General features: G+C 33.3%; 415 protein-coding genes, 22 pseudogenes and 3 riboswitches (2 of these 440 only partly in view). Of the genes and pseudogenes, 288 read left to right on the top strand and 149 right to left on the bottom strand.

Annotation, left to right across the window (positions count from 1 at the left end; genetic code table 11):
- From M1D64_RS00495 to M1D64_RS00515, 5 genes and pseudogenes are all read left to right on the top strand, one after another.
- A pseudogene (locus tag M1D64_RS00495) lies at positions 1-250 on the top strand (MFS transporter); it begins 939 nt to the left of the window's first position.
- Positions 251-560: 310 nt separating this feature from the next.
- On the top strand, positions 561-1,610 hold the full coding sequence (locus M1D64_RS00500; protein WP_069821820.1) for an ABC transporter permease: 1,050 nt from the start codon (positions 561-563) through the stop codon (positions 1,608-1,610).
- Positions 1,611-1,628: 18 nt separating this feature from the next.
- Positions 1,629-2,291, top strand: coding sequence for an ABC transporter ATP-binding protein (locus M1D64_RS00505; protein WP_069821821.1), 663 nt, complete (start codon positions 1,629-1,631; stop codon positions 2,289-2,291).
- A gap of 99 nt (positions 2,292-2,390) precedes the next feature.
- Positions 2,391-2,771 carry a YbgA family protein gene (locus M1D64_RS00510; protein WP_239466250.1) on the top strand — a complete coding sequence of 127 codons (381 nt, stop codon included), beginning with the start codon at positions 2,391-2,393 and terminating at the stop codon, positions 2,769-2,771.
- Positions 2,772-3,043: 272 nt separating this feature from the next.
- Complete coding sequence (locus M1D64_RS00515) at positions 3,044-4,348, top strand: LLM class flavin-dependent oxidoreductase (RefSeq protein WP_011302092.1); 1,305 nt, start codon at positions 3,044-3,046, stop codon at positions 4,346-4,348.
- Positions 4,349-4,513: 165 nt separating this feature from the next.
- Here the strand turns inward: M1D64_RS00515 and M1D64_RS00520 are convergent, their stop codons facing one another.
- On the bottom strand, positions 4,514-5,242 hold the full coding sequence (locus M1D64_RS00520; RefSeq protein WP_069821823.1) for an NAD-dependent protein deacylase: 729 nt from the start codon (positions 5,240-5,242) through the stop codon (positions 4,514-4,516).
- A gap of 269 nt (positions 5,243-5,511) precedes the next feature.
- Here M1D64_RS00520 and M1D64_RS00525 point away from each other — a divergent pair, with 269 nt between their 5' ends.
- Complete coding sequence (locus M1D64_RS00525) at positions 5,512-6,315, top strand: alpha/beta hydrolase (protein ID WP_002482045.1); 804 nt, start codon at positions 5,512-5,514, stop codon at positions 6,313-6,315.
- A gap of 459 nt (positions 6,316-6,774) precedes the next feature.
- On the opposite strand, the gene M1D64_RS00530 is transcribed toward M1D64_RS00525, so the two are convergent.
- Positions 6,775-7,176, bottom strand: a complete 402-nt coding sequence (locus M1D64_RS00530) for a TetR family transcriptional regulator (protein WP_069821824.1) — start codon at positions 7,174-7,176, stop codon at positions 6,775-6,777.
- 1,113 nt (positions 7,177-8,289) lie between these two features.
- Between M1D64_RS00530 and M1D64_RS00535 the strand changes: the two are divergent.
- The 12 genes and pseudogenes from M1D64_RS00535 to gtfB form a co-directional block, all read left to right on the top strand.
- Positions 8,290-8,527: pseudogene (locus M1D64_RS00535) on the top strand (CatB-related O-acetyltransferase); the annotation flags it as partial.
- 163 nt (positions 8,528-8,690) lie between these two features.
- Positions 8,691-9,719, top strand: coding sequence for a LeoA/HP0731 family dynamin-like GTPase (locus M1D64_RS00540; RefSeq protein ID WP_069838124.1), 1,029 nt, complete (start codon positions 8,691-8,693; stop codon positions 9,717-9,719).
- A gap of 202 nt (positions 9,720-9,921) precedes the next feature.
- Positions 9,922-11,631 (top strand): ABC-ATPase domain-containing protein, encoded by a 1,710-nt coding sequence (locus M1D64_RS00545; RefSeq protein WP_041080170.1) that lies wholly within the window; start codon positions 9,922-9,924, stop codon positions 11,629-11,631.
- A 699-nt stretch (positions 11,632-12,330) separates the two neighbouring features.
- The gene (locus M1D64_RS00550) at positions 12,331-12,546 is read left to right on the top strand and encodes a zinc ribbon domain-containing protein (protein ID WP_041080169.1); all 216 of its coding nucleotides are present in this window, start codon (positions 12,331-12,333) and stop codon (positions 12,544-12,546) included.
- Positions 12,547-12,795: 249 nt separating this feature from the next.
- Positions 12,796-12,972: a hypothetical protein gene (locus M1D64_RS00555; protein WP_241092751.1), complete on the top strand. Its 177-nt coding sequence runs from the start codon at positions 12,796-12,798 to the stop codon at positions 12,970-12,972.
- 606 nt (positions 12,973-13,578) lie between these two features.
- Positions 13,579-14,781, top strand: coding sequence for a purple acid phosphatase family protein (locus M1D64_RS00560; RefSeq protein ID WP_241092750.1), 1,203 nt, complete (start codon positions 13,579-13,581; stop codon positions 14,779-14,781).
- Between the two features lie 365 nt (positions 14,782-15,146).
- Positions 15,147-16,376: a putative glycoside hydrolase gene (locus M1D64_RS00565; RefSeq protein ID WP_069838122.1), complete on the top strand. Its 1,230-nt coding sequence runs from the start codon at positions 15,147-15,149 to the stop codon at positions 16,374-16,376.
- Between the two features lie 137 nt (positions 16,377-16,513).
- Positions 16,514-17,461 (top strand): glycosyltransferase family 2 protein, encoded by a 948-nt coding sequence (locus M1D64_RS00570; RefSeq protein ID WP_069825968.1) that lies wholly within the window; start codon positions 16,514-16,516, stop codon positions 17,459-17,461.
- Between the two features lies 1 nt (position 17,462).
- Entirely contained in the window at positions 17,463-18,965 is a 1,503-nt protein-coding gene (locus tag M1D64_RS00575; RefSeq protein ID WP_069821831.1) for a DUF6056 family protein, read from the top strand.
- A 327-nt stretch (positions 18,966-19,292) separates the two neighbouring features.
- Positions 19,293-19,481, top strand: a complete 189-nt coding sequence (locus M1D64_RS00580; RefSeq protein ID WP_002482057.1) for a hypothetical protein — start codon at positions 19,293-19,295, stop codon at positions 19,479-19,481.
- Positions 19,482-19,514: 33 nt separating this feature from the next.
- Positions 19,515-21,020: an accessory Sec system glycosyltransferase GtfA gene (gene gtfA, locus M1D64_RS00585; RefSeq protein ID WP_002482058.1), complete on the top strand. Its 1,506-nt coding sequence runs from the start codon at positions 19,515-19,517 to the stop codon at positions 21,018-21,020.
- Positions 21,013-22,338 carry an accessory Sec system glycosylation chaperone GtfB gene (gtfB, locus tag M1D64_RS00590; protein WP_037537438.1) on the top strand — a complete coding sequence of 442 codons (1,326 nt, stop codon included), beginning with the start codon at positions 21,013-21,015 and terminating at the stop codon, positions 22,336-22,338. The genes gtfA and gtfB overlap by 8 nt, the downstream gene beginning before the upstream one ends.
- Before the next feature lie 77 nt (positions 22,339-22,415).
- On the opposite strand, the gene M1D64_RS00595 is transcribed toward gtfB, so the two are convergent.
- Together M1D64_RS00595 and M1D64_RS00600 are read right to left on the bottom strand one after the other, a co-directional pair.
- Positions 22,416-22,589, bottom strand: coding sequence for a hypothetical protein (locus tag M1D64_RS00595; protein ID WP_002482060.1), 174 nt, complete (start codon positions 22,587-22,589; stop codon positions 22,416-22,418).
- A 70-nt stretch (positions 22,590-22,659) separates the two neighbouring features.
- A riboswitch (SAM riboswitch) is annotated at positions 22,660-22,773 on the bottom strand.
- Positions 22,774-22,839: 66 nt separating this feature from the next.
- Entirely contained in the window at positions 22,840-23,307 is a 468-nt protein-coding gene (locus tag M1D64_RS00600) for a helix-turn-helix domain-containing protein (RefSeq protein ID WP_002482061.1), read from the bottom strand.
- Between the two features lie 203 nt (positions 23,308-23,510).
- Here M1D64_RS00600 and M1D64_RS00605 point away from each other — a divergent pair, with 203 nt between their 5' ends.
- The 7 genes and pseudogenes from M1D64_RS00605 to M1D64_RS00635 all read left to right on the top strand — a co-directional run bounded on the left by M1D64_RS00605 (position 23,511) and on the right by M1D64_RS00635 (position 28,849).
- On the top strand, positions 23,511-23,630 hold the full coding sequence (locus M1D64_RS00605) for a DUF3955 domain-containing protein (RefSeq protein ID WP_107607432.1): 120 nt from the start codon (positions 23,511-23,513) through the stop codon (positions 23,628-23,630).
- Between the two features lie 321 nt (positions 23,631-23,951).
- Positions 23,952-24,716, top strand: coding sequence for a 2,4-dienoyl-CoA reductase (fadH, locus tag M1D64_RS00610; RefSeq protein ID WP_002482062.1), 765 nt, complete (start codon positions 23,952-23,954; stop codon positions 24,714-24,716).
- 101 nt (positions 24,717-24,817) lie between these two features.
- A complete protein-coding gene (locus M1D64_RS00615) occupies positions 24,818-25,258 on the top strand; it encodes a sensor histidine kinase (protein ID WP_052034675.1) in 441 nt (146 codons plus the stop codon).
- Between the two features lie 493 nt (positions 25,259-25,751).
- Positions 25,752-26,468 carry a transglycosylase family protein gene (locus M1D64_RS00620; protein ID WP_270915772.1) on the top strand — a complete coding sequence of 239 codons (717 nt, stop codon included), beginning with the start codon at positions 25,752-25,754 and terminating at the stop codon, positions 26,466-26,468.
- A gap of 537 nt (positions 26,469-27,005) precedes the next feature.
- Positions 27,006-27,755 (top strand): transglycosylase family protein, encoded by a 750-nt coding sequence (locus tag M1D64_RS00625; RefSeq protein ID WP_069825943.1) that lies wholly within the window; start codon positions 27,006-27,008, stop codon positions 27,753-27,755.
- 317 nt (positions 27,756-28,072) lie between these two features.
- Positions 28,073-28,627: pseudogene (locus M1D64_RS00630) on the top strand (dihydrofolate reductase family protein).
- Between the two features lie 87 nt (positions 28,628-28,714).
- Positions 28,715-28,849, top strand: a complete 135-nt coding sequence (locus tag M1D64_RS00635) for a hypothetical protein (protein WP_256106355.1) — start codon at positions 28,715-28,717, stop codon at positions 28,847-28,849.
- A gap of 46 nt (positions 28,850-28,895) precedes the next feature.
- Here the strand turns inward: M1D64_RS00635 and trhO are convergent, their stop codons facing one another.
- Together trhO and M1D64_RS00645 are read right to left on the bottom strand one after the other, a co-directional pair.
- A complete protein-coding gene (gene trhO / locus M1D64_RS00640) occupies positions 28,896-29,846 on the bottom strand; it encodes an oxygen-dependent tRNA uridine(34) hydroxylase TrhO (protein WP_002482073.1) in 951 nt (316 codons plus the stop codon).
- A gap of 287 nt (positions 29,847-30,133) precedes the next feature.
- The gene (locus tag M1D64_RS00645; RefSeq protein WP_002482074.1) at positions 30,134-30,355 is read right to left on the bottom strand and encodes a hypothetical protein; all 222 of its coding nucleotides are present in this window, start codon (positions 30,353-30,355) and stop codon (positions 30,134-30,136) included.
- Positions 30,356-30,501: 146 nt separating this feature from the next.
- On the opposite strand from M1D64_RS00645, the gene M1D64_RS00650 reads away from it, so the two are divergent.
- Positions 30,502-30,972: a peptide-methionine (S)-S-oxide reductase gene (locus M1D64_RS00650; RefSeq protein WP_041080157.1), complete on the top strand. Its 471-nt coding sequence runs from the start codon at positions 30,502-30,504 to the stop codon at positions 30,970-30,972.
- Positions 30,973-31,041: 69 nt separating this feature from the next.
- Here M1D64_RS00650 and M1D64_RS00655 read toward each other — a convergent pair whose 3' ends face one another.
- Positions 31,042-31,173: a beta-class phenol-soluble modulin gene (locus M1D64_RS00655; protein WP_002482076.1), complete on the bottom strand. Its 132-nt coding sequence runs from the start codon at positions 31,171-31,173 to the stop codon at positions 31,042-31,044.
- Between the two features lie 273 nt (positions 31,174-31,446).
- Here M1D64_RS00655 and isaB point away from each other — a divergent pair, with 273 nt between their 5' ends.
- Positions 31,447-31,947: an immunodominant staphylococcal antigen IsaB family protein gene (gene isaB, locus M1D64_RS00660; RefSeq protein ID WP_069825942.1), complete on the top strand. Its 501-nt coding sequence runs from the start codon at positions 31,447-31,449 to the stop codon at positions 31,945-31,947.
- Between the two features lie 66 nt (positions 31,948-32,013).
- Here isaB and M1D64_RS00665 read toward each other — a convergent pair whose 3' ends face one another.
- Positions 32,014-32,580: a TetR/AcrR family transcriptional regulator gene (locus M1D64_RS00665; protein WP_037537447.1), complete on the bottom strand. Its 567-nt coding sequence runs from the start codon at positions 32,578-32,580 to the stop codon at positions 32,014-32,016.
- Positions 32,581-32,719: 139 nt separating this feature from the next.
- Between M1D64_RS00665 and M1D64_RS00670 the strand changes: the two genes are divergently transcribed.
- From M1D64_RS00670 to M1D64_RS00680, 3 genes are all read left to right on the top strand, one after another.
- The gene (locus M1D64_RS00670; RefSeq protein WP_041080155.1) at positions 32,720-33,448 is read left to right on the top strand and encodes an ABC transporter ATP-binding protein; all 729 of its coding nucleotides are present in this window, start codon (positions 32,720-32,722) and stop codon (positions 33,446-33,448) included.
- Positions 33,445-34,539: an ABC transporter permease gene (locus M1D64_RS00675; RefSeq protein WP_041080153.1), complete on the top strand. Its 1,095-nt coding sequence runs from the start codon at positions 33,445-33,447 to the stop codon at positions 34,537-34,539. The genes M1D64_RS00670 and M1D64_RS00675 overlap by 4 nt, the downstream gene beginning before the upstream one ends.
- Positions 34,540-34,921: 382 nt before the next feature.
- Entirely contained in the window at positions 34,922-41,191 is a 6,270-nt protein-coding gene (locus tag M1D64_RS00680; protein ID WP_480977529.1) for an SdrD B-like domain-containing protein, read from the top strand.
- Between the two features lie 44 nt (positions 41,192-41,235).
- Here the strand turns inward: M1D64_RS00680 and M1D64_RS00685 are convergent, their stop codons facing one another.
- Both M1D64_RS00685 and M1D64_RS00690 read right to left on the bottom strand, forming a co-directional pair.
- The gene (locus M1D64_RS00685) at positions 41,236-42,012 is read right to left on the bottom strand and encodes an amino acid transporter (protein WP_228482843.1); all 777 of its coding nucleotides are present in this window, start codon (positions 42,010-42,012) and stop codon (positions 41,236-41,238) included.
- A complete protein-coding gene (locus M1D64_RS00690; protein ID WP_069822076.1) occupies positions 41,993-42,874 on the bottom strand; it encodes an ABC transporter ATP-binding protein in 882 nt (293 codons plus the stop codon). The genes M1D64_RS00685 and M1D64_RS00690 overlap by 20 nt, the downstream gene beginning before the upstream one ends.
- Positions 42,875-43,274: 400 nt before the next feature.
- Between M1D64_RS00690 and M1D64_RS00695 the strand changes: the two genes are divergently transcribed.
- The 4 genes from M1D64_RS00695 (at position 43,275) to M1D64_RS00710 (ending at position 47,730) form a co-directional block, all read left to right on the top strand.
- Positions 43,275-44,708 (top strand): YhgE/Pip family protein, encoded by a 1,434-nt coding sequence (locus M1D64_RS00695; RefSeq protein ID WP_002482085.1) that lies wholly within the window; start codon positions 43,275-43,277, stop codon positions 44,706-44,708.
- A 22-nt stretch (positions 44,709-44,730) separates the two neighbouring features.
- The gene (locus tag M1D64_RS00700; protein ID WP_041079885.1) at positions 44,731-45,183 is read left to right on the top strand and encodes a MarR family winged helix-turn-helix transcriptional regulator; all 453 of its coding nucleotides are present in this window, start codon (positions 44,731-44,733) and stop codon (positions 45,181-45,183) included.
- Between the two features lie 271 nt (positions 45,184-45,454).
- Positions 45,455-46,081, top strand: coding sequence for a DUF4064 domain-containing protein (locus M1D64_RS00705; protein ID WP_048787496.1), 627 nt, complete (start codon positions 45,455-45,457; stop codon positions 46,079-46,081).
- A 725-nt stretch (positions 46,082-46,806) separates the two neighbouring features.
- Positions 46,807-47,730, top strand: coding sequence for an AEC family transporter (locus M1D64_RS00710; protein ID WP_011302140.1), 924 nt, complete (start codon positions 46,807-46,809; stop codon positions 47,728-47,730).
- 121 nt (positions 47,731-47,851) lie between these two features.
- Here M1D64_RS00710 and M1D64_RS00715 read toward each other — a convergent pair whose 3' ends face one another.
- Positions 47,852-48,169, bottom strand: a complete 318-nt coding sequence (locus M1D64_RS00715; RefSeq protein ID WP_002482089.1) for an antibiotic biosynthesis monooxygenase family protein — start codon at positions 48,167-48,169, stop codon at positions 47,852-47,854.
- A gap of 200 nt (positions 48,170-48,369) precedes the next feature.
- Here M1D64_RS00715 and nrdD point away from each other — a divergent pair, with 200 nt between their 5' ends.
- From nrdD to M1D64_RS00730, 3 genes are all read left to right on the top strand, one after another.
- Complete coding sequence (nrdD, locus tag M1D64_RS00720; protein WP_041079887.1) at positions 48,370-50,220, top strand: anaerobic ribonucleoside-triphosphate reductase; 1,851 nt, start codon at positions 48,370-48,372, stop codon at positions 50,218-50,220.
- The gene (gene nrdG, locus M1D64_RS00725) at positions 50,217-50,753 is read left to right on the top strand and encodes an anaerobic ribonucleoside-triphosphate reductase activating protein (RefSeq protein WP_002482091.1); all 537 of its coding nucleotides are present in this window, start codon (positions 50,217-50,219) and stop codon (positions 50,751-50,753) included. Before nrdD ends, nrdG begins: the two co-directional genes overlap by 4 nt.
- Positions 50,754-50,895: 142 nt before the next feature.
- A complete protein-coding gene (locus M1D64_RS00730) occupies positions 50,896-51,891 on the top strand; it encodes a choloylglycine hydrolase family protein (RefSeq protein WP_037537469.1) in 996 nt (331 codons plus the stop codon).
- Positions 51,892-52,178: 287 nt separating this feature from the next.
- Here M1D64_RS00730 and M1D64_RS00735 read toward each other — a convergent pair whose 3' ends face one another.
- Positions 52,179-53,105: a VOC family protein gene (locus M1D64_RS00735; protein ID WP_069826112.1), complete on the bottom strand. Its 927-nt coding sequence runs from the start codon at positions 53,103-53,105 to the stop codon at positions 52,179-52,181.
- A gap of 168 nt (positions 53,106-53,273) precedes the next feature.
- Here M1D64_RS00735 and M1D64_RS00740 point away from each other — a divergent pair, with 168 nt between their 5' ends.
- Together M1D64_RS00740 and M1D64_RS00745 are read left to right on the top strand one after the other, a co-directional pair.
- A complete protein-coding gene (locus tag M1D64_RS00740; protein ID WP_241686159.1) occupies positions 53,274-54,569 on the top strand; it encodes a four-carbon acid sugar kinase family protein in 1,296 nt (431 codons plus the stop codon).
- A 15-nt stretch (positions 54,570-54,584) separates the two neighbouring features.
- Positions 54,585-54,713 (top strand): annotated as a pseudogene (locus tag M1D64_RS00745) (GntT/GntP/DsdX family permease); the annotation flags it as partial.
- A gap of 359 nt (positions 54,714-55,072) precedes the next feature.
- Here the strand turns inward: M1D64_RS00745 and M1D64_RS00750 are convergent.
- Together M1D64_RS00750 and M1D64_RS00755 are read right to left on the bottom strand one after the other, a co-directional pair.
- Positions 55,073-55,495 (bottom strand): DUF2871 domain-containing protein, encoded by a 423-nt coding sequence (locus tag M1D64_RS00750; RefSeq protein WP_069838077.1) that lies wholly within the window; start codon positions 55,493-55,495, stop codon positions 55,073-55,075.
- Between the two features lie 258 nt (positions 55,496-55,753).
- Positions 55,754-56,611, bottom strand: a complete 858-nt coding sequence (locus M1D64_RS00755) for an oxidoreductase (protein WP_002482100.1) — start codon at positions 56,609-56,611, stop codon at positions 55,754-55,756.
- Between the two features lie 82 nt (positions 56,612-56,693).
- Here M1D64_RS00755 and panB point away from each other — a divergent pair, with 82 nt between their 5' ends.
- The 3 genes from panB (at position 56,694) to mqo (ending at position 60,088) form a co-directional block, all read left to right on the top strand.
- Positions 56,694-57,506 carry a 3-methyl-2-oxobutanoate hydroxymethyltransferase gene (gene panB / locus M1D64_RS00760; protein WP_041079891.1) on the top strand — a complete coding sequence of 271 codons (813 nt, stop codon included), beginning with the start codon at positions 56,694-56,696 and terminating at the stop codon, positions 57,504-57,506.
- Entirely contained in the window at positions 57,503-58,351 is an 849-nt protein-coding gene (gene panC / locus M1D64_RS00765) for a pantoate--beta-alanine ligase (RefSeq protein WP_002482102.1), read from the top strand. The genes panB and panC overlap by 4 nt, the downstream gene beginning before the upstream one ends.
- A gap of 249 nt (positions 58,352-58,600) precedes the next feature.
- Complete coding sequence (gene mqo, locus M1D64_RS00770) at positions 58,601-60,088, top strand: malate dehydrogenase (quinone) (RefSeq protein WP_002482103.1); 1,488 nt, start codon at positions 58,601-58,603, stop codon at positions 60,086-60,088.
- Between the two features lie 151 nt (positions 60,089-60,239).
- Here mqo and M1D64_RS00775 read toward each other — a convergent pair whose 3' ends face one another.
- Positions 60,240-60,482: a Rossmann-fold NAD(P)-binding domain-containing protein gene (locus M1D64_RS00775; RefSeq protein ID WP_052463673.1), complete on the bottom strand. Its 243-nt coding sequence runs from the start codon at positions 60,480-60,482 to the stop codon at positions 60,240-60,242.
- Positions 60,483-60,595: 113 nt separating this feature from the next.
- Here M1D64_RS00775 and M1D64_RS00780 point away from each other — a divergent pair, with 113 nt between their 5' ends.
- The 3 genes from M1D64_RS00780 (at position 60,596) to M1D64_RS00790 (ending at position 63,424) form a co-directional block, all read left to right on the top strand.
- Positions 60,596-62,395 (top strand): DUF4012 domain-containing protein, encoded by a 1,800-nt coding sequence (locus M1D64_RS00780; protein WP_235304915.1) that lies wholly within the window; start codon positions 60,596-60,598, stop codon positions 62,393-62,395.
- 89 nt (positions 62,396-62,484) lie between these two features.
- Complete coding sequence (locus M1D64_RS00785; RefSeq protein WP_129334970.1) at positions 62,485-63,192, top strand: Ig-like domain-containing protein; 708 nt, start codon at positions 62,485-62,487, stop codon at positions 63,190-63,192.
- Positions 63,152-63,424 carry an Ig-like domain-containing protein gene (locus tag M1D64_RS00790; RefSeq protein ID WP_180373870.1) on the top strand — a complete coding sequence of 91 codons (273 nt, stop codon included), beginning with the start codon at positions 63,152-63,154 and terminating at the stop codon, positions 63,422-63,424. The genes M1D64_RS00785 and M1D64_RS00790 overlap by 41 nt, the downstream gene beginning before the upstream one ends.
- 144 nt (positions 63,425-63,568) lie before the next feature.
- On the opposite strand, the gene M1D64_RS00795 is transcribed toward M1D64_RS00790, so the two are convergent.
- Together M1D64_RS00795 and M1D64_RS00800 are read right to left on the bottom strand one after the other, a co-directional pair.
- Positions 63,569-64,279, bottom strand: a complete 711-nt coding sequence (locus M1D64_RS00795) for a DsbA family oxidoreductase (protein ID WP_052463674.1) — start codon at positions 64,277-64,279, stop codon at positions 63,569-63,571.
- Positions 64,280-64,283: 4 nt separating this feature from the next.
- Complete coding sequence (locus M1D64_RS00800; RefSeq protein WP_052463675.1) at positions 64,284-64,514, bottom strand: DsbA family protein; 231 nt, start codon at positions 64,512-64,514, stop codon at positions 64,284-64,286.
- Positions 64,515-64,655: 141 nt separating this feature from the next.
- Here M1D64_RS00800 and M1D64_RS00805 point away from each other — a divergent pair, with 141 nt between their 5' ends.
- Positions 64,656-65,216: a TetR/AcrR family transcriptional regulator gene (locus M1D64_RS00805; RefSeq protein WP_041079894.1), complete on the top strand. Its 561-nt coding sequence runs from the start codon at positions 64,656-64,658 to the stop codon at positions 65,214-65,216.
- 20 nt (positions 65,217-65,236) lie between these two features.
- Complete coding sequence (locus M1D64_RS00810) at positions 65,237-65,584, top strand: DoxX family protein (protein WP_037537479.1); 348 nt, start codon at positions 65,237-65,239, stop codon at positions 65,582-65,584.
- A gap of 220 nt (positions 65,585-65,804) precedes the next feature.
- On the opposite strand, the gene M1D64_RS00815 is transcribed toward M1D64_RS00810, so the two are convergent.
- Positions 65,805-66,257, bottom strand: coding sequence for a hypothetical protein (locus M1D64_RS00815; RefSeq protein ID WP_037537480.1), 453 nt, complete (start codon positions 66,255-66,257; stop codon positions 65,805-65,807).
- 5 nt (positions 66,258-66,262) lie between these two features.
- Positions 66,263-67,066 (bottom strand): DUF3100 domain-containing protein, encoded by an 804-nt coding sequence (locus tag M1D64_RS00820; RefSeq protein ID WP_037537482.1) that lies wholly within the window; start codon positions 67,064-67,066, stop codon positions 66,263-66,265.
- 219 nt (positions 67,067-67,285) lie between these two features.
- Between M1D64_RS00820 and M1D64_RS00825 the strand changes: the two genes are divergently transcribed.
- Both M1D64_RS00825 and M1D64_RS00830 read left to right on the top strand, forming a co-directional pair.
- Positions 67,286-68,422 carry a YbfB/YjiJ family MFS transporter gene (locus M1D64_RS00825; RefSeq protein WP_048787506.1) on the top strand — a complete coding sequence of 379 codons (1,137 nt, stop codon included), beginning with the start codon at positions 67,286-67,288 and terminating at the stop codon, positions 68,420-68,422.
- Between the two features lie 197 nt (positions 68,423-68,619).
- Positions 68,620-69,594, top strand: coding sequence for a tRNA dihydrouridine synthase (locus M1D64_RS00830; protein ID WP_002482113.1), 975 nt, complete (start codon positions 68,620-68,622; stop codon positions 69,592-69,594).
- Positions 69,595-69,891: 297 nt separating this feature from the next.
- Here M1D64_RS00830 and M1D64_RS00835 read toward each other — a convergent pair whose 3' ends face one another.
- A complete protein-coding gene (locus M1D64_RS00835; protein WP_074381770.1) occupies positions 69,892-71,100 on the bottom strand; it encodes an MFS transporter in 1,209 nt (402 codons plus the stop codon).
- Positions 71,101-71,194: 94 nt separating this feature from the next.
- Here M1D64_RS00835 and M1D64_RS00840 point away from each other — a divergent pair, with 94 nt between their 5' ends.
- The 10 genes and pseudogenes from M1D64_RS00840 to M1D64_RS00885 all read left to right on the top strand — a co-directional run bounded on the left by M1D64_RS00840 (position 71,195) and on the right by M1D64_RS00885 (position 80,611).
- Positions 71,195-72,082, top strand: a complete 888-nt coding sequence (locus M1D64_RS00840) for a LysR family transcriptional regulator (RefSeq protein WP_002482115.1) — start codon at positions 71,195-71,197, stop codon at positions 72,080-72,082.
- Between the two features lie 455 nt (positions 72,083-72,537).
- The gene (locus M1D64_RS00845) at positions 72,538-73,524 is read left to right on the top strand and encodes a DUF4352 domain-containing protein (RefSeq protein WP_480977530.1); all 987 of its coding nucleotides are present in this window, start codon (positions 72,538-72,540) and stop codon (positions 73,522-73,524) included.
- 26 nt (positions 73,525-73,550) lie between these two features.
- Positions 73,551-73,901 (top strand): DUF4064 domain-containing protein, encoded by a 351-nt coding sequence (locus M1D64_RS00850; protein WP_011302165.1) that lies wholly within the window; start codon positions 73,551-73,553, stop codon positions 73,899-73,901.
- A 258-nt stretch (positions 73,902-74,159) separates the two neighbouring features.
- Complete coding sequence (locus M1D64_RS00855; protein ID WP_011302166.1) at positions 74,160-74,906, top strand: glycerophosphodiester phosphodiesterase family protein; 747 nt, start codon at positions 74,160-74,162, stop codon at positions 74,904-74,906.
- A 267-nt stretch (positions 74,907-75,173) separates the two neighbouring features.
- Complete coding sequence (locus tag M1D64_RS00860; RefSeq protein ID WP_002482118.1) at positions 75,174-75,635, top strand: MarR family winged helix-turn-helix transcriptional regulator; 462 nt, start codon at positions 75,174-75,176, stop codon at positions 75,633-75,635.
- A 159-nt stretch (positions 75,636-75,794) separates the two neighbouring features.
- The gene (locus M1D64_RS00865; protein WP_119649787.1) at positions 75,795-77,438 is read left to right on the top strand and encodes an alpha-keto acid decarboxylase family protein; all 1,644 of its coding nucleotides are present in this window, start codon (positions 75,795-75,797) and stop codon (positions 77,436-77,438) included.
- Positions 77,439-77,640: 202 nt separating this feature from the next.
- Positions 77,641-78,189 (top strand): annotated as a pseudogene (locus M1D64_RS00870) (PadR family transcriptional regulator).
- Positions 78,190-78,205: 16 nt separating this feature from the next.
- Positions 78,206-78,481, top strand: a pseudogene (locus tag M1D64_RS00875) (FAD-dependent monooxygenase); the annotation flags it as partial.
- Positions 78,477-79,391, top strand: a pseudogene (gene lplA / locus M1D64_RS00880) (lipoate--protein ligase); the annotation flags it as partial. The pseudogenes M1D64_RS00875 and lplA, both read left to right, overlap by 5 nt.
- A 230-nt stretch (positions 79,392-79,621) precedes the next feature.
- Positions 79,622-80,611: a Gfo/Idh/MocA family protein gene (locus tag M1D64_RS00885; protein WP_194379097.1), complete on the top strand. Its 990-nt coding sequence runs from the start codon at positions 79,622-79,624 to the stop codon at positions 80,609-80,611.
- A 119-nt stretch (positions 80,612-80,730) separates the two neighbouring features.
- Here the strand turns inward: M1D64_RS00885 and larC are convergent, their stop codons facing one another.
- The 5 genes from larC to M1D64_RS00910 form a co-directional block, all read right to left on the bottom strand.
- Positions 80,731-81,906 (bottom strand): nickel pincer cofactor biosynthesis protein LarC, encoded by a 1,176-nt coding sequence (gene larC / locus M1D64_RS00890; protein WP_002482125.1) that lies wholly within the window; start codon positions 81,904-81,906, stop codon positions 80,731-80,733.
- 17 nt (positions 81,907-81,923) lie between these two features.
- Positions 81,924-82,682 carry a nickel pincer cofactor biosynthesis protein LarB gene (gene larB, locus M1D64_RS00895; protein ID WP_002482126.1) on the bottom strand — a complete coding sequence of 253 codons (759 nt, stop codon included), beginning with the start codon at positions 82,680-82,682 and terminating at the stop codon, positions 81,924-81,926.
- Positions 82,683-82,703: 21 nt separating this feature from the next.
- Entirely contained in the window at positions 82,704-83,528 is an 825-nt protein-coding gene (gene larE / locus M1D64_RS00900; RefSeq protein ID WP_002482127.1) for an ATP-dependent sacrificial sulfur transferase LarE, read from the bottom strand.
- Between the two features lie 15 nt (positions 83,529-83,543).
- Positions 83,544-84,806: a nickel-dependent lactate racemase gene (larA, locus tag M1D64_RS00905; RefSeq protein WP_002482128.1), complete on the bottom strand. Its 1,263-nt coding sequence runs from the start codon at positions 84,804-84,806 to the stop codon at positions 83,544-83,546.
- A gap of 63 nt (positions 84,807-84,869) precedes the next feature.
- Complete coding sequence (locus tag M1D64_RS00910; RefSeq protein WP_115352806.1) at positions 84,870-86,027, bottom strand: glycerate kinase; 1,158 nt, start codon at positions 86,025-86,027, stop codon at positions 84,870-84,872.
- A gap of 107 nt (positions 86,028-86,134) precedes the next feature.
- Here M1D64_RS00910 and M1D64_RS00915 point away from each other — a divergent pair, with 107 nt between their 5' ends.
- The 3 genes from M1D64_RS00915 (at position 86,135) to M1D64_RS00925 (ending at position 91,717) form a co-directional block, all read left to right on the top strand.
- Positions 86,135-87,238, top strand: a complete 1,104-nt coding sequence (locus tag M1D64_RS00915; RefSeq protein WP_228481606.1) for a CdaR family transcriptional regulator — start codon at positions 86,135-86,137, stop codon at positions 87,236-87,238.
- 1,037 nt (positions 87,239-88,275) lie between these two features.
- Positions 88,276-90,909 (top strand): pyruvate, phosphate dikinase, encoded by a 2,634-nt coding sequence (gene ppdK, locus M1D64_RS00920; RefSeq protein WP_115352807.1) that lies wholly within the window; start codon positions 88,276-88,278, stop codon positions 90,907-90,909.
- The gene (locus M1D64_RS00925; protein WP_126424424.1) at positions 90,902-91,717 is read left to right on the top strand and encodes a pyruvate, water dikinase regulatory protein; all 816 of its coding nucleotides are present in this window, start codon (positions 90,902-90,904) and stop codon (positions 91,715-91,717) included. Before ppdK ends, M1D64_RS00925 begins: the two co-directional genes overlap by 8 nt.
- A 185-nt stretch (positions 91,718-91,902) precedes the next feature.
- Here the strand turns inward: M1D64_RS00925 and M1D64_RS00930 are convergent, their stop codons facing one another.
- Together M1D64_RS00930 and M1D64_RS00935 are read right to left on the bottom strand one after the other, a co-directional pair.
- Entirely contained in the window at positions 91,903-92,763 is an 861-nt protein-coding gene (locus M1D64_RS00930) for an ABC transporter substrate-binding protein (protein ID WP_037537515.1), read from the bottom strand.
- A gap of 111 nt (positions 92,764-92,874) precedes the next feature.
- On the bottom strand, positions 92,875-93,420 hold the full coding sequence (locus M1D64_RS00935; protein WP_115352809.1) for a helix-turn-helix domain-containing protein: 546 nt from the start codon (positions 93,418-93,420) through the stop codon (positions 92,875-92,877).
- Positions 93,421-93,513: 93 nt separating this feature from the next.
- Here M1D64_RS00935 and M1D64_RS00940 point away from each other — a divergent pair, with 93 nt between their 5' ends.
- The 6 genes from M1D64_RS00940 to M1D64_RS00965 all read left to right on the top strand — a co-directional run bounded on the left by M1D64_RS00940 (position 93,514) and on the right by M1D64_RS00965 (position 102,427).
- Complete coding sequence (locus tag M1D64_RS00940) at positions 93,514-94,698, top strand: CynX/NimT family MFS transporter (RefSeq protein ID WP_041079903.1); 1,185 nt, start codon at positions 93,514-93,516, stop codon at positions 94,696-94,698.
- 220 nt (positions 94,699-94,918) lie between these two features.
- Positions 94,919-96,403 carry a cardiolipin synthase gene (gene cls / locus M1D64_RS00945; RefSeq protein ID WP_126424425.1) on the top strand — a complete coding sequence of 495 codons (1,485 nt, stop codon included), beginning with the start codon at positions 94,919-94,921 and terminating at the stop codon, positions 96,401-96,403.
- Positions 96,404-96,562: 159 nt separating this feature from the next.
- A complete protein-coding gene (gene gabR / locus M1D64_RS00950; protein ID WP_480977531.1) occupies positions 96,563-97,948 on the top strand; it encodes a MocR-like transcriptional regulator GabR in 1,386 nt (461 codons plus the stop codon).
- A 103-nt stretch (positions 97,949-98,051) separates the two neighbouring features.
- Positions 98,052-99,365 carry a 4-aminobutyrate--2-oxoglutarate transaminase gene (gene gabT, locus M1D64_RS00955; RefSeq protein WP_115352812.1) on the top strand — a complete coding sequence of 438 codons (1,314 nt, stop codon included), beginning with the start codon at positions 98,052-98,054 and terminating at the stop codon, positions 99,363-99,365.
- 93 nt (positions 99,366-99,458) lie between these two features.
- On the top strand, positions 99,459-100,838 hold the full coding sequence (locus M1D64_RS00960; protein ID WP_115347197.1) for an NAD-dependent succinate-semialdehyde dehydrogenase: 1,380 nt from the start codon (positions 99,459-99,461) through the stop codon (positions 100,836-100,838).
- Between the two features lie 182 nt (positions 100,839-101,020).
- Complete coding sequence (locus M1D64_RS00965; RefSeq protein WP_002482141.1) at positions 101,021-102,427, top strand: APC family permease; 1,407 nt, start codon at positions 101,021-101,023, stop codon at positions 102,425-102,427.
- 77 nt (positions 102,428-102,504) lie between these two features.
- Here M1D64_RS00965 and M1D64_RS00970 read toward each other — a convergent pair whose 3' ends face one another.
- The 3 genes from M1D64_RS00970 to M1D64_RS00980 form a co-directional block, all read right to left on the bottom strand.
- Positions 102,505-103,512 carry a PTS sugar transporter subunit IIC gene (locus M1D64_RS00970; RefSeq protein ID WP_041079906.1) on the bottom strand — a complete coding sequence of 336 codons (1,008 nt, stop codon included), beginning with the start codon at positions 103,510-103,512 and terminating at the stop codon, positions 102,505-102,507.
- Positions 103,513-103,691: 179 nt separating this feature from the next.
- The gene (locus M1D64_RS00975) at positions 103,692-104,582 is read right to left on the bottom strand and encodes a fructose bisphosphate aldolase (protein WP_069822088.1); all 891 of its coding nucleotides are present in this window, start codon (positions 104,580-104,582) and stop codon (positions 103,692-103,694) included.
- Positions 104,583-104,708: 126 nt separating this feature from the next.
- Positions 104,709-105,431: a class I SAM-dependent methyltransferase gene (locus M1D64_RS00980; RefSeq protein WP_002482144.1), complete on the bottom strand. Its 723-nt coding sequence runs from the start codon at positions 105,429-105,431 to the stop codon at positions 104,709-104,711.
- A 484-nt stretch (positions 105,432-105,915) separates the two neighbouring features.
- Here M1D64_RS00980 and M1D64_RS00985 point away from each other — a divergent pair, with 484 nt between their 5' ends.
- Positions 105,916-107,538 (top strand): BCCT family transporter, encoded by a 1,623-nt coding sequence (locus M1D64_RS00985; protein ID WP_069822089.1) that lies wholly within the window; start codon positions 105,916-105,918, stop codon positions 107,536-107,538.
- Between the two features lie 169 nt (positions 107,539-107,707).
- On the opposite strand, the gene cudC is transcribed toward M1D64_RS00985, so the two are convergent.
- Positions 107,708-108,268 (bottom strand): choline uptake/conversion transcriptional regulator CudC, encoded by a 561-nt coding sequence (gene cudC, locus M1D64_RS00990; protein WP_002482146.1) that lies wholly within the window; start codon positions 108,266-108,268, stop codon positions 107,708-107,710.
- 202 nt (positions 108,269-108,470) lie between these two features.
- Between cudC and betB the strand changes: the two genes are divergently transcribed.
- From betB to M1D64_RS01010, 4 genes are all read left to right on the top strand, one after another.
- Positions 108,471-109,964, top strand: coding sequence for a betaine-aldehyde dehydrogenase (gene betB / locus M1D64_RS00995; protein ID WP_069822090.1), 1,494 nt, complete (start codon positions 108,471-108,473; stop codon positions 109,962-109,964).
- Positions 109,965-110,020: 56 nt separating this feature from the next.
- On the top strand, positions 110,021-111,703 hold the full coding sequence (gene betA / locus M1D64_RS01000; RefSeq protein ID WP_041079912.1) for a choline dehydrogenase: 1,683 nt from the start codon (positions 110,021-110,023) through the stop codon (positions 111,701-111,703).
- A 348-nt stretch (positions 111,704-112,051) separates the two neighbouring features.
- Positions 112,052-112,633 (top strand): LysR family transcriptional regulator, encoded by a 582-nt coding sequence (locus M1D64_RS01005; RefSeq protein ID WP_228161021.1) that lies wholly within the window; start codon positions 112,052-112,054, stop codon positions 112,631-112,633.
- Positions 112,633-112,905, top strand: a complete 273-nt coding sequence (locus M1D64_RS01010; protein ID WP_002482151.1) for a type 2 periplasmic-binding domain-containing protein — start codon at positions 112,633-112,635, stop codon at positions 112,903-112,905. Before M1D64_RS01005 ends, M1D64_RS01010 begins: the two co-directional genes overlap by 1 nt.
- A gap of 122 nt (positions 112,906-113,027) precedes the next feature.
- Here the strand turns inward: M1D64_RS01010 and M1D64_RS01015 are convergent, their stop codons facing one another.
- Entirely contained in the window at positions 113,028-115,187 is a 2,160-nt protein-coding gene (locus M1D64_RS01015) for a bifunctional glycosyltransferase/CDP-glycerol:glycerophosphate glycerophosphotransferase (protein ID WP_069838072.1), read from the bottom strand.
- Positions 115,188-115,506: 319 nt separating this feature from the next.
- Between M1D64_RS01015 and M1D64_RS01020 the strand changes: the two genes are divergently transcribed.
- From M1D64_RS01020 to M1D64_RS01035, 4 genes and pseudogenes are all read left to right on the top strand, one after another.
- Entirely contained in the window at positions 115,507-115,950 is a 444-nt protein-coding gene (locus M1D64_RS01020) for a GNAT family N-acetyltransferase (protein ID WP_129531099.1), read from the top strand.
- Positions 115,951-116,128: 178 nt separating this feature from the next.
- The gene (locus M1D64_RS01025; protein WP_480977532.1) at positions 116,129-117,433 is read left to right on the top strand and encodes an MFS transporter; all 1,305 of its coding nucleotides are present in this window, start codon (positions 116,129-116,131) and stop codon (positions 117,431-117,433) included.
- 263 nt (positions 117,434-117,696) lie between these two features.
- Complete coding sequence (locus M1D64_RS01030; protein WP_002482155.1) at positions 117,697-118,323, top strand: nitroreductase family protein; 627 nt, start codon at positions 117,697-117,699, stop codon at positions 118,321-118,323.
- A 146-nt stretch (positions 118,324-118,469) separates the two neighbouring features.
- A pseudogene (locus tag M1D64_RS01035) lies at positions 118,470-119,612 on the top strand (CapA family protein).
- Positions 119,613-119,706: 94 nt separating this feature from the next.
- Here M1D64_RS01035 and M1D64_RS01040 read toward each other — a convergent pair.
- A complete protein-coding gene (locus M1D64_RS01040; RefSeq protein WP_069822094.1) occupies positions 119,707-120,648 on the bottom strand; it encodes a nucleoside hydrolase in 942 nt (313 codons plus the stop codon).
- Between the two features lie 333 nt (positions 120,649-120,981).
- Between M1D64_RS01040 and M1D64_RS01045 the strand changes: the two genes are divergently transcribed.
- From M1D64_RS01045 to argB, 11 genes are all read left to right on the top strand, one after another.
- Complete coding sequence (locus M1D64_RS01045; protein WP_002482159.1) at positions 120,982-122,379, top strand: MFS transporter; 1,398 nt, start codon at positions 120,982-120,984, stop codon at positions 122,377-122,379.
- Positions 122,380-122,621: 242 nt separating this feature from the next.
- Complete coding sequence (locus tag M1D64_RS01050; protein ID WP_011302204.1) at positions 122,622-124,127, top strand: DUF6583 family protein; 1,506 nt, start codon at positions 122,622-122,624, stop codon at positions 124,125-124,127.
- 50 nt (positions 124,128-124,177) lie between these two features.
- Positions 124,178-125,344 (top strand): ABC transporter permease, encoded by a 1,167-nt coding sequence (locus tag M1D64_RS01055; RefSeq protein ID WP_041079491.1) that lies wholly within the window; start codon positions 124,178-124,180, stop codon positions 125,342-125,344.
- A complete protein-coding gene (locus M1D64_RS01060) occupies positions 125,341-126,264 on the top strand; it encodes an ABC transporter permease (RefSeq protein WP_011302206.1) in 924 nt (307 codons plus the stop codon). Before M1D64_RS01055 ends, M1D64_RS01060 begins: the two co-directional genes overlap by 4 nt.
- Before the next feature lie 10 nt (positions 126,265-126,274).
- A complete protein-coding gene (locus M1D64_RS01065; RefSeq protein WP_037537536.1) occupies positions 126,275-126,943 on the top strand; it encodes an ABC transporter ATP-binding protein in 669 nt (222 codons plus the stop codon).
- 198 nt (positions 126,944-127,141) lie between these two features.
- A complete protein-coding gene (locus M1D64_RS01070; protein WP_115352817.1) occupies positions 127,142-128,479 on the top strand; it encodes a gluconate:H+ symporter in 1,338 nt (445 codons plus the stop codon).
- A gap of 495 nt (positions 128,480-128,974) precedes the next feature.
- Positions 128,975-130,618: an APC family permease gene (locus M1D64_RS01075; RefSeq protein ID WP_048787089.1), complete on the top strand. Its 1,644-nt coding sequence runs from the start codon at positions 128,975-128,977 to the stop codon at positions 130,616-130,618.
- A gap of 457 nt (positions 130,619-131,075) precedes the next feature.
- Positions 131,076-132,260, top strand: coding sequence for an ornithine--oxo-acid transaminase (gene rocD / locus M1D64_RS01080; RefSeq protein ID WP_069794865.1), 1,185 nt, complete (start codon positions 131,076-131,078; stop codon positions 132,258-132,260).
- A gap of 44 nt (positions 132,261-132,304) precedes the next feature.
- Entirely contained in the window at positions 132,305-133,336 is a 1,032-nt protein-coding gene (gene argC / locus M1D64_RS01085; protein WP_002482167.1) for an N-acetyl-gamma-glutamyl-phosphate reductase, read from the top strand.
- A 23-nt stretch (positions 133,337-133,359) separates the two neighbouring features.
- Entirely contained in the window at positions 133,360-134,598 is a 1,239-nt protein-coding gene (gene argJ, locus M1D64_RS01090; RefSeq protein ID WP_002482168.1) for a bifunctional glutamate N-acetyltransferase/amino-acid acetyltransferase ArgJ, read from the top strand.
- Positions 134,599-134,610: 12 nt separating this feature from the next.
- Positions 134,611-135,372 carry an acetylglutamate kinase gene (gene argB, locus M1D64_RS01095; RefSeq protein ID WP_037537543.1) on the top strand — a complete coding sequence of 254 codons (762 nt, stop codon included), beginning with the start codon at positions 134,611-134,613 and terminating at the stop codon, positions 135,370-135,372.
- A gap of 318 nt (positions 135,373-135,690) precedes the next feature.
- Here the strand turns inward: argB and M1D64_RS01100 are convergent, their stop codons facing one another.
- Complete coding sequence (locus M1D64_RS01100; protein ID WP_115338336.1) at positions 135,691-136,923, bottom strand: ArgE/DapE family deacylase; 1,233 nt, start codon at positions 136,921-136,923, stop codon at positions 135,691-135,693.
- A 210-nt stretch (positions 136,924-137,133) separates the two neighbouring features.
- Between M1D64_RS01100 and M1D64_RS01105 the strand changes: the two genes are divergently transcribed.
- The 4 genes from M1D64_RS01105 to M1D64_RS01120 all read left to right on the top strand — a co-directional run bounded on the left by M1D64_RS01105 (position 137,134) and on the right by M1D64_RS01120 (position 139,591).
- Entirely contained in the window at positions 137,134-137,526 is a 393-nt protein-coding gene (locus tag M1D64_RS01105) for a DUF1398 family protein (protein WP_069821642.1), read from the top strand.
- A gap of 230 nt (positions 137,527-137,756) precedes the next feature.
- Positions 137,757-138,296, top strand: a complete 540-nt coding sequence (gene ssuE, locus M1D64_RS01110; RefSeq protein WP_041079476.1) for an NADPH-dependent FMN reductase — start codon at positions 137,757-137,759, stop codon at positions 138,294-138,296.
- A 166-nt stretch (positions 138,297-138,462) separates the two neighbouring features.
- Positions 138,463-139,047 carry a TetR/AcrR family transcriptional regulator gene (locus tag M1D64_RS01115; protein WP_041079474.1) on the top strand — a complete coding sequence of 195 codons (585 nt, stop codon included), beginning with the start codon at positions 138,463-138,465 and terminating at the stop codon, positions 139,045-139,047.
- Positions 139,048-139,051: 4 nt separating this feature from the next.
- Positions 139,052-139,591, top strand: coding sequence for a hypothetical protein (locus M1D64_RS01120; RefSeq protein ID WP_115343682.1), 540 nt, complete (start codon positions 139,052-139,054; stop codon positions 139,589-139,591).
- A 97-nt stretch (positions 139,592-139,688) separates the two neighbouring features.
- On the opposite strand, the gene M1D64_RS01125 is transcribed toward M1D64_RS01120, so the two are convergent.
- Complete coding sequence (locus M1D64_RS01125; protein WP_037537545.1) at positions 139,689-140,348, bottom strand: glyoxalase/bleomycin resistance/dioxygenase family protein; 660 nt, start codon at positions 140,346-140,348, stop codon at positions 139,689-139,691.
- A 241-nt stretch (positions 140,349-140,589) separates the two neighbouring features.
- Positions 140,590-142,179: an L-lactate permease gene (locus tag M1D64_RS01130; protein WP_194379098.1), complete on the bottom strand. Its 1,590-nt coding sequence runs from the start codon at positions 142,177-142,179 to the stop codon at positions 140,590-140,592.
- A gap of 392 nt (positions 142,180-142,571) precedes the next feature.
- On the opposite strand from M1D64_RS01130, the gene M1D64_RS01135 reads away from it, so the two are divergent.
- The 17 genes and pseudogenes from M1D64_RS01135 (at position 142,572) to M1D64_RS01215 (ending at position 160,366) form a co-directional block, all read left to right on the top strand.
- Positions 142,572-143,825 carry an MFS transporter gene (locus M1D64_RS01135; protein ID WP_115338340.1) on the top strand — a complete coding sequence of 418 codons (1,254 nt, stop codon included), beginning with the start codon at positions 142,572-142,574 and terminating at the stop codon, positions 143,823-143,825.
- Positions 143,826-144,420: 595 nt separating this feature from the next.
- A complete protein-coding gene (gene argF, locus M1D64_RS01140) occupies positions 144,421-145,488 on the top strand; it encodes an ornithine carbamoyltransferase (RefSeq protein ID WP_175268005.1) in 1,068 nt (355 codons plus the stop codon).
- A 455-nt stretch (positions 145,489-145,943) separates the two neighbouring features.
- A pseudogene (locus M1D64_RS01145) lies at positions 145,944-147,479 on the top strand (PTS transporter subunit EIIC).
- A 51-nt stretch (positions 147,480-147,530) separates the two neighbouring features.
- Positions 147,531-148,277 (top strand): glucosamine-6-phosphate deaminase, encoded by a 747-nt coding sequence (gene nagB / locus M1D64_RS01150; RefSeq protein ID WP_181875524.1) that lies wholly within the window; start codon positions 147,531-147,533, stop codon positions 148,275-148,277.
- 245 nt (positions 148,278-148,522) lie between these two features.
- Positions 148,523-149,371, top strand: coding sequence for an AhlS family quorum-quenching N-acyl homoserine lactonase (ahlS, locus tag M1D64_RS01155; protein WP_115338342.1), 849 nt, complete (start codon positions 148,523-148,525; stop codon positions 149,369-149,371).
- A gap of 55 nt (positions 149,372-149,426) precedes the next feature.
- On the top strand, positions 149,427-150,557 hold the full coding sequence (locus M1D64_RS01160) for a zinc-dependent alcohol dehydrogenase family protein (RefSeq protein WP_002482183.1): 1,131 nt from the start codon (positions 149,427-149,429) through the stop codon (positions 150,555-150,557).
- Between the two features lie 10 nt (positions 150,558-150,567).
- Entirely contained in the window at positions 150,568-151,884 is a 1,317-nt protein-coding gene (locus tag M1D64_RS01165) for a PTS sugar transporter subunit IIC (RefSeq protein WP_002482184.1), read from the top strand.
- Between the two features lie 18 nt (positions 151,885-151,902).
- Positions 151,903-152,799: a DUF7916 family protein gene (locus M1D64_RS01170; RefSeq protein ID WP_041079457.1), complete on the top strand. Its 897-nt coding sequence runs from the start codon at positions 151,903-151,905 to the stop codon at positions 152,797-152,799.
- A 37-nt stretch (positions 152,800-152,836) separates the two neighbouring features.
- Positions 152,837-153,157: a PTS sugar transporter subunit IIB gene (locus M1D64_RS01175; RefSeq protein ID WP_002482186.1), complete on the top strand. Its 321-nt coding sequence runs from the start codon at positions 152,837-152,839 to the stop codon at positions 153,155-153,157.
- Between the two features lie 10 nt (positions 153,158-153,167).
- Positions 153,168-153,494, top strand: a complete 327-nt coding sequence (locus M1D64_RS01180; protein ID WP_002482187.1) for a PTS lactose/cellobiose transporter subunit IIA — start codon at positions 153,168-153,170, stop codon at positions 153,492-153,494.
- 233 nt (positions 153,495-153,727) lie between these two features.
- On the top strand, positions 153,728-154,522 hold the full coding sequence (locus M1D64_RS01185) for an amino acid ABC transporter substrate-binding protein (protein WP_011302232.1): 795 nt from the start codon (positions 153,728-153,730) through the stop codon (positions 154,520-154,522).
- Positions 154,506-155,225 carry an amino acid ABC transporter permease gene (locus M1D64_RS01190; RefSeq protein ID WP_041079455.1) on the top strand — a complete coding sequence of 240 codons (720 nt, stop codon included), beginning with the start codon at positions 154,506-154,508 and terminating at the stop codon, positions 155,223-155,225. The genes M1D64_RS01185 and M1D64_RS01190 overlap by 17 nt, the downstream gene beginning before the upstream one ends.
- Complete coding sequence (locus M1D64_RS01195) at positions 155,222-155,953, top strand: amino acid ABC transporter ATP-binding protein (RefSeq protein ID WP_002482190.1); 732 nt, start codon at positions 155,222-155,224, stop codon at positions 155,951-155,953. The genes M1D64_RS01190 and M1D64_RS01195 overlap by 4 nt, the downstream gene beginning before the upstream one ends.
- Before the next feature lie 342 nt (positions 155,954-156,295).
- A complete protein-coding gene (locus M1D64_RS01200; RefSeq protein ID WP_069821637.1) occupies positions 156,296-158,239 on the top strand; it encodes a BglG family transcription antiterminator in 1,944 nt (647 codons plus the stop codon).
- 14 nt (positions 158,240-158,253) lie between these two features.
- Positions 158,254-158,694 (top strand): PTS sugar transporter subunit IIA, encoded by a 441-nt coding sequence (locus M1D64_RS01205; protein WP_002482192.1) that lies wholly within the window; start codon positions 158,254-158,256, stop codon positions 158,692-158,694.
- A 5-nt stretch (positions 158,695-158,699) separates the two neighbouring features.
- Entirely contained in the window at positions 158,700-158,984 is a 285-nt protein-coding gene (locus tag M1D64_RS01210) for a PTS sugar transporter subunit IIB (protein ID WP_037537550.1), read from the top strand.
- Between the two features lie 23 nt (positions 158,985-159,007).
- On the top strand, positions 159,008-160,366 hold the full coding sequence (locus tag M1D64_RS01215; protein ID WP_002482194.1) for a PTS ascorbate transporter subunit IIC: 1,359 nt from the start codon (positions 159,008-159,010) through the stop codon (positions 160,364-160,366).
- An 83-nt stretch (positions 160,367-160,449) separates the two neighbouring features.
- Here M1D64_RS01215 and M1D64_RS01220 read toward each other — a convergent pair whose 3' ends face one another.
- The 4 genes from M1D64_RS01220 to M1D64_RS01235 form a co-directional block, all read right to left on the bottom strand.
- Positions 160,450-160,956, bottom strand: a complete 507-nt coding sequence (locus tag M1D64_RS01220) for a cupin domain-containing protein (RefSeq protein ID WP_041079451.1) — start codon at positions 160,954-160,956, stop codon at positions 160,450-160,452.
- Positions 160,957-160,978: 22 nt separating this feature from the next.
- Positions 160,979-161,788 (bottom strand): acyl-CoA thioesterase, encoded by an 810-nt coding sequence (locus tag M1D64_RS01225; RefSeq protein WP_480977533.1) that lies wholly within the window; start codon positions 161,786-161,788, stop codon positions 160,979-160,981.
- A 69-nt stretch (positions 161,789-161,857) separates the two neighbouring features.
- Entirely contained in the window at positions 161,858-162,073 is a 216-nt protein-coding gene (locus tag M1D64_RS01230; RefSeq protein WP_002482197.1) for a hypothetical protein, read from the bottom strand.
- 75 nt (positions 162,074-162,148) lie between these two features.
- Positions 162,149-162,373, bottom strand: coding sequence for a LysR family transcriptional regulator substrate-binding protein (locus M1D64_RS01235; protein WP_115340448.1), 225 nt, complete (start codon positions 162,371-162,373; stop codon positions 162,149-162,151).
- Between the two features lie 147 nt (positions 162,374-162,520).
- On the opposite strand from M1D64_RS01235, the gene M1D64_RS01240 reads away from it, so the two are divergent.
- Both M1D64_RS01240 and M1D64_RS01245 read left to right on the top strand, forming a co-directional pair.
- Positions 162,521-163,096, top strand: coding sequence for a LysE family translocator (locus M1D64_RS01240; protein WP_115352825.1), 576 nt, complete (start codon positions 162,521-162,523; stop codon positions 163,094-163,096).
- Between the two features lie 18 nt (positions 163,097-163,114).
- On the top strand, positions 163,115-163,891 hold the full coding sequence (locus tag M1D64_RS01245) for an AraC family transcriptional regulator (protein ID WP_069826126.1): 777 nt from the start codon (positions 163,115-163,117) through the stop codon (positions 163,889-163,891).
- A gap of 94 nt (positions 163,892-163,985) precedes the next feature.
- Here M1D64_RS01245 and panE read toward each other — a convergent pair whose 3' ends face one another.
- Positions 163,986-164,903 (bottom strand): 2-dehydropantoate 2-reductase, encoded by a 918-nt coding sequence (gene panE, locus M1D64_RS01250; RefSeq protein WP_069821375.1) that lies wholly within the window; start codon positions 164,901-164,903, stop codon positions 163,986-163,988.
- A gap of 213 nt (positions 164,904-165,116) precedes the next feature.
- Here panE and M1D64_RS01255 point away from each other — a divergent pair, with 213 nt between their 5' ends.
- The 3 genes from M1D64_RS01255 to M1D64_RS01265 all read left to right on the top strand — a co-directional run bounded on the left by M1D64_RS01255 (position 165,117) and on the right by M1D64_RS01265 (position 168,008).
- The gene (locus tag M1D64_RS01255; protein ID WP_041079441.1) at positions 165,117-165,872 is read left to right on the top strand and encodes a CPBP family intramembrane glutamic endopeptidase; all 756 of its coding nucleotides are present in this window, start codon (positions 165,117-165,119) and stop codon (positions 165,870-165,872) included.
- Between the two features lie 145 nt (positions 165,873-166,017).
- Positions 166,018-166,124: riboswitch (SAM riboswitch) on the top strand.
- An 89-nt stretch (positions 166,125-166,213) separates the two neighbouring features.
- Positions 166,214-167,032: a MetQ/NlpA family ABC transporter substrate-binding protein gene (locus M1D64_RS01260; RefSeq protein WP_011302237.1), complete on the top strand. Its 819-nt coding sequence runs from the start codon at positions 166,214-166,216 to the stop codon at positions 167,030-167,032.
- 43 nt (positions 167,033-167,075) lie between these two features.
- Positions 167,076-168,008, top strand: coding sequence for an L-lactate dehydrogenase (locus M1D64_RS01265; protein WP_041079439.1), 933 nt, complete (start codon positions 167,076-167,078; stop codon positions 168,006-168,008).
- Positions 168,009-168,474: 466 nt separating this feature from the next.
- Here the strand turns inward: M1D64_RS01265 and M1D64_RS01270 are convergent, their stop codons facing one another.
- The gene (locus M1D64_RS01270) at positions 168,475-169,764 is read right to left on the bottom strand and encodes a homocysteine synthase (RefSeq protein ID WP_002482207.1); all 1,290 of its coding nucleotides are present in this window, start codon (positions 169,762-169,764) and stop codon (positions 168,475-168,477) included.
- Between the two features lie 217 nt (positions 169,765-169,981).
- Here M1D64_RS01270 and M1D64_RS01275 point away from each other — a divergent pair, with 217 nt between their 5' ends.
- Together M1D64_RS01275 and M1D64_RS01280 are read left to right on the top strand one after the other, a co-directional pair.
- Positions 169,982-170,887, top strand: coding sequence for a PLP-dependent cysteine synthase family protein (locus M1D64_RS01275; protein ID WP_002482208.1), 906 nt, complete (start codon positions 169,982-169,984; stop codon positions 170,885-170,887).
- On the top strand, positions 170,884-172,032 hold the full coding sequence (locus M1D64_RS01280; RefSeq protein ID WP_041079437.1) for a bifunctional cystathionine gamma-lyase/homocysteine desulfhydrase: 1,149 nt from the start codon (positions 170,884-170,886) through the stop codon (positions 172,030-172,032). Before M1D64_RS01275 ends, M1D64_RS01280 begins: the two co-directional genes overlap by 4 nt.
- A gap of 94 nt (positions 172,033-172,126) precedes the next feature.
- On the opposite strand, the gene M1D64_RS01285 is transcribed toward M1D64_RS01280, so the two are convergent.
- The 3 genes from M1D64_RS01285 to M1D64_RS01295 form a co-directional block, all read right to left on the bottom strand.
- Positions 172,127-173,377: an MFS transporter gene (locus M1D64_RS01285; protein WP_002482210.1), complete on the bottom strand. Its 1,251-nt coding sequence runs from the start codon at positions 173,375-173,377 to the stop codon at positions 172,127-172,129.
- A gap of 137 nt (positions 173,378-173,514) precedes the next feature.
- Positions 173,515-174,069, bottom strand: a complete 555-nt coding sequence (locus M1D64_RS01290) for a TetR/AcrR family transcriptional regulator (RefSeq protein ID WP_002482211.1) — start codon at positions 174,067-174,069, stop codon at positions 173,515-173,517.
- Between the two features lie 173 nt (positions 174,070-174,242).
- Positions 174,243-174,713: a thioesterase family protein gene (locus M1D64_RS01295; RefSeq protein ID WP_037537560.1), complete on the bottom strand. Its 471-nt coding sequence runs from the start codon at positions 174,711-174,713 to the stop codon at positions 174,243-174,245.
- Positions 174,714-174,890: 177 nt separating this feature from the next.
- On the opposite strand from M1D64_RS01295, the gene M1D64_RS01300 reads away from it, so the two are divergent.
- Positions 174,891-175,097, top strand: coding sequence for a hypothetical protein (locus M1D64_RS01300; RefSeq protein WP_011302246.1), 207 nt, complete (start codon positions 174,891-174,893; stop codon positions 175,095-175,097).
- 87 nt (positions 175,098-175,184) lie between these two features.
- Here the strand turns inward: M1D64_RS01300 and M1D64_RS01305 are convergent, their stop codons facing one another.
- The 7 genes from M1D64_RS01305 to M1D64_RS01335 are packed head-to-tail and all read right to left on the bottom strand — an operon-like array spanning position 175,185 to position 180,244.
- Positions 175,185-176,027: an urease accessory protein UreD gene (locus M1D64_RS01305; RefSeq protein WP_002482214.1), complete on the bottom strand. Its 843-nt coding sequence runs from the start codon at positions 176,025-176,027 to the stop codon at positions 175,185-175,187.
- Positions 176,028-176,642: an urease accessory protein UreG gene (gene ureG / locus M1D64_RS01310; RefSeq protein ID WP_002482215.1), complete on the bottom strand. Its 615-nt coding sequence runs from the start codon at positions 176,640-176,642 to the stop codon at positions 176,028-176,030.
- Positions 176,643-176,655: 13 nt separating this feature from the next.
- The gene (locus M1D64_RS01315) at positions 176,656-177,345 is read right to left on the bottom strand and encodes an urease accessory protein UreF (RefSeq protein ID WP_037537563.1); all 690 of its coding nucleotides are present in this window, start codon (positions 177,343-177,345) and stop codon (positions 176,656-176,658) included.
- The gene (gene ureE, locus M1D64_RS01320; RefSeq protein WP_002482217.1) at positions 177,338-177,790 is read right to left on the bottom strand and encodes an urease accessory protein UreE; all 453 of its coding nucleotides are present in this window, start codon (positions 177,788-177,790) and stop codon (positions 177,338-177,340) included. Before ureE ends, M1D64_RS01315 begins: the two co-directional genes overlap by 8 nt.
- A 10-nt stretch (positions 177,791-177,800) precedes the next feature.
- Positions 177,801-179,516 carry an urease subunit alpha gene (ureC, locus tag M1D64_RS01325; protein WP_002482218.1) on the bottom strand — a complete coding sequence of 572 codons (1,716 nt, stop codon included), beginning with the start codon at positions 179,514-179,516 and terminating at the stop codon, positions 177,801-177,803.
- A 5-nt stretch (positions 179,517-179,521) separates the two neighbouring features.
- Positions 179,522-179,926, bottom strand: coding sequence for an urease subunit beta (locus M1D64_RS01330; protein ID WP_002482219.1), 405 nt, complete (start codon positions 179,924-179,926; stop codon positions 179,522-179,524).
- A 15-nt stretch (positions 179,927-179,941) separates the two neighbouring features.
- On the bottom strand, positions 179,942-180,244 hold the full coding sequence (locus M1D64_RS01335) for an urease subunit gamma (protein WP_002482220.1): 303 nt from the start codon (positions 180,242-180,244) through the stop codon (positions 179,942-179,944).
- A gap of 215 nt (positions 180,245-180,459) precedes the next feature.
- On the opposite strand from M1D64_RS01335, the gene yut reads away from it, so the two are divergent.
- The 8 genes from yut to M1D64_RS01375 all read left to right on the top strand — a co-directional run bounded on the left by yut (position 180,460) and on the right by M1D64_RS01375 (position 187,960).
- Complete coding sequence (yut, locus tag M1D64_RS01340) at positions 180,460-181,362, top strand: urea transporter (RefSeq protein WP_480977534.1); 903 nt, start codon at positions 180,460-180,462, stop codon at positions 181,360-181,362.
- A gap of 91 nt (positions 181,363-181,453) precedes the next feature.
- Positions 181,454-182,932 (top strand): nickel ABC transporter substrate-binding protein, encoded by a 1,479-nt coding sequence (gene nikA / locus M1D64_RS01345; RefSeq protein ID WP_011302253.1) that lies wholly within the window; start codon positions 181,454-181,456, stop codon positions 182,930-182,932.
- Entirely contained in the window at positions 182,932-183,909 is a 978-nt protein-coding gene (gene nikB / locus M1D64_RS01350) for a nickel ABC transporter permease (protein WP_374057446.1), read from the top strand. Before nikA ends, nikB begins: the two co-directional genes overlap by 1 nt.
- Positions 183,906-184,727 (top strand): nickel transporter permease, encoded by an 822-nt coding sequence (gene nikC, locus M1D64_RS01355; protein ID WP_069821628.1) that lies wholly within the window; start codon positions 183,906-183,908, stop codon positions 184,725-184,727. Before nikB ends, nikC begins: the two co-directional genes overlap by 4 nt.
- The gene (locus M1D64_RS01360; RefSeq protein WP_115352826.1) at positions 184,720-185,499 is read left to right on the top strand and encodes an ATP-binding cassette domain-containing protein; all 780 of its coding nucleotides are present in this window, start codon (positions 184,720-184,722) and stop codon (positions 185,497-185,499) included. The genes nikC and M1D64_RS01360 overlap by 8 nt, the downstream gene beginning before the upstream one ends.
- Complete coding sequence (locus M1D64_RS01365) at positions 185,492-186,181, top strand: ABC transporter ATP-binding protein (RefSeq protein ID WP_002482226.1); 690 nt, start codon at positions 185,492-185,494, stop codon at positions 186,179-186,181. The genes M1D64_RS01360 and M1D64_RS01365 overlap by 8 nt, the downstream gene beginning before the upstream one ends.
- A 152-nt stretch (positions 186,182-186,333) precedes the next feature.
- Complete coding sequence (locus M1D64_RS01370; protein WP_037537566.1) at positions 186,334-187,245, top strand: ABC transporter substrate-binding protein; 912 nt, start codon at positions 186,334-186,336, stop codon at positions 187,243-187,245.
- Positions 187,246-187,546: 301 nt separating this feature from the next.
- Complete coding sequence (locus tag M1D64_RS01375) at positions 187,547-187,960, top strand: MarR family winged helix-turn-helix transcriptional regulator (RefSeq protein ID WP_002482229.1); 414 nt, start codon at positions 187,547-187,549, stop codon at positions 187,958-187,960.
- 139 nt (positions 187,961-188,099) lie between these two features.
- On the opposite strand, the gene M1D64_RS01380 is transcribed toward M1D64_RS01375, so the two are convergent.
- The gene (locus M1D64_RS01380) at positions 188,100-189,527 is read right to left on the bottom strand and encodes an APC family permease (RefSeq protein ID WP_069821627.1); all 1,428 of its coding nucleotides are present in this window, start codon (positions 189,525-189,527) and stop codon (positions 188,100-188,102) included.
- A gap of 454 nt (positions 189,528-189,981) precedes the next feature.
- On the opposite strand from M1D64_RS01380, the gene M1D64_RS01385 reads away from it, so the two are divergent.
- Together M1D64_RS01385 and M1D64_RS01390 are read left to right on the top strand one after the other, a co-directional pair.
- Positions 189,982-190,362 carry a VOC family protein gene (locus tag M1D64_RS01385; RefSeq protein WP_069821626.1) on the top strand — a complete coding sequence of 127 codons (381 nt, stop codon included), beginning with the start codon at positions 189,982-189,984 and terminating at the stop codon, positions 190,360-190,362.
- A 50-nt stretch (positions 190,363-190,412) separates the two neighbouring features.
- The gene (locus tag M1D64_RS01390) at positions 190,413-191,216 is read left to right on the top strand and encodes a Cof-type HAD-IIB family hydrolase (RefSeq protein WP_002482232.1); all 804 of its coding nucleotides are present in this window, start codon (positions 190,413-190,415) and stop codon (positions 191,214-191,216) included.
- An 82-nt stretch (positions 191,217-191,298) separates the two neighbouring features.
- Here the strand turns inward: M1D64_RS01390 and M1D64_RS01395 are convergent, their stop codons facing one another.
- Together M1D64_RS01395 and M1D64_RS01400 are read right to left on the bottom strand one after the other, a co-directional pair.
- Complete coding sequence (locus tag M1D64_RS01395) at positions 191,299-191,721, bottom strand: universal stress protein (RefSeq protein WP_002482233.1); 423 nt, start codon at positions 191,719-191,721, stop codon at positions 191,299-191,301.
- A gap of 109 nt (positions 191,722-191,830) precedes the next feature.
- Positions 191,831-192,898 (bottom strand): quinone-dependent dihydroorotate dehydrogenase, encoded by a 1,068-nt coding sequence (locus M1D64_RS01400; protein ID WP_069821624.1) that lies wholly within the window; start codon positions 192,896-192,898, stop codon positions 191,831-191,833.
- Positions 192,899-193,149: 251 nt separating this feature from the next.
- Here M1D64_RS01400 and M1D64_RS01405 point away from each other — a divergent pair, with 251 nt between their 5' ends.
- Positions 193,150-194,007 carry a fructosamine kinase family protein gene (locus M1D64_RS01405; protein WP_069826131.1) on the top strand — a complete coding sequence of 286 codons (858 nt, stop codon included), beginning with the start codon at positions 193,150-193,152 and terminating at the stop codon, positions 194,005-194,007.
- Between the two features lie 333 nt (positions 194,008-194,340).
- On the opposite strand, the gene M1D64_RS01410 is transcribed toward M1D64_RS01405, so the two are convergent.
- Positions 194,341-194,574 carry a DUF896 domain-containing protein gene (locus tag M1D64_RS01410; RefSeq protein WP_002482236.1) on the bottom strand — a complete coding sequence of 78 codons (234 nt, stop codon included), beginning with the start codon at positions 194,572-194,574 and terminating at the stop codon, positions 194,341-194,343.
- A complete protein-coding gene (locus tag M1D64_RS01415) occupies positions 194,552-195,529 on the bottom strand; it encodes an LLM class oxidoreductase (protein ID WP_002482237.1) in 978 nt (325 codons plus the stop codon). Before M1D64_RS01415 ends, M1D64_RS01410 begins: the two co-directional genes overlap by 23 nt.
- A gap of 287 nt (positions 195,530-195,816) precedes the next feature.
- On the opposite strand from M1D64_RS01415, the gene M1D64_RS01420 reads away from it, so the two are divergent.
- Positions 195,817-196,599 carry a trypsin-like serine peptidase gene (locus M1D64_RS01420; protein WP_037537573.1) on the top strand — a complete coding sequence of 261 codons (783 nt, stop codon included), beginning with the start codon at positions 195,817-195,819 and terminating at the stop codon, positions 196,597-196,599.
- A 57-nt stretch (positions 196,600-196,656) separates the two neighbouring features.
- Here the strand turns inward: M1D64_RS01420 and M1D64_RS01425 are convergent, their stop codons facing one another.
- Together M1D64_RS01425 and M1D64_RS01430 are read right to left on the bottom strand one after the other, a co-directional pair.
- Positions 196,657-197,220: a TetR/AcrR family transcriptional regulator gene (locus tag M1D64_RS01425; RefSeq protein WP_011302267.1), complete on the bottom strand. Its 564-nt coding sequence runs from the start codon at positions 197,218-197,220 to the stop codon at positions 196,657-196,659.
- Positions 197,221-197,390: 170 nt separating this feature from the next.
- Complete coding sequence (locus M1D64_RS01430; RefSeq protein WP_069821623.1) at positions 197,391-198,353, bottom strand: DMT family transporter; 963 nt, start codon at positions 198,351-198,353, stop codon at positions 197,391-197,393.
- A gap of 217 nt (positions 198,354-198,570) precedes the next feature.
- Between M1D64_RS01430 and M1D64_RS01435 the strand changes: the two genes are divergently transcribed.
- From M1D64_RS01435 to M1D64_RS01445, 3 genes are all read left to right on the top strand, one after another.
- On the top strand, positions 198,571-199,926 hold the full coding sequence (locus M1D64_RS01435; RefSeq protein WP_002482241.1) for an amino acid permease: 1,356 nt from the start codon (positions 198,571-198,573) through the stop codon (positions 199,924-199,926).
- A gap of 58 nt (positions 199,927-199,984) precedes the next feature.
- Positions 199,985-200,932 carry a nucleoside hydrolase gene (locus M1D64_RS01440; RefSeq protein ID WP_041079403.1) on the top strand — a complete coding sequence of 316 codons (948 nt, stop codon included), beginning with the start codon at positions 199,985-199,987 and terminating at the stop codon, positions 200,930-200,932.
- 197 nt (positions 200,933-201,129) lie between these two features.
- Positions 201,130-201,702, top strand: a complete 573-nt coding sequence (locus M1D64_RS01445; RefSeq protein ID WP_232010394.1) for a M23 family metallopeptidase — start codon at positions 201,130-201,132, stop codon at positions 201,700-201,702.
- 175 nt (positions 201,703-201,877) lie between these two features.
- Here M1D64_RS01445 and M1D64_RS01450 read toward each other — a convergent pair whose 3' ends face one another.
- A complete protein-coding gene (locus tag M1D64_RS01450; protein WP_002482244.1) occupies positions 201,878-202,543 on the bottom strand; it encodes a DNA-3-methyladenine glycosylase family protein in 666 nt (221 codons plus the stop codon).
- Between the two features lie 10 nt (positions 202,544-202,553).
- Positions 202,554-202,907 carry a DUF488 domain-containing protein gene (locus tag M1D64_RS01455; RefSeq protein WP_041079401.1) on the bottom strand — a complete coding sequence of 118 codons (354 nt, stop codon included), beginning with the start codon at positions 202,905-202,907 and terminating at the stop codon, positions 202,554-202,556.
- Positions 202,908-203,038: 131 nt separating this feature from the next.
- Here M1D64_RS01455 and M1D64_RS01460 point away from each other — a divergent pair, with 131 nt between their 5' ends.
- The 5 genes from M1D64_RS01460 (at position 203,039) to M1D64_RS01480 (ending at position 208,873) form a co-directional block, all read left to right on the top strand.
- Positions 203,039-203,467, top strand: a complete 429-nt coding sequence (locus M1D64_RS01460) for a 6-pyruvoyl trahydropterin synthase family protein (RefSeq protein ID WP_011302275.1) — start codon at positions 203,039-203,041, stop codon at positions 203,465-203,467.
- A 481-nt stretch (positions 203,468-203,948) separates the two neighbouring features.
- Positions 203,949-204,992 carry a PTS sugar transporter subunit IIC gene (locus M1D64_RS01465; protein ID WP_041079398.1) on the top strand — a complete coding sequence of 348 codons (1,044 nt, stop codon included), beginning with the start codon at positions 203,949-203,951 and terminating at the stop codon, positions 204,990-204,992.
- A gap of 526 nt (positions 204,993-205,518) precedes the next feature.
- Positions 205,519-206,265 carry an aggregation-promoting factor C-terminal-like domain-containing protein gene (locus tag M1D64_RS01470; protein ID WP_041079396.1) on the top strand — a complete coding sequence of 249 codons (747 nt, stop codon included), beginning with the start codon at positions 205,519-205,521 and terminating at the stop codon, positions 206,263-206,265.
- A gap of 261 nt (positions 206,266-206,526) precedes the next feature.
- Positions 206,527-206,635, top strand: a riboswitch (SAM riboswitch).
- 56 nt (positions 206,636-206,691) lie between these two features.
- Entirely contained in the window at positions 206,692-207,849 is a 1,158-nt protein-coding gene (locus M1D64_RS01475) for an aminotransferase class I/II-fold pyridoxal phosphate-dependent enzyme (RefSeq protein ID WP_480977535.1), read from the top strand.
- Between the two features lie 25 nt (positions 207,850-207,874).
- Entirely contained in the window at positions 207,875-208,873 is a 999-nt protein-coding gene (locus M1D64_RS01480; protein ID WP_011302279.1) for a D-lactate dehydrogenase, read from the top strand.
- A gap of 50 nt (positions 208,874-208,923) precedes the next feature.
- On the opposite strand, the gene copZ is transcribed toward M1D64_RS01480, so the two are convergent.
- From copZ to M1D64_RS01495, 3 genes are all read right to left on the bottom strand, one after another.
- Positions 208,924-209,130, bottom strand: coding sequence for a copper chaperone CopZ (gene copZ / locus M1D64_RS01485; protein WP_002482251.1), 207 nt, complete (start codon positions 209,128-209,130; stop codon positions 208,924-208,926).
- A gap of 45 nt (positions 209,131-209,175) precedes the next feature.
- A complete protein-coding gene (locus tag M1D64_RS01490; RefSeq protein ID WP_002482252.1) occupies positions 209,176-211,560 on the bottom strand; it encodes a heavy metal translocating P-type ATPase in 2,385 nt (794 codons plus the stop codon).
- A 174-nt stretch (positions 211,561-211,734) separates the two neighbouring features.
- Positions 211,735-213,186, bottom strand: coding sequence for a SulP family inorganic anion transporter (locus M1D64_RS01495; protein WP_041079391.1), 1,452 nt, complete (start codon positions 213,184-213,186; stop codon positions 211,735-211,737).
- Between the two features lie 199 nt (positions 213,187-213,385).
- Between M1D64_RS01495 and M1D64_RS01500 the strand changes: the two genes are divergently transcribed.
- From M1D64_RS01500 to M1D64_RS01510, 3 genes are all read left to right on the top strand, one after another.
- Complete coding sequence (locus M1D64_RS01500; protein ID WP_075339897.1) at positions 213,386-214,147, top strand: ABC transporter ATP-binding protein; 762 nt, start codon at positions 213,386-213,388, stop codon at positions 214,145-214,147.
- Positions 214,137-216,032, top strand: a complete 1,896-nt coding sequence (locus M1D64_RS01505) for an FtsX-like permease family protein (RefSeq protein WP_041079387.1) — start codon at positions 214,137-214,139, stop codon at positions 216,030-216,032. The genes M1D64_RS01500 and M1D64_RS01505 overlap by 11 nt, the downstream gene beginning before the upstream one ends.
- A 168-nt stretch (positions 216,033-216,200) precedes the next feature.
- Positions 216,201-217,070: an SDR family oxidoreductase gene (locus M1D64_RS01510; RefSeq protein ID WP_041079385.1), complete on the top strand. Its 870-nt coding sequence runs from the start codon at positions 216,201-216,203 to the stop codon at positions 217,068-217,070.
- Between the two features lie 235 nt (positions 217,071-217,305).
- Here the strand turns inward: M1D64_RS01510 and M1D64_RS01515 are convergent, their stop codons facing one another.
- The 3 genes from M1D64_RS01515 to M1D64_RS01525 all read right to left on the bottom strand — a co-directional run bounded on the left by M1D64_RS01515 (position 217,306) and on the right by M1D64_RS01525 (position 219,827).
- Entirely contained in the window at positions 217,306-217,611 is a 306-nt protein-coding gene (locus tag M1D64_RS01515; RefSeq protein ID WP_194379107.1) for a YxeA family protein, read from the bottom strand.
- Positions 217,612-218,062: 451 nt separating this feature from the next.
- Complete coding sequence (locus tag M1D64_RS01520) at positions 218,063-218,269, bottom strand: hypothetical protein (protein ID WP_041079384.1); 207 nt, start codon at positions 218,267-218,269, stop codon at positions 218,063-218,065.
- A 136-nt stretch (positions 218,270-218,405) separates the two neighbouring features.
- Positions 218,406-219,827 carry an SLC13 family permease gene (locus tag M1D64_RS01525; RefSeq protein ID WP_041079383.1) on the bottom strand — a complete coding sequence of 474 codons (1,422 nt, stop codon included), beginning with the start codon at positions 219,825-219,827 and terminating at the stop codon, positions 218,406-218,408.
- A gap of 155 nt (positions 219,828-219,982) precedes the next feature.
- Here M1D64_RS01525 and M1D64_RS01530 point away from each other — a divergent pair, with 155 nt between their 5' ends.
- From M1D64_RS01530 to M1D64_RS01540, 3 genes are all read left to right on the top strand, one after another.
- Positions 219,983-221,179: a DUF819 family protein gene (locus M1D64_RS01530; protein WP_002482260.1), complete on the top strand. Its 1,197-nt coding sequence runs from the start codon at positions 219,983-219,985 to the stop codon at positions 221,177-221,179.
- A 28-nt stretch (positions 221,180-221,207) separates the two neighbouring features.
- Positions 221,208-221,771: a sugar O-acetyltransferase gene (locus tag M1D64_RS01535; protein ID WP_002482261.1), complete on the top strand. Its 564-nt coding sequence runs from the start codon at positions 221,208-221,210 to the stop codon at positions 221,769-221,771.
- 459 nt (positions 221,772-222,230) lie between these two features.
- Positions 222,231-223,247 (top strand): PTS sugar transporter subunit IIC, encoded by a 1,017-nt coding sequence (locus tag M1D64_RS01540; RefSeq protein ID WP_041079381.1) that lies wholly within the window; start codon positions 222,231-222,233, stop codon positions 223,245-223,247.
- A gap of 46 nt (positions 223,248-223,293) precedes the next feature.
- Here the strand turns inward: M1D64_RS01540 and M1D64_RS01545 are convergent, their stop codons facing one another.
- Positions 223,294-224,079 carry a putative hydro-lyase gene (locus M1D64_RS01545; protein ID WP_041079380.1) on the bottom strand — a complete coding sequence of 262 codons (786 nt, stop codon included), beginning with the start codon at positions 224,077-224,079 and terminating at the stop codon, positions 223,294-223,296.
- Positions 224,080-224,258: 179 nt separating this feature from the next.
- Here M1D64_RS01545 and M1D64_RS01550 point away from each other — a divergent pair, with 179 nt between their 5' ends.
- Positions 224,259-224,840, top strand: coding sequence for a DUF4064 domain-containing protein (locus M1D64_RS01550; protein ID WP_069821618.1), 582 nt, complete (start codon positions 224,259-224,261; stop codon positions 224,838-224,840).
- 111 nt (positions 224,841-224,951) lie between these two features.
- Here the strand turns inward: M1D64_RS01550 and M1D64_RS01555 are convergent, their stop codons facing one another.
- Entirely contained in the window at positions 224,952-226,022 is a 1,071-nt protein-coding gene (locus M1D64_RS01555; RefSeq protein ID WP_002482266.1) for an acyltransferase family protein, read from the bottom strand.
- 340 nt (positions 226,023-226,362) lie between these two features.
- Between M1D64_RS01555 and pruA the strand changes: the two genes are divergently transcribed.
- Positions 226,363-227,907, top strand: a complete 1,545-nt coding sequence (gene pruA, locus M1D64_RS01560) for an L-glutamate gamma-semialdehyde dehydrogenase (protein WP_041079377.1) — start codon at positions 226,363-226,365, stop codon at positions 227,905-227,907.
- Between the two features lie 179 nt (positions 227,908-228,086).
- Here the strand turns inward: pruA and M1D64_RS01565 are convergent, their stop codons facing one another.
- Complete coding sequence (locus M1D64_RS01565; protein ID WP_069821617.1) at positions 228,087-228,641, bottom strand: TetR/AcrR family transcriptional regulator; 555 nt, start codon at positions 228,639-228,641, stop codon at positions 228,087-228,089.
- A gap of 147 nt (positions 228,642-228,788) precedes the next feature.
- Here M1D64_RS01565 and M1D64_RS01570 point away from each other — a divergent pair, with 147 nt between their 5' ends.
- The 7 genes and pseudogenes from M1D64_RS01570 to M1D64_RS01600 all read left to right on the top strand — a co-directional run bounded on the left by M1D64_RS01570 (position 228,789) and on the right by M1D64_RS01600 (position 239,848).
- The gene (locus M1D64_RS01570) at positions 228,789-231,299 is read left to right on the top strand and encodes an MMPL family transporter (RefSeq protein ID WP_069821616.1); all 2,511 of its coding nucleotides are present in this window, start codon (positions 228,789-228,791) and stop codon (positions 231,297-231,299) included.
- Positions 231,300-231,481: 182 nt separating this feature from the next.
- On the top strand, positions 231,482-233,764 hold the full coding sequence (gene aryK, locus M1D64_RS01575; RefSeq protein ID WP_069821615.1) for a transcriptional regulator AryK: 2,283 nt from the start codon (positions 231,482-231,484) through the stop codon (positions 233,762-233,764).
- A gap of 318 nt (positions 233,765-234,082) precedes the next feature.
- The gene (locus M1D64_RS01580) at positions 234,083-235,480 is read left to right on the top strand and encodes an MFS transporter (RefSeq protein WP_041079369.1); all 1,398 of its coding nucleotides are present in this window, start codon (positions 234,083-234,085) and stop codon (positions 235,478-235,480) included.
- An 89-nt stretch (positions 235,481-235,569) separates the two neighbouring features.
- A complete protein-coding gene (locus M1D64_RS01585; RefSeq protein ID WP_002482272.1) occupies positions 235,570-236,745 on the top strand; it encodes a M20 family metallopeptidase in 1,176 nt (391 codons plus the stop codon).
- A 261-nt stretch (positions 236,746-237,006) separates the two neighbouring features.
- Positions 237,007-237,471, top strand: a complete 465-nt coding sequence (locus M1D64_RS01590) for a hypothetical protein (RefSeq protein WP_069821613.1) — start codon at positions 237,007-237,009, stop codon at positions 237,469-237,471.
- 42 nt (positions 237,472-237,513) lie between these two features.
- Complete coding sequence (locus tag M1D64_RS01595; protein ID WP_069821612.1) at positions 237,514-238,206, top strand: alpha/beta hydrolase; 693 nt, start codon at positions 237,514-237,516, stop codon at positions 238,204-238,206.
- A 230-nt stretch (positions 238,207-238,436) separates the two neighbouring features.
- Positions 238,437-239,848 (top strand): annotated as a pseudogene (locus tag M1D64_RS01600) (MFS transporter).
- Positions 239,849-239,944: 96 nt separating this feature from the next.
- Here the strand turns inward: M1D64_RS01600 and M1D64_RS01605 are convergent.
- A complete protein-coding gene (locus tag M1D64_RS01605) occupies positions 239,945-240,217 on the bottom strand; it encodes a YrhK family protein (RefSeq protein ID WP_002482277.1) in 273 nt (90 codons plus the stop codon).
- Between the two features lie 120 nt (positions 240,218-240,337).
- Here M1D64_RS01605 and M1D64_RS01610 point away from each other — a divergent pair, with 120 nt between their 5' ends.
- On the top strand, positions 240,338-240,871 hold the full coding sequence (locus M1D64_RS01610; RefSeq protein ID WP_041079365.1) for a methylated-DNA--[protein]-cysteine S-methyltransferase: 534 nt from the start codon (positions 240,338-240,340) through the stop codon (positions 240,869-240,871).
- 133 nt (positions 240,872-241,004) lie between these two features.
- A complete protein-coding gene (locus tag M1D64_RS01615; RefSeq protein ID WP_174543799.1) occupies positions 241,005-242,594 on the top strand; it encodes a BCCT family transporter in 1,590 nt (529 codons plus the stop codon).
- A 255-nt stretch (positions 242,595-242,849) separates the two neighbouring features.
- Here the strand turns inward: M1D64_RS01615 and M1D64_RS01620 are convergent, their stop codons facing one another.
- Positions 242,850-244,019, bottom strand: coding sequence for a hydroxymethylglutaryl-CoA synthase (locus tag M1D64_RS01620; RefSeq protein ID WP_041079364.1), 1,170 nt, complete (start codon positions 244,017-244,019; stop codon positions 242,850-242,852).
- A gap of 104 nt (positions 244,020-244,123) precedes the next feature.
- Between M1D64_RS01620 and M1D64_RS01625 the strand changes: the two genes are divergently transcribed.
- From M1D64_RS01625 to M1D64_RS01635, 3 genes are all read left to right on the top strand, one after another.
- On the top strand, positions 244,124-245,275 hold the full coding sequence (locus M1D64_RS01625; protein WP_002482281.1) for a thiolase family protein: 1,152 nt from the start codon (positions 244,124-244,126) through the stop codon (positions 245,273-245,275).
- A 2-nt stretch (positions 245,276-245,277) separates the two neighbouring features.
- On the top strand, positions 245,278-246,561 hold the full coding sequence (locus M1D64_RS01630) for a hydroxymethylglutaryl-CoA reductase, degradative (protein ID WP_041079363.1): 1,284 nt from the start codon (positions 245,278-245,280) through the stop codon (positions 246,559-246,561).
- Positions 246,562-246,749: 188 nt separating this feature from the next.
- On the top strand, positions 246,750-247,724 hold the full coding sequence (locus M1D64_RS01635; RefSeq protein WP_041079362.1) for an SMP-30/gluconolactonase/LRE family protein: 975 nt from the start codon (positions 246,750-246,752) through the stop codon (positions 247,722-247,724).
- A gap of 230 nt (positions 247,725-247,954) precedes the next feature.
- On the opposite strand, the gene M1D64_RS01640 is transcribed toward M1D64_RS01635, so the two are convergent.
- Positions 247,955-248,386, bottom strand: coding sequence for a CHAP domain-containing protein (locus tag M1D64_RS01640; protein WP_011302307.1), 432 nt, complete (start codon positions 248,384-248,386; stop codon positions 247,955-247,957).
- Between the two features lie 386 nt (positions 248,387-248,772).
- Between M1D64_RS01640 and nhaC the strand changes: the two genes are divergently transcribed.
- The 13 genes from nhaC to M1D64_RS01705 all read left to right on the top strand — a co-directional run bounded on the left by nhaC (position 248,773) and on the right by M1D64_RS01705 (position 263,446).
- The gene (nhaC, locus tag M1D64_RS01645; protein ID WP_069826187.1) at positions 248,773-250,161 is read left to right on the top strand and encodes a Na+/H+ antiporter NhaC; all 1,389 of its coding nucleotides are present in this window, start codon (positions 248,773-248,775) and stop codon (positions 250,159-250,161) included.
- Between the two features lie 231 nt (positions 250,162-250,392).
- On the top strand, positions 250,393-251,268 hold the full coding sequence (cidR, locus tag M1D64_RS01650) for a cidABC operon transcriptional activator CidR (protein WP_002482286.1): 876 nt from the start codon (positions 250,393-250,395) through the stop codon (positions 251,266-251,268).
- A gap of 244 nt (positions 251,269-251,512) precedes the next feature.
- On the top strand, positions 251,513-251,908 hold the full coding sequence (locus M1D64_RS01655) for a CidA/LrgA family protein (protein ID WP_269461536.1): 396 nt from the start codon (positions 251,513-251,515) through the stop codon (positions 251,906-251,908).
- Entirely contained in the window at positions 251,909-252,595 is a 687-nt protein-coding gene (locus tag M1D64_RS01660; protein WP_041079355.1) for an LrgB family protein, read from the top strand.
- Positions 252,596-252,806: 211 nt separating this feature from the next.
- Positions 252,807-254,549: a pyruvate oxidase gene (locus tag M1D64_RS01665; RefSeq protein WP_002482289.1), complete on the top strand. Its 1,743-nt coding sequence runs from the start codon at positions 252,807-252,809 to the stop codon at positions 254,547-254,549.
- A 333-nt stretch (positions 254,550-254,882) separates the two neighbouring features.
- Positions 254,883-256,277, top strand: a complete 1,395-nt coding sequence (locus M1D64_RS01670) for a YfcC family protein (protein WP_037537637.1) — start codon at positions 254,883-254,885, stop codon at positions 256,275-256,277.
- Between the two features lie 236 nt (positions 256,278-256,513).
- On the top strand, positions 256,514-258,550 hold the full coding sequence (gene ptsG, locus M1D64_RS01675) for a glucose-specific PTS transporter subunit IIBC (protein WP_002482295.1): 2,037 nt from the start codon (positions 256,514-256,516) through the stop codon (positions 258,548-258,550).
- A gap of 174 nt (positions 258,551-258,724) precedes the next feature.
- Positions 258,725-259,270, top strand: a complete 546-nt coding sequence (locus tag M1D64_RS01680; RefSeq protein WP_069821651.1) for a GNAT family N-acetyltransferase — start codon at positions 258,725-258,727, stop codon at positions 259,268-259,270.
- Between the two features lie 155 nt (positions 259,271-259,425).
- A complete protein-coding gene (locus M1D64_RS01685; RefSeq protein WP_069821607.1) occupies positions 259,426-260,415 on the top strand; it encodes a D-cysteine desulfhydrase family protein in 990 nt (329 codons plus the stop codon).
- A gap of 122 nt (positions 260,416-260,537) precedes the next feature.
- Complete coding sequence (locus M1D64_RS01690; protein WP_390934286.1) at positions 260,538-260,942, top strand: acyl-CoA thioesterase; 405 nt, start codon at positions 260,538-260,540, stop codon at positions 260,940-260,942.
- 114 nt (positions 260,943-261,056) lie between these two features.
- Positions 261,057-261,383 carry a thioredoxin family protein gene (locus M1D64_RS01695; protein ID WP_011302318.1) on the top strand — a complete coding sequence of 109 codons (327 nt, stop codon included), beginning with the start codon at positions 261,057-261,059 and terminating at the stop codon, positions 261,381-261,383.
- Positions 261,384-261,903: 520 nt separating this feature from the next.
- Positions 261,904-262,305, top strand: a complete 402-nt coding sequence (locus M1D64_RS01700; RefSeq protein WP_241092734.1) for a GNAT family N-acetyltransferase — start codon at positions 261,904-261,906, stop codon at positions 262,303-262,305.
- 166 nt (positions 262,306-262,471) lie between these two features.
- Complete coding sequence (locus M1D64_RS01705) at positions 262,472-263,446, top strand: alpha/beta hydrolase fold domain-containing protein (RefSeq protein ID WP_069838064.1); 975 nt, start codon at positions 262,472-262,474, stop codon at positions 263,444-263,446.
- 249 nt (positions 263,447-263,695) lie between these two features.
- On the opposite strand, the gene M1D64_RS01710 is transcribed toward M1D64_RS01705, so the two are convergent.
- Entirely contained in the window at positions 263,696-264,604 is a 909-nt protein-coding gene (locus tag M1D64_RS01710; protein WP_069838063.1) for a DMT family transporter, read from the bottom strand.
- Between the two features lie 208 nt (positions 264,605-264,812).
- On the opposite strand from M1D64_RS01710, the gene M1D64_RS01715 reads away from it, so the two are divergent.
- On the top strand, positions 264,813-265,589 hold the full coding sequence (locus tag M1D64_RS01715; protein ID WP_241686153.1) for an AraC family transcriptional regulator: 777 nt from the start codon (positions 264,813-264,815) through the stop codon (positions 265,587-265,589).
- Positions 265,590-265,761: 172 nt separating this feature from the next.
- Here the strand turns inward: M1D64_RS01715 and M1D64_RS01720 are convergent.
- Positions 265,762-266,918: pseudogene (locus M1D64_RS01720) on the bottom strand (ArgE/DapE family deacylase).
- 195 nt (positions 266,919-267,113) lie between these two features.
- Positions 267,114-267,443, bottom strand: a complete 330-nt coding sequence (locus M1D64_RS01725; protein ID WP_041079344.1) for a hypothetical protein — start codon at positions 267,441-267,443, stop codon at positions 267,114-267,116.
- Positions 267,444-267,879: 436 nt separating this feature from the next.
- Here M1D64_RS01725 and pgsB point away from each other — a divergent pair, with 436 nt between their 5' ends.
- Genes pgsB through M1D64_RS01750 form a run of 5 tightly spaced genes read left to right on the top strand, consistent with a single transcriptional unit; the run spans position 267,880 to position 272,320 of the window.
- On the top strand, positions 267,880-269,037 hold the full coding sequence (pgsB, locus tag M1D64_RS01730; protein ID WP_037537645.1) for a poly-gamma-glutamate synthase PgsB: 1,158 nt from the start codon (positions 267,880-267,882) through the stop codon (positions 269,035-269,037).
- Between the two features lies 1 nt (position 269,038).
- Positions 269,039-269,491, top strand: coding sequence for a poly-gamma-glutamate biosynthesis protein PgsC (gene pgsC / locus M1D64_RS01735; RefSeq protein WP_002482307.1), 453 nt, complete (start codon positions 269,039-269,041; stop codon positions 269,489-269,491).
- 15 nt (positions 269,492-269,506) lie between these two features.
- Positions 269,507-270,577 (top strand): CapA family protein, encoded by a 1,071-nt coding sequence (locus M1D64_RS01740; RefSeq protein ID WP_002482308.1) that lies wholly within the window; start codon positions 269,507-269,509, stop codon positions 270,575-270,577.
- Positions 270,567-270,725: a hypothetical protein gene (locus M1D64_RS01745; protein WP_100217371.1), complete on the top strand. Its 159-nt coding sequence runs from the start codon at positions 270,567-270,569 to the stop codon at positions 270,723-270,725. The genes M1D64_RS01740 and M1D64_RS01745 overlap by 11 nt, the downstream gene beginning before the upstream one ends.
- Before the next feature lie 2 nt (positions 270,726-270,727).
- Positions 270,728-272,320 carry a gamma-glutamyltransferase gene (locus tag M1D64_RS01750; RefSeq protein ID WP_037537647.1) on the top strand — a complete coding sequence of 531 codons (1,593 nt, stop codon included), beginning with the start codon at positions 270,728-270,730 and terminating at the stop codon, positions 272,318-272,320.
- Between the two features lie 258 nt (positions 272,321-272,578).
- Here M1D64_RS01750 and M1D64_RS01755 read toward each other — a convergent pair whose 3' ends face one another.
- Positions 272,579-273,916, bottom strand: a complete 1,338-nt coding sequence (locus tag M1D64_RS01755) for an aspartate aminotransferase family protein (RefSeq protein ID WP_069821605.1) — start codon at positions 273,914-273,916, stop codon at positions 272,579-272,581.
- A 509-nt stretch (positions 273,917-274,425) separates the two neighbouring features.
- Between M1D64_RS01755 and M1D64_RS01760 the strand changes: the two genes are divergently transcribed.
- From M1D64_RS01760 to M1D64_RS01790, 7 genes are all read left to right on the top strand, one after another.
- The gene (locus M1D64_RS01760) at positions 274,426-275,142 is read left to right on the top strand and encodes a D-ribitol-5-phosphate cytidylyltransferase (protein ID WP_011302331.1); all 717 of its coding nucleotides are present in this window, start codon (positions 274,426-274,428) and stop codon (positions 275,140-275,142) included.
- Positions 275,135-276,163 (top strand): alcohol dehydrogenase catalytic domain-containing protein, encoded by a 1,029-nt coding sequence (locus tag M1D64_RS01765; RefSeq protein ID WP_002482313.1) that lies wholly within the window; start codon positions 275,135-275,137, stop codon positions 276,161-276,163. Before M1D64_RS01760 ends, M1D64_RS01765 begins: the two co-directional genes overlap by 8 nt.
- A 75-nt stretch (positions 276,164-276,238) precedes the next feature.
- Positions 276,239-277,927 carry a teichoic acid ribitol-phosphate polymerase TarL gene (gene tarL / locus M1D64_RS01770; RefSeq protein WP_069821604.1) on the top strand — a complete coding sequence of 563 codons (1,689 nt, stop codon included), beginning with the start codon at positions 276,239-276,241 and terminating at the stop codon, positions 277,925-277,927.
- A 150-nt stretch (positions 277,928-278,077) separates the two neighbouring features.
- Positions 278,078-279,802 (top strand): glycosyltransferase family 2 protein, encoded by a 1,725-nt coding sequence (locus M1D64_RS01775; RefSeq protein ID WP_115338376.1) that lies wholly within the window; start codon positions 278,078-278,080, stop codon positions 279,800-279,802.
- Positions 279,803-279,986: 184 nt separating this feature from the next.
- Positions 279,987-280,571: an MptD family putative ECF transporter S component gene (locus tag M1D64_RS01780; protein WP_002482316.1), complete on the top strand. Its 585-nt coding sequence runs from the start codon at positions 279,987-279,989 to the stop codon at positions 280,569-280,571.
- A 1-nt stretch (position 280,572) separates the two neighbouring features.
- The gene (locus tag M1D64_RS01785; RefSeq protein WP_069795096.1) at positions 280,573-281,292 is read left to right on the top strand and encodes an energy-coupling factor transporter transmembrane component T; all 720 of its coding nucleotides are present in this window, start codon (positions 280,573-280,575) and stop codon (positions 281,290-281,292) included.
- Between the two features lie 9 nt (positions 281,293-281,301).
- Positions 281,302-282,756: an ABC transporter ATP-binding protein gene (locus tag M1D64_RS01790; RefSeq protein WP_002482318.1), complete on the top strand. Its 1,455-nt coding sequence runs from the start codon at positions 281,302-281,304 to the stop codon at positions 282,754-282,756.
- 122 nt (positions 282,757-282,878) lie between these two features.
- On the opposite strand, the gene M1D64_RS01795 is transcribed toward M1D64_RS01790, so the two are convergent.
- Positions 282,879-284,951 (bottom strand): helix-turn-helix domain-containing protein, encoded by a 2,073-nt coding sequence (locus tag M1D64_RS01795; RefSeq protein WP_181877471.1) that lies wholly within the window; start codon positions 284,949-284,951, stop codon positions 282,879-282,881.
- Between the two features lie 337 nt (positions 284,952-285,288).
- Here M1D64_RS01795 and M1D64_RS01800 point away from each other — a divergent pair, with 337 nt between their 5' ends.
- The 5 genes from M1D64_RS01800 (at position 285,289) to M1D64_RS01820 (ending at position 291,823) form a co-directional block, all read left to right on the top strand.
- Positions 285,289-286,305: a LacI family DNA-binding transcriptional regulator gene (locus tag M1D64_RS01800; RefSeq protein WP_480977536.1), complete on the top strand. Its 1,017-nt coding sequence runs from the start codon at positions 285,289-285,291 to the stop codon at positions 286,303-286,305.
- Between the two features lie 85 nt (positions 286,306-286,390).
- Positions 286,391-287,683 (top strand): MFS transporter, encoded by a 1,293-nt coding sequence (locus tag M1D64_RS01805; protein WP_480977537.1) that lies wholly within the window; start codon positions 286,391-286,393, stop codon positions 287,681-287,683.
- 7 nt (positions 287,684-287,690) lie between these two features.
- On the top strand, positions 287,691-289,184 hold the full coding sequence (gene xylB / locus M1D64_RS01810; RefSeq protein WP_480977538.1) for a xylulokinase: 1,494 nt from the start codon (positions 287,691-287,693) through the stop codon (positions 289,182-289,184).
- Positions 289,185-289,202: 18 nt separating this feature from the next.
- Positions 289,203-290,273, top strand: coding sequence for an NAD(P)-dependent alcohol dehydrogenase (locus M1D64_RS01815; protein WP_041079326.1), 1,071 nt, complete (start codon positions 289,203-289,205; stop codon positions 290,271-290,273).
- An 875-nt stretch (positions 290,274-291,148) separates the two neighbouring features.
- The gene (locus M1D64_RS01820) at positions 291,149-291,823 is read left to right on the top strand and encodes a haloacid dehalogenase type II (protein ID WP_037537657.1); all 675 of its coding nucleotides are present in this window, start codon (positions 291,149-291,151) and stop codon (positions 291,821-291,823) included.
- A gap of 189 nt (positions 291,824-292,012) precedes the next feature.
- Here M1D64_RS01820 and M1D64_RS01825 read toward each other — a convergent pair whose 3' ends face one another.
- Together M1D64_RS01825 and M1D64_RS01830 are read right to left on the bottom strand one after the other, a co-directional pair.
- The gene (locus M1D64_RS01825; protein ID WP_075339888.1) at positions 292,013-293,182 is read right to left on the bottom strand and encodes an ArgE/DapE family deacylase; all 1,170 of its coding nucleotides are present in this window, start codon (positions 293,180-293,182) and stop codon (positions 292,013-292,015) included.
- A gap of 74 nt (positions 293,183-293,256) precedes the next feature.
- Entirely contained in the window at positions 293,257-293,748 is a 492-nt protein-coding gene (locus tag M1D64_RS01830) for a GNAT family N-acetyltransferase (protein WP_011302346.1), read from the bottom strand.
- A 222-nt stretch (positions 293,749-293,970) separates the two neighbouring features.
- Here M1D64_RS01830 and srtA point away from each other — a divergent pair, with 222 nt between their 5' ends.
- Positions 293,971-294,570 (top strand): class A sortase SrtA, encoded by a 600-nt coding sequence (gene srtA / locus M1D64_RS01835; protein ID WP_002482327.1) that lies wholly within the window; start codon positions 293,971-293,973, stop codon positions 294,568-294,570.
- Positions 294,571-294,646: 76 nt separating this feature from the next.
- Here the strand turns inward: srtA and M1D64_RS01840 are convergent, their stop codons facing one another.
- On the bottom strand, positions 294,647-295,315 hold the full coding sequence (locus tag M1D64_RS01840; RefSeq protein WP_037537658.1) for an N-acetylmannosamine-6-phosphate 2-epimerase: 669 nt from the start codon (positions 295,313-295,315) through the stop codon (positions 294,647-294,649).
- Positions 295,316-295,481: 166 nt separating this feature from the next.
- On the opposite strand from M1D64_RS01840, the gene M1D64_RS01845 reads away from it, so the two are divergent.
- Positions 295,482-296,279, top strand: a complete 798-nt coding sequence (locus M1D64_RS01845) for a MurR/RpiR family transcriptional regulator (RefSeq protein WP_037537659.1) — start codon at positions 295,482-295,484, stop codon at positions 296,277-296,279.
- An 84-nt stretch (positions 296,280-296,363) separates the two neighbouring features.
- Here M1D64_RS01845 and M1D64_RS01850 read toward each other — a convergent pair whose 3' ends face one another.
- Positions 296,364-297,236: an ROK family protein gene (locus tag M1D64_RS01850; protein WP_041079322.1), complete on the bottom strand. Its 873-nt coding sequence runs from the start codon at positions 297,234-297,236 to the stop codon at positions 296,364-296,366.
- A gap of 260 nt (positions 297,237-297,496) precedes the next feature.
- On the opposite strand from M1D64_RS01850, the pseudogene M1D64_RS01855 reads away from it, so the two are divergent.
- The 6 genes and pseudogenes from M1D64_RS01855 to M1D64_RS01880 all read left to right on the top strand — a co-directional run bounded on the left by M1D64_RS01855 (position 297,497) and on the right by M1D64_RS01880 (position 303,082).
- Positions 297,497-298,378, top strand: a pseudogene (locus M1D64_RS01855) (N-acetylneuraminate lyase).
- A 25-nt stretch (positions 298,379-298,403) separates the two neighbouring features.
- Complete coding sequence (locus M1D64_RS01860; RefSeq protein WP_115343716.1) at positions 298,404-299,933, top strand: sodium:solute symporter family protein; 1,530 nt, start codon at positions 298,404-298,406, stop codon at positions 299,931-299,933.
- A gap of 492 nt (positions 299,934-300,425) precedes the next feature.
- Positions 300,426-300,611: a helix-turn-helix transcriptional regulator gene (locus tag M1D64_RS01865; protein ID WP_069826146.1), complete on the top strand. Its 186-nt coding sequence runs from the start codon at positions 300,426-300,428 to the stop codon at positions 300,609-300,611.
- 123 nt (positions 300,612-300,734) lie between these two features.
- A complete protein-coding gene (locus tag M1D64_RS01870; RefSeq protein ID WP_011302353.1) occupies positions 300,735-301,265 on the top strand; it encodes an NAD(P)H-dependent oxidoreductase in 531 nt (176 codons plus the stop codon).
- Positions 301,266-301,522: 257 nt separating this feature from the next.
- A complete protein-coding gene (locus tag M1D64_RS01875; RefSeq protein ID WP_002482337.1) occupies positions 301,523-302,329 on the top strand; it encodes a Cof-type HAD-IIB family hydrolase in 807 nt (268 codons plus the stop codon).
- Positions 302,330-302,422: 93 nt separating this feature from the next.
- Positions 302,423-303,082 (top strand): NAD(P)H-dependent oxidoreductase, encoded by a 660-nt coding sequence (locus M1D64_RS01880; RefSeq protein ID WP_037537761.1) that lies wholly within the window; start codon positions 302,423-302,425, stop codon positions 303,080-303,082.
- 40 nt (positions 303,083-303,122) lie between these two features.
- Here M1D64_RS01880 and M1D64_RS01885 read toward each other — a convergent pair.
- The 3 genes and pseudogenes from M1D64_RS01885 to M1D64_RS01895 all read right to left on the bottom strand — a co-directional run.
- Positions 303,123-303,542 (bottom strand): annotated as a pseudogene (locus M1D64_RS01885) (family 1 glycosylhydrolase); the annotation flags it as partial.
- Positions 303,466-304,269 carry a PRD domain-containing protein gene (locus M1D64_RS01890; RefSeq protein WP_081327054.1) on the bottom strand — a complete coding sequence of 268 codons (804 nt, stop codon included), beginning with the start codon at positions 304,267-304,269 and terminating at the stop codon, positions 303,466-303,468. The gene M1D64_RS01890 and the pseudogene M1D64_RS01885, both read right to left, overlap by 77 nt.
- A 190-nt stretch (positions 304,270-304,459) precedes the next feature.
- Positions 304,460-305,269, bottom strand: coding sequence for a VOC family protein (locus M1D64_RS01895; RefSeq protein WP_002482342.1), 810 nt, complete (start codon positions 305,267-305,269; stop codon positions 304,460-304,462).
- Between the two features lie 187 nt (positions 305,270-305,456).
- Between M1D64_RS01895 and M1D64_RS01900 the strand changes: the two genes are divergently transcribed.
- The 3 genes from M1D64_RS01900 (at position 305,457) to M1D64_RS01910 (ending at position 309,762) form a co-directional block, all read left to right on the top strand.
- A complete protein-coding gene (locus tag M1D64_RS01900; RefSeq protein WP_115343717.1) occupies positions 305,457-305,990 on the top strand; it encodes a tubby C-terminal domain-like protein in 534 nt (177 codons plus the stop codon).
- Between the two features lie 234 nt (positions 305,991-306,224).
- On the top strand, positions 306,225-308,006 hold the full coding sequence (locus M1D64_RS01905; RefSeq protein ID WP_480977539.1) for an ABC transporter ATP-binding protein: 1,782 nt from the start codon (positions 306,225-306,227) through the stop codon (positions 308,004-308,006).
- Complete coding sequence (locus M1D64_RS01910) at positions 307,999-309,762, top strand: ABC transporter ATP-binding protein (RefSeq protein WP_041079312.1); 1,764 nt, start codon at positions 307,999-308,001, stop codon at positions 309,760-309,762. The genes M1D64_RS01905 and M1D64_RS01910 overlap by 8 nt, the downstream gene beginning before the upstream one ends.
- 97 nt (positions 309,763-309,859) lie before the next feature.
- On the opposite strand, the gene M1D64_RS01915 is transcribed toward M1D64_RS01910, so the two are convergent.
- Complete coding sequence (locus M1D64_RS01915; protein WP_172439371.1) at positions 309,860-310,141, bottom strand: GNAT family N-acetyltransferase; 282 nt, start codon at positions 310,139-310,141, stop codon at positions 309,860-309,862.
- A gap of 174 nt (positions 310,142-310,315) precedes the next feature.
- Between M1D64_RS01915 and M1D64_RS01920 the strand changes: the two genes are divergently transcribed.
- Positions 310,316-311,305 carry a metal ABC transporter solute-binding protein, Zn/Mn family gene (locus M1D64_RS01920; protein WP_115343720.1) on the top strand — a complete coding sequence of 330 codons (990 nt, stop codon included), beginning with the start codon at positions 310,316-310,318 and terminating at the stop codon, positions 311,303-311,305.
- A gap of 152 nt (positions 311,306-311,457) precedes the next feature.
- On the opposite strand, the pseudogene M1D64_RS01925 reads toward M1D64_RS01920, so the two are convergent.
- A pseudogene (locus M1D64_RS01925) lies at positions 311,458-312,829 on the bottom strand (aldehyde dehydrogenase family protein).
- A gap of 296 nt (positions 312,830-313,125) precedes the next feature.
- On the opposite strand from M1D64_RS01925, the gene M1D64_RS01930 reads away from it, so the two are divergent.
- From M1D64_RS01930 to M1D64_RS01950, 5 genes are all read left to right on the top strand, one after another.
- Positions 313,126-313,557 carry a MarR family winged helix-turn-helix transcriptional regulator gene (locus tag M1D64_RS01930; protein WP_037537676.1) on the top strand — a complete coding sequence of 144 codons (432 nt, stop codon included), beginning with the start codon at positions 313,126-313,128 and terminating at the stop codon, positions 313,555-313,557.
- A 69-nt stretch (positions 313,558-313,626) separates the two neighbouring features.
- Complete coding sequence (gene mhqE / locus M1D64_RS01935; protein ID WP_115343721.1) at positions 313,627-314,583, top strand: ring-cleaving dioxygenase MhqE; 957 nt, start codon at positions 313,627-313,629, stop codon at positions 314,581-314,583.
- An 81-nt stretch (positions 314,584-314,664) separates the two neighbouring features.
- The gene (locus M1D64_RS01940; RefSeq protein ID WP_075339881.1) at positions 314,665-315,570 is read left to right on the top strand and encodes a VOC family protein; all 906 of its coding nucleotides are present in this window, start codon (positions 314,665-314,667) and stop codon (positions 315,568-315,570) included.
- 30 nt (positions 315,571-315,600) lie between these two features.
- The gene (gene mhqD / locus M1D64_RS01945; protein WP_069826151.1) at positions 315,601-316,203 is read left to right on the top strand and encodes a methylhydroquinone degradation carboxylesterase MhqD; all 603 of its coding nucleotides are present in this window, start codon (positions 315,601-315,603) and stop codon (positions 316,201-316,203) included.
- 128 nt (positions 316,204-316,331) lie between these two features.
- The gene (locus tag M1D64_RS01950; protein WP_480977540.1) at positions 316,332-316,886 is read left to right on the top strand and encodes a cysteine hydrolase family protein; all 555 of its coding nucleotides are present in this window, start codon (positions 316,332-316,334) and stop codon (positions 316,884-316,886) included.
- Between the two features lie 91 nt (positions 316,887-316,977).
- Here the strand turns inward: M1D64_RS01950 and M1D64_RS01955 are convergent, their stop codons facing one another.
- Positions 316,978-318,393, bottom strand: coding sequence for an anion permease (locus M1D64_RS01955; RefSeq protein WP_115343722.1), 1,416 nt, complete (start codon positions 318,391-318,393; stop codon positions 316,978-316,980).
- Positions 318,394-318,712: 319 nt separating this feature from the next.
- The gene (locus tag M1D64_RS01960) at positions 318,713-319,762 is read right to left on the bottom strand and encodes a YkvI family membrane protein (RefSeq protein WP_115343723.1); all 1,050 of its coding nucleotides are present in this window, start codon (positions 319,760-319,762) and stop codon (positions 318,713-318,715) included.
- Between the two features lie 323 nt (positions 319,763-320,085).
- Here M1D64_RS01960 and M1D64_RS01965 point away from each other — a divergent pair, with 323 nt between their 5' ends.
- Positions 320,086-321,885 carry a cation:proton antiporter gene (locus tag M1D64_RS01965; protein ID WP_069821596.1) on the top strand — a complete coding sequence of 600 codons (1,800 nt, stop codon included), beginning with the start codon at positions 320,086-320,088 and terminating at the stop codon, positions 321,883-321,885.
- Positions 321,886-321,945: 60 nt separating this feature from the next.
- Here M1D64_RS01965 and M1D64_RS01970 read toward each other — a convergent pair whose 3' ends face one another.
- Positions 321,946-323,898, bottom strand: a complete 1,953-nt coding sequence (locus M1D64_RS01970) for a fructose-bisphosphatase class III (RefSeq protein WP_002482358.1) — start codon at positions 323,896-323,898, stop codon at positions 321,946-321,948.
- 501 nt (positions 323,899-324,399) lie between these two features.
- On the opposite strand from M1D64_RS01970, the gene putP reads away from it, so the two are divergent.
- Complete coding sequence (gene putP, locus M1D64_RS01975; protein ID WP_041079298.1) at positions 324,400-325,956, top strand: sodium/proline symporter PutP; 1,557 nt, start codon at positions 324,400-324,402, stop codon at positions 325,954-325,956.
- A gap of 188 nt (positions 325,957-326,144) precedes the next feature.
- On the opposite strand, the gene uptA is transcribed toward putP, so the two are convergent.
- Positions 326,145-326,753, bottom strand: coding sequence for an undecaprenyl phosphate transporter UptA (gene uptA, locus M1D64_RS01980; protein WP_002482360.1), 609 nt, complete (start codon positions 326,751-326,753; stop codon positions 326,145-326,147).
- A 266-nt stretch (positions 326,754-327,019) separates the two neighbouring features.
- Here uptA and M1D64_RS01985 point away from each other — a divergent pair, with 266 nt between their 5' ends.
- From M1D64_RS01985 to M1D64_RS01995, 3 genes are all read left to right on the top strand, one after another.
- Complete coding sequence (locus M1D64_RS01985) at positions 327,020-328,297, top strand: pyruvate MFS transporter (protein ID WP_011302373.1); 1,278 nt, start codon at positions 327,020-327,022, stop codon at positions 328,295-328,297.
- Between the two features lie 61 nt (positions 328,298-328,358).
- Positions 328,359-328,643 (top strand): putative quinol monooxygenase, encoded by a 285-nt coding sequence (locus tag M1D64_RS01990; protein WP_002482362.1) that lies wholly within the window; start codon positions 328,359-328,361, stop codon positions 328,641-328,643.
- 511 nt (positions 328,644-329,154) lie between these two features.
- On the top strand, positions 329,155-331,080 hold the full coding sequence (locus tag M1D64_RS01995) for an FUSC family protein (protein ID WP_232010379.1): 1,926 nt from the start codon (positions 329,155-329,157) through the stop codon (positions 331,078-331,080).
- A 127-nt stretch (positions 331,081-331,207) separates the two neighbouring features.
- On the opposite strand, the gene M1D64_RS02000 is transcribed toward M1D64_RS01995, so the two are convergent.
- Both M1D64_RS02000 and M1D64_RS02005 read right to left on the bottom strand, forming a co-directional pair.
- Positions 331,208-332,419, bottom strand: coding sequence for a cell envelope integrity TolA family protein (locus M1D64_RS02000; protein ID WP_069826157.1), 1,212 nt, complete (start codon positions 332,417-332,419; stop codon positions 331,208-331,210).
- Positions 332,419-333,582 carry a hypothetical protein gene (locus M1D64_RS02005; RefSeq protein ID WP_041079292.1) on the bottom strand — a complete coding sequence of 388 codons (1,164 nt, stop codon included), beginning with the start codon at positions 333,580-333,582 and terminating at the stop codon, positions 332,419-332,421. Before M1D64_RS02005 ends, M1D64_RS02000 begins: the two co-directional genes overlap by 1 nt.
- Before the next feature lie 181 nt (positions 333,583-333,763).
- Here M1D64_RS02005 and M1D64_RS02010 point away from each other — a divergent pair, with 181 nt between their 5' ends.
- The 8 genes from M1D64_RS02010 (at position 333,764) to M1D64_RS02045 (ending at position 342,232) form a co-directional block, all read left to right on the top strand.
- Positions 333,764-334,177: a DUF2188 domain-containing protein gene (locus tag M1D64_RS02010; RefSeq protein ID WP_037537688.1), complete on the top strand. Its 414-nt coding sequence runs from the start codon at positions 333,764-333,766 to the stop codon at positions 334,175-334,177.
- A gap of 215 nt (positions 334,178-334,392) precedes the next feature.
- Positions 334,393-335,088 (top strand): GTP pyrophosphokinase, encoded by a 696-nt coding sequence (locus tag M1D64_RS02015; RefSeq protein ID WP_002482367.1) that lies wholly within the window; start codon positions 334,393-334,395, stop codon positions 335,086-335,088.
- A gap of 79 nt (positions 335,089-335,167) precedes the next feature.
- Positions 335,168-335,884, top strand: a complete 717-nt coding sequence (locus M1D64_RS02020) for a MerR family transcriptional regulator (protein ID WP_002482368.1) — start codon at positions 335,168-335,170, stop codon at positions 335,882-335,884.
- Between the two features lie 181 nt (positions 335,885-336,065).
- Positions 336,066-336,746, top strand: a complete 681-nt coding sequence (locus M1D64_RS02025; protein WP_002482369.1) for a GntR family transcriptional regulator — start codon at positions 336,066-336,068, stop codon at positions 336,744-336,746.
- Positions 336,747-336,782: 36 nt separating this feature from the next.
- On the top strand, positions 336,783-338,330 hold the full coding sequence (gene gntK, locus M1D64_RS02030; protein ID WP_037537690.1) for a gluconokinase: 1,548 nt from the start codon (positions 336,783-336,785) through the stop codon (positions 338,328-338,330).
- Positions 338,331-338,519: 189 nt separating this feature from the next.
- Positions 338,520-339,878 (top strand): gluconate:H+ symporter, encoded by a 1,359-nt coding sequence (locus M1D64_RS02035; RefSeq protein ID WP_037537693.1) that lies wholly within the window; start codon positions 338,520-338,522, stop codon positions 339,876-339,878.
- Between the two features lie 229 nt (positions 339,879-340,107).
- Positions 340,108-340,887, top strand: coding sequence for an SDR family NAD(P)-dependent oxidoreductase (locus tag M1D64_RS02040; RefSeq protein ID WP_206237009.1), 780 nt, complete (start codon positions 340,108-340,110; stop codon positions 340,885-340,887).
- Between the two features lie 271 nt (positions 340,888-341,158).
- Positions 341,159-342,232 (top strand): YkvI family membrane protein, encoded by a 1,074-nt coding sequence (locus M1D64_RS02045; protein ID WP_069821591.1) that lies wholly within the window; start codon positions 341,159-341,161, stop codon positions 342,230-342,232.
- Between the two features lie 383 nt (positions 342,233-342,615).
- On the opposite strand, the gene M1D64_RS02050 is transcribed toward M1D64_RS02045, so the two are convergent.
- On the bottom strand, positions 342,616-343,302 hold the full coding sequence (locus M1D64_RS02050; RefSeq protein ID WP_069821590.1) for a glucuronate isomerase: 687 nt from the start codon (positions 343,300-343,302) through the stop codon (positions 342,616-342,618).
- A 555-nt stretch (positions 343,303-343,857) separates the two neighbouring features.
- Here M1D64_RS02050 and M1D64_RS02055 point away from each other — a divergent pair.
- On the top strand, positions 343,858-344,049 hold the full coding sequence (locus M1D64_RS02055; protein ID WP_002482375.1) for a hypothetical protein: 192 nt from the start codon (positions 343,858-343,860) through the stop codon (positions 344,047-344,049).
- A 202-nt stretch (positions 344,050-344,251) separates the two neighbouring features.
- Here the strand turns inward: M1D64_RS02055 and M1D64_RS02060 are convergent, their stop codons facing one another.
- Entirely contained in the window at positions 344,252-344,521 is a 270-nt protein-coding gene (locus tag M1D64_RS02060; RefSeq protein ID WP_002482376.1) for a DUF1413 domain-containing protein, read from the bottom strand.
- Between the two features lie 204 nt (positions 344,522-344,725).
- Between M1D64_RS02060 and M1D64_RS02065 the strand changes: the two genes are divergently transcribed.
- Both M1D64_RS02065 and M1D64_RS02070 read left to right on the top strand, forming a co-directional pair.
- On the top strand, positions 344,726-345,430 hold the full coding sequence (locus M1D64_RS02065) for an SDR family oxidoreductase (protein WP_002482377.1): 705 nt from the start codon (positions 344,726-344,728) through the stop codon (positions 345,428-345,430).
- A gap of 248 nt (positions 345,431-345,678) precedes the next feature.
- Positions 345,679-346,179: a GNAT family N-acetyltransferase gene (locus M1D64_RS02070; RefSeq protein ID WP_041079284.1), complete on the top strand. Its 501-nt coding sequence runs from the start codon at positions 345,679-345,681 to the stop codon at positions 346,177-346,179.
- A gap of 95 nt (positions 346,180-346,274) precedes the next feature.
- Here the strand turns inward: M1D64_RS02070 and M1D64_RS02075 are convergent, their stop codons facing one another.
- Complete coding sequence (locus M1D64_RS02075) at positions 346,275-346,643, bottom strand: VOC family protein (protein ID WP_002482379.1); 369 nt, start codon at positions 346,641-346,643, stop codon at positions 346,275-346,277.
- A gap of 197 nt (positions 346,644-346,840) precedes the next feature.
- Here M1D64_RS02075 and M1D64_RS02080 point away from each other — a divergent pair, with 197 nt between their 5' ends.
- Together M1D64_RS02080 and M1D64_RS02085 are read left to right on the top strand one after the other, a co-directional pair.
- Entirely contained in the window at positions 346,841-347,017 is a 177-nt protein-coding gene (locus M1D64_RS02080; RefSeq protein WP_228481084.1) for a hypothetical protein, read from the top strand.
- 346 nt (positions 347,018-347,363) lie between these two features.
- Positions 347,364-347,729, top strand: coding sequence for a TroA family protein (locus M1D64_RS02085; RefSeq protein WP_002482381.1), 366 nt, complete (start codon positions 347,364-347,366; stop codon positions 347,727-347,729).
- Between the two features lie 71 nt (positions 347,730-347,800).
- Here the strand turns inward: M1D64_RS02085 and hisIE are convergent, their stop codons facing one another.
- From hisIE to M1D64_RS02150, 13 genes are all read right to left on the bottom strand, one after another.
- Positions 347,801-348,433 carry a bifunctional phosphoribosyl-AMP cyclohydrolase/phosphoribosyl-ATP diphosphatase HisIE gene (gene hisIE / locus M1D64_RS02090; protein ID WP_002482382.1) on the bottom strand — a complete coding sequence of 211 codons (633 nt, stop codon included), beginning with the start codon at positions 348,431-348,433 and terminating at the stop codon, positions 347,801-347,803.
- Positions 348,430-349,188, bottom strand: coding sequence for an imidazole glycerol phosphate synthase subunit HisF (gene hisF / locus M1D64_RS02095; protein WP_002482383.1), 759 nt, complete (start codon positions 349,186-349,188; stop codon positions 348,430-348,432). Before hisF ends, hisIE begins: the two co-directional genes overlap by 4 nt.
- Positions 349,185-349,889 (bottom strand): 1-(5-phosphoribosyl)-5-((5-phosphoribosylamino)methylideneamino)imidazole-4-carboxamide isomerase, encoded by a 705-nt coding sequence (gene hisA, locus M1D64_RS02100; protein ID WP_069821589.1) that lies wholly within the window; start codon positions 349,887-349,889, stop codon positions 349,185-349,187. Before hisA ends, hisF begins: the two co-directional genes overlap by 4 nt.
- Positions 349,864-350,460, bottom strand: a complete 597-nt coding sequence (gene hisH / locus M1D64_RS02105) for an imidazole glycerol phosphate synthase subunit HisH (RefSeq protein WP_002482385.1) — start codon at positions 350,458-350,460, stop codon at positions 349,864-349,866. The genes hisA and hisH overlap by 26 nt, the downstream gene beginning before the upstream one ends.
- Positions 350,457-351,035 carry an imidazoleglycerol-phosphate dehydratase HisB gene (gene hisB, locus M1D64_RS02110; protein ID WP_002482386.1) on the bottom strand — a complete coding sequence of 193 codons (579 nt, stop codon included), beginning with the start codon at positions 351,033-351,035 and terminating at the stop codon, positions 350,457-350,459. Before hisB ends, hisH begins: the two co-directional genes overlap by 4 nt.
- The gene (locus M1D64_RS02115) at positions 351,013-352,017 is read right to left on the bottom strand and encodes a pyridoxal phosphate-dependent aminotransferase (RefSeq protein ID WP_011302396.1); all 1,005 of its coding nucleotides are present in this window, start codon (positions 352,015-352,017) and stop codon (positions 351,013-351,015) included. The genes hisB and M1D64_RS02115 overlap by 23 nt, the downstream gene beginning before the upstream one ends.
- On the bottom strand, positions 352,004-353,272 hold the full coding sequence (hisD, locus tag M1D64_RS02120; protein WP_228160984.1) for a histidinol dehydrogenase: 1,269 nt from the start codon (positions 353,270-353,272) through the stop codon (positions 352,004-352,006). Before hisD ends, M1D64_RS02115 begins: the two co-directional genes overlap by 14 nt.
- Positions 353,262-353,879 (bottom strand): ATP phosphoribosyltransferase, encoded by a 618-nt coding sequence (gene hisG, locus M1D64_RS02125; protein ID WP_002482389.1) that lies wholly within the window; start codon positions 353,877-353,879, stop codon positions 353,262-353,264. Before hisG ends, hisD begins: the two co-directional genes overlap by 11 nt.
- An 18-nt stretch (positions 353,880-353,897) precedes the next feature.
- On the bottom strand, positions 353,898-354,713 hold the full coding sequence (locus M1D64_RS02130) for an ATP phosphoribosyltransferase regulatory subunit (protein WP_069821588.1): 816 nt from the start codon (positions 354,711-354,713) through the stop codon (positions 353,898-353,900).
- Between the two features lie 168 nt (positions 354,714-354,881).
- Positions 354,882-356,183 (bottom strand): D-serine ammonia-lyase, encoded by a 1,302-nt coding sequence (locus M1D64_RS02135; RefSeq protein WP_069821587.1) that lies wholly within the window; start codon positions 356,181-356,183, stop codon positions 354,882-354,884.
- Positions 356,184-356,517: 334 nt separating this feature from the next.
- On the bottom strand, positions 356,518-358,677 hold the full coding sequence (locus M1D64_RS02140; protein ID WP_069821586.1) for an RNA degradosome polyphosphate kinase: 2,160 nt from the start codon (positions 358,675-358,677) through the stop codon (positions 356,518-356,520).
- A gap of 67 nt (positions 358,678-358,744) precedes the next feature.
- A complete protein-coding gene (ppx, locus tag M1D64_RS02145; RefSeq protein WP_069821585.1) occupies positions 358,745-360,271 on the bottom strand; it encodes an exopolyphosphatase in 1,527 nt (508 codons plus the stop codon).
- Between the two features lie 212 nt (positions 360,272-360,483).
- Positions 360,484-362,022, bottom strand: coding sequence for an AbgT family transporter (locus M1D64_RS02150; protein WP_069821584.1), 1,539 nt, complete (start codon positions 362,020-362,022; stop codon positions 360,484-360,486).
- Between the two features lie 227 nt (positions 362,023-362,249).
- Here M1D64_RS02150 and M1D64_RS02155 point away from each other — a divergent pair, with 227 nt between their 5' ends.
- The gene (locus M1D64_RS02155) at positions 362,250-363,068 is read left to right on the top strand and encodes an SDR family oxidoreductase (RefSeq protein ID WP_037537770.1); all 819 of its coding nucleotides are present in this window, start codon (positions 362,250-362,252) and stop codon (positions 363,066-363,068) included.
- 108 nt (positions 363,069-363,176) lie between these two features.
- Here M1D64_RS02155 and M1D64_RS02160 read toward each other — a convergent pair whose 3' ends face one another.
- Positions 363,177-364,253 (bottom strand): M42 family metallopeptidase, encoded by a 1,077-nt coding sequence (locus M1D64_RS02160; RefSeq protein WP_069821583.1) that lies wholly within the window; start codon positions 364,251-364,253, stop codon positions 363,177-363,179.
- Between the two features lie 201 nt (positions 364,254-364,454).
- Between M1D64_RS02160 and M1D64_RS02165 the strand changes: the two genes are divergently transcribed.
- Positions 364,455-364,970, top strand: coding sequence for a thioredoxin domain-containing protein (locus M1D64_RS02165; RefSeq protein ID WP_069821582.1), 516 nt, complete (start codon positions 364,455-364,457; stop codon positions 364,968-364,970).
- A gap of 149 nt (positions 364,971-365,119) precedes the next feature.
- Here the strand turns inward: M1D64_RS02165 and M1D64_RS02170 are convergent, their stop codons facing one another.
- Positions 365,120-366,703: an FMN-binding glutamate synthase family protein gene (locus M1D64_RS02170; protein ID WP_041079270.1), complete on the bottom strand. Its 1,584-nt coding sequence runs from the start codon at positions 366,701-366,703 to the stop codon at positions 365,120-365,122.
- Positions 366,704-366,900: 197 nt separating this feature from the next.
- Between M1D64_RS02170 and M1D64_RS02175 the strand changes: the two genes are divergently transcribed.
- The 4 genes from M1D64_RS02175 to M1D64_RS02190 all read left to right on the top strand — a co-directional run bounded on the left by M1D64_RS02175 (position 366,901) and on the right by M1D64_RS02190 (position 370,625).
- Complete coding sequence (locus M1D64_RS02175) at positions 366,901-367,683, top strand: CPBP family intramembrane glutamic endopeptidase (RefSeq protein WP_041079269.1); 783 nt, start codon at positions 366,901-366,903, stop codon at positions 367,681-367,683.
- Between the two features lie 88 nt (positions 367,684-367,771).
- Positions 367,772-368,422 carry an ABC transporter ATP-binding protein gene (locus tag M1D64_RS02180; protein WP_002482400.1) on the top strand — a complete coding sequence of 217 codons (651 nt, stop codon included), beginning with the start codon at positions 367,772-367,774 and terminating at the stop codon, positions 368,420-368,422.
- Entirely contained in the window at positions 368,419-369,192 is a 774-nt protein-coding gene (locus tag M1D64_RS02185; protein ID WP_011302408.1) for an ABC transporter permease, read from the top strand. Before M1D64_RS02180 ends, M1D64_RS02185 begins: the two co-directional genes overlap by 4 nt.
- Positions 369,193-369,452: 260 nt before the next feature.
- The gene (locus M1D64_RS02190; RefSeq protein WP_002482402.1) at positions 369,453-370,625 is read left to right on the top strand and encodes an MFS transporter; all 1,173 of its coding nucleotides are present in this window, start codon (positions 369,453-369,455) and stop codon (positions 370,623-370,625) included.
- Positions 370,626-370,723: 98 nt separating this feature from the next.
- Here the strand turns inward: M1D64_RS02190 and M1D64_RS02195 are convergent, their stop codons facing one another.
- Complete coding sequence (locus M1D64_RS02195) at positions 370,724-372,082, bottom strand: APC family permease (protein WP_069821580.1); 1,359 nt, start codon at positions 372,080-372,082, stop codon at positions 370,724-370,726.
- Positions 372,083-372,269: 187 nt separating this feature from the next.
- On the opposite strand from M1D64_RS02195, the pseudogene M1D64_RS02200 reads away from it, so the two are divergent.
- The 10 genes and pseudogenes from M1D64_RS02200 to M1D64_RS02245 all read left to right on the top strand — a co-directional run bounded on the left by M1D64_RS02200 (position 372,270) and on the right by M1D64_RS02245 (position 380,719).
- Positions 372,270-372,863, top strand: a pseudogene (locus tag M1D64_RS02200) (YdeI/OmpD-associated family protein).
- Between the two features lie 237 nt (positions 372,864-373,100).
- On the top strand, positions 373,101-373,661 hold the full coding sequence (locus tag M1D64_RS02205) for a TetR/AcrR family transcriptional regulator (protein ID WP_002482405.1): 561 nt from the start codon (positions 373,101-373,103) through the stop codon (positions 373,659-373,661).
- Positions 373,662-373,843: 182 nt separating this feature from the next.
- Positions 373,844-374,731, top strand: a complete 888-nt coding sequence (locus tag M1D64_RS02210) for a beta-keto acid cleavage family enzyme (protein WP_069821579.1) — start codon at positions 373,844-373,846, stop codon at positions 374,729-374,731.
- Entirely contained in the window at positions 374,731-375,696 is a 966-nt protein-coding gene (locus tag M1D64_RS02215; protein ID WP_069821578.1) for a 3-hydroxyacyl-CoA dehydrogenase NAD-binding domain-containing protein, read from the top strand. Before M1D64_RS02210 ends, M1D64_RS02215 begins: the two co-directional genes overlap by 1 nt.
- Before the next feature lies 1 nt (position 375,697).
- Positions 375,698-376,171 (top strand): thioesterase family protein, encoded by a 474-nt coding sequence (locus tag M1D64_RS02220; RefSeq protein ID WP_069821577.1) that lies wholly within the window; start codon positions 375,698-375,700, stop codon positions 376,169-376,171.
- A 296-nt stretch (positions 376,172-376,467) separates the two neighbouring features.
- Positions 376,468-377,652, top strand: coding sequence for a betaine/proline/choline family ABC transporter ATP-binding protein (locus tag M1D64_RS02225; protein WP_002482409.1), 1,185 nt, complete (start codon positions 376,468-376,470; stop codon positions 377,650-377,652).
- Positions 377,652-378,287 (top strand): ABC transporter permease, encoded by a 636-nt coding sequence (locus M1D64_RS02230; RefSeq protein WP_002482410.1) that lies wholly within the window; start codon positions 377,652-377,654, stop codon positions 378,285-378,287. Before M1D64_RS02225 ends, M1D64_RS02230 begins: the two co-directional genes overlap by 1 nt.
- Before the next feature lie 15 nt (positions 378,288-378,302).
- A complete protein-coding gene (locus M1D64_RS02235) occupies positions 378,303-379,244 on the top strand; it encodes an osmoprotectant ABC transporter substrate-binding protein (RefSeq protein ID WP_069821576.1) in 942 nt (313 codons plus the stop codon).
- Between the two features lie 2 nt (positions 379,245-379,246).
- The gene (locus M1D64_RS02240) at positions 379,247-379,936 is read left to right on the top strand and encodes an ABC transporter permease (RefSeq protein WP_002482412.1); all 690 of its coding nucleotides are present in this window, start codon (positions 379,247-379,249) and stop codon (positions 379,934-379,936) included.
- Positions 379,937-379,954: 18 nt separating this feature from the next.
- A complete protein-coding gene (locus M1D64_RS02245) occupies positions 379,955-380,719 on the top strand; it encodes an alpha/beta hydrolase (RefSeq protein ID WP_037537721.1) in 765 nt (254 codons plus the stop codon).
- 81 nt (positions 380,720-380,800) lie between these two features.
- Here M1D64_RS02245 and M1D64_RS02250 read toward each other — a convergent pair whose 3' ends face one another.
- The 9 genes from M1D64_RS02250 to M1D64_RS02290 form a co-directional block, all read right to left on the bottom strand.
- Positions 380,801-381,853: an acyl-CoA dehydrogenase family protein gene (locus M1D64_RS02250; RefSeq protein WP_228160985.1), complete on the bottom strand. Its 1,053-nt coding sequence runs from the start codon at positions 381,851-381,853 to the stop codon at positions 380,801-380,803.
- 10 nt (positions 381,854-381,863) lie between these two features.
- Complete coding sequence (locus M1D64_RS02255) at positions 381,864-382,625, bottom strand: ABC transporter permease (protein ID WP_002482415.1); 762 nt, start codon at positions 382,623-382,625, stop codon at positions 381,864-381,866.
- Between the two features lie 6 nt (positions 382,626-382,631).
- Entirely contained in the window at positions 382,632-383,582 is a 951-nt protein-coding gene (locus M1D64_RS02260; RefSeq protein WP_011302420.1) for an ABC transporter substrate-binding protein, read from the bottom strand.
- 12 nt (positions 383,583-383,594) lie between these two features.
- The gene (locus M1D64_RS02265) at positions 383,595-384,335 is read right to left on the bottom strand and encodes an ABC transporter ATP-binding protein (protein ID WP_069838189.1); all 741 of its coding nucleotides are present in this window, start codon (positions 384,333-384,335) and stop codon (positions 383,595-383,597) included.
- 359 nt (positions 384,336-384,694) lie between these two features.
- Positions 384,695-385,207 (bottom strand): DUF4242 domain-containing protein, encoded by a 513-nt coding sequence (locus tag M1D64_RS02270; RefSeq protein ID WP_002482418.1) that lies wholly within the window; start codon positions 385,205-385,207, stop codon positions 384,695-384,697.
- 235 nt (positions 385,208-385,442) lie between these two features.
- Positions 385,443-386,144 (bottom strand): antiholin-like protein LrgB, encoded by a 702-nt coding sequence (gene lrgB, locus M1D64_RS02275; RefSeq protein WP_075339870.1) that lies wholly within the window; start codon positions 386,142-386,144, stop codon positions 385,443-385,445.
- Positions 386,137-386,583 (bottom strand): antiholin-like murein hydrolase modulator LrgA, encoded by a 447-nt coding sequence (lrgA, locus tag M1D64_RS02280; RefSeq protein ID WP_011302421.1) that lies wholly within the window; start codon positions 386,581-386,583, stop codon positions 386,137-386,139. The genes lrgB and lrgA overlap by 8 nt, the downstream gene beginning before the upstream one ends.
- 120 nt (positions 386,584-386,703) lie before the next feature.
- Positions 386,704-387,468, bottom strand: coding sequence for a response regulator transcription factor LytR (locus M1D64_RS02285; RefSeq protein WP_002482420.1), 765 nt, complete (start codon positions 387,466-387,468; stop codon positions 386,704-386,706).
- The gene (locus tag M1D64_RS02290; RefSeq protein ID WP_069838187.1) at positions 387,446-389,221 is read right to left on the bottom strand and encodes a sensor histidine kinase; all 1,776 of its coding nucleotides are present in this window, start codon (positions 389,219-389,221) and stop codon (positions 387,446-387,448) included. Before M1D64_RS02290 ends, M1D64_RS02285 begins: the two co-directional genes overlap by 23 nt.
- 423 nt (positions 389,222-389,644) lie before the next feature.
- Between M1D64_RS02290 and M1D64_RS02295 the strand changes: the two genes are divergently transcribed.
- The 6 genes from M1D64_RS02295 to pcp all read left to right on the top strand — a co-directional run bounded on the left by M1D64_RS02295 (position 389,645) and on the right by pcp (position 395,858).
- On the top strand, positions 389,645-391,036 hold the full coding sequence (locus M1D64_RS02295) for an MFS transporter (RefSeq protein WP_069838186.1): 1,392 nt from the start codon (positions 389,645-389,647) through the stop codon (positions 391,034-391,036).
- Positions 391,037-391,287: 251 nt separating this feature from the next.
- Positions 391,288-392,886, top strand: a complete 1,599-nt coding sequence (locus tag M1D64_RS02300; protein WP_069838185.1) for a M20/M25/M40 family metallo-hydrolase — start codon at positions 391,288-391,290, stop codon at positions 392,884-392,886.
- Positions 392,887-392,988: 102 nt separating this feature from the next.
- Entirely contained in the window at positions 392,989-393,429 is a 441-nt protein-coding gene (locus tag M1D64_RS02305; RefSeq protein ID WP_002482424.1) for a DUF805 domain-containing protein, read from the top strand.
- Between the two features lie 133 nt (positions 393,430-393,562).
- The gene (locus M1D64_RS02310; protein WP_002482425.1) at positions 393,563-394,267 is read left to right on the top strand and encodes a DUF969 domain-containing protein; all 705 of its coding nucleotides are present in this window, start codon (positions 393,563-393,565) and stop codon (positions 394,265-394,267) included.
- Positions 394,260-395,186, top strand: coding sequence for a DUF979 domain-containing protein (locus M1D64_RS02315; protein WP_069826171.1), 927 nt, complete (start codon positions 394,260-394,262; stop codon positions 395,184-395,186). Before M1D64_RS02310 ends, M1D64_RS02315 begins: the two co-directional genes overlap by 8 nt.
- Before the next feature lie 30 nt (positions 395,187-395,216).
- A complete protein-coding gene (gene pcp, locus M1D64_RS02320) occupies positions 395,217-395,858 on the top strand; it encodes a pyroglutamyl-peptidase I (protein WP_002482427.1) in 642 nt (213 codons plus the stop codon).
- 101 nt (positions 395,859-395,959) lie between these two features.
- Here pcp and M1D64_RS02325 read toward each other — a convergent pair whose 3' ends face one another.
- The 3 genes and pseudogenes from M1D64_RS02325 to M1D64_RS02335 all read right to left on the bottom strand — a co-directional run bounded on the left by M1D64_RS02325 (position 395,960) and on the right by M1D64_RS02335 (position 399,741).
- The gene (locus M1D64_RS02325) at positions 395,960-396,460 is read right to left on the bottom strand and encodes a GNAT family N-acetyltransferase (protein ID WP_069838184.1); all 501 of its coding nucleotides are present in this window, start codon (positions 396,458-396,460) and stop codon (positions 395,960-395,962) included.
- A gap of 127 nt (positions 396,461-396,587) precedes the next feature.
- Positions 396,588-397,404: pseudogene (gene yidC / locus M1D64_RS02330) on the bottom strand (membrane protein insertase YidC).
- 313 nt (positions 397,405-397,717) lie between these two features.
- Positions 397,718-399,741: pseudogene (locus M1D64_RS02335) on the bottom strand (cation:proton antiporter).
- A 185-nt stretch (positions 399,742-399,926) separates the two neighbouring features.
- Between M1D64_RS02335 and M1D64_RS02340 the strand changes: the two are divergent.
- Complete coding sequence (locus M1D64_RS02340) at positions 399,927-400,736, top strand: metallophosphoesterase (protein ID WP_069821566.1); 810 nt, start codon at positions 399,927-399,929, stop codon at positions 400,734-400,736.
- Between the two features lie 134 nt (positions 400,737-400,870).
- On the opposite strand, the gene M1D64_RS02345 is transcribed toward M1D64_RS02340, so the two are convergent.
- A complete protein-coding gene (locus M1D64_RS02345) occupies positions 400,871-401,479 on the bottom strand; it encodes a C39 family peptidase (RefSeq protein ID WP_069838182.1) in 609 nt (202 codons plus the stop codon).
- Between the two features lie 179 nt (positions 401,480-401,658).
- On the opposite strand from M1D64_RS02345, the gene M1D64_RS02350 reads away from it, so the two are divergent.
- Positions 401,659-402,123: a GyrI-like domain-containing protein gene (locus tag M1D64_RS02350; RefSeq protein ID WP_069838207.1), complete on the top strand. Its 465-nt coding sequence runs from the start codon at positions 401,659-401,661 to the stop codon at positions 402,121-402,123.
- A 322-nt stretch (positions 402,124-402,445) separates the two neighbouring features.
- On the opposite strand, the gene M1D64_RS02355 is transcribed toward M1D64_RS02350, so the two are convergent.
- The gene (locus M1D64_RS02355) at positions 402,446-403,651 is read right to left on the bottom strand and encodes a putative multidrug effflux MFS transporter TcaB (protein ID WP_069838181.1); all 1,206 of its coding nucleotides are present in this window, start codon (positions 403,649-403,651) and stop codon (positions 402,446-402,448) included.
- Between the two features lie 273 nt (positions 403,652-403,924).
- Between M1D64_RS02355 and M1D64_RS02360 the strand changes: the two genes are divergently transcribed.
- Positions 403,925-404,308 (top strand): GtrA family protein, encoded by a 384-nt coding sequence (locus M1D64_RS02360; RefSeq protein ID WP_037537739.1) that lies wholly within the window; start codon positions 403,925-403,927, stop codon positions 404,306-404,308.
- 259 nt (positions 404,309-404,567) lie between these two features.
- The gene (locus M1D64_RS02365; RefSeq protein WP_037537742.1) at positions 404,568-405,437 is read left to right on the top strand and encodes a cation diffusion facilitator family transporter; all 870 of its coding nucleotides are present in this window, start codon (positions 404,568-404,570) and stop codon (positions 405,435-405,437) included.
- Positions 405,438-405,726: 289 nt separating this feature from the next.
- Here the strand turns inward: M1D64_RS02365 and M1D64_RS02370 are convergent, their stop codons facing one another.
- Positions 405,727-406,095 (bottom strand): aggregation-promoting factor C-terminal-like domain-containing protein, encoded by a 369-nt coding sequence (locus M1D64_RS02370; protein WP_069838180.1) that lies wholly within the window; start codon positions 406,093-406,095, stop codon positions 405,727-405,729.
- A gap of 377 nt (positions 406,096-406,472) precedes the next feature.
- Between M1D64_RS02370 and M1D64_RS02375 the strand changes: the two genes are divergently transcribed.
- Positions 406,473-407,159 (top strand): 2,3-diphosphoglycerate-dependent phosphoglycerate mutase, encoded by a 687-nt coding sequence (locus tag M1D64_RS02375; protein WP_069826173.1) that lies wholly within the window; start codon positions 406,473-406,475, stop codon positions 407,157-407,159.
- A gap of 255 nt (positions 407,160-407,414) precedes the next feature.
- Here the strand turns inward: M1D64_RS02375 and M1D64_RS02380 are convergent, their stop codons facing one another.
- Positions 407,415-407,519, bottom strand: a complete 105-nt coding sequence (locus M1D64_RS02380) for a putative metal homeostasis protein (RefSeq protein ID WP_011302442.1) — start codon at positions 407,517-407,519, stop codon at positions 407,415-407,417.
- A gap of 219 nt (positions 407,520-407,738) precedes the next feature.
- Here M1D64_RS02380 and M1D64_RS02385 point away from each other — a divergent pair, with 219 nt between their 5' ends.
- Together M1D64_RS02385 and M1D64_RS02390 are read left to right on the top strand one after the other, a co-directional pair.
- Positions 407,739-409,202 (top strand): MDR family MFS transporter, encoded by a 1,464-nt coding sequence (locus M1D64_RS02385; RefSeq protein WP_037537746.1) that lies wholly within the window; start codon positions 407,739-407,741, stop codon positions 409,200-409,202.
- Positions 409,203-409,365: 163 nt separating this feature from the next.
- Positions 409,366-409,698 (top strand): ASCH domain-containing protein, encoded by a 333-nt coding sequence (locus tag M1D64_RS02390; protein ID WP_080588838.1) that lies wholly within the window; start codon positions 409,366-409,368, stop codon positions 409,696-409,698.
- 103 nt (positions 409,699-409,801) lie between these two features.
- Here M1D64_RS02390 and M1D64_RS02395 read toward each other — a convergent pair whose 3' ends face one another.
- Entirely contained in the window at positions 409,802-411,034 is a 1,233-nt protein-coding gene (locus M1D64_RS02395) for an aminoacyltransferase (protein WP_041079235.1), read from the bottom strand.
- Between the two features lie 277 nt (positions 411,035-411,311).
- Here M1D64_RS02395 and M1D64_RS02400 point away from each other — a divergent pair, with 277 nt between their 5' ends.
- From M1D64_RS02400 to M1D64_RS02415, 4 genes are all read left to right on the top strand, one after another.
- Positions 411,312-411,680, top strand: a complete 369-nt coding sequence (locus M1D64_RS02400) for a cystatin-like fold lipoprotein (RefSeq protein WP_037537751.1) — start codon at positions 411,312-411,314, stop codon at positions 411,678-411,680.
- A 27-nt stretch (positions 411,681-411,707) separates the two neighbouring features.
- Positions 411,708-412,313 (top strand): DsbA family protein, encoded by a 606-nt coding sequence (locus M1D64_RS02405; RefSeq protein ID WP_002482443.1) that lies wholly within the window; start codon positions 411,708-411,710, stop codon positions 412,311-412,313.
- A gap of 183 nt (positions 412,314-412,496) precedes the next feature.
- The gene (adcA, locus tag M1D64_RS02410; RefSeq protein ID WP_069838179.1) at positions 412,497-414,029 is read left to right on the top strand and encodes a zinc ABC transporter substrate-binding lipoprotein AdcA; all 1,533 of its coding nucleotides are present in this window, start codon (positions 412,497-412,499) and stop codon (positions 414,027-414,029) included.
- Positions 414,030-414,207: 178 nt separating this feature from the next.
- Entirely contained in the window at positions 414,208-414,723 is a 516-nt protein-coding gene (locus M1D64_RS02415; RefSeq protein ID WP_002482445.1) for a YceI family protein, read from the top strand.
- Positions 414,724-415,040: 317 nt separating this feature from the next.
- On the opposite strand, the gene M1D64_RS02420 is transcribed toward M1D64_RS02415, so the two are convergent.
- The 3 genes from M1D64_RS02420 to M1D64_RS02430 are packed head-to-tail and all read right to left on the bottom strand — an operon-like array spanning position 415,041 to position 416,142.
- Positions 415,041-415,502 carry a hypothetical protein gene (locus M1D64_RS02420; protein WP_228482850.1) on the bottom strand — a complete coding sequence of 154 codons (462 nt, stop codon included), beginning with the start codon at positions 415,500-415,502 and terminating at the stop codon, positions 415,041-415,043.
- 15 nt (positions 415,503-415,517) lie between these two features.
- Positions 415,518-415,814 carry a hypothetical protein gene (locus tag M1D64_RS02425; protein ID WP_228160965.1) on the bottom strand — a complete coding sequence of 99 codons (297 nt, stop codon included), beginning with the start codon at positions 415,812-415,814 and terminating at the stop codon, positions 415,518-415,520.
- Positions 415,804-416,142, bottom strand: coding sequence for a PadR family transcriptional regulator (locus tag M1D64_RS02430; protein WP_041079233.1), 339 nt, complete (start codon positions 416,140-416,142; stop codon positions 415,804-415,806). The genes M1D64_RS02425 and M1D64_RS02430 overlap by 11 nt, the downstream gene beginning before the upstream one ends.
- Positions 416,143-416,284: 142 nt before the next feature.
- Here M1D64_RS02430 and M1D64_RS02435 point away from each other — a divergent pair, with 142 nt between their 5' ends.
- The 3 genes from M1D64_RS02435 to M1D64_RS02445 all read left to right on the top strand — a co-directional run bounded on the left by M1D64_RS02435 (position 416,285) and on the right by M1D64_RS02445 (position 417,615).
- Positions 416,285-416,878, top strand: a complete 594-nt coding sequence (locus M1D64_RS02435; protein ID WP_069826176.1) for a helix-hairpin-helix domain-containing protein — start codon at positions 416,285-416,287, stop codon at positions 416,876-416,878.
- A complete protein-coding gene (locus tag M1D64_RS02440) occupies positions 416,879-417,352 on the top strand; it encodes an SRPBCC family protein (RefSeq protein WP_069821560.1) in 474 nt (157 codons plus the stop codon).
- An 86-nt stretch (positions 417,353-417,438) separates the two neighbouring features.
- Complete coding sequence (locus M1D64_RS02445) at positions 417,439-417,615, top strand: hypothetical protein (protein ID WP_037537755.1); 177 nt, start codon at positions 417,439-417,441, stop codon at positions 417,613-417,615.
- A 306-nt stretch (positions 417,616-417,921) separates the two neighbouring features.
- On the opposite strand, the pseudogene M1D64_RS02450 reads toward M1D64_RS02445, so the two are convergent.
- Together M1D64_RS02450 and M1D64_RS02455 are read right to left on the bottom strand one after the other, a co-directional pair.
- Positions 417,922-418,122 (bottom strand): annotated as a pseudogene (locus M1D64_RS02450) (family 1 glycosylhydrolase); the annotation flags it as partial.
- 22 nt (positions 418,123-418,144) lie between these two features.
- Positions 418,145-418,546: an Rrf2 family transcriptional regulator gene (locus tag M1D64_RS02455; RefSeq protein WP_011302455.1), complete on the bottom strand. Its 402-nt coding sequence runs from the start codon at positions 418,544-418,546 to the stop codon at positions 418,145-418,147.
- A gap of 194 nt (positions 418,547-418,740) precedes the next feature.
- Here M1D64_RS02455 and M1D64_RS02460 point away from each other — a divergent pair, with 194 nt between their 5' ends.
- The 4 genes and pseudogenes from M1D64_RS02460 to lip all read left to right on the top strand — a co-directional run.
- Positions 418,741-419,565 (top strand): formate/nitrite transporter family protein, encoded by an 825-nt coding sequence (locus tag M1D64_RS02460; RefSeq protein ID WP_069819737.1) that lies wholly within the window; start codon positions 418,741-418,743, stop codon positions 419,563-419,565.
- 327 nt (positions 419,566-419,892) lie between these two features.
- Positions 419,893-420,432, top strand: coding sequence for a GNAT family N-acetyltransferase (locus tag M1D64_RS02465; RefSeq protein ID WP_069826177.1), 540 nt, complete (start codon positions 419,893-419,895; stop codon positions 420,430-420,432).
- 363 nt (positions 420,433-420,795) lie between these two features.
- Positions 420,796-421,275 (top strand): YSIRK-type signal peptide-containing protein, encoded by a 480-nt coding sequence (locus tag M1D64_RS02470; protein WP_081327055.1) that lies wholly within the window; start codon positions 420,796-420,798, stop codon positions 421,273-421,275.
- Positions 421,276-421,806: 531 nt separating this feature from the next.
- Positions 421,807-423,105 (top strand): annotated as a pseudogene (gene lip / locus M1D64_RS02475) (YSIRK-targeted triacylglycerol lipase); the annotation flags it as partial.
- Positions 423,106-423,318: 213 nt separating this feature from the next.
- Here the strand turns inward: lip and M1D64_RS02480 are convergent.
- From M1D64_RS02480 to M1D64_RS02490, 3 genes are all read right to left on the bottom strand, one after another.
- Positions 423,319-423,753: an Hsp20/alpha crystallin family protein gene (locus M1D64_RS02480; RefSeq protein WP_011302459.1), complete on the bottom strand. Its 435-nt coding sequence runs from the start codon at positions 423,751-423,753 to the stop codon at positions 423,319-423,321.
- Between the two features lie 36 nt (positions 423,754-423,789).
- A complete protein-coding gene (locus tag M1D64_RS02485) occupies positions 423,790-424,158 on the bottom strand; it encodes an Hsp20 family protein (RefSeq protein WP_069826178.1) in 369 nt (122 codons plus the stop codon).
- A gap of 247 nt (positions 424,159-424,405) precedes the next feature.
- Entirely contained in the window at positions 424,406-424,846 is a 441-nt protein-coding gene (locus tag M1D64_RS02490) for a MarR family winged helix-turn-helix transcriptional regulator (protein ID WP_037537787.1), read from the bottom strand.
- A 378-nt stretch (positions 424,847-425,224) separates the two neighbouring features.
- Between M1D64_RS02490 and M1D64_RS02495 the strand changes: the two genes are divergently transcribed.
- Positions 425,225-425,581 (top strand): DUF3139 domain-containing protein, encoded by a 357-nt coding sequence (locus M1D64_RS02495; protein ID WP_081326491.1) that lies wholly within the window; start codon positions 425,225-425,227, stop codon positions 425,579-425,581.
- Positions 425,582-426,068: 487 nt separating this feature from the next.
- Positions 426,069-427,343: a cation:dicarboxylate symporter family transporter gene (locus M1D64_RS02500; protein ID WP_069826180.1), complete on the top strand. Its 1,275-nt coding sequence runs from the start codon at positions 426,069-426,071 to the stop codon at positions 427,341-427,343.
- A gap of 181 nt (positions 427,344-427,524) precedes the next feature.
- Here M1D64_RS02500 and M1D64_RS02505 read toward each other — a convergent pair whose 3' ends face one another.
- Both M1D64_RS02505 and rsp read right to left on the bottom strand, forming a co-directional pair.
- A complete protein-coding gene (locus M1D64_RS02505) occupies positions 427,525-427,872 on the bottom strand; it encodes a DUF4889 domain-containing protein (RefSeq protein WP_069826181.1) in 348 nt (115 codons plus the stop codon).
- Between the two features lie 157 nt (positions 427,873-428,029).
- Positions 428,030-430,135: an AraC family transcriptional regulator Rsp gene (gene rsp / locus M1D64_RS02510; RefSeq protein ID WP_480977541.1), complete on the bottom strand. Its 2,106-nt coding sequence runs from the start codon at positions 430,133-430,135 to the stop codon at positions 428,030-428,032.
- Positions 430,136-430,371: 236 nt separating this feature from the next.
- Between rsp and M1D64_RS02515 the strand changes: the two genes are divergently transcribed.
- On the top strand, positions 430,372-430,947 hold the full coding sequence (locus M1D64_RS02515; RefSeq protein ID WP_002482463.1) for a peptidoglycan recognition protein family protein: 576 nt from the start codon (positions 430,372-430,374) through the stop codon (positions 430,945-430,947).
- 126 nt (positions 430,948-431,073) lie between these two features.
- Complete coding sequence (locus M1D64_RS02520) at positions 431,074-432,516, top strand: sucrose-specific PTS transporter subunit IIBC (RefSeq protein ID WP_041079226.1); 1,443 nt, start codon at positions 431,074-431,076, stop codon at positions 432,514-432,516.
- 214 nt (positions 432,517-432,730) lie between these two features.
- On the opposite strand, the gene chrA is transcribed toward M1D64_RS02520, so the two are convergent.
- The 6 genes and pseudogenes from chrA to M1D64_RS02550 form a co-directional block, all read right to left on the bottom strand.
- On the bottom strand, positions 432,731-433,894 hold the full coding sequence (gene chrA / locus M1D64_RS02525; protein WP_019467791.1) for a chromate efflux transporter: 1,164 nt from the start codon (positions 433,892-433,894) through the stop codon (positions 432,731-432,733).
- Between the two features lie 10 nt (positions 433,895-433,904).
- On the bottom strand, positions 433,905-434,207 hold the full coding sequence (locus M1D64_RS02530; protein WP_041079224.1) for a PadR family transcriptional regulator: 303 nt from the start codon (positions 434,205-434,207) through the stop codon (positions 433,905-433,907).
- A gap of 757 nt (positions 434,208-434,964) precedes the next feature.
- Positions 434,965-435,360 (bottom strand): arsenate reductase (thioredoxin), encoded by a 396-nt coding sequence (arsC, locus tag M1D64_RS02535; protein ID WP_003756625.1) that lies wholly within the window; start codon positions 435,358-435,360, stop codon positions 434,965-434,967.
- Between the two features lie 17 nt (positions 435,361-435,377).
- Positions 435,378-436,670, bottom strand: a complete 1,293-nt coding sequence (arsB, locus tag M1D64_RS02540; protein WP_480977542.1) for an arsenite efflux transporter membrane subunit ArsB — start codon at positions 436,668-436,670, stop codon at positions 435,378-435,380.
- Positions 436,667-436,981 (bottom strand): As(III)-sensing metalloregulatory transcriptional repressor ArsR, encoded by a 315-nt coding sequence (gene arsR, locus M1D64_RS02545; protein WP_000120603.1) that lies wholly within the window; start codon positions 436,979-436,981, stop codon positions 436,667-436,669. The genes arsB and arsR overlap by 4 nt, the downstream gene beginning before the upstream one ends.
- Before the next feature lie 60 nt (positions 436,982-437,041).
- Positions 437,042-437,641 (bottom strand): annotated as a pseudogene (locus M1D64_RS02550) (recombinase family protein).
- Between the two features lie 196 nt (positions 437,642-437,837).
- Here M1D64_RS02550 and M1D64_RS02555 point away from each other — a divergent pair.
- The 8 genes and pseudogenes from M1D64_RS02555 (at position 437,838) to M1D64_RS02590 (ending at position 443,523) form a co-directional block, all read left to right on the top strand.
- Positions 437,838-438,038 (top strand): hypothetical protein, encoded by a 201-nt coding sequence (locus tag M1D64_RS02555; RefSeq protein ID WP_031588347.1) that lies wholly within the window; start codon positions 437,838-437,840, stop codon positions 438,036-438,038.
- A 32-nt stretch (positions 438,039-438,070) separates the two neighbouring features.
- Entirely contained in the window at positions 438,071-438,391 is a 321-nt protein-coding gene (locus M1D64_RS02560; RefSeq protein ID WP_031588348.1) for an ArsR/SmtB family transcription factor, read from the top strand.
- Positions 438,392-438,480: 89 nt separating this feature from the next.
- Positions 438,481-439,365, top strand: coding sequence for a permease (locus tag M1D64_RS02565; RefSeq protein WP_041079216.1), 885 nt, complete (start codon positions 438,481-438,483; stop codon positions 439,363-439,365).
- A gap of 19 nt (positions 439,366-439,384) precedes the next feature.
- Positions 439,385-440,437, top strand: a pseudogene (locus tag M1D64_RS02570) (methyltransferase domain-containing protein).
- A gap of 24 nt (positions 440,438-440,461) precedes the next feature.
- Positions 440,462-440,605, top strand: a complete 144-nt coding sequence (locus tag M1D64_RS02575) for a hypothetical protein (RefSeq protein ID WP_088401729.1) — start codon at positions 440,462-440,464, stop codon at positions 440,603-440,605.
- Between the two features lie 69 nt (positions 440,606-440,674).
- Positions 440,675-442,114: a Mu transposase C-terminal domain-containing protein gene (locus M1D64_RS02580; RefSeq protein ID WP_069826111.1), complete on the top strand. Its 1,440-nt coding sequence runs from the start codon at positions 440,675-440,677 to the stop codon at positions 442,112-442,114.
- Positions 442,107-442,943 carry an AAA family ATPase gene (locus tag M1D64_RS02585; RefSeq protein ID WP_031588352.1) on the top strand — a complete coding sequence of 279 codons (837 nt, stop codon included), beginning with the start codon at positions 442,107-442,109 and terminating at the stop codon, positions 442,941-442,943. The genes M1D64_RS02580 and M1D64_RS02585 overlap by 8 nt, the downstream gene beginning before the upstream one ends.
- Before the next feature lie 19 nt (positions 442,944-442,962).
- The gene (locus M1D64_RS02590; RefSeq protein WP_031588353.1) at positions 442,963-443,523 is read left to right on the top strand and encodes a recombinase family protein; all 561 of its coding nucleotides are present in this window, start codon (positions 442,963-442,965) and stop codon (positions 443,521-443,523) included.
- Between the two features lie 260 nt (positions 443,524-443,783).
- Here M1D64_RS02590 and M1D64_RS02595 read toward each other — a convergent pair whose 3' ends face one another.
- Together M1D64_RS02595 and M1D64_RS02600 are read right to left on the bottom strand one after the other, a co-directional pair.
- On the bottom strand, positions 443,784-444,722 hold the full coding sequence (locus M1D64_RS02595; RefSeq protein WP_037537798.1) for a magnesium transporter CorA family protein: 939 nt from the start codon (positions 444,720-444,722) through the stop codon (positions 443,784-443,786).
- 76 nt (positions 444,723-444,798) lie between these two features.
- Entirely contained in the window at positions 444,799-445,404 is a 606-nt protein-coding gene (locus M1D64_RS02600; RefSeq protein ID WP_480977543.1) for a TetR/AcrR family transcriptional regulator C-terminal domain-containing protein, read from the bottom strand.
- 158 nt (positions 445,405-445,562) lie between these two features.
- Between M1D64_RS02600 and M1D64_RS02605 the strand changes: the two are divergent.
- The 6 genes and pseudogenes from M1D64_RS02605 (at position 445,563) to M1D64_RS02630 (ending at position 454,016) form a co-directional block, all read left to right on the top strand.
- Positions 445,563-446,852: pseudogene (locus M1D64_RS02605) on the top strand (YhgE/Pip domain-containing protein).
- A 398-nt stretch (positions 446,853-447,250) separates the two neighbouring features.
- A complete protein-coding gene (locus tag M1D64_RS02610) occupies positions 447,251-448,915 on the top strand; it encodes a Na/Pi cotransporter family protein (RefSeq protein WP_041079207.1) in 1,665 nt (554 codons plus the stop codon).
- Positions 448,916-449,076: 161 nt separating this feature from the next.
- Positions 449,077-449,856 carry an SDR family NAD(P)-dependent oxidoreductase gene (locus M1D64_RS02615; RefSeq protein ID WP_002482469.1) on the top strand — a complete coding sequence of 260 codons (780 nt, stop codon included), beginning with the start codon at positions 449,077-449,079 and terminating at the stop codon, positions 449,854-449,856.
- A gap of 249 nt (positions 449,857-450,105) precedes the next feature.
- A complete protein-coding gene (locus tag M1D64_RS02620) occupies positions 450,106-451,122 on the top strand; it encodes an LLM class flavin-dependent oxidoreductase (RefSeq protein WP_002482470.1) in 1,017 nt (338 codons plus the stop codon).
- Positions 451,119-452,447, top strand: coding sequence for an LLM class flavin-dependent oxidoreductase (locus M1D64_RS02625; RefSeq protein ID WP_002482471.1), 1,329 nt, complete (start codon positions 451,119-451,121; stop codon positions 452,445-452,447). The genes M1D64_RS02620 and M1D64_RS02625 overlap by 4 nt, the downstream gene beginning before the upstream one ends.
- An 84-nt stretch (positions 452,448-452,531) precedes the next feature.
- Entirely contained in the window at positions 452,532-454,016 is a 1,485-nt protein-coding gene (locus tag M1D64_RS02630; protein WP_480977544.1) for a Na+/H+ antiporter NhaC family protein, read from the top strand.
- A 178-nt stretch (positions 454,017-454,194) separates the two neighbouring features.
- Here M1D64_RS02630 and M1D64_RS02635 read toward each other — a convergent pair whose 3' ends face one another.
- Positions 454,195-454,959, bottom strand: a complete 765-nt coding sequence (locus tag M1D64_RS02635; RefSeq protein ID WP_002482473.1) for a DeoR/GlpR family DNA-binding transcription regulator — start codon at positions 454,957-454,959, stop codon at positions 454,195-454,197.
- A gap of 175 nt (positions 454,960-455,134) precedes the next feature.
- On the opposite strand from M1D64_RS02635, the gene M1D64_RS02640 reads away from it, so the two are divergent.
- From M1D64_RS02640 to M1D64_RS02660, 5 genes are all read left to right on the top strand, one after another.
- Complete coding sequence (locus M1D64_RS02640; protein ID WP_037537804.1) at positions 455,135-456,217, top strand: MDR/zinc-dependent alcohol dehydrogenase-like family protein; 1,083 nt, start codon at positions 455,135-455,137, stop codon at positions 456,215-456,217.
- Positions 456,218-456,260: 43 nt separating this feature from the next.
- The gene (locus tag M1D64_RS02645) at positions 456,261-457,259 is read left to right on the top strand and encodes a dihydroxyacetone kinase subunit DhaK (RefSeq protein ID WP_002482475.1); all 999 of its coding nucleotides are present in this window, start codon (positions 456,261-456,263) and stop codon (positions 457,257-457,259) included.
- A 12-nt stretch (positions 457,260-457,271) separates the two neighbouring features.
- Positions 457,272-457,904 carry a dihydroxyacetone kinase subunit DhaL gene (dhaL, locus tag M1D64_RS02650; protein WP_002482476.1) on the top strand — a complete coding sequence of 211 codons (633 nt, stop codon included), beginning with the start codon at positions 457,272-457,274 and terminating at the stop codon, positions 457,902-457,904.
- Positions 457,905-457,934: 30 nt separating this feature from the next.
- The gene (rpiB, locus tag M1D64_RS02655) at positions 457,935-458,381 is read left to right on the top strand and encodes a ribose 5-phosphate isomerase B (protein WP_002482477.1); all 447 of its coding nucleotides are present in this window, start codon (positions 457,935-457,937) and stop codon (positions 458,379-458,381) included.
- 210 nt (positions 458,382-458,591) lie between these two features.
- The gene (locus M1D64_RS02660; RefSeq protein ID WP_002482478.1) at positions 458,592-459,005 is read left to right on the top strand and encodes a DUF2871 domain-containing protein; all 414 of its coding nucleotides are present in this window, start codon (positions 458,592-458,594) and stop codon (positions 459,003-459,005) included.
- 105 nt (positions 459,006-459,110) lie between these two features.
- On the opposite strand, the gene M1D64_RS02665 is transcribed toward M1D64_RS02660, so the two are convergent.
- A complete protein-coding gene (locus tag M1D64_RS02665) occupies positions 459,111-460,028 on the bottom strand; it encodes an ABC transporter substrate-binding protein (RefSeq protein WP_069821553.1) in 918 nt (305 codons plus the stop codon).
- 117 nt (positions 460,029-460,145) lie between these two features.
- Here M1D64_RS02665 and M1D64_RS02670 point away from each other — a divergent pair, with 117 nt between their 5' ends.
- Together M1D64_RS02670 and M1D64_RS02675 are read left to right on the top strand one after the other, a co-directional pair.
- Positions 460,146-461,177 (top strand): NAD(P)/FAD-dependent oxidoreductase, encoded by a 1,032-nt coding sequence (locus M1D64_RS02670; protein WP_002482481.1) that lies wholly within the window; start codon positions 460,146-460,148, stop codon positions 461,175-461,177.
- A gap of 150 nt (positions 461,178-461,327) precedes the next feature.
- Positions 461,328-461,373, top strand: partial view of a GNAT family N-acetyltransferase gene (locus M1D64_RS02675; protein WP_037537807.1) — the beginning only. Its footprint extends 356 nt past the window's final position; only the first 46 of its 402 coding nucleotides appear in the window; the start codon lies at positions 461,328-461,330; its stop codon lies off the right edge, out of view.

Below are 461,373 nucleotides of genomic sequence, written 5' to 3' on the forward strand. Positions count from 1 at the left end.
TGGTAATATCACGTCTACGTCTCAATCGGTATCTGTCAAAGTCGTACCAAAAGAAAAAATTGCGCGAGCAACCTCAACATTCTTTATCGGTTTAGATTTAGGCTTAGGATTTGGGCCCTATATACTAGGTTTGTTTACTAATCAGATCGGGTTAGGCAATATGTATATAGTAATGGCTGTATTATTAATTGTCACTTTCTTTATCTATCACTTCATACATGGTAGAAAAGTGAGTGTGTCAAAAGCATAATCATGCCCCTCGTGAAATATTGAATCCATTTTCAAGAATTTGAATTATTTAATTAACATATGCCCCTTTCAATGATGGCACATATAAGTGCAAACTTGAGAGGGGATTTTTATATATTTTAAATGGTTACACATAATACAGCTGCTAACAAATTGATTAAAGCCTGAGCATCTATTTATGTTATACAAGCGCAATCAGTTTACGATATGTACAAAGCTGTAATTTTAGTTGTTTAGTTGGTACACTGAATATACCGTAGTTGTTAATACAAATACATAAAAATTATAAGATAAATGAAAGGAGGTTGTTTATGTTTTTAGCATGGAATGAAATAAAGCGTAACAAATTGAAATTTAGTCTGATTATCGGTGTCTTAATTATGATTAGTTATTTGCTGTTCCTATTATCAGGTTTGGCAAGTGGTTTAATGAATATGAATAGAGAAGGTATTGATAAATGGCAAGCAGACGCCATCATTTTAAACAAAGATGCGAATCAAACGGTTGAACAATCAATGTTTGATAAAAAGGATGTTGTAGATACATATAAAAAACAAACAACGCTAAAGCAATCCGGTATCATTGTATCTAATGGAGATAATGAAGAAAATGCATTAATGTTCGGTGTTACAGATGATTCTTTTCTCTTACCGAATATGATTGATGGAAAGAAATTTAATGCAGATAATGAAGTCGTTGCTGATGAAACGTTAAAAGAAAAAGGATTTAAACTAGGTGATACATTATCGCTATCACAATCCGACGAAAAGTTAAAAATAGTTGGGTTTAGTGAAAGTGCTAAATATAATGCTTCTCCGGTACTTTTTTCAAATAACAAAACCATTCAAAATATTAATCCGTCATTAACTGAAGATAAGACGAATGCGGTTGTTGTAAAAGATAAAGATTGGCAGTCTAAAGATTTAAATCATAATTTAGAAGCGATTGGTATCGAAAGTTTCGTTAAAAACTTACCAGGTTATACAGCGCAAAACTTAACGTTAAACTTTATGATTTCATTTTTATTTATCATCTCTGCTACAGTTATTGGCATCTTTTTATATGTTATTACATTACAAAAAACGAATTTATTTGGTGTATTAAAAGCACAAGGCTTTTCAAATGGTTATTTAGCCAAAGTAGTGTTGTCGCAAACGTTTATCATTGCCTTGATTGGTACGGTCATTGGACTGGTATTGACCTTAATTACAGGAGCGTTCTTGCCGAGTGCGGTACCGATTAAATTTAGCGCCACAACATTATTAATTTATGGGGTTGTCCTTATCGCTGTTTCATTAATAGGTAGTCTATTCTCCATATTAACGATAAGAAAAGTTGATCCACTGAAAGCGATAGGGTAAATGAGGAGTGTATAATAAATGCTAGAATTTAAAAATGTCACGAAATATTTCCAAGATGGAAACCAAAAAATAGAAGCTGTGAAGCCTACCTCACTAAAATTTAATCAAACTGAACTCATTGCGATTATAGGACCTTCAGGATCTGGGAAAAGTACTTTCCTAACTATGGCAGGCGCACTTCAAACACCGACGTCTGGAGAGATTCTCATTAATGGTAAGGAAGTCTCCCAGATGTCTCAGAAAGCATTAGCAAACACACGGATGCAGGAGATTGGCTTCATACTTCAAGCAACTAACTTGGTACCTTTTTTAACGGTGAAACAGCAGTTTAAATTATTGGCTAAACAAAAGAAAGATGTATTAACTCAGACTGAATATAAGCAGTTGATGTCACAACTCAATCTCGAAGCAATTGAAAATAAACTGCCGAGTGAAATTTCTGGTGGGCAAAAGCAGCGTGTAGCCATTGCTAAAGCGCTATATACACAACCTTCGATTATTTTAGCGGATGAACCAACGGCTTCGCTTGATACACAAAATGCGATGGAAGTCATGGAAATTTTAAAAGCACAAACATCAGAAAAAAATAAAACGTGTATTGTGGTTACACATGATGAACGACTTACATCCTATTGTGACAAGGTTTATCATATGGAAGATGGCGTGTTAACACATACTTAAATAACGGTTTAATATGGGTACGGTGATATTAAATTATTGTGAAAGTTAAAGTTATAATCTCTAAATAAGGGGATGAGCATAATCAAACATAGGCATGAAATGGAATTGTTATGGAAAGCATATAAATATGAGGTCATGTGGCATAGTCAACAAAGCTATAATGAGATTAGAGAAATGCTTAAAGGGCAATGTGAATATAGAGATGTTGAAGAAGCAATTGATCATGCACTGTCCATACAGCCTAGCAAAGGTTCGGTAATCAATACATTTAGCCATATATGGGGTTATTTTAAAAAGTTTTGTAGCGCCTCAGAGAAAGCATTATTTAAAAAGCTGAAGGCACAATACTTACTAGATCGAATCGATACACCTACGCTCATTTTCTTTATCTATTGTATGACAAGATATTATGATGTTACGTATCTCAAAGAATCCACATTAATCAAAAATTTTTCAATCGCAAATAGATCATTTAAATAGGATGATTTGCTAACGCGATGGTTGATTCAAGTTTATGATATACGCTGTGTGATTTAGTCGATGGTATGGGCGATAATTTTAATGTCATTACAATATAAAGTTTCTTAATCATAACGGTTGGTGCATATGAAGCATCAATCGTTATTTTTGTTTTAAATTTAAAAAAAGTTGTTTCATATGCGGTTTATATAACTAATTGACTCTATAATAATGGAATGGTAATATTATCCCTATTAATCAAATCGGAATAATAAGTGTGTGGAGGGATAAAGATGAAAAGAATGAAATTAGGATATTTTTTAACTGGTTTTGGTCACCATGTTGCGAGTAGTAGACACCCAGATGCATTAGAACGTGGGGGTATGAATTTAACGAAAACCATTGAACAAGCAAAAACGTTAGAGCAAGCTAAATTTGATTTTCTATTTGTGTCTGATAGTTTATATCTTGATAACAAGACGCATCCAGATATGTTTACGATGTTTGAGCCAATTTCTTTAATGTCTATTGTAGCTAGAGAAACTCAAAATCTTGGATTGATTGTGACAGGATCTACTTCATTTTCAGAACCATTTAGCCTTGCGAGAATCTTTTCGTCTTTAGATCATTACAGCAATGGCAGAGCGGGTTGGAATATTGTTACATCAGGTATTAATCATACAGCGAAGAATTTTAATGGCACTACGAATGCAAATCATGATTTACGCTATGATCAAGCCGAAGAATTTGTGAATATTTCTAAGCAATTATGGGATTCTTGGCGTGGCGTTAATACGGAACATCTTCATGCTGCAGGAGGCTTTTTTAGTGAAAAAGAGCCAGAACCAATTAATTATCAGGGGGAATTTTACAGTGTAAAAGGCCCATTAAATATTGAAGCATCACCTCAAGGTTATCCATTACTTGTACAAGCAGGTTCTTCAGAAAAAGGTACAGAATTTGCGTCGAAACATGCAGAAGTTGTATTTACAGCGCAAAATGATATCAACGATGCAATCACGTTTGCACATAATTTGAAAAATAAAGTTGAACAAAAGCACGGAAATGCACATGAAATTGTTATTATGCCAGGTATTTTTCCATTTATTGGAGAAACACGCGAGGCAGCGGAAGCGCAATTCCAAGAATTACAAGATCTCATTGTGCCAGAGATGGGAATAGAGTTATTATCTTCTTATTTAGGTGATACAGATTTAAGTCATTACGATTTAAATACACCGTTTGAAAATATTGAAGTAGAAAAAGGAAACAATATACAAAGTCGTGTAGACTTAATCAAAGATACAGCGAAGAAGAATGAATATACTTTAGAAGATGTAATGAAGCACGTTGCTGGTGCAAGAGGGCATCATATCGTCGTTGGTACTGCTGAAGATGTAGCGGATAGAATGGAAGCATGGTTTACAAGTGGTGCAGCAGATGGATTCAATATTATGCCACCGCTCAATCCGACGCAGTTTGATTTATTTGTCGATAAAGTGATTCCGATTTTAAAAGAAAGAGGTTTGATTCAAGCGGCTTATAGTGAAGGGACTTTACGTGAAAAGTTGGGATTAAATCAAAAAATACATAGTTAATATGTATAGATAAAAAGCTAGAAAAAGTGACGACATCGCATCCATTTCGATATTAATTAGAAGGTATTTGCATATAAAAAATAAACAAAAAGAGAACGCACCGTTTAAAAGCGCGTTCTCTTTTTTATATGTGCAAACGCAACATATAGCCTTTAGTCAACTTCATTAATCACGAATCGCGTTAACTACATCAACCATGTCATCGTGAATAACAACATCTGCATCTCGATCATAGGGCGTTGCATCCTTATTAATGATAATAAGGTGTTGACCTTCAAAATAAGAAATGAGACCTGCTGCAGGTTGAACTACAAGAGAGGAACCTAAGACGACTAAGGTGTCAGCTTCTTGAATTTTTTGAATCGCATTAGAAATAGTCTGTTGATCTAACATTTCACCGTAAAGTACAATATCGGGTCTGATTGGACTACCACATGTTTCGCAATGGCGTAGATGCTTTGCCATCACTGTGGCTTTATCATATTTATGTTCGCATTGGATACAATAGAAGCGGTTTAAGGTTCCATGAAGTTCGTCAACATTCGCGCTTCCAGCATCTGTATGCAGTCCATCGATATTTTGAGTAATAACACCTAATGAACGTTGATGGTGTTCAAGTTGAGCAATCCATTCGTGTACGACATTAGGTTGCTTGTCTGCCAATAGTAGGCGCTTATGATAAAAATCAACAAATCCTTCTGGATCATTTTGTAAGTATTCAGCGCTTAGTAAATATTCTGGAGCGTAGCCTTCCTTTGAAATCTCATCAAACAAGCCGCCCATAGATCGAAAATCAGGCACGCCACTTGCGACAGAGACGCCAGCACCTGTGAAAAATGTAATCTGATTCGCATCTTTAATAATCTTTTTTAAGTGTTCAATATTTTGATTCATTTATCTCACTCCATTGGAAATTTTAAATAATATGATGCAAATACGAGTAATATGCGTTGCGCTTTTAATATAATTTTAAATTTTAGAAAGTATTTTAGCAAATATAAGAGAATTTAAATGATGTTCAAAAGAGGTTCGTCAGATACAAGACAATTTTATGAAGCATGCTTTATAATGGGTTTAAAACGAAAACCGAGGTTATTTTAGTGAAGAAATTGTGGATTTGGGGAGCAAGTATCATAGCGATAGTTATTGTAGTAGGGATTGTGATGGCAGTCTTTGTAAGTCAAAAGCCATCAAAACAGGTAACACACTCAAAATTCGTGAATCATCCGATACCTACATTATTTTTACATGGGTATGGTGGCAGTGCCAATTCAGAGAAGTTCCTGGTGCAACAAGCTGAAAACAAAGGCGTCACTCACGATGTCATCACCGCAGTGGTATCTGAAAATGGTAACGTCACGTTTAAAGGTCAGTTAAACAAAAATGCCATCAATCCTATAGTGAAAGTTGAATTGGAAAATAATAAAGACGGTGACTACGATAAAAATGCAAAATGGTTTAAAAATGTTCTGGTAGCCCTACAAAAGGAATATCAATTCAAACAATTCAATTTTGTAGGTCACTCTATGGGAAATTTATCATTTGCGACGTATATGCTGAATTATGGTAACGATGCCTCTCTACCACGTTTGAATAAACAAGTAAATATTGCGGGGACATTTAATGGTGTCTTAAATATGAATGAACAAGTTAACGAAATCAGTGTGGATAAAGAAGGGAAACCAAGTCGCATGAATCCACCGTATCAGCAATTGCGTGAATTGAAAGCAATTTATCAAGGCAAACAGATTAAAGTGTTGAATATTTATGGTGATCTTGAAGACGGCACGCACTCTGACGGTCGTGTATCGAACAGTTCTTCAAAGTCATTGAAATATTTATTGAGCAGTAGTCCGGAAAGTTATCAAGAATCAAAATATCATGGTAAGCAAGCACAACATAGCCAATTACACGAGAATAGAGATGTCGCTAATGAAATTATTAAGTATTTATGGGGAACGTCATAAAATTAAACATTTAAGGGTTAGAATTGAAAATTTATAAAGCGTGAATTGGTTTATTGTTATGGATAAATTATACAGTATAAAAGACCTGGAAATGCATGGAAAGTGCGTTGCCTAGGTCTTTTATATTTTGTCGTATTATCATTGTTAAGCTTCAAAGTAGAGATAGCGAGGTCGAAGTGTTTAACTTTTCATTATGTCGTGAAAGGTGTTCACGTAATGTATTTTTATGTTTAGGCTGTGTAATGAGTTGGTTGCTATTAGCTTAGCAACATATTTAATATAAGTTGTTAAGGATCAGACAATTTTATTGTTCTGAGCCTATGTTCGGGTCAGTAATGATTTGCATTAACTTAGAAACTTCGGAAATTAATGTTTCTTGGTATGGTGAGTCTGCACTGAGGTATAAATCGATAAGGCGCACCATGCCGTTACTAATAAATGTAAGGTATACATAGTCATCTATTTTTGATTTAAGCCTTCTTCATAAGGAATTTTTTTCTCGAATTCTTTTTCCATAAAAGTACGCAAATTTTTCTTATATTTATCAGAATATTGGATACTGAAAAGTTTTGTGAAAAACGCTTTGTTTTCTTCAAAAAACGCAAACCAAATTTTAACACCCTGTTGCATACCGAGTTCTTTTTTGGCTTCACAAATTTCTTCGAGCGCTTCGAATTTTTTATCGACAATGCGGTCTAATAAGTCATATTTATCAATATAATGTAGATAAAATGTTTTTCTCCCGATTTGCGCGTGTTCTGTAATATCTTTTACTGTAATTTTATCAAAATCTTTCTGTTCAAAAAGCTCATAAAAACTATTATTAATGGTCTTTCTTGTTTTTACAATACGTAATTCCATCGTGATTACACCTTTCTTATAACCCACTTTCAATAAAATAAGTATTATTTCTCATATTGTACTACTTATGAATTGTATAATTGATTCTATTTGTTATGATTCAATTATACACACATGATACATAATTAGTTGTCAAAAATCTTTTTATTGGGAAATATTATTGTGATAATTTATGCATAATACATTTATTATTAAACAAATTTCTTGAACAATAATTACTCTAGCTAATAAATTAAATATTAGTAAAGAATAATTTGATTTAAAAAGGCGTCATAGGGATGTCTGATCACAAGGAGAAGAAAGTGCTTCAAGAATTAAACGATTTTATAAAACATTATATCAGTCGCTAGGAGATGCTCACTTCAATGTAAGCATTATAGTGTTTTACACAGAATCATATTTTAAATAATTGCTTTTAATATATAAAGGGCAAACAAGCTTATATACAAATGACGCACCTCAATTTAAAAGTGGTTATTCTTTTTTATTGGATATATCTTTCGTAAAACACCAATTTAAGGTAGAAAACAACTAAAAAATAATTTAATATTAATCTAAGGAATAATATGACCTGGCTTATATATTATAGAGATGCATACGGACACATATACCTTAAGTAATGAATCATTGTGGAGGTTTGTAATGTCAACAGAGATTAAGGGAATTACATTTTTTACAGATAATTTAGTGGATACATCATCGCATGCTTGTAATACATTCAACGTCAATCCAACATACAAGGAACTCTTTTTTGATAATAATGTTTATACCATGTCGAGTGCGCAAGGAAAATTCAGGTTGTCAAATAACCACCCATTAAAGGTAGCAAATTATGCACAAATTGAACAATATGCAATATTTTTTGTAGGAAATGTGTTTCATACTATGGGTGCTTTTAGTTCAACGAATAGTCAATTACCAGCTAATACAATCGTTGGTCGCTATAGCTCAATCGCTGCTCAAGTTAGAAGAATGGCTGGCAATCACCCGATGGAACGTTTTACAACGTCAATGTTAACTTACAGTAAAAATACTTGTGCATTTAATGACTATCTTGATGCGGCAGGCGTTGAATTCGATCATCGCCCCTCAACAGTCGGTGGCATGGAGCCGATAGTTATTGGGAATGATGTATGGATTGGACAAGATGTATTGTTTTCTTCAAAAGGTATCGCTGTCGGTGATGGTGCGATAGTAGCAGCTGGTTCAGTGGTTACCAAAAATGTGCCACCTTATGCAATTGTGGGTGGTAATCCCGCTAAAGTAATAAGATATCGATTTGAAGCACATATTATTGAAAGATTACTTAAATTAAAATGGTGGCAATATGGATTTGCAGATTTCAAAGGAGTGACTGCAGACGATTCGATTGAGGTATTTTTAGAAAAAGTAGAAAAACTTGTGTCTACAAATCAAATTCAGTCATTTCGTCCTACAACCATATCAGTAAAAGACTTTTTAGATATTGAAAAAAGTTCAGAGGAATAATTTCAAATATAATATATGATTTAGGTTTGAAAATTGAAAAAGATAATATACTAGCTATATCTGCAGACCCATATGGATTAGGCCTTGATTACTGGAAAAAAGAAGAATATTATGAATTATCTAGAATGACTAATTTAGTAAACAAAATTGAAGACTATACAAAAATGTATAAGAAAACACTTATATTAAATGTGGGAAACAGTGTATTAGCAGACTGTAGTAATCAATTAGAAAATGATTTATCCAAGTATATAACAACAAAAAATAATATGATAGAAATAGAAAATAAAGATTTGAATTACTCAAATGAGAAATTCAGTCAATTTAATAGAGATGTTTTGAATTCATATAGCAACGTAAAAAAGAAAATTGATGAAGAGAGAAAAAAATATATTAATGAATTGAGTAATATAACAAGTCCAAAAGAATTTAATACATTTTTTGAATTACATATAGGTGATGATTTTTACTTATTAATTGAAAAAATGATAGAAATAGTAAAAGAAGAAATAGAACATTTGCTAAATGTACAGCAATCAGTAGTATTGGATATAAATAAAACTACTAAAGCATATGAAGATAAAAAAAATAAAATATTAGAATTAAGTGGATCATTAGGTGGTAAATTTTCTAAGTCAATTAAATTTATTCCTGTAGATAAATTGAGAAATGGAATTAAAATATTTAGTGATACAACGAAATTACCAATTAAATTTAAATCTTGGGGAATAGTTAATCTATCTAAGCGTTTGAAATTTGGTGGTGCATTTATAGGGACGGGTATAGAAGCATTTGAAACATATAATGCTACAAACAAGAAAGCTAAATTCGATAGTTTTATAAATGAAAGAATAAAAGAGCTATCTAGCTTTTTTAAAGAAATAAACTCACTTTTAACTTATGAAAAATATGAAAGTGATTACTTTCCTACTATTGCTGAATTTAAGAAAAATAAAGAGCAAAAAGAAGAATTTATAAGTAATCAAGAAGAGGAAATTGAAATTTTACAAAATATTTATAGTGAACTAATAAGTTTTAGGAAAACATTAAATTAAAAACGCCAAATAACATATCATTTGTATAGTAAAGTAATTACTTTACTAAAAATAACTAGAAAAATATATTTAAGCCGCCATTGGTTGGCGGCTTAAATACGTTATAATGCTTTTGTTGTACACATTAAATTTAGTATTCTATACTAAATAAATATTAAATAAGCGGGAAAATAGCAAAAATGCATTTCTAGGAGGCATTACATTGAAACAAGCTACAGAGTTAGCGCAATTATTGAAATCCTTAGATGGACAAAAATATGGTGCATATAAACGATTGAAAGGTGCGTATCAGTTTAAGCAATTTCGTTTAGCTATTGATCATGCACAAGTGGATCCTTATGCACCACCTTCTAAAATGAGAGTCATTATGAATCGCGAAACTGCAAATATTCCAAGAGACTTACTAGATTCAAAAAATAAAGTGATTGCAGTATCAGATTTCTTAACGCGAGCGTTTAGAGAAAGTCTCGAATCATTCAAGCATAGTGAAAAAGATTCGAAAAGTGTCAAAAATATCTTTATAGATCATTGTGGTCAAGAGATTTTAGAGCGAACGGCAGTGGTCATTAATAAACATGACATCGACGTGCGACTTGAAGTTAGTTTACCTGCAGCTGGTAGAAAAATCTTAGGAAAAGTTGCAGCGCATATACTGATAGATACGCTACCAAAAATTGTAGCTGATGCATTACTTTATCAAAATATGAATCAGTCTGAACTAAAGAATCAGGTTACACTAATGTTAGATCAAGTGTTTATTCGTGAAGAACTTGAGCGTAGACAACTTGTATCATTTGTTGCAAATGGCGCGATATTGCCACGTAAAAGTGGGGTTTCGGATAAACCATTATCGGGTGCTGTTGCGTTTCATAGTCCTGAAAGTGTAGAAGTAAACTTATCATTGCCTAGTGGGAAGACGATTTCTGGTATGGGGATTCCAAAAGGCATTACGTTAATTGTAGGCGGAGGTTTCCATGGTAAGTCAACGATACTCGAAGCGTTAGAACGCGGCGTATATAATCATATTGATAATGACGGTAGAGAATATGTTATTACATCTCACGACGCAATGAAAATACGAGCAGAAGATGGACGTCATATTGAAAAAGTGAACATCAGTCCATTTATTAATAATTTACCGGGAAATAAAGACACACATCAATTTTCCACTGAAAATGCGAGTGGAAGTACATCACAAGCGACTAATGTGATGGAAGTGTTAGAAGCAGACACATCGCTATTACTCATTGATGAAGACACCTCTGCAACGAATTTCATGATTAGAGATAGCCGTATGCAACAATTGATTGCACCTGAAAAAGAGCCTATTACACCGTTTGCGAGTAAGGTGAAATCACTGTATGAAGATTATGATGTTTCCACTATTTTAATCGTAGGGGGTTCAGGGGATTATTTTGAAGCGGCAGATCATGTGTTGATGATGGATGAGTATGTACTGAATGATGTTACAGAAAATGCTAAAAAGATAGCTGCATCAGATGAAAGTGATAAACAGATAAATGCGAAACAACCATTTGGTGATATATCGAATAGAATCCCATTAAAATCCAGCTTCTCTAAAAAGGGAAAAGAAGATCGTTTTAAAGTGAAAGGCCGCTATTCCATTTTATATGGTAAGGAACTGATTGATATATCAGGACTAGAACAGCTTGTCGATCATAGTCAAACACAATGTTTAGCAGAAATGGTGGATTATTATAAAACACATCTTCTAAATGAACACGATACAGTATCTCAAGCTGCGGATAAACTTTATGACTTTATAGAAGTACATGGTCTTGATGCTATTTCATCATTTAAAGGCCATCCAGGTAATCTAGCTAAACCAAGAAAACAAGAATTCTGCGCGATGTTAAATCGTTATGGGGGATTAAAAGTGAAAAATAAATAGTAAGATATAAAAGAGAGCAATCATTGGTTATTAAATTCCAATGATTGCTCTCTTTTTATATGTAGATATTGAATTTATTGTGTTATTTATCCAATGTGAATACCATTTTTTGAATGATTATAATACAAAAATTAAAAGTAATGAGTAGTGTACGATAGAGACATAACTTATTATAAAATTGGGATAGGGAATTATTAGTAACTAGATAATTTATAATTCAAATTTGTTTGTAAATGTGAGGGAGTAACATGAATATAAGTATTTTAATAGCTGCTTTATGTATCTTAATATCTACTATATGTTCCATTTATATTCTAAAAACTAAGAATTTATCTATTATTGCATCTATAGAAATAAAGAAGGTACCACGTAATAAAGTGAATACATTAATATCTTTGTTTGTAACTTGTTTAATGATTAGTACGTGTTTTATATCAAGCGCAATAATATTTATGGATTATAATTTTTGCGGATCGCTGATTTTACTTGGATTGGGTTTAATAACAATTTTTGTATTTTATGTCTATTATCTCAAAATAAAATTAAAATGATCATTATAAAAGACATCAATCGTCGGATACTAAAATCTGAGTTGATGTCTTTTTAAATATGGCGATACATAGAAACACCAAATCAAGTTTCGTACACCTGAATTAGTGATAAATAAAAAATAACATTTACGACAAAGGAGTGGGAGTAATGGCAACAGAATCAGATCAAGGGTGTGTCAAATGTGGACATACTGAAATTGAAGAAGGCACGCTTTCAGCTACAGGTTCAGGGTTATCTAAAGTGTTTGATTTGCAACATAATAATTTTACTACAATCACATGTAAAAATTGTGGTTATACAGAATTTTATAAAGCAGATAAAAATCGAACAACAGATATTATCGATTTGTTCTTTGGAGGATAGTAAATATAAAAAGTGCTTAAACGATAGACAAACTGTATAAGATTTAACCCGAGTAGCACTATTTCACCTAATGTAAGAACGCATGATTATGAGCGGAACTACGAAATCTTTTTTCCTAAATTTCTTATCCGCTCTTTTTTCATATAACATTTACTTCTATTTAATTTGAAATTAATACTCTTTTGTTAAGTTCGTGGTAATCAACATGAATACGCAATCTATAAAAATAGTTAGGAGTGGATTTAATTTATGAAAAAAAGGACCTCGAGTATCATATTTACTTTGTCAGCGGTTGGCGTATTTATCGGAACGCATCATGCCAGTGCCTCGGAACTAGAAGGACAGCAGAAAGAAGCGTTAGAACCAACTACAGATGAAACGCGTCAAAGTGATGAGACTATGTCACAATCACAAACTTCAGACTAACAGTTAGAAAGAGATACATATCCTAATAAAGAAGCTAATATAGATCAGAATAATACAATACATAATACAGATGACACAACGACACAGTCTCAAATAAATAATAATAAAAATTTTGATAAAGACAACTTAACTTCTGATAATGGAAAAGCGCCTCAAGCTAAAGCATTCACATCGAATCAACAAGATAAAAGTAATGAAACTTTAGCATCTTCTCAAAAACAACAAGAAGCGCCATCACAACTCAAATTAGAACAATATACAGACTCAAAAGCGCACCCGCAGTTACCTAGCCAATCAACATCTCATCAACATAACCCAGGAAATAATCAGCAAACTGAAACAGATAATACTGATAAAGTTATTGCAAAGGAACAACAGAAAAAGCAACAATCAGAGAACACACAAATAGAAGATAATCATCATGAGGCTCACAAAGAATTAGCAACTTCGGATAAACTAGAAAATACGGATATCAAAGATACAAAACAACTATCTAAGTCATCTCAACCATCTTATCCAAATAATGACGAACGTACGAAACAAGAGCAAAATAATAAGGAAACAGTTTCAAATCAAACACAAAGCAATGAACATCGTTATGACATCATGACGATTGGCAAAGATAATACAGAAAAGAATTTAACTTGGTATCACGAATCCGAAGAACAAGGTTATGTAGAAATTGCAAAAGCAAATGACCGTGGAGATTTTTCAAATGCAAGACGAATTGAGGGACAAACACACCAAGGTAGCAACACGAAACGTTTAGTAAATAAAGATATACCGAATATGAATTATACTCAGGCCACGTTACCTAATTTAGAAGAAAATAAAGCATATATGTATCGTTTTTATAATGGAGAGAATGGAGAGAAATCGGCTATACGTCGTTTTGATACAAATAATAATGGAGAAACAAATTTTATAGCAGTAGCTGATCCTCAACTAGGGGCTTCCGGAGATTTAGCATCAGATAATGAAGGTTGGCAAAATACTGTAAATCAAATGGCACAATTAAATCAGGATCCTGACTTCTTAATGAGCTTGGGGGATCAAGTCAATCTACCTTGGGATGAAAAAGCGTATAGTGGTTTTATAGAAGCAAAAGGTATGGAGAATTTTACAGTGGTACCTACTTTAGGTAATCATGATCGCGCCAACAAAGCATATTCTGAACATTTTAATCTACCTAATTTACAAAATGGCGGTAAAAACTTTGCGAGTTCAGATTTTTATTTCACTCACAATGATACACTTTTTGTTAGTTTGAACTCTGAGAGTTTAGACTTTAAAGGTCATGAAGAAACTTTAAAACGTGCAATTGCGGATACTAAAGATCAAAATCCTAAATGGATTGTGGGACTTACGCATAGAAACCCTTATTCGGCAGGTAAGCATTCTGACAAATTAGCGTCCAAAATCAGACGCGATAAATTTGCACCGTTAATGGAAAAATATAATGTCGATTTAGTACTAGGAGGACATGATCATTCTTATAGCCGTTCGCATGTGATGAAGGGGAAAGATGCACAAGTACAATGCGATGAAAATGGACAAGCACCACAAACGTACACGAATCCGGACGGCACAATTTATGTAACGTTAAATTCAGCTAGTGGCAGTAAATTCTATGAATTAGATGGTGAAAAGGATTATGCAGCCAAATCGATACAGGATAATCAACCAGCGTATACGAAAGTAAACATAACGAAAGATTATATAGAACTATTAACCTACCATGTGCCACAAGGTAACGAAAAACTTGGTGAACCAATTGATCGCGTTCGCATTAATAAAGATAATAAATAAAATACGTATCTGATTGATATCGTGAAAGGCATGTCTTCTATAAAAGACATCTTCAGGTAGGCATCGGGTTGTGTTCCTTCACTGTGACGGATGTTTAAAATGAAATGATTTCTAAATAGTATGATGAAAAGGTCTGAGACTATATATGTCTTAGACCTTTTTTCATAAACTCCGTAAAATCCATTGCTTTAAAAGAGAATGTACCCAGCTAATTGTGCACTTTAAAACGAAAGAAACATAGCTTTAATATAGTGTACTATACAAATTATTTAGAAAAAAGAATTTTACAATATAAGATAACTAACATAAGCTTAATAGAATGAAAAATAGTCTGAATCGATAATCGATAAGGGGATGGATAAGAAATGAAGGGAAAATGGGTTTTAACGACATTACTTGCAAGTACATTAATCATCACTGGATGTTCAAATAGTAATGATAAAGGCAAAAATAAAGAAGATAATGATAAACAAACTGAACAAGCTAGTAAAAACAGTGGGGTGACATATCCTAAAGACGGCGTGAAGGGGATTTACGTCAGTGCAAATTCAACAAAAGGTGAAAAATTTGATGAATTAACTAAATTTATAGAAGATAGCGATTTGAATGCGATGGTTATTGATGTTAAAGATGATTCAGGAAATGTCACGATTAATTTTAATACAGGTAACAAAGAAATCGATAAACACACATTAGATATTGTCGACGCGAAGCCATTACTTAGCAAGATGAAATCAAAACATATTTACCCAATAGCTAGAATTGTTACTTTTAAGGATAAGAATTTAGCAGAAAGTCATCCTGAATGGTCATTCAAAAATGCAGATGGTACTGTTTGGGAAAGTGACGGTGGAGATAAATTTGTTAACCCATTTAAAAAAGAAGTATGGGATTACAATATCAATGTTTCAAAAGAAGCAGCTAAAGCTGGATTTAAAGATATTCAATATGATTATGTGAGATTTCCTGAAGCATTTGAAAATGTAGAGCACAGTTTAACTTACGATAAAGGAAAGTATAAAGATAGTGACTTAAGTGAAGTTGACCAACGTGTGGATACAATAACTCAATTTTTGAAAACTGCACGCAAAGATCTGAAACCGTATGGTGCTGAAATATCTGCTGATGTATTTGGTTATTCAGCAATGGTCGAAGAAGCGCCGGGTATTGGTCAAAGTTTCCCTAAAATTGCTGAAAACACGGATGCCATTTCATCTATGATCTATCCATCACATTGGAGTCCGGGTGACTTTGGCTATGACGCCCCTGACAAAGAGCCCTATGGTGCAGTTGATAAATATTTAGATAAAGAGACTGAAGTATTAAATAAATTAGGTAATAAAAAACCTAAATCTCGTCCATGGTTACAAGACTTTACAGCGCAATATTTAGGTGAAGGCAATTATAAGACCTATGATAGTGAAGCTGTAGAAGATCAAGTAAAAGCATTGAAAGACCATGGTATCAATGAGTTCATACTATGGAATGCTGCCAATGATTATACAGAAGGTGTCGGCTACACACCTAAAGCAGATAAAGAGAAGGTAGAAGCAAATAAAAAAGAATTAAAAGAAGAAACGAAGAAAGAAAAATAATGTGAGCGTTCATATAAGTTGAATGTTAAATATTATAACAATGAAAAAATAAATACTACATTCTACTTTTAATGTTGTATAATATGAAATATATTAATATTTATATAATTAAAATCGAAAGAGGAGCACTGTATTTTATGATTAGAATTTTAATTCCATGTTTTAATGAGGCATCAGTGCTAGAACAAACATATGCCAAATTAACTGAAATTATGCAACGAGATAGTATCAGCAACAATTATAAATATGAATTGCTTTTTATAGATGATGGAAGTAAAGATCGCACACTAGCCATTATTAAAACATTAGCACAGCGAGATCATGCGGTAAAGTTCATATCATTTTCAAGAAATTTCGGAAAAGAATCTGCAATGTATGCTGGATTATGTGCGAGTACTGAAGCGGAAGCATTAGTTATATTAGATGGTGACTTGCAGCACCCGCCAACCCTTATTCCACAGATGATTGCTCATTATAGAGATGGTGAAGACCAGGTTGTGGCAAAAAGAGATAGAACAGGTGAACACGTCATTCGCAAGACTGTATCTCAATTATATTATGCAGTAATTAATAAAATTGTAGATGTGGATTTAGAAGACGGCGTAGGGGATTTTAGATTATTGAGCCAACGTGCGATCAGAGAAGTAGTGAACTTAGGAGAATACAATAGATTTTCTAAAGGTTTATTTGCTTGGATTGGATTTGAACCTAAAGTGATTGAATATGAAAATGTTGTGCGTGCCGATGGTGAGTCTAAGTGGACGTTTAATTCTTTATTGAATTATGGCATAGATGGTCTCATTTCATTTAATAATAAACCGTTACGTGCCATTTTATACTTTGGTTTATTTGTGTGCGCGATGAGTTTCCTTTATATATTATTTAATTTTATTTATACAGTCAGTTATGGTGTTTCGACGCCAGGTTATTTCACAACGATTGTCGCAGTATTATTTTTAGGTGGTGTTCAGTTAACATCATTAGGGGTCATTGGAGAATACATAGGCAGAATTTATTATGAAGTAAAACAACGACCGCTCTATATCATACGCCAAACCAATTTAAGTGATTGCGAGGTGGACTGAAATGAGAGCTTTACATATAAATAAAATCCATCTAATACTTACAGGATTATTTATTTTTTATATACTAATGGCTATTTTTACGCCATTAACCCATGATGACTGGGACTGGTATAGTCAATATGGTATTCAAATGTTGAAAGAACATTTTGCTAATTTAAACGGCCGTTATCTTGGTAATTTGTTTGAAATTGTAGCAGTTCGATTTGACTGGTTTAGGTGGTTGGCGTATGCCGTCTTTAGCATGTTGATCATATGGGTCATCAGTCAATTTGTTAAACATAAACAGACTTCTATCATTTGTTTAGCGGCATTTATTTTAATGGTGACAATGCCAAATGAAATCTATAAACAAACGTATGGCTGGTTTGCAGGATTTTATAATTATGTACCAGCAACGCTGTGTGTATTATTTATTCTATGGTTTATTGTAACGGTACTATTTTACCGGAACAGTCATAAACCAAGTAGGAATATCATTTTTTATTGCGTGTGTTTTGGTGGTCAATTTTTCATTGAAAATGCGACATTATTTAATACATTAATCATAGCAATCGCACTTGTATTACATATATATTTCTATAAAAAAGTGCATCCTAAATTTGTTGTAGGATGGTTCATTTCTGCTTTAGGGACAATCATTATGTTTTTGAATCCGAACTATCGCAAAATATTTTTTGAAGGTAGCGATTATCAACAGGTCTCTAGTGATACGGGTATCGTTGATAAAGTTTATAAAACGGTAACAACCACATTGCCGGATTGGATTTTCTTTAATCAAATTGTGATTATTACGATAATCGTTGGTATCTTACTTGTTATGTTGTATAAAACACGACAAATGACGAAAACATATACAAGTAGATATTGGTTCATTGTATGTGGCTTAACGCTATTACCGATATATTATTTTTTTATTTTTAAACAATTTGAATTACAACATTTTCACATGATTACACTTACTAATATTTTAAATACTATGGTATGTTTTATCTTTTTGTGTGCATTGATCTTGGCTATCCATACGGTCATATCTCAAAAGGAAGTTCGATATACGCTTTACTTATTAATCGCGTCAATCATACTTGTGTGTGGTCCTTTAATCATCGTATCACCCATAGGTCCACGTAATTTTTACACAGTATATGCAATTTATGTTGTCATATTATTAATTTTACTTGCGCAACTGGAAGTGTTTAACAGGAAATCAGAAAAGTGGATTACTGGATTAGCTATCTTTTGTGCAGTGATGTATTTAGGGGTATTCTACAATATTCACGCTGCAAATGAAGTAAGAATTAGTCAGCTAAAAGAAGCCGTTCACGCAGATTCTAAGCAAAGAATTTATAGTATGGAAAAATTACCTTTTGAACATTATTTACATCATGCCACACCAACAAGTGCTAAGTATCAAACGTTATTTAATGAATATGAAGGCTTACCAAAAGATACGAAAGTGAAGTATGTGCCCTATGGCAGTATTAGTAACCAAAAACAATCAAAATAATATTGTTTTTAAGTACAACAAACAAAAGAAAAAGCTTTTATCCGATTTTTCTGAAAATAAGTTTGTAATACGTCGCCAAAGATGGTTAATTAAAGGCATACTTTAAATAAGAGGCATGTAGCAGTAGTACTTGGGATTTATGTGGTTTAACTGAGCAACAAGTGCATGTAGCAGTAGTTTTTACACAATCGCATTTGGACGTGTTACTTCAAATTTGGGGCTAATCATCTACGTTTTAGATGATTAGATAGAGAGACAGTTATTTATGTATTGGACAATGGATTTGTTATAATTTGATTGTAGAAATTATAAAAAGAAGGTATTTATATGAGTGAAAAAGAAATTGAAGATCATGAACTTGAGCAATTGAATAAGGAAATTGAAGCAGAATTAAACGCATATGACGCTGATAAAGAATTCCAAAAAGAAAAGAAACAATTTTTAACGCTTACATTTATTTGTAAATTGATTATTGTGTTGTTAATGCTAATGGGGTTAGTGAAGTTATTTATATAGAGTCATAGACAAATGCATATAGAGGTGAAATAGGTGACAATCTATAATATTAATTTTGGGATTGGCTGGGCGAGTAGTGGTGTGGAATATGCACAACGTTATAGAGCGCAGTTATTGAGAAAATGTAATGAAACGATAAAATTTGTGTTTTTAGATTTTATTAAGAATGAAAACATTCAAACATTGACTGAAAATATAGGATTTAAAAATGAGGAAATCATCTGGCTGTATCAGTATTTTACAGATATTAAAATAGCACCTACAAGTGTGACTGTAGATGAAATTATCAAACCATTGTATTCAGAAATCACTAAAGTTGAAGATCAAGGTAAAACTCGAAAAATCCATTTTAATCACAATAGTAATTATTTAGTATGTTATTTAAAAAATGAAGATAGTGATGTTGTAGATAGAGTGGAATACATTTCTAGAGGCAAGTTGCTTAGGAGAGACTATTACTCTTATGTACGCGTTTTGTCTGAGTACTTTGCACCTGAGGATAATTCGGCCAAATTATATATGAGGTCCTTTTATAATGAGGATGGATCCATTGCATATAACGAATATGTTAATGATGAGGAAAGTATGTTTGTTTTTGAGGATAATATTCTGTACGGTAAGCAAGCATTAATAGCTTATTTTTTAGAAAAATTGCATTTAACAGATAAAGATATGTTGATTGTAGATCGCTCAAAAGATATTGGACAAACGGTTTTGCAAAATAAAGGATCAGCACGCTTAGGAGTTGTGATTCATGCTGAACATTATAATGAATCGATAACAAATGATACATACATATTATGGAATAATCATTACGAATATGTGTTTATGAATGCACATGAGATTGATTTCTTTATTACAGCAACGGATATTCAAAATCAGTTGTTAGCACAACAATTTGAAAAAAATTATCATAGGAAGCCTAAAATTTATACAATTCCTGTAGGTAGTTTAAGTGCGTTAGTGAAGCCAAATCGTAGAAAACCTTACTCAATCATTACAGCCTCAAGGCTAGCGACTGAAAAACATGTCGACTGGTTAGTAAAAGCCGTATTGAAAGCGAAAGCATCTGTTCCTGAAATAACATTTGATATCTATGGCGAAGGTGGCCAAAGACAATTATTAAGTAAACTAATTCAAGAAAATCATGCTGAAGATTATATCACATTAAAAGGACATGTTAATTTAAATCAAGTTTATCAAGATTATGAACTTTTCTTATCGGGTTCAACTAGCGAAGGTTTCGGTCTTACATTAATGGAGGCTATCGGTTCAGGTTTAGGTATGATTGGTTTTGATGTGAACTATGGTAACCCAACGTTTATTAAGCATCAAAAAAATGGTTATTTAATACCGATTGATTTAAATGAGGATAAAGAATCTGAAATTATAGATCACCTTGCTGAAGGTATTGTTAATTATTTCGATAATGACACAAGCCGATTTAATCAAGCTTCATATGAAATCGCTGAAAACTTTACCCAACCGGTTGTCGTACAAAAATGGAACAATTTGATTAGTGAGGTGCTATATGATTAATTTATTTGATGTTTTTGATAAAAAAGCCATTATCTTATATAAATCTTTTAAACATGTTGGTAAGCAACGCAAAACAATCGTTATTGAAGAAAATGGATTTTTACCAGATGATATATTAACACCTTACGCTTTTTTCGCGAATAATCCTGAAACAACTTCACAACCTTTATTTTTTAATGAAGTACCGATTCCAAGATTTTGGACGATAGAAGGTAATAATAATACTGCCTTTATCAAAAATTTGGATGAGGTGAAAGCGAGAATTATTTATAAAGCAAATTATAAACATAGAATTGTTGAACGTGTAGAATGGTTAAATAAACGCGGGCATACGCAATACATAGATTATTACAATAAAGTAGGTAAGCGATACGCACAAGTGGTATTGGACGCAAACTCACAAAAATGCATTTTGAAAAGGTATTTTAACTATAATAATGAAGTAATGATGGTAGAAAATTTTGTGACTAATGACATCATGTTAACTTGGAAAAACAAAGTCTATTTCTTCCATTCAAAGATACAGTTTGTCAATTTTTACTTAGAAGTTGCGCAGCTTGAGTCTGAAAACTTTATGATTAATTCACTATCGATTTCTTCTGCCGTATTAAATGGTTTGTCTGAATCTGGAAACGACTCTATTTTTTGGCAGGGAGATATTACGCCTGAAATTATGAAACATATGGAAAATGCACTGGCAAAAGAAAAACGAAATTTTAAAATTATTTTGCCTAGTCCTTCAGCGTATGAAAAAGTAATAGAGCTCATAGATGAACAATATAAAAATCGTATCTTCCAATCAGGATATGTTTATAGATTTGTGAAAGAGAATCGTCATTCTAATCAGGTATTAACTTTGACAAATTCAGACCAAATCCCGCATTTAGAAGAAATCGTACAAGCCCATCCAAATCTAGAGTTTCATGTTGCAGCTTTAACAGAAATGTCTATGAAGTTATTAAGCCTCAATAAATATGACAATGTAAATTTATATCCAAATGCCAAAAGGCAAAAATTTATTTCGTTATATAAATCATGTGATATTTATTTAGATATAAATAAAGGTAATGAAATATTAGATGCTGTAAGAGCGGCGTTTGATTACAATTTAGTCATCTTAGGATACAACGAGACATCTCACAATAAGGATGTTACGCCAGAGAACAATCTTTTTGAGGAAGCACAATTTGAGATATTAAGTAGTATATTGAGGGATATTGTTGCTGAACCATCTCATTTAGATCAAAGGTTGAGACAACAATGGCAACAAGCAGGTTCAATCAGCAAAGCTGAATTTATCCGTTCATTAGCGCAATAATTCATTTTATTACAGAACATAAAATTTTAAATAGGTTACCAATACCAGGAGATATAAAGGTATTGGTAACCATTTTTTTATTTATTTTTCTCTAGTATCACTTGTTTATAATCATTTATATCAATACGTCTCCAAATTTGCTTTTTAATGTCTTGAATATGTTGCATTTTATTCATATTACTCGCCATGTTTTTAGGTTGATACTGTTCCCATTTTTCTAATTGTTTAAATAGTGTGTGTAGAGATCTCATAAAAATAACCGCCTTTTTAATTTTTATAAATAAAATAGCCCTTCTTAGATAAGAAGAGCTTCCACACAACTTCCCATCTTTCAACTCAATCGTCATACTGAGTTGTTGGATTTAGCACATCGCATATGACTGCTGTTGCTGGAGTTTCATAGGGCCAAGTCCCTCCACTCACTCTTAATAAGAGAACTATTTTATTTAAACATCATTATAGCAAATGAATGTAAAATGACAAACAAAGTCATACAATACACTATTTTCTTCGGCGTGCGTATTTATAGTAATTGATGAATATTAATACTAAATTGACCATACCAATGATTAAACCTGTTAATAATGAGAAAAATGCGAGAATAACTAGAAACCAGGGTTCTTGTAACACACCATCTTGAGAGACATGTGAAGGTGAACTTGTGAAAAGCAATGCGGATACTATAGCAATTAAGATAAATATCATACTTAATATACTTAAGCGAATGCGTTTCACAAACTTCGTATCATTAACTAATTTATCCTTTACCACAGTATTACCTAAGATTAAATCATCTAGAGATAAATTAAAGGTTTTGGCAATTTCTACTATCATTTCAATATCCGGTAAGTAACGATTATTCTCCCTTGCAGATACAGTTTGTCGTGAAATATTTAATTGATTGGCAAATTGTTCTTGGGTCAGTTGATTTTCTTTTCGAATCATTTTAATTTGAGTGCCAAAATTCATATGTTAAATGTGCTCCTTTTAAATCGTATTTTGTTTATAAAAAGTGTGGTTAAGCGAACGCTAGTGATACTTTACATGCTCCGCAAGTTCACCTAGCGCGCATATTTTAAAATGCTAGCAATGCTTTCTTTTAAATAAAATAAGCTTATTCAATAATAGATGACATCAAGTAAATTTAAAAATTTAGGAGGCATAATAAGTTTATGAATAAAAAGTTATTTTTTGCAAGTATTATAAGTATTGTTTTAGGTGCATCGTTAGGGATTAGTTTTCTTTTAATTCCAAGTTATGTAAATGAAAATGGCATATTGAAAGAGCCTTAGTATTTAGTAGAATCTGGATTTTCATTTGTCATTATTAGAGGTTTACTCATGTTTTTTGCAATAGGTGGTTATTTATGTCACTATTTTGAAGATAAGATTCATAAATAGAGTGGTTTGAAATAGGAAATAGGCTGAGGCATGTTTAATGTTACAGCCTATTTTTTGAGCTTATGGTTCAAAACGTAGGGATTTTATATGGTAAATACATTTAAAACAGATGAATTATTATAAATTTGCACGATATTTGTTATACTAATTGTAAGCGCTTACTAAAAATATTTAGACGCTTTAGTATAAATCGTTTTTAAAAGGAGAATGCACATGAATGGTAAAGTGATGATGGTGACTGGTGGAAGTAGTGGCATGGGCAAAGCAATGGCGCAAAAATTTGCTGAAGCGGGTGCAAAAGTGGTTATAACGGGTCGCTCATTGGAACGGTTAGAAGCGGCAAAAGAAGAAATAGAACAATATGAAGGACAAATTCTTTGCATAGATATGGATGTGCGAGATCCTGAAAGAGTGCAATATACAGTGGATAAAACGGTTGAAACGTTTGGCAAAATAGATGGTTTGGTTAATAATGCAGCAGGTAACTTTCTATGTGCAGCTGAAGATTTATCATATAATGGATGGCATTCTGTCATTGATATTGTCCTTAATGGGACATGGCACTGTACACAAGCTGTAGGAAAAGAATGGATTAAAAATGGTCAACGTGGACGTATTATTAATATGGTTGCGACTTATGCATGGAGAGCTGGTATAGGTGTGATACATTCTGCAAGTGCAAAAGCAGGCGTGTTATCAATGACTCGAACACTGGCTGTTGAATGGGGATCTAAATATGGCATTAATGTCAATGCAATTGCCCCAGGGCCAATCGATAATACAGGTGGATCGGGAAAGCTAAGTTTATCAGAAGAAGCAAAACAACAAACGCTGGATAGTGTCCCACTTGGAAGGATGGGTCAACCTGAAGAAATCGCAGGTTTGGCAAAATTCTTAATGTCAGAGGATGCGAGTTATATTAATGGTGCATGTATGACAATGGATGGTGGACAATGGCTGAATCAAAATCCATTTTAAAGTATTATAAAAACTTTAATAAAGATAATCGGTGTGCAATGTATGTAGAGAGAAGACTGACTGATGTCTAAAGGGTGTCTAATCGCTTTAGAATTGGAATCATGACAATCTCATTTTATGAGTTTACTTGGATTGCTTTAAATAGACAACGCCACAAGACTAAATTGAATATAGATCAGTTGTTAATGCCAATATTAGAATCATACCAGCAGTTTATAGCCACAGAAAATAGAGTATTTAAGGTTCATATACCTCAAAATATTCAACCTTTTGTTCAAGATCAAAATGCATTAGAGCGTATTATTACTAATTTTATAGATAATGCACTTAAATTCTCAAACGCGCACACAACCATTACAATTGACGTTTATGAGAAAAATCAAGGTATGTTAGCCATTTCAGTAAAAGATGAGGGCATTGGTATAAAAGAAACGCATTTGAATTATATCTTTAATAGAACATATAGAGTGGAGAATTCAAGAAATCAAGCAACAGGTGGTTCAGGGCTGGGATTATATATTGCAGCAAACTTAGTTGAATAAATAGGTGGGTCTATTAGTGTGGATAGTGTATTTAAAAAAGGTACAACGATGACGCTGAGTTTTCCTTTGAACTAAAATGTACTAATACAATAGTAGTTAATTAATAAAAGATATGTTGAGGTGTAATAACAACATATCTTTTATTTTTATAAGGCGAGATTTCTTTATTAACCATTGAAAAACATGTATAGTTGTCGCAAAAATTACATAAATATTACAAGGTTTTATGGCTTAATTAAGTAACTCATGACTTTCATGACAGTTTTGAGTGGGTGTTTATGGTATATAAAATCCTATGGCGCGTGTCATTAGGATGTAAAAAAGTAAGGGGGTATTTTAATTTCGTTGTAACCTACATGCTATGTATGGATGTTATAGTGTTATTTGTGAGTCAGTTGAAAAAGTAAATTATCTATTTAAGGTAATTGAAATTCAACATTAAATCTTAAAAATAATAAAATCTAAAAATTATCTTCTGGGAGGATTATTAATAATGAAAAAAACAGTAGTAGCATCAACATTAGCAGTAGGACTTGGCGTAACAGGAATCGCAGCAGGAAATTCAGCAGACGCTTCAGAACAAGGCGTTGACAAAGCACAATTAGCACAACAAGCTCAAACTAATTCAGAATCATTAAATGCAGCACCAGTTCAAGACGGTGCTTACGACATTAACTTTAACTATAATAATACTGACTATAGTTTCCAATCAGATGGTCAATATTGGACTTGGAGCTATGGACAAGGTTCAACTAATGCACCAGCACAAGAAACTGCTGAGCAACCACAACAAGTTGAACAACCACAACAAACTGAGCAAGCTTCAACTGAACAACCAGCACAAGAAGCTGCACCACAAACTGAAGAAACACAACAACCACAACAAGAAGCAACTACACAAACTACTTCAAGCTCAAATGAATCAACTTCAAATGAGTCTAGTTCAAGTGAAGCTTCAGAAGGTTCATCAGTAAATGTTAACTCTCATTTACAAGCAATCGCGCAACGTGAATCAGGCGGCGACCTTAAAGCTGTTAACCCATCATCAGGTGCAGCAGGTAAATATCAATTCTTACAAAGCACATGGGATTCAGTAGCACCATCTGAATATCAAGGTGTATCACCAACAGAAGCACCTGAAGCAGTACAAGACGCAGCAGCGCAAAAACTTTATGATACAGAAGGCGCTTCACAATGGGTTACTGCATAAAAAATTAAGTGTAGTAATGAATTTAAGATAAATATTTAAAGCTGAGACATATATGTCTCAGCTTTTTTATTTATAAGTATATCAGGTTGGTCAGTCAATAGAATTCTTTTGAGATAAATTTTGTTGCGCAAAACGCAAATGTGCTGTTTAAAACGCATTTAGTAAAGTAGTTAATTTGAATGTTTTTAAATATATATAGTAAGCAATGTTAATGTTTTCTGGAGTGCAAATAGACATCTTTTTTCACACTAATTACAAAGCGATTACATCCACAAAAGTGTATAAATACACTACAAGGTGTACATGAAAGGATTTTTAGGTAGAAATTCCTGATTTGAGTGTAATATATAACGTAATTAGGATGTAAAAAAGAGCTTGTTTTTTTAACTTCACTGTAACCTACAAGCTTTTTATAGGTGTTATAGTAGGAAATACAAATTAGTTGTAAAAAGTAAACTTATTTATTGACGGTTGAAATTACAAGCTAATTTATTAAATTTTAAAAATACAAACAATCTCTTAGGAGGATTATTAATAATGAAAAAAACAGTAATTGCATCAACATTAGCAGTAGGACTTGGCGTAACAGGAATCGCAGCAGGAAATTCAGCAGAGGCTTCAGAACAAGGCGTTGACAAAGCACAATTAGCACAACAAGCGCAATCAAATCCAGAATCATTAAACGCGGCGCCTATTCAAGATGGTGCTTATAATATCAACTTTAACTATAATAATACAGATTATAGTTTCCAATCAGATGGTGAAAACTTTAGCTGGAGCTATGGTGAAGGTTCAGGCGAAGGATCTAATGCTTCATCAGAACAAGCTACAGACAATAGTTCACAACAAACTGCTGAGCAACCACAACAAGTAGAACAACCACAACAAACTGAGCAAGCTTCAACTGAACAACCAGCACAAGAAGCTGCACCACAAACTGAAGCAACACAACAACCACAACAAGAGGCAACAACACAATCTGCATCAAGCTCAAATGAATCTAGTTCAAACGAATCAAGTTCAAGTGAAGCTTCAGAAAGTTCATCATCAGGTGTTAATGCGCACTTACAACAAATCGCGCAACGTGAATCAGGTGGCGACATCCATGCTACAAATCCATCATCAGGTGCTTCTGGTAAGTTCCAATTCTTACAAAGTACATGGGATTCAGTAGCTCCAGCTGAGTATCAAGGTCAACCAGCTGCTTCAGCACCAGAATCAGTACAAGATGCTGCAGCGCAAAAACTTTATGATACAGAAGGCGCTTCACAATGGGTTACTGCATAAACTGTAAGTCATAATTTTAAAAATAAAGTATAAAAATTAAATTAACATGATAAATTTGGTCCCGGCTTCTTAATAAAGAAGTCGGGTTTTTTGTATAGTTAATTGTTGGTTTTAATTTTTAGGTAGGATATGGATTTTTGAATTTGTTCATTCAATTGAGTAAGAAATAAGATGACAATAGTACTAAGCAGCTTGGATTTTACTTTAATGTTTTTAATGGCATATCTTTGAATGATTAAATATGCAAATGGGTAATGATGTGGTAATACTTGGTTACATTTAGCTATAATAATTCAAATTAGGGAGTGATGATGAATATGAGAAAACTTATAGTATTTTTGCATAGTACGCTAGATGGTTTTGTAGAGGGTCCTAAAGGTGCAATGGACATCGGTTGGGTTGCCTATAATGAAGAATTGGAAAAATTTGCGGATGATGTACTGAGTAATACAGATACGATTGTTTGGGGACGTAAGACATATGAAATGATGTATGATTACTGGCCGACGGTACCATCTGATGAAAATGCAAATGAGCACGAATTGAATCATGCTCAATGGATTGAAAATGTTGAAAAAGTTGTATTTTCAAAAGCATTGAATCATGTAGAATGGAGTAACTCAAAATTGGTGAAAGATCATGTTGAAGAAGAAATTAATAAATTAAAACAGCAAGAAGGCGGAGATATTGTCGTGTTAGGCAGTCCAAGATTTGCACATTATTTAATGCAACTTAATTTAGTGGATGAATATAAAATAACAATATCGCCTACTTTAATAGGTAAAGGATTACCGTTATTTTAAAATATTCATGATAAAGTTGATCTCAAACTAATAAAGAGCGAGACATTTGAATCCGGTGCATTAGGATGAAATTATCAAGTTTTAAATTAAATGAAAAGAGAGTAAATCGTTAACCAATATATTGAATCGTTCCCAGCAGCAGCTGGACAAATGTCCTTGTCGCATTTAAATGACATACTAAAAGGCATTTCAGAAAATAATGATATTGTAGGCTTTACTGTAGCAGAGTACATGCCATGGGATGAAATCAATCTGAAAAATACATTGAAAGATTTGAATATATTCCATTAAATAAAAAGAACCGTTGCTATTCAATATAGCAGCGGTTCTTTTATAGTTATTTAACTAATTCTTTAAAATTTTCTAAGCGTTTCGCTTTTTCTTCATCGCTAATGTTATGTTTTTTTACATAACGGTTATTTTCGTGTTTTGCACACTCATGTGAGCAAGCGCCTAAATAACGCGCTTCGTTTTCTTCTGATACAAGGATTTGTTTGTTACATTCAGGGTTACTACAATTGATATAACGTTCACAAGGCGTACCATCGAACCATTCTTTTCCTACTACAGTTTTATCTACATGATTCACTTCTACACTGATACGTTCATCGAATACGTACATTTTTCCGTCCCAGAATTCACCTTTTGTTTCAGGGTCTTTACCGTAAGTAGCAATGCCGCCTTCAAGTTGACTCACATCTTCAAAGCCTTCTTTTAGTAAGTAACCAGAGAATTTTTCACAACGAATACCACCAGTACAATACGTTACAATTTTTTTATCCATAAATTGCTCTTTATTTTCTTTAATCCAGTCAGGTAAATCTCTGAATCTTGTGATATCAGGACGAACTGCACCACGGAAGTGGCCTAAATCGTATTCATAATCGTTTCTAGCATCAATCACAACAGTATCATCTGATAATAATGCTTCTCTAAATTCTTTTGGTGACAAATAGTTACCAGTAAGTTCTCTAGGGTTTACATCATCTTCAAGGTCTAGAGCAACGATTTCTTGTCTAGGGCGAACATGCATTTTTTTGAAAGCGTGTCCTTCGGCTTCATCCACTTTAAAAGTAATCCCTTGGAATCTAGCATCGTTTTTTAATGCTTCCATATATTTATCGGTAGCTTCGACTGTACCAGAAACTGTCCCATTAATACCTTCAGTAGATACGAGGATACGACCTTTAAGTTCTAAGTCTTTACAAAATGCTAAATGCTCAGTTGCAAATAATTCAGGGTCATCGATTGTTGTATATTTGTAATATAATAATACTCTATAATCCATAATACTAATCTCCTTTTATTTCTTGTTCTTATAAATTTATATAAAATGTTGGTATCATTTTTTCGCTAATATAAAGTATGTGAGTATCTTCAATTTAATAAGGTTTATTTATTTTTTGAGCGAAAGCATAAAATTATCATTATTACATTATAACAAAAAAGGGATATTATTCAATTTATTAATTTAAGTATCTTCATTATTTTTATTATATTAAGTAAAGATTTTTGATTAATGTAATAAAAAATGCTCTCTACAAGTAAATCTTGAAGAGAGCAAGTTAATATCTATTATGATTTCTTTTTATTTGTAAATATTAATGCACCAATTAAGCTGATTGTGCTGATGGCGAAAATAATGTTCATGATAGATAATGTTTCGATAATAACGACATCTTTGCCGAGTCTCTCAAAAGCATTTTGTTGCATTTCTTTTTCTGAACTCAAATTACTTTCAGATCTTGTTTCTTTATTTTCAATATCTTCTAACATTCTTTCTTCTACTTTAGGCATAGAATTCCTCCTTATATAAATTTATTTTCCCTTTTTAAAAACAGTCAATCATATTGTGTGATGCTGAATTAAATAGAAGTGATTGAAAAAGTAACGGTAAATTACTATACTCAAATGATAATGAATATCATGAGGAGCGGATTGCAATGGAAACAGTATATTTAGCAGGTGGATGTTTATGGGGCGTACAAGCATTTGTAAAAACGTTACCCGGCGTTATCAATACTGAAGGTGGAAGAGCTAACGGTATTACGGATACGTTAGACGGTGAATATGATGGTTACGTGGAAGTAATTAAAACAGAATTCGACCCACAAAAAGTATCAGTAACAGATTTGATGGGTTATTTATTTGAAATTATTGACCCATATAGTGTGAATAAACAAGGTCAAGATGTGGGCTTAAGATATAGAACTGGATTATACAGCGAAGATGAGAAACATTTAAAAGAGGCTCAACAATTCATAGATGGTATTGAGGACCATCACCTTATTGCTACTGAAGTATTACCACTAACGAATTATGTAAGAAGTGCAGAAGAAAACCAGGATCGCTTATCAAGATTTCCAGATGATTATTGTCACTTACCTAAAGAACTTGTTTATAAGTATAAATAAAAAACAACCCCCTTTTCAAAATGATTCCTACATAAGTAAGAATTTTAGAAAAGGGGTTTTGTGTGTGATTTATTTAAAGAAACCTAAAACAAAGTCTACACCTTTAGCTAAAACATCTGCGATACTAACGCCTATTGTTGCCCAGTCGTGTGCTAATCCTGCGTTTACTGCATTACCAATCGCTTCTACGATTCCTGTCATGTGAGACACTTCTTTATTTTGAAAAATTTAAATTAAAACTTGCGCTTTAATTTGTTAAACACAATATATATCTTTTTGTTAATTAATTTTGTAAAAATGCCTAACTCACTATTTTTTATACCTAAGTGTAATAATAGTTTTTTTATAGGAATTTTTATAAATAAATAAAAATTTTAAATTTTTGTAAAGATTTAAATGTTGTGTGGAAATGTCTGGAAGAATATGCAATATTGTAATTGATTGGGCTATATAAAATTTAGGAGGTGATTGAGTATGAATCAATTGGTTAAGGTAACATTAGCAACTGGATTAGCACTGAGCGCAATGGTTGGCACAACGAGTAGCGTGACATCAAACTCAACTTTTATTGCACACGGATCAGAAAATATTGATTATCAAGTAAATGGTTATACTACTGACGCAAATGACTTTATATTGGAGCCATCATTTATTGAAGACGTAAAAAATAATAACTTCGTGATTAACGGTTATAATATTACTGGAAACGAACAACAAGAGAGTTCGATGATTGATATATATGATCAAATCATTGCAAAGACAGGGGAGCAAACAGCTTCAATGGTAGATTTTGAAGTGAAGAAGGGTGCAGTATCGAAGGAAGCTTTAATTGAGCAATATGGTCAACCTATTGAAAAGCCATTTGAAAGTGCTCAAGGATTTGATTATAGATATCATATGGGAGATAACATAGTTCAATTTATTGTTGAAGATGGTTATGTGAAAGATGTACAAATTAATTCAGAAAATGAATAAATAATAGACGATTCAAAAAAGCACAATGCTACTTATAATGGCATTGTGCTTTTATTATATGTTTTATTAACCTAATAAAGAATCAGGTATAATTTTATGGATAATGGCAGATAGTTCTTCTGGGGTTTCTTGTTGACCATTATTGACCCATTCTTGAATAATACCAAATATAGCATTACTCAAGAAAACTACAAAATAGTGTCGTTCTTTTTCACTAAAATGGGATTTTTTTGTGTATGGGAAAACATTCTTTTCCGCATTATATTGTAATGTTTTTTTTAGTTGATTTTGAACGTCAGGTGATCCATTATTCGAAATGAGCAACAATAAAAGCTCGGCTTCATTATTCCAAAAGTTAATTATATGATAATACAACAAATGACGTTCACTTTGTAATAAACTTTGAACTCTTTTGCTGCCTTCTTTTGTAATTTCAAATTGATATTGTTCCACTAAATCAAACTTGTCTTTGTAATGTAAATAGAAAGTGCCTCGACTAATGCCAGCTACTTCACATATATCTTTAACTGAAATATCATCATACTTTTTATGCTTCAACAGCGTTATTAATGCCTTTCTGGTATTTCTTTTTGTTTTTAATATACGCGAATCTGTCATCATTTCTTCATTCAATCAAACTCACTCCAAATATTAATAGACATATATTTTATTATGTTCATTAACGGTTATTTTTCCATTGCTTTTGCAAAGTAGAGGTATATAATCGCATTATGAACGATAATTGACACTGTGTCTAATAAGGAGGGCTTATATGTCTGAACTTGTAGCCAAATTGACAAATGCAACGAAATATTATGGTAAGAAGAAAGTTTTAGATCATACCGATATAGAGTTATCATCTGGAAAAATATTAGGACTTATCGGGCCAAGTGGTTCTGGCAAAACAACTACGATTAAATGTCTCATGGGTATGGAGAAATTAGATGAAGGTCATGCTCAAATTTTTGATACTGAAATACCAGATCGTAAAATTTTAAATGAAATCGGTTATATGGGCCAAAGTGATGCATTATATGAATCACTAACTGCACATGAAAATTTAGTCTTTTTTGGTAATTTAATCGGCTTAAAAGGAGAGAAATTAAAGCAAGCTATAGCGACTAATATGAAACTTGTGAATTTAGAAGGAGAATTAAACAAAATTGTTAATACTTTTTCTGGTGGGATGAAACGTAGATTATCATTAGCTATTACATTACTTGCGAATCCAAACCTTATTATTTTAGATGAACCTACAGTAGGCATAGATCCAAGTCTAAGAAGAGATATATGGAAGCAGTTAAAACATTTAACTAAAAAAGGAAAATCAGTTATTGTGACTACGCATGTTATGGGGGAAGCTGAGCGCTGTGATTATATAGGTTTAATTGTAGAAGGACGATTATTTACTATGGGTACGCCACAAGAACTAAAAGATAAATTTGGCGTAGATTCTATAGAAGAAGTATTTATTAAAGCTGAAGCGGAGGTGCAATCATGAGATTCAAAGCAGTGTTCATAAGAGTGATTAAAGAATTATTAAGAGACAAAAGAACTTTGGCGCTCATGTTATTTGCACCAATCCTAGTATTAACATTATTATATTTTGTATTCGATACAAATTCAGAAACTGATTTAAAAATAGGCATCGATGACAATGTGCCCCAAAAAATTGTGAATGCATTACCTTCAGACAAAGTAGAAATAGAAAAAATCAAATCGCCTGATTCTATAAAAGATACAATCGTAAATTCTAAATTAGATAGTTACATTACGAAAAATGGTTCTAATTTAGAGGTCACATATGCAAATGAAGATCCTAGTAAAACAGGTTCAACAAAACAATTACTTGGTAGCGCGATACAACAAAATAAGATGCAAGATATGATGAAAATCGTTGAAAAAATACCGAATAATATGAAACAAAAAAATGCACAACAAGATGAAAATGTTAAATTAGATAATCATTATTTATATGGAGATGAAGATAGCACTTATTTTGATAAAATGTTTCCGATATTAATTGGTTTCTTCGTATTTTTATTTGTGTTTTTAATATCAGGCATTGGATTATTACGAGAACGTACAAATGGAACATTAGAGCGCTTATTAGCTACATCCGTTAAACGTAGTGAAATCGTATTTGGTTATTTAGCTGGCTATGGATTGTTTGCAATTCTCCAAACACTACTGATTGTATTTTATGCGATTCTCATATTAAACATTGAAGTGGCAGGTAGTATTTGGTGGGTACTATTAATCAATATTTTAATTGCATTAGCTGCTTTAGCGATGGGAATCTTCGTATCAACATTTGCAAATTCAGAATTCCAAATGATCCAATTTATTCCAATTGTAGCAATACCACAAGTTTTCTTTTCAGGTATTATTCCTCTTGAAAATATTGCTGATTGGGTCAGTGTGATAGGCTATTTGTTTCCATTACGCTATGCTGGGGATGCATTGACCAATATTATGATCAAAAGCCAAGGGTTCGAATTTATTTGGTTCGATATTGGTATTCTGTTCGTATTTATTTTCGTATTTACAGTGCTTAATATTGTAGGTCTTAAGCGTTATAGAAAAGTTTAGAAGAAACGATAAAAAGGTAAATTTATTAAATTATATTCAATTAAAGCTTCTTTTTAAGTACACACTTTAGGGTGATAACTTAAAAAGAAGCTTTTTCTATAGCAAAAATTTTTGAAAACGGGACAAAATTAAATTTATTGACGGTAAGAAATAAAATTCACAGAAATGATACATATACAATTAAATTCAGTGTGAAAGCGATTGTGGGTTATTGGTTTTCCATTGATTTTAATAAACTAAAGCATAATATTCTTGTGTAATTATAAAATATTATGGAATTATTTTGTACTATTAGGTAAAATAAGAAATGTATTGTGCTAAAAGAACATAAAGTACAATAAAAATCAACTAGAAATTTAGGTTAGTAAATTAGGAGGAACATATGAACAAAAACAAGAAAAGACATCGATTTGATTTCTTGCCTAATCGATTAAATAAATATTCTATACGTAAATTTACAAATGGTATCGCTTCAGTATTAATTGGATCAACGATATTGTTAGGTGCAGTAATTGATAAAGAAGCGGATGCAGCGGAACAGCAACCAACATCAGAAGTATATGGACAGACTGATAATAATTACAAAAGCGAATCAAACAAGTCCAATTCAGTACAACATGATGAAGAAAGAACAAACATAATTAATGATAATGACGAGGCTAACTATTCTAATCATAGTGAGATACCAATCCACGATAAATCTAGTGAGTATGACCAAAAGCCTATAAATGAGCAAGATACGTCAAATCATCATGAAACTCATTTGAATCAAAATGCTACTGAAAATCATGTAAAAGAAGAAAGTAAAGAAGTATCAACAGAAGAAGAGTCAATAGAAGACAGAAAAACTGAAGAAAGCACAACCGAAGAAAGCACAACCGAAGAAAGTAAAGCTGTAGAAGAAGCAAACAAAGAAAATACAACTGAAAAAAATGATGAAGGCAGCTTAGATTTAGAAAAAGAGAAAGATACATATAAAGATGAAAAAGATAACGGCAAAAAGAAAAATGAATTAGAAAGCCATAATCACCGTATCGAAAATAAAGTAGAAGATAACGTCTATAAAAATAACAAAGAAACAAATTTAGAGTCTAAAAATGAAAATGTTAATAAAGATGATAAAGTTAACACTTCAAGTAGTACCTCTATTGAAAAAACTGAAGATAATGCAACCCGCTCAAATTTAATAAACTCAGTAAATCACTCTTTAAAGCAATTAGATAATGCTAAAAATAACACAGAAAAGCAATCTCTATTAGAAAATTATTACCAAACACATACGAATGCTACAGCTAGTGATGCAAAAAAAGCTATTGAAAAATTAAACATTGATTTTACTAAACAAAATTCAGATCAATTAATCGCATTATTATTAATTGAACTAGCTAATCAAATGGATAAAGATAAAGTACAAGCCAATGTGCCTGCTTCAAAGCGTGCGGAAACAAATAACGAAAGTTTAAGTATTGAAACGAATACTACGAATATTGAAAAAACTTTAGCTAAACCATCTACAAGTAAATTTAGATCTGCAAATACAAGAGCAACGAATGTAGTTAATTATGCAGCTAATCAGAGTGGTAGAAATGTTAACCATTTAGTCTTTGCAAACACTTCATATGAAATACTAGGTGGCGGTAAGCAAATCAATCAAGTATTTATGACTATGGATGGTAAGTTGAAAATTAAGATTGACTATACGGTAGATGACTCCGTGGTTGAAGGAGATTATTTTACAGTTGATTTCGGTAAATATATACATCCAGGTACATCAAGAAAACCGTATCGAGTAAATAACATACATGATGCTAATGGGAGAACAATCGCTATTGGATCATATGATAGTGCAACGAATACTGCGAAATATACCTTCACAAATTATGTGGATATTTATAATAATGTGAGAGGATCTTTTAGTTTATTAAGTTGGCCATTTAAAGAATTAGTTACTACTGATGAACAGAGTGTCCCAGTAGGCATTACAGTTGCTGGAGAGGATTATACTCAAAATGTCATATTCAATTATGGTAATAGAACGAGACCAGTTATTTCAGATATAAATTATTTGACGAAGGACTTTGCTGAATTTACAACTTATATAAATCAAAATAGAGCATTTAATACAGGATCAAAAGTTAGGTTAAGTGGCCAAGGATTCAAATTTACATCTCCTGATGAGATTGAGGTTTATAAAGTATTAAATAACTCACAATTCAGAGATAGTTTCACACCAGATTATGCAAACTTAACGCAAGTTAGAAATCCTAAAATCATTATAAATAGTGATGGATCAGCAACTGTAGACCTGGGGGATATTGGAACACTTGGTTATATAATAAGAAGTAAACCAAACACGCTACCTGATTTTTCGGGGATTGGTGTATTAAAATCAGAATACACATTTACTAATAATAAAAACCAAAGAGACACACGAGCACACGCAAGTAGCATTCAGTTTGTCAGAGCAGAACTTGCTGGATTCGGTGGATTCGGTGGTTATGTATGGTTTGATAAGAATAATGACGGTGTTCAGAATGATTCGAACGCAACTGCAGCTGGCATTACTGTGAATTTACTTGACCCAACTGGTATACGTTTAGCCACAACGACTACTGATATAACAGGACACTACAATTTTGATAATTTAACAAAGGGTAATTATCTTGTGGAATTCGTAATGCCAGAAGGATATATTCCTACACAAGCGAACAACACTGTAGATGACAAAGATTCAGATGTAGTTTTTGAGAATGGAAGATACATTGCACACGTTACTATTAAAGATGCTGACAATATGACGATAGATGCTGGTTTAGTTTCTGACACAACTTCGGAATCACTAAGCTTATCTGAGTCGCTAAGCACTTCACAATCATTGAGTTTGAGCCATTCACTATCGCTAAGTGAAAGCGAATCAACAAGTCAGTCACTATCCTTAAGCACAAGTGAATCATTAAGCCAATCACTATCATTGAGTGCTAGTGAGTCATTGAGTGAGAGTGAATCGTTAAGTGAGAGTGAATCCTTAAGTACAAGCGAGTCATTAAGCGAAAGTGAGTCATTAAGAGAGTCCGAATCATTAAGTGAGAGCGAATCATTAAGTGAAAGCGAATCATTAAGCGAGTCAGAGTCATTAAGTGAGAGTGAGTCATTAAGCGAATCTGAATCGTTAAGTACGAGTGAGTCATTGAGTGAAAGCGAATCACTGAGTACGAGTGAGTCGTTAAGTGAATCTGAATCATTAAGCGAGAGCGAGTCATTGAGTGCCAGTGAGTCATTAAGTGAGAGCGAATCATTAAGTGAAAGCGAATCATTAAGCGAGTCAGAGTCATTAAGTGAGAGTGAGTCATTAAGCGAATCTGAATCGTTAAGTACGAGTGAGTCATTAAGCACAAGCGAATCATTAAGCACGAGTGAGTCGTTAAGTGAAAGCGAGTCATTAAGTGCCAGTGAGTCATTAAGCACAAGCGAATCATTAAGCACGAGTGAGTCGTTAAGTGAAAGTGAGTCATTGAGTGAGAGTGAGTCGTTAAGCGAGAGCGAATCGTTGAGTGAGAGCGAGTCATTAAGTGAGAGCGAATCTTTAAGCGAGAGCGAATCCTTGAGTGAGAGCGAGTCGTTAAGTGCAAGTGAGTCATTGAGTGCAAGTGAATCAATAAGTGATAGCGAATCATTGAGTGAGAGTGAGTCATTAAGTGAGAGTGAGTCGTTAAGTGAAAGTGAATCACTAAGTGAGAGCGAGTCATTGAGTGAGAGTGAATCATTGAGTGCCAGCGAATCGTTGAGTGCCAGCGAATCGTTGAGTGAGAGCGAGTCGTTAAGTGAAAGTGAGTCGTTAAGCGAAAGTGAATCATTAAGTGAGAGTGAGTCATTAAGTGAAAGTGAGTCATTAAGTGAAAGTGAGTCATTAAGTGAGAGCGAGTCATTGAGTGCCAGTGAATCGTTGAGTGAGAGTGAATCGTTGAGTGAGAGTGAATCGTTGAGTGAAAGAGAGTCATTGAGTGAGAGTGAGTCATTGAGTGAGAGTGAGTCGTTAAGTGAAAGTGAATCACTAAGTGATAGCGAGTCATTAAGTACGAGTGAATCATTGAGTGCCAGAGAATCATTGAGTGAGAGTGAATCGTTAAGTGAGAGTGAATCATTAAGTGCTAGTGAATCAATAAGTGCCAGTGAGTCATTAAGTGCGAGTGAGTCATTAAGTGCAAGCGAATCATTAAGCGCAAGTGAGTCATTAAGTGAAAGCGAATCGTTAAGTGAGAGTGAATCATTAAGTACGAGTGAGTCATTAAGCGAATCTGAGTCGTTAAGTGCCAGTGAATCGTTAAGCACAAGTGAATCGTTGAGTTTAAGCGAATCATTGAGTGCAAGTGAGTCATTAAGTGCGAGTGAATCGTTAAGTGAGAGCGAATCATTAAGTGAAAGCGAATCGTTAAGCGAAAGTGAGTCATTAAGTGAGAGCGAGTCATTAAGTACGAGTGAATCGTTAAGTACGAGTGAATCATTAAGTACGAGTGAGTCATTAAGTGCAAGTGAGTCATTGAGCGAAAGTGAATCACTGAGTGAGAGCGAGTCATTAAGCGAGAGCGAATCGTTGAGTGAGTCCGAGTCATTAAGCGAAAGCGAATCAATAAGTGATAGCGAATCATTAAGTGAGAGTGAGTCGTTAAGCGAAAGTGAATCATTAAGTGCCAGTGAGTCGTTAAGCGAAAGTGAATCATTAAGTGCCAGTGAGTCATTAAGTGAGAGTGAATCACTAAGTGAAAGCGAGTCATTGAGTGCCAGTGAATCAATAAGCGATAGCGAATCATTGAGTGCAAGTGAGTCATTAAGTGAGAGCGAGTCATTAAGTACGAGTGAATCGTTGAGTGCCAGCGAATCGTTGAGTGCCAGCGAGTCATTGAGTGAGAGCGAGTCATTGAGTGAGAGTGAATCGTTAAGTGAAAGTGAGTCATTAAGCGATAGCGAATCATTGAGTGAGAGTGAGTCATTAAGCGAATCTGAGTCATTAAGTGCAAGTGAGTCAATAAGTGCTAGTGAATCGTTAAGCGCAAGTGAGTCGTTGAGTGAAAGTGAATCACTAAGTGAGAGTGAGTCATTGAGCGAGAGTGAATCATTAAGTGCCAGTGAATCAATAAGTGAGTCTGAATCATTGAGCGATAGCGAGTCAATAAGTGAAAGTGAATCACTGAGTGAGAGCGAGTCATTAAGCGATAGCGAATCATTGAGTGAGAGTGAATCATTAAGTACGAGTGAGTCATTGAGCGAATCTGAGTCGTTAAGTGCTAGTGAATCAATAAGTGAAAGCGAATCATTAAGCGCAAGTGAGTCATTAAGTGAGAGTGAATCATTAAGCACAAGTGAGTCTTTAAGTGCCAGCGAATCATTGAGTGAAAGCGAGTCATTGAGTGCCAGTGAGTCATTAAGTACGAGTGAATCATTGAGTACGAGCGAATCACTAAGTGCCAGCGAATCATTGAGTGAAAGCGAGTCATTGAGTGAGAGTGAATCATTGAGTGCCAGCGAATCGTTGAGTGAGTCAGAGTCATTAAGTACAAGCGAGTCCTTGAGTGAGAGCGAATCGTTAAGTGAAAGTGAGTCATTAAGCACAAGCGAATCATTAAGCACGAGTGAGTCGTTAAGTGAAAGTGAATCATTGAGTACGAGTGAATCGTTGAGTGCCAGTGAATCATTGAGCGATAGCGAATCATTAAGCACGAGTGAATCATTAAGCGAGAGTGAATCGTTAAGTGAAAGTGAGTCGTTAAGTGCCAGCGAATCATTGAGTGAAAGCGAGTCGTTGAGTGCCAGTGAATCATTGAGCGAAAGCGGGTCCGAATCGTTGAGCGATAGCGAATCATTAAGCGAGAGTGAGTCATTAAGTGAAAGTGAATCATTAAGTGCCAGCGAGTCTTTAAGTGAATCCGAGTCACTTAGTACAAGTGAATCAATAAGTGAATCTGAATCATTGAGCGATAGCGAGTCAATAAGTGAAAGCGAATCGTTAAGCGAGAGTGAATCATTGAGTGCCAGCGAGTCATTGAGTGAGAGTGAGTCGTTAAGTAAAAGTGGATTATTGAGTACCAGTGAATCGTTGAGCGATAGCGAATCATTAAGCGAGTCTGAGTCATTAAGTGAGAGTGAATCGTTAAGTACGAGTGAGTCATTAAGCGAGTCCGAATCGTTGAGCGATAGCGAATCATTAAGTGAGTCAGAGTCATTAAGTGAGAGTGAATCATTGAGTGCCAGTGAGTCATTGAGCGATAGCGAATCATTAAGTGAGAGTGAATCATTGAGCACAAGTGAATCATTAAGTGAGAGCGAATCTTTAAGTGCAAGTGAATCGTTGAGTGAGTTAGAGTCAATAAGCGAAAGCGAATCATTAAGTGCCAGCGAGTCTTTAAGTGAATCCGAGTCACTTAGTACAAGTGAATCAATAAGTGAAAGCGAATCGTTGGGTGCCAGTGAGTCAATAAGTGAATACGAATCATTAAATAGACACCTAAATAATGATGGAAACTATGAAAAAGAGAAAGATAAATTACCAGATACAGGTAATGAAGATAAACATAATGGGTTGATACCATTACTTACTGCGCTTGGAGGAATCATACTCCTTAGAAGACGTAGAAATAATGAAATTCAAGATAAATAAAAAAGAGCCTGCACTTTCAAAAATAGAAAGTGCAGGCTCTTATATTAATATTCTAATTTTTTGAACATTTTCAAACCTACTAAGTAGCAAATGACTGAGTACAATAGAGTTGTTAATATCATTAAACCTAGTTTTGTTAGTAAGTCTGAAGGCGTAATCGCATGATCATAACCATTTGGAAATAAATATTTGAGTCCATGAATCATTGGTGCAATAACCATAAACATAAGTAAAACAATAACGCTTAAAATATTAAATCCAGTAGACAATTTCATAGATAACATGACTGAAAAGCATATTGCAATTAAAGTAATGCAAAAAATACCGACGATACATAATATTGTACTGTAATTAGTTTCTTGAACATTCGATAAGAAAGCACCGGAAGCATAATCATATTGATGTATATACGTAAAATACAAAATTTCAGAAGACACAAATAATATTACATAATATATTATATACATAGAGAATAAGGCGACTAACTTTGAATTATATAGACGTATTCGGCTGATATCTTTATAAAAGATTAATCTACCAGATTCATATTCTTCAAAAAATAAATAACTGACAAAATATGTCATAAGAATCAATGGTACGGCAAATTGAGATTGTGCAAGTAAAATACCATAATAAAATTCTAAACCAGAGAGTGAATTCGTCTCTCCTCCAATTTGCATAAAATTGGTAGGTAGTATAAGTGTGATTAAATATAAAAATGGATAAAGTGCTATTGCATAAAAGATAATTGCAGAGTTACGCGAAGATACTGTAGTGAAAATATTTTTAATTAACATATCATCATTTCCTTTCGAACCCATCGAAATATTGATATAAGTTATCTTGTTCATTAATCGTGTTTTCTAAAGTGTAGTATTTAACTAAATAATTTATGATTTCATTATATTCTTCAGAACCTGACTGCATGATAACTGCTTTTTCCTCAATATCTTTTATTGTAGAAAACAAATTGAGAAGTTCCTGACGATGTTCTGGATATATTTGTTCTTTTACTACAATTTTTATCAATTGTTCTTTATTGAAATCAATATTTTGGAGTTTTCCTTCTTTTAAAAGAACAAAGCGATCACAGACTTCTGCTAATTCATTTAATTGATGACTAGAAATAAGTAATGCGGTTCCTTTTTTACTAGCCCAAGTTCTTAACGAGTGAATGAGTGTATTAACACCGTCTGGATCCAGACCAACAAAAGGTTCATCCATAATAGCTATTTCAGGTTCATCAACTAAACACATAGCTAGTGATAAGCGTTGTTTCATACCAAAAGAAAAATCTTTTACCTTTTTGCCATATGTATGTGATAAACCTACGAGATCTAATATATTATCGATATTTTTTAAGTACTGCGTTTTATGATTAACTTTTAAATAATAAGTTAAATTCTTTTTAGCTGAAAAGTGTTTGAAATGAACCGTATTAATCATGATACCTACATTTTTAAGTATATTATGATGTTGGAAAATATCTATGTCATTTAAAAATATAGCACCTGAAGTAGGTCGTTTTGTTTTAGCAATCATTTTCATAAATGTTGTTTTACCTGCGCCGTTTTTTCCAATTACACCTACGACTTCTCCACGGTTTATGGTTAATGAAACACCGTCAATAACATTAAAATTGGCTTCTTTAAAACGTTTATAAAGGTCATCTATTTTTAACATAATGTCCTCCTTTGAACTAATAGAGTTTTAATGAAATTTATATGAATTGTTGATGTTACGCTTATATAAGTTAATTTTAACAACGAAAATGAATTTGTTCAATATAGTAAATAAGTTGTTTTATTAAAAATTTATGTATTCTACTTACAATTTAATTTATATATTTTTAGTTTATAAAAAAAGGGATTTACTAGATTTTTGAAATCGCAATTGACAATGATTTTTAAGGAGAGTATGATAGATAACTGTATAAGGGGTGTACTATTCAAAAGATATGATCTATCCCTCATCAATTTGAATAGTAAACAATAGCCTAAGGTGGATTTCATGCGTTCTTGGGTTTAATTTTAACCTAATAGTACACAAGGTGTACAATTTAAAAATAGGAAGGTAGAAGAAAATGTTTAATGAATTTAAATTTATTTTCAGAAATAAAATGTTAATCATAGCACTTATTGCAATAGCAGCTATCCCGCTATTATATGTTGCTTTATTCGTAGGTTCTATGTGGAGCCCATATGATAAGACAGATCAATTGAAAATTTCAATTGTAAACCAAGATCAAAGTGCAAAGCTAAATGGTGAAAAGGTTACAATAGGTGATGATGTTGTCGACAAATTAAAAGATAACGATAAATTTGATTTTCAAGAAGTTTCAAAAAAAGAGGCATTTAATCAATTAGAAAAAGGTAAAAGTGTAGGAACTATCATTATACCTAAAGATGCCTCTAGTAACGCTACGACATTATTAGATAAAAATCCTAAAAAAATAAATATTGAAACACAAGTCAATCCAGGGTCTAGTTATACTGGTAGTCAATCAGCACAAAAAGCAATTAATACGGTAACAAATTCAATTAAGGATAATATTCGTACCAATTATTTAGATCAATTATTTGCTAGTGCTAAAAAATCACAATCTGGATTCAAGGATACTTCAAATGCATTAGGTGACATGTCTGATGCAGAATCACAATTGATTGATGGTAATCAGCAAGTAACGGATGGATTGAAACAATTAGCACCAACAGTAGGACAACCTGCACAGCAATTAATTTCAGGCAATCAACAAGTCACAGATGGACTTAATCAATTGCAACAAAATAATGATCAATTAAAAGCGCAAATAGACCAATCTGTAGAGCAACAAGACGGCGTTGCTTTTGAAGGTGACAATGAAAAAGCGTTAAATAATGTAACGAAAGTAAATGAAAATAATGCTACAGAAGCCGATAAATATGGTGAAACAATCGTGCCTTATATGGCGAGTGTTAGTTTATTTGTAGGTGCTGTGTCATTTAGTGCAATATACCCACTGAGAAAAATGTTAACTAAAGATGTTACATCACTAAAACAAGCATTCGGTAAGTTATTATTGTATCTCGTACAAGGTGCGGTATCTGCGTTATTGATGAGTAGTTGGGCGATATTTGCACTTAATATGTCTATAGATAACATTGGTAAATTTATCTTAGTCGGATTGCTATGGGCAATTGCAGCAATTACTATTACGACATTCTTAAGTTTATTATTAGATCGAATTGGTCTATTCATATCTATGGTTTTACTCATATTACAATTAAGTGCGAGTGAAGGTATGTTCCCAATAGAGTTATCAGCACAATTCTTTAGATGGATTCACCCATTCTCTCCAATGTCATATGCGATACAGGGTTATAGAGAAGCCATCTTTACAAATGCAGGACACTTTAACTTTGGATTTGTAGTAGCATTGCTCGTTGGTATTATTGTCATAATGATGATTTTACAATATTTAGTATTACTATGGTTTAACAAAAGACAACGTGTACCATTTTCAATAGAATTTAAATAAGTGCAATACGGAGGTGACTTATTTGGAAAACGTAGATAAAACAATTGAAGAAGCAATTACGAAATTTCAGATAGTTATGTTGCATTTAAATAAAGAGATAGTTGAAATTGTTAAAGAGACAGGTTTAAGTAATTTACTTTCAAGAGAACAAATTGATGCGATGAGAATTATAAAAAATGAAGGCAAAGTAACAATTAATGAATTAGCGGGTTTACAAAATATTTTTAAAACTGCTGCTTCTAAACGCATCGCAAAATTAGAAGAAATGGGCTATGTACAACGCGCTTATTCAGATAATAAACGTATTAAACTGATTATGTTAAGTGACGAAGGTGAAACATTTTTACAGAGAGCGACTGCAGTGATGACCGAAGCAGTAAAAGATCGACTAGGTAATAAATTTACTGCCGAAGAAGTACATCATTTCGTTGAGCAACTTACGCATATCGATATTGCGTTTAAAGCACATAAGTAGTTAATAGATGTACTTGTGGCATTTACAAATGTGCGAATTATAATATAAAAAGTGCCAATTCGATTCTATAGGATATTGGCACTTTTTATTTAACATTTTTTATGAAAATATAAGACATACGTAATTCAGCGAACATTATTATTTGTAAAAAATGTACTTCAATATTAACAATTAGTATAATTACTGTATAATTAAATATTTTTAAAAAGATTGTAGGTAAAGATTATTGTCCTAATAAATTTATTTTAAAAATTACAGGAGGTATATTGTTATGAAAAGAACAATAGAACGTGTACTGACGTGGATTGGTATCGTCTTACAAATACTTGGTGTTGTACTAATGGCTGTTCTAATACCTATGATGGGTAACGGCGAGGTCAAAGAAGCATTCATTAGTCAAATGATGCAAGAAGATAGTAGTTTCACGTATGAAGACGGAAATACGATATTTAGCACTTTTAGTGGTCTTTTGACTACTGGTTTAGTCTTAGGTATTATACTATTAATCATAGCGCTTATAGCAGTATTTTTAATTAGCAAAAAGGCAAAAGTGGCAGGCGTTTTATTAATTATCGCTGGTGTGATTTCATTCTTAGGAAATTGGATAAATGCGGTTTTATGGCTTGTTGCAGGTATCATGTTGTTAGTGAGAAAGCCGAAAGAACCAATTTATGACAAAGAAGAAGATGACGATGTAAATCCATATATTAAAGATGGATCTCAAGTGAATGAGCGTAATAACTCATTTATTTTATCTGAAGAGCAAAAAGAAAATGAGCAAGAGACAATAAAGGATGCTTACTCACAATCTAAAGATGATAATAAAACGGATTTAGATAACTTAGATGATTTAGATGAAAGATCAAAAAAAGTGAAAGAAGATCCTTATAAGTATTAAATGATACTTTGTTAATTTGTATATCTAAATAGACTGGCTACTAAATGTAGCCTAGTCTATTTTATAATACATCGATTGCAAACTAATGTTTAAAGCAATTATGTATATAAACTTAGAAAAATTGTGATATATTTTAATAAAATGAGATTAAAAGTAGTTAAATATTAAAATGGGGTGAGAAAGATGATGATGGCATTAGGCATGCTATTGCCTGTTTTGGTGGTTGGTTTTATTACTATGTCCATATTGGAAGAAAGAAAAAGAAATCGTAATAAAAAGAAAGATAAATAATTGTTATCAGAGTGAAAAGCTTATGCAGCTTTTTGTGTATATAACGTAAGAACACATATAAGTAAAAATCGAATTTCCAAAGAAAGATTTCATAGTGCCTACGCAAAAAGGATGATTAGTCTGTAGGAATGGAAAAGTCGTTTTATAGCGTAGTACGATTTTAGGGTTAATTAGGCCGAGACATATAAAGATGTTTCGGTCTTTTTTCTTGTGAACTGAAAAATTATAGCAGTTTAAAAAATTAAGATATGGCATAAGGATGATGTTATTGAGATGCATAAAATGTTTAACGTGAAACATAATGATTTTAAATTAATGGTTAAAGTCAAACGATTAATATTCTGATATGATTAATAGTAATATAGGTTAAATAGCAAAGTTATAAAATGCAACTTCAATCATAAATAACTAAAGCGCAACAAAGGGGGATGCTTATGAGTGAAATGTTATATATACTACAGACTGTACTTTTACCTATTTTTATCATGATATTTTTAGGATACATACTGCAAAAGAAATTTACATTAGATTTAAATACATTGGCCAAACTTAATATCTATGTCTTTGTGCCGGGATTTATTTTTGTGAAATTTTACAAGACGCATTTTGCGTTAAGTTTATTGTTTTACATTATCATTTTCTTCGTAATCTATATGTTTGTACTATTTCTTATTGGTAAGTTATTGTCTATGTTCCGTAAAACGGATAAAGGGGAGACAACAACGCTTACAAACAGTCTGATGTTCTTTAATTCGGGCAACTACGGTGTCCCAGTAAATGATTTAGTTTTCAAAGGTGATCCATTAGCAATGTCTGTTCAAGTTATTGTGTTATCTTTGCAGAACATATTCACGTTTTCTTATGGTGTATTTGCGATTCAATCTTTACATATAGGAAAGTTAAAGGCACTTTTAGGTTATTTTAAAATGCCTGTGTTATATGCATTATTACTAGCAATTATATTAAATTACAATCATATACCTATTCCTGAATTTATTTGGACACCAGCGAATTATGTTGCCGATGCTATGATTGCGATTGCGTTATTAATGCTAGGTGCTCAAATATCTAATATCAAATTTAGTTTGAAGTGGTCCAAATCCTATGCGTATGTTTTTATAAGATTGATTATAGGGCCCTTGATTGCCCTTGTTATTATCAAAATCATGGGGATAGAGGGCATCATAGCTCAAACATTATTCATCGCATCAGCAATGCCAACGTCTGTAAATAGTTCAGTTATCGCACAAGAATATGATAATCATCCTGAATTAGCAGCAGAACTTGTCTTTTTATCTACTTTATTAAGTGCCATTACAGTTGTCATCGTGATATACATGTCTAAAATATTATTTTAATAGGAGCAGCTATATCATGATGTGCTTGCTCATGAAATTAAAAAAAGGTGAATATAAGTGATTAAATTATGATTTTAAGTCACTTATGTTCACCTTTGATTTTATTATATGATTCAAGTATTTAAAATTCTACTACTGTATATTGACGTAATGTCTTTTGAAAAGGTGGCTTGTCAGCTTCATCATTTTTAGATTTTTTATGCATTGCCTTATGCTCTTCAACATGAGAAGGTCTAGCAACCCAATTTTGAAAATCTTTTTTCTCATCCCATTTACTTACAACAACATATTCAACATCATCTGATTTAGATTTTGTCCACACTTCTGATGATTTTAAACCAGCCACATTATGCAACTCGGATTGTGTTTTCTTTACTTTATTATATAGTTGTTGTTCATTTTCCTTGTTAGTCGAAAAAGCAACTTCTGCTACAAACATTACAATCCCTCCTTATAAATTAAATACATATATTATTTTAGCACTAATAAATTTTTCGCTCTAATGAAAATTTCAAAATAAAATTCACAAAGTGTTAATAAACTTTTGACGAATTTGTTAATGTCTATCTTCAGATTTGAAACACAATATATAGTGTTTTATATTTAATGTATATACTATATATAGAAATGAGGGTTAATATGAACAAACTTGAAAAAAATTTAAAGCATCTCATTACGAAAGATCCAACTGTAGTTAATGAAAATGCTAATAAGGATAGTGCTACATTTTCGACTATGAGAGATTTAACAGCAGGTGTAGTGTCTAAGTCGTATGCTTTGGATTATTTATTACCTAAGCATGTCGCTCAAGCCCATGAAGCAGGAGACATTCATTTTCATGATTTAGACTATCATCCATTCCAACCACTCACGAATTGTTGTTTAATTGATGCAGAAAGTATGTTGTCACATGGCTTTCAAATAGGTAATGCGACCGTAACGTCACCGAAATCTATACAGACTGCATCAGCACAATTAGTACAAATTATTGCTAATGTGTCTAGTAGTCAATACGGCGGCTGTACAATAGATCGCGTTGATGAATTGTTGAGTAAATACGCAAAATTTAATGAAATGAAACATCGACAAATTGCAGAAAAATTTGTACATGAGTCAGTCATTGATACATATGTAGATGAGCGAGTAACGCAAGACATTGGGGATGCCATTGAGAGTCTCGAGTATGAAATCAATACGCTATACACTTCGAATGGGCAGACACCTTTTGTTACACTCGGCTTTGGATTAGGAACTGATCGATATAGCCGCAAGATTCAAGAAGCGATATTATCTACTAGAATTAAAGGGTTAGGTAAAGACCGAATTACTGCAATTTTTCCTAAATTAGTTTTTTCAATTAAAAGAGGTGTTAATTTAAATGAGTCAGATCCTAATTATGACATTAAGCAGCTCGCTTTAGAATGTTCAACTAAACGCATGTATCCAGATATATTAAACTATGATAAAACAGTGGAACTATTAGGAGATTTTAAAGCACCTATGGGTTGCCGATCATTTTTACCTGCATGGAAAGATAAAGACGGTCATTATGAGAATAATGGCCGCTGTAATCTAGGTGTGGTAACACTGAATGTACCAAGGATTGCTCTGGAATCAAAAGGTGACATGGAAGCTTTTTGGAAAATATTTCATCAGCGTATGGCCATAATGCACGATGCACTGGTTTATCGAATTGAACGTATTGCACAAGCTACGCCAGAGAATGCACCGATTTTATATCAAAACGGGGCATTTAAACACAGATTAAAAGAAACAGATGACATTATGACATTATTTAAAGGGCAACGTGCAACTTTGTCTATAGGATATATTGGGCTATATGAAGCGGCAACGGTATTTTATGGGCCTCATTGGGAACGTTTATCTAAAGCCAAAGCATTTACATTAGATATATTAAAATCCATGAAAGCATATCAGTTAAAATGGACAGAGCAATACGATATTTGGTTTAGTATCTATAGCACACCAAGTGAATCCTTAACGGATCGTTTTTGTCGACTAGATCGTGAACAATTTGGAGAAATAGCTGATATCACAGATAAAGGTTATTATCAAAATTCATTCCATTATGATGTTAGAAAAGATGTGACGCCTTTTGAGAAAATTGATTTTGAAAAAGATTATCCAGAATATGCGAGTGGTGGTTATATCCATTATTGCGAGTACCCGAAATTAAATCATAATTTAAAGGCATTAGAAGCGGTTTGGGATTATGCTTACGATAAAGTAAGTTATTTAGGCACAAATATCCCAATTGACCATTGCAGAAAATGTGGATTTGACGGAGATTTTAAAACAACTGCAAAAGGCTATCAGTGTCCGCAATGTGGCAATGATGATCCTAAGTCGGTAGATGTGGTTAAACGTACGTGTGGCTATTTAGGCAATCCTGTTCAACGCCCTACGATAGAAGGTCGCCATAAAGAAATGTGCGCGCGCGTTAAACATTTGAAAGATGCATCAGTATGAATATTTTAAAAATAAGACATGGGCAAGGCCATATCGCTAAAATAGAAGCACAAAGCTTTGTAGATGGTGAAGGTGTGCGTTGCAGTCTATATGTTTCAGGTTGCCCATTTGCCTGTGAAAATTGTTATAATAAAGTGGCTCAAAATTTTAAATACGGTGAGCCATTTCATGAAGACACATTAGAAGAAATTATGGCATACTGTGCGCCAAATTATATTTCAGGACTCAGTATCCTTGGTGGCGAACCTTTTTGTAATGTAGATATCACTTTGAAGTGTGCTCAAACTTTTAGAAAACGTTTTGGAAATACCAAATCATTATGGGTATGGACTGGTTTTTTATTTGAATATTTAGAGCGAGATTCAGCAGAAAGAAAGACATTGCTTGAGCTCATTGACGTCTTAGTAGATGGTCCATTTATTAATCATTTATATAGACCTAATTTACCGTATAAAGGCTCAATGAATCAACGCGTGATCGATGTTCAAGCATCATTGCAAAGGCGCAGGGTGTGTGAGTATATCAAAAGTTAATTATAATATACATGATTTGCTCAAAGGCATTAATGTAAGTTAGATGAAATAAGCGTGAATTGGTTGTAAAATAGATATCCAAACAAAACAATTATGAATCATCAAAATATAAGTCATCATAATGTAAAGGAGTAGATAATGTATGTGTACAGGATTTTCATTTTTATCAAAAAGTAAGCAGGCGATACTTGGTCGAACAATGGACTTTGTTTATCACTTAGAGGGTCAACCTGCAGTACAACCACGTCATTTCTATTGGGAATCGCGTGTCGAATATAAAGGTAAAACACAATATGGCTTCATTGGTGCAGGAAGTGACATGGAAGGATTCTTATTTGGTGATGGGTTAAATGAGCATGGTGTAGGTGTATCGATACAGTATTTTAGAGGCTATGCTTCATATGCGACAGAAGTGCGTAAAGGATATATGAATATCGCTCAAAATGAAGTGATTACATGGGTGCTTGGCTATAATAAAAATATTGATGACTTGATTGAAAATGGTAAGCAAGTAAATGTTGTCGCACACGTGCTTAATGATATTGCTGAAGTCCCACCATTACATTATCATATTACAGATGATACAGGTCGTTCAGTTGAACTTACTTTCCAGGATGGGAAAATTGTAATTAACGAGAATCCAATCGGTGTTTTGACAAATAATCCAGATTTAAATTGGCATTATGAGAATTTAAGAAATTATACAGCTGTCACACCGCATAAACCCGAAGCTAAAAATGTCATGGGCCAATCATTAGGCTCTTTAGGCAATGAAGGTGGTACTTATGGATTGCCTGGTGGTTATACGTCACCGGAACGATTCATTAAAACAGCTTATTTGAAAAATTATTTAATTGGAAGTGAAGATCCAGAATACGATGTGATGGATGCTTTTAAATTATTAGATAGTGTGAGTATACCTAAAGGCGCTGTCTTAGATGAAAACGGCGATATGCATTATACGTTATATCAAACGGTATTTAATTTAACAACTCGCACAATGTACCTCAAGTGGTATGACACAAATCAAATTACCGAATTACAATTAACAGAAGATTTGATTTTAAAAGAAGACATGACAATATTTGAACCAGTCCAAGGATTTGTAACAAATAAATTGAATCATACATCTTCATAAATATGAATAAAATGGTCTCGTGAATTAAATTTCATGATAGACAGAAGCGGTGCCGAGAACCTATTTCTAATTTAGGATTCTTGGCACCGTTTTATTTTTGAAAGTAATAGGTAGATGTGGGATTAAATAGTCAGATTTTGGAATGCAATCATTCAAGTTTTAGATGAAAAAATTGAACAACAATTTAAATAGGGTGTAACGTAAGTGCATTAAATATATTTGAAATATGTTATCTAAATCAAAACACCTAATGCATTTATTTTTAAGATTGTTATTTTCATCCTTCTTTATAAATCATGTAATTTCTCTTCAATTTCTGTTCTTTGATTTTCCATAAAATCGGGGAGGTTCAGTTTTTTACCTAAATCTTTAATCGCTGTATCTACTGTAAAACCAGGTGCTGCCGTTGCAAATTCAAACATAATGTTATTATGGCGATAGTAAAGGGATTTGAAAAAGTAGCGATCAATGATGCCACTATGATTTCCCGGGTTATGATTGATTGTATCTAACACAGCGTACAAATCTGAATCATTTGGCGTATTGACTGCAATATGATGCACATAACCTTGTCCAGGTCGAGCACGTGAACCTTGTTCTTCAACTAAGACAAAATCCGTATAGAGCCCATCAGAATCTAATGTCAATACAGTTTCATCTACATTTTCTCTTAACGAATAACGTAAGTCATTTTTTAAAAAATGAAGTGTTGGTTGAATGTCGCGTAAGCGCAGTTCCACTGGCCCCATACCTAAAATTTGATATGCTTCTGGAATATCTGTATAAGGATTTTTTCTCCAAGCGTTAGGTGTGTTGCGATGGTTATTTGCAAGTAATAATATTTCTAAACCATCCATATCTTTGAATAACAGCGCATGATGATTTAAATAAGTCATTTGTCTTGTTGTGATATGCTGTTCATTTAAACGACGTTCAAAGTAAGTCAATGCAGATTCATCGGGAACGAGTAGTGATACGCGATGTATACTGTTCGTACCTGGACGGTTTTTACCTAAATTTGGAATTTCGAAAAAGCTAAGCAATGTCCCTGGTGTACCGATTTCATCTCCATAAAATAAATGGTACATCGTTGGATTATCTTGATTTACAGATTTTTCAACTAGGCGTAGGCCTAATGTCTGTGTGTAAAAATTTTTATTGATTTGTGCACCTTTTGTATACATTGAAATATGATGATGTCCGATAATATTCATAAAAGAGACCTCCAAAAGCAATTTATATCATAATTGCTATAATCATTTCCTTTTAGAACAAAAATAAACTTAATAAGTATAAAAAATATACTAACTGAAAGTTTAATTAATGAAACCGTAAACGATCATATTTCAAAAAATCTTAATGACTTTAATTATAAAATTATTGTGTTAGATGATGATCCTACTGGTACACAGCCTGTTAAAGACCTACCTGTTTATACGGAATGGTCAGAGGCATTAATCGAAGATGGATTTAAGCAAGAAAATAATATGTTTTATATATTAACGAATTCAAGAGCGTTAAATGAAGTAGAAACAACCGAATTACATCAAGAGATTAGTCATCATATCGCAAGTGTTTCAAGAAAATTAGACCATCCCTATATCATTATAAGTAGAGGTGATTCGACATTAAGAGGACACTTTTATCTTGAACCTAAAGTGTTGAGTGAGGCTTCTAATGAAACATTTGATGCAGTGTTTTATTTACCAGCCTTTTTTGAAGGAAACCGTTATACCTATCAAGGCATACATTATCTTAAAGAAGAGGGACGCTACATACCAGTTTCAGAAAGTGAATTTGCAAATGACACGACTTTTGGGTTTGATTCTGAAACAATGGCAAGCTTTATCGAAGAAAAAAGCGACGGCGAAATTAATGCAAAAGATGTAAAACGCATTAGTTTAACTCAAATTCGTGAGCGTGACACACTAGGAATTGAAAACGTACTAAATGAAGTTTCTCATTTTGATGCAGTGGTCGTAGACGCATTAAATGATGAAGACATGAATTATTTTGCAACTTGTCTGACAGCATTTCTAAATAAAAATGAAAAAAGATTTATGTTTAGAACAGCAGCATCTTTTGTAAAAGCGATGTGTCAAACACCTGGAGAAATCATTAATTTAAAAAACTATAGCGATCAAAATCATGGCGGCTTAATTATTGTAGGTTCACATGTGAAAAAGACATCTGCACAATTGAATGATCTCATAGTAAATTCTAATATCAACGCTGTAGAATTTGATGTTAAAGCAGTCACGTCAAATCATTTGCAAAGTTATATAGATGATCAAATAGTTAAAGTATCTGAATTAATCCATTCTGGAAAAGATGTCGTTGTCTACACTTCTAGAGATGTTATTAAAACGGAAGACCTATCGAACAATTTAAGTATTTCAACAAATATTTCCAATGCATTGGTAGAAATTGTAAAAGGGTTGACCATAAAGCCTCAATTCATTATTGCAAAAGGTGGCATTACTTCAAGTGATGTAGCGACGAAAGGATTAGGTATCAAAAAAGCCCAAGTCATTGGACAAATAACACAAGGGGTTCCGGTTTGGTTAACTGGAGAAGAAGCAAAATATAACAAAATGCCATATGTTATTTTCCCAGGAAATATTGGTGAGGTCGATACGCTAACAGAAGTTTATAAAATGAATTCAAATGAGTTATAGAAAGTAGGGGAATTTATGTTGGGAGAAATTTGGCCATTAATTGCTGTGGTGATAGGTGTACTTATTTTGTTAATGCTGATCATGTGGTTTAAATTAAATACATTTATTGCACTCATTATTACATCTATGCTTACTGGTGTGCTAGGCAGTCTTTATAATTCACATGGTGTGCCAGTAGTGATATATAGTACTTTAACTGGCTTATCTGTAAAAACATTAAGCAGCACCATACAAGCTCATTTTTTAATAACAGCCATTTTAGTTGTTATAGGACGGGATACAGGTGATATTTGGACAAGTGCTACATTACCTTTATTTTTCTTAGCATGTCCGTTTTTACTTATTTCAGTGTTAATTGGTAAATACTGCAAACGCCACACATTAGATTATCATTTTGATAAATGGCTATATTTATTTATCGCATTTTTAGGATTGTTACTTATTTTTGCTCATTAAAAAATCTGCTTTCACATCATAGCGAAAGTAGGTTTTATTATATATTATTATACGTTTTTACCAGTATACGCATTGATTCTTTTATTTAATAAAACAAAGAATAATATAAAAGCAAGCGTAATCATAATATGACCCAACCCAGCAATGCCAGCGATAGCAGGACTTACATTAAAGTCTTTCATAGCCGCGATGCCATTTATAAATTGCATCGTAACCGTAATTAATACACCTAAATGGAAAATATAAAAGAAATAGTTAAATAATTGTCTGTTTGCGGTTAACTTTAATTGAAATTCGATAATCATAAATATTAAGAACATGATGGTACCTAATACTAATAAATGCGTATGTGTGGTGTTCAATTGTGAGTATCCGCTAAAGTTTTCTGCTTTTGACATTTCGCGGTAAAATAGCCCACTGAGTAGACCTAATAAAGTATAAAAAGCAGAACTGTACATTAATTTTTTCATAAATGTGTACCTCCAATTTGTTAATAATTACAATATAAAGTTAATTTATGAATACAATATGAACAATTTAGAAAAAAGACATAACAAAGGTCATATTTATCTAATATCATTTCATTTTGCTTATATACATTACAGAGTTCTTTGTATTAAGGATTGAGTACCTATTAAAGAAACAAAAGCGAGATGGGACAATCATTTCAAATGGTTTGTTCCGTCTCGCTTATGTTAATTAAAGTTGAATATTAAAAGTGCTATTATTTATTTTTGTTGCGCAAGGAGTAGGTGGTATATCGTGTCTAAAATAGGTGTATTTAAATGATGTTTTCTTGCTTTATAGAATAGATAGCCTTGAATACCATCAATTTCTAATGATCTGCCATCAACTATATCATAGTACATGCTTGTGCCCATTTCAGCAGGGTAGCCATCATAAATATTAAGTATTGTATTTACAATGTTTGGTTCAAAGTGTACGTGTTCAGCTTTGGCGATGTTAATGCCTTCTAAGAGTAATTGTTCACAGAGTTTTTTTATCCCTGGTACTTCTAATACTGATGCAGTAGAACGAGTTAAGGCTGTAACACTATTAATTGCTAAGTTTACGAGTAACTTGTACCAAATAGCTTTATCGATATCAGTGGTAAGTTCAATATTAAGAGAAGAATTGGATATACATTGATGCAATGCTTGCGTATGTGCATTTTGGTCTAATATTAATTTGTGATCACGATAATGTGTGATGGTATTCCCTGTTTTTTGGCCACTAATATATACGACAGCTTGATATACATAAGGATGATCAAATTTGTGTAATTGGCCGTGTCCATTTTGTGCGAGGATAATTATCGTATTTTTATGTAATAAATGTTGATACGATGTTAAAACGGGATCCAGTTGGGGGATTTTGACAGCGATAAATAAGATGTCTACAGTTTCATGATATTCATTAAGTGCGCGTACATCTAGTTGATACGTAGGGTGAAGATCATTGTTTGAATGATACCGAAGCGTTTCATTGCGGCGACCAAGTAATTGTACATTTAATGAGGCGTCTCTTAAATCAAATGCAATGGTACTTCCTACTGCACCAGGACCTATAATTGCGACATTGTTCATATTATTTTATTTCCTTTTCTAAAAAGATTGGTTAATATATGGATAACAATGTAAATATATCAAAATGTGGAGTTGATTTTAAATGAAAACTTTAAATCAGTTACAAGATTTAAAAGTGAATAAAGAAAAAATTTCAATGGTGACAGCATATGATTATCCAAGTGCGAAGCAAGTCGAAGCGGCTGATATAGACATCATTTTAGTTGGTGATTCATTAGGAATGACGGTACTAGGTTATGATAGTACAGTTCAGGTTACAGTAGCAGATATGATCCATCATACAAAAGCAGTTAGAAGAGGTGCACCTAATACATATGTGATCGTGGATGTACCTTTCGGGGCAGTAGGTGTCAATGATCAATATGATTTAGAAATAGCGGTAAAACTATATAAAGAAACAGATGCCAATGGAATCAAAGCAGAAGGTGCACATTTAACTCAATATATAAAAAATTGTAGCAATATGGGTATTCCAGTTGTGTCTCATTTGGGATTAACACCACAAAGTGTTGGTATTATGGGATATAAAATGCAAGCTGGTAATAAAGAAGCTGCACGACAACTTATTGAAGATGCCTATGCTGTGCAACAAGCGGGCGCTGTGATGTTAGTTCTTGAAGCAGTCCCAAGCGATTTAGCAGCAGAAATATCAGATAAACTAGATATTCCTGTTATCGGTATTGGAGCAGGAAAAGAAACAGACGGACAAGTATTGGTTTATCATGATTTATTAAATTATGCTGTAGAACATAGAGCGAAATTTGTTAAACAATTTGGTGATTTCTCAGTGGGCATTGATGCATTAAAGCAATATAACAATGAGGTGAAAGCGGAACAATTTCCTGGTGAGGCCCATACCTATAAAAAGCAAATTATGAATGAGGTTACAGAATGACACAGTTAATTACAACAATAGAAGAAATGAGAAGTATTATAGCAAACCTTCATAATCAGCGTCGTTCAGTTGGGTTTATTCCTACCATGGGTGCATTGCATGACGGACATTTAAAGATGATGTCATTATCAGCGAAAGAAAATGATGTGACGATTATTAGTATATTTGTCAATCCATTACAGTTTGGTCCGAACGAAGATTTAGATTCTTACCCACGTGATATTGTAGGTGATACTGCAAAAGCTGAATCTGTAGGCGTGGATTATATCTTTCATCCAACAGTTAAAGAAATGTATCCAGAATTACCGACAATTGAATTAAAAGCAGGCCGACTTGCATCCGTTTTGGAAGGTGCTGAACGTCCAGGACATTTTGATGGTGTGGTAACGGTTGTTAATAAATTATTTAATATTGTACGTCCGCATAAAGCATATTTTGGGAAAAAAGATGCACAGCAGTTGGCAATAGTAGAAAAAATGGTAGAGGACTTCAATCATCCAATTGAAATCAAAGGTGTAGATATTGTTAGAGAGGATGATGGATTAGCGAAAAGCTCGCGTAATATCTATCTTACTAAAAATGAACGTATAGAAGCGGTGCACCTGTATAAAAGTTTATGTCTAGCACAATCGCTTTATAAAAATGGAGAGCATAATAGCGAAAAAATTATCAAAGCGACACGGGACTACTTAACAGAACACACAAGTGGAACGATAGAAACAGTTGCAATATATAGTTATCCAGAACTTGTCGAGCAAACACAAATCAAAGACAGCATTTTTATTTCACTCGCTGTCAAATTTAGTAAAGCGCGCTTAATTGATAATATTATTATAGAAGGATAATAACGCTATTTAATCTTGAATAAATATAAATGGTATGATTTATAGTATTGCAATATAGATTTTACATTTATGGATGGTTGTTTTATCATTAATATGGAAGATCCTTATCAAGGAAAATACTTTTATGATAATCATACGTAGTATAGGGTATAGATAAATTATACGTAAAATAGTTACTATATGAATATACATCGCTATTAATTATTATAAATGACTTATTGAAAAGTAAATACGAAAGGTGGAAAAAAGGTGAGTGAAAAGAATTCTAAAGACGTTATTTTAATTGGTGCTGGTGTTTTAAGTACGACATTTGGGACATTATTAAAAGAACTTGCACCAGATTGGAATATTAAACTTTTTGAAAGACTCGACAAACCTGCAATTGAAAGTTCTAATGAACGCCATAATGCAGGTACTGGACATGCTGCACTATGTGAATTAAATTACACGGTAGAGCAAAAAGATGGTTCAATTGATGTTGAAAAAGCGAAAGAAATTAATGAACAATTCGAGATTTCAAAACAATTTTGGTCTCATTTAGTGAAAAGTAAACAAATTCAAAATCCGCAAGCCTTTATTAGACCATTACCTCATATTAGCTTTGTTCAAGGTGATAAAAACGTAAACTTTTTAAAAAGACGTTTTGAAGCATTATCTCCTTTATCAATGTTTAAAGGTATCGAATATACAGAAGATCATGAAAAATTAAAAGAGTGGATGCCACTAATGATGGAAGGTCGCGATCCAAATGAAACCGTAGCGGCTAGTAAAATTGATGAAGGTACGGATGTTAACTTCGGTGAATTGACTAGAAAAATGGCTAAAAATTTAAGTGAACATGACAATGCAGAACTTTTCTATCGTCATGAAGTACAAGATTTTAGTCGTCGTAAAGATGGTAAATGGGAAGTTAAAATTAAAGACCTTAAAACGAAAAAAGTAGAACATCATATTACAGACTACTTATTTATTGGAGCTGGCGGTGCAGCGATTCCATTATTACAAAAAACAGGTATACCAGAAAGTAAACATTTAGGCGGTTTCCCAATCACGGGAGAATTCTTAGTATGTAATAATCCTGAAGTTGTAGCTAAGCACGAAGTTAAAGCTTATGGTAAAGAACCTGAAGGTACACCACCAATGACTGTACCTCACTTAGATAGACGTTATATTCAAGATGAAAATTCATTACTATTTGGACCATTCGCAGCAATTGGACCAAAATTCCTGAAAAATGGTTCAAACTTAGATTTATTCAAATCTATCAATCCAAGTAATGTTATAACGATGTTATCAGCTGCAGCGAAGAACTTCCCATTAATTAAATATTCAATCCAAGAAGTGTTAGCTAAAAAAGAAGACCGTATGAAAGAATTACGTCGCTTTGTTCCAGATGCTAAAGATGAGGATTGGGATATTATGCAAGCAGGTAAACGTGTTCAGGTTATAAAAGATACTAAGGAACACGGCAGAGGCTTTATCCAATTTGGTACAGAAGTAGTTAATTCAAAAGATCACTCTGTGATTGCTTTATTAGGTGAATCTCCTGGTGCGTCTACATCAGTGTCAGTTGCTTTAGAAGTTATTGAGAAAAACTTCCCAGAACAACTTAAACAATGGGAGCCTAAACTAAAAGAAATCATTCCATCTTATGGTCAATCATTAATTGAGGACTATGCTTTATTGAAACAAATACGTCAAGCGAGTAATGCTGAATTAGAATTAAATCATAAATAGTCAAAAATATACCCCTTGGTGCGCTGTGGCATCAAGGGGATTTTTTGTGGTCTGAAGTAAAGATTTATAAATGAACACATGGTCTAATAGTCAATATAGAAAAATCTCCCTACATAGTATTAAAGTATGTAGGGGGAGATTGTAGCTGAATTTAATTTTTATAATGCTTATGCAAATAAGTTTCAAATGTATCTGGTTTTCCTCCAGTAAGTTTTTCAAAATCGTTGCTACTTTGATCTAGTAATCTCATTTCTCCGGCTTTATACATGGAGGCAAGTAAAGGACCGAATCCTTTAGGTTCATCATACATTTTTCCAAATTTTTCAAGTGTCACTGGGTCATAGGATATATTTGAATTTGCAACTTCTGATAAAATTTGCGCTAATGCTTCCATAGAATAGGTATATCCAGATAGTAAATAACGTTTACCTAATAAGTTTTGATTTTTTACAATTTCAATAATACCTTATTAATGAAAATAAGGATAATAATGATAACGATATCTCTGTGGTAAATAAAGATAATAATCACGTTGAAAAAAATAGTGAAATATCAAAAATACAAATTAGTGAAAATAATATTATTAGAAATAATGTAGAAGACAAAAAATTCGATGAAGCAGTTTTAAAGGATGAAAAACAAGATAAACAACAAGATGAAAAACTTAAGCCAAATGAAAATAATAATCGAAAGTTTACAGAGATAAAAACGGAAGATGTTGGTCATTTTAATGGAACTATAAACGATAAAAAAATGGGGAATGATGCGGTTCAGGAAGGTGCCATTCAAACAAGAACGAAAGAGAATCTAAATAACCAATCTCAAACCAATAATCACATTAAAACCAAAGTAACTGTGAAACGAGCAACGACTGATTTTGAAAATATAAAAACAGTAAATAAAAGTGAAACTCCTAATAAAAATATAATTGGAACATCAAGAGCTTATAAAAAATTAACTGATAAAGATATTATAAAATTAAGAAAGCTACTTGCTAAACATGATTTGTATCACCCTGTAGTAACAAAAAGTGTAAGAGAAATGACAGAAGATAGTTCATTAGAAGCATTGGATTATTCTGACAACTATACATTTCAAACGTTAATTTTTCAGCCAGAACCATTAACTACGAAGGAAGTGTTAGACAGTAAAACAATACCTTTCCAAATACATAGTTATTTAACAGGAGCAAATTCAGGAGATGTTTATAAGATTAATTTACAATTAGATCCCATTATTGCAAACCATGTTAAGAAAATAACTGTAAACCCATCCGGTCGTAGTTCATCAGTGGAATTAGTAAGACTGGCAAATAAAGAGGGTAAGGCAACAAATATTTGGCAAGTTAACTTTATTAGAGCTAGTGGTGGCCTTTTTGGTGGAGCGGAAATATTGAGTCAGTACACAGCTGAAAACGGAAAAATAGAATTGGACGATACCGTACGGAACATATTAGAAAAAATGGAAGACCATAGTGATAAGTTAAATTACTTAATATATGTAAAAGATTCACAAGAAAACAAAAAGATTAAAACTTCTGAAACTAGCGGCTATTTCCTAACGCCATCTGAAACTTTAATTAATAGTATTGTCTCATCAAATTCTGATGCCGCGAATAGTGCATTTAAAGGAAGTAGTGGTGCTATCCAATTTGATTCCGATATTGGTGAATTTGGTGGTATTACGGTAGACCAACAAATATTAAAAAATGGAACTTTTAATTGTGGTGGCCCTCTAATAGATTCAGGATTAAATAAACAATGGAGATATCACTACCAAATTGATTCGAAACTTGTTCCATATATTGGTTCAATTGAATTACATAGTTATGACTTTTATGGAGTGAGTGGTTTCGATAAAACCTATTACCCTAAAAATAAAGTCGCTGATTTGGCAATAGATAAAGATGGTAGAGGGTCAATTACAAGTAGTAATTTAAATGATTTAATTGTGTTTCATAATGCATTACCGGAAACAGTGGGCATTAGATTGGTTATCAAATATAATCAAAGTCCAAATAATACATTAACAAGAAATGCTGAATATGACGAAAATGGTAATTTAATTAGCAATACTACAAAAGTAAAAGAAGACTTTGCATTCTATGGGTATCTGACAGATAAGAATGGTGGGATGATTAAAAATACATTCGGATCATCTACTTATTATATTCAAGATTTAGATATAGACGGTTTGACAGATAACTTTGAATTTCATAAATCACACACGGATCCCTTTAATCAAGATACGGATGGTGACCGTAAAAATGATGGTGACAAAGTATTACGTTATGGGCTTCTCCATTAGTAGGAAAACCTATAGCCGATGATATAACTACAGAAGATACTACAGTAATTGGTAAAGTAAATTTAGATTTTTTAGCGCCTCAACAAAAAGTGAAAATACTAGATGAAAACGGCTCATTAATAAGTATAGATACTTTAAATGAGGATGGTACATTCAGTATGCAAGTTCCGAAATTAAAACCAGGGACTTATACAATAGCTATCGAATCTCCAAATTATACTAATGATGAAGTTAACACTTTCAAAGTTATAGATATAAAAGAAATACTTAAACCTAGCATAAATCCTGTGAATGATCAAAGTAAGGAAATTGAAATTAATGGTGTTGAGGGCTCAACAATCATTATTAAAGATGAAAATAATGTTATTGTTGGTCAGACGATATTAAATAATGGACAAACTACAAGTATTATTAATTTAAAAAAACCATTAAAAGCAGGAACTATTTTAACAGCAATAGCAGAAAAAAATGGCATTAATAGTAATGTTTCGAATTCTGTCATAGTTGAAGATGTGACGTCGCCATTAGCGCCAACAATGAAAGATTTCACAAGTAATGATACCCAAATTACAGGAGAATCTGAACCAAATTCAACAGTTGAAATTACGTTCCCGGACGGCCAAAAAGTGACAACGACTACCGATAATCAAGGTCGCTACGTTGTAGATATTCCAACAGGAGCGCTAAACAATGGAGGAGAAGTTAGCGCCAAAGCGACAGATAAAGCCGGCAACGAATCACCAAAAACAACGAAAGATGTCGCTGATGAAAACGGTGCCAGAAGCACCAAAAGTTGATAATGTCACAAATAACGATATTCAAATTATAGGTAAAACAGAGCCTCATGCAAGCGTGACAATTCAATTCCCTAATAAACAAATTATTACTGGAAAAGCAGATGAACAAGGTGATTTTTCTATAGGCATACCAAGTGAAATTAAGTTATTAGGTAATGAAATTCTTATTATCAATATTACAGATAAAGCAGGTAATATATCTAATAGAACAAGTGTTTCAAGTTATCAATGAGTATATAACATTCTTTAATAATGAAAGAATTACATTAAAAATGGCTAATCTCGTATAAACCGAGATTAACCGATAATTTAATTATTTATTTGTCTACTTGACGGGGTGCAATTCAATTTATGTCCCAAGCTCTTTTTTTATGTTTTATGTAGAAGTACTTTCGAAATAGTTTTCTCCGAGTATAGATTTGGCACTAAAGCGTGAAGGATCTATATGCTCTTTGACAAATTGGGGAACTTCATCTTCCTTAATATCGTACATTGTTTCTATTTCTTTGGAAAATAATCTATGTTGTTCTTTTAAATACAATTCTAGGTTTGGTAGTGGTTTTGTCATCATTTTTGTTGTAGTATCAAGTGTTTTTAATGTTTCGATATAAACATTTAATGCTCTAGAACCAACAATTTTGGTTCCTTTGTTGTCATTATTTATAATAACAATCATCGGGAATCCGCGAACACCTAATTGACGCACTAAATTGAAGTCTTCTGTTAGTAGTCTGTGGCCTTTCTGACTATTAGCTAAATCGAAAATATGTTTTATATCCATATCATGATTATCCTTATATAAAGTATGAACAATATCTTTTAATACGGTTTGATTTGAAATATTTTTATTGAAAACAAATACAGATTCCCTAACAAGACGGATATATTCTATTGCTTTTGAAGGAGAATCTAACTGCTGAATGGCTTTGTATATACGAGATGCTGGAAATGAAGATTGAATGGGATCTGTTTCCATAATTGTACCATCAATCGGCATACGTGAGTATTGACCGACTTCTTGCCAATGTGGTGTAACATCTGCAGGTTTATAAATACCGTTAGCGGGGTCTATGGTCCGTCTCCCCATGCTTCTAGTAATCCACCCATGACCATTTGAAAATTAAATAAATGACCGTACTGTACTGTACTAATAATTTATTTAATATAGGTTCAAATGCCCAACAATGTGAGCACATTGGATCTGTTACATAGTATAAAGTTAGCTTAGGTGTATCGAAATTAAAATCAATAGTTTCTATTGTGTTGTCATCACTAGATGTACAAATGCCAGAATAGATATCGCATACCATATTTTGTTTCATGTTCCTAACCTCCAAAGTTTAATTAAAAAGTATATAGCTTTATAATAGTGATAAATGTATATCATAAGTACCAACAAAATGTGTATTATGTTGGATATTCAATATACGGACACGAATGTTGGAGGAAAATGAGGGAGCCGAATGGTAGAATCAAAATCAGACTTACGAGTTATTAAAACTAGAAAATCTATTATGCAAGCATTCATAAAGCTTTCAGATGAAAAAGATTTTAAAAATATAACGGTAAAAGACATTGCGCAAGAAGCATTAATTAATAGAGCAACATTTTATTATCACTTTAGTGATATTTATGATCTATTGGACAAAGTTTTAGCTGAAGAACTTTTGATTAACTTAAATTATGAAGATTTTAAAGATAATAAGTTGAATGAAGAAACAATTGCCAGTATTTTTAAAGCTATTGCAGAATTTCAATTATCATTAAATAGAAGATATCATAGGAGTTATCCTGAAACAATAGGTAGTATCATTCAAGAGCATACCGAGAGAATGTTGTATAAATTATTAGCAGATGTTCCTTTTGAAGATGATAGTATTCGTCAGCTTTCAGCGAGTATGTTAAGCGCAAGTATTTATAGAGCTTCTGAAAAGTGGTGTCATGGATTTAGTGATGTTCCAGCTGAGACATATATTCAAAGTGTCACACCTTATATTATTTCTGGATTGGTATCTCGTAAATAAAATGAAATGAGGTGTTTGTTATGGGGATTATTATTATCATATTGGAAATTATTTTAGGTATCTTTTTTATAATGACAGGCTTGAAAATATTATCTGGTGCTATGAAACAGGAATTTGCAAAATTAGGTTATCCACCAATTTTTAATAAAATTACAGGGCTGTTTGAACTTATAGGTGGTATAGCAATGCTTGTTGGTATTTTTTATATACCATTGGCTATATTTGCGAGTATTTTATTAGCTTCAACTATGTTGGCAGGTGCAGGTTCACTTGTATTCCTTGGGAAAGACTCTATTAAAAAAGCACTGCCAGCCATCGTATTATTTGTTTTGAATTTGATTATATTGATTTATCTATTGATAGTTTAAAAACTTTGGCACCTGGGACATAAGGCATTGTCTTAGGCAACTTTTTTGAATAGTCAGTTGATGATTTATAGGAAAATTAAAATATCAATTTTATGGTATTAGTGTTAGTTATTTAAGTATTCATATCAATCTAATTGGAAAATAGCCTGAGACATCTATTTATGTCTCAGGCTATTTTGAACTATCTATTCATCATTGCCAAACTATATCTACGAAAATTTTATACAATCCCTTGTATTCTTAATACGATTTCCGCAACTAAGGCAGAACCAATATATGTACTTATTAAAATGACAATACCCACAACAACTGTTTTCCACCCTAACTTTGCGAAATCTGCCCAAGAGTTACCAATTGAAACACCTGCATAAGCAACGACAGGTGTTGCGAGTGATAATAAGTCTACTTTTTCAGTCCATTCAACTATATGTGCTGCACCTGGTACACCTGGAATAGTTAATAACAAGCCAATAATGCCTATGTAGGCAATACTAGGGATATTAAAAGGCACGATGTCACGGAGTATTAATCCTAGTAATGCGATGGCTATGAGTGAAAGAATGCCTGGTAAAGCGTTTAATGGCATAATGCTATAGCCTATCCAGTTACTTAATAAAGAAATAATACCGACAACACATAAAGTAAGTATCCAATTCATCACTTTTGATGACATTCTAATCACTCCTGTTCCTTAGTAAATTTATTTTTGATGTTCATGATTAAACTATAATATTTTCTAGTTAAAGGTAGTGCAATCAACATGCCGACATATAAACCAGTCACGGACGTGAGTAAATTACTTACACCAGAAAAAGCTGTGATTGTGCTTGTCTGATCTGGATACATTTCTACCAGAGGACCAAGTGCGGCGGCAGTCATTACACCACTTCCCACACCTGTTGCCATAGCATAAGCAATGGGACTTAAAGGTAGAATTGAAATGATGATGCCAGAAAATATACTGAAAAAGATAGCGCCGAAAATAGTACCAAATATGTACATGGACATAACGCCTCGCCATTCAGGAGAGGCAATGCCGAATTTTTCAGTGATTAATGCTAAATTAGGTTCTCTCCCTATAGAGTGGGTCATACCGATAGATTCACGACGAAGTCCAAGTAAAATCGCCAAAGGTAAAGAAAATACAATGGTTCCTAAATTACCAATTTCTTGAAGTATCAAAGCTGGACCAGCAGCAATAATTTTGGGTAAAGCAGGTCCGGCTTCTACACCAAATTTTGCTATAAGTAAAGCTACAGAAATGAACACCATAGGTTCAGAATTTTTAGCTTGTTTGTGCTTAATCAATGGCGTGAAATAAACAGCTAAACCTAATAGTACAGCATACACTACGGGTAATAAGAGGATTGATGTCATGCCCAAAGGTATTTTATGTGCACCGATGACTTCGGAAATAATGACTATGACCAAAACGATGCTATGTAATCTCCAATCTTTCCATAAGTTGTTTTGTTGTTCCAAATCAATCACCCCTACAATAATCTGAATATAAAGAAAATTCTAAATATTAATAGCATCTATTGTATACTTACTATTCGAAAATTAAAAGGGGGTAGAAGTGATTCATATATTTTTGGAATTTAATATATGTAAAGTGAAAGCTTAGGCGTATAATGGAATCATTATAGTTAGAAAGTGGTGGTGAAAGTGCAACACGCATACCGACAACTCATATTAGGGATGGTTTGTTTATTTATAGTGATGGCGATTGGACGTTTTGCATATACACCTATAATGCCATTTATGCAACAAACAGGTCATATGGATAATCAAAGTGCTGGTTTATTGGCAACAATCAACTATTTAGGTTATTTAATAGGTGCTATCATACCTATGTGGTTAGTTATAGTGAACAAAGTTACAGATTTGAAAATTTATTTATTTATAAATATCATTTCAACCTTAATGATGGGGTTATTGGACGATTTTACAGTTTGGACCATATTACGCCTCATTTCTGGGATAACAAGTGGTACTGTTTTTGTCTTAGCATCAAATGTAGCCCTTGAGGCGTTAAGAGTAGCTAAGAAAGATGGTATTTCAGGTTTGTTGTACAGTGGTGTAGGTTTAGGAATTTTTACAAGTAGTATATTTATTTTCATCTATACTAGTGCTGACACGTGGAAGATGACTTGGATTGTACTTAGTCTTTTTTCATTAATTATGGGAAGTTTTGTATTATTTGGAATGCGTGAAAATCCAATCACTGAAAATGAAGATTCCAATTCATCAAATAACACAAATAATGTAGCGGTTAAGTTGAAGAAAAAATTTATTTGGGGATTTTCAATAGCATATTTTTGTGAAGGTGCAGGATATATTATAACGGGTACTTTCTTAGTAGCCATCGTTAAATCTATACCCGAATTAGCCGATTATGCAGCTTTAAGTTGGATGTTTGTAGGTTTGGGTGCAATTCCGTCAACGATTTTGTGGTCGATGATGGCTAACAAGCTAGGGCATGCGAAAGCAATATATTTGGCGTTTATCCTACAAATTATTGCTGTGGTATTGCCAGTATTTTCAGGAAGTATGATGAGTTTGGTGATTAGTTCGCTATTTTTTGGAGCAACATTCCTTGGCTTGACGACATTATTCATGTCTAAAGCACAAACGCTGATGTTTGAAAGTGCTAGTAAAATTAATTTAGTCGCTTCATTAACTGTCATATATAGTTTAGGACAAATGATTGCACCTGCTTTTTCAGGTGTATTAATTGGCGAGTCAGGTAATTATAATGCAGCATTAATATTTGCAGCAGTTATACTGTGTATCGGCTTATTAAGTAGTTTTTATAGCTATAGAGTAACAGATTAACTTTTGTGCAAAGTGTTTTTGTATAGCATATCATAATATCAAAGCAAGAATGATTTATATCTATAAAAGGCTTCTGAAGATATATGTGTGTAGTCTTTTTTATTGGTTATCATCTTTTTGTGTAAGTTGACATTTTGTGGTAATATCGTCATGAATAAAAATTCGAGATAATAATAGATAAGAAGGTTTAATTATATATGAAAGAAAATTTTTGGCGTGAATTACCGCGTCCATTTTTTGTATTAGCGCCGATGGAAGACGTTACTGATGTGGTCTTCCGTCATGTGGTTAGTGAAGCGGGCAGACCAGATGTATTTTTTACTGAGTTTACGAATACAGAAAGTTATTGCCATCCTGAAGGTGTCCATAGCGTGCGTGGGCGTTTAACATTTACCGAAGATGAACAGCCTATTGTTGCTCACATTTGGGGAGATAAACCAGATCATTTTAGAGAAATGAGTATCGGTATGGCAGAGATGGGATTTAAAGGTATCGATTTGAATATGGGTTGCCCTGTGCCAAATGTTGCGACAAAAGGAAAAGGTTCGGGTTTAATTCAACGTCCTGAAATAGCTGCAGAAATTATTCAAGCAGCTAAAGCGGGCGGTATACCAGTAAGTGTGAAAACGCGTCTTGGTTATTCTGAAATTGATGAATGGCGAGACTGGTTGAGACATGTATTTGAACAGGATATTGCAAATTTGTCGATTCATCTACGTACACGTAGAGAAATGAGTAAGGTAGATGCGCACTGGGAATTGATTGGTGAAATTAAAAAGCTTCGTGATGAAATTGCACCAGACACGTTGTTAACAATTAACGGAGATATTCCAGATAGAAAGACAGGACTTGAACTTGCAGAAAAATATGGCATTGATGGCGTAATGATTGGCCGTGGGATTTTTCATAATCCATATGCCTTTGAAAAAGAGCCGAGAGAACATACGAGTGAAGAGTTACTTGGACTATTGAGATTACATCTTGATTTGTTCGATCAATATACTGAAAATGAACCACGTCAGTTTAAGCCATTACGTAGGTTCTTTAAAATATATGTGCGAGGCATCCGAGGTGCAAGTGAATTAAGACATCAATTGATGAGTACGAATACGACAGATGATGCTCGGAAATTACTTGATGAATTTGAAGCACAAACGGAACAAGTCAAATAAAATATCAAAAATAAAAGCTAGCTCTGAAATCATAAGGATTCTGAGTTAGCTTTTTATTATGGTAATGAGGGTCTGAGGCATAGATAGTTGTCTCGGACTCTGTTTGAAATTAGGTAGTAGGTGACAGAATTGAAAATATAAAGTCTCACTTATTTAAAGAGACTATTTTCTATTTTTAGAGAAACGCGTCGTTCTTATATATGACCTTTAGATTAGGGTAACCCTTTATCCCAGCCAACATTGCAGGGATGTAACTAACAAATCTCTATTAGAAAATTTGATTTCTGTTCTATTCTCTTATTTTTGTTTTATAGTAAGCGCGATGATAAAGGCAATGATCATAAATGCTGTAATCATCAATACAACACCAGGCCATTGAATAGCGCCATAAAAAATCCCTGCTAAAGTACCACCGACAGATGACCCCATGTAATAGAAAAGTAAATATAAACTAGATGCCTGTGCTTTATGATCTTCGGCACGACTTGTAACAACTGCACTTGCAATTGCATGACCACTGAAAAACGCATAAACACTAAATGCTAAACCTAGTATTTTAAAGGGTAATGGCGGTAGAAGTGTGATCCAAATACCGAAAATGAGCAGCAATATACTAAATTTCAAAGCATTTAAAGTCCCAAGTTGTGCTCTTAATTTTGCATTAAGTATAGATGAAATCATACCGATTAAAAATAATAAATAAACAAAGCTAATCACACTATCATGTAAATGATAGGGTTCATCCGCTAATACAAAACCGATATAGTTAAAGGCTGCAATGTTACAACCTAAAAGCAAAAAACCTATCATAAATGGTTTTAATAATCTAATATTCTTCAAATGTTTACTGTAACTCACTAATAATGCTTTGACAGAAAAGCGTTGTTTTTCGAAATGGTTAGATGCAGGTAATAGAAATGTAAAAAGAATTGCAGCAATCACACTAATGATACCTATTGAAATTAGACCTGTTTGATAACCATAAATACTAGAAATAAAACCAGTGAATATCCTCCCAAAAGCACCACCAAAAGCATTACCGCTAATATAAATTCCCATAGCTTCAGGTAAATTATGTGAAGAAATTTCTTCGCCAATATAAGCCATTGCTATGGAAGGGAGCCCTGCTAAACAGATACCTTGTATCAAGCGCACGATTAGAAAAGTATTAAAATCTAAAATAAAAGGTTGCACCAATGCTAAAAGTGACACAGATATAACAGAAAATATCATAATCGGTTTGCGACCTAAAACTTCTGATAGTGCACCGAAGAACAGCATTGCAATCGCTAAGGTGATTGTTGCTGCAGACAGCGCTAAACTAGCAACGGTTTCGCTTACATTAAAAGCATTTGTAAAATGTGGAATAAGTGGCTGCACACTATAAAGAATTGAAAATATAGTGAATCCTGAAATGAACAGGGCAACAATGATTTTTATATAAGCCTGTGATCCTTTTTTGACATAGTTGTTTTTTAAATCGTCCAATGTTAAAACCCCGCTTATGATCTGATGTATTTATGTTAGCATGTAATTAATAATATAAAAAATGCATTATTTTCATTTAATGAATGCACAATATGCATAAGGGGTTGTTGAGATGGAGTGGCATCACTTTGAATACTTTAAGCAATTAGCACAAACTGAAAATATGTCAGAGTGTGCAAAAATGTTAAACGTAAGTCAATCAACGTTGAGTAGGGCGATAAAGAACTTAGAAGCGGAACTAGGCATCCCACTTTTTAACAGGGTTGGAAGAACGATTAAACTGAATAAGTACGGTATCGCATTTTTAAAAACGACGAATAATATCATCAATGAAATGGATATCTATAAAAGTAATGTGCTTGATGCTACTAATGTATATAATGGGAAATTAGTCATAGGTTTTTTACATTCAGTGGGCGTGACCTATATATCAGAATTTTTAAAGTCATTTAATTTAGCATATCCAAATATCCAATTGAAATTGATACAACATGATGCGAAACGCTTAATTACAATGTTAGATGACGGGGAAGTGGATATGATTATTACTACTATTTCTGAAACAAGTCAAAATACGCATTTTGAACCGCTCATTGTAGAAAAATTATATGTGACATTACATGAACAGCATAGGTTAAGCCATTGTAGTGAAATTGCTATTGAAGCATTGGTGAATGAAAAATTCATATTATTAAAGCCTAATTTATTATTACGACAACAAGTAGATGAAATATTAAAAGCATATCAATTTACACCGGAAATTAGTTTTGAAGGTGACGAAGTCATTACAATAGCGACATTTATCAGTTCTGGACTGGGCGTATCTATATTGCCACATTTGAGGGATGTGCGCTTACCTAATTTGAAACAAATTCCAATAAAAAATCATGATGCGAAAAGAACGATAGGATTGTGTTATAAAAATAAAAGTAACAAGGTTCCAATAATAAATAAAACTAAAGAAAGTTTGATTGAATATTTTTCAAAGATACAAAAATAGAGGCATAATCATTTAAATAATTAACTATATTTGAGTTAACTTCCATTTTTCTTTCTTACTTGCTGTGGTGTTATAATACGCGTGATAAAAATAAGCATTCATTTATACATCGCTTCCCTCATTATTACGAATAGTGAGGCGTATTTGTTGGTGTGGCTTCACAATCAAGATGAAAAGGAATGAGATACATACTTTTTCGTTTAGTATTAAAAATTCCAAAAATAATTACACAAAATAACCGTACAAATAAATTTTGTACGGTTATTTTGTTATTTTAAGTCATTTTATATACGCAATTCAAAAATATTTTAAAAGGTAAAATTTTTCTTTTAAAAACTATTGATTTTAATTAAAAATTTTATAAGATTATAGAGTATGTGTATAATTAATTTTAAAATGGAGTAAAACACATTAAATAAATAATAATAATAATAAAATTGGGGGATTGGGATAATATGAAAAGATTATTATTTTTTGTAATAATGGTTATGTTTGTATTAGCTGGTTGTGGTACTGAAAATGATGAAGCAAAAAGCGCGGATAAAGATTCAGATAAATCAAAAGCAACTAGCAAAATGAAAAAGTTTAAAATTGGACAGGCTGTTGATGCAGATGGTGTGCAAGTGAAATTAACTAAAATTGAATATGTTAATGATTATGACGAATATAGTGCACCAGAAAACGGAAAAGTTATTAAAGTGTATTTGAAATTTAAAAATAATAATGAAGATCAGGTGCTTATGGATTCATCTGACTTTAGCATGAAGGTAAATAATGAAAATTATCAAGAATGGTTTGGTAATGACGATACGAATGCAGGCTTTTCTCATCAATTAAATAAAGGGAACACTGGTTCTGGATACATAACTTATGATGTGCCGGATAGTGATAATTATACTTTAGAGATGGATGCTACGCCAAAATTCAATAATGTAAAAGCTAAATGGGAAATTAAAAAAACAGATATCAAGGAAGCATCTGTAGCTAATAGTAATGAGTCGAATGATGAAGCGGAAATAGACACTAATGTTGAATCAGAAGACAGCGAAGAACCAAAAATAACAGATGAAGACTCAGAAGATACTGAAAGTGAAGAAACAGGATATTCAGCAGAAATGTATAACGCACTAGTGGATGAATATAACGCATTAACTGATGGTGAAAAAATGAATCATGTAGACGATGATGTGTTAGAAATCGAATATGATCAATTAGAAGCACGTGTTGACGCATTATATGATAAGAAAATGGATGAAGAAGATAAAGCTTTAGAAGAAGAAATGGAGCAAGAAGACAAAGCTTTAGAAGAAGAAATGGAACAAGATGAAAAAGAGTATGAAGAGGAAATGGAAGCTATAGATAAAGAATACGAAGAAGAAATGAAGAAAATCGAAGAAGAAGATACAACGGATGAAGATACATCAGAAGATGACGCAGCATAAACTAAAAATGAAAGAGGTAAATAAATATGAATCAAAATCAAACGGTTAGACAAACAAACAGGGTAGCAGAAATGATTTTAGGAATTTTAGGAAGTATATTTGGTATTTTAGGTGGATTATTTGCTATTATGCTTGATGGTATTGGTGCAGAATTTGGAGCTACTGAAAGTGGTAGTATTACAGGATTAGGCATAGCAGTTATTTTAACATGTATTATAACTCTAGTGCTTAGTTGTATAATAAATAAAAAAAGAGTACTTATAGGAGTGTTGCTATTAGTTGGTGGCATTTTAAATATCGTGTTTATTAGCTTTTTTGGCATATTGTCAGGAATTTTAATTTTAGTTGCTGGTATCTTAGCTTTAATTAGAAAATAAGTTAGTATTTAACGAAAATAGTGACAATACTTTAAATAGTTTTTAGTAATGATAAAAGTGAAACACGCTCAATGATGTGCACCTGAAAATTGGTATGAAAACCTAATTTTAGGAATTTAGTACATATTTGAGGGTGTTTTTAATTTTTAAATAAGGCATATTATAAATAATAGTTTCATGAATCTTACATAGATTATTTGAAATATGGCTATGTTCATATCATAATTATGGAAAACGATAACGGAAGAGGATGGTTCGATGTTTACAATCTATGGTCACAGAGGTTTACCGAGTAAAGCGCCAGAAAATACACTGGCTTCATATAAAAAGGCTGCTGACATACCTGGTTTAAAATGGATTGAATTAGATGTTGCAATTACGAAAGATGAACAGCTAGTTATCATACACGATGATTTTCTTGATCGAACAACGGATATGACAGGTGAAGTAACTCAATTAGATTATATGGACATAAAAAATGCTTCGACTGGCAGTTGGTTTGGCAAAGCATTTGAAGCTGAAAGATTGCCGACTTTTAAAGATGTCATCAAGATGGCGAATGAAACGCAAATAAATCTAAATATTGAATTAAAGGGCGTAAGTGGTTCGAATGGTACGGCCTTATCTGAAAGTATGGTTACACAAGTCGCTGAACAATTAAAAGAACTAGATTCGAATATAGAAGTATTGATTTCAAGTTTTAATGTCTATTTAGTTAAATTAGCCGAAGCGTTATTGCCAGAATATCCAAGAGCATTAATTTTTAAATCTGCAGCGTTCCAAGGAGATTGGAGAACTTTATTAGATTTTTGTGGATCAAATATTGTGAATATTGAAGATGCCAAACTTTCTCAAGCGCGTGTGAAAATGATAAAAAATGCAGGTTATACATTAAATGTGTGGACAGTTAACAAATCACTACGTGCGAATCAATTAGCTAATTGGGGCGTAGATGGTATTTTTACGGATCATGCTGACGATATGATTCATTTAGAGAGACCATAATGATTGAAAAATGAATGGGTACTGATGACGATTTAGCAATAAGAAGTCACTTTTATGTGTGTAAGCATTTTAGAAAATAAGTAAACAAAAAAGTAATCATTTATTATTAATTAGACATCTCAACAGTTAATATATGAAAATTAGATAATCCGTGGTATGAGAACTGTTATAATAAAGAAAATAGTGAGTAATATACGTATGGATAATGCTCAAATGGATTTCAGCTAGTAAAATTGTATTAAAATAAGAAACAGAGGGTTGTGTGTAATGGAAAGTAATAGTAATAACAATGATTATGAGAATTTGTTGTTTTATTTTGCCTATAAAACATTTATTAACACTGCAGATGAAATTATCGAAAAATATGGGCTGAATAGACAACATCATCGTTTTTTATTTTTTATTGAGAAAGTACCTGGTATTACAATTAAAGATTTATTGAAAAGTTTAGAAATATCTAAACAAGGTAGTCATGCCACATTAAAAAAATTAAAAGATGAAGCTTACATCATTGAAAAGCAAACAGCTACGGATAAGCGTGTCAAAGCGTTATATCCTACTGATAAAGGTACGAAATTAGTTAGAGAGTTAAATAAAAAACAAAATGATATGTTTCAAGATATACAGAAAAAAGTAGGTAATGATTGGTATGCAATTATGGAAGAATTGGCTTCATACCGTACTGGTTTTCAGGAAGTGAAATATCTAAAAGATGATTTTAACAAATAAATATGAGTGTCTAACTAACGATATAGCGTAACGAGCTGTATCGTTTTCTTTTTTAAAACAAAAAGTCGCTATCAATATATAAGTCAACATTGTTGACCTTTTATAATAAATGAGTTAAATTTGTAGTGTAATTGAGATGGTTTGAAAGGGGAAATGAAAATGAAAAAAAGAGTTGGACAATATTTAATGGACTGTATCAGTGATGTTGGTGTAGATAAAGTGTTTGGTGTTCCAGGAGACTTTAATTTAACATTTTTAGATGACATTATTAGCCGAGACGACATGGAATGGATTGGTAATACGAATGAGTTGAATGCGAGTTATGCAGCAGATGGTTATGCTCGCATGAAAGGTATAGCCGCAATGGTTACGACATTTGGTGTTGGAGAATTAAGTGCCGTTAATGGTATAGCTGGTTCATACGCTGAGCGTGTGCCTGTGATTCAAATAACTGGTGCACCTACAAGAGCAGTTGAAAACGCTGGGAAATATGTACATCACTCTCTAGGAGAAGGGAATTTTGATGATTATAGAAATATGTATGTATCCATTACTACAGCGCAAGCGTATATTACACCAGAAAATGCACAAAGTGAAATTCCAAGAGTAATCAATGCAGCACTTTATGAAAAAAGACCTGTGCATATTCATTTACCCATTGATGTGGCAAATAGTGAAATTGATGTAGCAACGCCATTTGAAATTGAACAACGACCACAGACTGATGTAACGAAGTACATGACAATGGTTAAAGATAAATTACAAAGTGCAGACAAACCAGTTATTATTACCGGACATGAAATTAATAGTTTTAAATTACATGAGAAGCTTGAACAGTTTGTAAAGCAATCTCAAATTCCGGTTGTACAACTTTCATTAGGTAAAGGCGCATTTAATGAAACATCTCCTTACTACATGGGCATTTATGATGCATCGTTAGCCGAAGAAGATATTAGAAATTACGTAGATCAAAGTGATGCTATCTTAAATATAGGTGCAAAATTAACTGACTCTGCTACAGCTGGCTATTCATATCAATTTGATATTGACGATGTAGTTATGATTAATCATCATCATTTTAAAATGAATGAAACGAAAGATACAGAAGTATCATTGGTAGATTTATTGGACGGCTTGAATACCATTAACTATGTGAATAATGCGGAATTTCCAAAATTTAAACAATCGAAAGCACATGATTACGATTTGACTGATGAGCCGTTAACACAAGAAACGTATTTCAAAATGATGCAAGATTTTATTAGAGAAGAAGATGTTATATTAGCTGAACAAGGTACATCATTCTTTGGTGCGTATGATTTAGCATTGAAACATAACAATAAATTTATTGGACAACCACTTTGGGGTTCTATTGGTTACACATTGCCAGCTACTTTAGGCACACAAATGGCAGATACAAGTCGTAGAAACTTATTGTTGATTGGAGATGGATCACTACAGCTTACGGTTCAGGAAATATCAACAATGATTAGAGAGAAGATTAAACCTATTATTTTTGTGATTAATAATGATGGTTACACAGTAGAACGTAAAATCCATGGTGAAAATGCTATGTATAACGATATTAAGATGTGGGATTATAAATTATTACCTACCGTATTTGGTGGAAAAGATGAAGTTCAAGTACATGATGTGAATACGAGTGAAGCATTTCAAAAAGTACTACTTCAAATAGAAGCGCAACCAGACACAATGCACTTCATTGAAGTTAAGATGGGTGTTCATGACGCGCCACATAAATTAAATGCAATTGGCCAAGCTTTCGCAAAACAAAATGGTTAATATCGTTGCAATGATGCAAGATTACAGTCATTAAAATATATTAGATAATTAGCAGTATAATTAATAAAGATAAGAGCGACACAAATCCGAAGGTAAAATTTGGGTTTGTGTCGTTCTTTATTTTACGTTAGATATAAATAAATTTTAAAAATAACGATATATCGTTGACATATTTCGATATATCGAAATAAAGGTGATTTATATGTTTAGAAGACATTTTCATAATACAAAGAGAAAACGTGAAGGATTTGAATTCGGTTTTGGTAGAGGTCAAGAAAGATTTGGAGATCCTCAAGGTAGAGAAAGATTTTTTAAAAAAGGTAACTTACAATTTGTCATACTCAAGATGCTTAAAGACGAATCAAAGCATGGTTATCAAATCATTAAGGATTTAGAGGCACAATTTAAAGGTTTTTATTCACCAAGCCCTGGCTCAGTATATCCGATATTACAAATGTTGGAAGATAGAGATTTTGTTTCTATTTCTCAGGACGGCAAGAAAAAGATATACACAATTACAGAAGAAGGTAATGCATTTTTAAATGAAAATATGAACGATGAAATGTTACAGCGATTAGAACATTTTAAAAATATGGATTTTGAAGCAATGAAGGAAGCACGTACGCAGTTATAAGATTTATTCAGAGAAATTATAGAAAAAAATAAAGAAGCATTGAATGACGCTGAGAAGAAACAAAAGTTTGATGCATTTATTGAAAAAACTAAAAACGAATTAAAGCAATTATATTAATTAAAGAAGGTATCGTATGACTGTAAAAAATATTAAAAACATAGCAATTATTGGAGGCGGTCCAGGTGGATTAATGCTAGGGCTGCTATTACAACAACAGGGTTATAATTTTACTATTTTTGAAAAGGAATCACCGGAGATAAATAAAAATCGTGGGGGTTCATTGGATATTCACGCAGATACAGGACAACTCCTACTTAAAGAAGCAGGTATATATGAAGCGTTTAAATCACTGGTACGTTATGAAGGTGAAGATACCCGTGTTATTGGTAAAGATGGTACAGTTCATTTTCCCGTATTATTGTGATCCTAAAGTGGAAATCGGTCGTTTTCAAAATACGGCAGTAGAAATTAATCAAGACTATGTAGAAGCGCACAATATTAAAGTTGTACGCCGTGATACTGGTGGTGGTGCAGTTTATGTAGACCGTGGTGCAGTGAATATGTGCTGTATATTGGAAAACGATGGCACGATTTATGGTGATTTCAAAAAATTCTATGAACCTGGTATCGATGCCCTTCATCAACTTGGAGCAACGGAAGTTGTACAAAGTGGCCGTAATGATTTAGCGGCTAATGGTAAGAAAATATCTCGTGCAGCAATGACATTGATTAAAGGACGTATTTACGGTGGTTATTCACTTTTATTAGATGTAGATTATGAACCAATGGTTAACGTACTGAAACCAAATCGTAAAAAAATAGAATCTAAAGGTATTAAATCCGTGCGTTCTCGTGTCGGTAGTATCAGACCGTATTTAGCATCTGAATACCAAGATGTTACGATTCATGAATTTAAAGATTTAATGGTTAAGCAAATTTTAGGCATTGATGATTTAAGTGAAGCGAAACGTTATGAGTTAACGGAAGTGGATTGGAAAGTCATTGATGAAATGCTCGACAATAAATATCATAATTGGGAATGGAATTTTGGACGTTCTCCACGTTATGAATATAATAGAGATGCAAGATTGACTGCTGGAACAATTGACATTTCACTTGCAGTTGAAAAAGGACGCATTGCTGCATGTCGTATTTATGGAGACTTTTTCGGTCAAGGTGATATAAAGGATGTAGAAGCTCAGTTAATGGGTGTGCGTGTCGTAAAAGAAGACATTGTTGCAGCTTTAAATGAGATAGATTTGACATATTATTTTGGCAAAACAACTGCCGAAGAAATTGCAGATGTGATTTTAAGTTAATACAACGAATATATAGTCTGGGACATATTAATGTTTCAGACTTTTTTGATGAATTTTCAGTTTGGTAAAATAGTTAACCAATCTAGGAAGTGATAGATTTTGAATTCACTGAACCGATAAAGTAGAATAAAGCTAATAAATGAAAAAGAATTAAGTTAAACGAGATGTAAATGGTCCTATACCTATACATATTGTTTTGGAAAAAATATAAAACAAAAAGGGGTAATTTAATGAATATTGGAATCGTTGGTGCGGGGAAAATTGTCAAAGAAGCATTACCTGTAATGGAACAAATTTCAGAATTTACATTTCAAAGTATTGTTTCTTCAGGGAGAAATCCAGAAAATGTAAAAAATTTACAAAAGCAATTTAATATTAAAACGATATATGATGATTATGAGCAATTTATACAAGACGAAATGATAGATACAATCTATTTAGCAGTGCCTAATCACTTACATTATGCCTATGCACGTAAAGCGATTCAACAAGGTAAGCATGTCATATGTGAAAAACCATTTACGTTAACAAAAGCGGAATTAATAGAATTAAGAGATTTAGCTCAAGCCCATGATATCATTATTATTGAAGCAATTACCAATCTATATTTGAGTAATTTTGAAGTTTTAAAACAATCTATGAATGAGCTTGGAAACTGCAAAATTGCACAATTTAATTATTCACAGTATTCATCAAGATATGACAAGTTCAAAGAAGGCATTGTAGCACCTGCTTTTGACCCGTCTAAAGGTGGCGGCGCATTAATGGATATCAATGTTTATAACATATATTTGGCTGTTGGATTATTTGGTAAACCCGAGGGCGTTGCATATTTTGCTAACATTCAAAAGGGTATAGACACATCAGGCATATTACAACTGGATTATAATGATGTAAAAGTCGTATGTATAGGGGCTAAAGATTCAAACTCTGACAATCAGTCTTATATTCAAGGTGACAATGCGTCAATTAATATAAAGGGACCGACCAATGAATTAAAAGCATTCGAATTAAAATATAACCAGGGTGGCACACAGTCATATCAAGTAAACCCACATAATCACCGCATGTATGAAGAATTTGTAAAAATTGCCCAAATCATTAAACAGAAAAATAATGATTTAGCCGCCCAAAAGTTAGAACATAGTATCCAAGTTATTGAAGTATTAGAACAAGCATTGGATAGTGCAAACATCAAAGTAGGACCATCGCAAAAATAGAACGCATGAAGCGTGTAAAGATGATTTTCTTCAAATGATGAGCAGTCATTACTGCTATAAAAAAGAGTGAGAACCTTCATCTAGTTAGTTGATTAGATGAAGGTTCTCACTTTTTCATTTTAATCTATTTGAATGTGTTTTCTGACTTCATTTTGAATGTCATTATATACATTAGTGAAAGACTGTCCAGAGTGAAGTGCTGCATTTTTAACATCTTCAAATTCAGGTTTTGCTTTTATAATTTTATTATCTTTCATTGCTAGTTTGACTAAAATGGCGCCATATGTTGTATGGATGGTTTGGAATTGACGATGCAAAATTTTGCGATTAACAGCGTAACTGCGCACACCGAGAGATGTAGTGTGTTTAAGAATAAAATCTTCGAATTCCTTTGCTTGTGTGACGCTACTTATTACTGTTAATTGAGTCGCAGGCCGACTTTTCTTCATCGTAATAGGTGTGTAAAATGCGTCTAATGCGCCTTCATTTATCACTTGCTCTATAAAGTAACCAAGTGTTTCTGGCGTCATATCATCAATTTGACATTCTAATACTTGTACTTGATTTGGAGTCGTTTCTGTTGCTGTATATTGTATAGCACGTATAACATTTGGAAACTCAAAGTCTTTTGTACCACAACCGTAACCAATATTTGACATTGATACAGCAGGCAAAGGACCGATATGTGTTGCTAAAGCCTTAATAAATGCCGCACCAGTGGGTGTTGTCAGTTCACTTTGAACATCAAATGTTGCAAGTGGGATATCCTTAAGTATTTCAGCGGTTGCTGGCGCTGGAATGGGATATATACCATGTGCAATTTTAATCTTGCCATTTCCAGTAGGTACGGGTGACGATTTTATTTCATCAATACCCAAATCTTCTAATGCAAGACAACTACCTATAATATCTATAATGGAATCCATCGCACCAACTTCATGAAAATGGACATCTTCTATTTTCATGCCATGAATTTTTGCTTCAGCTTGTGCAATAACATCAAATATCAGCATGCTACGTTCTTTGACTCTGTTGGGTAAAGTGCTCTCGTTAATCATGTTGAAAATGTCTGACGCTTTTCTATGATGATGTGCTTCTTCAAAGTCAATTGTTAGACCCATCGCTTGTATGCCTTGTTTATTTTTTTTAGCAAAGTTTAAACTAAATTGATCTAAAGGTAGTGATAATAAGTGTTGATGCACATAATCTACATCTGCACCTAAATCTACCAAAGAGGATAATAACATGTCACCCGCGATACCCGCATGACAATCTAAATAAAGACCATTTGTCATAATTTACCACTCCAATTTTAATGACTCTCAATCATATTAATAATCATAGCAGCATTGTAACCACCACCAAAACCATTATCAATATTAAGCACACTTGTACCTGGTGCACATGAATTAACCATAGATAATAAAGTTGTTACACCTTGTAGATTGGCTCCATAACCGATACTCGTGGGTACAGCGTAAACCGGATGATCAACTAATCCAGCAACAACGCTTGAAAGGGCGCCTTCCATTCCAGCAACAACTACTGAAACTTTACTTTGTCGAATAGATTCAATATGTGCAAATAATCGATGAATACCTGAAACACCTACATCATAAAAACGTTGAACGTGAATCCCCATGACTTCAGCGGTGATAGCAGCTTCTTCGGCAACTGGTAAATCTGAAGTACCTGCACAAATGATGGAGGCATAATGATTTGTCTTAGCTATATGTTTGATTGGTGTTGAGACAATGCGTGCCGTTTCATGGTATTCAAGCTGATCATATTTGGCAGTAATATGGTCAGCTTTTTCTTGGTCAATTCTCGTAATCAGAACAATAGAGTCATGTTTAATAAGTGTATGCACGATATCATGCAATTGTTCTTTTGTCTTTCCTTCACCAAAAATGACTTCAGGAAAGCCTTGGCGTTGTGTTCTATGAAGATCGATTTTTGCAAAGCCTAGCTCGTCGTAGTGACTTAATTGGTCTTTTGCATCGTCGACAGATAATTCATTTGCATGTACAGCTTTCAGTAATTGTTCTATTGCGTCGTATTTTTCTACCATTTGACTGCCACCTTTACTTTGTTAATGTGTATGATGCGTATCGATCACTTCATTCATACTGCCTGTACGGTAGCCCTCAAGATCAATCGTAACGTAGTCGAATCCAAGTTCTTTAAGGTAGACGGTTATCTGGTCTTTGTTATGGATTACAGTAGGTATATCAGCGTCGTTGACTTCAATTCTAGCAATATTTTGATGGTAGCGGACCCTAACATGGTTTAAGCCCAAAGCTAAAATAAATTTTTCAGCTTCATTGATTTTATTTATTTTTGAAATGCTTAACGGTTCGCCGTAAGGAATACGAGAAGCGAAACTGCATAATGCGGGTTTGTTCCAAACAGGTAGATGGTTGGATTTGCTCATAGCTCTCACATCAGATTTAAACAATTCAGCCTCTTGGAGAATGCTTCTAACATTAAATTCTGTTCTTGCTTTTAATCCTGGTCTAAAGTCATTGATGTCATCCATAATCATCCCATCAACTACATAGTTAAAGTTGAGCTGTGCGCGTAATGCTTCGAGCTTAGAATATAATAGACGTTTGCTGTAATACCAACTATCAGGGGTATTTTCAACGATATGTGGATCCTTTAAAGCTTCTATCTCAGTTTCAATTACTTGGGCATTGAGTTGATGAGCTAAAGCAATGGCTTGATCAAATTCTTCATTTCTAGTTAATTCAGATTTAACAATAACGGCTTTGACATGATCATGTCCTAAAACATCGATTGCTTTTTTTAGCACAAGACTACTATCTACACCACCAGAAAAAGCAACAATAACACTGTTCATATCTTTAAGAATCGTTTCTAATTTTTGTTCTTTTGTAATCATTTCAGTTAACATAGTATTCCTCCTCAATTATGATTCAACATATGGAATTGTCAGTGGTCCTAACGGCATGACGCCTATGGTCATGTCAGTTCCATATTTTGTTTCCAGTTCTTTTAATGTGTTATTAATCTCATGTACAGGATGAAGCATAGCATCTGTTGTTTGTTTATCAGTCAGTTTAGAGTATAAATATACATCAGCAAATGTTTGAATGACTGCTTGTTTTTGAACTTGCCATTGATCGAGCATTGCAAAATTCGGATCGCTAATCATGTCCACAAGGCCTTGCGGGGAGTCTGCCATTTTCAGTATTTCAGCGTAGTTACCGTGATTGGGATAACCATCGCTACATTCTGATAACATGATGATACTGCCACCTTCTTTAACTACTTTGTGCGCAGCACTCATGCCTTTAACGGTTTGATATAAGTTCTGGTCTAGCGGATAACCAGAATTTGAAGCAATCACTACGTCAAAACGATCATCACATTTAAACATGGCATGAGCCTTAGCATAGGCGCATCCTTTATCGTGTGCTTCATATAATTCTCCAGCAAAGACTGCGGTAATTTCTTTTTCTTTATTTAAAGTGACATTGAGCATAAAGTCAGGTTTACACATAGCGTTGATTTCTCTAGTCATATCCTGGACAGGATTATCCGTCATATTGCCCCATGTAGAGCGTATATCGCCAATCATTTTAGCGTTGTGAAAAGTCATGATTGTTTCAATACCTGCAATACCAGGCATTATGCCTTTTGGGCCACCAGAGAATCCAGCAAAGAAATGCGGTTCGATAAATCCAGTGACGATTTTAAAATCGGCTTCAACATAGTCTTTATTTAAATAGACATCACATCCATATTTACTATGGCCTACCTTACTTAAAGTATCCTTGTCGTTACAATGATTATGAACAATTTTAATTTGATCGACGACATCTTTACCTAACATTTGTATCAATTCTTCTTGTGTTTGATCACGATGCGTGCCTGTACCATTTATGATGACGAAATTCTCAGGCGGTACGTGTGATAACGTTTCTAGGATCAATGGCACGAGGATATGATTAGGCGTTGGTCTAGTAATATCGCTAATGACAATGGCGACGGTTTGGTTTGCACTTACCATTTCTTTTAATGGTTTAGTGCCTATAGGATCTGCTAAAGCATTACGAATTGCATTTGTATCATCATCGAGTGCATCGATATCAGTAGGTTCAATCAATACACTGTGATCCGGTAAATCGATTTCGACATTGGATTTACCATATAATATGCTTGTTTTCAAAATAATCTCCTCCTTATACTTCAAATTATGATATAACACATGACTAGTAAGTTTAGTTTAACATTATTCAGAAAATTTAGATAAAATTGCTGACTCATGAAAAAAGAGGTTAACAATGTTTTGGGTTGTTTTTTTAACTAATTTTTCTGATTGGTTTATTGTTTCCTCCAGCGACATCGGTCCATCGGTTAAACTAAAAGCACCAATTACCCCCATATCTTTAAATTGATCGATATCGACATCAATCGATCCGCCTATAAAAACAACGGGGACATTGTATCTGTTTGCATATTTGGCAATACCCATAGGTGTCTTACCGTATAAAGTTTGAAAATCAATCTTACCTTCACCTGTAATAACTAGATCAGCATTTTCTAAATATTGATCCAGTTTGATATAGTCTATGACGACTTGAATGCCATCTTCAAAATGACTAGGGAAAAAGGCTTTGAAAGCACCACCTAAACCGCCGGCAGCACCAGCGCCAGGTAAGTCATGCAGACGAATGCTTTTCTTATGGGCTACTAAATCGGCCCAATGTGTCAGGTTGTGTTCTAATTGTTTTAAATCTGATTTTGTTGCACCTTTTTGTTTACCAAAAACGTAGGAAGCACCGTTTGTACCAATTAATGGATTCTGTACGTCAGTGGCAATCGTAAAGTTGCATTGGTTGATACGTGCATCAAAATGACTTAAGTCAATATGCTGTATCTTTTGTAGATTACCACCACCAAGATCAACTTCATGATGATGCTGATCTAAAAGTTTGGCACCAAGTGCCTGTAACATACCAGCACCTGCATCATTCGTTGCAGACCCGCCGATTGCAAGGATGAATTGCGTATAACCGCTATCCAATGCATCAAGAATTAATTCTCCAGTACCATATGTAGTGGCTTGCCTCACATTAAGTGCATTGTCTGGCACATGCTTTAATCCAGACGCTTCAGCCATTTCTATGACACAGGTTTCCTTGTCATGGAGTACACCATATTGTGCAGAGACAGTATCGCCAAGTGGTCCTGTCACATTGAGTGTGGTGAATGTACCGTTCGTGGCATTTACCAAAGCTTCCATGGTGCCTTCACCTCCATCCCCAACGGGTAAGGTATGTATATCGGCTTCAGGGAATATATCAGAAATACCCTGACTCATATAGCGAGCAACCTCAGTAGCTGACATACTACCTTTAAATGAATCCGGTGCTAAAACAATTTTCATACGCCATCCTCCTTGTAAACGATTTCATTATTGTATTATTCTATTATATCGATTTAATTTTATTGAAAATAGGGTTAAAATATACAAAAATGATGTTATTAATTTGTATGAAAATGATAGGGGATAAAATGATGAATGTATTAACAGATGAATTAGCTGCATTAATCGTTGAGGAAACAGTAAAAAGAACGAATAGTAATATTAATATAATGAATTTTAATGGAGAAATCATTGCTTCGTTTGATAAGCGTAGAATTGGTCAAGTTCATGAAGGTGCGCGCAAAGTATTAGCGAGTGGGGATATAGTGATCTTGTCTGAAGAAGAAACGAGTTATTTACAAGGTACACAGCCGGGTATTAATTTACCAATTATATTTCAAGATAACGTAGTAGGTGTGATTGGTATTACAGGTGATCCATCAGCATTAGTGCATGTTGCTGATTTGGTGAAAATGTCCACAGAGTTGTTACTTTATCAAAATTATTTTACATATGAATTAGAAGGACAGTTACGTAGTCAGGAATTACTAATCGAGGAATTATTGAAAAGTGAACCCTCACAATCCTTTATCCAATATTTAACAAAACAATTAAATGTAGCGTTTCTAACTTATAGAAAATGCATCATTATTAATTTGGAGAAACAAATTTTTTCACGAAGTAGTATTGTACAAAGATTAGCTAAAATAATGGATAAGGCGACTTTCGCAGTCGCTTTTACTAATTATAATCATATTGTTATTTTAGCAACAGATGAGCTACAAGATGAACTGAATCAAAAAATATATCGCATTCATCAAGTATTTACATCTTTAAATTTAGATGTACGTATTGCTTCTAGTTTAGTGTTTACAAGTTTAAATGATTTTAAAAATGCTTACGAAGAATGTGAACTTGTGTTTATGTTAAACGAAGAAAATGTATCTTTCGCTTCATTTGAAGATGTGGAAGAAAAAACATTACTTTATCAGATAAATGAAGAAATAAGGGAGAGATATAAAAAAAGAATACTAGGTGAGTTAGACAATCAAAGTATTGAAACATTAAAAAGTTTATTTGAAAATGACTTGAATATTGCACAAACGGCTAAGTATCTTTATATTCATCGCAACACACTGCTATATCGTTTAGAAAAATGTAAACTACAAACAGGTTTGAACCCCAAAAAATATTCTGATGCAATCAAATTACAAATTGCTTTGTGGTGTTAAATAGTATAGACATTAAGTACAAAATATTTTATAAAATAGCTATAATCAATTAAAAAGATTACAGTATTTTTGAGGTTTTCATTTTACAAATATGATAAGGCGAGAAAAATGTTATTTTAGTAAATACAAAAAAGCGCTTTACAAATTACACGAGAAACAATATAATAAAATTAAGTTATTACTAAATAATTCTATTAAATTTAGAATAAAAATCTTTATAGATACAAAACGTTTTGTTTCCAATCTGAATTTACTTGTTATAGAAATGGCGCCATTTTTTGAGTTATTGAGTAATGACTCACATCAATCTTACTTTGATGTATTTAAAAAGATGGGGAGTGAATATGATGGGTATGATATGATGACACATGACTTATTTTGTAACTAAGTTTTAGCGTAAAAAATAATTACACTACAAAACAAACAGTCTAATCACGTCAAAATTAACGTGAAGTGAACCCTTAAACTTGTTGTAATTTAATAACAAGTATTCCTCTTTCACCACTTTCAAATGATTATATATTACAGTACCTACTTGAATACGCTTTATACTATGGTATTCAGTCACTTTTAAGTGAAATGCATACATTTATAAAACCCAATGCATAGACTCTAAATTTTATCTATTTCACCTACTTTTAATTCCTCATTTTTAAGGACCAGTTTAAAGAACATATGATTTGAAATAGAAAACGTTGTAACGTGAGCTATCATTTATAGGGTAGCCTTTATAAATGCGTCTATTTTGATTACTACCACCCAACCCATATCATTATTTAAGTATGTCAGGAGATATTTTCACTTAAAAGGACAATAAACTGGTGAAACAATATGGCCTCAGCAACAATGCTTTCATTGTTACTGAGGCTTTTTTTAGCCATTTAACGTACAGTTTTTCAATGTGTATTTGTTTAAATAATAGACAAAAAATTAAATATATTTTATTGATGTTAAATATAATGGTTGTCTTTTTCTTTTTAATGTGACATACTCTATAGCAATAAGTATAACATAATAACTTATAGGGGTGATTAAGTATGACAAAATATATTTATGCATTTGATGAAGGCCAAAAAAGTATGAAAGATTTATTAGGAGGAAAAGGTGCAAATCTAGCTGAAATGAAACGCTTAGGTTTACCAGTGCCAGACGGATTCACCATTACAACGGAAGCATGTATAGAATATTTAAATAACCATTCAAAACTACCTGATTTATTACTGAAACAGTTAGATGTAGAATTGGATGCGTTATCTAAACGTATACAGAAATCATTTTCTGATGATGGTGCTTTACTCCTAGTTTCTGTAAGAAGTGGTGCAAAAATTTCTATGCCAGGTATGATGGATACGATATTAAATCTAGGTTTGAACGATGAAAATGTAAAAAAATTAGCAAATAAAACAAATGATTCGCGCTTTGCATATGATTGCTATAGAAGATTGTTGCAAATGTTTGGTCAGGTTGTTTATGGTATTCCAATGTCATCTTTTGATACATATTTTGATCAATACAAGACACAACATCATTATGAAAGCGATGCAGAAATTCCAGCCGAAGGGTTAAAAGAAATTTGTGAACATTTTAAAGCAGTTTACTTAGATGAAGCATATAAACCATTCCCACAAGAACCGATTGACCAATTAACAGAGGCAATTGAAGCAGTATTTAAATCTTGGGATAATGATCGCGCGCGTGTATATCGTCAGTTAAATGAAATACCACATGATATTGGTACTGCAGTCAATATACAGGAAATGGTATTTGGTAATAGTGGTGAAAAAAGTGGTACAGGTGTAGCATTTACGCGTAATCCTATAACGGGAGAAGCAAAGTTATTTGGAGAGTATCTACTGAATGCTCAAGGTGAAGATGTTGTAGCAGGTATTCGTACACCTAAAGATATTGAAACATTGAAAGAACAAATGCCACATGTGCATGAGCAATTTGTAAAAGTTTCAACACAACTTGAAACGCATTATAAAGACATGCAAGATATTGAATTTACAATAGAAAATGAAAACTTATATATATTACAGACACGAAGTGGTAAACGTACTGCCAATGCTGCGATTCATATCGCTGTTGATTTAGTTGAGGAAGATGTGATAAGCAAAGAAAAAGCGGTCATGAATGTTGAAGTGAAATCTATTGATCAATTATTACATCCAAATTTTGATGAACAATCATTAAAACAGACGTCAGTTATAACTAAGGTCGGCTTACCTGCCAGTCCTGGTGCAGCTAGTGGCGCAATTGTTTTTTCTGCAGAAACGGCTAAACAACAAGCAGAACAAGGGAATAAAGTGATTTTAATGCGTCCTGAGACATCACCAGAAGATATTGAAGGGATGGTTGCAAGTGAGGCAATTGTTACAACGCATGGTGGTATGACATCACACGCTGCAGTCGTAGCGCGAGGTATGGGCAAGTGTTGTGTCACAGGTTGTTCAGACTTAGAAATTAATATTACAGATAAGGTTGTACATTATAAAGGTGGTTCACTATATGAAGGTGATATCATTTCAGTAGATGGCGCGAAAGGGGATATTTATTTTGGTGAAGTTGAGACAATCCAAGCAGAGCGTAGTCATGCTTTTGAGAAATTTATGCAATGGTCAGAAGAAAATGCAAGATTAGATGTACGCATGAATGCAGAAACAGCACAAGATATTCAATCAGGTTATCAGTTTGGTGCTAAAGGGATAGGGCTTGTTCGAACAGAGCACATGTTTTTCGCGCCAGAGCGACTCATAGAAATGCGCAGATTTATTTTGTCTGATACACAGGATAAACGTATTGCTGCTTTAAACACAATTAAGCAGTACCAAAAGAATGATTTTGAAGAAATACTAAAACTTTCTGGTGAACGACCAACGATTATTCGTTTGTTAGACCCACCGTTACACGAATTTTTACCCAATTCAAATAACGAAAAAGCAACAGTTGCAGAGCAATTGAATGTAACGATTAAGGAATTAGACCAGTATATTGAAAGTTTAAATGAAGTGAATCCAATGCTTGGACATAGAGGATGTAGGTTAGCCATTACGTATCCTGAACTTTATATCATGCAAGCAGAAGCGATTATAGAAAGTGCATTGGAGCTGAAAGCGCAAGGTGTATCATGCCAACCAGAAATTATGATTCCTTTAGTTTCCACCGTTGCTGAATTTACAACGCTGAAAGCGCAAATTATTTCACGAATTGAAACATTACAACAAGAAGCAGGAGAACATATTCATTATATGATTGGAACAATGATCGAGACACCACGTGCTTGCTTGATTGCTAGTGAGTTAGCAAAAGAATGTGATTTCTTTAGTTTTGGAACAAATGATTTAACACAGCTAACATTCGGTTTTTCAAGAGACGATGCTGGTAAGTTTATTGGTACTTATTCTGAATTAGGCATTTTAGAGCACGACCCGTTCCAGACGTTAGATGTAGAAGGTGTAGGTGAACTGATAAAAATTGCTACACAACAAGCAAAATCAGCGAATCCAGACATAACAATTGGTGTGTGTGGTGAACTAGGTGGAGATCATAAATCCATTCAATATTTTAATCAATTAGACATAGATTATGTTTCTTGTTCGCCATTTAGAGTGCCGGGTGCATTGCTTTCAACTGCGCAAAGTGAAGTAGAAGGTGGCCGATTACATGTTTGATGATCAACAAGCACCACAGCTGAGATTATTTGTCATATCAGATTCTATAGGAGAGACAGCGCAACGAATGATTCATGCGACGTTAACGCAATTTCCTGACATTTCACAAATAGAGATAAAAAAATATCCATTCATTAAAAATGAAGAAGAACTGATGCATATTTTAAACAGAGCTAAAGAGTTGAATGCCGTTGTTGTTACGACATTAGTGAATCCAGATTTCAATATTGCAGGTCAACAGCTTGCGAAAAAATTGCAAATTCCGTATATCGATTATATGTCTGATTTGATAGGCATTATTCAACAACAAACACAATGTAACCCCATACTAGAAAGTGGGGCATTACGTAAACTAGATGAAAATTACTTCAAGAGAATCGAAGCAATGGAGTATGCTGTGAAATATGATGATGGTAAACATTTTACAGATATTGGAGAAGCGGATGCATTGATTGTAGGTGTTTCAAGAACATCTAAAACGCCATTAAGCATGTACTTAGCAAATAAGGGCTATAAGATTGCGAATATTCCATTGGTACCAGAGGTTGATATTCCAGATGAGGTGTTTAAACATAAGCATTTGAAAGTATTTGGTTTAACTGCGAATCCTGACTATATTTTAAACATTCGTAATGAGCGCGTTAAAATTTTAGGGTTATCGGGTCCGTCAAACTATAATAGTATGGATAGAATCAGAGAAGAGCTAATTCATGCAGAAGAAGTTTTTCAAAAATTAAATGCAACGGTTATTAATACAGAGTATAAATCCATTGAAGAATCTGCCTTTTATATTGAAAAATGCTTATAAGATGATTCAAAAAGAGAGAATAAGAGATATTAAGATAAATATACGAGTCACTGAGTACAGGAAAAATATTGGATTAGCGGCCTTGAAATTTTAATCATATTAAAGAAAAGCAGAAAAACGACCACTTCTATTTTAATAGAAATGGTCGTTTTTTTTGTTAGCTTACATTGTTATGATCTCATTGCTTATGCTTCATTAAGGTTAGCTAGAGTTTCAACAATATCTTCTGAAGCGATAAGACCGCGTAATTTAGCCCAGTCATCTCTGCTTACAAAATGTACACGCTGACTTTTAACTGCTTCTAAGTCATCCCATTGATTACTATTTTGTAATTTATTTAAATCTTTATCGTTATCGTCTTCTACCATCACGATTAATCTTTCAGGGTTAACATTTGCAAGTTGTTCATAAGACATTTCTAAATAATCAGATTCTCTGTAAGCAGGTAATGTGTCTGCAACTTTATCATTAAGTGCTGTTGCAAAGCCTAATTTAGTTAAAAATTCACCTACATACGTGCTATTTGAATGCGCCGTCACACCTTGTTCTGATACGACTGCAGCTAATGTTTCTTTATTTTTATCTATAGAAATTTGATTGTTAAAATCATTAACTAAAGCTTGATGTCTATCTAGACGCTCTTTAGCATCTTTAGATTTAGAAACGGCAGTACCAATACGTTGGAATACTTCTAATGTTTCTTGATAACCAGCATCGAAGCTTTTGAAAAGAATGGTAGGCGCAATTTCACTTAACTCTTCATAAATCTCTTTGTGGCGATCAGAATCACCAATAATGAGTTGTGGTGCTGATGATCTAATAGATTCAAAATCTGGGTCTAAACGTGTACCAACTGAGACATAATCGCCTACTGCTTCTCTAAGTGGTGATGTTAAATTTGTACTATCACCGTCATCGGCAATACCTTTAACATCTATATCTAAAGCAACTAATGCATCAACGAATGAAAATTCTAATGCTACTGCTGAAGTTATATCTTCTGGTAATTCACTTGTACCTAAATCATGTTTAAATTCAAAAGTCATCATATTACCTCCCTAAATTGCTTTTACTATTTATATTCCACACAATTAAAATGTGAAACATAACAATGATGTATAGGGTTGTCATAAATGATTCAGAGGGTGTTACGTTGGTTATTGATAATACATTGTAGAAGTTAGTGCTACGATTGATGTTCCTGGATTAAAGTAACTATGAGGCAAATCACTATTAAATCGAAAAGCTTGATGATGATTGATTGTATATTGTTTACCATCGACTTCGATTTCTAATACACCGTCATTAACAATAATATACTCTTCGGAACCAGGGTGGTGAGGGTCGGAATGCATTTTGCCACCAGGTTGGATTACCATTTTAAACATTTCGAATTTCTTGTTCTCATCATAAGGAAAGTATGGATATATTGAAACTTCCTTATCAATGAGAGGGATGATATCACTTTCGTCGATAAAATCGATTATATCATTGGATGTAGAAGTTAATTGCGACAATGAAATATGAAGGCCATTTGCTATTTTCCATAATGTGGTAATCGTTGGATTAGATTGTCCCTTTTCAATTTGACTTAACATATTTTTGCTGACGCCTGTTGCATTCGCTACTTTATCTAAACTTAATTGATGCTTTATTCGGTAATCGGCAATATTTTTTGCTACGATGCTTTGAATATTATACAAATATATCCCTCCTATTTACATTATAACGTACATATCGTACCATATAATGTGTTGTTTTCAAAATAGACCTGATAAGGTGGTAAATGATAGATTATGGAAAATTATAGAAAAATAAAACCATTCAATTGGTTGTTATTTATAGGAATATTACTTGTCGGTGCGAATTTAAGAGCACCTATTACTTCTATTGGGGTCGCATTGCCTGATATTAAAACGGATTTAGCAATGTCCAATAGTGCTGTTAGTGTTATTACGGTAGTACCATTATTAGCTTTTGCAGTCATTTCATTATTTGCAGCACGAACAAGTAATCAATTTGGTTTAGAAAAAACGATTTTTCTAGCCTTATGTTTAATTTTTATAGGTATTATTGTAAGATCAATGACAGAAATTTCCTGGTTATATATTGGGACAGTTCTGATTGGTATAGGTATTGGATTTGGTAATGTCCTAGCACCCGCAGTCATTAAGGCGAAGTTCCCATTACATATCGGTATCATGACGGGATATTATACTGTTGTAATGAATGTATTTGGTGGTTTATCATCATACGGTACTGCGCCATTGCTAAAGTCGTTTCATTATAATGTAGCAATAAGCTTAATCGGTATCGTAACATTAGTGACGATAATTATTTGGTCATTTCAATTAAAAGGTAAACAAGAAATGGCTACAGCGTTACCTCGTAAAAGTGTAAATGTGTGGAAATCTCCAATTTCTTGGCAAATCACGATACTAATGGGCGGACAATCGCTTATATTTTATTCTCTCATCAACTGGATGCCAGCATACTTGTCGCAGAGTGGTATGTCTATTAGTGAAGCGGGCGTATATTTATCTGTGTTACAGATTTCAATTATTCCATTTACTTTTATCACACCAATATTTGCAACTAAGATGAAATCGCAATTTACATTAACTTTCGTGACAGGATTGTTGTTTATTGCGGGTGTAATCATTATGTTATGCGTACCTCAACTGGCCATTATCTCTACAATATTGATAGGTGTTGCTGGGGGAATCGCTTTTGGACTTGTTAATACGTTCTTTAGTTTACGTACAGAACATAGTCAAACGGCAGCAAAATTATCTGGTATGGCACAGTCTATTGGTTATTTATTTGCCGCTATGGGTCCGTTATTATTTGGTGTTCTACATGATATGACGGGTACTTGGATTGCATCTTTAAGTATATTACTATTTACAGCAGTTATCATTACTTTGTTTGGTTCACAAGCAGGACGTAATCGAACAATCGAACAATCACTTCAAAAGTGAAGTGTTTAACTTGATTGTATAGAATTTAGATTAAAGCTAAAATGGTAAATATACCTATAATGGCATATAATGGGTATGAATCAATGTGAAATAAATCAGATTACATTGGAGACAATTGTACTAAAATTAATATATGTATAAGTAATATAAGATTTTAGAACTAAAACATTATAGTTAAAAATATTTTTAGCTATTAGGGAAAGAATGATGAGGTGAAGTTATGCAATTAATATTTGATCCAGGTGTAAGTCCCATATATCGGGGTGTGTTAGCATTTTTCTTTGTTATCAATGTGATATTAGCCTTTGTTATAGTCTTTTTAGACAGGGATAGAAGAGATGCTACTGCAACATGGGCATGGTTATTTTTACTTTTTGTTATGCCTGTTTTAGGATTTTTCATTTATATATTTTTCGGAAGAGGTATTCGTAAGAAACGTGAACGTGGCTTTGCGCACAATCAGATAGAAGATGGGATGAAACGAGTTCAAGCCCAACTACAAGATTCGACAAATAAAATCAGTGATTCTGATAATCCTATTGTGAGAAAACACCGTGATATTGCAACAACACTTTTAACAAAAGAACCTTCTTTTTTAAGTAATGATAATAATATTGATATTTATACAGATGGTCATGATTTATTCAGTCAAATGAAAGAAGATCTGCGCAATGCGAAAACGTATATTCATATGGAATATTATGTATTGAATTTAGATGGTTTAGGTACTGAAATCATTAATATCTTAGAACAAAAAGCAGAAGAGGGACTTGAAGTGAAGTTACTTTATGATGCTGTAGGGTCTAAATCTGTACATAAGTCGAAATTTAAAAAATTCCGAGAAAATGGCGGACAAGTGGAGGCATTTTTCCAAGCTAAAATACCATTAATCAACTTTAGAGTGAATAATCGAAACCATCGTAAAATTGTCGTCATTGATGGGATGACAGGTTATGTTGGTGGCTTTAACGTTGGCGATGAATATCTAGGTCTAAATGATAAGTTTGGTTATTGGAGAGATACACACCTGAGAGTAAGAGGTGACGGCGTTGATGCCTTACAATTAAGTTTTATACATGATTGGAACTCCCAGGCTAAGCGTGAGCAGTTAGAATATAATATGAAGTATTTTCCACATAATGCGCACCAAGGTGGTAATGTGTCAATGCAGCTCGCACTGAGTGCACCAAGTGATAATTGGCATCAAATTGAATTTGGATATATGAAAATGATTATGAATGCCAAATCCTCCATATACATGCATAGTCCATATTTTATACCAGATAAAGGTTATATTAATGCGTTGCGAATCGCTGCTAAATCAGGGGTTGATGTTCGTTTAATTATCCCTAATAAACCAGATCATATCTTTGTATACTGGGCGACCATTACAAGCGTTGCGCAATTAATTAGAGATGGTGTGAAGGTATATACTTATGAAAATGGATTTATTCATTCTAAGATGATGATTATCGATGATGAAGTGGCAAGTGTCGGTTCATCTAATATGGATATCCGTAGTTTCGAATTGAATTTTGAAGTAAATGCCTTTATGTATGACGAACAAATTACGAAACAACTTAAAGCAGCATTTTTAGAAGATTTAAAAGTATCAAAAGAATTAACAGAAGAACGTTATAATCAACGTTCAAACTGGATTAAATTTAAACAATCCATCGCCAAATTAGCCTCACCAATATTATAAAAGTCAAAATGAGCATTTAATTTAATATTAATTTTGTTGGAATCAGTAGTTATCACTGTATAACTACTGATTTTTTATATGATATAATTATTAGAATAATTGAAAAACATTTTAATAATATAAATAATGATTTGATAAACAAAACAATTGAGGTGTGCTATGCAACGTGATAGTAACTTATACATTTATAGACAACTATATACACAATTAAAAGAAGATATCTTAGCATTTAAATATAATAGCCATGAAAAATTACCGTCTAAGCGAGTGATGTCCAAACATAAAGATATTAGCATAAATAGTGTGAAAGCAGCGTATGAACAGTTGCTAGCAGAAGGTTATATTTACACTCAAGAACGTAAGGGCTATTATATCGAACCCATAGATAAACTGATTATCGAAAACGATAAGCAACCGTCATTAGAAACATATCATGAGCATACAGCAACAGAATTTGAATATTCATTCTCACACATGAGCACTGATATATCAGAATTTCCAGTAGATACATGGACTAAAATGATGAAACAAGTTTTTCAAAATTATGATCACTATCTATCATCTATTCCTGAAGTAAAGGGTCCTATGGAACTTAGACAATCGATTGCGAAACTAATTTCCTATCAACGCGGTATCCATTGCTATCCTGAGCAAATTGTCATAGGATCAGGCACCAATGCATTATTAACCAAATTAATTGAGCTCATGACTAAAAATATAACCATTGCAGTTGAAGATCCTGGCTATTCTCGTTTCAGAACATTGCTAGAACAAACGCGTATACATATGGAGCCAATCGCATTGGATCGTAAAGGGATTTCGTTAGAGGGCATTAAAGATATTCAACCTAATGCAGTGATTGTGACGCCATCGCATCAATTTCCAATTGGGACAATTATGCCCGTTTCAAGACGTATAGATTTATTAAATTGGGCTAGTAAAACACATAGCTATATTATTGAAGATGATTATGATAGTGAATTTAAATATGAAACAGATAATATCCCGTCTTTATTTAGTTTTGACAAAAATGAGAGTGTTATTTACTTAGGGACATTTTCAAAAACACTGATGCCTAGTATAAGAATGAGTTATATGATTTTACCAACAAAATTAGTTAGACAATTTGAACTACAAAATCAAAACACAATTCCAGATTATTCCATGCTAAACGCTTTAACGTTAAATTTGATGATAAAAGAAGGGCATTATGAAAAGTATATAAAGAAAATGCATCAGTTATACGGTAAAAAAAGAGAGAACCTTATAGCATATTTGAGTATGGCTTTCGGCGAACATATCCAAATCAAAGATACACAAGCAGGATTGCATTTTATTATTGAAGTGAATTCTCCGTATTCATATGAAGAAATTGAAACACGTGCGAAAGAACAAAAATTGGAACTTTATACTATTAATAGATTTAAAGTGAAAGCGCTTCAAAAAAATAATGGCCCGAAAATATTGATTATTGGATTTTCAAAAATAGAACAAAATCACATACCAGAGGCAGTTCAAGGTTTAAAAAGTGTACTTATTGAATAAACTGGTACCATTAAAAACCGATAACTGGTACTTTACAGAAGACCAATAATATTTTAAATTTCTAGACAATCAATGAAAATGTTTAAAACTAGGAGGTTTCATTATGTCAGAGAAATATGAATATTATAAAACGCAACGTGAAAAATATGTAGCTCGTGGTGTAGGAAACGGAAATTTACATGTAGCGGACGAGGCACAAAGTGCAACCGTTAAAGACGTCGAAGGTAATGTGTTCATTGATTTTGCTGGTGCCATTGGTACTTTGAATGTCGGACATTCCCACCCAGAAATTACGAAACACTTGAAAGCACAATTGGATAAATTTATACATCCCGGTTTTAATGTCATTATGTATGAAAGCTATTTAAATTTAGCGCAAAAATTAACGGAAATTACACCTGGTCATTTTGACAAAAAATCAATTTTGCTTAACTCAGGTGCAGAAGCTGTAGAAAATGCCGTTAAAATTGCAAGAAAATATACGGGGAGACAAGCCGTAGTCTCATTTGTAAGAGGATTCCATGGTAGAACGAATCTAACCATGTCTATGACGAGTAAGGTGAAACCATATAAATTAGGTTTTGGACCATTCGCTCCGGAAGTTTATCAAGCACCATATCCTAATATTTCTGAAAAATCTGAAGACTTATCAGATGAACTTTACACACAACATATAATCAATAAGTTACATGATTTCTTTATCGAAACGGTGGATCCGAGTGAAGTAGCATGTATCGTCATGGAACCTGTTCAAGGAGAAGGCGGTTTTATCATACCTGATATCCAGTTTGTAAAAGCCGTTAAACAAATTTGTGAAGATAATGGCATTGTCTTTGTAGCAGATGAAATTCAAAGTGGCTTTGCTAGAACAGGTAAAACATTTGCGATAGAACACTTTGATGTTGAACCAGATTTAATTACGGTTTCTAAATCATTGGCTGCTGGATTCCCTTTAAGTGGTGTCGTTGGTAGAAAAGAAATCGTTGATAGCGCATCACCAGGAGAATTGGGCGGTACATATGCTGGAAATCCATTAGCATGTGAAGCTGCACTTAAAGTGATTGAAATCATAGAAAATGAAGATTTAAATGGAAAAGCGGAACAACTCGGTCATCAACTAGAAACATATTTAACAGCATTGAGTCAAGATTATGAGCAAGTTAAAGCTATTCGTCGTTTAGGGGCTATGGTTGCATTTGAAGTCGTTGATCCGGAAACTGGTGAACCTGACAAAGCGTTAACAGCTAAGATTATTAAAACTGCAAACGAAAAAGGCTTATTATTATTATCGGCTGGTATTAAAGGCAATGTGATTCGTTTCTTACTACCATTAGTTATTACAGATCAAGAATTAAACAAAGGTCTAAATATATTAACAGAAGTATTTGAAAAGGCCATTGAAAAGCAAACGAATTAATGAATAAGTAACATTATTATATATTTTATAAGCGGAAAGGGTATGGATAAATGAAAGGGCTTTTATAATTATATTTAAAAAGGGGTCGTTACCATGACAAAGTTAGAAGTAATTAATCCAGCTACTAATGAAGTTTTAGAGCGTTTAGATTATGCTACGCATGAACAAATTAATCATCAAATTAAACAAGCACATCAAGCATTTCAAAACTGGAAGAAGGTCGATGCGCACGAACGTTCAGCGAAATTAGCGCAATGGGCTCAATTAATTGATGATCATCAAGACGAACTTGCACGTCTGATTACATTAGAAGGAGGTAAGCCACTGGCAGAGGCAAAAGGTGAAGTAGCTTATGCGAACTCATACGTCAAATGGTATGCCGAAGAAGCAAAACGTGTATATGGTCGTACGATACCAGCTAATTCACCTTCGAAAAAAATTGTTATAGATAAATTTCCAGTAGGTGTCGTAGGCGCGATTACACCGTGGAACTTCCCAGCAGCAATGATTACGCGTAAGATGGCACCAGCATTGGCAGCAGGATGTACAATCATTTGTAAACCAGCAGTTAAAACGCCACTGACAACGATTAAACTTGTGGAACTTGCACATCAAGCGGGTTTTCCAAAAGATGCTATCTCCTACATTATTGCTTCAGGTAAAGACGCAGGGGACATTTTCACAAATCATAGTTTGATTAGTAAATTGACATTCACTGGATCGACTGCTGTTGGTAAATCATTAATTGAATCATCTGCGCAACAAGTTAAAAATGTGACGATGGAGCTAGGTGGCTTAGCACCGCTTATCGTTCATAATGATGCAGACATTGAAGCGGCAGTAGACGGTACGATTGCTTCGAAGTTTAGAAATGCAGGACAAACTTGTATATGTGCAAACAGAATCTATGTTCACGAAGATATCGCCGAGGCATATAACGAAAAATTAATAGAAAAAGTGCATGCATTATCTGTAGGTGATGGCTTGAAAGAAGAGGTTAAAATTGGACCACTCATTGACAATCAAGCTGTAGAAAAAGTGTTAACACACATCAAAGATGCGCAAGAAAAAGGTGGGCAACTATCACGTAGTATTGAAGATATTCAAGCATTGGGCGGTAATTTCTTAAAACCGGTAGTCATTACGAATGCAAATTTAGATATGAAAGCAATGCATGAAGAAACGTTTGGACCAGTTGCGCCAGTGATGACATATAGTGATTTAGATGAAGTGATTAACATAGCAAATGACACAGAATTTGGCTTAGCTTCATATTTCTTCACGAATGATTATCGAACTGGATTAAAACTCTTTAATGAACTGGAATATGGTGTGATTGGTTGGAACGATGGTGGACCATCTGCTGCACATGCACCATTTGGTGGTTTGAAAGAAAGTGGTTATGGTAGAGAAGGTGGCGTAGAAGGCATAGAACCTTATTTAGAAACGAAGTATCTTTCTATACAAGAATAAAAATGCATTAGGATAAACCAAATCTTAAATAAAATATAAAATCAGTCAATTAAAGATTGAGAAAGCGATTGGTTAATCACATATGATAGGGCGCCGTTTATTAAAGTGAAATAAATACAACGCTACGCTGCGCGTTTCTCAACTTTAATTGACGTTATTGAAAATGTTATGGGGTATGTTCAATGAAATCACAAAAATCACAATTTAATAAATCAATGAATATAGTTGATGTTTTATTTCTAGCTATTGGTGCCATGCTTGGATGGGGATGGGTAGTCTTGTCAGGAGAATGGGTATCAGCAGCTGGATTTATCGGAAGTATTGTCGCTTTTTTAATTGGTGGATTATTAGTTATTGTTATAGGCCTTACATACGCAGAGCTTGCATCAGCTATTCCGGAAACTGGCGGAGGATTTGTATTTGTTAAAAAGGCTTTTTCTCCTGGTATTGCATTCATTTCTGGCTGGTCCGTACTTTTTGGATATGTATCCGTAATTACATTTGAAGCGGTTGCTTTGCCCACAGTCATCGATTACGTCATTCCTTTTAAACATCATGGTTTTATGTGGAATATCGCTGGTTGGGATGTCTATTTAACATGGGTATTAATTGGTTCAATTGGTAGTATTGTATTAACATCACTGAATTATTTCGGCGTAAAACCAGCAGCCATCATGCAGACTGTGTTCACTATCTTTATTGTAGCAGTGGGCTTGTTGCTTGTATTTGGTGCTGGATTCAATGGCAACTTTAGTAATTTAAAACCATTCGAGAATGGTGTTGGCGGAACCATGTCCGTATTGATGATGATTCCATTTCTATTTGTAGGATTTGATGTCATTCCACAAATTGCTGAAGAGGTGAAAGCACCTTCTAAAAAGATTGGTGGCATTTTAATATTATCAATCATTGCTTCTGTTATATTTTATTTATTGATTGTATTTGGTGTAGCCACAGGACTTTCACCTTCAGCACTTAACACGAGTAGTTTAGCAACGGCGGATGCAATGGTTAATCTGTTCGGTCATAGTGGATTTGGTGTATTACTTGTACTCGGTGGTGTCGCCGGAATTATCACCAGTTGGAATGCATTTATTATTGGTGGAAGTAGAATATTGTATGCAATGGCTAAAAATAAAATGATTCCACAATGGTTTGCCTATATCCACCCGAAATTTAAAACGCCTACGCATGGTATTTTATTTCTAGGTGTACTCGCTTTTGTAGCACCGCTGTTAGGAAGACCAGCACTTTCGTGGATTGTTAATGCAGGCGGTATTGGTGTTGTTCTAGGTTATTTACTGGTTGCAATTTCGTTTCTTAAGTTACGCAAAACGCATCCTAATTTAGAACGTCCTTACCGTATTAAAAACGGACAAATTGTTGGTATCATTGCGGTTATTTTGAGCATATTGTTTATCGTGATTTATTTACCGGGTATGCCGTCATCGTTAGCTTGGCCATCAGAGTGGTTAATTGTATTAGTTTGGTATTTGATTGCAGGTGTACTTTATTTAACTCAAAAAAGAAAGACAACAGAAGATGCCTATGTATCAATACAAGGAGACAAGCAATCAGATTATCAGTAACACTTTATATAAAAACGCCGTGTCAGTTTAATTTAACTGGCACGGCTGTTTTTAATGAAAATAGTTATGTTATTGAACTAGTTAGCGACATGGATAAGTTGATCGCCTGGCATAATCCACTGTTTTTTAAAGAAATACTTATATAAAGCAAAGCTAATGACTGCAGGCAATATAATATGGAAGATTATAATTAATAGCCAGGTTTGAAGTGAACCACCCATGGTATTAATCGTCATAATTTGGCCAATTAAACCACTTGTACCCATACCTGCACCAGCGGCATTATTTGTCATAGGAAATAGAGTTGTCATAACTGGAGCAACAACTGCACTTGCTATTGTTGGAGGTACTAAGATCATGGGATGTTTAATGATATTTGGGACTTGTAGCATACTTGTACCAATACCAATAGATAAAATACCACTCCAACCATTATCCTTATAGCCATTTACAGCAAAGCCTACCATTTGCGCCGCACAGCCTATCGTTGCTGCACCAGCAGCTAAACCACTTAAATCAAGCATGAGTGCAAGTGCTGCACTTGAAATTGGCGCAGTAAGTGCTAAACCAAAGATGACAGATACTAAAATTCCCATTATCAACGGTTGTTGTTCAGTTGCGACAATGATAACTTTACCTAACCCAGTCATAAACTCATTTAACGCAGGTCCAAAAAGTTTTGCGATAGCGCCCCCGATAACAATCGTAAGTAAGGGCGTAACAATGATATCGATTTTAGTCTTGCTTGCATAAAATCTACTTAATTCTACGACGATGAGTGTAGCAATATAGGCACCAACTGCACCGCCTCCAAACGTCGTATAACCTAGTGTGCCAACGATAACACACGAAAAAATAACTAGAGGTTTAGCGCCTAATCCATAAGCAATTGCTACCCCAATAGCAGCACCGGTAACTGACATTGCGACCTTACCAATTTCTGATAAAAACGATAAATCTATTTGTGGAATGAGTGTTTGATTGCCAATAGTTTCTAAGATAAGTCCAATAATTAAAGAGCCAAACAAACCCAAAGCCATAAAACTTAATGCTTCAATAACCCACCTATGCAAATGATTTTTCATTAAGTAATCTCCTTGTTTTTTAATTAAATTATTTCATAAATTAATATTAGTATATAGATAGTTAGTGAAGTTGGCTAGACTATATTGGGATTTTTTTCACAATCATAAAATAAAAACTGCCAGTGCGTATCGAAACGCACTGACAGTGTTGTAATTGTATTTAAATGTATTAGGATAGATTAATTTTTGTTTACAGAAGCATCATAGATAGATTCAACTGTTTCGCCTAAAATTTTGTCGAATTCTTCATCAGATTGGTTCACATTTAAATCATTGATTAATGCACGAGAGAAGCTAGCGATTAAATCTTTATTTTGTTTAAGTACTTCATTTGCATGTTCTCTGCTATAGCCACCAGATAACGCAACGACACGTACAACGTTTGGATGGTTGATTAATGATTGATATTGATTTGCTTTTGTAGGGATAGTTACTTTAAGCATTACAAGTTGATCATCGTTGAGTTTGTTTAGTTCTTCTAAAATTGAATCAGTTAAGTATGCTTCAATCTCTTCTTTGTTTTCAGCATTAATATTAACTTCAGGTTCAATAATTGGAACTAAACCAGCTGCAATAATTTGTTTAGCTATATCAAACTGTTGTTTAACAACTAAATCAATACCGTCTTTATTTAGTTCTAAGATATTAGAACGCATTTTAGTACCGAAAATTTTATGTTTATTTGCACGATTTAGTAAGTCATCTAGCTCAGGCATAGGTTTCATTAATTGAACGCCATCTTTTTGTTCATCTAAACCTTTATCTATTTTTAAGAAAGGTACAACACCTTTATCAGCTAGATAGTCCGCTGTATGTTTGCCTTCTACTTCGCGGTCCATTGTTTGTTCGAACAGAATCGCACCTACAATTTTATCTGAACTAAATGATGGTGACGACACGATACGTGTACGCATGTCATGAACGAGTTTGAACATTTCGTCTTCACTGTCATATTGATCTTCTGTAACGCCGTAGTCACGTAACGCTTTAGGTGTACTACCACCACTTTGGTCTAATGCAGCAATGAAGCCTTTTCCATTTTTTACTTTGTCAAATTGTTCTTGATTCATTCTTACCACTCCTTTTACTATATTCTCTTATAGTATGATAAAAATTAAAAAATAACGCAAGCTGTAGGCTCTTTTTACGATAAAATATATTGGAAATTGTGTCTTTAATAAAAAATTTTTCTGTAGCTAATATGATTTAGTAACTGAAATTAAAAATATGGGCGTTGGGTTATAAAATTCATCTTGTTCTGAGTACATACGTAAATAAATTTCAGTGTCTAAATGGATATGATCAAATCCTAATGATTTTAAGATATCCATATCTGTTTGAGGTCTGGGTTGGTGATTAATGGGTATATTTTGTTTGATTGCCTCACTTTCAGCCAGCATATCTTTGCCGAGTGTGTGGTGTGCATGTTCAGTATTCAGGGATTTATAGTCAGTAAATGAATCGTTACCATAATTGGCATCAATATTAATCAGTTTACCGTTAGGTTTTATTACACGTAACCATTCTTGATATGCTGCCTTTGTATTAGGAAGTAGCCACGTTACATTGCGAGAAATAACCATATCAAAAGTTTCATCATTGAATTGTAGTGATTCAGCATCCATTACTTGAAAGTGAATATCTTGATGATGACTTTCGGCATTCTGTTTTGCCGATTGGATCATTTCAGGAGAAAGATCTATCCCTGTGACATCGCTACCTAGTTTTCCACATAAAATAGCTAAAAAACCCGCGCCAGTACCAATATCTAAGATTTTCATACCAGGTTGTATCGGGTTTATGTTATTAATTTCTTCTATCCATTTTTGAGCATGCGTACTTTCTAATTCTGCTAGCTTATTTTTACTAAAGGATTCAGCACGTTTATCCCAATAATTAATGATCTTTGATTTTTCCATTTAAATTCACTCCGCTTATTACAATTATTTTGCTGTTTACACTATTATAGAATATTTAAGTATAAAAGTTTGTGATGACTATTTAAAAACACACAAAAAACGACATACATTTAATTATGTATCGAACAACATTTATGCGATATTTTATAAAAAAACAGTCTTTTTCTCTGAAAATACAAAAAAATAAAAACAAATATTTATACGTAAATAATGAATAAAGATACATATTATAAAGTTTGTAAGATTCATTAATTTCATTAAGTTTAAACTTAACACTGTGATTATAGCGATTTATAATCCGAAATTAATTCTCTGTTTTATATAAATATTCATATAATTAATTTCAGAATATTGAATGGAATTTGCATTATTATTTAAAGTTCGTTAGGCTCATGTTTGTGAATTAATATATATTTTTGCTAATGTTTATCTATTTTTAGCGACTTTTACATAGTTATAAAAATAAATACAGGGGTGTTCAATAATGAAGAAAAATAAAGTTATGGATTGGACGACCTTTATAGGATCATCGGTTATTTTACTGATTGCAGTAATTCCTATGATGGTCTTTCCTAAAGCAAGTCAAGAAGTGATTACTAAAATGAACGATGCCGTTTCTAGTGCATTAGGTTCAGTTTATTTGCTTATCGGACTCGCTATTTTAATATTTGTTTTATACATAGCCTTTGGTAAGTACGGTAATGTAACTTTAGGTAAAGCGACAGATAAGCCCGAGTTTAATAATTTTAGTTGGGCTGCCATGCTGTTTTGTGCCGGTATTGCGTCTGATATTTTATATTGGGGTATTATCGAGTGGGCATTCTATTATCAAAATCCGCCACATGGTGGTAAAGGTATGACAGATAGTGCGCTTAATTATGCAACGATGTATGGTATGTTCCATTGGGGACCAATTGCATGGGCGACCTTTGTACTACCAGCGCTGTGTATTGGTTACTTATTATTCGTGAAGAAGAAACCTATTTATAAAGTAAGCCAAACGTTACGTCCAATATTAAAAGGGCAAACAGATGGTCTTGTAGGTAAGATTGTCGATATTATATTCATTTTTGGATTATTAGGTGGTGCAGCTACATCATTAGCACTTGGTGTACCAATGATTACAGCAGGGATAGAGCGCTTGACTGGTATCGATGGTGATAACATGTTAATGCGTGGTGCGATACTGTTTTTAGTAACTGCTATCTTTGCTTATAGTTCATATTCTGGATTGAAAAAAGGTATAAAAGTATTAAGTGATTGGAACGTTATTTTGTCATTTGTATTACTTGGATTTGTGTTAATTGTTGGACCAACGGTATTTATTATGGAAACGACAATTACAAGTATGGGTAATATGATTAAGAACTTTTTCGAAATGGCTACTTGGCTAGAACCATTTGGCGGTATTGGTGGCCGTAAAGAAACGAACTTCCCACAACAGTGGACAATATTCTATTGGTCATGGTGGATTGTTTATGCACCATTTATTGGATTGTTTATCGCACGTATTTCCAAAGGTCGTACGTTAAAAGAAGTAGTTTTAGGTACAATTATCTATGGTACATTAGGATGTATGTTGTTCTTCGGTATTTTTGGTAACTATGCTGTGTTTTTACAAATTAGTGGACAATTTGATGTGATCCAAAATCTGAATACACATGGTACGGAAGCTACAATCATAGAGGTATTGCATCAATTACCGTTCCATAATATTATCATTGTATTATTTATGCTTTCGGCATTGCTGTTCTTAGCGACAACATTTGATTCTGGATCATATATCTTAGCAGCAGCATCTCAGAAAAAAGTAATTGGTGAACCATTAAAAGTAAACCGTCTTTATTGGGCGTTTGCGTTATGTTTATTACCATTTGCGCTTATGTTAGTCGGTGGCGAGAGAGCGTTAGAAGTACTGAAAACAGCAGCCTTATTGGCGAGTGTGCCAGTACTTGTAGTCTTTGTTATGATGATGGTCGCATTTATGCGGACACTTAATGAGGACCGACTTAAACTAGAAAGTCGGGCAGACAAGTATAGAGAGGTCGAGCGACGTTCATTGCGTATCACACAAGTTAGAGAACAAAAAGAAGATGATAATTTGTAATTTTAAATAAAAGCTGAGACAAGTACGATGTCTCAGCTTTTTTATGCTTTAACTTAAGGTTGAATTGTCATGCTTATTTGTTAAATAAAAAAGCGACCGTTTGAAATTTAACTTCACACGGACGCTTTTTGAAATTCTGTTGATTTTGGGCTAACTATCTTACACATATTTAATCTTCTTTGTAATTATTTTCAGGTATTGGGAAGTATTTAAATATTTCTCCGCTTTCCAATGCATCACTTAAATGATCTAACCATTCGTAATAAGGTAACGTGTCGATGAGTTGCTGTTTCGTTTCGTTTGCCTCAGTTTTAATAGCGGCATCTGTACTTTCGTCATTAATAATTTTGTTTAGTATCGCAACGGCATCATGGACAGCTTCGGCATTAATTACGATTTCCCGACGCCATTTGCGTGTAAAGAAATTGCTAAAGAAGTTAAAGAAATCTTTTTCTGCAATAAAATGTTGTTTTCTACTACCGCGTGTAAATTGTTGCTTAACGATATCAAATTCTTGGAGTCTTTTGACCCCAGCACTCATGCTTGGTTTACTCATTTGTAATTGTTCACGCATCTCATCGAGTGTCATGCTATCTTCGAAGAGCATAGTACCAAATAAATTACCAACACTTCTGTTGATACCATATAAATCCATTGTTTCACCAATCGCATTGATAACAATATCTTTTGCTTCGTCTAATTGATGTTCAGGGTTGTTTGAATGTGCCATGTAGTACACCTCCGACCAAATATTTTATTGTGAATTCAAATTATAGCAGGTTAACGAACAGAATTTAAGTAGCGCTTTGTTTCTGAAGTTATGAGCCAATTGAAATTTGAACTGGTTTGACACGCTTTCGTTTACTATGCTAACATAAACTCTATAAAATTCGTTAAATAAAAATTTAACAAACTTAACGGAGGTAATTTTAATGGAACTTGTAAATCAATTGTCTCGTCGTCAATACATTGATGGTGAGTGGGTAGATAGCTCGAATCAAGCAACAAGAAAAATTATTAATCCATTTAACCAAGAAGTCATATTTGAAGTAGCAGAAGGTACTGATGAGGATAGTGAACGTGCGATATTAGCTGCACGTCGTGCTTTTGAAAAAGGTGAATGGTCATTAGAAACAAGTGAAAATAGAGGCAAAAAAGTACGTGCTATTGCCGATTTAATTGTGACACATCGTGAAGAATTAGCGAGACTTGAAACATTAGATACAGGTAAAACATTAGAAGAATCTTACGCAGATATGGATGATATTGCGAACGTATTTAACTATTTTGCAGGTTTGGCAGATAAAGATGGTGGAGAATTGATAGATTCTCCAATCCCAAATACAGAAAGCAAAGTAATAAAAGAACCGATTGGAGTTGTAACTCAAATTACGCCATGGAATTATCCTTTACTGCAAGCTTCATGGAAACTTGCACCTGCATTGGCAACAGGTTGTTCGCTTGTTATGAAACCAAGTGAAATCACGCCGTTAACAACAATTCGTGTATTTGAATTAATGGAAGAAGTTGGCTTCCCTAAAGGTGTGATTAATTTAGTATTAGGAAAAGGATCTGAAGTTGGTGAACCGTTATCTGCACATAAAGAAGTGGATTTAGTGTCATTTACTGGTGGCATAAAAACTGGTAAACACATTATGAAACAAGCAGCAGATCATGTTACAGATGTAGCGTTAGAACTTGGCGGTAAAAACCCAAATGTCATTTTTGACGATGCCGATTTTGACTTAGCAGTAGATCAAGCATTAAATGGCGGATTCTTCCATGCAGGTCAAGTATGCTCTGCTGGCGCAAGAATTATCGTGCATAACGATATTAAAGAAAAATTCGAAGCAGCCCTTATTGAAAGAGTTAAAAATATTAAATTAGGTAATGGTTTTGACTCAGAAACGGAAATGGGACCTGTGATTTCAGCTGAACATAGAGAAAAAATTGAAAATTATATGGAAATTGCAAAAGCTGAAAATGCAACGATTGCTATTGGTGGTAAACGTCCTGAACGTGAAGACCTACAAGATGGGTTCTTCTTTGAACCAACTGTAATTACAAACTGTGATACTTCTATGAGAATTGTTCAAGAGGAAGTATTTGGACCAGTTGTAACAATTGAAGGTTTTTCAACTGAAGCAGAAGCCATAGAACTTGCGAACGATTCCATTTACGGTCTGGCTGGCGGTGTCTTTACACAAGATATAGGCAAAGCTGAACGCGTCGTTAATAAATTGAAGATGGGAACAGTTTGGATTAATGATTTCCATCCATACTTTGCTCAAGCACCTTGGGGCGGCTATAAACAATCCGGTATTGGTAGAGAGCTTGGTAAAGAAGGTCTAGCTGAATATCAAGTAGAGAAACATATATTACGTAATACAAACCCAGAACCAGTTAATTGGTTTGGTAAAGCATAATATAGATTTTTAAATAAGAGAATGAACGTATATAAATTAGAGGAGGCAGTATCACAATGAAGCAATCATACGATTATATCATTATAGGTGGTGGAAGTGCTGGGTCAGTACTTGGTAGCCGTATAAGTGAAGATGTATCGAATAACGTACTTGTATTGGAAGCTGGACGTAGTGATTATCCATGGGACTTATTAATACAGATGCCTGCAGCATTAATGTATCCAGCTGGAAATAAATTATACGATTGGATTTATGAAACGACACCTGAGCCACATATGGATGGACGTAAAGTCGGTCATGCACGTGGTAAAGTTCTAGGTGGTTCAAGTTCGATTAACGGTATGATTTATCAAAGAGGTAACCCAATGGACTATGAAAAATGGGCGAAGCCTGAAGGCATGGATTCATGGGATTACGCACATTGTTTACCGTATTTTAAACGCTTAGAAAAAACATTCGGTGCAACAAAAGATGATCAATTCCGTGGACATCACGGACCAATTAAACTAAGAAGAGGTCCAGCTGATAATCCGTTATTCCAGGCTTTCTTCGATGCAGGTGTTGAAGCAGGTTATAATAAAACACCAGATGTAAATGGATTCCGTCAAGAAGGATTTGGACCATTTGATAGTCAAGTACATAATGGTCGTCGTGTTTCTGCATCTAGAGCATATTTACATCCAGCGATGAAACGTAAGAATTTAGAAGTGCAAACACGTGCATTTGTGACGAAATTAAATTTTGAAGGTAACAAAGTAACGGGTGTTACATTTAAGAAAAATGGTAGAGAACATACAGTAAATGCGAAAGAGGTTATCCTATCAGGTGGTGCAATTAACTCCCCGCAATTACTACAATTATCAGGTATCGGTGATTCAGAACATTTACGTTCATTAGGTATTGAACCACGTATTCACTTACCAGGTGTTGGTGAAAATTTTGAAGACCATTTAGAAGTTTATGTGCAACATGCATGTAAAGAACCTGTTTCAATGCAACCAAGTTTAAATAAATTAAAAATGCCATTCATAGGATTACAATGGATTTTCGGACGTAAAGGTGCTGCAGCATCAAACCATTTCGAAGGTGGTGGCTTTGTACGTTCAAATGAAGATGTAGATTATCCAAACTTAATGTTCCACTTCTTACCAATTGCGGTAAGATACGATGGTACGAAAGCGCCAGCTGCACATGGTTATCAAGTGCATGTAGGACCAATGTACTCAAATTCTCGTGGACATTTAAAAATCAAATCAAAAGATCCATTTGTTAAGCCAGATTTTGTGTTTAACTACTTATCTACAGAAGAAGATAAACGTGAATGGGTGGAAGCAATTAAAGTAGCTAGAAATATCTTAGGCCAAAAAGCATTAGACCCTTATAATGGAGGAGAAATCTCTCCTGGACCTGAAGTGCAAACAGATGAAGAAATTATTGAATGGGTAAAACGCGATGGTGAAACAGCATTGCATCCATCTTGTAGCTGTAGAATGGGACCAGCTTCAGATGAAATGTCAGTCGTAGATCCAGAAACGTTCAAAGTACATGGCATGGAAAATCTACGTGTTGTAGACGCATCTGTTATGCCACGTACAACAAATGGTAACATTCATTCACCTGTATTAATGATGGCTGAGAAAGCATCAGACATCATTCGTGGTAAAAAACCATTAGATCCAGAATATATTGATTTCTATCGTCATGGTGTACATGATAAAGATGCGGGTACTATAAAGTAATGTTTGATTATGATATTTTAAAATAAATGAAATAGATATAGAGGTAAGGCATGTATTTGTTATTATCTCTGACTGCCGACAAAGGCTTAGACTTTGTTGGCAGTTTTTTTGTGCACGTCCGACTAACATTGCCTTTTTTGATACTTAAAGCTTTTACGAGTTCATTTTCGACAGACGCACGCATAACGCGCTGTTACGTAATATGAGAGATATTATTTATCGGGGAGACTTGGTTAAATCTATGGTGGTTGAATGAATGACTTTTATACACCACAAATATTACAAGAAAGTATCATTTAATTTTGTTATAACGAGTAAAATAAACCATAAACAAAGTAGGGATACCCAATGGAATTGAGAACACTTAGATATTTTTGTACAGTTGCTGAAGAACATGCGATTTCAAAAGCGGCAACGGTACTAAACATTACGCAACCTACATTAAGTAGACAAATGCATGACTTAGAATTAGAACTAGGGGTAGAGCTCTTTTATCGAGAAAATAAAGGTATTATGCTTACAGAAGAAGGCATATTTTTAAAAAATAGAGCAGAAGAGATATTGTCATTAACGAATCAGACGCAACAAGAATTTGAAAATAAAAAACAACAAGCGTTGAGTGGACATATTACGATAGGATGTGTAGAAGCGGATAATTCTGACACGCTTGCCATGATATTAGAAGAGATGGTGAGAGAACATCCTTTAATCACTTTTCATATCGTAAGTGGTATAGGCAGTGAAATCAGTGAGCGTCTTGATAATGGATTATTGGATATTGCGATTTTAATAGAACCCATTGCAATGGAAAAATATGAGCAAGTACCTTTACCGAGACCAGAGCGTTGGGGTTTGCTTGTTTCTGAAGATTCTCCATTTAGAGGGCAATCCTCAATGCATCCTGGAGATTTGAAAAAACAAAATTATTAATGTCTAGAAGACCAGAAAATCAAAAAATGATTTCAGAATGGAGTCAAATAGCAGTCAATGACTTGCAAGTGATTGGAACGTATAACTTAATATTTAATATTTTTTCATTGGTAAGAAATAATGTCGGTTCAGCTGTTGTGATTGAAGGTGTAACATCGAATAGAAATTTAGATAATTTAGCTTTTATTCCATTTAAACCAGAACTTTACACACATTGTGTTTTAGTATGGAAGAAAAGTAGAATACAAACACCCGAAAGTGTTAGAATTTAAATATAAAGAGGACCAATCCATACTAAGGATTAGTCCTCTTTTTTGAGATTGGGGATTTATGACCCAGACGCTTTATTTTCAGAATGAGTATTTTTGTTACTAATTATTTCTAATTTAATAGGCTAGTTGTTATTTTTAGTAATTAAATCGGAAATTGCTTTAGACGCTTGTCCATTTTCTAATGAACAAAAGTCATCATAAAACTGATTGATTTTGTCCTTGTAATCTATTGAAACTTGATCTAGATTTTTTAGATCTTCTGTTAATTGGTATGGATCTTGGTGAATAGGTCCAGGTAAATCATTGTGATAGTCTAAATAGAATCCGCGTAAATCTTGACCGTATTTATCTAAATCATAAGCAAAGAAGAATTGAGGACGTTTCAATACACCGTAATCAAACATGACGGATGAATAGTCTGTGATAAGGCAATCTGAAATTAAATATAATTCAGAGATATCACTGTAGTTTGAAACATCAATGGCAAAATCTTCATAACCACGTAAATCTAAGGCATTAGAAATGAGATAATGCATTCTCAATAGTACAACATAGTCATCGCCAAGTTGTGCTTGTAAATTATCTAAATCAATTTGTAGATTAAATAAATATTTACCTTTTTTCACAAATTCATCATCTCTCCAAGTTGGTGCATACATGATGACTTTTTTATCTGCAGGTAAGTTTAAATTTTCTTTAATTTCTTGGATATATGATTTGTCATTTGCATGGTTAACTAATACATCATTTCTAGGATAACCAATTTCAAGTAGTTGTTCAGGTTTCATCCAAAATGCAGTCTCGAAAATTTTAGAAGAATATCTATTTGGTGACACTAAATAATCCCAACGGCTTGTTTCTTCTCTGAAATTACGTTTATAGTTATCCGTTGTAGTTCCTGGCATACGAATGACTTTCATATCATTTGCTAATCGTTTTAATGGTGTGCCGTGCCAATTTTGTATATAAACTTGGTTTGGTTTTTTATTCAGATAAAGCGGTAATCTCGCGTTAGACACCCAGTATTTAGCTTTTGAATATGCTTCATAGTAAGCTTTAGAGCCTTTTTTAACTTTTTTAGCTGAGCCAGGAATTTGTACTTTAGAAGGGTTTTTAAAGACCCATATAAATTCATAATTCGGATGGCGTTTCATCATATATTCGTAAATATATTTCGGGCTATCACTGTAATTTTTACCAGCAAATGCTTCAAATACAATCGTATTTGGACTCACTTTATCTTCACTATCTGTTAATTGGTATAATGCACGATTTTTATTTTTTCTACGTAACAAGATACTTTTTACTAAACGTGCTTTTTTTCTAAGTTTATTTATTTTAAAAGCGGATTTACGTTTATTCACCATGAGCATCAATGACTCTAATATAAAGAGTGGTTTCTCATTTTTGAAAAGCGTCGGAATTAATTCTCTTGTCACTTTTGGAAGCAATTCACTGTTATGTTTATAACGCTCAGGGGTTTTTCTTGATGATGGTTCGAATGAATGTTTGTAAATATTTTTCATTTTATTTTTTATGAAAACTTTATTTTCTTTTAAAGGCGCACGTTGAACAGAATCAGAGAAACTATATACATAATCGTTGAACGTAATGCCAAAATCTTGTTTAGACAGTGCTGGTTTCACAAACGGGTCATAGATTTCCCCTTTAATATAGAAAGGAAAGCGACTGACACGCACGAATCCATTGGCATATTTAATAAATTCTAAAATAAAGGACCAATCTACAAAGACGTTCAAGTCTTCATTAAATTGTAAGTTATGGCCACGTGCAATTGCAGTTTTGAAAACAATATTACATGCAGTTTGCTTTCTTAAAAATTGATTAGAATGTGTTTTAGTATTTAAATATTGAGTACGCACTAAATTTTGGTCAACGTATTGAGGTATATCCAACGTGAACCCATGGATAGGCGCAATTAACGCATCGAATTGATTTAGTTTCTTCATATAAAATGATAATGCATAGGATGCCAAATAATCATCAGAATCAATAAAGATAAAGTAAGGAGATTCAACTTCTTTCAAGCCCATGTTTCTAGCATGCGCATGTCCTGTATTTTCTGGTAAATCAATTGCTTTAATTGGAATATCCCAATCTTTAAGTATTTGTGTTGCAAGTGGTTTCGATTGATCTGTTGAACCGTCATTTACTAAGATGAGTTCAAAATCTTGGAATCTTTGTTTTTTAAGGCTTATTAAACATCTTTCGATATAATCTTCTGAATTGTAATAAGTCACTATGACTGATATAGACTTCATTGTGTTCCCTCTTTTTACTTAAATTTTCTCACTATCTTCTATATAAGGTAAAATATTAACAAACTTTGTTTTATCTTTTCAACTTTGAAATCAAATTTTTTTGATTATTATGTGCATAAAACGTACGAATAATAATATATTATTATTTATAAGCATATATTATTTCTAAAGCATATATTGTAGCATGGTTATGTAGTATAAAGAAAAGCAAAAGACTTCAACTTATAGGTAAAATACATTATTTACTTTTATTATATTAAAGCATAGTTAGTAGTTTTGGAAATGTATATAAAAATATTAAAGACAGGGGATGATTATCATGACAATAAGATGTGCTAAAGATAATGAATTGAAACTCATTAACAAAGTTATACCAAAGTTATTCAAAGAAGCGATGATGGTGAATTTTGATTTATCAGATGCGTCATTGCGGGATATGTCAAATCAATTGCTATTGCAAGGTGCAAAATATTATGTGTTGATTGAAGAAAACATATGCAAAGGGTTTGTGCTTATTGATAAAAAAACAGATTACCTTGAACAACAAGATTATGGTTTTATCTATGAGTTATATGTCTTTGAAGGTTATAGAAGACAGGGTGTTGCTAAAAAGTTAATATATTTTGTTAATGACTTTTTTAAAAGCCAGCATATTGGTGAAGTTAGGTTAAATGTAAATGTACAGAATAAAGCTAGATTATTATATGAAAAAGTTGGTTTTCAAGAGAGAAATATTACAATGTCTATGAAAGTAGTAGAATAATTTTTTTAAATATTTGCTATTTTTAAAAACTTTATTTTTCTTTTAATAGCAAGGGTTTTAGACATTATTAGTAATAAAGGTAAATTTAATAATCAAAAATATTTTTGACAGCGTTTTCATTTAGCGTTAAGTTTTTCTATATTTACCAATGTTGTAAACAAGTGGGGGAAATTAAAAAATGAAAAACTATCGTTATTTTATCATTACGATGATTATTATTATGACAATGATCAACTATGTCGATCGTGGCGCTATTTCCTATGCTCAAGAAGATATTATTAACGAATTTGGTTTCGATAATATCGCTTGGGGATCAATATTAGGTTATTTTGAATATGGTTATATGCTTGGTTCATTGTTTGGAGGGGTTACAGCAGATAAAAAGGGGCCAAAATTTGTTTGGTTAATTGCTGGTACACTTTGGTCATTATTTGAAATAGGTATGGCATTTGCTGGTGAGATAGGCATGGCTTTATTTGGCGGTTCTGCATTAGCTGGGTTTGGCTTATTAAGAGTACTATTTGGTGTATCTGAAGGTCCAATATTTTCGACAATCAGTAAGACCAATGCAAACTGGGCAGCACCGAGAGAACGCGGTTTATTATCAGCTTTAGGTTTAATTGGTGTACCACTGGGTGCGATAATCACAGCACCGATTGTTTCTGGTTTCTTAGTTATTTCAACTTGGCGCGTGCTTTTTGTAATTTTAGGTTTATTAGGTCTCGTATGGATTATTATTTGGTATAAAGTATTTACCGATTATCCTGAAGATAATAAACATGTTTCTCAGGAAGAAATTGAAAGTATTCGATCCACAGAAGAAACGGTTCATGGTGAAAAAACAGTTGAAACTGAGCACAATGCACATGAAAAATGGTATCACTTTTTCAAAAGTCCGACACTTATCTTTAATATGGTTGGTTATTTTGGTTTTCAATACATAAACTTTTTGATTTTAACTTGGACACCAAAGTATTTACAAGACGAGTATCATTTTGAGATTCACTCATTGTGGTATCTTGGTATGATTCCCTGGATAGGTGCTTGTTTTACAGCATATTTCGGTGGAAGATTATCAGATTGGTTACGTGTGAAAACAGGCAGTCTAAGAATTGCACGATCAGGTTTAGCGATATTTGGAATGACTTTGGCAGCGATTTGTTTTTTAATTATCCCAACAACCAATCAAATTGGCTGGATAATGTTCCTAATGATGCTAGGTAATGCCTGTATATTCTTGCCAAATGCTGTTTATTGGTCTGTCATTATTGATACAGCACCGAAGAAAACTGGGACGTATGGCGGTATTACACATTTCTTTGTTAACTCTGCAACGATTATAGCGCCAACGTTAACAGGTATACTTGTAACATCATATGGATATTCATCAATGTTTATATCTGCAGTAGTAGCGGCAGTCATCGGTATTATTGCGATGTGCTTTGTTAAACCAGGTATTAAAAAAATGAAACCAACTTCATAAATCAAATTTATGTAAGTTACATGGATATATTCCGAATGCTTTAAAGAAGTATTACTTATAAAATAAAGCTACGAGTATAAATGACCATCATTTTAATATGAGGTTCATTTATACTCGCTTTTTTTTGTTTTTACTCAAAGTAAATAGTGTGGGGCGTTTGAGGTAAAATATTTTTTGTTCCTAATTATAAACAAATGATTTGTAATTATAGTTAAATTGAGTATAATTTGATTTTGTAAAAAATGATTAAGGAGAAATAACAAATGATAAATAATAATTTTGAAGAAATTTTAATGAATAGAAAGTCTGTAAAAGTATTTGATGAACAAGTGAAAATACCGAAAGCAGAAATGGACGAAATGATTAAAAAAGCAACGACAGCACCATCATCAGTTAATATGCAACCGTGGAGATTCTTAGTAGTCGAAAGTGATGAAGGTAAAGACACATTACGTCCGCTCATTCGTTTTAACACACGTCAAAATGATTCATCAGCGGCTATGGTCGTTATTTTTGGTGATATGAAGAGTCAAACAAATGCCGAAGAAATTTATGGTAATGCAGTTAAACATGATTTAATGCCGGAAGAAGTAAAACAAGAAATGTTAGAAAAAGTCATACCATTATATGATAATGCAACAAAAGAACAAATGAATGACATTGTGAAGATTGATAGTAGTTTAGCCGCAATGCAATTTATGCTTGTTGCGAAAGCCCATGGATATGATACAAATCCAATTGGCGGATTTGAAAGTGATCAAATCGCAGATGCATTTGGTATAGATTCAGAACGCTATGTACCCGTAGTAATTGTTGCGATTGGTAAAGCTAAAAATCCAGCCCATGGTTCTTATAGATTACCAACAGAAACAGTGACTAAATACGTTTAATATATAGTGAAAGACATTTTTTAATATTGAAAAATGTCTTTTTTATTTCTTTATAAAAAATAGTATTCGATTTTACAACTCTATTGATATATTGACTTATCAAATTTAAAATAAAATTTAATGAGTATTGATAGGGGTTATGAAATATGTGGAAATATGGGATTATTTTGTGTTTTTTGTTTTCGTGTTTTTTAATTTTATGTGTAGGTTGTTTAAATGAAAAAGATAAATTAACGCAAACGTTATCTTTTTATGCAGTAGGCGATAATTTAATCCATCCAGTCGTTTATCAGGATGCTTTGCAAGATAATGGACAGTTCAATTTTGAGTCAATGTATGACAATTTAAAAGATGAAGTTCAATCAACAGATGTATCATACATCAATCAAGAGTCGCCACTTGGTGGTGATGAACGCGGTTTGTCAGTATTTAAACAATTTAATACGCCAGAGGCAATCGCACAAAACATAGTACATACTGGATTTAATGTGGTTAATGGAGCTAATAATCATGCTTTAGATTAAGGAACTGCTAGTTTAGAAAATGAAATCCGCGTTTGGAAGCAATTTAAGTCCGTGTTTTATTTCGGAACGTTTGATTCGCCAAAGCAACATGATACGATTCCTGTAATTGAGAAAAATGGAATTAAAATGGCAATGCTGAGTTATACATATGGAACAAATGATATTCCTAGAGAAAAACCATATCAAATCAATTATTTTGATAAGGCACAAATCAAAAAAGATATCGCAAGCGCAAAAGAAAAAAGTGATGCAGTTATCGTCTCCGCACATTGGGGTAATGAAGGTAAGACTAAACCCAATGAGACGCAACAACAGTATTCCAAAGTGTTTGCTGATGCGGGTGCAGATGTCGTATTAGGCACACATCCACATGTGATACAGCCAGTTAAATGGGTGAAAGGGAAAGATAATCATAAAACACTCGTTGCTTATTCCCTGGGAAATTTTCTAAATGGACAAGCTACAGGAACTGAAAAGAATATATTAGGTGGTAACATACGTTTTAATTTAGAAAAAAATCCTAAAGGCGTACAAATCAAAAATGTTAAATGGAAATCATTGGTGACACATTATGAAAATGGGGAACCTTATTTAAAGGCAACTCTTCAAAATTTTAAAATGTATAAATTAGATGATTATAAAGATGAGCAGGCACAATATCATCCTTTAAATGATAAAAAAGGCATGCAAGTATCACGTCAGAGACTTGTAGATATTACGAAAGATGTAATTGATAAACAATATCTGGATGAAAAGAGTTACTAGTATGTTGCGTAAATAAATATATAAAAGTGCAAAAGCGCCCTCTCGTTACTACACAGTATTGAAGTGTAACAACGAAAGGGCGATTTTTAACACGTTATTGTTCAACTTTTTTTGCTAAATCTGTAATGTATTTAAAGAAGGCATCGTGTTCCACATCATCGACGACTGAAATTGTTCTGCCACGTACATCATCTATATACGTTTGCCCCTGACTAGGCCCTTCTGTATAAACACTAGCATTGACCGAATGTTGCTGTACCAATTCAGGTTTACCTACATATGCAGTTGTTAGTACATCCCATAAGAAATAAGTAGAATTCGTTTGGAAATGTGTTAATGGAGGTACAGCAGCATAACTGACTCCTAAGAAATCAACACCTGGATAATGTCGTTCGTTTGCCCAAGTTTGTCTAATATCCCATGTCAGTGGTACACGATTTGTACTTTCTAATGCGACTATGTCTATTTTTATATTTGTATCAAAGACGGTTTTAACAGATTCTGGATCCCAAAAAGCATTCCATTCTGCAGTACCATCGTGTTCAGGTTCTTCGACATTTCCTTTTTCTAAAAATGTACCACCCATCCATACTAAACGTTCAATTTTATTAATAATTGTAGGCTCAACTGTTACGGCTTTAGCTAAGTCCGTTAATGGGCCAGTAAATAATAAAGTCACTGGAGCATGACTCTTTTGTAATTTTTCAATAATATCTTCATAAGCATCGTGTTCAAGTAAATTTGAATGGCTTTGATTAGCTTCGTTTAAAATAGGTAAAGCGTCCATAAAAAATGCATGCATACGCCAATCTTTAGGGAATGGATTTTTTCCGCGTTGTTTCGAAGCGGCGACATGAATCGGTTGCTTGCTAAAGCGATTAATGATTTTTTGAGATGCACTTGCTGCAGGTTCAACATAGCTATCAGCACCAATTGCACTCACACCAATGAGTGATACATCCTCCATTTGTAGTAACAGAAATAGAGAAATTAAATCATCGACGCCACCGTCATGGTTAAAATATATTTGTTTCATAAAATATCCTCCGTTTCATTTTGTAAATCTATTATATCAAAAGTGAATCAGAGTCATATCGTGTTGAGAAAGAAGCGGCGTCTTTAAGATATCATGTTGGAATTTATTGCCTTAAATACTTATATAAATACTAAAAGATTGAAGTGTGTGTTTACGATACGGCATTAGATGAATGTCTATAATTAAAATGGCATTTAATAAATTCGCGAAATCATTTTAAAATTTATTGATTTTGAAAATTAAAAAATAATAAATTATAACTTATAAGTGTTTATAAGTTAATACATAGGTTATGTTATATAAATAGAAACAATTTAAGGGGTGTTTTTATTTGTGAAATTTAAAAAAGAGAAAGTTAACAGAGTAGATTCTGATCAAGCCAAAAAAGGTGTTGTAGCCACAGGGATTGGTAATGCAATAGAATGGTTTGATTTTGGTTTATATGCACAATTAGCTGTGATATTAAGTGCAAATTTCTTTGGGAATTTACCTCAAGAGATGCAAATTGTTTCAACATTTGCAGTATTTGCCTTTGCTTTTATAGTGAGACCAATCGGTGGTATATTTTTCAGTCACTTAGGGGACAAATATGGACGGAAAATTGTATTATCGACAACGATATTACTTATGGCAGCATCGACATTGATGCTCGGGCTGTTACCTACACAAGATCAAATTGGTATTTGGGCACCTATATTATTACTTGTTGTTCGTATGATTCAGTCATTTTCAACAGGTGGGGAATACGCAGGTGCAATGACTTATATTGCAGAAACAGCTCCTGATAAGACACGCGGTAAATTAGGCAGTGGATTAGAAATTGGTACACTTGCTGGAAATATTATGGCTGCTATTTTAGCGGGGCTGATGTATTCATTATTAAGTGATCAACAAATGGCTGATTGGGGCTGGAGAATTCCATTCATCCTTGCTGCACCATTAGGTATTATTGGTATTATCTTACGTTCAAGTTTAGATGAAAGCCCAGCTTATGAATCTACATTAGCAGAACAAGAAGAATTAGAATATTCATATTTAGATATTTTCAAATATTATTGGAAAGACGTCGTCGTTTGTTTTACAGGCGTAGCTTTCTTAAATGTTGCCAACTATATGGTACTTTCCTATATGCCATCATTCTTGAATTCAACAATCAACTTAGGTGGAACTATGGGATCCATATTGAGCACCATAACCATGTTAGTTATGATACCAGCAGTATTTTTCTTTGGTTGGTATAGTGATAAAGTTGGTAACAAACGCACCATTATATTTGGTTTAGCAGGATTTAGTTTATTCTCGGTGCTTGCATTTTGGTTAATGAGTATTCCAATGATTCCATTTGTAATACTTGGATTGTTTATCATTGCATTATTTATGTCAACATTTGAAGGTGTTATGCCATCCTTATTACCAAGTATGTTCCATACAAAGGTTAGGTTACGTACATTATCACTTGTTTATAATATTGGTGCTGCGGTATTTGGTGGTTTAACGCCATTTATACTTTCAACTTTAGTAGAAACGACAGGACAACAAATTGCACCATCTTATTACTTGATGTTTATTAATGTCGTTGGACTCATTATCTTCATAACAATGTTTAAATCTACCTCTAACAAATCACTCAGAGGTTCTTATCCAAATGTCGAAACGCAAGAGGATTATGATCATGTAGTGAAAAATCCTAAAGATGCTTTATGGTGGGAAGATGAAGTTAGAAAAGATTAAATATATTTAAGTAGTTGTCATTATCAAAAATGGCAACTACTTTTTATTTTTGAAAAATTTAAGCTCAACCTACTGTGAAGGACTACATTGAGTAATATTATATTTTTATACAAATAATAAATATAATATTTATTATTAAAAAAGATGTATAAATTGTTAGAATTTTAGAATTAGTTAATTAATTATATATATATATTGTGCTATTATAAAAGAAATTAAAACTTAAGGGGAGGTAGAACGATATGTCTAAGACAGTGAAGATTGTTATAGCAGTCGTTATTGGGGTACTACTGATTTGTGGCATTGGGGGAGCAGCAGCGTATTATTTCACAAAGAACACACCTAAAAATACGTATTTACTAAGTGAACAGGAAACAGCAAAGCAAATGAAAGCGTATGGTGAAGACAGGTTTGAAAATGAATTTGAATTTCAAGATAAGATGAAAGATGAGTCGTATTTAATTAATTTAAATGCAAGTGCAGATGTACCAGAAGCACTACTCAAATCATCGGATATACCAAAATCTGTTGCAGATGCTTCGAAGTTAGGATTTAAATTGGGACATGATCCGGATAAAGAGCATTCAGTTATAGCTTTAACACCTACAGTTGCAGATAATGAAATTGGGGAATTTCAATGGGCTGCCGATAAGCAAAATCAATATTATGCAGCTCCAATTTTAGATGATGTTTACAAAGCGAAGAATAATGAACTTGTCGATGTGTATAAAAAAATCACTGGGGAAACATCGAGTGTTGAAGGGACAAATAATGGCATTACAAATGACTCATTAAATTTAAATTCGTTGTTATCTGGTACACAAATATCTCAAGATAAAATTGATGAAATTAGCAAGAAATATAGTGAAGTGATTACAGATAAATTAGACGATGATAATTTTGAAAAAGACGATGTAACAATTAAGGTCAATGGTGAGGATAAAGATGTTAAAAAAGTAACAATGAATGTAAGTAAAGGTGAAACAAAAGCCATTTTAACAGACATTTTAGAAAAAGCTAAAAAAGACAAAGATATTAAAGCGATTGCAGAAGATCAATTTAATGCGAAAGACTATAAAAAACAATTAGATGATATATTAAAAGAAGTAAAAGATACAGATAAAGCAGAATTTCCAAGTGTGAAATCAGTTATATGGGAAGACGATAATCAGATTCTTAAACGTAATTTAACGATGAAAGATGAAGACGGTTCAACAGTGAAATTAAATGGGACAAGTCAAGTTGATGATGATAACTTAATGATTGATTATAAATTAACAACAGATGATGACCAAGAAGTAGCACTGAAAGGTAAGTCGACTAAAAAAGACGATCAGTATAAAGATAACTACAAAGTAACTTTTGATAATGGTTACCGTAAGTCTGATGCAACTTTAACAAATACAGAATCACAAGATGGGGATAAACGTAACGACAAAGGTCAGATTGAAATCAATGCTAACTACGATAAAACAACGATTGATTTCAATAATAAATTAGACACAGACACTAAAAATAATACACAAAAACAAGAACTTTCATTATCAACAGATATCGATAATGAGACGGTCGTGATTAATATTAAAGGTGACACAAAACTTAAAGAAGACATTAAATTTAAAAAAGCAAATGCACAAGATTTAAATACAATGTCTGATAGTGACTTTAGAAAACTACAACGAGAAATATCTAACAACACTGAAGATATTGTAAAAGATATCGCAAAAGATATTAAAGATAAAAAATAAAGATAACTCATTTAAAAAGGTAATATATTAATGGAGAGAGGAGTGGTTAAATGAAAACAATTCAATTGTTTCGCATTTACCACTCTTTTCTATTAAAAAAATGGCATCTTTTTTTCTATTTGATTTTGATGATGTGTGCTTTTTTAACTGCCTTACTAGTCGTTCAGTACGTTAATCAAGATGATGCAAAGTTTAGAATAGGTATTGTTGATCACGATAATTCCGCGGAGACACAGCTCATACTCAATTCAATGGGAAATGGAACACATCTAGGTAAAGATATTCGTATTCAGCGTTACAATCAAAATCAAGCGCAAAAATTATTGAAAGCACAAAAATTAGAGGGATATTATGTTTTTGAAAAAGGTATGACAAAAACATTTTATAAACATGGTAATTTACCTATAGCTGTTAATACATATGATCAAACGTCAACTAAAAGTTTAGTTATTAATCAGTTAACTGATTCAGTTTATAGTCGCCTCATGTTATCGATGGGTGGAGGGTTAACCTACACGACATTATCACCAGAGGCCAATAAGGACGATAAATTACAATTATTGACGGATTTATTATTTACCGGTTTAAATCGGACAGGCGGATTTGATTATCAATCGATACAAATATTTGATACATCGAGCTATTATGTAGTGACAGGTTATTTAGCCTCCATATTTATTTTTGCACTATCACTATTTTCAATTTTAAAAATGAACCAAGCTAAGGCATTAAAATCCAGATTACATATGTACCATTTTTCATTTGAAAAGCTAACATTAATTAGAAGTTTATTTACGCTATTTTATACTGGCGTGTGGACCTTGTTAGGATGCTTATGCATGATACAGATATTGCCCAATACTTTTGAGCCTTATAATTGGCCAACTGTAGTTATTCAATTAGTTTATTATATTCTAATGATTATAGGTTGGTTAACCATTATTGATTTGATCAATTTCCGTTGGTTCAATATCGTACTGAAAATCATGCTTGCACTTATGGTTATTCTATTTTCTGGTCAAATTATACCAACGATATATTTCAAACATTTATTGAATGGCATGTTTAATGTGCAGCCATTTAGTTTTGTCACTAATCAAATGTTAGAGATTATATTAAATAATTATATCTTAGATACACCCATTACTTTCTATATGAGCTTTGTGATAACAGCTATTATATTATTGGTAATCATTGTTTGGAGGTATCGCCGATGATACAGTCCTTTATATTTATCATTATATTAAAACAGTGGAAGCAATTAGTGATTTTTTTTACTATTTTAACGTGTACGTTGTTATTGATATGGGCAGCTTATTCATCGCTGAATCAATCTTTTAAAATTCCAGTCGCAGTTCAAGATCAGGATCAATCCCAAGCTTCACATACATTAATTCAAAGTATTGAGAAGAACGACTTTGTTAAAGTTGAAAAGTTGGACCAAGAAGCAATATATCTGGATGAAAGTGTTAGCAAGAAAGAAGCGGTTGCAGCGATGCATATCCCTAAAGATTACAGTGATAAATTGAAAAATAATCAATTAAAATTGGCACTTACACTTTATGCAAGAGATGATTTTATTGGTGATATTACATTTGAAATGATTAGTCGTTCATTATATGAACAACAAATTCCGTATATTGTAAAAAAACATTTAGATGATGACGGTCAAGAGACGTCCTTAGAAAAGGTGTCCGATACATTAAATCAACACACGCCCAAATCAGCCATTGTTCACCATGTCGTAAATACCAATTCTGAGACGTCTATATCAATCAGCCTAGTGTTTGGCATTATCTTATTCGTTAGTAGTGTTCAAATCGTGTTGCATCAAAGGCTGAAACAAAATGGTCCGTTAACAAGACTTTTTATATTTCAATACAGTAAGTTGATACTTTTCACAACTTATATTTTGATTCATACACTCATTTTAATGCTTGTACTTGGCATAACAACATTCATATTTCAACAACAACTTTCATTTACGTTCTTTGCGAAATCATTAGTGATTATTATTGTGTATGAACTAGGGGTTTCATGGTTACTTTTCAAAATAAATACACTCAGTCATAGGCTCTTTATGGCAGTCATATTTGCCTTATTGATGGCGGTGTTATATATCTTTATACAATTATAGGAGTGATAAGATGATAGAATTAAAAAATTTAAGCAAGCACTATCGTAAAAAATGCATCTTTGAGTCCCTAGATATGACATTTGAAAATTTGCAATTAACCGTTTTATTAGGTGAAAACGGCGCTGGTAAATCCACATTATTAAGAATGATTGCCGGTTTAGAACAATTGACTAAAGGTGAAATACGTTATTTTGGAGAACAACTGTCAAAAAAGCAAAGACAAGATAAAATCGGTTATGTACCACAGGATATTGCACTATTTGAACATATGACAGTTAATGAAAATATTCGATGTTTTAAGGCGCTATGCAAAGCACCGTTATCCAATGTATTGATAGACGAGTATGCACGTCAACTCAATTTAAATGAGAGAACCATGACAATTTCTAATTTGTCTGGTGGTACGAAACGAAAGGTAAATGTTCTAATCGGTTTATTAAGTAATCCGCAAATATTAATTTTAGATGAACCTACAGTAGGTATAGATTTAAAATCCAGATTTGATATTCATAACCTTTTGAATACAATGAAGAGGGAACGACTCATTATATTAACGACACACCACTTAGATGAAGTTGAAGCATTAGCGGATCAAATTAAAGTAATTGGTAATGATCCATTCTATAGGGAACTTCTTGAAGATAAGCATTGGCCATTCGAAGTATATAATAATAAATAGAGACGATGAACCACATCCATTCATGGAGAACTCCGTGATGATGGATGTGGTTTTAATTATTTTGTATATAATGAGGTGAAAAAGAAGAAACATAAATTAATACAATAATAACAACGTTGTTATTTTGTGATAAATAATTTATAATGAGTAATTGTGAATTCGCTTTCATTATTTTTAAGGGATTGGGGGAACACGAATTTGTCATTTTTAGGGGAACATTTGCCGCTCATATCGTTTTTTATTGGTGAAGGAGTATTACTATTTTTAAACATTAAATTGAAGATTAATAGTATCCTATCGCTGATATTCGCAGCGGTGCTTGTAGTATTTATGAATGGCATGAAGCCGTTAGCAATTTTAGATACAATTAAGGAAGGATTAGGATCTACATTAGGGAGTCTCGCATTAATTATTGGGTTTGGTGCAGTGCTTGGTAAATTAATGTTAGATTCTGGCGCAGCACAACGTATCGCTTCAACACTTATAGAAAGATTTGGTGCTAAATATGTTCAATGGGCTTTAATCATCATCGGTGCTGTATTTGGTATTTCTGTATTTTATGAAGTAGCATTTATGATTTTAGCACCGTTAGTCATCAGTATTGCTGTTGAAGCTAAGACACCATTTATGAAATTGGCGATTACAATGGTTGCAGCGACAACTTTATCACACAATATTTTCCCGCCACAAGCAGGGCCCACAGCACTCGTAGATGCTTACAAAGCGGATATGGGAATAGTTTATATTTTGGGGATGATCGTCTTTATTCCTAGTGTGATTATTGCGGGTATTATATTGCCGAGATTCATGAAGCGCATAGATTATCCTATACCACCATTATTACAAAAAAGAAAAAATTTTACAGACAGTGAAATGCCTAGTTTTGGTTTGAGTTTATTTGTACCATTAATACCAGCTATTCTAATTTCAATATCAACCATACTCAGTTTATTTATTACCGAAGACACGATATTACATGAAATCGTATCATTTATTGGAAGTGTGGAAATCAGTCTTATCATTGCTATTATTACTGCGATTGTTATGTTTGGACTTAGAAAAGGTAAAGATATGGATACAATGATGAAATCATTTGAAACAGGTCTAAAAGGTGTTGCAACTATTATATTCATTGTCGGAGCGGGTGGCGCTTTTAAGGAAATCATTTTAGAAGCACATGTTGGAGATTATATTGCAGATATCATGAAAGGTAACAATATCTCTCCACTTATTATGGCTTGGTTAATTACAGCGCTGATCCGTATTGCGACGGGTCAAGGTGTTGTTTCAGCAATTACTGCTGCAGGTATCGTTGGTCCGTTGATACCCACTTTTGATGTCAGCCCTGTGCTTATGGTATTAGCTACAGCTGTAGGTAGTAATATCATTACTCATGTTAATGATGCATCATTTTGGTTATTCAAAGAATATTTTAATATTTCTATTAAGGATACATTTAAGACATGGGGTGCGTTGTTATTAACGACATCTGTAACAGGATTAATGGTTGTCTTAATTCTGGATCTATTTATTTAAAATAATAAAGTAAAATAACAATGATTCATATTTGTGTAACATCATAAAAAGCATTATTTGCAAAGTATTTAAAGATATTTTTGTAAATAATGCTTTATTTTAGTATAAATACACAAAACTGTTACAAAAGTTACAAATATTTTTAAATGCATCGATTCAAAGTCTTGTGATTACTGATGTAAAGGTATTTGTAGCATATGTATTATAAATTAGAAGGTTTTGGGTATTATACTTTATGTGAATAAATAAGTAACATGAATAAATCTACTTTCAGCGTATTAATGACACTATCTTGAGTGACTTATGTTGTGCGATGTTTTTATACAGTAATATGCTAATATTATGAATAAAAACACAAAAATATACAATTATTGGTAGTGAAAAGTTGATTTGACTAGAATTGTTATACGAGTATAATAACACCATATACAAGAAGGTGTATAAAAGCCACTTATTCTTGATATGAATATAAAAGAGAAAATATTAGGAGTAATTATGGGACAAAAAGATGAAAGTAGTAAAATTAATTTACCACAGCTCGTATTGCTAGGATTAGGTTCATTAATTGGATCTGGTTGGTTATTTGGCGCATGGGAGGCATCTTCTATTGCAGGACCAGCCGCAATTATTTCTTGGATTATTGGTTTTGTAGTTATAGGTTCAATTGCTTATAACTATATTGAAATAGGAACGATGTTTCCACAATCAGGTGGTATGAGTAATTATGCGCAATATACACATGGTTCGTTACTTGGATTCATTGCTGCCTGGGCAAACTGGGTATCGCTGGTAACTATCATTCCTATTGAAGCAGTATCAGCTGTACAATATATGAGTTCATGGCCTTGGGAATGGGCGAAATTTACGTCTGGTTTAATGGATGGATCTACAATAAGTAACGCAGGTTTATTTGCAGTATTTGTGATTATTATTATCTTCTCATTATTAAACTATTGGTCAGTAAAATTATTGACGTCATTTACAAGTTTAATTTCAGTATTTAAATTAGGTGTGCCTTTATTAACGATTATCATGTTAATTATTTCTGGTTTTGACACTGGGAACTATGGTCATTCAGTTGGAACATTTATGCCTTACGGTTCAGCACCTATATTTGCTGCAACAACAGCATCAGGTATTATTTTTTCATTCAACGCATTCCAGACAATTATTAATATGGGATCTGAAATTCAAAAACCTGAAAAAAACATTGCACGTGGTATAGCTATTTCACTGACTTTAAGTGCAATCCTGTACATAGTACTACAAAGTACATTTATTACGTCAATGCCTACTGAAATGCTGCATGAAAATGGTTGGAGTGGTATTAACTTTAACTCACCATTTGCTGATATGGCTATTCTATTAGGATTAAATTGGTTAGCTATATTACTATATATGGAAGCAGTTGTTTCACCATTTGGTACAGGTGTATCATTTGTAGCTGTTACTGGACGTGTTTTACGCGCTATGGAACAAAATGGTCATATTCCTAAATTTTTAGGGAAAATGAATGAAAAATATATGATTCCTCGTGTAGCCATTATATTTAATGCAATTATAAGTATGGTCATGGTATCGCTATTCCGTGATTGGGGTACTTTAGCAAGTGTAATATCAACAGCTACGTTAGTGGCATATTTAACAGGACCAACGACAGTGATTTCACTACGTAAAATGGCACCTAAAATGCATAGACCGTTTAGAGCAAACTTATTAAAATTTATGGCACCATTTTCATTTGTGATGGCTTCATTAGCGATATATTGGGCGATGTGGCCAACAACAGCCGAAGTTATTTTAATTATTATTCTAGGATTACCAATTTACTTCTTCTATGAATATAAAATGAATTGGAAAAATACCAAAAAACAAATTGGCGGTAGCTTGTGGATTATCTTATATCTTATTGTACTTGCCTTCTTATCATTTATCGGTAGTAAAGAATTTAAAGGTATGAACTGGATTCATTACCCTTATGATTTTATTGTTATTATCATTATTGCATTAATCTTCTACAAAATAGGTACGTCTAGTTACTTTGAAAGTGTTTACTTTAAACGTGCTAAAAAGATTAATAAAGATATGCGTGCGGATTTACGTGAAAAACGTAAATCAGAACACATTAGTGAAGAATAATTTAATTCTGTGAGTAGAAATATATATAGCGTCTGGGACATTGTTAAATCTCCCAGACGCTTTTTTCATATAAATAGCGACATAGTTAATCATTTGAATGATCATGCTTAAATGGAGTGGGAGCCTGAAATCTTTTTGAGACAATTTGATTTCTGCTCCATCTTTTTTATGTATAGAAAATGACTATAATAATGCGACTGTACTTAGACAATAAGCGTATGCAATATTGCAGTGGACAACATTTTATGCAAAATAAATGCATGGGATATTCTATGGAAAAGTAAATTTCATTAAAATAAATTATTTAACAATGTTTTTTATCCCCATTAAAACAACATTTTCAATTCGTTTAAAGTGTAAAAATTCAAAATAACCTTTGACTAATTAATCTGACAAGTGTATTATTTATGAATATTAATTCATTTTTGAGAATAAATATTATGAAATGAGGGTTTTGATGCTTGATTTATATGAACACACAGACAAATATAGTTCTAAAAATTATAGTCCATTAAAATTAGCTTTAGCTAAAGGACGTGGTGCAAAAGTCTGGGATATTGAAGACAATTGTTATATAGATTGTATTTCTGGATTTTCGGTAGTTAATCAAGGCCATTGTCATCCTAAAATCATAAAGGCATTTCAAGAGCAGAGCCAAAGAATAACAATGGTTTCTCGTGCTTTATATAGTGATAATTTAGGTAAATGGGAAGAAAAGATTTGTAAACTTGCAAATAAAGAAAATGTTTTACCAATGAATACTGGCACAGAGGCTGTGGAAACAGCCATAAAAATGGCTCGTAAATGGGGCGCTGATATTAAAAATATTGATGAATCATCATCAGAAATCATTGCTATGAATGGAAACTTTCATGGCCGTACGTTAGGTTCATTATCATTATCATCACAAGATAGTTATAAAAAAGGTTTTGGACCGTTATTAAACAATATACACTACGCAGATTTTGGAGATATAGAACAATTAAAAAAATTAATTAATAATCAAACAACTGCAATTATTCTGGAACCTATACAAGGTGAGGGAGGCGTAAATATTCCTCCAACACATTTTATACAAGAAGTACGTCAACTCTGTAACGAATATAATGTGTTATTAATTGCAGACGAGATACAAGTGGGGCTTGGAAGAACGGGTAAGATGTTCGCAATGGAATGGGAAAATACAGAGCCAGATATATATTTATTAGGTAAATCACTAGGTGGAGGGTTATATCCGATATCCGCAGTGTTAGCGAACCAAGATGTGATGAGTGTCCTCACCCCAGGCACGCATGGTTCCACATTTGGTGGTAATCCACTAGCTTGCGCTGTATCAATGGCAGCATTAGACGTGCTGAATGAAGAGCATTTAGTACAAAATGCATTAGACTTAGGTGATAGATTATTAAAGCACCTGCAACAAATTGAAAGTGAACTGATCGTGGAAGTGAGAGGTAGGGGATTGTTTATAGGTATAGAATTAAATGTAGCAGCACAGGACTATTGTGAACAAATGATAAATAAAGGTGTGCTTTGTAAAGAAACACAGGGCAATATTATAAGGATTGCACCACCACTTGTTATTGATAAAGATGAAATCGATGAAGTAATTCGTGTCATAACAGAAGTTTTGGAAAAGTAAAATTTAATATAAAATTTCCGAATATTCAGAAAGGAATGAAGTGAATGATTGAAGTTGGTATCGTTGGCGGTAGTGGATATGGAGCCATTGAATTAATTCGATTATTAATTCAGCATCCTAATGTAAATATAAAATATATCTTTTCGCATTCTAAACAGGATCAACCTATAAAGGAAACATTCCCACATTTGGAACAGCTCACATATCACTATGAAACGTTAAATAGTGAAGGAATTGAATGCGACGTGATATTTTTTGCGACACCTTCAAATGTGAGTAAACACATTGTTCCTCAGTTGCTTAGCAAGAGGATTAAAATCATTGATTTGTCGGGTGATTTTAGATTAACTAATCGAGCTACTTATGAAACGTATTATGGTGAAACGGCAGCTTCTCAAGAATATTTGAATGAAGCAAATTATAGCATTGCAGAATGGTCAAATGTAAATGCACAAACAACGCAATTAATTGCGAACCCTGGATGTTTTCCAACAGCTACATTGTTAGCACTACATCCGCTAATAGATAAAGATATTGTAAAGCAAGATAACATTATCATCGATGCGAAGACGGGTGTATCCGGTGCCGGTAGGTCTTTGGCACAACATGTTCATTTCGCGGAGATGAATGAAAATTTAAGCGCCTATGCGATAGGAAAGCATAAGCATAAACCTGAAATTGAACAATATTTATCATTATTAGCCCAACAAGAAGTAAAAGTAACATTTACACCGCATCTCGTACCTATGACTCGAGGTATTTTATCAACCATTTATATCAAACTAAACCATGCTTTTACTAATGAAGACTTACATAATCTGTTTAAAGATTATTATGAAGATAAACCATTTGTAAGAATTAGATCATTAGGCCAATTTCCAAAAACTAAGGAAGTTTACGGTAGCAATTATTGTGATATCGGTATTTATGTTGATGAAGAGAATCAAACAGCGATTCTCGTGTCTGTGATTGATAACTTAGTTAAAGGTGCAAGTGGTCAAGCGATTCAGAATTTGAACTTAATGTATGGATGGAAAGAAAACACTGGATTGCTACAATCACCAGTTTATCCATAAAGTAGGATGAAAGGAGAGAAGAAATGAGAGACATTGAAACAATTGATACATTAAACCAATTAAATATAGATTTAGAAGGCGACGTGAGTTCACCATTAGGTTTTATTGCTGGTGGTTTACATTGCGGTTTGAGAAGAAAGAAAGTGGACTTTGGTTGGATTTATTCAACGACGCCAGCTACAGCAACAGGTGTTTATACATTGAATCAATTTAAAGCTGCGCCATTAAAACTAACTGAAGATAGTATTAATAAGGATAAAGCACTACAAGCCATTATTGTGAATTCGGCTATTGCGAATGCGTGTACAGGAGAAAAAGGTATGCAAGATGCGTTGGATACACAAGCTTGGATTGCTGAGCAATTAAATATCGAGCAACATCTTGTTGGTGTTGCCTCTACAGGTGTTATTGGATCGTTTTTGCCAATGGATAAAATACAATATGCAACGCAGCACGTTTTAAAAGAACAATATAATAAAAGTGAAGCATTCAATCAAGCTATTTTAACAACTGATACGATGACGAAACATCTGTCAGTAAAGGTTGAAATCGATGGTACCACAGTAACGATAGGTGGCACTGCAAAAGGATCAGGCATGATACATCCCAATATGGCAACAATGCTAGGATTTATAACTACTGATGCCAATATTGATGCGAATACGTTGGATTATTGCCTAAAACAATCAATCGATCAATCGTTTAATATGATTACGGTGGATGGTGATTCAAGTACAAATGATATGGTGCTATGCATGGCAAATGGTCAAGCGCAACATACACAAATTGATGCATTACATCCCGAATGGCATAAGTTTGTGTATGCATTGAATTTTGTATGCCACTATCTTGCCAAGAGCATCGCTAAAGATGGTGAAGGGGCAACTAAATTGGTTACTGTAAAGGTCAAGGGCGCTCACGATGTTGTTGAAGCAAGAAAAATTGCCAAGAGCATTGTCTCCTCGAATTTAGTGAAAACCGCTATCCATGGTGAAGATGCGAATTTCGGAAGAATTGTCACTGCTATAGGATACGCATCGCGATATATAGAACCTAGCGCAACCCATGTTTCGTTATGCCAAGTGAGTGTGTTGGAAAAAGGTATGGCTGTAGATTTTGATGAACAGCGTTTAAAAGAAGAATTAGCATCAGATAATATTTTAATTGAAGCAACTGTTGGAAACGGGGAAGGAGAAGCGGCAGCATATGGTTGTGATTTATCATATGAATATGTACGTATCAACGCGTCGTACAGAACTTAAGGAGTGACTGCAATGAATTATATAGTTATCAAAATTGGTGGTAGTACCTTGACCGAATTACATGAAACTACCATTGATGATATTGCACAGTTAAAGCAACAGGGTTTGCATCCGATTATTATTCATGGTGGAGGGCCTTTTATCAATCAAGCGTTAGAGCAGCAAGGCGTCGATTCATTATTTGAAGATGGATTGAGGGTTACTACAGATGAAGTAATGTCAATTACAAGTCAGATATTAATCGGAAAGGTGAATCCGCAGCTTGTAAGTAAAATGAATGATGAAAATATTCAAAGTATTGGGTTAAATGGAATAGATGCCAAGCTATTTGACGTTGAACCATTAAACGAAAAATATGGATATGTAGGCGAACCAATCAACATTAATACAGCAGTTATAGATCATCTTACAGAAGCATATATACCTGTTATTGCGTCTATCGGCAGACATAAAAGCTCTAGACATTTATATAACATTAACGCAGATACGTTGGCGTACAAAATAGCGCAGACATTAAACGCACCTATCTATTTATTGAGTGATATACCAGGTGTCATGATAGATAATAAAGTAAAGGCCACATTGAATTCAGAGCATATTAAAAATTATATTGAACAAGAGCAAATATATGGGGGGATGATTCCTAAAGTACAAGATGCGATCAGTGCCATTGAATATGGCTGTCAAAAAGTAGTTATCGCAGCAGGTAACGAAGCGCATGTCGTGGAAAGGATAAGAACTGGGCAAGGTATTGGGACAACGATTGTGTTGTGAGCATAATATAATAGCAATTTCCTGGGAAATCGTTAAATCAAAGTATCACTATATTAAAAATTTAAAAAAGACTTTGTCATAGTATAAACAAAGTTGGTAGATGCTTGAAATAGCGCTGCTTTTAAACGATGTGGTACATATTAAAGTAACGCAATTGGTTAGTGTTTTTCAGCAGCTGTTTACATTGTAGGATTGAATTGGCGTGATAGTGTAATGGTTAATTTGAAAATAAAAAAACAACGCATATGCTGAAATGTTGGCATATGCGTTGTTTTTTTATAAATGGCTTGGATATCGTACTTAGTGCTAATCAGGCCATTAATAATTTTTTGAATAAGTGATTAATAGTTCTTTATAGAAATCAATGAATTTAAGGTACATTGCTTTTTCTACACGTTCATCTACTTGGTGTGGTTTTTCACCTGGACCAAATACTAAGAATGGGAAAGATTCATCTTTACCGCGTAGTAAATTAGAAGCATCCGTCACACCACCAATTGGGGCAGCGACAAAATCTTTATTAAATGCTGTTTTGCCAATCGTTTTAGCAGTGTCAATTAGGCTATTTTGACCAGTAGTAAGTACAGGATCTAAGTCAAGATATAATTCACTTTCTAAATTTGAGCCATTTGCATTATGTTTTTCAATTGTATTATTAAATAAATTTTTAACTTGGTCATTATTGTATTCTGGGATTGTACGAATATTGAAATCAGCATCAGCGTCTTCAGGGACAGAATTCACTTGAACGCCACCCTTGATTAATGTGTTAGTGATGACAAGCCCTTGTAATGCGGATTCAATTTCTTCAACAGCAAATGTAGCTGGTAGAGAAGGTTTCATTCGATCGATCAAATGAGTGAAGTCTAAAGATTCACCTTTAATTTCTTTAGATATTTTTTGATATGCGTTATCGATATCTTGAATAAATTCAATTAAAGGTTTAATTGCGTTCACACCGAGGATAGGCATAGAACTATGTGCAGAAGTACCTTGTGATTTAATACGATAGTCCATAGACCCTTTATGTGCGTAGACCATCATATCTTGACAAGGCTCGGCTATGATGAGTGCGTCAACATCATCCATGTAACCTTTTTCGTAGAGATTTTGTGAACCAAGTTGTTCCATCTCTTCACCTGAAGTAGCTAAGAATTTAATGCGTCCTTTTGTTAATAATTGTGCATCGTGCATTTCGATAAGAGCAATAGCGAGTGCAGCGAGTCCAGATTTCATATCAGCAGCACCACGACCATATAAATAACCATTGTCTTCGGTAAGTTTAAAAGGGTCATATGACCATTGTTCACGATTACCTTCTGATACGACATCCATATGTCCAGATACACCGATGACTGGACTGCCTTCACCAATGTCGGCAATTAAGTTAGCGCGTCGTTCATCAACTTTATCAATGGTTGATTTAATACCGTGTTGTTCAAATAAATTTTGGAAGTATTGACATACCTCGATTTCATTATCATTTACTGTATTCATTGCTACAATATCAGATAATATTTGTACTTTTTCTTCTACAGAAAATGTACTCATAACATACCACTCCTTTAGAAAGACTATAACAAGTATACATCTGGCAAATTATTTTGATAAGTGAAAAGACTTTTAATAAAAACTTTATAATTTTAAAATATATATTGTGTATAATTACAATAGTACGATTAATTGATTAATAAACTTGTTGTATACAAGTTTTAAAGCTATGATATAGAGTAAGCAAATAAGCGTAAAAGAGGTACGATTATGACGTTATCATTAAATAAAATTCATCAAGCACACCAACAATATACAGGCGTAGATTTTCCGAAATTGTTTAAAGCTTTTAAAGATATGGGAATCATTGTTAATACAGTGAATATAGAACAAGGTGAAACATCTTATATTCATCAGGATGGAGCTGAAATTACTGATGAAAGTGTTAAAGTAGCTGTACCCATTGCACAACAGACACACCTTGCGTTGGTAAAAGATATATTGCAGCGTCATCAAGCAGGTGAAACGGATTTTCCAAAGTTTTGCGATGAAATGGCACGAGCGGGCATTTATAAGTGGCATATTGATATTATCGCTGGCACATGTGCCTATATAGACAAGGAAAATCAGGTTGTCATTACAGAAAATATACCTCAATCTTGATATGTGTTTATAAATACGAGTAAAAAGATAAGATATTTAAGACGTATACTATGACAGCATTTATAATTGATGATACGGTAGAGAGTGTAGAAAGATTATAAAGTGGCAAGATTAAAGCTTAATTATTAATTAAACGTGGGTTGTTTTGGGGAAAAGTTGCGAGTCGAACAATGACCCTAAAGTGCTTCATATAGATATATCGTGTTTAACAATGAAAGGGGACAATAAGTATGGCAAGTGTAGCAATTATCGCAGGTGGTAATAAGATTCAGTCTAGGTTAACAGGTGTAGTAAAATATGCTGAAAAATATTTAAATGATGAAGGCATTGAGACAGATGTCATACATGTACATCAATTAGATGCTGAAGCATTGATTACCGCTGACTTTTCAAATGAATCAATTAATGAAACACATAAAAAAATTGAAGAAGCTGATGGGATAATTATCGTTTCACCTGTATTTAAAGCAGCGTATTCAGGCATCGTGAAGACATATTTAGATTTACTGCCACGTGGCGCATTTACAGGTAAAACAGTCCTCCCGCTCGCATTAGGTGGTACATTTGCACATGTATTAGCGATTCAATATAGCTTAGATCCAGTTATAAAAGAATTGGGTGCAGATACAATTCATAAAGGTAGATTTATTTTAGACAAACATATTACATCTAATGAAGACGGTACTTATGGTTATGATCAAGAAGCGAAAGATGGCTTAAATAAAACTTTAAAAAAGTTTGTCAGTGATAAAGCGCAAGTAATAGAATAAAAGATATTGATTTAAAGGCGTATCTAAATAATTGCGATACGTCTTTAAAAATGCTTTGTTTTAACACATGTGTATTAAAATATGTTAAAGTAAATAAAATAAGTTTTAAAGGCTATTTTTTTAGTTTTTAATTAATACAATTGTATTAAAAAGGGAGTTCTGATATATGCCCAAAGTAGTAGATCACGAGAAAAAGAAGCAGCAAATTATACAGTATGCATGGCAATCTATCGTAAGCAATGGCGCTAAAGGTGCTACAGTTAGAAATATTGCAAAGTTAGCACGAATGACACCAGGACAAATACGTTATTATTATCCAAACCATCATGATTTGTTAAAAGCAGTATCGGTCGAAGTAGATAGTAAAGTTAGAGGAAGAATTAAAGCGGTATATAACGACGGAAGTCTAAGCCCGCTTGATAAAGTCATACAGGCGATGTTGAAAGCTATGCCGCTTGATGAAGAACGATATGCGGATATGGAGGTCTGGTTGGCCTTTCAATATGAGTTACATGAAGTAGGTAAAGATTCCATGGGGAATGAAATCTTTACTTTAGTAAAAGCATCGATGTCATTTTTAGAAGAACATGACTTACTCGACACATCGTTAAATCAATATGTAGCAATAATGAAAATGCATGCATTATTGGATGGATTAGCATTACATAAATTGTTAAATCCCGAGCAGATGATAAATGAAGATATTGAACATTTAATAGAGAGCGAAGTGAAATCCTGGTTAAGGAGGTAATATAATGAACGGGGTATTAATGATACTTATTGCAGCTGAATTATTATTTTGGATTGTCATTATTTTAGGTTTGATTTCAAGATATGTCTTACGCATGAAACAAGTTGGTTTGATTTTACTTGCAATGACGCCTGTAATTGATTTGATTTTAATTATTACGATGAGTGTAGATTTATTAAATGGTGCCAAAGCAACGGTTCCTCATGGCATAGCAGCAGTATATATTGGCGTTTCAATTGCATTTGGAAAACAAATGATTCAATGGGCAGACGAACGTTTTAAATACTATGCTTTAAAGGAAGGAAATTTACCTGAAAAGAAAACGGGTATCGCTTATGCAAAAGCTTATTTTGTAAGTTGGTTAAGACATGTTTTAGCCTATTTGATTGGAACAGGTCTATTGTGGTTAATTATAAATATTGTAGGACAAGGCGATAGTGTAGCAGCGCTTTATCATGTTATTAAAATTTGGACAGTTATATTAGGGATTGATTTATTAATCACACTGAGCTACTTTATTTGGCCCAGACCTAAAAAAGTATAAAGTATAACGGATGATATAAAAATAGTGGAACAAAAATTTAAATTTTAGAGAAAATTGGATTTCTGTTCCACGTTTATATTTACTATTTTTGAATAATTTAAGATGGCTTTAAGTGCCATTGATGACGCGTATCATACGATAAGTGGAATGTTTCCGTCTTAATATCAATTGGATACGCAATGGAATGTTTCTCAGAAAATGACCAGCGTCTATCTTCAGGTGTGAGTAGTATATAGCTTTCATCGGATGTATCGCCTAGAAAGTTTAACGCATAAGGTTCAAAATGAGCGTGTTCAAATGTTTCGATTTTATAATCCGATAAAGCTTGGTAAATAGCATTTGTCTCATTACATACAAAGCCGATTTCACTGATTCTAGAAAATTCAGGTTCATCTGTAATGTTGGATACTCTTGCAATCAATTCCACGATGTTTCCAGATGGATCATTAAAGTATACAGCGTGTGCGACAAATGATTCAAAATAAGTTGTATGGTGCCCGTCTTCCATCAATAAAAATAATATATTTTGATAATGCTCTTTCATGTCATAAAAATGATTGTATGGAATATCAATTGCAAAGTGATAATAAGGTTGAACAACTTCTTCAGACCTACAAAATTGCAATTGTGTTTCACCAATTTGAACAATGAAAGTATCTTGATTAATAACTTCTACAGGACATTCCAAAGTTTCCTCATAAAATTGTAGCGTTTCTTCTAATTCTGAAGTACATAACGTTATACTTTCAAATTTCATATGTATATCCCATCCCCACGTAGTAACCATATTTTAAAAAGTATTTTAATAGTACTTTATCAAAATAATAATAAAGATGATAATATTAAGAATTTATATAACCTAAATGTTTTGAAATTTCTGCAGATTCTAAATTATCATCAAAAGTAATTATTAAATTATAATAAAGTATTTATGAAGTTAAATAAAAGGACTAAGCCCAACAGTAAGGGTTTAGTCCTTTTAAAAATACATTTATAGATTAAAAGAATATTGAGGTAATGATATAAGCACTTAAACCAACTAAGAGACAGTATAGTAATGCTGGGCCGAGTGTTTTTCTAATTACACTGCCTTCTTTTCCTGGCATATTCACTACAGCACATACAGCTACGACATTGTGTACGCAAATCATGTTACCAGCTGCTGCACCAATAATTTGTGCAGCCAAGACGGTATAAGGTTCTGCGCCAATGGATTGAGCAATATTTAATTGAATAGGTGAAAATGTCAATGTAGAAACGGTTGCACTTCCTGTAATAAAGGAGCCTAATGCGCCTAAGAAAGGTGCTACGAATAGCCAAATAGGTCCTAAGTATTTAGACATATTCTCAGCAATATATTCTGGCATGCTGATTAAATCACTTGTATTGATTCCAGAATTGATAAACACATGCACCATCACAAGTGTAGCTACTAATGTTATTCCAGTGGTTTTAATCGTATTTAGCGATTCTACGCTTGCTTGCGATAGATCTTTGAACGATTTTCTCTGTATTAGGATGGCGAATAAAGCAGAAAGCAGTAAGATAGTGCCTGGTGAATAAAGAAATTCCCAATCAGATGAAATTGTTTCAAAGCCCAGAATTTGATTCCAAGATAAATCTAACACTTGTGTAGTGAAATCTTTAATCAGTGGTACAGTTCTTGTCAGTAATAATAATATAACGACCATTAAATAGGGTGCCCAAGCAGTTAATAATGGCATGTCATGTTCTGATTTTGTGGGTGTATAACTGTCATCAAAACCGTCTTTCCATTCATTTTTAGGGAGTAGCCAACCTTTACTTGCTGTGACTACGGCTACGATAAGTCCTGTGAGTGAACCGAGAATTGCAACGAATTCAGGACCGAATAGAAAGGCATAGGCAAATGAAGAAGCGACATAGATGAAACCAATACAGGCTAGCCATGGAATCATTTCAACAATAGATTTGAGTTTGTTTGTTTTGCTAAAGAAAATAATCAAAGTAGCAATTAATATAATAGGTATAAAAATACCACTTAGTAAATCTAATGTTGTAATACGTTCAGCTGTAGCTTGAAACAGTGAACTATCTGCGTCATTTAATGTACTTAAACCGACTAATACAGGTGTTCCCACGGCACCAAATGAAACAGCAAGGCTATCAGCAATCAAAGCGGTAACAACAGCTATCATCGGTCTGAAACCTAGTGCTACCATGAGTGGTGCTGTGACCATTGCAGGTGTGCCAAATCCAGATGCACCTTCAATCAATGAGCCAAATAAAAAAGCCACAATAATAACTTGAACACGCATATCTCCTGATATTTTTTTGAATCCTTCATTAATACGTGTGACTGCACCAGTTTGTCGCAAAGTATTAAGTAACACAAGCGCACCAAATAAAATATAGAGAATGGTAAGAGTTTTATGAGTACCTTGAAGCAGTGAGGCCAATATGACATGCCCTTGCATTCCCCAAACAAAGATGCCCAAGAATGTGACAATGAACGCACTAATGATCATACCCTTTAGTGCAGACATACGTAGTAATACTAAAAAAATAAAAGGCACAATGACAGCACTAAAAGCAACAAATAACATCATTTAAAAAATCCCCCTAAGTAAAAATAACAATCATCTAGTCATATGATGATTAAATATTATTCATTGTAAACGCATTCATGTAAAAATTCAAATTCCAACAAATAAATTATTTCATTTAAAAATGACATTTATTTTTAAAAACATACTTTAAGAGTGAAAACGTTTGTAGGAAATTTAAAATTGTAAACACAGTTTTTAATAGTAATTAAAACAAAGAAACGAAAAGAAACGAAAATAAATTTGCGATAATAGAAAAAATGAAATAAGATAATAGAAATAAATGAAAGCGTTTTCTTTTGATTGGAATAAATGAATGCATAGGGTTTTAAAGAAAGCGCATATTATTTGAAATAACATAGGAATGAAAATTTATAGATATAGGGGTGTTATGAATGAATAAAAAGTTAGCTAAAATGGGCATGCCACCGACACTATTATGGGGATATATTGGTGTACTCATTTTTATGATGGGGGATGGCTTGGAGCTAGCCTGGATTAGTCCATACTTACATGATCATGGCCTATCTGTACATCAAACTGCTATATTAACTACTTGTTATGGTGTAACGATTGCTATTGGATCTTGGTTTTCAGGTGTATTAGTAGAGATTATTGGTCCACGAAAAGTAATGTTATTGGGAACGCTATTGTATATTATTGGTCACATGATATTTGTAGGCTTAGCACTTCCATCCATGAATTATGGACTAATGATACCATCGTATGCGATTAGAGGTTTTGGGTATCCATTATTTGCCTATTCATTTTTAGTTTGGGTAGCATATCGTTCTCCACAGAAACGTTTAGGTGCAGCAGTAGGATGGTTTTGGTTTGTATTTACAGGAGGTTTGAGTGTACTGGGTTCATTTTATTCTTCGATGGCGATTCAAATATTTGGTCATATATTCACCTTATGGACTGCGATTTTATGGGTGATTGTTGGAACATTTTTAGCAGTATTTGTAAATCGTGATAAATTTGAAATAGAGAATAAAGGGAATGGTTTTAAAAACCATTTGAAAGAGATGGGCGCTGGTATTACAATTTTAAAACGAGAACCTCGCGTAGCGGTTGCTTGTATTGTAAGAATTATTAATCAAGCTGCACAATATGCATTTCCGTTGTTCCTTCCAATATATTTATCTACGAAAGGTATCGCAACGACGACGTGGTTAAATATTTGGGGTACGATTTTTATTGCAAATATTATTTTCAATCTTATATTTGGCGCATTAAGCGACAAGATTGGTTGGAAAAATACAATATCTTATATCGGAGGCGTTGGTTGTGCTGTATTTACTTTAGGCTTGTATTTTATACCTGAAATATTTACAGGGAATGTGTTCATTATCGGAACAGTAGGATTTTTATGGGGAATGTGTTTAGCTGGATTCGTTCCTATATCAGCACTTGTGCCTTCACTAGTGCATGATGGTGATAAAGGTCCGGCAATGGCTATATTGAACTTAGGAGCAGGTTTGTGTGTATTTGCTGGACCTGGATTAGTCGCTTTATTCTACGATAGTATTGGCGTACAAGGTATGATGTATCTTATATTTGGACTTTATGTAGCAAGTGCGATTATGACTCGTTTTTTAAAAACACCAGAAGAGCGTGGTATTTTGAACGAAAAAGAAGCAACTTAAAATACGATGGATAACATATAATGAAGAAGGCCGTGATATCTATAGATGTCATGGTCTTTTTTCATAGGTAATAATTAAATAAATTGAATAGATATTGAAATATAACGAAATTTATAAAAAAGCCTATGAAATATAAGGGGGTATCTCATAGACTTTGAATGAAATTGACGATCAACGACTGATTCGAAAATTCATTTCTGATTAAAAGGGTGATTATGGAATTTTTTGAAGTGGAGTGGAAATGAAGGCTTTATTTTTCTTGGAAACCGCCTGAAACAAATTGTGCTACGATTTGTTTAATTACAGCTACAATATCTTTAAACATAATAATTCACCTCCGTGAGATAAATGATTACATTCCCAATATACAACCATTTTGATAATAAAAGATATGTAACGCATAACTTGAAATTTAAAGTTCACAACTGTTTATTTTCAGATATTTTCAATGCTTAAATGACGAGATTTTCGACGTTATTGTTTAAGAGACTTTAACTTTTTTTAAAATTGGAAAAAGCTGTCAATGTACATAAAATTAAATAATATTCATTTTTTAGTATAAATATACTTGAAATATCATTTAAATACCTTTATTATGTATATAAATCTTATAAAACATTGGAGTGATGAAAATGGGGCGTACACAACAGCATTAAACAAGCTAGCATTATTCAAGGGTAAAGACTTTTTGAAGACATGTGATTTTTCAGCAGATGAGTTACATACTTTAATTGATTTTACTGGTGAATTAAAAGAAAAGAAAAAGCGTGGTATTCCACACCCGTATTTAAAAGGGAAAAATTTGGCATTCTTATTTGAAAAACCTTCTACTAGAACGCGTTCAGCATTTAGTGTAGCAGCATATGATTTAGGCGCTTATCCTGAATACTTTGGGCAAGGTGATATTCATTTAGGAGTTAAAGAATCCGCAGAAGATACTGCCAAAGTTCTAGGTAGAATGTATGATGGTATTGAATTTAGAGGTCATCATCAGAAAGATGTAGAAGCACTTGCTAAAAATGCAGGTGTACCAGTATGGAATGGGCTCACTAATGAATGGCACCCAACTCAAATGATTGCAGATTTTTTCACATTAAAAGAACACTGGGGGACATTACAAGGTAAAACATTGACTTATGTCGGTGATGCTAGAAATAACGTAGCTCATGATTTACTTATTACGGGTGCAATTTTAGGTGTGAACATACATGTAGCCGCACCAAAAGCGTTACAACCGGATGAAGATATTCAAGTTATGGCACAAAAATATGCTGCTGAATCATCGAGCGATATATTGATTACAGATGATATTCAACAAGCGATCTATCAAACAGATGCAATATACACAGATGTTTGGTTTTCAATGGGTGAAGATCAATCGGTATTAGAACCGCGTATCAATCAATTATTACCTTATCAAGTGAACAAAGAGATGCTGATCAACACAATGAATCCAGATGTTATCGTATTACATTGCTTACCTGCATTTCATGATGTAAATACACAAGTAGGACAACAAATTTACGAAACGTACGGCTTAACTGAAATGGAAATTTCAGATGACGTATTTAAAGGTGAACATGCTGTCATTTTTGACCAATCAGAAAATAGATTACACTCTATTAAAGCAATTATGGCTGTAACACTGGGTGATATTTTTTAAATTAGATGTTAAGTATTATGAAGAGATTTTGTAATGCTACTATAAAAAGGATGGAGCCTGGGACAAAAAGAAATGTCTTACACTCTTTTCCTACGATTAGTCAGTAGATGACTGAATTGAACATGTCAAGGCCCACTTAATTTAATGCATAGATAGTGTTAGCATTTTATTATGAAATAGATCGACGTTTCTACTTGTAAACAATCAACAAATTTAATTTGTTGGTTGTTTTTTTATCTTCAAATTTAAAAATGAAATTAAGGTGTGACTTTCGTTGAAATGAAGGAAGTTAAAAGTATATATCTAAAATGAATTTGGACAACATCTGGATAACTTAATAGATGCATATAATAGATAATGATAACACTTTATGAAAATATTTTTCATATTGTTCTATTGTATTGATTAATATTTTCTTTGACTGTATATTGATGTTAATTAGGAGGTTATAGCATATGAGTAAGTTGTTTGAAAAAGCACAACAATTTGGGAAATCATTTATGTTACCAATAGCTATTTTACCAGCAGCTGGTTTATTGTTAGGTATTGGTGGTGCGTTGAGTAATCCGAATACAATCAAAGCCTATCCAGTATTGGATATTGCGCTCTTGCAAAATATATTTATTTTAATGTCAGCAGCAGGAAATATCGTTTTTCAAAATTTACCGGTTATTTTCGCGGTGGGTGTGGTATTAGGTTTAGCAAAAAGTGATAAAAGGCACGGCTGGTCTAGCAGCAATGCTTGGGTTTTTAATTATGAATGCATCAATGAATGGTTTGTTGACGATCACAGATACATTGGCGAAAGGCAACTTGGCAGAAGAAGGTCAAAGTATGGTATTGGGAATACAAACTGTAGAAACAGGTGTATTTGGAGGTATTATCACCGGTATTATGACAGCTTTGTTACATAATAAATTTCATAAAATATCACTGCCTGCGTATTTAGGTTTCTTCGGTGGGTCACGCTTTGTACCTATCATCATTGCAGTTTCTTCAATAGTGCTAGGTGTGGTTATGTTCTTTATTTGGCCAACGGTACAAGGATGGATATTTGGTGTCGGTGGTCTAGTAGATAAAACAGGGGTTATTGGTACGTTTTTCTTTGGTTTTATATTGAGGTTATTAGGACCATTTGGTTTGCATCATATTTTCTACTTACCGTTTTGGCAAACCGCACTGGGAGGTTCTTTAGAAGTTAAAGGGCACATGGTTCAAGGAACGCAAAATATATTTTTGCACAGCTAGGTGATCCTGATGTAACTAAATATTTCTCAGGTGTTTCACGTTATATGTCTGGAAGATTTATCACAATGATGTTTGGACTTTGCGGTTCAGCATTAGCAATTTATCACACGGCGAAGCCTGAACGTAAAAAAGTAGTCGATGGTTTAATGTTATCTGCAGCATTAACATCGTTCTTAACAGGTATTACAGAGCCTTTAGAATTCAGTTTCTTATTTGTTGCACCAATGCTATACGTAATCCATGCCGTTTCAGATGGACTAGCATTTATGATGGCTGACATTTTCAATATCACTGTGGGACAAACATTTAGTGGCGGTTTCATTGATTATTTATTGTTTGGTGTACTACAAGGTAATGAAAAGACGAATTTCTTATGGGTCATTCCAATTGGCATCGTTTGGTTTGTGCTATATTACGTCATATTTAGATACCTCATTACGAAATTTAATTTTAAAACGCCTGGTCGTGAAGACGAAGGTGTAACAGAAACAGTTGAAGCAACTGATCGTGCTAAAATGATTATTCAAGCGCTGGGTGAAAAAGAAAATATCGATGTCGTTGATTGTTGTGCAACTAGATTGAGAGTAACGTTAAACAGTGATAAAGCTGTCGATAAAACAATGCTAACTTCTACAGAAGCACGTGGCGTGATTCAAAAAGGGAACGGTGTACAAGTTATCTATGGGCCACATGTTACTACCATTAAAAACGAAGTAGAAGAACTTTTAGAAAATGATAAGTAAGGTATTCAATTAGAGGATGATTAAAAGATTAAAGAAAGTTTTGGTGAGATGATGAATGTAATCAACTTAAAAAATCGTACGATTGGAAGCCAATACGTAGCAACAGAAATACTGAAACAGGTTATCTCCAAACCTAATGCTGTATTAGGTTTAGCCACTGGTAATACCATGATCGAAGTTTATAAAACATTAGCAGCGTTATTAAATGTGAATCAAATAGATCTATCCAATGTCGTAACGTTTAATTTAGATGAATATGTAGGTTTATCTGCAGAACATAATCAAAGCTATCATGTTTATATGAATGCGCACTTATTTAATCATAATCAAACATGGAATAATAAAAATATTTATTTGCCTGTAGGTGATGCGCCTAATATTGAATTAGAAAGTGAACTTTATGAACAGCGTTTAGGTGAAATCGGTTCAGCTGATATCCAAATATTAGGCATTGGTGAAAATGGGCATATTGGCTTCAATGAGCCATATTCATCTTTTGAAAGTGTAACGAGAGTTGTTGATTTAACACCTTCAACCATTAATGCGAATAGTCAACATTTTGAAAATATAGAAGACGTACCTAAGCAAGCGATTTCTATGGGATTGTCGTCTATTATGAAAGCAAAACGGATCATATTGTTAGCATTTGGTAAAAATAAACTGCAAGCAATAAAAGCTTTGTTAGAAGGCGAAGTGTCAGAAGCATTGCCAGCTTCTATTTTGCACAAACATCCTAATGTAGAAGTTATTATTGATGATGAAATTTTTACTTCACTCATAGAAGATGGAACATTGTAAGTGAGATATAAATAATCATATGCGTCCTTCAAAGTAGACATTCTAAAAATGACAACTTTGGAGGGCGCATTTTTATGTCTTGTAATAATTAAATACTATTTTTAATGAATCAAAAATGAGTCTGTATCGTTTTTAATGAAATACATAAAGTATAAATCTTAAATGAAATAATAATTTAAAAATTGATTTTTGTAAACGTTTGCAATTATAATGTAATTATACAATTTTAAAAGGGGTGTGTAGTTATGGTTAATGTGAAAAAAGAACGTATGAAAGTCTATGTTTTGGATAACGGACGCATGAAGATGGATAAGAATTTGATGATTGCTAATTCCAATCAAGCAACATTAGATGACCCTAACGCCAATAACGAGATGCATGAATTCCCTATATATACTGTGTTTATAGATCACCCAGATGCTAAAATCCTTTTTGATACAGCTTGTAATCCGAACGCTATGGGAGATAGTGGGAGATGGATAAGTGCAACACAAAAAGCTTTTCCGTACTTTGCTGATGAAGCTTGTCATTTACCTAATAGACTCGAGCAAATTAATGTAGATCCTAAAAAAGTCGATTTTGTTATTGCTTCACATTTACATTTGGATCATGCAGGGTGTTTAGAATATTTTACGAATGCAACTATAATTGTCCATGATGATGAATTAAGTGGTGCAATGAAAACATATGCACGAAACCAACAAGAAGGGGCTTATATTTGGGCAGATATAGATGCTTGGGTGAAAAATAATCTGAAATGGAGAACGATTAAAAAAGAAGAAGATAATTTGAAACTAGTAGATGGGGTTCGAATTTTAAATTATGGTAGTGGTCATGCATGGGGCATCATTGGTCTAGAGATTGAGAGTGCTGAATTAGGAACGATTATATTAGCATCGGACGCAATATACACCAAGGAAAGTATAGAAGATACATTGAAGCCACCAGGTATTTTATATGATTCTATTGGATGGTCGAAATCTGTGGAGAAAATTCAAAGATTAGCAAAAGAAAAAAATGCTCAAATTTGGTTTGGACATGATGGAGAACAATTCGAAGGATTTAGAAAATCAACGGAAGGTTATTATGAATAATTGCTATTTTATCAAAGTATCTTTAAATCACTACAGTGAATGAGGAGTGTATGTTATGAAAACAAGAGCGGCAGTATTGCGTGAGATGGGTAAAGATGCACCATATACAGAAAGTCATCCTTTAACAATAGAAACTTTAGAACTTCAAGGGCCTCAATCAAATGAAGTACTTATAAAAATAGGCGCAGTGGGTTTGTGTCACTCTGATTTATCTGTAATTAATGGCAGTAGACCACGTCCAATGCCAATGGTGTTAGGGCATGAAGCAGCTGGAGAAATTATCGAAGTAGGTGAAAACGTTTCGGAATTTGAAGTGGGTGATCATATCGTATGTACATTTATACCAAGTTGTGGACATTGTATTCCGTGTCGTGAAGGCAGACCTGCCTTATGTGAAAATGGTGCAGCGGCAAATGAAAAAGGAGAAATGTTAGAAGGTGGCTTTCGTTATGAATCTGACCGTGATGAGGTAATGCATCATCATTTAGGTGTATCAGGTTTTGCAGATTATGCAGTGGTATCTACAAATTCAATTGTCAAAGTAGATAAAAAGATTCCATTTGAAAAGGTGGCGATTTTTGGTTGTGCAGTCATTACGGGCATAGGTGCAGTCATTAATACAGCTCGCATTAATGCAGGGAGTACTGTTGCGGTTGTTGGGCTTGGTGGCATTGGTCTTAACGCAATTCTTGGTGCACGCCTCGCAGGTGCAAGTGAAATTATTGCACTAGATATTAATGAAGAAAAATTTGCATTGGCTAAATCACTTGGAGCAACAGCAGTATTTAATTCAGGTGAAGCACATACAATAGAAGATATTAAACAATATACGCAAGGTGGTGTGGATTATGCTTTTGAAACGGCGGGCGTAGTACCTGCCATGGATGTCGCATATCAAATCACACGTCGAGGTGGAATGACAACGACAACAGGTTTACCGGATCCCAAACACCAATTTTCATTTCCACAAGTAACGCTCGCTGCTGAAGAGCGTACGATAAAAGGTTCATATGTGGGAAGTTGTGTTCCTGACCGTGATATACCACGTTTCATCAACTTATATCATCAAGGTCGTTTACCAGTAAATGAACTTTTAACAGATACATTACCTTTAGAACATATTAATGAAGGGTTTGACCGCTTGGCGCGAGGTGAAGCGGCACGTTTAGTAGTGAAAATGGATTAGGGGTGTTCATATGAGTCGTTTTAATGACACATTAGAAAAGTATTTGTTACCAGTCGCGTCTAAATTGGGATCGAATAAAATTTTAATTTCATTGAGAGATGGTATTATCGTTGCGATGCCATTGATTATCATTGGATCACTATTTCTTGTCATTAGTGGTATAGCCATACCGGGATGGATTGAATGGTTGGAAGCACAAGGCATACAACCCTATTTAATGAAAGCAGTAAATGGTACATTTGGATTGATGGGATTAGTTGCAAGTTTTGGTGTGGCACATAGTATTGCTCGACAGTATGATACGGATGGTGTTTCAGCAGGAATTATTTCCATGGCTGCATTTTTAGTTGTAACACCTAATGTTATGACTGGTGGCAAAACACCAGAAGAAGCTATACCTCAAATGTATATGGGAAGTCAGGGACTTTTTGTAGCATTAATTATAGGGATCTTTTCCGGATTGATATTTCAATGGTTTATTAATAGAAATATAAGGATTAAAATGCCCGATCAAGTTCCACCTGCAGTAGCGAAAAGCTTTAGCGCATTAATACCTGGAGCTGTCATTATTTTATTGTGGCTTATAATCTATATAGCATTAGATAACCTTCCTTTTGGAAACATACATGACCTTATTGTTAATACATTAGGTGTGCCATTAAGTTTAATGGGAGGTACTTTAATAGGTACGATTATATTAGTAGGACTAAATAGTGCCTTTTGGTTTGTAGGTATTCATGGTGCAAATGTAGTAAATGCGGTTATGCAGCCAATATGGCTTAAGAACATAGATGAAAACCGTATTGCATATCAAGCTAATCCTCATGGCGATTTGCCACATATCATCACGCAACCTTTTATAGATAATTTTGTATTTATGGGGGGCGGTGGGTCAACCATTGGCTTAGTGATTGTCATTGCCATTTTAGCCTTTAAAAAGCGTTCTAGTAAAATTACGAAAACAATGGCACCACTGACATTGATGCCTGGTATTTTTAATATTAATGAACCGACCTTGTTTGGTTTGCCAGTCGTTCTCAATGTTAGGCTGATTGTACCCTTTATATTGGCGCCGATGATCAATGCGACGATTACTTATTTTTCCATGGCAAGCGGGCTTGTTCATTTAACTAATGGTACTGCGATGCCTTGGACAATCCCACCTATTATTAGTGGGTTTTTAGCTACGGGTCATGTTAGTGGTTCATTGGTACAAATGGTTTGTATCATTGTTGATATCTTATTGTATTATCCATTTTACAGAACGATGGAAAAATATAATTTGCAACTAGAGCAAAAAGAAGCAGATGAAACAAAAGAAATCTAAACAAAGGGGATTTGTCTCATGGTAAAAAGATTATTAAGTGCGAATGCATCTGAAATCGTTGAAATGACAGCCACAGAATTAAAACAAAGTATTAAAGCAAGCGATGGTCGTGTTGTATTATCTGAAAATGTGGTCACACGTACTCCAGTCATTCCAGATATTACAAATGCTGAACTTGCTCGTGCATTTGGCGCAGATTTAATTTTATTAAATGGTTTAGATGCCTTTGATCCTAAAGTTGTTAATGTAGATGAAGATAAACAGGTTATCAATGAATTGAGACGTCTTGTTTGTAGACCGATTGGTGTCAATTTAGAACCAGTAGATGAAACCGCAACGATGTCAGAAGAAAAACTAAATATTGTAGAAGGTCGACAAGCAAGTTCGAAAACGGTAAAGGCATTAGAAAAATTAGGTATTAATTTTATATGTATGACAGGGAATCCTGGGACAGGTGTAACGAATGATAAAATTGTCAACGCTATTTCAGAGACACGAAAGCATTTTACAGGACTTATTATAGCGGGGAAAATGCATAGCGCTGGTGTAGATGAACCTGTAATAACGGAAACGTATGTAGATCAATTTATAGACGCTGGGGCAGATATTATTCTTGTACCATCAATTGGCACGGTACCAGGATTTGATGAGGAACAATTGAAAAATATTGTTAAAGCAGTACACCGTCGTGAAGGTTTAGTTATGTCTGCAATAGGAACAAGCCAAGAAAGTTCTGATCCAAGTACCATTAGGGATTTTGCGATACGTAATAAAATCTGTGGTGTTGATATTCAACACATTGGTGATGCTGGTTATTGCGGTCTTGCACCAGTCAATAATATTTTTGAATTAAGTAAGGCAATCAGAGGGGAAAGACATACAGTATCCATGATAGCTAGATCGATTCAACGTTAAATGATGAAACTACGCTTTTAATCAGGAGGAATTTTTTATGGCAGAAAAAACAATCATGTTGGTATGTGCAGCGGGAATGAGTACAAGTATGTTGGTACAAAAAATGCAAAAAGAAGCTGAAAAGCAAAAGCTTGATAGAGATATTTTTGCCGTTTCCACTTCAGAAGCAGATCAAAAAATTGAAAGTGACAATATAGATGTATTGCTACTAGGACCACAAGTTCGCTTTAAAAAAGATGAATATACTAAAAAATGCTCTGAGAAAGACATACCTGTAGCGGTCATTGAAATGAGAGATTATGGAACGATGAATGGAGAAAATGTATTAAATACAGCTGAACAATTGATGACAAAATAGAGGTGGTTCAATGTCAGAAGCGGAAAATAGTTTAGAGTTTGCCATGTCACTTATTGCATACAGTGGTGACGCCAAAAGTCATGCAATGGAAGCCATCTATGCGGCAAAGAAAAATGCTTTTGAAGAAGCTGAAAAGAAATTAAAACTTGCAGAAGTTTCATTATTAGAGGCACATCATATTCAAACAAATATGTTAACCAAAGAAGCGCAAGGTGATGAGATAAAAATGTCGCTGTTAACCATTCACAGTCAGGACCATTTAATGACAGCTATTACGTTCAAAGAAATGGCAGCAGAAATGATCGATTTATATAAAAAGATGGATTCGAAAGCATAAATATATTAAGTATCATTGAAAAAGTACATTTTCAAAAGATTTGAAGATGTACTTTTTTGTTCATTATTGTAAAAAAAGGAGTAAACAAGGGAATCAACTTAATTGTGTTATATGTTAATTAATTGGAATTAAAAAATAAATGTATGTTTGGATAAAAAAGTTATTGACTTAATGAAGGGTTAGGCATAGAATATTTTTATTCCGATAAGAATAATAAGAATAGAGGGCGCGAAATGAAAAAAATATTATTAGGTATACTGACGTTACTTTTAGTTGTGGGACTCGCAGCTTGTGGTACTTCTGACAAAAAAGACAATGATAACAAAAATAAAACTGCAAGTGAAAATAAAACATTTGTTGTAGGTACGGAAGGGACCTATGCACCTTTCTCATATCATGATAAACAAGATAAACTAACAGGTTATGATATTGATGTAATGAAAGCAGTAGCTAAAGAAATGGGTTACAAAGTTAAATTTAAAGAAACACAATGGGATTCTATGTTTGCTGGATTAGACTCTGGTAGATTTAATGTGATAGCGAACCAAGTAGGTATTAATGATGAACGTAAAGAAAAATATAAATTCTCAGAACCATATACGTATTCAGAAGCAGTATTAGTCGTTAACAAAAACAACAAAGATATAAAATCATTTGACGATGTTAAAGGTAAGAAATTGGCTCAAACGTTTACTTCAAATTATGGTAAATTGGCTAAATCTAAAGGTGCAGAATTAACGAAAGTAGATGGCTTCAATCAGGCTATGGATTTATTACAATCTAATAGAGTTGAAGGTACATTTAATGACAATATTTCATACTTAGATTATAAAAAACAAAAACCTAATGCAGATGTGAAAATTATTGAAGGTAATGCTGAGAAGAGTCAATCTGCATTAACATTTAGTAAAAAAGAAGACGATGCAACAATTGAAAAAGTAAATAAAGCAATGAAAAAATTAAAAGATAATGGTGAATTAGCAAAAATAAGTAAAAAATGGTTCGGCGAAGATGTTTCTAAATCTTAATACTGAACAGCAACATGCACTAGACGCAGCTGGTCAAGCATTTGCACCGATGCTTGAAGGATTAGTGAAATTTTCTATACCTATTACATTAGTAACCTTTGTGTTAGGTTTAGTGATTGCGTTACTCACTGCGTTAATGCGCATTTCAACAAGCCGTATTTTAAGAGGGATTGCTCGTTTTTATATTTCAATCATCCGAGGCACACCGATGATTGTACAATTATTCATTATCTTTTACGGGATCCCTGAACTCGGCAGATTATTGACAAATAACTCTGAAAATCAATGGACGTTAGCACCAGTTATCGCAGCAATTATTGGTTTATCATTAAATGTAGGGGCATATGCTTCTGAAATTATTCGTGGAGGTATTATGTCTATACCTAAGGGTCAAACAGAAGCGGCCTATTCAATCGGTATGAATTATCGACAAACGATTCAACGTATTATCTTGCCACAAGCGATTAGAGTATCCGTACCAGCATTAGGTAATACATTTTTAAGTTTAATTAAAGATACATCACTTTTAGGATTTATATTAGTAGCTGAGATGTTTAGAAAAGCACAAGAAGTCGCTTCGACGACATATGAGTATTTAACTATTTATCTACTTGTAGCACTTATGTACTGGGTGGTTTGCTTTATCATTTCAATTGCACAAAACTTCTATGAATCTTATCTTGAAAGAGGGTATCGCTCATGATTGAATTAAAAAATATAAAAAAATCATTTGATGATAAAGAAGTTATCAAAGGGATTGATTTAAACGTTAATCAAGGAGAAGTTGTGACATTTATTGGACGATCAGGTTCAGGTAAGACGACTTTGTTGAGAATGATTAATGCTTTAGAGTTGCCTACAGAAGGTGCTGTGTATGTTAATGGAGAGACTTATAGCAATGCAGATAAGAAATCACAGATAAAAGTCCGTAAACAGTCGGGCATGGTATTTCAAAGTTATAACTTATTCCCACATAAAACGGCATTAGAAAATGTAATGGAAGGTCTCATTACTGTTAAAAAAACGAAAAAAGATGAAGCAAAGCAACAAGCATTAGCTTTATTGGAAAAAGTAGATTTAACTGCTGTAAAAGATCAAAGACCGAATGCTTTATCTGGAGGGCAACAGCAACGTGTAGCAATTGCTCGAGCTTTAGCCATGAATCCAAAAGTAATGCTGTTTGATGAACCTACGTCTGCGTTAGATCCAGAACTCGTTAATGATGTGCTTCGTGTCATCAAGGACCTAGCTAATGAAGGTATGACAATGATTATCGTGACGCATGAAATGCGATTTGCTAAAGAAGTATCTAACAAGATTGTATTTATACATGATGGTGTAATTGGAGAATCTGGGCCTCCAGAGCAAATCTTTAATCATCCACAAAGCGCTGAACTACAAAGATTTTTAAATATGATTCGTGAAGTTTAATGTTGAAAGAAAATTTAGCGAAAGTATTATGATAAAACGATTGCCTTGTTATATATACTGACAAGGATGATTAGGCAGTCTGAAGAATAGCATTTTAAAAAGTGATAGCGATGTATTTTCAATAGAATATATGATTGCCTAAATAAGGTGAGTCCGAGACATTTAGTTATGTCCGGGCTTTTTTTTATAAAACGATATCATATATGCACTTTGAACTTTATAATTTAAAAATATAATGATTTTTTATTTGATGTGCAACTTTTCGCATTTAAAGACGAAAGAGATTACACATCTATTATCTTTAGAAAGCGTTTACAATAAAGAGGCGAGGAGGTTGCTAATATGTTAAGTAAGCGACAGTATCATATTTTAACGTTCATACTTGAATGTGAAACTTTTGTGCAAATTCATCATTTAGCAACGCACTTTAATGTTACAGAAAGAACGATACAGTACGATCTTGAATACATTGAAGATATGGCAAGTAACCTAGGTTTAAATATTCAAAGGACTAAGCAAGAGGGGGTCAAAATAACCACAACACCAGAACAGTTAAAGCGCTTTGCACCTAAATCGACAACGCATACAATACATTATGCAAAAGAAGAGCGCTTGTTATATATAACGTTAAAATTACTTGAAGCCAATACGCCGACATCATCACAAGTGCTTGCGACCACCGTATCTGTTTCAAGACGAACGATTGTGGAAGATTTGAAAAGCGTTCAAAATTGGTTAGAGCAGCATGACTTAAGGCTTGAGTATAAGAAAAATAAAGGATTTGTCATTCAAGGCCCAGAAAATGCATATCGCAAAGCTTACGCAGAAATGGTGCGTGAATATTTTAAAATGTATACGCATGAGATGGGGCATGACTTATTTTCAAATCATGAATTAGAGCGCATTCGTTCAAGTGTTACAACTGTGCTGAGAAATAAAAATTATCAATTAGTACAAAGTGCAATAGACGGTTTGATTTATCATATACTCATCGCGATGCATCGAATAAATGAAGATTTTATTTTTAAAATTCCAGATGATGCATATTTGAAATTGAAGGAAACAGAGCAGTTTCAAATTGCGCTACAAATTCAAGAAAGGCTTGAAGGCAATTTCCAGATTCATTTTCCAAAAAGTGAAGCGGCATTCATAACATTGCATTTACTCGGAGCTAAAACTTCAGAAAAGAATCAGTTAAATGAAGAAATTGATACGTTAGAACTTCTGACGGAGCAATTGATTGAACGTATGAGTGGCGCGCTAGGACTTGATTTGGTGACAGATATTAAATTACGCAATGGCTTAATTGTACATTTGAGACCAGCAATTCATAGATTGAAATTTGATATGACACACGAAAATCCATTGAAAGATGAAATTATAAGCCAATATCCTCAATTAATAGATGAAATTAAAAAGCATGTTTGGATCATTGAGGAAAATTATCAAATTGTATTTAACAATGACGAATTGACCTATATGATATTACATTTTGCATCTGCTATTGAAAGAATATCAACGATTAAGACAAATAAAATTAAAGTCGTATTACTATGTGGATCGGGTATTGGAACGTCACAATTATTAAAAAGTAAAATAAGGCACATTTACCCAGAGTTAGAAATTATGGATGCCTATTCAATATATGAAGTGGATGAAACGATATTGAAACATGAAGGGGTCGATTACATTATCTCTACGGTGCCTTTTAAGGAAACTGTCGTCCCAGTTATTCAGGTTTCTCCATTTTTAGATAAACATGATCGGGAGCAGTTAAATAGAATAATCAATCAATCTAGAGAAAAATATGTAATTCAGTTGCGTGGATTAGGTCCAACGTTAGAACAAGTCTTGCCACAATCCAGAGTTAAAACACAGCAAGCATCGCGAAATAGAGATGAAGCAATCAAGCAGAGTGTGGCACTACTTGTCGAGGATGGTGTAGTGGAACCAGCTTATGCTACAGATATTATCAAGCAGTTAGACACGTTTGGACCTTATATGGTGGTTAGTCCTCATATTGCACTCATTCACGCTCAACATGAACATGTTAAACAATCGGTAGGCTTTAGTCTTATACATTATAAAGAAGGTATTCATTTTTCGCACGATGGGTATGATCCTGTTTTTATAATAATTACATTAGCAACAGAACATCCTCAAATACATTTAAATGCGTTACGTCAGTTTAGCGAGTTAATCATGGATGAGACATATAGAGCAACCATGTTTTCTGGAGATTTACAAGCAATAATGCAAGCTATTAGTAAGGTAAGTCAGGAATAAGGAGGTGCTTTTAAATGAGTTTAGAAATTCTGTCAGCTGACAAAGTTCAAATAAAGGAACAGGTTGATAATTGGGAACAAGGCATTGCTTTAGCTGCGCAACCATTATTAAACCAAGATTACTTTGAACAAAGTTATATTACATCAATGATTGACAGTGTAAAGAAATTAGGACCGTACATTGTTATTGCGCCAGAAATCGCAATTGCACATGCGAGACCCAATGATGAAGTAAACAAGATAGGACTGAGTTTACTGAAATTAAATCAACACATTAATTTTTCAGAAGAAGGTCACTATGCGTCACTTATATTTGTACTTAGTGCAGTAGACAATGAAGGACATCTTGAGATCCTAAGGCATTTGGCAACAACGCTAGGGGATCAAGAAGTGGTCAATCAATTATTGAAAGCACAAGAAGTTAAGGACATATTAAATATATTTAAAGGAGAATGATGAAAATGAAAATCTTAGTTGTATGTGGTCACGGGTTAGGTAGTAGCTTTATGGTAGAAATGAATGCTCAGGAAGCTTTGAAAAATTTAAATGCACCATCTGATATAAAAGTAGAACACAGCGATGTAATGAGTGCAAGCCCTGATATGGCAGACTTATTCATTTGTGGGAGAGATTTAGAAGAAAATACTAAAAATTTAGGCGACGTCATTGTATTAGATAATATTTTAGATAAAGAAGAACTTCAAAATAAATTAAGTGAAAAATTAAGTGAGTTGAATCTTTTATAAATAACGCCTAAGGAGGTAATAAAATGAAACCGATTTTAGACTTTATCGTTGATATTTTAAGCCAACCTGCAATACTAGTTGCTTTAATCGCATTTATAGGATTGATCATGCAGAAAAAATCAGCAACAGATATCACTTCAGGTACGATCAAAACGATACTGGGATTTTTAGTATTAAGTGCTGGGGCGAATGTAGTAACGCAATCACTTGAACCATTTGGGAAAATATTTCAACACGCGTTTGGCGTGCAAGGTGTCGTGCCCAACAATGAAGCAATTATTTCAATAGCATTGGAACAGTATGGAACAACAGCTGCATTAATTATGGTGTTTGGCATGATAGTTAATATCATCATAGCGCGTATTACTAATTTGAAATATATATTTTTAACGGGTCATCATACATTTTATATGGCTGCTTTTTTAGCTATATTATTATCAGTCGGTCATATTACTGGAACGCTAACTGTTGTCATCGGTGCGATTATTTTAGGGCTGATTATGGCGATACTACCTGCATTAGCGCATCCAACAATGAAAAAAATAACGGGTAATAACCAAGTTGCTTTAGGACACTTTGGTACGATAAGTTATTGGGCAGCAGGTGAAGTAGGAAAGCTATTTAAAGGTAAATCAAAATCAACAGAAGAAATTAATTTCCCAAAAGGGTTAAGTTTTTTAAGAGAAAGTACGATTAGTATTTCGTTAACGATGACCTTATTATATTTTGTAGCTGCACTGTTTGCAGGGCCACACTATGTACATAGTGAAATTAGTAACGGTCAGAACTTTATTGTATTTTCTCTCATACAAGGTGTCACGTTCGCTGCGGGTGTGTTTATCATTTTGACAGGGGTACGTTTAATCTTAGCTGAAATTGTGCCAGCATTTAAAGGTATTTCAGAAAAACTCGTACCCAATACGAAACCTGCATTAGACTGTCCGATTGTCTTCCCATATGCACAAAATGCTGTACTCATTGGATTTTTTGTTAGCTTTATTGTAGGCGTCATTGGCATGTTTGTCTTATTCTTATTCGGAGGAGTGGTTATACTTCCTGGCGTTGTCGCTCACTTCTTCCTCGGTGCTACCGCAGGCGTCTTTGGTAATGCAAGAGGTGGTATTAAAGGTGCTGTAGCTGGCTCCGCATTGAATGGTATCTTAATCACGTTCTTACCATTGTTATTCTTACCATTTTTAGGAGACTTAGGGGGCGCGGCAACAACATTCTCAGATACGGATTTCTTAGTCGTAGGTATTGTTTTTGGTAATGTTGCGAAGTTCCTTGGATTAATCGGTATCATTATTTTAGTGATCGTTGTAGCTGCATTCGCCATTATTTTACAAAAAAGAACAGATGCTAAAGAAGTAAAAGAGCAATAAATAACAACACAATCACTTCAAAATGAAATAGATTAAGCGCCCAATGCAGTAATAGTTGCTTTGGGCGCTTATTTTGTCATCATTTAATGCCAATGCAATAGTAATGGGCCTTGTTCACCCCATAGTGGGTCTGTTTCAGGTAATGGCACATTTTCGATATTCATGATATCTTGCGTTCTGTTATTTTTATCTCCAGTACAAATGTCGAAAGACTGACCGTTAGGATATGCACCCATTACGATAAAGTCATGACTGGCATTTAATAATTTGTGCCCAGTACCAGCCGGTAATATTAGCACATCGCCAGCTGTGACGTTAATTGTTGAACCCTTGCGCCCGCCAATAAGCAAGTTGGCCTCTCCTCTGATCGCTAAGAGTGTTTCATGCGCGTTACTGTGATAATGATGATACGAAAATACACCACCAGTCCAAGTATTGCCCCATTGATTAGAGGTAATGGTTTTTTCCAAATGTTCATGTGAACCTAATACATGGTGATAAATCAAAACAGGTAAGGTGGGATTATTCGGTATTGTCCCATCATCTATGAAACATAAAGTGGATACAGTGATGTCTGACATAGGTTTCATCTATTCATTCACCCCTTAATTATTATGATTTATAATATACGATTTGACTTGTGGTTGCTAATAAATTATGGTCCTGACTCCATATTTCACCAGTTTGATCGAAATAGCCATTAAAGAATTTAAGTGCACGTGTATGTCCAAGTACTGAGCGGCTTCCGTTGGCTAAGAGTGTTTCTGCGTCGGCATGGAAATAAATTGTCAGTGAGATGGTGCCTATTGGGACGAGTTCTTTGCGACGTACATAAATTCTTGGGAAAAAAGCATCACAAATTGCAGCTAGAGATAAAAAATCTAAGTCTCTGTTAGGGTTATCTCGTATCCATTGTAAGGTAATTGAATCAGGATAATCCGTTGTCGCTATTGCAAGTGGTGCGCCTTTAATCATTCTAATTTCATAATTTTGTGCCCATGGCGGTGCACTATCTAAAGGTGTTGGTTCAATTTGATCTGGATTTGGAACGTCTGGAAAGGATAACTCTGTAGAAGACCATGTATCACGTCTGTTTGCTGTAACTGCAGTACCAGTAATTATGATTTGTTCATTTTGTGTAAGTTCAATATACCAATGTTGTGTTGAGCGATTGGTTCTGCTCGGTGTGGCAACGATTTTAAAGTCGTCATTCGCTACTGGGGCAGCATAGTTGATTGTTAATGAAATAGGATCTCCTAATCTTTCATCATGATCTAATACAGCACGTAATAATGTAGAAGCAATGACACCACCAAAAGGTCCAACCATATTGGCGTAAGACTCAGATGTTTGCCCACGATAAACACCTGAGGATTGTATTGTGAGTTCTGTGGCTTTATCAAAATTATGTTTAGATGACATTATCAATTCCTCCAATTATTTAAGCTCATGTAATGCTATACCCTATAATTAAAGCGTTTACATCATATTTTATTTAGAAATTTGAAGGATATTAAAAAAATTATCAATATGATATTGCTTTTTGGCATAGATACCAATGGTGCGCGAGGCGTTAGGTAATTGAATGTGTGTATAAATATCACTGTTAACTTTTTTCATATAGGATTGTGGGCAAATGGCCACACTATCACTTGTTGCAATAAAGTTCATGATAGACTCTCTATCTTTAACATAGGACAAATCCATTTGTTTTGGGTCAATTTGGTTCTTTTTAAAATCAAATGTATCGCCTGGAGGTTCTAATAGATAAAAATGTTGTTGCTACAAATCAATCAAATTGATTGTTTCTGATTGAGCTAGAGGGTGATTTTTTGAAAATACTAGTTCGAATGGTTCGTCAAACCAATATTCATAGCAGATGCCTTCTTGAAGTTCTGTTTGTTCACCTATGACTAAATCAATGTCATCTTGCTGCAATTGAGCCAATAAGGCAGTAGCTGCATTAGAAAAAAATGGGTTTAGACATGCACTGATAGATGCAATCAATGCAGTTCAACGATAAGGCAAAGATAATTGGAATTTAAAGTGTAAGTAACCATAATGCATATGCTTATTGCAATAATGTACTATATCTGTAACCTGAAGCATCAATATAATGGTATGCATAATTAGTTTAGTGAGGTGCGTTTAGTAATGAATTTATTACCTTTCATTATGTATACTTTTTTGATAACAATGACTCCAGGTCCAACTAATATAGATATTTTGAATACGATTAGAAATAAAGGGTTGAAAGGTGGCATTCAATATACCTATGGTGCTATTACGGCATTCGTCTTTTTACTCATCATATCTACTGTTGTGAACATTTTTTTATCAGAAAAGATGCCTAGCTTTTTATTATTTATGAAATTAATCGGTAGTATCTATATGTTATATTTGATTTATACGCTTTTCAGAAAGCATAGCGAAAATAAAGTGGAAAATGATATTGGAACATTTTATTCAGGCTTTGCTTTACAATTTTTAAATCCCAAAGTGGTGACATTTACAATGACTGTCATTCCCACCTTTGTATTAGTGAATCAGCCGTCCACGCTAATGATTTCAATTTATGTTATTATGACTTCAATCATTGCGCTAATTTCATTTAGTTTTTGGATATTTTTTGGAACTTTGCTTAAGACTTTTATACAGAAACATGAAATGATTGTTAATATAACCATGGCACTATTTTTATTATATGCAGCTATTATAGTGTGGGTATGATGTTTAGGAAGTGTTTAGATGAATGAATTTAATTTTAAAAATGCAATTGGCATAACGGCCTTAGAGGTCAAAATGGATGATTTCACCTATAAAAAGCATTCACATCAAGAATATAGCATAGGTGTGACCTTAAAAGGCATTCAAGGATATCATTTAAAAGGAGAACGAAAACAGTCCTATCAAAATGGGGTTATGTTTTTTAATCCAGAAGAAAACCACGATGGTATGTCTAATGGTGTACAAGGCTTGGAGTATATCATGCTCTATATCAAACCAGAACAATTATTAGAAGCTACAAATCAAAAACATATGGTTCAATTTAAAGAGCCGATTGTTTATAATAACAAAATAGCACAAAACATATTGCAATTAGCTAATTCTATTTTTAATGGATCAGATGATGTAATTTGTTATGAACATTTTCAAAACCTTGTGGATGGTTTGAAAATAGATACTTATTATGATGAATTTAATGTTGATAATGTTAAATTAAAATTAGCAAAAGACATTATTAAAAATAATGTTTCAACTTCGTTTAAATTAGATTTCATCTGTAGCGAATTAAATTTATCAAAGTATCAATTTATAAGATTTTTTAAGCAACAAACAGGGATAACACCGTATCAGTACTATATAAATTATAAAGCTGAAGTTGCTAAGCATATCATAGAAAAGAGTAAAGATGTATATCTTGCTATAGCAGAATGTGCTTTCGTAGATTTAGCGCATTTAAATAAGGTATTTAAATATCGATATGGCGTAACAGCTTATCAATATATGTCAAAACTAAAATAATATTGCATTTATCGACTTAACTTTAAACAGCGCATGTCATCTCATAATAAAGATGACATGCGCTGTTGTATTTCAGATGTGTGATCTGTTTATATTATTTAAGCATTTCTTTATAGACTTTATGGTTTTGGTAGACGCATTTAAGTAATGGGGCGTCAATTTGGTACGTATCGGCTAAGTTTAATAAATAACCTTGTAAGTGATCTGTTTCAATATTTAATCCTTTTTCCATGTCACGTTGCATAGAAGTCTTAAAATGGTATGATAACTGATCAAATGATGTCATATATTGTGATACAATATCGTCTGCGAGTGGCGCTCGATGTGCACGCATTATCGAAGCGACTTCATTGTATAAAGAGCGAACGAAGTTAATGCCACCATCACTGTCTCGAATAGGACCAATAGGCGCATGCATTAATGTTGTGATACTGGATAACACAGTAATCATTAAATATTTGTGCCACATGCCTTGCTCGATTGAAGTGCTTAATTTGAATTCTGCCTTTGTTTCAGAAAATGCTTGTGCAATTTTTTGTGCGCGTTCACTTTTACTTCCATCTAGTTCTCCAAAAAAGAGTTTATCAAAAGGGCTTGTTTGTATGATTTCTCCCATACTATCTAATGTTGTTTCTATCACACAATAGCCACCCATAACTTTGTCTCTACCAAAGATAGATTGTAATTGTGGAATATGTGCGACACCGTTTAATAATGGAATGATGGCAGTATGACCATCGACAAATGGCTTCAAATCTGTCATGGCTTGCTCTAAATGATAGGATTTAGAAGAAAGTAAAATAACATCGAAAGGCGCTACGCGATCGTCTTTTGTAATGAGTTGAGGATTGAAATGATAATCTCCCTGCTCACTGTGGATGGCTAATCCATTTCTTTCTAAAAATGACTTGCGTTTGGGTCTTACTAAGAATGTCACGTTCTGTCCGCTTTCGGCTAATCTGCCTCCAAAATAGCCTCCGATACCGCCAGCACCTAATACTAATATACGCATTGAATACAACTCCTTATACGCTATGTGTGTTGATTTGTTAATTGATGTATATATACCACATTTGAGGGGCATATACGCATATGAAAATAATTTTCAAATAATTCAATAGATGTAGTTGGGACAATATATTTTATTTTTAAATATATGTTTGAAATCAATAAAGGTTGTGCAATGTAATAAGTGTTCACTAATTACAAACATGGAGGGGTTCCAATGTCGTTTAAAAATGATCATAAGTATCAGTGGAAAGATATACAAGGGAGAGATTTTCTACTACCGTTTATTTATTTGATAGGTAATTTTTGTTTATCTATAGTCATCTTAACAATCATGATCGGAATCAATGAAACGCAAGGGAAAAATAACGCTAACTTTAATGCTAACTTTTCAGGTACGCCAGGCATATTAATGGAAATGATTGCCTTTATAATTATATTCGCGTTATGGATTTTATTCCATAGACATTCATTTAGACAATCGTGGAAACAGGGGCTACAAAATATTAAGCAACACTGGAAACTCATTGTCATTACATTTATCGTTATTATAGTGTTTAAAGAAATTTATCCATATTTAGTAAATGCATTCGCACCAGAACATTGGAAATTTGAAGAAACACAAAATGACAAAATGGTGGAGGAAATGTTTGCTACGCCTGTATCAACCATATTAGCTTTTTTCTCAATTGTAATTATTGCACCAATGACAGAAGAATTTTTATTTAGACATTTAATTATTGGCGAATTAGGAAAGAAATTAAATTTCTATGTTATGTCTGTTATTTCAATTATTGTGTTTGCATCTTTACATGTAACAGAAGCTAAATCTCCATTAGAAATTGTGATGTATCTTGCCATAGCAGTTGGTATTGTATATGTATATATGAAATCGCAGCGTAGTTTAGCTGTAGCCATTGCGTTACATGCTTTGAATAATTTATTAGCGTATATTTTCATGATTATCATGTAATTTACATAATTCTTAGTGATATACCTGTCTTCTTTGTGAAGGACAGGTATATTTTATCGTGTTAGTGTTTAGAATTTTCTAAAAACTCATTGACTAATCTTGAGCATAATGCTAGGATTAAACCACTAAACATACATATGATTGACTCTTATCAAGAGTGGTGGAGGGATGTGCCCGATGAAACCCAGCAACCGTCGATTTTTCGAAATGGTGCTAAGTCACAAAAAGTTATTTAACTTTTGGAGATGAGAGAAAGTGCAAACTTTCTCTTGATTTATTAAGAGAAAGTTTTTTTATACATATAAGTACGTTGAAACAAATTTTTAAGGAGTGAAAGTATTATGAGAAAATGGTTTATTTTAGGTTCATTGTTTGTGTTAACGATTATACTAGCAGCATGTGGTAAATCGAATGGTGAAAAAGAGGATAAGGAAATTACGATTGCTGCTTCGCCAGCCCCCCATGGCGTCGTACTTGAACATGCAAAAGAAGAAATGAAAAAGAAAGGCTATGATTTAAAAATAAAAACAGTTAATGATTATAAGGTTCCTAATAAATTATTAGATAAAGGAGATGTTGATGCGAATGCATTTCAACATACACCGTATCTTAAAGCAGAAAAGAAAGACCATAATTATAAAATAGAAGAAGCCGGGAAAGTGTTCACGACACCGATGGGCGTTTATAGTAAAAAATATAAAGACATTAAAGATATCCCTAAAGGTTCTACCATTTATGTATCAAACAATCCTGCTGAAGAAGGTCGTTTCTTGTCATTCTTTGTTGATAAAGGCTTAATCAAAATTAAAAAAGGTGTCAGTATTGAAGATGCTAAGTTTGATGACATTGTAGAAAATAAAAAAGATTTGAAATTTAATAACAAGCAAGGTGCGGAATTCTTACCTAAAACTTATAATAGTAAAGAAGGCGCAGCAGTGATAATGAATTCTAATTATGCGATTGATAATGGTCTAACACCACATAAAGATGCAATTGCTATAGAAGGAAAATCATCACCATTTGCGAATATTGTTGCCGTACAAGAAGGACATAAAAACGATAAAAAATTCAAAGAACTTATGAAAGTTTTACAATCTAAAGAGATGAAGAAATTTATAACTGATAAATATGGACAAGATGTTATTCCGTATGAAAAATAAATAATCATGTAATATATAGATTGAAGAGGAAGGTGATTCGATTATGTCTAAGCTAGGTATTATTGGTTTAGGAAAAGTGGGTACGCAAGTACTTACAGATGTACAGCAACTGAATTTGTTTTCAGAGATTATTTTAATTGATGATAGAGCGGACGTGGCAAGTGGTGAAGCACTTGACCATAGTCACTCGCAAGGACTGATAAATACTGCACATATCAAGATTCGTAGCGGTGTCTATCAAGACTTAACGGATGCAGACTTTATCGTCATAGCTGCGAGTGAAGCAACCGATAAAAATAATGGTGACCGTACTTTATTAGCGCAAGGAAATCACGACATCATTAAGGGCATAATGTCCCAAATAGCTGAAGTGACGCAAGAGGCGGTTGTGATTCTGATATCTAATCCTGTAGATTCTATGGTTTACTTTGCAAATCAAATAGATTACCCAGCCCATAAAATTATTGGTACGGGTACGGCTCTAGAGACATCAAGATTTAAAACAATTATAGCCGATCATTATCAAATTGATCCAAATAATGTGGAAGCTTTTGTCATTGGGGAACATGGTCAACATGCAATCCCCGTGTGGAGTAAAGTGCATATTCATGGTATGGAACTATCGGAATTTGAGGCATTAAGTGATCGTCCAGCAATTGATAAGTCACACATCTCGTCCATTATCAACGAAGTGTCGATGGATGTTTTTTATCAAAAAGGGTGGACCAACGCAGCGATATCAAAAGTGACATCATTTTTGATACAGTCCATTGCATTGGATCAGAGAACAATTACACCATTGACTTCCCTGAGTGCAGAATATGGCTTAGAAGATGGTGCATTTAGTTTACCAACATTAATAGATAAAAAGGGTATTGTTCAAAGATTTGCGATAACATTAGACAAAGAAGAAGAACGCCAACTTAAAGAAGCATATGAATATATTAGACAAACGATTCATACAGCACAACAATAGCGATTAAAACTTTCAAACACGCATTCATTAGATATTTTCTTTTGAATGCGTGTTTTTTATATTTAAAATAAATGCTTATCTTGTTTATCAATCCGGTAATGGCTACAATATACTTAAATATAGTGATGAATAGAAGGTTGTAGGAAATTACACTGAGGTTAGGCTTCGGTTTGTGTGAGGTAAGTATTCTGAGACGTGTAAAAAAGGCAGGGCCATAGTGATATGGCCCTGCCTTTTTTATGAGTATGTGTGATGTCACACTTTAGCGTTACATCATAAACGTAGTAATATTGCATAAGAATCACTAAGGAAATTCGTAACATTAATTACCAAGTGAAATTAAGGAATACAAAAAAATCTTTTGCATAAGAATCACTAAGGAAAATCGTAACATTAATTACCAAGTGAAATTAATGAATACAAAAGAAAATCTTTTGCATAAGAATCACTAAGGAAATTTTTAACATTAATTTCCAAGTGATTCTTTAAAACCGTTATCGAGATCAGCAATAATATCATTAATGTTTTCGGTACCTACAGACAATCTAACTAGTTCTGGTACTACGCCGGAAGCTTTTTGATCTTCTGGTGATAATTGTAAATGTGTAGTACTAGCTGGATGAATGATTAATGATTTTGAATCACCTACATTCGCTAAGTGGGAAAATAGATTTAAACCGTCAACAAATTTGGCGATATCGTCTACCGTACCATCTATGCCAAAGGTCAATATAGCACCTTGGCCATCAGGTAAATATTTTTGAGCGAGTTGATGATAAGCGTTATTTTCTAAACCTGGATAGTTGACCCAAGTTACTTTTGGATGTTGTTCTAAATATTGTGCGACACGTAAAGCATTTTCAGAGTGTCGTTCTAAGCGTAAGTGTAGTGTTTCTAAACCTATTAAGAATTCATGGACATTAAAGGGTGATACTGCAGAACCTAAATCACGTAACAACTGTACACGTGCTTTAGTAATATAGGCAGCTTCGCCAACATCTTTAGTATAAGAAATACCATGATAACTTTCATCGGGTTCTACTAAACCTGGGAATTTTCCATTATCCCAATTGAATTTTCCACTATCTACGATTACGCCACCAATGGAAGTGCCATGGCCACCAATGAATTTAGTGGCTGAATGTACTATGATATCTGCTCCAAATTCAAAAGGACGCAATAAGTAAGGTGTTGGGAATGTGTTATCAACAATTAAAGGAATGTTATGATTGTGTGCGATATCGGCTACAGCTTCAATATCTAACACATCAATGCGTGGGTTCCCAATGGTTTCAGCATATACTGCTTTTGTTTTATCTGTTATTGCATTTTTGAAATTATCTGGATGACTAGGATCTACAAAATGGACTTTAATACCTAGTTTTTTAAAGGTGATATTTAAAAGGTTATAGGTACCTCCATATAAATTTGACGAAGCAACAATTTCATCGCCACTTTCTACAATATTTAAAAGTGCTAAATGTATGGCTGCTTGTCCAGAAGATGTAGCTAAAGCACCTACACCACCTTCTAATGCTGCAATCCGTTCTTCAAAAACATTTTGTGTAGGATTCATAATTCTTGTATAAATATTGCCATCTTCCTCTAAAGCAAATAACTTTCTCGCATGTTCAGTATTATCAAAGACATAACTAGATGTCTGATAAATTGGTACAGCACGTGCTTTTGAAAAATCATCTACTACTTGCCCGCCATGAATAGATAAAGTATCTAAATGCCAAGGGGTTTGAGTCATATGATAAAACCTCCATATAATTTCTAAATTTTCTGATAATTACAACTATACAAGAGCTAATTGGCTATTTCAAGTATGCTTACTAAAAAAGTAGGAATTAGATTATTATACTTTATTATCTTGAAAATGAAATGATTGCAAATAAGAACAAAAGGATTTATAATTCTTATCGGTATAGTAAGGTATTGTGGAGAGAAAGGCATTATGGAGGGAAATAATGATTGCTTTTGATTTAATTGGAAATACGCCATTAGTATTGTTGGAGTCATTTAGTAATAAAGATGTACAAATTTATGCCAAGTTAGAACAGTATAATCCTGGTGGTAGTGTGAAAGATCGATTGGGAAAACATTTAATCGAAACAGCAATAAGAGAGAATATAATCCAAAAAGGTGATGTCGTTGTAGAGGCGTCTGCAGGAAATACAGGGATTGGCGTTGCAATTGCTGCTAACCATTATGGCGTCAGTGCTGTGATTTTTGCACCTGAAGGTTTTTCTGAAGAAAAGATATCAATTATAAAAGCGTTAGGTGCTGAAGTCATCAGAACAGATCAAACTTTAGGCATGGCAGGTGCACAAAAGGCCGCACGTGATTATGAACTGCAAACTGGTGCGTATTATTTAAATCAATTCGAATCTTATCGCAATCCTGAGACCTATAAATCTACAATAGGAAAAGAAATAACAGATAAGCTTAAAGATATTGATTATTTTGTAGGTGGTGTTGGTTCAGGAGGGACTTTTGCTGGTGTTGCTGAACATTTAGCAGCATCATATCGTACCGAAAGTGTCATCGTAGAACCAGAAGGCTCTATTTTAAGTGGCGGTAATGCGCATAGTCATGATATTGAAGGGATCGGTTCAGAAAAATGGCCATCTTTTCTACCTAAAGCATTGGTGTCAGATATTATAAAAGTGAGTGATGATGCCGCTTTTCAAAATGTTAAATTATTAGCAAGACAAGAAGGTCTTTTAGTAGGTAGTTCTTCTGGAGCAGCATTGCAAGGCGCTCTAGAAATTAAAAAACATATTAATAAAGGTGTCATTGTAACCATTTTTCCAGATGGCAGTGATCGATATATGTCAAAACAAATTTTAAATTATAAGGAGACAATCAAATGAATAAAAAAACACAATTAATTCATGGTGGACAAACAACAGATCCGTATACAGGTGCAGTTACAACGCCAATCTATCAAACAAGTACGTATATGCAAGATGGTATTGGCGATATGAGACAGGGATATGAATATTCACGTTCGGCAAATCCAACACGTAGTGCTTTAGAGGGGTTGATTGCAGATTTAGAGCAAGGTGAAAGTGGTTTTGCATTTGGTTCAGGTATGGCAGCTATTTCAGCAGTTATTATGTTATTAGATAAAGGTGACCATTTACTCATCAATTCAGATGTGTATGGTGGTACTTATAGAGCTTTAACAAAAGTGTTTAATAGATTTGGTATTGATGCTGAGTTTATCGATACGACAAATATAGAAGTTGTTGAACAATATATTAAACCTGAAACGAAAATGTTATACATTGAAACGCCGTCTAATCCTTTATTACGTGTCACTGATATTAAAAAATCAGCAGAAATTGCTAAAAAGCATCATTTAATTTCGGTTGTCGATAATACATTTATGACACCATATTTCCAAAATCCATTAACATTGGGTATTGATATTGTCTTACATTCAGCAACAAAATATATTGGTGGTCATAGCGATGTTGTCGCTGGATTAGTAGCAACAAGTGACGCTGAATTAGCTGAACGTTTAGGATTTATTCAGAACTCAACTGGTGGCGTGCTTGGACCTCAAGATAGTTATTTATTGATTCGTGGCATAAAAACGCTTGGATTACGCATGGAACAGGTCCAACGTAATACGCTTGCTATCATTGATATGTTACAACAACATTCAGCAGTGAAACAGGTATTCCATCCAAGTATCTCAGATCATTTAAATCATGATATTCATGAAGCACAATCCGAGGGCCATACAGGTGTTGTCGCATTTGAAGTCGCTGACATAGAAAGTGCTAAAAAAGTAATCAGTGAATCACATTATTTCACTTTAGCTGAGAGTTTAGGTGCTGTTGAAAGTTTAATTTCAGTACCTGCATTAATGACACATGCTTCAATTCCTAAAGATATTCGTGAAAAAGAAGGCATCGCCGACGGATTAGTACGTTTATCTGTAGGTATTGAAGATACAAAAGATTTAGTCGAGGATCTAGAACAATCATTAAACGCATTAGATAAATAGTATAAATTTCAAAAAGAAATGATATGCATATAGGCATAAGTTGGGAATAAGCTGAAATCAATTTAGAATTATTGATTTCAGGCTTATTCCCTTTTTATATATGGTTATATTCATCATTATTTGAGTTTGAAGTTTGATGTTGTGCGTAAGTATCGTTAAGTATATCTGAGTTAGTTTTTTGTAATTTACTATAACGACCTTTCGGTATTTTGTTTTCTGTAACCTCTACTTTAGGATAAATGAGTAATGGAATCAGTCCGATAATGCCAAAAATGATAAAGCTATATTGATAATTAAGTATATCAATTACAATACCAGCGATAGATGAACCTATGACTTGTCCAACCGCTAGAAGTAAAAAAGGTATGCCTATGCCAAGAGAAGCATTTTTGACAAACAGTTTGATTCCCCAAACCAGTAAAACACCGGTTAAGAAAATATAACTCAGGCCGAATAGTGATGACGCAACAAATGGCAGTAACCAAATGCTTGGCGTGAATGCTAATAATACACTAGCGCATGCTAATGCAATAACGCCAAAATTAAACGCGAAATGAATCCCTTTTTTATCGATAATTGAACCAGAAATACCACCAACTACACCAAATATGCCAATTAAAATCCAAAAAATAGAGAGTGCTATATCTGAATAATTGCCTGTTAATTGGACAAAGGATTTTGAGAAAGTCCAAAATGGTGCTGTAGATATACCGAGCAGTGTAGAGGCAGTGACGATACGTGTGCTCGCAGAAATATCTCTAATATTAAGACTACCTGTATGAATTTTAATATCTTTTTGAAGCTTCGGTATGACGATATAGTTCCAAAATAAAACAACCAATGCAATTAAAGCATATATTAAATAAGTATGACGCCAATCTAAAAATACAAGCATTGCTGTTATACCAGTAAACATTAAACCCATACTCGTTCCTGAATTAATCCAAGTATTTGCTTTACCTTGATCTTGAAGATTAATCCACAACGAAATGGTATAGCCATACGGAGGAGAAACGAGACCGGTGCTTGCACCTGTAAAAATAACACCGATAGATAGAATGATTGCATTGCTTGATACGCCAATAGTAATCAAACCAATGACTACAGAGATGCCAGCAAGTATAATCATACGTTTTGGACCAATCGTATCTGTCTGTAAAGTTGAATAAACGATTGTAAAACAATACGCTAAATAAAATAAAGACGAAATTAGACCAGCTTGAGATGCAGATAAAGATAAATCATTAGTAATGTCTGGTAAAAAGAGACCAAAACTAAAACGGCCTAATCCATAGGTCGTTGCGATCATAGCAATACCAGGGAATACAAGTTTTGAAAATTTCATTAATAGGAACCTCCTTTTATAGATAGAATGTTCATTCTACTTAGAACCAAAAAATATATAGAATGTTCATTCTACTTTTGCGCTAAAGATAACGAGTAAGTGCATTTTGTATTAAAATACTTCAAACTCGTTTGGAATTATTGATTATGTGCTTCATTTAATAATAACTTGGCCATTGTGATAGCATGCGAAGTCGCATCTTTAGAACCTAATAAAGCAGTCATAGAAGTTGTACCTTCTAAAAGCAAAGTATATTGAACGGCTAAATCATAACCATTTTCAATACCAGCATCATCAGCAAGTTTTTCTAAATAATGTAACAGTCTTTCTTTGTGACCTCTTGCTGTACTTTCAATCTCATTATCCGTGTCTGCATAATCCTCAATAGCACGCATAAACATATCACCTTTATACGAATAATCATTTAACCACTGACAATGCGCCGTGACTGCTGATATAAAAGGTTTTTCAGGATGTTGTTCAACGTGACTGTCTAGATAGTGCCAATAACGTGTTTCACGCTGTTTCAGTACTTGAGCCACTAAGTTATCTTTAGATTCAAAATGATTATATAGCGTCATCGTTGCGACATTAGCTTCTTGTATAATTTGCTTCAAACCTACACCTTTAAAACCATATTCATAAAATAGGCGTTCTGCTACACTCAAGATATCTTGTTTCTTTTGTGACATATATCTCACACTTTCAAAGTAGAATGGTCATTCTATTTAATTCTAGCAACGCACAATGAGAATGTCAAAAAAAGCGTAAAGCTCAATACACTTATCTGATTATAAAGTGTATTGAGCTTTACTAATAGCGTCGAATGATATTTGCATGATTTAGTTGTAGTAACCAAGCGTAGCTATTTCTTTGGAATGCCGATGACATGTCCGAGTTGTTTAGGTACGTCGAAAGTGTTTTGTTGATCAAAATAGTGTTTGATTTTTTCTTGGATGGGTTTAGGAAAGTCCATGCTTCGTCTTGTTTCATTGCCAACACCCATCATAATGGCTTCATATGTTGCATTGCGTTCATCGTTGCTATTATACATTGTTAAGAATAAATGTACTCTTTTGGCATCGTAATCGTAAATATGTACTTTAATATAGAAGGATTCATCGAGTAAAAGTTCTTTTAAAAATGAAATATGCGCTTCTATGCTGAACATTGTCACATCTTGACTATGACGATAATCTGTAGAGAAATCGATAGATTCAAAAAAGCCTACAACAGCATCACTGAAAATGGAATAATATTGCGCATCATGCATATGATTATTATTGTCTATCCAAGATGGCTGTACCGTATTTTTATAGATATATTCATCTGTCACAAAAATCACTCCTTTATTTTTTATAAGCCTGTACTATTGTATCAATTATGTATGAACAGAGTTAACAATTTGTTTTACGAGGCTTAAAAATAGTTAATTCTTTATAAAATCCATAATGTAAGATAGTATGATATTTAGCTTACTAGAAAAATTTACAACTGGAAAAGGGGGACATATATGGTATTGGTTGCCTTAATATTATTCATTATTTCTATTGTCTTTCTTATTTATTCTATTACATTATTAATGGGCAAAGATGGTACCATGTTTAGTTTGTTTACAAAAGAAGAAAAAGCATTAACTAAAGGACAAAAGTTAACCATCTATCTCATTACCATTGTATTATTTGTAGCAAGCTTAGTTTGGCTACTTAACCTGATTTAAGAAATAGACTTTGAACGTTAATAATATAACTGAACGCATATTCATAATAAAAAGGACTGGAAATGATTCCAGCCCTTTTTTTTAAAACTAATACTTTCTTAAAAAATCTACATCACGGTCAAAGATTTGTTTGACGACATAACATTGAACTGCAGTTATGATACTTTCAATCACTTGTGTTTTATTAGATAAGATACGAAGGCTGAAACCGTGAGTTGGTAAATGTGTGATACCAAAACGACAGTCATATTTATGTTGGAAGTGTTTAATTTCCTCATAAACTTGTTCAATAAATTTTTGATTTACGCTAGGGTGGATGAAATAACAAGAACCAAGGTGCGTATAATCTTCCATATAACCTAGACCATCTACATTTTGTTTCTGTGGATCGAGTAACATATTATCAAACGTTACCAATGCATCATCTACATATATTTCGTTTAGTAAGTGCATATACGTATAACTAAAGCGTTTGTCTGATTTGGAATAGCCTGGCGTAAGAATATCTGTATAGAATAGGGAAGCAGTTGATTCCAAATTGAATACATTGTGTTGATAAAATTTAGCGTTTTCAAAGGCTATAATGGGATCACCAACATATTCAGCATAACCATTATTTTTTATATTAAAGGTTTGGTATTGCTCGACATGATCATTCAATGTTTTATAAATTTTTGTGGCACCTTGTGAAGTTAATATAACTTTAGCATCAGAATCAATATTAAAATTCATCGTATAGCGGTCACCATCTAAGTATCCGCCACCTACGTTGACGATATAGAAGGTGGGGATATCAGATTGATTTAGATAGACTGGACGCATGACTTTTAAGGCTTTTTCAAAAAAGACATCTCTAGCAACAGATTTTTTACCATTGTTAAAAACGGATAAATCTAATTGTCCTGTCCAAGCTTGTTTGTTGTTAGACATTTAGGCTAATCCTTTAAGAAAGACATCTTGTTCAATCCATTGTATGACTTCATCCAAGCCTTCGTCTGTTTTAAGATTTGTAAAAGTAAATGGTCGTTTCCCACGGAAGACTTTCGTGTCTTCTGCCATACGATCTAATGATGCGCCAACGTAAGGTGCTAAATCTGTTTTGTTAATGACGAAAAAGTCCGACTTAATCATACCTTGGCCACCTTTACGTGGGATTTTTTCCCCTTGGGCAACATCGATAATATAGATTGAAAAGTCGACAAGTTCAGGACTGAATGTAGCAGCTAAGTTATCGCCACCTGATTCTATAAAGATAAGTTCAATATCATCATTGCGCTCTTTTAATTCATCAATCGCTGCAAAGTTCATTGACGCATCTTCACGAATTGCTGTATGAGGGCAACCACCTGTCTCTACACCGATGATTCTATCTTCGGGTAAGACACCTGAATTTACTAATATTTTCTCATCCTCTTTAGTATAGATATCATTTGTAATTACACCGATACTCATGTCTTTCGCTAAGCGTTTGACAATTTTTTCGATAAGTTGCGTTTTCCCTGCACCAACAGGGCCGCCGACACCTATTTTAATTGTATCTGTCATAAAGCTTGTCCTCCTAAGATATAAAAATTCTTACATTTACGTTTTCATGTTCCATTTGATTGATTTCCAAACCTGGTGCTGTAATACCGAGCTGTGACGCAGGAATTGTCATGATATGGTCTCTTGTTTCTTTCATGATTGGAATCATCTTATGAACAATACGCTGTCCGGCAGTTTGTCCTAATGGAATTGCACGAACGGCATTTTGAGTGAGACTGGACACATTTTGATATAGATAATAGTCAATGATGGTTTCGATATCGACACCGAGATGGTGACCAAGCATTGTAAAGCAAATTGCAGGATGCAAGGATGCTTTTTTATCTTTCATTTGGTCATGATACCAATTAATCCAATCGCTATCATATAATTCAGACGCAAGTTTAACCATGCGATTTCCCATTTGTTTTGAACCTTGTCTCGTTTCTTTTGGTAAGTTTTGAACAAAAAGAATACGATCTAATTTCAATATTGCTTTTGTATCATTTTCATTTAGGGCATCATACACTAAACGCATTGTTAAACCATCTGCATATGTTAATTGCTCATTTAAAAATAACACAAGCCATTGTTGGAAACTTTCTTCGTCATGGACAGTATCACGCTGGATATATGTCTCAAGTCCAAATGAATGACTGAATGCGCCTGTTGGGAATTGCGAATCGCAAAATTGAAACAGGCGTAGGTGTGCATGATCAATCATGTGAATGTCCTATGTGTCTGAATGCTTTGTTAACTTTGCGGTCTTCATGTTCATAAGGAATACCTAGGTCTTTTAATAAAGATTCCACTAAGTAGTCATATTGAACGAGCATTTCAGTTTCTGTGAATTGTGCTGGTAAATGTCTGTTACCAAGTTGATGAGCGATATCTCCCATTTCTTGTAATGTACGTGGTTTGATTACCAGTAAATCTTCAGAATTTACATCAACAACAATCATATTTTTATCATCTTTATATAATATATCGCCGTATTGTAAATCAATAGGCTGTTTTAAACGGATACCTATTTCATTACCATGATCTGTTGTAACGCGTTGAATTCTTTTTACTAAATCTGAATTTTCTAGGTATACCTTTTCCATATGTTTACCTTTTTCACTATCTGAAAGATTAGCGATATTACCTACAATTTCTTCGATAATCATGATTTACCTCCTAGAATAAGAAATAGCGTTGTGTTAATGGTAATTCTGTAGCAGGTTCGCTTGTAATTTTCTCTCCATCAACAAAAACTTCATATGTTTGTGGGTCAACGTCTAAATCTGGTGTTGCATTATTGTTTTTCATATCTTTTTTACTTAATTTACGGATATTGTGCACAGGTCTTAATTTGCGTTTTAAGCCTAAAAGTTTACCAATATCGTTTTCATAAGCAGTTGTAGAAACAAAAGTCATCGATGTACTTTGGAGATTTCCACCTAATTGACCATACATTTTACGATATTTTAAAGGTTCTGAAGTAGGGATAGAGCCATTCGCATCACCGTTGATTGCAGCATTGATTAAACCGCCTTTAACGATGACATCAGGTTTAACGCCAAAGAATGCTGGTTCCCAAAGAATGATGTCGGCTAATTTACCTTCATCAATTGAACCTACATAGTCAGAGATACCATGTGTAATGGCTGGGTTAATCGTATATTTAGCTATATAGCGTTTAATACGATTATTGTCATTGTATTCACTGTCGCCATCTAATAATCCACGTTGTTCTTTCATACGGTGAGCAACTTGCCAAGTACGGGTAATTACTTCTCCGACACGTCCCATTGCTTGTGAATCAGAACTTACCATACTAAATACGCCCATATCTTGAAGTACATCTTCAGCTGCAATGGTTTCTTTACGAATACGTGAATCCGCAAACGCAATATCTTCAGGGATAGATGCATTTAAATGGTGGGTAATCATAACCATATCTAAATGTTCATCGATTGTATTTACAGTATAAGGTAACGTCGGATTTGTTGAAGAAGGTAAAATGTTAGCATACGCAGCAGATTTAATTAAATCGGGCGCATGACCACCCCCAGCACCTTCTGTATGATACATATGCAATACGCGATCTTTTACTGCAGCCATTGTTTCTTCCATGAAACCAGCTTCATTTAACGTATCTGCGTGCAACGCGATTTGTACGTCATAGTCATCTGCGACTTGTAAAGCATGATCAAGTGCTGAAGGCGTTGCACCCCAGTCTTCATGTACTTTTAAGCCTATTGCACCAGCGTGAATTTGTTCGACTAAAGCTGTGTGGTTTACAGCTTGCCCTTTACCAGTAAAGCCAATATTCAACGGTAATGACTCTGCTGCGAGTAACATACGATGTAAGTGCCATGGTCCAGGTGTGACAGTTGTCGCCTTCGTACCCTCAGACGCGCCTGTACCGCCACCGATATGTGTTGTGATACCACTTTCTAATGCAACTTGCGATTGTTCAGGGTTAATGAAATGGACATGTGTATCTATGCCACCCGCAGTTACGATTTTACCTTCAGCAGAAATAATGTCTGTTGTAGCACCAATAATAATATCTACGTTATCCATAATATCTGGATTGCCAGCTTTACCAATTTTCATGATATAGCCATTTTTAACGCCGATGTCGGCTTTGACAATCTTATCGTAATCAATAATCATCGCATTTGTGATGACTAAATCAGCAACTTGCTTGTCATCACGTGTGACATTTGGATTTTGTGCCATACCATCACGGATAGACTTACCACCGCCGAATGCAGCTTCATCTCCATATGTAGCGTAATCACGTTCTACGCGAGCAAATAAGTTTGTATCGCCTAATCTTACAGAATCACCAACAGTGGGTCCATACAGACTTGTATATTGGGATTGCGTCATTTTAAAGCTCATACTTTTTACCCTCTTCCTTTGTTAGCATTTTTACTCGTTTTGTCTTGTTCTGCAATGACTTCTGTTGCAGTACCATCATCTTCCGGTTTATAAACACGTGACTCATCGATGGAACCATTTACGTCACCATGAAAACCGTAGATTTTACGTTTACCACTGTATTCTACGAGTTGTACTTCTTTTTCATCACCAGGTTCAAAACGAACAGCCGCGCCTGCTGGTATATCTAGACGTTTGCCATAAGCTTTTTCATGATCGAATTGTAACGCTGGGTTAGCTTCGAAAAAGTGATAGTGTGAACCAACTTGGATAGGGCGATCGCCTGTATTTTTAACATTAAGGATTGTTGCATTATGCCCTTGATTCACTTCGATTTCTGTACGTTTGACTATAATTTCACCAGGTTTCATAATTTTAATCCTCCTCTAAACGATTGGGTGATGGACAGTAATGAGTTTCGTACCATCTAGGAACGTTGCTTCGATTTCCATTTCAGTTAACATATCTGCAACGCCTTCCATCACGTCATCTTCATTTAATATTTGTTTACCATAGCTCATGAGTTCGGCAACTGTTTTTCCGTCTCTAGCGCCTTCGAGTAACTCGAAACTGATAATAGCTACAGCTTCCGGATAATTTAATTTCAAACCTCGTTGTTGACGTCTGCGAGCTAAATCTGCTGCGACGACCAACATCAGTTTATCTTGTTCACGTTGTGTAAAATGCACAATCTCACTACCTTTCGACAAATTGAATTGTGTACATAAAAAATTATATGTGCACCTTAATAATAAGACGATTAATTTAGAACTACAAGAATAACCCATTACATTTTACAAAATTCAAAAATATTTAAATAAAATCATGATATATATTGCTTTAATTTTTTGTATTTCTCATATATTATTGTTTAAGTCAGAATATATAGAAATCAGGTGACAATGTGGATGCGATTCGAATTGTATTGAAGAATATCTCACAAGTACTACTGCTAAATAATGCATGGACGGGATTGTTGATTTTGCTAGGGCTATTTATAGGTAGCTGGAAGGTGGGTGTGATGGCAGTCATAGCGAGCGTCATTGCATTGTTACTAGCAAAAAGGACTAATTATTCAGAAGAAGAAATCAATACAGGATTATCAGGTTTTAATCCAGTATTAACAGCAATTGCATTGACATTATTTTTAGTACCACAACGGTACAGCTTAATTATTATTTTAGTTGCAATCATCATTACGATGCCAATCGGTTCTGCATTTAGAGAGTTCTTTAAACCTTTTGGTGTACCTATGTTAACGATGCCTTATGTGTTCGTAAGTTGGCTCATTTTACTCATGTCATTTCAATTTAAATTCGTAAATGCTGATGTAAATATTCTTCCCAATGCGATACAGGAAATTCAATTTTCGGGTCATCATATTCAATTTATCAATGCTTTTTTATCCGGATTTAGTGAAATATTTTTATTGAAAAGTGTGTTAGCGGGCACGTTAATATTAATCGGCATTTTTATAGCATCTAGAAAAGCGGGTGTTTATGCGATAGTAGCCAATTTAATAGGATTTTTAGCAGTGATTGTATTAGGTGCAAATCATGATCAAATTAATGAAGGTTTATTCGGCTATAATGTGATACTCACTGTGTTAGCGCTAGGCATAGCGTTTCGAACTAGAATACAACGACCAATTAGTATCGTTTTAGGTATATTGCTGACTGTGGTCATCCATGCAGGTATGACGACATTATTAACACCCTATGGACTCCCTGTCTTTACACTGCCGTTTATTATCGCAACGTGGATAATGCTATTTGCGGGTAATCAAATGAAAGCGCAAGAAATATAATCATAGGTTATTAATAATGAATGTTATGCAAGATAAAGTCATAAGTATATTTTCTAAGTGATTAATAATTTATTAGAAAGAAGGAATATGAATGAAAAAAATGGTCGCACTATTAGCAACAACAGCGATTGTGTTGGCAGGTTGCAGTGGATCAGGTAATGAATCAAAAGGTAAAACATTGAATGTCGAATTGCCACTAAAGACAACTTCTATAGCACCTTACGAAACAGATGTACCTGTTAAGATAGGCTCAGCAGAATCACTATTTAAAGCAGGTGCGAATGGTAAAGTACAAAAACTTTTAGTAGATACGTATAACCAGAAATCACCAACGCAATTAGATTTGAAATTAAAAGATGACATTAAATTTCAAAATGGTAAAAAAGTAACGGGCCAAGCTGTAAAGGCGAGTCTTGAGGAAAGTATAAAAAAAAGTGATCTCGTTAAAGGCTCATTACCAATTAAAGAAATTAAAGTAGATGGCCAAAATGTAAGTATCACTACCAAAGAGGCTTATCCTGAATTAGTATCTGAATTGGCTAGTCCATTTTCGGCTATTTACGATACAAAAGCGGATAGTGATGTAACGAAAGCGCCTGTTGGTACGGGACCATACCAAATTAAAGATTACAAACAATCTCAAAATATTAAACTAGATCAATTTAAGGATTATTGGCAAGGTAAACCAAAATTAGACCATGTAAATGTTACATATCAAGAAGATGGTAATGCGCGTTCAAGTGATCTAAGTTCAGGCAAAGCCGATGTCATCACAGATGTGCCAGTCGAAAAAGAAAAAACATTAAATCAAGGTGATAAAACGACAACATCTTCAGTTTCTGGATTTAGAACGTCCTTGATCATGTATAACCACACAAGTAAAAAAATGACGAAACCGGTGCGTGAAGCCCTTGACAAAGTTGTGGATAGAGAAAGCATTGCTAAAAATGTCTCCAAGAATCATGCGACACCTGCCACTGGGCCATTTAATACAAAATTAGATTTTATTGATAAACAACAGGTACAAAAGCAAGATATTGATGAAGCTAAAAAAATAATGGCAGCGCAAGGCTACACGAAAGCACATCCTTTAAAACTAACGGTATCAACATATAACGGACGTCCAGAGCTTCCAAAAATGGCTCAAGTACTTCAATCAGATGCTAAAAAAGCAAATATTGATATTACGATTCGTAACGTAGATGATATAGAGGGTTATCTTAAAGACAAGAGCCAATGGGATGCATCAATGTATAGCTTTGGAACGATTCCTAGAGGTGATACGGGTTATTTCTTTAATCAAGCGTATAAGCCTGAGGGTGCAATCAATGCAGGTGGATATGACAATGCGAAAGTAACCAAACTGATTGATCAATTCAATAAAACAGTTGATAAAACTGAACGTAATCGACTAACTAATGAAATTATCGATATTACAGATAAAGATAAAGCCAATAGTTATCTTACTTATATGGATAATATTGTCGGTATGAATAAAAAAGTTAAAAACTTAAAAGCAACGCCTGAAGGCATTTATCTCATTGATTATAAGGTTGATAAAGCGAAATGATATTAAAAAATATACTTTCTAGAATTGGACAAATGATCATTGTATTGTTTGTCCTTTCTACTATTACTTTTATTTTAATGAAACTTACGCCAGGAGATCCTATAGATAAAATATTACATTTGGATGTAGCAAATGTTTCAAGTGATCAAATAGAAGCGACTAAAGCAAAACTGGGGCTAGACCAACCCGTAATCATTCAGTATGTGCAATGGCTCAGGCAAATTATCCAATTAAATTTTGGGACCAGTTATCAAACAGGTGAACCCGTTATCAAAGAATTAATTTACTATACACCGCCAACATTATTTATCGCAGTGATGACAATAGTTGTCGTGTTTGTCGTAGCCATACCATTAGGCATGATTGCAGCAAAGTACTATCATACATGGTTAGACAGTTTAATAAGAAGTGTGACATCTTTTACAGTAAGTATACCGTCCTTCTTCTTGGGTACGATATTGATTTATGTGTTTGCGCAAAAGTGGAATCTACTCCCGTCCTCTGGTCTTGATACAATGGCAGGCTATATATTACCAGTCATTGCATTAAGCGTTGGTATGAGTGCATATTACGTAAGGTTAATGCGTTCAAATTTAGTCGAACTCTACCAATCAAAAGAAGTGGAAGCAGCAAGATTAAGAGGGATGTCTGAACGTTATATATTATGGCAAGATTTATTTAAACCAGCAATTATTCCAATCATTACGGTGTTAGGTATGTCTGTGGGCAGTCTAATCGGTGGTACTGTTGTGATAGAAAATTTATTTGGTATACCAGGGATTGGTCATTTTCTTGTAGATAGTATTCGAGCACGTGATTACCCTGTTGTTCAAGGTGCTGTTATCATGATTGGTTTCTTTGTTGTATTAGCAAATACAATGAGTGATTTACTGTTATTATGGATTGATCCCAAGCGACGATATAACAAGCCAACGGATATTGAACGCATGAAACGTCAGGATGGTGAGTCATTATGAAGCAGATTAACCGACGAAATATGATATTTTATGCATTTGCGGTTTATTTTGTTGTACTTATCATTGCACAGTTTTTTGTATCGTCTCATAGTGCATACGAAGTCAATTTAGGCAGTAGTTTGGAAACGCCAAATTTAACACATTGGTTAGGTACGGATGATTACGGACGTGATTTATTTTCAAGAGTGATTATCGGTGCTAGATATACATTAATCATAAGTTTAATTACGCTGTTTATTACAGTTATCATTGGTGTGCCATTAGGTCTGCTTGCTGGTTATAAGAAAGGTATCGTAGATACGTTCATTATGCGCTTGATTGATATTGGGTTAAGCATTCCTGAGTTTGTATTAATGATTGCATTAGCTAGTTTTTTCAAACCGAGTATTTGGAACCTTGTCATTGCGATTACAATTATCAAGTGGATGACCTATACAAGATTAACGCGGTCAGTAGTTAGTAGTGAAATCAATAAACCATATATACAGATGGCAAGATTATTTCATGTACCGACACATGTCATTATTTTTAAACATTTTATACCGCAAGTGATGCCATCTATTATTGTATTAATGACTGTAGATTTTGGGAAAATTATATTATATATTTCTTCACTTTCATTTTTAGGATTAGGTGCACAACCACCATCTCCTGAATGGGGCGCGATGCTTAATGCAGGCAGAGATTATATTAGTTCCTACCCGTTACTGATTATTGTGCCAGCCTGTTTAATTACTGTTACGATTTTATTATTTAACTTAGCAGGCGACGCGCTGAGAGACAGGTTCTTGAAAGGACAACGTGATGTGAATGACTAATATACTAGAAATAACAAATTTATCTATAGCAGATCGTTTTGGTAATAAGCTGATTCAACACGTGGATTTAGGTCTTAAAAAAAGTAAAGTGAATGTCTTAATTGGTGAGAGTGGTTCTGGCAAAAGTTTAACAGCTAGAGCAATGGTCCAACAGATACCGAACACACTAGATATGCAATACGATTGCATGACTTATGAACATAATGAGATGTCTGATATGCACAATCTTTTAGGTAAAGAAATTGGTTTTATTTCTCAAAACTATACACACAGCTTTAACGATCATACGAAACTTGGGAAACAATTGATTTCTATATATAGACAACATTACAATACAGATAAAAAAGGTGCGCAAAAAATTGTGGAACAAGCACTATCATGGGTCGAATTAAATCCTTCTCAAATGATGTCAAAGTACCGTTTCAGTCTTTCTGGAGGGCAATTAGCTCGAGTTCAAATTGCTAGCGTATTAATGCTCAATCCTAAGGTCATTATTGCCGATGAACCAATAGCTTCATTAGATGCTGTTACAGGCGTGAGTATTATGAATTTGATTAAACATTTGGCTGAAGTACACAAAGTGACTTTGCTGTTAATAACACATAATCTATCGCATGTATTAGATTTTAGTGACTGGATTCATGTCATTAAAAATGGTGAAATGGTAGAGTCCAATCATATTGATGCTTTTAAAAATAATGATGTTAAACCGTATAGTTTAAAATTATTTAATTCCCGTAGTCGATTAAAGAAAGGGGATTACCATGCTTAATTTAACAGACGTTAGCTTTAGCTATAAACATGAAGCTATTTTAAAAAAGATTCAATTATCCATACAAGCCGACGAGATTGTCGGAATCGTTGGTGAAAGTGGTTCTGGTAAGACGACACTAGCAAAAATAATGCTCGGATTACTTCAACCAACACATGGTGAAGTTATCACGCATAAGGAACGCGTTTTACCAATATTTCAACATGCTGTAGATAGCTTTAATCCTAAATTTAAAATTAGAAAATCTATGGAAGAGCCAATAAAGTATCAACGTAGAGGGGAATCACAAAAGGCGGCGCAACGCTTGTCTGATTTAATGGTCTATATGCAATTAGATACAAAATTGATGGATCGATTGCCTGAAGAGTTAAGTGGTGGCCAATTGCAGCGTTTTAATACGATACGTACATTAATGTTAGAACCTGACATACTTATTTGTGACGAAATTACAGCAAGCTTAGATGTCATTGCAGAACAACGTATGATTGATATATTAAGGCATTATTATAAAACAACACATAAAGGCATGATATTAATATCACATGATCTTGCGTTTCTAAATCAAATTGTTAATCGATTCATTGTAATGAAAAATGGTGAAATTGTAGATGATTTTGAAACTAAAGATTTATTTAATGTTACGCGTCATGAATATACTAAAACACTACTTTCTATTTATTAGAAAGTAGTATTTTTTTAAATTTCGATAATAAAATATATTTAAATTTCGATAATAAAATATATTTAAATTTCAAAAATAATGCGTGATATATGATTGAGATTAATATATAATAATGTATAATTGAGAATAAGATGAGAAAAGGGGAAAGATAAATGAAAAAATTAATATTTCCGTTGCTAGCACTGATGTTAATACTAGCGGCGTGTGGCAATAATTCAAGTGATGACGCTTCGAAAAAGGATAAAGAAGAAAAGACGTATACACAAGATTCAGGTAAAAAAGTAAAGATACCTAAAGACCCTAAACGTATCGTAGTGTTAGGTGCAACATATGCAGGTGGATTGAAAGAACTTGATGCAAATATCGTGGGTGTCGCAAACATTGTAGATGATAGTAAAGTGTTAAAAGACAAATTTAAAGATGTTGATAAAGTAGATGCTGAAAATGTTGAAAGTGTAGCGAAACTTAAACCAGATTTGATTATTACATACAACACTGACAAGAATTTGAAAAAATTAAATAAAGTTGCACCAACTATTGCTTTTGATTATATGAAACATGATTATAAAGAACAGCATAAAGAGTTAGGTAAAATCGTAGGTAAAGAAGATAAAGCAGAAGATTGGATTAAAGACTGGGAAGAAAAAACAAAAGATGATGGTAATGAAATTAAAGATGCCATCGGTGAAGATACAACTGTATCTATCATTAAAGATTTCGACAAAAAAATCTATGCATTAGGTAAAACATATGGTCACGGTAGTGAAATTCTATATGATTCATTTGGTTTGAAAATGCCTGAAAAAGTAGAAAAAGCGACTAAGAAAAATGATTTAGCTGATATATCTGAAGAACAAATTCCTGAAATGTCAGGAGATTATGTTGTTACACCAGTTGCCAAAGGTGCAGATTTATCATTCGAAAATAAAGATATTTGGAAAAATACAGAAGCGGTTAAAAATGGTAAAACATTTAAAGTGGATGAAGGTATCTACTGGTTAAATGATCCATATTCATTAGACTATGAACGTAAAGACTTAAAAGAAAAATTATTAAATCATTAGTCATTTAAAACAAATTAGTTAGTGAAGTAAACTTAAAACTGTCGCCAAAGTTGTTAAACTTTGCGGCAGTTTTTCTATTTGATTGAGTATGTCAATGTGTATCAATGGTCATTATTTTGATAACAGCGCTAAGATGATAAAGAAAGATGCATATGTCATAGTTTTTGAGCTAAACATTATAAGGTGACATCCTATATTAAGACAAAAAATGTATTTATAGAATTAATTAAATAAATGTTATCATTTACATAAATAAAATCACATTGTATTAAAACGATGCTTATATCTTTGGGAGGATACGATGAAAAAACAACAGAAAATTGATAATTGGGTACAGCTCACGAAATATGTAAACTATATCGATACGATGATTGAGAAAAAATTGAAGCAAGAATACAATTTGAGTTTAAAAGAGTTTTATGTGTTGTATGAGATTTACAAAGCTAAAGGGAAAAAATATAAAATTAATGATTTGATTAAAATTGTAGATTTAAGCCAAAGTGCAATGTCACGTTTAATTGTAAGAATAGAAAAGCCAACGAAAGCATTAGTAGTGAGACAAGAATGTCTTGAAGATCACCGGGCGATGTATATTTATTTAACTGAGGAAGGGCAGGACATTACTGAAAAAGCTTTGAACACGTATGAAAGTCTGATCTCAAAAGTGAGCTTTTCTAATATTCGTAAGCTTTCTCAAATAGATAGTATAGATTAATGGTGTATGTAAGCTATAACGATAGCTGTGTTGATAAATAAACAGCAGTATAAATATTTGGTTGAATGATAAAACGAGTGTTTTATAAATAAAAGGGCTAAAACACGTATGCATGTTTTAGCCCTTTTTATTCGTATTATTAAGATTGACGTTTTTTAGAATGCTTCACACCATATAGAAGGTAAATGAGCAACCCAATAATAAACCAGATGAGTGTGTATAATTTTGCTTCAGCACCTAAGCCCCAGAATACAACAACGACACTGACAAACGTGATGATTGGCATAACAGGGTAGAATGGCATTTTAAAAGCTGGCATCGGAATATCTTTTCCTTCTCTTGGGCGTAACCCAAAAATGCCAATGGAAACAAACATAAATGCGACCAAGGTTCCTGCAGAAATTAACTGCGCAAGGAAGGCGAATGGGAACATAGAGCCAATGATAACTGCAATCATGGTTAAAATAATTAATGAACGATTAGGTAAATTTTTCTTGTTTAGTTTACCTAACCAAGAAGGTAATAAACCATCACGACCAAAGGAATATAGTAGACGTGAGCCAGCTAACATCATTCCAATAAGGGCTGTGAACATACCAATAACAGAAATTGCTTGCACAATAGCTGCCACAACACCAAAACCACTTTGTCTTAAGGCCCAACCAACAGGTTCAGCATTATCAGCATAAGCTGAATAAGTAAACATACCTACAAGGACAAGTGATACTGCGACAAATAGAATGACAGCTATTGCTAATGACCCTAAGATACCGCGAGGCATTGTTTTTTGTGGATTAATTGCTTCAGCCGAATTTGCTGCAATTGAATCAAAACCAATATATGCTAAGAATATCATTGATACACCTGCATAAATACCTTGCCAACCACCAAAGGAACCTGTTTCAGTTACTTTATGTTCAGGTATAAATGGTACATAATTGCTTAAATCAATAGCGGTTAAACCTACTACGATAAATAGTAAAACAGCTAAAACTTTAATTACAACGAGTATATTTTCAATACGTGCTGCTGCCGAAACACCATATGACAAGAGACAAGCAGTAAGTAAAATGACCACAGCGGCAACGATATCAATGATGCCTCCATCTGTCCCTAATGTATTGGATAATGATTTGGGTAATTCAATCCCTAATGGTGAGACGAGACCACGTAAATTTGCCGAAAAACCAGAGGCAACAAAGGCGACAGCTATAAAGTATTCAGCTAACAATGCCCAACCGGCAACCCAACCGAATACCTCCCCAAATACGACATTAATCCAAGAATATGCTGAACCAGCAAACGGCATTGCCGATGACATTTCAGCATAAGCAAAAGATACGAGACCCGCTACAACTGCAGCTAATAAGAACGAAAGTGCAACTGCTGGCCCAGTATGCTGTGCTGCGACTACACCTGGTAATGTAAAAATAGAAGTTGAAACAATGGTACCAACACCTAAAGCAAGGAAATCTTTTACACGTAATGTTCTATTTAAATGTGCATCCTTCACTTGATAGACGGAAGGATCTTCTCTTTTTAAAATCTTATTAAAAAAACCTTTCATAATGAACCTCTCCCAATGAATACTATATCGTAAAACTTAATAACTAATTTATGATAATGTATATCATAGAACATATATATCTAAATATTCAGAAAAATATTATAAAAATATGTGTAAATATACACAAAAATACCACTTTTATGTGAACCTTTGTTAAGCAGTGTTTAATACCAGTAGATAATTACCTAGAAATTTTTAGAAAAGTGATAATAAAGCTAATTAACACATACTTTTAGCAGCGCATTAATATTTTCAAAAAGTATTTTTATTTAGCCTCATTATAATAGAATGCTCTGATGAAAAATAATTTATACATCCCGAAAGTTAGGCACATGGTCTTAACTTAAAGGATGTATTTTTATTTATATTAAAAACAGTGATTTATAGTTTTATTCAAGTGCAAATGGTAAGCTAATATTAAATTTGAGATTGAATGAAATAGGGGGGATTTATGATGAATATACAATCATCATGGCTTAATTTACCAGTAAAAGATTTAAAAGCGAGTGCGACTTTCTTTGAAAATATTGGGTTTACGATTAAAAAGAATGAAGCTGTTTTAGACAAAATGAGAGGTATTGAAACAGCAGATCGTAAAATCATTATGTTAATTGAGCAAGGTCAATTTGAAAAAGTGGCGCAACAATCTGATATAGGTAGACATGAAGCATTGGTTTCAGTTTCTGTAAAAGAGGCAGCAGAGGTAGATGACTTATTAAATCTTGTTGAAACAGCAGGTGGAAAAGTACTTCAACGTGGTACAAAACATGAAGGCTTTTATGGTGGTCTATTTAGCGATATTGATGGACACTTATTTAATATTATCGCAATGTAATTTAAACTATAACGTAAACATTTATATACAGTATTGAAGGGAGTATCAGTATGATAAAAGCAATTGCGGTAGATAAAGATGGTACATTTCTTAAATCTGACCATACCTATGACAAAGCATATTTTGATCGTTTATATCAAAAAATTGTACAGCAAAATATAAAATTTATCGTAGCTAGTGGTAATCAATATGCACAGTTACGCTCATTTTTTCCTGACAAGGTAGATAATATCACTTTTGTAGCAGAAAATGGCGCGGTAACTTATCAAAATGATGCATTGTTGACAGCACATTATTTTGACCAACAACTCATATTTGAAGTTTTAGAAATGATTCATCAAACGTATCATATCAGTGATGTTGTTTTAAGTGGTATACATTCAGCATATGTAAGTGATGAGAGTAGCGACGAATTCCTAAATTTTATACGAAATTATTACTATGATATCAAAAAAGTAGCTTCATTTAATGAAATCACAGAGGATCACTTTGTAAAAATAGCTTTACGGATTAAAGATGAAGACTTGGTTAAGCAAGTGACTAACGAAATAGAACAACGTTATAAAGGGAAGATACGTGCAGTGACAAGTGGAAATGACAGTGTGGATTTAATCTTACCTAGTGTGAATAAAGGCGTTGCAATCAAAGAATTGTTAAAAGAATGGGACATACAGCAGGACGAATTACTCGCGTTTGGTGATGCCAATAATGATTTAGAAATGCTCGGTTTAACCATACATAGTTATGCTATGGCAAATTGCAGTGATGAATTAGCAGCGATTGCAAAACATCGGGCACCGTCTAACGATGAATCAGGTGTTTTACAAGTGATTGAACGATATCTTCAACAATAGTGCATTTAATAATAAAACTCAATTTCAGTTATACCTGCCAATGAATAGAGGCGAGTTATAACTGAAATTGAGTTTTTATTTGCTAATTTACAATTAATACAGGTATGTCAACATTACTTGCAATTTTGTGTGTAACGTTACCAAGTATATTCTTGATATCAGATTTTTCACGCGTATTACTCATTACGATAATGTCATATGCATTTTCCTTCACTTCAGTCAAAATCGCTTGTTTAACATAACCTGCGCTAAATTTAACCGTGACAGTTAAATCGAGTGCTTCTAATTGTTGAATGAAAGGTGAGAGCACTTCGTTCTTCTCGTTTGCTAAATCTTCAAAATGCTTATTATCGTAACGTACCGACGTTTCAAGTTCACCTTCTGGAATAACATTAAATACTGTAACTTCAGCATTTTCAACGCCATTGGTTAAATTTTCCAATTCTTTAGGGACGTTATTGAACGAATTATCAAAGTCGTAAGCTAATAATATTTTCTTATACATGATAGCGCCTCCTTTTTATTCATATACCCTATTAAAAATAAAGTAATAATTTAATATTGATGATTAAGTGATTGCTTAAATAAATAGGATGACGCTTGTTAGCATAGCGTTATTTTACATCTAAACCGATAATTTCGTTAACATTGTTGTAGCCATTTGATTTAAGATAATGTGCTAATTGTTTATTCAATTTCTGAGTTAGTCCTGGACCTTCAAATACTAAAGCACTATAAATTTGAACTAGTGATGCACCTTGGCGCATCATTTTTATGACATCTTCTGCGTTGAAAATACCACCAGTTCCGATAATTAAAAATTGGCCATCTGTTTGTTTATAAGCATAAGAAATGAGTTTAAGATTACGCTCGAATAGTGGTTTGCCACTTAAACCGCCAGTTTCTTCACGATGATTTGAATGCAGTGCTTCACGTTGTTGTGTTGTGTTGGCTAGTATAATGCCATCAAAAGTTTGCGTAATTGGTGTTAACATTGCACCAAGACCATCTAAAGATAAATCAGAAGTTAATTTTATGAAAATAGGAACATTAAGGCTTTCTTTATGTTTATATGTCTGAATAGCTTTGCATAATTGCGAGAATTCATCTTTATCATGGAAGCTTTGTAAATTTTCTGTATTAGGTGAGCTGATGTTGACAGTAAAGAATGTGACGTCGTTTTTAAACGTATCAATCACTTTGATGTAGTCTTCATAACGCGCTTCATAAGGTGTGGATTTATTTACACCAACATTTAAACCGACTGGAATTTGATAACGATGCTTGCGTAAATAACTTAAAGCTTTATTCATACCTAAATTGTTAAATCCCATGCGGTTAATGAGTGCTTGATCTTCAACTAAACGATACATACGCGGTTTTGGATTACCTGGTTGTGGTTTAGGCGTTATACCACCAAGTTCAATTGATCCAAATCCTGCATTTTCTAAAGCTTTAGGAACTTCACAAGATTTGTCGAAGCCGGCTGCTAAACCAATAGGATTCGCAAAGTGAATGCCTTTGAGGTTTTGGTTTAATGAGTCGTTTTCGTAATGAAAGATTTTTTTAATTACAGGTAATAATTTTGGATGGTTTTGAACAAATTTAAGCGCGTCTATCGTCATTCCATGCGCTTTTTCAGGATCGAATTGAAATAACATTGGTTTGATGAGTTTATACATATAGTGATCGCTCCATTTATCAAATTTAATTAAAAATATTTATGTATATTAAGTTCAATATGTAAAAAAGCTGAATTGAAAATGATGTCTTTAATAGACTAGCATTTTACGGAATATATGCCTAGACCAAATAAAAATAATTAATAGAAGTTTCACAGAAATCATTGGGTAGTTTTGTATGATTAAGTAGATAAGAAAAAGGAAATAATCATATATAACTTAATTTTAAGAGATTAGTGGAGGGATGATTCATGAATCAAGCGTGGCAATCACAATTGCCTTTAAGTCATATTAAAAATATCGTTCCTGTAAGTGGTGGAGATGTTAATGATGCATTTCGTATTGATACGGATCAGGAAGATTATTTTCTACTAGTACAACGTAAGAGAAAGTCAACTTTTTTTGATGCCGAAATTGCAGGGCTCAATTTATTTGAAAAAGTCGGTATTACTGCACCGAGAGTCATTGATAGTGGAGAAATTGAAGATGACGCTTATTTACTATTAACTTATTTAGATGAAGGCGTGTCAGGTAGCCAAGAAGCATTAGGACAACTTGTGGCGCGTATGCATAGCGAGCAACAAGCAGATAATCAATTTGGTTTTGATTTACCTTATGAAGGTGGCGATATTTCATTTGATAATAGTTGGACGGATAGTTGGATTACCTTGTTTGTAGAAAAACGCTTAGATAAGCTCAAAGATAGATTGGTGCAACAAGGATTATGGGGAGACGCAGATGTCACTCAATATCAGGCAGTACGTCGTGTGATTGTAAATGAATTAGAAAGTCATAATAGCAAACCTTCGTTATTACATGGCGACTTATGGGGCGGTAATTACATGTTTTTAACAGATGGTTCACCAGCGCTATTCGATCCTGCACCATTATATGGGGATAGAGAATTTGATATAGGCATTACTTCAGTGTTTGGAGGATTTACGCAAGCATTTTATGACGCTTATCATAAGCACTATCCACTGAGTGAGGGAGCAGATGTGCGCTTAGAATTTTATAGATTGTATCTTTTAATGGTACATCTAGTTAAATTTGGTGAAATGTATGCAGGTAGTGTTGATCGTTCAATGCAAAAAATATTAAATCAATAAAATAAGGAAGTGGGATAGAAATCAAATTTTCTAATAGAGATTTCGTATGCCTATCTATGCAATCAAGGCAAGGATGACTCGGATAAAGGTTTGCATGAGCTAACGTTCATACATCAATCTCACTAGCATTTTTATGTGGCATAGCTAAGTTTCAGCTGATACATCAGAATGATTTGTGTCCATAAAAATGAAAACATCGTTTCTTTAAACAAGTGAGACGTTACATTTTCAATTCAGTCATCTACTGCCTAAACGAAAAAGAGCCTGAGGCATCTAATTATGTCTCAGGCTCTTATTCATAACAATCAAGTATCTCTAGATGATTCATTTAAATTAATCTATATCAAGTGTACCCATTTCTTCTCTTAATTGGTAAACTTTGTCTGGTGTCACGTCTTCACCTAAAGGATCGACTACTTTTAACGTTGAAAATGTATGGATTACTTGTCCACGTATCATTTTCAAATATTCTTGTCTCAAAGTTTGTTGTTCTTCTTTTTCTTCAATGCTTAACGTTTCTATTTTTTCTTTATTTGCAAGTTCATTAATTCTGTCTAGTAATGTCATTGTTTTTTTCCTCCTGTGATAAATGAGGTGGGAAGTGTGGAATAATATAATCGCCGACCTCAGTTAATAGTGATTTATATGGTCTATCATTAGATGTTAAATGCAACATTATATGATTTGTACCGATTTTTTCATATGATTTTAAAATGTTTAATAAAGTATTTCTACCTAAACGGTAGCCACCTTTAATTGGTTTAACGAGTTCATTAGGATTTAAAGATAAGTCGATAACTAATGGATGCATAAATGGTTTGAATACATCATTGTTATGCCATTCTTTTAATAAAGCTTTTTGTTTTTGAAATGGTTGTGGATAAAACATAAGGCCATCCATATTTTTCTTAATCCAGGAGAGTTCCTGTCGCGAATATCCTGTAGCAAACATGGGTATATGATTGTGTTTTGGCAATATTTGAAGACCTGAATCTTCATATAATTCAAATATTGAATTTGATATTTTTGGCGAATGTGATTGCCACAAATCATTCATTGCATAGATCGCATCCTGGAATTGCTTTGATAATTGCGTTTCTTTTATCTTGAAAGCTGGAAACTCAAATGGACGATCTCCTGTTGCTAAACCTAATAAAAATCGCTCGTCTGATATCAAGTCAAGAGAAGTTGCAGCTTTAGCTGTATGAATTGGATGACGCAATGTAGCAACAATACTAGATGTTCCGAGAGCGATTTTCGATGTTTTAGCGCTTAAATAAGATAAAAATACAAACGGATCGTAGTTTGTCGTTACATTACCTAAATGTGGACTATAAAGTGGATTATCTCTCACAAAAAGGCTTGTAAATCCAAGATTTTCAGCATACTGTGCTAAATCAACTTGATTTTCAAACGACAATGCGATGTTTTCAGAATTATCAAAAGGCAGCATTAAACCCAAAGTTAAATGGCCTTGTTGAAAAGTCCGTTTGAAACCATTGTGTTTTTGAATTGTTGTCACGTCTATCCCTCCTTAACTTGTATTTACAACACTTGATAACTAACTAACACTTGTTGTATAAATGCATTGTATACTGATTTGTTAACTAATGCAAACAACATGTTTATGCATATATTGTCTAAACAACAAAAATGAAATTGTGTTGTTTATTCACTAAAAAAGTCAGTTGAATTTAAATGATATTTATTATTTTAAAAGCTAAATTTCTAAAACGATAATACAATTATTTGATTATTATCCGAAAATTCATTAAATTGAAATAGAAAAAATTTTGATGGAGGTTGTTTATGCTTAAAAGAAAACTACGAGGTGGTCTCATATTCATAATAGCTTTATTATGTACTGTGATCTCGATAAATGGAAATACATATGCTGCAACGCAAACACATCAATCGACTGATCAGTCAGCTCAGTCTGAAGACGCTAAAGTCGGTACCAATCAAATTAAGACAAGAGTCGTCTTACCTAATGACGATAGAACACAAATAGAAAATACAACAAATGGTCATTATCAATCTGTTGGCTATATTAGTATTGGAGATAATATTGCGACGGGTGTTGTGATTGATAAAAATACAGTGTTAACTAATAAACACGTTGCCAACCTTTCTGAAGGGAATATGACTTTTTCACCAGCTGCCCAAAATGAAAATACGATGTCTTATGGTACATTTTCTGAAAAAGAAATTGAAGTGTACCCAGGAAATGAAGATTTAGCGCTTATACATTTAAATAAAAATAAAGATGGCCAATCAGTTGGAGATGTAGTTCAACCGGCGACTTTAAAAGATGCCTCAGCGGTAACAAAAGATATGTCGATTACCGTAACGGGTTATCCAGGAGATAAGTCCTTGGCTACAATGTGGGAGAGTAAGGGCCAAATACTGAATACGAACACTACTGAATTTGAATATAATGCGAGTACATTCGGAGGTAATTCTGGCTCTCCTGTATTTAACGAAAATAATGAAGTGATTGGTATACACCAAGGTGGTATTGAAGGGGAAAGTAATAGTGCCGTAGCTATGACAGATGATGTATTGAGCTTTATTAATAAGAATAAAAGTTAATAAAAGGTACAAGCATAAAATCCACGACAGAGACCTAATAAGTCCTGACGTGGATTTTTATTTTAAAATCTGTTTCATTAGAAAGGGTAGTGCACCCTCAATGTAATCATTTGCTGATAATTGACTACTATGAAACCAATGCTTAGCTGTACCGTATAACCCCCATGAAAGAAATCTCGCACTTGCCGCAAGAGATTCTCTTGTTTCATTTGGATGTTGTTGGACAAGCAATGTTAAAAAGATATCCTCTAACTCTTCTTTGACTCTTTTTTCAACAACTTGTCCATAGGCTTCGCTATTTAATTTACATTCATTATGTGTTTCTTGAATATAACTCGTAATTGTAATGAAGCTGGAAGATAATGTCGTTTCGTTAAGTTCTGAAGAAACATCTAATGCATCATTTAAATTTTTTAATACAGTTTCTGAGAGCGTATAATCCATAATGTCATATTTATCATAAAAATGAGCATAAAACGTAGCGCGATTTACCGTTGCACGTTCCGTAATGTCTTTAATTGTTATAGTTTGTAATTTTTTTTCTTTAGCAATTTCACGAAAGGCGTCCATCAACAACTTTTTAGTTCTGGTTACTCTTGGGTCAACATGTGTTGTAGTCATTGACCTCATACCTCCTCTAATTTATAAAACGATTATGTATTCAAACAAATTATCTTGCTTTCATAACGAGATGTCAATGTGAATGATTTGAACTGCATATATTACAAATTAAGGAATACGTTTAAAAACCTTACTATAAAACTTTGTCCCAAAATATTTTGTGATTTGAATTACAGTGTCATGTTATTGTTTTCCTTAATTATGCTGTTCATGAAACTATAGATGAAAATACCTAATGTAATTATGATGATCCCTATCATACTAACTGTGCTTGGAAGCGGTAAGCCCAAAAGGAGCATTTCACCAATTAATGTAAAAATGATTTCAGTCGCTTGTGTCGATTCGACTGCTGCAAGTTTTGCTTGGTTATGTTTTACCATATTGGTTGCATAGAAAAAGAGTGTCGTAGCTATTATCCCAGAGAATACGGCTACGATAAATGTCTGTAAAAGTTGATTAGAAGAAGGCGGACCGGACCTCAATACACCACATATAAATATAACCACCCATATAGGTAGTGTGACGAGCGTCATACCATAAATACGTTCAAGTGTATTTAATTGATTATCCACAAGAATCATCATCTTACGATTACCTAAAGGATAGCAAAAGGCACCTATAATTAAAGGAAGTACCGACATGATAAAAACTTGTATTTCAATATGAGAAACTTGAGGTATTTGGACAAGTACCACACCCAAGACCATAATGCTAGAGGTACCTACAGAGCGCCAAGAAATACGCTCTCTTACTTTTATTTGTTGATGATTTATTTGCACATATTCATAAAAAAATGGCGCGAGGAGTAGACCACAAATGATTGTTAATTGCCATGTTGCAGAGATAAGCCATCCGGGACTGTAATTAGCGACAAATGTAATTGGCATATAAAAAAATACAAATCCTAGGGTACTCCAAATCATCCATGGAACAAAATGCGTTTTAATATGATGATGTACTTTAGTTAGGTTCTTTTTAATGTATATAATTATAAAAAGTATGGGGAACATAAATAAAAAGCGTAATGAAGCACTAAATAGCCAATTGCCTTCATCTTTAGCCATTGCATGATTCAAGATAAATGTTACAGAAAAAAATAATGCACCAAGAATACCAATTAATATTGCACGCATACGATTCACCCTTTAACACTGTAATTGAAAATAATTAATATTTTTAATTTAACATTTATTTAAAAATTAGCAAAGCTAGTATGTTTGTAAATATATTTATAGGCAATAATAAGCGTAAAGCAATATGATTTCATTTGTGTTAAAAGTATTTTGATACTTATCATGAAAAAGTAGTATGATAAAAATGTGCAAATATTTCGAATAAGGGGTAGAAATAATGGCAGATAAATTAAAGAGAGAACTCAGTAATCGGCATATACAGTTAATTGCGATTGGAGGAGCCATTGGAACCGGATTGTTTTTAGGTGCTGGACAATCTATTCACTTAGCTGGACCATCCATTTTACTCACCTATATTATTGTTGGATTTGTGTTGTTTATGTTCATGAGGGCAATGGGAGAAATGTTATTGTCAAACACTGAATTTAATTCTTTTGCGGATATCACGCATGAATATGTAGGGCCGTTAGCTGGATTTATAACGGGATGGACATATTGGTTAACATGGATTATTTCAGGGATGGCAGAAGTGACAGCAGTAGCTAAATATGTATCCTTTTGGTATCCAGATATTCCAAACTGGTTAACAGCACTGGCATGTGTATTGTTACTTATGTCGTTTAATTTATTAAGTACGAAATTATTTGGCGAATTAGAATTTTGGTTTGCAATAATCAAAGTAGTAACTATTGTGGCATTGATTATTGTCGGCATTGTAATGATTATCATGGCTTATAAAACGCCATTTGGTCATGCTAGCGTATCAAATATCTATCGTCATGGTGGGGTGTTCCCTAATGGTATGTCTGGTTTCTTAATGTCGTTTCAAATGGCAATCTTTTCATTTGTCGGCATTGAGATGATTGGTATCACAGCCGGAGAAACAAAAAATCCTCATAAGACAATTCCTCAGGCGATTAATAATGTGCCGCTTAGGATTTTATTGTTTTACATTGGTGCGTTAGCAGTCATCATTTCTATTATACCTTGGAATGAACTAGATCCAGAAGGCAGTCCTTTTGTGAAAGTATTTGCATTAGTGGGGATACCATTTGCTGCAGGCATGATTAATTTTGTTGTGTTAACAGCTGCAGCGTCAGCGTGTAACAGTGGGATATTTGCTAATAGTAGAACACTATTCGGATTATCAGATAGAAAACAAGCACCACCGAAGCTTCAAGCAACAAACCGTAAAGGCGTACCAGTTGTCGCAATTCTTGTAACGTGTGCATTATTGTTATTTGCAGTATTATTGAATTATTTTATTCCAAATGCGACGACTGTATTTGTGTATATCAGTACAGTTTCTACAGTATTAAATATCTTTATTTGGACAATTATTATGATTGCCTATGTAAGGTACACCAAAGCACGTCCGGACTTACATAAACAAAGTAGATATAAAATGCCAGGCGGAAAAATTATGTCGATTTGTATTATTGCATTTTTCGTATTTATTTTCGGGGTATTATTTGTTAACCCAGAAACACGTATTGGGGTTATTTTAGCACCTTTATGGTTGATTGTACTTGCTTTAATGTATAGACAATACAAAAAGCATACAGCTGAGTAATGCGTGCTTTTAACATGAATACGCATAGGTTGTGAATTTTTATATTGGAGTGATTAAAATGAGTAAAAAAATAATTATGGATTGTGACCCGGGTCATGATGATGCAATCGCATTAATTTTAGCAGGAGCACAAAACAGTCCATTAGATATATTAGCTGTGACAACGGTAGCAGGGAATCAATCGGTAGAAAAAAATACCAAAAACGCTTTAAATGTATTAGAAGTGATGGGAAGAGATGATATTAGTGTCTCTGTTGGTGCTACGCGTCCACTTATTAAGCCAGCATCCTTTGCTTCACAAATACACGGCGATAGTGGGTTAGATGGTCCGAAACTGCCTGAAGTCCCAGCACTAAAACCAACGCAAAAACAAGCAGTCGATGTTATTATCGAAACATTGAAGCAAAGTAAGGAACCAGTCACGCTTGTTGCAACGGGTCCATTAACCAACATTGCTACGGCGCTGATTAAGGAACCAAATATCACACAACATATTGAATCTATTACAATTATGGGCGGTGGCACCTTCGGGAACTGGACTCCTACTGCAGAATTTAATATTTGGGTTGATGCAGAAGCGGCTAAGCGCGTCTTTGAATGTGGTGTGTGTATCAATGTGTTTGGTTTAGATGTGACGCATCAAGTATTAGCCACAGATCATGTTATCGATAGATTTAAACAGATTAAGAATCCAATTGCAAACTTTGTTGTAGAACTTCTAGAATTTTTCAAATCTACGTATAAAACGCACTTTGACATGGATGGTGGTCCAATACATGATGCTTGTACGGTACTTTATTTGATGCAACCTGATTTATTTACAATGCAACATACACATATCGATATAGAGCACCAGAGTCCATTGACATATGGCACGATGTCAGTAGATTTAAATGATATTATGAATAAAGAGAAAAATGCCTATTTTGCTACAGCGGTCGATGTAGCGAGTGTATGGACATTAATGGAAAATATGTTAGCAAGTTATGAGAAGCATACACATTAACAAGCAGACATTTATAAGCGGGAGTGGTACAGAAATCTGATTTTACTATAAAGATTTCATAGTGCTGCTCCTTTTTGCTACAACTAAAGTATGAGCGCTAATTCAAGCGAATTATTAGAGATTTATCACTATAAAAAGTATACTGAAAAGCCAATACTTAAAATGATTAAAAGGTGAATCAAATAGTGAAAAATATAATGAAGTGGATTGTCTTACTAATACTTATTATTGTTCCACTAACGTGGTTAATACTGAATATAAATGATATAAAAGAAAATATGAATGAAACATTTACTACACAAAATCAGGACGCAGACCAAGGTGAAAGTGAAGGTTCTTTTAGTAAGTTTTTCGATGGCAGTAGGGAAACAGAAAATTTTGGGGAATATAAATTTAGTGAATTTGATGGTAAACACTACGGCATCGATTATCATTTGCCTGAAGATACGCCAATCAAAGCGGCTGCTGATGGCAAAGTGACGCGAACATTCGATGATGATTTAGGTGGTAAAGTAATTCAGATAGCAGAGTCAAATGGTGAATATCATCAGTGGTATATGCATCTTAATGAATTTAAAGTAGAAGTAGGAGATGACGTTAAAGCAGGTGATACGATTGCACTGTCAGGTAATACCGGTGAACAAACGACTGGCGCACACTTGCATTTTCAACGTATGGAAGGTGGCGTTGGTAACGATTATGCGATAGACCCTAAAGATTATGTTGAAGATTTGCCAAATGGAGAAGAAAGTTTATTTGAAGTAGAGTAAATCGCTATATTAAATAAAAGAGATTCTAGAAGTTAGAGTTTTTCATACTATTAATACCAAACAACACAAGAAGTAATGAAAAATGGGGTTTATGAAAAAATAATAGCTTTTGAGATAACGTGAATAGGGCGAGACGATGAATTCAAATGATAATGTTTGATTTCATTGCCTCGCCCTAATTTTTATGGTCTTTTGGTATATCATAGATAGAATCGTATTGTAATAAATCTTGATGAATTGCTTCCCATAAATAGAATGCACCAATTGAAGCACAACCCTGCCATTGTTCCTTACAGATAGTGAGTTGTTTCTTTCTTTCGGCTTTGGTTGTTTGATATAACCATTGAGCAGCACGTTGCAATCCAACATCGTATATAGGTAATATATTTTTGCGCTGTAATGTAAATAGAAGAAAAACTTCGGCAGTCCATCTACCAATCCCTTTAATTTGAGTCAGTGCGTTAATAACACTATTGTCGTCCATTTTGTAGAGTTGTTCAAAATTCAATTGTCCATTGCGCACTGCAAATAGTACATTTTGGATATAGTTTATTTTTGATTGAGATAAACCTAACGCTTTCATTTCGGATTCTCTTAGTTGTGATAATTGATTTACCGTCCAGTGATCGTCAATGGCGATGGATAATTTTTGGAAAATAGACTGCGCTACAGCTACTGTAATTTGCTGTCCAATGATAGACCGGATAAGGGATTTTAACGGGTCTGGGCGCGTCTGGATCTGTAAATCTCCTATCTGGTTAATTAAATGCGCAAGTGTGGCATCTTGTTTAATTAGCGTTTGTACGCATGCATCTTGAACGGAAATTTGCCATGTATTCATAAATTACCTCTTAATTTAATAAGTCTTGAAGCACAACTGCTTGATTGTGCTGTTCATCTTTTGCTGCAAATAATAATATGACATCATGCTTAGTATTAGAAATGATAGATTTTAATTTTTCAAAGGCTTCTTTTTGTGATTCATTGTCACGTAATTCTTTGGCATATTTTTCTTTGAAAGCAGCATATAATTTGGGATCGTGATTGAACCATTTTCTTAATTCGGTAGTTGGCGCTAGCTCTTTTAACCAAAAATCTAAATTTGCGTCTTCTTTTGATATGCCTCTAGGCCAAACACGATCTACAAGTATACGCGTACCTTCGCTCTGATTATTTTCATAAATGCGTTGTATTTGAATTGTCATGCTACTGCCTCCCTGAAAATCATTTAGTATCAATCATATTATTACCGTTAAATGAAATTTGAAAACATAGTTATATTATAGAAGGAACAGGAATGGGTATATAAATAAAAAGGGAAATAGGAGTGATGATAATGTCTAAATTTGATCATATTCAACCACCTGACCATTTTCGATATAAAGAGGGTGAAGTGTTAATAAAAAATTATTATGAATTTACATGTGATAATAGAATTTATTTTACTCAAACTGTGCATAAAGATTTAGAAAACCAAACATATAAGTTCAACATAGAAATATTATCTAGCATTGATGCATATGGTCTAGCTATGGATTTTAATGAAGTAGATAAACTGTATGAAAGAGAAATAGCGCCTTATATTGATGGTCAACTTGTGAATGAAACATTGCCAGAGATGAATACAACAGCAGAAAATATTGCGATTTGGATTTGGCATCAATTTAATAAACACTTACCTGAAAATAATTCATTACAAAAGCTAGAATTTTTTGAAACGGATACACAGGGGTTAGTGTTAACAACAGAATTAATGGATAAATGAAAATGACGATATAAAAAGTGTGAGTAGAACAGAAATCAAAATTTCTAATAGAGATTTCTTAGTTCTACCGATGCAATTAAGGCAAGGATGATTAAGATAATGGTTTACCTGAGTTAAAGCTTATGCATCAGAACGACTCGTTTCCATAAATATGGAAAAAAATACTTTCTTTAAATAAGTGAGACTTCATATTTTCAATTCAACTATCTGCTAATGCCTAAATGTAAGCGAGTTTAGGACCACTATTTATGTCCTAGACTCGTTATTTTGATATATCTCATTTTAGAATATCGTTAAAATTGATTTGATATAAGATGCGATTTTTAGAAAGTCGAGTTCCTCCAATGTTTTGTGTTTGCTACTAAATGAAATCACCCCTGTGATGAATTTAGTAAAAGTGAAAAATAATATAAAATGAATATTCTGAAAATTAAGAAGATATGATATAGTAGTATTCTATTTCAGCTTAGGGGGAACTTCTATGATTAAAGTAAGTCCAAAACAATTTCTATATAATGTTCTGTCAGGTGTAGCAATTGCTATTGTTGCAGGTTTAATTCCTAATGCGATCTTGGGAGAATTATTTAAACTTTTTGCACCAAAATCTTCAGTATTTACAACTTTATTGCAAGTTGTGGAAAGTATTCAATTTACAGTTCCTTTATTAGTAGGTGCTTTAATTGCCATGCGTTTCAAACTAAGCCCATTAGCAACTGCAGTCGTAGCTAGCTCTGCATTTGTAGGAAGCGGCGCAGCACAATTCAAAGATGGCGTGTGGTTATTAGTTGGAGTTGGAGATTTAATTAATACAATGCTTACTGCAGCGATTGCAGTATTTTTAATATTATTAGTAGGAGAAAAATTTGGCAGTCTGACATTAATTATTTTACCTACCATTGTGGGGGTCATCGCAAGTGTAATTGGTGTATTTACCTTGCCATATATCCAAATGATTACAACAGGTATTGGGAACTTAGTAAATTCTTTTACTGAGTTGCAGCCAGTCCTTATGTCAATGCTCATTGCATTAGTGTTTAGCTTTATTATTATTTCACCAATTTCCACAGTTGCGACTGCTTTAGCTATTGGTATCAGTGGCTTAGCTGCAGGTTCAGCTTCACTAGGTATTGTTGCGTGTGAAGGTGCATTAGTAGCAGGCACACTTAAAATAAATAGAGCGGGTGTACCACTTACGATATTCTTAGGTGGCGTCAAAATGATGATTCCGAATATGGTCAGACATCCTATTATATTGTTACCTATTTTTACCAATGCGCTTATTACAGGTTTAGTTGGTGGGTTAATTGGTATTGGAGGTACAAAGGAATCAGCTGGTTTTGGTATTATCGGACTAGTTGGACCGATCAGTGCTTTTAGATTTATGGAACATTCAATAATATTGAATTTAGTTTTTGTGTTTATTGCATTTTTTGTCGTACCATTTGTTATGGGGTATTTAATTAATACGTTATATATGAAGATATTGAAAATATATGATAGAGAAATCTTCAAGTTCTTAGCGTAAGGTTACACAATTTGCTTAAAATGTGTGTCATGTTTTGTAATAAAGCATAAGGTTGTCGTTACATAAAAAAATATAAAATTATTAAAAAAGGCCACACATCAGTGGTCTTTTTTTAATTTAAACAAAAAAATTTGCAAGTTTTACTCCAAAATATAATTTTTTTGTCTTTTTGTTATTTTACAGTTATGTAACAAAAGTGTGATTTGTAATATTTCAGAATATATGATTTTCTTAAATGTAAATTTATTTAATCGCTTTATATCATATACTCATATAATATCCTTTTATCTATCAATAGTTATTTAGCATTACAAAATAAAACAAATATGTCCTAATGTTACAAAGTGGAATTTGATTTGTAACGTTTTGTTAAGGAAGTGTAATATAACTGAACGAAATTTATGGTATATTATTTGTGGCAAAAAGATAAGACATTAAATTTAAAAGATTTCAGCACATACGATAAATAATTTAACGAAAATATAATTTAATTTAAAAAGAAATTAATTGGAGGATTTTTTTTATTATGAAGAAAACAATTTTAGCATCATCATTAGCAGTAGCATTAGGTGTAACAGGATATGCAGCAACAGCTGATCACAATCAAGCGCATGCATCAGAAGAAAATATCGACCAAGCGCATTTAGCTGACTTAGCTCAAAACAACCCAGAGCAATTAAATGAAAAACCATTACACGCTGGTGCGTATAACTATGATTTCGTATTAGGTGGAAACGAATATACTTTCACTTCTGATGGCCAAACTTGGTCATGGAATTATACAACTGCAGGTGCTCAAAGTGCATCTTCTAACACTATCCAAGATGTAACTGCTCAAGCAACTACACACACTAACGAAACTTCAGCTAACGAAGTTCGTACACAACAACAATCAAGCAACACTGAAGTAGCAGCTGTTGAAGCGCCTAAAGCTTCATCTAACACAAACGTTCAAACTGCACAAACAAGTGCTGCAGTAAAAACTTATAAAGCTGCTCAAACTTCAGCTGCTTCAACTGGTGGATCAGTTAAAGCTCAATTCTTAGCTGCTGGTGGTTCAGAAGCTATGTGGAATTCAATCGTTTTACCTGAATCAAGTGGTAATCCAAACGCTGTTAACTCAGCTGGATACAGAGGTTTAGGTCAAACTAAAGAATCATGGGGTACTGGTTCAGTAGCTGATCAAACTAAAGGTATGTTAAACTACGCTAAACAGCGTTATGGTTCAGTAGACGCAGCGTTATCTTTCCGTGCTTCACACGGTTGGTGGTAGGATTTATAGCACTGAACACGCGGTTTGGTGGTATAAATATAAGAGCCTGAGACATAAATTAATGTCTTAGGTTCTTTTTCAATTAGGCAGTAGATGACTGGATTGAAAATACACTTATATCAAGCTTTTTTCAATCCTAGTCATCCTTGCCGGGGTAGGACTACGAAATCTCTATTAGAAAATTTGATTTCTGTCCTACTCCCTTTTTTTGCATTGACATGTTTGAATATTCTGATAAAATTAATAGTAATTTAAAAGCAAAACTTATCCAGAGAAGTTGAGGGAATTGGCCCTGTGAAGCTTCAGCAACAGACTTTGTAAAGAAGTACTGTGCTTCGTCCAACAAGTAACACTACTTGAAAGATAGGTGACATGTAAACTATATGCCACTTTCGTAGGTATATAGTTTTTTTTAGGAGGACTTTGATGGTGATTTCGGATAGATTAGCACAAGTACCAGATAGTTATTTTGCAAAAACGATGGGGCAGCCTGTTGAACATGGGCCGTTACCTTTAATTAATATGGCGGTAGGTATACCAGATGGAGAAACACCAACAGGGATTATTGATTGTTTTACAGATGCATTGCGAGAGCCAAATAATCAAAAGTATGTAGCATTTCATGGTAAAGAGACTTTTAAACAAGCGATTGTAGATTTTTATCAAAGGCAATATGATGTCGTGTTAGATAAAGACGATGAAGTCTGTATTTTGTACGGAACTAAAAATGGTTTGGTAGCTTTACCATCTTGTATTGTTAATCCTGGTGAAAATGTACTACTACCAGATCCAGGTTATACAGATTATAAGGCGGGTGTCTTATTAGCTGATGCACATCCACAACCGCTCGTATTAGAACCACCATATTACTTGCCTCAATGGGATAAAGTGGATAGGGATATATTGAAAAATACGCGATTAGTCTATTTAACGTATCCAAATAATCCTACTGGATCAGTAGCTACACAAGCTGTATTTGATGAGGCTGTAGCGCAATTTAAAGGTACAAAGACTAAAATAGTTCATGATTTTGCGTACAGTGCATTTGGGTTTGATCATAAAAATCCGAGTATTTTACTAACAGAAGGTGCAAAAGATTTAGCGATTGAAGTATTTTCATTATCTAAAGGATATAATATGTCCGGTTTTAGAGTTGGATTTGCAGTAGGCAATAAAGATATCATTCAAGCGTTGAAAAAATATCACACACACACGCATGCGGGTATGTTTGGTGCGTTACAAGATGCAGCGACCTATGCATTGAATCACTATGATGATTTCTTGGACGAACAAAGTAATATTTTCAAACAACGTAGGGATACTTTTGAAGCGAAGTTAAAGGAAGAAAATATTCCATTTGAACCGATGAAAGGTGGTATATTCTTGTGGCTAAAAACGCCGCCAAATTTTGACGGGGAATCATTTGTTGACTATTTATTACAAGAGCAATCCATACTTGTTGCACCGGGTATTCCGTTTGGTGAACATGGTAAAAACTATGTGCGTATATCATTAGCGCTTGATGATGAGCAATTGAAAGTAGCTGCCGAGAGAATCCAATCTCTGAGACATCTGTATGAATAACATTAATTTTAAAGGGGATGCTAACATGACGCGTATAAAACTTTTTGGCGTTAGAAATGAGGATAAAGCTTTCATTGAAGCTTGGTCTAATAAGCATAAAGTAGAAGTCGATTTAGATGAAGATTTATTAACATGTGAAACTGTCTCACGTGTAAAAGGATTTGATGGTGTGTCTATTTCGCAACAAATACCATTGGACGAAACCATTTATAAGCAATTACATGATTTTGGGATTAAACAAATTGCTCAACGTAGTGCTGGCTTTGATATTTATGATTTTGAATTGGCGGAAAAATATAATTTGATTATTAGTAATGTACCTTCTTATTCACCACATTCAATTGCGGAATATACTGTGTCACAAGCACTCAATCTAGTTCGTAATTATAATGACATTCAACAAAAAACTGCTGAATATGATTTTAGGTGGCAACCGGATATATTATCACGTTCTATTAGAGACTTGAAAGTTGCTGTCATTGGAACAGGTCGCATTGGTTCAATTGTTGCTAAGATATTTGCGCAAGGATTTGACGCTGAAGTAACGGCTTATGACATTGCACCTAATGATGATTATAGAAGCTTTTTAACTTATGCAAGTACCATCAATGAAGCAATCCAAAATGCAGATATCGTAACAGTACATATTCCAGCTAGTAAGGAAAATGATTATTTGTTTGATGAAACTTTATTCAATGAATTTAAACCAGGTTCTGTATTTATTAATTGTGCTCGAGGTACAATTGTGAAAACAAGCGCATTAATCGATGCTTTAGATCGAGGTTTGATAAAAGGTGCAGCATTAGATACGTATGAAGGTGAAAAAGGCTTGTTCCCTAGTGATCAACGTCATACAGCATTTAATGATGATATGTTAAAGCAATTGATTGAACGACCAGATGTCATTGTTTCACCACACATTGCATTTTATACAGATGCTGCTGTCGAAAATTTGATTGTTGATGCATTAGATGCAACGATGGAAGTCATAAAAACAGGTGACACACGTTTAAGAGTAAATTAAATACATAAAAGAAGGGGCGCTTAAATGACTAAGCGTCCCTTCTTTTATATTTATTTAACATCGTAACCTTGGTCTTCTATTGCGTCTTTCATTTGAGGCATTGTAACTTTGTCAACGTCAAAATCTACTTTAACATTACCGGCTTCTAGACTAACGTCAGCTGTTGATACACCATCAAGCTCAGTTAATGCAGTTTCTACAGCATGTTTGCAATGATCACAGCTCATGCCTTCTACTTGAATTGTTTCTGTAGCCATATAAATCACCTCCTCATAAAGTCGTATGATTGTACTATATATCATTTATAATTTCATACGTTTTAATCTTAACGCATTTGTTACTACACTAACAGAACTTAGAGCCATGGCTGCGCCAGCAATCCATGGTGCGAGCAAACCAAGTGCGGCGATAGGTATACCTGCAACATTATAACCAAATGCCCAGAATAAGTTTTGGCGAATATTGCGTATGGTTGCTTTACTTGCCTTAATGGCTTTAGGTATTAATAATAAGTCACCGCCTAGAATTGTAACATCTGCGGCTTCAATAGCGACTTCTGTGCCAGTACCAATAGCAATACCAATATCGGCTTGTACGAGTGCTGGTGCATCGTTAACGCCGTCACCCACCATCGCAATGGTTTTATCTTGGGTTTGGAGTGATTTGATTTTTGCTGCTTTTTCTTCTGGTAATACTTGGGCAATGATTGTATCGATACCAACTTCATTGGCAATAGCTTGTGCTGTACGTTCATTGTCACCGGTTAACATGACGACTTTAATATTGAGATCATGTAATTGTTTAATTGCAGCAGCAGTTGAGTCTTTGACTGTATCTGCAACGGCAACCATCCCTCTATATTCTTGATTGATTGCAATTAACATAGCTGTTTTACCAGATTTTTCAAATTGAGTCATAGTGTCTTCTGAATCTTTTATATCGACATTTTCGTCGTTCATAAATTGACGGTTACCAACAATTAAATTTTTGCCAGATATATTTGCTTTAATACCGCGCCCAGGTACCGCTTCGAAATCAGTTGTATCTAATAGTTTAATATTCATCGTTTGGGCATAATTAACAATGGCATCTGCTAAAGGATGCTCTGAACCTTTTTCTGCGCTAGCTAATAATTGCAAAGCTTCTTCATCGCCATCAAAGTCAGTGACTACTGGTTTCCCATTCGTTATCGTACCTGTTTTATCAAGTACGACGGTATCGATTTGATGGGTACGTTCAATGTGTTCGCCACCTTTAAATAAAATACCGTTTTCTGCAGCTTTTCCAGTTCCTACCATGATTGATGTAGGTGTTGCTAAGCCAAGTGCACAAGGACACGCAATGACGAGTACTGCAATTGCGGCAACTAATGCGGGTTCAAATTGACCTTGTTGAACGAATGCAATCCATATAATAAAAGTGAGTACTGCGATACCAACGACGATAGGTACAAAGTAACCTGAAATAACATCGGCTAGACGTTGTATCGGTGCTTTCGAACCTTGTGCTTCTTCAACAACTTTAATAATAGACGCGAGGGCAGTATCTTTTCCTACCTTCGTAGCTTTAACAGTGATAGAACCATTTTTATTCATAGTTGAACCGATAACGTTATCATCTTGCACTTTTTCAACTGGCATGGATTCACCAGTTAGCATCGATTCATCAATAGACGTTTTTCCTTTAATGATTTTACCATCTACAGGTATTTTTTCACCAGGTTTAACAATTAAATAATCGCCTTCAACCACATCGTTTAGCGGTATCATCTGTTCTTTATTGTCCCGCAAAACACGCGCTTCTTTGGCTTGAAGATTCAATAGTTCACTTAATGCATTTGTCGTTTGTGTTTTTGCACGAGTTTCTAAATATTTACCAAATAGAATAAGTGTAATTAATACGGCACTTGTTTCGAAATATAAATGAGGCATCACATTAGCATTGAATAGCCATTTGACCATTTCGTATAAACTGTAGAAATAGGCGGCACTTGTACCTAGTGCAACGAGTACGTCCATATTTGCTGAGCCATTTCTTAAGTTTTTGTAAGCTCCAACATAAAATTGCCATCCGATAATAAATTGAACCGGTGTTGCCAATATAAATTGGAACCAAGGATTCATAAAAATAGATGGAATTTGTATACTGAAAAGATGTACAAGCATTGTTAGCAAGAGTGGCGCGGCCAACACTGCAGAAATGATTAATTTAATTAATTTGCTTCTTAATTCTAATTCTTTTTGAGAACTTTTTTCGGCAACCTCTTTTTTGGGTTGTGCATCGTAACCTATTTTTTGTATTTTTTTAATTAATGCATCAACAGACGTTGTACTAGGATTATAGGAAATCGTAGCATTTTCAGTTGTTAAATTGACTGTTGCTTGATCTACACCATCTGTACGATTCAATACTTTTTCAATTCGGTTAGAACATGCTGCACACGTCATGCCAATAACATCTAACTCAGCTGTTTCATTTAACACACCATAACCTGTTTTTTCTATGGTTTTTGTTAAATCATCTGCGGATGTTGATTCTGGGTTGTAAGATATTGTAGCTTTTTCAGTTGTAACATTCACATTTGCTTCTACATCATCTAATTTATTTAAGTTTTTCTCAATGCGATTGGCACAGGCAGCACATGTCATTCCAGTAATGCCAATGGTCGTCTTTTTCTGTTCAGTCATATGCTGTGACCTCCTTATAGTTAAAATAAAATGTCTGGATACATACGATTAAGTCATTTGTTTTATATTTATAATATACCCCTAGTAGGTATACAAGTCAAACACAATGTTTAAAAAAAGACTGAAGCATCGTATGCCAATTAAGGTATATCATGCTTCAGTCTTGGAAAATATTTATAAAAGATGTTGTTGATTCACTTTACTTAATTCATTTACAATTTTACGGCTATCTTTATTTAGATACTGAACGTAAATTGTATTGTCTTTTTTATAATAATTATCTATTAAAGTATCTATGGCATTTACTGCAGAATCATCCCATAAATGTGCATCTTTAAAATTTAAGTAAATTGTTTTATGTCTTAATTCTAAATCAAGTTGGTTCATTAATGAATCAATAGATACGAAGAAAATTTGTCCAGTAATATAATAATGAATGGTGTCGTCCTCTTCTTCGTAGGTAACAACCACGTTTGAAATCTTTGTTGCAAAACAAAGTGCACTCACAACGACACCGACGATAACACCTAGAGCTAGGTTATTGGAGATTAGCACAATCGCAACTGTTAAAATCATGACAAATGCATCAGTGCGAGGTGCTTTTTTAATAAATTTAAAAGATCTCCAATCAAATGTACCAATTGAAACCATAACCATAATTGCAGCGAGAATAGGCATTGGAATTTGAACAACCCAGTCGCCAAAGATGATAATCAAAATGATTAAAAATATACCGGCAGTAAAAGTAGATAATCTTGTCGTTGCACCTGATCGAACATTAATGACAGATTGACCAATCATCGCGCAACCACCCATTGCGCCAAAGAAACCAGTTACTACATTAGCAATACCTTGACCACGTGATTCTTGATTTTTACTACTATATGTATCTGTTGCTTGATCCACAATTCTAGCAGTCAATAAACTTTCTACCAGACCGACAATCGCCATAGATAATGAGTACGGAAAAATGATTTGTAATGTCTGTAAGTTGAATGGTACATCCGGAATAAAGAATTGTGGCAATGAACGATTAATTGCACCTAAATCACCCACAGTCTCAACTTTTGCACCGGTAATTAAATACGTTATGGTTAGTAGTATAATTGCAACAAGTGGTGCGGGTACTTTATTAAATACGCGTGGTAGCAAGTAAATAATAAGTAGGGTAGAGATAACAAATAAATAAGTTGGGATAGAAATACCAAAGATATGTTTGATTTGGGTCATGAAAATCATAATAGCTAGTGCATTAACGAATCCAATCATGACAGAATTTGGAATGAATTTCATTAATCTTCCTATTTTTAAAATACCGAAAATGATTTGTATGATACCCATTAATATTGTCGCAGCAAGCAAATATTGGACGCCATGATCTTTGACTAAAGGAACAATTACTAATGCGACGGAACCGGTAGCAGCAGATATCATAGCTGGTCTGCCCCCTACAAAGGAAATGACCACTGCTATAATAAATGAAGAATATAAACCGACCATGGGATCCACACCAGCAATAATTGAGAACGAAATGGCCTCCGGAATGAGCGCTAATGCAACAACAATACCAGCTAAAACATTGGTGCCTGGTGCAGTTAGCCATTCACTTTTTAATTTATTTAACATCTCTTGTACTCCTTATTTAAAATTGAACTTAGCTATTATATCATAAGATATAATTGAGCATTTTAAGATTTGAATAAAATACTTTTTACATATGTGACAGGTTTGTCATTTAAATGGAAATATTTGTTAGTTGAAACAAACGAAAAAAGAATTGAGATTCGTTAAGCTATGACTATACAGTAATTAAGGAGTGAGCGACTTGTCTATATTAAAAGTAGAAGGACTAACGAAAAGTTACGGAAACAGACATCGTCAACAAGAAGTATTAAAAGGGATTGAATTCTCAATAGAAAAAGGTGAATTTGTTTCTATTATGGGACCGTCTGGATCAGGAAAGACAACTTTGTTAAATGTATTGAGTTCTATTGATTATATTACCAGTGGAACAGTTGAAATCAATGGTCACAAATTGAATGAAATGAGTAATAAAGCATTGGCAGACTTTAGAAAAAAAGAAGTCGGTTTTATTTTCCAAAATTATAGTGTCTTAAATACACTGACAGTTAAAGAAAATATTATGTTGCCTCTATCAATTCAAAAAATGTCAAAAGAAGAAAAAGAAAAAAATTATAAAGAAGTGACAGAAGCATTAGGTATTCAAGAACTTGGAGATAAATATCCTAATGAAATTTCTGGTGGTCAACAACAACGTACTGCTGCAGCGCGTGCATCAGTTCATAAACCAGCAATTATCTTCGCGGATGAACCTACAGGGGCGTTAGACTCTAAAAATGCGCAAGACTTATTGCATAGACTTGAAGATCTTAATAAAAACATGAATGCGACAATCGTTATGGTGACACATGACCCTGTTGCAGCGAGTTACTCAAATAGAGTAATCATGCTGAAAGATGGCAATATTCATTCAGAAGTCTACCAAGGTGAAGATACGAATCAAGCATTTTATAAAAATATCATTCATATGCAAACAGCCTTAGGTGGTGTGGCACATGAGCTTTAATCAAATTGTTCTTAAAAATTTAAGACAAAATTTACGTCACTATGCGATGTATATATTTTCGCTCATTGTGAGTATTGTATTATATTTTAGCTTTGTTACATTAAAATATACAGATAGTATCAATAACGCGAATTCTATAGGCATCATTAAAAAGGGCTCTGTCGTTGGTTCATATTTTTTATTCGTTATTATTATCGTCTTTTTAATGTACGCAAATCAGTTATTTGTTAAAAGACGTACACGTGAATTTGCATTATACCAACTCATTGGGCTTACGAGATCTAATATTTTACGCATGATTTTGATTGAACAAATCGCTATGTTCTTAGTGACAAGTGTAATCGGTATTATCGTAGGTGTTTTTGGATCGAAAATTCTACTGATGATTGTACTTAAAATATTGGATATTAGTACAAGCGTATCATTAACATTCCAATTTCCAGCAGTTACACAAACTGTATTACTCGTTATTGTAGCAATGTGTTTAATTATGATACAAAGTTTTATCTTTTTACGAAAACGCAGTATTTTATCAATGATGAACGATAGTTCAAAATCAGAAGCAACTAAAAATAATATTTCAATTGCTGAACTCATATCTGGTATTTTGGGTATCGCTATGATTATCTTTGGTTACTATATGTCTACAGAAATGTTTGGTAAATTTGCAAGTGGTATGATGTTCACACCATTTATCATTCTGTTCTTAACAGTTGTAGGCGCATATCTATTCTTCAGAAGTTCAGTATCAGTTATTTTTAAAACAATCAAAAATGCTAAACATGGTAAAGTGTCCATTACAGATGTTGTATTTACTTCTTCAATTATGCATAGAATGAAAAAGAATGCGTTATCTTTAACAATTATTGCTACAATATCTGCAGTGACAGTGACAGTATTATGCTTTGGTGCAATTAGCAAAGCAACGATTGATGACAATGTGAAGTTGAGTTCTCCACAAGATTTTAATTTCACAGAACAAAAACAAGCAGAAGCGTTCGAAAATAAATTAGATAAGGCGCATATTGGTTACGATGAACAATATAAAGAATTAGAGAGAGTGAAAGTGACGAAGGATAGCTTTTTCAAGGAAAGTGGAGGCACTGGCAATATGATGCCAACTGAAATGTTTATTACGAGTAATCAATATTTTAAAGATAAAGACATTACTGGAAACAAAGCTAAGATAACTAATTTAGCAGCTGCAGGTGGATTTGCACAACATAATGATCAAGGTATTATTAAACTGAAAAGTAAACCGGATCAATCAATTAAGGTTATAGACAGTAATGAAAATGTCCATTTCAGTAGTGAAGTGAGCTATGCTGGACCGGTACTTATTGTTAGTGAAGATAAATATAATCAATTGAAACAAAGTGCTGTAGAAACCAAACATCAATATGGATATAATTTGGAAAAACAAAGTGATTGGAAAGCGGCAAATAAAATCGCTAAATCCATTAATCCAGACATACAATCTCAAAAAACACAGCGACAAGATATGAATGATTCTGTAGGAATTCTACTATTTGTTACTGCATTTTTAGGATTAGCGTTTTTAGTGGCGGCAGGATGTATCATTTATATCAAACAAATGGATGAAACCGAAGATGAAATTCCTAACTTCCGTATTCTACGTAAGATTGGTTATACACATCAAGATATGCTGAAAGGGCTTGGACTTAAAGTGATATTCAACTTTGGTCTACCACTCATTGTTTCATTATTACATGCTTACTTTGCAGCAAAAGCCTTTATGTTTCTTATGGGTGGTTCAACGATGACTCCGATTTATATCGTCATGATTGCCTATTCAATTGTCTATGGTATTTTTGCAGTAATGGCTTTTGTGCATTCAAGCCGTATCGTCAGACATTCAATTTAAATATAATAACATTGGTTTTATTTAGAACACTGTAGCGTATATCGTTACAGTGTTTTTGGATAATGCACATAGTATGTCTAGAATTTATGTTGTGCCATTCATGTTTGTCATACGAATAAGGTGGTATCTATCAATGGATAGAGATTATAACAGAGAGGTGTATAGTTAATGAATTTATTAGAATTTCATAAGCAAATAAAAGGATACACACAAGATAGACAACCAGGTATACAAAAAGATATGAACCCACAACCAATCACGGAAATGGAAAGTTATCACAGTGGAGGCAAGTTAAAAGGTAAAGTTGCATTAATAACGGGTGGTGACTCTGGTATAGGACGTGCTATCGCAGTGCTTTATGCAAAAGAGGGTGCTAATGTAGCGATTGGTTACTATGATGAATATGAAGATGCTGAAGCGGTCGTTGAACAAATATCATCTTTAGGCGTTACTGCAAAAGCATACGCCCATGATTTAAAAAAAGTCGAAGATTCACAAAAATTAATTGAAAAGGTCATTGCTGATTTCGGAGAATTGAATATTCTAGTAAACAACGGTGGCGTTCAATTTCCACAAGATCATTTCGAAGATATCACACCTGAACAAATCAAAGAAACTTTTGAAACAAATATATTTGGAATGATGTTTTTATCTCAAGCAGCGGTACCACATTTAAAAGAAGGTGACGCAATCATTAACACGACGAGTGTTACAGCTTATAGAGGATCTGCACACCTAATTGATTATTCAGCTACTAAAGGTGCAATTGTTGCATTTACGCGTTCACTAGCGACAACTTTAATGAGCAAAGGCATTCGAGTCAATGCTGTGGCACCAGGTCCTATTTATACACCACTGATACCAGCTACATTTTCTGAAGATAAAGTGGAAAATCAAGGTGGGGAAACACCAATGGAAAGAAGAGGGCAGCCAGCAGAACTTGCGCCTTCTTATGTATTTTTAGCTTCCTATGCGGATAGTTCGTATATCACTGGGCAAGTTATTCATGTTAATGGTGGAGATTATATTACTTCATAAATATAGAAATGGAAAAAATAAGACAATGAGTCTGGGACAAACATAAATGTTTCAGACTCTTTTTCATTTTCTAGTCATCGTTCGCAGGATGGGACTAAAAAATATATATTAGAAAATCTGATTTCTGACTCATTTTGATTGCTTAATGTTATTGGAAACTTATATTTAATTGATAAAACTGGGGAGAAGTACCTTTTGTTAAAGTTAAATATTTTATTGGAAATATTATTTTTAATCATTTTAATGATGGGAAAGATTGTTTGCTGATATATTCTATATGTTCAACGTATGTACCTTTATGTTTTAGTTTTACATATTGTTGAGAAGGGTTATACCTATTAAATGACACTTTATAACTGCGTTTTTCTCCTTGTTTAGAATAAATGGATACATCTTGATAGTATTGCGTGTTTAATTTAACGATGGCATAAGAGGTTTCTTTTTTTAATAATGGGTTAAATCTGTCAAATTTATCAAATGAGAAGAAGGCAACTGTCAATAGTACAAAAAGGATAACGATAATGAGTAAGGTTTTTTTCATGATGATAGCTCCTTTATTTTAATGAAATGAGTACTTTCTAATAACGACAATACTACCTATACTTTAATTCCAAACGCCACCTTGAGTATAAACAGTAGCGGCTTTGAGTATAGGGCTAGTGCTTAAGGAAAATGAGGCAAGCAACAATGAACTTACAATGAATTTCTTCATAAGAAAACCTCCCTTTTATAATTTAATTATATTATAAATAATTATTTATAATATTTTACTATAATCTATAGGGAAAATAAAATTCACGACAAAAAAGCAACGGCGCTTTTAAATAAGCGGTCCGTTGCTTCAGTCTGAAGGTTGTCTTAGAAAATCTATTTGTTGCAATTGCGTTATTCCGATACAGTAAATCCAATTTGTATATGCATAGCGTTACCTCAAGATAACGTATAGCATATGTTAAATACTTATGTGTCATGTCTTGATGAGGTTATAAACTTTAAAAGAAATCAGAAGGAATCAACTTTTCGAAATCCAAATTTTTTATACCGTCAAAATTTAGGTTTTCAATGCTTTGTAGTATTTCACCGTTTTTAACTTGGTTATAGTAATTTGTTGCCTCGGCAGTTACATCATGATCTTCAAAAGTCTTCACGACACCAAGTATAATGACCACGGCAATTGCTCCCTTAATTAAAAATTTCATAATTATTGACTCCTTTTATAAGTTTATATACCTAGTTTATACTGTTTCGCTCAATTTAACATGCGTCCTTAGTATAGATGTTGTGTCATACCTTAGCAGTATAGCACGTATCGATCGTTTATTGTGAAGCATCCAGCTATAAACCGAATGCGATAGGTAGCCAGAAATACGCAAAGAGTGAAATAACAATAATTGCAAAAATATCAAGTACAAAGCCAGCCTTGACCATATCTTTCATTTCTAACTCATCCGAACTAAATACGGCTGCATTCGGTGGCGTGGATATAGGCAACATAAATGCACAAGTAGAAGATAAGGCAACGATACCCATAATGATAAAGGGATCTTGGCTGATAGCTGCTGCAAATCCAATACTGATAGGCATTAACATATTTGAAACGGCAGTATTTGACATCACTTCTGTTAGGAATAAGATGGCCGTTGTTAATACAATTACAATGAGTATGAATGGCAGTGGCTTCACAATACCTAACATACCACCAAACCATTTTGTTAACCCTGAATCTTCAAATGCTGCAGCTAAAGACAAACCGCCACCAAATAGTAGTAATATTCCCCAGGGTAACTTATTCATATCGTCCCATACCAGTAATCCGCCTTTAGCATTTTTGGCTGGAATAAGGAATAACAACACAGCGCCAAACATTGCTATAATCGTATCTGTGATGTGCAATGTTTCAGGTAAAAGCCCTCCGAAAATCCATAATAAACTAACGAGTAAAAAGACAATGCCTGTTAATTTTTCTTCTTTAGACATCGGACCTAAATCATGCAAAGCTTTCTTGGCAAAATCTGAGGATATTTGGTCAGCGTCTTCAATTTTAAATAGCCATTTTGTTAAGAGAAAGTAGAGAATTGCTAATAAAATAACTGTTAATGGCACTGCGAAAATCATCCATTGCGCGAATGATACTTTTCGATCAAGACTTGATGATGCAACGGCAGCAAAGACTGCATTGGGTACTGAACCAATGAGTGTAGCTAGTCCACCAATAGAAGCGGAATAAGCAACGGTAAGTAAGAGCGCTTTACTAAACTTACTTGCAGATGCTGGTTTGAGAAATTGTGCATCCTTAATTTCTTGAATAAGTGCTAAGGCAATCGGTAACATCATCAGTGCTGTCGCAGCATTTGATATCCACATAGATATAAAGGCAGTGGCGATCATTGTTCCTAATATAATGCGGTTACTGCTTGTGCCCATCATGGAAATGATTGTCATCGCAATCCGCTTATGTAAATTCCATTTTTCAATCGCTAGCGCAATAATAAATCCGCCCATGTACATAAAAACAATGGGATCCGCATAGGCACTTGCTGCAATCACTTCATCTGTACCACCTGTAAGTGGTAGGAGAATAAGTGGAATTAATGAAGTCGCAGGAATTGGAATCGCTTCTGTAATCCACCATGTTGCTACGAATAATGTAACTGCTAACACAGCTCTAGGTGCGTCTGCTAAACCTGTAATGGCAGGTATAAAATAAAAGATAATAAAAAGTAATGGTCCTAAAATCAATCCGATTTTTTGTTTCATAAATGTAAATCCCCCTTGTTTATAACCCCTGTACCAGTAAGAATATCAATTTAAAACTTTATAAACAATTCATTTTTCAGAAAATTGTAAAAATAATCCGAGGTAACTGGTAGAATGAATTTAACAAATTGTAGATTGTCGAAGGGGGATTATTTATGCTAATAGGTGCAATAGTAGCTAAAGATGATACATGGTTATTATGGGCAATCATTATTGTTTGGGCAACGGTGAGTTTATTTTTAGAACAACGTTATCGATGGGCGAGTACCATTTCGGGTGCGATTATTGCACTTGTTGGGGCAATGTTACTATCGAATTTCAAAGTGATTCCAATGAGCGCACCAGTATATGACACTGTGTGGGATTATATTGTGCCCTTATCTATTCCATTACTTCTTTTTAGTTCTAATATATTGAAGATTTGGAAAGAAAGTAGAAGATTATTAGTGATATTTTTTGTAGCCTCTATAGGTACTATGATTGGTACAACGGTAGGATTTATGATCTTAAATCAATGGATTCCATATTTAAATAAAATAGGAGCCATGATGACTGGAAGTTACATTGGAGGAGGCGTTAACTTTGCGGCATTGAGTTCCAAACTTGAGACACCAAGTGAAATGATTTCATCTACTGTAGTAGCAGATAATAGCGTCATGGCACTTTATTTTATGCTATTAATCGCACTACCTTCATTGCCTTTAATTAAAAAACAATTTAAAAGTGACTATGAATCAAAAAGTACTCCAGAATCTCAACAAGCGTATTGGGAACCAAAAAAAATACAATTATTAGATATTGCTTTTTCGATTGCAAGTGCTGTGACGCTTGTAGCAGTCAGTTTCAAAGGTGCTGATCTCATTCAACAATGGATGCCGCAACACAATGTAGTTCTTACATTGATTGTTTCTTTTTTGGGAGATCCTTATTTATTGTTAACCACTTTAACTTTAATTGTAGTTGCAGTTTGGGGAGACTTCTTTGAAAGTTTAGCAGGTGCTTCAGAAATTGGTACATTTCTAATTTATATTTTCTTTGTGGTTATTGGGACACCTGCCTCATTTGCTACGATAATAACAACGGCGCCTTTATTGTTTATCTTTGTTATAATTATCCTTGTCTTTAATCTAGGGCTAAGCTTAATCTTTGGTAAAATTTTTGGCTTTAAAATAGAAGAAATTTTACTTGCAAGTAACGCAACTGCTGGTGGGCCAACAACTGCTGCCGCATTAGCAATTGGCAAAGGTTGGACGAAGGTGGTTGGCCCTATACTTATCATTGGCACATTAGGTTATGTTATTGGAAATTATGCAGGAACGTTAATGTATCAACTTTTAACTTATTTAGGGTGAATATAAAAAATATGGAGGTGCATTTACGATGAGTGAAAAAGAAAAAATGTTAGCAGGTGATTGGTATGATGCTAATTTTGACGAATCATTAGATGCTGAGAGAATGAAGGCTAAGGATTTGTGCTTTGAATTAAATCATATCAAACCTAGTGATAAAGAATCGCGTCATACAATACTTACAAAATTATTAAATTATGAACCGAAAGCATTAGAGTTGTTAAGTCCATTCCAAACAGATTATGGATATAATATCTTTTTAGGTGAAAGAATTTTTATTAATCATGACTGCTATTTTATGGATGGTGGCAAGATATTTATTGGTGATGATGTGTTCATCGGGCCAAGTTGTGGCTTATATACAGCAGTGCATCCCTTAGAATATAAGGAACGTAATATTGGGTTAGAACAAGCACTACCAATTCGAATTGAGTCTAATGTCTGGTTAGGTGCCAATGTCGTTGTCTTACCTGGAGTAACAATTGGTGAAGGTTCAGTAATAGGCGCTGGTAGTACTGTGGCTAAAGATATACCGCCGAATGTGCTAGCGTTAGGTACACCAGCCAAACCGGTCAGCGATATCAAAAATCAATAAATTTAAGCTAATCGTATGTTGACATGCTGCTTAGCTATAAGTAATTTACAAGGTGTTTCTTGTTTTATATAGAAGAATATAATAATGCTCCGAAAGACGAGTGTGCAAATGCTAAAGTTGTTTTTTAGATTTGTATACTCGTTTTTTTAGTACAGTAAAAGTTAAACATATAAAATATACAAAACAAATATTCAGGCTTTTTGAAAGAAAATTAATATAAAATTGTGTAATATATTAAAAATAATTAAAACCATTTATCAAAATGTTCCGCGGAGCTTAAATAAAAATTAATAAAATTGTTCGGAATATAAAACGAATTTGTGTTAATATAAAATATGAGTGAAATAGTAGGAGTAATAATTAATAAAATGTTTGTCTATACTGCTTAGCAAATGGTTGAAAAATTATTTCCGTACTTAATTTAACTACTTCTAGAATAGGAATGAGGAATTCGAAAAAATGGATATTTTGATTGGAACATTGTTTTTAATTGTAGTGTTAGCACTTTTTACACTATTTACATATCGAGCACCTATGGGTATGAGAGCTATGGGTGCCTTAGCAAATGCAGCGATTGCGACTTTTTTGGTTGAGGCATTTCACAAATATGTCGGTGGAGATTTATTAGGCATTTCATTTTTGGGAGATCTTGGTGATGCAGCCGGAGGTCTCGGTGGCGTTGCAGCTGCTGGTTTAGTTGCACTTGCAATTGGTGTATCTCCGGTCTATGCATTAGCGATTGCTGCTTCATGTGGTGGACTAGATTTAATACCTGGTTTTGTTGCTGGTTATGTTATTGGTTATTTAATGAAATATGCAGAACGTAAAGTACCAGATGGTGTTGATTTAATAGTTGGTATTTTAATTATTGCACCCTTAGCGAGGTTAGTAGCCGTAGGTGTTACACCATTAGTCAATAATTCATTATTAAAAATCGGTGATATTATCCAAAGTTCTACTGAGGTCAATCCAATTATTATGGGTATTATCTTAGGTGGTGTCATTACAGTAGTAGGTACTGCACCGTTAAGTTCAATGGCTTTAACAGCGCTACTCGGTTTAACTGGTATGCCAATGGCCATTGCAGCGATGGTGTCCTTTGCATCATCATTTATCAATGGCACAATGTTCAATAAATTAAAATTGGGAGATCGTAAATCTAGAATTGCAGTTTGTATTGAACCTTTGTCTCAGGCTGATGTTGTATCAGCGAACCCGGTACCAATATACACAGCTAATTTTATTGGAGGTGCATTGGCAGGTGCTGTGATTGCATCATCAGGTATGATAAATGATGCTACAGGTACTGCGACACCATTGGCAGGGTTCTTGGTTATGTTCGGTTTTAATGATCCTATAAAAATATTTATCTATGGTGCGATTATTGGATTAATAGGTTTAATAGTTGGTTATGTTTGTTCAGTGTTATTTAAAAACTATCCAATTGTCTCAAAAGAGGATATAGAAACAAGATAGTAAAACACTTCGATGCTAAAAAGTTAAGGCATCGAAGTGTTTTTGACTAATCGATTAATTGACTATCTGGTATATCTGTAATAAACATATGACCTGGTGCATGTGTAATCATTAAATCGGGTTTAGCATCTAGTGCAACTGACTGAGGCGTTACACCACATCCCCAAAATACAGGAACTTCATTTTCATTAATAGTAACGGATTCACCGAAATCTGGTAGAGCAAGGTCTGTGATACCTATCTCTGTAGGATTACCAATGTGAATAGGTGTCCCGTGGACATTTTTAAAACGCGTCGTAATTTCTGTAGCTTTAATTGCTTGTGTCATGGTCATGGGTCTCATACTCACTGTAATGTTACCTTTAAATTGCCCACTTGGATTAGCAGGTATATTAGTTACATACATAGGGACATTGTGATTTTCTTCTAAATGTCGAATCGGTATGCCTGCTTCCAATAAAGCATGTTCGAATGTAAAACTACAGCCTATTAAAAAGCTAACCATATCATCAGTATATAAATCGTCCACATTGGCACGTGTTTCAATGAGTTCACCATATTGATAAATAAGGTAAGCAGCTACTTCAGTACTAATGTCTGCATTTACACCATATTTTGTAAATGATTTATTTCCTTTTTCAGATACGTCCAAGAGTGGACATGTTTTGGGATTTCTAAAACAGAATAGTAAAAAATCATAAGCATATTTAGATGGAAGTATGACTACGTTAGCTTGTACATAGCCTTTTGCCATCCCGCTTGTGTGACCAGTTAGTTTCCCTTGTGTAATCATTTCTCTTAAAGTGCTAGGTTGCGCATCTTGTAGGTTCAATCAAACCACCCCTTAACTATGTATTATTACTATTTTAACAAAAAATGTAATCAAATAGGGATTAAATACTTTTAAAGTAATTTACTTGAACGCGTGTCACTGAATGGCATACAGACCAGTGCATAAGTTATTGAAAAGCAGGGTATGAAAACAACATAGATGATGTTAGGAGGAGACATATGAAAAGGACTGCTGAAAAAATACTCATATGGATTGGTATTATTCTACAATTTATTTTAATTTTTTTAATGGCTATCGTTGCACCATTTTTTAATGATGTCAGTGTGAAAAATGAGTTAATAGAAGTAATAAACCAGAGTAATATTTATAATCAAAATGCATCACAGATGGATCCAGCTAATATAGTAGACTTAGTGAGTAATCTATTTATTTTAGCTTTAATTGTTGTTATTGTTTGTACAGTGATTGCCATTATATTTGCAATATTAACAAATAAACTTCCAAAATTTGTTGGTATTATATTTATTTTACTGGGACTTGTGACAGTTCTTACACTCAATTGGATAACAGCTATACTTTGGTTAGTAGCAGGTATATTATTATTAGTAAGAAAAAAACAAAAATCTTATGATCGCTATCAACCAGCTAAAGGAAATAGAAAAAAAGAACAAGCAAAGCATCATCATAACAATCAAAAACGTAATACTAAAACTACATATCATGAAGTGGATGATTATAAATCAGAAGAACAAGATAAAGCACCAACACAATTAAGTAGGAAATCACGTTATAAAAAATAGCGAATAAAATAGCCTGAGACATACATAGATGTCTCAGGCTATTTCCAATTTAGAGCGTAGATGACTGAATGAAAGTAGTAAATGCGCATTGACGTACATTAACATTTCAGCTTAATCCATTTTACCGTGTTTATAACTTTCGTATACTTTGTCATATTTTATATGGCCAATACCACCAACGATAAACTTACCATATTTTGACAAATTGAATATATAGGCTAAACAAATGGACACGGTTAACGTGATAATGAAATTGAAAGCAATATTTCTAAGTGAACTATCTGCTCTTAACAAACCTAAGTCATGGACGAAGAAGTAATGTATTAAGTAGATACAGAAGGAATAGTTACTTATAAATAATATGGATTTTGGTACATATTTAACATATGAAGCGAATAAGAAAAAGACTAGGATAACCATCGTTACATAAAAAGGAATATCAAAGCGTTTTGATTCTACCCACGTGCTTATGCCAAACAAATAGTTACCGACTAATATAGAAGTTGCTATTATTGCGCCAATAATAATTGGCCAAGTATATTTTTTAATCTTCTTCATGAAAGTTTCATAGTAGATACCAGTGTAAAAGCCAAGTAAGAAGTAACTAATCCATCCTAAAAAGAGCATCCAGCCTTCTCTTTCCCAGAATAGACCAAGGATTGGATGTTCTGACTGTGGTGCATATTGTCTAAATGCCCAATAAATTGTAGCAAAGATAACGGCACCAATAATCACTGGGACAGGTTTCCATTTAATGAGATATTTTGCAAAAAGTATATGTAATATATAGAATTGGAAAATAATAACAATGAAATATGTCACTGCACCACCATGGAACATTGTGTCTCCCAGATGTGTCATGAATTGATCGAATGTTTTGGATTCAAAATAGAATAGTGCAATACCAATGTTAATGATTATATAGGGGATACCTAAATAAATTAATTTATTCTTAAAAAATCCTGGTTTTGTTTTGACGTGATAATTTTTAGCTAATAAGAATTCAGAAATAAATACAAATAATGGGGTACTGAACATAAGCATTAATTGAAATACTCTGATTGCAGTTCCGTGACCTACAAAATCCATTTTGCTAAATGTAGTTGTAATAGAATGAATGAGAACAATACTTAAACAAGCTATCGTGCGCATCCAAAATATAACTGACGTATATGTTTTCATATATAGCTTACCTCTCGATTGTTCATTTAATTTAAAATTTAATATAATTATAAAAGCGAATGTTTTATAATTTAAAATAATAACATAAGAATATAACCTAATCACGAATTTTAAGTAACAAATTATTAAATTTAAAATACAAAATATAAACATTACACAATTAAAAATATCGAATATAATATAAAGTGTGGCAAAATGAACGGAAATAGATTCGAAGCGACTCAATTTTAGGAAAGTTTATGTAAGCGATTGCATTTATTGTGTGATACATATACAATGACATTAAGAATGGAAGATTCCATTTAGTTTTCTATTTACAAACTCACATGGGGGTAGAAAAATGGTAGTCAATTATCACAATGAACCAGGCATAGATTTTACAGATAGTAAGAATGTTGAATCATTTAAAGAAGCATTAAAGAAAGTTAAAGGTGAATTAAATCAAAAAATTCCTTTAGTTATTAATGGAGAAGAGAAATTCACAAAAGATACGTATCAGTCTATCAATCCTGCAAATACAACTGAAGTGATTGCAGAAGTTTCAAAAGCAACTCAAAAAGATGTGGATGACGCATTTGAAGCAGCTAATGAAGCTTATAAATCTTGGAAACGATGGTCACACAAAGACCGTGCTGAATTTTTAATTAGAGTTGCAGCTATTATTAGACGTCGTAAAGAAGAAATCTCAGCAGTAATGGTTTATGAAGCAGGTAAACCATGGGATGAAGCGGTCGGCGATGCTGCAGAAGGTATTGACTTCATTGAATATTATGCAAGATCAATGATGGAGCTTGCTGATGGTAAACCAGTATTAGATAGAGAAGGAGAACATAATAAATATTTCTACAAACCTATCGGTACAGGCGTAACTATCCCACCATGGAATTTCCCGTTTGCAATTATGGCAGGAACAACATTAGCACCTGTAGTTGCAGGGAATACAGTACTTTTAAAACCAGCGGAAGATACACCATTAACGGCATATAAATTAATGGAAATTTTAGAAGAAGCTGGATTACCAAAAGGTGTTGTGAATTTTGTACCAGGTGATCCTAAAGAAATTGGCGATTATCTTGTTGATAGTGTACACACGCATTTCGTTACATTTACAGGTTCTCGTGCAACAGGTACTAGAATTTTTGAGAGAGCAGCCAAAGTACAAGACGGACAGCAATTCTTAAAACGCGTGATTGCTGAAATGGGTGGTAAAGATGCTATTGTAGTGGATAAAGACATTGATACAGATTTAGCTGCAGAATCAATCGTATCGTCTGCTTTTGGTTTCTCTGGTCAAAAATGTTCAGCTTGTTCACGTGCCATTGTACACAAAGATGTATATGATGAAGTTTTAGAAAAAGCTGTTGCATTAACTAAAAACTTAACTGTAGGCAATACGGAAAATAACACGTATATGGGACCAGTTATTAATCAAAAACAATTCGATAAAATTAAAAATTATATTGAAATTGGTAGTAAAGAAGGCAAGTTAAAACAAGGTGGCGGTACAGATGATGCTACTGGATACTTTGTAGAGCCTACTATTATAGCAGACCTTAAATCGAGCGACCAAATTATGCAAGAAGAAATCTTTGGCCCGGTTGTAGGTTTTGTTAAAGGTAAAGACTTTGAAGAATTATTAGAAATTGCGAATGATACAGATTATGGTTTAACAGGTGCTGTGATTACAAATAATCGCGAAAACTGGATAGAAGCCGTTGAATCATACGATGTTGGTAACTTATATCTGAACCGTGGTTGTACATCTGCAGTTGTTGGATATCACCCATTCGGTGGTTTCAAAATGTCAGGTACAGATGCTAAAACAGGAAGTCCAGACTACTTATTAAACTTCTTAGAACAAAAAGTAGTTTCAGAAATGTTTTAAATCGCATAAAGTGATTTATTAAAAGCATATCAATATAACACGATCTTTAAATTGAAAAAGGCGATGCCAGTAAAATGGCGTCGCCTTTTTGTAGTGTAATAAGTTTTAATGTCATTGAAAAAGGGCATTATAATTAAGATTATGGAAATGACATATCATATAAAATACTTCAACAATGATTAAACATCTTCAACTTTGATATTGATTAATTTTTGGAAGAGTACGTCGATTTCATGTGCGCTTAGTTGAATATCATTATCTCGTATCCATTCCATAAAACCATATAAACTCGTTCCGTAAATATAAAATATCAATTCTGTTGGAACGCTTGCGTCTACTGAAATGCGATGTTCATTTTCCTTAATATCATTTTGCAATATTTTGATGAAATAATTACTGATTGTACGCTCGAATTCTTTATCATCGCATAGTTTATCACCAACACGTTTCAACTCGTTAATATCATTTAAAGTTCTTTCCATAACACTAAAGGGATTATTGATACGATCTTTAATATCCATAGAAAAATAATCTTTTGTGATTTCTGTAATTAAATAAATAAGCAAATCGTATTTATCATAGAAGTGTTTATAGAATGTCGTTCGATGTGTGAGTGCTTCATTACAAATTTGGTTTACCGTGATGTTTGAAAATGCATGTTTCTCAAGCAAGACATATAGGCTTGTGGATAAAGCGCGTTTGGTTTTAATGACTCGTAAATCTTTTTCATTCATTCTACATTTCTCCTAATCTGTAGTTTAAATAGGCATATTACAGTTTTTAATTCTTTTATTAATTGTACACAGCGTTTATTGTGTTAATATAAATAATCTACACTATACAATTAAACTATAACGTTGATTATCTGAGGAGGCAATAGATTGGCAAAGTTTTTATACAAGTTAGGATCATTTGTGGCCAAACATAAATGGTGGAGTATCGTTGCGTGGGTTATTATACTTGCTGCAATTATTATCCCGCTTACAGTAAGTGCACCTAAATTTGATAATGATATCACAATGAATGGTTTGCAATCACTTGATACTAACGATAAAATTGAAGATGAATTTAATCAAGACAGCGAGAAGGCTCAAATAAGGGTTGTATTTAAAAGCGATGCCGATAATGGCATCGTTAAACAAGATATGACAAAAGATATCAAGGATACATTGAAAGACATCAAAGATGATGACAAAGATATTAAAAACATTACCGATCCATACGAAAATAGACAAATAAGTAAAGATAAAACGACAGCATTTGCAGATATTAATTATGATATCTCTGCGACGTCTATGACACAAGATGGCAAGGATAATGTGCAAGATAAAGTCGATAAATTAGAAGATGACCATAATGTGCAAGTTGAATTGATGGGTACAGGTATGGAAAACACAGAAATTGGCGGTTCTTCTGAATTAATCGGAATTATCGTAGCGTTTGTTGTGCTTCTCATTACATTTGGGTCATTTATTGCGGCTGGTATGCCAATTATTAGTGCATTACTTGGCTTAGGTACAGGTGTAGGTATTATTTCGTTACTTACATATGCTTTCGATATCCCTAATGTAACATTAACATTAGCGGTAATGATTGGCTTAGCTGTAGGTATAGATTACGCTTTATTTATATTATTTAGATACCGTCAGATTGTTAAGACGGAATCGAATCATATTAAAGCAGTTGGTTTAGCAGTAGGTACTGCAGGAAGTGCCGTTATCTTTGCTGGGGTAACTGTAATTATAGCTGTTTGTGGTTTATCGTTAGTTGGCATTGATTTCCTAGCTATCATGGGTTATGCCTCCTCAATCAGTGTGCTTGTAGCGGTTATTAGTGCGTTGACATTGTTACCAGCTTTAATCAGTATTTTCCATAAACAAATCAAACCGAAAAAAACGAAATCAGAATTTGACAACGATGTAGACACAAAATGGTCTAAATTTGTCGTCGGTAAACCATTAGCTGCTGTACTTATAGGACTTATTATATTAGTCGTAGCTGCAATACCAATTAGTAACATGAGATTGGGTATTCCAGATGATGGTATGAAACCAGCAGATAGTACGCAGAAGAAAGCGTATGATATTGTATCTGATAAATTTGGCGAAGGCTATAACGGTCAAATTGCCATGCTTGTGAATGTTAAAGATGAGAATGATAACCCACAAGCATTACAAAAAGATTTACAAGATATGACGAAAGATATCGATAAAAAAGATAATGTTGATATGGTGACACCACCACAATTGAGTAAAAACAAAGATTATGCCTTAATTGCGGTAATTCCAGAAAAAGGACCTAACGCAGAATCTACAAATGATTTAGTTCATGATTTAAGAGATTATAATGATGATGCTAAAGATAAATATGGTTTCAAGACAGAAGTGTCAGGACAAAGTGTCATCAATATAGACATGTCTCAAAAATTAAATGAAGCGATTCCGTTATTTGCAGGTGTTATCGTAGCATTAGCGTTTATCTTGTTAATGATTGTATTCCGTTCAATTATTATTCCACTTAAAGCGGTATTAGGCTTTGTACTTTCATTAGTTGCAACACTAGGCTTTACAACTTTAATTATGCAAGAAGGATTTATGTCAGGCTTATTCGGTGTGGATACGACTGGACCATTACTTGCATTCTTACCTGTTATAACTATAGGTCTGTTATTTGGTTTAGCAATGGACTATGAAGTGTTCTTAATGTCACGTATCCATGAAGAATACAGTAAGACACGCAATAATGAACACTCAATTAAAGTTGGTATTAAAGAAAGTGGCCCAGTTGTTGTCGCTGCCGCATTAATTATGTTCAGTGTGTTTATCGCCTTTGTATTCCAAGATGACGTGATGATTAAATCCATGGGTATTGCACTTGGATTTGGTGTATTATTTGATGCATTTGTCGTCCGTTTATTATTAATACCAGCATTAACACAATTGTTTGGTAAAGCATCTTGGTACATTCCTGGTTGGTTAAATAGAATCTTACCGCATGTTGATATTGAAGGACATGCATTACAAGATAAAATGCCTTCAAAACCAGAAGCGAAACAAAATCAAAATGCATCGAAAGAACAGTATGATCGTTCATTTAGTATTGCAACTTCAAATGATAACCGTGACAACAAAAATGTGATTACTACTGACGCACAAACAAAAGCTTTATATAATCAAATTGCTCAACAGTCTACGAATCAACATTTCTTATATGAAGCATTAAAAGCTTATCAAGGTAAGGCAGATAATGATGCTGATAGATGTCATGAAGCAACTTCTAAATTAAATGAAGATTCAGAGCTACAAGATAAAGCATTGATGTCACTCTTATCAAAACAAAGTGACAATATCAGTGAATTAAATGCATTGATAGAAAAACTTGTTAAAAAATAATAGATTCGATTGTTGAATTAAGCGTAGGTACATAGCCATTAGGCTGTGATACCTACGTTTTTTTATATACCAAATTGTTTCGTGATTGCGTAAGCGTCACTGTCAAAAATTTGCTAATCTTGCTAAAATGAAAGTATTAATTAGTCCTCGTACACGAAGTATAAGTTAATAAGAGGTGCAACATGAGAGAACTATATAATGTGGAATTTAATAAAAATTTTAATAGCCTTACAGATTTAGAAGAAGGGTTACGCATTGTGCTCGTACTAAACGGTATGATGAAAGTGATTAATGGAGACTCTGTGACAACCTATCAAAAAGGCGAAGTATTTCTGATTAATCATAGAGCGTCATGTCGATTTTCAACTCATAAAGATACATTATATCTTTCAATTCATTTAACGGAATCATACTTAAAACAGTATATGAATGATTATAAAGATAAAGCATTTATTTTAAATAAAAATACTTTGCAAGAAGTCATTTACCAACAAATTGTGAATGCAGTTGCCAAAATAGGCATTGTCTATATTAGAAAAGGTGAATTCTACCGTTTATATATCGAACAACAACTCATAGATTTAATATTTATCATGATGCGGTATTTACCAACTACCAATATACAAGCACAAATGCCATTGGTAGCAGATGACAGGTTAGCATATATTTGCGAATATATTGATAAACATTATACTGAATCGATTAAACTTACTGAAATGGCAGACATGGTTGGACTTAGCGATGCTTATTTATCTAAATTGTTTAAGCAAAAAAAGGGCGTTGGATTTAATCAATATGTGAATCATGTGCGCCTTGAACAGTGTAAAAATGATTTAATTTACACGAATGAACCCATTACACAAATCGCCTATAAAAATGGCTTTAGTAACTCTAACGCATTATTAAAGTACTTTAAAGCTGAAACAACATACACGCCATCGAACTACCGACTTAAATTTCAAATGAAAGAACAACATATAAAAGTAGATGATTGTCCTACCACAACAACGTATCAATCTTATTTATATTATTTATCTTTATTGATTGATCAAAATATAGGAGATATTGTTCAATCACCCGATGCACAAAAAGTAATTGATATCACATTACAAAATGACGGTAAATCCATTTCCCACTATCAACACGTTATTCAAGTTGGTTATCTCGAAACAATCCTGACACATCGCGTTAGGAGACAGTTAATTGAAGTGAAGACCATGTTAGGATTAGACCATATACTTATCAAAGATCCCATTCAACAGGGACATATCAATCATTCGGAAATTGAGAGTGATGAAATGATTCCCAATATACATCCTTACATGCAAGTGGATGAATCAGTTAATTTTTTAATAAAACATCAAATTGGTTTAGGCATCGAACTTACGCCACCTAGAAGTACGATTAATTTCACCCAATATTATCAAGAATTGACTTACCTTTTAGAACATATTTTTAATGGCTTACCAAATAATAATTTATTGAAATTTGTAGTTTATATTGATTGTAAGCAAGATTCAATATTTAATCAGCTGGTTGCTCTTTTTAAATATTATTTTACAAATGTGGAAATTGTGCTGAATGTGGACATAGGGAAATTAGAAGCGCCTCATAAAGCGAAACGAATTTTAGAACAATCAGACAGTATTGTTGATCGCATTGCTTTTTCAGCCAATCAGAATGATATGATTGATTTTCAATCTATAGAAAGTCAGCAATATGAATTAGCGAAACGACATATTTACGAACAATTTAATAAGGTTGTTGAAACATTAGAGCTTCAGCAAAGTTCTATCTCGTTTATATTATTAAATTGGAATACGTTGACTGGAGATACACATTTAACGAATGGAGAGTATTTTAGAGCGGGTATCATATTTGAACAGTTAATTGAAATGAATGACAGAATTCAAATGATCGGTTATTGGCTGAATTATGAGCTGCATGAACAATTTAAATTAAAAGATTCAAGTGCACAACTCACTGGTATTGAGTTATATCATCAATTTGATGGAAAAAGGCCGGCCTTTTTTACAAGTGCCTTTTATAGAAAACTGTTCGATCAAGTGTTATATCAAAGTGAAAATTGTATGGTTGTTGGATCGACTGACCATTTTCAAATTGTCATGTGGGATGCAGAACATTATAATCCATATTATATATTGAATCATCATGCACAATATTTAAATCATAAGGAATATCAGATTAATATCATCAATGCACATCCTGGAACATACAAAATTAAGCATATGACCTTAGATAAAAATAACGGGGCATTATATACAGTTTGGCAAGATTATAATACGCGATATGGTATGGATGAAGAAACCATTGCTTATGTTAATCGCATCTCATATCCGAAAATGGACATTAGTGAAGTGAAAGTCAATGATACAATCACATATCACTTGAAATTGCTAACGAATGCTGTCCAAATTATAGAGTTTAAAAAATATCTATGTTGAATTGGCTATTACAACGAAGGGGAGGCACCTTTTGTTGTAATAGCCTCTTTCTATTTATCAAAATTTGAAAGGTATGTTGTTAAAAAGACAAAAATGATACATCTATTTTTGTGGTCAGTCGAAGAAATAGTACATATGCAATAAATAGATAGTTAAAATAGCAAATAATATATATTGCTATTAATTGATAATCACTACACTTGAGATAGAGAGGATAGCGAATTAATAGAGTTGAAAATGTTACTATGAAGGGCATTTACAATGAAAGCTTATCTTCCCTAATGGTCATTAGTTAAATTGGATAGAGGAGGAAGTATAATGACACAACAGGGAAATACACAAAATTATAAAGGGGATAATAAACTCATATTAGGTATTGTGTTAGGCGTTGTTACGTTTTGGTTATTTGCACAATCTTTACTTAATGTGGTCCCAACGTTACAACAATCTTTTGATAGTAATATTGGAACAATTAGCATTGCAGTTAGTATTACAGCTTTGTTTTCAGGTATGTTTGTTGTAGGTGCGGGGAGTCTTGCTGATAAAGTGGGACGCGTAAGAATTACTTATATTGGTTTATGGCTCAGTATTATTGGGTCATTATTAATCATTATCAGTAATTTACCACTATTATTAATTGTCGGAAGGGTTATTCAAGGATTGTCTGCGGCTGCTATTATGCCATCAACATTAGCAATTATGAAAACTTATTTTGAAGGAAAAGAGAGACAACGTGCGTTAAGTTACTGGTCTATAGGATCTTGGGGAGGTTCAGGACTAGCATCATTATTTGGAGGTATGGTTGCTACTTTTGTGGGATGGCGCTGGATATATATTTTATCTATTATCATTGCATTATTAGCAATGTATTTAATCAAAGGAACACCCGAAACAAAATCAGAAAGCACACTGAAGCAACGTTTTGATTATAGTGGACTGATATTATTTGTGATTATGATGTTGAGTATTAACGTTGTTATAACGCAAAGTGGAACATTCGGTATCAAGTCGCCATTGATTTTAGGTCTTATTATTGTATTTATAGTAGCAACAATCATATTCTTAAAAATTGAAAACAGGGTGGGTAATCCATTAATTGATTTTAAATTATTTAATAATAAAGCATATACAGGTGCCACATTATCTAATTTCCTATTGAATGGTGTTGCAGGTGCACTTTTAGTTGCTAATACATTTGTACAACAAGGACTAGGATTTAATGCATTTCAAACAGGACTGTTATCCATTACTTACTTAATAACTGTGTTATTAATGATCCGTGTAGGTGAGAAAGTATTGCAAAAGGTGGGCGCTAAAAAGCCGATGCTATTAGGGACACTTTTTAATATGGTAGGTATTATGCTCATATCGCTGACATTCTTACCTAGTGTTATTTATGTAGTAGTTTGTATTATTGGTTATTTATTATATGGTTTAGGCTTAGGATTCTATGCGACACCGTCTACAGATATGGCAATTTCTAATTCTCCAGAAGATAAAGTGGGCGTTGCCTCAGGTATATATAAAATGGCATCATCACTTGGCGGTGCATTTGGTATTGCATTATCAGGCGCACTTTTTGGTGTTATAGCAAGTGCAACAAATGTTCAAATTGGTGCATTCGCAGGTCTTTGGTTAAATGTCATTATGGCACTATTATCTTTAATCATTATCATGTTTATGGTGCCAGCTACTAAAACAAAAGCGAAGGGTTAAAATAAAACAATTATAAATGTTTTAACACATATAGAGAAACTAGAAAGTGTATCATGTTATTAAACAAAGGATTATTAGGAGGAATAATAATGGTTAAACAATTAATAGATATATTAAAAAACAAAGAGTCACGTATGATTGAAATACGTAGATATTTACATGAGCATCCAGAACTATCATTTCACGAAGAAGAAACACCTAAATATATTGAAGCATTTTATAAAGATAAAGACTGTGAAGTTGAGACAAATGTTGGACCAAATGGTTTGAAAGTAACGATTGATAGTGGAAAACCGGGTAAAACAATTGCAATTCGTGCAGATTTTGATGCTTTACCAATCGAAGAAGATACAGGTTTATCTTTTTCATCTAAAAATGATGGTGTCATGCATGCATGTGGTCATGATGCGCATACAGCATATATGCTCATACTTGCAGAAACGTTAATTGAATTAAAATCACAATTCAAAGGGAAAGTAGTCATCATTCACCAACCAGCCGAAGAAGTACCACCTGGTGGTGCACAAGCAATGATTCAAGATGGTGTATTAAATGGCGTTGATCATGTATTAGGCGTACATGTTATGAGTCACATGCCAGCAGGTAACATTTATTATCGTGAAGGGTATGTTCAAACTGGTAGGGATTTCTTTAAATTGAAAGTGAATGGCCAAGGTGGACATGGTTCCTCACCACATACAGCCAATGATAGTATTGTTGCTGGCGCATATTTCGTCAATGCAGTTCAAACAATTGTTTCAAGAAGATTAAATCCATTTGAAACAGGTGTTGTTACTATCGGCTCATTTGATGGTAAAGGACAATTTAATGTTATTAAAGACAGTATCGAAATAGAAGGAGACGTTCGCGCACTGACAGATGACACAAAACATACGATTAAGAAAGAAATACAACGTTTAACAGAAGGTTTAGAAGCTACGTTTGGTGTAACATGTGAATTAGATTATCATGACGATTATCCAGCGTTGTACAATGATCCAGAGTTTACGCAATTTGTGGTCGACTCAATTCAAAGTGCTGATACGGATGCCGTTCAAAAAGTAGAAAGATGTGAAGCTCAGCCACCATCAGAAGATTTTGCGTATTATGCAAAAGCGCTGCCTAGTACGTTTATATATGCGGGTGCTGCTCCAGAAGATGGTAACATCTATCCACATCACCATCCTAAATTCAATATCAGTGAAAAAGCCTTACGTGTCTCAGCAGAGGCTGTAGGTGTTACAGTTATGAATTATTTAAAATAAAATATAAGCCCAATGATTGAAAAGCATTTGTACCTTATGAGGAATAGAGACATATGCTAGTATTCATTTCGATAAAGTTCATTTATTTTTATTGTAAACATAGAAACAGAATGAGATAGCTATATAAAGTAGCTTATCATCATTCTGTTTCTATTTGTATTGTATAAAATTAATCAAAAAACATATATGTTACCGTAAGTTTATGAAAGTACGATATAGTGTATATAAAGAGTGATAATAAAATGATAAAGGATGATTAAAATGAACGGTGACAAAAAAATAAGTGAACTGCTTGATAATTATAAAAAACCACTAAAAAAGCTTTTTAAATATGATAAATCAAATGCATGTGCTTTTGATAAAGAGAGCAGAAGCAAGGTTGAAGGTCAAAAAGGGATTTTTGTTATTTTTAATAATAAGCAACCTATCTTTGTAGGCCAAGCAGGCGCTTATATGACGGGTTATAAAATAACACAAAAAGATTTAAACGATAAATTAGGCCAATTTAATGTGAAATCAGACTCTGGTACTGCAAGATTCAGAAGAGTATTTGCCGAACAAAATAGCTTAGATGAAGCTGAAACAAAAGAAATTAAAGCTGAAAATTATGGATTAAAATTTCAATTTATTAAAGTTAAAGGCAATCCATCAATGATTAATATATTGGAAACATTAGCTTTAGAGTATGCTAAAGAAAACGATATTAACCTTTATAATTTCTTATAAAAACAGTTCATTTTAAGTTGGTTATAGAAAGAGGTGATCGTTATGAGTATAAGAGAACTCAGTCTATCTTTTCATCACCAAGAAATAAAAATTAAATTACCGAAGAATTATTTTAAGACAAACGGTAAGTCTTATCCTTTAGTTATAGTTCAAGATGGAGACTACTTATTTAAAGATGTAAAAAAAGACGTTATATTTGTTGGTATCGTGCCGAATAACCGAAAAAAAGATTATACACCCTGGAAAAGTGTTGTTGGTGATATTGAATATGGTGGTCAAGCGGATGCGTATATCACTTGGGTGGCTGATGCGGTAATACCGTATTTAAGAAAATGTTTCCGTATTTCTCAGGATAGAAAAGACATCGGTATTGCAGGTGCCTCATTTGGTGGGCTCGTATCGCTATATGCGTTGTTTAAACACGCAGATACGTTTGGGCATTATATATTAATTTCACCTTCAGTTTGGTACCCTGACTTTGTTAAGTTTATGAAATCCCAACCGATTATTAATTCAACACATCATATTTACTGGTATGTCGGCCAACTTGAAGGGAAACAAAGTAATCACTTAAACCAATATATTGTGCCACAAACAGAGGCAGCAGTAGATATTTTGAATGAACTGCTAGTATCACAGACATCCGTATTTTATTTTGATACAAATAGAAAAGGGCTGCACCGCCAATATTATTTTAAGAAATATTTTAATAGAGCAATCAATAAATTATTTTAAGTAGCGACAGATAAAAGAAATACGATTATTGTCAGAAAATTCGCAAAAATAAGTGGATTCATCCTTTTTATGTTAAAAAAATGCTAAAATTCAAAGTGTAAATCATTTTTAAATATACCGCTCTTAGCCATAATGTGTAAAATGACGTTTTGGGCAGTGAGTTGGATATATGATTTTAAAAATATTAAGCTGAATTTTCGTATTAGTTTAAACATAGGGGATGTTTTTTTATGACAGAAGGTACTACTAAAATTTCAGACAATAAGTTATTGGTAGGAATTGGCTTATCTATTTTAACTTATTGGCTATTTGCACAATCTTTTTTAAATAGTGGACATAAGATACAGGCAACTTTTGGAGCAAGTCCAGATATTGTTAACATTTCAGTAAGTTTGACATCATTTGTTACTGGCGTCTTTATGGTTGTAGCAGGTAACATTTCAGATAGAATTGGGAAGGTTAAGATGACGCGTATTGCTCTAATTTTGAGTATTATTGGATCATTGATGCTTATTATTTCTGGTAATGTCACTTTGTTGCTCTTGGGAAGAATTGTACAAGGTTTTTCAGCAGCGATTATTATGCCAGCAACCATTTCTATCGTTAATGATTTCTTTGAAGGGGATGATAGACAAAAAGCATTAAGTTTTTGGTCTATAGGTGCATTTGGAGGGACCGGCCTATCATCATTCTTTGCAGGTGCAATGGCTACGTTTATATCGTGGCAATCCATCTTTGTACTCTCTATACTTTTGTCCTTGGTTGCATTGCTGTTGGTAAAAAACCTGCCAGAAAGCAAACAAGTCAAAGCACAATCTAACCATTTTGATTATATTGGTCTAACTATCTTTGTAATTATGATTGCTAGTATCAGTTTTGTAATTACATAAGGATATAAATTAGGATGGTAAGTTCAGCAACGCTAATATTGAGTGCCGTATTTATTATCTGTATTTTTATTTTTTATAAAGTAGAAAAAGCAAAGCAATCACCGTTTATTGATTTGGAGTTATTTAAAAACAAACCTTTTATTGGTGCTGTCATTGCTAACTTTTTGTTGAATACTGGTGTAGGCGTTATTGCTTTATTTAATATATATGCACAAGGTGGCTTGAAATTCAGTACTTTTCAAGCTGGTTTGTTAACGATACCCTATTTAATTACATTGTTACTTGTAGTTCGATTAGGAGAAAAAAGTATCAAGCGCTTTGGTGCAAAACGCGCAATGGTTGTTGGACCTATTTTTACAGCGACAGGTATATTGTTATTTAGTTTAACTTTCTTTAATACTTCAATTTATGTAGTAGTCGCATTAATTGCTGCGGTTTTCTTTGGTGGAGGTACTGGCTTGTTTGCTACACCGGCTTTAAGCACCGCAGTTTCAACAACTCCTGCAGAAAAAGTTGGGGTAGCATCTGGTATTTTTAAAATGGGCTCAACGCTTGGTGGAGCCTTTGGTATAGCGATTATGATGTCCATATTTACTGGAGTTTCACAAAGCGGACAAACAGTTGATACAGCTGCTAGTATTGGGTTTGTAGTTGGAACATGTTTGGTTATAGGCGGCGTATGTGCAAGTGCATTGGTTATTCCAACGCGAAAAGTGAGACAAGGCGAAAAGGGGCAAGTGACAGAAGGATAATAAAAATAAAAAAACTGGTCGCTGCATAATTAGATGGTTTGACCAGGTTTATCTTGGAATTGTGTTTTAACTTAGGAAATCCTTTAACAAGATTCATTATTGCTTTCGTTTAAAAGCAAGATGTAAATCATGTACGAAGGCAATTAATGGTCTTATAGTCATTTGAATACTACCAATAACAAATAATATCGTACCATTTGTTACAGTTGAACTATTAAAAAATAGAATACTACCAATTAGAAAAACTAAGCCGAGTACGACATCATTGAATTGGTAAAGTGCTTTGTAAATGGCTGTTATGCGGTCAGATGCTTGGATTTGATGGAAACTTAAATTTAAGTGTTTAGATGATTGTTTGAATTTAGACATGTACAGTCCTCCTTTAGTAAGTAATGAAAATATTATAATATATCATCTTACGAGTTTACACGAAATGATGAAAGCATTAAGATTATAACCAATAAATGAGTAAGGAAAAGAGGGGATACCATGCATTATAAAAGTAATTATCAATCGACAATTGGTCAAATCGCACTCACTTCAGATGGGGAAAATATAACGGGTTTATGGCTACCTAATCATAAAGACTTTGAAACACAGTATAAAGATGAATTAATGACAGCTGATTTGCCAATTTTTGATAAAGCAAAACGTTGGTTGGATGCGTATTTCTCAGGAAATAATCCTAAAATAGATTTTCCTTTAAAAGCAACTGGAACATCATTTAAGGAACAAGTATGGCAAATACTTTTGGAAATACCACAGGGTGAAACATGGACCTATGGAGAAATTGCTCAAAAAATTGCTGAGAAAAGAGGTGAAGCTAAGATGTCATCTCAAGCTGTTGGTGGCGCAGTTGGTAGTAATCCGATTTCTATTATCATTCCTTGTCACAGAGTTGTAGGAAAAGATGGAAGCTTGACTGGTTATGGTGGTGGCATAGATACCAAAATAGAATTGTTAAAATTAGAGGGTCTAGACATGAATGTATTTTATAGACCCAAGCACAGTACGAAACCTTGATGCAGTCTAATGAACACCTACATGTATTGAGCTTTGCACTTTCTAATTACGGATTGTAAAGTTTTTCTAAATAGAGTTGATTAATTAGCTCAGTATGATATCGTGATAACCGTCTTTATTAAATTATTTAGGGATGGTGAGTGTTCTGTTAAAGGAAAAAAAGGGATTTTCAAGTGTATTTTTATATTCTACAGCAGTAATTGGCTTGCTAGTGATTGTGGGTGCAATTTTTCCACAACAATTCGGAACAGTTAGTGGCAATATATCAACATGGGTCTCTGAGACGTTTGGTTGGTACTATATGCTACTTTATACTGCTATATTAGGATTTTGTATTTTCTTATTATTCAGTCCAATAGGAAAGTTAAAGTTAGGAAAACCAAAAGATAAACCAGAATTTAAAACAGTTTCCTGGCTTGCTATGCTATTTAGTGCTGGTATGGGTATCGGTTTAGTATTTTACGGTGCTTCTGAGCCAATATCCCACTATATGGCACCGCCAACAGCAGATCCAGAAACAAAAGCGGCTATGGCTGAAGCTTTTAAGTCGTCATTTATTGACTATGGATTTCATCCATGGGCAGTATACGGTATTGTTGCCTTAGGTCTTGCTTATTCTCAGTTTCGTAAAGGTGAAAATGGTCTTATTTCAAGAACATTGAGACCTATATTAGGTGATAAAGTAGATGGGCCAATTGGTAACATCGTTGATATACTCGCTGTATTTGCAACAGTGATTGGTGTTGCTGTTTCTTTAGGTGTCGGTGCGATTCAAATTAATGGTGGCTTGCATTATTTATTTGGTGTACCAAGTAATTCAGTTGTACAAGGTATTATTATTGCAATCGTTACCGTATTGTTTTTATACAGCGCATGGAGTGGATTAAGTAAAGGCATACAGTACTTAAGTAATTTGAATATGGTTCTAGCAGCGATATTGTTAATTGTCATATTTGTCGTTGGTCCAACATTACTTATCCTCAACATGATGACGAGTGGTACAGGTGATTATTTAAACTCACTTGTATTTAATAGTTTAGACGTAGCGCCGTTGAACGAACAGAAAAGTAAGTGGCTTCAATCTTGGACTATTTATTATTGGGGTTGGTGGATGAGCTGGAGTCCGTTTGTTGGTACGTTCATTGCTAGAATCTCCAAAGGGAGAAGTATTAGAGAATTCATCATTGCAGTCTTGGGTGTTCCAGTTGTTATAAGTATTATTTGGTTTAGTGCTTTTGGTGCTACAGGTATTACAGTGGGCCAATCGCATTCAAGCATTTTAAAAATGCCACCAGAAACGCAACTGTTTGGCATCTTTAATGAATTGCCATTTGGATTTATATTATCAATTGTAGCATTAGCGTTGATAGCTTCTTTCTTTATTACCTCTGCCGACTCTGCGACATATGTACTGGGAATGCAAACTGCATATGGAACATTAAATCCTTCAGGTTTTATAAAAATTGTTTGGGGTTTGGCTTTAGCAGCTATTGCCTATGTATTATTGTTAGCAGGTGGAGATACTGGACTAAGCGCTTTACAATCAGCTGCCATTATTTCAGCACTTCCATTTAGTGTTGTTGTTTTTCTAATGATGGTTTCCTTCTATAAGGATGCTAATAGTGAGAGAAAAGCCTTGGGATTAACATTAAAAATAAATGAAAAACGAAGTGAAACATATACAAAATTGATTGAAGAAGAAAATAGAAAAAGATACGAATAACATTTGTTGTTATTACGGTTAAACCTATATCCGCCTCAAAGAATTCAAACAATTTTTGAGGTGGATTTGTTTATTGAATATAAAAAGCGCTTTTCATTACATCAGTGAAACTGAAGTATGAAAGCGCTCATTATTAATTAATAATTTTGAACTTGAATTTATAACGAACAACGGACATTTGATTAAAATGTATACAATAAATAAGACAATTTAAAGGATGTCGTTCGTAGGTGATAAGATTTAGTGATTTAAAATCTAATTTAAGGTATTATAATTACGGATATGATCATTAATACTTTCAAGGTAGAAGATAGTATTTTTTTCATTTTCTAACTCAGTTTCATGATCAAATTCTAAATTGTCGAAACGGTTAAAGAATGATTCATAAGTTTCGACTGAAATTTCTTCGCGGTTATTTAATAAATCTTTATGTCCTTGAATATCAAGTACATCTTGGTAGCCATCTACGATTTTACCACTGAAGAATTCGCCAACAGATCCTGAACCATAACTAAATAAGCCAATCGTATCGTTTGCAGATAAATCATGTGTTTCAAGTAAAGAAATCAAACTCAAGTAAAGTGAGCCAGTATAAATATTACCTACATAACGATTATAATAAGTGGCTGCATCGTAACCTGAAGTTAAACGTTCTTTTGTTTCAGCATCAATGTCATCTGTTAAAATAGAATCAAGTGCTTTTTTGCCCATTTTAGTAAATGGTACATGGAAACATAAAGATTTAAAATCAGCTAATGATTTGTTGTAGCGACGTGCATATTCTTGCCAACTTTCTTGGAATGAACGAATATAAGCATCTTTAGATAAAGCACCATCTACAAGTGGATAAGCTTGTCCGCTTGGACGCCAAAAATCATAGACATCTTCTGTAAATGCAACGGCATCGTCATTTAGTTCAAGAATGCGTGGATTTTGTGAAATCATCATAGCTACTGCACCAGCACCTTGTGTTGGTTCGCCGCCAGAATGTAAACCATAACGCGCTGTATCACTAGCGATAACAAGCACTTTTTCATCTGGACGTTGTGCTAAATAATCTTTAGCTAATTGAATGGCAGGTGTAGCTGCATAGCAAGCTTCTTTCATTTCAATACAACGAGCAAATGGTTGAATGCCTAGCAAGTTATGTATTTGTACTGCAGATGCTTTAGCTGAATCAATGGCAGATTCAGTTGCAACAATAACCATACTAATTTGTTTTTTATCTTCATCTGTAACAATCGCTTTGGCAGCATTTGCACCCATTGAAACGATGTCTTGGCTCATTGGACTTACTGACATTTCAGTTTGGCCAATACCTAATAAATATTTGTTTGGGTCTACTTGACGGGATTCGGCAAGCTTAGCCATGTCTACATAAAATCTTGGAACATAAAAATTAATTTGATCAATACCAACTGTCATAAAGCGTATCGACACCTTTCTATATATAAATAAGCAATTGTATCATACCAAATCGTGACAATAAAATACAATGATTTGAAAAAGAGATATAAAGGAGAATGAACATGAATAAAATCGCAATTGTAAGTGCTAAGCGTACACCGATAGGGAGATTTAAAGGAAAGTTAAGTCATTATTCAGCAGTAGAACTTGGCACTAAAACATTGGAAGCTGCTATAAAAGCTATAAATTTAGATTCACAAAATATTGAGCAAGTCATATATGGTAATGTACTACAAGCTGGCAATGGACAAAATCCAGCACGTCAAATCGCTATTAATGCTGGCGTGCCTAATACAACACCAGCTATGACAATAAATGAAGTCTGTGGTTCAGGATTGAAATCCATTATTTTAGGAAAACAATTAATACAATTAGGTGAAGCCAAAGTCGTAGCAGTTGGCGGTGTTGAAAGTATGACGAATGCGCCTCAACTCATTTTAAATGACAGTGAAACACCTGTTGATAGCTTTATGCATGATGGTCTTACTGATGCCTTTATGAATGTACCTATGGGTATTACAGCGGAAAAAATTGCTGAAAAATATGATGTGACACGTGAAGCGCAAGATGCGTTTGCTAATGAATCACAACTGAAAGCACATCAAGCCACACAAGCTAAGAAATTTGAAAATGAAATTGTACCTTTAGAAGATGTAAACGGAGACTGGATGACGACAGATGAAGGTATTCGTGGCAATAGTAGTGTTGAAAAATTAAGTACACTAAAAACAATCTTTAAAGAAGACGGTACTGTGACAGGTGGCAATGCTTCAAGCATTAATGATGGGGCATCAACAATTATCTTGATGGATGAAGTTTATGCCAAAGAAAATGGTTTTGAAATATTAGCATTTGTTGGAGCACATGCAGAAATAGGCTGTGATCCAGAGTTAATGGGTTATGCACCATATCATGCAGTTACAAAATTATTAAACCAAGCTGATAAAGCGATAGAAGACTTTGATGTGGTTGAAATGACAGAAGCTTTTGCGGCGCAGAGTATACCAGTAAGTAAAAATCTAGGTATAGCTGAAGAACAACTCAATTTATATGGTGGAGCGATTGCCTTGGGACACCCTATAGGTGCAAGTGGTACGCGTTTAGTTACAACACTTGTAAATATTTTAACACAAGAAGATAAACAAACAGGCATTGCTACTGCTTGTATTGGTGGCGGTTTAGGTATCGCTATTGCTATAGAAAGAGAGGTTTAATAATGGAAGCATTAGACAAATCATTTCGTCATTTATCAAGAGAAGACAAGTTAAACACGTTAGTTCAAAAAGGTTGGTTAAATGAGGAAAATAAAAATACTTTGTTAAATAATACTTTAATCCCTGAAGAAATTGCGAATAGTTTAATTGAAAATGTCATTGGACAAGGAACATTACCTGTCGGTTTATTGCCAGAAATTATAGTAGATGATAAATCTTACGTGGTACCGATGATGGTTGAAGAACCATCTGTAGTAGCAGCGGCAAGTTACGGTGCAAAACTTGTCAATCAGACAGGTGGATTTAAAGTTATTTCTAGTGAACGTCTAATGATTGGTCAAATCGTTTTTGATGGAGTATCCGATACTGAGATACTATCACAACAGATATATAATCTCGAAACGCAAATTAAACAAATTGCGGATGAAGTGTATCCTTCTATTATAGAAAGAGGTGGCGGCTATCGTACAATAGATATTGATACTTTTCCAAATGAAGGGTTATTATCATTAAAAGTATCCGTAGATACCAAAGATGCAATGGGTGCGAATATGTTAAATACCATATTAGAAGGTATAACAGCGTATCTTAAAAATGAATTAAAAGACGTTGATATATTAATGAGTATCTTGTCGAATCATGCCACAGCTTCTGTAGTAAAGGTACAAGGTGAAATTACAGTTGATGCGTTATCTAAAGGTGATCGAGATGGCGAAGCAGTTGCTAAGCGAATGGAACGGGCTTCTGTATTAGCTCAAGTTGATATCCATCGTGCAGCTACACATAATAAAGGTGTCATGAATGGCATACATGCAGTTGTACTCGCAACAGGCAATGATACTAGAGGTGCAGAAGCTACAGCGCATGCTTATGCAAGTAAAGATGGTCAATATCGTGGTTTAGCAACATGGAAATATGATGAAGAAAGACAAACTTTAGTGGGAACAATTGAAGTACCAATGACACTTGCAACGGTAGGTGGAGGCACGAAAGTGTTACCTATTGCAAAAGCATCTCTGGATTTAATGAAAGTAGATTCTGCGCAAGAACTTGGTCATGTTGTTGCGGCAGTTGGTTTAGCACAAAACTTTGCAGCTTGTCGTGCGCTTGTATCTGAGGGTATTCAACAAGGACATATGAGCTTACAATATAAATCTTTAGCAATCGTTGTTGGTGCGCAAGGTGAGGAAATAGCACAAATTGCGGATATGTTAAAAACACAACCAAGAGCGAATACAGCTGTTGCCCAACAATTATTAGACGAATTAAGATTACAAAAACAATAAGTACAATACGAATGATTATAATAGAGTCATTTATTAATTATTTAACCCCTTTTAATTTCTCATTAAAAGGGGTTTTTATTATAAGCGTTAGATATATACGCACGATTCAGGAAATGAAATTATTTTATTTTATGAAAGACTTTGCATATAATTAAGAAGATGAGTAATTAAAAAAGGGGTGGAGCTTTATGGATTCAAATGAATTGCCAGTACTAGCTTATAAAGATGGAGAAAATAGTGTCGCACCAATACCTGCACATGAGCAACAATTACCTACAGTCACTGCCGAACCTTGGCTAGAAATATCTAAACAAGGATTACAGTTAGAAGGATTATGCTTTGATAGACAAGGTAACTTATTACTTTGTGAAGTGTTTGGTGGTACGATTTTTCATGTGAATTTACCAGATAAAAAAGTCACTGAACTATTTAAATCGCATAAACAAAACCCAGCAGCCGTCAAAATTCATAAAGATGGCAGACTATTTGTCTGCTATTTAGGGGATTTTGAGAGCACTGGAGGAATCTTCATGGTAGATGCTGACGGTAATGACGCGCAAGATATCGTTTCAGATATTGGAACTGAATACTGTATTGATGATCTTGTCTTTGATAGTAAAGGTGGGTTTTATTTTACTGATTTCCGTGGTTATTCTACTAATCTCAAAGGTGGCGTTTATTATGTATCGCCAGATTTTAAATCAATTACACCAGTCATACAAAATCTTGCAGTTGCTAACGGTGTAGCTTTAAGCACAGATGAAAAAACATTGTGGGTAACAGAAACGAATGCCAATCGTTTACACCGTATCGATTTATTAGAGGATGGGGTGACAATTGCGCCATTTGGTGCTTCCATTCCATATTATTTTACAGGTCATGAGGGTCCAGACTCGTGCTGTATTGATAGCGATGATAATTTGTATGTTGCCATGTATGGTCAAGGAAAAGTTCTCGTTTTTAATAAAAAAGGTTCGCCTATTGGTCAGATATTAATGCCAGGGCGGGATCAAGGTCACATGTTAAGATCGACACATCCAGCGTTTATACCAGGTACAGACCAACTCATCATTTGTGCAAATGACATCGAAAATGATGGGGGATCATGGATATACACTGTTAAAGCATTTGCTAAAGGTCATCAAAGTTATCAATTTCATTAATATATAAAATAAGCGTCCGAGACATGAATAGATGTCTCGGACGCTTATTCTTATTTGGCAGCAGATGACTGAAAACATTGAGCCACCACTTTTTTAGGTATGCGTTTTGGCTTGAATTAAACAGCAAGACGTCATCTATGGCGTACTTGTAACAGTTATATAAAACGCTGGCTAATCTAGAAAGATTTCTATGGCAATTATGATTTGCATCTATTTAGTCTAAATAGAAACTAATAAATGTAATTGTACTTCGCTGCAGAGGATTTGCTTAACACTCTTGTTCCATAGGCTAAAGGTCGATTGTAATTATATTCAGAGACTTTAATACTACCATTATTATAAACGGTTTCTACATATGCTACATGACCGTATGTGCCACTAGTAGATTGCATGACAGCACGTTTTGCTGGTTTTTTTCCTACACGATATCCGGCTTTTTTAGCTTTACTGTACCAGTACTTTGCATTACCCCAACCATTTGGTACAGCTTTACCGACACTCGCACGTTTTTTAAATACATACCAAGTACATTGGTTTTTATAGTAATAGTTAACAGCAGCATTTGTAGTTTGTGATTCATTAATCGCTTGAAAAGTGACTGTCCCTGTCATTAATAGCGTAGTTGCAATAAATACATTTACTAATTTCTTTTTAATATTCATACATATCTCCAGTCATTTTTAAAATTGTATTTTTATAATAAGGTTGAGAAATAAAAAGTACAATAATATAAACAATTATTACAAATAACTTTAACAAGGAAGAAATATATGCCACACAATTGTAATATGACATCTGAATAAGTACATATTTAAAAGTCAATATCACAAATCAATATCATTAATTGTCCAACTATCATTAAAAAAATAAAAATTAATTATATAATTAAATAATAAGTAAAGTGTTGTAAGCGTTTCCGTTTTCGAGTATGATTTTATTAACAAAGGAGGTGGCTATTATTTTTAGTAAAAAAACGAACAATAATAGCAGTAGACGCAAAGCGAAAAAGACTTTAGGTTTCAGTGCAGCGCTATTTACTTTAATTACCATGATTGTAGCAATGCTTATAACAGTGGCTGTGCTTGAAAAAGAACCACACATCCCATTATTAATTGGTACAGCAGTGGCTATTTTAGTTACCTTAATACATGGTTATGAATTCAGTGAAGTAGAAGAAATGATGTATAAGGGCATACGACATGCTTTACCAGCGATTGTCATCATTATATTAGTTGGTTTAGTAATCGGCTCATGGATTGGTAGTGGTGTGGTTGCGACTATGATTTATTATGGGTTGCAATTGATAGATCCAAGATATTTCTTGGTTGTAGTTATTATTTTGTGCGGTATTGTTGCGTTAGCGATTGGCAGTAGTTGGTCAACGATGGCAACGGTGGGAGTAGCATCAATGGGCATTGGAATCAGTATGGGGATTTCAGCTGGTATGGTTGCTGGTGCGGTCATTTGTGGTGCATATTTTGGTGATAAAATGAGCCCGCTTTCTGATACCACGAACTTGGCTTCTGGCTTAACAGGCGTTGATTTATTTGAGCACATTAAACATATGTTCTATACAACGATTCCAGCTTTAATCATTTCACTGGTTGCATTCTTTATTATTGGTCACCGTTTTGGGACGAAAAACTTTGATGCAAAAAACATTAATGCCATTCTAGACACCATGCAAAATCACTTTTTAATTACGCCATGGTTATTATTAATTCCTTTAATCGTCATAGCTCTAGTTGTATTAAAAGTACCGGCGATTCCAGCAATCTGTATGGGGATTGTTCTTGGATTTTTTGCACAAATCTTTGTACAAGGTGGTACGATTACAGAAGCATTAACCGCGCTACAAACAGGGTATACGATTGATTCAGGTAATAAACTTGTAGATGAATTATTCAACCGTGGTGGATTAGAATCTATGTTCTACACAATTTCTTTAACATTAGTAGCGATGACATTTGGTGGCGTATTAGAGTACTCAGGTATGCTAAAGGCTTTAATCACTCAGATACTTAAAATTGCAAAGTCTACAGGTACATTAATAGCATCGGTCATCGTATCATGTATCGGCACAAATATTACTTGTTCAGAGCAATACATATCAATCATCGTACCTTCTCGCATGTATATTAATGCCTTTAAGGAGAAGGAATTGCATCCTAAAAACCTTTCGAGAGCACTGGAAGATGGCGGTACATTAAGTTCTGTATTTGTACCTTGGAATACATGCGGCGTATTTATTGCATCTACCTTAGGTGTTTCAGTAATAGAATATGCACCCTATGCGATATTGAATTATACAGTCCCTATCATCTCAATAATATTTGGTTATATTGGATTTAAAATTGTTAAACTTAGCAATCAAGATAATGAAATAACTAATCAACCAAATAAATTAACACAAACAAATGATGCGAATAATGCTTAAAACTGAAACGAATTTAATAAATAAAAGAAAATAATTTTATTTTGTACGTGTTATGATAGTTTATAAAATGTATTGAATATATGTTCTGTATTCATTTTTTTAGTTGAAATGTCTAAAGTGGGATGTAAGCCTAATAGTAACTTAGGTTTCAGTCCTACGATATTATTGAATTATTGAAATTTCAACGTATACTGAATAATATTAAATAAATATATGCAAAGGAGTGAATACATGGACATTAAACATATGAAATATTTTGTTGAAGTTGTTGACCAAAAAGGTATGACGAATGCTTCAAAACATTTATTTATCGCTCAACCGACAATAAGTAAAGCGATTAAAGATTTAGAACAAGAATTAGATATGACATTGTTTGATCGCAGTAAGCGACAACTTGTCTTAACCGATGCGGGTTCGATTTTTTATAAAAAATGTAAGGAAATCTTAACGTTATATAATGATGTGCCGAAAGAAATCAATAGCCTTTTAGGATTGGAAACCGGGCATATCAGTATAGGATTGTCTGCTGTGATGAACATGAACCAATTTATTAATATTTTAGGTGAATTTCATCAAAAATATCCTAATGTTACCTATAGTCTTGTCGAAAATGGCGGGAAAATGATAGAAACACAATTAATTAATGATGAAATCGATATAGGCATCACAACATTACCGGTTGATCAGTCCATTTTTCATTCTGTGACGTTATATCAAGAAGATTTAAAATTAGTATTAAATAAAGAACATCATTTAGCGAATGAAGCGCATGTTGATATGAGTATGTTAAAAGATGAAGACTTCATTTTATTTAATGAAGATTTTTATTTGAACGACAAAATTATTGAAGCGGCGAAAAATGCCGGATTTATTCCTAATACGATTTCTAAAATTTCACAGTGGAATTTTATCGAAAACTTATTGAACGCCCATTTAGGAGTCAGCATATTACCCGAAAATATTGTACATTTATTAGATAGTAGTTTTAGTAACAAAACATTAGAAGATCCAGGTATGCGTTGGGAATTAGGTGTGATTTGGAAAAAAGATAAGTACCTAAGTCATGCAACGAAACAGTGGATTGATTTTATGAAAGAAAGATTATAAAGATAAACATGTATACACTTAATAAAAGCCGAAAAGAAATCTTACATTAAATAAGATTTCTTTTCGGTTTTTATGCGTAATTCATTAGAATAAGAGGATTTATTATCTGAAATGATTAATCAAACCGCTTTCATTCATAATCATAATAGGTCATATAAAAATTCAATATTTTTATTATAAGAATAATCATTCTATACTAGTAATTGTAATCAGGAAAGCAAGTAGAAAAAAATGCAATTAAGGAATGATGCTATTGCAACAATTTAAAAAGATAATAACAGTGTTGATTCAAGTATTAGTGATTATGGGGATTACTTATTTAGGTAATGTAATTCAACGTTATATGCATATACCCATTGCAGGCAGTATCGTAGGATTATTATTATTTTTCTTATTATTACAATTTAAAGTAATTCCAGAAAAATGGGTAAATGAAGGGTCAAATTTTTTCCTAACGACAATGGTATTTTTCTTTGTACCTTCAGTAGTAGGAATCATGGATGTTGTACCAATGATTAATTTGAATTTCATTTTATTCTTCTCAATGATTCTTCTTGGTACATGTTGCGTAGCTTTAATTTCAGGCTTTATAGCTGAAAAAATGGTTAAAAATAAACAAGACGGGAATGGAGTTAATTAGATGTTGATTTTAGAAGCGATAATAATGATTATTTTAACAATAGCAATGTATATTGGCGCGAAAAAGCTACAACAAAAATTTCAAACTCCATTTTTGAATCCTGCACTTATAGCATCTATTGGTATTATTATTGTTCTATTATTATTTAGACTAGATTACAAGACTTACATGCTCGGTGGAAAATGGATTAATTATTTATTGAATTGTACGGTGGTTTGTTTAGCTTTCCCACTTTATCAAAACCGTCATAAAATTTTAAAGTATGCGCGTGTTATTTTTAGTAGTGTATTGATGGCGGTCATGTTAAATTTTGTATTTGTATTTAGTATATTAAAATTATTTGGCTATTCTAAAGAAACTATTGTAACGATGTTACCAAGATCAATGACCGCTGCAGTAGGTATTGAAGTGTCAGATCAACTAGGTGGCATTGATACAATTACGGTTATGTTTATTATAACGACAGGTTTGATTGGTAGCATTTTAGGCGCTTATTTATTAAGATTAGGAAGATTTAGATCTTCAATTGCTAAAGGAATGACTTATGGTAACGCATCACATGCCTTTGGTACTGCTCAAGCACTTGATATTGATTCAGAAACTGGTGCTTATAGTTCAATTGGTATGATTTTAACAGCAGTTCTAAGTTCAATTGTTTTACCTATACTCATACTATTTTTATACTAAATAGGTATGCGTTATAATCAATTTGTACATTTAAGTAATGATTTGGTATCAGTGAGCTGGAGTTAAATGAAATTAATGTAAATATTTTAAAGAACTACTCCTTTATTTAAAAAAAGATATTAGAAAATCAGCTTACTGTTCCACATCTATCTTAAAATCAGCTTAAAAATTCGATTGAAGTCGATTTAAAAAATGAAGGGAGTTTTTAATAATGGGCAAGATTAAAGCAAATGAAGCATTAGTAAAAGCATTACAAGCATGGGATATTGATCATATTTATGGTATTCCAGGTGACTCAATAGATGCAGTAGTTGATAGATTAAGAACGGAAAGAGATAATATTGAGTTTGTCCATGTGCGTCATGAAGAAGTCGGAAGTTTAGCTGCTGCAAGTTACACTAAACTAACAGGTAAAATTGGTGTCGCATTAAGTATTGGTGGTCCAGGTGTTGTACATTTACTTAATGGTATGTATGACGCCAAAATGGATAACGTACCGCAACTTATTTTAGCAGGACAAACAGATAGTACTGCTTTAGGTACAAAAGCTTTCCAAGAAACTGATATTAGTAACATGGTTGATGATGTTGCTGTATATAAACATCAAATTTCTGAAAATGATAAAGACGTATTTGGTATCGTGAATGAAGCGATTCGCACAGCTTATGAGAAAAAAGGTGTTGCGGTGTTAATTCTTCCAAACAACTTATTAAATAATAAAGTTAAAGATACTACAAGCAAAGGTGTAGATACTGCACCTCCAGCAAGAGTTGCGCCAAAACCTCGTAGTGTTAAAAAAGCAACTAAATTAATAAATAAAAGTAAACGTCCAGTGATGTTACTTGGTACAGGTGCGAAACACGCTAAAGATGAAGTACGTGAATTTATCGAAGCATTTAAAATCCCAACAATTGTTACGTTACCTGCGAAAGGGATTCTTGCAGATGACCACCCTTATAACTTAGGTAATTTAGGTAAGATTGGTACGAAAGTATCTTATCAAACAATTCAAGATGCAGACTTATTGATTATGGTAGGTACGAACTACCCTTATGTAGATTATTTACCTAAGAAAAATATTAAAGCAATTCAAGTCGATACAAATCCTGAAAATATTGGACACCGTTTCGATGTAAATGCTGGTATCATTGGTGATAGTAAATTAGCGTTACAACAACTAACTGATTCAGCAAAACACGTTAAAAATCGTGATTTCTTAAATAAAACACTTGAAAGAAAAGCGACTTGGGATTCATGGATGGCAAAAGATATGGCAGACAGCAGTTCGCCTATCCGCCCTGAACGTCTCATGGATGCTATCAATCAAGTTAGAACAGATGATGCCATCTTCTCTATTGATGTTGGTACTTCAACTGTTTGGTCTACGCGTTATTTAAACTTAACTGTAAATAACAAATTTATCGTTTCAAGTTGGTTAGGTACAATGGGTTGTGCATTACCTGGTGCTATTGCAGCAAAACGCGCTTACCCAAATCGCCAAGTTGTCGGTATTGCTGGTGACGGTGCTTTCGAAATGGTTATGCAAGATTTTGCAACTGCCGTTCAATATGATTTACCAATGACAATTTTTGTATTAAATAACCAAGAATTATCATTCATTAAATATGAACAACAAGCAGCGGGCGAATTAGAATATGCAATTAATTTCACAGATATGGATTTAGCAAAATTTGCTGAAAGCTGTGGCGGTGTTGGTTATACATTGAAAGATCCAAATAGAATTGACGAAGTAGTGGAAGAAGCAATGTCTCAAGATAAACCAACAATAGTAAATGTTTATGTTGATCCAAATGCTGCACCATTACCTGGTAAAATTGTTAAAGATGAAGCAATTAATTATGGTAAATGGGCATACAGATCTATTACAGAAGATAAAAAATTAGATTTAGATGAAATCCCTCCAATGTCAACTGCCGTTAAACGTTTCTTCTAATAGTTAAAACGGAACGTAGCAACGTGTTTATTTGACTAAAATAATATTTAAAAATGGATAACTAGGTTGCTATAATTTAATAATTTAGTTATTGATTTTCTATTAGAATAGCAGGCCAAGATGTTTAATAATATCTCGGCCTGCTATTTGTATTTTGTTTTCGTTTTTTGTCGCTTTAGTATTGATTAAAATTAGGACTATGGGATAATAGAGTAAGCGCAATATTCTGATAATTATATATGTAAATGGCATAATATAAAAATAAGACTTATACAAATTTTAAATAAATGAACATTTTAAAGCGTACTTATAGTTGGGAGAGGAAGTTAAAATATGGGGAAACATAGCTTTAGGCATTTACGTATAAAAACACCACATACATATGCACTGTTACTCATGATCATCATTATTTCTAGCATATTAACATATTTAATTCCTGCTGGAGAATATGCCAGGGAGAAAAAAGATGGGCAGACGCTTGTCGTTCCTGGTTCGTATGAACAAGTACAACAGCACGGTGTTTCATTTTTCGATATTTTTCGTGCAATTCCAGAAGGATTGATGAGTGGTGGCGAAATTGTATTTTATATCTTTCTTGTAGGTGGCGCGTTTGGCATTGTACATAAAACGGGTGCATTTGAAAATGGTGTAAATAAAGCAATGCAATCATTAGGAAAATATAAAGTGCTGATGATTCCATTGACGATGACGATTTTTTCAATCTTAGGTTTTTCAATTGGTTTAGCAGAAGAAACAATTATTTTTGTACCTATTGGGATCATCATTGCACGTACTTTAGGTTATGATGCGCTTACTGGTGCTGCTATGGTTATATTAGGCGCAGCGAGTGGTTTTATGGGTGGTATGTTAAATCCGTTTACTGTAGGTGTTGCTCAAACAGTAGCAGAATTACCGATGTTTTCAGGATGGGGTCTACGTTCCATCATCTATATTTTCATTTTAATTGCCGCTATCACTACAGTGATGTTATATGCGCGTAAAGTTAAGCATGATAAAACAAAAAGTTATGTTTATGAATTAGAACAATCTGAAGGACATACGGTTACGTCCATGCATATAGCTCGTTTTACCAAAAGACAAGCATGTGGTTTAGGCTTAATCGTTCTAGCAATTATCTTAAATGTATACGGTATTTTTTCATATGGTTGGTCATTCAATGAAATGAGTGCGAATTTTATATTGGCAGGTTTACTTGCTGGATTTATTGGTGGACTTGGTTTAAATGGTACATTTGATGCAATGATTGATGGTATGAAAGATATTTTGTTTGGGGCAATGATTGTAGGATTTGCTAAGGGGATTATTGTTATTTTGGAAAACGGACAAGTCATAGACAGTATTGTCTATGGTATGACGACATTATTAAATGGTGTTCCATCAGCATTAGTCATCATCGGAATGTTCATTTTACAATTCATGTTAAATTTCTTTATTCCATCTGGATCGGGACAAGCGTTGACGACCATGCCGCTTATGGTACCGATATCGGATTTATTAGATATTAATCGTCAAATCACTGTATTAGCATTTCAATATGGTGATGCAATAAGTAATGTATTATTTCCTACGTCGGCTATTTTAATGGGCGCTTTAGCAGTCGGTAAAATCACGTATACACAATGGTTGAAGTTTGCTTGGAAGATTATTTTAACTTGGGTACTTATCTGTTGTATTGGTATGTCGATTGCATTAATTGTAGGTTACTAATCACAAGGGTATTTAGATTGAGATCAAAAAAATAAAATAAATTTGCAATTAGTTATTGTATCTTTAATGAAAGCGTTATATAATATAAAAAAATAATCGTCAAATTGCGTGTTACTGGTTAGGCAGGCATGAGCAAACATAATAACTATCTGAGATAGTCTGTTTGTTCATGTCTTTTTTTGTGCGCTTTTTGGTGGTTTTGATAAAATTTTAAATTTTTGAAGGGATGTTTTTATATGTTTAAAAAGCTATTTGGACAGCTACAGCGTATTGGTAAAGCATTAATGTTACCAGTCGCTATTTTACCTGCTGCCGGGCTATTATTAGCAATTGGTACTGCGATGCAAGGTGAATCGTTACAACACTACTTACCATTTATTCAAAATGGGGGGATTCAAAGTGTCGCAGAAATGATGACCGGTGCCGGAGGTATTATATTTGATAATTTACCTATGATTTTTGCGATGGGTGTCGCAATTGGGTTAGCAAGTGGTGATGGAGTTGCAGCTATTGCAGCATTTGTAGGTTATCTTGTAATGAACAAAACAATGGGTGCATTTTTACATGTATCTCCTGATAATGTAAATGATGCAGCGAGTGGCTACGCAAGTGTGTTAGGTATCCCAACATTACAAACAGGTGTATTTGGCGGTATTATTATTGGTGCACTAGCAGCCTGGTGTTATAACAAATTCTATAATATTTCGTTACCGTCTTACTTAGGTTTCTTTGCAGGTAAACGTTTTGTACCTATTATGATGGCAACAACATCATTCATATTAGCGTTTCCAATGGCATGGATATGGCCGAGTATTCAAACAGGCTTAAATGCATTTAGTGAAGGTTTACTTGACTCGAATACTGGATTAGCCGTATTTCTCTTTGGATTTATTAAACGATTATTGATACCGTTTGGGTTACATCATATCTTCCACGCACCATTCTGGTTTGAATTTGGTGCATGGAAAAATGCAGCTGGAGAAATGATTCATGGGGATCAACGTATCTTCATTGAACAAATACGTGAAGGTAGTAAATTAACTGCAGGTAAATTTATGCAAGGTGAATTTCCAGTGATGATGTTTGGTCTCCCTGCAGCAGCTTTAGCCATTTATCATACAGCAAAACCTGAAAATAAAAAAGTCGTAGCTGGCTTAATGGGATCAGCTGCATTAACTTCTTTCTTAACAGGGATTACAGAACCATTAGAATTTTCATTTTTATTTGTAGCGCCAGTATTATTCTTTGTGCATGCAATATTGGATGGTTTATCATTCTTAATTTTATATTTATTAAATGTACATTTGGGATATACCTTCTCAGGAGGATTTATAGACTACGTCTTACTAGGTGTATTACCAAACAAGACACAATGGTGGTTAGTGATTCCTGTAGGTATTGTGTACGCCTTTATTTATTACTTTGTCTTCCGATTCTTAATTTTAAAATTCAAGTATAAAACACCGGGACGCGAAGATAAACAAGCACAATTTACAAATTCATCAGCAAGCGAACTTCCATTTAATGTATTGAAAGCAATGGGTGGAGAAGAAAATATTAAGCATTTAGATGCATGTATTACAAGATTACGTGTGGAAGTAAAAGAAAAAGATAAAGTTGATGTAGCAGGATTGAAAGCATTAGGCGCATCAGGTGTGCTTGAAGTAGGAAACAATATGCAAGCCATTTTTGGTCCTAAATCAGATCAAATTAAACACGACATGTCCTTGATTATGAAAGGTGAAATTACAAAACCTCAAGAGACGACAGTTACGGAAGAAGAAAGTGAAGAAGTAGTTCATATCGAACGTGCGTCTGAAGTAAACATTTATGCGCCAGGAAATGGTCAAGTTATACCGTTGTCTGAAGTGCCAGACCAAGTCTTTGCGCAAAAAATGATGGGCGATGGTGTTGGGTTTATACCAGCTGACGGTAAAATTGTTGCGCCATTCGATGGTACAGTGAAAACCATTTTTCCGACAAAGCATGCCATTGGATTAGAATCAGATCAAGGTCTTGAATTATTAATACACATAGGCATAGATACGGTTAAGTTGAATGGGGAAGGTTTTGAAAGTTTTGTAGAAACAGATGATAGAGTCCATAAAGGACAAGTACTGATGCAAATTGATTTAGATTATATAACAGCCCATGCACCAAGTACGGTTACGCCATTAATTATTACTAATTTAGAGGATAGACAATTATCTGTAGAAGACGTCAAAGATGTAACAGCAGAACAATTAATCATTAAAGTGATAGATGACAAATAAATGTTGTAAACTAGGATGAAACACTTGAGTTCATCCATATAGTATAGGAGTAGAATTTTGAGATCTCATCATAGATTTCAAAGCTACTCCTATTTTATTTTGTCTAAAGTATTGAAATATTCTGAAAATATAAATATCATGAGAGATAACAAATAAATGATCGCAGGTGAACGTATGAATTATAGACCAGCAATGAATGTAATGCCCAATGTTTCGCTAATACCGCCAGAGTTAAATATGGCGGAAACTTTATATGATTTGATTAAAAGTAATTTTTCACATTTATGTCCATTTTTAGATTTTATTAAGGAAGATGTAACCGTTGAAGATGAAAAAGCATATTTGAAAATGATGATACAGCAGCATGCAGAAAATAAGGCTAGGTTATTTATGATTTACTACGAGGAAACGATGATTGGTACGATAGATTTACATCATATTGATCAAGCTAATTACAAAGCAGAGGTTGGATATTGGATAGCAGAAGGCTATACAGGGAAGCAAATTGTTACAAAATGCGTTAAACAGTTATGCCATTACGTTTTTGAAACATTATCACTGAATAAATTAACTATTATGGCGGATGTTAACAATATAGCGAGTTGTAAAGTAGCAGAAAAAGCGGGCTTTAAATTTGTTGCAACAGATTATGAAGATGTGTTTAATGGTGAACGCTTTAGAGATATGAATCGCTATGTACTGTTGAAAAGAGATTTTTAAGCGCAGGTAGAACTACTTCTTTTAAAATCAATGCATAATAATTACAGATGATTACTTAAGTAAAAATATATTATCGAAGCGGAACGAAAAGCATGAAAAATATTTTCCGGAAAATAAAGCGTTAGCGATTTGACACGTATGAAGGAGATTAAAGGATGTTACATAATAAATTAGATATTGCCAATTTAAATACACCAATTCAAAAATTAGATCAGTTAAGTGATGCATTAGGAAAAAATATTTATATTAAGAGAGATGATTACACTGGATCAGAAATATCAGGTAATAAGGTGCGTAAACTCGAGTATACAATGCAATATGTATTAGATCATGGATATGACACTATTATAACAACCGGAGCAATTACATCGAATCACGCACGTGCTACAGCTGCCTTGTGTGCTAAGTGTAATGTATCATGTCATCTTGTTCTAAGAGGAGAGATGGCAGAATATGAAGGGAATCTATTTTTAGATGCAATGTTAGGTGCGCATATACATATCATCGAACCAACAAGTTCTCGGGAAGATGCGATGGATAAGCTATATAAGACATTAGAAGGACAAGGGAAAACACCATTTTTAATTCCAGTGGGTGCTTCGGATTGGATAGGAACACATGGTTACGTTAATGCGTATAATGAAATCATAAAGCAACAGGATGAGCTGAAAGTACATTTTGATTCAATCAATGTTGCTGTTGGTTCTGGTGGTACGTATGCTGGTCTTTGGTATGGGCAAATGATTAACTGTGAAACTACGCAAATTATAGGTTATGCAGTAGACCAAAGTGCACATGCATTCAAAAATAAAGTGATAGAGATAATAAAGCAATTAGATGAAACAATTCAATCATACGAGACAATTACGATAAACGATGCTTATATTGGACTGGGATATGGTAAAGCAACTGACGAAGAATTACAATTTTATATCGATATTGCACAAAAAGAAGGCATTATACTAGATCCAACATATACTGGAAAAGCTTTTAGAGGTTTAGTTCATGAAATAAAATCTGGTGCGTATGATAATCAAGACAACATTCTATTTATACATACGGGTGGACTACAAGGCTATACGCAAGAGAAACGTTTACGTTTGCAAACGATGTTGCATAAAATAGATCTTTCATTATTAAAGTAAATTTAACTTTTACAAAGAATAATCGCATTTTTAACAATAAACTCAAACAAATGCAATTTGCTAGTTATATACTTATAATATAGAGGATAGATAAATTAAAGGTTGTTTGAGGAGCGAATAGGATTATGACTGAAAGAAAATTAGTGGCTGAAAGAAACTTTGAAGTAAATGGATATGATATTGATGCGATGGGCATAGTAAGTAATATTGTATATATAAGATGGTTTGAAGATTTACGAACTGACTTTATTAATCAATATATGCCATATTCTGATATGATGAGTCAACAAATATCGCCTATTCTAATGAATACAGAAGCAGAATACAAAACACCCATTACCATACATGATAAACCCGTAGGACGTTGTTATTTAGTAAAAGCAAGTAAACTACGTTGGGAATTTGAGTTTGAAATTGAATCAGAGGATGCAGTGCATTGTATAGGCAAACAAAGTGGGACATTTTTTGATTTACAAAAGAAAAAAGTAACGAGATTGCCGGAAGTATTTCAAACGATTTTAAGCTAATCATAATATGTGAAAAAGTGTAAATATGATATTACAGTGAGCAAAATAATTGATTGTCCAAAGCAATACAGTACATAATGATATTCAATTTATGTTGTAGAGGTGGTGTTCAAAATGCCAAAAACATTAACATCGATAGAAGCGTTTCATGAATTTATTGCAGAGCATAGGCTTGTAGTCATTCATATCATGAGAGATCATTGTAGCGTATGTCATGCTGTATTACCTCAAATTGCGGGTATAGTGAATGAGTTTCCTGATGTTCCATTAGGTGTGATTAATCAAAGTGAATTAGAGGAGATTGCAGGAGAATTATCTATCTTTACTGTGCCTGTAGATTTAATTTACTTTAATGGTAAAGAAATGCATCGTCAAGGTCGATTTATTGATATGCAACAATTTGAACATCAACTGACTTTGATGTATAAAAGCATGGTATAACAGAAAGATTTGTATTAACTATATATAAAAAATGTATACAACCATCACGTTGATATAACGAAGCATGAGTCTGGGACATAAATAGTTGTCTCAGACTCTTTTTCGTTTAGGCAGTAGATGACTGAATTAAAAATATTAAGTCTCACTTGTTCTTTTGCAAAAGCCTATGTATGCCACGTAAAAATGCTAGTGAGACTTATGCATGAGCTTTAGCTCAAGTAAACCTTTATCCTCGTCATCTTTGCCTTGATTGCATAGTTGGGGCTACGAAATCTCTATTAAAAAATTTGATTTCTGTCACACTTCCATGCTTTTATTTTTAATTAAAAAAGTTGTGTTAAATTGAAACAAGAAAAATCAGATAAATTATATCTCAATTATAAAAAGTAATGTATGATAAAGTTAATTTATAGCATTAAGGGGGATGTTTATGCGTATCGAAAGAATCTGTCCAAATGAAGCAGAAGCACTTTATAATTGTATGAAAAAGATAGATTAAAAAACGCAATATATGCTTTATTTGCCTGATGAAAGAAGTTTTGATAAAGATAAACTGAGTGAAGATATAAAAAGGAATTTTTACATAGGTGTTAAAACGGACGATAATCAAATATTAGGTTATTTATCTGTCCATATCAGTATGTTAGCTAAAGTTAGACATATTGGATATATTGTGACTGGCTTAATCAATGACTTACATCAACAAGGCTTAGCGACGCAAATGTTTAATGAAACAATCAAATGGGCACAACGCAAAGGATTAAGGAGGCTAGAATTAACGGTGATTACTTCGAATAAACCAGCAGTTAACTTTTATGAAAAGTTAGGTTTTAAAATTGAGGGAATTAAGCATGAATCTGTTTTTATGGAAGAACATTATTTTGATGAATTATATATGGCAATGATGCTAAACCAAGATTAAAATTTAACGCTTAACAAATCTGAGCATGATGCATTAGAATTTTCTATAAACAGGAAATTGTGTATATACTTTATAATCTACTATAAAGATAGTACCTTTTATTTAAAATGATTGCTCAATTTGTTATAAAATATATGTATAAGAAAGTGCGAGGAGGATAATTAACGTGATTAGAAAAATAGCCACTATTGTTGGTATAGGTGTTGCCACATCATACGTATATGCAAAAGTTAAAGAAAAACGTAGCTACAAAAGTTTTTTAGAAGAAATCATTATTAGAGCAACAAAAATGAAAAGTTCATTTTTAAATGTGGAAAATGCGCAACAAGCATTAGAGAAGGTTAAAGATGAAACGAAAGCATTATATGAAGGTACGGATTATTATTTCAATCACAATGTCCAAACGACTACAGTTCAAGAGTCTACAGTATATATTGTGAATGACAACAAAGAAAGACAACAACCAGTTGTCTTGTATATTCATGGTGGTGCTTGGTTCCAAAATCCATTAAAATATCACTTTGATTTTATAGATTCACTGGCTGGCGAACTAGGTGCTAAAGTAATCATGCCTATATATCCTAAAGTACCACATGCAACCTATAAAGAGACGTTCACATTGTTGGAAACATTATATACACAATTACTGAAACAAGTCGAAAATACTCATCAACTCACAATAATGGGTGACTCTGCAGGAGGCCAAATAGCCTTATCATTTGCACAATATATTAAAACGTTAAACTTAGCACAACCAAGTAACATCGTTTTAATATCTCCAGTGCTTGACGCAACATTTTCAAATCCGGAAGCAAAAATTTATGAAAAAATAGACCCAATGCTTGCAATCGACGGAAGTAAATATTTTATAAAATTATGGGCGAATGGCCTTGATTTGACAGACTGGCGCGTATCTCCTATATTTGGTGATATTGAAGGGCTGGGCCATATAACAATTTCAATAGGGACGAAAGAAACGTTATATCCAGACGCAGTGAAATTATCAAATATGTTGAATGCTCGAAATATTCAACATGATTTTATGCCAGGATATAATTTATTTCATATACATCCTATTTTCCCAATACCAGAAAAAGAACAATTTATCGCTAAGATCAACAAAATTATTAAACAACATTAAATATACATGATAGAGGTAGTGTCACTGACTTTATAATCTGTTGTCACCGAGGGAGCAATGTATGAGTATGAGTATGAGTAAGAGATTGACAGCTCAAGTTATGCTCTAGGTTCTAAGCAAGCATGCACCTTCAAAATCGTATGATTGCCTCAACTAAAGAGGACTCGTCCGTATATGATGGATGAGTCCTCTTTAGTATAAGATTGAGTAGTTGTGTTTTAATGTTTTACATTGATGTACAATACATATTTATCGTTCTTTATCCTTTTTTAAAGAAAGTGCTAATATCAGAATAATAATGAGCACGATACCTAATAGTTGAAATGGTAGGAAAACAACTTTTAACCAAAGTGCGCTCGCAACAATTGCCATTACAGGTTCTATTGTCCCAAAAAGTGTAGTTTCTTTGGCAGATAAATAATTTAAACTTTTAATAAAGAAGAAAAATGCCATTGCGGTACCTAAAATAATGCCAAAGGCTAAATACAAAATCACACTTATATCTATTTGGGATATAGTGAATTGCCAAATAGGTGCTTTGAAATTCATTAAGATACCAGAAATGAGCATTGCCCAACCAACGATGAGTATTGCTGGAAATTTGGATAATAGATTACTGGCATAAATAGTATAGAAGGCTAACGATAAACCAGAGATGATACCCCAAATCATACTCGAGCTTGAAACCATTAAACTGCCAAGGGAACCATTGGTTAATAATAAGAATGTTCCTGTGAGTGTTAATAATATTGCAATAACATCAAATAATTTAAAGGTTTCTTTTTTGCGTATGATAAACCACAAAATAATATAAACAGGTGCAATGTATTGTAATAAGGTAGCAATGGCAGCATTACCATAGATAATTGATGCCATGCAAGCATATTGAACAAGTAGCATACCTAAAGTTGAAAATATAAGTAACTGTATTGTATTGGTTACATTACGAAATACTATAAATATGGACTGCCTAGGGTTAAGTATTTTAAATATTGTTAACAGTAGAAAGCCACTGATTAAGAGTCGTGCAGTAACGTACCAGTTAATGTCGATATTTTGCTGTTTAAATAAATAATCAGAAACTGTGCCACCTAAACCCCAAAAAGATGCGCCTAATATTGCCAATATAATGCCGAGAAAACGAGATTGTTGTTTCATTTTATCACCTACGATGTATTAATATATTAAAATATAACGCACTTAATATTGATATAATACAAATAAATGGTTTAAAAGTATCAATATATTGAGGTGATAGGCTATGTATAAAGGGATAATTATTGAAGATAATGGAGAAGAGCGCATTCAATACCCTGATGAATATTGGTGACATATTGTGTTGAAAACAAGGTTAGATTAAGCGTTTATGGAACAGATACCCATACACTGGCACAGTGCATTGCAATTTGTATTTGTATTACGTGGTAAATTGACTATTCGCATTAGTGACAAAAACATCGTGTTAAATACAGGTGATGGCATATTTATTAATTCGAATGTTGTGCACGAGATACAGGGGCTTGAACATATAAGTGAGTGTTATTGTTGGAATATTGAAATACCAAATATTTCGAGTTATATGGAGTATAAATATTTAAGTTATATATTACAACAAGCTGAAATGGTACCTTATATATATTTATCTCACAAAAATTTGAGTCATCATGCATTACTAGCATGTATTGAAAGCTTTGGTACAATATATCAGAAACAAGAGGCATATTTTCAGCTGGATATCATGACCTATTTTTATAAGATAGTGAAATGGCTCATGCAATATATGAAACAACAACCTACTGAATTAACATACCATTTTGATTATAGAGTAAAGCAAATGATGTCTTATATACATAAACATTTTCAAGATAAAATCACTCTAGGACCTCTGAGTCAAAATATTTATTTAAGCGAAGCTGAAGCGATAAGATTATTTAAAAAATATGTAAAACAAACGCCATTTGAATATCTGTTGAGATACAGACTAGAACAAAGTAAATCTATCCTCGATAAAGATAGTTTATCTACTATTACAGAAATAGCTATGGCTTGTGGATTCTCAACTACGAGTTATTTTATAAAAGTATTTAAAGCACGCTACGGTATGACGCCAAAGCAATACCAAAAATATCATCATACAAATTAACCGCATCAAATATGCAAACAGAAAATATTTACATAAATAATATACGCGCTACAAAATAGACACTGATAAGTGAAAATTTGTAGCGCGTATATTGCTGTTACGACTTTTGCAGAAGTGTCGTTTTTATAAAGTGTATTATAAAAGTTGAGTAATTGGATTACTTGTTAATAAATTATTTCATGTTTTTTAAATAAGTAGGGAAAAATTCTGTATACAAATCTATAAATGTAAGATAAACATCTTTTTCAACATATTCATCAACTTGGTGTGCTTGATGTATTAATCCAGGTCCATACATAATGAATGAAAAGTCTTCATCTTTATCAACTAATAAATCGGATGCATCGGTTACGCCAGGTGATGCTTCAAGAGGTAAATCGGAATTTAAATATTTTTACCCAAATCATGCGCTAATGAAGCTAATTTATTTTCACCTGTCGTATATACAGGAGGTCTAGACATATAAGTGTCAATTTCTATATCTGTTTTATCGGTTTCAACTTGCTTTAAAATTTCATTAAAATAAGTGATGAATTGGTCATTATCATGTTCTGGAATCGTACGTATATTGAATTCAGATTCGGCATGCTCTGGAATTGAATTCACTTGATTACCACCATTGAAAATAGTCGCGTTCATTAGTACATCACCTAATAAATCGTTACGTTTATTGAAACTTTTAAAGCCTTCATCCGCTTTGTAAACAAATTTTACGAGTGGTGAAATGGCATTGAAACCAAGTTGTGGCATTGAACTATGTGATGCTTTACCTCTGGAAATAACACGGATATCCATCGAACCCTTATGTGCATAGATGATGCGGTCTTGTGAAGGTTCAGCGATGACAAGTGCTTCTACATCTGTCATGTAACCTTGTTCTTGGAAAGCTTTAGCCCCTTCGCCAACAATCTCTTCACCTGCAGTGGCGAGTAAACGGATTCTACCATATTCTAATAAACCTTGATCATGAATATCAATAAGGCTCAATACTAAAGCGGCTAAACCTGATTTCATATCTGCAGCACCACGACCGTGTAATTTGCCGTCAACTTCAGTTAATTTGAATGGATCATATGTCCATTTTTTAATATCGCCTTCTGACACAACATCCATATGTCCTGAAATACCTAAGACTGGTCCTGATTCACCAATTTCAGCAACTAGATTGGCACGCGTGTCATTGATTTTAACAATCTTAGCATCAATATTATGTTGCGATAGTAAGTCTTTTAAATACATACAAACTTCCATTTCATTGTCATTAACTGATTTAATCGCAACTAAATCTTCTAGAATTTGAACTTTTTCAGCTTCTGTAAATTTACTCATAATTAAAAACCCCTTTTCAATAAATAAACAATTTATGTGAGTTATTTTAATTATATCGAATATATTAAAGATGGCATCGCATAAATTCAGAAAGGGAAGGTATTTGCATTTGAATGTTCAACTTGAATATTGGATATCATGACGTATTAAATCAAAAAGGGCTTTCAATCATTGTTATATATAGAAATAAAAAAATCATACATGGTTTTTAGAAATTGAATTATCTAAAGACCATGTATGATGAGCGTCTTGTATAGAAGACAGTTTATTTGAAGTTGTATCGATACTAGATTGTGAATTTTTTGGAACACTATCTGAAGGAGATGCATTTGATTCTGATGATTTTAAAGTATTGTTAATATAGTCTACATTTTCAATATTTTTTGTGTTATCCGTATCTAGCACAGAACCTCTCATATCATTTCCTTGAAAACTACCAACTAGAATCATAATTAGATAGCTACAACAAATAATTACAACTACTGCAAGATAAATTGAAACTACTAATTTAACTGACTTACTCATAAACTGCCTCCTAATCATTTATTCGTATATGTCTTAATACATACAAGATAACATTTGATTTTTAATATCATGTAAAGTTGAAGTAAATATTATATTTTTGTTTTCTGAAAAATGTTTGAGATGAGTAAAAATATTTTTAAAAAATAATCAAAAAAATATCTGCTTTTAAAAAAATTAAAACATTGTTGTGATAGGATTTGTTGATTGAAAAAAATTCTTTTTTACATGTATTGTAAATGCGAATTTACATTTGATTAACACTTAGTTCAAAGTGTTTATATTAAATCAATAACTCCGTGTTAGGATGGCTTTATTGAATGGTGAAGAATATACATAGTCTCAAACATCGTATGTATAGTGTGGTTGACTCATGTGCTTTGCCTTTAAGCATTTATACATAAAATTTAATAGTCTGAAGTGAAAAGAGGGACAAAATTTGCTACTAATCATTATTTGTGTAGGTTTGATTCTATGGTTAGGAATTGTTGAGAAAAGACAGCATTCTGATAGATTAGAAAAAATTCCTATACGCATCAATATAAATGGTATTAGAGGTAAATCAACAATTACAAGATTGATTTATAGTATTTTACGCGAAGATCAATATCGTGTAATAGGCAAGACAACAGGTACAGACGCTCGTATGATGTATTGGTTTACACCGAGAGAGTATCCAGTTTATAGAAAGCCTCAAGGCGCTAATATTGGTGAACAACGCGACATTATAAAGAAGGTTGTTAAACAAAAGGCGAACGCGCTTGTAAATGAGTGTATGGCAGTGAATCCTGATTATCAGATAACCTTTCAAAAAGAATTGGTTAAAGCTAATATTGGCGTTATCGTTAATGTCATGGAAGATCACATGGATGTCTTAGGACCTACTTTAGACGAGGTAGCTGAAGCATTTACAGCGACAATTCCTTACAAAGGTCATCTTATTGTAATGAAGGATGATTACACCGACTTTTTTGCTAAAGTAGCCAAAAGACGTAAGACTAAATTAATTGTCGTTAATAAAGAAGAAGTGCCTGAATCATTCTTAAGGAAATTTGGGTATATCGTGTTTCCAGATAATGTTGCAATTGCAATGGGTGTGGCTGAAGCACTTGGCATCAACAGAGACGTTGCGTTACAAGGCATGTTAAATGCACCACCAGATGTCGGCGCAGTAGAAGTGAAATACTATAATGCGAATAATTCAACAAATGTTTATGTAAATGCATTTGCTGCCAATGAACCACAGTCTACAAAATCAATTTTAAATAAGGTTGAAACGTATAATTACCCTTACAATAAAATTGTTCTTATATTAAATTGTCGTTCAGACAGAATTGATAGAACGAGACAGTTCTGTGAAGACTTTATTACGGATGTTGAATTCGATACATTGATATGTACAGGAAAGAGTACACAGATGGTAACGGACGTAATGAAAGGATTGCCCGAGAAGAAATATTTAAACTTTGAAGGTAAAGACATAAAAGAGGTTGAACGCGCAGTTTATAATGAATCTCAAAATGCCTTGATGTTCTGTGTAGGGAATATTCACGGACCAGGTAAACAAATAGCAGAGTATATAGAAGGGATCAAATAATATGATAGGTTCAGAGTTATATTTTTCATTATTTGTAGGCATCGTATTAAGTTTAATATTTGCCGAAAAATTTGGTATCAGTCCTGCTGGTTTAGTAGTACCAGGATATTTAGCTTTAATATTTGATCAGCCGATCATGTTATTATCCGTACTGATTATTAGTTGTATTACATACTTCATCGTTAACCATGGTATTAGTCGTATCGTTATATTATATGGACGTAGAAAATTTGCGGCGATGATACTAACCGGTATGGTGTTGAAATTTGTTTTTGATTTAATTTATCCGTTAAGTCCATTTCAAATGGTAGAGATGTCAGGCATTGGTGTTGTAATACCGGGCATCATAGCTAATACGATTCAAAAACAAGGTGTCATAATTACTTTGTCAACTTGTATGTTACTCACATGTATTACATATGTCATCTTATTCTTTTACAGCTTTATCAACTAGTAAGGAGCTTGGATTATGAAGAATTCTAAAAAATTTTCAATGGAAGAACGCATACTAAAGTGGACGAAGCGGCATAAAAAAAGGAATTCAATATACACCGGTATTATCTTCGTTGTAGCATTGATACTTTTAGTATTTGCCATGACTTCACAAAAAATAGAACCAGTAAAAGCAATAGGAAAAGCACCAAATGAGATAAGTATGACATATCTAGGAAACATTGAATTAAATAATCATATCAGAAAGAACAATCTTAATGATGCTTTTGCATCCATTAAAGAGATCTTAAAGGGAAGTGATTATTCTACTGCGAGTTTAGAAATGACGAAGTTCTCAGATGACAGGAAAACGAATATATCCAAAAACTTGGAAAATGTATTGTTCTTAAAGGGACTCAATTTAAAAAGTTTGAATGTGATCAATCAAGTTACCGATAATATTACGGCGCGTGATTTTATGAAATCAGTAGAAGCTCAAACTGGATATAATTATCTTACTGGAAATGGTTCAAATCCGATAAATAGTAAAACGGTACAACAAACTATAAAGGGTAAAAAAATTGCCAATGTTTCATTTACAGATGTTGAGTCAAATTACACGGATACATTGAAAAATACAACATCAGTTAGTTTAGAACCCAGTATTTATATGCCATTAATTAAAAAATTAAAAGAGAATAACGATTATGTCGTCGTGAATGTTGATTGGGGGATTACCGATGAACGTTCAGTGACGACTAGACAACGAGAGTATGCACATTCATTATCTAAAGCTGGTGCTGATGTGATTATTGGCCATAATTCGGTTGTTCAAGAAATTGAAAAATATAAAAATACAGATATTTTTTACAGCTTAGGCAATACGACATCCGAAGATTTCTTATCAAAAAATAAACAAGGTCTAGCAGTTCAGCAAACTTGGAATGGTAAACAATCTAAATTTATGATTACACCAATTAAATCGCAAGGTGGTAAAGTGACGAAGTCATCACCAAATGTAGTAGAAGAGAGAAAGTTATTGAACAATATAGAAGGTAAAAACTTGGATCTTAAAAAAGAGAATGGAGGCTACGTTTATGAACATTAAACAACATTGGGTAAGTATTACAATCATTTCAATCGTATTGGTTATTTTTCTTTTAATTGTATTTGCTAGAGCGAATGAAGGCTTAGATCAATATGAAAAAAATGAACTGGAGACTTCTCATCACCAATATTTGTCTAAAGGAGCTTAAGTATGAGTATTTACAATAAGAAATCGCTCATCGTAATATTACTCCTAACAATCATTATTTCGTTTATCTTTTTTATGATTACAAAAAAAGATAATTACGATAAAGATGATTTATATGAGAATAAAATAGCTGATCATAACCAAGATAAGTCAGATAAAAATTACGGTGTCGCTTCAAATAACCCAATTGCTACGCGCGTTGGTGAAAAAATATTAAAAGATGGTGGTAACGCCGTAGATGCATCCATGGGTGTTTCTTATGCTTTAGCTATAACAGAACCGCATTCATCCGGTTTAGGTGGTGGAGGTGCAATGTTATCTTATGATGGTCAAGAGAACGTTGCACCAAAACAATGGCAATATAAAGATATTTCGTCATTTAACTTTAAACAAAAGGATGAAATCGGTACACCTGGTTTTGTTCGAGGCATACATGATGCACATAAAGAAGCAGGGAAAATGGATGAAAAGAAAATCCTGAATTACGTTATTCCTTTAGCTGAAGATGGTTTTGAAGTAGATTCAGAACTCGAGCGAAGTCTAAAATTATACGGTTCAGACATCGATAGAAATTCACCGTTTTTTGATGGAAAACAAACGAAAAGAGAAGGCGATGTTGTTAAACAACCAGCTCTAGCTTCTACTATCAAAGGGATTAGAGACAAAGGACCAGATTATTTCTATGATAAAATTGGTGAAAGTGTTTCTAAACAAGTAGATGATGAAATTAATGAGAAAGATTTTGAAAGTTATAAAACAGAGAAGAAAGAACCTGTAGGTACAGATTATTTGAATAATAAAGTTTACTCTGCGTCTAACCCACTTGGTGGTACATTAATGCTTCAAGGATTGGAAATAGATGAAGCTACTGATAACCAAGCAGCACCAGATAATCGTCTAGATTACATAACAGGTATCTTAAAATCTAGAGCATTGATGTATAGAAATAGAGATATTATCAATGGACAAGATGAAGATTATGATGAATATTTATCACAAGATTATTTACTCGGTAGACTAAACGAGGTTAACTTTAATAGTAACTTTAATACGAATAATGTTGATAATACGAGCACAACGCATTTTGTTGTCATAGATAAAGATGGAAAATTAACAAGTACTACCAATACACTCGCGAGTTTCTTTGGATCTGGTAAATTCATGAAAGAGGGATTCTATATGAATAACTCTTTAAGTAACTTCTCATCGAATCCAGCCAGTCCTAACTATGGTGGTAAACACAAAGAACCGAGATCATTTACTGCACCAAGTATTGTTGTAGGCCCTGATTATTATATGGGTATAGGAACACCGGGTGGTAATAAAATACCAACAACACTGAATGAAGTACTGGTAGATTATTTAAGAGGCGATGGCACGTTACAAGAGTCTATAGATAAACCACGCTTTTACAACGATGGTGGAAAAATATTCTATGAAAATGCAACTAGTAAACAAGATGTAGATATATTCAAAAGTTTAGGATTCGAAATTGAAGAAAAACGCAATGATCCAAACTTTGGTAGTGTCCAAGCTGCACTTTACAATAAAAATGATAAAACAGTAGAAATAGGACAAGATGTTGGTAATAGATAATCCATATATCTTCATACAAAGGGGTATGAAACGTAATATATAATTCAAAACAAGGAAACGGGACAGAAATCAAATTTTCTAATTGCGATTTCGTAGTCCCATCCCTATTCAACGCAATCATCTACTTCACAAATGAACAAGAGTCTGAGACATCTATTTATGTCCCAGACTCTTGTTTTTTTAATTATACTGTAGTTTTAAAATCTAACTTTTGTTGTTTATTTAAATTCAAGAAGGTTGTCATAGTTTACTCATTTATTACCAACCCTGACCTGCAGTGTCGTAGTTATCTAGTTTACCCAATTCAAAATCTGATATCGCTGCTTCCAAAACGTTAAGCGCAGTGTCCAGTTGCTCATAGGTAATGACAAGTGGTGGTTGAAAGCGTAGTACATTGCCTGCTACTGCAATAATGACAACACCATTATCAAAGCAACGGTTACAAATTTTTAGTGCTGCTTCTGATGCGCGTGTTTTATTAATTTTATCAGAAACGATATCAATACCAATGGATAATCCTTTTCCTCTAACGTTACCCACAGTATTGAATTGTTCTGTCCAAGCATCAATACGTTTGCGCACATAATTACCTTTATCTGTACTTGCTTGTAATAAATTCTGGTCTTCAATCATGGCGATGGTTGCTAATGCTGCTTCACAACTCACTGGATTAGCCCCCGTGGTAAAGAGATGTGCAGGTGCTTCTAAATAATCCATGATTTCTGAACGCCCTACGATTGCAGACATTGGTAAACCGCCTGCCAATGATTTACCGAATGTAATCAAATCAGGTTCAATATTGTAATGTGAGACAGAACTCCAGCTACCTGTGCGTCCTAATCCTTGTTGAATATCGTCAACAGCAAGTAAGATACCGTGTTCTTTACATAAGTCTTGTAAGGCTTCGAAATAGCCATCTACTGGTTCGAGCAAACCACCATCTCCTTGTATTGTTTCAATCATGATGCAGGCCACTTCTTCTGCAGGTACATATTTTTCAAACATTTCTTTAAGTGGTGCTAGATATTCGGAAACGGTATTGGGCTGGTTGCTGCCAAACATGCCACGATAATTGTCTGGAAAAGGAATATGATAAAAACCAGGCAACATTGGACCATAATGTTTACGCATATTTAAGCTAATAGCAGACATTGAAAGTGAACCATAGGTTGAACCATGGTATGCATTTACAAAGCTGATGATATAAGGTCTGCCGGTGTAAGCACGTGCTAATTTGATAATACCATCATTGGCATCTGATCCAGATAGTCCAAATAAGACACGTTTTTCATATTGGCCGGGTGAAATTTCACATAATTTTTTTGCTAATTTAACTAAGGGTTCATGATACATGTAAGCAGGGGTATAGTGAATGAACTGGTCTACTTGTGCCTTAATTGCTTCAGTGACTTGTTCAGGTGCATGTCCAACATTCTGTGAACTTGCACTTGATAATAAATCAATATATGTATTGCCCTCAACATCAACAAGTGTCGCACCATATCCATGAGAAATTGCTAAAGGATAATATTTGATGCGTCCTGGTTTTGCGAAGTATTGACTGTCCTCATTTATAAGTTGCTCTGATTTGTTCATAATTTGTGCCTCCCAATGATTGAAAATAAGATAGTGCGCATGATTGATGCAGATTTGGATTGAAAATAGTGATTGGCACTCTATTAATTGCTAGTGTATTTCTAAATAGAAATGATTACTATACGCCACAGTGCATGCATTATGACATCTCCCAAATAATCGTTGATACGTATGAATATACTAAGAAAATTTAGAATTGTAAATATATTCTGAAAAATTAAAATTGAATAACGCTCATTATGTGTAATTTGACACAAATATTCTGTGGATGAAATTAATCCTGAAAATATTGTATCTAATAAATAGCATTGATTTGAGAAATGGTTGGACACTGTGAAAAATGTAATAAGTAGAAAAAGTGAGGGATAATTGGTAATATTGTTCTTATAAAATAATATTTTTATCTATAACAAAATTCAGGAAATATATATAGCGTTAATTAAACATGAAAATAAATAGTAACGAAGTTGAACAACAGTATGAGTTAGAACTTTAATGGAGGAATGTATATGATTTATGCAGGTATATTAGCGGGTGGCATTGGTTCAAGAATGGGCAATGTACCACTACCAAAACAATTTTTAGATTTAGATGGAAAACCTATCTTAGTACATACGGTTGAGAAGTTTTTATTAACAAGTGAATTCGATAAGATATTTATCGCGACACCTCAAAAATGGATTTCTCACACAAAGGATACATTACGTAAGCATCACATTACAGATGACAGAATTGAAGTTGTTCAAGGTGGTTCTGATCGTAATGAAACAATTATGAATATTATTAGTGCAGCAGAAAAAGAAAATGGTATTTCTGATGATGATGTTATTATAACGCATGATGCGGTACGACCATTTTTAACACGCAGAATAATTAAAGAAAATATTGAAAGTGTTCTGAAATATGGCGCAGTAGACACTGTTATTACAGCAACTGATACGATTATCACATCGGCAGATGGTGATTCAATTCAATCGATACCGGTGAGAAGTGAGATGTATCAAGGACAAACGCCGCAATCTTTCAATGTAAATCTATTGAGAAATAGCTACAATGATTTATCTGATGAAGATAAACAAATCATGACAGATGCATGTAAGATTTTAGTTGTAGCAGGTAAACAAGTGAAATTGGTAATGGGAGAATTATATAACATTAAAATAACGACACCTTATGATCTTAAAGTGGCAAACTCAATCATAAAAGGTGGGATGTTGAGTGATTAATCAAGTTTATCAACTCGTTGCGCCAAGACAATTTGAAGTAACCTATAATAATGAAGATATTAAAAGTAACAAAGTGATTGTCAGACCGTTGTATTTGTCTATCTGTGCTGCTGATCAAAGATATTATACAGGTAGTAGAAATGAAAAAGTTTTGAAAAAGAAATTACCTATGTCATTAATTCATGAAGGTGTTGGCGAAGTCGTCTATGACAGTAAAGGTGAATATGAAATTGGTACAAGGGTCATTATGGTTCCTAATACACCAGTTGAAAAAGATGATGTTATAGCAGAAAACTATTTACCTAGTAGTAAATTTAGATCTAGTGGCTTCGATGGATTTATGCAAGATTACGTTTTTATGGATCACGATCGCGTCGTTGAAATAGACGACAGTATTGAAGATTTAAGTACGATTGCTTATTCAGAGTTAGTGAGTGTAAGTTGGCACGCATTACAAAGATTTGAACGTAAATCAATTTCCAATAAAAATAGTTTTGGTGTATGGGGAGATGGGAATTTAGGTTATATTACAGCTATTTTGTTAAGTAAATTGTATCCTCAAGCTAAAATTTATGTGTTTGGTAAAACAGATTATAAATTAAGTCATTTTTCGTTTGTGGAGCACATCTATCATATTGACGAAGTACCTGCAGATGTCACGTTTGATCATGCTTTTGAGTGCGTGGGTGGCAAAGGTAGCCAATCCGCAGTTAACCAGATTATTGACTTAGTATCACCTGAAGGAACGATTAGTTTACTTGGTGTCAGTGAATATCCAATTGAAGTCAATACACGTTTAGTACTTGAAAAAGGTTTGACGATGTTTGGTAGTAGTAGAAGTGGCGCACAAGACTTTAGAGAAATTGCTGAATTTTATAAAAATAATCCAGATGTTGTAGAAAAATTAGCGCTCCTTAAAGGTAATGAGTTTGATGTCAAAACAATCAACGATGCGGTCAATGCATTTGAAACAGATTTATCCACTTCATGGGGTAAAACGGTTATCAAATGGACAATGTAAATTTGTAAGGCATTTTCGCTTTTTTAATTAGTAATAAAAACCTATCAACTTGAATGAAGAGAGGATTTTTTAAAATTGAGTAAATCTAAAATAATAATTGATAATATATATTGGGAAAGAATTCAATTATTTATTGAAGGTCATGTTGAAGATATAAAGCTTAATAAGAAAAACTTTGTATTGAGAAATTTGACTGAAACCAAAGAACTAAAAGCAAACGATGTGAAAGTAGAAGGCAACCAATTTAAGGCACGTTTTAATGTTGCCATATTAGATGACGGTAATTATCTACCATCAGGTGAGTACTTAATTGTTTATAAAGGCGATTTTGATTATATTGCCAATATAAATGAAACATTGTTAGATCCCAATAATTATGAATTAGAAGAAACAGCACTCGAACAGTATAGCGATGAAATGACTCAAAATGGCAAAAATAATTTATTATTAGACCACTTTACATTTACCTTTAAAAAGGGAGGTAAATCATCTAAAACAGAATATACTGTAAAGCCTATGATTTCGAGTGAAGTGAACGAATTTGTATTGAATATTATATTTAAAGCACCTATGCCTAAAATGAATCCAGTTAAGAAAAGGATTACAGACCTTAAACTAAAATATAATAAATATTCATTTAATGTCCGTAACTTCATCTTTCAGTCTATTTTCAAGATTACTAAATTTTTCCATCTGAAAAAGGGGAATACAGTACTTTTCACTTCTGATTCTAGAGCGGAAATGTCAGGTAATTTTGAGTATGTTTACAATGAAATGTTACGTCAAAATTTAGATGAAAAATATAAAATACATGCATTGTTTAAATCTAATATATCTGTACGACGTAATTTTATTGATAAATTTAAATTTCCGTATTTATTAGGTAAAGCAGACTACATATTTGTAGATGATTTCCATCCATTACTTTATACTGTGAAATTTAGAAAGAGTCAGGAAATTATTCAAGTATGGCATGCAGTAGGCGCATTTAAAACAGTAGGCTATAGCCGTACTGGTAAAAAAGGCGGACCATTTTTTAACTCAGTAAACCATAGGAATTACACCAAAGCATTTGTATCATCAGAAACGGATATTCCATTTTATGGTGAGGCGTTTGGTATAAAAGAACAAAATATTATTCCAACTGGCGTACCAAGAACGGATATATTATTTGATCAAGACTATGAAAAAGCCATTGTTGCAGATATGGAAGAAGCACTTCCAATTGTTAAAGGAAAGCAAGTGATATTATTTGCACCGACATTTAGAGGGAGTGGCCATCATACTGCGCATTATCCGTTTTTCAAAATTGATTTTGCAAGATTTGCACGTTATTGCCGTGAGAATAATGCAATTGTGCTATTCAAGATGCATCCGTTTGTTAAAAATAAATTGAATATTCCTAGAGAATATCAAGAATACTTTGTAGATGTATCTGATTTTAGAGAAGTGAATGATATTTTGTTTATTACGGATATCTTAATTAGTGATTATTCATCACTTGTATATGAATTTGCTGTATTTAAACGACCAATGTTATTTTATGCATTTGATTTAGAAGATTACATCACATCACGTGATTTTTATGAACCATATGAAACATTTGTACCTGGTAAAATCGTTGAATCGTTTAACGATTTAATTGTAGCATTGGATCAAAAAGATTTTGACGTTGAAAAAGTTGAGCCATTTTTAGATAAACATTTTAAATATCAAGATGGACGTTCAAGTGAACGTTTAGTAAGAAATGTTTTTGGCAGCTAAATTAAGTGAATAGAAATACCAATTAAAACATAATGAGTTAACTACAAAAATATATATTCAGCGTTAGATATAGAACGGGATCCTGTAATTGAGATTGCCGAACGGCTGATATTGATTTGTACTTAACTCATTTTTACAAGGTGGAGTATAATGAAATTTTCAATTATAGTACCAAGTTACAATTCAGAAAAATATATAGCAGAACTTTTAAACAGTTTACAAAATCAAAGTTATGATAAAAAAGATTTTGAAGTTATTTTGGTAGATGATTGTTCATCAGATAATACTTTAAATGTGGTAGAAGCTTATAAAAATAAATTAAATTTGATAATAAAACAACTTGATACAAATTCAGGCGGACCAGGTAAACCTAGAAATACGGCTTTACAATTAGCGCAAGGTGAATATGTATTTTTCGTAGATTCAGATGATTACATTAATAAAGATACATTAAAAGATGTGTCGAAATTTGTTGATCAAAATCATGCAGATGTGGTCTTGGTGAAAATGGAAGGCGTGAATGGTCGTGGTGTACCGAAATCCATGTTTAAAGAAACGAGTGATGCAGTCACATTAGCCAATTCTAGAATTATTTATACACTTAGCCCAACTAAGTTCTATAGAACCTCATTATTACGTGATCACGCAATCGAATTTCCAGAGGACTTAAGAAGTGCAGAAGATCAATTATTTACAATGAAGGCATATGTCAATGCGAAACGAATCGCTGTACTTGCAGATAAGCCTTACTATTATGCAACTAAACGTGAGGGAGAACATATGAGTTCTGCGTATGTCTCACCCGAAGATTTTTATAAAGTGATGTCATTAATTACTGAAGAAATATTAAACAGCCCATTAGAAAATAAAAATGAAGTGCTAGGATATTTTATAGATAGACATTTCTCATTCTCTAGAACAAATAACTTTTCTCTTAAAATTGCAGATGATAAAAAAGAAGCGTGGATGGATGCGTTAGGAGATTTTATTCAAAAAGTACCAACAGCTGTAGATGAATTAGTGAATGATTCATTCAAACCGTTATTACATTACGCTCGTCTAAAAGACATGAAGCATTACCAAATGGTAGAAGAAAGTTATAAAAATGGGAAGTTTCATAGCTACAGTGCTCAAGAAGGAACGTTAAAAATACAATTTGATGAAGGTGAACCGTATTTTGTCTTCAAAAAATTAGTGAAGCCTGATGTTAGAATGTCACATTTCGAATTTAACGATCAAGGTTTTGAACTGGAGTTAGAATTTATTAGTTCTATTATTAATCCCAACCATGTTGCTTCAATGATTCAACTCAAATTATTATCACGTAATAAAAAAGAATTTATTTATATACCTTTAACTATGAATGATCAGACTAGATTTAAGTTTAAGGCAGATTTAAATGATTTGATGCCTTATCTCATAAAAGAAAAAGTCTGGGATGCACATCTAGAGATGCGTGTGGATAATATGACCATTGAGAAACGTATTGGCAATAAGCGTGTTAAGTACCCGTATAGTAAGGAAACGAGCACAATTACCCAATACAACAATCAGTATTATCGATTTACACCATATTTTACGAAAGACTTCGATAATTTATCATTTTATATAACGAGCAACAAATTAAATGAAATGTTAGCTGTTGAAATTAAGGACAAACAGACAATACAACTACGCAGCTTAGAATTTAACTATATTCTATCTGAAGGGATGACAGCTGTCATCTTACCTCATATGTTTACGTATGGTTATTTAACGTCTGTGACTACAAAAGACACACTTACTTATCATCTGTCTGTTGGAGAAAAAGTGAAAGATAAAGATCTGAAAAAGAACTTCAAAATTGAAACGCCCCATTTAGTTTTAAAATACTAGTTGGTATATAATAGTAAGTGAGTTAAAGAAATATTAGCTGACTTACTATTTTTTTAATCGAATGTTATTGATAATGATTTTCAATTATAGTATGTTTGAAATGAATGATTTTTATATCTTAATTTAATAATAATTAATTTATATATAGATTGTCTTTTAGATTCATGTGAAGAGGGAGTTATCGATGACAAAAAGTAAAATAGATGTTAAAGATTTAATTAATATAGGACTCTTTACGGCAGTATACTTCATTTTTATAGCACCACCGGGTATTTTAGGTATTATACCTATCTTTATGTTGTTACTTCCTGCAATGATAGGGCTAGTAGGTGGCATACCTGTGATGTTACTTATTACCAAAACGCAGAAATTTGGTGCATTAACGATTTGTGGTGTTGTCGTAAGTTTATTATTAGCAATCATGGGGCATCCTTGGATGGCTTTGATTTTAAGCGTGCCAGTGATTGTGATTGCAGATATGGTTATGGCGATGGGCCAATATAAAAGTTGGAAATTAAATAGTATAGGTTATATTATTTTTTCATTTTGGCCAATAGGTAATTTACTACCGTTTTATTTTATGAGAAATTCATATTTAGCTTTTATTCAAGACAAATATGGTACAGATTATGAAGCGACAGTAGAAGGATTGTTTTCTATTGGTATGATTCCCATTATTCTTATCACTACAATTATTGGTGCTTGGATAGGTGCATACATTGCTAAAGGCATTTTGAAAAAGCATTTTAAGCGGGCAGGTATTATATAAAATGTATAATCAAGTATTAAGTCAAAATCATATATTTAACTTTGATCCAAGGATAAAAATTGGACTCATGCTAATTATTTCACTCATTTCACTAACAGGTGGCGTAACGGGTCAGGGCATATTTATCAGATTGATTATAATGGTGATTCCCGTCTTATTATTGATTGTGATAGGGAAATATAAGATTGGCATTGCCTGTATTGTGCTAACCGTAGCTGCTTGGTATGGTGAAGCATTTGTGTCTATTGAACAAAGCCAAGTTGCAACATTACTCGTGTTTGTACCTTCTGGAATTATTACAAGATTTTTGCCTTCTTTAGCCATGGGTTACTATATATTTAAGACAACACAAGTAGAAGTGCTTATTTTAGGTTTAGAACGCATGAAGTTATCTAGAAAAATAACTATCCCAATTGCTGTTATGTTTAGATTTATACCCACAATAAGAATGGAATCAGCATCTATTAAGGATGCAATGAAAATGAGAGGGATTTCTTTACGGTTTGCGTTTAAAAAACCAATGCAATATATCGAGTATCGTATTGTACCTTTATTAAATAGTGTGATTAAAATAGGGAATGAATTGACTATCGCATCCATTACTCGTGGATTGAATTTGACACATAAAAGAAGTTCTATTGTGACGTTGAAAATACGTTGGCTTGATTGGTTATTCATAGTTGGCACACTGCTTTTATGTATAACTTACTATATAGTGTGAGGTTAAAATATGATTCAATTTGAAAATGTATCATTTAATTATGACAATAGCGAAAAAATCTTAAACGATATAAACCTTACTATTAATGATGGTGAGGTTATTTGTTTAACTGGTGCATCAGGTTGCGGTAAAACCACCATAACACGATTATTGAATGGGACGATACCACACTTCTTTCATGGAGAGATAGATGGTCGTATCATTGTGAATGGTAAAGACATTACTAAACAATCTATTTATGAGGTTTCACAAGTAAGTGGCTCAGTCTTTCAAAATCCACGCTCACAATTTTTCTGCTTAAATACAACAAGTGAACTTGCTTTTGAGCCTGAGAATTTTGGTGTGGAGCCAAACGAAATTAATACACAAATTGCTAACAGCGCCTATGAATTTAATATTGAACATTTATTGGATAGAGGTATATTTAATCTTTCTGGTGGAGAAAAACAGTTAATAGCATGTACGACGATTCAAGTTAGTGGTCACGATATCATTATTTTAGATGAACCTTCATCAAATTTAGATTTCAAAACAATCAGCAAACTGCGAAAAATGTTAAATATATGGAAGCAAGAAGGTAAAACCATTATTATAGCTGAACACCGTTTACATTATTTAATGGATGTTGTTGATCGCTTTATCATATTGGCACAAGGTACAATGCGTAAACAATATGACAAGGATACATTTAATAAACTGAGTCATGAAACATTGGCAGAGTTAGGATTGAGAACAACACATTTAGATAAAATGAAACCTAAAGTTCATCACAATGTCGCATGTGGTACGTTAACGTTGAAAGATTTTAATTTTAAATATAAACCTAGATTACCTTTATCAATTAATATACCTAAAGTTGAACTAAATAAAGGTAAAGTGACAGCAGTTATAGGGCAAAACGGTTCGGGAAAATCTACATTTGCACGATGCTTAACAGGTGTGGAACGTAAATTCAAAGGGAAAGTTGATAATGATGAAGTTACTTTGAAGCGGGGACATAGATTAAACAATGTCTATTTGGTGTTTCAAGATGTAAATAATCAACTTTTTGCAGAAAGTGTTGGTGAAGAATTACGTTTAAGTCATGCTGATTTAGATGACGAAACAATTCAAAAACAGTTACAATATTATGGTATTTCTCAGCACATTGAACGGCATCCTTTATCATTATCAGGAGGAGAAAAACAACGTTTGGCTATTGCAAGTGCAGTAGAAACAAGCCGTGATATACTTATTTTTGATGAACCATCAAGTGGTTTAGATGGTCAGCGTATGCGAGAAATTAGTGGAATCATCGACGATTTAGCAACTAATGGGCATACCATTATAGTGATTACTCATGACTATGAACTATTACTATCATGTGCCGATGAAATCTTACATTTAGAAAATGGGCACGTTAAAGATCAATATACAATGAATGATGCAAATTTAGGGAAATTACAATCATTTTTTGAAATATAAAGTTATTGAGTGTATGGATAAAGTAGCGCATATGAACGACTAGGATATAAAGTGAATATTAGGGCTAGTGCGCATGCAAAAGAACCTGAGGCATAAATGGATGTCTCAGGTTCTTTTTTGAGTTAATTGATAGAAATCATAATGTTAAGTAAAGCAGATTTTGTTAGCTTGAAAATCAAAGGATCTTTAAAATAATGCATTGTTAATTTTAAACGTGGATAATTCGTTCTGTTTATTTGTTTTAATAGTGATTTATCTATATAGGTTTGGTTTATATTTTGAGGTATTAAATTGTTAATCAGACCATATTCACTATTGATTAAACTAGAAAATATTGGAAATGACTTAATGAAATGATGATTGATATTAACTGAAATCGTTGATTCGCTAAGATTATTAAAAAGTAATATATGATAGTGTGTTTTGGTTTTTGTGACGATAGCATAAGGCAGTGTTGTAATTGGTTGCTTATAATAAGGTGATAACAAACCGTAAATATGAACCACTGGCATAGCACTTTGATATTGATTGAACAACATGATGCGATCATAATCATCAGAATAGTAAGGATAACCAAATCCTCCAATAAGTTGATTAAATTCAATAAGAAATTGAGTTATTGCGACATGTGTTTCTTGTTTAGAGTAGTGATAGCAACTTTTTATTGCACTATGGGTAAGGTGATTGAATATCAATTTTTTAGCATGCTTAGAACCTAAACTGTGAATAAACAATACGATACGTGCTTTTAAATCAAGGTCCTGTTGTATAGGTGAGATTTTTTGTGTGATTAACTCTGCTAAAGATATTAAATCTAAGTTAATAAAATATAAATCAGTTTCTAACAATGACATAAAGCGACGAATTTGTAGTATATTAGCACTGTTTTCAATAATCTTATCAATTATCACACCAATTTTTATTTGTGGGTAAGACTGTTTGATATTGTTAATCGTTTCAGTCATCGACTTAGCTTCATTAAAAGTTAAATCTAACTGTAATGTAATATGATTTAAGTTATTTTTTAATTCAAGCAATAATTTACGCAAAAAAGTACTAGATTGATTTGTTAAAAATTTAGACGTAATTTTAAGCGTAATGTGATAATTTCTATCAATGAGTTGGTGTATAGATGTTAATACTTGTTGTAATTTAAAGGCATTTAAATGAATGATTTGCGTATCTAATATAGATATATTTACTTTTGGAAATACAAGGATATCATTTTGTTCTGAAATCATAGCATCAAAGTGTACTAAGTCATCAAGTCTTTCTAATTGTATGAATGTATGAGGTTCATTAAAAGTATCGCTAAAAGATAATGTTGATAAGTTGAGTGTCTTTGCAATGTGGTCTACACGTTTAGCTGACTTTTGAATTTGTGCAAAATAGTGAATCGTTTTAGCTTGATCTATATCAATTTGTTTGGGCTCGTTATAGTATTCTTGCCTAAAATTATAAATATATTTTTTGGGTGGCATCTGAATGTAATGTTTGAAATGTTTTGAATACGTACTTACATTTGTAAATTGATATTTGATAGCCACATCATAAATACTTTGATCATTTTGTATTAAATCAAATAATGATAAAGCAATTCTTAATGAAGTAGTGTAATGCTTAAAGTTCATATTTAGAATACTGGAAAATAATATTGAGATATATGATTGTGAAATATAAAATGCTTTAGATACATTCTTCGTACTTATTTTATGATAGATATTGTGATGTATATATTCAGTTATTTGCTGCAATAGCGGATGTTTGGTATTAAGTGGTGGAATATAGACTGTATTTAAGGTTACTTTAGCTTCTTTAATTAAAAAGTCAATGATATTTGAAATATAAAGACTTGCAGTGTTTTCATCTTGTAAGGGTAAGCGCAAATTCTCTAGTATTAAATTTCTAAACTGTTCTACAAGTTTGATGTGATTGAAATCAAAGTAAGAGGTTGAAAGACAGGTATCTTTTTCAAAAAATAATGGTAAAGGCAAACTTAGTTCTACTAAATCTTGTACATCGAACATTTGAAATAGATCAGCGTTGTTAATGATGATCCCGTCTTCAATGGTAATCGTTGATCCATTTAAATTGATTTTACAAGGTTTATTTAAGGGGAGTAGTATAATAACTTTGTTTATACATCTTTTTAATTCAGTTGTGTAATGATTTCTAATTGATAAGGAACTAATCACAAATATCACCTTTGCCTAGATAAATAACGATTGATTTAGATAATAATATTATTATTGTACAACTTCATTGTTTGAAAATGTTGAATATCTAAATTTATTAATATAAAGACTATTTGAAATAATTAATGAGGGGTGAATTTATTTATATTTTAGATTTTGTACAGATGGTATTAAAAAGTTGGGGTGTTGGATTAATAAAAAGATGTCTAAGAAAACTTGAAGCGAGGAAATTCAAAATTTGTTTGGTAGCGCTTGCAAAAACAAAGGTTAGTTCTTATAATGTATATATTGACTTGTAAAAGTCTACAGTATAACTTAAACGTTTAAGGTGAGAGAGATGAAAAATAATAAACCTACTTTGCATGACGTAGCTCGTGTGGCCGGTGTATCCATTGCCAAAGTATCAAACGTGTTGAACAATAAAAGTTCTGAATTAAGTGATAAAACCAAAGATAAGGTGCTAAATGCCATAGAAACATTGAACTATGAACCTAATCAATTTGCTAGGGGATTAAAGACAGGACGTTCCAATATTATTGCATTTATTGTCCCAGACCAAAATCCATTTTTTACAGAAGTGTTAACTGAGATAAGCCACGAGTGTCAAAAACATCATCTACATGTTGCCGTTGCATCTTCAGAAGAAAATGAAGACAAACAACAAGATTTAATAGAAACATTTGTATCACAAAATGTAAGCGCTATTATACTTGTGCCAGTGAAATCAAAATTTCAAATGAAGCGTGAGTGGTTGAAAATACCGATAATGACGTTGGATAGAGAGCTTGAATCTACAAGCCTACCGTCAATAACCGTTGATAATGAAGAAGCGGGTTATATTGCAACAAAACGTGTTTTAGAAAGTACATGTAAAGAAGTGGGCTTACTACTTGCGAATCCTAATATTAGCACTACAATTGGCAGGAAAAATGGCTATAATAAGGCTATTTCCGAGTTTGATTTAAATGTTAATCCGTCATTAATTCATTATAGTGATCAACAATTAGGGACAAATGCTCAAATCTATAGTGGTTACGAAGCTACGAAGACTTTGCTAAGTAAAGGGATTAAAGGAATTGTTGCTACGAATCATTTATTACTGTTAGGCGCGTTACAAGCCATAAAAGAAAGTGAAAAAGAAATTAAAAAAGATGTTATTATCGTGGGTTTTGATGATAGTTATTGGAATGAAATTTATACACCTAAACTTACAGTAATATCTCAACCAGTTAAAGAAATGGGTCAGGTTGCAGCAAAAATGATTTATAAATTGATTAAAGGTAAGGATGTAACGTCAATCAAACTATCGACAAAATTGATTATCCGTGAATCGTGTTCATTTAATAAAACTTAAAAAATCCATGACTATATGGGTTTTTATTGAATTTAACTTAAACGTTTAAGTTAAAAGATGGTTAATCATAAAGGGGGGAATTAATTTGGATACTTCAAGTAATAGCGTGAGAGAAAAGACTTGGATGGGAGTACCGAGAATCATATTTGCAGCGCTCATTGCAATATTCATTTTCATGACAGGTGATGGCATCGAACAAGCATTTTTATCAAAAAACATTGTTGATTTAGGTTTTTCAAGCGGACAAGCATCACTTGTATTCACGTTATATGGTGTCATGGTAGTCGTCGGTTCATGGTTAGCGGCAGTTTTATCAGATGTCTATGGTCCGAGAAAAGTGATGGTTCTAGGAACAGTTATTTGGTTAGTATTTCACATATTATTTTTAGTTTTTGGGCTTGGTTTAGAAAATTACAGTATGATGTTGCTCATGTACGGTATTAGAGGATTAGGTTATCCTTTATTCTTATATGGATTTTTAGTGTGGGTAACATATATTACGAATAAAGCGCGGTTGGCAACTGCTATAGGTTGGTTCTGGGCAATGTTCTCAGTAGGTATGGGTGTGATTGGTACATATTTACCAAGCTTTACTATCCCTCATATAGGATTTATGGGCACACTTTGGATGTCTGTCATCTGGATTGGGGTAGGTGGATTAATTGCATTCTATGTCGTTGGCAAGAGAAGTATTAAACCTAATGTGGATAAGCCTATTAAAGAAAGATATGTAAAAGTACTTAAAGAAGTGGGGATTGTCTATAAAAATCCAGATATTATTAAAGTGTTTGTAGTTAGGATTATTAATCAGCTTTCTCTATTTGGATTAGTCGTTATTTTCCCTGTTTTATTTACAGATACGATTGGTTTTACAATGCAACAATGGCTATGGACATGGGGAACGATGCATATTACTTGTATTGTAGGAGATGTCGTATGGGGTATTGTAGCGGATAAGATTGGATGGAAACGCCAAGTCATGTTATTTGGTTGTATAGGATGTGGCATTACAACGTTACTTTTCTATTATTTACCAATATTGAGTGGAGATATATTTGCTATTGCTATTTTATGTGCAGTGTTATTTGGTATTACGCAGTCAGCATTTGTTCCAATTTTTGCAATTTTTACTGCATTAGAACCTGAACATATTGGTGCAACGTTATCATCACATAATTTAGCTGCAGGTTTGAGTAATTTTGCTGCACCAGCCATTGCAACACTGTTCTTACCAATATTTAATGAAGTTGGTGTCGTATGGGCATTTGCAATTTGTTATTTCGTGGGTGCAGTGATTACTTACTTTATAAAAGTACATCAACCGGGTATAGATGATCGTAAAGTAACTGAAATGAATAAACAAACACAAACTAATTAGTAAAGGAATGATTTTAGTGGAAGAGGTCGTTCTAGGTATCGATTTAGGTACAAGTGCAGTTAAAACAATCGCAGTTAATAGAGATGGGCAAGTAGTTGGTCAAATGAGTGAACCATTGACATTAATTCAAACTGAACCTGGTTATAATGAACAAGATCCAGATTCGTGGGTTGAAGCGGTTATGAAAAGCATTGAAGAACTGCTTAAGTTAGATGAGTTGAAAAATAAAAAAATATCTGGCGCATCGTTCTCCGGACAGATGCATGGATTAGTAGCACTGAATCACCAAGGAGAACCAATTAGAAATGCAATCTTATGGAATGACACAAGAACGACACAACAATGCCAATCAATCAAAAATCAGTTTGGAGAAACATTGCTGAAAAATCCAATACTAGAAGGATTTACTTTACCTAAATTATTGTGGCTACAAGAGAATGAACCAACACATTGGCAAGCATTAGATGTGTTTTTACTACCTAAAGATTATGTTAGATACAAAATGACTGGTGATATTTCAATGGAATATAGTGATGCTGCAGGTACGTTATTATTGAATACAGATACAAAGCAATGGGATACACGAGTAGGTGAACAATTAGCAATAGGTGATATATATCCTAAGTTAATTAATTCGCATGATTTTGTTGGTAATTTAACAGAAGATGTAAAAGCAGCATTAGGGCTTGATAATGATGTCGCTGTATTTGCTGGCGGAGCTGATAACGCTTGTGGCGCCTTAGGAGCAGGGGTTATAAATGAAGCACAGGCTTTATGCAGTATAGGAACGTCTGGTGTTGTATTAACTTGCTCACAAGAAAATGAAAAATCATTAGGAAACAATATACATTATTTTAATCATGCATTGCCTCAAATCACATATACAATGGGGGTGACTTTGAGTGCAGGAGATAGCTTGAATTGGTTAAAACGTACAATGTTTGATGATGAATCCTTTGATGATATTGTGCAACAGGCTGCCGAATCTCAAATTGGTGCCAATGGTTTACTATTTGCCCCATATTTACAAGGTGAACGTACACCTCATGGTGATGCATATATAAGAGGCAGCTTTATTGGTTTAAGTAGTAATACAGTTAAGGCTGATTTTGCACGAGCAACAATTGAAGGGATCACATACTCGCTTTATGAATCGTATCGATACATGATGCAAGCGAACAGTAACAGTAATCGTGTTATTTCGATTGGTGGAGGATCTAAAAGTAATTTTTGGTTACAGCTTCAAGCTGACGTCTTTAACGCAGAGGTCACACCTTTGAAATATGAAGAGGGACCAGGTATGGGTGCAGCAATGCTGGCAGCTTATGGATTGGGTTGGTTTAAATCTATGGAAGACTGTGTAGATGCTTTTATTGAATATGATAAAACGTATTATCCAAACTTGGAAAACCATAAAAAATATGAACAGTATTATAACATTTATAGACAAATTTATGAACAAACACAGACATTAACGCAACAATTATTAACTATTAAATAATATAGGAGGAGTACAATTATGGAAAAAAATATACCAGAAACAATGAATATCTCATTATTAAATAAGCCATTTGATATGGAAATGAAAGAAGTTAAAGTGCCGAAGATAGGCGCAACAGATGTCTTGGTAAAAGTTATGGCTGTAGGGGTATGTGGCTCAGACGTACATTATTATGAGCACGGACGTGTAGGTGAATTTGTAGTTGAAAAACCTCTCATTCTAGGACATGAGTGTTCAGGTGTAGTGACCGATGTAGGTAGTAATGTAACAAGATTTAAAGTCGGGGATAGAGTAGCGATTGAACCTGGTGTGCCTTGTGGTGAATGCGAGTATTGTAAATCAGGGAAATACAATCTATGTCCGGATGTAGAATTTCTTGCAACACCGCCAGTTGACGGTGCATTTAGTCAATATATCAGCCATCCTGAGGGCTTTTTATTCCATATACCAGAAGCATTATCATACGAAGAGGCAACCCTTAATGAACCATTTTCTGTAGGTGTGCAAGCTTGTAAAAGAGCCAATGTTCAACCAGGCTCAACAGTGGTTATTATGGGAATGGGACCAGTAGGGCTCATGGCAGTTGTGGCAGCCAAGGCATTTGGTGCTACAAAAATTATTGTATCTGATCTTGAAAAAATACGTCTAGACGAAGCATTAAAATTAGGTGCAACACATGCAATTAATATTAAAGAAGAAGATGTGGCTACACGAATTAATGAAATTACAAAAGGTAAAGGTGTTAATTATGCATTTGAGACAGCGGGTAACCCAATTGCTCTACAAAATGCTTTAGCTGCTTTAAACAATGGTGGTACATTAGCTATTGTTGGTTTACCTCAACAAGAAAATATTGAGTTAAACATTCCTTTTATAGCAAATCATGAAATCAATATTGTAGGTATTTTTAGATACGCAAATACGTATGATATGGGTCTAGAAATGTTGGCGTCCACATCAGCAGATTTAAACACGATGTTCACGGATGCTTATGATTTAAATGAGGCAAAAGAAGCGATGGAACAGGCGAGAACGAATAAGAGTGGATCATTAAAAGTAATGGTTTATCCTAATGGTAAACCTGAATAAATTGATTATAAATAGAAGAACTAAAGTCACAGCCTGAATGTGACTTTAGTTCTCTTTTTAATGCACACACAATTAAGCGCACATTTTAAGAATGTAGTTTTATATCATAGATTAAAATGGGTGCATAAAGTTTAATTCTGGGAATGGAATATAACTATGATAATTAACGGCACATCACAAGCCTCGATATAAACACACACATTCTATATGGATATTATATAACTTATAATGTATCTTTACAATATTAAATCAAAAACATTTTAAAGATAAAACGATTTTAATTGCGATAAATACTAATTACTGCTATAAAGTCATTCATGATGACGTCGCATTATCATTAAGTGCACGTTTATTTGCTTTATATATATAAATCGATTGATTTATATATGAAGATTAGAGAAGAAATGATTAAAAATAAAGTGAATAATCCATTGAATACTGAATTACTAAAAATATTAACAAAAGTAATCTGACTCAGGGCGATTAGAAAAACAGAACCGGTTGTTTTAATTTCAAGTAAGTCGAATGAAAATAGTAGGATTGCAATGATTATTAAATAACCCAGTGCTATGAAGAACAAGTTTAATAAATCTACCAGAAAAAGTTTTTTCATATCAACCAGCCTCCTTTTTACTATGCTATAACCGTTTTAAGATTATATAATCTACATAAGTGTAATTTTACAAATTTTTAATATTTAGCATGATAACTATAATTAAAGTGTTTATATGAATCGAATGATTGAAGACATTAAAAAATTTAATTAATTAGGTTTAGTAAGCTATATATAGAATTTGAGTAAAAACGGTTTTGATTGATTAAATTGGTGATAAATAGTAAGTGAGTTTGATTTTTGGATGAAGGGGAGGTTAATGATGTATAAAGCGATTATTTTTGATGTGTATGGCACTATTTTTGATATATCTTCACTTGAAAAGCATATGGACCAATTTGATGAAGCGCAAGCATCTTCTATCTCACAATTATGGAGAAAAACACAATTACAACATATGTTTTTAAAACAAATTATGCAACGTTATATCACTTTTGATGATTTAACTAAAGATGCTTTGCGATATACGTTAGATGAACACAAAGTACAATATAATAGAGAAGATATTAATCAATTGTTTGATGCTTTTTTAGATCTAGACTATTTTAAAGAAATACCAAGAGTATTTTCGGATTTAAAAGCTAAAAATATAGATATAGGTGTGCTATCGAATGGTAATGATAGCATGTTAATGCCTTTAGTTGATAATTCGAAAATCAGTGAATATATTGACACTGTCATGAGTGTGGACGAAATTAAACAGTATAAACCAAGTCCTGCGAGCTATGCTTTAATATTAAATTATTATCATTTGACTAGAGAAGAGATTTTATTTGTTTCCTCAAATTCATGGGATATTACAGGTGCTGCAAACTTTGGCTTTGATACCGTTTGGATAAATCGTGACAAAGTACAATTCGATTATAATGGCCAATCTCCTACGATGACTGTGAGCAATCTTAATAAGTTAGTTAAATGGTTAGAAATGAATAAATAATAAAATAACATTTTGAAGTTTAGTGAAAATTTTGGATTACTTTATGTTGATAGTTGTTATAAGTGAATTTAATATTGACTGAAGAAGAAATAAACTCTATACCCATTGCCAAATAGAAAAAGAGCTTGAGCCACTTATTTGTGTCCCAAGCTCTTTTAGTACATCTTGTATTAAAAACAATATATTAGATTATTTAAAGTCATTCAAATATTGTGGAAGCATTTGTGTGTAAAGATCAATGAATGTTAAGTACGTATCTTTATATACATATTCGTCAACTTGATGCGCTTGTCCTGTTTCACCTGGACCATACATAACAAATGAGAAATCTTCACCTTTATCTTTCATTAAATAAGACGCATCAGTAGTTGCTGTAGAAGACGTAACATCTAAATCTCTGTTGAAATATTCATCGCCTAAAGATTTTGCTAATTTTAAGAATTCATTGTCACCAGTCGTATATACTGGATCACGATTAACATAAGGATTAACAGTAATATCGGCGTTATCTTCTTTTTCTACTTTTTCTTTTATACTGTTGAATAAGCTTTCGAATTTTTTATTATCATATGCAGGAATGGTACGCATATTAAATAATGATTCTGCGTATTCAGGAATGGAATTCATTTGATCGCCACCATTGATAATCGTTGAATTCATTGTAGGTGTACCTAAAAGTTTACTACGAACATCTACTTTATTATATTCAACATTTAAATAGTGAATAAAATCAACGAGTGGATTAATAGCATTAAATCCAAGTTCTGGCATTGAACTATGTGCGGATTTCCCTTTTGAAATCACTTGGATATCCATCGTACCTTTGTGAGTATAAACAATACCATCTTGCGAAGGCTCAGCAATTAATAATGCTTCAACGTCATCCATATAACCTTTTTCATGCAATAAAGCAGCTCCATTACTCGTTACTTCTTCACCAGCAGTTGCCATAAAGCGAATGGTACCTTGATTTAATGTACCTGCTTTTTTAATTTCTACTAAACTAATAGCGAGTGCTGCCAACCCTGATTTCATATCAGCAGAACCACGCCCGTGTAATCTACCCTGATCATCTTCTGTTAATTTAAATGGATCATAGTTCCATTGCTCTGTATCACCTGTTTTAACGACATCCATATGTCCTGAAACTCCAACCACAGGTTTGCCACTTCCAATTTCAGCCACCAAGTTTGCACGTGAAGATTCATCTTCTAATTCTAATATTTCGGAATTAATATCATATTGTTTAAATAGTTTTTGTAAATAATGTGCAACATCTAACTCTTTTTCATTTACGGATTGAATTTCAATGATATCTGATAATATTTTCACGCGTTCTTCATTAGATAATACTGACATTACAGTACTATACACCACTAACATGCATTTTTAAAACGCATAGGAGAAGTGAGTTGATGTCGTAATGACGTGTTTTATTTGCTTAAGTCAAGTTGATAAAATGCAAGATCTAACCATTTATCGAACTTATAACCAACATTTTGTATCGTACCTGAGTGTTGGAAATCGAATTTTTTATGCAAATAAATACTATTATCGTTTGTAGCATCAATACCTGCAACGAGTGTCTTATAACCTTCAACCTGAGCATGATTTATAAGTTGTTTGAGTAGTTGTGAAGCGATGCCTTTACCTCTATGATGTTCATTTACGTATATAGAATGTTCAATTGAGTATTGGTATGCAGGCCAATCACGGAAAGACCCATAAGTAGCAAATGCAACAGCTTCACCTTGTTCTTCGAAAACAAAAATGGGTTCATTATTTTGAGATTTATTTTCAAACCAAATTTCACGTGATGCTAAGGTCTGTGGCTTATACGAGTATACTGCAGTTGTATTTAAAATTGCATCATTATATATATCTAAAATATTTGGCAAATCACTTTTAGTAGCATGTCTTATCATTATATGACCATCCTTTGTTTTTACTATGTTTCAAATTAAATAATAAAATCATTAAACACCTCAGCGCAAAATTTAGCAAATGTATGTTATAAAAGTTAACATTTAGTAGCATTATACTTCTTTTGGTATAGTTAGATTAAGGTACATCATACATTATAAGTTGTGCTATACTTATTTATAATATTTGAAGAAAAGATGATTTGGAAAAGGAGTTACACGTGTATGAAAAAATGGGGGAATCGACTCATTACCTTAATTGGTATGCTATTCATATTAGCAGCGATTTATTTATTCGCTAAACCGCATATTGACCAGTATTTACATGAAAAAGAAAGCGAAGAAAAAATAGAAACGTATGATAAAGATGCTGCAAATAAAAAAGAAAACAAACAGGAAATTCCAAAAGATAAATCTGAGATGGTGGGATACTTAACAGTCCCAGATGCAGAAATAAAGACGCCTGTTTATCCAGGACCGGCAACGCCTGAGCTGTTAGATAGAGGTGTTAGCTTTGCAGAAGCGGATGAGTCGCTAGATGATCAGAATATTGCCATTGCTGGTCATACTAATATCGGATCGTCTGATTATCAATTTTCTAATTTAAAAGAAGCGAAAAAAGGCAGTGAAGTGCGCTTTAAAGTAGGCAATAAGAACAATGTCTATAAAATCACAAAAATATTTGATGTCAAACCTGAAGATGTGCAAGTTTTAGATGAACACAAGTCTAGTAAAAAACAATTAACGTTAATTACTTGTGACAACTATAATGAACAAACAAATACTTGGGAAGATCGTAAAATATTTATAGCTGAAGCGGTATAAGTTTAAATAAAAGACCTTATCATAGAAATGATGACACGATACAGATCATTCTTAAGATAAGGTCTTTTTTATTGTATTATTTATCAAAAGCATTGATAAAACGTTTTGTGATTTCTTTCGGTCTTGTTATCGCGCCACCTACAACAGTACAATGAACACCTAAATCTGTTACATCTTTAAACATTTCAGGTGTAATTACATTACCCTCAGCAATGACTTTAGCATTTACATGAGCCAAGACATCTTTTAAAAACTGATAGTTGTTTTCATATAAAATATGACCTTTTGTATATGACGTATACCCACGTAACGTAGTGCCGACATAGTCGAAACCAAGTTCGTCTGAATTTTTAGCTTCTTCAAGTGTAGAAATATCCGCCATAATTTCAACGTTTGGTGCTTTATTTCTTATATAGGATACAAGCTCTGATAATGATTCTTTAGGACGAGTTTGTTTGGTTGCATCTAATGCGATGACTTCGCAGTTACTTTCAATTAATTCATCGATCTCTTTACTAGTAGCCGTGATGAAAACGTCAGAATGCGCATAATCACGTTTTACTATTCCAATTACTGGTAAGTCGACTTCTTTTTTGATTTCAATAATGTCTGCTTTAGAATTCGCTCTGATACCAACGGCGCCACCTTCATATGCTGCTAAGGCCATTTTAGACATAATAAAAGATGAATGTAATGGTTCATCTGGTAATGCTTGGCACGATACGATTAATCCCTGTGGTAACATAATTGCACTCTCCATAACTTTAGTAGATTTAATTGAATATTTATATTGTATTAGATTTGTATTTTCAATATAACACTAAGAAAATATTAATCGATACATTTCGTTGTTATGAAAAATATTTTCATTTATAATATAATGAAATCAAAATTTGGAAGCAGGGGATTATATGAAATTTGAGAATCGCATTCAACGCTATCATCATTTATTTACAAAGACAGACAAACAAATTGTTGAATATATTCAAAGTAATCATTTTGATGATTCATTTTCAACAATCAATTCATTGGCGCATGCGATTGGAACATCGCCAGCAACGATTACGCGCTTTAGTAATAAATTAGACTATGATAATTTCCAAGATTTAAAATTTAATTTACAGCAAGAAATGACGGATAAAGTGATAGAAAATAGTCCGTTGATTCAGCGTATTCATAAATATCATCAAGATATTATCCAACAAACTGGTGAATTTATATCTGATGAAAAAATTCAAAGTTTTGTAAATCAAATCATGAGAAGTAGACAAATTATTTATGCGGGTTTAGGTAGTTCTGGTTTATCTGCGACAGAGTTTTATTACAGAATGATGCGCATGGGATTAAAAGGTAGTGTATCGACAGATGCGCATCAAATGAAAATATTTGGATCATTATTAACAACTTCTGATACATTTGTTGCCATTTCAAATAGTGGGGAAACTGCTGAGTTAATTGCAGCAGCTGAAGTGGCACACGCGCGTGGGGCCTATGTGGTTGCTATAACAAATTACGAAGGTAGTACATTGACGGAATGTGCAGACTTGGTATTAATTACTACGGATCAATCAAGAATCAATGATTCAAGATTTATCAATACACAAATAGCGACACTTTTTTTAATAGATATTGTAAGTTATTTACTGTTAGATGACGATTATATGCATAATGTCTATCAACATACGAAAAAGACAGTGCTGAATGAATAGTATTTTATATGTAGGATGTTGTTACTTAAAAGCGCACTTTATCAAACCATATTTGGTTTTGATAAAGTGCGTTTTTTTAAATTATTAAAATTGTGAAACTGCACCAAATAGTGAAGCATGATTCTTAGTGTGTGTCGTTTTAATTTCGGCATGACCATATTCAGGTGGAAGGAAATTCTGAATTTTAGGAACGATATATTTAAGTAAAGTTTGATCTTGAGCAGAAATCCCTCCACCAATCAGAATTAAACCAGGATCATATATGATTTGTATTTGTGCTAGGCCTTCTGCAACATTAAAGCTCCATTCATTTAGAATATCTAAGGCGAGTTCATTGTCTTGATCCGCCAATTTAAATAGCATTGGCACATCATCGCTATAAGGAAATGATTTGGATTTCATTAAAGATTTAAGTGCTGTTGTAGAAGCGCGTTGTTCAAATGTTAATTGATCTTCAGAGCGATATAATAGGTAGCCAATCTCATTCGCACGATGACGTGTGCCATTGTATAAACCTAAAGTTTGATTATAAAAAGCACCACCAATACCAGTTCCCAAAGTAAGACAAAAAATGTTATCTACATCATATTGATGAAAATAAAGTTCTCCTAATAAAGCCGCATTAACATCATTGTAAATTTTGACATCCGCATTGAGTGATGCTAACAGTTTGGGGAAATTTGTGCCCCTAAAATTCGGAATGGTAGGGCCAGTATAATCAACCACGCCATTGGTTTCATCTATTACACCTGCGCTGGAAATGCCTACATGCAGTGGTGAAAGTTTATAGGTCATTTGAAAATGTTTAACAATGTCATAAACTTTGTCAACGATGTATTCATTTATATTATTCGGTGTGGGTATTTTTTGATAATCTACAAAATTTAAGCCGTTATCTAAAACAGCAGCTTTGATATCAGTGCCTCCGATATCAATTGCGACTTTATAATCCGTCATTTATATTGCCTCCTGTAAGGTATTCAAATATATATGTATCATTTTTAAATTTAAAAGTGTAGCTATAATAACTTTGAAAAATATTTTCATTGAAATTTAGTATAAATGATGAATTTTTTCAAAATACTATTGATACACTCTATGGTAGCGTTTACAATTCGAACTGTAAATAGTATTAAACAAACATTTTTCAACTTGGATAAAGGAACACAGGGTTTTTAACAGAAGAATACTCATAAAAGCAAACGGAGGTTTATTTCATGGAAGATAAATTTAAAGGATTATATGCAGCATTATTAGTACCATTTGATGAAAATGGATAAGTGAAAGAAGAAGGGTTAGCACAAATTGCCAAAAATGCGATTGAGACAGAAAAATTAGATGGCTTATATGTTAATGGTAGTTTAGGTGAGAATTTCTTGCTCAGTAAAGAACAAAAGAAACAAGTCTTCAAAGTCGCAAAAGAAGCGGTCAATGACGATGTGAAAATGATTGCGCAAGTTGGCTCATTAGACTTAAATGAAGCGATTGAACTTGGTAAGTATGCTACAGAACTTGGGTATGATGCGATATCTGCAGTCACACCATTCTATTATCCATTTTCATTTGAAGAAATTAAAGACTATTATTTTGAACTTATTGAAGCTACACAAAATAACTTAATTATTTATGCAATTCCAGATTTAACGGGTGTAAATATTTCGATTGAACAATTTGGTGAACTTTTCAACCATGAAAAAATCATTGGTGTGAAATATACAGCGCCAAACTTCTTCTTATTAGAAAGAATTCGTAAAGCTTTTCCAGATAAATTAATCTTATCAGGATTTGATGAAATGTTAGTTCAAGCAGCAGTATCAGGCGTAGATGGTGCAATTGGTTCAACCTATAATGTCAATGGTGTGCGTGCAAGACAAATATTTGAAAAAGCGCAAAATGGCAATATTGCGGAAGCTTATGAAATTCAACACGAAACCAATAATATTATCGAAAATGTATTATCTATGGGGATTTATTCTACGTTAAAAGAGATTTTAGCATCACGTGGTATTGACGGCGGCGTACCTAAACGTCCATTTAAACCATTTAACGAAGCAAACAGAAGTAAATTAGACAAATTGATTAAAGACTATAATTTATAAGACATCGCGTAAGGGGATGAAGTAAATGCAACAAGTAGGTTTTGGGACGTGGAACTGGGTAGCTGTAATAGTTTATCTCGTATTAATGTTATTGGTGGGTGAGTATTTTACAAAACGAGCAAGTCAAAACACAGATAGTTTCTTTACAGCTAGTGGCCGTTTGCCTTCGTGGGCAGTTGGGTTCTCTATCTATGCAACGACATTAAGTGCGATTACATTTATGTCGACACCAGAAAAAGCATTTTTAACAGATTGGTCTTACATAGCTGGCAATGTCGCTATTGTAGCTATTATTCCATTGTTAATTTATTTTTATGTACCATTCTTTAAAAAATTAAAGGTGACATCAGCTTATGAATATTTAGAAGCACGATTTGGGCCGAGTGTCCGTGTGATTGGGTCGTTGCTATTTGTATTGTTCCATTTAGGAAGGGTAGCTATTGTGATTTATTTACCGACGCTAGCGATTACTGCGGTTTCTGATTTAAATCCTTATGTCGTAGCGAGTCTAGTAGGGATATTGTGTATTCTTTATACATTCCTTGGTGGTTTTGAAGGTGTGGTATGGAGTGACTTCATTCAAGGGGTCATCCTATTAGGTGGTGCTGCAGCAATCATTATCTTGGGCATTGTACATATCAAAGGTGGTATGGGAACTGTAGTGACGGACGCGCTAGATCATAAAAAATTAATCAGTGCAAATAATTGGAAGTTTAATACTGCCGCGGCAGCAATTCCTATTATTTTCTTAGGGAATATATTTAATAATTTGCATCAATATACTGCAAGTCAAGATGTTGTACAACGTTATCAAGCATCTGAATCCATGTCTGAAACGAAGAAATCATTATGGATGAATGGTGTTTTGGCATTGATTTCAGCCCCATTATTTTATGATATGGGGACAATGCTTTATTCCTTCTACACACATGAAAGTGCTTTGCCAGAAGGTTTTAATACATCATCGATTGTACCTTATTTCATACTGACAGAAATGCCATCATTTATTGCCGGATTACTTATTGCAACAATATTTGCAGCTGCACAATCTACAATTTCATCAAGCTTAAATTCAATTTCAGCTTGTTTATCTGTCGATATCAAACATAGATTTTTCGGTAAAGGTAAAGAGAAAGACGAAGTTACTTTTGCTAGATGGATGATTATACTTTCTGGTTTATTTGGATTTGGTATGTCTATCTACTTAATTGCTTCAGATTCTAATGACTTATGGGATTTATTCCTATTAATTACGGGCCTTGTAGGTGTGCCATTCGCGGGTGTATTTGCTGTAGGTATCTTTACGAAACGAACAAATACCCTAGGCGTTATATGCGGTTTGGCGTTAGGTATTATCTTCGCTTATATCTTCAATGGTGTTGGCGGTGGCAATTCGCCATTCTTTGTATCCATTATTTCATTCCTAGTTGCATTTATCTTCTCTTATCTAATCAGTATTGTAATACCTGGTAAGAAAAAAGATATTGTTGGCTTAACTATTTTTGATATTAAAGAAAAATCAAATTACGTTTCTAAAATACATGTGAAGAAATAGATAAGTAAAGCTTATCAGTGTAGTACACACTGGTAAGCTTTTTATTGTAATTTATTTTTTAATTAGCAATTAAATATGCGAAGAATCTCAAGATAGAAAATGTAAAATAAATTTGACATTTTCTAGTAGGATAGTTATATTAAAAATGTAAAAAACCTTTGACATTTAGGATTGTTAAATATGAATATTCTACTATTTGGACTTGGTTTACCAATAAATTTTTACCAAAAGAAACTTTAAACCAACACAAAGGTAGATCGAAATATGATGAAAGACAAAGTAAAATGTTTGTAGAAATACTAGCTAAAAGTTTTATTTGGCTCGTGTACTGTTTGTTGTTTATATTTATACTAAGAACCTTTGGTTGGTTTGATATGGATGGAGCATTAATATCGACATATCCTGAAATTATATTCTTGGTTATTGGTCTATTTCTACTACTATTTAATTATTTAACTATGCGTTCAAAGTACACTTTTAAGGATTGATTAAATGAAAAATAAAATTAAAATATATAGAAAACGTACTGGCGTTTCTCAAGAAAATTTGAGTGAAAAATTGGGAGTATCAAGGCAAACAATCAATGCTATAGAAAATGATAAATATGACCCTTCATTGTCATTAGCATTTAAACTCGCGAAGTTATTTGATGTGACAGTAGATGAACTTTTTTCTTGAAATAAATATGAAAAAATAAATAATTTTAAAAAGATTTAGTTAAATTAGGCAAAAAATTTTCAATTTGAGTCATATGCGATTAATATATACTTATTAAATTTAAAAAAGTGAGGTACTGACCAAATGTCTACATTAGTCATTATTGCACATCCAGATATTAGCAATTCAACTGTGAATAAGCATTGGAGAGATGCACTTTCTAAGATAGGTGAGTCTGTCACAGTACATGAAATCTATCCAGAATATCCACATGGCAAAATTGATATCGAAAAAGAACAAAAACTGATAGAAGCGCATGATCATATTATTTTTCAATATCCATTATATTGGTATAGTTCTCCACCATTAATGAAACAGTACTTAGATGAAGTCTTTACACATGGTTGGGCATATGGTTCTAAAGGAGACGCCTTAAAAGGAAAGAATATAGGATTGGCGATTTCTATTGGGTCAATAGCAGAAGCCTATACACCAGAAGGTAATGTGAAATTTACAATTGATGAATTAGTGAGTCCGATGATTGCAACGACACGATTTGTATCTGCAAACTATGTTGGTGCGCATAAGCTATACAGTGCATTTACTATTGCGCCTAGTCAATTAGAAGAGAATACGCAAGATTATTTGAACTTTATTCAATCATTAAACAAGTAATTAAAGATAATCTAAGACAAATTTTTTCGTTTATGGTTATATTTAACATGATTGAATTGAAGCGGTAAAGTATAGGTATTTATAATATGGTTTCATACCTACAGGGTGGAACAAGCGAAATCTTATTAAAAGAGATTGCTGTTTGACTCTGTTTTTTTATGAATTCAGCTATTATGTAAGGGATTTACTTTGAATCAAACTACAATATCGATATAATAATAGATAAACATATAAATTGAAAGATTTGAGGGGACACTATGATAAAAGCAATTGCAGTTGATATGGATGGTACATTTTTAAATACGCAAAAAACATACGATGAAGAACGATTTGAACGTATATTTCAGCAATTAAAAACGCAGCAGATTAAGTTTATAGCTGCTAGTGGTAACCAATATGCGAAATTGAAATCAATTTTCGGAGAACGAGCGATGTACTTTGTGGCAGAAAATGGTGCGGTTATTTATGAAGGGGATAAATTATATGATTATCAAACATTCGATAGAGACTTTTATCAGCAAGTGGTAGATTATTTAAATATTGAAAGAGGTATCAATAACTTAATTGTATGCGGATTAAGTAGTGCCTATATTTTAAAGGAAAATCCTGAGTCGTTTAAAAAAGATGCACATTTTTATTATCGTCAATTAGAAGAAATTCATTCTTTACAACACTTACCCGAAGATGAGTATGTGAAGATAGCATTTAACATAAACCGTGAGACGCATCCTACACTTGATGAGGATCTTAAAGCGCGTTTTAATGGTAAGTTAGAATTTGTATCTAGTGGACATGATAGTATTGATATCATTATCCCTGGTGTAACAAAAGGGAACGCATTAAAACGTTTATTGAACACATGGCAACTCGACGCGTCAGAATTAATGGCGTTTGGTGATGCAAATAATGATTTAGATATGTTGCTATTAGCCGAGCATAGTTATGTGATGGAGAATAGTGAAGATCATTCGTTGTTTGAAGCAGCAAAACATGTGGCACCCTCGAATGATAAGCAAGGTGTGTTAAGCGTGATTGAATCCGAAGTATTAAACAAACCGATTTGATTGTGTTATAAAACATATTGTTTTAATACGAATTTCAAAATTGCTACACTACATATATAAATGATTAATTTGAAAGGTAGGTTTCAAAAAGTGATGACTCAAATGCAACAAACGATTTTAGATGCTTTTAATTTTAGACATGCAACAAAACGCTTTGATGCAAACAAAAAAATTTCAGAGAGTGATTTTAATACAATTTTAGAAACGGGGAGACTTTCACCCAGTTCACTAGGCTTAGAGCCTTGGAGATTTGTAGTTATTCAAAATCGTGAAATTAGAGATAAACTTAAAGCAATCAGTTGGGGTGCACAAGGGCAACTTGATACAGCAAGTCATTTTGTATTAATTTTAGCACGCAAAAATGTAACTTCACAATCAGATTACGTACAACATATGATAAGAAATGTAAAAAAATATAGTGAAGCGAGCATTCCAGCTACAGAAAAGAAATTTGATGATTTTCAAACTAACTTTCACATTAATGACAATGACCAATCTTTATTAGATTGGGCGAGAAAACAGACTTATATTGCACTGGGTAACATGATGACAAGTGCAGCATTATTAAATATCGATTCATGTCCAATAGAAGGCTTTGATTTAGATGCGGTCACACAATTTTTAACTGATGAAGGCATTATAGACGAAGCGCATTTTGCGCCATCTGTTATGGTGGCTTTTGGTTATAGAGAAACGGAACCGAAAGATAAAGTACGCCAAACACAAGATGATATCGTAGAATGGTTAGAATAAATGAAGAAAAGCTTGGTGCAGTTGCACCAAGCTTTTTATATTATAAATCACGTGCATTCGATTGAATTAAAGCTTTATACCAGTCAAAAGAATCTTTTTTAATACGTTTTTTAGTACCTTGACCGTAATCATCTTGATCTACATAAATGAAGCCATAGCGTTTAGTCATTTCACTCGTTGACATTGATACTAAATCAATAGGCCCCCATGCAAGGTAACCCATTAAATCAACGCCATCTTCAACGGCTCTTTTTGCTTCAGCAATATGTTTTTGTAAATAATCAATGCGATAATTATCATGAATTTGGCCATCTTCAATAGTGTCTTTTGCACCTAACCCATTTTCAACAATGAATAACGGTTTATTATAACGGTCCCACAATTCATTTAAGACGATTCTGAGTCCGATTGGATCGATTTGCCAGCCCCAATGGGATGCTTCTAAGTAAGGATATTTTATCTACACATGCATCGGATTTCACATGTTTTTGTTGCAATACTTGTAGCAATGATTCATCAGTCACTTCGTTTAGTGACTCATGGTTAATTAACCTTTGGCTGAAAAATTTGAGGTGAGTCATAAATCTGGAGTAGCTTAGGGCATCTTCATTAATGTGTAAATTAAAGTGATAGCGCACAATATCTAAAATACTTTTGGTAATCTTTGTGATTTCATATATATTTGCGATATTTTCATCCATACTTGCGTTGACAATATGCATAGCAATAAATCCAGCCTCATCTTTAGGTAACTGAATATCAAAGCGGCGGTTAATGGTCTCAACTGCGTTTATTGATAAATCATATTCTTTAGGATAGAGTCTGTTGATTTCGTATAATAATGGATTTTTAATAATGTGACCTTCTCTGGTTCTTTTAATAGCGTAATCTATGTGGTCCGTTAGTGATAGGTAAATAGATTCTGACATAGGTTTTTCATAAAGCTGATTGGCTTTGATAATAATATCTTGAGTCGTTAATAAGACATTTTGATCGATTTCATTAAGTAACGTAAGCATACGTTCTTGTTCTTCGCTTGTGAGTCTAAAAACTTTATCAATTTTGTCTTTTTCTAGCTCTTGACCATTTTGTTTGCCACAGGGAATCCCTTTTCCCATGACGATACGTTCTTCATTGTTAATCTTTGAAATAACCACATTGTTATTCAGTATTTTAGTAATTTTCATAATAAATATAACATCCCTTATTTATTAACTTAGTAATAAAAATGATTATATATTTAATATAGAGTAGATGTTTATCATAAGTCAAAAAGAAACGCCGATATCGTTTCTGAAAACAATAAAAAGCAGTGCGCATTCAACTTGAATGAACACTGCTTTTGCAATCAATGTCATAACATCTTCCTAGCATCAATTAGTCTTTATCAGCAACGAGTTGTGTATTGCTATGAACTAAAATTTCGAAACCTTCTGGTCCAATAAATTGTGTTTCTTGTGCATTTGGTTTATATATTTCTATATGTGTTAAGCCTAAACTTTGGCTATTGTTTTGGCGTAATATATTGGATTGCCAAGTATTAAAAGCAATGTGGTGGTGGTAATGATTAGTTGACATAAATACAGCCTGTGGTAAATCAGAAACGTGGTCTAAGCCGAGTTCGTCGAGATAATAATGACGGGATTGACCTATATCAGCAGCTTTTAAGTGTAGGTGACCAATTTTTGCATCATCTGGCATACCTTGCCATCCATTTTCACTTCTTTGTTCAACTAAGTCATTCGCATCGACTTCGAGCGTATCCATCTTCACTTTATTGTCATTCCAAATCCAACCTGCTTTAGGTCTATCATAATAAATTTCAATCCCATTACCTTCAGGGTCTGCAAAATAAAGCGCCTCACTGACAAGGTGATCGCCACCGCCAACTTGAACACCTGTACTTGCAGCATGATATAAGAAATTACCGAGATCTTGACGCGTAGGTAATAAGAGCGCCATGTGAAATAGTCCTGATTCTCTCATAGAGGGACGACGTCCGTTTTCTATTTCATTTAGTGTTAGCGTATGTCCATGTGCGCCGACATTAAAGGTAACGGCATGATTTGTTTCGTGTTTAATAGTTAACCCTAAAATTTGTGTGTAGAATTTAATCATATTTTTCAAATCTGAGACGTTTAATGTGATATTTGTTACTTGCGTTGCATTTTTATCGTGGAAAGTCATAATTTAGCTCCTTATTCATTGCATGTATTTATAATTATTACAAGTTGAATTCTAGTATAAAAAATATACTGAGTCAATACACAAAGCTTGGAAAGTATAAAAAATATATTTGGTGGCATTAAAAGATTCATTTTTGTAAAATGGGTATAACACAATGTTTTAAATCCAAAAGAATAGGATGTTATAGATGACACACTATTATTTTAAAGAAAACTTTTTCAATGCTTCTAGATCAGTGATAGAAATTTATAATGATAAAGAAGATGTAGTGTTTACCATCGAACTGTTTTATACGTCGGCTGTACAACAAACAATGGCATATTTAGGTAATAACAAGCAGAACTTTGAGATTACAGATGGTCAAGCTACCTATCGTGTGTTGCAAGAGGGTGCTATTAAAACACCTTTTAAGACAGTCTGGACAGTTGAAAAGAATAATCAACCCATAGGCCTATTTCGTTCAAAAATGGGGCTCAAACCAACTATGTATTTTGAAGAGACTCAAGGAGGTATAATAAAATTTCAGTCAGGATTTTTTTCGAGAAGTGTAAAGGTGACAGAGCGTAATCAAGAAATTATGCAAACAAAATCAGAGCGATTTAAATTTGCTTCCATGCACGATGTGTATATAGAAACGGAAACATATCATCCGGCTATGTTAATACTATTGTTCCAAGTGTTTTATGAATTTCAGGAAAAACAACGTAAAAATGCAAACTAGGTTAACAATAGCATAATACAAAGCTAGAACTTGAGATATGGCAAATGTCTCAAGTTCATTTTTTAAATTCAATGGAAATCTGTGGATAGTTAGTGTGTAATATATCCATTCTATTTACAGATGTTAAGTTGTGGTAAAATATGAGACACGTATTGTATGGACTGATATAAAGCATGGATGTCCATAATAATTGATAGATTTGGTATTAAATCATGATTGTATGGAGGTGGCGTGATGAAAGTATTCTTGAAATTAGGTTGGTTTTTTAAACAACAAAAAACGAGTTATCTCATAGGCTTAGGCACCTTATTGTTAATCGCATTAATTGAAATTGTACCGCCTCAAATCATTGGTCGTACAATTGATGAGATGACTTCTAATAGATTAACGCCTCGATTATTAGCCATTTATTTATTCATACTTGTTATTACTGCAATATTAACTTATGTTCTCAGATATGTATGGAGATTATCTATATTTGGAACAAGTCAAAAATTAGGTAAGATATTAAGGACCTATCTATATAAAAAATATACAGAAATGAGTGCTATCTTTTTCCAAAATAGAAGAACGGGTGATCTGATGGCACATGCTACGAATGATATCAGAGCTGTTCAAAATGCTGCAGGTGCAGGTATTTTAATGATTGCAGATTCGTTGATAACTGGTGGCACAGTCATTATCACGATGGCAACAACAGTCAGTTGGAAATTAACGTTAATTGCCATGATTCCACTTCCATTTATGGTATTGCTTACCAGCATTTATGGTTCGCTACTAAGTAAAGGATTTAAAAAAGCACAAGCTGCGTTTAGTAAACTAAATGATAAGACACAAGAGAGTGTGGCAGGTATCAAAGTAACTAAAACATTTGGCTATGAACCAAGTGATCAGGCGGATTTTAAGCATTTAAGTGATGATGTTGTTGCGAAAAATTTGAAAGTATCAAAAATAGATGCACTTTTTGATCCGACGATTACTTTAGTCATAGGTATGAGTTATTTCTTATCAATTGCATTCGGTGCGCAGATGGTTTTTCATAATGATATCAGCTTGGGGCAGTTAATCACATTTAATACATATCTTGGCATGCTGGTATGGCCTTTACTAGCGCTAGGCCTGTTTTTTAATATTGTCCAAAGAGCTAAAGCATCATATGAACGTATTGAGGAAATTGGCGAACTACCTAATGATATCGATACTTCATATGTCATTGATGAACGTCCTCAAGGGGATATAAGGTTTAATATAAATCAGTTTCATTTCCCGGGTAATGAGGATCAAGGTATTTATGATATTAATTTTACAATTAAAGAAGGTTCTACAGTTGGTATTGTTGGTCGTACAGGTTCAGGTAAGAGTGCATTAATTAGGTTATTATTACGAGAATTTGATACACAACACGCTCAAGATATTGAATTTGGTGGACATCCTATTCGTGATTACAATGTTGAGTTATTAAGAGCTCAATTTGGTTATGTGCCACAAGAACATTTTTTATTTTCAACAACCATACGTAATAATATTGCATTTAGTAATGAAACGATTGACGATGAGAAAATATTTGAAGCTAGCAAGCTTAGTCACATTCACGATGATATCATGCAATTTTCTAAAGATTACCAAACCGTAGTAGGCGAACGTGGTGTATCGTTATCAGGTGGTCAAAAGCAACGTGTTTCTATTGCACGTGCGCTACTCGTTAATCCAGAAATACTCATTTTAGATGATTCATTATCAGCAGTAGATGCACAAACAGAAGAAGCCATATTAGAAAATTTGGAACATCTGAGAAGCGGTAAGACCAATATTATAACGGCACATAGAATGAGTGCTGTAAAACACGCCGATTTAATTATAGTAATGAATGAAGGCCGTATCATCGAGCGTGGTAATCACGCAACACTGATGAGTAAAAAAGGTTGGTATTATGATACTTACCAGGCTCAAGCATTACAAGAGCAACTGTCTCGCAACTTGGATAGTCTAACGAAAGGGGATGGTGAAAATGACTGAAAATGCTAATCTAACAGCAAAAGATCAAGGTAGCGCACTCATTAGGTTATTTAAATACACCTTACCCTATAAATGGATTATTGTTTTGGCCTTTATTACGCTCATATTATCAACGATTGCTAGTATGATGACACCTTATATGGTGAAAATTTTCATCGATGATTATTTAACACCACGCCATTTTCCTAAAGAGACAATGGTATGGTTGATTGTTATTTTTATTAGCATACAGTTGATTGGCGCTATCACCCTTTACTTTAGCCAATATTTATTTCAATATTTAGCATTTAAAGTAATTCAACAATTAAGGATTGATGCATTTAATAAGCTGGGTAAATTAGGTATGAGATACTTTGATAAAGTACCTGGTGGTAGCATTGTTTCTCGACTTACAAATGATACAGAAACGATTGTTGATATGATTGTAGGTGTTTTTTCCACATTTATAATGGCATTCTTTATGATGATTTCAAGTTACATCATGATGTTTGTGTTAGATGTCAAATTAGCTTTAATTGCGCTCATTTTTTTACCTATCATAATGATAATATTAGCAAGTTATAGAAAGTATTCTGCTTTTTTATTTTCAAAGTCAAGACAACGGTTATCTGATTTAAATTCGAAGTTAGCGGAATCTATAGAAGGCATGAAAATTATCCAAGCCTTTAATCAAGAACGCCGATTAAATAAAGAATTTAATAAGATTAATGATGAACATTATCAATATATGTTAAAAACTGTTAAATTAGACAGTCTTTTACTTCGCCCTGCAATCAGTTCTATTTCAATTTTTGCGGTTGTAATGATTCTTGGATACTTTGGAGTAATCAGCTTTACTACTGGCATCACTGCAGGTGTGGTGTTTGCTTTTGTACAATATATGGAACGTTTTTTTGAACCTATCAATCAAGTAAGTCAAAATTTAAATATACTGCAACAAGCGCTGGTTTCAGCAAGTAGAGTGTTTGCACTCATCGATGATGATACGTATGAACCACAACAAGAAGCAAACAATGACAATGCTATTGAGACCGGTGAAATCGAGTTCGACAATGTGAGCTTTAGTTATGACGGAGAAACAGACGTGTTAAAAAACATTAGTTTGACCGCGAAACCAGGAGAAATGATTGCGCTTGTCGGTCATACAGGTTCTGGTAAAAGTTCTATCATCAATCTCTTCATGCGTTTCTATGAATTCAATCGCGGTGATATTAAAATAGACGGCAATTCAATTAAAAAGATACCAAAAACAGAATTGAAAGAAAAAATTGGCTTGGTTTTACAAGATGCCTTTATGTTCTATGGCACGATAGCTTCAAATATTAAACTTTATCATCCTTCAATGACATTTGAACAAGTGAAAGCAGCAGCAGAGTTTGTTCATGCAAATCATTTTATTGAAAAACTGCCAAATCAATATCAACATAAAGTGATTGAGAAAGGTAGCGCATTTTCAAGTGGTGAAAGACAGTTGATTGCTTTTGCAAGAACGATTGCAACAAATCCTAAAATCCTAATTTTAGATGAAGCCACAGCGAATATAGATTCAGAAACAGAGGAACAAATCCAACAATCTTTGAATAAAATGAGAAAAGGCCGTACGACATTAGCGATTGCCCACCGATTATCTACAATTCAAGATGCTGATCAAATATTTGTATTAAATAAAGGGGAAATTGTTGAACGTGGTACGCATGCACAATTGATAGCACAAAAAGGTATTTATCATAATATGTATTTATTACAGAATGGATAAAACTGTTATCATAATTAATTTAAATATAAGTATAGGCATAGGATGACGAGTGTGAAACTCGATGTCCTATGCCTATATTAATAGGTCCAATGTTTGATTAACCGACATACACATCTTGATATTCATCATGTTTTTCAATAACGCTTTTAGCAAATGGACATGTAGCAGATACTTTTAAATTATTGTCACGTGCGTAATCAACAACAGCTTTAACTAACTGAGAACCAATACCTTGGCCACCCATTTCTTCTGGTACACCAGTGTGGTCAATATCGATTTGATTATCATTTTGTTGGTTAAAAGTAATTTGAGCTTGTGGATTATTTTCGTCATCACCAATGTAAAATTTGTTTGTACCTTGTTTAATTTCAGCCATAATATCGCTCCTTAATTTTTGTCTATAGTTATTAAATATCACATTTTAGCGACTATTAAACAATTTGTGATTGAATGAAATGAGAAGAAATGTAATAGATTGAGTTAAAAGCATTGAAATATTGCAAAAATAAGTTTATAGTTTTAACGAAATAATTTCGATTTGGAGGGGCGTTTTTTGAAGAAAAGTATAATAATCATGCTGACATGTGTAATGATGATTACATTAAGTGCGTGTGGTAACATCAATAAAAGTGAGAAAAAAGACGTCAGTACAAATAATAAACTTAAAATATATACAACAGCTTTTGCTTTTCAAAGTTTTACGGAGCAAATTGGTGGCAAATATGTAGATGTTGAATCAATTTATCCGCCTGGCGCAGATATGCATTCTTTTGAGCCAACACAAAAAGAAATGGTGAATATTGCTAAGAGCGATTTATTTATTTATTCTAATCAAGATATGGATCCTGTCGCTAAAAAAATTGCGGGCTCAATCAATAATGAGCATCTAAAATTACCTGTAGCAGCGAATTTAAAGCAAGCTGATTTATTATCAAATCATGAACATGACCATGAGCACGAAGGACACGAAGCGCATGAAGAACACGATGAACATGAAGGGCATGATCACGAAGAGGGTAGCAAAGATCCACATATTTGGCTAGACCCAGTTCTAAACAAAAAGATGGTGAAAGCGATTAAGGACGACTTAGTGAAAAAAGATTCACGCCATAAAGCATATTATGAAAAACGTTATAAACAACTTATTGCTGATTTGGATGATATTAATCATGAAATGAAAGATATTACTTCAAATCCTAAACGAGATACAGTAGTGATTTCGCATGATTCTATTGGTTATTTAGCCAATCGTTATGGATTTAAGCAAGAAGGTGTCAGTGGTATGAATAATGAAGAACCTAGTCAAAGGGATTTAATGGCTATTGTTAAGCGCATTGATGATACAAAACAACCGTATGTGCTTTATGAACAAAACATCTCTTCTAAAGTAACAGATGTTATTCAGAAAGAATCTAACACAACACCGCTTAGCTTCCACAATATGGCTACACTATCTAAAAAAGAAATGAATGATAAAGATATAACCTATCAATCACTTATGAAAGAAAATATTAAATCATTGGATAAAGCATTAAATCATTAATTAGAAAAAGGTGCGCATAACCATTTATGAACTGTCATAAATAAGCTATGTGCACCTTTTTTATTTTGAGCACTTTTCCGTCAGTATCAATCTAATGAACTTATATTATAAAAATAATAGTCGGTATTAACAAAAGGCATGGTGTAAGTTAGTTAATCATATCTAATATAAGAAACAATTGTATTATAATACGCTTCTAAGCCATGAATACCATCAGCGCCACCTAAGCCAGATTCTCTCCAACCAGCATGAAAACCATTAACGACTTCTTCGGCTTCACAATTGGCATAAACTTCAACAAATTTAAGTTTTTCAGTAGCTAACATAATTTCTTTTAAGTTTTCAGAAAAGATATATGATGATAAGCCTGCATTCGTATCATTGGCTTGGTTAAGCGCATGTTCAAATTCAGAATATGTCACAATTGGTAAAACAGGACCGAATATTTCTTCTTTGAACGCACTGTCTTCGGGATTGATATGATCTAAAATAGTAGGAGCATAAAAGAAACCAGAACGCTTAATTTTATGACCACCAGTGATTTATTGAGCACCATTTTATACAGCATTTTGTACTTTGTCATCTATACTGTCAAGTTGTTGTTGATTAATAATGGCACCATAATCTGTAGATTCATCAAACGGATCGCCGACTGTTAATTGTTCCATTTGAGCTTTCAATTTGTCGATAAATGTATCGTGAACTTCTTGGTGGACAAAAATACGCTCAGGACAAGTGCAAACTTGACCAGCATTATTTATTCTTGCTGTAACAATATAATTAACGGCTTTATCTAAGTCAGAATTTGGTGTAACGATAACTGGCGCGTTACCTCCAAGCTCTAAGTTTACTTTTTTGACTGTAGAGGCACTTTCAGCATAGACAGACTTGCCAGCGCGCATACTACCGGTTAATGAAATGAGTTGGATATCAGGATGTTGTGCTAGTTGCGTTCCTACAGTTTCACCTGTACCTGGTAATATTTGTACTAGGCCAGCAGGTATCGTTGAGGCACGTAGTAATTCTGCGATTTTTAATGTAATTAAAGAAGTTGCTTCACTTGGTTTAATGACAACAGAGCAACCAGTAATAACAGCAGGAATCACTTTTCTCATCAAGACCATAATTGGCGCATTCCAAGGTACAATGCCTGCAGTTACACCAATCGGTTTTTTCGTTAGTAAAATGGTTTCATTTTCACGACTATTTTGTAAAACTTCTCCTTTATTATTCATACTCAATCCAGTCATATAGTCAATGAATTGAATAGTTTTATCAATTTCACCTTTTGCTGAAGCTAAGGTTTTACCTTGCTCTTTAACATAAAGTTCAGCTAATGTATCTTTGTTTTGTTCTAATAATGGAATGAGCAATTTAACATGATCAGCGCGTGTAGGCTCTGGTGTTTTTTCCCATTCTAATTGAGCTTGTTTGGATTTTTCTACAGCATCATTGACTTCGGCTTCCGTTGCAAATGTAATCGTATCTATTTTTTTCTCTTGTTGCAGGGTTGATAACATCCATTGTGTCAGTAGATTTACTTGCTATAAATTCATTGTTTATAAATAATTGATTCAATTGTGACACCTCCACAATATATACATAACACTTAAGTAATGTTGAAAAACCGAACGCTTGATTTTCATTGAAACGTACATTCAATATATTATTTTATATGTCCAACTGAAAGTGCTTAAAACGGACTAATGCTAAATTTGGAGCGGGTGATATATTTTTTATACTTATATGTTGACAGAAAGTGAATAGCCCATTATAATTTATCTCGAATTCGAAATAAATTTAGGGAGTAGGTGAATAAAGTGGATCGTACACAAATATCTTTAAATACATTTGTTGGTTTAAATCGAACCTTAGATCATCTAATGAAAATCGTTAAAACAGATGTGCAACGTTATGGATTAAATGTAACAGAATTTGCTGTAATGGAGCTGCTTTACAATAAAGGTGACCAACCCATTCAACGCATCGGTAATCGTGTATTAATAGCAAGTAGTAGTATTACGTATGTCGTAGATAAATTAGAAGAAAAAGGCTGTGTAGTTAGACAACGCAATGAGAAAGATAAGCGTGTGACGAATGCATCTTTAACCGATAAGGGACGTAGTATGATGGATGAAATATTCCCAGATCATGCATCAACATTAGAATCTACTTTTTCAGTACTAACAGATGAAGAAATAACGGTATTACAAACAGCTTTAAAAAAATTAAGTGCTCAACCGATTGAATAAAAGGGCACTTAAAATTTTTATCAAAAATTACTTCGAAATCGAGATAATTATAAGAGAGAGGCGTTTATTATGACAAATAACCAATTATTAGGTATTCATCATGTCACAGCAATGACAGATGATGCGGAAAGAAACTATCAATTTTTCACAGAAGTATTAGGTATGAGACTCGTTAAGAAAACAGTAAATCAAGATGATATTTATACGTATCATACATTTTTTGCGGATGACGAAGGCTCGCCTGGAACGGATATGACATTCTTTGATTTTCCTAATATTCCTAGAGGGGCAGCAGGTACAAATTCAATTACACGTCCTTCATTTAGAGTGCCAAACGATGAAGCGTTGGAATATTATGAGCAACGATTTGACGAATTTAATATTAAACATGAAGGTATACAATCACTCTTTGGTACAAAGGTATTACCGTTTGAAGAGGTAGATGGTCAAAGTTACCAACTGGTGTCTGATGAGCATAATAAAGGTGTGGCACCAGGTAAACCATGGAAAAATGGTCCAGTACCAATGGATAAAGCAATCTATGGTCTAGGTCCTATCGAAATTACCGTGAGTTATTTTGAAGATTTTATGAAAATACTTGAAGATGTATTTGGCATGACAGTCTTAACTAAAGAAGACGGAGTAGCCATTTTAGAAGTCGGTGAAGGGGGTAATGGGGGTCAAGTTATCTTAAGGAAAGATACAGATGGACCTGAAGCAAGACAAGGTTATGGTGAGGTGCATCATGTATCATTTAGACTAAAAGATCATGCAGCAATCGTACAATGGTTAGAAAAATATCAAACATTAGGTATCGGTAATTCTGGTTTAGTAGATCGATTTTATTTTGAAGCGTTATATGCACGAATAGGACATATATTAATTGAAGTTTCTACAGATGGACCTGGATTTATGGGTGATGAGCCTTATGAAACATTGGGTGAAAGTCTAGCTTTACCACCATTTCTAGAATCACAAAGAGCCTATATTGAATCAGAAATACGTCCGTTTGATACAAGCAGATAAAAGGACTTTTGGTTAGAGTAAACCACCATAGCATAAGATATAAAGGGAAATTTAAATTCAAATATTTAAGGAGGTAATTTTATGGAAGCAATTCAACATATTCATCATATTTCAGCAATTGTAGGTAATCCAGAAGAAAATATTCGATTTTACAGAGATGTATTAAATCTAAAATTAATTAAAAAAACGGTTAATTATGATGATCCATCCACTTATCATCTTTACTTCTCAAATGGAAATATTGAAAATGGTACGATTTTAACGTTTTTCAATTGGCCAAATGCACATAAAGGTCGTAAAGGAAATGGGCAAGTCGAACGCATTGCTTTTAGAATACCTAAAAACTCAAGGGATATTTGGAAAGCACATTTACAAGCACATCAAATTGAAGTAGTAGAAACTAGATTGTTTGATCGTGAAACATTAGAATTTAACGATACACATGACTTACCTTTAGCATTAGTTGAAGCAGATGACGATAACGACCAAACTGACACACAGAGTATCATTGGATTTCATGGGGTGACTTTATTATCTAGTCATCCTAAGGCAACGTTGAATACACTAGTAAACGATATGGGTCTTCATAAAGTGAACGAAGATGACAATGTGGTACATGTTGAAACAAAAGGCCATTGGCAACATCATGTGATTATCAAAAAAGAAAGCGCTCAAATGAATGTTCGTTGGGGTGTTGGTGTTGTTCATCACATTGCTTGGTCAGTTCCAACTGATAAAGTACAACGAGAATGGTTAGTTAAAATGACTGGTAAAGGTTATCATGTGACTGACGTTAAAGATCGCAACTATTTCAAAGCTATTTATATGAAAGAGCAGGGTGGCATTATCTTTGAATTTGCGACAGAAGGCCCTGGTTTTACAGTTGATGAACGATTTGAAACATTAGGTACGCATTTAGTATTACCACCTCAATTTGAAGACAGAAGAGAAACGATACTTCAATTGCTACCACCTATTCGTATATAGAAAATAGATATAAGAGGAGGCACACTTGATATGGAACATATTTTTAGAGAAGGTGAAGCAAATGCACCTACATTGATTTTACTACACGGGACAGGTGGAGATGAAAGTGATTTATTACCATTAAGTCAGCTACTTAACCCTAAGTATAATGTGTTAAGTATAAGAGGTGAAGTATCTGAGAATGGAATGAACCGTTTCTTCAAACGTCACGGTGAAGGACAATACGATATAGAGGATTTAAACTTTCGAACAGATAGACTCATTGCATTTTTAAAAGAAGCTGCTGAACGCTATGGTTTTGATTTATCGCTAGCAATTCCTGTAGGTTTTTCAAACGGTTCTAATATTGCAATCAGCATGATTTTACATCAGGACATTTCATTTCAAACAGCACTGTTATATGCACCACTTTATCCGGTGAATGATGCGAATGATAAAGATTTAAGTGGTATGCATGTATTACTTTCAATGGGTGAACATGACCCAATTGTTACAAGCAAAGATAGTCAAAATGTCATTGATTTATTCGAAAACCGTGGTGCAAATGTCACGCAAGTTTGGGTGAATAGTCACGAAATGACTCAAGCAGGTGTGGTAGCGGGTCGAGACTTATTAAACAATATTTTTAAATAATTTCCCAATATAAGTCACCATTTGTTATACATGATACAAAGTGTAGATGGCTTGCGGCGATTTCAATTTTAGAAAATGAAGTCAATCTAGACTATAATATATGGATAATAGAAAAGGTGGCGATCATAATGAATCATCAAGCGTTGATAGTGATGGATATGCAAAATGGTATTGTAAATGGTTTGCAGCAAAAAGAAAATATAATAGCTAATAATCAAAAAGTAATTGAGACTGCACGTCGTAATAGTATGCCAGTCATTTTTGTACGTGTTGCGTTTACAGGGGAATATATGGAAGTTTCACCAAATAATAAAATGTTTTCGCAAATGAAAGCAAAAGGCGTGCCTATGAATAAACAAGATGAATCAACTCAAATTGTTGAAGCGTTGAATCGCCAAGCAAAGGAACCCCTTGTAATGAAGCATCGATTAAGTGCGTTTACTGGTAGTAATTTAGAGGTGTTATTACGCGGTTTGCAAGTTGATCATCTTGTACTTACAGGTGTGAGTACAAGCGGTGTCGTATTATCTACAGCAGTTGAAGCGGCAGACAAAGATTATAAGCTAACGCTATTATCAGATGCAATGGCCGATCAAGATGTAGAAAAACATCAATTTTTAATCGACAAAATATTAACGCGTTATGCAGATGTGACAACAGTAGAAGCATGGTGTAACAGTTAAAATAAAAATAAATGCCCTATGTTATATTTCAAACATTTACATGACTTTAGCATTAATCATGTCGTTGAAATCATAACATAGGGCTTTATAGTTACATAAGGCCGATGAGTTTCATCCATAAAGAGCCGATACCTAACCATACAATAAAGTAAAATATCGCAAGTACGGCATTCATCGTCCACCATCGATTTTGAGAAACATAGCCTGCTGAATATAAAATAGGTGCAGGACCACTACTATAATGTGTAGTAGATGCCATTAAATTACCGAAGAAACCTAACATTAACGCACTGAAAAGTGGTGGTGCACCAGTAGCGATAGCGACGCCTAATAATGCTGAGTACATAGCACTTACATGCGCGGTTGAACTAGCAAATAAATAATGAGAATAGAAGTAGAATAAGATTAATAGTACTAACACGATTGGCCAACTAAGACCTCCTAAACTACCTGAGATAGACTTACTTAGCCAAGGAATAAAGCCCAGTTCATTAAGTTGATTAGCCATCATTACTAATATTGAGAACCATACTAATGTATTCCAAGCACCAGTTTCTTTGAGTACGTCACTCCAAGTAAGGACACCGGTAATGAGTAATAAGGTTAGTGCGATAAAAGCGGTTAATGTCGCATTGATATTTAACGTGCTACCTAATACCCAAAGTGCAAGTGCAACGAGAAAGATGCTAACCATAAATTTTTCACTGGTCGCCATTTTACCCATATCTTTAAGCTCGTTTTGAGCCCAAGATTTCGCATTAGCAGTTTCTTTAATTTCTGGAGGATACATTTTATAAATAATTAATGGCACAAGGATTAACGATATGATACCAGGGATGAGTGCTGCAATAAACCATTGCATCCAGGTAATATCTACGCCTTGATGTTTCGCTAAAGATTGAGCCAAAGGGTTGCCTGCCATAGCAGTAAGAAACATGGCAGCTGTAATAAGGTTGCCGTGGAATTCTGTAAAGATAAGGAATCCACCCATTTTACGTTGGGTACCATCTTCAGGTTTTGATCCAAATGAACGGGAAAGTGCATTAATGATTGGAAACATAATACCACCAGCACGTGCTGTATTACTTGGTGTGGCAGGTGCTAAGATTAAATCTACACCAATCAATGAATAGCCCAAGCCTAAAGTTTTCTTACCAAATAATTTAACAAATTGTAAGGCGATGCGTCGGCCTAGACCTGTTTTTACAAATCCTCTTGAAATAAAAAATGCCATTGCTATAAGCCAAATACTACTATTTCCAAATCCAGAAACTGCAGTGTCTATCTTAACGGTTTGCGTTAATACCGCGAGTGTAAAACCAATCATTGCAACGGCGCCTATTGGAAGTGGTTGTGTAATACAACCAATAATTGTTGCTACAAAAATTGCAAACATATGCCATGCGCCAACATCTAAGCCTTCTGGTCTAATTGGGGTAAGTAGCCAGATAATGATACCAATCAATATGGGAAAGATAAATTTTCTGTAGTGGATGTCACTATTCATATTATGATGCACCTTTCTTGTCCTTTTATTTGATAAAAAACTAAATATAGTACAAGTATATGATATTAAAATCGTATTTAAGAAAACTAGCGTAGAAGACGCAACTAAAGCGCTTACCACACTATATTTAACATCATATCCTATTAATTTATTATAAGATTTTTCATAATAATTATAGTTCTGTCAAAACCTTATGTAAAGCTAGCTTTTAGAAAAATAATGGCAACATCATTAACTTATAGCGTATAAGTTAATGATGTTGCCATTTACAGAGATATTTTATTGTAATAAGCAATAGTTTAGCATTTTTAAATGGGGGTTATTTACGTGAAATACCTTTTATCAAAATTGGAAATAATAATATAAAACCAAAGATCCCCATAACAGGAAATACTTTTCCTATTAAATCAATAAACCCAATGAAGGTCGTAGCAAAGGTAAGGATTGCCATACAAATAATCATAATATAATAATGTTTGCTATAAGGTCTTGTAAATCTAGAAGCAAATGCATACATAAGACCCACGACAGTATTATAAATAACTAATATCATAACGATAGACATAAATAAACCAATCATAGGAGAAATTTCTTTTGCTAATAATAGTGATGGCAGTGCGACATCTTTTATGTGAGAGAATTGCGATACCATGCCTAAGTTTAACATAAGCAATAAGAAAGTAATGATTAAGCCACCTATCATGCCTCCGTAAACAGAGGAAGATTTAAATTTTAAACGACCTCCCATTACAGATAAAAAGCTGAACGCTGCTGCAATTTGTAAGCTCCCATAGTTAATTGCATCGAACCACCACCATTGATCAGAACGAGTCCCGGTATTCGCGTATTGATTGGGATCACTAAAGCTGAGTGAACCGGTCATTAAATAATACATAGCAATAATAGTAACGATAATAACTAAAAAAGGTGTGACCATACCTAGAATTGCGATGAGGCGTTCAAATTTTAAGAATAATGTTATTAAAATAATTGAAATTAAAAGTACAGAACTCAATGCATATGGTATATTAAAACTTTCATGAATCGTTGAAACCCCACCTGCCGTCATAATCATAGCGAGTGCAAGTAGAAATAAAGTTAAGATGATATCAAATAAAGTGGCAATACGCTTGGGTAAATAATACTTTATAGGTCCAGTGTGGTTATGTGCATTTAAATTATAGCCAGTTTGGAGTACAAAAATGCCACCTAGAGTGACAATACAACCCGTTATAATCACGCCCCAGATACTGTAATTGCCATTACTGGTAAAGAATTGGAATATTTCTTGACCTGTAGCAAATCCAGCGCCTACAACCACACCAACAAAAGCAAATGCCACAATAATAATTTCTTTTAAACTTGTCATAGTCATATAAATCCTTTCAATGGTGTAGATAATATAAATGTCATTCATATATATAAACTCACAATTTATTATTTTAGCTTAAAATAAAATAAATTGAAAAGAAAAAGTATTTTTGATAAGAACAATTGTATTTTTAGAGAGAACTTAAAAGTGCGCACATAAACGTATTTAGATTAATGGTTTATCAAAGTGGGTAAATGATGAAGGTTCTTTGGATGCGTTAAATTTAAAAATTTGATAGTATGTTTTTTTATTATGTGATAAATGTTTAAAGTGATTTGGAAGATAACGAAATTTAATCTGTATAAGAGAGAGGGAACAAAGTGACTTTATTAAACTTACCACTAACATTACTCATTGTTATCTTTTTAGCGTTGGGTATTTTTAGCCAATGGTTCGCCGATAAAATAAAATGGCCATCCATCGTTGTTATGGCTATTGTAGGGTTGCTTGTGGGCCCTATTTTTGGATTGATTAACCCTCAAGAAAGTTTGGGTCAAGAGGTGTTTAGCCCACTCGTTTCGTTGGCAGTTGCAATCATCTTGTTTGAAGGTAGCAGTAACTTAGATTTTCGTGAGTTAAAAGGTATCTCTAAAGCAGTTATAAGAATCATTACTATGGGGGCAGTGATTGCTTGGATTTTAGGATCCATGGCTTTACATTTTGTATTAGGTTTCTCAGTAACGATATCACTTGTATTAGGTGGCTTATTTTTAATTACGGGTCCTACCGTGATTCAACCATTATTAAAACAAGCGAAAGTTAGGAAAAGTGTAGATTCCATCTTAAGGTGGGAAAGTATTATTCTTGATCCTATTGGACCAATGTTAGCGTTAGGTGCATTTTATGTTTTTCAAATCGTAGAGCAAGGTTTTGAGATTCAAATTATTTTAAGTTTTGCTTTACGTTTTGTTATTGCTATTGTTATAGGTTTTGGCGCATCTTATTTATTTATGTTGCTCATTAAAAGAGATCTCATTCCACAAAATTTAATGCCACCCATCCAATTGGTTTTTATTTTACTTATTTTTGCAATATGTGATGAAATATTGCATGAATCAGGGCTACTTGCGGTAACCATATTTGGGTTAATGATGGCACGTATGAAGCGTCATGATTTGATCTTTAAAGAATCAGATCATTTTATTGAAAATGCATCTTCTATTATGGTTTCTACCGTCTTTATATTAATTACGTCTTCGTTAACTTTAAATGTGTTAGAAAGTATTATATCGTGGAAACTATTTATATTCTGTGCAGTCATGATTATATTAGTCAGACCTATTTCTATATTGTTATCTACGATGAATACTGAGATTTCTAAACGGGAAAGAGCTATGGTTTCAATGATGGCACCACGAGGTATTGTCGTACTTACTGTTGCACAGTTCTTTGGAGGCTTATTTGTAGAAAAAGGAACACCCATGGCAGAATACATCACACCTGTTACATTTGGATTAGTATTTATAACTGTGGTCATTTATGGCTTTAGTTTTCTACCGTTAAGCAAAATGATGCACCTTTCAAGTACCGAACCACCGGGCGTCATTATTGTTGGAGAAAGTGAATTTTCATTTCATTTAGGTGCGAAATTGAGGGAACATCACATTCCAGTTATGACTTTTAATTTATTTAATAACACATCAAAACGAGCACAGGAATTAGATTTTGAAGTATTTGAAGGCAATTTATTATCTAGTAATGATCGTATATATGCCGATATGACACGTTACAATAAATGTTTATTAATGACTCAATCTTTTGTGTTCAATAGTTTGGCGTTTAATGAATTAGTGCCTGAGTTTGGTTTGAAAAATGTCAACATGATGCCAGTTTCTTTTAGTGATGAACATGCGCGAAGTAACTTAGATGGACCAATTAGAAATCACATACTATTTGATTCTGATTTTACGTCGCATTGGTTTAATCGCTATATCGTCGAACATAATATTTTAGAAATGCCAGTTTCGAGTAAGGATAATTTAACGGCTTATGACATGGTCCTCTATCATATTGATGATAATAACGAAGTCACATTTAAACGTGATAATCAAAATATTACAAATTCAGAAGAAGGTATGATTGGCTATTTAAAAGATGCTTATTTACATTCGAATATATAAAAAATCCCCGTCCATACAGATTGAAAATCATGTGTGAACGGGGTTTTTTATGAATACTGTTTAGTTAACATAACGATCATGCATAAGTTCTTTTAAAATATCGATTTTTTCTTGAATATCTTGTCCGGTGTTTGTATGTCTTATTTTTTGTCGTTGTAATTCCTTATCGACGACACGACGTATAGAAAGTTCATCAGCGCCATTCAGTAAAACATGTTTTTTGGAATTAAAATGTTGGTGTGCGACTAGTTGCATACCAAATGAATTATAAAGTAATGTATAACCTGCGATACCTGTTGTTGACTGATAAGCTTTCGAAAAGCCACCATCAATCACAATCATTTTTCCTTCAGCTTTAATTGGATCTTCACCATCAATTTCTTTGACAGGTGTATGCCCATTGATAATGTGCCCTTGTTCAGGGTCTAAGCCAAAATCTTTGAGCATTTTTTTACACATATTAACATCCTCACGCAAATGGTAATAAGGGTTTTTAGTTTCTTTATGCGCTGTTTTGTCTTTAATAAAGTAACGCTCGAAAGTCGTCATAGCGCGTTTGCCAAATAGTGAAGAGTATTTACCAGTCCAAAGATACCATACTAAATCTGTGGCTAAATCGTCTTGAATATCTTTGTGATCAAAAGCTTCTCGGACGTAATCTTCAAAATGATCTAATAAATCTCTGCCATAGCATTTCACATCGTTGATAACCATTGATTCCATTTCACCATTTTCATCTACTGGAATACAGCCGTGAATCAATAAATTACCGTTATAAGGCAGGTAAAGCGTGCCTTTTTGCATAAGGAAGGTCATATGTCGTTTCAATTTTTCTGATTGTTGGACAGATAATAATAGTTTATCCATCACTTCTGACTCTTCGTCTGTGAGTTTGTTTGGATCATTTGGGTCAATCGTTTGGAAACAAGTATTTTCTAATGGATATGTTTTTCCATAGAGTGTTGCTTCATTTTTTTCATAGTTAATACTTTCTAATACCAATCGTTCTTCCATTTCAAAAGTAGGGCGACGTTTAATGATTGGTGCCTCTAATTTAAATTGTATGATGGCGATGGCTTGATGAATTTTTGTGATTTGCTCAAGTTCTAATTCAGTTAAGCCTTCAGCATTTTTAGGTCTGAATGCTTTGTTTTTTCCATCATAATGTTTTTCTGCAAGGGTTAATAAGGGTCTTAAATTGATACCATAAGCATCCTCAATAATGTCTAAGTTATCATAACGTGCACAAATGCGAAGTAGGTTTGCAAGGCAAACTTTGGAACCTGCATAGGCACCAATCCAAAGGACATCATGATTTCCCCATTGAATATCTACTGAAGGATAATCAATCAGTGTTTCCATAATTTTATCAGGTTCTGGTCCTCTGTCGTAGATATCGCCAACAACATGAAGGTGATCCACTACAAGGTGCTGAACTGTGAAAGATAAGCCAATGATCAAATCATCTGATTGTTCTAGCTCTATGATTTGATTAATTAATGTTTCATAATAAGAATGTTTATTATTATATTTATTACTTTTATATAACAGTTCTTCTATAATAAAGACGTAATTTTTTGGTAAAGATTTGCGTAACTTTGTGCGCGTGTATTTGGATGAAGCATAGGTGATTAGTTTTATCAGACGATTAATCGTTGTAATGTACCACTCATTGAGCTCGGATTTTGAGCTAAAGCTGTTTTTAATTAATTTAAGTTTTTCTTCAGGATAGTATACAAGCGCAGAAAATTCATTAATTTCTTTGCGTGTCAAAGTATCTTGGAAGATATCATTAATTTTTGAACGAACGTTGCCTGAACCATTACGCAATACGTGTTGAAAGGCATGAAATTCACCGTGTAAATCACTCACAAAATGTTCAGTACCTTTAGGGAGTTCCAAAATAGACTCTAAATTAATAATTTCTGTTGCAAGTTCTTCTTTAGTATTAAATTGTTGTGAAAGTAAATCTAAATATCTATCTTTTAGGCTCTTATCTGCTGATTTCTGCATGGTTATGTCACTCCAGTTGTAAAAATATCGTAATTATGAAATGCATTTTATAAAACGCTTCCAATTTATGTTTCTTATTGTAGCATTAATTGGCACGCCTTTGTCTATTTCTTATTATATTATGAAGTTAAATTAAATTCTAAAAAATGGATTGAGTGTATATTACTAACTGAAAAATTTAAGGTTTATTAGTAAGCGCATATGTTAGAAAAGTAGAAAAAGGAAATGATGCTACTCAAATATAATAAAATGGGGATTTATATAAAAGTTGTAGGAAACATACATTTTAATGAATGTTATTTATTGTATAATTAACATTGTGTAGTAATTTTACCATTATAATTTTGGAGCTTGAAAATACTGTTAAATCAATGATTAATCGCTATAAAGCTGTATTTTATTGGTTTTATTTGAAAAAAATTATTGATTTACTGTTTAATTTATAATTTATTTTTGTATAATATATGCATGTAACAAAATTATAAGGGGGCGTTTTGTTTCATGTTTACATTGGGGACATCATTATCGAGTCAAGTCGATCCAAACTGGCAAACATATATCATGCTTGTCGTTTATTTTGTGGTATTGCTAGTGATTGGGTACTATGGCTTTAAACAATCTACCGGTAACGTCAGTGAATATATGCTGGGCGGTAGAAACATTGGTCCATATGTAACTGCATTATCTGCAGGCGCATCTGACATGAGTGGTTGGATGATTATGGGATTACCTGGTGAAGTATATACTACCGGTTTATCAGCAGCCTGGTTAGCGATTGGATTAACACTTGGCGCATACATAAACTATATTGTTGTTGCACCTCGACTTCGTATATATACAGAGAAAGCCGGAGATGCAATTACACTACCTGATTTCTTTAAAAATAGATTAGATGATAAATCTAATTCGATTAAAATTATTTCAGGTGCCATTATCGTTGTATTTTTCACACTTTATACGCATTCTGGAATGGTATCAGGCGGTGTATTATTGGAAAGTGCGTTTGGCGTTAACTATCACATTGGTATGTTACTTGTCGCTGTGATTGTCATTGCTTATACATTTTTCGGAGGTTATTTAGCAGTATCATTAACAGACTTTTTCCAAGGTGTAGTGATGATTATTGCTATGGTTATGGTACCAATAGTTGCTATGTTGCAATTAAGCGGACTTGATACTTTTACGCAAACAGCAGAATTAAAACCGACAAACTTAGACTTGTTTAAAGGAACGACGTTTATAGGTATTATTTCATTCTTTGCGTGGGGATTAGGTTACTTTGGTCAACCACATATTATTGTACGTTTTATGTCAATTAAATCTGTCAAACAATTACCAACGGCAAGACGTTTTGGTATCGGTTGGATGGCAATCAGCTTATTAGGCGCAGTGGGTGTCGGATTGACAGGTATTACGTTTATTAATCAAAGTGGTACAGATATAGAAAATCCTGAAACACTATTCATTTTAATGGGACAAATTTTATTCCATCCGTTAGTTGGTGGATTCTTACTTGCTGCTATTTTAGCTGCGATTATGAGTACAATTTCTTCACAATTGTTAGTAACGTCAAGTTCATTAACAGAAGACTTTTACAAATTAATTCGTGGTGAGGAAGCTGCAAAGGAACATGAAAAAGAATTTGTTTTAGTAGGTCGATTATCAGTCATCATCGTAGCGATTGTTTCGATTTGGATTGCTTGGTCACCTAACGATACCATTTTGGGTCTAGTAGGTAATGCATGGGCTGGTTTCGGTGCCGCATTCGGACCGCTTGTACTCTTATCCTTATATTGGAAGGGGTTAAGTAGAACAGGTGCTGTAAGTGGTATGTTATCAGGTGCCATTGTAGTCATAATATGGATTGCATTTGTTAAGCCATTAGGCGATGTGAATGATTTCTTTAATTTATATGAAATTATACCTGGATTCTTAACTAGTTTAATCGTTACGGTTGTAGTAAGTAAATTCACGAAGAAACCACAAATTGATGTTAAAGCAGATTTAACAGATGTTCGTCGTCTGGTTAAAACTGGTGAAGATCAAAAAGAATCATAATTTAAAAAGGGGTTTAAATTATGATTTAATGTAGAAAATGATAATTGGCTATGTCTGTTATCAAAAGGGAGAAATTTTTAAATAGAGAAAAGGCTAACTTCAAGGGGGAGTTAGTCTTTTTATATTATTATAAAACAGGGTCTGACACTTATTGATGTCAGACCCTGTTTGTTTGGAATTGAATCTATTTATTGAGCGCGATTCTTTTTGAATAATCTATATACGATGAAAATCACTGCAAGAATGATGATGACATACATAATATATGAATATGTATGGAGACCATTCATTAGCATATCCCAACTGCCGCTCAACATTTTACCCAGGTAGATCAGTGCAAAATTCCATATCGTAGTCCCGATTAAAGACAAGATCGCGAATAGCATCACATTCATGCGATTAATACCCGCTGGAATCGTAATCAGTACACGTAAGACAGGTATAAAGCGACAAATAAAAACAGCAATTGCGCCATATTTTTTAAACCAATCGTTTGCACGTGCAACATCTTTACCTTTAAGTTTAATCCATTTGCCATATTTATCTACAAAACGATACAAACGTTCTTCAGAAACAAGCCTACTAATATAGTAAAGCACAAGTAAACCAATTAATGAGGCAATGGTTGAAATTGTAAAGAGTACGGGAATGGATAAGTCAGATTTGACGGACATCAGTCCGGCAAAGGTTAATATAATTTCTGAAGGGATAAAAGGTAATATATTTTCAAGTAATATTAATATAGTGATTGCGGCGTAGCCCCATGTACTAATAAAATCAGTGAGTATCTGTTCCATAATTCTGCAATGTGCTCCTTTTAAAATGTAACTTAGTAGTTAATTAAAACATGTCTTTTTATTATAGTCCAAAAACAATAAATATGCATTGTTATGTTATAGGTCTACAGGATGATTTTTGTGTAAATCAATTATAGGAAGTATATTACATTTTAAATAAGTAAATTTTGAAAAAAGTCATTGTAAGCGATTTCATATTGTGGTACTATCTTTAAACAATAGGTCATATGATGACTATAAAAGATTGGGAGAAAGTTGGAGAAAACATGGATCAAAAAAGAACAAATATTAGATGGTATTTTGCCATAGCGTTTTTCATTATAGGGGTTATTGCATATATGGACCGCTCGAACATATCGATTATAGCCGGTCCGATGATGGAAGATTTACATTTGAATAAGACACAATTTGGGTTATTAGCGTCATTCTTCTCACTGGGGTATGCACTGATGCAAGTGCCTTCTGGATTTTTAGCTGAGAAATTTGGTTCTAAAAAAATGTTAACCATTGCACTTGTATGGTGGAGTGCCTTTACAATATTGACAGGTGTTGTGAAGAATCACGGGATGTTATATGCGGTGCGTTTCTTATTTGGTATTGGTGAAGCGCCAATGTATCCTTCTAACGCAGTTTTTAATACGAACTGGTTTGCGAAAGGTGAGAAAGGACGCGCATCTAGTGCGTTATTAGCTGGATCCTATTTTGGCCCAGTCATCGCGCCAGTAGTAACCATTGCAATCGTAAATATGTTTGGTTGGCAAGCCGTTTTCTATATTTTTGGTGCTATTGGTTTTATTATTGCTATATTATGGATGGTTATTGCCAAAGACTTGCCAGAACAACATAAAATGGTTAATGAAGCAGAAAAAAGCTATATTATGGAAAATCGAGACATTATTAAAACTGAGAAATCTAATGCGCCATGGAATATATTTTTAAAACGCTTTAGTTTCTATGCATTAGCAGCTCAATATTTTGTAGTGCAATTCGTCGTCTCATTATTCTTGATTTGGTTACCAACCTATCTAACGGAACAGTATAACGTTAAATTAACAGATCCAGACATGGCTTGGGCAGCCGGTGCACCATGGATTGCAATGTTCTTATTGATTTTATGTGGTGGTGCTATTTCAGATAAATTATTACAAAGTGGTATGTCACGTTTCATAGCACGTGCTTCTATCGCTATCACAGGATTTGTTGTATTCTGTATTTCACTCTTCATGTCTATACAAACGGATAATTTAGTAACAAATGTTATTTGGTTATCGCTTTGTTTAGGCGGTATTGGTATTGCGACTGGAATGAGCTGGGCAGCAGCAACAGATTTAGGACGTAACTTCTCAGGTTCTGTATCAGGTTGGATGAATTTATGGGGGAACATTGGTGCGTTATTAAGTCCACTATTAGCTGGTATGATGGTTGATATTGTAGGTTGGACAGTAACGTTAGAACTTGTGATTATCCCAGTTGTTTTCGCAATTATTATGTGGTTCTTTGTAAAACCAGACCAACCACTTATCGTAGAAAAAGAAGACTTGTAATGTTTAATTTATTAACTTTTAGGTAATTATTAAACATCATGCTTATAAAGGAGGAAATGATATGATTACTATCAATGCGATTATGAAAGTGGATGCTGCACAACGTGATAATTACTTAGCTTTAATAGACCCATTAAAGCGCGCTTCAAATCAAGAAGCAGGTGCATTATACTATGAACATTTTGAAAATACAGATGAACCGAATACGTTTGCTTTTATTGAACGATATAAAGATGAACAAGCTTTGGAAGCGCATAATCAGTCAGAACACTTTCAACAATTCTTTAGCGAAGTTAAACAATACTTAGTTGAAGAACCTGAAATTAAAGTGCTAAGTTCAAATTAATATATTAAACCCTGATCTTACAAATAACTGTGAGTTCAGGGTTTTTTTGAATAGTGTGATAAGAGAGAAAAAAATGGGCTTGTTATTGTGTAAATATAATGTCATTACATAACGTATTAGATGGATAAATAGCTAAATTTGAATATTTAGTCATGAACTCTGTCTATATAGCACTTGCCATGATTTACACAGCGATTTGAGAAGAATTAAATGAGCACGTATGTATGTGAATATAAAGACAATGATATGGAGGTAAATTTATTTTAAAGACATCGCCACTAGAAGAATTTAAAAAAAGTGTTAAAATAGTAAGGTATTGTTACGAATTTATGCGCGGATATTTTAGAATGAAGATATAGATTTTATAAAATGAAAAGTAAATTGATGTTTACTTTACCTATATGTTTTTCTGAAAAATACGTTATTTATGAGTAACGTATTTTTAAATGTCATTTGATATGGTGACAATAAATGAAATAAAATACGAAATATTAAAAATTAAAGGAGATGCATGACAACATTGATTAAATATTTAAAGTCATTAATACGTTTCAATTCGATGAAAATCGATGTTGCTAAAGGTATAAGACAATGTATTCTCATGCTCATTCCGTTACTTGTTGGCTATTTGACAGGTCACTTTTCTAAGGGATTACTCATTTCAACAGGGACGCTAGCGCATATTTATGTATTTGGTGGTCCTAAGAGATCTAAGTTACGCATTGTCTTATTTTCATCGCTAGGTTTATCCATTGCGATGATTTTAGGGACACTCACAGTTACTCAACCACTTATATTTGGTGTGTTACTACTATTAGTAACTGTTATTCCATATTACATCTTTAGTTCGTTAAATATCCCAGGGCCATCTTCAACCTTCTTTATCGTTGCCTTCAGTTTGCCAATTAATTTACCAGTAGCGCCAGAAGAAGCATTAACTAGAGGTCTAGCAATGTTTGTAGGTGGATTATTAGCAACACTGATTGTAATCGCTGTAATCCTACTATCTAAAGAATCTACAGAAATCAAAGCCATTAAAAATGATTATAATATTATTAAACAATTGGTCTATAACTTTGATGATCCCAAAGCGTTTGCGAAAGCATCACAATTTGCAGTAACAGCTTTCAGAAATTCGGATAATCAATTGATTACGTCAAGTACACCAAAATCGAAAACCTCACCTGAATTTCAACGCTTATTATTATTGCATAATACAGCGCAAGGTATTCATTCCGAACTATTGGAACTAAATGAATGTAATGCACGTCCGTTACCAACGGAAATAAAAGAAATGACGGATTTTGTCATTAAACGTGTTTATTCACTCGGTAAGTCAACCCAACAGTGGACTAAAAAAGTAGATTTCGATAAAGAGTATCAAAGTTTAGTAGATAGTATCATTAAAGTTGACGCAATTATGAATGCAAATAATGATAGAGTCGAACATGAAATAGATATTCGTGTACCAATCTATGGACATCGCATGTTGAAAAACTTGACGTTAGATTCTTTTATATTTAGAAATACAATACGCTACGCAGTCATTATGGCAATTTCTATTTTTATTGCTTTAATGTTTGATTTTGAAAAAGCCTACTGGATACCTTTGAGTACACATACAGTCTTACTAGGCTCTACAACACTGCATAGCTTTGAAAGAGCTGGGGCAAGGGGCGTTGGCACGATCTTCGGGGTGTTGGTGTTATCACTCATCTTATTAACAACACCGCCTGTACCAGTAGCCATTGTTTTATTGGCTTTAGCAGCCGGTGTGACAGAAATGTTTGTAGGTGCAAATTACTCATTTGCAGTTATATTTATCACGATACAAGTTATCTTGTTAAATGGATTAGCGTCAAATCATCTAACCATACTCATTGCATTACCAAGAATTATTGATGTAATTGTAGGAATTATCATAGCAGTGATTTGCTTGCTAGTGATCGGTAGAAAAACAGCATCTTCTATGTTGCCAGGTACATTAGCAGCCGTAGCGAGAGACGAATCCATATTATTTCATTACTTATTCTCAAGTAACAAATATGCATCTAGAGAACAAGATAAAAAAGAAATGTTAAAACTAAGTGTGAAATTGAATAATATGACCCAAGTGTATAACAGTGCAAACGGTGAACTATTCAGTAATAAAATGGTTATACAGTATTATTATCCAAGCATTTACGCATTAGAAGAAATCAGCTTTATGTTAACAAGAGCACTAAGTAATGAAAAACGATATCATATTGATGATGAAACGATGGGACAGTATTTACTTGTCTTTGAAAATATAGCCAAACATTTTGAAAGAGGCACGAATATTCAAGTTCAAGAAATGGCTACATTACCGCAATATACACATATAAAAACAGCTTTAATGAGTATACAAAACAACTGTGTCAATGCTCGAAAAGAAGTTAAATTATCTCTTAATTAAATATGGTTATTTGAAAAAAGGCCAAGACATTTATTAATGTCTTGGCCTTTTTATTAAAAATATTTGAGTATATTGAGATAGGTAGTGTGCGGGTTGTCTTAGGTCAGACTGCCGCCACTTGAAAGTGTCAATCGTCGCTGCGTTCTTGTCTAGCCTTTGCTTCACTTTCTTGTTTTTTCTTTTCAATGGCAGCTTGCGCATATTGTTCTTTTTCTGCTTCATTTTGTTTATCTTCATTCATTTTTTGATAACGTTGTTTTTGGCGATAACCGTATGTACTTTCTAGTATTTGTGATTCATTATTTAATCCAGCACCAATTGCACCTGCAACAGTAGAAATGGATGTTGCAAACCAAGCGAGATTAATATAAGTCATAAAGTTAGCCGAGCCCTGTAACTGTAGTGCTTGCCCTAAATATCCTGGTGGCAATACAACGAGTGTGGCTAACAAGAAAAGACAAAACAATATGACATAATAAAAAGCAATGGATACAGTTAACGTTAAAGTTGTAGTTAAATTGTATAATATTGTTATTTGTCTATCATTACTTTCAGAAGTAGATTCCCATAAACCATGTGCAACAATAATCCATAACATCATGCCTAAAATAGCGACCAGCATAATTAATAACATGCGCCATCCAGAATAAACAAAACTTAAATTCCACATTGTTGTAAAGACAATGCCAAAGGCACCAGTTGTAAAGGCAATAGTAACTACATTACTGAGGCTTTTGAGCATATTAAAAGGATTGTTAGCAAAAGTCATCCCACTAATTAAACGTATCATGCCTCTCGTATTCGAAGATACATAATATAAAGTATGTTGAGAGTCTGTATCTTCAAAGTACTCAGTATGTGTTTCTAAAGTTGAAAAGGGGAACTGTGAATTTAATTGTTCTTCACTATGATGTTGAGTAGACGATTGGTTTGGATTCATATTTTCGTCAATTGCTTTAATAATGCCCGATATGGAATGCTTAATTCTTTTTTTTATGGGGCGCCAACCATATGCAGGTAATGAAATTAAGCTTGCGCCATTTTTACTATTGATATCAAATGCGACAACATGCTTGTTCTTAATAATTGGTAAATCAGTTAAACCAATCGTATATTGCCATTCATTATCATTTTGATTATCAGAAATTTTAGTGTATATCTTTTGCACCGTTTCAGCAGAACCAGTAAGTGGGTCAATCATTGTATCAATTTGCCATTCAACTTCTGAATTTATAGTAGATGATAACAATGAAGGTAGCTCTTGTTGCAAATGGTTGGCTATTGTTTCAGTCACACCAGGTGCAGCTACTAAACCTATCTTGATAATGTGATTGCACATTATTCTTCCTCCTCTCTGTGCGTTTGTTTTCGACCTGCATAATCATTTGATTCTTCATCGTTATTATAATCCGCATCATTTTCTTGTTCTAATTGCTTGTTTCTATAATATTGTCTGAATGAATAAGTAGCACGTTTAATCTTGTCAGCATTTTCTACGGTTGATCCCATTGCACCTGCTAAGATTCCTAAAGAAGTGATAAACCATATCAAATTAATATAATTGATTAAAGTGGGTTGTTTACTACCAAGCGAAGTCCAGTTGGAAAACAATTCCGGAGGTACAAATAATAATGTGCTAATGGTTAGTAATAGAAATAGGGTTATAAAATTAAAAAGCGTAATTACAGTTAATGTGGTCAACGTTGTAAAATTATAGATATATCTATATAACTTTTGTGTTTTTGGGTTTTTACGTTCCCATAAATTATAAGAATAAATAAGCCAACCAACCATGCCGAAAATGGACATAAACATAAGTAAAATGAAGCGCCAATAATCATAATCTAAGCTTATATCCCAAGGAGTAGAGAAAATTGAAATATAAGTACCTGTCGCAAAGGAGACAGAAATGATTTTTTTGAAATCAAAAATTGTTGACCATGGCTCATTAGCAAAAGTCATACCGGATATGAGGTGTAACCAACCTATGAAGGTAGATGTTGAAATAATACGTAAATGATTTTTATTTTTATCTTCTTCATTTGGAGTAACTGTGGTAAATTTAGTTAATTTAAAATGTTGACTATTCAAGAGATTATTATCTGAACCATTACTATGCATATATTGAATGACAAATGAAATAAAATGGCGTAATTTTTGTTTTAAATTTATTGCACCTAATGCTGGTAATGAAATCAAGGCAATATTATTTGTTAAGTCTATGTCACATACGACGGTTTTATTGTTAGAAAGAGTAGGTAAATCTGTAATACAAATAGCATAGTCCCATGCTTTTTGTTTTTTCATATTCGTCGTGATATCCATTGCTTTATCCATGTGCTCAGCAGTGCCTACAATTGAAGCAATGTGTTTTTCAATGTGCCATTCATCATTTCCCCCTGTATGATGACGGATTTCATTCGGTAAATCAGTATATATTTTATTTATAATTTTATGTGGCATATCGGGTGAAGGGATTAAACCAACGGTGATATTAGCCATAAACAACACCACCAATCTATGTATGTGATTAAATTTCCACTGTTTTATAATTCCCTTTATGACCAGTATTAATCATGCACCATTTTATAAGAGTACAAAATATCAAGCGCTAGCGCGCGTTTATTATTCAATGTTGGTGGTAAATAGATAACAAGAACAAAACAGATTGGAAGTGCTCATAATGCCTTGGACAATGGAAGATTACCCTCAAAGTTGGAAAAATATGGATAAACTTGAACGAAAAAAAGCCATTGATATTGGCAATGCCATGTTAAAAGATGGTTATGAGGAGAGTAACGTGATACCTATTGCTACAAAGCAAGCAGAATCTTGGTATAAAGATGCATCCGAAAAAGAATTGGAATCCTTAAAAAACAAAAAAATTACTAAACATGAAAAAGATGATTCAGCAGATCCTGCATTAAACAAGAAAGATGTACATGTTTATTATGAAGATGATGAATGGAAGATTAAATCAGATGGTGCGAAACAGGCATCTGATAGTTTCGATAAAAAAGAAGATGCCATGAAACGTGCACGTAATATCGCTGATAACCGTAGAACTGAAATTATCGAACATAAAAAAGATGAATAAAATTAAGCATGCTAGAACAATTAAAAATAATTAAAAGGGCAATCCAATGCATAAATTGAAGGCATTGGGTTGCTTTTCTGTATTGAAAATAACCACTTAAAACACAAATTGAATCTTTTAGAAGCGTAAAATTTGAATAGCTTTTAAATTTAATAAGTCAATTATAATAAGCTATAATGAATTTTAAAGAAGTTTTTTATTGGAGGTAAGACAAAATGTATATAGAACGTAAACCCTCGGTAAACATTGACGATTTGAAAGCTGAATTTAAGGAAAGTATTGATCATATAAACGCGTCAGAAGAAGCATTAGATATGGTTGTAGGCTTTGTTGCTTTAGAGCAACTTTATACGTCGGCTCTTAAAGAAATTAGTACAAAGTTAGATATTTTAGATGATCAATTTCAACAGATGTATAAACATAATCCCATTCATCACATGGAACGTCGTGTGAAAGAGATGAGAAGCTTAATTAAAAAATTAGACAGAAAGCGTTACCCTATTAGCACTGAGTCAGCCAAAGAAAACATATTAGATATTGCGGGTATTAGAGTAGTTTGTAATTACTTTGATGATATATATGTTATTGAAAAATTATTATTAAAACAAGAAGACGTGAAATTGATTAAACGTAAAGATTATATCGAACATCCGAAAGAAAATGGTTATAGAAGTTTACATATTGTTGTAACCATCCCAGTTTATTTAGCGCATTCTGTTGAAATAGTCCCCGTAGAAATACAAATAAGAACGATTGGAATGGATATGTGGGCGAGCTTAGAGCATAAAATACGTTATAAAAACACAGAAAATACGGAAAAATATAAAGCGATATTGAAACAATGTGCAACAGACATTACATCAGTAGAAAGTAAAATGCAGGAAATACATTCTGAAGTATTTGATAATTAAATAATAACAATGCAATATAACAATTTGCTTGCTCATGACGTCGCGTCATCAACTATGATTAGACTCAGGAGGTGATTACATGAGCCAATATCAAACAGGTGAATTAGCGAAACTAAAAAATGTTTCTGTTCGGACCATTCAATATTATGATAGAAAAGGTTTATTAAAAACGGTACAAACAGCAAAAAATGGGCGGCGTATATTTGATGAACAAAGCAAACAAGATTTAGAAATCATTCTAATTTTAAAAGCTTTTAATTTCTCCTTGAAAGATATTAAAACAATCTTGAATGAAAAAAATAAGTTGAAAACGGTTCGTGTTATGTTAGCACAAAAAGAATTAGATATAGAAAAGGAAATGCAGAGCCATAAGACTTTGCTTGCAGAGATACGACAATTTAAACAATATATTGGTCGACGTTCTGAAGCGCCTTTAGAAAAACTATTAGAAACAAAAACATACGTAAATCAAAAACCAAAAATGAAACAATTTAAACAATCTGTATTGTATCGCATCATACCTATAGGTATATTTCAATATACTGCTTTAATAGTAAGTATGGTCACTAAAAAATGGTGGCCATTGTTATCTACCTTACCTATATTGTTTACCTATGCTGTAAATTTTACAATATTTACTTATACGGCACTAAGCTATGTTTGTCCAAATTGCCAAGCAACATTTAAACCCAATTTAAAGCAATGGATGTTTTCGGCACATACGCCTAAAACGAGAAAATTACAATGTCCACATTGTGACCAAGATCATCACTGTGTAGCAATTGTCCAATCTTAATCAAATTTCATATGAATAAAAAAATTTTTGAAACCGATGTGTGAGGGATGAAACCTGACATATCGGTTTTTTTACTTTAAGAAAAACGATATTTATAATTGCAAGCGCTTGCAAATTGGGTACTTGTGTTTTAATATACTTGTATACAAGTATATCGTAAAGTTATCGAGGTGATGTTTTAGTGAAATACGATTACCCAGAACAATGGTTAGAAGGTGTTTCAAAGGGCGAAATGATTGCGGCAGAAATTCGACTGAGAATTGTAGATGGAAAAATAGCACCAGATACATTATTAACGGAGAACCAAATTGCTAAAGAATATAATGTAAGTCGATCACCAGTGAGAGATGCATTTAAATTATTAAAGCAAGACCAACTCATTCATCTTGAACGAATGGGAGCAGAAGTTTTACCGTTTGAAGATAAAGAGAAAAAGGAACTCTATGATTTGAGAATTATGCTAGAGTCCTTTGCTTTTAGTAGAATTAAAAACTTAAATCATGAGCAAATTGTAAAAGAAATGAGAAAGCAGCTTGAAATGATGAAAGTTGCAGTGCAATTTGAAGATGCAGAAGCCTTCACTGAACATGATATGAAATTTCATGAATTAACGATTATGGCTTCAAAGCACCAATATTTAAAAACATTCTGGAATAATTTGAGACCAGTGATGGAATCACTCATATTATTATCTATGCGTAAAAGAATGAATGAGAATCCGGAAGATTTTGAACGTATTCATCATAACCATGAGATATTTATAGAAGCGATAGAACAACAAGATGCTAAGAAATTAAATAAAGCATTCCATTTAAACTTTGATGATGTTGGTGAAGACATCGATAGTTTTTGGTTAACTTAGCAATTTAATGCAGTAAAGATTGTAGGAGGCGAAATCATGAAATACATGATTGGTGTTGATATTGGTACAACAAGTACAAAGTCAGTACTTTATGACGAAAAAGGTCAGTTTATAATGAAACATAATATTGGTTATCCATTGCACACACCAAATGTTGAAGTTTCAGAAGAGAATCCAGATGAATTATTTGATGCCGTGTTAATGACCATAAAATATGTTATGAGAGAAGCAGACATAGCTAAAGAAGACCTCAAATTAATTTCATTTAGTGCACAAATGCACAGTTTAATTGCAATGGACGCAAGTCATCAACGTTTAACAGAGAATTTAACTTGGGCTGATAATCGTGCGAGTCGATATGCAGAATCAATTAAAACCAAGCATAATGGCGATGCGATTTATCAAAGAACAGGGACACCTATCCATCCAATGTCGCCATTGTCTAAGATATTCTGGATGAAACATGAACAACAAGAAATATTCAATCAAACTGCAACGTTTGCGGATATTAAGACCTATATCTTTTATCAACTTTTTGAAACGTTTGTGATTGATCAATCAATGGCTTCTTCGACAGGGATGCTTAATTTGGAATCGTTGGAATGGGATAAAGAAGCCTTGTCGCTTTTAGGTATAACTGAAGCTCAATTGCCTGAAATTGTACCAACGACACACATCTTAAAAGGTATGAAACGTAGATATGCAGCATTAATGGGTATCGATGAAAATACGCCAGTTGTAGTGGGTGCAAGCGATGGCGTACTTTCAAATTTAGGTGTGAACGCATTTAAAAAAGGTGAAGTTGCAGTGACCATTGGAACTTCTGGTGCCATTAGAACCGTGATTGACAAACCACGTACAGACTATAAAGGTAGAATATTTTGCTATGTTCTGACAGAAGACCATTATGTTATTGGTGGTCCAGTTAATAATGGTGGTGTTGTACTGAGATGGTTACGCGATGAATTACTAGCTAGTGAAGTAGAGACAGCTAAACGTTTAGGCGTTGATCCTTATGATGTCTTAACCAAGATTGCTAATAATGTCAAACCCGGTGCAGATGGACTAATCTTCCACCCTTATTTAGCGGGAGAGCGTGCGCCTTTATGGAATGCTGATGCAAGAGGTTCATTCTTTGGTTTAACACTATCACATAAGAAAGAACATATGATAAGAGCCGCTTTAGAAGGTGTACTTTATAATCTATACACTGTGTATCTTGCGCTTATTGAAGTGATGAATGAAACGCCTAAAACAATCAAGGCGACTGGTGGTTTTGCTAAAAGTGAAGTCTGGCGTCAAATGATGGCAGATATATTTGATACAGATTTAATTGTGCCAGAAAGTTACGAAAGTTCTTGTTTAGGCGCTTGCGTATTAGGTATGAAGGCATTAGGTGAAATTGATGATTTTTCAATTATAGAAGATATGGTTGGAACAACAAACAAACATCATCCTAATGAGGATAATGTAAGAACGTATCAACAGTTAGTATCTATATTTATTAATTTAAGTCGTTCATTGGAAGCACGTTATACAGAAATAGCAGCATTCCAACGCGAACATATGACAGGAGACGAATGATGAAATATTAGAGCAGGTATAACGGATGTCATGATTAAACAAACAATGTATTTTTAATCATGACGTTACCTTACCTGTGTCATATTATTAGGAATAAAAATTTTACGTAATTAAGAAAGCGTTACCAAGATTGAATGGCGATTTCAATTAGCTGAAATTCAATCTTGATATTGAAAGGGGAGAACGGAAATGTTTGAAACAATTTGGCCACTGATCACTGTGGTAATCGGTATCATTGTATTATTGTCGCTCATCATATTCTTGAAATTAAACACGTTTATTTCACTTATTATTACATCAGTTGTAACTGCTATATTACTAGGAATGCCTTTAGATAAAATCATAGAAACAATCGAAAATGGCATGGGCAGTACACTAGGTCACATTGCTTTAATATTTGGTCTAGGTGCCATTCTCGGTAAATTACTTGCGGACGGTGGCGGTGCTACACGAATAGCTGATACGCTTATAAAGAAATTCGGTCATAAGCACGTACAATGGGCAATGTTAGTTGCCGCATTTATTGTAGGTATTGCGTTATTCTTTGAAGTAGGTCTTGTCTTATTAATTCCATTGGTATTTACGATTGCCAAACGAGCTAATGTTTCACAATTAAAATTAGGCTTACCAATGGTAGTGGCGCTATCTGTAACACACGGATTTTTACCACCACACCCTGGCCCAGTTGTAATTGCAAAAGAATTACAAGCAAACTTAGGACATGTATTACTATACGGTATTATTATTGCAATACCAGTGACATTAATTGCTGGACCATTATTCAATAAAATTGCACAAAAAATCACACCATCAGCTTATCGTCGTGAAGGCGACATATCAGCTTTAGGTGCACAAAAAGAATTTACTGAAGAAGAAATGCCAGGATTTGGCATCAGCTTTTTGACAGCTGTGTCTCCAGTTATCTTAATGTTATTATCAACAATTGTACAGTTAGTAACAGGACATGAATCAGCGACGAATGGTTTTGAATCATTTATTTACTTTATTGGTACTGCAGCAACTGCAATGTTGATCGCTGTCTTATTTGCGATTTTTACAATGGGTATCAAACAAGGACGTAAAAATGCCGATATTATGGATTCAGTTTCAAATGCGATTTATCCAATCGGAATGATGATTTTAATTATTGGTGGTGGCGGTACTTTCAAACAAGTATTAATTGATGGCGGTGTCGGTGATACAATCGCTAAATTATTTGAAGGTACAGAAATGTCTCCGATATTACTTGCGTGGATTGTAGCTGCAGTGCTTCGTATTGCACTTGGGTCATCAACCGTAGCTGCTATTTCATCCACAGGTATCGTTTTACCGTTATTACAAGCATCAGACGTTAACGTTGCATTAGTGGTATTAGCAATTGGTGCAGGGAGTGTTATTTTATCTCATGTTAATGATGCTGGGTTCTGGATGTTCAAAGAATATTTCGGTTTAACAGTTAAAGAAACCTTCCTAACATGGTCATTACTAGAAACAGTTATCTCAGTTTCAGGTCTTGTCTTTATCTTGATTTTAAGTATATTTGTATAAAACGAAATCATAGCAGTGAAAACGATAGAAGATTGAATGGGATCACGGTTTACATTGTAGATGTTTTTTGACCAGACTCACTAACATAACTTCAATTTTTAAAGGCTTAGATTAAGCTTATTTTAAATTAAGTTAATTATTGAGTTTGGTTTATTTTATAGTATGGTACAAATGCTTACTGAATGAATACTTGGACAATGTTTTAACGTAAAAGGGTCAGTGAAGGAGTTTGAAAATAACAAAATTTAGTTTAGAAAGTTTTTCTTTAAAAGGTAAAAATGCGATAGTAACAGGCGGTGCACGCGGATTAGGCAAATATTATACCATTGCTTTAACAATGTATGGGGCAAATGTAACTGTAGTTAGTTCTTCAACCAATGCCTGGGATGAAATGAAAGCATATGTGAAACAGCATGAGGGTAATGTATCCTTCCTTCAGCAAGATTTAACCGAATCGGGTTCTGCAGCAAAGGTTATCACAAATGCAGTTGGAACGTGGGGATCACTTGATATATTAGTTAATAATGCAGGTGTTCAAATTAGAAATAATATTTTAGATTATAAAGATGAAGATTGGCAAAATGTCATAGATATTAATTTAAATGCAACGTATTATATGGCTCACGAAGAGGCTAAAGTGATGACAGAACAAGGCTCAGGTAAAATCATTAATATAGGTTCTATGCAGTCATACCGCGCTGGAAAAAATATCTTTCCTTACGCAGCGAGTAAGCATGGTGTAGTTGGCATTACGCGCGCCTATGCAGATGCTTTGGCACCATACAATATACAAGTAAATGCATTATCTCCTGGTTATATCCGTACTGATATGACGAAAGTGCTAGAAGAAGATCCAATTCGAGGGCCAGAAATTAAAGGACATATACCATCGGGACAATGGGGTGTTCCGGAAAATTTAATGGGTCCACTTATATTTCTAGCTAGTGAAGCCTCAGATTATGTAACAGGTATATCATTACCAGTAGATGGTGATTATTTACTAAGATAATAGATAAACAGATGCTTCGGACAAAATCATTTTTGTCCGATTTTTTAATGAAACAAATTTAATAATGTTGATATCAATGCCGTTTGTTTGAATGTGAGACCATTGAATTACAACATGAATTAATTTTAAAATGATAAAATAGAGAAGTTACTATTGTCTGAACTTACTGAAAATGCATTGGAATGTATAATTTAGATGCTAGATTAAAGTATTGAGATAAACGGAAGTATGTTGTAAAGGAAGTAGTTATATCGCTATAGGGGGTTGGAAAATGAAAAGGATATTATTGATTGCGAGTGCTTTTATTGGCGTCATTGTTGGTGCAGGATTCGCTTCTGGACAAGAAGTGCTCCAATACTTCACAAGTTTTGGCATGATGGGAACATTCGGCGCAATGATAACGACCGCATTATTTACATATGTTGGAATGATGTTAGTTTGGCTGGGAAGTAAGTCTGAAACTGATTCTCATAAAGAAGTCATTTATCGTATCACGGGTAAGTCAATGTTTGGAAAATTATTGGGATGGGTGATTGATTTAGTCATCATATTCACATTATTTGGTGTAGGGGTTGTCATGATTGCAGGTGCAGGTTCAAATCTTAATCAGCAGTTTGGCTTACCATCTATCGTTGGCACACTATTGATGACTGTACTTATCATTCTCGCGGGTATGCTGAAAGTTGAAGGTGTTGTAAAAGTAATTGGAAATATTACGCCGTTTTTAATCATTTTTATAATTATTATTTCAGTTTATAGTTTTATGACAACGGATAGTTCATTTTCACAGTTAAATACTTTGTCTGATGCGAAACCTTCAACATTACCGAATTGGTTTGTAGCAGGTGTGAACTACGCATCATTTAATACAGCTGTAGGTGCATCAATGGCCATTGTTATGGGAGGTTCAGAGAAGAATACGAAAGTAGCAGCTATTGGCGGACTAGTTGGTGGATTCGCGTTAGGCGTCATGATTGTATTGAGTCATTTGGCTATATTCACACAAATAGATATCGTTGGAAATATGGAAATGCCAATGTTAGGTATTGTGAATCATATTTCACCAATACTTGGAGTCATTATGGCTATTGTTATTTTTGGAATGATCTTTAATACGGGTTTAGGTATGTTTTATGCGTTTGCTACAAGGTTTACAGTCGTAGATACGAAAAGTTTCAAACTGTTCTATGCTGTTACCGTTATTGTAGGTCTATGTCTGAGTTTTGTTGGTTTTACAGATTTAGTAGCAATCTTCTACCCATTAATCGGCTACCTAGGCCTTGTATTAATTTTTGTATTGTTGTATGCACCTTTTAAATTGAAGTTTGGCAAGAAAGATATATAAAAGTTTTATTATAATCTATAACTTTGTTTATGCTTGTTGACACTTATGTATATAAAATTAATTTCGAAACACACCTTATCCTTATTTTTAGTTATAATAAAATAAAGGAATAGGGGGTGTTTTTTTATGAACGAGGAAACATTAGAAATTTTACAGACGAATGCGTTGTAATTTTTGGGGATTCAACTAGAAGGCTATGATATGGATGACTTAAAAGGGATCAGCAATCATATTAAGTCACCATTTACAAATACGTCACGTAAACAATTCAAAAATGAGTTGAAACATTTTATCGTCAATATGGGCAGTAATAAAATTTACCATTATACCAATGTTTTCGATGTGAACTTCTTAATATTTAAGTTTAAAAAATATAAACAGATTTACATTATAGGCCCATATATGGAACAGCGACCCAATGAACGACGTTGTAATGAACTGCTACAACAAGCGAATATTAAAATATCTAAGCAATGTTCTTTCGTACCTGCTTCTTGTGCGAACATACCATTTAAATAAGGTGTTAGATGATAGGTTTTCCACTCGTGTTGTACTGCAGATAGATTGGCCGAAGATACGATGGCGATATCGGCGAATGTTGCAGTATGTTTTAATGTATCAAGCACATAATTAAATGGCACGGTACTAGGTAATGACTTAATTCGACTACTTACCATGTGAGACCAAGAGAGTGCTTTGCGTAAGCCTATTTGATTTGGAGAGGCAGTAATAGCTTGTTCTAATCTTGGATTAGAAAATGAATCGGTTGTTGTAACCCAATGTTTAATGTATTTATAACCTTCAATTTCAATCCCCTCAGAGACCAATTCGCCTAACATTTTTTCTAAACCTTTGAACCTATTGATACCTCTTGTGATTTCATAGAGGTTAAATGCATTCCAACGGTTTAATATCTTTTCGGAATAGGTATCAAGTTGCCATTCATTAACAAGCGCAGGGCCGAATGCACGTTCATGTTTAATAGTCATTGAATCGATAGCACAGCCATCAGAATCAACACATATTAATTTTTTATAATGTGGTTTGTATTGTGTTAATGATTCGATCATGTTAAAAATTCCTCTCGAAATAAATTGATTGATTAAACAATCGATATGTATCGTTTATAGAGCTTGAGTGTTGAAATGAAAATAGATAAAAGAAAAGCAGAGTGTAAAATAAAGCGCTTTCTTTATACTATTAAAGTTAGCATTTCAAGTTCAAAAAAACTATAGGATTCAATCATATTATGTGATATAACTCACAATATAATCACTTTAGGTTGAATTTATTATAAAAAGGTTAAGTAAATAACAAAATAAATTAACAGTCATCTATTTATATAAAAAGGTTGTATTAATGCACTTTTCAGTAAGCAATAAGATCTCATTGGTTTCGATTGTACAGATTGAAATTAAAAACTTCGTGTATCTTAACAGAAGTTAAAATTGCTGTATTGATTATATTGTCAATTTTAAAACTAAGGAAATTAACCGGAGAAAGGCAAAAGTGATAATTTTGTGAAATTAATCACAAAACACTTCCAATTTGTATCCTTATGAATTAAGATAAAGATGTAATAAATGACGCAAGCTTTGCGAAAGAAAAAATACGGAGTGATTCATATGAGAGAAGTAATTGAAAAGGTTATTTTTTCAAATGAAAGCAGCTATGAAATTTACACTCATACAGGTGTAAATCAAGGTATTATTAATGATATTAAAGATGGATACAGAAGTATTGACTATATAGCTTATATTGATGCAGAAAAGTTATACAACTATGGATTGAAAAAGACGCTATTAGTTAATCATTAATACACTGTATGCATCAAGTAATTAAAAAGTTTTGTTGTATTCACAATCTATTAATATAGCAAACGGGTATTATTTTTAAAGTTTTTCTCCCTCGTATTAACTTTCATGATTTATTTGAAACGCCCTAAAGTATTTTAAAAAGCCTATGTTTACTGTCCATCCAGTAACATAGGCTTTTAGTTATAGTATTTAATGATGACAATTAAACATAATCTTTAAAATTATGCTTGATTTCATTAAAATCATATAAAGAGTTGTACATACGCATACGAATATGTTCTTCAGATGCATAAGGAATGCGTAAGTGATTATGTTGTGCTACATATTTACGGAAAGTTTTTTCTAATTGTTGTCGTTCTAATATAGGCATTTGAATCCATTCATCTTTGTCGAATAAATCTTCAAAATGAAATTGGAAACTTGTTCGATCTATTGATTTTCTTAATGCTTCTAATTTTTCATCAAAATTCATAATATATATGCCCCTCCCTTAACGCTACAATAAACATTATTAATATATACTTTATTATATACCCACTTTATATTGAAATATGGATATTGACAAGCTGATCAAAAGCAAAACTTTCAAGAAAATGAAAACGCCATGATACAATAATCGTAATTAGGGAAATATTTAAATAAATATAGAGAAGTATAAATAGAAAGGAAGATATACATGGTTGAATTACAAGATAAAGTGGCAGTCGTAACAGGAGCGAGTAGTGGTATCGGTGCAAGTATAGCCGAAACATTAGCTAATCAAGGAGTCAAAGTTGTCTTAACAGGACGAGATGAGTCGCGCTTAGCAGAAGTGGCTAAACGTATACAAGATAATAAACAAGCAGTAGTTGAGACAAGTATTGTGGATGTTACACACAAAGAAGAAGTAACAGAATTAGTTGAAAAAACAAAAGAAAAATTTGGTCAGATTGATATTTTAGTGAATAGTGCTGGCTTAATGTTATCATCAGCAATAACTGAGGGTGACGTTGAAGCATGGGAAGCAATGATTGATGTGAATATCAAAGGTACCTTATATACAATTAATGCTGTGCTACCATCTATGCTAAATCAGTCTAGTGGTCACATTATCAATATTGCCTCAATTTCTGGATTTGAAGTTACTAAAAAAAGCACGCTCTATAGTGCATCCAAAGCAGCTGTACACAGTATTACACAAGGTCTAGAAAAAGAATTAGCGAAAACAGGCGTACGTGTGACAAGTATCTCTCCTGGGATGGTTGATACACCATTAAGTGGAGATACAGATTGGGGAGCACGCAAAAAATTAGATCCTAAAGATATTGCAGAAGCAGCAATTTATGCATTACAGCAACCAAGCCATGTCAATGTGAATGAAGTGACAGTGAGACCTGTTTAAACATAAATGAAATATTAGAAGGCCGGGACATTAATAAGAAGTGTCTCGGCCAAATTAATTTATATGGACTGTAATCTACATGCTAAGTTACAAATATAAAAACGCTAGCTCATGTATTACGCAAATGAGATTCATTTAACGCGTTATTTAATAAGAGCGAAGACTATGAAATTTTTATCAGGACTTTTTGATTTTGTTCATTTTTCTAATAGTTTAGCTTGAATGTATTCGTGAAAGAAGTGAGAAAAATGGAAATGCGATACCTTACCGAAAGAGATGTAAAACAGTACCGAGCCATTCGATTAAAATCGTTACAGACGGATCCAAAGGGATTTGTATCAACATATGAACGTGAAAAATCATTGCCGGAAGATGAATTTAAAGCACGGCTTAAATTAAATGATACGCATTTTACGATAGGCACGTTTGATAGTGGGGAGCTTATTTGTATCGCTACATTTTATAGTGAGAGAATGGAAAAGGTAAAACATAAAGGTAACTTAGTGACTGTCTATTGTGATCCCCGATATAGAGGTCAAGGTATTACAGCTCAAATGATACAACATATCATTAACGATGTTAGTGTGGTTGGTGTTGTGAAAATCATTGGCTTATGTGTATTATCTGAGAATACACAAGCCATTCGTTTGTATGAAAAATTAGGGTTTCAGCGTTATGGTAGGGAACCTAAATCAATCTTTGATGGTCATAGGTATTATGATGAAGACTTAATGTATCTTGAAGTGTAGTTGTTATAAATAACACGTATTCAACTTATGGGTGCACATAAAAAAACCAGGGCGAGTCACCATTATGTCTCGTTCTGGTTTTTTAGTTTGAAATATCATAACCATTCTATAATTTCAATTCTGTTACCAAATGGGTCATAGATATAAAAACGATTGGCGCCTTCAAGTTCATCACCATAGATGATTTCAATTTCTTTAGCTTCAAGTTCTTTCCGTATATCTGAAGCGTTCTGTACTAAAAACGCTGGGTGGGCTTTTGTTGCTGGTTTAAAGTCATCTTGAACACCAATATGTAGTTGTTGGTCACCAACTTGAAACCAAACGCCACCATTTTTCGCGAGATTGGAGGGTTTTGCTATTTCTTTAAAACCTAATTTATCAGAATAAAAAGCCTTTGCTAACGATTCATTGTGAGGTGGTGCAGCTAACTGAACATGATCAATACCTAAAAATTGATTGAACATAAATAACAACTCCTTTAATATATAATAGCAAAAATATAACTATAAAAGTATTTGGTAAATTATTTTTTTATAAATTAGAAGCAACTAATTATTTTAAAAGTTCATTTTATTCTATTGCAATTGATAATCGTTTTCGATTAAAATAGTAGTAATAAACAAGAGAAGAGGTTATCGTTTTGAACAAATTTTTATGCTTGATGTTATGTTTGTTATTATTTTTAGCAGCTTGCGGTAATGGTTCGAAAAATTCAGAGTCAAAAGATGACAAAGATACAAAGACTTATACTACAGATGATGGTAGTAAAGTAAAAATACCTAAAAATCCAAAAAGGGTACTTGTGTTAACCGCTAATTATGGAAACTTTAAAAATTAGGTGTTAAACCTGTCGCTATCACAAATGTATTTCCAGATTCTAAATATATAGATATGAGTAAGGTTAAAAAATTAATCCTGAAAATGTTGAAGCGGCGGCAAAATTAAAAACAGATTTAATTATTACATATAAAGAGAACAAGAATAATAAAAAATTAGCTAAAATTGCACCGACAGTACCTATTAAAGTACAGGATATGGACTATAAAGATACACATATTGAAATTGGGAAATTAGTAAACAAAGAAGCTAAAGCTAAAAAACAAGCTGATAAACTATGAGAAAAACTAGCTAAAGATGGTAAAGAAATTAAGAAAGCAATTGGTAAAGATAATACTTTTTCAATTATGGATATTCAAGCAAAAGATATTTATCAATTTGGCCCTAGATTCGGCCGCGGAAGTAAAGCTATATATGAAGGGTTTAAGTTGAAAGAGGACCCAGAAGCTAAGCAAGCAATGCCAAAAGAGAAGTTTATGAAAGTTTCAAAAGAGAAATTCAATACGTATTCGGGAGATTATTTACTCCTTCCTACTAAAGATGGTAAGAAACCGAATAATGATTTTGTGAAATCAAATACTTGGAAAAATAATAAAGCTGTTCAAAACGGTAATGTTATTTATTATTCTATGGATGAAGCAATTTATGCAGATTTAATTTCAGTAGAGAAACAAGCTGAACTATTTAAAAAAGAACTTTTAAAGCATAAGTAAAAACTAAGCACGTCATAGTCATCGAATTTATATAATTTGATATCTATGATGTGCTTAGTTTATTTTGACGCTTACCAGTGATCAATATCACTTCGTTCGCCTTTAAAATTATTAGCTGTTTGATGACGTTTTGCTAGTACTTTTTCAACTTCTTCAAATTTAATATTTAAAGCATGTAATAATACAAAAAGGTGATACATAACATCGGCGGTTTCATTCGTCACTTCTTCAACGTCGCCTTTCATTGCACCAATCACCACTTCAAATGCTTCCTCACCAAATTTTTTAGTTATTTTTTCAAGTCCTTCTTTTAATAAATATTGAGTATACGAATTACTTTTATCTGCCTGCGCACTTGCTGCAACTGTTTGTTCAAGTTGTTGCACATTAAAAGGTACGGACGTATTAAAACAACTTTGATTACCTGTATGACAGGTTGGTCCGTTTGGAAGTACTTCAATAAGCAATGTATCTTGATCACAATCCAGATGGATATGTTTCACTATTTGAGTGTGACCTGAAGTTTCACCTTTAGTCCATAAACGTTCTTTTGAGCGAGAGTAAAATGTAACAATTCCCTCAGTGAGTGTTTTTTGATAGGCAGTTTCATTCATATATCCTAGCATGAGCACTTGCTTGTTACGTACATCTTGTAATACAACAGGGATAAGTCCTTTGTCAAAATCAGGCTCTTGAGTAGTCATCTTACTGGAATACCTCCTCGTTTCATTGATGATTTAATTTGATTCACAGTTGTTTCTTTATCGTGTAATATGCTTGCCGCAAGTCCCGCTGAAACGTTTGTTTCTTTAAACAAGTCAACGAAATGTTCAGGATTTCCGCCACCACCAGAAGCGATAACGGGAATATTCACAAGTTTTTCAATTTCATGTAAGTGTGAGACATCAAAACCTTGTTTCATACCATCGTGCGTCATACTTGTAATGAGAAGTTCACCTGCGCCTAGGGCTTCAACTTCTTGAACCCAATCATAAACGCGTTTATCCGTTCGCTGTTTACCACCGTGTGTGTAACAAAAATAATCATTTAGTTCGCTATCGTAATTGCTATCTATGGCGATACATATACATTGTCGTCCAAATTTTTCGCTGGCTTCCTTTATAAAACTTGGATTTTTAAGTGCACTTGAATTTAAGGATACTTTATCTGCACCGTGGTTTAATAATTGAGAGATATCGTCAATGGTTGAAATACCACCGCCAACTGTCAATGGAATGAAAAGTTTTTCTGCTGTTTCCGAAATAACATCAAGTACAAGATCATGTCCAGCTTCTGTACGTGAAATGTCTAAGAAAACAAGTTCATCAGCACCTTGTTCATTATAATAAAGTGCAAAATCTACAGGGTTGCCAATATCACGCAAGCCTTTAAATTGAATGCCTTTGACGACGCGACCATCTTTGACATCTAAGCATGGAATAATGCGTTTTTTAATCATGACAATCCCTCCCAGAAGGTAGCGTTGTGTGCAGCTTTGCCAACAATGGCTGCATGAACGCCAATGGATTCTAATTGGGCTAAATCTTGTTGATGACGAATACCACCAGAAGCAATAATTGGTTTTTGAGTTGCTTGAACTAATTGTTGTGTGATTTCGAAATTAGGGCCCTCGAGTTTGCCATCTTTAGAAATATCTGTGTAAATGATACCACTGAGTGGGAGAGCTTCTACTTGTTGTAATAAATCAAAGATATCGAGGCCAGCATCTTCTTCCCAGCCATTAATTTTGACTTGTCGACGGTAAGCGTCAATGGATAGATATAAACGATTTGGAAATGCTTGTGTCATGTGCGATAACCACGCTAAATCTTCGATACCTTTGGTGCCGATGATACAATAATCAATACCATTATTAAAGTAAGTGTCAATGGTATTTCTATCTCTAATACCACCGCCAACTTCCATAGGTTTATCAGTCAGTGAGCGTAATTGATTGATATAGTCACTCTCGATGGATACTTGATTTTTTGCACCAATTAAATCGACGATATGAATTCGGTCTACACACTGATACTGATTGTAGAAAAGTACACTTTCTTCTGCGCTACGCGCCATTTTAACTTCTGAATCGTATTTACCTTCAGTAAGTCGCACGCTAGTAGCATTGATTAAATCAATTGCCGGCCATAGTTTGATCATCTTGAAATCCGCCTTTCAGTGCTTGATTAAGTATTGCTAATCCATCATCACCACTTTTTTCTGGATGGAATTGAATGCCGATATAATTTTGATATTGCACAATTGCTGGGATTTTTGTGCCGTATTCTGTGTAAGCAACCACATGTTGTGACATTTCAGCTTGATACGCATGGACAAAGTAAACATCATGTAATAATAAAGGGTGTTTACTTATTAGATTATTCCATCCTAAATGCGGTACAGGATAAGGGGACTGTATTGGAATTATATTTCCCGGGAAAATATTTAACCCTTTGACATCACCCTCTGCACTCCAATGATAAAATAGTTGCATACCGAGACAGATACCAATCACTGGTTTATCCGTAATGGATGTGATTATATTTGCTAAACCGCGCTCGTTAATTGCTTGCATGGCATCTTTAAAGTGACCTACACCGGGTAAGATGACGACATCAGCATTTGCAATTTCGTTATACTTATCGGTCAATATCGCATCGTATCCTAAATACTGAACTGCGCGTTGAACATTTTTTACATTACCTAATCCGTAGTCAATGATCGCAATCACTCAATCACACCCTTAGATGAAGGGATGTTATCATTATCATTTTCTGAAAGTGCCATTTTTAATGCACGGGCAAATGATTTAAATATGGCTTCAATTTCATGATGCGTATTGCCGCCTCTAAGTAGATCAATATGCGTAGTTAAACGTGCATTGATGATCAAAGCACGGAAGAACTCTTCAACCAATTCGCTATCAAATGTGCCTACTTTTTCTTTACTCAAAGTGGCATTAAACGATAAATAAGGGCGTCCACTAATATCAACTACAGCACGAGATAAAGTTTCATCCATAGGGATGTAACTCACACCATATCTTTGGAAAGATTTGCGTTCTCGAATCATGTCTAATAATAGCTGACCTAGTACGATGCCAATATCTTCTGTTACGTGATGATCATCTACATCGGTATCTCCATTTGCTTCAATTATAATTGACAGCCCACTATGAAACGTAAAGAGTGTGAGCATATGATTTAGGAAACCAACCCCTGTGTTAATTTCACTTGTTCGTTTGTCATCGGCTAAAATGATTGATAACTCTGTTTCTGCAGTCTTACGTTTCTTTTGAAATATCATATTGTGACCTCCATGATTTAATGAGCTGTTCTAATTGGTCTAACTGGTCGTCTGTGGCGATGGAATATCTTACATAATCGTTCATGTTTGGTTCGTCATAACGTCTAGGTAAGAAGCCATGATCTTCAATATAAAGGCCAAGACTTTGCGCTGCGGATCCTTTTGTTAAGACAAAGTTAGTTGATGAAGGGAAGACTTTCATTATATCGCTAACATTATCTTGGAACATTTGTCTTAATCTAACAGCTAATGCACGCTGATGTTCAATGAATGTGCGTGTCTTATCAATATGTTCAAACATGAAAAGTGCAATGTGTAAAGTGAGTGTGTTTAATGGATAAGGATGTTCAATACTTTGTATAAGTTGAATCGTCTCAGGTGTTCCAATTAACACGCCTAAACGTAAACCGGCAATACCAAATGCCTTTGAAAGGGTACGCATTTGAAGAACATGTGGTTGCAATTCAAGCGTGTAGGCATCTCCAAAATCTAAATAAGCTTCATCAATAACAAAATAACCACCAATATTTTTCATTTTATCTGCAATTGCAGTTAAAAATGTTAGATTATACTGCTTGCCAGATGGGTTGTGTGGATTACTCATAATAAAGAATGCGGGTTGCACTGCTTCAATGCGACTTAATATATTTTCTAGATTAAATGTTAAGTCGTTATCTGCATTTACAAACGCTATTGGTCGATGAACTTGGTCGGCATAGGCTTGGTACATAAAGAAATCTGGATTAAGTGCTAATGCTGGACCTTCTGGCATGATAAGCATTAATTTTTGAATTAATTCATCAGAACCATTACCTGCAATAATTTGGTCTGGTGATAGATTATAATAACGCGCATAACCTGCCTTAAATCGTTCATATTCTTCATCTGGATAAAAGTTAAATGAAGCATGATGTATAATCGATGTGAGTTGTGCTTCTGTTAAAGGGCGAAGTGGGCTTTCATTTTTGTTAATTCTTATCATCGTTAAACTCCTTTGATGTTCTAATTTCTATGGATTGTTCGTGATTATATAATTGTTCAACATGGGCTAATTTACGCGCAGTCAGTTCTACGGTATCGAATGTATCTTTTGATAAATCTATCACTGAATGACGTGTTAAAAAATCATTAACAGATAGACCATTGGTAAATCGAGCTGTCTGATTGGTTGGCAGTACGTGACTTGGGCCAGCGACATAGTCACCAATAACTTCGGGTGAATAATAACCTAAGAATAGTGCGCCGACGTAACGGACATGATTTAGATAATCATGTGGTGAAACTGTTTGTATTGAAGCATGTTCTGGTGCAATGAGATTCATTAAATCACACGCTTCGCTAAAGTTATTCACATGTATCAAAAAATGGTTATCATTTAAACTTGCTTGAACGATTGATTGACGTTCAATTTGAGGAAGTATGTGCTGTATTTTTTGTTCAAGTTGTTTTAATAATGCTTCATCTTCACTAATGACAAAAGTTCTTGCAAGTTCATCGTGCTCTGCTTGTGCAAATACATCATATGCGATGGCGTCTAAATCAGCAGAGTCATCAATAATTAATGCAATTTCACTAGGGCCCGCGATTTGATCAATTCCTACTTGACCAAAGAGGTATTTCTTAGCATAGGCAACAAATTGGTTACCAGGTCCTACAATTTTATCAACTTTTGGCAATGTTTCTGTACCGTAAGCTAGGGCAGCAATACTTTGAGCACCTCCAACTTGATAAACGTTATCGACACCTGAGATATAACAGGCGGCTAATACGATATCTGGTATACCATTTAGTTGTGGGGGCGTGACTACAGATATATTTTTTACACCAGCTACCTTTGCCAGTGTTACTGTCATTAAGACGGTTGATGGGTAACTGGCTTTACCACCTGGTACATATACGCCAACGCGTTCTAAAGGATGATACAATTCATAACAATCTGATGTGCCTTGTTGCTTAGTCCATTTAATGGATTCTTGGTAAGATTGAATACGCGCGTGACTTTGTTGTAAGGCCTCACGTAAATCACTGTCTAGGCGATTATAGGCATTTTCTAAAGTTTGATAAGCGACTTCTAAATTGCAAGTCTCTACCTGATCAAACTGTTGATTATAATTTCTGAGGGCATCATCTCCGTGAAGTCTGACGTTTTCGCAAATATCCTTTACGATGGGGTATAGGTCTTCATTTAAGGAAGATTGGTTTAAATACTTTTTCAAAAATAGCGTTTTATCTATGATCAATGAGTGACACCTCCAGTGTTGATAAAAAAGCATCAATTTCAGATGATTTTTTAAAATAGGATTGCTTATTTGTGATAAGTTTCGCGTTAATGGGTTTAATCGTATCTTTTTCAACTAAGCCATTTGATTTTAGTGTTGTACCAGTCTGTACAATATCTACTATTCCATCCACCATTTCTACGAGACAAGCTAATTCAATAGAACCTGATAGTTTTACCAATTCTACATCTATACCTTGTGCTTCGAAGTAGGCACGTGCAGTTTTTACATACGACGTAGCAATTTTATTGAAAGAAGAAGTTTCTGGTTTAGCAGCTAAAGCAAAATGACAATCTCCAAATGGTAAATCCACCAAATTATTAATTGTATAATTTCCTTCTTCTAAAATATCACTGCCAACAATCCCGACATCAGCTACACCTTGTTCTACATAAATAGGGACATCGCTACCTTTAACTAATACGATTTGAATAGATCCTACAGAAATTAATAATTGACGTTCTCGTTTTTCTAATGCATCTACTAGTTCTTGTTCATTAGCTTGTTTTAAATAAGTAATAAAGCTTTTTAATAATCGACCTTTGGCTATAGCTACTGTAAGCATAATAAGAACTCCTTTTATTTATAATATAAAACCTAATCCAAAACCATCTAATTCACCTTTGTAGAAACCTCCCGTAAGTTGGTGGTTTTTATCATTTTTTAGATAACATTTTAAAAATGCACCTTTGTAATATGAACGAGGCGGTTGTGGTGTGATATCTAAATGTATATCTTTTACATTTAATGACTTAAACCACTGTTCCCAACGACGTAAAGCTTGTATTGTACGATGATCGTAAGGAAAGAGTTGACTTAGTAAATCTAATTGATCCGTTGTTTTTGTTGTCAATAATTGAACAAGCGGATGAGAAGTGCCAAGTTCGGATGAAAGTTCTGAAATATTACGCTCTTGTACTAATTTTAAAATCGTTATTGTTTGTTCTTTAGTAGTTAACAGTAAATCGATAAGTTGATAATGTCCTAAAATGACAAAATCGATATCGTCATTAAGATATTGTTGTATATATTTATAAAACGTCATAAAATCTTCCTGCATATCCGTTATGGTAGGGTTGTAATGTTCGATACCCAATTGCGTATAGACATGGTTATTACGAACAATTGGTCCCGCATAAACTACTTTTTGATGACGCGGAGGATAATTACTGTAATAACGCAATAATTGGTCGGTGAAATCATTACGTAATGCAAAGATATGATGGTCATGTTGCCAGAAACTTCTTTCAGTCATTTGCTGTAAATCATCTTTATTCAATGTTTGCCAAGCTAGAGATTCAATAAAGCTAAAATCTACTAAGTTAAAGTCAGCTTGTTGAAAATGCTTTAAAAAGTTAAGTTCTTTTTCTTTGTTATTAATGATTGTTGCTGCATCCATATTAAAACCATCCTTTGCATATACTTTGTTTCTCTACCGAACTAAAGTAAATTAATAAAGAATACTTTAACACATTTATTTTTAGAATTCAATAAATATTCTGAAAATGTTTTTGGTTAAGCGGTATAAAAATGCCCTTGCATTTAAAAAAGTGCAAGGGATTAATACTTATAAGCAAGATTTACCATGATTAACATATTTTAGCATTTCTTCTTTAGGCACCATATTACCACCAGTTGCCCATACAATATGATTTGCTTGATTCATTTGGACGCCCTGTTGTTTGGCTAATGTTATTGCTGATTTAATGCCAGCAAACCCTGACGCGGCAGAGGGCTCAATAAAGATATCTTCTTTTTCACTTAAAAGATATAGATAACGATACATTTCGCTATCAGATACAGTCTGTATACCATAGAGTAACGTATTCATAATTTGCCCGACTAAGCGAGATGGACGTACAACTGCTAAACCATCCGCATCTGTGCTTCCATCAATGCCAATATCCTTAACTGAAATTTTATCGTGTAATTGCGTCATCATACCTAATAACATACAAGGGGCATGTGTTGGTTCAGTAAAAATACAATAAACATGTTCTCCAAAGACTTGTTTTAGACCGAACGTCACTCCTCCTGGGCCACCACCGACACCACAAGGTATGTAGACAAATAGAGGGTGTTCAGCATCTATTTGTATATTTTCAGCAGCTAATTGTGCTTTTAATCTTAATGCAGCGACTGTATATCCTAAAAACAAGTCAGATGAACCTTCGTCATCCACAAAATGACAGGTAGGATCGTTTTCAGCATGTTTTCTTCCTTCTGCTACAGCGTACTGATAATCTGACTGATGTTCTATGACTTCCACACCACGTGACCTCAAAAGATCTTTCTTCCACTGACGTGCATCTGTAGACATATGAACCGTCACTTTAAAGCCCAGTTTTGCACTCATAATACCGATACTTAATCCTAAATTACCGGTTGAACCAACGGCAACATTATATTTACTAAACAGACCTTGATATTTTTGCTCAGCCAGTACACGATAATCATCTGTCTCTTTTAAATCGCCATCTTGCATCCCTATCGTTTCAGCTAATTTAAGTACTTCATAGATACCACCGCGCGCCTTAATTGATCCAGATATAGCGAGGTGACTATCACATTTTAGCCATAGCTTACCTTCAGTGGGTAAGGACTCTAAGTTTGTCAAAGTATTTTGCATAAAAGGTATGTGTTTTAAAGGTGATTCAATAAGGCCATGATTATTTTCCGTTTCTGGGAATACAGTGCTTATGTAACTACTAAATCGTTCAAGTCGTTGCGCAGCGTCTTCCATATCTTTTAAAGTAAACGCTAATGACGCTGGTTTACGAAAATTTGTGTTTTCCCAAAAAATAGGCTTATAATTTTGCATACTATCTATGAGAGGGAAATCTTTTTTAAGTGTTGCTAAATCGTTCATATTAATACCTCCGTATCATTTTAATAACAGTACGAAATATAAATTTCACGCTACATTAATTATAACAAGAAATAGATGAAATCGCCTGATTCGCCGATATAATATGATGATATTGGTTATTGTAGTTAGAACCATTGACTCGATTTAAAAATGGGTTTACACAGAGTGAACGATAATATTTTTACAAATTAGCGTGATTGCTTATTTTAATTGTAAGTTAGAAAAATGATTGATGAAATATAAACAAAAAAGAGTCAGGAACAACTTTGAATGTTCCTGACTCTTTGTGGACTAGTTAAAATGACTGCTTTGTCTAAGCTATCTTACTAACAAATTACTTTCTGAATTGCTTACGTATTTTAGTAAACCAGCCTTTACGCTCGTTAACAGACATAACTTGTGGGCGTGTATTATCCTCTTTTAATTGTTGGCCATAATCCATAGCTTCTTTCATTAGAAATGCTTGAGAATTTAAAGGTGATAAATTATTTTCAATATAATGATATTGACCTAATTCATCTTGGTAACGTCCTTTTTGGTTATCTGAGAGTTGTAAGTTCATATAATCTAATAAACGTTTCGCAATATCTTTATCTTCAACTGGGAATAAAATTTCTACACGTTTAATCATATTTCTAGTCATTGCATCGGCGGAAGAAAGATATATGATGTCGTCGCCATTATTATGGAAATGATAGATGCGTGAATGTTCTAGGAATCTACCAACGATACTTACGACTTCAATGTTTTCACTGATTCCTGGAACACCTGGCTTGAGACAACAAATACCACGAATGATCAATTGAACTTTTACTCCTGCACAGGATGCTTCAAACAATTTAAGAATGATATCTTTATCCGTTAATGAGTTCATTTTCATGATAATCTTACCGTTACCATTTTCACGATGTGATTTGATTTCGTTATCTATTCTAGCTAAAAAGACATCACGAATATCGAAAGGTGCGACAATCAATTTGTTATATTCAGGTTTTACTGAATAGCCACTTAAATAATTGAAGAAATTAATCGCATCTTCAGCAATTTCAGCATTCGTTGTGATCAGTCCCATATCGGTATAAATATTCGCTGTTTTATCATTATAGTTACCAGTACCTAAATGAATGAATGAAGTTAATTTATTATTCATTCGCTTAACAACGAGTGCAATTTTACTATGTGTTTTCAAATGTGTCATACCATAAATAACATGACAACCTGCATCTTCCAACATTCTTGCCCAATGTACGTTGTTTTCCTCATCAAAACGTGCTTTTAATTCGACAAGCACAGTGACTTGTTTGCCATTTTCAGCTGCATTTTTCAAACTATTAATAATAGGAGAATCCTTACTTACACGATAGAGTGTTTGTTTTATTGCAATAGTATTTGGATCTTCAGCTGCTTCCCGTATAAAATCAACAATAGGTTCAAATGATTCATATGGGTGGTGGAAGAAGATATCTCTTTTTAAAGATAAATCAAAAATATTGTGATTTCCTAGAGATTGAGGTATTTGTGGGACATATTTATTATATTTCAAATATTTCAGCTTATTGGATAGGTGGTCAACTAAATCAGTCAACATGGTTAAATCGAGAGGCCCATCTACAAAATAGACTTCATTATCGTGCACATCTAGTTGGTTGATAATCCACACAATATCCTCATGTGTCGCTTGTCGGCCATCTACTTCTAAACGTACAGCAGTACCACGTTTACGCTCTTTTAAGAAGCGCTCAATTTCTATTAATAAATCTTCTGCGCCATCTTCATGAATAGTTAAGTCAGCATTACGTGTGATTCTAAACGTAAATGTGTTCAAGACCGTATATCCTGAAAATAAGTCGTTAATGAAGTAGGTGATAATATCTTCAATCAAAATGATATATTGTTTATCACCTTTGTTAAATGAATAAAATCGAGAAATAAGTGAAGGTATTTGAACGATAGCAGAATTAATATCATCTTCTGTATCGATATCTACAAAAATATTCAAGCTTTTATTATTTAATTTAGGGAAAGGATGATAAGCATCAATCCCTAAGGGCGTTAGTGTTGGCAAGATGCCATACTTAAATTCTGATTCAAGTTGAGGCAATAAATCGTCAGGTAGTTGTTCTGGTTTTATGATTTCTACTTGATATTGTTTTAAGTCATCAATTAATTCGTTATAACGCTTGTATTGTAAATCAACAATTTCCTTGTTCTTTAGCTTAATTTGATCGAGTTGTTGCTTAGGTGTTAATTGTGCTTTGTTTTCAGGTTTATCGTATCCCATTTTGACTTGATCTTGTAAGCCCGCTACGCGAACCATAAAGAATTCATCTAAATTCGAACTAAATATAGAGATAAAGTTAAGTTGTTCTAATAGTGGGTTGTTCTTATCTTGTGCTTCTTGTAATACACGGTAGTTAAAATCTAACCAACTAAGCTCTCTATTATTATAATATTGCGGTAAATTTAAGTCTTTATCTCCCAAATTTCTATGCATAACGCTTTATACACCTCGTTGTAGTCTAAAATACATATTTTGCTACGTATACCGTATCATATGAATTTTAAGATTTTGTAAAGATAATAGAAAGATTTTCTTTTAAAATTTTCTCAATATGTTTTTTTTGACGAAGTGACTGATATTCTTCAGCAATTGGTGCACCATTATAGTAAACGTATAATGTATACTCGCCATCTTTTTCTTTTAAATCTATCGACTCAACAGCACTTGTATGAGAGATGTTGAGCGCATTAACAAATTTTATAATGCCACCAAGTGATTGAACATTATCCAATTCTTTACCACGTAGCCATTCCGTCTCATGACTAAAGAATTTTAACAGTGATTTATTTTTAAAACTTGCAAGCAATGCTAATTTAACGCGGTCCTCATGTTTGAAACCATCAATCATAGAGTTAGCAATAATATAATATGTGTGCGGTGAACTAGAATCTGAATCAATAAATCTACCTAAGTAATACAGGTAAGCACCCTCGGCAAATAATGTTTTTTCGTCATCTGATACCTCAATTTTATCTAAATTGATAAGTTGTTTTAATAAAGACTGTGCCAATTTAACACGTTGATTTGCGCTCGATTCCTCTATGCCATATTCATTAGCTAAGTGGAAAAGGGCATCTTTTCTAATGTTTTCTTTTTTAAATTCTGTTGGATAACGCTCACTAATAATATTCATGGCATAGCCTTCGCGTAAACCTTTACGAGAAAATGTAAACTGCGAAGCTTCTATTTTATTAAACAGTACTTTAAAGACGGAGACAGCAGGCAGTATAATATCTACACGATCTCTACTTAAACCATCGATGTCTTTCAATTCATCACGAGAACTTTTTTTAAGTATAGAATATACCTCATCGATATTATCGTCCGTCATTGTATAATTATGGACACCGCCAATAGGGTATGAATGTTCAGATTGATGGATGCGTGCAACATTACGAGCTGAACCGCCTATCCCAACTAAAGCGACTTCTTGGTCTTTTAACCAAGCGAGTTGATCAAATTGTTTAGATAAAAATTTCTCCATATCTTTGATTGAAGATTTATCATTATGATCTTTACCGTCAAAGAATTTACGCTGTAAAGTGACGACACCAAATGGAAAACTGTGTGCTTCTATTAACTTTTTGTCTTTAAAAAGTGTAACTTCTGTAGAACCACCACCGATGTCGACAGAAACACCATCTTGGATGTCTGTGGTATGAGTAATGGCATAAAAACCATAAAATGCTTCTTCTTCTTCAGGTATTAACTTGATTTTTATATTCAGTTCTTTTTTGATGTTTTCAATAATTTTGTTTCTGTTTGTTGATTGTCTAATTGCCGCTGTAGCAATGGGATGTAATTCAGTTACTTCAAACTTATCTGCTACAGTTTTAAAACTGCTTAATGTCTTAGTTAATACTTCAATACCTTCGTTGTTCATCGCCAAATCTTTTGTTAAATATTGGCTTAGCCTTGCTGGTGTTTTAATGTTCAATAATTCGTTTAGACCTGTTTTTTTATCAAATTCGAAAATAACTAACCTGATTGTATTTGAACCGATATCAATTAATCCTATACGTTCCATGTTTGCCTCCTATGTAAAAAATGAGGTTCTATCATATGCTCTATTTTGTTTACCCTGTTCTTTCCTATATATTACATTAAAAAATAAAATTTGTGATTAAAAATTTTCATATTGTCCAATGTAAATACAAATAAGTCAATTGTTTGAATGATAATGATGAAAAAAACCAAGCATACAGTAACATCGCTACTTGTATGCTTGGTTATAATCGTTTATTTAACCTGTAAAGGACTGCCTGGACCTAATGGCCAACCTAATAAATACCAGATAATCATAAATAAAGGCCATACGATACTTAACACAATTGTATAAGGCATTAGACTCGATAATAATGAACCTAACTTCATGTTATTATCATATTTTTGTGCATATGATAATAACAGTGGTAGGTAGGGCATCATCGGTGTAATCGGATTACTTATTGAATCTCCGATGCGATAAAGCATTTGTGTGAAAGCAGGATGGAAACCTACAAGCATGAGCATAGGTATAAAAATAGGTGCTAAAATGCCCCATTTGGCAGAAGCGCTACCAATCAATAAATTGATGATTGCGCTTAACAAAATAATGCCTAAGATAAGTATGATGCCATTTTGACCTTGTAATAAGGCGGCTCCCTTAACAGCAACGATAACGCCTAAATTACTCCATTCTAAAAATGCTAGTAGTTGTGCTGCAAAAAATACGATGACGATAAATGAACCCATCGACGACATAGAATCAGCTAACATTTTACCTAAATCTTTAGAGTTTTTAAATTCCTTCATCATTAAACCATAAACTAAACCAGGTACTAAGAATAAAACAAGGATAATTAGCCCAACGCCATTAATAATAGGGGCATCGTTAAGTAAGCTACCTGTTTTAGCATTTCTTAAAAAACTGCCTTGAGGTATAGCTAAAATAATAAGTAACGCAATCATGATGAAAAAACTTATATTTGCCCAAAATACAGCGCGATTTTCTTCTGTTGTCAGTCCAGTATTTTCATCATCAACTTGAATATCAGAATTTGAGTCGTCGTATGAACCTAATCTTGGAATAACAAAGCGCATAGTTACCCAATAAACGGCGGGGAGTAAAACAAGTACACTTGCAGCAATAAAATACCAATTCATGGCCACATTGACATGAACATTGTCAGAAACAATTTTAGTCGCAGGTTCAGTAAATGCATATAATAAGGCATCTGACATACCGATCATGATATTTGCTGAAAACCCACCAATGGCTGATGCGTATGCCATCGCTAATCCTGCAATAGGATGATATCCCAATTTAATAAATACCATGGCAGTTAACGGGGGTAAAACGATAGGTGCAGCATCACCAGCTGCATTACCTAAGATTCCAATAAGTATGATGACTGGAACGATAAATTTTTTAGGTGCTTTATGTACAACTTGAACCATTAATTTGTCAAAATAACCTGTTTTTTCAGCCACACCTACACCAAGCATAACAGCTAATACGAGACCTAGAGCTGGGAATTCAGAAAAATTCTTCACAGCATCATTTAATATCATCATTAGACCGTCTTTACTTAAAATACTCTTAATAGCAATTGTATCTCCTGTACCAGGGTGTTTTACGGTGATGTGAAATAGTGAAACAATCCATGTGATAATAGCAAGTCCTAAGCACATCAAGAAAAATAAAATACTAGGATCAGGTAGTTTATTACCAACTTTTTCTACAATATTTAAAAATCTATCTACGAGTGTCGGTTTATGCTTTGTATTTGAAGTCATATGTACTACCTCCTAATTAAGTTAGCGTAAGTATATCAGAATAATCTTTTTAATTGAACAAATATTCTGAAAATAAATATGTGCTTAAGAAAAAATTTACACATATGCATGTAAAAAAGTATCAAAAAGCGTAATCAAGTTTCAATTTTCTAGAAAAGGTAATTATATAAAGAAACGTTTTTTACAGAACTGGAAATACATTTTTTAGATAGGAGAAGTGATGAATGATGGGAAGATTAAATAACAAAATCGCTATTTTGACAGGTGCAAGTACAGGTATTGGTGCTGCCTCAGCAAAAGTATTAGCGAATGAAGGTGCGCATGTATTGGCAGTGGATATTTCAGAAAAAGTGCATGACACTGTCAAAGAAATCAATAATGCAGGCAATACAGCTTCAGGTTATATCGTCGATGTGTCCGATGCGCACGCAGTTGAACGCTTTGCTCAAGCAATTAAAGAAAAGTATGGAAAAATAGACGTGCTCTTTAATAACGCTGGTGTTGATAATGCGGCGGGGCGTATTCATGAATATCCAGTTGAAGTATTCGATAAGATATTAGGTGTTGATTTAAGAGGTACATTTTTAATGACTAAATTTTTACTACCGCTTATGATGGATGAGGGCGGTTCGATTATCAATACGGCATCATTTTCTGGATTAGCTGCAGATTTAAATCGTTCAGGTTATAATGCAGCCAAAGGTGGGGTCATTAATTTCACGCGTTCGACTGCGATTGAATATGGTCGTGAAAATATTAGAGCAAATGCTATTTCACCAGGTACGATTGAAACACCACTTGTAGATAAATTAACAGGTACGGCTGAAGATGAAGCGGGTAAAGCATTTAGAGATAATCAAAAATGGGTTACACCATTAGGTAGATTAGGAACACCTGAAGAAGTTGGCAAACTTGTAGCCTTCCTTGCGTCTGATGACAGTTCATTTATAACGGGTGAGTCTATCACAATAGATGGTGGTGTTATGGCGTATACATGGCCAGGAGAAATGTTAAGTGATGATAGTTGGAAAAATACAACGAAATAATTTGGTAGCTGTTTTTATGAACGAATGTGAAATGTAGTAAAATCCACACAGTAACTGATTAAACTCAGTCTCTGTGTGGATTTTAATTTATAATTAGGTTAGCGAATATTACCAGATAATTTGATCGACAACATCATTATTTAATGATTTTACAATCTCAGTTACAAGCGCTACCGAATTTTTATAATCATCTGTGTGTAAAACGGACACATTAGAATGCATGTAACGCAATGCAACCCCGATAGAGACGGTTGGTGTGCCTTCATTAGCGACATGAATGCTGCCGGCATCAGTACCGCCACCAGCAGTGGTATCTAATTGAACAGTAATATTATGTTTTTTAGCTACGTCTTTAATATGTTTTGTGAAACCAACATGACCAATGTTGGATGCGTCCATAATAATCACAACCGGCCCATTACCAATAGCCGTATCACTGACTTGACCTGACATACCTGGCGTATCATAAGCAATGGCAACATCAATGGCAATTGCCAAATCAGGTTTGATTTTATTGGCAGCAACTTTGGCGCCACGCAGACCGACTTCTTCTTGTACATTTGCGCCAGCCACCAAGTTGATATCTATTGCTTCATTCTTTAAATTTTGTAATACATCTATGGCAAGTGCACAGCCATAGCGGTTATCAAATGCTTTAGCAGTTAAGTATTTTTGATTAGCCAATGTTTCGAATTCACTGTATGGCGTCACCATATTACCGATTTCGATGCCAAATTGTTCTGCCTCTTTTTTACTCTTAACACCAATATCAATAAACATTTCTTTCATATCAATTGTTTTTTTACGTTCCTCTGGTGATAATACGTGAGGGGGTTTTGAACCGATGATACCTCTGATTTTTTTACCTTCATCTGTTGTAATCGTTACCTTTTGCGAAAGCATGACCTGGTTCCACCAACCGCCAATGGGTGTGAATTTTAAGAAACCATTGTTATCAATTTTAGTAACGATAAAACCAACTTCGTCTAGATGACCTGCAACCATTAATGTTTTATCTCCATTAGTAGCTGATTTTTTACCAAAAATACCACCAAGATTGTCTTCGATAATTTCATCGCTTACGGGTGTTAAATAATCGTTCATTAATTCTTTGACTGCCATTTCGTGTCCAGCAATGCCATCGACATCCGTTAGTGATTTTAGTAATTTTACTGAATCATTCATAAGAATTCCCCCTTAAAAATTAATGTGTATCTATATTTTACCATTTAGAATTTAATAATATAGTTTTTTGATTGAATACAAATTCAAATCATAAGAAACAACAATGATTGTTAATCCTTACTAAAATACTAAGACTAAATGAGTGCAATATGTAATGTGTCATGTTTCAATAGTATTATAGATAAAGTGGAGGGATTAATTATGACAGAAGTTAAACATCTAACATTTGGTTCGAAAAATGCGCCAATAACAATTGAGTCGTTTATCAATTTTGCATGTCCGTTCTGCAAGAACTATTTTAAAGCAGCAGATCATGCACTCACACCTTATATTGAGTCAGGTGAAGTGCAACATGTCGTTAAACATTTTGATAAAACAAAACAAGCATTATTAAAAGGAACAGTTGCAAACATTCATTTAAATTATGACAATCCTGAAGAAACATTAGCAATTATTCGCCAATTATACGATACACAAGATCAATGGAAAGCAAGTTTTGCCACTGTTGAAGATAAAATGGCAAATGAATTTAATTTAACACCTCAAAAAGATGCAGATGAACGCTCTTTAGCAATCAATGAAGAAACTTTTGAACGCGGTATTAAAGGGATACCCACTGTATTTATTAATGACAAAAAATTTGAATTTAACCCGTTAAAAGATGAACAAGATAAAATTGAGTCATTGTTAAATGAAGCTATTTCTAAATTAAAGTAATCTATAAAATAAAAAAATCTCAAGCGTTAAAGTGATTACTTTAACGCTTGAGATTTTTTTGGCTTAGCTTGGATTAAATCATGTGAATTGCAAAAGTATTGAGTAGTTCAATGCTTATTATTTACTTTAACTTTAGCGAACTTAATCAGTTAAGCGTGTTCAATTAATTTTAATTTATAGTCCTGTATAGATTGGATACCACCATCTTTATTTTTAATGATAATATGTTCTTTTGTAATTTTTGTAGGGGAATCTACGCCTATAGCTGCAGAAATATTAAATAAGCCTTCATGTAAACTTGTAATAAAATTAGTGACACGATATTTTTTCTCATCGATGATTAATCCTTTTTCACGTTTAGGATCAGTCGTTGCCACACCTACTGGACAAGTATTCATATGACATTGTTGGCTCATAATACACCCAACACTAATCATCATGCCACGGGCGATGTTTACCAAGTCTGCGCCAAGTCCTAATGCGATAGCTATCTTATCTGGCGTTATCAATTTGCCTGATGCAAAAACTTTAATTTGATCTCTAATACCATATTTTTCCAATAATGCTGTTAAAATAGGAAGCGCTGTAAATAGAGGTAAGCCGACACCATCTTCTAATTCTTGGAATGTTGCACCAGTACCGCCTTCTCCTCCGTCGATGGTAATGAAATTAGGATATTGCTGATTTTCAACCATTGTACGAACAAGGTTTTCTACTTCAGATACTTTGCTAATGACCATTTTAAAGCCAACAGGTTTTTGTCCGGTTTGTTGTAATTCATGGACCCAATTCAATAAGGCATCTGGACTGTCGATATGCTCAAAACGGTTAGGTGAGTTTATTGTCACCCAAGGTTCTACTTTTCTTATAGAAGCGATTTCTTCTGTGACTTTGTTGCCTTGCATGTGGCCACCACGTGTTTTGGCGCCTTGTGCTAATTTGATTTCAAATGCTTTAATATGTTGATTATGGGATAAATCGATAAAGGCTTGTTGGTCAAACTTTCCTGCTTTATCACGAACACCAAATAAGCCTGGTCCAATTTGAAATATAATATCAACGTTTCCAGATAGATGATGTTCCGATAAACCACCTTCGCCCGTGTTCATCCATGTACCAGCTTGACCCAGCCCTTTTGAAAGGGCAGTGATAGCACGGCTACCTAAAGCGCCATAACTCATACCTGATTGACCTACTAAACGTTTTATTTTAAATGGATGCTTAAGTTGAGCACCTAATATAATTTGGTCTTCATCTGATAAATAGTAAGGATCTATTTCAACTTTTGTTCTATGTTCATCACGGTTAAACAAGCGTTCGTTATCAATTTTATAAATAAAAGAAGAAATCATAGGTGATTGGTCGATATGTAACTCAGCTGTTTGTAAAGGAAACATCGTGTTTTGTATATAAAAACCATCTTCATAATCATGTTGTGTTCCAAAACTTGTCATTCTAGAATTATATTTACCCGCAACGACAATATTTGTAAAATCATTTCTTGTAAATGGTTTACCTTTGGTATCAGCCAAAAATAGATACTGACGTAATTCAGGCCCAATTTTTTCTCCAAAATAACGTATGCGTGCAAGTAGTGGATAATTGCGTAGCACACTATGTTGCTTTTGTCGTTTATCTTTAAAAAGTAACACTGCCCCCATTACCAGAACACTAAATAAAAAGAATACAATTATAATATTAACGATAAATTGCAAGGTAGTTAATATAGTCATAAAAATCAGCCCCCCCTTATGTTAATTATATAGTACAACAAAATGAACATATTACAATAATATAGTGAGTTGAATAAGTAAGTTATTTGAGATTATAATATTTTAGAAAGGAAGTTGATAAAAAATTTAATAATTTGTATATACACTATAAGTAGACATGATATATTTAGTATATGTACGAATTAGGAAGGTGTCATATGACTGAGAAATCAACCGAATTAAAAAATAATAATCAGCAAGATATAAGTGTTTGGGATAACAAAAAAATTGTAAAAAGAGATTTTTGGCTTATTCCAATTTATTTATTAGCGAATAACATCATGCCACTCTTGTTATTTGCTGCTATATATATTGTCTATTCAGTATTTAATTTTAAAAATGAAACTTTTGTAACTGATGAAAACATACTAATTATGGGTGGCTTGCTTGCCGAAATCGTTATATTAGTTAGTTTTTATGCAATGCATTTAAAAGATCGTTTAATACCGATTTCCAACCAACGCATTCTTGCAATCCCTAAATATCTGTTTATCATCGTGGCGACTTATATTGTCACACTTGGATTAAATAGTTTATATGATTGGATGATGGAATTTTTACCTAAAGGATTGCAATATACAGAAACTCAAAATCAAATGCTTTTAGAAAAAATGTTTGAAAATAATTGGATGTTACCATTTCTATTTATAGATATTGTCATACTCACACCAATCATCGAAGAACTATTATTTAGACATTTAATTATTCATGAGTTAGGCAAAAAGATAACATATACTGTTGCCTCGATACTCTCAACGATATTATTTGCAAGTGTGCATGTGTTAGGTGCAACATCACTATTTGAAATCGGTAGTTATCTCATCATTGGGGCTGGTTTAGCCTTTGTATATGTGAAGAGCGGAATGAATTTGGCCGTTTCAATAACATTACATGCATTAAATAATCTCATATCATTTATAGCTATCGTTATTTTAAAATAAATGATTTTTGAGCTTATTGATGAAACAAGCTATTAAAATTGAAAAGTTAGGGAATAGTAATGCGAGAAATTAAAAAAGGTGGGCTTCTATGTTAGAACTAAAAAACATAACATATAAGATAGATAACCGGGATATTATCAATGATATAAATTTAAAAATTGAGGCAGGCGATACGATAGCAATTGTAGGGCCTTCCGGAAGTGGTAAAAGTACATTGTTGCGTTTGATTAGTAATTTGATTAGCCCAACAAAAGGAGAACTATATTTAAATGATAAGCCTTACGAACAAATAAACCCAGAACAACTACGTATGAATGTAAGTTATCTATTACAAGAAAGTGATTTATTTGATAGAACTATCGGAGAAAATCTAGCTTTTCCAGCAGAAGTTAGACAAGATAAATTCGATCGTAAACAAGCTAAACGTTTATTGAAAACAGTAGGTTTAGGTCATTATAATTTTAATACACGTGTTGAACATTTATCCGGTGGTGAAAGACAACGTATTACGATAGCGAGACAACTCATGTACACACCAAAGGTATTGCTTCTAGATGAAGCGACAAGTGCTTTGGATGTGCATAATAGTGAAAAAATAGAATCCTTAATCTTTAAATTGGCTGATGAAGGCGTTGCTATTTTATGGATTACACATAGTAATGATCAAAGTAATAGACATTTTAAAAAGAAAATTAGAATTGTGGATGGCAAAATCGATAAGGAGGAGCGTTTATCATGAGTACAACTGCACTAGCATTAACGGGTCTCCTCTTACTTTTTCCGATTATTGTTTCTTACAAAGAAAAATTACATATTATTAAAGATTTATTAATTGCGACGGTTAGAGCAATTATTCAATTAATTATTCTCGGCTTTCTATTGCATTTTATATTTGGTGTGAATCAAACATGGCTATTAATCGTATTTGTACTAGTCATTATTATTAATGCTTCGTGGAATACAATTAGTAGAGCATCTCCAGTAATGCATCATGTATTTTGGATTTCGTTTGTTGCCATTTTTGTTGGTGTAGCGTTACCTCTAGTTGGTGTCGTTTTAACAGGGGCGATAGAGTTTAAGCCTAATGAAGTGATACCGATTGCAGGTATGCTAGGTAGTAATGGTTTAATTGCTATAAATTTAGCCTATCAAAATTTAGATAGAGAATTTGTGAAAGAAATGAGCCAAATTGAATCTAAGTTAGCACTTGGTGCGAATCCCAAATTATCTTCTAAAGAAACGATACGTAATAGTGTGAAAACGGCGATTGTACCAACAATTGATTCCGTTAAAACGTATGGCATTGTTTCGATACCAGGTATGATGACCGGCTTAATTATTGGAGGCGTAGAGCCGTTACAAGCTGTTAAATTTCAATTAATGGTTGTCTTTATTCACACAACTGCGACGATTATGTCTGCGCTTATTGCGACTTATTTAAGTTATAAACAATTCTTTAATCACCGCGATCAACTGATAAGTAGACATTTAAACCAAGAAGACGCATAAATATTGGATAGACGGCGAGTATATAAAGCATTGTTCAGCATTTTAATAAAAATTTTAAAAAGAATTGAGCAGAGCTTTATTGTTATGTTTCAATATAAACACGAATCTGAGATATCTATTGATGTCTCAGGTTCTTTTTTTGTATGGTTGGATATTTGCTGTGAGAGCAAATTCAGAAGTGTTCAAACGTGTTGACGTATGGTTTATAATGTAATAGTTATGTAAAAATTTACATCTTAATTTAAGGGAGGAGTGAAAAGATGTCGATTATGAGAATTGCCACCTTTATTTTGAGTATCTTTATCGTAGGTATGGTTGAAATGATGGTTGCAGGGATTATGAATTTGATGAGCATTGACTTGCATGTTTCGGAAGCGATTATTGGACAGTTAGTGACGCTTTATGCCATCACATTTGCCATTGCAGGACCTATATTAGTGAAATTAACGAATCGGTTTTCTCCAAGACCTGTATTATTATATGCATTGCTTGTTTTTATTGTCGGAAATATGATCATTGCTTTTGCACCTAATTTTTCTATTTTAGTATTTGGACGCATCATATCATCTGCAGCAGCAGCACTTATCGTGGTTAAAATATTAGCGCTAACAGCTTTATTAACTGCGCCACAACATCGAGGGAAAATGATAGGTATTGTTTATTCAGGCTTTAGTGGCGCAAATGTACTTGGTGTACCAATTGGGACAATTATCGGTGACTTAGTTGGATGGAGATATACATTCTTATTTATTGTCTTTGTAAGTGTGTTAGTAGGTATATTGATGTATTTCTATGTACCACAACCTCAATATCAAACGGTAAATACAGAGTCTAGTACTAAGCAGCGTGAAAGTAATTATTCTAAAATACTTAGACCAGGAGAAGTCGCTAAGTTTTTAGCTATCACATTCTTATTGCTAGTTGCAAATTCTGTGACATTTATTTATATTAATCCACTTATGTTATCAAGTGGTCATGACTTATCCTTCGTATCGATTGTATTATTAATCAATGGTGTTGCAGGTGTTATTGGAACATCGATGGGTGGGTTCCTTTCAGATAAATTGACGAGTAAACGTTGGCTAACGATTGCCACTATTATATTTATCACGATGATGTTACTGTTGAATTTATTCTTATCAGTGACAGGCGTATTATTAATGATTATCTTCATATGGAATATCATGCAATGGAGTACAAATCCAGCTGTTCAAAGTGGTATTATAGAACATGTTGAAGGTGATACAAGCCAAGTGATGAGTTGGAATATGTCTAGTTTAAATGCGGGTATCGGCATTGGTGGTATTGTCGGTGGTCTAGTTGTTTCTAAAATAGATGTTTTAGCAACTACGTACTTCACTGCAGCCATCGCATTCGTAGCTTTTATTTTAATCATTAGTCTAAAGCAAATGACTAAATTTAATAGAGCCTAAGGTAAATCAATTACACTTATAAAATGAACAGTGCTTTGTATATAAAAGTGGACTTACATTCTCAATGTAGAAGAGAGGATGTAAGTCCTTTTTTTAATTTATAAAGTTGATTTTTCTATTGATTGGGCTGTATTAAAATGAATATCGCTAAGTGCAATTTTATTTTTCTTATTAGAAACTTGCGCAATAATAGCGGAAAGTAAAATATAAATTAATGTACCAATAATATAACCTATTTTTAAATCAGAAATTAATAAATAAGATTGATACAATAGCACAATAATAGCAATGATTGCCATCGTTACAAGTATTGGATAGGGTACTTTAAACGGCGATTGCTTATAAGCATCTGGATATTTTTTGGGTAGTTGCGTAGAAGCTAAAGCTGGAAAAGCAAAAACAATTAATGAAATCCCAGTACCTAACTGTGCTACAACATTTAGTGACATACCTGTAATAATAGGTAATGCACCAATAATGTAGAAAAGTAATAAAAGCCAATGAGGTGTACCAAATCGTTTGTTCACACTACCTAAACGTTTAGGTAAATAACCATCGTGTATTGCAACTAATAAACTTTTAGTTACCCAAGTAAACGTTGAATTGAGTGTAGTCGCTAATGCGAACATTGCGCCCCCAACCATGAAGAAGATGAATACTGGGGTCGGCAAGACTTCTTGCGCAACACTCGTTAATGGTCTGCCAGAAACCTCTGGAATTGGGAGTACCCCTACAGCAATAGAAGCGATAAAAGCGTATAACAAACCTACAAATATAGTTGCAATGATAATGACTATTGGAATATCTCTTTTTGGATTTTTCATTTCTCCACCTAATTCAGCAACAACTTGCGCGCCACCAGTTGCAAACGAAACAAGCCCAACGGCAGTAAAGAATCCTGTGAATCCATCCGGAAGCATGGCATGCATATTAAAAACACCAAAATCCACATGTGGAAGACCGAAAATGATAAAACAAGACAAAGCAATAATTAGAATGACAACCATTAAATTACCAATGATAGATGCTGACTTAATACCAATGATATTAACAATAAATAAAATGGTAAGTAAGGCAAAAGCAACAAGTCTAACAGGAATACCTGGTAAGAGTCCTTCTAAGTATTGTGCGAATGATAAAGCATATAAAGATAATGTAACCTGTAAAAAGATGAATAATAATAACCAAAATATCCCGATTTTAGGGGACAATAAACGACTTGTATACTGATACATACCACCAGTCGTAGGTAATGTGGATCCTAATATGGCAATTGGGAACATCGTTAGTAATGTAATGATTGCGGATAAGATAAATGCGGGTGTGATACCACTTCCGGTCATTTGTATGCCAATGCCTGTTAGCGACATGACGCCAGCACCGATAATTTGACCTATAGCAATACCCATTACATCCGTAAAGCCTAATACTTTTTTTAAGTTTGTTGCTTGTTGCATTCAATCACCTCTAAATTATATGTATTTTTAAAAATAATAAAAAAATTATAACATAATTATCCCTTAATTCATAGTAAACTTATCGGAAAACAAGAGTTAAGTTTTTGAAAAAGCTAATTATAGATAAATCAAAGGTTTTCATAGTAGAATAAAGTTAATAAAAAAATTATTAAGAGGTGTAATTTTTATGACTAATGAAAAAGAAAATATTAAAGTAAATGCATTTATTGATAGATTGAAACAATGGCAAGAGGAATTTAAAATTTTACGTTAAATTATAAATGAAACGGAATTAACTGAAGATTATAAATGGATGCATCCTTGCTACACGTTAGATGATAAAAATGTCGTTATCATACAAGACTTTAAGCATTATTGCGCATTACTTTTTGAAAAAGGTGCTATTATGGAAGATCCTTATCAATCACTTATACAACAAACTAAAAATGTACAAGCAGCAAGACAATTACGTTTCGAAAGTTTAGATGAAGTTAATCAACGTAGAGACGAGATTAAATGGTATGTTGAAGAAGCGATTAGAATAGAAAAATCAGGTGAGAAAGTACCTATGAAAAAAACTGAAGACTATGATATGCCTGAAGAATTACAAGCAAAATTAGATGCAATGCCAGAATTAAAAGAAGCATTCAATAACTTAACGCCTGGTAGACAAAGGCAATATATGTATCATATTGGTCAGGCAAAGAGAGCGGCAACACGTGAAAATCGAGTAGAAAAATATATTGATTATATATTGGATGGCAAAGGCATGAATGATTAAATACTTGAAAGCATTTGTACAAGTAAAAGAAGTTATCATGTGAACGACGTATGCAAAAATACAAAGCGGATTGCCTTATGAAGGTTAACGCTTGAGTTATGATAAAATAGCACACATTTTAGTTCAGCATCCAAAAATGAAGTTGCAACTTTATCATATATCGTATATAGTTTGCTCGAATATAAAACTACGGTTAAGTCATATTTTGAAACGTATTTTGAGAAAGAAGGTGTATGAATGCCGAGAGTTTCCAAGAGGATACAATTACTACAAGCTGCTGCAGCAATTGTAGATGAGCAAGGTAGTGAATATTTAACGCTAGATGCCGTTGCCAAAAAGGCAGGTGTCAGTAAAGGTGGGCTATTGTATCACTTTAAAAACAAGTTTGCATTAATTCAAGGTCTTGTTGATCATGCCGATGAATTATATAGAGAAAATGTGAATGGACATGTACATGCAGATAAACAAGACCAAGGGAAATGGGCACGGGCGTTTATTGAAGCGACGAGATCTCATCGTTCAGAAAATGGATCGATTACCTCAGGAATGCTTGCTGCACAAGGTATTAATAGCAATTTGTTATTACCTTTACAGGACACTTATAAAGAGTGGCAAACTAATATTGAAAATGATGGATTAGACAAAGTAGACGCTACAATTATTCGTCTGGCAGTGGATGGTTTGTGGCTTTCAGAAATATTTGGACTAGATGGACTTGATGAAAACATGAGAGAACAAGTTTTGAATAGATTAACCGAATATACGCACCCCAATAAAAATCAAGAAAGCAATGGCTAAATGTTCTAAATTAATAAAAAAATAATAAAATGTTTAATTCATGTAAACCACTGATAGTATAAGGATAATCAACTTTTGAATGTTGTTTATCCTTATTTTTTATATTTATAAAACTTGAAACTAAACCGTCTGGTTGGTACACTTATCGATGTGTTAAATAACTCTGTGGAGGTTTATAATCAATGAAAAAAGTGATGCTAACAGCAGCTTTAACAGGTGCTGGAGATACTACAGCAAAGAATAAGTGTGTTCCTGTAACACCTCAAGAGATTGCTGAATCAGCAATAAAATGTGCAAGAGCAGGCGCGACAGTTGCACATATTCATGCGAGAGATCCAGAGACAGGTGGTATTAGCCACGATGTTGAATTTTTCAAAGAAGCCGTACGACTTATTAGAGCTGCAGATGAAGATATTATTATAAATATTACGTCAGGTGGTGGCGGAGATTTTATTCCAAACCTTGAAGATCCATATCTCGCTGCAGAAGGATCTGATATACAAACACCAGAAGAAAGACATGAACCGATAGGCAGCTTACTACCTGAAATGTGTACTTTAGATTGTGGTAGTGTCAACATGGGAGATACAGTTTATTTAAGTCCAACTGATTGGTTAAGAAAACAAGCTCAACTTGTAAAAGAGGTTGGTGTTAAGCCTGAATTAGAGTGCTTTGACAGTGGTCATATTTCATTCGCTAAGCAATTAATCAGTGAAGGATTAATTGATGGTGAACCAATGTTCCAATTTTGTTTAGGTATACCTTGGGGAGCTGAAAATGATCCAGAAACGATAGAATACTTTAAAACGCGTATACCGGAGCATGCCCACTGGTCAGCATTTGGTATTGGAAGAATGCAATTTCCAACGGTTGAAGAAGCAGCAAAGCGTGGCGGCAACGTTCGTGTTGGATTAGAAGACAATTTATATTTAGCCAAAGGTGTTAAGGCAACAAATGAGCAATTAGTTGAAAAAGCTGTCGAAATATTGAACGGATTAGATATAGAACCAATGACCCCGGCAGAAGCACGTAAAAAATATCAATTAAGAGATCCACAAGGAGGAGCATAATGAAGTTTGCAGTTGTAGGTACAGGCGTTATCGGAAGTGGATGGATTACTAGAATGCTAGCTCATGGGCATGAAGTCATTGCTACAGACCCAAGTGAAGGCGCATATGAAAGAATGTTAAAACAAGTGAAACAAAATTGGCCATATGCAGAACAATTAGGTTTAGCAGAAGGCGCTGCAATCGATAATTTAACATTTACACCTTATTTGGAAGAAGCGGTTAAAGATGCAGATCATATACAAGAAAATGTTCCAGAAATTGAATCTTTAAAAGATCAAGTGCTGACAGAAATTGATTTTTATGCGAAAACAGATGCAACGATTGGTTCGAGTACTTCTGGTATTATGCCATCAGAATTGCAACAAAATTTACAACATCCTGAGAGATTGATTGTAGCGCACCCATTTCATCCAGTTTATATTTTACCGCTCGTTGAAATCGTTCCTGGTAAAGCAACAACGGAAGCAACAACATTAAAAGCTGAAGAAATTTACGAAAGCATTGGTATGGATGTACTTCATGTTAGACATGAGATTGAAGGACATGTAGCAGATAGATTAATGGAAGCACTTTGGAGAGAGGCATTGCACATTGTTAATGATGGTATAGCGACAACGGAAGAAGTTGATAAAGCATTTACACATGCTGCTGGTTTGCGCTATGCACAATATGGTCCATTCATGACTTTCCATTTGGCCGGTGGTGAAGGCGGTATGCGTCACATGCTGAAACAATTTGGTCCAGCTTTAAAAAAACCATGGACTAAATTAGTAGCACCAGAATTAACACAGGACCTGTATGACGAAGTGGTCAATGGCTGTGAATCATCTTCTCAAGGAAAAACAATGGCGGAACTTGACCAAAAACGTAATGAATTCTTAGTAAAAGTAAAACAACTTGCTGAGTCATATTGGCCAGAAGATACAACCTCTATGAAAAAGAAAACACAACAATCGGTGAAATAAAATGACAAACAAATTATATGAATACAAGACGCATGTAAATGAAGCTTGGGTCGACCATAATGGGCATATGAATGACGCAGAATATAATCGTGTATTTAGTGATGCAACGGATGCATGGCTCGCATTTTTAGGGTTAGATGTGCAAACAATTGAAACGTTGGACTACACTGTCTTTACTTTAGAAAACCACGTTATGTATTTAAAAGAAATTAAAGTAAATGAAGCGATTACTGCTACAGTTGAGTTATTTGATTACGACACCAAAAGATTACATGTGTTTATGACATTAAGTGATGAAGCAAATGATAAGTGTGCAACTTATGAGGTTATGTTAATGGGAATGAATACTAAATTGCATAAGCCTGATGCTTTTCCTACTGATATACAAAAAGCAATTGATGATTATGCACAACATGCTTCAATAAAAAAACAACCCAAAGAACTTGGACATCTTATTGGTATAAAACGTAAATAAAATTTTTGAATGAGTTTGAAACGATTGAATAAAAAGGTGTTAAAAATATTTTATATAACCAAATATTTGGTTATAAATTGTTTAATGTTATTTATTAATGTATCTTGTTATATATAGGATGATAAAATCAAAGCTAAATTGATTATTCTGTTTTGATTGTTTACACACGAATAAAGTAGGGCTATGTGTGCTCATGTTTTTACTTATTTTTTAGTATTTGTATAACATCCACAGATAGTCCTATATTTATTATGAAATATTTGAAATTGAATATGTACATAGAAAGGAATTGACTCATGTTAAGTATTAAAAACTTATCTAAAGTCTATGGTGGAGGAAAGAAAGCTGTAGATAATATTTCACTTGAGATTGAAGCCGGTGAATTTATTGCATTTATAGGGACAAGTGGTAGTGGTAAAACAACTGCATTAAGAATGATCAATAGAATGATTGAAGCAACTGAAGGGCAAATAGCTATAAATGGCAAAGATGTTCGCAAAATGAACCCAGTTGAGCTACGTAGAAAAATTGGGTATGTGATACAACAAATTGGATTGATGCCACATATGACGATTAGAGAAAATATCGTATTAGTACCTAAACTTTTAAAATGGTCTCAAGAAAAGAAAGAGAAAAAAGCTAAAGAACTGATAAAATTAGTGGATTTACCAGAAGAATTTTTAGATAGATATCCATCGCAGCTCTCAGGAGGACAACAGCAACGTATCGGTGTTGTGCGTGCGTTAGCAGCAGAACAAGATATCATTTTAATGGATGAACCATTTGGCGCGTTAGATCCAATTACGAGAGATACGTTGCAAGACTTGGTTAAAGAACTACAACAAAAGTTAGGTAAGACCTTCATTTTCGTTACACATGATATGGATGAAGCTATTAAACTGGCAGATAAAATTTGCATTATGTCTGAGGGACGTGTCATACAATTTGATACGCCAGACAATATTTTAAGACATCCTGAAAACGATTTCGTACGAGACTTTATTGGTCAAAATAGATTGATTCAAGATAGACCTAACATGCGTACAGTTAAAGATGCGATGATTAAACCTGTAACAGTTCATGCGGATAGCTCATTAAATGAAGCAGTTAAGATTATGAGAGATCGTCGTGTTGATACCATCTTTGTTGTGGGTAACAATCGTAGATTACTTGGATATTTAGATATTGAAGATATCAATCAAGGTTTACGTGGAAATAAAGAACTGATTGATACAATGCAACGCGATATCTATCGCGTAAGAATAGATAGTAAATTACAAGATTCAGTTCGTACAATATTGAAAAGAAATGTAAGAAACGTACCTGTAGTGGATAGTGATGAAGAAACGTTAATTGGATTGGTTACGAGAGCAAACTTAGTAGATATCGTGTATGACAGTATCTGGGGAGAAACAGATGAAGACGATGATGCTACACAAGACGCAATTGTTGAGCCCGATAATGTAGGAGCTGATAAGTAATGAAACAATTCATAGAGCAATATGGTGGGCAACTGATTTCCAAAACAGTCGAACACTTTTATATCTCAATGATCGCTTTGTTAATTGCAATCGTAGTCGCAGTACCATTAGGTATTATACTATCCAAAATGAAAAGAACTTCAAACATTGTTCTCACAATTGCTGGTGTATTACAAACGATACCAACATTAGCAGTATTAGCTGTAATGATACCAATCTTTGGTGTTGGAAAATTACCGGCCATTGTCGCATTATTTATCTATGTACTACTACCAATATTAAATAACACAGTATTAGGTGTTAAGAATATTGATAGTAATCTTAAAGAAGCAGCAATCAGTATGGGGATGACCCGCTTTCAATTAATGAAAGACGTTGAATTACCATTAGCTTTACCATTAATCTTGGGTGGTATACGATTATCATCTGTTTATGTCATTAGTTGGGCAACACTTGCAAGTTATGTAGGTGCAGGTGGCTTAGGTGACTTTGTATTTAATGGATTGAACTTATATGACCCATTAATGATTGTGAGTGCAGCTGTATTAGTTACAGCATTAGCATTAATAGTGGATGTACTATTATCATTAGTAGAAAAATGGGCAGTACCCAAAGGATTAAAAGTATCCAGATAATTTAAGGAGGACATTATGAAAAAGATAAAACAGTATTGTATCGCGCTTGTACTGTGTCTGACGGTGTTATCTGGATGTAGTTTACCCGGTTTAGGTGGAAATAGCTCAGACAACGAGGTCAAAATCACAGCACTTGCAACGAGCGAGTCACAAATTATGTCTCATATGTTGAGACTATTAATAGAACATGATACAGAAGGAAAAATCAAACCATCATTAATTAACAACTTAGGATCGAGTACCATTCAACATAACGCACTCGTAAATGGTGATGCAAACTTATCAGGTGCCCGTTATAATGGTACGGATTTAACAGGTGCATTAAATGAAAATCCTATTAAAGATCCAAAAAAAGCTATGAAAGCGACACAAGATGGTTTCCAAAAGAAATTTGATCAAACATTTTTTGATTCATATGGATTTGCAAACACTTATGCATTTATGGTAACTAAAGCAACCGCTGAAAAATATAATTTAGAAACTGTGTCTGATTTAAAAGCGCATAGCGATAAATTGAAACTAGGTGTCGATAGTTCATGGTTAAACCGTGAAGGCGATGGTTATCCAGGATTTACGAAAGCATATGGCTTTGATTTTAATACAGTACGACCAATGCAAATCGGATTAGTATATGATGCATTGAATTCGAATAATTTAGATGTAGCAGTCGGGTATTCAACGGATGGTCGAATTGCCGCATATGATTTAAAAGTATTGAAAGATGACAAACATTTCTTCCCACCTTATGACGCAAGTTCAGTGGCGACAAATAATTTATTAAAACAGCATCCAGAATTAAAACCAACAATAAAAAAATTACACAATAAAATTTCAACGAGTGAAATGCAGAAACTTAATTATCAAGCTGATGGTGAAGGTCAAGAGCCTGCAGTCGTCGCTGAAAAATTCTTAAAAGCACATAACTATTTTGAAAATGATAAGAAAGGTGGTCATTAGTAATGGAAGGTAATTTATTTCAACAATTAATTGAATATTATTCAGTAAACTTTGGCTACCTATGGGATTTATTTATTAAGCATTTACTTATGTCTGTTTATGGTGTTCTATTTGCAGCTATTGTAGGTATTCCTATTGGTATCGTCATTGCAAGATATAAAAAATTGTCTTGGACAATTATTACCATTGCAAACATCATTCAAACTGTACCTGTTATTGCGATGTTAGCAATATTAATGTTAGTGATGGGACTAGGTCCTACAACTGTAGTGGTAACGGTATTCTTATACGCACTATTACCAATTATAAAAAATACATTTACTGGTATTGTTGGTGTCGATGAAAATATTAAAGATGCCGGTAAAGGTATGGGAATGACGCGCAATCAAGTCTTGCGTATGATTGAATTACCATTATCTTTATCAGTCATTCTTGGTGGACTGAGAATTGCGCTTGTTGTAGCCATCGGGGTTGTTGCAGTCGGCTCATTCATAGGTGCGCCAACTTTAGGTGACATTGTTATTCGAGGTACGAATGCAACAGACGGAACCACATTTATTTTAGCTGGTGCAATTCCAATTGCTTTAATTGCAATTTTAATTGATATCTTCTTAAGATTTTTGGAAAAACGTTTAGATCCATCTAATAAAACGCATAAGAAGAAAAAACACGAACCACAAAGTATTAATTAATAAAGGTTGTGACTGACTTTGGCAATATTATCAATAAACTATAATTCAACGACGATTGGTATGCATCATCCTTTTATAGTGATTTTACCTGAAGACGCTACTTATTTTGATTCAAATGCACAACCGAAAGCGTTGAAAACGTTATTGCTTTTACACGGTCTTTCAAGTGACGAAACGTCGTATATGCGTTATACGAGTATTGAACGGTATGCAAATGAGCATCAATTAGCAGTAATCATGCCGAATGCAGATCATAGTGGTTATAGTAATATGGTGTATGGTCATAAATATTATGATTATATACTTGAAGTATTGGATTATGCGCATCAAATATTACCACTCTCGACTAGCAAAGAGGACAATTTTATTGCGGGACATTCGATGGGTGGCTATGGCACAATCAAATATGCGCTGTTAGAAGGTCATCGTTTTGCGAAAGCTTGTCCTTTATCTGCTGCATTTAACGCACAAGGTTTGATTGATTATGATTGGTATGATTATTCTGGATCTGCAATTGCTGGTCCAAATGCACAAGTAGCAAATACAAACTTAGATCCGTATTATTTAGTGGATGAAGCGATTAAGAAACAAAAAGAAATTCCCGAATTGCTTATCATGTGTGGTACAGAAGATGATTTATACCGAGACAATCAGCAGTTTGTACAATATTTAAATAAACGCCAAATACCAAACATATTTGAAGATGGACCTGGTGAACATGATTACGCATATTGGGATAAAGCGATACAACGTGCAATCAAGTGGTTCATAGAAGGAATATAGAAAATCAAATCGGAATGATATGAGTCAAAAAAAGCATCCCCATAGAGGGATGCTTTTTTACGTATATTAGAAAAATTTAAACTAATTTACAGTATAATTAGATGATTTAAATTCTTCTTCTAATTTACCTAAATGTCTTAAGGTAGGTGTCAATGCTGCAAAGAAAAATCCTTCTTTCAACTTACGTGCTTGTGGTGCTTTAGGAGAGTATGCTCTTGAACCACCATTGACCATAGACGCCTGATTAACTTCTAATAGTAAATATCCAGCTTCTTTTTTAAGTCGAATAAGTTCGCCAAATTGATTATCCAAATCATTTTTTGCAACAAGGTTATAAAAGTCTTGCTTGATCTGTTTATAGCGTGATTCAAAATCTGAAATGTCGTATTCTAAATATTTATTGATGCCATTTTGTGCGTCAGAGAATTTATGAATTAAATCAAGTGAAGCACGAACGGAACCTAGGGCAATAGGCACTTGTAGAGTTACAAATTTTGGTCGAATATCTGAGGCAAATGATTTTGCGTCATGCGTGATGATTTGCGTGTCAGGAATCAGTACATCATCCATCGTTATCGCAAATGTTGCTGAACCATTGACACCTAAGAAATTCGACTTCTCATCAAGTGTAATACCATCTTGATTGGCATGTACAATAAACATTACTAATTCATCATCAGTTTCAGACTTTGAAATGGCCCCAAAGTAGTGATCAGAACTGATATTGCTTACTGCTGGAAGTCTACCGTTTACGTAAAATTTTCCCTCTTGATAATGGTGAGATAAATTGAAAGACTCTAAATCATTAAATGATTTCATAGGATTTGATAAACCAGTTGCGCCTAATATATCACCATTTAATAATGATTGTTGTAAATCATGATTTAAATGCGCTTGGTCAGCATTTTCTAAGTATGTTGAGAATGCGAGTTGGCACCATAAGCAAAATCCTGTAGTTAGACAAGATTTGGATACTTCTTCAATAATTTCTAAATTATTTTTCAAATCATTTTCTTTAAAATAACCTTCTTTAAATAAAGTTTGAATAAATTGTTTAGGATAGTGTGTACCTTCATCTATTTCAATTAAATATGGATCTAATTCATTTTCGATAAGTGTTTGTAAACTCAAAATAACGTCTCCTTTATTCTCCGAATCGTTTTAGAATTAATTTTTCTAAATAACTAATAAATCTATCTATAATGAAGCCGAACAAACCAATAAAAAATATTGCGGCTAATACATCTTCTAAGTTCAACATATTTCTTGCATCTACTATCAAAAAGCCTAATCCAGACTGGGCACCAATCATTTCACCAGAAACTAAAAATATCCAACTTGTACCTACAGCCATATGAATACCACCCATAATATGTTTGAAGGCACCAGGGAATAAGATATTTTTATATAATTGCCAACCTGTTAAGTTAAGATTTGAAGCGATTTTTAAATATTGAGGTTCAATATGTCTAATGCCTTTAATTGTGTTAAAAACAATCGGAAAGAAAGCAGCGATAAAAATAATTGCCATAGCTGGTAAGCTACCGATACCAAACCAAAGTACAACGAAAGGTGACCAAGCGATAGGTGATATAGGTCTAATTAATTGTAAAAGTGGTTCGATGGCATGGAATAGTGCATTTACACGACCTAATAAAAATCCGATAGGAACACCGATTAAAATGGCAAGAACAAATCCGACTATGAAACGAAATAAACTAATAAACAAATGAGAAAATATTTCCCCGGAAATGATGAACTGCCAAATGCTCTTAGCAACAAGTAAAGGACCAGGTAAGAGGATAGGTTGATAATTTCCTATCCAAATCACGCATTGCCATATAAATAAGAAAATGATGAAACTAATAATAGGTAAAGTGAATTTTTTAGTTAATGCATGTGTCAATGCGTACTAGCCCTCCTTGTATAATGTTGGATCAACAAAATCTTTATAGTCAGGTGTGTTAAATAATTTATGTTCTTTGACTAAATGAGTGATTTTATTATAGCCTTCTTTTTCAATTGTTAAATCTCCATAAGAAGTCCAATCTGCTGATTGTTTTAAAACTTTTTTATCTTGTTTAAAATGTTTACTCATGACTTCTACGCTTTGCTTTTTATTGTTCATTTTATAACCAGCTTTTTTATAATCAGTCATAAAAGCTTGTGCTGTATGATGGTGTTGATTGATTAAATCCTCTCTGAGCACAAGTGCACAGCAATATGCATCAGGTATCACATCGCTACCATGTTTTAGCGTATGTCCTTTGCCTAGTTTTTCTCCTAAGGCACCAAAAGGTTCAGCTACTGAGTATCCTGAAATACGATTTTCACTTAAAGCTGCGGGCATTTCTGCAGGCGCCATTTCATGATAACTAAAGGTATCAGAGTCTAAATGAAGTTGTTTTCGCATTTCTTCTAATAGTAGGTAATGTGTCGAATACCGATGTGGTATCGCAAAGCTATAATCTTCGTGATTATGGAAGTCTGAAATTGTTTCGTTATTTTGTCCCATAATGACATTACCTTCGTGATGGCCTAGAGCAACTGCTTTAATATTTGAACCTTTCTCTTTAGATTTCATCGCAAGTTCGATTAAGGTAGATGCACCATCGATTTTGCCGCTATTTAAAGCGTCCATCAGGTCAGGCCAATTATTAAATCTTACTAGTTCTAAGTTGTAATTCGCGTTTTTGGTTTGTTGCTGTATTTGTTGGGTCATCATCAAGTTTGCTGAATGTGTAATAGGTAAATAACCAATTTTTATAGTTTCTTTTTTATCGGATTGTTTTTGACTATTACTTTGTGTACAAGCAGAAAGTAATACTAGGAATATTAGAGAAAGGATTAATAATTTTTTCAATATGCTGCCTCCTTATAAATAATATTCCGGTTCTGCCATATAATGATTTAAGGCAAACTTTTCCATGATAGTATTACGGATATTTAATAAATGGCTATCATTGCGATTACGAGGATGTGATTGCTTAATCTTATATTGATTGATAATTTCACAACCCTCTCCAAGTAAAATAATATTGTCAGAAAGATATAATGCTTCATCTATATCATGTGTGACAAGAATAATAGTAGCGTCAGTTTGATGCTTTAATTGAATCAATTGATCTTGTAGTTTATAACGGGTAAATGCATCTAAAGCACCAAGTGGTTCATCCATTAAAATAACTTTCGGTTGATGTACTTGTGCTCTACAAAGTGCAACACGTTGTTTCATCCCACCAGATAATGATTCAGGGAATGCTGAGCCTTTATTATTTAAATCGACACTTTTTAAATGATGGTTAATTTCTTCATTACTCATACGCTTATTTAAACCAATGCGTATATTGTCATAGATATTTTTCCATGGAAAAAGATTATGATGTTGGAATATCATCAAACAATCTGGAGATGGCGTTTGTTTAATTTGACCATTGATATTAACAGAACCAGATGAGGGTGTTAAGAAACCTCCAATAATATTTAATAAAGTTGATTTGCCACATCCACTTTTCCCAATAAAAGTAATGATTTCTCCTTTATCTATATTTAGTTCGAAATCGTTAATGACAGTATTCTCTCCAAATTGATGATGAACTCGATTAATATGAATCACGGTAGACACCTCAATTATTCTTATCGTTTTAATAAGAATTGCGTTTACACTAAAGGGCTATGCAAGTACATAGCCCGTGAAGTGGTTGTTTATGAATTTACTTTTTAGAAAATCTAGTGATTAATCACTTTGTAAAAAGGCAGTAGATGACTGGATTGAATTGCGCTTATATTAAGCTTATTCAACCCTAGTCATCCTTGCCGGGGTGGGACTACGAAATCTTTATTAAAACAAATGATTTCTGTCCCTCTCCCTAAGAACTACTAATCTCAATTCTATTGAGAAATATATAAGGATTACATTAGCTAAAGCTAATGCATAAGAACTACTAATCTCAATTCTATTGAGAAAGTAGTTCTTTATATTTTTTCGATGTCATCGATTGGTGTATCTACAGCTTTACGAGCACGGCGTACAGCGTCTTCATCTGGCGCATCGTACATACAAATACATTTTGTCATGTCTTCACAAACATACGTACGTTGGAATTGTACTTCCGGTACTTCTTCGTAGTGAACTGAATTTTTCTTCTTACGTGCTAAATATTGATCCATTGTAATACCTTCTGGGATATTCCAAGTTACAAGGTAGTCAATTTTAGGATCGCCTTTTTTAACTTCATCCAGTTCTTTACCAACTAGACGCACTTCTTTAACTAAATTTATATTAATTGAAGCATCTTCTAGAAATTGTTTTGCTTCAGTATCATTATTTGCTTCTACAATAAAGTAACCATGTGTTAAGTCTTCAGTAGCTTGAACTTCAATTAAAGTAGGTACATCACCAGTTGTTAATTGAGCAGCTTTATCTTCTAATTCTTTTTTATTTGAGGCAAAAGCCAAATCGTTTGCTTCTAGTAAAAATAATGTCATAAATCTTAACCTCCAAATATTAATAGTAGGTGTATAATACAATAAACCTTATCAGATTACAAGGATATGAAAATAGGTAATTTAAATTTTCTGATAAATTATAAAAATAGTATATAGTTAGCGGTTAAATTGTAATGGGTGCAGTAAGGTAATAAAATATACGTGTATAGATTTAAGTTTTTAAAAAATAAACCCGCACACGTCATTTAACTTTATACGTGTGCGGGTTATTAAATTATAATAGTAATGTTGCTAATATTGGAGCTACGATTACAACAATCACACCAACAATAACTAGAGAAATAGATGCCATAGATGCTTCAGTTTCACCAAATTCTTGTGCAGAAGAAACACCTAACGAATGGCCACTTGTACCAAGTGCTAAACCACGTGCAATAGGATTTGTTATATTAAATAACTTAATTAATTTAGATCCTAAAGCATATATCATCACACCATTTAAAATAACTGCTAGTGATGTCAACTCTTTGATGCCGCCGATATCTGCAGATACGGGTAATGCAATGGCAGTTGTCGCACCTTGAGGTAACATAGATGCTATGATGCCATTAGAAAATTGGAATGCTTCGGCGATAAGATAGATACAAACAAGTGCAGCAGTTGTACCTAATGTGATGCCGCCTAGGATTTGTTTCCAATATTTTTTCAAGACATCGCGACGTTTATATAAAGGTATAGCGAAACATATTGTTGCTGGTTCTAAGAAGAAATTAATGATATCGCCACCGATTTTATAATTTGAGTAATCAATACCAGTTAATTTTAAAAAGGCAATGCCGACGACCATGCTGACAAACAATGGTGTGAACAAGAAAAAGCCATTTGTCTTTTTAAATAAAAAAGTTGCGATGATAAAAGGTATAAGTGATAGTAGAATACCAAAATAAGGTGTATTAATCGCTAAATGTTCAATCATAATTTATCCTCCGCCAATTTTTTTGTTTTGAATTTTTCGGAATAAAGGATTTTGTAATAAGCAACTGAGATAAAAATCCTGTACATAACAACAAGAGCAATGTTGAAATGATAATTAATAATATAATTAGGATTGGACTTGTGCTTAATATGCCTAATGAATTAATGACTGAAACACCTGCTGGTACGAATAAGAAACCAATGTTATTCGTTAATGTGGTTCCAACAGTTTCTACTTGGCCAAGTTTTACAATACCAGTACATAAAGCAATAAATAATAGGACAAGTCCTATTACTGAAGCTGGCATTGGCACCGGCATGAAACTTTCGATGATGTTTGAAATAAACATAATAATCGCTATAACAAGCGCTTGATGGAAAAAATTATATGTTTTAGAGATTTTATTGTGCGTTTTGCGTTGTTCTTTTTCTACTCCCATTTAAAATTGCCTCCCAAAATCATCTTGAGTTAATTATAAAATGAAAGCGATTACGATGGGGCGTTTTTGATGTGACTTACGACACGTTAGAGCTGAAATGCATAAATTGAAATGTGACTATCAATTAAGCCCCATCATTTGTTTGAAAGTTTTCATATAGGAGCGGCTAACTTGAAACTTTAATTGATTTGTCATGGTAAGTTGATACGTATAATTGAACCAATGTTCAATGGTTTGAATATGGGATTTATTAATTAATGTTGCACGATGGATACGCATGAAATTTTGCGTTTCAATTTTCTTTTCATAATGACTCAAAGGCTCTGAAGTTTCGAAATCGTCGAGTGTTGTATTGATTGTAGTAATACCATTGTTGACCGAAACTGCAATAATATCATCTAAGTTAATAATATGAATGCGTTCATTTACCTCAATAGGGAGCACTTTACTTGTTTTTGTTTTTTCGTTGTTTTGAGTATCCATAGAAGCTGTTGTATAACTATCACTATGATGTTCGGTAGTTTGCCCCAAAGCTTGTTCTACTTTGTGAACTGCTTGTGCAATACGTTGTTGCTCAAAAGGTTTAAGGATATAATCGATGGCATCCAATTCAAAAGCCTTTACAGCAAAAGTATCATGCGCTGTGGCAAAGATGATAAAAGGTGCATGTTTCATTTTCTTTATTTTATTGGCAAGATCAAGACCACTTTCGTCCATTAAATTAATATCAAGAAAAATAACATCATAATCATCATAAAGTAATAGTTCTAATGTCTCAGAAACATTTTCTGCTTCATCAATTTTTTCAAAATGGTTTATTTGATTTAGCAAATAGTGAAGTTCATTACGTGCTAAGGGTTCGTCATCTACAATGATTGCTCTCAATTTTTTCCTCCTCTAAATTATGGTACGGAATCGTACAACTCACTTGTGTGCCTTGGTGATCGGAATGAATTTGAAGACTTGCTTCATAACCAAACAATCCATCTAATCTGCGATTTAAATTTTCTAACGCGCTGCCTGAACCAGATTCTGAATGGACACTGGTTTTACCAATTTTATCAAGTTTTTCATAAGGGATACCATGACCATTATCGGATACGGAAATGACTAAACCTGTTTGAGCTTTGTGTGCTTTTACGATAATTTCGTTATTGTATTTCCTATTTTTAAAAGCATGCTTAATGGCATTCTCAACAAGTATCTGTATAGCAAAAGGCGGTACAAGTGCGCCGTAACAAGTACGATCTATGTCAAACGACACATTGAAGCGGTCCGGATATCTAGCTTGTTCTAGAGATAAATAGGATTCTACTTGTTGTAATTCTTTTTCTAAAGAAATCGTGTTATTACGCGCACCTTGTAAATTAGATCTGAAAAATTGACTGAGTTGTAAAAGTAATTCACGTGCTTTTTCACTATCAATACGTACTAATGCAGAAATGGTATTAATTGCATTAAAGAAAAAATGTGGATTAACTTGTGCTTGAAGTGATTTAATTTCAGCATCACGTATTAAGGCACTTTGTGTTTCGGCTTGACCTAATTCAAGTTGACTGGAAAATATTTCAGCAAGTCCAGTTGCTAATTGTTTATCTGAATAGTTAACATCATATTTATTTGTAAAATATAATTTTAATGTACCGACAACATCATTCTTGACGCGTAGAGGTACTACGATTGCTGCTTCTAAAGGGCATCCTGGGTGGTTACAACCGATTTCTTCACTAGAATATGCTTCTTTTAAAGTGCCAGATTGAATGGCTCGTTTAGATAAATTAGTAATAATTGCTTTTTGGGCAACATGATGGTCGCTCGCTGCGCCAACATGAGTCAAAATATCTTTACGGTTGGTAATTGCTACCGCAGATACGCGCATTAAATTAAGTATAATCTCTGCTGCTTTTTTCGCTGATTGCTCATTCAAACCAGAGCGGAAATAAGGCAATGTCTGGTTAGCAAGCTGTAACACATCATGTGTTTGTATCGCACGCGTTTCTTCCTCTTGTTTAATAGTAGATAAAATAATAGATAAAAATATTGCTGTACCGATGGAATTAATCGAAATCATAGGGATAGCGATGAGTTTTACTAATGTCCACGCATGTTCAGTATTATCAGAAAATAAAAGAATACAAAGCATTTGAATTATTTCTGTTGTACCACCAATGCACGCACCTTTGACTATCGTAGGATAACGGTTAGCACGCATCGCTTTATAGCCAAAATAGCCAGAAATTAAAGCGATGAAAATAGATGAAATCAAGTAAATATATGCATCTGCACCACCAATGTAAACACGATACATACCTGAAACGACGGCAACTGCTAATGCTACAAATGGACCACCGATAAGTCCTGATACGCCAATAGTCAAAACACGTGTATTTGCTAAAGAAGCATCAGGGTCTAGATGGTTATAAACAGTTCCATTAATTATTTCATCGCCTCGGATTTGTATACCAGTGAAGTTTGAAATCATAGAGAAGCAACCAAAAATAATAATTAATTGCCATTGTGAACGTCGTTTCTCGCGCTCATTCATCATTGTTTTAAAATGGTTGATGTTCATTAGTATATAGGCAATAAGTATGATTAAGCCCACACGTTCAAGAAGTAGTATAAATAAATTTAACATAATGCACCCTTATCATAGTTTGTCTTAATATAGTATACAGAAATTTTTTAGCTATATGTTATTGCAGAAAAGTAATTATCATTTTAAGCGATAAAATTTTAGTATAATTCGATGAATTTCAAAGAGAACATTACTCTTTAAGTTTAAAAATACACATTTAACGCTGTTTTTTAGCAATATCTATAGCTAAGTGTTATTTTGTTAATATTGGGTTTTTAAATATTTTGTGAAAACGAAAAAAATTATATAATAAATAATTGTCTGATGTTTTCACAAATAAATAAAGCTTAATTTCATTTTAAAAGATTCATTTTGAAATAGATATAGACTTTTTTAGAATATGTTTAATTTGAGTTTAAAAACGTGTATATCTTTTTTGAAGTGATGCAATGCTTTTTTGGGGACATAGGAGGAAAAAAGAATATGGAGTCATCACAATCATTTGAAGGAGATAATAGGCTTCTTGTAGGTATATTTTTAGGAGTTATTACATTCTGGTTATTTGCACAATCTCTTGTAAATATCGTACCAGATCTTCAGTCATCGTTTGATACAAATTATGGCACAATTAACGTGGCAGTTAGTATCACAGCATTATTGTGTGGGCTGTTTGTTGTCGGTGCTGGTGGGCTAGCTGACCGATATGGTAGAGTTAAAATGACATATATAGGATTGATTTTAAGTATTGTCGGTTCATTACTGATTATTATTCCTGGATTTATACCATTGTTAGTAGTTGGTAGAGCCATACAAGGCTTATCTGCTGCGTGTATTATGCCATCAACGTTAGCAATCATTAACGAGTATTACATAGGAAGCCGACGTCAACGCGCCCTGAGCTATTGGTCTATTGGTTCATGGGGCGGTACAGGTATTTGTTCATTATTCGGTGGCATGGTGTCTACCTTTGTAGGTTGGAGATCAATTTTTATTATCTCTATTATTGTGGCACTCGCAGCGATGTATTTAATGAAGCATGCGCCAGAAACAAAGGCGGTTCAAACAAAAGAAACGAAACGCGCCAAATTTGATACGATTGGACTTATTATTTTAATTATTGCAATGTTGAGTGTCAATTTGATTATTACACAAGCTTCAAATTATGGTTTATTTTCACCACTCATTTTGTCATTGATGTTCATTTTTATTGTTGCAGTTATTGGATTCTTATTTTATGAAACAAGAATACACAATCCGCTGATTGATTTTAGGATATTTAAAAATAAAGGTTACACGGGTGCAACAGTATCGAACTTTTTATTAAATGCCGTTGCCGGTACTTTAATTGTAGCGAATACTTATTTTCAATCAGGCCTTCATTTTACATCATTCCAATCTGGCGCAATGACGATTACTTATCTTGTGGCTGTACTTGTAATGATTAGAGTCGGAGAAAAAATACTTCAACACATTGGACCTAAACGTCCAATGTTAATCGGTGCAGGGTTAAATGCTGTTGGTATTATTTTAATTTCACTCACATTCCTACCTACACCGATGTATATCGTTATGTGTATACTTGGTTACTTAATTTATGGTATCGGGTTAGGTATATATGCAACGCCATCTACAGACACTGCTGTTACGACAGCGCCTGATGACAAAGTAGGTGTCGCTTCTGGTGTCTATAAAATGGCGTCCTCTTTAGGTAATTCGTTTGGTGTTGCGTTGTCAGGAACAATTTTTACGGTTATGACAACCACTGCGAATATACATGTAGGTGCCATGTATGGTTTGTTATTTAATGCAGCATTAGCTATTATTGCATTTTTAGTTGTTCTATTACTCGTGCCTAAACATCAATTCAATAATTAAAATAGAATGCAAACTGGGATATGAATTGATCCTGGAAGCTTATCTTTCATAGAACATCATTGTTATTAGAGCGGGACAGAGAAATCATTTCTAGAAGATTTGATTGCTGTTCCGCTCTATTTTTATTATCAAGGAAATTTATGAATTAATAGTTAAATAAGTGTATTGAAAAATTTTAATACTAAATGCATTGATTATGAAATTCAAAACGGTTTATAATCTAGTAAACGCTTACATATAGAGGTGGTCAATTGACTAAATTATTATGGCAAACATATGAAGACAGATTGATTTTATTAAAACGTTTAGTAAATCATCAAACTGTGACGAATACGGAAGGTGAATTAACATTTCCGAGTTTTATAAAGCAATTATTATTACAGATTCCTTATTTTGAAAAAAATCAGTCACAAATTTTACTTGAGACTACAGAAGATAATAAAGAGGCCGTTGTAGTCTTTTATAAGGCGCCCACGACAACTAAAACGATTGTGTTAATTAGTCATTTCGATACAGTAGATGTAGATGATTATGGCTCATTTCGTGAAGATGCGTTTGACCCAGATAAACTAAAATATGATTTCACACAATACAGCAGTTATTTAAGTACAGATGCTATTGAAGATTTAAAAAATGACACCTACCTCTTTGGTCGGGGCGTGATGGATATGAAGGCTGGGTTAATGTTGCATTTATCATTAATCGAATTAGCAAGTATAGAAGTATGGGATATCAATTTGATATTAGTAACTGTGCCAGATGAAGAAGTAAATTCATCAGGTATGAGAAAAGCAGTGGAAACGATAGCTTCAATAAAACAAACATTTCAATTAGACATTCAACTACATTTGAATAGTGAGCCAACGTTTCAACAAGCAAGTGCAGATGAACAACATTATATCTATTCTGGCTCTATAGGTAAAATTATGCCTGGGGTATTGTGCTACGGAAAAGAAACACATGTAGGTAACCCATTAGATGGTCTGAGTTCTAATTTTATGATGAGTTATATGAATCAAGCAATTGAGTATAACTATTTATTTAAAGAAGAATTTGAAAATGAAACGACACCAGTGCCTGTTTCGCTTATGACGAAAGACATTAAACAAACGTATGATGTTCAAACGTCATTTAGGACAATGGGGTTATATAACATGTTTCTATTTAAGCAAAAGCCAGCGGATTTATATAGACAATTTATAGATACGGTCATTCGTGCGACAGAGCGTTGTGAAAGTGATTGGTTAAAAATATTAGAGAACGAAGACATTGAATTTGAAACAAAAATCAACGTCCTCACCTTTGATCAGTTAAAACAATATGCGATTAAACAATATGGCGAATCACGCATCGATAAAGAAATACAACAGGTTATCAAAGAAACGCCGGGGCTTCATATGCAGAGCATTCGTGTGACAGACCGCTTAATGCAAATTTGTCGCGATATCGCACCTGCAGTTGTGACATTTTTTGCGACACCATATTATCCTGCTGTAAATGTTTCATACGATCAAAAAATTGAGGAAACCATCGCATTAGTTAAAGAGACGTTTGAAGAAAAATTTCAACGTCAGAGTAAACGTATACATTATTTTAACGGTATCAGTGATAGTAGTTATTTAAATTTTGCTGGAGATATGTCTCAAATGATAACTTACGAAAAGAACACACCGAATTTTAATGCAACGTATACGATTCCATTTGAGGCGATTAAAGAAATCAGTGCGCCGACATTACTTTGTGGTCCTATTGGCAAAGATGCGCATAAAGTGAGTGAACGATTGCATAAAAAAAGTGCTTTTGAAGAATTACCATTTGTGTTAGAGAAACTCATAAAATCATATATTTAATTTCCGATTATCATCTATGGGTTGAGTGTGATGTGGGTATTACGATATATTAAGATTATATAGAAATGAGGAACCATATAATTAAATTAGAGAGGTAATGCTATGATAGAGGCGTATAAAGATTATTGGAAAAGATATATAGATTTTAAAGGTAAATCGAATCGTTTAGAATTTTGGACGCCAGTATTGGTACATATTATCAGTATTTTTATCATTGCGTTGATTGGTGCGTTTAGTTTTATTGTCGGTATATTCATTGTAGCAGCAGTATTGTCAGCTTTAATAGGGTTGTTTGGATTAGCGAACATTGTCCCGATGGCTGCAGTGACCTTGCGTAGATTTTATGATGCTGGTCGAAAGCGGACAACAGCGATCATATTAATTATTCTATCTGTGGTGGTTAATATTATCTTTGATATTATCCAAGTTGACAGTATAGCAGTCTTCTTAAACATTGTTTCAATAATTTGTACTATTATATTAGTGATAGAAACACTACTACCTTCGAAAAATGTAGAAGATGCACAATTAAAATGGTTATAAAATATAAAGCATGGAGATGGAAATCATAATGATGAAATGTGATTCCTATCTCCATGTTTTTTCATTTAAAAAATCAGAAAATTCATTGTTTTTAGACAAAAGAAAACTATCATATAACTGAAGGAGGGATTTTATGGAATGGCTAAAATTAATAGGTATTATAATTATCATTTTAGGGTTTTTACTTGAAATAGATACCATTGCAGTTATTTTAATTGCAGCTGTCGTGACAGGACTTGTTTCAGGCTTAGATTTATATGCCATATTAGATACATTAGGAAAAGCGTTTGTAGATAATCGTTTAGTTACATTATTTATATTGACGTTGCCGATGGTCGGACTTATTGAAAGATTTGGACTGAAGAAACAAGCCTCTAATATGATTGGCAAGGTTAAGCAAGTGACCAGTGGTCGATTACTGACGATTTATTTAATTATTAGGGAACTTGCTGGAGTAGCATCCATTCGTATAGGTGGTCATCCACAGTTCGTACGTCCATTGATAAATCCAATGGTACAGGGCGCACTAAGGACGCGTTATAATTTAAATGAAACAGAAATTGATGCCAAAGATATTGAGAAAATAAAAGCTCAGGCATCGGCAATGGAAAACTATGGTAATTTCTTTGGTCAAAATTTATTTGTTGGTGCAGCTGGTATATTATTGATGGTTGGTACTTTTCAATCCTTAGGTATTAAAGTGGACGCAGTTCAACTTGTATTAGCGTCTGTACCGATATCCATTATCGTATTTTTAATTGTATGGATAAATAATATACGATTTGATAAATATTTAGATAAGAAATATGGTACAAAACGGGTGAATAAGGATGAGTGAAAGTATTTTAAATCATATTTTAGAAATTTTTTACATATTAATAGGTCTCCAATTACTTTATACTGCTTTTCGAATACTTAAATCTTCTAAGCATCATAAAAAGTATGGTACGGCATTATTTTGGATTTTATTAGCAATTACATTTATCGTTGGCCCTTATATAACTAATGTCTTTAACGGCATATTCATATTAATGATGGGCGCATTGACTTTATTTAAACAAGTGACCATTAAAAATATCGTTGATGTTACAGAAAAAGAAGGGGATATGGGTGCACAAAAATATGGTAATAAATTATTTATACCGGCACTTATATTAGCGATTGCTGCTATTGCTGTCTCAAACTGGACGCCATTGGGTGGCGCAATTGGTTTGGGCATTTCCTCTATATTGGGACTAATTGCAGCATATATGGTGATTAAACCTAAAGTGAAATATATTTTCTATGATAGCGATCGATTAACACAACAAATTGGCACGGTGGGCATACTACCACAATTTCTTGCAGCTTTAGGTGTGCTGTTTACGGTTAGTGGTGTGGGTGATGTGATATCTAAAGGCATTTCGACAATACTACCAGAAGGTAATCATTTAATTGGTGCAACAGCCTATGTCTTAGGCATGGTGTTATTTACCATGCTTATGGGGAACGCATTTGCAGCATTTACTGTGATAACTGCAAGTATTGGTATACCATTTGTTATTACACAAGGTGGTGATCCAGTTATTGCAGGCGCATTAGCAATGACAGGAGGATTTTGTGGCACATTATTAACGCCAATGGCAGCTAATTTTAATACGTTACCCGTAGCTTTGCTAGAAATGAAAGAAGAGTTTGGTGTGATTAAAGCGCAAGGACCCATTGCAATAATAATGATTATGGTACATATCGCTTTAATGTATGTATGGGCGTTTTAGAAAAAATAAGGTTAAGAAGGGAACATTTATATGAGAATTTTAATAACTGGTTTCGATCCATTTGGTGGAGAACGTGTTAACCCAGCATTAGAAGCTGTGAAATTATTACCTGATGAAATTGGCGCACATAAGATAGATAAGTTAGAAATACCTACTGTTTTTCACAAAAGTAAAGATGTCATTCTATCTCAAATGAAGCGTTACGAATATGATATCGTTTTGGCTATAGGACAAGCTGGTGGGAGATATGAATTAACACCTGAGCGTGTTGGGATTAATGTGGATGATGCACGCATTGCCGATAATGAAGGTAATCAACCGATTGATGAAGTGATACAAGTTGATGGAAATGCAGCATACTTTTCTAATTTGCCAGTCAAACGAATAACAGAAGCGATTAAAGCACAAGGTATTCCATCAAGGTTATCTAATACTGCTGGCACTTTTGTTTGTAATCATATTTTATATCAGCTAGGTTATTTACAGGCAACAGCGTTTCCAAAAATAAAATTTGGCTTTATTCATGTACCATTTGTTCCTGAACAAGTTACTGATAAACCAGAAAAGCCGTCTATGTCATTAGAAACGATTCGAATTGGTTTATATGCTGCTTTAGAAGCAATTGTTGAATCAGGAGAAGATATAAAAGTCGCTTTAGGTGAAACACACTAAATAAAATAAACAAATAATGAGACCGAGACATGTATAGATGCCCCGGTCTCATTATTTGTTTATTGGAAAAGTAGATCAAGCAATGATTTTGGGCCGCTTTTTTAATGATCATGTTCTGTACGTGTATAATCCATGCGGACTTCATTATAGGTTTTACCAAAGTATGTTGGCTTTTTATGCTCAGTTGCTTTAAAGCCTATTTGTTCATAGAAATGAATGGCATTTGTGTTTTCTTCAACTACCCATAGCGTCACATTATCAGGATAGGATAATTCTAATGCACGTTGCGTTAAAGCGTAACCAATCATATGACGCTGATAAGCTTCTAATAGATATAATGCATAAATTTCGCTCCAGTCATCTGATTCTGAAATGGATTCTGTTTTACCATAAGTGATAAAACCTACGATTTCATTTTTAACAATTGCTACTAACGTAGGTAAGTTATGCAAGGAGGACTTCTTAATAAATTGTGCTTTATCAAGATTTTCTAGATAGTCATTTACAGATATATCATTATAAGTGCTCAACCAACTTTCATAATGGACATTTGCTTTGCTATGTCGATCTTCTTCAGTTAAAGCTCTGATTGTAAATTCCATAGAATGCCTCCCTTACATACTAAATTGATATTATTATAGCATCATTATTTTTGAAAAAGAAATTTTTCAATTCAAAATTGTATGTAATTAGAAATGGGAGATACATTTTATTAAAGTATAATTGATTTTATGATTTCGTTTCTTCTTTTAATTCATCTTGAAGCAATGTAGCTTCATTACGTGCAATTTTGCCATAATATGCATGTGCAAAATGCATTTGTATGATTAAGAATAAATCACCTACTGTCCAATAAAGTCCTAAAGCGGAAGCAGATTGTAACGAAATATAAGTGATGAATATGGGAGATAGTATCATTAAAACATAATGCGTTTTTCGCTAATCTTTTGGGTAGTGAATGGCATTTACTAAAGGTTGGAAAAAATAAACCACTGCTGCAATTAAAGAAATCCATAGATTTGGCTCAGTTAAATTAAACCAAAGAAAATGTAGATGGCTGTCAATGCCTCCATCACTCGCGAATTTTAAAGTGATAATTAAACCATATAAGATAGGCAACTGAATTAATATAGGTAAACAACCAATCATATTTTTTAAAGGGTTAATATCATATTGTTTATATGTATCCATCAAAAGTTTATTTGCTTCTAGTTTTTGCTTCTTGAGTTTTAGCAAGCTTTACATTTTCTTTCAAAGTATCAATTTGTGGCTGTACCACTTTAGTTTTTTCACGCATCATGTGCATATTTTTAACTTGCAATACCATAAAGGGGAGTAAGAGCACACGTATTATTAAAACAATGGTAATGATTGCTAAACCATAATTTTCTCCATACAAATGGCCTAAGGCATGTAATAACTTATCGATAGGTTGTACGAATATCATATTGAAAATGCCTTGATCATGATTATGAGTTTGTTGTGACTTATTGCATGCAGTTAGGAAAAGGGGGATCGATAATAAGAATAGCCACTTTATACGCATCATTCATCCCTCCAAATTAGTGTTGATATAAATATAACTTTAACACAATTGAATGAGATTTTTAAGTATTTTTAAAGTAGTAAAAATAGGAAGCATTATATTTATCCATAAGTATAAAAATAAGGCACCACTTTAGTATAGCCTTATGACTAAATTAAAGTAGTACCTTAAGTATGAAGTTGATACCGAGGACTTAACAACCTACACTAGAACGCATTCAGCATATAGAGATGATTTTAATGTTGTGACACTATCTATCTACGAGCGTCTAATTAAGCAATCGTTTAAAAAAATTGATTTCTATTCCATCGCTTTATTTTGATGCCCAAACAATCTCATTATAATTTATATTTTCACGAACTTGTGAAGCGATATGTGCATCCAATTTATTATTTTGTACAAGTTTATCTAAGAATGCTCTTTGCATGTACAAACCTTCAAGTTTGTGCGCTTCTGTAATAGAAGCGGGTGTTTGATTGTTTTTATTTTGATTTTTTCTAATTCTGTATAATCTATTGTAATACTGGTTTAAAACAATATTTACTTCTAATACGTTGTCACTTGTTTGTTCAGACTTTAAGCGTAATGCAACGTTGTGATTTACAATACGCATGATTTTTTTTACTTCTTGGAAATTAGATTTAAATTGTTTTATCTGTGATGTGTCTGCATGTTTTTTAGCTCTAATTCTCAAAATGAGCATTTGTAATACCACTTTGAATTTATGAAGTGCAGATGAGTCCTTGTATTGTCTAGAAGTTTCTAATGCAGAACGGTAATTTAAAATAGTTTGACGGTCTACTTTGTTTTGAGATACTAAGCGTTCCAACGTCTCAGATTCTTCTTCATTGGCAATATCTTCAAGACGCTTCATTTCCTTAGCATTATTATCTTCTGGTGACATTTGCAGTAAAAAGAATAATTCATCAAAATACTCTGATATAACAGTGTTATAGTTTATAGACTCATTTTCTTTAGATTTAACTTTAAAGTGTTTAATTACATTTTGAACTATAAAGACTTTGGCAGCAACATAACTCATAGAAGTTGATGCTTTGCGTTGTTCAGACGGTGTAATTATTGGGAGAACGATTTGTGCCATGACTAAACTAATAATTACCATCAAAGAGGCAATAAATAGTAAGTCATTTTTATAAGTAAACGTTTGTTGCTGTGCTAGTAAAGTGGGCAAGGTTAGTGCCATAGATAGCGAAATCGTACCGTGAATACCACACATTGTCATGATAAATGCGTAATGCAGCCGTTTTGGCGGTGTTTCTTGATTGTCATTTAAATAGGATTGAATGTTATTCGGATAGTAAAATTGTTTGAATAAGATGAACACCCAAATAAAACGAAATACATAAATGGCTAGAGCGATAAGTAACGTTGTCGTAATTAAAAATTTAATATTTTCTGGTTCTTTATTAATAATTTCAGAAACGACCTTTGGCACGATGAAACCTAACACTACGAAAACAAAGCCATTAAGCACATAACTTAATGTACTCCAAATTTGATTGTAGTTCATTTGTAACTCTGTTTGAGCACGTATCAAACGATCTCTTTCAAATCCATGAATTAAACCAGCGATGACTACTGCGATAATACCGGATGCGTGTAACATTTCAGCGACGAAATAGACTGCAAAGGGAGTCAGTAATTGAATGAAAATCATTGTATTACCATCTTTAAGCCCTTTATTCATTGATAAATAAATACGCAAACGTACAATTAACATGCCGATAACAATCCCTATTACAACCCCTAATATTGTGTAGAAATAATAAATTGTTCAATTGCATCAAATGCAGAGAATGCGCCTGTTACTAAAGCAGTTACTGCTATTTTGAACGAAATAATACCAGCAGCATCATTTAACAGAGACTCACCTTCAAGTATAGATAGTGCCCCTTTTGGTAGGATTTTACCTTTAGTGATTGCTTGAACTGCAACGGCATCCGTTGGACAGAGGATTGCAGCAATTGCAAATGCTGCTGGCATAGGAAGTTCCGGCCAAATCCAAGCGATAAAGTAGCCGACGCCAATAACGGTAGTAAATACAAGTGCCATAGCCATCAAAATGATAGGTTTACGATATTCTAACAGCTTAGTTCTTGATACATGTGTGCCTTCAACAAATAGTAATGGTGCGATGACAGCCATCATAAATACTTCTGAATCAAATTCAAAATGCAAGGGGATGGGAAGGACATAAAGACATACACCTAACGCAATTTGAACAAATGCCATTGGCACTTTAGGGAATTTATTGTGAATAATTGAACTGATTATCACAGCAATAATAAAGATTAGAAAAGCTTCTAGTAATAGCATAAAGACTCCTAGTTATTTTTTTGATTATTATATCTTATCATTATATAAAAATCATAGATAGTCATAAATAGAATGTCACTAAATTTAATAAGTATTTCAAAGGATTGATTAGGCGCATCATTTAATACTATTTAACGGAATATGTCATAATGGTGATGTTAAGTTAATAGAGGAATGTGATAAATATGAACATTGGTGTTATTTCGGATTTACATATTGATAGGCATAAATTTCTAAAGCCAAAGGATTATGAATACGAACTCATCAAGGCAATACAGCGTAATCAAGTAGAATTATTATTAATTGCTGGAGATATTTCGAATAATTACAAGTTAACTCAAGCTTTTATTAAATCAGTAGAAGCACAAGCTCAAATAAAAGTTTTATTTATTCCGGGCAATCATGATTTCTGGTCTGCTGATACGAATGCTACATCAGCTGAAATCTTAGAAGAGTATATGGGGATGGAAGCCTGTTTAATCGGTAAACCATACCATTTAAATGACGCTTGGGCAATAGTGGGAAATACGGGGTGGTATGATTATTCATATGCAAGTCCAGAATTTTCACTTGAACGCATTGCACGTAGAAAATACTATGGTGCAACGTGGCAAGATAAGGTGAAAATTGATTGGCCCATGGACGATAGAAAATTATCGAGAATTGCAGCAAATCAAGCCATTAAAGATATAGAAAAAGTCAAAGATAAGCAAATTATTTTAATGACCCATATTGTGACACATCCAAAGTTTGCAGTGCCGATGCCACATCGATTATTTGATTATTTCAATGCTTTTATTGGAACATCTGATTTTGATGAAATTTATAAAAAGTATCCAATTCGTTATAGTATTATGGGACATGTACATTTTAGAAATCGTTTTGATGAACAAGGTGTCACTTATATTTGTCCGTGTCTTGGATATCAACGAGAGTGGCGTTCAGATGATGTGACTCGTGAAATAGATCATGCGCTAAATATCATTCAGATTTAAAACATGCAGAAACTATAAATAGGATAATGAGTTTAATTTCATTGTTGTTTAGTAAAAAAGAGAACTAGCGCCCGATCAACCATAAGTGATTTTATCATTTTATGTTTGATTGGGCGCTCGTTTTATTAGCAGTTTTATGATAAATGAAAACTCATGCGGCCAGGCGCATCATAGCTTTGCTCTAATTTTGATTTTTTGATTTTCATCAATTGATATTTGGTTGGTATTATAGCTGGTAAGATAAATGATTTTCCTAAGTGGGACCACAAGGGATCAATATAATAATAGTGTTGAGCATCATAACCAACGAGAACGGTGACGTGAATATTAGCTACTAACTTTGTTGGTTGGTTATCTAATTTATAAGTACGACGGTAAGGTCTTTTACCCAGTACGGTATGATAAATAACAACGGGTTGTCCTTGGTCTATAATGTGACATAAATCAGTTAAGGATTGACCAGTGCTATCAACGACATGATTTGAATAGCGTCTAAGATGTGGAACGAGAGCAGTTGGAAAAATAGTCTGATGATAACCTAGTTTTATCCATAAATGATGTCCTACGTATCCTTTATATGGGTTATTTCTATGTCTCGGCCAGTGAAGCATAATTTCAGTGGCTGGTATGTTAAGGTGGTTAAATTGTAAAATCATTGCTGCAGAAACACCCTCACAACCCATGATCATCGGAATTGGAAACAATTGACTGATGGGTTTTACTGATAAAATATTTGAATTCATGATGAAAATCTCCTAGTAAATTTTACTCAACAAAAGTGTGAATGAAGTTAATTGCTATTATTATATATCTATTCATAAAGATTGCCTATTAAGATGCTTGAATTTTGAAGTAATAGTTTGTCATGGATATTCTATATATGTTTTGGTTATAATAGCAAAAAAGAGGGTGGGGAATGCGAATGAATTATAGAATTGAAGAGTTGCCAACGTTATCTGTTATTGGTGAGAAAAAGATATATGCCACTGGACAAAAAGCACAAGAAGATATTTTTATGTTTTGGATGGAAATTGATGATAGTGGAAAAAAAGACCAATTACTAGAGCTAGGAAATAATCAATTGCCGGGCTTACTTGGTGTTTGCAAGCCTCATGATAGTGGAGAGATGCATTATTTGATAGGCGTAACCAGTGAACATAAAGATGACAAATGGCGTAACATAGAATTGGAAGGTGGCAGATACTTAGTATTTGATGCTAAAGGACCTGTACCAGAGTCAATTAAAAAAGCGATGCAACAAATTAACAAAGATATTTTACCTAAATTGGATTATGAAATAAGACATGCACCATTTTTTGAATTATACAAAGAAGGGGCCATTAGAGAAGATGACTATGTCACAGAAATATGGTTACCTATTGTTTAATAAAATAGAAAGTAATCACAAGTGGGACAGAAATCCAAGTCTCTAATAGCGTTTTCGTAGTCCTACCTATGCAATCAATGCAAGGATGACCTGGTTAAAGGTATAACTAAGCTAACGCTCATGCTCATGCATAAATCTTGCTAGCATTTTTATGTGGCAATATATGCGTTTGCTGATGCATCAGAATGACTCGTTTCTATAAAATGAAAAAATCGTTTCTTTAAATAAGTGAGGCTTTGCATTTTCAATTCAGTCATCTATTACCTAATATAAAAAGAGGCTGGACATCTATGTTTGTCGCAGCCTCTCATTATTTGATTTTTTAATTAGAACTGTTTTTGAACGTAAATGATTTTAATGAGATTTCGAGTAATACAATGAAAATCGTCGTTATAATCAGAATGATTATATAAGGCATGACACTATATTCTCCTTTTAATCCCACAAGTGGCGACATTATACCACCTAATATAAATTGGAATAAACCAAGTAAACTTGATGCATTGCCACTACCGCCAGTTCTAGATTCCATTGCCAAAGTAAAACTTAAAGGTCCGATTCCAGTAACAGGACAAACATTTAAGAAGAAAGCAATGACTAATACCCAAAGTGGTAAGTGGAATATAAGCGTAAAGCAAATTAGAATAACGCCAGCTATTTGAATCAGGGTTAGTAGTATTAATAACAAATAACGATTTATATATTCAACTAATGTAGCGGTTAACTGACTCACTATAATTAACCCGATACCGTTAATTGCGAATAAAATACTGAATTGTTGTGGCGTCATGTCATAAATTTTTTGAGTGATAAAAGGCGCAGCTGATGAAAAACTAAATAACATCACATACGTTAACCCTTGTAGTAACATAGGTATAATGAAAGCTGGTTTCTTTAATAAGGAACCAAAATTTTTAAAAATAGCTGAAAAGTTAAGTTTTGAGAGATGTGTACTTCTTGTTTCTTCCATTTTAAAAAGGGCAAATAACAAAATTGCAAAACTTATAATGGTTAATATTAAAAATATTGCTTTCCAATTTGCGATAGTTAGTGCATATCCTCCAATTAATGGCGCAATGATACTGATAATGCCATTAACAACAAGTAGAGACGCTAAGCCTTTAGCTAACGCTTTTCCTTTATGTTGATCGCCAATGGATGCTTTAGCAATGACGATGACACCACCGCCAGTTAACCCTTGTATGAAACGAAGTGTAAGTAAGATAGACAGCGAAGTCGTGAACACGGCTATTAATGAAGCGATGACATATAATGAAATAATAATTAATGCTACTTTTTTGCGACCATAAGCGTCTGATAGTGGTCCGAAGATAAATTGTCCAACTGCAAGACCAATCATTGCAAATGAAAGAGTGAGTTGTACTTGTGAAGCCGTTGTGTCAAAAGCATTTTGTACATTTGGAAGCGATGGCACATACATATCTATCGTTAAAGGACCAAAGGTAGTCATGATTCCCAACATAATGATGACCATGATGGGTAATCGGGGATTTGAAGTTTTGTCCATATATAATACTCCTTAAAAATCGGATTAAAGTATAGTGTGAAAAAGCGGTTAATTTCTTAACTAGACTATTATCCCATACGTAAAGATAAATGCAATGGAAAAATTTCTTGTCGAAATGCAATGTATGTTGCATGATATCAACATTGTTATATAATACAATAGATTATGAATAAATTTAATGTAGCATATTTACAATGAATCACAATACGAATCATTTAAATCGCACAATTGAGATACAAGATAGATAATGTTTGGTTATAAAGGAGTAAATGAATGAGCTTAAGTAAAACACAATATGAAGTAATTAAATTCATCATAGTAGGTGGCATAAATACGTTTAATTATTATGTGGTCTATTTAATATTATTAAAATTATTAGGTATTAATTATTTAGTCAGTCATGTAAGTGGGTTTGTAGTCAGCTTTATTATTTCGTATTATTTGAACTGCTATTTTGTTTATAAAGTAAAACCTACATGGCGAAAATTTATACAATTTCCGTTGACACAGGTTGTAAATATGGGAATGCAAACAGGTTTATTATACGTATTTGTACAATGGTTTCATATATCATCGGTCATTGCACCGTTTGCTGGATTAATTATCACGATTCCAATTACCTTTGTCTTATCAAAATATATATTAAGAGACGAGTGATACAAAGTTCCTGTTATAAAAGGGAACACCAACTTTATTTAATCTTTTTAGTTGAAGGAAACAACCAAGAAATCAATTTCTAATAATTAATTTCTTGATTATTTCCTTTATTTTTATGCAATTTGATAGTGATTTTTAGGAAAGGCTAAATAAATAATTAAAATAATTATATTAAATAATTTTATAATAAAAAATGTTGTAAATGTTGTTTTGATGCGTCATAATATATTATCCAATATCAATTAAGGTGGAAACAGACATGACACAAAGTGAGAATTTAAAAATCGCTCAAAAAGGCGCATATCTTAGTTTAATTGTTTATATCATTCTGTCTATAGTAAAGTATTTTGTTGGTTATGTATATGACTCAGCAGCAGTAAGAGCGGATAGTTTAAATAATATGACGGATATTATCGTTTCGCTAGCTGTAATTATAGGATTGAAAATTTCAATAAAACCTGCGGATAAAAATCATCCATACGGTCATTTAAAATCAGAAAATATTTCCACACTGCTTGTTTCATTTATTATCATGTTTGTTGGTATTCAAGTTGTTATAGAAAATTTCCCTCGAATTTTTTCAGGAGCACATGCAACACCAAATGCAATCACGATTTATGTCAGTGTTATCAGTGGTGTCATCATGATCATAGTCTTCTTTATTAATCAAAAATTAGCTAAACGTACAAATAGTAGTTCTCTAAATTCTGCAGCAAAAGATAACTTGTCTGATGCTTTGGTCAGTATTGGTACGGCTATTGGCTTAGTATTTACACAAATCGGCTTTCCAATTGTGGATATCATATTAGCGACAATCTTAGGCCTACTTATAATATATACAGGCTTTGGAATTTTTAAAGAATCTATCTTCACTTTGAGCGATGGATTCAATGAGCAAGAATTAGAAGCATATAAAAATTATGTCTTAGAAATAGAAGAGGTTATTGATGTTCAGTCAATTAAAGGTCGATATCATGGCAGTAGCATCTTTGTAGATGTCACTATTGTAGTGGAATCTGATTTATCTTTGGAAGAAGCTCATCATATTTGTGACAAAGTAGAACATCACATGCATGAAAAAGGTATTTCTTCAGTTTATGTACATCCAGAACCTGTTTCCATACAATGAAAAATGAGCGTGTCAATATGTGACTTGACTGTAAAAGCGTTTGAGATCTAAATATTCATATTTTAACTATCAGTTATTTTGTATATAAAAATGATGTTATCAAAATCAGTTATGCTCTTACAAAGGTATTTATTGCTTTCGTGAGTAGCTTTAAATACAGGCCTAATTAGAATCAATAATGATTTGATGTCATCGTAAAAAAACAGCAATTTCTATTGTAATAAAATAGAAATTGCTGTTTTCATTAGTCTAAGTTATTTATTTTAAAGTCACTCTCGTGACATGATACTTACCACCAACCGTTAGCTAAACGGAAGTCAATTGCTGCATCTATTGAACCATAACGGTCTTCAGCATATTTAATCATACCTTTAGTTTGTTCTTCAACTGAGCCTGTTCCCCAAGCTTCTTTCGTTTGTCCTAAACCTCTATATCCTAATTCATTTACTGCATCAGGATTACCACTTGATTCAGGCATTACAATATTGTCCCATAATGCTTTAGTTCCACCAGCTTCGATAAATTGGCTGTATACATCGCTATTAGATTGAGATGATTGTTGTACTGGTGTTTCTGCAGCATCCGCTGTTGATGTTACGCCGTATCCAGTAGCTGCAATTGTAATTGATGCGAAAGATGCGAATAATAATTTTTTCATAGTTTAAAAATCCTCCTAATGAATGTACCTGTCTGTTTTAATATAATGAACAGGTTTGTGTTCTAATTTGTTTAAAGTACTATTTATTTAATTTACTGCCTTATTTGCTTTGCTTTTTTTCAACGATTACAACTATAACACCTAATTTTATAACGTAGGTTACAGTAAAATAAAAAGAAAGTATCTTTTGTGAATAAAGGACTACAATTATTTCAAAAGCTATTGTAAATTGTTATAATTTTAATATATCAAAGCAAAGACGACAGCATAAATGCGATTATTAAAGTATTTATGGGATATGTTGTGCATATGCGAATTGTAATATTACTGTAAATATCGCAAAAAATTTAATTTCACTTAATGAAAGAAGGAATATTATGCCAAAATTAATTTTATGTAGACATGGACAAAGTGTGTGGAATGCAGAAAACCTATTTACAGGATGGGCAGATGTTGATCTATCAGAACAGGGCGAAAATGAAGCCATAACATCTGGTGAAAAATTAAAAGCACAAGGCATTGAAATCGATATAGTTTATACATCTCTACTCGAACGTGCGATTAAAACAACTTATCACTTATTAAATGAATCTAATCAATTATTTATTCCTATAATTAAATCTTGGAGATTAAATGAAAGACATTATGGTGGTTTACAAGGACTAAATAAAGATGATGCACGTAAAAAGTTTGGTGAAGATCAAGTACATATTTGGAGACGTTCATATGATGTTGCACCGCCAAAACAAGATGAAGCACAACGAGAAGGTTATTTAAATGACCGTAAATATGAACATTTGGATAGACGTGTCATGCCTGAATCTGAAAGCCTAAAAGATACGTTAGTAAGAGTGATACCGTATTGGAACGATCAAATTTCTCAACAACTTTTAGATGGTAAAACAGTGTTAGTATCAGCTCATGGTAATTCATTACGTGCATTGATTAAGTATTTAGAGCATGTTTCTGATGAAGATATCGTTGGATATGAAATTAAAACAGGTGCACCATTAATATATGAACTTACAGATGACTTACAAGTTATAGACAAATATTACTTATAATTGAAAGTAATAGTAAATAGCCTTTAAAAAGCAAACCAGTCAGAAAAAATAATTTTAATAAGAGTTTGTAGTAGTAGGGTACCAAGGATAGCTAATCAAATAGGTTATCTAAAGGAAGATAATTATTATGCATATGTTTAAAAGAGTCTGAGACAAAAATAGATGTCTTAGACTCTTTTAATTGTGGAAAAAATAGTTGGATATTAAAAATAACGTGGCATGTTTAAAATGACAGCGACATCCTATGAAGATAAATTATTTACTACGCTTATGTTGTTGAATAATTTTGCGTGCGCGTTTACGTGTTTTGATATTAGGACTATTTAAATTTCTACGTGCTGTTTGTAAGTCTAATTTCATACATAAAACCTCCTTTATAGAAATTGATTATGAATTAAAAAGTACGTTTTGTAAATAGTAATTATTACGATTTGAGGTTAATTTTTTATCTAATAACCTAATTTGTAAAAATCACCATTTTTTTGAGTTATTTTAATGTCAGATAAACATTTTATATGTATAATGCATAAATGCGACAAATAAATGTGCTAAAGACGAATGTGTAAATAGGAGATAAAAATGACTCAAAAAACAAAAATAATTATGATTCTAATGATGTTGTTTGGTGGTTTCTTTGGACTATTAAATGAAACACTGTTAACAACGGCATTACCGAGTATAATGAAAGATTTTGATATAGATTATACGCAAGTACAATGGCTTACAACTGCCTTTTTATTAACAAACGGCATTGTTGTTCCGTTATCAGCAATGATTATACAACGTTTTTCAACAAGACAAGTTTTCTTAACTGCAATTTTTATATTCTTTATCGGTACAATCATTGCAGGATTTAGTCCGAATTTTACGGTTTTATTATGTGCAAGAATTGTGCAGGCAATGGGATCAGGTATTATGATGCCATTAATGATGACTACAATTTTAGATATTTTCGAACCACATGAACGTGGTAAATACATGGGTACCTTTGGTTTAGTTATCGGTTTAGCGCCTGCCATTGGTCCAACGCTTTCAGGTTATTTAGTGGAGTATTTTGATTGGCGTTCACTATTTCATGTCGTTGCGCCGATTGCAGCGCTAACATTTCTTGGTGCGATAAAATTTGTGAAAAATGTTGGTACTAACAGGAAAGCGCCTATTGATATATTATCTATAGCCTTGTCAGTCTTAGGCTTTGGTGGTTTACTTTATGGGACAAGTTCTTTATCTCGAGATGGATGGAATGATCCTGTTGTACTGACAACAGTTATTGGCGGCTTAATATTAGTCGTGTTATTCATTTTCCGTCAAACAAGATTAGAAACCCCGTTACTTGATTTTTCAGTATTTAAAAATAGTCAATTTGCAGTGGGAATTGTTATCATGGCCTTTACGATGATTGCTATGATAGGTTCGGAAACAGTATTACCAATGTTTGTGCAAAATATTATGAAAGATACAGCATTACAGTCTGGTTTAATATTATTACCTGGTGCAATTGTGATGGGTATTATGTCAGTAGCTTCAGGTTTCCTATATGAAAAATATGGTGCAAAAATACTTGCATTTATAGGTATGCTGATTGTCGTTGTAACAAGTTCATACTTTATATTTATGGATGAAAACACATCATCAGCTATATTAGCGACAATTTACGCTATTAGAATGATTGGTATAGCACTTGGTTTAATGCCACTTATGACGCATACAATGAACCAATTGTCACGAGAGATGAATGCGCATGGCTCATCTATGACTAATACAGTTCAACAGATATCAGCTTCCATAGGGACGGCAGGTTTAATAACAATTATGAGTCAAGTAGCAAAAGACTTTTCACCTAATATGAGTGATTATAAAGGAATGGGTAAAAAAGAAATGGCAATGCAAATACAACATGAAGCATTGTTAAGCGGTTATCACGCAGCATTTTGGTTTGCTGTAATCATTTCTATTATCAGTTTAATCAGTGTATTTATGCTTAAAAGTAAACGTAAAATAAATCAAGAGCAACAAGAACTCGAACAACAACAAAGCAAATAATTATTAAAAGACCGAAACTGTCTGCAGCGTGTATGTTGCCGACAGTTTTTATATTATTATCGAGCAAGACGAATTTAGTGTTTTAAATGACAGGATTATGGTATTTTTAATGTTACATCATAAGATTTATAGGAAAAGGGTGAAAGGCTTTATAGAACATTCGATGGGCTTATATGAAGAACCATTTCGGTTAGTAAGTAATAGTACAAAAACTGTAGAAGTTAGATTGAATGATGAGAAAAGACAAGCAGTGCAAATAGGCGATTTCATAGAATTTACTAATTTAGCAACAGGTGAACAAGTGAAGGTGAAAGTGGATAATGTTAAAGTGTACGATTCGTTCCAAGCATTACTACAACATTATTCAAATAAAGAAGTAGGTTTTAGTGATGAGATGCAATTATCTCAAAAATTAGCATCTATCTATCAAATATATAATCAAACTGACGAACTTCATTTGGGTGCATTAGCAATTGAAATACATTTAGTTCCATAATAGAGAAATGTATTTTGTAAAAGCATAACTTAGTACATGAAAAAAGGTTTAGGACATCAAAACATGTCCTAAACCTTTTTTATTTCATAGTTACACAATGAGGCTATAATTTTCCAATTCGTTTTCCTAGTTTGTAGAGTAATGGTTTGATTGGCTTAACAAAATCTCCAATATATTCTTCAACATCTGCATTGAAGCCTTTTTTGAACTGTTGAACACCATAATCAATGGCGTCTTCACTAAAGTCACCAGTGATCCCGTAAAAATTATAACGATCGATATTGTGATTCTTTGCAAATTTAATCATTTCCCATTGCAGCTTATAAGCACCCATAAAGGCATTATAGTCTGGATTAGAACCACTAGATAAATAATATACTTCATAATCATTATAAATATAGATAGCAGCTGCTAAGTCTAAGACTGGGCCATCCGTCGTAATTGTCTTATTAGTATCATCAATTTTGCGTTGTGTACTGACAATTTGTTGATTAAGTTGTGTTTGTTTCGTTTTTTGTTTTTTAGAATTTGGACTTTCTTGTAATGCAGCTTCCACGTCTTTCATTTGATGATTTAATGTGTCTAGTTTTTGTTTAAGGCCGTTAACGTATTCGCTTAAATCAATATATGCTAATTGTATTGAAGCAAAGCTCTGATAATCTTTTTGTAATTGTTCAAAGTATGGTTCGTCACGGAAGCTGAAGCCATGTTTTTCTTCAGCCATCTTAAATAGTTTGAAAAAGCGATTGGTTTCTTCTATAGGAAGTTGACGTACTTTAACGCCCATTTCTTCAGTACGTTTGATATTACGTCGTGTTTGGTAATCCATTTCTTTAAGTAATTGTTGTTCTGATTTGTCTTTTAAATCTAAGACAGATAGCCAACGTATTTGGCTCGTTTTTGAATAACCTACAGGATAACCTTGATGTTTATAACCTAGTTTTTCTAAAGTGCTTATAAGCATACGATTATCGTAAGATTTCTTGATTTCGCCATCAGCATTTCTCAAGTTTTCTAAGATATACGGATCAAGTAATACGTATAGGCAATTATGTTGTTTAAGATATTTTGTTAATTCGCTAAAGTAAAAATCAACTAGTGACAAATTGGTATAGTCTAAGATAGGTCCACGTTGACTATAAAAATATTTAAAGAATTTTAGCGCGCGTGCTTCTGTAAACATACCAGCAGCAATGACTTCGCCATTGTCGTCTTTAACACCTAACAAGTGTGCATTGTATTGAGCTTCATAATTAACACGTGATTGTGTGTAATGTGAAAAGTGATTTTGTGTGAATGTTTGGAATTCTTCAGGGGTAAGATTCACAAAGAACATATATTTTGCCTCCTTAAATGGCAACGTTTATTTTGAAATTGAGTTGGACAACTTATAAGTAGTATACCAAATTTACTATTAAATACCATGTTTTACAAAAAAACAGATTGTAATATTAAAAATATTTTTATTAAATAGTGTATCACATTGGTAGGCTATATACTTTAAAAATACTATAGTACATTTTGCTAATTCAGTGTATGATATTACTTACGGTTATAATGTATATCAAAGTATTTAATTTAAAAAGAGGATTGTTTTAGGAGTGAAATAAAGTATGAAAAAGATTATAACGCTAATTGTCATCTCTACATTAATGATTGCTGGGTGTAGTAGTGGTAAATATGCAGATAAAATAGATAAAGCAGTAAATAAACAACAACATTATCAGAAAAAACTTGCAGAACAACACAAAGGTGATATTGAACGCAAATTTGACAAAAAAGATGCCAATATATATGTATATGAAAAAGGCAAATTTGTAATTATTGCCTATAAACCTATTAAGAATGATGAAGAGATTCATTATTATGCTTATGAATATAAAGATGGTAAAACAACATTTAAAAAAGATTTTAATTCAAAAGGCTATATACAGAAACATGACCCAGACTATAAAGAAGAAAATATGGATTTAGACGAATAACGAGTAAATGAAATTGAGGTGTAATAAATGAAAAAAGCATGGTTATCAATCGTGCTAGTGCTTACACTTGTATTAGCAACTGCTTGTACCAACCCAGAAGATACACATAAAGATGATAAAACAACGTCTGATGGGAAAATAAAGATTATTGAGTATGGAGATTTTAAGTGCCCATATTGTAAAAAAGTCGAAAAAAATGTAATGCCAAAATTGAAAAAGCACTATATTGATACAGATAAAGTGGACTATCAATTTGTTAATATGGCATTTTTAGGTGATGATTCTATTATTGGTTCAAGAGCAGGTCATGCTGTACAAAGGCTAGCACCAGAACAATATTTAAAATTTCAAGAATTAATGTTTAAACAACAACCTAATTCAGAAAAAGCATGGATTACAAATCAAATAGTTGATCAACAAATAGATAAACTTAAAATTAATACGACGCTTAAAAAAGAAATCAAAGACGACTATAAACAAGAAAACAGTAAATCTTGGGTAGCTGCAAAAAAGGATCAAAAGCAATATAAAGATAACCATATTGAAACAGCGCCTACTGTTTTCGTCCATGGCCAAAAAGTAGAAGATCCTTATGATTTTGAGAATTACAAAAAAATATTAGAAAAAGAGTAGAAATTTAACTAAAAGTTGAAATGAGCACAGACAAGTATAATCATATTTTTGATTTTACTTGTCTGTGTTTTTTCTCGGGATTAAATCGTAATAATTACGAAAAATTTATATTAGTATTGTTTTTATGAGGAAGAAAGCATATAATTATAAATCGTAACAATTACTATTTAGGAGGTTTTAAAATTGAAACAAATTACATACATTAGTATTATGGTTCTGGCATTCATGGTAGTTCTAGCCGGTTGTGGAAAAGGAGAGTCCGATAATACAAAATCGAATGAAAAAATAAAAATAAATACAACTGTTTTCCCTTTGAAGTCATTTGCTGAACAAATAGGTGGTAAACACGTAGAGGTGAATTCTATCTACCCAGCTGGAACAGATTTACATAATTACGAACCTACACAAAAAGATATAATTAATGCATCAAAAGCGGACTTATTTCTATATACTGGTGATAATTTAGATCCAGTTGCTAAAAAAGTAGCAAGTACAATTAAAAAAGATGATAAAAAATTAGCACTTGAAGATAAATTAGATAAATCTCAATTGCTTACGGACCAACATAGTCATGAGGAAGAAGGACATGACCATGATGAACATCACCATCATGGCGGATACGATCCTCATGTTTGGTTAGATCCTAAATTTGATCAGACATTTGCTAAAGAGATTAAAGATGAACTAATTAAGAAGGATCCTAAACACAAGAAAACATATGAAAAAAACTATGAAAAATTAAATAAAGATTTAATAGCAATAGATAAAGATTTGAAATCTATTACTGAAAATAAAGAAGGTAATACGATATTTATATCTCATGAATCTATTGGATATCTTGCAGAAAGATATGATTTTGTTCAAAAAGGTGTACAAAATATGAATGCTGAAGATCCTTCACAAAAATCATTGTCGAACATTGTGAAAGAAATTAAAGATTCTGGAGCTAAATACATTTTTTATGAAGATAATGTATCAAATAAAGTGACAGACACAATACGTAAAGAAACAGAGGCAAAACCTTTAAAATTTTATAATATGGAATCTTTAAATAAATCGCAGCAACAAGATCATAAGTTGAGTTATCAATCATTGATGAAGAAAAATATTACAAATATGGATAAAGCATTGAGTGATTCTATTCAAACTGAAGACGATAAGGAACAGAGTAAATATGATAAAGCGATTTCTGACGGTTATTTTAAAGATAGCCAAGTTAAAGATAGAACATTGGGTGATTATAAAGGCAACTGGCAATCAGTTTATCCTTACTTAAAAGATGGTACTTTGGATGAAGTTATGGAACATAAAGCAGAAGATGATGATTCCATGTCTGCTAAAGCATATAAGTTATATTATGAAAAAGGTTATAAAACAGATATAAGTCATATTACTATTTCAAACGATACAATAACGTTTGAAAAAGATGGTAAAAAAGAAACTGGGAAATATGTATATGATGGCAAAGATATTTTAAAATATGAAAAAGGTAACAGAGGTGTGAGATATACTTTTAAATTAGTAGATCAAAATAGTCATTTACCTAAATATGTACAGTTCAGTGATCATAATATTGCACCGAAAAAAGCTGCACATTTCCATATTTTTATGGGCAATAATAAAGATAAGATTTTAAAAGAATTAGATAATTGGCCAACATATTATCCAAATTCGTTAAATAGCGAGGAAATTAAAGAGGAAATGTTAGCTCATTAAGAATGATAATTTTCAATAAACCTTCACAATTGTTTGAATCTTCAAATGAATACTTTATTCAGAAATGGGAATAATGAATTTAGAAGAAAATATTTAAGCTTTTTGTTTGATGTATTTTATATACTTGGTATAATAAATGTACCAACAAAACTTATAATACTTTGGAGGTATAGTGATAATGACAAAATTTAATTTCGATGCAGCACATTCAGTAGTAGAATTTTCAGTAAAACATTTAATGATTTCAAATATTAAAGGTAGATTTACAGAGTTTGATGCAAATATTGATGGCGACATTAATGATTTAAGTACAATTAAAGGTGATTTTACAATTAATGCGAGCTCTATTGATACACGTGTAGATGATCGTGATGCGCATTTACGTAGTGGAGATTTCTTAGATGTAGAAAATAATCCAGAAATCAAATTTGAAATTACTAAAGTAGATGAAAAATCAATCACAGGTAATGTAACAATTAAAGGCGAAACGAATGAAGAAACTTTTGACTTATCATATGAAGGCCAAAGTAAAAACCCAATGAACGGTGCAACAACGGTTGGATTTATTGTTAACGGTTCAATTAACCGCGAAAAATATGGTATCACGTTCAACCAAGCACTTGAAACTGGTGGCGTAATGATTGGTAAAGATGTGAAATTCCAAGTGAGTTTAGAATTCGCATTAGAAGACTAAACTATATAAAAAACTACTAGATTATCGAGTAGGTTCAGACTACCGACAAAGTCTTTGACTTTGTCGGCAGTTTTTTTGTGCACGCTTTCCGTTGGCACTGCCATAACCTGTAGTCTTCGGCTAGTGCTTTTCCCGTAGGAGTCGGTCCAAATAAATGCCAATACATTAAAAACATGAGAATATCTAAATTAAAAATCCGTAATGTTTATTACATTGAATTACGCAAACGATAAAAAAATAGACCAAACTAACACAAAATTAATGCAGTAGCTTGGTCTATATTTGAAACAAATTGTTAATCAAGTAGCTTTTTATATTTAATTATTGTCGGTTGATTTTTTGTCACGATAATATTGTACAACAATATAAGCAATGAAAGATAAAGAGATAATTGTTAATACAATAGATGAAATGATTAAGAAATTTTTATTAGAGTAATCGCCGCCAGTAAATATCCTGCTTATTATGTTAGGCAGACATAAGATTAAAATAAGACCAGCAAAATATTTTTTCTTTAATAGCAAGCAAATGGCCATTGTTAGTAATAAAAGTATTATGCCAATAATAAAATTAGTAGTTTGATTAGGTGACCAAAAAATAAATATTGGATAATGTCGTAATAAATACTCACTTAATATATAAATACCGAAGACGATAGCTGATGAAAAACCAACAGCAATATAAGTCTTTTTACTATCTCCCCATGTCATAATTAATTTTTTAATGACAAATAATATAAGTACGAAAGAACCTATAAATATAAATAGTATATAAAGCATGAGCGCTAACGTTAGTTAAAATGAGTTATCAAGCATCCTAGGAATGACTACCATAATAATCATGAAAGAAATGAAATAAAATATATATTTATAAATACCTTGTGTTAAATTTAGTTCCTTTGAAAATGTGTCGGCATAGTTTTTTATAGGTGTATTCAATAAGTCATCGACATTTTCGTTTTGTGCTTCAGCAGTGGTAATATGGTCACGTAATTCTTCTTCAATCGCGTTAACATCTTTTTCGTTTTTACCACGAAATAATAATTCGATACGCAGCTTTAGTAAAAAATCTTCAGCTTTTTTAGTTAACATCGTTTACACTCCTCATCAAATTATTCATACCATTATTCAAATAATGCCAATTTGCTTTAAATTGATTTAATTCATTTTTACCAGTATCAGTAATTGAGTAATATTTACGTTTAGGTCCACCAGTCATCGATTTTTTAGAAACACTTGTAACATAACCTTTTTTATTTAAGCGTAATAATACTGGATAAATACTGCCATCACTGATTTCTGGAAATTGTTGTGATTTTAATTTGTCTAATATTTCATAGCCATATGTTTCGCCTTGTGCAATTAAACCTAAAATAGCTCCATCTAACAATCCTTTCATCATTTGATCAGATATTGACATATAATCCCTCTTTTCACTATCTTATAATAAAAGATAGTATAAATTTTGATTAAGGTCAACTATCTTTCAATAAAAGATAGTTGTTTAAAAATTAATCACTTTTTAAATTGGGTATAGCTATTAAAAAGAAGGGGTTGATAAAATGACGATAGATTTACCTAAAATAGGGAAACCAGCGACGAATGCATTACACCATATAGGGGTAAAAACATTAGAAGATGTTGCTGGATATGATAGAACGACATTATTAGCAATACATGGTGTAGGACCGAAAGCAATGGATATATTGGAAGATAATTTGAAAAAACATAACATGAATTTTAAAGAGGATATTGGATTTGATGTGCCATTTAACTTAACTGGTGATTTGAAATGTGATAACGCACCTAAGAGAAGAGTCATGCTAGATTTTTTAATTGGCTCAGCACTTGTGGATAAAGACAAATTGCAAGCGATCGTTGCAGAGGACTTTAAATGGGAAGTAGTAGACGCATTTCAATTAACTGGATTTGACGCATTTTATCAAGAGCTTGAAGACCACAAAGAAACTATTGTATCCATAGATGTGAAAATGAATATAAGTCACGGTAAATCTGGTGCATTGCATGGTACGCAGATTTTGGAAAATGGTACAACGATTTATTTTGCTGATATGTTTGAATTTACAAGTCACCGTAAAGATGCCAAAGTTAAATCAATAACATCATATATAATAATGAATGAAGGAGAATCATAAATGAGTGTAAAAATTGTAGAAAATAACATCATATTTACGAGGGAATTTAAAACTACTGCAGAACAAATTTTTAAAGCATATACAGACCAAAATTTATTTGAAAAATGGTTTCACCCACAAGGTGCCACTACAGAAGTGTATGAATTTGATGTACAAACGGGTGGGAATGCCTTTTTTGCTATACGCGCACCACAAGGTACGAGCTATACTGTAACGCAATATAACGAAGTGATACAACCCACGCTGATTGATTATAATGATTATTTTGCAGATAAAGATGGTAATATTGATCAAAAAATGGCTGGTATGCACAATACGATTCATATTGAAGATAACGATAATGGTGTAGCAAAACTTACTTCAGTTGCTGTATTACCCGACCCTAAAGCGGCACAACAATTATTAGATATGGGTGTCGAAGAAGGTATGAATAGTACGTTTGATAACTTAGAGACATTATTAGAAACTTTATAACAGTAAAACTTCAAAAAAATGTTGGAATTGGCATAGTAATCATTTAGCGTTTTTCGATATAATAGTATTGAAAAGAGGTGTGTGTATTGAATAAACGTTACATGAAAGTACTTGGTTTGTATTCATTTAGTACATTAATTCCTACACTATTATTAAATGAAAAAACCTTAAGTAGTCATACATTTAAATGGTTCTTACGTACATTAGCTGGATATGGTATTTTTGCCTATGGTCTACATTTTTTAAGTAAATTTAAACAATAATACTATAGTTGTTTAACCAAAAAGGGGAGGGGCAGAAATCAAATTTTCTAATAGAGATTTCGTACTCCCACCTATGCAATCAAGGCAACGATGACTTGTATAAAGGTTCACCTGAACTAATGCTCATGTATATGTCTTTCTAGAAATTTCATGTGGTATATAGGCTTTGGCTTATGCATTAGAGCGTCTCGTTTCCATGGGAATGGAAAAATCATTTCTTTAAACAAGTGAGTCTTTATATTTTAAGTCAGTCATCTACTGCCTAATTGAAAACAGCCTGAGACATCTATTTTGTCTCAGGCTGTTTTATTTATCATATTGATTGAGGGACTCACCATTTGTTTTAATCACATTACGGTACCAATCAAAGGAAGCTTTTTTCTTACGTTCTAAAGTACCATGTCCTTCATTATCTCTATCTACATAAATGAGACCATAACGTTTTTTCATTTCTCCAGTTGTAAATGAAATAATATCAATGATTCTCCATGGTGTATAACCCATTAAAAAGTAAGTTACGTAAGCATTTTTAAAAATGATCAATGACCGATTGGATTGTATACGTGTTTAGTTTATTAATTATGGTTGTATCAACTTCACTATAAATTTCATCTAGCGCATGGCTAATATTTTTACCTACATGACAATGTTGATTGGTATCTTTATGAATTTTTGCGAAATGCATTGTTTCTGAAAAGATAAGCTGGTATAGGTCGCCTAAGTGAATCTCATTTGCGGAAGAAGATAGACTGTATCCCGAGATACCTTGACTACTTTGAATATAATGACCGTCTCTTAAATAACGACATATTTTACGAACTAGTGTGGCATTACTATTGATGCTATCTGCTATATATTGACTAGACACTGGTTCTTTTTCAGTGGCTAATAGTGTAAGAATGTGTATGGACACAGAAAATTGAGTGTTCAAGATTAAGACTCCTTTTGCTAGTGCTTGTGTAAATTTTAGTTACAAGTAGAGTTTACGATATATTATTTAAACGTGCAATGTATTAATTTAATAAAATGTTCTAAAACGACTATTAAGTATAGGTATAAACTCTTATAATAATATTGTTAGGAAAATTTGATTTTTTAAAAATTGATAAGGGGTGCGAATGATTTATGGTTGATAATGGCAAGTCTATAAACGATACATATACGTCAAAAGAAACAATTGAAAATATTAATAATCAAGTACAAATGAAAGAAGTCATGTTTAGTCAAACTCCAGGACGCTATGCACTAAAATCCATTATGTCAGGATTTCTATTAGCTATTGTTACAGTATTTATGCTAGGTATCAAAACACAATTTGCAGGAACGAATGAAGGTTTAGTGAATCTGATGGGCGCCATTTCTTTTAGTTTAGCATTGGTGTTGATTGTGTTAACTAATTCAGAATTATTAACTAGTAATTTTATGTATCTGACAGTGGGATGGTATTATAAAATCATTGGTATGAATAAAGCGTTAGGTATTATGTTGGTTTGTTTCTTATTTAATATAATCGGTGGTTTTATACTTTTTGCATTAATGAAATTCACACCTATTATGACACCAGAAATGATCAGTAGCTTAACTAGTATGGTCGACGGCAAAACCATTGATAGTAGTTGGTATGCGATTTTAGTAAAAGCGATTTTTTGTAATTTCTTTATTAATATCGGCATCTATGTATCAATTCAATTTAAAGATGGTTTATCCAAAGCATTTTTCATCGCTTGTGGAGTGATTGTATTTGTATTTATGGGATACGAGCATGTTGTGTTTAATGCTGGGTTGTATTCAGGTATGGTTTTTTATGATTTCGACGCGGTAGCATGGTTACATGTATTGAAAAATATTGTCTGCGCGTTTATTGGTAATTTTATCGGTGGAGGTATTTTCGTAGGTTTAGTTTATGCATATTTGAATGGTAGAAGGGATAGTTGGCATAGTAAATCATAAAATGAGCATCTATGAAAACAGTTAGTATCTCTAAAATTTAATCAATAGTGCTATAACTGATTGATTTACAAATACATAATGTATACACAATAGCTTTAACACTTGTGACGCTATAAACAGCAATTAATGTTGACGTAGATTCACGAAAACATGATAGCAAAGTGTGATTGCTTTGCCTTCACGTATGTATTGGATCTATATTCTAAAACATATCAATTGACTCGATTATAAAGAAGACATATTGTATTTATATAATTTAAAAGTAAGTTTATGAAAATCATTTTATTTTAATGACTTAATAAGCTTGGGAATGATAGGAGTGACAACATGTCTGATTACAATATAAGAATTGCAACAGAGTCAGATGCAGAAGCGCTACAACAACTTATGCATGAGGCTTTTACACCATTAAGAGAATTGGGAATTGATTGGCCATCTGTCAATGCTGATTTAGCTTTGGTAAAAGATAATCTAACAAAAAATACTACATTTGTATTAGAAGATGATAAAGAAATCATTTCAACTATAACAGTGCGTTTTCCATGGGAAAGTAAACGACGTATTTCCATATATCCATTTGTGTGGTGGTTTGCAACTAAGCCTTCATATGATGGTAAAGGGATAGGTAGTAAATTGTTAAAATATGTAGAAGAAACATTTTTACGAGATACACTTAAAGTACCAGCTGTAACTTTAGGTACCTCAGCCCGTAAACACCCGTGGCTTCTAGATATTTATAAAAAACGTGGATATGAAATTTATGATGAACATGAAAGTGAAGATGGCGATTTAGGTGTTATCATGAGAAAAGTACTTATACCAGAAAGATTCGATGAAGATGTGTTGGGAAAACCACCATTCCATTAATAAATATATGAATCAGGGAATCCTTTTATTAGTTGAATAAGAGGATTCCTTTTTTGATGATTTTATATAAGATAAAACTGATAAACACAACAAATGATATCGAAATCGCATTTAGGTTTACTTTTAATTTTATAAAGAAATAAACCTTAATTTTTCCAATGATTAGCAATTACATTTAACTATACAAAAGTTGCTTTTTAAATGAGATTTTGATCAATTATGCATTAAAGAAATGTATTAATAATAGAAATTAATTTACTTCAATATAAAATATATTATCTTATATATACAGTTATTTATAATTTTTGCGGAAATTATTAACAAGGGATGTAGTTTCACAAAAAATAATTTAGAGGTGATTTTTTGAAGAAAAACAATATCCAAAAAAATGGTAATTCGAGGCAAAGATTCAGTATAAGAAAATATTCTATCGGCACAGTATCTGTATTAGCGGCTACATTTTTTATTGCTAGCGGAAATGTGTCATTTGCAAGTGAATCTTCAAGTAATGAATTAAAGAATGAACAAACTTCAGCGAAAGACGAGTCAAATCGTCCAATATCGCCGTCAGTTACAAATGAAAACGCAAGTAGTGTTACTGATGTCAAATCAACGGATGACCAAACAAAAAATCTTCAAGCACAACCACAAGATGAATCTCAAAATACAAACCAATCACAAGCTAACAATGATAGCTCAAATACGTCTACAAAAGTAGAGTCTAAATCTCAACAACCACCAATTAATCAAGAAAATTCGACCGAAGATATAAAGACGGAAAAATTCCTGAATCAAACCAAAACAATGATAATCAAGAAAAGAAAGAAGATAGCAATAAAGTAGAAGATGAAAATTCAGAAAAAACAGAATTTAATCCATCAATAGAACAAATTCAAGCAAAAGATGGTGAATAGGGTACTCCTAATGCATCTGATAAGCATTCATCAGATAATAAAGTTGATACAGGTAAACTAAATGAAAATACAGCAGATAAACAATCAACGGCTGATGAAAATGATAGTGAGATAGACCATCAAGCAAGTTCATCTAATTTAAGTGATGAACAAAAAGAAAAACGTCAATCATGGGAAGTTGAAACTCAAGAAGATTCAACAGAAACATCAAATGTTAAAAATGAAAAAGTAGATGATCAAGCAGACGTAAAAGCGAATCCAACTTCATCAGAAGATAAAGCTAAACCAGAAACTGCGCCTGATATTAATTCAAAAGAAGACACAAAAAATGAGCAACAAGACCAACAAAGCCTCACAGAAGATGAAACAACACAAGAACCACAACGTATAGAAAATAATGGCGATAAGAATAATTTAAAAACAAAAAAAATTTGATACAGAAAAAGTAGATTTAGATCCAAACGCGAAAGATAGTTCTTATAAAGCAAAAGATAAAGTTGAAAATGAAACAGCTACACCTCGAAAACGTGCTGATGCTGAAGAAGTAGAAGCGGATAAGTTACTTAAAGATTCAAAAACTGCAAAACAAGGTGAATATAAAAACAAATACCCGCTGATTTTAGTAAACGGTTTCTTTGGTGGCGTAGGTGAAAATAGACCTGTTTTTTACCCTAATTATTGGTGTGGGGATAAATTCCATATCAAAGAGCAATTTGAAAAGTCAGGGTATGAAGTACATGAAGCTACAGTTGGTACTTTCAGTAGTAACCATGATAGAGCAACGGAACTTTATTATTATATCAAAGGCGGTCGTGTAGATTATGGTCAAGCACATGCTGAAAAATATGGTCATGATAGATACGGACGTACATATACTGGCGTGATGCCAGAATGGCAACCAGGTCAAAAAGTTCATTTAGTTGGACATAGTATGGGTGGTCAAACCATTCGTCTACTTGAACAAATGTTACGTTACGGTAATCCCGAAGAAATAGCTTATCAAAAGGAACATGGTGGAGAGATTTCACCACTTTTCAAAGGGCAAAAGGATAATATGATATCTTCTATAACCACTTTAGTAACACCTCATAATGGTTCGCCCGCATCTGATAATTTAGGTAATCGTGACTTTGCGAAAAAAATACTAAATGATATTGGTAAAGTCAGCGGTAATCGTTTTTCAAATTTAGATTTAGGTTTTAGTCAATGGGGATTCAAACAGCATCCAAATGAAAGTTATATCGAATACTCAAAACGTATAAAGAATAGTCTTTTATGGGATACAAAGGATAATGCATTAACCGACTTAACAGCCGAAGGTTCGGAACAATTAAATCAAAATACCTCACTGAACCCTAATATTGTTTATACGTCATATGCTGGGGAAGCTTCACATGCAACATTATCTGGCAAATATGTTCCAAATATTAGACAATATCCACTAATGGATTTAACAAGTCGGATCATTGGTAAAGATAAGAATCAGCAATTGAGATTAAATGATGGTATTGTACCTACTATTTCATCCTTATATCCAAATGGACAAGCCTATAAAAATGTAACAGATATTAGTTCAGCTAATGAAAAAGGTATTTGGCAAGTCTTACCAGTTAAAAAGGATTGGGATTATATGGATTTTGTTGGTATGGATCCTACAGATTATAAACGCACTGGTGAAGAATTAGAACAATTTTATACTGGTATTGTTGATCATTTAATGCGCGTAGACGAATCCGAAAATAGAAATCTAGCTGTCTAAACTACCAATAAGCTAAATAAAGTTATTGCCCATTTCCATAAATTTTTGGAGATGGTTTTTTAATATGCTTATATGTCCTTAATTATTAGCTTATGTGTAAGTAGGGGAAACCCAATAGATCAACATAAAGAAAAACGGTAGAGTCACCAATAAAGTGACTCTACCGTTATGATTTTTACTATAAAAATTAACTCGTGTAAACGTTCATTATCGTTAGTCTATTTGAATATTAGATGAAGAACGTTCTTCTTGTGTTTTTTTAGGTAATGTTACATTTAACATGCCATTCTCATATGAAGCTTTAATAGCATTTTCATCAACATTTTCAAATGGGTATTGACGTTTGACGTTGCTCGTACTACGTTCTTGATGAATTAGACGACCTGCTTCATCTTCCTCATTGTTTTCAATAACTTGTTTTCCTTCAATAGTTAAAACATTGTTTTCAAACTGTAAACTAATATTTTCTTTTTGAAAACCAGGGAGTTCAGCTTCCACGACATAGGCATTATCTAGTTCTTTTACGTCTGATTTAATGCTTGTACTATCTGGGAATTGCTCAAAAAACTGACGTCCAAAATCTTTAAATAAATCTCCAGGATTTCCTTCAAAAAATGAATTGTTAAACGGTCTCATATCAAAAGCCATCGTACATCTCTCCTTTAAATATTATTTTATAAAAATTTAGTCTATTGAAATTTGTGTTTTTGTTTGTTTGATTGGTAGCATAACAGATAAAATGCCATCATCCATTGTGGCTTTAATAGCATTTGTATCGATGTTTTTGAATATAAATTGTCTGCTTTGTTCATCAGTACTACGCTCTTTGATAAGATATGTCATCTCATCTTGCTGTGCATCTGAATGTTTTGCAGTAATTGTTAGTGTTTTATCTTCATAATTGATTGAAATATGTTCTTTTTGATAACCAGGGAGCTCAGCTTCAACTGTGTATTGATTATCTGACTGATAAACGTTTACTTTGAATTCATGATGATTTGATAATAAACTTTCTAATAAATCTTGTGGAAGATTACTGGTATTTTGTATCATCTCTAATCACCTCTCCTTTAACCTTACAACTACAGTATAATACTATAGTCAAAGAAAGTCAAAGTCAAAGCATTAGACATAAAAAAACACCACTTGTAATAGGGCGTTCATTAAATAAATATATGTAAATAGATTTATACAACTACATATGGCAAAAATAGTGAAATACAGTGGTAGTTAAAAAAAGATAAGTAAAGTCAAAAATAATTATAAAATGTACTTCTAACTTTAACTTATCCATCGTAAATTAAATATTTTGTTGGAAATGCTTGTTAACAAAATTTTGTAATGTTTCTTTTAAGTCAATCGCTTCATCAACTTCCATATCAAATTCGCTAAAGACTTGTTTAGATATATTAGAAAGTGGTTCTTTAATATCTTTACCTTTTGTTGTAAGCGCTATTTGTAAATTGCGCTCATCATCAATTTCACGTGTTCTAGTCACGTAACCTTTTTTCTCTAGTTTTTTTAATAATGGTGTAAGTGTACCTGAATCTAGAAAAACACGTGCACCTAGTGTTTTAATATTTAATTTTTCTTCCACTCCGATTGCCAATAAAACAATGTAGCCTGTATATGTTAAATCGAATTCTTTTAAATAAGATGTATATTTCTTAATTATCTCTTTAGAAGAAACATAAAAAAGAAAACATAGTTGTCGTTCTAACGTGTTGTCTTTTTCCTCCATTATAAATCACCCCTTATGAAAGTTAACCTTATTATGAACGTTGTCTATTGTCAAGCAACAGTTGTGCGCCTCTTTTACACTCTCGTTATAATATTTTATATATAATACATAATGCAAAACAATATATAGAAAACCAACTCATTTGATAGGATTTATTCTTAACAAATGACAGGGCGTAATTTACTTATAATGAGTAATGAATTTAAGAAGATTTTGTTACAAAAGTGCTTTAATACTTTATTAATGAATTGTAATCAGTCATAATAATAACATTATGGATTTTAATATATACATATCGTTTTATGTATAAAAAAGTTACAACAATTATGATTAATCATTGTTTATAGAAGGTTATGTTTTAATAAAAGGAGTTTAATGATGAAAACATTTTTAAAAATCATAGGGCTATTGGTCATATCACTGATTATTGCTATCGTATTTTTCTTTGGTATGAGAACGTATCAAGGTCATAAAAATTTGGAATTAGTTGACCATTATATGGACGAAAAGCATTTAACAGAAAAAATTAAGACAGAAAAGACACTTTATAGTGCCAAAAAAGGATTGTATTATAAAAAAGTAGAGTTTAAGGATGATCCAAAATACACTTATGTTGTTCAACCGATTAGTACTTATAAAGGCATATTAGTTCAAGGTTTTGATAGTGAAACGAATAAAAATGTTAAAGATGCGAAGCACAATGCATTTAAACAAGATTACAAACCTAAGGATTAGCTCATAAAATAGCTGAAGTATGAAAGCCTTTAAAAATAGGAATAACACAGAAATCAAATGATTATATGAGTTACTTCTGTAGATTATCAAGCACGCTTAAAAGTTAATATTTAAAAAAGACGAATCCATTTATTATGGATTCGTTCTTTTTTGTAAATATACTGTTTTGTTAGAATTTCTGGCTTTTAAATATATAAGAAGTATGGTTTTTTTATGTTACTCAAATATAAAATTAAATAGAAAAATTTCAATTCCATCGCATAATTACTATATATACTAAAAAGAGTTAAAGTTAAGAAAAAAAGCATGTTATTGTTAAAGCCTTTGTATTGATTGTCGTAAAGGTTTAATTATGTAACTTAAATAATAATTAAAAATGAATTAAGTTATTTTAAGTGTATAAAGTTTTAAAATGTAGAAAAAATAGATGTGTAAAAAAGATTTAATTTGGTATAATTAGTCGATATTATAAAAGGGGAGAAACATCATGACAATATTTAAGAAAATAAGTTTACCAATGCAAGTTATGATTGCTTTGGTATTAGGTGTCATAGTAGGTTTATTGCTCTATGGTCATAGTGACGTTGCTAATTATATTAAACCATTTGGGGACATCTTTTTAAATTTAATAAAAATGATAGTGATACCAGTAGTATTTTGTTCACTAGCTTTATCTATTTCTAATGTTGGTGAATCTAAAACAGTGGGTCGTTATGGTTTTAAAACAATTCTTTATTTTGAAATTATAACAACAATTGCTATTGGATTAGGCATTATATTTGCTAATATTTTTAAACCAGGCGCAGGCTTAGATCCAAATAAGTTACCTAAAGGGGATATAAGTCATTATGAAAGTTCAGCAAAAGCTGCAGAACAATCTACATATGGCAACCATTTTATAGATACGATTGTCAATATTGTACCGACCAATATTTTTGAAGCTTTGACAAGTGGTGAATTGTTACCAATTATATTCTTTGCAGTATTTTTTGGTATTGCTTTATCGACAATAGGTCAAAAAGCTAAACCTGTAAAGCTCTTTTTATCAGGTACATTAGAAGCTGTTTTTTGGATGATAAACAAGATACTTAAACTTGCACCTATTGGTGTGTTTGCGTTTATTTGTACAACGATTATGACGTTTGGTGCATCAGCACTAATTCCATTGTTAAAATTATTATTAGTTGTTATAGGCGCTATGATATTTTTTGTAGTAGTCATATTAGGCATTGTTGCAAAAATATGTGGTGTCAGTATTTTTGCTTTAATGAAAATCTTGAAAAACGAATTAATCTTAGCTTTTTCAACTTCTAGTTCTGAATCAGTGCTACCTATTATAATGCAAAAAATGGAACGCTTTGGCTCACCGAAAGACATTACCTCTTTTGTCGTACCAATCGGCTATACATTTAACTTAGATGGATCAGCATTATATCAATCAATTGCAGCATTATTTGTAGCACAAATGTATGGTATCGATATGTCCATAGGGCAGCAAATCATGTTGATGGTTACTTTGATGGTAGCGTCTAAAGGTATGGCAGGTGTACCAGGGGTTTCTATAGTTGTATTGATAACAACATTGACATCTATGGGCTTACCAGCAGAAGGACTTGCGTTAATTATAGGTGTTGACCGTATATTAGATATGGTTAGAACATGCGTAAATGTCATGGGGAATGCATTGTCTATAATTGTTATAGCAAAATGGGAGAATGCTTATGATAAAGAAAAAGGACAAGCATATTTAAAATCGATTTAATTATAAAAAGCGGTTGTGGAAAACCATTTAGTTCCTAAACTGACTTTACTTCTCACGCTTTTATAATTAGTTTGAACGAGACATATTTCTATAAATGTAAAAATAGCTATGAAAAAATCTACTACTATAGATTTCTTCATAGCTATTTTAGTATATCGAATTTGATATGTGGAAAATATATTTACATACCCTTCATGCCGCCCATATCATGGATTTTCATCATTAAGCCATGTGGAATATCGTCATGATCTACAACTTCCATCTTACTATAAGTGTCGTCACCGTCAGCTTTTACTAATTTAACAAAGTCTCCTTTTTTAGGTGAAAAATCAGACTTTGATGGTAACTTAACATTCTTCTCAATTTTATGATCTTTTTCACTTATGACTTTATCAGCTGTCGTAGCATCTTTCATATATCCGTAATAAGTTTCTTTTTGTCCACTTGTGAACATCATTATAATCAATATAACAGCTATAACTAACATGATTACACTTAACGATATAGCAAATACTTTACTATTTTTCAATGTGCAACGCTCCTTTTCAAACTATTTGTTTCTGTTACAAATAACATTCTATAACATTGCCATTCAAAATGAAATGATTCAGATACCGTGTTAATAATCTATAATTGTACAGATTCATTGAGATGTAAATTAAGTTAAGTTTAACATTAGTGTGATTCTAAGATGGTAAAATACGTATATATTTCAATTCATCATGATGTAAAGTGAAGTATAATGGTGAATCTGAACGAGAGAAGTGTCTTATTTCAGCTTTAGGAATTGTGGAATCTTCAATATAGCGTAATAATGATCTTTCAATATAAGTGTCATTAAATGAAGAAGGTAATGCATAATCAACAAATCCATGCTCTCTGTTCAATGTTTGAATGAACAACGTTGTTTTAGCTGGTAGATGTTTTTCTTTTAAAATGAATTTTTGAACATCTTGTGTTGATGATCTTTGATATGGTGCGTTAAACAATAAAAGATGAATAGAATGATCTTCATGCAGAATAATATAGTTTTGGTGAATGGCTGTATATTTACTAATGAAAGGTTTAACAAATTGATATAAGTACATTAATGGTTCATAAATACCATGGTTATTCATTAAGGCGATATCATATTTTTCTTTACGTATTAATTCATAGCCGACGCCACTACCTCTTTTTAACATGATAAGCATATGGCACATTAAATCTGTAATTTGTAAGGGATGTTTTCCGTCATAAAGTAAAAAACCTTTTTTAGATAATTTCGTATAAACAAATTTTGAAGCATCAATTTGTGTTTCTTCGATGAGTTTATTATAGTATTCAAAATGACTCATTGAGTTATTGAAATGCGTACTTTTTTTGTTAAGTAATGTTTGTACGTTGTCTTGCTCAATATCGATGAAATGAAAATCAAAATTAAACCGATTTAATAATTTTGACGCATTCTTTAATGAGTGTGTCTGCTCTATGACACCTTCAACTGTGATGCCAACTTTAATATTGAGCTTCACATTGAAATTTTTGATTTTAATGTATAAACGATTAATATCTGTTAGAGATAAATGTGTCGCATCTAGTGACAATAGGAAATTATAATCACGATTTTGTTTGACGTACTCAGGTTTATATTTTAAAAATTGAAAGATACTATCCTCGATGACATCAAACTGATTTAAGGATTTAATTCTTATGGCAATACCAACATAATTTGAAAATAAAGCATCGATAAAGTCAATCATACCTGTAAGACTTAGATTTTCTAATGCTAAATTACGACTATTATTTATTAAAATATAGGCATTCGTTAAATCTTTAAAGCTAAACTTTGTATTGTAGTCAGATTGCACAATATCCATCAAATTATCAACGTGTATAAAAACAGTAGGTGATTTAATAGCATCATTAAAAGTTAATTGATTTAACTCAATGTTGATTTGATTTATGGTCTGCGGTTTATCTGAGGTATAAGTATCTATAGCACTTTGATACTGGCTAATATCTTCATTAACAAGTTGAACAATCATTTTAGGATTAGATTGAACATTTTTTCTGAATTCATTTGGTGTCATTTGCATAAAATGTTTAAATTGTTGCGTATAGTTTGAATAATGATTAAAACCAAACTGTTCGGAAACCTGATAAATGGTTTGCTTATTCTGAACAAGTTCGGAAAGTGAAAGGGCAATTTTCAAGCTCGTAATATAATTTTTAAAACTCATGCCTAGATGTTTTTTGAACAGAATTGAAATATAAGATGCCGAGATATAGAATGATTTGGACACGTCTTTAGATAAAAGAGGTAGTGAAATATTAGCTTTAATAAATTCAGTAATTTTATTTAATAAACTATTTTCAGTGTCTATCGTTGGAATATAAGGCGTATCATATTCGACTCTGGCTTCTTTGTTTAATTTCGTGATAATTTCTGTCATTAGAGAAGTATCAATAGTAAATGATTGGTTTAATTGTTGCGCCATTGTCAAAATTTGATATTTTAAATATGGTTCAGAATTTAGTAATTTAAAATTATAATTGGAATTGAAAAAGTGTTTTTCTAATTTTATAAAATGTCTAATAGGTATGCATATTTCAACTACTTGTTGTGCATTCGATATTTGATATAAATCACTATGGTTAATGATAATAATGTTATTTCCAGCTGAGATTTTTCTTCCATTTAAAGTTATGTCTAAATGATTACTCAGTGAAAACAATAAGATCACTTGATTGATACAACGGCGTGTAATGGTGTTTAAATACTCATGAATACATAAAGTTGTATTATCCATCGTAAAAGCAACTCCTGATAATAAAATAACATGCTATAAATATATTGAACAAAATACATTATATTATAAAAAGTTGAAAATTTTAATCCTTTAAATATAAATAATTTTAAATCTTACAAAGTGATTTAAAGCTTAAAATTAAATTTACCACAATTTAATTTTAAGGTTGGATAATTTTTCCGAATGAAGAGAGTTAATTTTTAAAATGAATTCAAAAATACGAAGGAGGATTCACAATGGAACATATTTATTCTGAATTTTATAGACAAACAGAAAAGATCACAGAACCTAAATTACAAGTATTAGGCGTAGTACTTCATGATGATGCTGAAAATTATACAGCTAAAGCATACATTGAGTGGTTGAAGCGCAGAATAAATAGAAATGAATTAGAGAAAGGCTGGGCATGTCTCTATGTAGACGCTAATACGTGCTATTGGTTTCATCCATCTGAATATATAGAATGGCACTGTGGTAACGCATTTGCTAATTCACATTATGTAGGTATAGAACGTTGCCAATCTAAAATAAATGGTGTTTTAGATGATGAGGCATTTATGAGAAATGAAGAAGCTAGTTTCAAAATGGCTGCACTTATATTGAACAAATATCATTTACCTATAAACCGTGAAACAGTGAGATTGCATAAGGAATTTTTTGACACTGAATGTCCTGCACGAGCGTGGAAAATTCATTTAGGTAACGTAGAAACAAATCAGCAAACGATACAAAAATTACAAGATTATTTTATTGAAAGAATTAAGTCCTATGCTAGTTATATATCAGATGAAGAATTAAAAACGGTAGGGTAATATGTTGTAGTTGCCATAGATGTAATAATAAATAATTAAAGTAGGATATTGCGTTCTTAGTTGGAACCGGTTACAATAAGGATAAAGATTTTTGGTACCGGTTCCATTTAATGAGGAGGGATTTAATTGAATTATAAAAAGTCTGCGGAAGAACTATTAAATGCAATAGGAGGAGAAGACAATCTAGACGCAATGGCGCATTGTGCTACGCGTTTACGACTTGTTCTTAAGGATGAAAGTTTAGTTGATGAGAAAGTATTGAATGATATGGATGTCGTTAAGGGAACGTTTTCAACAGGTGGTCAATATCAAATTATTATTGGCTCTGGTACTGTCAATAAAGTGTTTAATGAATTAGAAAACATAACAGGTAAAGAAGCTTCTACAACTTCTGAAGTGAAAGCACAAGGTAATAAAAATATGAATCCATTTCAGCGATTTGTCAAAATGTTATCGGACATTTTTGTACCAATCATACCGGCAATTGTAGCTGGTGGTCTATTAATGGGTATTAATAATATTTTAACAGCACCAGGTATTTTTTATGATGGTCAATCATTAATTGACGTACATAACCAGTTTAAAGGGCTAGCTGAGATGATCAATGTCTTTGCTAATGCACCATTTACATTGTTACCTATATTAATAGGTTTTAGTGCTGCGAAGCGGTTTGGAGGCAACGCCTTTCTTGGTGCAGCTTTAGGGATGATATTGGTACATCCCGATTTAATGAATGCCTATGATTATCCGAAAGCTGTAGAAGAAGGTAAGGCAATCCCTCACTGGAATCTCTTTGGTTTAGACATTAACCAAGTTGGTTATCAGGGGCAAGTGCTTCCTATGTTAGTGGCTGCATATATTCTTGCGACAATTGAAAAAGCACTACGTAAAGTAGTACCAACTGTCTTAGATAATTTACTTACGCCATTATTATCTATATTAGTTACTGCATTTGTTACATTTTCATTTGTAGGACCAATTACACGGACATTAGGCTATTGGTTGTCAGATGGTTTAACATGGCTGTATGAATTTGGTGGTGCGATTGGCGGTCTGATTTTCGGATTATTATATGCGCCTATTGTAATTACTGGTATGCATCATAGCTTTATTGCGATTGAAACACAGTTGATTGCAGATAGTGCTTCAACAGGTGGGTCATTTATTTTCCCAATTGCGACAATGTCGAATATTGCGCAAGGTGCAGCAGCACTAGCAGCTTTCTTTATTGTTAAAGAAAATAAAAAACTTAAAGGCGTCGCATCTGCAGCGGGTATATCAGCATTATTAGGTATTACCGAACCAGCTATGTTTGGTGTTAACTTAAAACTTAGATATCCTTTTATTGGTGCGATAGTAGGTTCAGGTATAGGAGCAGCCTATATATCTTTCTTTAAAGTGAAAGCAATCGCGTTAGGTACGGCAGGAATCCCTGGTTTTATTTCTATAAGTGGCCAACATAATGGCTGGTTACATTATGGGATAGGCATGTTAATCGCCTTTATCGTAGCATTTGGATTAACATATGGGCTATCTTATAGAAAAGGGAATAAAGCCATTTCAAAATAGCTAAAAGTTGTTATAGATTACAAGTTGAAAACATTGTCAGTTTTGGAGTTATATGGCACAAATTTTGTTCTTTAAATGGCATAAATAATATTAAATAAATTAATATTGTCTATAGTGTTTAGTTTATAAAGTTATAAAAGGAGCCTGGGATTTATGTCCCAGACTCGTATAGAATATAAGTATTTTAATTATTGTTTATATTCATTGATTTATATTAATAAAATAAAACACCTAAAATAATACCTATCAAAACAATAGCCCAAGAAGGCAATTTAAAATACATTAATAATATGAACAATGAGCTGGCTAAAGCAAAATCTAATTCTGATTTAATCGTTGAAGTCCAAATTGGGTTATAAAAAGCAGCAATAAGAATACCGACTACGCCTGCACTTATCCCTTTTAAAAATCCTTCAGCATAAATATTAGATTTAATATTATCCCAGAATGGCAAAATTCCAAATAACAAAAGAAATGCTGGTAGGAAAATAGCAATAGTAGCCAAAATTGCTCCTCCAATCCCTTCCATAGACATACCAATGTATGAAGCAAACGTAAATAACGGTCCGGGTACAGCTTGAGCAGCAGCATAACCCGTTATGAAGTTATCGGGTGATATTAATCCTGATGGTACAAACTCATTTTTCAATAAAGGTAAGACAACATGTCCTCCTCCAAAAACTAAAGAACCTGATCTATAAAAACTATCAAACATTTTTAACCATAGATTATTTGTCATAGAACTAGCGATAGGTAATACAGTTAATAGTAAAAAGAATAATAATAATGAAACAAAACCTAATTTTTTAGGTAACTTAAATGATTTGTTTTTTATTTTGGTTCTATCTGTTGATGTTTGTTTTAGAAAGATGAGACCATATACACCAGTTATTGATAGTGCAATGACTTGTATATAAAGATTATTTATTACTAACGATAATATAAGAACAAATAATGCTAATGCAATAGTGGTTTTGGTATTTGTTAATTTTTTGCCCATTCCTATAATAGCTTGGCCTACAATAGCAACAGCTACTAGTTTTAAACCTTGCATCCAAGTGAAACTTACATCACTATTTGTAAATAGCGCTGAAAAAATCATTAGTATAATTACAGATGGGAGCGTAAATCCGATAAATGAGATAATACCTCCTCCGATGCCGGCTCTTATAGTTCCTATACCAATACCTACTTGGCTACTTGCAGGGCCAGGTAAAAACTGGCATAGTGCTACCAAATCAGAATACTCTTTTTCATCAAGCCATTTTCTTTTTTTTACATATTCATCATAAAAATAGCCTAAATGGGCAGTAGGTCCACCGAATGATAATAAACCAAGTTTTAATGCAACAAAAAAAATATTTATATATTTATACATAAAGGTCTCCTTATATTTCGTTGGTTAACTCTTTTAATTTTTCTCTAGATTCTTCTAAAAACTTTTCACCTTCTGGAGTTATTGAATAGTATTTTCTATTTTTTCCATTTACAGTTTTCGTGGTACTTTTTAAAAGGTTCTCGTTTTCTAGTGTATGGAATATTGGATAAAGGGTACCAGGACTCATATTATAACCATGTTCTTCTAATTCTTTAATCATCCAAGCCCCATATATTTTATCTTCTTTTGCATGATGTAATATATGGATATAGATAAATCCTAAAAATAGTTTTCGTTGTATTTTACTTTTCAATATATCTCTCCTTACTTAAAATCGAATTACGATATCGTAATTCGATTTTAATATGTGTAAATACTCTTGTCAATTAATTTATTAAGTTTGAAATCAGTGAAGTAGTAGTAAAAAACATCAAGTATCTACTTGATGTTTTTACTAAAATCTTTAATTGTATTACCTATTTCATCTCTAACACGTTGGTGCCACTTTACTTGATATATGAGAATATTTTTACTTAATAAATAAGAAAGAGAAATGCAATTTGAACATTGCAATTCTCTTCTCTCTATTTTGGACTATTTAGTTTAAGTGACGAATACTATACTTATGAATCATATTTTTTATTGGTTCCAGATTTTGAACATCAGTAGTTACAGACACATAACAATCTGGACGTACCAGAAAGGCCGAATTTTCTTTAATACCTTTTACAAATATCTTTTACTGATATTTCATCAAAGTTATATGTATTCAATAAGCTTACTAAAGCACTTTCTATCTTTTCTCTTGATTTTATTATACGTATATCTGTTATTTTTTCATCCAAAGTATTCCACTCCTCGGGTATTAAAATTATTCAACTAACATAATTAACAAGATATCTTTTAATAAATATTATACATTATTATAGAGAGTGTACAGAAAATAACCATTTTCTGTACACTCTCTTTTTATATCTATATATATATGTCAGTTTTGGAGTTATATGGCACAAATTTTGTTCTTTAAATGGCAAAACACCTCTTATTAACTAAATAAGAGGTGTTTATGATTATCTCAATTTAAACTTTTCTATAGCTAATTTAATCTCGTCTCTAACACGTTGGAATTCTGACCATTCTTTACCTGCTGGATCATCAAAACCCCAATGCTCTTTTTTAACGTTTGGTGGTAAAATAGGACAATTATCGTCTGCATCACTACATAACGTTACGACCAAATCTGATTGTTTTAAAATATCATTATCAATCAAGTCTGACGTATGGTTTGATATATCAATATCTACTTCTTTCATAGCTTCTATTGCTTTAGGATTAACACCATGTGTTTCAATACCAGCAGAATAGACATTCCAACCTTCACCCAATATTTCCTTTCCCCAACCTTCAGCCATTTGGCTACGACAAGAGTTTCCTGTACATATAAAATAAATTGTTTTCTTATCCATAATTAAAGCCCCTTTTCTTAAAATATGATTAGTGTAAGGTATAAACCTAAGAGTGTTACAAATAGGACTGGAATAGTGATGATAATTCCAGTTTTAAAGTATGTTCCCCACGAAATCTTCACACCTTTTTGTGTTAAGACATGTAGCCACAATAATGTTGCTAAAGAACCAATTGGCGTAATTTTAGGTCCTAAATCAGAACCTATGACATTCGCATAAACCATGCCTTCTTTTAATATTCCTGTAGCACTGGATTGGCCAATCGCTATTGCATCTATTAAAACAGTTGGCATGTTGTTCATAATCGAAGATAAGAAAGCAGCTATAAAGCCCATACCCATGATGTTGCTAAATAACCCATAATTTGAAATGTTTGTTAAAACATCCCCAAGGATCGTTATAATACCTACATTTTTTAGTCCAAACACAACAAGATACATACCAATAGAGAATACAACGATATTCCATGGTGCACCTTTAATCACTTGTTTTGTATGAACTGCTTTAGATTTACGAGCTAATATTACAAAGATAAAAGCAATAATACCAGCAATAATTGATACAGGAATTTGGATAAACTCGCTAACAAGATATCCAACGAGTAGTACTGCTAATACTATCCATGAAAGCTTAAATAACTTAGAATCTTTAATTGCACTTTTAGGATCTGATAGATTTTCTGTATCGAACGTTTTAGGTATGGATTTTCTGAAATATAACCATAAAACGAGAATACTAGCAATCAGAGAGAATATATTAGGAATGATCATTCGGCTAAAATATTCAATAAATCCAATATCGAAGTAATCTGCAGAAACGATATTAACTAAGTTACTTACAATTAAGGGAAGTGATGTAGTATCAGCAATAAAACCACTGGCAATAATAAAGGGGAAAATCACTTTTTGATTAAATCCTAGATTCCTTACCATCGCTAATACAATAGGCGTTAAGATTAAAGCTGCACCATCATTTGCGAAAAATGCTGCTACAATTGCCCCAAGTAACATAATAAAAACAAACATTTTTAAGCCATTACCGTTTGAAGCCTTGACCATATGTATCGCAGACCATTCAAAAAAACCAATTTCATCTAATATTAATGAAATAAGAATAACAGCCACAAAAGTTAAAGTTGCATTCCAAACAATACCTGTTACTTCTAATACATCAGAAAGACTTACGACTCCTGTAATGATGGCAACAACAGCTCCAATTAAAGCTGTAATACCAATATCTAAACCTTTTGGTTGCCAAATCACAAAGGTTAAAGTTAAAAGAAAAATTACAATTGCTAAAATAGTCATCAACAGTCACCTGATTTCACATTTTTACATACACATCTTTGATTAGATGTATTAATGATGTTCAAGTTTTGGATAATATCATCTAAAATAGCATGATTAAGTTGATACCAATGTTTATTGCCGTCTTTTCGTGTTGTAACTAATTCATTATCTACTAATGACTTCATATGATGACTTAGTGTAGGTTGTGAGAATTGAAAGTGTTCTAATAAGTCACAAGCGCATAGCTCACCACAAGAAAGTAAATCTAATATTTCTAACCTACTTGGATCTGATAAAATTTTTAATATTGTTGATAGTTCTTTATAAGACATGAATAAACCTCCTAGACATTAAATAGATTAACATCTATATAGATTATTGTCTATGTTATTTTATTTACTATTTTTTATTCTATATATAGTTTGACGTGTAATACCAACTTCTTTAGCTATAGTACTTATAGATTTACCCTGTTCAAGTAATTCAACAACTCGGTAATAAACTAAACGCTTTTGTGGGTCTTTAGCATTGGGAGAATACAGAACAGGTCTCCCTTTATATATACCTTTTTCTTTGGCGACTTGAATCCCTTGAGCTTGTCGACGTTTACTTTCATTTCTTTCTTGTTCTGAAATCATTGCTAAAATTTGAATAATTAAATCTTTCATAAATTTATCTAGTAGTGGATTTCCAATGACTTCATTCATCATAGGTAAACTCGTTATCATGAGCTAAACTTCTTTATCTTTTAAGTAATTAACTGTTTGAATTATTTCCTCGTAATTTCTTCCTAGTCTATCAATAGATTCAACAATTAAACGATCTCCCATTCTTAAAAAATTTAATACTTCTTGAAAAACAGGTCTGTTTTCTATAGATTTACCTGATTGTTTTTCTGTGAAAATTTTCTCAGCACCAAAAGATTGCAAATTTTCAATTTGCCTATCTAAATTTTGATCAATGGTCGAAACTCTTGCATAACCAACTATCATTTTTAGCACCCCTTTTTCATACACCCTAATCATACAAATGAAAATAGCATTTTACAAGTATTTTTTATTGTTCGATTAGGATAAACCCTAAATAACAGAATTTAATAACTTGCAAAAGTTGCATTAATAATTTATAGTTAATACATCAAAAAAAATTGATGTATTGTTTTAGTATTTTATAAAGGAGTTCGATTTTATGAGAATAAATCATGCAGGTACATTATCTGTTGATTATTTTGTTAGCTACTTAAATCTAATTATGATATCAAGAGAAGTTTCTTTAAAAGAAGCTATATCATATATGAAAAATGAGTTCTTTAAAGGTGAACCTGACATGTATGGTAAAATAACAAAAACTCATTTTAATCAAGCAATACAAGAACTCAAACAAAAATAGAAATATCTATATATAAGAGAGGTGATTATTTAATGGAAATTATTCAGTCCAGTCCTAATAGAACTGAGGAAGAACAATTAGACTTTTATGAACAGATGTTTAATGCGCTAGCTGATAAAATCAGACTTAAAATTCTACATTCAATACGTCAAAGTGATTCAAAATCTTTATGTGTTTGTGATCTAGAAGAATTATTAGCATTAAAACAATCTAAACTTTCCTATCATTTAAAAAAATTAGTAGATGCAAATATTCTTATTGCTGAAAAGCATGGCACATGGAATTATTATAAAATTAATGAGCAACAAATACAGGTGGTTTTAAAAGAAGATACTTGCTGTAAGATACTTTAAGTATCTTCTTTTTAACATAGAATTAATCAATTTTTTTTGATTATTATATCAAGAAAAGTTGATTAAATAAATTCGGAGGCGTTATACTAATGGTAGATTCAATTATGGAATTCATAAAAACATTTCTGATGTTATTTTTTGAATTATTATTACTATTTATAGTAGTGAGTTTTATAGTAAGTCTGATTCAACAAGTTGTTTCAGAAGAAAAAATTAAAAAGCTTTTGAGCAAACCTAATAAAGCCGTCAATTATATATTAGGTATGATATTTGGTGCTGTTACACCATTTTGCTCTTGTTCAACTATTCCAATACTTGCAGGTCTATTAAATTCCAAAGTTCCTTTTGGTCCAGCAATGAGTTTCTTAATTGCTTCACCGTTAATGAATCCATTAATGATATTTATGTTATGGGCATTATTAGGGTGGAAAGTAGCTGTTGTTTATTTTGTAGTACTAGCAATTTTCAGTATTTTAACAGGTTTAGTGTTTTCAAAAATGAATTTAGCTGAAAGTTATAAAGGGGTCAATGTTAAAGGTGATGGCTTTTTTGCTAATAAATCAGGATCTCGTTTTAAACAAGCATTAAACGATGCGTGGGCATTTTTATACCCAATGTTACCTTATCTATTTATTGGTGTATTTATTGGCGCCTTTATATACGGATTCATACCTGAAGAATTTATAACTAAGTATGCAAGTGGTGATGGTTTTATATCGGTCTTTATTGCTTCTGTTATCGGTATCCCTATGTATATCAGACCAGAAACAATGTTACCTATAGCCGAAGCATTAGTATCAAAAGGTATGTCGCTAGGAACAGTAGTAGCATTAATAATTGGTGGTGCTGGCGCAAGTATTCCAGAAGTCGTATTGCTATCTAAGTTATTCAAGAAAAAATTTGTAATATCATTCGTTATCGCAATTTTAGTTGTAGCCATTGCTACAGGACTAATTGTTAATATGATTATTTAAATTTAAGGGGGATAAATTAATGAATCCAGAAACGTCAGTAATTAATAGATATGGAAATGCTGCAAAAAATCATGAAGAAAATTTATGTTGTCCAGTAGAGTATGATACGAAATACTTAAAAATCATACCCGATGAAATCATAGAAAAAGATTATGGCTGTGGCGATCCTTTAGGTAAGATTCAAGAAGGAGATACCGTTTTGGATTTAGGTTCTGGCGGAGGAAAAGTTCCTTATATAGTTTCTCAAATTGTCGGTGAAACAGGTAAAGTTATTGGCGTAGATATGAATGATGATATGTTAAATCTTGCTAAAAAATATCAAAATCAAATGATTGAAAAAATTGGTTATGACAATGTAAGTTTTTATAAATGAAAGATTCAAAATTTAAAATTAGATTTAGAAGTATTAGATAAATATTTACAAGAGCACCCTGCTAGAGATTTAGGTACTTATCAATCTATCAATCAATATATTAATTACTTAGAAAACGAAATGACTATGATAAAAGATAATAGCATAGACGTGGTTATATCTAACTGTGTTCTAAACTTAGTTTCAACTGAAGAAAAAGAGGAACTTTTCAAGGAAATTTATCGTGTTTTAAAAGATGGTGGAAAAGCCGTTATCTCAGATATTGTTTCTAGCGTAGAAGTACCAGAACAATTGAGACAAGATGAAGACTTGTGGAGTGGTTGTTATTCAGGCGCTATTGAAGAAAAATCTTTTATTGAAGCTTTCGAAAATGTAGGATTTTACGGTGTAGAAATAGATAAACGTGAAAGTACATGGACTACTATAGAAGGTATTGATTTTAGAAGCATGACGATTATAGCTCATAAAGGTAAAGAAGGTCCTTGTATTGATAAAGGACAATCTGTTATATATAAAGGTCCATTTAAACATATTGAAGATGATGATCATATATTTGAGCGTGGAGAAAGAACTTTTGTATGTGAAAAAACATTTAATATATTAAAACAGTCGCCTTATAAAGATGTTTTTGAATTTATCAATGAAAATGAAGAAGCTATTGATATAGAAGAATGTTGCGACACATCATGTGGTTGCTAAATAACAATTAAAGGAGGTGTTAAAATGGAAAAAAACGCATTTAAAAAAGCTATTTCTAAATTAAAACCTAAAGAGCAAGCTTGTTGTTCCGTTGAAATTGAAGAAAATAAAGAGAGTAAAAAAGAGAATACAAGTAAAGATCAACAGAATAATAAAGGCTGTTGTTAATGGCGTATCATTAACAATTAAATTAGGGAGCATAACAGTATGCTTCCTTTTTTTAATGGAGGTGCTGAAATGATTCAAAATTTAGCTGACTTTACAGAAGAAGAACGTAAAAAAGCTATGGAAAGATATCGTGTCCTTGAACCTTATTTAAAAAACTTAAAATCAGTTAGAACAGTTAGCAAATCAGCAAAAATACCAAAGCGTACGCTTTATAATTGGATTAATAGATACAAAAATGATGGATTAGCTGGCCTTACAGATAAAACGAGAAAAGATAAACATCGAATAAAGATAGATGGAGATATTATCAATTTTGTTCAGAACGAGTATTTCAGTAACAGAGGAATTTCTATAGCTTCTATATATCGCAAAACAAAGCAGTGGTGTAACAATAAGAGGATTCCTGAACCTAGTTATTACCAAGTTTATAATATTATTAAGCGAATACCTGAAAACTTAAAAGCTTATTCAAATATGAACTCAAAAAAGTATGCTGAAAAATACGATGGTATATTTTTACGTGAGTGCCAACGTCCCAATGAAATTTGGCAAGCTGATCATACTATGTTGGATATAGAAGTATTAAATGAAAAGAATGAAATTGAAAGACCTTGGTTAACAATTGTTTTAGATGATTATAGCAGAGCAATTGCAGGTTTCAGAATAGAATTTGGATCACCAGACACTGAAAGAACAGCACTTGTTCTAAGACAAGCAATATGGAAAAAAGGAAATTCAAATTGGCCAATTTGTGGCATACCAGAAAAATTCTATACTGATCATGGCAAAGATTATACCTCAGAACATATGCAACAAGTATCAGCTAACCTCAAAATAGAACTGATATATTCCAAAATAGGTATACCAAAAGGCAGAGGAAAAATAGAACGTTTTTTTCAAACAGTTAATTTAATGTTTCTTCAATTACTTCCTGGTTATACAAAAAGTAAAAAGTCAAGAAAACATCTTACTTTGGAAGAGTTTAATAATAAGTTTGAGCACTTTATAATAAACGAATATCATTATCGTAAACATGGAACAACAAAAGAAAAACCGATGCAGAAATGGAATCAACCAGACTTTCTCCCACAATTACCTGAATCTAGAGAATTATTAGATTTACTATTATTAACTACAAGCAAACCTAGAAAAATACACAAAGATGGTATCTATTTTAAAGGACTAAGGTATTTTTCTACTAACCTCATTGCTTATATAACAGAAGAAGTTTTTATAAGATATGATCCTCAAGATATTTCAGAAATTCGAGTCTATTTAAACAATCAATTTTTAAGTATTGCATATTGCAGTGATTTAGAAAACCAAAGTATAAGTATAAAAGAAATCGAAAGACTAAGAGCAAATAAAAAAAGAGAGTTAGGAAAAAGTATTACTCGTACACGTCACCTCGTTCAAAATCTTAATCGTCCCAAACTATCAAATGAAGAATTAAGTAATAACGCAAAACAAGTTAAAAAGTCAAAACTAAAGAGGTATAAAAATGACTAATAAAACTTTTGTTGAAACAAAGCAGTACCGTCGATTTGAAGAATTTTGTGATAATTGCGCTAAGTATAAATATATGGGGGTTTGTTACGGAAATCCCGGTGTAGGTAAAACATTTTCTGCACAATATTATGCAAATTGGGACTATGTAAACCCAATCATTACTAATTATCAAAAAGCTGATGATAAAGGAAGTAATGTACATGATGATCAATTTCTAAATTGCAAAACCATTTTTTATACTGCCCCTCCTGTTAGACCTTCAAGAATTTATAAAGAATTATTAAACTTGGCTAGTGAATTAACATTAGGGAAAATTGGATATCGATCATTAAAAAGACAAGAGGAATTTAACGGATTAGAAGAACTTGTTAGATTACAACCAAGTAATTATGAAATTGATTTAATTATTATTGATGAAGTTGATAGACTAAATTATAAAACACTAGAGATTATTAGAGATATTTATGATCAACTTGATATTGGTGTTGTTTTAATCGGTATGCCAGGTATAGAAAAACGATTGTCAAGGTATCCTCAATTATATTCCCGTATTGGTTTTAGTCATCAATTTGAAAAATTAAGCAACGATGAATTAAAACACGTTTTAGAATATAGGTGGGAGGAGCTTTCCTTACCTTTAAGTTATGAGGATTTTGAAGATTATGAATCTATTAATACGGTAATAAAAATTACGAATGGTAATTTTAGATTAGTACAAAGATTATTTTCTCAAATTATACGAATTATGGAGATTAACGAATTGAATAAAATAAATGTTGAAGTGATAGAAACTGCTAGAGATGGCTTACTAATAGGAGAAAATGAGTAATTTGAAAGGGCTGTAGTATATGAGAAAAATAGGATATGCACGTGTACCTTATACTGACCAAAATTTAGATGTTGAGATAACTCATTTGTTAATCAATGGATGTGATTTAGTTTTTTCTGAGAAAGTAAATATTTATAGTAAAAACCAAATAGAACTTAAAAGTTGTTTAGAAGAATTAAAAGAGAATGATATTTTAGTTATAAATGACTTAAAAACTTTGGGATTAACGCCAAAACAGTTTATGGACTTCATAGATAACGAAATAATATCGAAAAACCTCCATTTAGAAGTACTTAATCTGAATATAAATACTCAAAATGAATATGGGCAATACTTTATTAGAGTATTCCAAATGTTGCTAGAATCCGAAAAAGTTCTAGTGCAAGAGAGAACGTCAAATGGTTTGAAAGCCGCTAGAGAAAAAGGTCGAAAAGGAGGACGACCTCAAAAAGTTGAAAAAAGCCAAAGGTATTATATTAAACAACTATATGATAGTGATAAATATACAGGTGAAGAAATTGCTCAAATGACGGGATTAAGTAGGAGTTCCATTTATAGAATAATTAAAGAAATGTTATAAAAGAAAGCAGGTAAACAGTTATATAATTGTCTACCTGCTTTGCGCCATTTAAAGCACAAAATTTGTGCCATATAACTCCAAAACTGACAACATAAACTAAGAAAACGGTAATTTCTATTGAAATAAAATAGAAACTACCGTTTTCTTTATTACTCTAAAAATGAACGAACCTTTTTGATCATATAAGTACTTAAATATTCATATGAAATCATATTTGAAAATGAGGATTGTGTATTTAATTACTACATTTTAATTAAGAATCATAACTTTTGTTTTCGCCATAAAAATGCGCCGACAATTGATACAATGATAAGTGAAATGCCGATCACAATAATCCATGAGATGTAACTGTGATCATTGATTGGTAAGGGGACGTTCATCCCAAAAAAGCTAAATACTAATGTTGGTAAAGTTAAAAATACTGTGAAAAGCGTTAACGTCTTCATGGTATTGTTCATTTCATTTGAAAGTAAGGAAGCATATGATGTTGTAATACTTTCTAAGATATCTGTATAAAGTCTTGTTGTTTCTAATGCTTGGTTATTTTCTATAACTAAATCTTCTAATATATCCTCGTCTTCATCAAAACGTTTAATGGCTGGCAACCTAAATAATTTTTTGATTATGCTTTCGTTTCCTTTTAGCGCGGCTAAAAAATAGACTAAACTTTTTTCTACTTCCATTAAATTATATAACTGTTTGTTTGTGACGTTATTTTTTAGGTCACGTTCTATACGTAGACGCGTTTTATTAAGTAATCTCAAGTTTCTGTTATAGTGATTTGAAATGGTCAATAATATATTTAATGCAAAACGACTGTGAAAATGTAAGTTAATATTTTGGCGTGCAAAATTATCAAGAAATTCATTTTCTACATTACAAACAGTAATAATCTTTTTATTACCGATAATAATACCTAAAGGAATCGTAATAAATGACAATACTTTCAAGTTTGTGTCATTAACAACAGGTAAATCTAGTATGATAAGCGAGTAGCGTGTATCCTCATCGTAATCTACACGGGCGCTTTCTTCTGAATCTAGTGGATCTCGAATGAAATCTTCAGGAATATCATAACGATTGATTAAAGTTTCTATTTCTTCCCAATTTGGATCAACAACATTTATCCATGAAGCGGTTTGATCTAATTCAGTATGAACAATTTCTTGGGTTTGTGAATGCTTGTAAGCAGTTATCATAAGACAATGATGTCCTTTCTTTGAAATTCTTTTTAATGTTAGCGAAGAAACATGATATTGACAAGCATACAATTCATTATTTTAATTGTCCGTTTGCCATTAAGCGCAATGGACCATTAAAAATAATTTTAAATAAGTAGCTAACGACAATGTCAGGTTCCTTTCTATTTGTATCTTGAACCCAGTGTTTAATAAAAGAAATCGTAGCACCAAAAACATAACTATGAAAGTAATCTAACGGTATACCAGAAATGCTATGGTCATCATTAACATTCTTAAACATATTCTCAAACATGAGTTCTGATATTTTTTCTTCTATATGACTCTTTCGCTCTAATTTAAAAATAATTTGATAAAATTCGATATTTTTATTGATATAAATCATGATATTTTTTAGCACTTTCTCTGAAAAGACTTTAGCGAAAGCTTCAATGTTGAGCCCTTTTGTCATATCTTTGTAGAAAAGCATATCATCTGCTAAATCACTGATATACTCATCTTCCATATCTGAAAGTAAAATATATTTATCTTCATAATGTAAATAAAAAGTGCCACGGTTAATATCTGCTAATTCTGTGATATCTTGTATCGTGATTTTTTCTAAATCTTTTTTATTTAATAATTGAATGAATGCATTTTTAATTGCTTGTTTCGTTTTACGAACACGTCGATCTTCAATCATATATTGTCAACTCCTTGTACGTTAATAGACAATTTAAGTAAAAATGTTCAAAAACGGACATAATGGTTATCATTGCATATTGTTCATTGAAACAATCTCATTATAATAAACAAAGCAGTTATTAATCAACAAGGTGTTTAAGAAGGAGATAAGTTAATATGAATATTTTTAAAAGTAAATTATTATGGATTGCACCTATAGCAATTCTAATCATACTTGCAATTTTTTCAATTGCATTTTATCCAGCATATAATCCAAAACCTAAGTAATTACCAATAGCAATCGTTAATCATGATGAAGGTACTTCTATACAAAATAAAGATATTAATATCGGGAAAAATTTAGAGGATAAACTCTTAGATAGTGATTCTGATACAGTAAAATGGGTGAAGGTTGATAATGAAAAAGACGTTCGAAAAGGACTAGACGAACAAAAATACTATGGCGCAGCGATTTTCGAAAAAGATTTTTCAAAACATGCTATGAGTCAAACTCAAAAAGTAGTGATGGATAGCAAAAAACAAGAAATGCAAGATAAAGTTAAATCAGGTGAAATACCACCAGAACAAGCCAAACAAATGCAAAGTCAAATGGCTAAATCAGGTGCTTCTCAAGATATTAAAGTTAAACGTGCAGAGTTTAAAACGATAACTAATAAGGGTGCAAATATGCAGGCATCTCAAATTTCATCTAATGTACTAAAAGGTATTGGTGACAATTTAAATAAACAAATCACGCAACAAAGTTTAGATACTTTAGAAAAGCAAGATGTAAAAGTGAGTGCTAATGAAATTGAAGCACTGACAAATCCTGTAAAAGTAGCTGATAAACAAGTGCACAAAGTGAAAGATCATCAAGGTAATGGTAATGCTTCTTTCTTAATGTTTATGCCAGTGTGGATCAGTTCAATTGTGGCATCAATCTTGTTATTCTTTGCCTTTAGAACATCTGACAATATTAAAATTTCTCACCGTTTAATTGCATCTTTAGGTCAATTAGGTGTGGGTGTACTTACAGCATTTATTGGTGGCTTTGGCTATGTTTACTTTATGTCCGCCGTACAAGGGTTTGATTTCCCTGACATTAATAAAATAGCCGTATTTGTCTCAATTGCACTGTTAGGATTTATTGGACTTATTTTAGGTGTAATGACTTGGTTAGGTATGAAATCTATACCAATATTCTTTATTGCAATGTTCTTTAGTATGCAATTAGTTATGTTCCCTAAACAAATGCTACCTAAGTTCTATCAAGATTATATTGTAAGTTGGAATCCATTTACACACTATGGTGAGTACTTAAGAGAATTACTTTATATGAATCAACCGTTAGAAATGAATGCTACAATGTGGATGTTTGTAGGATTTATCATCTTTGGTATTGTATCTTCTATTAGTGCTGCTATGATAAGAAAACATAGTGGTAAACGTACTGAAATTCCGTCATAAAAATAAATATAATAAATTTTTGAGTCTGAGACATCTATTGATGCCCAGGCTCTTTTTTTTGTTTACGTAAAAAATTGGAGAAAGCACTTATCATTATGTGTCACTTCAATTGATAACATGATGACAGTCATAAACGTAAAGCGGCATCAATAAAAATAAGCAAGTTTTAAATTTGAGTCGATACTAAAAAATCGATTCGGATTTTTAATATTAATTAAAATAATCAATAAGGTAAAGTTCGATTGCGCCAGTCTTTTAAGGAAATTTATTATCTCCTTGCAATATGATTACAAATTTATTGACTAACTTACCTTATATTTTAATATTTGTTTAACATTGACTTAACAAAAATTAGATACAATTAACATGGTTTACAAATAATTCAAAGAGGTGTAATGATGGATTCTTCAGTAATGGAGATTATTTTTACTTTTATAGGTGGTTTAGGTATATTTTTATACGGAATTAAACAAATGGGTGATGGTCTACAGGCAGCTGCGGGTGATCGTCTTAGAAACATTTTAAATACATTTACAAGTAATCCAATCATGGGTGTACTTGCCGGTATGATTGTAACGATTTTAATTCAAAGTAGCTCGGGAACTACTGTAATTACAATTGGGCTAGTAAGTGCAGGGTTTATGACCATGCGTCAAGCAATAGGAGTAATCATGGGTGCCAATATAGGTACGACGGTTACAGCATTTATTATAGGTATAGACATTGGTGCTTATGCGCTTCCTATTTTAGCTATTGGTGCATTTTTAATGTTCTTTATTCAAAAACGTAAAGTGAAAAATATAGGGATGATCCTATTTGGTTTTGGTGCATTGTTTTATGGCTTAGAACTGATGAGTGGGGCAGTTAAACCTTTAGCTGATTTAGAAGGTTTTAAACAATTGATGTTGGATATGTCTTCTAATCCAATTTATGGCCTTATCGCAGGAACAATATTGACTGTAGTTATTCAGAGTTCAAGTGCAACAATCGGTATTTTACAAGGCTTTTTTGCAAATGACTTGATTAGTTTACATGGCGCATTACCAGTTTTACTTGGTGATAATATAGGTACGACGATCACTGCAGTATTAGCGAGTCTTGCTGGCTCACTGGCAGCTAAACGTGTTGCAGCGGTGCACGTCATGTTTAATGTTATAGGCGCATCTATATTCTTAATTATACTGCCACTATATCAAATGGCTATTGAATGGATGCAAAGTCTGCTCAACTTAAAACCGGAAATGGTTATTGCTTTTGCACATGGTACATTCAACGTTACCAATACATTAATACAATTACCGTTTATTTTTGTACTCGCATGGGTAGTGACTAAAATTGTTCCAGGTGAAGATTTAAATGAAAAATATAAACCTAGAAATTTAGACAGAAATCTTATTAATAGAGCACCGAGCATTGCTCTCCAAGAGGCTCAAGAAGAAATTCAAAATATTGGGCACATGACATTTTCTATGCTTAAGAATGTAAATGAATATGATGATAAAAAAGAAAGAGACATCATGCATAAACACGCGGCTATAGATAATATGAATGATAATGTACGTCAATATTTAACTAAGATATCTGAAAAGAAATTATCTAAAAAAGATGCGGAAAGAATGACGGTACTTCAAGATGTAAACCGAACAATATTGAAAGTGGCAGGATTATCTGAAGCTTATTTATTAGATAAGAAAAAAGAACAAACGAATCAAGTTCAAATTTCTGAAAAAGCAGAAGCGAGTATCAATCGATTGTATGATCATGTAACGACATCTTTTGACAAAACAATCGATATGTTTGATGTCTATGACAGGGTCAAACGAGATGAAATTGTGAAAATAAGTAATGAGTCTTATCGTTTAGAGCATGATTTAAGGAAAAAACATATTAAGAGACTAAGTTCAGGTGAGTGTACACCAGAAGGTGGTTTATTATATCTTGATATGATAGGTATATTAGAACGTATCGGTTATCATTCGAGAAATATTTCAGAATCAATGATAGACATCGATGAAATTGAGACAAATGAAGAGACGGAACATGCATTAGAATGGTCACATTAAATTACGTTTAATGAGGTGAATGTGGGACTGGAATCACTTTTAGAAACTGTGATGCCGGTCTCACTTTATTATTTTTAAATTTAGTAAGCGTTTGCACTATCTTAATTAATTATTTTATCCTACAATTAGTAATAACATAAGGAAATAATGGAGGTTACAATATGAGTGTTTTCGATAAGTTTAAATTAGATAACCAAGTGGCAATTGTTACGGGTGGTGCTTCTGGATTAGGTAAAGCTATGGGTAAAGGGTTAGCCGAAGCGGGCGCAAACTTAGTCATTGCTGACATAAATTTAGAATTGGCCAAGGAGACAGCTGCTGAATTTGAAAATGAAACAGGTAACAAAGCAATCGCATGTAAAGTAGACGTTACAAGCATATCGGATGTTGAACAAATGGTTACAGATGTCGTGGATACATTTGGCCGTATTGATATTTTATTTAATAATGCAGGTATTAATGAACATGTTAAATTTGAAGATATGCCATACGATCGTTGGGTAAAAAATATGGATGTAAATATTAACAGTATGGTATTAGTCTCACAAGTAGTTGGTAAAGTGATGATAGAACAGAAAAAAGGATCAATTATTAATACATCTTCAATGTCAGGTATTATAGTGAATACGCCACAACCTCAAGCTGCCTATAATACATCGAAAGGTGCTGTCATTATGTTTACGAAAAGTTTAGCAAGTGAATGGGCTGAACATGGTATTCGTGTAAATTCTATTGCACCAGGATACATGAAGACAGAACTTACAAAAGATTATTTCGCACAAGGCGGAGATATGATTGATACATGGATGAAATTCACACCACTTGGTAGACCAGGTGTTCCAGAAGAATTACAAGGTGCTGCATTATATTTAGCGTCTGATGCTTCATCGTTTGTGACTGGAAGTGTTGTTACAATCGACGGCGGTTATACAGCGTTATAGTATAGATTATTTAAATTCATATATGCGAGTGTTGGTAAGGTCTATTCAATATACCAACCAACAATATTTATAAATAAATGAAACTATATAAGACAGGTCATTAATCAGATATGAACGTGAATTAATGACCTGTCATTATTGTTATTTTAAATCCTTATTAAAACGATAGGAATACTTGAGAAATATGCGAGACAGGCATAGTATTACTATTAATATAATATTCAGAAAATTGATTGGGAGGGTTCATGTATGACATCAATGAGTATTTTAGATCAAAGTCCAATAGATACTGATGAAACTGTTAGGGATGGTATCGCACGTACAGTTGAATTAGCTCAACTTGCCGATACAGAAAATTACACAAGATACTTTGTTGCAGAGCATCACAATATACCTGAAGTCGCTGGAACGAGTCCAGAAATATTAGTGACACATTTACTAAATCAAACGAAACGTATTCGAGTGGGATCGGGCGGCGTTATGTTACAACACTATAGTCCGTTTAAAGTGATTGAGCAATTTCATTTGATTAGCAATATTGCACCTGGAAGAGTGGATTTAGGTATAGGAAAAGCGCCGGGTGGTTTTCCTTTAGCAACTCAAGCATTACAATCTGAATTAAAATCTCCGCAAACAACTTTTAACGAAAAATTTCACTTATTAAATCGTTTTAATAAAAATGATTTCACAGATGAAGAAGCATATAGTCAGCTACAAACATCTATACGTAATAATGAAATTCCGTCACCAGAACTTTACTTACTTGGAGGAAGTGAAAATTCAGCACAATTTGCTGCTGACGAAAAAGTAGGTTTTGTATATGCATTTTTTATTAATTCTAATATTGACGTGTTACATCAGTCGATTAAAGCATATAAAGCACAATATCCTGAGGGAAGAGTTATCGTGGGTGTAGCTACAGTAGTGACTGAAAGTGAATCAGATAAGGCTTTGGTAGAAGAAGGGCGCACAAATTATGCACTTCATTTCAAAGACGGTCGGAAAATTACAGTCAATACGAAACAACAATTAGACACATTTACAGAACAAAGTACGGAAACATTTGAAGTTGAAACTAAAAAAATTGAAGTATTAGATGGTTCAGCAAGCGAAGTAAAACAACAATTGCAACAATTAAATGTCGATGGATTGATAGATGAATTTATGTTACACATACCGGTTCGAAATCATGAATTACGAATGAAAACAGTTAAACAAATGTCACCTGCAAAGCATGTGATTAACGAGAAAGAAGGGATAGTATGACTAAAGGGAAAATAGATTTTGGAATTATGCTTAACGGGCCAGGTAGTCATATGCATGCTTGGAAATCGAATGAAGTGCCTGATGATGCGAGTACAAATTTTGATTTTCAGTTGGAAATTGCTAAGAGAGCAGAAGCAGCAGGTTTTAGCTTTGTATTTGTTGCCGATGGGTTATATATACATGAGAAATCGATACCTCATTTTTTAGATCGACATGAACCACTTACATTGCTGGCTGCCCTTGCACCAGTTACAAAAAATATCGGTTTAGTAGGGACAATTTCAACGTCTTATAGTGAACCATTTACAGTAGCACGTCAGTTAGCAACAATAGATAGAATTAGCCATGGACGTGCAGGTTGGAATGTAGTTACATCACCACTTGCAGGTAGTGCAGATAATTATAGTAAAGGTGACCATCCGGAACACGATATTAGATATGATATTGCCGAAGAGCATATTCAAGTAGTTCAAGGCTTATGGGATTCATATGAGGACGATGCATTTACTTTTGATGTGGAAAAAGGTGAGTATTTTGATAAAGATAAAATGCATACTTTAGATTACAAAGGTAAGTATTTTCAGGTCAAAGGTCCACTAAATGCAAGCCGTTCTGAACAAGGTCAACCGGTCATTTTCCAAGCTGGTGCATCTCCGAAAGGTCAGGCTTACGCAGCTAAATATGCGGATGCAGTATTTACGTTAGGTGAATCCAAAGAAATCGCTCAAAGCAATTATGATAGTATCAAAGCGCAAGCAAAAGCATTTGGACGTAATCCTAATGAAGTGAAAGTATACCCTATATTAGCACCGATTATTGGTGAAACTGAAAATGAAGTTGAATCTCGATTTGAGGAAATAAAATCATTAGCTAATATTGATGAGGCGTTAGATTATTTAGGAAGATATTATGATCATCATGATTTTAGTCAATATGATTTAGACGCGCCATTCCCAGAGCTTGGCGAAGTTGGACAAAATAGTTTCCGTGCTACTGCAGATGCGATCGCAGCTCGCGCTAAGGAACATCAGCTTACTTTACGAGAAGTTGCCTTAGAAGAAACTGTCCGCCGTTCTCCATTCATGGGCACATATGAAAAGGTTGCCGATTTAATTATTGAATGGTTTGAAGATGGTGCAGCAGATGGCTTTATATTTGGACCACATATTTATGGTGCGGTTTATGATGAATTTATCAATCATGTCTTACCGATATTAGAACAAAAAGGTTATTATACTCAGGAGTATCAAGGTGATACATTACGTGATCACATAGGTATTCCATTTAAAGAAAATAGATATAGTCAGTCACATGTAACGCAATAATTAAATATACGTACTTATATAGATAGACACATCTATGTTATATACAGTTGTGTCTATTTTTTATTATAAAAGGAGTGAATCCGTATGTCAGAATCAAGCACAACATCATATCAAAATGGCAGTAATCAAAATGTAAATCAGACTTCTGATCATATAGCAGTAAAGACTAAGAAAAAATTCGAATTACCTCACGTTTTATTAATCATGTTAATCATGATGATGTTTGCTTGTTTCTTGACCTATATTATTCCTGCAGGTGCATTTGATACTAATAAAGATGGTTCAATTATTCAAGGCACATATCATGCTATTGATCAAAATCCAGTGAATCCAATTTATGCTATAACACTCATTTTAAACGGCGGTATTCAATCAGCACAAACAGTAACCTTATTACTGTTTATCGGTGGTGCAATGGGAGGTATATTATATCTTGATTCTGTAAAAAAATTAACGAATTATATGATTTATCGCTTTGAACATGCCGGCGCATTGCCACTTATTATTGGCTTATTTTCATTAATGGCATTTATTGGTTTCTTTATTGGCGGAGATCAAATGATTGTATTTGTAACATTAGGTGTCATTTTAGTGAATCGATTGAAACTAGATCCAATCATGGCATTAGCGATTACCTTTTTACCATTGTACATGGCTTTTTCAGTATCTCCATCCGGTATGGCAAAGATAGGACAAATTGTATATCCTGAGGTTGCATTATATTCGGGTTATGGTGGAAGAGCAATTATGTATGGCGTATTCTTAATTGTTACTTTATTGTATGTTATTTGGTATGCAAGAAGAGTAATAAAAGATCCCAGTAAAAGTGTGATGAACACAAGTGAATGGCGACAAGATATAACTCAAACAGCGCATCATGAAATGGCTACCGAGGATAGACAAGTCAATTGGAGAGACAGTATCGTCGTTGCATTAGTTGTCTTAACGCCAATTGTCTTAGCTTTAGGAAATGGTTTGTTTAGCTGGCCAGAAAAGTACGGAAATGGTGTATTTATTACTATATTCGGAATAAGTTTTGTATTGGCTTATATTGTAAAAAGCAAAACGCCTAGCGAAATGGTCGACGGATTTTTAGAAGGTGCAAAGCCAATGTTGGTCGTTGCGTTTGCTATTATCATGGCGAATACGATAAGTGTTATTTTGGAAAAAGGACAAATTCTTAGCACGATTGTTCACACACTTACAACACAACTTGATGGTGCATCTTCAGGTATTGTTTCTGTAATCGTATTTTTAGTGGCAACGGTCTTTAACTTCTTAGTTCCATCAGGTTCAGGTCTTATGAGTGTCATGGTACCGATATTACAACCGGTAACAGACACATTAGGTGTTAATGATCAAATTTTATTAACTTCTTTATCTTTTGGTGGTGGGCTAGGAAACTTAATTACGCCTACTTTAGGTGCTACGATAGGTGCCATTGCGATTGCTAAAGCAAACTTTGGCTCATGGTCCAAATTTATGATACCACTATTCATCGTATGGCTAGTAGTTGGTTCCATCGTACTTTATATATTTACAGCTGTTGGTTGGTCAGGTGGCGTATAACTGAAAATTGAATCATATGGATTATAGAAATGAAAAGCGCCCTACAAAGTTTGCATTTATGCATGTCTACTTTGTAGGGCGTTTTATATGTCGCGAATTATTTAGTGATCACGTTTGTAAGATGTTGAAATTAAAAATATACCATATGCATGTGCGATTCAGTGAAACTTCATTATTGTTATTGTGCAACGGTTACTGAAAACGGAACATGTTTAAGCCATTTATGTTCTGGCTTTTCATCCGTAATGACTTCATTAATATCAGATATTTTCGCAAAGGAAAGTGTTGAAGAAACACCAAATTTACTTTTATCAATGAGAGCGATGACGTTTTCACTTTCTTGTACCATTTGTTTTTTTAATTGTACTTCAGGTAATGAAAAATCAGTTAATCCATTTTCTAACGTAAAACCATTTGCAGATAAAAAGAAATAGTCAATGTGATACATTTCTAGAATTTGAGAATCGATATTGCCAGTTATCGCGTTTGAATCTTGTGAAACAAAACCACCAACTACGAGAACGGTTAAATGTGGATTTTCTTTTAATAGTACGGCATTTTCTAGACCATTTGTAATAATTGTCAGTTCCATCGTAGTTTCTGCAAGTAATTTGGCGAGTTCATAAGTAGTCGAACTTGCATCAATCATAATACATTGTTGCGGTTTGATTTTTTTTAAGGCGGACTTACTTATTTTATATTTTTCACCGTGTTTTTGTGTTAAACGATAAGAAAAGTTAAATTTAGAGCCTATATTTTCTGTGACTTTAGCGCCACCATGTGTACGTGTTAATTTATTTTCACTTTCTAGTCTCCGTAAATCACTTCTTACTGTTGCTTCAGTAACACTTAAGTAATCAGATAGTTGTTTTACTGTTGCGCGTTTATGAGATTTAATATACGAATATATATGTTCTCTGCGTTCATCTGCATACATTTTCATGTGCTTCACATCCTCTTTAGTATTACTTTTATATTAACATAAATTCGATATAAGAAAATAAAAAGAAAACAAAACGAAAATAAATGAAAAAATATTTGTGATAAATAAAAAAGTATATTAGAATTACACATATAGATGAAAGCGTTTTCTAAAAATGATAAGGGAGCTGTTAATGATGAGTAAGAAAAATTATCCTGAAACAATGAACGCAGTAGTCGCATACGCGCCTGGAGAATATAAATATGAAACAGTTGAAACGCCAACGATAGAACATCCTAAAGAAATTGTTGTGAAAGTTGAAGCATGTGGTATATGTGCTGGTGATATAAAGGCTTATGGCGGTGCACCAAGTTTTTGGGGTGATGAAAAGCAACCTTCATACATTAAAGCACCTATGATTCCGGGACATGAATTTATAGCACGCATTGTAGAAAAAGGAGAAGATGTTACAGATTTTGAAATTGGAGATCGTGTGATTTCAGAACAAATCGTACCTTGTTGGAATTGTAGATTCTGTAACCGCGGCGAATATTGGATGTGTGAAAAACATGATCTTTATGGATTCCAAAGCAATGTTAACGGTGGTATGGCGGAATATATGAAATTTACTAAAGAGGCTATTAATTACAAAGTACCAGAAGATATGCCTATTGAAAAAGCCATTTTAATTGAACCATATGCATGTAGCTTGCATGCCGTTCAACGTGCCAATATTAAATTAGGTGACTTTGTTGTCTTATCTGGTGCCGGTACACTAGGTTTAGGTATGGTTGGCGCAGCTAAAAAAGCGGGTGCGGAAACATTAGTCGTCTTAGATATGAAAGATGATCGATTAGAATTAGCTAAAGCATTTGGTGCTGATATTGTTATGAACCCATCAAAAGTGGATGTAGTAAAAGAAATTAAAGATATGACGGAAGGATATGGTTGTGATACGTATATTGAAGCAACTGGCCATCCTAAGTCTGTAGAACAAGGTTTAAGTGCAATTAGAAAATTAGGTCGTTTTGTAGAATTTTCTGTTTTTGGAGATCCAGTCACGGTGGATTGGAGTATTATCTCTGACCGTAAAGAATTAGATTTAATGGGTAGTCACTTAGGACCTTATTGTTATCCATTGGTTATAGATGGTATTCAAAAAGACGACTTCCCTACAGATGGCGTTGTCACACATCAACTACCTTTAAAAAATTTTGAAGAAGGATTTGAATTGATGAAAAAAGGAGATCAATCGCTAAAAGTGGTTCTAGTACCATAAATTAATATTGTCAAACACAACGTCGTAAAAGGAGCGTTTTAAAATGAAAAAAATGATTAATAACCCAGATAATGTGATTGAGGAACTAATGTCTGGTTATCTAATTGCTTATCCAGAATATATTAGACGTTCTGAACTCCATAAGAGAGCTTTAATAGGCAAAAAGAGAAATGACAAAAGAAAAGTTAGCATATTGATAGGTGGCGGTTCGGGTCATGAACCAGCATTCTTAGGATATGTTGGTAAAGGTATGGCAGATGGTGTAGCCGTTGGAAATATTTTTGCTTCACCTTCGCCAATACCTATACAGGCAGTTACAAGAGAAATAAATCGTGACCATGGCGTACTTTATATCTATGGAAACTACGCAGGAGATTTAATGAATTTTGAAATGGCGAGTGAAATGACGGAAATTGAAGATGATATTGTGACTAAGGCAGTGATTGGTAATGATGACGTCGCTTCTTCCAAAGATATAGATGATCGCAGGGGGATTGCAGGAGAATTATTAGTTTATAAAGCGGCTGGTGCGGCTGCAGACTTTGGTTATGATTTAGAAGAAGTTAGACGTATTGCGCAATTGGCAAACGATCAAACGCGTTCAATGGGTATTGGTTTGAGTCCATGTTATTTGCCGCAAACAGGTAAACCAAGCTTTGATTTAAAAGATAATGAGATGGAAATCGGTTTAGGTCATCACGGTGAACCTGGTATTGAAAAAACAACAATTCGCACAGCTAAAGAAACGGTTCAAGTTATTATGCAAAATATTTTAAAAGAAGACATCTATCACGCTGAAGATGATGTTGTTGTCTTAATCAATGGTTTGGGCGCCACTTCACAAATGGAACTTTATATTATCAATAAAGAAGTAGATGCAATTTTAAAAGATAATCATATCAACACATACCGAACATTTATAGGGAATTTCATTACTTCAATGGAAATGGGTGGCTTTTCAATTACATTGATGAAAGTTGATGATACATTGAAGCGCTGTATAGATCATCCTATAGATTGTCCAAATTTCAAAGTCATTTAGGAGGAGCGCATTATGACATTAACAAATGAATCATTTAAAGCGTATATTTTAGCTTTAACCGAACTTTTTGAAAATAAAAAAGACGAACTTTGCGAATTGGATAGAAAAATTGGTGACGGTGACCATGGCGTAACGATGGATATCGGTTATCAAGCTGTTAAAGAAACAATTCAAAATGAATTGGCAGACCAAGATGATATTTCAAAAATTAGTGTAGCAGTTGGTAAGCGTTTCTTAGATGCTGTCGGTTCATCTGTCGGACCATTGTACGCTTCAGGCTATTTAAAAGGTGCCGTTGCTGTTAAAAATGAGACATCTTTAGATGATGAAGGTCTCTATCAATATTGGATTGCTTTTTGTAAAGGAATCCAGGATAGAGGTAAAGCTAAAATAGGCGATAAAACGATGATAGATACACTTGAACCTTTTTACAAATCATTAGAACATGCACAACAATCAGGTGAATCGTTTGCTGATGCATTTCAAGTAGCGTTAGGTGAAGCAAAACATGGTATGGAAAGTACTAAAGATATTGTATCGAATAAAGGAAGATCAAAACGTTTAGGATATCGTTCCCAAGGACATGTAGATCCTGGCGCAATGTCTGCCTATTTGATGCTAGATACATTTAAACCATTTATATAAGGTATGAAGAAAATTTAAGGAGGAATTTTAATGAAAATAGCAATTGGTGCAGACCATAATGGATATGATTTAAAAGAAGCGGTCAAAGCGCATGTTGAGCATTTAGGACATGTAGTTGAAGATTTTGGTTGTCATCAATGTGCTGAAACGGACTACCCTGATGTAGCGGCTGAAGTTGGAAAAAGCATTCAACAAGGTGAAAACGAACGCGGTATTTTGATTTGTGGTACGGGTATTGGTGTAGCAATTACTGCAAACAAAATAAAAGGCATACGTGCAGCATTAGCACACGATTATTATTCTGCGGAACGTGCACAATTAAGCAATAATGCACAGATTTTAACTATGGGGGCACAAATTATAGGTGTTGAAGTTGCTAAAAAAAATGTTGAAGCTTATCTTAATGTGAGTTGGGAAGGTGGTTCACAGCGCAAAGTTGATAAGATCGATAAAGTGGAAGAAAGTGAAAATAAGTAAAACATAACTGGATTAATAATATAAAGGCTAAGCATCCTATACTAGCGCTAAAAATAGGATGCTTAGTTTTTTAATTTGTAGTTATGTGATAAACAAGACGTGGTTATATATAAGGTAAAGCAAAGACGTCGTAGTATTTCTATATGTTTGAAGAATTGTCACTGTAATTTTAAGATAATTGTCATATAATATGCTTGAGGAGGATTATCTATGCGTAGAGTATTATATGCTTTTTTAATTTATACAGTTTTAGGCTTACTCAGTGGTTTCTATTATCGTGAATTGACGCTTGCACATCATTTCACTGGTGATACACAACTCGTTGTAGTACATACTCATACCCTTATATTAGGGATGTTTATGCATTTGATTTTATTGCCTGTTGTAAAAGTATTTAAACTAAGTAGTTATTATTTATTTAATTGGTTCTTTATTGTTTATAATATTGGCGTATTAACGACAATAGGTATGATGTTTACCAAAGGTACATACCAAGTCATTGGAATGACTGTGCCTGAATCTTTTGCGGGATATGCAGGTATAGGTCATACGATTTTAACTGCTGGCTTTATACTATTATTCTTCTTATTAAGAAATGCAATAGTGAAAGACCCAAGGGATTAATTAAAAAGCTGCTAACAATGCGTAAACCATTGTTGGCAGCTTTTGCTTTTTTATAAATAATTTTTATCTACAGTATTAGTAAAAATGAAACGAGATGGTACTATATTATTTTTTTGATTTTAATGCTTTATAAAAAATATCACGTTGTTTTTCTAAAGAAATAGGGTCATTATACTGTGTTTCTGTAACATCAAATTTAATCACCTGATTATCTTTAACTGCTGGTAGATTATTCCAATAATTAGTATTTTCGAACGGTGCAGGTTGATCACCATTTGTCGCAATAACTGCAAAATCGCCTATATAATCTTTGAAATTTTCAGGATTAATAGGTGTGGCAAATTTGTCTTGAGTTGCTTTTTCTAGCGCTTTAGGTTGCTTCATACCATAACCATCATATAAGATTTCTGTGCCTCTACCTAAATGATCACTAAATGCCATAGTACCTTTTGGAGTTTGTTGCAATACTGACACAGTCTTGCCTTTAATTAATGGTGACAATTCTTTTTTATCGTCGGCCATTTGTTTATCCCAGTCTTTAATCCATTGTTTAGCTTTCGACTCTTCATTGACTAAAGCGGCAAGTTTTTTTGCATGGTCTTTATAAGTAGATTTTTCTGAATCAAAAGCTACGGTTGGAGCAATTTTCTGTAATTTTTTAATATTTTTATCTTGTATTGTCGTTACGATAAGGTCCGGTTTTTGTTTAGTAACTTGTTCAACACTGGTATTATCAATACGCTTAATGCCTTTTGTAACATCATTTAATACTTTGTTTTTCTCTACAAATTCTGGTACGGCAATCGGCTTATGGCCAAATTTTACCAATGCGCCGATATAAGTTGGGTGTAAAACAGCAATTCTTTTAGGGTTTTTAGGAATTTTAACTTCTTTACCTGTATCATCCTTAAAAGATTTTTCAGTGGATTTATTTTCACTATCGTTCTTTTTACTTGAATCTTGTGTGCTGCAAGCGCCTACAAATAATGTCAAACAAATTAAAATTAATAACAATTTCTTCACAGATTAACAGCTCGTAAATTTTAAGAATTTTGAAAATTAAAAGGTTTTCATTGATAATCGTTATCAATTATAGCATAATGTAGGAAAGACACAAGCTGAATTTTGGGAGGATGCTTTATGGATGATGTTATTATAATTGGCGGAGGTCCTGCAGGATTATTTGCTAGTTTCTATTCAGGCTTAAGGGGTATGCGTGTGCGTATTATAGATATCCAGGATAAACTTGGTGGTAAAATGCATGTATATCCAGAAAAGATTATTTGGGATATTGGTGGATTAGCTCCAAAACCTTGTTTTGAAGTAATTCAAGATACAGTTAAGCAAGGTTTGCATTTTGAACCAGAAGTAAATTTAGAAGAACGTGTGATTGATATCAGGAAAATAGAACAACAACACTTTGAAGTTGAAACTGATAAAGGTAATGTATTTTCTAGTAAATCAGTTATTATTGCGATTGGTGGCGGCATCATTAATCCGAAGCAACTCGATATTAAGGATGCAGAGAGATACAAATTGACAAATTTACATTACGTCGTTCAGTCATTAAAAAAATTCAAAGACAAACATGTATTGATTTCAGGAGCTGGCAATTCAGCATTGGATTGGGCAAATGATTTAAGTGGCTATGCTAAAAGTGTAACGCTAATATATAGAAAAGCTGATATTAAAGGTTATGAAGTCATGAAAGAAAAATTGGAACAATTAAACGTTAAAAAATTACCGAATACACATATACATCAATTAATTGGTGATGAAACGCAAACGCAGATTGAGCAAGTCATCTTAGAGAATATTGAAACTGGGGAACATACTGTAAAATCATTTGATGATGTCATCATTAGTCATGGCTTTGATAGAGAGAACACATTACTTGAACAATCTTCTGCTAAAGTGGATATGTTTAATGAATATAGCATTAAGGGCTTTGGTAATACTGCTACAAGCATCGATGGTCTATATGCATGTGGTGACATTATTTATCATGAAGCTAAAGCACATTTAATTGCAAGTGCATTTAGTGACGCTGCGAATGCAGCTAACCTAGCTAAACTTTATATAGAACCAAAAGCAAAAGCAGAAGGCTATGTTTCTAGCCATAATGAGATTTTCAAAGAATCTAATAAGGTAGTTATGAAAAAATATTTATAGCTTACAGCACATGATGCTTTTTAAACGACAGCGGAAAAACCGTTGTCGATTTTTTTATACAAAAAGCATTATTTATATGAAGGATAGTTTGAGAATTATTACAGACTATATCATAATATAGAAAACATAAGTTATAGGAGATGTGGCACGATGATAGAGATAAAGCATGAAGCACCTAGTGTAGTTGATTATAGAA

It is taken from the genome of Staphylococcus sp. Z5-21 (genome assembly GCF_056529615.1).

Excerpts from the sequence above, each read along its gene's own strand:
- M1D64_RS00500 (WP_069821820.1), top strand. The coding sequence starts at position 561 with ATGTTTTTAGCATGGAATGAAATAAAGCGTAACAAATTGAAATTTAGT.
- M1D64_RS00505 (WP_069821821.1), top strand. The coding sequence starts at position 1,629 with ATGCTAGAATTTAAAAATGTCACGAAATATTTCCAAGATGGAAACCAA.
- M1D64_RS00510 (WP_239466250.1), top strand. The coding sequence starts at position 2,391 with ATGGAATTGTTATGGAAAGCATATAAATATGAGGTCATGTGGCATAGT.
- M1D64_RS00515 (WP_011302092.1), top strand. The coding sequence starts at position 3,044 with ATGAAAAGAATGAAATTAGGATATTTTTTAACTGGTTTTGGTCACCAT.
- M1D64_RS00520 (WP_069821823.1), bottom strand. The coding sequence starts at position 5,242 with ATGAATCAAAATATTGAACACTTAAAAAAGATTATTAAAGATGCGAAT.
- M1D64_RS00525 (WP_002482045.1), top strand. The coding sequence starts at position 5,512 with ATGGCAGTCTTTGTAAGTCAAAAGCCATCAAAACAGGTAACACACTCA.
- M1D64_RS00530 (WP_069821824.1), bottom strand. The coding sequence starts at position 7,176 with ATGGAATTACGTATTGTAAAAACAAGAAAGACCATTAATAATAGTTTT.
- M1D64_RS00550 (WP_041080169.1), top strand. The coding sequence starts at position 12,331 with ATGGCAACAGAATCAGATCAAGGGTGTGTCAAATGTGGACATACTGAA.
- M1D64_RS00555 (WP_241092751.1), top strand. The coding sequence starts at position 12,796 with ATGAAAAAAAGGACCTCGAGTATCATATTTACTTTGTCAGCGGTTGGC.
- M1D64_RS00560 (WP_241092750.1), top strand. The coding sequence starts at position 13,579 with ATGACGATTGGCAAAGATAATACAGAAAAGAATTTAACTTGGTATCAC.
- M1D64_RS00565 (WP_069838122.1), top strand. The coding sequence starts at position 15,147 with ATGAAGGGAAAATGGGTTTTAACGACATTACTTGCAAGTACATTAATC.
- M1D64_RS00570 (WP_069825968.1), top strand. The coding sequence starts at position 16,514 with ATGATTAGAATTTTAATTCCATGTTTTAATGAGGCATCAGTGCTAGAA.
- M1D64_RS00575 (WP_069821831.1), top strand. The coding sequence starts at position 17,463 with ATGAGAGCTTTACATATAAATAAAATCCATCTAATACTTACAGGATTA.
- M1D64_RS00580 (WP_002482057.1), top strand. The coding sequence starts at position 19,293 with ATGAGTGAAAAAGAAATTGAAGATCATGAACTTGAGCAATTGAATAAG.
- gtfB (WP_037537438.1), top strand. The coding sequence starts at position 21,013 with ATGATTAATTTATTTGATGTTTTTGATAAAAAAGCCATTATCTTATAT.
- M1D64_RS00595 (WP_002482060.1), bottom strand. The coding sequence starts at position 22,589 with ATGAGATCTCTACACACACTATTTAAACAATTAGAAAAATGGGAACAG.
- M1D64_RS00600 (WP_002482061.1), bottom strand. The coding sequence starts at position 23,307 with ATGAATTTTGGCACTCAAATTAAAATGATTCGAAAAGAAAATCAACTG.
- M1D64_RS00605 (WP_107607432.1), top strand. The coding sequence starts at position 23,511 with ATGAATAAAAAGTTATTTTTTGCAAGTATTATAAGTATTGTTTTAGGT.
- fadH (WP_002482062.1), top strand. The coding sequence starts at position 23,952 with ATGAATGGTAAAGTGATGATGGTGACTGGTGGAAGTAGTGGCATGGGC.
- M1D64_RS00615 (WP_052034675.1), top strand. The coding sequence starts at position 24,818 with ATGACAATCTCATTTTATGAGTTTACTTGGATTGCTTTAAATAGACAA.
- M1D64_RS00620 (WP_270915772.1), top strand. The coding sequence starts at position 25,752 with ATGAAAAAAACAGTAGTAGCATCAACATTAGCAGTAGGACTTGGCGTA.
- M1D64_RS00625 (WP_069825943.1), top strand. The coding sequence starts at position 27,006 with ATGAAAAAAACAGTAATTGCATCAACATTAGCAGTAGGACTTGGCGTA.
- trhO (WP_002482073.1), bottom strand. The coding sequence starts at position 29,846 with ATGGATTATAGAGTATTATTATATTACAAATATACAACAATCGATGAC.
- M1D64_RS00645 (WP_002482074.1), bottom strand. The coding sequence starts at position 30,355 with ATGCCTAAAGTAGAAGAAAGAATGTTAGAAGATATTGAAAATAAAGAA.
- M1D64_RS00650 (WP_041080157.1), top strand. The coding sequence starts at position 30,502 with ATGGAAACAGTATATTTAGCAGGTGGATGTTTATGGGGCGTACAAGCA.
- M1D64_RS00655 (WP_002482076.1), bottom strand. The coding sequence starts at position 31,173 with ATGACAGGAATCGTAGAAGCGATTGGTAATGCAGTAAACGCAGGATTA.
- isaB (WP_069825942.1), top strand. The coding sequence starts at position 31,447 with ATGAATCAATTGGTTAAGGTAACATTAGCAACTGGATTAGCACTGAGC.
- M1D64_RS00670 (WP_041080155.1), top strand. The coding sequence starts at position 32,720 with ATGTCTGAACTTGTAGCCAAATTGACAAATGCAACGAAATATTATGGT.
- M1D64_RS00675 (WP_041080153.1), top strand. The coding sequence starts at position 33,445 with ATGAGATTCAAAGCAGTGTTCATAAGAGTGATTAAAGAATTATTAAGA.
- M1D64_RS00680 (WP_480977529.1), top strand. The coding sequence starts at position 34,922 with ATGAACAAAAACAAGAAAAGACATCGATTTGATTTCTTGCCTAATCGA.
- M1D64_RS00685 (WP_228482843.1), bottom strand. The coding sequence starts at position 42,012 with ATGGGTTCGAAAGGAAATGATGATATGTTAATTAAAAATATTTTCACT.
- M1D64_RS00690 (WP_069822076.1), bottom strand. The coding sequence starts at position 42,874 with ATGTTAAAAATAGATGACCTTTATAAACGTTTTAAAGAAGCCAATTTT.
- M1D64_RS00695 (WP_002482085.1), top strand. The coding sequence starts at position 43,275 with ATGTTTAATGAATTTAAATTTATTTTCAGAAATAAAATGTTAATCATA.
- M1D64_RS00705 (WP_048787496.1), top strand. The coding sequence starts at position 45,455 with ATGAAAAGAACAATAGAACGTGTACTGACGTGGATTGGTATCGTCTTA.
- M1D64_RS00710 (WP_011302140.1), top strand. The coding sequence starts at position 46,807 with ATGAGTGAAATGTTATATATACTACAGACTGTACTTTTACCTATTTTT.
- M1D64_RS00715 (WP_002482089.1), bottom strand. The coding sequence starts at position 48,169 with ATGTTTGTAGCAGAAGTTGCTTTTTCGACTAACAAGGAAAATGAACAA.
- nrdD (WP_041079887.1), top strand. The coding sequence starts at position 48,370 with ATGAACAAACTTGAAAAAAATTTAAAGCATCTCATTACGAAAGATCCA.
- nrdG (WP_002482091.1), top strand. The coding sequence starts at position 50,217 with ATGAATATTTTAAAAATAAGACATGGGCAAGGCCATATCGCTAAAATA.
- M1D64_RS00730 (WP_037537469.1), top strand. The coding sequence starts at position 50,896 with ATGTGTACAGGATTTTCATTTTTATCAAAAAGTAAGCAGGCGATACTT.
- M1D64_RS00735 (WP_069826112.1), bottom strand. The coding sequence starts at position 53,105 with ATGAATATTATCGGACATCATCATATTTCAATGTATACAAAAGGTGCA.
- M1D64_RS00750 (WP_069838077.1), bottom strand. The coding sequence starts at position 55,495 with ATGAAAAAATTAATGTACAGTTCTGCTTTTTATACTTTATTAGGTCTA.
- M1D64_RS00755 (WP_002482100.1), bottom strand. The coding sequence starts at position 56,611 with ATGAACAATGTCGCAATTATAGGTCCTGGTGCAGTAGGAAGTACCATT.
- panB (WP_041079891.1), top strand. The coding sequence starts at position 56,694 with ATGAAAACTTTAAATCAGTTACAAGATTTAAAAGTGAATAAAGAAAAA.
- panC (WP_002482102.1), top strand. The coding sequence starts at position 57,503 with ATGACACAGTTAATTACAACAATAGAAGAAATGAGAAGTATTATAGCA.
- M1D64_RS00775 (WP_052463673.1), bottom strand. The coding sequence starts at position 60,482 with ATGGAAGCATTAGCGCAAATTTTATCAGAAGTTGCAAATTCAAATATA.
- M1D64_RS00790 (WP_180373870.1), top strand. The coding sequence starts at position 63,152 with ATGTCGCTGATGAAAACGGTGCCAGAAGCACCAAAAGTTGATAATGTC.
- M1D64_RS00795 (WP_052463674.1), bottom strand. The coding sequence starts at position 64,279 with ATGGGGAGACGGACCATAGACCCCGCTAACGGTATTTATAAACCTGCA.
- M1D64_RS00800 (WP_052463675.1), bottom strand. The coding sequence starts at position 64,514 with ATGAAACAAAATATGGTATGCGATATCTATTCTGGCATTTGTACATCT.
- M1D64_RS00805 (WP_041079894.1), top strand. The coding sequence starts at position 64,656 with ATGGTAGAATCAAAATCAGACTTACGAGTTATTAAAACTAGAAAATCT.
- M1D64_RS00810 (WP_037537479.1), top strand. The coding sequence starts at position 65,237 with ATGGGGATTATTATTATCATATTGGAAATTATTTTAGGTATCTTTTTT.
- M1D64_RS00815 (WP_037537480.1), bottom strand. The coding sequence starts at position 66,257 with ATGTCATCAAAAGTGATGAATTGGATACTTACTTTATGTGTTGTCGGT.
- M1D64_RS00825 (WP_048787506.1), top strand. The coding sequence starts at position 67,286 with ATGGTTTGTTTATTTATAGTGATGGCGATTGGACGTTTTGCATATACA.
- M1D64_RS00830 (WP_002482113.1), top strand. The coding sequence starts at position 68,620 with ATGAAAGAAAATTTTTGGCGTGAATTACCGCGTCCATTTTTTGTATTA.
- M1D64_RS00840 (WP_002482115.1), top strand. The coding sequence starts at position 71,195 with ATGGAGTGGCATCACTTTGAATACTTTAAGCAATTAGCACAAACTGAA.
- M1D64_RS00845 (WP_480977530.1), top strand. The coding sequence starts at position 72,538 with ATGAAAAGATTATTATTTTTTGTAATAATGGTTATGTTTGTATTAGCT.
- M1D64_RS00850 (WP_011302165.1), top strand. The coding sequence starts at position 73,551 with ATGAATCAAAATCAAACGGTTAGACAAACAAACAGGGTAGCAGAAATG.
- M1D64_RS00855 (WP_011302166.1), top strand. The coding sequence starts at position 74,160 with ATGTTTACAATCTATGGTCACAGAGGTTTACCGAGTAAAGCGCCAGAA.
- M1D64_RS00860 (WP_002482118.1), top strand. The coding sequence starts at position 75,174 with ATGGAAAGTAATAGTAATAACAATGATTATGAGAATTTGTTGTTTTAT.
- M1D64_RS00865 (WP_119649787.1), top strand. The coding sequence starts at position 75,795 with ATGAAAAAAAGAGTTGGACAATATTTAATGGACTGTATCAGTGATGTT.
- M1D64_RS00885 (WP_194379097.1), top strand. The coding sequence starts at position 79,622 with ATGAATATTGGAATCGTTGGTGCGGGGAAAATTGTCAAAGAAGCATTA.
- larC (WP_002482125.1), bottom strand. The coding sequence starts at position 81,906 with ATGACAAATGGTCTTTATTTAGATTGTCATGCGGGTATCGCGGGTGAC.
- larB (WP_002482126.1), bottom strand. The coding sequence starts at position 82,682 with ATGGTAGAAAAATACGACGCAATAGAACAATTACTGAAAGCTGTACAT.
- larE (WP_002482127.1), bottom strand. The coding sequence starts at position 83,528 with ATGTTAACTGAAATGATTACAAAAGAACAAAAATTAGAAACGATTCTT.
- M1D64_RS00910 (WP_115352806.1), bottom strand. The coding sequence starts at position 86,027 with ATGAAAATTGTTTTAGCACCGGATTCATTTAAAGGTAGTATGTCAGCT.
- M1D64_RS00915 (WP_228481606.1), top strand. The coding sequence starts at position 86,135 with ATGAAAATGATAGGGGATAAAATGATGAATGTATTAACAGATGAATTA.
- ppdK (WP_115352807.1), top strand. The coding sequence starts at position 88,276 with ATGACAAAATATATTTATGCATTTGATGAAGGCCAAAAAAGTATGAAA.
- M1D64_RS00925 (WP_126424424.1), top strand. The coding sequence starts at position 90,902 with ATGTTTGATGATCAACAAGCACCACAGCTGAGATTATTTGTCATATCA.
- M1D64_RS00930 (WP_037537515.1), bottom strand. The coding sequence starts at position 92,763 with ATGACTTTTGAATTTAAACATGATTTAGGTACAAGTGAATTACCAGAA.
- M1D64_RS00940 (WP_041079903.1), top strand. The coding sequence starts at position 93,514 with ATGGAAAATTATAGAAAAATAAAACCATTCAATTGGTTGTTATTTATA.
- cls (WP_126424425.1), top strand. The coding sequence starts at position 94,919 with ATGCAATTAATATTTGATCCAGGTGTAAGTCCCATATATCGGGGTGTG.
- gabR (WP_480977531.1), top strand. The coding sequence starts at position 96,563 with ATGCAACGTGATAGTAACTTATACATTTATAGACAACTATATACACAA.
- gabT (WP_115352812.1), top strand. The coding sequence starts at position 98,052 with ATGTCAGAGAAATATGAATATTATAAAACGCAACGTGAAAAATATGTA.
- M1D64_RS00960 (WP_115347197.1), top strand. The coding sequence starts at position 99,459 with ATGACAAAGTTAGAAGTAATTAATCCAGCTACTAATGAAGTTTTAGAG.
- M1D64_RS00965 (WP_002482141.1), top strand. The coding sequence starts at position 101,021 with ATGAAATCACAAAAATCACAATTTAATAAATCAATGAATATAGTTGAT.
- M1D64_RS00970 (WP_041079906.1), bottom strand. The coding sequence starts at position 103,512 with ATGAAAAATCATTTGCATAGGTGGGTTATTGAAGCATTAAGTTTTATG.
- M1D64_RS00975 (WP_069822088.1), bottom strand. The coding sequence starts at position 104,582 with ATGAATCAAGAACAATTTGACAAAGTAAAAAATGGAAAAGGCTTCATT.
- M1D64_RS00980 (WP_002482144.1), bottom strand. The coding sequence starts at position 105,431 with ATGGAAAAATCAAAGATCATTAATTATTGGGATAAACGTGCTGAATCC.
- M1D64_RS00985 (WP_069822089.1), top strand. The coding sequence starts at position 105,916 with ATGAAGAAAAATAAAGTTATGGATTGGACGACCTTTATAGGATCATCG.
- cudC (WP_002482146.1), bottom strand. The coding sequence starts at position 108,268 with ATGGCACATTCAAACAACCCTGAACATCAATTAGACGAAGCAAAAGAT.
- betB (WP_069822090.1), top strand. The coding sequence starts at position 108,471 with ATGGAACTTGTAAATCAATTGTCTCGTCGTCAATACATTGATGGTGAG.
- betA (WP_041079912.1), top strand. The coding sequence starts at position 110,021 with ATGAAGCAATCATACGATTATATCATTATAGGTGGTGGAAGTGCTGGG.
- M1D64_RS01005 (WP_228161021.1), top strand. The coding sequence starts at position 112,052 with ATGGAATTGAGAACACTTAGATATTTTTGTACAGTTGCTGAAGAACAT.
- M1D64_RS01010 (WP_002482151.1), top strand. The coding sequence starts at position 112,633 with ATGTCTAGAAGACCAGAAAATCAAAAAATGATTTCAGAATGGAGTCAA.
- M1D64_RS01015 (WP_069838072.1), bottom strand. The coding sequence starts at position 115,187 with ATGAAGTCTATATCAGTCATAGTGACTTATTACAATTCAGAAGATTAT.
- M1D64_RS01020 (WP_129531099.1), top strand. The coding sequence starts at position 115,507 with ATGACAATAAGATGTGCTAAAGATAATGAATTGAAACTCATTAACAAA.
- M1D64_RS01025 (WP_480977532.1), top strand. The coding sequence starts at position 116,129 with ATGAAAAACTATCGTTATTTTATCATTACGATGATTATTATTATGACA.
- M1D64_RS01030 (WP_002482155.1), top strand. The coding sequence starts at position 117,697 with ATGATAAATAATAATTTTGAAGAAATTTTAATGAATAGAAAGTCTGTA.
- M1D64_RS01040 (WP_069822094.1), bottom strand. The coding sequence starts at position 120,648 with ATGAAACAAATATATTTTAACCATGACGGTGGCGTCGATGATTTAATT.
- M1D64_RS01050 (WP_011302204.1), top strand. The coding sequence starts at position 122,622 with ATGTCTAAGACAGTGAAGATTGTTATAGCAGTCGTTATTGGGGTACTA.
- M1D64_RS01055 (WP_041079491.1), top strand. The coding sequence starts at position 124,178 with ATGAAAACAATTCAATTGTTTCGCATTTACCACTCTTTTCTATTAAAA.
- M1D64_RS01060 (WP_011302206.1), top strand. The coding sequence starts at position 125,341 with ATGATACAGTCCTTTATATTTATCATTATATTAAAACAGTGGAAGCAA.
- M1D64_RS01065 (WP_037537536.1), top strand. The coding sequence starts at position 126,275 with ATGATAGAATTAAAAAATTTAAGCAAGCACTATCGTAAAAAATGCATC.
- M1D64_RS01075 (WP_048787089.1), top strand. The coding sequence starts at position 128,975 with ATGGGACAAAAAGATGAAAGTAGTAAAATTAATTTACCACAGCTCGTA.
- rocD (WP_069794865.1), top strand. The coding sequence starts at position 131,076 with ATGCTTGATTTATATGAACACACAGACAAATATAGTTCTAAAAATTAT.
- argC (WP_002482167.1), top strand. The coding sequence starts at position 132,305 with ATGATTGAAGTTGGTATCGTTGGCGGTAGTGGATATGGAGCCATTGAA.
- argJ (WP_002482168.1), top strand. The coding sequence starts at position 133,360 with ATGAGAGACATTGAAACAATTGATACATTAAACCAATTAAATATAGAT.
- argB (WP_037537543.1), top strand. The coding sequence starts at position 134,611 with ATGAATTATATAGTTATCAAAATTGGTGGTAGTACCTTGACCGAATTA.
- M1D64_RS01100 (WP_115338336.1), bottom strand. The coding sequence starts at position 136,923 with ATGAGTACATTTTCTGTAGAAGAAAAAGTACAAATATTATCTGATATT.
- M1D64_RS01105 (WP_069821642.1), top strand. The coding sequence starts at position 137,134 with ATGACGTTATCATTAAATAAAATTCATCAAGCACACCAACAATATACA.
- ssuE (WP_041079476.1), top strand. The coding sequence starts at position 137,757 with ATGGCAAGTGTAGCAATTATCGCAGGTGGTAATAAGATTCAGTCTAGG.
- M1D64_RS01115 (WP_041079474.1), top strand. The coding sequence starts at position 138,463 with ATGCCCAAAGTAGTAGATCACGAGAAAAAGAAGCAGCAAATTATACAG.
- M1D64_RS01120 (WP_115343682.1), top strand. The coding sequence starts at position 139,052 with ATGAACGGGGTATTAATGATACTTATTGCAGCTGAATTATTATTTTGG.
- M1D64_RS01125 (WP_037537545.1), bottom strand. The coding sequence starts at position 140,348 with ATGAAATTTGAAAGTATAACGTTATGTACTTCAGAATTAGAAGAAACG.
- M1D64_RS01130 (WP_194379098.1), bottom strand. The coding sequence starts at position 142,179 with ATGATGTTATTTGTTGCTTTTAGTGCTGTCATTGTGCCTTTTATTTTT.
- M1D64_RS01135 (WP_115338340.1), top strand. The coding sequence starts at position 142,572 with ATGAATAAAAAGTTAGCTAAAATGGGCATGCCACCGACACTATTATGG.
- argF (WP_175268005.1), top strand. The coding sequence starts at position 144,421 with ATGTATATAAATCTTATAAAACATTGGAGTGATGAAAATGGGGCGTAC.
- nagB (WP_181875524.1), top strand. The coding sequence starts at position 147,531 with ATGAATGTAATCAACTTAAAAAATCGTACGATTGGAAGCCAATACGTA.
- ahlS (WP_115338342.1), top strand. The coding sequence starts at position 148,523 with ATGGTTAATGTGAAAAAAGAACGTATGAAAGTCTATGTTTTGGATAAC.
- M1D64_RS01160 (WP_002482183.1), top strand. The coding sequence starts at position 149,427 with ATGAAAACAAGAGCGGCAGTATTGCGTGAGATGGGTAAAGATGCACCA.
- M1D64_RS01165 (WP_002482184.1), top strand. The coding sequence starts at position 150,568 with ATGAGTCGTTTTAATGACACATTAGAAAAGTATTTGTTACCAGTCGCG.
- M1D64_RS01170 (WP_041079457.1), top strand. The coding sequence starts at position 151,903 with ATGGTAAAAAGATTATTAAGTGCGAATGCATCTGAAATCGTTGAAATG.
- M1D64_RS01175 (WP_002482186.1), top strand. The coding sequence starts at position 152,837 with ATGGCAGAAAAAACAATCATGTTGGTATGTGCAGCGGGAATGAGTACA.
- M1D64_RS01180 (WP_002482187.1), top strand. The coding sequence starts at position 153,168 with ATGTCAGAAGCGGAAAATAGTTTAGAGTTTGCCATGTCACTTATTGCA.
- M1D64_RS01185 (WP_011302232.1), top strand. The coding sequence starts at position 153,728 with ATGAAAAAAATATTATTAGGTATACTGACGTTACTTTTAGTTGTGGGA.
- M1D64_RS01190 (WP_041079455.1), top strand. The coding sequence starts at position 154,506 with ATGTTTCTAAATCTTAATACTGAACAGCAACATGCACTAGACGCAGCT.
- M1D64_RS01195 (WP_002482190.1), top strand. The coding sequence starts at position 155,222 with ATGATTGAATTAAAAAATATAAAAAAATCATTTGATGATAAAGAAGTT.
- M1D64_RS01200 (WP_069821637.1), top strand. The coding sequence starts at position 156,296 with ATGTTAAGTAAGCGACAGTATCATATTTTAACGTTCATACTTGAATGT.
- M1D64_RS01205 (WP_002482192.1), top strand. The coding sequence starts at position 158,254 with ATGAGTTTAGAAATTCTGTCAGCTGACAAAGTTCAAATAAAGGAACAG.
- M1D64_RS01210 (WP_037537550.1), top strand. The coding sequence starts at position 158,700 with ATGAAAATCTTAGTTGTATGTGGTCACGGGTTAGGTAGTAGCTTTATG.
- M1D64_RS01215 (WP_002482194.1), top strand. The coding sequence starts at position 159,008 with ATGAAACCGATTTTAGACTTTATCGTTGATATTTTAAGCCAACCTGCA.
- M1D64_RS01220 (WP_041079451.1), bottom strand. The coding sequence starts at position 160,956 with ATGAAACCTATGTCAGACATCACTGTATCCACTTTATGTTTCATAGAT.
- M1D64_RS01225 (WP_480977533.1), bottom strand. The coding sequence starts at position 161,788 with ATGTCATCTAAACATAATTTTGATAAAGCCACAGAACTCACAATACAA.
- M1D64_RS01230 (WP_002482197.1), bottom strand. The coding sequence starts at position 162,073 with ATGGATTTGTCCTATGTTAAAGATAGAGAGTCTATCATGAACTTTATT.
- M1D64_RS01240 (WP_115352825.1), top strand. The coding sequence starts at position 162,521 with ATGAATTTATTACCTTTCATTATGTATACTTTTTTGATAACAATGACT.
- M1D64_RS01245 (WP_069826126.1), top strand. The coding sequence starts at position 163,115 with ATGAATGAATTTAATTTTAAAAATGCAATTGGCATAACGGCCTTAGAG.
- panE (WP_069821375.1), bottom strand. The coding sequence starts at position 164,903 with ATGCGTATATTAGTATTAGGTGCTGGCGGTATCGGAGGCTATTTTGGA.
- M1D64_RS01255 (WP_041079441.1), top strand. The coding sequence starts at position 165,117 with ATGTCGTTTAAAAATGATCATAAGTATCAGTGGAAAGATATACAAGGG.
- M1D64_RS01260 (WP_011302237.1), top strand. The coding sequence starts at position 166,214 with ATGAGAAAATGGTTTATTTTAGGTTCATTGTTTGTGTTAACGATTATA.
- M1D64_RS01265 (WP_041079439.1), top strand. The coding sequence starts at position 167,076 with ATGTCTAAGCTAGGTATTATTGGTTTAGGAAAAGTGGGTACGCAAGTA.
- M1D64_RS01270 (WP_002482207.1), bottom strand. The coding sequence starts at position 169,764 with ATGACTCAAACCCCTTGGCATTTAGATACTTTATCTATTCATGGCGGG.
- M1D64_RS01275 (WP_002482208.1), top strand. The coding sequence starts at position 169,982 with ATGATTGCTTTTGATTTAATTGGAAATACGCCATTAGTATTGTTGGAG.
- M1D64_RS01280 (WP_041079437.1), top strand. The coding sequence starts at position 170,884 with ATGAATAAAAAAACACAATTAATTCATGGTGGACAAACAACAGATCCG.
- M1D64_RS01285 (WP_002482210.1), bottom strand. The coding sequence starts at position 173,377 with ATGAAATTTTCAAAACTTGTATTCCCTGGTATTGCTATGATCGCAACG.
- M1D64_RS01290 (WP_002482211.1), bottom strand. The coding sequence starts at position 174,069 with ATGTCACAAAAGAAACAAGATATCTTGAGTGTAGCAGAACGCCTATTT.
- M1D64_RS01300 (WP_011302246.1), top strand. The coding sequence starts at position 174,891 with ATGGTATTGGTTGCCTTAATATTATTCATTATTTCTATTGTCTTTCTT.
- M1D64_RS01305 (WP_002482214.1), bottom strand. The coding sequence starts at position 176,027 with ATGTCTAACAACAAACAAGCTTGGACAGGACAATTAGATTTATCCGTT.
- ureG (WP_002482215.1), bottom strand. The coding sequence starts at position 176,642 with ATGACAGATACAATTAAAATAGGTGTCGGCGGCCCTGTTGGTGCAGGG.
- M1D64_RS01315 (WP_037537563.1), bottom strand. The coding sequence starts at position 177,345 with ATGATTGATCATGCACACCTACGCCTGTTTCAATTTTGCGATTCGCAA.
- ureE (WP_002482217.1), bottom strand. The coding sequence starts at position 177,790 with ATGATTATCGAAGAAATTGTAGGTAATATCGCTAATCTTTCAGATAGT.
- ureC (WP_002482218.1), bottom strand. The coding sequence starts at position 179,516 with ATGAGCTTTAAAATGACGCAATCCCAATATACAAGTCTGTATGGACCC.
- M1D64_RS01330 (WP_002482219.1), bottom strand. The coding sequence starts at position 179,926 with ATGAAACCTGGTGAAATTATAGTCAAACGTACAGAAATCGAAGTGAAT.
- nikA (WP_011302253.1), top strand. The coding sequence starts at position 181,454 with ATGAAAAAAATGGTCGCACTATTAGCAACAACAGCGATTGTGTTGGCA.
- nikC (WP_069821628.1), top strand. The coding sequence starts at position 183,906 with ATGAAGCAGATTAACCGACGAAATATGATATTTTATGCATTTGCGGTT.
- M1D64_RS01360 (WP_115352826.1), top strand. The coding sequence starts at position 184,720 with ATGACTAATATACTAGAAATAACAAATTTATCTATAGCAGATCGTTTT.
- M1D64_RS01365 (WP_002482226.1), top strand. The coding sequence starts at position 185,492 with ATGCTTAATTTAACAGACGTTAGCTTTAGCTATAAACATGAAGCTATT.
- M1D64_RS01370 (WP_037537566.1), top strand. The coding sequence starts at position 186,334 with ATGAAAAAATTAATATTTCCGTTGCTAGCACTGATGTTAATACTAGCG.
- M1D64_RS01375 (WP_002482229.1), top strand. The coding sequence starts at position 187,547 with ATGAAAAAACAACAGAAAATTGATAATTGGGTACAGCTCACGAAATAT.
- M1D64_RS01380 (WP_069821627.1), bottom strand. The coding sequence starts at position 189,527 with ATGAAAGGTTTTTTTAATAAGATTTTAAAAAGAGAAGATCCTTCCGTC.
- M1D64_RS01385 (WP_069821626.1), top strand. The coding sequence starts at position 189,982 with ATGAATATACAATCATCATGGCTTAATTTACCAGTAAAAGATTTAAAA.
- M1D64_RS01390 (WP_002482232.1), top strand. The coding sequence starts at position 190,413 with ATGATAAAAGCAATTGCGGTAGATAAAGATGGTACATTTCTTAAATCT.
- M1D64_RS01395 (WP_002482233.1), bottom strand. The coding sequence starts at position 191,721 with ATGTATAAGAAAATATTATTAGCTTACGACTTTGATAATTCGTTCAAT.
- M1D64_RS01400 (WP_069821624.1), bottom strand. The coding sequence starts at position 192,898 with ATGTATAAACTCATCAAACCAATGTTATTTCAATTCGATCCTGAAAAA.
- M1D64_RS01405 (WP_069826131.1), top strand. The coding sequence starts at position 193,150 with ATGAATCAAGCGTGGCAATCACAATTGCCTTTAAGTCATATTAAAAAT.
- M1D64_RS01410 (WP_002482236.1), bottom strand. The coding sequence starts at position 194,574 with ATGACATTACTAGACAGAATTAATGAACTTGCAAATAAAGAAAAAATA.
- M1D64_RS01420 (WP_037537573.1), top strand. The coding sequence starts at position 195,817 with ATGCTTAAAAGAAAACTACGAGGTGGTCTCATATTCATAATAGCTTTA.
- M1D64_RS01425 (WP_011302267.1), bottom strand. The coding sequence starts at position 197,220 with ATGACTACAACACATGTTGACCCAAGAGTAACCAGAACTAAAAAGTTG.
- M1D64_RS01430 (WP_069821623.1), bottom strand. The coding sequence starts at position 198,353 with ATGCGTGCAATATTAATTGGTATTCTTGGTGCATTATTTTTTTCTGTA.
- M1D64_RS01435 (WP_002482241.1), top strand. The coding sequence starts at position 198,571 with ATGGCAGATAAATTAAAGAGAGAACTCAGTAATCGGCATATACAGTTA.
- M1D64_RS01440 (WP_041079403.1), top strand. The coding sequence starts at position 199,985 with ATGAGTAAAAAAATAATTATGGATTGTGACCCGGGTCATGATGATGCA.
- M1D64_RS01445 (WP_232010394.1), top strand. The coding sequence starts at position 201,130 with ATGAAGTGGATTGTCTTACTAATACTTATTATTGTTCCACTAACGTGG.
- M1D64_RS01450 (WP_002482244.1), bottom strand. The coding sequence starts at position 202,543 with ATGAATACATGGCAAATTTCCGTTCAAGATGCATGCGTACAAACGCTA.
- M1D64_RS01455 (WP_041079401.1), bottom strand. The coding sequence starts at position 202,907 with ATGACAATTCAAATACAACGCATTTATGAAAATAATCAGAGCGAAGGT.
- M1D64_RS01460 (WP_011302275.1), top strand. The coding sequence starts at position 203,039 with ATGTCTAAATTTGATCATATTCAACCACCTGACCATTTTCGATATAAA.
- M1D64_RS01465 (WP_041079398.1), top strand. The coding sequence starts at position 203,949 with ATGATTAAAGTAAGTCCAAAACAATTTCTATATAATGTTCTGTCAGGT.
- M1D64_RS01470 (WP_041079396.1), top strand. The coding sequence starts at position 205,519 with ATGAAGAAAACAATTTTAGCATCATCATTAGCAGTAGCATTAGGTGTA.
- M1D64_RS01475 (WP_480977535.1), top strand. The coding sequence starts at position 206,692 with ATGGTGATTTCGGATAGATTAGCACAAGTACCAGATAGTTATTTTGCA.
- M1D64_RS01480 (WP_011302279.1), top strand. The coding sequence starts at position 207,875 with ATGACGCGTATAAAACTTTTTGGCGTTAGAAATGAGGATAAAGCTTTC.
- copZ (WP_002482251.1), bottom strand. The coding sequence starts at position 209,130 with ATGGCTACAGAAACAATTCAAGTAGAAGGCATGAGCTGTGATCATTGC.
- M1D64_RS01490 (WP_002482252.1), bottom strand. The coding sequence starts at position 211,560 with ATGACTGAACAGAAAAAGACGACCATTGGCATTACTGGAATGACATGT.
- M1D64_RS01495 (WP_041079391.1), bottom strand. The coding sequence starts at position 213,186 with ATGTTAAATAAATTAAAAAGTGAATGGCTAACTGCACCAGGCACCAAT.
- M1D64_RS01505 (WP_041079387.1), top strand. The coding sequence starts at position 214,137 with ATGAGCTTTAATCAAATTGTTCTTAAAAATTTAAGACAAAATTTACGT.
- M1D64_RS01510 (WP_041079385.1), top strand. The coding sequence starts at position 216,201 with ATGAATTTATTAGAATTTCATAAGCAAATAAAAGGATACACACAAGAT.
- M1D64_RS01515 (WP_194379107.1), bottom strand. The coding sequence starts at position 217,611 with ATGAAAAAAACCTTACTCATTATCGTTATCCTTTTTGTACTATTGACA.
- M1D64_RS01520 (WP_041079384.1), bottom strand. The coding sequence starts at position 218,269 with ATGAAATTTTTAATTAAGGGAGCAATTGCCGTGGTCATTATACTTGGT.
- M1D64_RS01525 (WP_041079383.1), bottom strand. The coding sequence starts at position 219,827 with ATGAAACAAAAAATCGGATTGATTTTAGGACCATTACTTTTTATTATC.
- M1D64_RS01530 (WP_002482260.1), top strand. The coding sequence starts at position 219,983 with ATGCTAATAGGTGCAATAGTAGCTAAAGATGATACATGGTTATTATGG.
- M1D64_RS01535 (WP_002482261.1), top strand. The coding sequence starts at position 221,208 with ATGAGTGAAAAAGAAAAAATGTTAGCAGGTGATTGGTATGATGCTAAT.
- M1D64_RS01540 (WP_041079381.1), top strand. The coding sequence starts at position 222,231 with ATGGATATTTTGATTGGAACATTGTTTTTAATTGTAGTGTTAGCACTT.
- M1D64_RS01550 (WP_069821618.1), top strand. The coding sequence starts at position 224,259 with ATGAAAAGGACTGCTGAAAAAATACTCATATGGATTGGTATTATTCTA.
- M1D64_RS01555 (WP_002482266.1), bottom strand. The coding sequence starts at position 226,022 with ATGAAAACATATACGTCAGTTATATTTTGGATGCGCACGATAGCTTGT.
- pruA (WP_041079377.1), top strand. The coding sequence starts at position 226,363 with ATGGTAGTCAATTATCACAATGAACCAGGCATAGATTTTACAGATAGT.
- M1D64_RS01565 (WP_069821617.1), bottom strand. The coding sequence starts at position 228,641 with ATGAATGAAAAAGATTTACGAGTCATTAAAACCAAACGCGCTTTATCC.
- aryK (WP_069821615.1), top strand. The coding sequence starts at position 231,482 with ATGAGAGAACTATATAATGTGGAATTTAATAAAAATTTTAATAGCCTT.
- M1D64_RS01580 (WP_041079369.1), top strand. The coding sequence starts at position 234,083 with ATGACACAACAGGGAAATACACAAAATTATAAAGGGGATAATAAACTC.
- M1D64_RS01585 (WP_002482272.1), top strand. The coding sequence starts at position 235,570 with ATGGTTAAACAATTAATAGATATATTAAAAAACAAAGAGTCACGTATG.
- M1D64_RS01590 (WP_069821613.1), top strand. The coding sequence starts at position 237,007 with ATGAACGGTGACAAAAAAATAAGTGAACTGCTTGATAATTATAAAAAA.
- M1D64_RS01595 (WP_069821612.1), top strand. The coding sequence starts at position 237,514 with ATGAGTATAAGAGAACTCAGTCTATCTTTTCATCACCAAGAAATAAAA.
- M1D64_RS01605 (WP_002482277.1), bottom strand. The coding sequence starts at position 240,217 with ATGTCTAAATTCAAACAATCATCTAAACACTTAAATTTAAGTTTCCAT.
- M1D64_RS01610 (WP_041079365.1), top strand. The coding sequence starts at position 240,338 with ATGCATTATAAAAGTAATTATCAATCGACAATTGGTCAAATCGCACTC.
- M1D64_RS01615 (WP_174543799.1), top strand. The coding sequence starts at position 241,005 with ATGGTGAGTGTTCTGTTAAAGGAAAAAAAGGGATTTTCAAGTGTATTT.
- M1D64_RS01620 (WP_041079364.1), bottom strand. The coding sequence starts at position 244,019 with ATGACAGTTGGTATTGATCAAATTAATTTTTATGTTCCAAGATTTTAT.
- M1D64_RS01625 (WP_002482281.1), top strand. The coding sequence starts at position 244,124 with ATGAATAAAATCGCAATTGTAAGTGCTAAGCGTACACCGATAGGGAGA.
- M1D64_RS01630 (WP_041079363.1), top strand. The coding sequence starts at position 245,278 with ATGGAAGCATTAGACAAATCATTTCGTCATTTATCAAGAGAAGACAAG.
- M1D64_RS01635 (WP_041079362.1), top strand. The coding sequence starts at position 246,750 with ATGGATTCAAATGAATTGCCAGTACTAGCTTATAAAGATGGAGAAAAT.
- M1D64_RS01640 (WP_011302307.1), bottom strand. The coding sequence starts at position 248,386 with ATGAATATTAAAAAGAAATTAGTAAATGTATTTATTGCAACTACGCTA.
- nhaC (WP_069826187.1), top strand. The coding sequence starts at position 248,773 with ATGATTGTAGCAATGCTTATAACAGTGGCTGTGCTTGAAAAAGAACCA.
- cidR (WP_002482286.1), top strand. The coding sequence starts at position 250,393 with ATGGACATTAAACATATGAAATATTTTGTTGAAGTTGTTGACCAAAAA.
- M1D64_RS01655 (WP_269461536.1), top strand. The coding sequence starts at position 251,513 with ATGATGCTATTGCAACAATTTAAAAAGATAATAACAGTGTTGATTCAA.
- M1D64_RS01660 (WP_041079355.1), top strand. The coding sequence starts at position 251,909 with ATGTTGATTTTAGAAGCGATAATAATGATTATTTTAACAATAGCAATG.
- M1D64_RS01665 (WP_002482289.1), top strand. The coding sequence starts at position 252,807 with ATGGGCAAGATTAAAGCAAATGAAGCATTAGTAAAAGCATTACAAGCA.
- M1D64_RS01670 (WP_037537637.1), top strand. The coding sequence starts at position 254,883 with ATGGGGAAACATAGCTTTAGGCATTTACGTATAAAAACACCACATACA.
- ptsG (WP_002482295.1), top strand. The coding sequence starts at position 256,514 with ATGTTTAAAAAGCTATTTGGACAGCTACAGCGTATTGGTAAAGCATTA.
- M1D64_RS01680 (WP_069821651.1), top strand. The coding sequence starts at position 258,725 with ATGAATTATAGACCAGCAATGAATGTAATGCCCAATGTTTCGCTAATA.
- M1D64_RS01685 (WP_069821607.1), top strand. The coding sequence starts at position 259,426 with ATGTTACATAATAAATTAGATATTGCCAATTTAAATACACCAATTCAA.
- M1D64_RS01695 (WP_011302318.1), top strand. The coding sequence starts at position 261,057 with ATGCCAAAAACATTAACATCGATAGAAGCGTTTCATGAATTTATTGCA.
- M1D64_RS01710 (WP_069838063.1), bottom strand. The coding sequence starts at position 264,604 with ATGAAACAACAATCTCGTTTTCTCGGCATTATATTGGCAATATTAGGC.
- M1D64_RS01715 (WP_241686153.1), top strand. The coding sequence starts at position 264,813 with ATGGAACAGATACCCATACACTGGCACAGTGCATTGCAATTTGTATTT.
- M1D64_RS01725 (WP_041079344.1), bottom strand. The coding sequence starts at position 267,443 with ATGAGTAAGTCAGTTAAATTAGTAGTTTCAATTTATCTTGCAGTAGTT.
- pgsC (WP_002482307.1), top strand. The coding sequence starts at position 269,039 with ATGATAGGTTCAGAGTTATATTTTTCATTATTTGTAGGCATCGTATTA.
- M1D64_RS01740 (WP_002482308.1), top strand. The coding sequence starts at position 269,507 with ATGAAGAATTCTAAAAAATTTTCAATGGAAGAACGCATACTAAAGTGG.
- M1D64_RS01745 (WP_100217371.1), top strand. The coding sequence starts at position 270,567 with ATGAACATTAAACAACATTGGGTAAGTATTACAATCATTTCAATCGTA.
- M1D64_RS01750 (WP_037537647.1), top strand. The coding sequence starts at position 270,728 with ATGAGTATTTACAATAAGAAATCGCTCATCGTAATATTACTCCTAACA.
- M1D64_RS01755 (WP_069821605.1), bottom strand. The coding sequence starts at position 273,916 with ATGAACAAATCAGAGCAACTTATAAATGAGGACAGTCAATACTTCGCA.
- M1D64_RS01760 (WP_011302331.1), top strand. The coding sequence starts at position 274,426 with ATGATTTATGCAGGTATATTAGCGGGTGGCATTGGTTCAAGAATGGGC.
- M1D64_RS01775 (WP_115338376.1), top strand. The coding sequence starts at position 278,078 with ATGAAATTTTCAATTATAGTACCAAGTTACAATTCAGAAAAATATATA.
- M1D64_RS01780 (WP_002482316.1), top strand. The coding sequence starts at position 279,987 with ATGACAAAAAGTAAAATAGATGTTAAAGATTTAATTAATATAGGACTC.
- M1D64_RS01785 (WP_069795096.1), top strand. The coding sequence starts at position 280,573 with ATGTATAATCAAGTATTAAGTCAAAATCATATATTTAACTTTGATCCA.
- M1D64_RS01790 (WP_002482318.1), top strand. The coding sequence starts at position 281,302 with ATGATTCAATTTGAAAATGTATCATTTAATTATGACAATAGCGAAAAA.
- M1D64_RS01800 (WP_480977536.1), top strand. The coding sequence starts at position 285,289 with ATGAAAAATAATAAACCTACTTTGCATGACGTAGCTCGTGTGGCCGGT.
- xylB (WP_480977538.1), top strand. The coding sequence starts at position 287,691 with ATGATTTTAGTGGAAGAGGTCGTTCTAGGTATCGATTTAGGTACAAGT.
- M1D64_RS01815 (WP_041079326.1), top strand. The coding sequence starts at position 289,203 with ATGGAAAAAAATATACCAGAAACAATGAATATCTCATTATTAAATAAG.
- M1D64_RS01820 (WP_037537657.1), top strand. The coding sequence starts at position 291,149 with ATGTATAAAGCGATTATTTTTGATGTGTATGGCACTATTTTTGATATA.
- M1D64_RS01825 (WP_075339888.1), bottom strand. The coding sequence starts at position 293,182 with ATGTCAGTATTATCTAATGAAGAACGCGTGAAAATATTATCAGATATC.
- M1D64_RS01830 (WP_011302346.1), bottom strand. The coding sequence starts at position 293,748 with ATGATAAGACATGCTACTAAAAGTGATTTGCCAAATATTTTAGATATA.
- srtA (WP_002482327.1), top strand. The coding sequence starts at position 293,971 with ATGAAAAAATGGGGGAATCGACTCATTACCTTAATTGGTATGCTATTC.
- M1D64_RS01840 (WP_037537658.1), bottom strand. The coding sequence starts at position 295,315 with ATGTTACCACAGGGATTAATCGTATCGTGCCAAGCATTACCAGATGAA.
- M1D64_RS01845 (WP_037537659.1), top strand. The coding sequence starts at position 295,482 with ATGAAATTTGAGAATCGCATTCAACGCTATCATCATTTATTTACAAAG.
- M1D64_RS01850 (WP_041079322.1), bottom strand. The coding sequence starts at position 297,236 with ATGACGGATTATAAAGTCGCAATTGATATCGGAGGCACTGATATCAAA.
- M1D64_RS01860 (WP_115343716.1), top strand. The coding sequence starts at position 298,404 with ATGCAACAAGTAGGTTTTGGGACGTGGAACTGGGTAGCTGTAATAGTT.
- M1D64_RS01865 (WP_069826146.1), top strand. The coding sequence starts at position 300,426 with ATGAAAAATAAAATTAAAATATATAGAAAACGTACTGGCGTTTCTCAA.
- M1D64_RS01870 (WP_011302353.1), top strand. The coding sequence starts at position 300,735 with ATGTCTACATTAGTCATTATTGCACATCCAGATATTAGCAATTCAACT.
- M1D64_RS01875 (WP_002482337.1), top strand. The coding sequence starts at position 301,523 with ATGATAAAAGCAATTGCAGTTGATATGGATGGTACATTTTTAAATACG.
- M1D64_RS01880 (WP_037537761.1), top strand. The coding sequence starts at position 302,423 with ATGACTCAAATGCAACAAACGATTTTAGATGCTTTTAATTTTAGACAT.
- M1D64_RS01890 (WP_081327054.1), bottom strand. The coding sequence starts at position 304,269 with ATGAAAATTACTAAAATACTGAATAACAATGTGGTTATTTCAAAGATT.
- M1D64_RS01895 (WP_002482342.1), bottom strand. The coding sequence starts at position 305,269 with ATGACTTTCCACGATAAAAATGCAACGCAAGTAACAAATATCACATTA.
- M1D64_RS01900 (WP_115343717.1), top strand. The coding sequence starts at position 305,457 with ATGACACACTATTATTTTAAAGAAAACTTTTTCAATGCTTCTAGATCA.
- M1D64_RS01905 (WP_480977539.1), top strand. The coding sequence starts at position 306,225 with ATGAAAGTATTCTTGAAATTAGGTTGGTTTTTTAAACAACAAAAAACG.
- M1D64_RS01910 (WP_041079312.1), top strand. The coding sequence starts at position 307,999 with ATGACTGAAAATGCTAATCTAACAGCAAAAGATCAAGGTAGCGCACTC.
- mhqE (WP_115343721.1), top strand. The coding sequence starts at position 313,627 with ATGACAAATAACCAATTATTAGGTATTCATCATGTCACAGCAATGACA.
- M1D64_RS01940 (WP_075339881.1), top strand. The coding sequence starts at position 314,665 with ATGGAAGCAATTCAACATATTCATCATATTTCAGCAATTGTAGGTAAT.
- mhqD (WP_069826151.1), top strand. The coding sequence starts at position 315,601 with ATGGAACATATTTTTAGAGAAGGTGAAGCAAATGCACCTACATTGATT.
- M1D64_RS01950 (WP_480977540.1), top strand. The coding sequence starts at position 316,332 with ATGAATCATCAAGCGTTGATAGTGATGGATATGCAAAATGGTATTGTA.
- M1D64_RS01955 (WP_115343722.1), bottom strand. The coding sequence starts at position 318,393 with ATGAATAGTGACATCCACTACAGAAAATTTATCTTTCCCATATTGATT.
- M1D64_RS01960 (WP_115343723.1), bottom strand. The coding sequence starts at position 319,762 with ATGACAAGTTTAAAAGAAATTATTATTGTGGCATTTGCTTTTGTTGGT.
- M1D64_RS01970 (WP_002482358.1), bottom strand. The coding sequence starts at position 323,898 with ATGCAGAAATCAGCAGATAAGAGCCTAAAAGATAGATATTTAGATTTA.
- putP (WP_041079298.1), top strand. The coding sequence starts at position 324,400 with ATGTTTACATTGGGGACATCATTATCGAGTCAAGTCGATCCAAACTGG.
- uptA (WP_002482360.1), bottom strand. The coding sequence starts at position 326,753 with ATGGAACAGATACTCACTGATTTTATTAGTACATGGGGCTACGCCGCA.
- M1D64_RS01985 (WP_011302373.1), top strand. The coding sequence starts at position 327,020 with ATGGATCAAAAAAGAACAAATATTAGATGGTATTTTGCCATAGCGTTT.
- M1D64_RS01990 (WP_002482362.1), top strand. The coding sequence starts at position 328,359 with ATGATTACTATCAATGCGATTATGAAAGTGGATGCTGCACAACGTGAT.
- M1D64_RS01995 (WP_232010379.1), top strand. The coding sequence starts at position 329,155 with ATGACAACATTGATTAAATATTTAAAGTCATTAATACGTTTCAATTCG.
- M1D64_RS02000 (WP_069826157.1), bottom strand. The coding sequence starts at position 332,419 with ATGTGCAATCACATTATCAAGATAGGTTTAGTAGCTGCACCTGGTGTG.
- M1D64_RS02005 (WP_041079292.1), bottom strand. The coding sequence starts at position 333,582 with ATGGCTAATATCACCGTTGGTTTAATCCCTTCACCCGATATGCCACAT.
- M1D64_RS02010 (WP_037537688.1), top strand. The coding sequence starts at position 333,764 with ATGCCTTGGACAATGGAAGATTACCCTCAAAGTTGGAAAAATATGGAT.
- M1D64_RS02015 (WP_002482367.1), top strand. The coding sequence starts at position 334,393 with ATGTATATAGAACGTAAACCCTCGGTAAACATTGACGATTTGAAAGCT.
- M1D64_RS02020 (WP_002482368.1), top strand. The coding sequence starts at position 335,168 with ATGAGCCAATATCAAACAGGTGAATTAGCGAAACTAAAAAATGTTTCT.
- gntK (WP_037537690.1), top strand. The coding sequence starts at position 336,783 with ATGAAATACATGATTGGTGTTGATATTGGTACAACAAGTACAAAGTCA.
- M1D64_RS02035 (WP_037537693.1), top strand. The coding sequence starts at position 338,520 with ATGTTTGAAACAATTTGGCCACTGATCACTGTGGTAATCGGTATCATT.
- M1D64_RS02045 (WP_069821591.1), top strand. The coding sequence starts at position 341,159 with ATGAAAAGGATATTATTGATTGCGAGTGCTTTTATTGGCGTCATTGTT.
- M1D64_RS02050 (WP_069821590.1), bottom strand. The coding sequence starts at position 343,302 with ATGATCGAATCATTAACACAATACAAACCACATTATAAAAAATTAATA.
- M1D64_RS02055 (WP_002482375.1), top strand. The coding sequence starts at position 343,858 with ATGAGAGAAGTAATTGAAAAGGTTATTTTTTCAAATGAAAGCAGCTAT.
- M1D64_RS02060 (WP_002482376.1), bottom strand. The coding sequence starts at position 344,521 with ATGAATTTTGATGAAAAATTAGAAGCATTAAGAAAATCAATAGATCGA.
- M1D64_RS02065 (WP_002482377.1), top strand. The coding sequence starts at position 344,726 with ATGGTTGAATTACAAGATAAAGTGGCAGTCGTAACAGGAGCGAGTAGT.
- M1D64_RS02070 (WP_041079284.1), top strand. The coding sequence starts at position 345,679 with ATGGAAATGCGATACCTTACCGAAAGAGATGTAAAACAGTACCGAGCC.
- M1D64_RS02075 (WP_002482379.1), bottom strand. The coding sequence starts at position 346,643 with ATGTTCAATCAATTTTTAGGTATTGATCATGTTCAGTTAGCTGCACCA.
- M1D64_RS02080 (WP_228481084.1), top strand. The coding sequence starts at position 346,841 with ATGTTATGTTTGTTATTATTTTTAGCAGCTTGCGGTAATGGTTCGAAA.
- M1D64_RS02085 (WP_002482381.1), top strand. The coding sequence starts at position 347,364 with ATGGATATTCAAGCAAAAGATATTTATCAATTTGGCCCTAGATTCGGC.
- hisIE (WP_002482382.1), bottom strand. The coding sequence starts at position 348,433 with ATGACTACTCAAGAGCCTGATTTTGACAAAGGACTTATCCCTGTTGTA.
- hisF (WP_002482383.1), bottom strand. The coding sequence starts at position 349,188 with ATGATTAAAAAACGCATTATTCCATGCTTAGATGTCAAAGATGGTCGC.
- hisA (WP_069821589.1), bottom strand. The coding sequence starts at position 349,889 with ATGATCAAACTATGGCCGGCAATTGATTTAATCAATGCTACTAGCGTG.
- hisB (WP_002482386.1), bottom strand. The coding sequence starts at position 351,035 with ATGATATTTCAAAAGAAACGTAAGACTGCAGAAACAGAGTTATCAATC.
- M1D64_RS02115 (WP_011302396.1), bottom strand. The coding sequence starts at position 352,017 with ATGATAAGAATTAACAAAAATGAAAGCCCACTTCGCCCTTTAACAGAA.
- hisG (WP_002482389.1), bottom strand. The coding sequence starts at position 353,879 with ATGCTTACAGTAGCTATAGCCAAAGGTCGATTATTAAAAAGCTTTATT.
- M1D64_RS02130 (WP_069821588.1), bottom strand. The coding sequence starts at position 354,713 with ATGGATGCAGCAACAATCATTAATAACAAAGAAAAAGAACTTAACTTT.
- M1D64_RS02135 (WP_069821587.1), bottom strand. The coding sequence starts at position 356,183 with ATGAACGATTTAGCAACACTTAAAAAAGATTTCCCTCTCATAGATAGT.
- M1D64_RS02140 (WP_069821586.1), bottom strand. The coding sequence starts at position 358,677 with ATGCATAGAAATTTGGGAGATAAAGACTTAAATTTACCGCAATATTAT.
- ppx (WP_069821585.1), bottom strand. The coding sequence starts at position 360,271 with ATGGAACGTATAGGATTAATTGATATCGGTTCAAATACAATCAGGTTA.
- M1D64_RS02150 (WP_069821584.1), bottom strand. The coding sequence starts at position 362,022 with ATGACTTCAAATACAAAGCATAAACCGACACTCGTAGATAGATTTTTA.
- M1D64_RS02155 (WP_037537770.1), top strand. The coding sequence starts at position 362,250 with ATGGGAAGATTAAATAACAAAATCGCTATTTTGACAGGTGCAAGTACA.
- M1D64_RS02160 (WP_069821583.1), bottom strand. The coding sequence starts at position 364,253 with ATGAATGATTCAGTAAAATTACTAAAATCACTAACGGATGTCGATGGC.
- M1D64_RS02165 (WP_069821582.1), top strand. The coding sequence starts at position 364,455 with ATGACAGAAGTTAAACATCTAACATTTGGTTCGAAAAATGCGCCAATA.
- M1D64_RS02170 (WP_041079270.1), bottom strand. The coding sequence starts at position 366,703 with ATGACTATATTAACTACCTTGCAATTTATCGTTAATATTATAATTGTA.
- M1D64_RS02175 (WP_041079269.1), top strand. The coding sequence starts at position 366,901 with ATGACTGAGAAATCAACCGAATTAAAAAATAATAATCAGCAAGATATA.
- M1D64_RS02180 (WP_002482400.1), top strand. The coding sequence starts at position 367,772 with ATGTTAGAACTAAAAAACATAACATATAAGATAGATAACCGGGATATT.
- M1D64_RS02185 (WP_011302408.1), top strand. The coding sequence starts at position 368,419 with ATGAGTACAACTGCACTAGCATTAACGGGTCTCCTCTTACTTTTTCCG.
- M1D64_RS02190 (WP_002482402.1), top strand. The coding sequence starts at position 369,453 with ATGTCGATTATGAGAATTGCCACCTTTATTTTGAGTATCTTTATCGTA.
- M1D64_RS02195 (WP_069821580.1), bottom strand. The coding sequence starts at position 372,082 with ATGCAACAAGCAACAAACTTAAAAAAAGTATTAGGCTTTACGGATGTA.
- M1D64_RS02205 (WP_002482405.1), top strand. The coding sequence starts at position 373,101 with ATGCCGAGAGTTTCCAAGAGGATACAATTACTACAAGCTGCTGCAGCA.
- M1D64_RS02210 (WP_069821579.1), top strand. The coding sequence starts at position 373,844 with ATGAAAAAAGTGATGCTAACAGCAGCTTTAACAGGTGCTGGAGATACT.
- M1D64_RS02215 (WP_069821578.1), top strand. The coding sequence starts at position 374,731 with ATGAAGTTTGCAGTTGTAGGTACAGGCGTTATCGGAAGTGGATGGATT.
- M1D64_RS02220 (WP_069821577.1), top strand. The coding sequence starts at position 375,698 with ATGACAAACAAATTATATGAATACAAGACGCATGTAAATGAAGCTTGG.
- M1D64_RS02225 (WP_002482409.1), top strand. The coding sequence starts at position 376,468 with ATGTTAAGTATTAAAAACTTATCTAAAGTCTATGGTGGAGGAAAGAAA.
- M1D64_RS02230 (WP_002482410.1), top strand. The coding sequence starts at position 377,652 with ATGAAACAATTCATAGAGCAATATGGTGGGCAACTGATTTCCAAAACA.
- M1D64_RS02235 (WP_069821576.1), top strand. The coding sequence starts at position 378,303 with ATGAAAAAGATAAAACAGTATTGTATCGCGCTTGTACTGTGTCTGACG.
- M1D64_RS02240 (WP_002482412.1), top strand. The coding sequence starts at position 379,247 with ATGGAAGGTAATTTATTTCAACAATTAATTGAATATTATTCAGTAAAC.
- M1D64_RS02270 (WP_002482418.1), bottom strand. The coding sequence starts at position 385,207 with ATGACATTATTTTTACTAGAAGCAAACGATTTGGCTTTTGCCTCAAAT.
- lrgB (WP_075339870.1), bottom strand. The coding sequence starts at position 386,144 with ATGATTGAACATTTAGCGATTAATACACCTTATTTTGGTATTCTACTA.
- lrgA (WP_011302421.1), bottom strand. The coding sequence starts at position 386,583 with ATGGGAGTAGAAAAAGAACAACGCAAAACGCACAATAAAATCTCTAAA.
- M1D64_RS02290 (WP_069838187.1), bottom strand. The coding sequence starts at position 389,221 with ATGTTAAATTTATTTATACTACTTCTTGAACGTGTGGGCTTAATCATA.
- M1D64_RS02295 (WP_069838186.1), top strand. The coding sequence starts at position 389,645 with ATGGAGTCATCACAATCATTTGAAGGAGATAATAGGCTTCTTGTAGGT.
- M1D64_RS02305 (WP_002482424.1), top strand. The coding sequence starts at position 392,989 with ATGATAGAGGCGTATAAAGATTATTGGAAAAGATATATAGATTTTAAA.
- M1D64_RS02310 (WP_002482425.1), top strand. The coding sequence starts at position 393,563 with ATGGAATGGCTAAAATTAATAGGTATTATAATTATCATTTTAGGGTTT.
- M1D64_RS02315 (WP_069826171.1), top strand. The coding sequence starts at position 394,260 with ATGAGTGAAAGTATTTTAAATCATATTTTAGAAATTTTTTACATATTA.
- pcp (WP_002482427.1), top strand. The coding sequence starts at position 395,217 with ATGAGAATTTTAATAACTGGTTTCGATCCATTTGGTGGAGAACGTGTT.
- M1D64_RS02325 (WP_069838184.1), bottom strand. The coding sequence starts at position 396,460 with ATGGAATTTACAATCAGAGCTTTAACTGAAGAAGATCGACATAGCAAA.
- M1D64_RS02340 (WP_069821566.1), top strand. The coding sequence starts at position 399,927 with ATGAACATTGGTGTTATTTCGGATTTACATATTGATAGGCATAAATTT.
- M1D64_RS02345 (WP_069838182.1), bottom strand. The coding sequence starts at position 401,479 with ATGAATTCAAATATTTTATCAGTAAAACCCATCAGTCAATTGTTTCCA.
- M1D64_RS02350 (WP_069838207.1), top strand. The coding sequence starts at position 401,659 with ATGAATTATAGAATTGAAGAGTTGCCAACGTTATCTGTTATTGGTGAG.
- M1D64_RS02355 (WP_069838181.1), bottom strand. The coding sequence starts at position 403,651 with ATGGACAAAACTTCAAATCCCCGATTACCCATCATGGTCATCATTATG.
- M1D64_RS02360 (WP_037537739.1), top strand. The coding sequence starts at position 403,925 with ATGAGCTTAAGTAAAACACAATATGAAGTAATTAAATTCATCATAGTA.
- M1D64_RS02365 (WP_037537742.1), top strand. The coding sequence starts at position 404,568 with ATGACACAAAGTGAGAATTTAAAAATCGCTCAAAAAGGCGCATATCTT.
- M1D64_RS02370 (WP_069838180.1), bottom strand. The coding sequence starts at position 406,095 with ATGAAAAAATTATTATTCGCATCTTTCGCATCAATTACAATTGCAGCT.
- M1D64_RS02375 (WP_069826173.1), top strand. The coding sequence starts at position 406,473 with ATGCCAAAATTAATTTTATGTAGACATGGACAAAGTGTGTGGAATGCA.
- M1D64_RS02380 (WP_011302442.1), bottom strand. The coding sequence starts at position 407,519 with ATGAAATTAGACTTACAAACAGCACGTAGAAATTTAAATAGTCCTAAT.
- M1D64_RS02385 (WP_037537746.1), top strand. The coding sequence starts at position 407,739 with ATGACTCAAAAAACAAAAATAATTATGATTCTAATGATGTTGTTTGGT.
- M1D64_RS02390 (WP_080588838.1), top strand. The coding sequence starts at position 409,366 with ATGGGCTTATATGAAGAACCATTTCGGTTAGTAAGTAATAGTACAAAA.
- M1D64_RS02395 (WP_041079235.1), bottom strand. The coding sequence starts at position 411,034 with ATGTTCTTTGTGAATCTTACCCCTGAAGAATTCCAAACATTCACACAA.
- M1D64_RS02400 (WP_037537751.1), top strand. The coding sequence starts at position 411,312 with ATGAAAAAGATTATAACGCTAATTGTCATCTCTACATTAATGATTGCT.
- M1D64_RS02405 (WP_002482443.1), top strand. The coding sequence starts at position 411,708 with ATGAAAAAAGCATGGTTATCAATCGTGCTAGTGCTTACACTTGTATTA.
- M1D64_RS02415 (WP_002482445.1), top strand. The coding sequence starts at position 414,208 with ATGACAAAATTTAATTTCGATGCAGCACATTCAGTAGTAGAATTTTCA.
- M1D64_RS02420 (WP_228482850.1), bottom strand. The coding sequence starts at position 415,502 with ATGCTTTATATACTATTTATATTTATAGGTTCTTTCGTACTTATATTA.
- M1D64_RS02425 (WP_228160965.1), bottom strand. The coding sequence starts at position 415,814 with ATGTTAACTAAAAAAGCTGAAGATTTTTTACTAAAGCTGCGTATCGAA.
- M1D64_RS02430 (WP_041079233.1), bottom strand. The coding sequence starts at position 416,142 with ATGTCAATATCTGATCAAATGATGAAAGGATTGTTAGATGGAGCTATT.
- M1D64_RS02435 (WP_069826176.1), top strand. The coding sequence starts at position 416,285 with ATGACGATAGATTTACCTAAAATAGGGAAACCAGCGACGAATGCATTA.
- M1D64_RS02440 (WP_069821560.1), top strand. The coding sequence starts at position 416,879 with ATGAGTGTAAAAATTGTAGAAAATAACATCATATTTACGAGGGAATTT.
- M1D64_RS02460 (WP_069819737.1), top strand. The coding sequence starts at position 418,741 with ATGGTTGATAATGGCAAGTCTATAAACGATACATATACGTCAAAAGAA.
- M1D64_RS02465 (WP_069826177.1), top strand. The coding sequence starts at position 419,893 with ATGTCTGATTACAATATAAGAATTGCAACAGAGTCAGATGCAGAAGCG.
- M1D64_RS02480 (WP_011302459.1), bottom strand. The coding sequence starts at position 423,753 with ATGGCTTTTGATATGAGACCGTTTAACAATTCATTTTTTGAAGGAAAT.
- M1D64_RS02485 (WP_069826178.1), bottom strand. The coding sequence starts at position 424,158 with ATGATACAAAATACCAGTAATCTTCCACAAGATTTATTAGAAAGTTTA.
- M1D64_RS02490 (WP_037537787.1), bottom strand. The coding sequence starts at position 424,846 with ATGGAGGAAAAAGACAACACGTTAGAACGACAACTATGTTTTCTTTTT.
- M1D64_RS02495 (WP_081326491.1), top strand. The coding sequence starts at position 425,225 with ATGAAAACATTTTTAAAAATCATAGGGCTATTGGTCATATCACTGATT.
- M1D64_RS02500 (WP_069826180.1), top strand. The coding sequence starts at position 426,069 with ATGACAATATTTAAGAAAATAAGTTTACCAATGCAAGTTATGATTGCT.
- rsp (WP_480977541.1), bottom strand. The coding sequence starts at position 430,135 with ATGGATAATACAACTTTATGTATTCATGAGTATTTAAACACCATTACA.
- M1D64_RS02515 (WP_002482463.1), top strand. The coding sequence starts at position 430,372 with ATGGAACATATTTATTCTGAATTTTATAGACAAACAGAAAAGATCACA.
- chrA (WP_019467791.1), bottom strand. The coding sequence starts at position 433,894 with ATGTATAAATATATAAATATTTTTTTTGTTGCATTAAAACTTGGTTTA.
- arsC (WP_003756625.1), bottom strand. The coding sequence starts at position 435,360 with ATGGATAAGAAAACAATTTATTTTATATGTACAGGAAACTCTTGTCGT.
- arsR (WP_000120603.1), bottom strand. The coding sequence starts at position 436,981 with ATGTCTTATAAAGAACTATCAACAATATTAAAAATTTTATCAGATCCA.
- M1D64_RS02555 (WP_031588347.1), top strand. The coding sequence starts at position 437,838 with ATGAGAATAAATCATGCAGGTACATTATCTGTTGATTATTTTGTTAGC.
- M1D64_RS02560 (WP_031588348.1), top strand. The coding sequence starts at position 438,071 with ATGGAAATTATTCAGTCCAGTCCTAATAGAACTGAGGAAGAACAATTA.
- M1D64_RS02565 (WP_041079216.1), top strand. The coding sequence starts at position 438,481 with ATGGTAGATTCAATTATGGAATTCATAAAAACATTTCTGATGTTATTT.
- M1D64_RS02575 (WP_088401729.1), top strand. The coding sequence starts at position 440,462 with ATGGAAAAAAACGCATTTAAAAAAGCTATTTCTAAATTAAAACCTAAA.
- M1D64_RS02580 (WP_069826111.1), top strand. The coding sequence starts at position 440,675 with ATGATTCAAAATTTAGCTGACTTTACAGAAGAAGAACGTAAAAAAGCT.
- M1D64_RS02585 (WP_031588352.1), top strand. The coding sequence starts at position 442,107 with ATGACTAATAAAACTTTTGTTGAAACAAAGCAGTACCGTCGATTTGAA.
- M1D64_RS02590 (WP_031588353.1), top strand. The coding sequence starts at position 442,963 with ATGAGAAAAATAGGATATGCACGTGTACCTTATACTGACCAAAATTTA.
- M1D64_RS02595 (WP_037537798.1), bottom strand. The coding sequence starts at position 444,722 with ATGATAACTGCTTACAAGCATTCACAAACCCAAGAAATTGTTCATACT.
- M1D64_RS02600 (WP_480977543.1), bottom strand. The coding sequence starts at position 445,404 with ATGATTGAAGATCGACGTGTTCGTAAAACGAAACAAGCAATTAAAAAT.
- M1D64_RS02610 (WP_041079207.1), top strand. The coding sequence starts at position 447,251 with ATGGATTCTTCAGTAATGGAGATTATTTTTACTTTTATAGGTGGTTTA.
- M1D64_RS02615 (WP_002482469.1), top strand. The coding sequence starts at position 449,077 with ATGAGTGTTTTCGATAAGTTTAAATTAGATAACCAAGTGGCAATTGTT.
- M1D64_RS02620 (WP_002482470.1), top strand. The coding sequence starts at position 450,106 with ATGACATCAATGAGTATTTTAGATCAAAGTCCAATAGATACTGATGAA.
- M1D64_RS02625 (WP_002482471.1), top strand. The coding sequence starts at position 451,119 with ATGACTAAAGGGAAAATAGATTTTGGAATTATGCTTAACGGGCCAGGT.
- M1D64_RS02630 (WP_480977544.1), top strand. The coding sequence starts at position 452,532 with ATGTCAGAATCAAGCACAACATCATATCAAAATGGCAGTAATCAAAAT.
- M1D64_RS02635 (WP_002482473.1), bottom strand. The coding sequence starts at position 454,959 with ATGAAAATGTATGCAGATGAACGCAGAGAACATATATATTCGTATATT.
- M1D64_RS02640 (WP_037537804.1), top strand. The coding sequence starts at position 455,135 with ATGAGTAAGAAAAATTATCCTGAAACAATGAACGCAGTAGTCGCATAC.
- M1D64_RS02645 (WP_002482475.1), top strand. The coding sequence starts at position 456,261 with ATGAAAAAAATGATTAATAACCCAGATAATGTGATTGAGGAACTAATG.
- dhaL (WP_002482476.1), top strand. The coding sequence starts at position 457,272 with ATGACATTAACAAATGAATCATTTAAAGCGTATATTTTAGCTTTAACC.
- rpiB (WP_002482477.1), top strand. The coding sequence starts at position 457,935 with ATGAAAATAGCAATTGGTGCAGACCATAATGGATATGATTTAAAAGAA.
- M1D64_RS02660 (WP_002482478.1), top strand. The coding sequence starts at position 458,592 with ATGCGTAGAGTATTATATGCTTTTTTAATTTATACAGTTTTAGGCTTA.
- M1D64_RS02670 (WP_002482481.1), top strand. The coding sequence starts at position 460,146 with ATGGATGATGTTATTATAATTGGCGGAGGTCCTGCAGGATTATTTGCT.